Origin of the sequence: Methanoculleus sp. 10, from assembly GCF_913757945.1 — an archaeon.
In the GTDB taxonomy this organism is placed as follows: Archaea; Halobacteriota; Methanomicrobia; order Methanomicrobiales; family Methanoculleaceae; genus Methanoculleus.
Genome location: NZ_CAJYDP010000002.1, coordinates 1 through 328,078 on the forward strand (window position 1 = coordinate 1; position 328,078 = coordinate 328,078).

At 62.3% G+C, this 328,078-nt stretch carries 302 protein-coding genes, 9 tRNA genes, 2 pseudogenes and 1 CRISPR repeat array; of the genes and pseudogenes, 161 read left to right on the plus strand and 152 right to left on the minus strand.

What is annotated here, in order from left to right:
- Positions 1-117: 117 nt before the first annotated feature.
- Positions 118-5,151: an anaerobic ribonucleoside-triphosphate reductase gene (nrdD, locus tag QZ408_RS01835; RefSeq protein WP_292489245.1), complete on the minus strand. Its 5,034-nt coding sequence runs from the start codon at positions 5,149-5,151 to the stop codon at positions 118-120.
- Positions 5,148-5,477, minus strand: a complete 330-nt coding sequence (locus tag QZ408_RS01840) for a glutaredoxin family protein (RefSeq protein WP_292489247.1) — start codon at positions 5,475-5,477, stop codon at positions 5,148-5,150. The genes nrdD and QZ408_RS01840 overlap by 4 nt, the downstream gene beginning before the upstream one ends.
- A 168-nt stretch (positions 5,478-5,645) precedes the next feature.
- On the opposite strand from QZ408_RS01840, the gene thpR reads away from it, so the two are divergent.
- Entirely contained in the window at positions 5,646-6,185 is a 540-nt protein-coding gene (thpR, locus tag QZ408_RS01845) for an RNA 2',3'-cyclic phosphodiesterase (protein ID WP_292489249.1), read from the plus strand.
- A complete protein-coding gene (gene cca / locus QZ408_RS01850) occupies positions 6,182-7,555 on the plus strand; it encodes a CCA tRNA nucleotidyltransferase (protein ID WP_292489250.1) in 1,374 nt (457 codons plus the stop codon). The genes thpR and cca overlap by 4 nt, the downstream gene beginning before the upstream one ends.
- A 167-nt stretch (positions 7,556-7,722) precedes the next feature.
- On the opposite strand, the gene QZ408_RS01855 is transcribed toward cca, so the two are convergent.
- From QZ408_RS01855 to QZ408_RS01875, 5 genes are all read right to left on the minus strand, one after another.
- Positions 7,723-8,139 carry a hypothetical protein gene (locus QZ408_RS01855; protein ID WP_292489252.1) on the minus strand — a complete coding sequence of 139 codons (417 nt, stop codon included), beginning with the start codon at positions 8,137-8,139 and terminating at the stop codon, positions 7,723-7,725.
- 432 nt (positions 8,140-8,571) lie between these two features.
- Positions 8,572-9,591, minus strand: a complete 1,020-nt coding sequence (locus QZ408_RS01860; protein ID WP_292489254.1) for a Coenzyme F420 hydrogenase/dehydrogenase, beta subunit C-terminal domain — start codon at positions 9,589-9,591, stop codon at positions 8,572-8,574.
- 5 nt (positions 9,592-9,596) lie between these two features.
- Positions 9,597-10,334, minus strand: coding sequence for a hypothetical protein (locus QZ408_RS01865; protein ID WP_292489776.1), 738 nt, complete (start codon positions 10,332-10,334; stop codon positions 9,597-9,599).
- A gap of 5 nt (positions 10,335-10,339) precedes the next feature.
- On the minus strand, positions 10,340-11,836 hold the full coding sequence (locus tag QZ408_RS01870) for a glutamate synthase-related protein (RefSeq protein WP_292489777.1): 1,497 nt from the start codon (positions 11,834-11,836) through the stop codon (positions 10,340-10,342).
- 17 nt (positions 11,837-11,853) lie between these two features.
- A complete protein-coding gene (locus QZ408_RS01875; RefSeq protein WP_292489255.1) occupies positions 11,854-12,915 on the minus strand; it encodes a hypothetical protein in 1,062 nt (353 codons plus the stop codon).
- 103 nt (positions 12,916-13,018) lie between these two features.
- Here QZ408_RS01875 and QZ408_RS01880 point away from each other — a divergent pair, with 103 nt between their 5' ends.
- Positions 13,019-14,347, plus strand: a complete 1,329-nt coding sequence (locus tag QZ408_RS01880) for a glutamine synthetase beta-grasp domain-containing protein (RefSeq protein WP_292489257.1) — start codon at positions 13,019-13,021, stop codon at positions 14,345-14,347.
- A gap of 545 nt (positions 14,348-14,892) precedes the next feature.
- Here QZ408_RS01880 and QZ408_RS01885 read toward each other — a convergent pair.
- The 3 genes from QZ408_RS01885 to QZ408_RS01895 form a co-directional block, all read right to left on the minus strand.
- Positions 14,893-15,213 (minus strand): hypothetical protein, encoded by a 321-nt coding sequence (locus QZ408_RS01885; protein WP_292489258.1) that lies wholly within the window; start codon positions 15,211-15,213, stop codon positions 14,893-14,895.
- A 2-nt stretch (positions 15,214-15,215) separates the two neighbouring features.
- Positions 15,216-16,118, minus strand: coding sequence for an Mrp/NBP35 family ATP-binding protein (locus QZ408_RS01890; RefSeq protein WP_292489260.1), 903 nt, complete (start codon positions 16,116-16,118; stop codon positions 15,216-15,218).
- A 140-nt stretch (positions 16,119-16,258) separates the two neighbouring features.
- Positions 16,259-16,360 carry a MoaD/ThiS family protein gene (locus tag QZ408_RS01895; RefSeq protein WP_292489262.1) on the minus strand — a complete coding sequence of 34 codons (102 nt, stop codon included), beginning with the start codon at positions 16,358-16,360 and terminating at the stop codon, positions 16,259-16,261.
- A gap of 110 nt (positions 16,361-16,470) precedes the next feature.
- Between QZ408_RS01895 and QZ408_RS01900 the strand changes: the two genes are divergently transcribed.
- Positions 16,471-16,668 carry an aldehyde ferredoxin oxidoreductase C-terminal domain-containing protein gene (locus tag QZ408_RS01900; protein WP_292489264.1) on the plus strand — a complete coding sequence of 66 codons (198 nt, stop codon included), beginning with the start codon at positions 16,471-16,473 and terminating at the stop codon, positions 16,666-16,668.
- 1 nt (position 16,669) lies between these two features.
- On the opposite strand, the gene tsaA is transcribed toward QZ408_RS01900, so the two are convergent.
- Together tsaA and QZ408_RS01910 are read right to left on the minus strand one after the other, a co-directional pair.
- Entirely contained in the window at positions 16,670-17,107 is a 438-nt protein-coding gene (gene tsaA / locus QZ408_RS01905; protein WP_292489266.1) for a tRNA (N6-threonylcarbamoyladenosine(37)-N6)-methyltransferase TrmO, read from the minus strand.
- A gap of 2 nt (positions 17,108-17,109) precedes the next feature.
- Complete coding sequence (locus tag QZ408_RS01910; protein WP_292489268.1) at positions 17,110-17,571, minus strand: ribonuclease HI family protein; 462 nt, start codon at positions 17,569-17,571, stop codon at positions 17,110-17,112.
- Between the two features lie 104 nt (positions 17,572-17,675).
- On the opposite strand from QZ408_RS01910, the gene QZ408_RS01915 reads away from it, so the two are divergent.
- From QZ408_RS01915 to QZ408_RS01925, 3 genes are read left to right on the plus strand one after another with little or no spacing between them, the layout of a single operon-like run.
- Positions 17,676-18,380: a phosphoribosyltransferase family protein gene (locus QZ408_RS01915; protein ID WP_292489270.1), complete on the plus strand. Its 705-nt coding sequence runs from the start codon at positions 17,676-17,678 to the stop codon at positions 18,378-18,380.
- Between the two features lie 15 nt (positions 18,381-18,395).
- Positions 18,396-18,848, plus strand: coding sequence for a YbhB/YbcL family Raf kinase inhibitor-like protein (locus tag QZ408_RS01920; RefSeq protein WP_292489272.1), 453 nt, complete (start codon positions 18,396-18,398; stop codon positions 18,846-18,848).
- Between the two features lie 60 nt (positions 18,849-18,908).
- The gene (locus QZ408_RS01925) at positions 18,909-19,364 is read left to right on the plus strand and encodes a YbhB/YbcL family Raf kinase inhibitor-like protein (protein WP_292489274.1); all 456 of its coding nucleotides are present in this window, start codon (positions 18,909-18,911) and stop codon (positions 19,362-19,364) included.
- Between the two features lie 44 nt (positions 19,365-19,408).
- On the opposite strand, the gene QZ408_RS01930 is transcribed toward QZ408_RS01925, so the two are convergent.
- Complete coding sequence (locus QZ408_RS01930; protein ID WP_292489277.1) at positions 19,409-19,861, minus strand: CBS domain-containing protein; 453 nt, start codon at positions 19,859-19,861, stop codon at positions 19,409-19,411.
- Positions 19,862-19,976: 115 nt separating this feature from the next.
- Here QZ408_RS01930 and QZ408_RS01935 point away from each other — a divergent pair, with 115 nt between their 5' ends.
- Both QZ408_RS01935 and QZ408_RS01940 read left to right on the plus strand, forming a co-directional pair.
- Positions 19,977-20,906 (plus strand): DUF475 domain-containing protein, encoded by a 930-nt coding sequence (locus QZ408_RS01935; RefSeq protein WP_292489279.1) that lies wholly within the window; start codon positions 19,977-19,979, stop codon positions 20,904-20,906.
- A gap of 79 nt (positions 20,907-20,985) precedes the next feature.
- On the plus strand, positions 20,986-21,561 hold the full coding sequence (locus tag QZ408_RS01940; protein ID WP_292489282.1) for a flavin reductase family protein: 576 nt from the start codon (positions 20,986-20,988) through the stop codon (positions 21,559-21,561).
- Between the two features lie 31 nt (positions 21,562-21,592).
- On the opposite strand, the gene QZ408_RS01945 is transcribed toward QZ408_RS01940, so the two are convergent.
- Entirely contained in the window at positions 21,593-21,757 is a 165-nt protein-coding gene (locus tag QZ408_RS01945) for a hypothetical protein (protein ID WP_292489284.1), read from the minus strand.
- Positions 21,758-21,911: 154 nt separating this feature from the next.
- Between QZ408_RS01945 and QZ408_RS01950 the strand changes: the two genes are divergently transcribed.
- Positions 21,912-22,697 (plus strand): hypothetical protein, encoded by a 786-nt coding sequence (locus QZ408_RS01950; RefSeq protein WP_292489286.1) that lies wholly within the window; start codon positions 21,912-21,914, stop codon positions 22,695-22,697.
- 17 nt (positions 22,698-22,714) lie between these two features.
- Here QZ408_RS01950 and QZ408_RS01955 read toward each other — a convergent pair whose 3' ends face one another.
- The gene (locus QZ408_RS01955) at positions 22,715-23,833 is read right to left on the minus strand and encodes a TIGR04084 family radical SAM/SPASM domain-containing protein (RefSeq protein WP_292489289.1); all 1,119 of its coding nucleotides are present in this window, start codon (positions 23,831-23,833) and stop codon (positions 22,715-22,717) included.
- Positions 23,834-23,957: 124 nt separating this feature from the next.
- Positions 23,958-24,173 (minus strand): type II toxin-antitoxin system HicB family antitoxin, encoded by a 216-nt coding sequence (locus QZ408_RS01960; RefSeq protein ID WP_292489778.1) that lies wholly within the window; start codon positions 24,171-24,173, stop codon positions 23,958-23,960.
- 210 nt (positions 24,174-24,383) lie between these two features.
- Here QZ408_RS01960 and QZ408_RS01965 point away from each other — a divergent pair, with 210 nt between their 5' ends.
- Positions 24,384-24,719, plus strand: a complete 336-nt coding sequence (locus QZ408_RS01965; protein ID WP_292489291.1) for a cupin domain-containing protein — start codon at positions 24,384-24,386, stop codon at positions 24,717-24,719.
- Positions 24,720-24,734: 15 nt separating this feature from the next.
- Here the strand turns inward: QZ408_RS01965 and QZ408_RS01970 are convergent, their stop codons facing one another.
- Complete coding sequence (locus tag QZ408_RS01970; RefSeq protein ID WP_292489293.1) at positions 24,735-26,651, minus strand: beta-propeller domain-containing protein; 1,917 nt, start codon at positions 26,649-26,651, stop codon at positions 24,735-24,737.
- 95 nt (positions 26,652-26,746) lie between these two features.
- Positions 26,747-27,682 (minus strand): calcium/sodium antiporter, encoded by a 936-nt coding sequence (locus QZ408_RS01975; RefSeq protein WP_292489294.1) that lies wholly within the window; start codon positions 27,680-27,682, stop codon positions 26,747-26,749.
- Between the two features lie 167 nt (positions 27,683-27,849).
- Between QZ408_RS01975 and QZ408_RS01980 the strand changes: the two genes are divergently transcribed.
- From QZ408_RS01980 to QZ408_RS01990, 3 genes are read left to right on the plus strand one after another with little or no spacing between them, the layout of a single operon-like run.
- On the plus strand, positions 27,850-28,596 hold the full coding sequence (locus QZ408_RS01980) for a YkgJ family cysteine cluster protein (RefSeq protein WP_292489296.1): 747 nt from the start codon (positions 27,850-27,852) through the stop codon (positions 28,594-28,596).
- Positions 28,597-28,621: 25 nt separating this feature from the next.
- Positions 28,622-28,840, plus strand: coding sequence for a hypothetical protein (locus tag QZ408_RS01985; RefSeq protein ID WP_292489298.1), 219 nt, complete (start codon positions 28,622-28,624; stop codon positions 28,838-28,840).
- A gap of 58 nt (positions 28,841-28,898) precedes the next feature.
- Positions 28,899-30,269, plus strand: coding sequence for an NAD(P)/FAD-dependent oxidoreductase (locus QZ408_RS01990; protein ID WP_292489300.1), 1,371 nt, complete (start codon positions 28,899-28,901; stop codon positions 30,267-30,269).
- A 154-nt stretch (positions 30,270-30,423) separates the two neighbouring features.
- Here QZ408_RS01990 and QZ408_RS01995 read toward each other — a convergent pair whose 3' ends face one another.
- The 9 genes from QZ408_RS01995 to QZ408_RS02035 all read right to left on the minus strand — a co-directional run bounded on the left by QZ408_RS01995 (position 30,424) and on the right by QZ408_RS02035 (position 38,709).
- Positions 30,424-30,822 carry a 4Fe-4S dicluster domain-containing protein gene (locus QZ408_RS01995; protein WP_292489302.1) on the minus strand — a complete coding sequence of 133 codons (399 nt, stop codon included), beginning with the start codon at positions 30,820-30,822 and terminating at the stop codon, positions 30,424-30,426.
- 7 nt (positions 30,823-30,829) lie between these two features.
- Positions 30,830-31,909, minus strand: a complete 1,080-nt coding sequence (locus QZ408_RS02000; RefSeq protein ID WP_292489304.1) for a nickel-dependent hydrogenase large subunit — start codon at positions 31,907-31,909, stop codon at positions 30,830-30,832.
- Positions 31,894-32,277 carry an NADH-quinone oxidoreductase subunit C gene (locus QZ408_RS02005; RefSeq protein ID WP_292489306.1) on the minus strand — a complete coding sequence of 128 codons (384 nt, stop codon included), beginning with the start codon at positions 32,275-32,277 and terminating at the stop codon, positions 31,894-31,896. The genes QZ408_RS02000 and QZ408_RS02005 overlap by 16 nt, the downstream gene beginning before the upstream one ends.
- The gene (locus QZ408_RS02010; RefSeq protein WP_292489309.1) at positions 32,274-32,756 is read right to left on the minus strand and encodes an NADH-quinone oxidoreductase subunit B family protein; all 483 of its coding nucleotides are present in this window, start codon (positions 32,754-32,756) and stop codon (positions 32,274-32,276) included. The genes QZ408_RS02005 and QZ408_RS02010 overlap by 4 nt, the downstream gene beginning before the upstream one ends.
- Before the next feature lie 5 nt (positions 32,757-32,761).
- Positions 32,762-33,622 carry a complex I subunit 1 family protein gene (locus QZ408_RS02015; protein ID WP_292489311.1) on the minus strand — a complete coding sequence of 287 codons (861 nt, stop codon included), beginning with the start codon at positions 33,620-33,622 and terminating at the stop codon, positions 32,762-32,764.
- Positions 33,619-35,523: a proton-conducting transporter membrane subunit gene (locus tag QZ408_RS02020; protein WP_292489313.1), complete on the minus strand. Its 1,905-nt coding sequence runs from the start codon at positions 35,521-35,523 to the stop codon at positions 33,619-33,621. Before QZ408_RS02020 ends, QZ408_RS02015 begins: the two co-directional genes overlap by 4 nt.
- A 913-nt stretch (positions 35,524-36,436) precedes the next feature.
- Complete coding sequence (locus tag QZ408_RS02025; RefSeq protein WP_292489315.1) at positions 36,437-36,805, minus strand: HIT family protein; 369 nt, start codon at positions 36,803-36,805, stop codon at positions 36,437-36,439.
- Between the two features lie 49 nt (positions 36,806-36,854).
- The gene (locus tag QZ408_RS02030) at positions 36,855-38,033 is read right to left on the minus strand and encodes a DUF362 domain-containing protein (protein WP_292489317.1); all 1,179 of its coding nucleotides are present in this window, start codon (positions 38,031-38,033) and stop codon (positions 36,855-36,857) included.
- Position 38,034: 1 nt separating this feature from the next.
- Positions 38,035-38,709 carry a ribonuclease III domain-containing protein gene (locus tag QZ408_RS02035; protein ID WP_292489320.1) on the minus strand — a complete coding sequence of 225 codons (675 nt, stop codon included), beginning with the start codon at positions 38,707-38,709 and terminating at the stop codon, positions 38,035-38,037.
- 228 nt (positions 38,710-38,937) lie between these two features.
- On the opposite strand from QZ408_RS02035, the gene QZ408_RS02040 reads away from it, so the two are divergent.
- Positions 38,938-39,687: a hypothetical protein gene (locus QZ408_RS02040; protein WP_292489323.1), complete on the plus strand. Its 750-nt coding sequence runs from the start codon at positions 38,938-38,940 to the stop codon at positions 39,685-39,687.
- Between the two features lie 223 nt (positions 39,688-39,910).
- On the opposite strand, the gene QZ408_RS02045 is transcribed toward QZ408_RS02040, so the two are convergent.
- Genes QZ408_RS02045 through QZ408_RS02070 form a run of 6 tightly spaced genes read right to left on the minus strand, consistent with a single transcriptional unit; the run spans position 39,911 to position 45,635 of the window.
- On the minus strand, positions 39,911-41,101 hold the full coding sequence (locus QZ408_RS02045) for a molybdopterin-binding protein (RefSeq protein WP_292489325.1): 1,191 nt from the start codon (positions 41,099-41,101) through the stop codon (positions 39,911-39,913).
- Positions 41,102-41,160: 59 nt separating this feature from the next.
- Positions 41,161-41,961, minus strand: a complete 801-nt coding sequence (locus QZ408_RS02050) for a formylmethanofuran dehydrogenase subunit C (protein ID WP_292489327.1) — start codon at positions 41,959-41,961, stop codon at positions 41,161-41,163.
- A gap of 10 nt (positions 41,962-41,971) precedes the next feature.
- Positions 41,972-43,684, minus strand: a complete 1,713-nt coding sequence (locus QZ408_RS02055) for a formylmethanofuran dehydrogenase subunit A (protein ID WP_292489329.1) — start codon at positions 43,682-43,684, stop codon at positions 41,972-41,974.
- A gap of 3 nt (positions 43,685-43,687) precedes the next feature.
- A complete protein-coding gene (locus tag QZ408_RS02060) occupies positions 43,688-45,058 on the minus strand; it encodes a formylmethanofuran dehydrogenase subunit B (protein ID WP_292489332.1) in 1,371 nt (456 codons plus the stop codon).
- Positions 45,058-45,471 (minus strand): molybdopterin dinucleotide binding domain-containing protein, encoded by a 414-nt coding sequence (locus QZ408_RS02065; RefSeq protein ID WP_292489334.1) that lies wholly within the window; start codon positions 45,469-45,471, stop codon positions 45,058-45,060. Before QZ408_RS02065 ends, QZ408_RS02060 begins: the two co-directional genes overlap by 1 nt.
- Entirely contained in the window at positions 45,450-45,635 is a 186-nt protein-coding gene (locus QZ408_RS02070; RefSeq protein ID WP_292489336.1) for a hypothetical protein, read from the minus strand. The genes QZ408_RS02065 and QZ408_RS02070 overlap by 22 nt, the downstream gene beginning before the upstream one ends.
- Positions 45,636-46,892: 1,257 nt before the next feature.
- Here QZ408_RS02070 and mcrB point away from each other — a divergent pair.
- From mcrB to QZ408_RS02110, 8 genes are all read left to right on the plus strand, one after another.
- Positions 46,893-48,197: a coenzyme-B sulfoethylthiotransferase subunit beta gene (gene mcrB / locus QZ408_RS02075; protein WP_292489337.1), complete on the plus strand. Its 1,305-nt coding sequence runs from the start codon at positions 46,893-46,895 to the stop codon at positions 48,195-48,197.
- 264 nt (positions 48,198-48,461) lie between these two features.
- Positions 48,462-49,226 carry a coenzyme-B sulfoethylthiotransferase subunit gamma gene (gene mcrG / locus QZ408_RS02080; protein ID WP_292489339.1) on the plus strand — a complete coding sequence of 255 codons (765 nt, stop codon included), beginning with the start codon at positions 48,462-48,464 and terminating at the stop codon, positions 49,224-49,226.
- Positions 49,227-49,231: 5 nt separating this feature from the next.
- Positions 49,232-50,938 carry a coenzyme-B sulfoethylthiotransferase subunit alpha gene (mcrA, locus tag QZ408_RS02085; RefSeq protein WP_292489341.1) on the plus strand — a complete coding sequence of 569 codons (1,707 nt, stop codon included), beginning with the start codon at positions 49,232-49,234 and terminating at the stop codon, positions 50,936-50,938.
- A gap of 726 nt (positions 50,939-51,664) precedes the next feature.
- Positions 51,665-52,750 carry a DNA polymerase IV gene (dinB, locus tag QZ408_RS02090; RefSeq protein ID WP_292489343.1) on the plus strand — a complete coding sequence of 362 codons (1,086 nt, stop codon included), beginning with the start codon at positions 51,665-51,667 and terminating at the stop codon, positions 52,748-52,750.
- Between the two features lie 55 nt (positions 52,751-52,805).
- On the plus strand, positions 52,806-53,639 hold the full coding sequence (locus QZ408_RS02095; protein WP_292489345.1) for an ATP-dependent Clp protease proteolytic subunit: 834 nt from the start codon (positions 52,806-52,808) through the stop codon (positions 53,637-53,639).
- 175 nt (positions 53,640-53,814) lie between these two features.
- Positions 53,815-54,246, plus strand: coding sequence for an HNH endonuclease (locus QZ408_RS02100; protein WP_292489347.1), 432 nt, complete (start codon positions 53,815-53,817; stop codon positions 54,244-54,246).
- Positions 54,247-54,366: 120 nt separating this feature from the next.
- Positions 54,367-55,197 (plus strand): tetratricopeptide repeat protein, encoded by an 831-nt coding sequence (locus QZ408_RS02105; protein ID WP_292489348.1) that lies wholly within the window; start codon positions 54,367-54,369, stop codon positions 55,195-55,197.
- Between the two features lie 164 nt (positions 55,198-55,361).
- Positions 55,362-56,216 carry a MerR family transcriptional regulator gene (locus tag QZ408_RS02110; RefSeq protein WP_292489350.1) on the plus strand — a complete coding sequence of 285 codons (855 nt, stop codon included), beginning with the start codon at positions 55,362-55,364 and terminating at the stop codon, positions 56,214-56,216.
- Positions 56,217-56,222: 6 nt separating this feature from the next.
- Here the strand turns inward: QZ408_RS02110 and QZ408_RS02115 are convergent, their stop codons facing one another.
- From QZ408_RS02115 to ablB, 3 genes are all read right to left on the minus strand, one after another.
- A complete protein-coding gene (locus tag QZ408_RS02115) occupies positions 56,223-57,749 on the minus strand; it encodes an alpha-amylase family glycosyl hydrolase (RefSeq protein WP_292489352.1) in 1,527 nt (508 codons plus the stop codon).
- The gene (locus QZ408_RS02120) at positions 57,746-58,957 is read right to left on the minus strand and encodes a geranylgeranyl reductase family protein (protein ID WP_292489354.1); all 1,212 of its coding nucleotides are present in this window, start codon (positions 58,955-58,957) and stop codon (positions 57,746-57,748) included. The genes QZ408_RS02115 and QZ408_RS02120 overlap by 4 nt, the downstream gene beginning before the upstream one ends.
- 128 nt (positions 58,958-59,085) lie before the next feature.
- Positions 59,086-59,985, minus strand: a complete 900-nt coding sequence (ablB, locus tag QZ408_RS02125; protein WP_292489356.1) for a putative beta-lysine N-acetyltransferase — start codon at positions 59,983-59,985, stop codon at positions 59,086-59,088.
- Between the two features lie 249 nt (positions 59,986-60,234).
- Here ablB and QZ408_RS02130 point away from each other — a divergent pair, with 249 nt between their 5' ends.
- Positions 60,235-61,317 carry a radical SAM protein gene (locus QZ408_RS02130; protein WP_292489357.1) on the plus strand — a complete coding sequence of 361 codons (1,083 nt, stop codon included), beginning with the start codon at positions 60,235-60,237 and terminating at the stop codon, positions 61,315-61,317.
- 23 nt (positions 61,318-61,340) lie between these two features.
- Here QZ408_RS02130 and QZ408_RS02135 read toward each other — a convergent pair whose 3' ends face one another.
- The 6 genes from QZ408_RS02135 to QZ408_RS02160 form a co-directional block, all read right to left on the minus strand.
- Positions 61,341-62,156 (minus strand): DUF2795 domain-containing protein, encoded by an 816-nt coding sequence (locus QZ408_RS02135; RefSeq protein ID WP_292489359.1) that lies wholly within the window; start codon positions 62,154-62,156, stop codon positions 61,341-61,343.
- Between the two features lie 190 nt (positions 62,157-62,346).
- Positions 62,347-63,111, minus strand: coding sequence for a DUF2795 domain-containing protein (locus tag QZ408_RS02140; RefSeq protein ID WP_292489361.1), 765 nt, complete (start codon positions 63,109-63,111; stop codon positions 62,347-62,349).
- Positions 63,112-63,320: 209 nt separating this feature from the next.
- A complete protein-coding gene (locus tag QZ408_RS02145) occupies positions 63,321-64,634 on the minus strand; it encodes a methyl-coenzyme M reductase glutamine C-methyltransferase (RefSeq protein WP_292489362.1) in 1,314 nt (437 codons plus the stop codon).
- Between the two features lie 57 nt (positions 64,635-64,691).
- Complete coding sequence (locus QZ408_RS02150; protein ID WP_292489364.1) at positions 64,692-65,369, minus strand: hypothetical protein; 678 nt, start codon at positions 65,367-65,369, stop codon at positions 64,692-64,694.
- Positions 65,370-65,486: 117 nt separating this feature from the next.
- Positions 65,487-66,572 (minus strand): ABC transporter permease, encoded by a 1,086-nt coding sequence (locus QZ408_RS02155; RefSeq protein ID WP_292489365.1) that lies wholly within the window; start codon positions 66,570-66,572, stop codon positions 65,487-65,489.
- Positions 66,569-68,374: a PrsW family intramembrane metalloprotease gene (locus QZ408_RS02160; RefSeq protein ID WP_292489367.1), complete on the minus strand. Its 1,806-nt coding sequence runs from the start codon at positions 68,372-68,374 to the stop codon at positions 66,569-66,571. The genes QZ408_RS02155 and QZ408_RS02160 overlap by 4 nt, the downstream gene beginning before the upstream one ends.
- A 79-nt stretch (positions 68,375-68,453) precedes the next feature.
- On the opposite strand from QZ408_RS02160, the gene QZ408_RS02165 reads away from it, so the two are divergent.
- A complete protein-coding gene (locus tag QZ408_RS02165) occupies positions 68,454-69,341 on the plus strand; it encodes an ABC transporter ATP-binding protein (RefSeq protein ID WP_292489368.1) in 888 nt (295 codons plus the stop codon).
- A 49-nt stretch (positions 69,342-69,390) separates the two neighbouring features.
- Here the strand turns inward: QZ408_RS02165 and QZ408_RS02170 are convergent, their stop codons facing one another.
- Positions 69,391-72,432, minus strand: a complete 3,042-nt coding sequence (locus QZ408_RS02170; protein WP_292489370.1) for a PAS domain S-box protein — start codon at positions 72,430-72,432, stop codon at positions 69,391-69,393.
- A gap of 243 nt (positions 72,433-72,675) precedes the next feature.
- Here QZ408_RS02170 and QZ408_RS02175 point away from each other — a divergent pair, with 243 nt between their 5' ends.
- Together QZ408_RS02175 and QZ408_RS02180 are read left to right on the plus strand one after the other, a co-directional pair.
- Positions 72,676-74,529 carry a PAS domain-containing methyl-accepting chemotaxis protein gene (locus QZ408_RS02175; RefSeq protein WP_292489372.1) on the plus strand — a complete coding sequence of 618 codons (1,854 nt, stop codon included), beginning with the start codon at positions 72,676-72,678 and terminating at the stop codon, positions 74,527-74,529.
- 10 nt (positions 74,530-74,539) lie between these two features.
- Positions 74,540-75,031, plus strand: coding sequence for a chemotaxis protein CheW (locus QZ408_RS02180; protein WP_292489374.1), 492 nt, complete (start codon positions 74,540-74,542; stop codon positions 75,029-75,031).
- A gap of 383 nt (positions 75,032-75,414) precedes the next feature.
- Here the strand turns inward: QZ408_RS02180 and QZ408_RS02185 are convergent.
- Positions 75,415-75,487, minus strand: a tRNA-Lys gene (locus QZ408_RS02185).
- A gap of 113 nt (positions 75,488-75,600) precedes the next feature.
- Between QZ408_RS02185 and QZ408_RS02190 the strand changes: the two genes are divergently transcribed.
- Genes QZ408_RS02190 through QZ408_RS02200 form a run of 3 tightly spaced genes read left to right on the plus strand, consistent with a single transcriptional unit; the run spans position 75,601 to position 79,317 of the window.
- Positions 75,601-77,064 carry a DHH family phosphoesterase gene (locus QZ408_RS02190; protein ID WP_292489376.1) on the plus strand — a complete coding sequence of 488 codons (1,464 nt, stop codon included), beginning with the start codon at positions 75,601-75,603 and terminating at the stop codon, positions 77,062-77,064.
- Complete coding sequence (locus tag QZ408_RS02195) at positions 77,061-77,684, plus strand: 6-hydroxymethylpterin diphosphokinase MptE-like protein (RefSeq protein WP_292489378.1); 624 nt, start codon at positions 77,061-77,063, stop codon at positions 77,682-77,684. The genes QZ408_RS02190 and QZ408_RS02195 overlap by 4 nt, the downstream gene beginning before the upstream one ends.
- Positions 77,674-79,317, plus strand: coding sequence for a radical SAM protein (locus QZ408_RS02200; RefSeq protein ID WP_292489380.1), 1,644 nt, complete (start codon positions 77,674-77,676; stop codon positions 79,315-79,317). Before QZ408_RS02195 ends, QZ408_RS02200 begins: the two co-directional genes overlap by 11 nt.
- Before the next feature lie 136 nt (positions 79,318-79,453).
- On the opposite strand, the gene QZ408_RS02205 is transcribed toward QZ408_RS02200, so the two are convergent.
- Complete coding sequence (locus QZ408_RS02205; protein WP_292489382.1) at positions 79,454-80,593, minus strand: CBS domain-containing protein; 1,140 nt, start codon at positions 80,591-80,593, stop codon at positions 79,454-79,456.
- A gap of 53 nt (positions 80,594-80,646) precedes the next feature.
- Here QZ408_RS02205 and QZ408_RS02210 point away from each other — a divergent pair, with 53 nt between their 5' ends.
- Positions 80,647-80,910, plus strand: a complete 264-nt coding sequence (locus QZ408_RS02210) for a PRC-barrel domain-containing protein (RefSeq protein WP_292489384.1) — start codon at positions 80,647-80,649, stop codon at positions 80,908-80,910.
- Positions 80,911-80,956: 46 nt separating this feature from the next.
- Entirely contained in the window at positions 80,957-81,691 is a 735-nt protein-coding gene (locus QZ408_RS02215; protein ID WP_292489386.1) for a tRNA(His) guanylyltransferase Thg1 family protein, read from the plus strand.
- Here QZ408_RS02215 and ileS read toward each other — a convergent pair.
- Positions 81,674-84,853: an isoleucine--tRNA ligase gene (gene ileS / locus QZ408_RS02220; protein WP_292489388.1), complete on the minus strand. Its 3,180-nt coding sequence runs from the start codon at positions 84,851-84,853 to the stop codon at positions 81,674-81,676. The genes QZ408_RS02215 and ileS overlap by 18 nt on opposite strands.
- A gap of 56 nt (positions 84,854-84,909) precedes the next feature.
- Between ileS and QZ408_RS02225 the strand changes: the two genes are divergently transcribed.
- On the plus strand, positions 84,910-85,470 hold the full coding sequence (locus QZ408_RS02225; protein ID WP_292489779.1) for a TIGR00725 family protein: 561 nt from the start codon (positions 84,910-84,912) through the stop codon (positions 85,468-85,470).
- On the opposite strand, the gene QZ408_RS02230 is transcribed toward QZ408_RS02225, so the two are convergent.
- Genes QZ408_RS02230 through QZ408_RS02240 form a run of 3 tightly spaced genes read right to left on the minus strand, consistent with a single transcriptional unit; the run spans position 85,397 to position 88,634 of the window.
- Positions 85,397-87,259: a molybdopterin biosynthesis protein gene (locus QZ408_RS02230; RefSeq protein WP_292489389.1), complete on the minus strand. Its 1,863-nt coding sequence runs from the start codon at positions 87,257-87,259 to the stop codon at positions 85,397-85,399. The two genes, QZ408_RS02225 and QZ408_RS02230, sit on opposite strands and share 74 nt — an antisense overlap.
- Positions 87,253-88,455 (minus strand): gephyrin-like molybdotransferase Glp, encoded by a 1,203-nt coding sequence (glp, locus tag QZ408_RS02235; protein ID WP_292489391.1) that lies wholly within the window; start codon positions 88,453-88,455, stop codon positions 87,253-87,255. The genes QZ408_RS02230 and glp overlap by 7 nt, the downstream gene beginning before the upstream one ends.
- On the minus strand, positions 88,452-88,634 hold the full coding sequence (locus tag QZ408_RS02240) for a hypothetical protein (RefSeq protein ID WP_292489392.1): 183 nt from the start codon (positions 88,632-88,634) through the stop codon (positions 88,452-88,454). Before QZ408_RS02240 ends, glp begins: the two co-directional genes overlap by 4 nt.
- A 93-nt stretch (positions 88,635-88,727) precedes the next feature.
- Here QZ408_RS02240 and QZ408_RS02245 point away from each other — a divergent pair, with 93 nt between their 5' ends.
- The 10 genes from QZ408_RS02245 (at position 88,728) to QZ408_RS02290 (ending at position 98,438) form a co-directional block, all read left to right on the plus strand.
- Positions 88,728-90,041: a D-aminoacyl-tRNA deacylase gene (locus QZ408_RS02245; protein ID WP_292489394.1), complete on the plus strand. Its 1,314-nt coding sequence runs from the start codon at positions 88,728-88,730 to the stop codon at positions 90,039-90,041.
- Positions 90,038-91,135 carry a cell division protein FtsZ gene (ftsZ, locus tag QZ408_RS02250; protein ID WP_292489396.1) on the plus strand — a complete coding sequence of 366 codons (1,098 nt, stop codon included), beginning with the start codon at positions 90,038-90,040 and terminating at the stop codon, positions 91,133-91,135. Before QZ408_RS02245 ends, ftsZ begins: the two co-directional genes overlap by 4 nt.
- Before the next feature lie 7 nt (positions 91,136-91,142).
- Complete coding sequence (locus QZ408_RS02255; RefSeq protein WP_292489398.1) at positions 91,143-91,352, plus strand: protein translocase SEC61 complex subunit gamma; 210 nt, start codon at positions 91,143-91,145, stop codon at positions 91,350-91,352.
- Between the two features lie 5 nt (positions 91,353-91,357).
- Positions 91,358-91,831: a transcription elongation factor Spt5 gene (locus QZ408_RS02260; RefSeq protein WP_292489780.1), complete on the plus strand. Its 474-nt coding sequence runs from the start codon at positions 91,358-91,360 to the stop codon at positions 91,829-91,831.
- A 203-nt stretch (positions 91,832-92,034) separates the two neighbouring features.
- Positions 92,035-92,511 carry a 50S ribosomal protein L11 gene (locus QZ408_RS02265; protein ID WP_292489400.1) on the plus strand — a complete coding sequence of 159 codons (477 nt, stop codon included), beginning with the start codon at positions 92,035-92,037 and terminating at the stop codon, positions 92,509-92,511.
- Positions 92,512-92,562: 51 nt separating this feature from the next.
- Positions 92,563-93,204, plus strand: a complete 642-nt coding sequence (locus tag QZ408_RS02270) for a 50S ribosomal protein L1 (RefSeq protein WP_292489402.1) — start codon at positions 92,563-92,565, stop codon at positions 93,202-93,204.
- Entirely contained in the window at positions 93,204-94,229 is a 1,026-nt protein-coding gene (locus tag QZ408_RS02275) for a 50S ribosomal protein L10 (RefSeq protein ID WP_292489403.1), read from the plus strand. The genes QZ408_RS02270 and QZ408_RS02275 overlap by 1 nt, the downstream gene beginning before the upstream one ends.
- A gap of 33 nt (positions 94,230-94,262) precedes the next feature.
- Positions 94,263-94,580 carry a 50S ribosomal protein P1 gene (gene rpl12p / locus QZ408_RS02280; protein WP_292489405.1) on the plus strand — a complete coding sequence of 106 codons (318 nt, stop codon included), beginning with the start codon at positions 94,263-94,265 and terminating at the stop codon, positions 94,578-94,580.
- 369 nt (positions 94,581-94,949) lie between these two features.
- Positions 94,950-95,444 (plus strand): response regulator, encoded by a 495-nt coding sequence (locus tag QZ408_RS02285; protein ID WP_292489407.1) that lies wholly within the window; start codon positions 94,950-94,952, stop codon positions 95,442-95,444.
- Between the two features lie 69 nt (positions 95,445-95,513).
- Positions 95,514-98,438, plus strand: a complete 2,925-nt coding sequence (locus QZ408_RS02290; protein ID WP_292489409.1) for a HEAT repeat domain-containing protein — start codon at positions 95,514-95,516, stop codon at positions 98,436-98,438.
- Positions 98,439-98,632: 194 nt separating this feature from the next.
- Here the strand turns inward: QZ408_RS02290 and QZ408_RS02295 are convergent, their stop codons facing one another.
- From QZ408_RS02295 to QZ408_RS02340, 10 genes are all read right to left on the minus strand, one after another.
- Complete coding sequence (locus tag QZ408_RS02295; RefSeq protein ID WP_292489411.1) at positions 98,633-101,365, minus strand: SBBP repeat-containing protein; 2,733 nt, start codon at positions 101,363-101,365, stop codon at positions 98,633-98,635.
- 465 nt (positions 101,366-101,830) lie between these two features.
- The gene (locus QZ408_RS02300; RefSeq protein WP_292488904.1) at positions 101,831-102,289 is read right to left on the minus strand and encodes a hypothetical protein; all 459 of its coding nucleotides are present in this window, start codon (positions 102,287-102,289) and stop codon (positions 101,831-101,833) included.
- Between the two features lie 65 nt (positions 102,290-102,354).
- Positions 102,355-102,675 carry a hypothetical protein gene (locus QZ408_RS02305; RefSeq protein ID WP_292489413.1) on the minus strand — a complete coding sequence of 107 codons (321 nt, stop codon included), beginning with the start codon at positions 102,673-102,675 and terminating at the stop codon, positions 102,355-102,357.
- A 211-nt stretch (positions 102,676-102,886) separates the two neighbouring features.
- Positions 102,887-103,084 (minus strand): HepT-like ribonuclease domain-containing protein, encoded by a 198-nt coding sequence (locus QZ408_RS02310; protein ID WP_292489415.1) that lies wholly within the window; start codon positions 103,082-103,084, stop codon positions 102,887-102,889.
- Entirely contained in the window at positions 103,081-103,389 is a 309-nt protein-coding gene (locus QZ408_RS02315; RefSeq protein ID WP_365995371.1) for a nucleotidyltransferase family protein, read from the minus strand. Before QZ408_RS02315 ends, QZ408_RS02310 begins: the two co-directional genes overlap by 4 nt.
- Before the next feature lie 90 nt (positions 103,390-103,479).
- Positions 103,480-103,755, minus strand: a complete 276-nt coding sequence (locus QZ408_RS02320; protein WP_292489417.1) for a hypothetical protein — start codon at positions 103,753-103,755, stop codon at positions 103,480-103,482.
- Positions 103,730-105,058 (minus strand): PKD domain-containing protein, encoded by a 1,329-nt coding sequence (locus QZ408_RS02325; protein WP_292489419.1) that lies wholly within the window; start codon positions 105,056-105,058, stop codon positions 103,730-103,732. Before QZ408_RS02325 ends, QZ408_RS02320 begins: the two co-directional genes overlap by 26 nt.
- A gap of 140 nt (positions 105,059-105,198) precedes the next feature.
- Complete coding sequence (locus tag QZ408_RS02330) at positions 105,199-105,888, minus strand: hypothetical protein (protein WP_292489422.1); 690 nt, start codon at positions 105,886-105,888, stop codon at positions 105,199-105,201.
- Positions 105,889-105,996: 108 nt separating this feature from the next.
- Positions 105,997-109,221, minus strand: a complete 3,225-nt coding sequence (locus tag QZ408_RS02335) for a DUF3344 domain-containing protein (RefSeq protein ID WP_292489424.1) — start codon at positions 109,219-109,221, stop codon at positions 105,997-105,999.
- Positions 109,222-109,267: 46 nt separating this feature from the next.
- Positions 109,268-113,455, minus strand: coding sequence for a SwmB domain-containing protein (locus QZ408_RS02340; protein WP_292489426.1), 4,188 nt, complete (start codon positions 113,453-113,455; stop codon positions 109,268-109,270).
- Between the two features lie 638 nt (positions 113,456-114,093).
- Here QZ408_RS02340 and QZ408_RS02345 point away from each other — a divergent pair.
- Positions 114,094-114,771, plus strand: coding sequence for an ATP-binding protein (locus tag QZ408_RS02345; RefSeq protein WP_292489428.1), 678 nt, complete (start codon positions 114,094-114,096; stop codon positions 114,769-114,771).
- A gap of 466 nt (positions 114,772-115,237) precedes the next feature.
- On the opposite strand, the gene QZ408_RS02350 is transcribed toward QZ408_RS02345, so the two are convergent.
- On the minus strand, positions 115,238-116,863 hold the full coding sequence (locus QZ408_RS02350) for a Sua5/YciO/YrdC/YwlC family protein (protein ID WP_365995375.1): 1,626 nt from the start codon (positions 116,861-116,863) through the stop codon (positions 115,238-115,240).
- On the opposite strand from QZ408_RS02350, the gene QZ408_RS14800 reads away from it, so the two are divergent.
- Positions 116,800-117,021 carry a hypothetical protein gene (locus QZ408_RS14800; RefSeq protein ID WP_365995454.1) on the plus strand — a complete coding sequence of 74 codons (222 nt, stop codon included), beginning with the start codon at positions 116,800-116,802 and terminating at the stop codon, positions 117,019-117,021. The genes QZ408_RS02350 and QZ408_RS14800 overlap by 64 nt on opposite strands.
- Here QZ408_RS14800 and QZ408_RS14805 read toward each other — a convergent pair.
- Together QZ408_RS14805 and QZ408_RS14810 are read right to left on the minus strand one after the other, a co-directional pair.
- A pseudogene (locus tag QZ408_RS14805) lies at positions 116,931-117,236 on the minus strand (hypothetical protein); the annotation flags it as partial. The gene QZ408_RS14800 and the pseudogene QZ408_RS14805 overlap by 91 nt on opposite strands.
- Entirely contained in the window at positions 117,237-117,443 is a 207-nt protein-coding gene (locus tag QZ408_RS14810) for an acylphosphatase (RefSeq protein ID WP_365995451.1), read from the minus strand. It abuts the pseudogene before it with no gap.
- A gap of 116 nt (positions 117,444-117,559) precedes the next feature.
- Here QZ408_RS14810 and QZ408_RS02355 point away from each other — a divergent pair, with 116 nt between their 5' ends.
- From QZ408_RS02355 to QZ408_RS02370, 6 genes are all read left to right on the plus strand, one after another.
- A complete protein-coding gene (locus QZ408_RS02355) occupies positions 117,560-117,952 on the plus strand; it encodes an ArsR family transcriptional regulator (RefSeq protein WP_365995377.1) in 393 nt (130 codons plus the stop codon).
- A 26-nt stretch (positions 117,953-117,978) separates the two neighbouring features.
- Positions 117,979-118,194 (plus strand): hypothetical protein, encoded by a 216-nt coding sequence (locus QZ408_RS14815; RefSeq protein ID WP_365995379.1) that lies wholly within the window; start codon positions 117,979-117,981, stop codon positions 118,192-118,194.
- Between the two features lies 1 nt (position 118,195).
- Positions 118,196-118,654 (plus strand): hypothetical protein, encoded by a 459-nt coding sequence (locus tag QZ408_RS14820; protein WP_365995381.1) that lies wholly within the window; start codon positions 118,196-118,198, stop codon positions 118,652-118,654.
- Complete coding sequence (locus tag QZ408_RS14825) at positions 118,635-118,787, plus strand: hypothetical protein (RefSeq protein ID WP_365995383.1); 153 nt, start codon at positions 118,635-118,637, stop codon at positions 118,785-118,787. Before QZ408_RS14820 ends, QZ408_RS14825 begins: the two co-directional genes overlap by 20 nt.
- A gap of 1,239 nt (positions 118,788-120,026) precedes the next feature.
- Positions 120,027-120,149 (plus strand): hypothetical protein, encoded by a 123-nt coding sequence (locus QZ408_RS02365; protein ID WP_292489430.1) that lies wholly within the window; start codon positions 120,027-120,029, stop codon positions 120,147-120,149.
- A 58-nt stretch (positions 120,150-120,207) separates the two neighbouring features.
- Positions 120,208-120,783: a hypothetical protein gene (locus tag QZ408_RS02370; protein WP_292489432.1), complete on the plus strand. Its 576-nt coding sequence runs from the start codon at positions 120,208-120,210 to the stop codon at positions 120,781-120,783.
- A gap of 18 nt (positions 120,784-120,801) precedes the next feature.
- Here the strand turns inward: QZ408_RS02370 and QZ408_RS02375 are convergent, their stop codons facing one another.
- The 10 genes from QZ408_RS02375 to QZ408_RS02420 form a co-directional block, all read right to left on the minus strand.
- On the minus strand, positions 120,802-121,833 hold the full coding sequence (locus QZ408_RS02375; RefSeq protein WP_292489433.1) for a PAS domain S-box protein: 1,032 nt from the start codon (positions 121,831-121,833) through the stop codon (positions 120,802-120,804).
- Between the two features lie 306 nt (positions 121,834-122,139).
- Positions 122,140-123,333, minus strand: a complete 1,194-nt coding sequence (locus tag QZ408_RS02380; RefSeq protein ID WP_292489435.1) for an MFS transporter — start codon at positions 123,331-123,333, stop codon at positions 122,140-122,142.
- A 121-nt stretch (positions 123,334-123,454) separates the two neighbouring features.
- The gene (locus tag QZ408_RS02385; protein WP_292489436.1) at positions 123,455-124,285 is read right to left on the minus strand and encodes a hypothetical protein; all 831 of its coding nucleotides are present in this window, start codon (positions 124,283-124,285) and stop codon (positions 123,455-123,457) included.
- Entirely contained in the window at positions 124,282-125,130 is an 849-nt protein-coding gene (locus tag QZ408_RS02390; RefSeq protein WP_292489438.1) for a polymer-forming cytoskeletal protein, read from the minus strand. The genes QZ408_RS02385 and QZ408_RS02390 overlap by 4 nt, the downstream gene beginning before the upstream one ends.
- A 16-nt stretch (positions 125,131-125,146) precedes the next feature.
- Complete coding sequence (locus QZ408_RS02395; RefSeq protein WP_292489440.1) at positions 125,147-126,382, minus strand: 2,3-bisphosphoglycerate-independent phosphoglycerate mutase; 1,236 nt, start codon at positions 126,380-126,382, stop codon at positions 125,147-125,149.
- A gap of 58 nt (positions 126,383-126,440) precedes the next feature.
- The gene (locus QZ408_RS02400) at positions 126,441-126,872 is read right to left on the minus strand and encodes a hypothetical protein (RefSeq protein ID WP_292489442.1); all 432 of its coding nucleotides are present in this window, start codon (positions 126,870-126,872) and stop codon (positions 126,441-126,443) included.
- Between the two features lie 133 nt (positions 126,873-127,005).
- The gene (locus QZ408_RS02405; protein ID WP_292489444.1) at positions 127,006-127,599 is read right to left on the minus strand and encodes a 30S ribosomal protein S3ae; all 594 of its coding nucleotides are present in this window, start codon (positions 127,597-127,599) and stop codon (positions 127,006-127,008) included.
- A 44-nt stretch (positions 127,600-127,643) separates the two neighbouring features.
- Positions 127,644-127,886, minus strand: a complete 243-nt coding sequence (locus QZ408_RS02410) for a KEOPS complex subunit Pcc1 (RefSeq protein ID WP_292489446.1) — start codon at positions 127,884-127,886, stop codon at positions 127,644-127,646.
- Positions 127,883-129,100: a DHHA1 domain-containing protein gene (locus QZ408_RS02415; RefSeq protein ID WP_292489447.1), complete on the minus strand. Its 1,218-nt coding sequence runs from the start codon at positions 129,098-129,100 to the stop codon at positions 127,883-127,885. The genes QZ408_RS02410 and QZ408_RS02415 overlap by 4 nt, the downstream gene beginning before the upstream one ends.
- 6 nt (positions 129,101-129,106) lie before the next feature.
- Positions 129,107-129,565, minus strand: coding sequence for a 30S ribosomal protein S15 (locus tag QZ408_RS02420; protein WP_292489449.1), 459 nt, complete (start codon positions 129,563-129,565; stop codon positions 129,107-129,109).
- Positions 129,566-129,842: 277 nt separating this feature from the next.
- Between QZ408_RS02420 and QZ408_RS02425 the strand changes: the two genes are divergently transcribed.
- Together QZ408_RS02425 and QZ408_RS02430 are read left to right on the plus strand one after the other, a co-directional pair.
- Complete coding sequence (locus QZ408_RS02425; RefSeq protein ID WP_292489451.1) at positions 129,843-132,113, plus strand: ATP-binding protein; 2,271 nt, start codon at positions 129,843-129,845, stop codon at positions 132,111-132,113.
- A 45-nt stretch (positions 132,114-132,158) separates the two neighbouring features.
- Positions 132,159-132,229, plus strand: a tRNA-Gly gene (locus QZ408_RS02430).
- A gap of 430 nt (positions 132,230-132,659) precedes the next feature.
- Positions 132,660-134,088: a CRISPR direct-repeat array (repeat unit 29 nt; unit sequence GTGTTCCCCACACACGTGGGGATGAACCG).
- Positions 134,089-134,772: 684 nt separating this feature from the next.
- On the opposite strand, the gene QZ408_RS02435 is transcribed toward QZ408_RS02430, so the two are convergent.
- The gene (locus tag QZ408_RS02435; protein WP_292489453.1) at positions 134,773-135,612 is read right to left on the minus strand and encodes a V4R domain-containing protein; all 840 of its coding nucleotides are present in this window, start codon (positions 135,610-135,612) and stop codon (positions 134,773-134,775) included.
- Between the two features lie 82 nt (positions 135,613-135,694).
- On the opposite strand from QZ408_RS02435, the gene QZ408_RS02440 reads away from it, so the two are divergent.
- The 5 genes from QZ408_RS02440 to QZ408_RS02460 all read left to right on the plus strand — a co-directional run bounded on the left by QZ408_RS02440 (position 135,695) and on the right by QZ408_RS02460 (position 141,152).
- Complete coding sequence (locus tag QZ408_RS02440; RefSeq protein ID WP_292489455.1) at positions 135,695-136,909, plus strand: FprA family A-type flavoprotein; 1,215 nt, start codon at positions 135,695-135,697, stop codon at positions 136,907-136,909.
- 879 nt (positions 136,910-137,788) lie between these two features.
- Positions 137,789-138,862: a flippase-like domain-containing protein gene (locus tag QZ408_RS02445; RefSeq protein ID WP_292489456.1), complete on the plus strand. Its 1,074-nt coding sequence runs from the start codon at positions 137,789-137,791 to the stop codon at positions 138,860-138,862.
- Between the two features lie 101 nt (positions 138,863-138,963).
- Positions 138,964-139,641, plus strand: a complete 678-nt coding sequence (locus QZ408_RS02450) for a DUF5612 domain-containing protein (RefSeq protein WP_292489459.1) — start codon at positions 138,964-138,966, stop codon at positions 139,639-139,641.
- Complete coding sequence (locus QZ408_RS02455; RefSeq protein WP_292489461.1) at positions 139,641-140,216, plus strand: L-threonylcarbamoyladenylate synthase; 576 nt, start codon at positions 139,641-139,643, stop codon at positions 140,214-140,216. The genes QZ408_RS02450 and QZ408_RS02455 overlap by 1 nt, the downstream gene beginning before the upstream one ends.
- 3 nt (positions 140,217-140,219) lie before the next feature.
- Positions 140,220-141,152: a DNA polymerase subunit beta gene (locus QZ408_RS02460; protein WP_292489463.1), complete on the plus strand. Its 933-nt coding sequence runs from the start codon at positions 140,220-140,222 to the stop codon at positions 141,150-141,152.
- A gap of 140 nt (positions 141,153-141,292) precedes the next feature.
- Here the strand turns inward: QZ408_RS02460 and QZ408_RS02465 are convergent, their stop codons facing one another.
- Positions 141,293-141,958 carry a Dna2/Cas4 domain-containing protein gene (locus tag QZ408_RS02465; protein WP_292489465.1) on the minus strand — a complete coding sequence of 222 codons (666 nt, stop codon included), beginning with the start codon at positions 141,956-141,958 and terminating at the stop codon, positions 141,293-141,295.
- A gap of 158 nt (positions 141,959-142,116) precedes the next feature.
- Here QZ408_RS02465 and QZ408_RS02470 point away from each other — a divergent pair, with 158 nt between their 5' ends.
- Together QZ408_RS02470 and QZ408_RS02475 are read left to right on the plus strand one after the other, a co-directional pair.
- Positions 142,117-142,413, plus strand: a complete 297-nt coding sequence (locus QZ408_RS02470; protein ID WP_292489467.1) for a DUF3467 domain-containing protein — start codon at positions 142,117-142,119, stop codon at positions 142,411-142,413.
- Between the two features lie 73 nt (positions 142,414-142,486).
- Positions 142,487-142,558, plus strand: a tRNA-Thr gene (locus QZ408_RS02475).
- Between the two features lie 767 nt (positions 142,559-143,325).
- On the opposite strand, the gene QZ408_RS02480 is transcribed toward QZ408_RS02475, so the two are convergent.
- Positions 143,326-143,787 (minus strand): helix-turn-helix domain-containing protein, encoded by a 462-nt coding sequence (locus QZ408_RS02480; protein WP_292489468.1) that lies wholly within the window; start codon positions 143,785-143,787, stop codon positions 143,326-143,328.
- A gap of 312 nt (positions 143,788-144,099) precedes the next feature.
- On the opposite strand from QZ408_RS02480, the gene QZ408_RS02485 reads away from it, so the two are divergent.
- The gene (locus QZ408_RS02485; protein ID WP_292489469.1) at positions 144,100-144,846 is read left to right on the plus strand and encodes a DUF128 domain-containing protein; all 747 of its coding nucleotides are present in this window, start codon (positions 144,100-144,102) and stop codon (positions 144,844-144,846) included.
- Here the strand turns inward: QZ408_RS02485 and QZ408_RS02490 are convergent.
- Positions 144,840-145,631 (minus strand): helix-turn-helix domain-containing protein, encoded by a 792-nt coding sequence (locus QZ408_RS02490; RefSeq protein WP_292489471.1) that lies wholly within the window; start codon positions 145,629-145,631, stop codon positions 144,840-144,842. The genes QZ408_RS02485 and QZ408_RS02490 overlap by 7 nt on opposite strands.
- Before the next feature lie 63 nt (positions 145,632-145,694).
- Between QZ408_RS02490 and QZ408_RS02495 the strand changes: the two genes are divergently transcribed.
- Both QZ408_RS02495 and QZ408_RS02500 read left to right on the plus strand, forming a co-directional pair.
- On the plus strand, positions 145,695-146,978 hold the full coding sequence (locus QZ408_RS02495) for a CARDB domain-containing protein (RefSeq protein WP_292489472.1): 1,284 nt from the start codon (positions 145,695-145,697) through the stop codon (positions 146,976-146,978).
- Positions 146,978-147,700, plus strand: a complete 723-nt coding sequence (locus QZ408_RS02500) for a glucose-6-phosphate isomerase family protein (RefSeq protein ID WP_292489475.1) — start codon at positions 146,978-146,980, stop codon at positions 147,698-147,700. Before QZ408_RS02495 ends, QZ408_RS02500 begins: the two co-directional genes overlap by 1 nt.
- 21 nt (positions 147,701-147,721) lie before the next feature.
- Here QZ408_RS02500 and QZ408_RS02505 read toward each other — a convergent pair whose 3' ends face one another.
- Complete coding sequence (locus QZ408_RS02505) at positions 147,722-148,615, minus strand: TIGR00269 family protein (protein WP_292489476.1); 894 nt, start codon at positions 148,613-148,615, stop codon at positions 147,722-147,724.
- Positions 148,616-148,664: 49 nt separating this feature from the next.
- Here QZ408_RS02505 and QZ408_RS02510 point away from each other — a divergent pair, with 49 nt between their 5' ends.
- Genes QZ408_RS02510 through thiL form a run of 3 tightly spaced genes read left to right on the plus strand, consistent with a single transcriptional unit; the run spans position 148,665 to position 152,327 of the window.
- On the plus strand, positions 148,665-149,522 hold the full coding sequence (locus tag QZ408_RS02510; RefSeq protein WP_292489478.1) for an RIO1 family regulatory kinase/ATPase: 858 nt from the start codon (positions 148,665-148,667) through the stop codon (positions 149,520-149,522).
- Positions 149,519-151,468: a DUF460 domain-containing protein gene (locus tag QZ408_RS02515; protein WP_292489479.1), complete on the plus strand. Its 1,950-nt coding sequence runs from the start codon at positions 149,519-149,521 to the stop codon at positions 151,466-151,468. Before QZ408_RS02510 ends, QZ408_RS02515 begins: the two co-directional genes overlap by 4 nt.
- Positions 151,461-152,327, plus strand: coding sequence for a thiamine-phosphate kinase (gene thiL, locus QZ408_RS02520; RefSeq protein WP_292489480.1), 867 nt, complete (start codon positions 151,461-151,463; stop codon positions 152,325-152,327). The genes QZ408_RS02515 and thiL overlap by 8 nt, the downstream gene beginning before the upstream one ends.
- Here thiL and QZ408_RS02525 read toward each other — a convergent pair.
- Positions 152,324-153,109 carry a YhfC family glutamic-type intramembrane protease gene (locus QZ408_RS02525; RefSeq protein WP_292489482.1) on the minus strand — a complete coding sequence of 262 codons (786 nt, stop codon included), beginning with the start codon at positions 153,107-153,109 and terminating at the stop codon, positions 152,324-152,326. The genes thiL and QZ408_RS02525 overlap by 4 nt on opposite strands.
- 71 nt (positions 153,110-153,180) lie before the next feature.
- Here QZ408_RS02525 and QZ408_RS02530 point away from each other — a divergent pair, with 71 nt between their 5' ends.
- Together QZ408_RS02530 and QZ408_RS02535 are read left to right on the plus strand one after the other, a co-directional pair.
- Positions 153,181-154,290 carry an acyltransferase gene (locus tag QZ408_RS02530; RefSeq protein ID WP_292489485.1) on the plus strand — a complete coding sequence of 370 codons (1,110 nt, stop codon included), beginning with the start codon at positions 153,181-153,183 and terminating at the stop codon, positions 154,288-154,290.
- 88 nt (positions 154,291-154,378) lie between these two features.
- The gene (locus QZ408_RS02535) at positions 154,379-155,536 is read left to right on the plus strand and encodes a PLP-dependent aminotransferase family protein (protein WP_292489488.1); all 1,158 of its coding nucleotides are present in this window, start codon (positions 154,379-154,381) and stop codon (positions 155,534-155,536) included.
- 10 nt (positions 155,537-155,546) lie between these two features.
- Here the strand turns inward: QZ408_RS02535 and QZ408_RS02540 are convergent, their stop codons facing one another.
- A complete protein-coding gene (locus QZ408_RS02540; RefSeq protein WP_292489489.1) occupies positions 155,547-155,984 on the minus strand; it encodes a C-GCAxxG-C-C family protein in 438 nt (145 codons plus the stop codon).
- 526 nt (positions 155,985-156,510) lie between these two features.
- Positions 156,511-156,578: transfer RNA gene (locus QZ408_RS02545), tRNA-Ala, on the minus strand.
- A 24-nt stretch (positions 156,579-156,602) separates the two neighbouring features.
- On the opposite strand from QZ408_RS02545, the gene QZ408_RS02550 reads away from it, so the two are divergent.
- Positions 156,603-157,106 carry a hypothetical protein gene (locus tag QZ408_RS02550; RefSeq protein ID WP_292489491.1) on the plus strand — a complete coding sequence of 168 codons (504 nt, stop codon included), beginning with the start codon at positions 156,603-156,605 and terminating at the stop codon, positions 157,104-157,106.
- Positions 157,107-157,128: 22 nt separating this feature from the next.
- On the opposite strand, the gene QZ408_RS02555 is transcribed toward QZ408_RS02550, so the two are convergent.
- Both QZ408_RS02555 and QZ408_RS02560 read right to left on the minus strand, forming a co-directional pair.
- Positions 157,129-158,166, minus strand: coding sequence for an IS630 family transposase (locus tag QZ408_RS02555; RefSeq protein WP_292489493.1), 1,038 nt, complete (start codon positions 158,164-158,166; stop codon positions 157,129-157,131).
- Between the two features lie 323 nt (positions 158,167-158,489).
- Positions 158,490-158,789, minus strand: a complete 300-nt coding sequence (locus tag QZ408_RS02560; protein ID WP_292489494.1) for a hypothetical protein — start codon at positions 158,787-158,789, stop codon at positions 158,490-158,492.
- Positions 158,790-158,959: 170 nt separating this feature from the next.
- Between QZ408_RS02560 and QZ408_RS02565 the strand changes: the two genes are divergently transcribed.
- A complete protein-coding gene (locus tag QZ408_RS02565) occupies positions 158,960-159,130 on the plus strand; it encodes a hypothetical protein (RefSeq protein ID WP_292489496.1) in 171 nt (56 codons plus the stop codon).
- Here QZ408_RS02565 and QZ408_RS02570 read toward each other — a convergent pair.
- The 6 genes from QZ408_RS02570 to QZ408_RS02595 all read right to left on the minus strand — a co-directional run bounded on the left by QZ408_RS02570 (position 159,125) and on the right by QZ408_RS02595 (position 162,326).
- Positions 159,125-159,439, minus strand: a complete 315-nt coding sequence (locus tag QZ408_RS02570) for a hypothetical protein (RefSeq protein ID WP_292489498.1) — start codon at positions 159,437-159,439, stop codon at positions 159,125-159,127. The genes QZ408_RS02565 and QZ408_RS02570 overlap by 6 nt on opposite strands.
- 9 nt (positions 159,440-159,448) lie before the next feature.
- Positions 159,449-159,607 (minus strand): hypothetical protein, encoded by a 159-nt coding sequence (locus QZ408_RS02575; protein ID WP_292489500.1) that lies wholly within the window; start codon positions 159,605-159,607, stop codon positions 159,449-159,451.
- A 350-nt stretch (positions 159,608-159,957) separates the two neighbouring features.
- Positions 159,958-160,029 (minus strand) — tRNA-Ala (locus tag QZ408_RS02580).
- 22 nt (positions 160,030-160,051) lie between these two features.
- Positions 160,052-161,065 (minus strand): transcription initiation factor IIB, encoded by a 1,014-nt coding sequence (locus QZ408_RS02585; RefSeq protein ID WP_074369806.1) that lies wholly within the window; start codon positions 161,063-161,065, stop codon positions 160,052-160,054.
- Between the two features lie 338 nt (positions 161,066-161,403).
- Complete coding sequence (locus QZ408_RS02590; RefSeq protein WP_292489505.1) at positions 161,404-162,048, minus strand: histidinol phosphate phosphatase domain-containing protein; 645 nt, start codon at positions 162,046-162,048, stop codon at positions 161,404-161,406.
- A 5-nt stretch (positions 162,049-162,053) separates the two neighbouring features.
- Positions 162,054-162,326, minus strand: a complete 273-nt coding sequence (locus QZ408_RS02595; protein ID WP_292489507.1) for a signal recognition particle subunit SRP19/SEC65 family protein — start codon at positions 162,324-162,326, stop codon at positions 162,054-162,056.
- Between the two features lie 54 nt (positions 162,327-162,380).
- Here QZ408_RS02595 and hypB point away from each other — a divergent pair, with 54 nt between their 5' ends.
- Together hypB and QZ408_RS02605 are read left to right on the plus strand one after the other, a co-directional pair.
- A complete protein-coding gene (gene hypB, locus QZ408_RS02600; RefSeq protein ID WP_292489782.1) occupies positions 162,381-163,028 on the plus strand; it encodes a hydrogenase nickel incorporation protein HypB in 648 nt (215 codons plus the stop codon).
- A 105-nt stretch (positions 163,029-163,133) separates the two neighbouring features.
- Positions 163,134-163,511 (plus strand): 30S ribosomal protein S8e, encoded by a 378-nt coding sequence (locus QZ408_RS02605; protein ID WP_292489509.1) that lies wholly within the window; start codon positions 163,134-163,136, stop codon positions 163,509-163,511.
- Between the two features lie 351 nt (positions 163,512-163,862).
- Here QZ408_RS02605 and QZ408_RS02610 read toward each other — a convergent pair whose 3' ends face one another.
- Positions 163,863-165,302, minus strand: coding sequence for a 5'-nucleotidase C-terminal domain-containing protein (locus tag QZ408_RS02610; protein ID WP_292489511.1), 1,440 nt, complete (start codon positions 165,300-165,302; stop codon positions 163,863-163,865).
- Positions 165,303-165,394: 92 nt separating this feature from the next.
- Here QZ408_RS02610 and QZ408_RS02615 point away from each other — a divergent pair, with 92 nt between their 5' ends.
- Together QZ408_RS02615 and QZ408_RS02620 are read left to right on the plus strand one after the other, a co-directional pair.
- Positions 165,395-165,817, plus strand: coding sequence for a hypothetical protein (locus QZ408_RS02615; RefSeq protein ID WP_292489513.1), 423 nt, complete (start codon positions 165,395-165,397; stop codon positions 165,815-165,817).
- Positions 165,814-166,278 (plus strand): DUF2240 family protein, encoded by a 465-nt coding sequence (locus tag QZ408_RS02620; RefSeq protein WP_292489514.1) that lies wholly within the window; start codon positions 165,814-165,816, stop codon positions 166,276-166,278. Before QZ408_RS02615 ends, QZ408_RS02620 begins: the two co-directional genes overlap by 4 nt.
- Before the next feature lie 130 nt (positions 166,279-166,408).
- Here the strand turns inward: QZ408_RS02620 and QZ408_RS02625 are convergent, their stop codons facing one another.
- Together QZ408_RS02625 and infB are read right to left on the minus strand one after the other, a co-directional pair.
- Positions 166,409-166,807 carry a 30S ribosomal protein S6e gene (locus QZ408_RS02625; protein ID WP_292489516.1) on the minus strand — a complete coding sequence of 133 codons (399 nt, stop codon included), beginning with the start codon at positions 166,805-166,807 and terminating at the stop codon, positions 166,409-166,411.
- A 117-nt stretch (positions 166,808-166,924) separates the two neighbouring features.
- On the minus strand, positions 166,925-168,706 hold the full coding sequence (gene infB / locus QZ408_RS02630) for a translation initiation factor IF-2 (RefSeq protein WP_292489518.1): 1,782 nt from the start codon (positions 168,704-168,706) through the stop codon (positions 166,925-166,927).
- Between the two features lie 364 nt (positions 168,707-169,070).
- Here infB and QZ408_RS02635 point away from each other — a divergent pair.
- Positions 169,071-169,143, plus strand: a tRNA-His gene (locus QZ408_RS02635).
- 420 nt (positions 169,144-169,563) lie between these two features.
- Here QZ408_RS02635 and QZ408_RS02640 read toward each other — a convergent pair.
- Entirely contained in the window at positions 169,564-169,977 is a 414-nt protein-coding gene (locus tag QZ408_RS02640) for a pyridoxamine 5'-phosphate oxidase family protein (RefSeq protein ID WP_292489520.1), read from the minus strand.
- Between the two features lie 280 nt (positions 169,978-170,257).
- On the opposite strand from QZ408_RS02640, the gene QZ408_RS02645 reads away from it, so the two are divergent.
- Positions 170,258-171,547, plus strand: coding sequence for a serpin family protein (locus QZ408_RS02645; protein WP_292489522.1), 1,290 nt, complete (start codon positions 170,258-170,260; stop codon positions 171,545-171,547).
- A gap of 122 nt (positions 171,548-171,669) precedes the next feature.
- On the opposite strand, the gene QZ408_RS02650 is transcribed toward QZ408_RS02645, so the two are convergent.
- Entirely contained in the window at positions 171,670-172,425 is a 756-nt protein-coding gene (locus QZ408_RS02650; RefSeq protein ID WP_292489524.1) for a helix-turn-helix domain-containing protein, read from the minus strand.
- 995 nt (positions 172,426-173,420) lie between these two features.
- Between QZ408_RS02650 and QZ408_RS02655 the strand changes: the two genes are divergently transcribed.
- Both QZ408_RS02655 and QZ408_RS02660 read left to right on the plus strand, forming a co-directional pair.
- Positions 173,421-175,673, plus strand: a complete 2,253-nt coding sequence (locus tag QZ408_RS02655; protein ID WP_292489525.1) for an RND family transporter — start codon at positions 173,421-173,423, stop codon at positions 175,671-175,673.
- A gap of 131 nt (positions 175,674-175,804) precedes the next feature.
- Positions 175,805-176,503 (plus strand): hypothetical protein, encoded by a 699-nt coding sequence (locus tag QZ408_RS02660; RefSeq protein WP_292489527.1) that lies wholly within the window; start codon positions 175,805-175,807, stop codon positions 176,501-176,503.
- Positions 176,504-176,523: 20 nt separating this feature from the next.
- On the opposite strand, the gene QZ408_RS02665 is transcribed toward QZ408_RS02660, so the two are convergent.
- The 6 genes from QZ408_RS02665 to nifS form a co-directional block, all read right to left on the minus strand.
- The gene (locus QZ408_RS02665) at positions 176,524-177,306 is read right to left on the minus strand and encodes a 4Fe-4S binding protein (protein WP_292489529.1); all 783 of its coding nucleotides are present in this window, start codon (positions 177,304-177,306) and stop codon (positions 176,524-176,526) included.
- A gap of 107 nt (positions 177,307-177,413) precedes the next feature.
- A complete protein-coding gene (locus QZ408_RS02670; RefSeq protein ID WP_292489531.1) occupies positions 177,414-177,827 on the minus strand; it encodes a molybdenum cofactor biosynthesis protein MoaE in 414 nt (137 codons plus the stop codon).
- A gap of 5 nt (positions 177,828-177,832) precedes the next feature.
- Complete coding sequence (locus tag QZ408_RS02675) at positions 177,833-178,111, minus strand: ubiquitin-like small modifier protein 1 (protein ID WP_292489533.1); 279 nt, start codon at positions 178,109-178,111, stop codon at positions 177,833-177,835.
- Positions 178,108-178,842 carry a HesA/MoeB/ThiF family protein gene (locus QZ408_RS02680; protein ID WP_292489535.1) on the minus strand — a complete coding sequence of 245 codons (735 nt, stop codon included), beginning with the start codon at positions 178,840-178,842 and terminating at the stop codon, positions 178,108-178,110. The genes QZ408_RS02675 and QZ408_RS02680 overlap by 4 nt, the downstream gene beginning before the upstream one ends.
- 4 nt (positions 178,843-178,846) lie before the next feature.
- Complete coding sequence (nifU, locus tag QZ408_RS02685; protein WP_292489538.1) at positions 178,847-179,236, minus strand: Fe-S cluster assembly scaffold protein NifU; 390 nt, start codon at positions 179,234-179,236, stop codon at positions 178,847-178,849.
- A 12-nt stretch (positions 179,237-179,248) separates the two neighbouring features.
- The gene (gene nifS / locus QZ408_RS02690) at positions 179,249-180,427 is read right to left on the minus strand and encodes a cysteine desulfurase NifS (protein WP_292489540.1); all 1,179 of its coding nucleotides are present in this window, start codon (positions 180,425-180,427) and stop codon (positions 179,249-179,251) included.
- A gap of 115 nt (positions 180,428-180,542) precedes the next feature.
- Between nifS and QZ408_RS02695 the strand changes: the two genes are divergently transcribed.
- The 4 genes from QZ408_RS02695 to fdhD are packed head-to-tail and all read left to right on the plus strand — an operon-like array spanning position 180,543 to position 183,640.
- On the plus strand, positions 180,543-180,866 hold the full coding sequence (locus QZ408_RS02695; protein WP_292489542.1) for a transcriptional regulator: 324 nt from the start codon (positions 180,543-180,545) through the stop codon (positions 180,864-180,866).
- Positions 180,867-180,879: 13 nt separating this feature from the next.
- Entirely contained in the window at positions 180,880-181,680 is an 801-nt protein-coding gene (larE, locus tag QZ408_RS02700) for an ATP-dependent sacrificial sulfur transferase LarE (protein ID WP_292489544.1), read from the plus strand.
- Positions 181,677-182,861, plus strand: coding sequence for a cysteine desulfurase (locus QZ408_RS02705; RefSeq protein WP_292489546.1), 1,185 nt, complete (start codon positions 181,677-181,679; stop codon positions 182,859-182,861). Before larE ends, QZ408_RS02705 begins: the two co-directional genes overlap by 4 nt.
- Positions 182,861-183,640: a formate dehydrogenase accessory sulfurtransferase FdhD gene (gene fdhD / locus QZ408_RS02710; protein ID WP_292489548.1), complete on the plus strand. Its 780-nt coding sequence runs from the start codon at positions 182,861-182,863 to the stop codon at positions 183,638-183,640. The genes QZ408_RS02705 and fdhD overlap by 1 nt, the downstream gene beginning before the upstream one ends.
- Here fdhD and QZ408_RS02715 read toward each other — a convergent pair.
- From QZ408_RS02715 to QZ408_RS02725, 3 genes are all read right to left on the minus strand, one after another.
- Positions 183,617-184,558 (minus strand): TIGR00269 family protein, encoded by a 942-nt coding sequence (locus QZ408_RS02715; protein ID WP_292489550.1) that lies wholly within the window; start codon positions 184,556-184,558, stop codon positions 183,617-183,619. The two genes, fdhD and QZ408_RS02715, sit on opposite strands and share 24 nt — an antisense overlap.
- 4 nt (positions 184,559-184,562) lie before the next feature.
- Positions 184,563-184,757 carry a MoaD/ThiS family protein gene (locus QZ408_RS02720; protein ID WP_292489552.1) on the minus strand — a complete coding sequence of 65 codons (195 nt, stop codon included), beginning with the start codon at positions 184,755-184,757 and terminating at the stop codon, positions 184,563-184,565.
- A gap of 86 nt (positions 184,758-184,843) precedes the next feature.
- Positions 184,844-185,191, minus strand: a complete 348-nt coding sequence (locus tag QZ408_RS02725) for a hypothetical protein (RefSeq protein ID WP_292489554.1) — start codon at positions 185,189-185,191, stop codon at positions 184,844-184,846.
- Between the two features lie 121 nt (positions 185,192-185,312).
- Between QZ408_RS02725 and nadA the strand changes: the two genes are divergently transcribed.
- Positions 185,313-186,233: a quinolinate synthase NadA gene (nadA, locus tag QZ408_RS02730; RefSeq protein WP_292489556.1), complete on the plus strand. Its 921-nt coding sequence runs from the start codon at positions 185,313-185,315 to the stop codon at positions 186,231-186,233.
- 27 nt (positions 186,234-186,260) lie between these two features.
- On the opposite strand, the gene cysE is transcribed toward nadA, so the two are convergent.
- From cysE to QZ408_RS02780, 10 genes are all read right to left on the minus strand, one after another.
- Positions 186,261-187,220 (minus strand): serine O-acetyltransferase, encoded by a 960-nt coding sequence (gene cysE, locus QZ408_RS02735; RefSeq protein WP_292489558.1) that lies wholly within the window; start codon positions 187,218-187,220, stop codon positions 186,261-186,263.
- 19 nt (positions 187,221-187,239) lie between these two features.
- Positions 187,240-188,169 (minus strand): cysteine synthase A, encoded by a 930-nt coding sequence (gene cysK / locus QZ408_RS02740; protein WP_292489559.1) that lies wholly within the window; start codon positions 188,167-188,169, stop codon positions 187,240-187,242.
- A gap of 23 nt (positions 188,170-188,192) precedes the next feature.
- The gene (thiI, locus tag QZ408_RS02745) at positions 188,193-189,335 is read right to left on the minus strand and encodes a tRNA uracil 4-sulfurtransferase ThiI (protein WP_292489561.1); all 1,143 of its coding nucleotides are present in this window, start codon (positions 189,333-189,335) and stop codon (positions 188,193-188,195) included.
- The gene (locus QZ408_RS02750; RefSeq protein WP_292489563.1) at positions 189,332-189,622 is read right to left on the minus strand and encodes a DUF1894 domain-containing protein; all 291 of its coding nucleotides are present in this window, start codon (positions 189,620-189,622) and stop codon (positions 189,332-189,334) included. The genes thiI and QZ408_RS02750 overlap by 4 nt, the downstream gene beginning before the upstream one ends.
- A complete protein-coding gene (locus QZ408_RS02755) occupies positions 189,610-190,086 on the minus strand; it encodes a DUF1890 domain-containing protein (protein ID WP_292489564.1) in 477 nt (158 codons plus the stop codon). Before QZ408_RS02755 ends, QZ408_RS02750 begins: the two co-directional genes overlap by 13 nt.
- Positions 190,083-191,552, minus strand: coding sequence for a homoserine O-acetyltransferase (locus QZ408_RS02760; RefSeq protein WP_292489566.1), 1,470 nt, complete (start codon positions 191,550-191,552; stop codon positions 190,083-190,085). The genes QZ408_RS02755 and QZ408_RS02760 overlap by 4 nt, the downstream gene beginning before the upstream one ends.
- Position 191,553: 1 nt before the next feature.
- Positions 191,554-192,849 (minus strand): O-acetylhomoserine aminocarboxypropyltransferase/cysteine synthase family protein, encoded by a 1,296-nt coding sequence (locus QZ408_RS02765; RefSeq protein WP_292489568.1) that lies wholly within the window; start codon positions 192,847-192,849, stop codon positions 191,554-191,556.
- Between the two features lie 14 nt (positions 192,850-192,863).
- A complete protein-coding gene (gene pscS / locus QZ408_RS02770) occupies positions 192,864-194,228 on the minus strand; it encodes an O-phospho-L-seryl-tRNA:Cys-tRNA synthase (RefSeq protein WP_292489569.1) in 1,365 nt (454 codons plus the stop codon).
- Between the two features lie 18 nt (positions 194,229-194,246).
- Positions 194,247-194,318, minus strand: a tRNA-Cys gene (locus tag QZ408_RS02775).
- 182 nt (positions 194,319-194,500) lie between these two features.
- Positions 194,501-195,070, minus strand: a complete 570-nt coding sequence (locus tag QZ408_RS02780; RefSeq protein ID WP_292489571.1) for a hypothetical protein — start codon at positions 195,068-195,070, stop codon at positions 194,501-194,503.
- Between the two features lie 196 nt (positions 195,071-195,266).
- On the opposite strand from QZ408_RS02780, the gene QZ408_RS02785 reads away from it, so the two are divergent.
- Positions 195,267-195,485 (plus strand): hypothetical protein, encoded by a 219-nt coding sequence (locus tag QZ408_RS02785; RefSeq protein WP_292489573.1) that lies wholly within the window; start codon positions 195,267-195,269, stop codon positions 195,483-195,485.
- A 39-nt stretch (positions 195,486-195,524) separates the two neighbouring features.
- Here the strand turns inward: QZ408_RS02785 and QZ408_RS02790 are convergent, their stop codons facing one another.
- From QZ408_RS02790 to QZ408_RS02805, 4 genes are all read right to left on the minus strand, one after another.
- Positions 195,525-196,397 carry an alpha/beta fold hydrolase gene (locus QZ408_RS02790; RefSeq protein WP_292489575.1) on the minus strand — a complete coding sequence of 291 codons (873 nt, stop codon included), beginning with the start codon at positions 196,395-196,397 and terminating at the stop codon, positions 195,525-195,527.
- 40 nt (positions 196,398-196,437) lie between these two features.
- Positions 196,438-199,572 (minus strand): DEAD/DEAH box helicase, encoded by a 3,135-nt coding sequence (locus QZ408_RS02795; RefSeq protein WP_292489577.1) that lies wholly within the window; start codon positions 199,570-199,572, stop codon positions 196,438-196,440.
- Between the two features lie 142 nt (positions 199,573-199,714).
- Positions 199,715-200,056 (minus strand): hypothetical protein, encoded by a 342-nt coding sequence (locus tag QZ408_RS02800; RefSeq protein ID WP_292489579.1) that lies wholly within the window; start codon positions 200,054-200,056, stop codon positions 199,715-199,717.
- 137 nt (positions 200,057-200,193) lie between these two features.
- Positions 200,194-201,390, minus strand: a complete 1,197-nt coding sequence (locus tag QZ408_RS02805) for an HD domain-containing protein (protein WP_292489581.1) — start codon at positions 201,388-201,390, stop codon at positions 200,194-200,196.
- 114 nt (positions 201,391-201,504) lie between these two features.
- Here QZ408_RS02805 and QZ408_RS02810 point away from each other — a divergent pair, with 114 nt between their 5' ends.
- The 8 genes from QZ408_RS02810 (at position 201,505) to QZ408_RS02845 (ending at position 208,254) form a co-directional block, all read left to right on the plus strand.
- Entirely contained in the window at positions 201,505-202,170 is a 666-nt protein-coding gene (locus tag QZ408_RS02810; protein ID WP_292489583.1) for a dihydrofolate reductase family protein, read from the plus strand.
- A gap of 448 nt (positions 202,171-202,618) precedes the next feature.
- Positions 202,619-203,362 carry a hypothetical protein gene (locus QZ408_RS02815; protein ID WP_292489585.1) on the plus strand — a complete coding sequence of 248 codons (744 nt, stop codon included), beginning with the start codon at positions 202,619-202,621 and terminating at the stop codon, positions 203,360-203,362.
- 477 nt (positions 203,363-203,839) lie between these two features.
- Positions 203,840-204,256, plus strand: a complete 417-nt coding sequence (locus QZ408_RS02820; protein WP_292489587.1) for a hypothetical protein — start codon at positions 203,840-203,842, stop codon at positions 204,254-204,256.
- Between the two features lie 285 nt (positions 204,257-204,541).
- Complete coding sequence (locus QZ408_RS02825; protein ID WP_292489589.1) at positions 204,542-204,895, plus strand: DUF5518 domain-containing protein; 354 nt, start codon at positions 204,542-204,544, stop codon at positions 204,893-204,895.
- 345 nt (positions 204,896-205,240) lie between these two features.
- On the plus strand, positions 205,241-205,426 hold the full coding sequence (locus QZ408_RS02830; RefSeq protein ID WP_292489591.1) for a hypothetical protein: 186 nt from the start codon (positions 205,241-205,243) through the stop codon (positions 205,424-205,426).
- On the plus strand, positions 205,408-205,800 hold the full coding sequence (locus QZ408_RS02835) for a DUF1269 domain-containing protein (protein WP_292489592.1): 393 nt from the start codon (positions 205,408-205,410) through the stop codon (positions 205,798-205,800). The genes QZ408_RS02830 and QZ408_RS02835 overlap by 19 nt, the downstream gene beginning before the upstream one ends.
- A gap of 243 nt (positions 205,801-206,043) precedes the next feature.
- On the plus strand, positions 206,044-207,009 hold the full coding sequence (locus QZ408_RS02840) for a hypothetical protein (protein ID WP_292489595.1): 966 nt from the start codon (positions 206,044-206,046) through the stop codon (positions 207,007-207,009).
- Positions 207,010-207,015: 6 nt separating this feature from the next.
- Positions 207,016-208,254 (plus strand): NAD(P)/FAD-dependent oxidoreductase, encoded by a 1,239-nt coding sequence (locus QZ408_RS02845; protein WP_292489597.1) that lies wholly within the window; start codon positions 207,016-207,018, stop codon positions 208,252-208,254.
- 808 nt (positions 208,255-209,062) lie between these two features.
- On the opposite strand, the gene QZ408_RS02850 is transcribed toward QZ408_RS02845, so the two are convergent.
- Positions 209,063-210,685, minus strand: coding sequence for a putative manganese-dependent inorganic diphosphatase (locus QZ408_RS02850; RefSeq protein WP_292489599.1), 1,623 nt, complete (start codon positions 210,683-210,685; stop codon positions 209,063-209,065).
- A gap of 129 nt (positions 210,686-210,814) precedes the next feature.
- Here QZ408_RS02850 and QZ408_RS02855 point away from each other — a divergent pair, with 129 nt between their 5' ends.
- The 10 genes from QZ408_RS02855 to QZ408_RS02900 all read left to right on the plus strand — a co-directional run bounded on the left by QZ408_RS02855 (position 210,815) and on the right by QZ408_RS02900 (position 220,087).
- On the plus strand, positions 210,815-211,951 hold the full coding sequence (locus QZ408_RS02855) for a hypothetical protein (RefSeq protein WP_292489601.1): 1,137 nt from the start codon (positions 210,815-210,817) through the stop codon (positions 211,949-211,951).
- Positions 211,948-212,622, plus strand: coding sequence for an ABC transporter ATP-binding protein (locus QZ408_RS02860; RefSeq protein ID WP_292489603.1), 675 nt, complete (start codon positions 211,948-211,950; stop codon positions 212,620-212,622). Before QZ408_RS02855 ends, QZ408_RS02860 begins: the two co-directional genes overlap by 4 nt.
- Positions 212,619-213,821 carry an ABC transporter permease gene (locus tag QZ408_RS02865; RefSeq protein WP_292489605.1) on the plus strand — a complete coding sequence of 401 codons (1,203 nt, stop codon included), beginning with the start codon at positions 212,619-212,621 and terminating at the stop codon, positions 213,819-213,821. The genes QZ408_RS02860 and QZ408_RS02865 overlap by 4 nt, the downstream gene beginning before the upstream one ends.
- Positions 213,814-215,004, plus strand: coding sequence for an FtsX-like permease family protein (locus QZ408_RS02870; RefSeq protein WP_292489607.1), 1,191 nt, complete (start codon positions 213,814-213,816; stop codon positions 215,002-215,004). Before QZ408_RS02865 ends, QZ408_RS02870 begins: the two co-directional genes overlap by 8 nt.
- A gap of 102 nt (positions 215,005-215,106) precedes the next feature.
- Positions 215,107-215,361, plus strand: a complete 255-nt coding sequence (locus tag QZ408_RS02875) for a DUF3303 family protein (RefSeq protein WP_292489609.1) — start codon at positions 215,107-215,109, stop codon at positions 215,359-215,361.
- 275 nt (positions 215,362-215,636) lie between these two features.
- The gene (locus QZ408_RS02880; protein WP_292489611.1) at positions 215,637-216,806 is read left to right on the plus strand and encodes a hypothetical protein; all 1,170 of its coding nucleotides are present in this window, start codon (positions 215,637-215,639) and stop codon (positions 216,804-216,806) included.
- Positions 216,807-216,864: 58 nt separating this feature from the next.
- Positions 216,865-217,521: a MarC family protein gene (locus QZ408_RS02885; RefSeq protein WP_292489613.1), complete on the plus strand. Its 657-nt coding sequence runs from the start codon at positions 216,865-216,867 to the stop codon at positions 217,519-217,521.
- Positions 217,518-218,492, plus strand: coding sequence for a phosphatase PAP2 family protein (locus tag QZ408_RS02890; protein WP_292489614.1), 975 nt, complete (start codon positions 217,518-217,520; stop codon positions 218,490-218,492). The genes QZ408_RS02885 and QZ408_RS02890 overlap by 4 nt, the downstream gene beginning before the upstream one ends.
- 50 nt (positions 218,493-218,542) lie before the next feature.
- Positions 218,543-219,004: an NfeD family protein gene (locus tag QZ408_RS02895; protein ID WP_292489616.1), complete on the plus strand. Its 462-nt coding sequence runs from the start codon at positions 218,543-218,545 to the stop codon at positions 219,002-219,004.
- Positions 219,005-220,087 carry an SPFH domain-containing protein gene (locus QZ408_RS02900; RefSeq protein ID WP_292489618.1) on the plus strand — a complete coding sequence of 361 codons (1,083 nt, stop codon included), beginning with the start codon at positions 219,005-219,007 and terminating at the stop codon, positions 220,085-220,087. It begins immediately after the preceding gene.
- 96 nt (positions 220,088-220,183) lie between these two features.
- Here the strand turns inward: QZ408_RS02900 and QZ408_RS02905 are convergent, their stop codons facing one another.
- Positions 220,184-220,399 (minus strand): hypothetical protein, encoded by a 216-nt coding sequence (locus tag QZ408_RS02905; protein ID WP_292489620.1) that lies wholly within the window; start codon positions 220,397-220,399, stop codon positions 220,184-220,186.
- A 31-nt stretch (positions 220,400-220,430) separates the two neighbouring features.
- On the opposite strand from QZ408_RS02905, the gene QZ408_RS02910 reads away from it, so the two are divergent.
- Together QZ408_RS02910 and QZ408_RS02915 are read left to right on the plus strand one after the other, a co-directional pair.
- Positions 220,431-221,216 (plus strand): site-specific DNA-methyltransferase, encoded by a 786-nt coding sequence (locus QZ408_RS02910; protein WP_292489621.1) that lies wholly within the window; start codon positions 220,431-220,433, stop codon positions 221,214-221,216.
- A gap of 13 nt (positions 221,217-221,229) precedes the next feature.
- The gene (locus QZ408_RS02915; protein ID WP_292489623.1) at positions 221,230-221,997 is read left to right on the plus strand and encodes a PaeR7I family type II restriction endonuclease; all 768 of its coding nucleotides are present in this window, start codon (positions 221,230-221,232) and stop codon (positions 221,995-221,997) included.
- A gap of 115 nt (positions 221,998-222,112) precedes the next feature.
- On the opposite strand, the gene QZ408_RS02920 is transcribed toward QZ408_RS02915, so the two are convergent.
- Together QZ408_RS02920 and rnhB are read right to left on the minus strand one after the other, a co-directional pair.
- Positions 222,113-223,444, minus strand: coding sequence for a site-2 protease family protein (locus QZ408_RS02920; protein ID WP_292489625.1), 1,332 nt, complete (start codon positions 223,442-223,444; stop codon positions 222,113-222,115).
- Between the two features lie 40 nt (positions 223,445-223,484).
- Positions 223,485-224,114 carry a ribonuclease HII gene (gene rnhB, locus QZ408_RS02925; RefSeq protein WP_292489627.1) on the minus strand — a complete coding sequence of 210 codons (630 nt, stop codon included), beginning with the start codon at positions 224,112-224,114 and terminating at the stop codon, positions 223,485-223,487.
- A 54-nt stretch (positions 224,115-224,168) separates the two neighbouring features.
- On the opposite strand from rnhB, the gene QZ408_RS02930 reads away from it, so the two are divergent.
- The gene (locus QZ408_RS02930) at positions 224,169-224,834 is read left to right on the plus strand and encodes a TrkA family potassium uptake protein (RefSeq protein WP_292489629.1); all 666 of its coding nucleotides are present in this window, start codon (positions 224,169-224,171) and stop codon (positions 224,832-224,834) included.
- Here QZ408_RS02930 and QZ408_RS02935 read toward each other — a convergent pair.
- Both QZ408_RS02935 and QZ408_RS02940 read right to left on the minus strand, forming a co-directional pair.
- A complete protein-coding gene (locus QZ408_RS02935) occupies positions 224,826-226,022 on the minus strand; it encodes an NAD(P)/FAD-dependent oxidoreductase (protein WP_292489631.1) in 1,197 nt (398 codons plus the stop codon). The genes QZ408_RS02930 and QZ408_RS02935 overlap by 9 nt on opposite strands.
- Complete coding sequence (locus QZ408_RS02940; RefSeq protein WP_292489632.1) at positions 226,012-226,188, minus strand: 4Fe-4S binding protein; 177 nt, start codon at positions 226,186-226,188, stop codon at positions 226,012-226,014. Before QZ408_RS02940 ends, QZ408_RS02935 begins: the two co-directional genes overlap by 11 nt.
- 64 nt (positions 226,189-226,252) lie before the next feature.
- Between QZ408_RS02940 and QZ408_RS02945 the strand changes: the two genes are divergently transcribed.
- The 10 genes from QZ408_RS02945 (at position 226,253) to QZ408_RS02990 (ending at position 233,280) form a co-directional block, all read left to right on the plus strand.
- Entirely contained in the window at positions 226,253-226,432 is a 180-nt protein-coding gene (locus tag QZ408_RS02945; RefSeq protein WP_292489635.1) for a hypothetical protein, read from the plus strand.
- Between the two features lie 280 nt (positions 226,433-226,712).
- Complete coding sequence (locus tag QZ408_RS02950; protein WP_292489637.1) at positions 226,713-227,276, plus strand: GNAT family N-acetyltransferase; 564 nt, start codon at positions 226,713-226,715, stop codon at positions 227,274-227,276.
- Between the two features lie 330 nt (positions 227,277-227,606).
- Positions 227,607-228,137: a precorrin-6Y C5,15-methyltransferase (decarboxylating) subunit CbiT gene (gene cbiT / locus QZ408_RS02955; RefSeq protein WP_292489639.1), complete on the plus strand. Its 531-nt coding sequence runs from the start codon at positions 227,607-227,609 to the stop codon at positions 228,135-228,137.
- Positions 228,128-228,745 (plus strand): cobalt-factor II C(20)-methyltransferase, encoded by a 618-nt coding sequence (locus tag QZ408_RS02960; protein ID WP_292489642.1) that lies wholly within the window; start codon positions 228,128-228,130, stop codon positions 228,743-228,745. The genes cbiT and QZ408_RS02960 overlap by 10 nt, the downstream gene beginning before the upstream one ends.
- A complete protein-coding gene (locus QZ408_RS02965; RefSeq protein WP_292489643.1) occupies positions 228,738-229,454 on the plus strand; it encodes a cobalt-precorrin-4/precorrin-4 C(11)-methyltransferase in 717 nt (238 codons plus the stop codon). Before QZ408_RS02960 ends, QZ408_RS02965 begins: the two co-directional genes overlap by 8 nt.
- On the plus strand, positions 229,451-230,323 hold the full coding sequence (cbiG, locus tag QZ408_RS02970; protein WP_292489645.1) for a cobalt-precorrin 5A hydrolase: 873 nt from the start codon (positions 229,451-229,453) through the stop codon (positions 230,321-230,323). Before QZ408_RS02965 ends, cbiG begins: the two co-directional genes overlap by 4 nt.
- On the plus strand, positions 230,292-231,086 hold the full coding sequence (gene cobJ / locus QZ408_RS02975; RefSeq protein WP_292489648.1) for a precorrin-3B C(17)-methyltransferase: 795 nt from the start codon (positions 230,292-230,294) through the stop codon (positions 231,084-231,086). Before cbiG ends, cobJ begins: the two co-directional genes overlap by 32 nt.
- A complete protein-coding gene (locus QZ408_RS02980) occupies positions 231,034-231,714 on the plus strand; it encodes a precorrin-8X methylmutase (protein ID WP_292489649.1) in 681 nt (226 codons plus the stop codon). Before cobJ ends, QZ408_RS02980 begins: the two co-directional genes overlap by 53 nt.
- On the plus strand, positions 231,695-232,711 hold the full coding sequence (locus QZ408_RS02985; RefSeq protein WP_292489651.1) for a cobalt-precorrin-5B (C(1))-methyltransferase: 1,017 nt from the start codon (positions 231,695-231,697) through the stop codon (positions 232,709-232,711). Before QZ408_RS02980 ends, QZ408_RS02985 begins: the two co-directional genes overlap by 20 nt.
- A complete protein-coding gene (locus QZ408_RS02990; RefSeq protein ID WP_292489653.1) occupies positions 232,708-233,280 on the plus strand; it encodes a cobalt-precorrin-7 (C(5))-methyltransferase in 573 nt (190 codons plus the stop codon). The genes QZ408_RS02985 and QZ408_RS02990 overlap by 4 nt, the downstream gene beginning before the upstream one ends.
- Positions 233,281-233,301: 21 nt before the next feature.
- On the opposite strand, the gene QZ408_RS02995 is transcribed toward QZ408_RS02990, so the two are convergent.
- From QZ408_RS02995 to QZ408_RS03010, 4 genes are all read right to left on the minus strand, one after another.
- A complete protein-coding gene (locus tag QZ408_RS02995; protein ID WP_292489655.1) occupies positions 233,302-233,625 on the minus strand; it encodes a transposase in 324 nt (107 codons plus the stop codon).
- Between the two features lie 91 nt (positions 233,626-233,716).
- Positions 233,717-234,655, minus strand: coding sequence for a DNA adenine methylase (locus QZ408_RS03000; RefSeq protein WP_292489657.1), 939 nt, complete (start codon positions 234,653-234,655; stop codon positions 233,717-233,719).
- 62 nt (positions 234,656-234,717) lie between these two features.
- Positions 234,718-234,888, minus strand: coding sequence for a hypothetical protein (locus tag QZ408_RS03005; RefSeq protein ID WP_292489659.1), 171 nt, complete (start codon positions 234,886-234,888; stop codon positions 234,718-234,720).
- Positions 234,885-235,892, minus strand: a complete 1,008-nt coding sequence (locus QZ408_RS03010; RefSeq protein ID WP_292489661.1) for a site-specific DNA-methyltransferase — start codon at positions 235,890-235,892, stop codon at positions 234,885-234,887. The genes QZ408_RS03005 and QZ408_RS03010 overlap by 4 nt, the downstream gene beginning before the upstream one ends.
- Before the next feature lie 356 nt (positions 235,893-236,248).
- Here QZ408_RS03010 and QZ408_RS03015 point away from each other — a divergent pair, with 356 nt between their 5' ends.
- The 6 genes from QZ408_RS03015 to QZ408_RS03040 all read left to right on the plus strand — a co-directional run bounded on the left by QZ408_RS03015 (position 236,249) and on the right by QZ408_RS03040 (position 248,243).
- Positions 236,249-238,288: a PAS domain S-box protein gene (locus tag QZ408_RS03015; RefSeq protein ID WP_292489662.1), complete on the plus strand. Its 2,040-nt coding sequence runs from the start codon at positions 236,249-236,251 to the stop codon at positions 238,286-238,288.
- A gap of 495 nt (positions 238,289-238,783) precedes the next feature.
- Positions 238,784-241,414, plus strand: a complete 2,631-nt coding sequence (locus QZ408_RS03020) for an MEMAR_RS02690 family S-layer glycoprotein (protein WP_292489664.1) — start codon at positions 238,784-238,786, stop codon at positions 241,412-241,414.
- Positions 241,414-242,181, plus strand: a complete 768-nt coding sequence (locus QZ408_RS03025) for a PKD domain-containing protein (protein ID WP_292489666.1) — start codon at positions 241,414-241,416, stop codon at positions 242,179-242,181. The genes QZ408_RS03020 and QZ408_RS03025 overlap by 1 nt, the downstream gene beginning before the upstream one ends.
- Before the next feature lie 366 nt (positions 242,182-242,547).
- Entirely contained in the window at positions 242,548-244,827 is a 2,280-nt protein-coding gene (locus tag QZ408_RS03030) for a hypothetical protein (protein WP_292489668.1), read from the plus strand.
- On the plus strand, positions 244,827-245,594 hold the full coding sequence (locus QZ408_RS03035) for a PKD domain-containing protein (RefSeq protein ID WP_292489670.1): 768 nt from the start codon (positions 244,827-244,829) through the stop codon (positions 245,592-245,594). Before QZ408_RS03030 ends, QZ408_RS03035 begins: the two co-directional genes overlap by 1 nt.
- 315 nt (positions 245,595-245,909) lie before the next feature.
- Positions 245,910-248,243 (plus strand): 6-bladed beta-propeller, encoded by a 2,334-nt coding sequence (locus tag QZ408_RS03040; RefSeq protein WP_292489672.1) that lies wholly within the window; start codon positions 245,910-245,912, stop codon positions 248,241-248,243.
- Between the two features lie 171 nt (positions 248,244-248,414).
- Here the strand turns inward: QZ408_RS03040 and QZ408_RS03045 are convergent, their stop codons facing one another.
- Positions 248,415-250,607 carry a S8 family serine peptidase gene (locus tag QZ408_RS03045; protein ID WP_292489674.1) on the minus strand — a complete coding sequence of 731 codons (2,193 nt, stop codon included), beginning with the start codon at positions 250,605-250,607 and terminating at the stop codon, positions 248,415-248,417.
- A gap of 701 nt (positions 250,608-251,308) precedes the next feature.
- Between QZ408_RS03045 and QZ408_RS03050 the strand changes: the two genes are divergently transcribed.
- The 16 genes from QZ408_RS03050 (at position 251,309) to QZ408_RS03125 (ending at position 284,781) form a co-directional block, all read left to right on the plus strand.
- Positions 251,309-255,199, plus strand: coding sequence for a lectin like domain-containing protein (locus tag QZ408_RS03050; RefSeq protein ID WP_292489676.1), 3,891 nt, complete (start codon positions 251,309-251,311; stop codon positions 255,197-255,199).
- Positions 255,200-255,933: 734 nt separating this feature from the next.
- Positions 255,934-256,659 (plus strand): hypothetical protein, encoded by a 726-nt coding sequence (locus QZ408_RS03055; protein WP_292489678.1) that lies wholly within the window; start codon positions 255,934-255,936, stop codon positions 256,657-256,659.
- 55 nt (positions 256,660-256,714) lie between these two features.
- Positions 256,715-256,963 (plus strand): hypothetical protein, encoded by a 249-nt coding sequence (locus tag QZ408_RS03060; protein WP_292489680.1) that lies wholly within the window; start codon positions 256,715-256,717, stop codon positions 256,961-256,963.
- Positions 256,905-260,807, plus strand: coding sequence for a GH25 family lysozyme (locus QZ408_RS03065; protein WP_292489682.1), 3,903 nt, complete (start codon positions 256,905-256,907; stop codon positions 260,805-260,807). The genes QZ408_RS03060 and QZ408_RS03065 overlap by 59 nt, the downstream gene beginning before the upstream one ends.
- 632 nt (positions 260,808-261,439) lie before the next feature.
- Entirely contained in the window at positions 261,440-265,033 is a 3,594-nt protein-coding gene (locus QZ408_RS03070) for a PKD domain-containing protein (protein WP_292489683.1), read from the plus strand.
- Between the two features lie 25 nt (positions 265,034-265,058).
- Positions 265,059-265,817 (plus strand): hypothetical protein, encoded by a 759-nt coding sequence (locus tag QZ408_RS03075; RefSeq protein WP_292489686.1) that lies wholly within the window; start codon positions 265,059-265,061, stop codon positions 265,815-265,817.
- Positions 265,818-265,869: 52 nt separating this feature from the next.
- Complete coding sequence (locus tag QZ408_RS03080) at positions 265,870-268,764, plus strand: PKD domain-containing protein (protein WP_292489688.1); 2,895 nt, start codon at positions 265,870-265,872, stop codon at positions 268,762-268,764.
- Between the two features lie 302 nt (positions 268,765-269,066).
- Entirely contained in the window at positions 269,067-269,798 is a 732-nt protein-coding gene (locus tag QZ408_RS03085; protein WP_292489690.1) for a hypothetical protein, read from the plus strand.
- A 427-nt stretch (positions 269,799-270,225) separates the two neighbouring features.
- Positions 270,226-274,500, plus strand: a complete 4,275-nt coding sequence (locus QZ408_RS03090) for a hypothetical protein (RefSeq protein ID WP_292489692.1) — start codon at positions 270,226-270,228, stop codon at positions 274,498-274,500.
- A 706-nt stretch (positions 274,501-275,206) separates the two neighbouring features.
- Positions 275,207-275,707 carry a hypothetical protein gene (locus QZ408_RS03095; RefSeq protein WP_292489694.1) on the plus strand — a complete coding sequence of 167 codons (501 nt, stop codon included), beginning with the start codon at positions 275,207-275,209 and terminating at the stop codon, positions 275,705-275,707.
- Positions 275,644-276,165, plus strand: coding sequence for a dockerin type I repeat-containing protein (locus QZ408_RS03100; protein WP_292489697.1), 522 nt, complete (start codon positions 275,644-275,646; stop codon positions 276,163-276,165). The genes QZ408_RS03095 and QZ408_RS03100 overlap by 64 nt, the downstream gene beginning before the upstream one ends.
- Positions 276,166-276,174: 9 nt before the next feature.
- Positions 276,175-276,945: a hypothetical protein gene (locus QZ408_RS03105; RefSeq protein ID WP_292489699.1), complete on the plus strand. Its 771-nt coding sequence runs from the start codon at positions 276,175-276,177 to the stop codon at positions 276,943-276,945.
- A 378-nt stretch (positions 276,946-277,323) separates the two neighbouring features.
- Positions 277,324-280,155 (plus strand): Ig-like domain-containing protein, encoded by a 2,832-nt coding sequence (locus QZ408_RS03110; protein ID WP_292489701.1) that lies wholly within the window; start codon positions 277,324-277,326, stop codon positions 280,153-280,155.
- A 410-nt stretch (positions 280,156-280,565) separates the two neighbouring features.
- Complete coding sequence (locus QZ408_RS03115; RefSeq protein ID WP_292489702.1) at positions 280,566-282,758, plus strand: hypothetical protein; 2,193 nt, start codon at positions 280,566-280,568, stop codon at positions 282,756-282,758.
- Positions 282,742-283,779, plus strand: coding sequence for a hypothetical protein (locus QZ408_RS03120; RefSeq protein WP_292489704.1), 1,038 nt, complete (start codon positions 282,742-282,744; stop codon positions 283,777-283,779). Before QZ408_RS03115 ends, QZ408_RS03120 begins: the two co-directional genes overlap by 17 nt.
- 453 nt (positions 283,780-284,232) lie before the next feature.
- Entirely contained in the window at positions 284,233-284,781 is a 549-nt protein-coding gene (locus tag QZ408_RS03125; RefSeq protein WP_292489706.1) for a hypothetical protein, read from the plus strand.
- Between the two features lie 12 nt (positions 284,782-284,793).
- Here the strand turns inward: QZ408_RS03125 and QZ408_RS03130 are convergent, their stop codons facing one another.
- Positions 284,794-286,125 (minus strand): cobyrinate a,c-diamide synthase, encoded by a 1,332-nt coding sequence (locus tag QZ408_RS03130; RefSeq protein WP_292489708.1) that lies wholly within the window; start codon positions 286,123-286,125, stop codon positions 284,794-284,796.
- A 131-nt stretch (positions 286,126-286,256) separates the two neighbouring features.
- Between QZ408_RS03130 and QZ408_RS03135 the strand changes: the two genes are divergently transcribed.
- The 6 genes from QZ408_RS03135 to QZ408_RS03160 all read left to right on the plus strand — a co-directional run bounded on the left by QZ408_RS03135 (position 286,257) and on the right by QZ408_RS03160 (position 291,870).
- Positions 286,257-286,949: an energy-coupling factor ABC transporter permease gene (locus QZ408_RS03135; RefSeq protein WP_292489784.1), complete on the plus strand. Its 693-nt coding sequence runs from the start codon at positions 286,257-286,259 to the stop codon at positions 286,947-286,949.
- Positions 286,946-287,236, plus strand: coding sequence for an energy-coupling factor ABC transporter substrate-binding protein (locus QZ408_RS03140; protein WP_292489711.1), 291 nt, complete (start codon positions 286,946-286,948; stop codon positions 287,234-287,236). Before QZ408_RS03135 ends, QZ408_RS03140 begins: the two co-directional genes overlap by 4 nt.
- A 28-nt stretch (positions 287,237-287,264) precedes the next feature.
- Positions 287,265-288,056 carry a cobalt ECF transporter T component CbiQ gene (cbiQ, locus tag QZ408_RS03145; RefSeq protein WP_292489713.1) on the plus strand — a complete coding sequence of 264 codons (792 nt, stop codon included), beginning with the start codon at positions 287,265-287,267 and terminating at the stop codon, positions 288,054-288,056.
- Positions 288,053-289,255, plus strand: a complete 1,203-nt coding sequence (locus tag QZ408_RS03150; RefSeq protein WP_292489714.1) for an ATP-binding cassette domain-containing protein — start codon at positions 288,053-288,055, stop codon at positions 289,253-289,255. The genes cbiQ and QZ408_RS03150 overlap by 4 nt, the downstream gene beginning before the upstream one ends.
- A gap of 75 nt (positions 289,256-289,330) precedes the next feature.
- Complete coding sequence (gene pyk, locus QZ408_RS03155; protein ID WP_292489716.1) at positions 289,331-290,830, plus strand: pyruvate kinase; 1,500 nt, start codon at positions 289,331-289,333, stop codon at positions 290,828-290,830.
- Between the two features lie 56 nt (positions 290,831-290,886).
- Positions 290,887-291,870 (plus strand): cation diffusion facilitator family transporter, encoded by a 984-nt coding sequence (locus tag QZ408_RS03160; protein ID WP_292489718.1) that lies wholly within the window; start codon positions 290,887-290,889, stop codon positions 291,868-291,870.
- Positions 291,871-291,886: 16 nt separating this feature from the next.
- Here QZ408_RS03160 and QZ408_RS03165 read toward each other — a convergent pair whose 3' ends face one another.
- The 3 genes from QZ408_RS03165 to QZ408_RS03175 form a co-directional block, all read right to left on the minus strand.
- Positions 291,887-292,498: a hypothetical protein gene (locus QZ408_RS03165; protein ID WP_292489720.1), complete on the minus strand. Its 612-nt coding sequence runs from the start codon at positions 292,496-292,498 to the stop codon at positions 291,887-291,889.
- A gap of 79 nt (positions 292,499-292,577) precedes the next feature.
- On the minus strand, positions 292,578-293,126 hold the full coding sequence (locus tag QZ408_RS03170; protein WP_292489722.1) for a phosphatidate cytidylyltransferase: 549 nt from the start codon (positions 293,124-293,126) through the stop codon (positions 292,578-292,580).
- 798 nt (positions 293,127-293,924) lie between these two features.
- Complete coding sequence (locus QZ408_RS03175; RefSeq protein WP_292489723.1) at positions 293,925-294,194, minus strand: hypothetical protein; 270 nt, start codon at positions 294,192-294,194, stop codon at positions 293,925-293,927.
- A 113-nt stretch (positions 294,195-294,307) separates the two neighbouring features.
- On the opposite strand from QZ408_RS03175, the gene QZ408_RS03180 reads away from it, so the two are divergent.
- A complete protein-coding gene (locus tag QZ408_RS03180; RefSeq protein ID WP_292489724.1) occupies positions 294,308-295,024 on the plus strand; it encodes a small multi-drug export protein in 717 nt (238 codons plus the stop codon).
- A 46-nt stretch (positions 295,025-295,070) separates the two neighbouring features.
- On the opposite strand, the gene QZ408_RS03185 is transcribed toward QZ408_RS03180, so the two are convergent.
- Entirely contained in the window at positions 295,071-295,424 is a 354-nt protein-coding gene (locus QZ408_RS03185) for a VOC family protein (RefSeq protein WP_292489726.1), read from the minus strand.
- 204 nt (positions 295,425-295,628) lie between these two features.
- On the opposite strand from QZ408_RS03185, the gene QZ408_RS03190 reads away from it, so the two are divergent.
- The 5 genes from QZ408_RS03190 (at position 295,629) to QZ408_RS03210 (ending at position 299,718) form a co-directional block, all read left to right on the plus strand.
- Complete coding sequence (locus QZ408_RS03190; protein WP_292489728.1) at positions 295,629-296,357, plus strand: aldo/keto reductase; 729 nt, start codon at positions 295,629-295,631, stop codon at positions 296,355-296,357.
- Between the two features lie 99 nt (positions 296,358-296,456).
- Entirely contained in the window at positions 296,457-297,641 is a 1,185-nt protein-coding gene (locus tag QZ408_RS03195; protein WP_292489730.1) for an MFS transporter, read from the plus strand.
- A 72-nt stretch (positions 297,642-297,713) separates the two neighbouring features.
- Positions 297,714-298,862, plus strand: coding sequence for a CPBP family intramembrane glutamic endopeptidase (locus QZ408_RS03200; protein WP_292489733.1), 1,149 nt, complete (start codon positions 297,714-297,716; stop codon positions 298,860-298,862).
- 359 nt (positions 298,863-299,221) lie between these two features.
- Positions 299,222-299,449: a hypothetical protein gene (locus QZ408_RS03205; protein WP_292489735.1), complete on the plus strand. Its 228-nt coding sequence runs from the start codon at positions 299,222-299,224 to the stop codon at positions 299,447-299,449.
- The gene (locus QZ408_RS03210) at positions 299,446-299,718 is read left to right on the plus strand and encodes a type II toxin-antitoxin system RelE/ParE family toxin (protein ID WP_292489737.1); all 273 of its coding nucleotides are present in this window, start codon (positions 299,446-299,448) and stop codon (positions 299,716-299,718) included. Before QZ408_RS03205 ends, QZ408_RS03210 begins: the two co-directional genes overlap by 4 nt.
- A gap of 275 nt (positions 299,719-299,993) precedes the next feature.
- Here the strand turns inward: QZ408_RS03210 and QZ408_RS03215 are convergent.
- From QZ408_RS03215 to QZ408_RS03225, 3 genes are all read right to left on the minus strand, one after another.
- A tRNA-Ser gene (locus QZ408_RS03215) sits at positions 299,994-300,080 on the minus strand.
- Positions 300,081-300,143: 63 nt separating this feature from the next.
- A complete protein-coding gene (locus QZ408_RS03220) occupies positions 300,144-301,055 on the minus strand; it encodes an RNA-guided pseudouridylation complex pseudouridine synthase subunit Cbf5 (RefSeq protein WP_292489739.1) in 912 nt (303 codons plus the stop codon).
- Positions 301,052-301,732, minus strand: a complete 681-nt coding sequence (locus QZ408_RS03225; RefSeq protein ID WP_292489741.1) for a uroporphyrinogen-III synthase — start codon at positions 301,730-301,732, stop codon at positions 301,052-301,054. Before QZ408_RS03225 ends, QZ408_RS03220 begins: the two co-directional genes overlap by 4 nt.
- Before the next feature lie 89 nt (positions 301,733-301,821).
- Here QZ408_RS03225 and QZ408_RS03230 point away from each other — a divergent pair, with 89 nt between their 5' ends.
- The 4 genes and pseudogenes from QZ408_RS03230 (at position 301,822) to QZ408_RS03245 (ending at position 305,282) form a co-directional block, all read left to right on the plus strand.
- Positions 301,822-303,033 carry a tripartite tricarboxylate transporter permease gene (locus QZ408_RS03230; protein ID WP_292489744.1) on the plus strand — a complete coding sequence of 404 codons (1,212 nt, stop codon included), beginning with the start codon at positions 301,822-301,824 and terminating at the stop codon, positions 303,031-303,033.
- A 33-nt stretch (positions 303,034-303,066) separates the two neighbouring features.
- The gene (locus QZ408_RS03235; protein WP_292489746.1) at positions 303,067-303,921 is read left to right on the plus strand and encodes an RNA-processing protein; all 855 of its coding nucleotides are present in this window, start codon (positions 303,067-303,069) and stop codon (positions 303,919-303,921) included.
- A pseudogene (locus QZ408_RS03240) lies at positions 303,918-304,519 on the plus strand (fibrillarin-like rRNA/tRNA 2'-O-methyltransferase). The gene QZ408_RS03235 and the pseudogene QZ408_RS03240 overlap by 4 nt, the downstream one beginning before the upstream one ends.
- 31 nt (positions 304,520-304,550) lie before the next feature.
- On the plus strand, positions 304,551-305,282 hold the full coding sequence (locus tag QZ408_RS03245) for a DUF1614 domain-containing protein (protein ID WP_292489748.1): 732 nt from the start codon (positions 304,551-304,553) through the stop codon (positions 305,280-305,282).
- A 183-nt stretch (positions 305,283-305,465) separates the two neighbouring features.
- Here QZ408_RS03245 and QZ408_RS03250 read toward each other — a convergent pair whose 3' ends face one another.
- From QZ408_RS03250 to QZ408_RS03260, 3 genes are read right to left on the minus strand one after another with little or no spacing between them, the layout of a single operon-like run.
- Entirely contained in the window at positions 305,466-305,717 is a 252-nt protein-coding gene (locus QZ408_RS03250) for a DUF86 domain-containing protein (RefSeq protein ID WP_292489750.1), read from the minus strand.
- Positions 305,680-305,907, minus strand: coding sequence for a hypothetical protein (locus tag QZ408_RS03255; RefSeq protein WP_292489752.1), 228 nt, complete (start codon positions 305,905-305,907; stop codon positions 305,680-305,682). The genes QZ408_RS03250 and QZ408_RS03255 overlap by 38 nt, the downstream gene beginning before the upstream one ends.
- Positions 305,904-306,317, minus strand: a complete 414-nt coding sequence (locus QZ408_RS03260) for a nucleotidyltransferase domain-containing protein (protein ID WP_292489755.1) — start codon at positions 306,315-306,317, stop codon at positions 305,904-305,906. Before QZ408_RS03260 ends, QZ408_RS03255 begins: the two co-directional genes overlap by 4 nt.
- A 225-nt stretch (positions 306,318-306,542) precedes the next feature.
- Here QZ408_RS03260 and QZ408_RS03265 point away from each other — a divergent pair, with 225 nt between their 5' ends.
- Positions 306,543-306,836, plus strand: a complete 294-nt coding sequence (locus tag QZ408_RS03265) for an addiction module toxin RelE (RefSeq protein ID WP_292489756.1) — start codon at positions 306,543-306,545, stop codon at positions 306,834-306,836.
- Here the strand turns inward: QZ408_RS03265 and QZ408_RS03270 are convergent.
- The 7 genes from QZ408_RS03270 to QZ408_RS03300 form a co-directional block, all read right to left on the minus strand.
- On the minus strand, positions 306,833-307,036 hold the full coding sequence (locus tag QZ408_RS03270) for a hypothetical protein (protein ID WP_292489758.1): 204 nt from the start codon (positions 307,034-307,036) through the stop codon (positions 306,833-306,835). The genes QZ408_RS03265 and QZ408_RS03270 overlap by 4 nt on opposite strands.
- A gap of 263 nt (positions 307,037-307,299) precedes the next feature.
- Positions 307,300-307,593, minus strand: a complete 294-nt coding sequence (locus tag QZ408_RS03275) for a type II toxin-antitoxin system HicB family antitoxin (protein WP_292489759.1) — start codon at positions 307,591-307,593, stop codon at positions 307,300-307,302.
- A 100-nt stretch (positions 307,594-307,693) separates the two neighbouring features.
- Positions 307,694-308,524: a TIM barrel protein gene (locus QZ408_RS03280; protein WP_292489760.1), complete on the minus strand. Its 831-nt coding sequence runs from the start codon at positions 308,522-308,524 to the stop codon at positions 307,694-307,696.
- The gene (locus QZ408_RS03285; RefSeq protein ID WP_292489785.1) at positions 308,511-309,245 is read right to left on the minus strand and encodes a TIM barrel protein; all 735 of its coding nucleotides are present in this window, start codon (positions 309,243-309,245) and stop codon (positions 308,511-308,513) included. The genes QZ408_RS03280 and QZ408_RS03285 overlap by 14 nt, the downstream gene beginning before the upstream one ends.
- A complete protein-coding gene (locus QZ408_RS03290) occupies positions 309,202-309,339 on the minus strand; it encodes a hypothetical protein (RefSeq protein ID WP_292489761.1) in 138 nt (45 codons plus the stop codon). The genes QZ408_RS03285 and QZ408_RS03290 overlap by 44 nt, the downstream gene beginning before the upstream one ends.
- A gap of 48 nt (positions 309,340-309,387) precedes the next feature.
- Positions 309,388-309,460, minus strand: a tRNA-Gln gene (locus QZ408_RS03295).
- Between the two features lie 33 nt (positions 309,461-309,493).
- Complete coding sequence (locus QZ408_RS03300; protein ID WP_292489762.1) at positions 309,494-310,237, minus strand: thymidylate synthase; 744 nt, start codon at positions 310,235-310,237, stop codon at positions 309,494-309,496.
- Between the two features lie 478 nt (positions 310,238-310,715).
- On the opposite strand from QZ408_RS03300, the gene QZ408_RS03305 reads away from it, so the two are divergent.
- Complete coding sequence (locus tag QZ408_RS03305; RefSeq protein WP_292489763.1) at positions 310,716-312,998, plus strand: MEMAR_RS02690 family S-layer glycoprotein; 2,283 nt, start codon at positions 310,716-310,718, stop codon at positions 312,996-312,998.
- 164 nt (positions 312,999-313,162) lie between these two features.
- Here QZ408_RS03305 and QZ408_RS03310 read toward each other — a convergent pair whose 3' ends face one another.
- From QZ408_RS03310 to QZ408_RS03330, 5 genes are all read right to left on the minus strand, one after another.
- A complete protein-coding gene (locus tag QZ408_RS03310; RefSeq protein ID WP_292489764.1) occupies positions 313,163-313,663 on the minus strand; it encodes a hypothetical protein in 501 nt (166 codons plus the stop codon).
- An 85-nt stretch (positions 313,664-313,748) separates the two neighbouring features.
- On the minus strand, positions 313,749-313,916 hold the full coding sequence (locus QZ408_RS03315; RefSeq protein WP_292489765.1) for a hypothetical protein: 168 nt from the start codon (positions 313,914-313,916) through the stop codon (positions 313,749-313,751).
- Entirely contained in the window at positions 313,903-314,916 is a 1,014-nt protein-coding gene (locus QZ408_RS03320) for a hypothetical protein (RefSeq protein ID WP_292489766.1), read from the minus strand. The genes QZ408_RS03315 and QZ408_RS03320 overlap by 14 nt, the downstream gene beginning before the upstream one ends.
- A gap of 538 nt (positions 314,917-315,454) precedes the next feature.
- Positions 315,455-317,239, minus strand: a complete 1,785-nt coding sequence (locus QZ408_RS03325) for an ATP-binding protein (RefSeq protein ID WP_292489767.1) — start codon at positions 317,237-317,239, stop codon at positions 315,455-315,457.
- A gap of 250 nt (positions 317,240-317,489) precedes the next feature.
- Positions 317,490-317,681, minus strand: coding sequence for a hypothetical protein (locus tag QZ408_RS03330; RefSeq protein ID WP_292392728.1), 192 nt, complete (start codon positions 317,679-317,681; stop codon positions 317,490-317,492).
- A 41-nt stretch (positions 317,682-317,722) separates the two neighbouring features.
- On the opposite strand from QZ408_RS03330, the gene QZ408_RS03335 reads away from it, so the two are divergent.
- Together QZ408_RS03335 and QZ408_RS03340 are read left to right on the plus strand one after the other, a co-directional pair.
- A complete protein-coding gene (locus QZ408_RS03335; RefSeq protein ID WP_292489768.1) occupies positions 317,723-319,039 on the plus strand; it encodes a Fic family protein in 1,317 nt (438 codons plus the stop codon).
- A gap of 424 nt (positions 319,040-319,463) precedes the next feature.
- Positions 319,464-320,648, plus strand: coding sequence for a transposase (locus QZ408_RS03340; RefSeq protein ID WP_292489769.1), 1,185 nt, complete (start codon positions 319,464-319,466; stop codon positions 320,646-320,648).
- A 153-nt stretch (positions 320,649-320,801) separates the two neighbouring features.
- Here the strand turns inward: QZ408_RS03340 and QZ408_RS03345 are convergent, their stop codons facing one another.
- Together QZ408_RS03345 and QZ408_RS03350 are read right to left on the minus strand one after the other, a co-directional pair.
- The gene (locus QZ408_RS03345; protein ID WP_292394316.1) at positions 320,802-321,011 is read right to left on the minus strand and encodes a hypothetical protein; all 210 of its coding nucleotides are present in this window, start codon (positions 321,009-321,011) and stop codon (positions 320,802-320,804) included.
- Complete coding sequence (locus QZ408_RS03350; RefSeq protein ID WP_292489770.1) at positions 320,989-321,363, minus strand: PIN domain-containing protein; 375 nt, start codon at positions 321,361-321,363, stop codon at positions 320,989-320,991. The genes QZ408_RS03345 and QZ408_RS03350 overlap by 23 nt, the downstream gene beginning before the upstream one ends.
- A 380-nt stretch (positions 321,364-321,743) precedes the next feature.
- Here QZ408_RS03350 and QZ408_RS03355 point away from each other — a divergent pair, with 380 nt between their 5' ends.
- The 4 genes from QZ408_RS03355 to QZ408_RS03370 form a co-directional block, all read left to right on the plus strand.
- The gene (locus QZ408_RS03355; protein WP_292489772.1) at positions 321,744-322,598 is read left to right on the plus strand and encodes an acylphosphatase; all 855 of its coding nucleotides are present in this window, start codon (positions 321,744-321,746) and stop codon (positions 322,596-322,598) included.
- A 651-nt stretch (positions 322,599-323,249) separates the two neighbouring features.
- Complete coding sequence (locus QZ408_RS03360; protein ID WP_292489773.1) at positions 323,250-324,773, plus strand: AMP phosphorylase; 1,524 nt, start codon at positions 323,250-323,252, stop codon at positions 324,771-324,773.
- A 39-nt stretch (positions 324,774-324,812) separates the two neighbouring features.
- Positions 324,813-326,207 carry a PEGA domain-containing protein gene (locus QZ408_RS03365; protein WP_292489774.1) on the plus strand — a complete coding sequence of 465 codons (1,395 nt, stop codon included), beginning with the start codon at positions 324,813-324,815 and terminating at the stop codon, positions 326,205-326,207.
- A gap of 244 nt (positions 326,208-326,451) precedes the next feature.
- The coding region (locus tag QZ408_RS03370; RefSeq protein ID WP_292489775.1) for a hypothetical protein at positions 326,452-328,078 on the plus strand (1,627 nt) is incomplete at its 3' end.

Sequence of the window (328,078 nt, forward strand, 5' to 3'; positions counted from 1 at the left end):
CTGTTATTTTGGGATCGATGCAGGAGGGATGATTCGCGCAACGTCCGGTGCCGGTGGGGTTACGCTCTGTGCCCTCCGGCGGGAGGTCGCCACGGTTCAAAAAAGGTGTGATACCGGTCAGGCGTCCGCCCGGTCCGCCGCCGGGGAGAGGCCGGCGGCCTTCCCCGGGCCGGGGTGCGCCGGTTTCAACTCCCGGTACTCCTTCAAGGAGACCGTCAGGTCCCGGGTGAAGGCGAAGTACCCGATCTGGGTCGTCCGGCAGAGGTTCATCGCCATCTCCATCAGCCCCCGGGGGTCGGGGCGCGCCTCCCCGAGCCATACGTGGAATATGTTCCCGCCGTCCACGATGGGGAAGAAGATGTGCTCGATCTCGATCCTCTTCGTGAGCGGGACCGGGGCCGCCGGGGTGACGTGGGTGCCGTTCGTGTAGTAGATGGGGAGGTCGAGCGTCGTGCCGAGCATATCGACTGCTATCTCCACGTCGCCCTTGACGACGTTAAGCGCGTGCTCCCGGAACCGCTCGTCGAGGAGGTCGGCGACCGCGAACCGCTGGCCGGTCGTCTCCGCAGGGGTGCGAGCGAGGGCGATCGTCATGTTGTGCTTCGCCGAGAGCTCGCGGGCGTACATCTCGAGTTCGGTCATGGCCCGGACAGCGAGGCGGAACGCCTCCTTTGACTCGTGGAGCTGGTGCCCCGTGAAGTGCTGCACCATCTCGTTGACGCCGACCACGCCGATGGTGTAGACGAGGCCTTCGAGGTCCACGGCGACCGCACCGCGTTCGCCGGTGTTCGGGTCCTTCGGGCGCTGCATCGCAAAGGGCATCCGCCCGTTCGCCCGGATCAGCGACATCCAGCGGCGCTTGATCCGGTAGAGGTCGACGGCGATGTCCATGAGCGCCTTCAGCTCGGCAAAGAGCCGCTCCTGGCTGCCTTCCGCCTTGTATGCCGCCCGCGGGCAGTTGATGGACATCACCTGCCAGGAGCCCATCGAGAAGTGCTTCCCCTCCCGGAAGTAGAGTTTGTCCTCGAACTCGTCGTCCCCGTCGGCAAGCGATGAGAACTGGTAGGCGCAGCAGTTCCCCGTCACGACGCCGAGCGCGTTTGCGAAGGTGTGGGTGCCGGCGACGTCGACAAGGTCGTAGACGTAGCCGTCGCCGGCCACCGGCTCGATCGAGCGGATGCGGAGCGGGTGGACGTCGCTCCGGGCGAGCTGGCCCGTCCCGGCCGGCAGGGTGACGGGCGGGAGGAAGAGCGAGACCTGGATCCCCTCCACCCCGCCGGCGCTGTACCTGCCGGCGCAGGCGAGGGCGGTATACCCGGGAGAGTGCCCCCCCTCCGGGAGGCGGGTGAAGGCTCCGCCGGTCTCTCTCCCGAGAGGCACCTCCGCACAGCACCCGGTCGCCGCGGAGAACCGGTCGATCTGGTCCTGGGCCGTGATGCTGCAGGTGTAGGTCTTCTCTGGGGCCGTCTCATCCCCGGGCCGGCGGACTCTTGGTTCCCGCTCGGCGTAACTCATCTGGACGCCGATCTGCCCGGCGAGCCAGACCAGCTTCCGGGCGGCGTCCCGGGAGACCACCTTCAGCCTGATGCTCCGGGCACGGCGCCCGGAGGCTCTCCTTCCGGCGGCGCAGAAGGCCGCGCCGAGGTAGCCGCCGACCAGGGTGCTGTCGAGGTTGAAGAGCAGGTCGGGCACCGATCTCGTTGCGGCCGAGGAGCCGCATCCGAGGGCGTCGACCAGGAGGTAGACAAGTTTGCTCCTGACGACGACGTCGGTTCCCGTCGCCGACCTCTGGATCTGCGGCTCGTACCCGAGGGCGGCGCGGATACAGGCGGCGGCGTCCGCCGCAATACCCGCATCGTGCCCCTCAAAGGCGAGCCGGACCGTATAGCACCGTCCGGCGCGGTCGCTCGACCCTGCCGCAAGGTAGTAGCCGAGGAACGCCGCGAGTTCGGGGGTCGCCGGGAGGGTGCGGGGCAGGCCGGGGTGCCGGGTGCCGGGGACCGTCACCGCTTCTTGGGTGGCGCGGATCGCACCGGCGTGGCCCGCCTTTGCGAGGACCTCTGCGACGTCGATCTCCGCAACCGTGCCCTCGCAGAACCCCTCCGCCGTGAGCACCGGCAGGTAGTCGCCGATATCGAGGTCCCCTGCCGTCTCCCTGGCGAACCCGCCTCCGTTCAGGACGTAGACCGGGTGGTCGGGGGTGACGGTGATCTGCCGGCCCGACTCGAGGGTGATCCGGAGGAGGTCGCCGGTATACCGCCGGCGCATCACGCCGCGGAACGGGCGAAGCGACGCTTCCAGGGTCGTGAAGTCGACGCTCGGGGTCTTCCCGTCGTAGTAGGCGAGCTCCGTGCCGAACGGGTCGACCCGTCTCCCGTTCTTCGCCGCGGCGTCAAAGAGGCTCCGGATCGTTCTCACGGCGATCCTGCCGCCGCTGTCGGCTACCGGGACCAGCTCGTCGCCCGCGAGACACTGGTAGCACGATATCCCTTCCCCGGCGCCCCGGTAGGCCGGGATCTGGTTGTCGTAGTAGGGGGTGCCGAACTTCGATGCCAGCTCGAACGTCATCAGGTAGAGGTCGTGGTAGGTCGGGAGATCCGGGTGCTGCCGGTTATACGCCTCGTTCTCGGTGAGGAAGTCGGGTTCGATGCTGATCTCGGGCTTCGGGAAGGAGAAGGGTTTGCCCCAGTAGTCTCCCTCGAGCATCACCTCCATCAGCGCCTTGAAGAGGAGCCGGACCTCCCGCTCGAACTCGCCGTAGGTCCGGAGCGGCGCCTGGTTGCCGTCCCAGACCTTGCCGCGGTAGACGCAGGGTTTGTCCCTCCAGAGGGTCGGGACGCCCGGGGAGAGCTGGACCGACGAGAAGACCACCTGGCCGCCCCGGGCGACCATCATCTGGGTCATCTCGTAGACGAACATCTGCATCAGCTGTTTGATCCCGCCGTAGTCCATCCCCTCGAAGAAGGGCGCCATGAACGTCAGGAAGTTGTAGTAGCCCTGGCCCCCGGCGAAGTTCGTCTGTGCGGAGCCGAGCGCCTTGACGGCGTGGAGGACCGCCACCTCGGCCCTCTTTGCCGGGCCGGCGACCGACGCCTTCGTCCCGTTGCCGTCGGGCATCAGGCCGTAGTAGAAGAAGTAGCGCAGGTCCCAATCCTGGCAGTTGTGAATGAGCAGGCCGTCGGAGGCATAGAACGTATGGCTCTCCTCGCTCCCGTCTCCGTCGATGAAGAGGTCGTAGACGTATTCACCGGTCGGTTCCGCCGGAGCGACCTCGACGACGGTCTCTTCCCGCTCAGTGGTCCGTATCCCCTTCACCGCGGAGAGGAAACCGTCGACATGGTCCTGCCGCGAATCAAGGAACGTCGCATACCGGGCGAACGTCTCGACGTTCTTCCTCCCGTTGATCTGGAGACGGTAGAGCGTCCGGCGTTCTGTATCGTCTCCATAGAGTTCGACGACTTGCGGGGTCATACCAAGCGAGGTGAGCAGGAGAGCGAGTTCCTGCCGGAGCGCCGGTGAAGCGGTCGTGTAGTTGACGGTGCAGTCCGATCTTTCCGGGCGGTAGGATGCCGAGCCGTCTCCGGTGAAGAGGGCGGAGAGGAACTCGTGGAGGAGCACGTCGTCGAGGTGGTAGATGATCCAGGGGAGACGTTTCTCCGCCGCTCCTCCCTCCGGGATGCCGAAGACGTAGCAGAAGAGGAGATACGCCAGTTTCCCGCCGAAGGAGACCTGCAGGGCGCGGTTGTGCTCCACCCGGGCCCCGTAGATGGTCGTGGTATCGGGTGGCACGCCCGCGATCGTTGCATAGGTGTTCAGGACGGCGCGAGCCGTGGCCCCTATGGCGGGAGCCAGAGCGTTCCCGGTGATCGCGAGGTTGTACTGCCCGATCTGTGGGGCGGCGTTATAGTTGCCCTCCGCGACGAAGAACCCGAGAAGCCGGACGAGTTCCGGTGTAAGTTCAAGGAGAGCGGGCAGTTCGTGTTCGCTTCCCGCGACCTCTACGGTGACCCCGGCATATTCCTCGATGCCGTAGCGGCGAGAGAACGCGTTGAAGAGAGCAACGGGCATGGTCCCGCGCGTGTACCACTGTTTCTGGTGCTCGACGCCGAGTGTGCGCGATATATCGGCGTAGGAGGCGGCCCGCCCGCTCCGCACTGCATCTGCAAAGATATCCTGAGCGCCGCGGACGTAGACATCTCGAAGGAGATGGGCCGGCACCGATGCCGGGAGTTCCCGAACAAGGTCGATCGCCTCGATCGCCTCCCCGCGGACGGCATCGGTCCCGGAGATCCGGTAGAGGGCGTCCCCGGCACGCACCTCATCGGCGCGGCGGACGACCATCCCGTCAGTGGTCCGCACCGGGATCCGGTGCTCACCGGTGACCGAGAGCGACCGTCCGCCCGATGTCCGGATCCGGAGCATCTCGCCCGGGTTCACCCGCCGGCGGGTCACCTTCGTAACGCGCCTCCAGCCCTTCGGCGTGAGCGCGGAGAGGTCCTCCGGGCGCCATTCGTCCCCCTCGATCGGGAACTCGACGGGGAGGATGCTCTGGATCCGGTTGTCCATCCGCACGGGTATGGCCGTGCCCCCGTCGATACAGAACGGCCTTGTCCCGAAGTATTCCAGGTCATGGATGTGGAGGTCGCCGCGGAGGTGGTGGTCCGCGAGATCGGGAGGGAGCTGCAGGAGGTACTGCTCCTTGCTGATCTTGTCCGCCTTCTTCTTGTGCGACGTCTCGGCGTTCTCCTGGAGGTTCGCGTTGTCGTGAGCCTCAAACCCCCTCCCGACGTCGATGAGGTGCGCGTCAAAGACCGGAGTCCCGACCCTCGTGCAGACGTTGCGGTAGGAGATCAGGCCGCGCTCAAGGAGCGTCATGTTGACGATCTCGCGGATCAGGGGGCCGGAGAGCGACTGCAGGCCGAGCATCTGGATCTTCTTCTCGACCCGGCAGGCGATATCCTTCGCCGTCTCCTCGTCGGCCCCTTCGTAGCCGTAGAAGACCCCGACGAGGCGGGTCTCCTCCACGATCTGCCGGATGATCCGGTTCCTGTCCCAGTCGAGGAGGTAGCCCCGCGATGTCCGGACCTTCGGGAAGGTGGGGACGAACTCCCCGAATATGGTCGTCTGAGTCGATTTTCGTGCCAACCTCATGCCTCCGTGATCAGGTCACCGACGAGGTCTTCCTGGAACGTCCCGCCGGTAAAGAGGTCGGCGGACGTATAGAACGCTTCGCCCTTCTGCAGCACCGGCGCCTCCCGGACGAATATGCCGTTCATGCGAAGTTCCGTCAGCGCCTCGGCGGACGCCATGTCGCACTCGACGAAGGGAACCCCCCTGGAGGCGAGGAACTCTTTGAGAATTTCGCAATTCGGGCAAAGTTCAAGTGTATATACGATGAATTGCGCTGTATCCGATATGATAATACCCCCGGAGTCGGTCGTTATGTTTTGGCTCCGGACGGATATATCCTCTGCCATTTGGTGCAGATAGCGTCTGTTATCGGGCGCGTATTCCCGCACCCCGGTGCCGACGACGGCGAAAACTCCCGCAGGACTCGCGTTTCCGCCGCCTCCCGCCCCGTTTTTCCGGTATGCCTCCGCCGCACAATCACCATTTTGTAGGGAGAGGCACGATAGTACGGTAGTATGGTCAGGACGTTCGTTGCAATCGATCTGCCCGAAGAGATCCGCGAGAGGGCGCGTGCGTCCCAGGCGGTCCTGGCACGGTCCGAAGGAAGGCTCGCCATCGTCGATCCTGCAAACCTCCACATCACGGTGAAGTTCCTCGGGGAGGTCGATCCGGCGCTGATCGGGTCGATTGGCGGGGCGCTCCGGACCGTCGCGGCCGACCCCTTCGACCTGACGGTCGGGCGTGCGGCCTGCAACCCCCCGCGGAGGCCGCGGGTGATCTGGTGCGACGTCACCGACACCGGGGAGAGCGCCGCCCTCGCCCGGCAGGTGGATGACCTCCTTTCGCCGCTCGGGTTCCCCCGGGAGAGCCGTCCTTTCCGCCCGCACGTGACTCTTGCGCGGGTCAAGGAGTTTCACCCCTCGCAGTGCAAAGAGGCGGCCTCCCTGCCTCCCGAACCGCTCGGAAGGGCCAGGGTGGAGGCGATCAAACTCAAGAAGAGCACGCTCACGCCGCGGGGCTCCGTCTACGAGGACCTTCTGGAGGTCCCGCTTTGACCCGGTGCCCCTGCGAGGAGGAGGTGCTCAGGCGGATCCGCCCGACGCCCGAAGAGCGGGCCTACGTCCGGGCGATGGGAGAGCGCCTGATCGAGGCGGTGGAGCGATCGGGGATGGCAAAAGCGATGATGGTGGGGTCGGTCGCCCGCGACACCTTCGTCCGGGGTGACCGGGACCTCGATATCTTCATGCTCTTTGACCCCGCTCTCCCCCGTGAAGATCTGCAGGAGAAGGGGCTTCTCCTGGCACGCCGGGTCGCGGAGGAGTTCGGCGCGGTCTGGCGCGAGAAGTACGCCGAGCACCCCTACGTCAACGCGACGATCGACTCGCTGGATATCGATCTCGTCCCCTGCTACGCCGTCCCGAGCGCCACTGAGATCAAGAGCGCCGTGGACCGGACACCGTTTCATACCCGCTACATCCGCGCCCACATCGACGGCTACGCAGACGACGTCCTCCTCGTAAAGCAGTTCGCGAAGGCGGGCGGAGTCTACGGGTCGGACCACATGACCGAGGGGTTCTCCGGCTACCTCTGCGAGATCCTGACGATCTACTACGGCGGGTTTCACGCGCTCATCGAGGCCGCCGCCCGCTGGAGGCCGGGAGAGGTGATCGATATCGAGGGGCACGGGAGAAAGCAGTTCGAGGAACCGCTCGTCGTCATCGATCCGGTCGACCCGGAGAGGAACGTGGCGGCGGCGCTCTCGCTCTCGCGGATGTTCGAGTTTGCGGAACTCGCCCGCGGCTACCTCAGAGAACCGTCGGAGACGTTCTTCTGCCGGTCATCCTCCCCGCCGCTCACCCGCGAGGTCTTTGCCCGCCTCCTCTCCACCCGGGGGACGCACCTCTTCTCCCTTGCGTTTGCAACGCCGGACTACACGCCCGACACGGTGGTCCCCCAGCTCCGGAAGTCCGCCGAATCGATCCGGGAACTCCTTGAGCGGAGCGGGTTTCCGGCAAACCGGATCGACACCTGCATGGGAGAGGAGCGGTGCTTGCTCCTCTTTGAGCTGATGGCGGGCGAAGTCCCGGCGATGCGCCGGCATATCGGGCCGCCGGTCTGGTCACGGGAGAACGCGGAGAAGTTCCTCCTGAAGTATGTCGGCGAGGAGGTCTTCGCCGGCCCCTACATCGAGGACGGCCGCTACATCGTGGAGGTGCCCCGTCCGTTCACCCGGGCCGTCGACCTCCTGCGGTCGAAGGCCCTCTTTGAGGTCGCGCTCGGGAAGCACGTCCGCCGCTCGATGAAGCAGGGATGGGCGGTGAAGGTGGGTGCGGAGTGCTGGGACGATGAGTTTGCCGGGTTCCTCTCGGAGTTCCTCGGGCGTTCGTCGCCGCTTGCGAGGATCAAGAGGACGACGGGAAGGTAGGGGGACCCGGCCCTCCGGGTGGCGGTTGGAGAGCCCTGCCCGGTCTGTGTCGTTCGCCGGGTTCCCCGCCCCGGCGCCGCGGTCGGCCCGGACTTCCGATACCCTTGCCGCTCTCTGTTCTGGGTCTCTCCCGAGACCGGCACTCGCCGGGCCCGGGGTGAGAACCGCTACAGTTGCTCCCAGATCAGGGCATATATGGCGCCGATGAGGGGAAAGCCCACAGCCCCGAAGAGGAGGTTTTCAAAGTAGAACCCGGCCGGGTAATCCATCGACGTGAAGGTTATGAAGACGCTGGGCACCGTGTAGATCAGGAAGAGTGCCGCACCGAAGACTGCCCCCTTGCTGCCCGGCGGGCCATGCAATGCGTCTTTCACCAGATCGAATATGATGGCCGCCGCAAACGACAGAACGAACGGGTAGGCGAAGAAGAACAGCATCAGCGGATCTTCCGCCGGGCGCATGCCGCCCAGGGTGAGGGCATCGTAGGGGGCGACAAGCATTATGAATGCCGAGATGACGAAGTTCACGATGAGGAGGGTTATACCGCCGATGAACCCCCCGGCAAGGATCTTTTTTGCATTCATGGATGTTCACGAGACGTATCTCTCCGTGGCGATATCAAAAACGTTTCCTTTATCCGGCGATGTTGCGCGATACGCTTAAATCTACGCGAGCCGGTTGCTCTCCTCCTATCGGTTCGATGGAAAAACGGCGCGGAATGCCCGGAGATCACAGCAGAAGACGGCGTTCTCGGGCTCACGAAGCAGGTGGCGATGACCGCGGGGCCGGCAAACGGACCATCCTCACCCGGCGGCTGGAGAGCGCCGCCCCTCCCTCCTGGTGCATTCCCGGTCGATATCAGCACTGGCGTATCCTCCCCCTCCTCTCAACCTGCGCCTTCAGGATGGAGAGTTGGACGAGGACGTCTTTTTCCTCGTGCTGCAGGTAGGCCTCCCGGTCAACGAGCGCACGGGGGACCTGCCATCGGCATCAGGGAATCCCGCGCAAAAAAAGTATTATTCTTCCCGCCGCTCTGCTTTCTTCGCCGCCAGGCGCTCGACGGCGGCGACATCAACGCTCCCGCCGGTCGCAAGTTTTCCCTGCCAGACCGCCCGGTCGACGAACCCCTTGCCGATATCGTTCCTGATCACAAGCGTCGTGTAACCGTCCGGCGATCCGACGGCCCCGGCCGAGACGTCCGCCTCCACGGCCGTAAAGTCGGTGCAGACCCGGCACCCGGGCCGGACCGACTCCTCGAGGTCGGTAAGCGGGATGGATATACGCCGCTCGTCCTGCAGGTAGACGTCAAGCTTCCCCTTGATGTCCAGGCGCTGGATCTCCCAGGGCTCGATCCGGCGCTCGGCCTGCAGTTTCCCCTCGACCAGTTTCGCGTAATCGAACGTCTCCGTGCAGAAGAGGCCGACGACGAGCCGGATCGCCTTCGCGTACGGCCGGAGGAGTTCGTGGTCGCTCGCCCGGATCGCCTGCGTCGCCCGTGCCACACAGGGCACACCCACGACGGCGATCCGCCGGTACTTCCGGGTGACCACCGCTTCCTTCAAGGAGGCAAGGAGCGGCACCCACCAGGAGTAGCGGCTCCCGGCGTGCTGGATGAGCGCATCCGACGATGTGATCACTGCCGATGAGGGTTTCAGCGTCCAGGGGTCCCTCGTCACCGTGACGACCGCATCGATCAGCCCCTCATCGAGGGCGTTGACGAGGATCGCCGTCACCGCGCCGCCGCTCTGCTTGCGCTCCACCGGGAATACCGACCGGGCCGCAACGATCTCCCGGTGCGACCCGAGCATCCGCCCCTGCCCCGCGAGGTCGACTCTCGGGCAGGCCGCGTAGCAGGCCCCGCAGGGCACGCTGTCGTTCTCGGCCTTGCAGTAGCCGATGTTCACCGGTGCATCGGTGTCCCCCGGCATAAATCGGAGGGCGTCCGCCGGGCAGACCGCCACGCACGCACCGCACCCGGAGCAGAGGTCCGTAGCCCAGACCGCGGCTTGCAGGTCTTTGAATGTCTTCGTCTCCATCCCAATCACTCCCACGTATACTTCCCGGCAAAGGGCCGTGCGCTCGCGGGCACAATCCGGGTGTAGTCCGCGTTCAGGAGCGGTTCCGGGTCGAGCCCGAAGTCGCCCGCAAACTCGCGGATCACCGGGGCGATCCTTTTTCGGTCCTCATCGGTGAGCGGCACCTTCTTTGCCCCGGCGGCAAGGCAGGCGTCGTCCACACTGCCCCGGATGATGATCTCCCCGCCGTGGATCCCGCTCCCGATACCGCGGGCGTCCATGGCGCCGTCGAGACCGAGGACGACGAGAAGGCCGCCCGCCATGTACTCGCCGAGGAACGTCCGGGCGGACCCCCCGACGACCAGTATCGGGCGCTGTGCCTCGTACTGCTTCATGTGGATCCCGCCCCGGTAGCCGATGTTCCCGCGGACGAAGACCTTGCCGCCCCGCATGCTGTGCGCCACCGCGTCCCCGGCGCTCCCGTGGATCACCACCTTCCCGGAATCCATCGTGTTGCCGGGCGCGTGCTCGGCGTTCCCGTGGACGATAACGGTCGGCCCGCTCATGAACATGGCAAGGTCGCCGCCCGCGACGCCGTAGACGTGGATGGTGGCGTTCCCGCGGAGGCCGTCGCCGATGAACCGCTGCCCGAGGACGTTCTGGACGACGACCTCGTCGGCGCCGTCCTCCACGGCCTTCCTGATCTGCTGGTTTAAGGGCGTGTAGTGCATTCCCTTCGCATCGATCGTGACTTGTTTTGCCATCATGCTCACGCTCCCACCGGCTCGACGTCAAGGACGTTGAGTATGTTCTCGTCCAGCATGTATCCCCGGAGCCGGTCGCGGTTGCCCCGCAGGCTCTCGATGCTGTTGATCCCCGCCGCCCCCATCAGTTCGGTGATCTCGAGCGTCCATGCGTGGATGAGGTTTGCGACCTGTTTCGATGCCACGTCGGGGTCCAGGCGCTCGACCAGGTCCGGGCGCTGGGTGGCAATCCCCCAGGGGCAGAGACCCTGGTAGCAGTTCCCGCAGACCCGGCAGCCCATCGCCGCGAGCGCTGCGGTCCCGATGTAGACCGCATCCGCGCCGAGGGCGATCGCCTTCACGACATCCGCGCTCTCGCGTATGCTGCCGCAGGCGATGAGGGAGACCTCGTTCCTGAGCCCCTGCCTCCGGAGTTCCCGGTCGGCGCTCGCGACGGCGACCTCGATCGGTATGCCGACGTGGTCGCGGAAGACCCGCGGCGCCGCGCCGGTGCCGCCCCGGAACCCGTCGATGACGACGGCGTCCACCGAGGACCGGGCAACGGCCGCCACGTTCTCGGCTGTATTGTTGACGGCTGCGACCTTGGCAAAGACCGGTTTCTTCCACTCCGTCGCCTCCTTGATGGCCCGGACGAGCTGGGAGAGGTCCTCGATGCCATAGATGTCGTGGTGCGGCGCAGGGCTGATGGCGTCGCTCCCCTCCGGGATCATCCGGGTGCGGGAGACGTCCTTGCTGACCTTCTCGCCCGTGAGGTGGCCGCCGATGCCCGGTTTTGCGCCCTGCCCGAGTTTGATCTCGATGGCGGCGCCGCGCTCCAGGTAATCGATGTTCACGCCGAACCTTCCTGAGGCGACCTGGACGATCATGCGGTCCTGGTAGGGGTAGAGGCCGGCGTGGAGCCCGCCCTCCCCGGTGCCCATGTAGGTGCCGGTCTCCTTCGCGGCCCGGGCCATGGATACCTGGGCGTTGAGGCTGATCGCCCCGTAACTCATGTGGCCGAGCATGACCGGGGTCTCGAGCATGAGGTTCGGGGCGAGTTCCGTGGCGAGTTCCACGTCACCGTTCGAATTCCGGCAGAGATCCAGGTGCGACGGCTTCTTCCCGAGGTAGGTCCGGAGTTCGACGGGTTCGCGGAGCGGGTCGGTGGGCGGCGTGGTGACCTGGCAGGCGTCCAGCATCAGGTGGTCGAAGATGACCGGGAGGTTTGCGACGCTGCCCATCCCGGCGAGGATGATCTTTCCCGTCCGGGCCTGGTTGTAGATCGCCTCCCGGGTTGCCCTGGTCCATACCGGGTGGCTCCGGTAGTCACAGGGCTGCTCTTCGAGCATGATGGCGTCCCGGGGGCAGTAGGCGAGGCACCGGTGGCAGGCGGTGCACTTCCGGGAGTTGATCAGGATCCGGTCGCCGTCCCGCCGGAAGACGCCGTAGGAACAGTTGTTGATGCACCGTTCGCACTCCATGCACTGTTCGCGGTCGATCGTGACCCGGTACCGCAGCGGCATGCTGCCGAGGTTGCTGCTCACGGGGCAACCCTCCCGATCACCGGCTCGCCTGCAGCCGGCATGGTGATCGATTCGACCTTCGGTTCCATGGCCCGGATCGCCGCCTCTTCGCTTGAGATGTAGAGGCGGTCCGCGCACTCGCCGACGACCATCGGCCGGAGTTTGCCCCGGTCGGTGAACCCGACCATCATATCGGGGTTCGCGGCCACGACGGTGAACGGCCCGTTCATCGTCGCGGGGCCGTAGGCGAACCGGAGGGCGCGGTTCAATTTCTGCTTGCTTTCGGGCATCCGGTCGATCTCATCCCAGTAGGGCGGGGCGAGCGCCCGGATGGCGAGGTCGATGTCGAGGCCGTGCCGCCGCACCAGGAGGTCGATCAGGCAGGTGATGACCTCGCTGTCGGTAGAGTTCGAGCACGTGTAGCCGAAACTCTCGATGTAGCGCCGGTTGGTCCCGTAGGTGGTGATCTTCCCGTTCTCCACGACGCTCCAATCGTGCAGGTTGAACGGGTCGGGCCGTTCCCACTTCCCGGGGCTCGCAGTCGCGTAGCGGTTGTGCGCGAGCCAGATGTAGCCCTCGTAGTCCTCGATCCGGTAGAAGTCCGCCACGGTCTCCGGCCGGCTCCCGGCTCCTCCGGCCTTGAAGACCCCGGCGTTCTTTCCGGACGAGACGATCTCGGCCCCGTTCTGGCATGCGTTGATCTGCATCACAAGGGTTGTAATGATATCCTTCTCAGGCGTCGCGCTCCCGGGCGCGAGGGAGGGGTCCGGCCTGAAGAAGTAGCGCCAGGGAGTGCAGGCTGCCCGGAAGTTCGGCTGGTCGTAGGTCGGGATCGCCTCATCGTGCTCGATCGTCCCCCACTGCTCCAGCGTTGCGTCGACGACCGCTTTGCTCTCGCAGGCGTTGTCGAGGAAGACGTGGAGCGCATAACAGTCCCGGTAGTCGGGGTATATGCCGTAAGCCGCGTATCCCGCCCCCTCGCCGCTGCCGCGCTCGTTCATTATGGAGAGGGCCTGCCGGATGCCGGAACCATCCATCATCCGGCGCCTCTTATCCATTACACCAAAAATGCCGCACATGATAACCTCGGTGAATAACGTTGTATTGCCGTTTCCTATAGTTCTGCTTGGGTATATTTGTGTCAATAGGTATTTATTCCATCGGATAGAAGTAGACTTCCACATGTCCCGCGACGCCACTTCTGTGATGCTTGAGCGCATCGAACAGGATAATGTCCGATTCCTTCACCTGCAGTTCACCGACCTCCTTGGTATGCCAAAGAACGTCGCCATCCCGGTGAAGCAGGCGGAGAAGGCGCTGACCGGGGGTATCGGGTTTGACGGGTCGTCGATCGAGGGGTTCGTCCGTATCGAGGAGTCCGACATGGTCCTGAAACCCGACCTCTCCACCTACACCCTCCTGCCCTGGCGGCCCCAGGAGTACACGGTGGCGCGCTTTATGTGCGACGTCTACAAGGCGAACGGCAAGCCTTTCGAGGGCGACCCGCGCTACGTCCTTCGCACAGCCATGGAGGACGCGGCGCGGGACGGGTATACTTTCAACACCGGCCCGGAACTCGAGTTCTTCCTCTTCCGGATGGTCGACGGCAGACCGACCACGCTCTTCCAGGACGTCGGCGGCTACTTCGACCTCGCCCCCACCGACCTCGCGGAGGACGTCCGGCGCGAGATCATCATCGCCCTCACCGAGATGGGGTTCGAGATCGAGGCGTCCCACCACGAGGTCGCGGAGAGCCAGCACGAGATCGACTTCAAGTACAGCGACGCCCTCCACACCGCAGACAACGTCATCACGTTCAAGTTCGCGGTCAAGACGATGGCACTGATGCGCGGCCTGCACGCGTCGTTCATGGCAAAGCCGATCTACGGCATCTGCGGGAGCGGGATGCACACCAACTGTTCGCTTGCAAAAGACGGGGTGAACGCGTTCTACGACCCGGAGGCCCCCCTGCAGCTCTCCGAGACCTGCATGCACTTCATCGGCGGCCTCCTCCGGCACGCCAAGGCCATCACCCGGGTCGCGAACCCGACGATCAACTCCTATAAGAGGCTCGTCCCCGGCTACGAGGCGCCCTGTTACATCAGCTGGAGCGCCGGCAACCGCTCGGCCCTCGTCCGGGTCCCGACACCGCGCGGCAACAGCACCCGGGTCGAGTTCCGGAGCCCCGACCCGACCTGCAACCCCTACCTCACCTTTGCCGCGATGCTCACCGCAGGGATGGAGGGTGTCCGGGAGGGGATCGAACCGCCGGCCGGCGTCGATAAGAATATCTATCATATGAAGGCCGAAGACCGGAAGCGCGCCGGGATCGAGACGCTCCCCGGGGACCTCTACGCGGCTCACCAGGCCCTGCTTGCCGACGACCTCATCTGCAGGGCACTCGGGCCCCACGTCGTCGAGGCGCTCACGAATGTCGCGGAGGCCGAGTGGGAAGCATACCGGACGGCGGTCCACCCCTGGGAGCTCGACCGGTATCTGGCGACGTATTAACCCCTTCTCTGCGAGAACACCCGGATTCGCCGGGGCGGAGCAGGCGGCCGGATATCGAGGCAGCCCGCCCCCGCTCTCTCCGGTCTCTTCCCCTGTGGTGACGGCTACCGCGGTCCCCCGCCCGGGGAGATCCGGGGGAGGAACCGGGTCCAGCCCCTCTCCCCTTCTCCTGGGAAACCGGCGTCAGCGCCGCTCCCCGGCATGGCTTCCCGCTGGATATCGTGAACATTGCCTGCCCCTGCCCCCGGGAGGGGCGGGGAGGAGCGTGAAGCGCGGGGGGGTGCTGGAGAGGGACGTACGAGTATCCTCTTCAGGGTGGCCATGCAGGGTGGGGGTTGCCGGAGAGGGATTTTCGGGTGTCGCTTTACCCGGTGAGGGGGTGCTGGAGAGGAGCGCTCTGTGGGGGATGGGACGAAGGCCAGATATAGTCTGGAGTAGATGCGCCATTCCTGCGTCCGGCAGATCCCGGGTTCGGGGCCGGAGGTGCGGCGTGCAGCGTTACAGAAAAACCCTTCTCTGGTGCGGAAAAATGGATGCCGGGCTCCTTAGCAGCACTGCTGCTTCCCGCCGGCCTCTTCTCCCTCGAGGAGGAGCCGGCCAAAGAGCATCCGTTCGAGCACGGCGGCCACGTACTTCATCCGCTGGGCCGCCTCCATATCCTCGTAGCGGTGGATGTCCGCGTAGACCTGCAGGCGGACGAGGCCGAACCGGAGGCGGTCGAGTTCCTCGTCCCCGAGGTCGGAGGCCTCACGGTAGACCGGTTCGAGCAGGAAGGGGAACTCCTCGAAGTTCTCGAGCGCCTCGACAACCTTTGAGAATACCGGGAGGGGGTCCTCCCGCCCGGCAAGAATCCGCGAGTACTCCATGGTCACCCCTCGATCTGCTCGACCAGGGCTCTCATGACGGCATCGATGCTCTTCCAGGTCGGGCTCTCCGCGGTCCCGGCATGGCGGATGATGAAGGGCCGCCCTTCGTCCGCAGCCTTGCGCATCTCGGGGTCGAGCGGGATGGCCCCGAGGAAGGGAACCCCGAGCTCCTTTGCCTCTTTCTCGCCGCCGCCCCTGCCGAAGATATCGATCTCCTCCTTGCAGTGGGGGCAGACGAACCCGCTCATGTTCTCCACGATCCCGAGGACCGGGAGTTCGAGTTTCCTGACAAACTGGACGGCTTTGCTCGAATCGAGGATCGCGACGTCCTGCGGGGTGGTGACGATGACGGCTCCCGCGATGTTCGGGGCGAGCTGGGCGACGGTGAGCGCCTCGTCGCCGGTGCCGGGCGGGAGGTCGACGACCAGGTAGTCGAGGTTGCCCCAGTCGACGTCTTCCAGGAACTGCCGGATGACCGTCATCTTCATCGGACCGCGCCAGATCACGGGGGTGTTGCGCTCCGGGAGCAGGAACGCCATGGAGATGAGCGCAAGGTTGCCGGTGATCCTGACCGGTTCGATGACCTTGCCGTCGTAGGACTGGAGGCGGGCGTCCTCGACACCGAGCATCTTCGGTATGTCCGGGCCGTGGATATCAAGGTCGATGAGGCCTGTGTTGTAGCCGCGGCTGGCAAGGGCGTAGGCAAGGTTCGCCGATACCGTGCTCTTGCCGACCCCGCCCTTCCCGGAGAGGACGAGGACGACGTGCTTCACCCTGATATCCGCCTTCGGGGGGAGGCCCTTTGGGGCGTTCAGGTTTCTTGGATCTTCGCATTTGGTCGTAGACGGGCAGCCGGCGCAGTTCCCGGAACAGGTATTTTTATCGGGTTCGGTCGTTTGAGTCATCAGAACTATCCTCCGCGGTGTGGTAATCCTTCGTTAAGGACGATCCGGAGCTACTATATATTAACCGCAAACGTCACAAAAAGGTATAGGTGATGGCAAATTTTCCCGTACGCCCCCGGGAATACTGCTTTTGCACGCGTTTATCCCCCGGCGGCGGGGGGAAAAAGGGCGACGACGTCGCCGTCGTCAAGGGGGGTCTCAAGACCCCCGCTGAAGTGGATGTTCCTGCCGTTCTGACCCACGCCCGCAGGGGTGAAGAGGGCGTCGCCGGGCCCGGGGTGCCGGGCGGAGAGGCCCTGTCTATCTCCTCCTTGACGACGGGCACGCAGGGGATCCGGGACGTGTCGGGGCTGTGGGGGATGACGACACCCTGCCGCCGCGCCTCCTCACAGAACCGCTCACCGGGGGCGCCCCGAAAGGCCGGGCCCGGGAACGGGAGCCCCTTCTTGACGACTACTACCGGGCCCGGGGATGGGACCGGGAAGGGCGTCCCACGCCGGAGAGACTCCGCGGCCCCGGTATCGGCGAGGAGGCGGTCCCTCTCCCCTGACCTACTTCTTTATGTGCCACCCGCCCGTCGCTTCGGGGATGCAGTCGATCTCGGGCGAGTAGGGCTTGATGTCCAGCACCGGGGTCCCGTCCAGGGCGTCGAGCCCCCGGACGACCAGGACGGCGCCGTCGCGCCGGATCAGGTCGACGATCCCGAACCCGATCGGGTTCGGCCGGGCGGGCGAGCGGGTCGAAAAGACCCCCCTTGCCCGGGTCTCCCCCGGCGGTTTTGCATAGAGCAGCCCGCGCTCCGCCCGGTCGAGCCAGTAGAGCACGATGAGGTGGCTGCTCCGCTCCACATCCTCAAGCCCGGGGGCGTAGGCGTCGAGGACGTGGATCTCCGCGACGGTGTCCGCGAGGCGCCCCTGGCGCGGGGCGTCGCCCCTGGCCCGGTAGGGCGACCGGACGATCCCGATGGGGATGCACTCGATCGGGGCCATCTCTACCTCCTCCTTCCCTCCGCGTCGAGCACCTCGTTGCAGAGGCGGTCTGCGACCCGGACGCAGGGGTGCTCCCTTGGGACGCTCGTGAACCTGACCTCCGCGAAGTGGCGCGCCCACTGCCGCACCTCGCCTGCAAGGGCCGCCAGATGCTCCTTCGTGATGCGGTACTGGCCCGTGAGCTGGCGGACGACCAGTTCCGAGTCCGACCTGACCTCGAGCCTGCCCCGGGTGAAGGCCCGGGCGGCGCGAAGGCCGTTGATGACGGCGTGGTACTCGGCAACATTGTTGGTCGCCGTCCCGATGAACCCGGAACAGCTGGCGGCGACGGATCCGTCCTGTACGATCACGTATGCCCAGGCGGCGTCCCCGGGGTTTCCCCGCGACGCGCCGTCGGTGTACAGCGTCACCTCACCGGCTGCCGTCACCAGTGCCCCCTCCGGTCTGTCTGTCTCTCGCATCATCTACCGGTTGATCATCGATCTGTGGAGGGTTATTGGTATCGCTTCCGGGAGTGAAGGGCCGTCCACCAAAAGACGTTAATACCCCGGCGGGTAAGGGCGGACTCATGCTGGATACGGGCCGGATTATTGAGGATAGAACGATGCGGGACCGGCTGGGGGTTTTCGAGGACCGGACCGATGCCGGGCGGCGCCTCGCCGCGACGCTCTCGCAGTTGGAGATGAGCGCTGAGGCGGTGGTCTGCGCCATTCCCGCCGGCGGGGTGCCGCCGGGGCTTGAGGTGGCACGGGCGCTCAAGGCGCCGCTCCGGATGGCGGTGGTGCGGAAGGTGCAGATCCCCTGGAATCCCGAGGCCGGGTTCGGCGCCGTGACCTGGGACGGGCAGGTCTTCCTGAACCGCGCCCTGATGACCGGGCTCGACCTCTCGGAGGCCGAAGTGAACGCCGCCGTCGCGAAAGCCAGAAAGAACGTGGAGGAGCGTAGGGAGAAGTTCTCCGGCGGGCGGGCGGAACCGGGGCTTGAAGGCAGGACCGCGATCCTGGTCGACGACGGTCTCGCGACGGGGTATACGATGCTCGCCGCCGTCGAGGCCGTCCGGGCCGGTTCGCCCGGCGAGGTCATCGTGGCGGTCCCTACCGGCTCCCTCCACGCCGTCGACTTCATCGCCCGGAAGGTTGACCTCGTCGTCTGCTTGAACATCAGGACCGGCCGCACCTTCGCGGTGGCGCAGGCCTATGAGCGATGGCACGACATCACCGATCAGGAGGTGCAGGAATTATTGATCCAGGCCCGGGACATGGGGCTCTTCTGATGTGGACGGGGCGTGATGATGGCCCCTCTCAACGTTATGCCGGGTTTTGGCATCTTCCCGCCGGAGCATACCTGTGATGGTGCCGACACCTCGCCGGAGTCCAGGGTCCTCGGGGCGAGGACGCCGTACCTTGCGGTCGTCATGGAAGACCCCGATGCTTCGCGAGGCACGCTGACGCACTGGCTCATCTGGAACATACCGGCTACAGAGAGGATCCCGGCGCATCTGCCGCCTGAGGGGTTTCTCTCGGAGCCGGCCGGCGCGGTCCAGGGGACGAACGATCTCGGCACCATCGGTTACCGGGGGCCCTGTCCGTCACGGGGCGAGTCGCACCGCTACCTCTTCCGGGTCTACGGGCTTGACGCCATGCTCCCTCTCGCGGCGGGCGCCGGCAAGCACGGCCTCATCGAAGCCATGCGGGCACACGTCCTCCAGTCCGGCGAGACTGCCGCCCTCTACTCCCGGTGACCGGACAAACCTTTTTCACATCCCCGATCCGATAGATGTCTGTCGACGGAGGCTTGTAGTATGCCGAAACTGACAGTGAAATTGGATTTTGAAGACTTCCCGGAGGTTTACACCTGTAAGGGGGCGAACCGGTCTCCCCCTATCCGGGTGGAAGGGATCCTCCCGAACATCAAGTCGCTCGCGGTCCTCGCGACGGCGAGCCCCGAGGAGGGGCCGTCGAAGGTGGCGTGGATCCTCTGGAACCTCCCCCCCGTCCCGCTGATCCCGGAGGGGTTCCCGACCGGCGGAGTGGTGGAGTCGCCGCTCCATGCCGTCCAGGGCACAAACGACTTCGGCAGCATCGGTTACCGGGGTCCCTGCCCGGAGCCCGGGAAGGGCGAGGCCTACCTCTTCCGGGTCTATGCGCTCGACCTCGACCTTGCGCTCGCGCCCGGGGCGACCTGGGAGGATATGATACGGGCGATGCAGGGGTCGCTGAATCAGTCAGGGGAGGCTATTGCGTTCGCCACCGAGTAGGGGCAGGAGGTCCCCGCCCGGAAAAAAGGGTGCCGCCCCCTCCGTCACATGGGTACGGGCGGGGCCTCTCTCTGCATGGGCGGGCTTTGTTTCTCGATATTCTTTGCGATAGCGGCCATCTCCTCGCCCAGCATGCGGACGATATCATCCATGGTGATGATCCCGACGAGTTTTCCGGCATCGTCGACGACCGGCATCCTCCGGATGCCCTCGACGGTCATCTTCTGGATGGCCTCGTAGACCCCCATGCTGTCCCGGAACGTGATCACATCCCGGGTCACGATCTCCCCCGCCCGGACCTCGCCTGGGTTCTTCTCGCGCGCCATCACCCGGATCGTGAGATCGCGGTCGGTAATCACCCCGACGGGCCGGCTATCCCCGGTGACGATGACGACGCTCCCAACGTTCTTCTCTCCCATGATCCTCGCCACCTCCACCGCCGGCGTGTCCGGCGAGACGGCGACGACCTGCTCACGGCAGCATTTCATAAGTCCCATAACGTATCCTCCGTTGACGGCAGAATCATGCCGGATATGGTATATGAATATAACCCCCGTCGGGCCGGACTTATTTCCTTATATGTGATCGGTGAGAGATTGTACATCCGCAATAATGGACTGGTTGCTCATTGTTCTGACCGTAGCGGGCCTCTCGGTCTTCGAGATCGTCTCAAGCATCGACAACGCCATCATCAACGCCGACGTCCTCGCGACGATGGGGGAGAAGGCCCGTAGGTGGTTTCTCTTCTGGGGCCTGATCTTCGCGGTCTTCGTGGTCCGGGGGCTCCTCCCGTGGCTGATCGTCTGGGCGACGACTCCGTCGCTTGGGCCCGTCGGAGCGCTGCTCGCGACGTTCTCAAGCGACCCTGCGGTCGTGGCCGCGATCGAGGAGTCGGCCCCGGTCCTCCTGATCTTTGGAGGAATGTTCCTCGTCCTCCTCTTCTTCCACTGGCTCTTTGTCGAGGAGAAGACCTGCGGGCTCCGGAGCGAAGCGTTCTTCTCCCGGCAGAGTGTCTGGTTCTATGCCGTTGCCTCGATCCTGCTTGCTGTGATCGTCTGGTTCGCCCTTCAGATCGACACCATGATGGGGTTCGCGGCCGTGCTTGGTTCAACCGCCTTCTTCATCGTCCACGGGTTCAGGCAGAACGCCGAGGTGCAGGAATCCAGGCTCCGGCGGCCCGGGATGTCGGATTTCTCAAAGATCGCGTACCTTGAGGTTCTCGACGCAACCTTCTCGATCGACGGCGTCATCGGGGCGTTCGCCTTCACCCTCTCGGTCCCGCTCATCCTGATCGGGAACGGCATCGGGGCCGTTGTGGTCAGGGAACTGACTGTCCGGGGCGTCGACAAGATCCGGAGTTACTGTTTCCTCAAGAACGGGGCGATGTACTCCATCCTGGTGCTCGGCACGATCATGCTCGCCGACAGTTTCGGGTTCCATATCCCTACCTGGCTCTCGCCGATAGCGACGTTCGGCATCGTCGGCTACTTCCTCTACCGCTCGATGCAGGAGCAGAAGAAGGGGGCCGCGGGCGCCGTGTGACCGGGGGCCGGGCACCGCTCCATCCCTCTTTTCCGTGGCCCAAAAAGGTTTATTCAGGCGCAACGACGAAACGTAAGCCATGACAAAGCGATCCATTGGCCCGCGGACCCTCCTCTACCCTCACCCCGACCTGATCATCGGGACATACGGTCCCGGCGGCCGGCCGGATGCCATGGCCGCTGCATGGGGCGGCATCTGTTCCTCCCGCCCCCCGGCGGTCGCGGTCTCGGTCCAGAAGACCCGGCAGACCTACGAGAACCTGGTCGAGCGGCGTGAGTTCACGATCAGCATACCCTCGGTGGACTACGTCCGGGAGGCGGACTACTTCGGCATCGTCTCCGGCCGCGACACGGACAAGTTCGCAGCAACCGGGCTCTCGCCCGTGAAAGGCGACCTGGTGGACGCTCCATACGTCGGAGAGTTTCCGGTCGTCCTCGAGTGCCGGCTCCTCCAGACAGTCGAGATCGGCGTACACACCCAGTTCATCGGTGAGATCCTGGACGTGAAGGTGGACGAGAGCGTCCTTGGGGAGGACGGCAAACCCGATATAGGAAAGATCCGGCCGTTTGCCTACGACTCGATGCGGCAGGAGTACTACGGCTTTTCCGGCGTGCTCGCGAAGGCCTTCTCGGTGGGGAGGGAGATCAGGAAGTAACTTTTCGGATGGCCTTCCCGACCTTTGGTCGTCACCGCCGGCGGTCCCGTTTCACCTCGACCCACCGCTTCCGCTTTCCGCACCGCTCGCACCGCTGCTCCCACTCGACGACGTTTGATGAGTACTCGTCGTAGCCCCGCTTCCTGCCCCAGCGGTGGAGCCCGATCCTGCAGAGAATGAGCCCGATTGTCGTCATGGTACCTGGAGAGTGTTCGTCCTTTCGGCCGGATGAATGTTGCTCTCTGCCGATAGGCAGATTTCAGGCCGTTTTTCAAGAAAATCACGCCTGAAAAGGTTTTTATCGTATGGTGCCGGAGCCTTAACTACCAAACGGCAGAACGGAGGTATGTATGGCGTTTATCTACTACGGTCAGGGAGTGTCGTCCCTCTACCAGGACTTTGTGGAGCGGCTGATGTCGCAGCTCGCACTCAGGGGCACGGAGATCACGCACCAGAATGTCGGAGATACGATTTCGACGATGGATATCCGGCATATCGGTGAGCAGGGGAAGATGGAGGTCGTGATCGACCGGGAGAATGTCCGGGTGAGTTATACCGTCGACCGGGAGCGAAAAGAGATCAAGAAGGGGCTCGCGGGTGCCGTCACCGGGGCCGGTCTCGGCGGCCTCCTCGGCGGCATACTCCGGGGCGACCGCGACATCGGTGACGTCCTCGGCGGTGCGGCGGCCGGCGGGGCATACGGCGCATACGACGGCTACGAGGCCTCCCGCGAGGAGCGGACCGCGTTCGCCGAGGTGCTTGCCGAGGCGGTCAGGGACGTGGAGAACGAACTCCAGGCGATCATCGCAGGGCAGGAGGAGGCCCGGGAGGCGCTCCGCGAGCGCGGCCGGCAGAAGCGGGAGGAGGATCTCGCCCGGACCGAAGAGTTGCGCGAACTCTTAGAGGAACTCTATGGCGACCTTCTCGCCGTCCAGGAGGAGGTCGAGCTCGCGGCCGTCGAGGGGCAGGATGTCAAAAAGCCTCGGGCCCGGACGGACCGGGCGGAGGTCCTCTACCAGGAGGCGGAGGCGGCACTCGAAGACGGGAACCATGCCGTCGTGAAGGCAAAGGTGAAAGCCGCGCGTGCCATGGTGGAGGGCGCAGCGGATCTCCTTGCAAACGCCGGGGACGGATAAGGTCCCGGTTAACCGTTTCAAGGTATAATCTCGCAGCTGTTGTACTTCCGGTGCTCGAAGTCTTCCATCCGGATTATCCCCGAGTCTATGAGGGCCCGGACCTCCGGGAGTGCCGCCGAGAGCGCCGCATAGAGGTTCTCCACCGTCCCGCAGACGACCCGCCGCCCAACTTCCGGCCAGGGGCGGGTGATGTTTGAGTAGAGGCACCGGCCGCCGCAGAAGTCGAGAAGGCCGCATTCTGTGCAGGGGCTCCCCACGGTCGTCACCGGGAGCCGGAGCGGGTCGGCCGTGGCGATATGCCCGACGTAGTAGTCCTTCATGCCGACCATGATGGGGCAGGGGGCGATATGCCCGTCGGTCATGATGCTGTAGTTCGCGTGGCCGCACCCGCACCGGAGCATGCTCGGCCGGCAAAGGAGCATATCCTGCACCGGGTCCATGAAGGGGTACCACCGGAGCACTCTCCCCTCCTCCCGCATCGTCTCCACCCAGAACCGGACAAGCGACCTGATGCCGGGGTTGTAACTCTCCTTCACCCACGCGGTGTAGTCCCGGAGGCTGTAATCGTTCCAGAAGTTCGCGTCCATCTGCCAGTGGACGGCGGGAAACGAGAACCGGTCGTTCTCTGCGAGGTAGCGGACGGCCTCAGCGATATCGGTATCCTCGGTCACCGTCATCCGGGCGATCAGTTCGCCAGAGAATCCGCCCGCAATAAGGTCCTGGAGATTCCGGGTGATCCGCTCAAACGTCCCCTCCCCGCGGTGGGCGTCGGTGAGCCTCTCAGGACCGTCGATCGAGACCAGGATCGTGTCGAGGCGGTTCGCGACCGCGGGCTCGAGGCGGTCGAGGAGGGTGCCGTTGGTGTGCAGGATCAGCGCCGATACCGGGGCGTCGCGGGCGATCTCGCGGACGCGATCGGCGGCAAGCAGGGGCTCCCCGCCATAGAAGGTCAGGACGGCCCCGGGATCCTTCGCGAGGAACCGGTAGAGGTCACCGAGGTCGATGTCGAGGTCCACCGGGAGGTCCTCGTCGACGGCGATATCGGGCTGTTCCGGGGGGTCGACGGTGAACGCCTTTCCCCGGCAGTAGGTGCAGCAGAGGTTACAGTTGTCGGTCAGGATGAGGTGGTAGTACACGAACGGTCTCTTACAGGTTGGGGGCCGGGCGGGAAAAAGGTGAGGTTACAGGGGGCTCCCGCCGTTTCGTAGAGGGTTTCTGCGAGGCTTTTTGGGCGGATGGCGGAAGGGTCACGGGAAAGTTTCATATACCAGCAGCATCCGGCCCCTTCACCGTCAGGACGAGTCTGATATCCTGCAACATCCCGGGTCCTCCTGCATCTTCGAGGTAGAGCTCGATCGCTTCACGGATGTTCTCAAGCGCCTCCCCGGGTGTATCACCGCAACGGGCAACCTCGAGTTCCTGGCACTGTGAGATATACACCCCCTCCTCTTCCCAGGTCAACACTGTCAGCTGCACGTTCGCCAATCACGCCGTCCTCGGTTATTGCATAAGCCATCCGCCTACTATAACACTCTTCTTTTTGCCCAGGATTCAGCGGGGTTGGTGTTGGGCAGGCCATACCCTCGGGCAATCCCATGCCGGGCCGCCACCCCCCGGAAGTCGCACCGGCTAAGGGGTCTCACGACCGGCGCAAAGCAGAAGTCCCTGCAGGATACATGAACTCCTATGCCTGAAGCGAAAAAAGAGAACCTCACCGAGCAGGTCATCAACCTGCGCGACCTCGTCGCCTACCAGCCGGGGTCGATCGTCAGCCGGATGCTCGTCTACACGAAATCCGGCACGATCACCATCTTCGCCTTCGATGCGGGCGAAGGCCTCTCGGAGCACACCGCACCCTACGACGCCATCCTCCAGGTCCTCGACGGGGAGGCGCTCATCACCATCACCGGCACGGAATACCCGATGAAGACGGGCGACCTGATCATCATGCCGGCACATAAGCCCCACGCGGTCCACGCCGTCACCCGCTTCAAGATGATGCTGACGATGATCCACGCCTGACGTGCCCCCGCCCCCTCACCGGACCGGGTACGGGGGCGGGTAGGCCCCCTCCCGGTAGGGGAGGAGGACCTCGTTGATCCGGCTGTAGTCGGCGAGAGCGGTCATGACGATGCTTCTTGCCGATATCGTGTAGAGGGTGTCGTCCATGAAGAGCGACCGCCGGACCGCGTCCGGTGCGTTCCAGGCGTACGAGGCCCCCTTCTCCCCGTGGATGACCGTGCCCGCGAGAGTGAACCCGGAGGAGGGGCTCACGGAGTAGACGTAAGCCACCTGCCGGGTCGTGGTGCCGTAGGAGCCGGGGTACTTCGACGAGGGGTTCTCGACCCGCTTTATCTCGCTCACCGGGATGACGAGGAGGTTCTTCTCTTTTATAAAGAGGAAGGCCTTGTGGTCGCGGAGGGCCTCCGAGTCGGTCCCGGCTTCGCCGATCACGACGGCGTCGACCTCTAGCGGGTTGTTCACGTCCGAGACGTCGAAGAGGGCAATTTTGAGCCCCTCTACCGAGACGCCGCCCCAGGTGTTCTCGCCCGTCTCTTTCCCGACACCGATGATGTGGTCGGCGTCATAGGGATGGAGGTAGTCGGAGTAGCCCGGGATCTTCAGTTTCCCGAGGATACCCGGGTGCTCTGGGTCCGAGAGATCGATGACGAAGAGCGGGTCGACCCGCTTGAACGTCACGAGGTACAGCCGGTCGCCGGAGAACCGGGCGGCGTATATCCGCTCATCGGGCGCGATATGCTCAAGCGTCCCGATGGTCTTCATCGCAGGATCGAGGACGTAGACGTTGTTGTACTGGAAGGAGCCCTCCCGTGTCCAGCCCTCGACGGTCGTCGCGACCCGGAGGTTCCCTGCGTGCTCGTCGAGCGAGAACTGGTTTAAGAGGCTCCCGGGGACCTCGCCCATGGCCTTATAGTCGATCTTTCCGCGCTCAATCGCGAACCGGTGGATGATCGTCCGCTCAAGGGTGCCGGCGGAGCCTGCCATCGTCCCGGAGGAGTATGCCGGCCCTGCGTTCCGGTAGCCGATGTAGAGGTTCTTCTGCGACGCAAAGAGGGTGGTGTCGTAGCCGAGGAGGAACGCCTCGGCATCGGGGGCGTCCGTGTCTTTCCGGACGGAGAAGGCGGTTGCGGTGTAGAAGACGTAGTTCTGCATGGGTGTCTTCGGGCGGTAGATCTCGGGCCGGATGGGCGGCGCCTCATCTACCCTCACTGCGGGGAGGGCGATATCGTCGCGCACCCAGGCGGGAGACTCCCGCGTGAGGGTGTAGACGTACTCCCCGACCATCCGGGCGTCGTAGTAGTCGCCGGTGAAGGTCAGGGTCCGGATCAGCTCCGGGTCGGCCCGGTCGCCGACGTCGTAGACGTATGCGCGCGTCACCGTCCGCCAGACCGGGACCGGCGTTACGCTCCCCTCCGGGGTGGTCATCTCTTCTTCTGTTGCGACGGCAAAGACCACCAGGCGGTCGCCCGCGAGAAAGAGCGCCGTCGGGCGCCCGTCTATCCGGGTCTCGGAGACGATTCTCGCGTCCTTTGCCGGGAACGCCTCGACGATCGCGAGGGTCTCCCCCGATATGATGTAGATGTACTTCCCGTCATTCTTCACGAAGTCGGCCTCATCCACGCCCTCCACCTGCACGTTCGTCGTGGAGTAGTCCCGGGCCGAAGACGTCGGGACGGCGGTCGCTGCCGGCGCCGGAGCGTTCTCCCCGGCCGCAGGCACGACGCCCCCGGGGATGCGAGGATAGCCGTTATCGCTCCATCCTTTCTGCGCGTGCTCCTTTAAGAAGGCCCTGATCTCTTCCACCGATCCGAATTTCTCCAGGTCGCCCCAGGCCTCCGCCCCGGCGTCCTCAGACGCGAGGGCGGTCCCGATGATCGCGGCGACCACGAGACACCCGAGAGCGGCCGCCATCACAGGTTTCCAATTCCCCATTCCGCGGTTCACCTCTTGATAGAGGGAGATGCACGCGCGGGAGCATCACCTTTGCGTAACCTACGAATAATTTCGAAGTCTTCCGCCGGGGTCCCTCACCCGACCGGCGCCGCCGAAAAGATCCAGGCTATGTAGGCTGCGTAGCCGATGAGCAGGAGGGCTGACCAGCCCCGGACGACGGACGGGCGGGCAAAGAGCAGGGGGAGGATCGCGGCGGAGAAGAAGGCGACGGCGATGACGTCGGCAAACGACCCGATGGTGACCGGGGCGATGAGGAGGCTTATCCCGAGGACGAAGAGGAGGTTGAAGATGTTGCTCCCGAGGATGTTGCCGACGGATATGGCGCCCTCGTCTCTCACGGCGGCAACGAGGGACGTCGCGAGCTCCGGGAGCGATGTGCCGACGGCGACGACCGAGAGGCCGATGACGAAGGCGGGGATTCCGAAGGCCTCCGCGAGGGTGACGGCGCTGTCGACGACCAACCGGGCGCCGACGATGACGGCGACGAGCCCGAGCCCGATATAGAGAGCGTCAGCCCACCCGTGCGACCTGATATGGACAGCCTCCTCTTCGCGGCGCTCCCGGAGGAGAAGGGCGAGGATGATCACAAAGAGGATGAGGAGCACCGCTCCGGCAAGGACGTCGAGCGTGCCTCTTACGGCGAGCAGGGCGAACGCCGCCGTCGCGGCGAGCATCAGCACGGTGTGCCGGACAAGCGCGGAGCGCGACGTCCCCGACGCGGCGACCATACCGGGCCGGATGAGGGTGCAGAGCGCGAGGACGAGAGCGATGTTTGCGATGTTGCTCCCGAGGACGTTCCCGAGGGCGATCTCCGTGTTCCCCGTGGCCGCGGCGTTCGTGCTGACGACGAGCTCGGGGAGGGACGTACCGAACGCGATGATCGTGGACCCGATCAGGGCCGGGGATATGCTGTGGCGGAGGGCGATGCCGCTCCCGCCGCCTACGAAGAGGTCGGCACCTTTGATGAGGAGCGCTACGCCGACGATGAATATGATGAACGTCGTTATCATGGGTGCGTCACGGGTGTGGTGGTACCTGTTGGGCGGGTATCTGCTAATACGTTTCCGAATCGGGGTTCCGGGCGGTGGTTGTATGGGGTTCTGCCCCGGGCTGCCGGGACCGTTCTCCTGCGGGCGAAGGGCATATCCCCTCTCCCATCCAACACCTGAGGATACCGGTGCCGGCATTCCCGCCGGACACCCTGACAGGGAGGCCCTCAGTTACGCTCTCGTTTGACGAACAGATTGATGCCCTGGAGCAGGAACGCGAGAGTCTTCTCCGGTTCCCCGAAGAGGAGTTCATCGATATCATCCGTGACGTTGGGTTCTCCTGCGACTGCTGCGGCCGGTGCTGCACCCGGGAGTTCAACGGTCACGTCTTCCTGCTGGAGGAGGACACTGATCGGGTCCTGTCGTTTCAGCCCGACGCCCTCATCCCGGCGCCCGATTACGACGCCTGCGACCAGGAGGGACGGTTCTACGTCTCGGGCTACGCCCTCCGGACAAAACCGGACGGGTCCTGTATCTTCCTCGAAGGGGGCAGGTGCAGCATCTACGACCGGCGGTTCTCCATCTGCCGGGTCTATCCCTACATGCTCCACCGGGAGGCCGATGAGAGGGGTGTGGTCGACTGGCGGCAGATCGGCGGCTTGAACGAGCACGGGTGCTACAACACCCCGATCGAGGATGCCGAGTGCGCCCGGATAGCCCGCGAGACCCGGGCATACGAGGCGGCGTTCCTCGACCAGGAGATCCGGTTCCGGAGAGCCCTCCAGGACCTCTTCGCCCGGGAAGGACTGCGCTACGTCCGGCGGACCTACGACCTCCTGATGCGGGACTTCCGGAAAGGGGCCGAGGTTGAGGTCCGGGTATTCCACCGCGGGCGGTTTCACCCGCACCGGGTCACCCGCGACGTCTACGGGTGACGTAATCCCCCTCCCCGGATCCCCGATGGAGACCGAAGTCCTCCTCACCCTGCTGGTGCTGGCCGGCGCCGTCATCCTCTTCGCCACCAGCGTCGTCAGGCCCCACCGGGCGCTGGCCGGCGCCGCCTGGATATTCCTCCTTTCCCGGGAACTTGCAGAGGCTGGCGAGACTTTTGAGGCGCGTGCGCGTGCCTATCTCGGGCAGCCTGCCTTGCCCCGGGCCGGGTATGCCGCCGCGGCCTGACACCCTGCGGCCCGCCGGGTAAACCTTTATAGCGCTCCATGGTGACCAGGGCCCCGCCATGGAGCGGGAGTATGATGTCATTGTTATCGGGACCGGTGTCGCTGGTTCCGATATCGCCTGGCACTGCAAGGAAGCCGGGATGCAGGTAGCGATCACCGATCACCAGACCTACGGGGGGACATGCGCTCTCCGGGGCTGCGTCCCAAAGAGGGTGCTCGCCGGCGCCGCGGAGGTGGTGGCGCGTGTCCATGACCAGCAGGGGATGGGCATCAGGGGGGAGGTGGCGATCGACTGGCCGCAGCTGCTCGCCTTCGAGCGCTCGTTCACCGGCCCTGTTCCCCGGCGGAAGGAGGAGCGCTTCCGGAGGGCGGGCATCCACACCTGGCGGGGGTTCGCCAGGTTCGCCGGCCCGGACCGGGTTTTGATCGGTGACGACCTCTTTTCGGCACGGTACATCGTGATCGCCACCGGCGCACACCCCCGGCCGCTCGGTGTCCCGGGTGCCGACCTCGTGACCTCAAGCGGCGACTTCTTCTTCCTTGAGACACTCCCGGAGCGGATCATCTTCATCGGCGGGGGCTACATATCGTTCGAGTTCGCCCATGTGGCCGCCAGGGCCGGGTCCGGGGTGACCATCCTCCAGCGGAGCGGGCGGGTCCTCTCGGGGTTCGACCCCGACATTGTCGACCGGCTGGTGCTGGCGTCAAGGGAGATCGGGATCGACGTGCAGGTGAATATGCCGCTTCTCTCAGTCGAGAAGGCCGGCGGCAGCCTCCGCGTGCGGGCCGGGAAGGCGGGGGAGGAGAAGGTCTTCGAGGCGGATATGGTCGTCCACGGGGCCGGCAGGGTTCCTGCGATCGAAGGCCTCGATCTTGCGGCCGGGAAGATCGAGACCGACCGGCGGGGGATCGTGGCCGACAGCCACCTCCGGAGCGTCTCAAACCCCGCGGTCTACGTGGCCGGCGATGCAAACCCGGAAGGCCCGCAGCTGACACCGGTGGCGGTGATGGATGCCCATATCGTCGTCGACAACATCTTAAACGGCAACACCCGGGTCGCGGACTATTCCGTCGTCCCGAGCGCCGTCTTCACGACCCCGCCCCTCGCGTCTGTCGGGCTCACGGAGGCGGCGGCGGAGGAGAAGGGGATACCCTGTATCGTCCATGCCGGCGACCTCTCATCGCGCTTCACGAACCGGAGCATCGGCGAGAAGCACGCCGGCTACAAACTCCTGATCGAGAGGGGCTCCCGCCGGATACTCGGGGCCCACCTCATCGGGCACCACGCTGAGGAGGTGATCAACATCTTCGCTCTCGCGATCAGGCACAACCTGACGGTGGACGATCTCACGCTCGACGCGATCCCATGGGCCTACCCGAGCAACGCCTACGACATCATCCATATGGTCCATCCAATGGTGCGGAAGTGAGGTGCGTCGGCATGCCGGCCGGGCTCGCGCGAAGCCGCGAAGAACGCGAAGGGAGGAAAGTTGTTCTTCCAGGACTTCGCGCCCTCGCATGAGTTATCTGCAAGAAAAGTTCAGAAAAAGGTCTTGCCGGGGATTCGGGCCCCGGTGCCCTATCTCACGCCCCGGCGCCCGCGCCCTCTTCCGCCGGTTTCTTCGCCGGTTTCTCGGGCTTCACGTAGGTGATCGTGTGGCGTTCCACCACGTGCTCCACCACCGGCGGGAAGTACTCCCGCTCCATCGTGAGGCTCCCGAAGGGGCAGCCCTCGACGCAGTCGCCGCAGGCGATGCACCGCATGCGGTCGATCTCCCAGACCTTCTCCTCCTTCTCGATGCGGATCGCCTCGCATGGGCACCGCCGCGAGCAGAGGCCGCAGGAGCGGCACGTGGCGGGGTCGAAGGCGACGTGCCCCCGGGTGAGGGGGCTCGTCCGCGCCGGGACCGCCGGATACCGCCGGGTGGCCGGCCCTCTCACGAGGTTCCGAAAGACGGTTCTTGTCATCTCAAAGAGTCCCATCCCGCCGTCACCTCTCCGTGCAGCTGATGCAGGGGTCGATCGAGAGGACGATGACCGGGACATCGGCGAGCTGGGCGCCCGGGAGCATCTTCACGAGCGCGGGGATGTTTGCAAGCGTCGGTGTCCTGATACGGGCACGGACAAGGTGCTTGGTGCCGTCGCCCCGCAGGTAGTGGACGACCTCACCCCGCGGCTGCTCCGCGCGTGAGAAGTACTCGCCGTCCGGCGTTCCCTTCACCTTCACATCGATGGAGCCTTCGGGCATCTCCTCGATCGCCCTCCTGATCAGGTCGATAGAGGAGTAGAGTTCCCTGACCCTGACGGCACACCGGGCGTAGCAGTCTCCGGCGGTCTCGACGACCGGCTTGAAACCAAGGTCTCCATAGGCCGCGTACCCGGTCTCCCGGTGGTCCACCGCGACCCCGCTCCCACGGAGGGTCGGCCCTGCAGCCCCGAGGGCGTAGGCATCATCCTTCGAGATGACCCCGAGCCCCTGGAGGCGGTACTTCACCGTCTCATCGTTTAAGAAGACGCCGCCGAGGTCCCGGCACTGCTCCTCGAAGGAGTCGAGTGTGCGGTGCATCTCGTCGAGTTTCTCCTGCCCGATATCGCGCCTGACCCCGCCGACCTTGCAGGTCCCCTGGATGACCCGCCCGCCGGTGGTGTCCTCAAAGACGTCGAGCACGCTCTCGCGGAGTTGCCAGGACCGCATGAAGAGGTTCTCAAAGCCCATCCCGTCTGCAAAGAGCCCGAGCCAGAGGAGGTGGGAGTGGAGACGCGAGCACTCCGACCAGATCGTCCGGAGATACCTCGCCCGGTCCGGGACATCGATCTTCATGATGTGCTCGATGCCCTGGCAGTAGCAGAGCGCGTGGATGAAACTGCAGATCCCGCAGATCCGTTCCGCCACGTAGACGTATTCGGTGAACTCGCGCTTCTGCACGAGCTGCTCGAGTCCCCGGTGGATGTAGCCGATGGAGGGGACCACATCCACCACCAGCTCGTCCTCGAGGACGAGGTCAAGGTGAATGGGTTCCGGCAACACCGGGTGTTGCGGCCCGAACGGCACGACTATGCGTTTCGACATCGGTCTCCCTCCCTTCTCGTGACGCTGAACGGATACTTCGTTGCCGTCTTGATGAACGTCCCCTTAAAGTCGATGTTGATCCCGGTCACCGAGATCCCGAAGAGGTCGTGCAGCTCGTTCTCGTAGACGAACGCCCCCCAGTAAAGCCCGGAGATGCTCGGGACCTCCGTCTCCGGCCCGACCGTCAGGCGGAGGTTCCTGAACTGGTAGCCCTTATCGAACGAGTAGTTGATCTCGTAGGCTCCGCCGACATCCGTACACCCGATCTGGACGAGGCGGTAGCCGTCGGCCTGGAGCCCTCCGACCTCCTTGAGGAGGTTCTCCAGCGCGACGCTGGTCGTTGTCTGCTCTTCGCTCACTATCGTCATCTTCCCTCACCTGCCTCTGCGGCAAGCCGCGGTTCTTTCTTTGCCTGTGCTTCCCCTGTCATCTTCATCCGTTTCTCCTCGAGGATCCCGAGTGCCTTCACAACGCCGTCGATGATCTGCTCCGGCCGGGCTGCACATCCCGGGACATAGACGTCGACCGGGATAACCTTGTCGACGCCCCCTGCGATGTTGTAACACTCCCGGAATATGCCGCCGGTTGCGGCGCAGGCGCCGATCGCGACGACCACTTTTGGCTCCGGCATCTGCTCGTAGAGGTTTTTCACCACCGGCCGGTTCTGCTCGTTGATCCCGCCGGTGATCAACAGGATGTCCGCATGCTTCGGGTTGCCGGTGTTGATGATGCCGAACCGCTCCACGTCGTAGAGCGGCGTTAAGCATGCAAGCACCTCGATGTCGCACCCGTTGCAGCTGGACGCATCGTAGTGAAGGATCCAGGGTGATCGCTTCAGGAATGCCATGGTACTCATGCACCTCCGATCATCATATAGGAGAGGATCGCCAGGTTCGCGATGCCGAGTAGCGCCGCGAGCCACCCGCTCTTCAGCGCTGCCTGCCAGCGGACCCGTGCGGTGACGTTGTCGATGAAGATCTCGGCCACGTACGTGACCGCGACGGCAATGATCCCGATCACGGGGTTCCAGGCAAAGAAGAGATAGACGAGCCCGAGGAGGAAGACGTTCTCGTACCAGTGGGCGACCTCGACCTCTCCCAGCGTCGAGCCCGAGAACTCCGTCGTGATGCCCTTGACGATCTCCTGGTGCGCGTGGTGCGATGTCGATATGTCGAAGGGGGACTTCCTGAGTTTGATCGTGAGGATGACGGCAAGCCCGAGGAAGACGCCCGGGAGATAGATGATGGCCGGCGCGGTCGCGGCGGCTATCCCGGCGACGTAGAAGCTCCCCGTGACCATGTAGAGCCCGACGGCCGCAAGGATGATCATCGGCTCGTAGGCCATCACCTGGATCAGCTCCCGCTCGGCCCCGATGTGGCTGTAGGGCGAGTGGACCGCGTAGGCCCCGAGCACCAGGAAGACGTGGGCGAGCGTGAAGGCAAAGACGACCAGCAGGAGGTCCCCTCCCGCGAAGAAGATCGCCCCGGAGAGGGCGATGAAGATCAGGTAGGCGAGGACGTAGAAGTTCTGCGCCGTGGTGACGACGACGTTCTCTTTCTCGAAGAGTTTGCCGACGTCGTAGAAGGGCTGCAGGAGCGGCGGCCCGACCCTTCCTTGCATCCGCGCGGTGATCTTTCGATCGATCCCGGCGATGAGGCCGCCCGCGACGGGCGCGAGGATGAGGAAGAGGACCGCCCCGATGAGCCAGTTCATAGGGCCACCCCCGCAAGGACCCACGATGCAAGGATCAGGATGATGCAGACCGCCGCCCCGGGCCGGAAGAGCCGTGCCTCACCGAAGTACTCGGTGAGGTAGTAGTTCTGCGTCATTGCCTCCCGGGTCATGCCGAGGGAGCCTGCGAAGTGCAGGTCCGGTGTCGCGGGCCTCCCGCCCATGTAGACCGGGAGGTGCTTTGCGGTCCTCCCTAAGAGGAAGAACGAGACCGGGAGGACCAGGAGCAGGGCCATCATCAGGAGCATGATGGCGACGTTTGTCTGCGCCAGGTGTGCCGTGACCCCGTAGATGGCGAGGACGTAAGGCTCAATCAGCGTCGAGGATATGACCGGGAAGAGGAAGACGGCCGCTACGACGAGGCCGGTGGTGATGTAGAGGGGAGCCCAGGGCTCCTCCAGGAATCCCTTCTCGACCCGCTCCACGTTCCGGGTGACCGCGACGAGTTTGCCCATCCACTTTGCCCAGAAGAATACGGTGACGGCGCTCCCGTAGGCGAGGATGGCGATGAAGACCAGGCCGAAGGGGGCCTGGACGAACGCCTCGATCGCCGCCCACTTGGAGACCAGCATACCGAACGGCGCAAGGAACATGCCGGCGATCCCGATGAACATCATCACCGCCATCTTCGGCATCCGGACGATCAGGCCTTCCATCTCCTCGATGTTGCGGCTCCCGATCCGGTGCTCGATCGCCCCGGTCCCGAGGAAGAGGAGCGACTTCGCGACGGCGTGGAAGACGATCAGGAGGATCGCCGCCCAGACGAGCATGTAGGTCCCGACGCCCGCACACGCGGCTATCAGCCCGAGGTTTGCGATCGTCGAGTAGGCGAGGACCGATTTCGCGTCACTGCGCGATATAGCGATCGCGGAGGCGACGACGAACGTCACCGCGCCGACGAGGCCGACGGAGAACCCGGCGAGGGTCCCGGCAAAGACCGGCGCGAACCGGACCAGGATGTAGACGCCGGCCTTGACCATGGTGCTCGAGTGGAGCAGGGCCGAGACCGGGGTCGGGGCCACCATCGCCCCGAGGAGCCAGGAGGAGAAGGGCATCAGCGCGGCCTTCGTGATGCCGGCAAACCCGATCAGGACGGCCGGGATCAGGACGACGGCAGCGTCGCCGGAGGCGAGCACCCGGGCGAGATCGATGCCCCCGCTCGCCGGTCCGGTCGCGGCAAGGAAGATGAGCGCCGTAACAAACGCAACCCCGCCGAGGAGGTTCATCACCAGGGCGCGGAAAGCGTTCGTCGTCGCCTCTTCGGTCTCCGAGTAGCCGATCAGCAGGAACGATGCGATGGTGGTGACCTCCCAGAAGAAGAAGACCCACATGAGGTTATTGGAGAAGACGAGGCCGAACATTGCGGCGAGGAAGGCGAAGATGACGAAGAAGAACATCGTCTGCCGGTCACGCACCTCCGGGTGGTGGTGGTGGTACGTCTCCATGTACCTGACGGCGTATACTGCTATGAGGCTCCCGATGATCCCGATGATCAGGGCCATGATGATGGAGAACTGGTCGATGAAGAGGTTGTTCACCGCATGGAGGTTCCCCGAAAACGACGTCTCGAGATACACAATCAGCGCCGCCTGAACGACGGCCAGTGCGATTGCGAGGTAGTTCCTGAACTTTGCGCCCATGTAGATGATGAAGAGCGCGAGCACCATCTCGATGGCCACCATGGCGAGATCGGCCGCCTCCGAGGATGCGGCAAAGTAGACCGCGCCCCCGAACGCATACCGGACGAGCAGGTAAACCGATGCCCCGCCGATGGCGAGAGCCGAGAGGGCGACCACCGCGTAACGCAATGTCGTCCGTTTCACGAACAATAAAAGACACGCGACGAGGATGGGAAAGAGTATTAGGAAGAGCAGCGTCTGCACTATTGAGTCCCTCGTAGGGTAACTATGCCCTACTTACATAATTAATCATTCCAAATAGGCCCCCGGGGTATCGCCCGGTTGATGCCCGGAGCCGGCTCCGCGCGGGGTGATGAGGCGAACCGGGCGGCTGTACCACCGCGCTCTTTTGCGCGTATCAGCGGTGTGCAGGCTGCGGCGCGACCCCCGCGTGTTGCCCTGATGGGGGGTTGCATATCCGTCCACCGAACTTTTGCGCTCTTCCGCGGCAGCGCGCGAGCTGGTGCAGTGATTCCAAATGAACGGATCATACCCGGCCTTCGTCCCATCCCCGCGGAGCGCTCCCTCCGGCACCCCACCCCGGCCGTGCTTCTCCCCTCCCCCCCCTCCCGGGGCAGGGCAGTCATGGCGATATCCGGTGGAAAGCCGTGTCAGATTCCCGATCTAACGCCGGTTTCCCGGAAGGGTGGGGAGAGCCGGCCCGGATCCGTTTCTTCCCCGGGATCTCTCCATGTACTGTCGCTGCCCCCGGAGTGGGGCGGGGATTTCAGGAGGAACTCACAGGCCCGCCTGCGGGGAGGGGAAACCTGCCCGGTCCCTCCCCCATGGCGATATCCCCACGGTCCACTCCACGGGGAGATCCCGGAGGAGAACCGGATACGGCTCATCCCCGGGTACTCCCGGGATACAAACCCCCGGGCAGTGTGAAAAGCAATCAATACTCTCCTCCGTTGGGAGGACTACGTCGGTATACGGTAATTCGGGGATAATGTGTGAAAAGCAATCAATACTCTCCTCCGTTGGGAGTGCCGATAACCGGGAATCATTGCACTAAAGGATAGGGATAACGATACAGCCTCTCGCACGAGGCTGCATCGCTCGATATCGGGCGTCAAAAAGAGTGAAGTACCGACATCCGGAGCGCCTGTGCCGGGTGTCAATCCGGCCTGCAGGGCAGCACGCCCCGCACGCCCCCTTCATGTTCTCCGGCGGCATCGCCCCGGTAGCGCGGTATGAAATGGACGTGAACGTGCATGACGTTCTGCCCCGCGGCCTCCCCGACGTTGACGCCGATGTTGTAGCCGTCAGGAGCGAGGTTGCGGTCGGTGAGCGCCCTGCAGTCGTCGATGAGCCGGGCAAGGGCCATCCTCTCTTCGTCGGTCGTATCGAAGTAACTCGCCACGTGCCGGAACGGTATCACGAGCAGGTGGCCGGGGGTGACCGGGTGGATGTCGTGGCGGGCATAGCAGAGGTCGTTTCTCGCCACGATATCCTCCGGGGCCGGGTTGCAGAACGGGCATGGCATGGCCCCTGCTCGTCCCCCATACCACATGAGGGTTTTGGCCCGGCCCCTCTCACCCGAGCAGGCGGGCGAGGAGCTTCCCCGGGAGGCTCCGGGAGAGGGCGATGGCGTGCTCGGTGCAGATCTCGTGGCAGCAGTAGCACCGGATGCAGTGCGAAAGGTCGACCGTCGCCTTGCCTCCGGCGACGGTGATCGCGTGCACCGGGCAGATACGCTCGCACTTCCCGCACCCGATGCACGCCGGCGCGATCACGCCGGGCCGGGGCGCGTAGGTCCTCCCGAACCGCTGGACGACGGCGAGGACCACCCGCCGCCAGGGTCCTGCCCCGCCCCCGGCGTAAGTCGAGGGTTTCTTGAAGTCGGGAACGACGAACTCCGCCGGGTCGTCGCCGACCGTCCGGACGGCGAGGGGATCGAGAAGGCCGCGGGCGGCCGCGCTCCTGATGGTGCCGATCTCGAGCGGGTCCATGCCGATGAGCCGCGCAAGAACGGCGTCCACGGCTGTGTAGTCGCTCCCGGCGAGGATCACCCCGATCTTCCGCGGGCTGCCGGCCTGGGGGCCGTCCCCCTCCATCCCGACAACTGCGTCCACGACCTGGAGCCGGGGTTTCATGCACTCGTTGAGGTCGACGAGCATCCTCCCGAAGGCGTACTCGTCCCGGAACCGGAAGTGGAAGACCGGCTTTTCGAGGCCCGGGATGAGCCCGAAGAGGTTCTTTGCGGCACCCGTCATCCGGGTCCACATGTGGGTCTTCGCTTTGGAAACAACCACGATCGCATCGGCATCCGCTGCCGGGGTGATGATCGGGAACTGCTTCATCGTCTCACCCTCCGGGAACGGGATGATCCGAAAACCGGTATCGTAGTTCAGCACGGCGCCGGTCTCCTCCGCCGCGGCGGCGAATCCCGACCGGGCGTATGCCCGTCGCAGGTTCGGCTCGCTGTAGACGATCCCGGCCCCGGGGCTGTCGGCGATGACGATCCGGCACCCGTGCTCCACGAGGAGGCGGGCGACGGCAGCGACGACCGCCGGGTGGGTGGTGACGCACCGCTCCGGCGCCTGCCCCTGCAGGAGGTTCGGTTTAAGGAGCACTCTCTCTTTCGGCGCGACGAACCTCCCTATACCGCCGACGAGGCCGATCGCGCGGCGGACGGCTGCATCGACCTCGTCCGGCACGTAACTGTCGCACCTGACGACGGCGACGGTCGCATCGCGCCTGGGGGGCTGCACCTCACTCCTCCCCAAGGCGGGCGAGAGCCTCTTTTGCCGCGAGCATCGCCGCTCCCTGCTTGGTCGGCGCCTCCCCTCTCCCGAGGAGCGCCCCCCCGACGGTCACCCGGGCGGTCCAGACGGGAGAGCTCCCGGGACCCGTCCGGCGGTAGGCGTACTCGATCTCGCCGAGGTTCTCCCGGGCGGCGTACTCCTGGAGCCTCCCCCGGTAGTTCCGGTGGGTGTCGCATCCGGCGATCTCGTCCTCGAAGATGGCGAGCACCACCGCCCGGGCCCTGGCGATGCCCCGGTCGATGTAGATGGCGCCGATCAGGGCTTCGAACGCGTCGGCGATGATCGAGTCGGTCGGCGCCTGCCCCCGCCTCCTGATGACGCCGTCGATGCCGAGGCCCTGCCTGCGCACGATATCGGCGAGTTTTGTGTTTCTCGTCACCTGGAGCCGCCGGTTCATCTCGCCGGGCGGGAGGTCGTACTCGCTGTAGAGGTGGTCGGCGATGACGAAGTCGAGGACGTAGTTTCCCAGGAACTCGAGCCGTTCGTTGTCGTCGGCCGCCGTTGCCGGGTACTCCCCGCCGTTCGCGTATGACCGGTGGGTCAGCGCCCGGTCGTAGAGGGGGAGGGCCGCGTCGCTCACATCGGTGATCCCGAACGGTGGGCGGGCGAGGAGCGCGCGCACCTCCCCCTCCCGGTCACGACAGACGGGTCCCGGGCCCGCGGGGGTTTTTTTCCTGAAGAGGCAGCCGATACGAAGTTTTTTCCGGATGGTGGCAAGGCTCATGGTCGTCGGGTGCAGGATGTCCTGTTGCTCTTCATAGAATGGCTTTCGTACTGTCCGATAAATCTTTGCCGGGAACCGGGCGCCGGGAAACCTTTTCGTTGTCTTCCGGAAATAACTCTATCCGTGATGCAGTCCACGGCGGGCGGGGACAGGGGGAGCGTCTATCTCGATATCGAGTTCGGGTACGTCTACGGTACCTGCCGTGCGGTCATGATGCCGATCGAGATAGGCGCCGTCGTCCACCGGCCGGAGGACGACAGCGTCCGCTATGCCGGGGAGCAGTTCCGCTACGATATCGACGTTGAGATCTGGAAGAAGGTGACCGACCCGTGCGGCAAAACCGTCGGTGTCGCGACGACCGTGGCGAATATGGGCCGCGGCGAGTATGGCGCGGTCTACGACCACTCCTTCCGGATCCCGGGCGGCGGGGTTCCTGCGGCAGAAGAGACCGCCCGGAAAGCGTTTGCCGACCTTGGGTTCTTCATGGAGTCGGTCCTCCCGGCAGAAGATGTGCCGGAGATCGTCGTCTTTGCGGCAGAGATGGAGCGGAGGGCTTTCCGGGCCGCGGAGGTCCCGCTTGACGGGCGCCGGCTGGTCGACCTCCAGCGGGAGATACGGCGGCGTCTCGGTATGAAACAGGTCCTCTCCCTCGACCGGCTTGCCCACCTCATCGATTTCTCCATAGATGGCTCCGTCGTCGCCTCGGCGCACTTCCAGTATCCGGTCCCCCCGGAATACCGCCACCTCCTCGACGTCCACCGGGGGATGGGCGACGCCGTCCGGACGTTCCTGCTCGCGCGGGAGTTCCAGGAGAGGCTCCCCGAACTTGAGAGACGTGTCAGGGCCCTGGTGGATGCCTGCGGGAGCGGGGGATGACAGAGACGCCGCCAGGAACCGGCCGATCGCGTTGATGCACGCGAAGGCGCGGAGAAGCGCGGGAGTCCATCCGGCGGATGCTGATGCGGTCCCCTTCGTGGCTCAAAGCCCGGCGGCTCCTCAACCCCCGGACGGGATGCGGCCGGTCGCGTTTTTAGGTAGGCCCGGTCAACAGGAAGGCGCGTCGTCCCTCCTCTCCCGCACGGGATGGTGCAGCGCGAGTTCACGGCTCCCGGACCGGCTCGCGCGGTCCGGTCAGGAGGACGTCGATCTCCGCGCCCCCGGGAATGCTTCCGGTTCCTGCCGGGACGTGCAGGTAGGCATTTGCGCGCACCATCGCCATCTGCGTCCCGGTACCCGGGGGCAGGGGAGCGGCGGTATACCCGTCTCCGGCCCGGGACACGGTGAGGAGGACGAACTCGTCAACCCCCAGATCGGTCAGGACCGTTTCGGCAAGCCGGGCGCGGAGGCGCTCCGCCGGCCGGGTGCAAAAGCCCCATTCCGCGAGGAGGGGGAGGGCGAGCTCCCGCACGGTCGTCAGCGCGGCGATCGGGTAGCCCGGCATCCCGATGACCGGCTTACCGTCGATCCGCCCGACGATCGCCGGCCTCCCGGGCTTCATCGCGATGCCGTGGACGAGCACCTCGCCGAGATCGCCGATGATGCCGGCGGTGAAGTCCCGGGTGCCTGCCGAGGAACCAGCGGAGATCATGAGCAGGTCGTTCTCCCGGACACCCTTCGCGATCGCCTGCCGGAGCATCGCGGGATCGTCACGGACGATCCCGTAGCGGGTCGGGGAGGCGCCCGCCTCCGCGAGCCATGCCGCCGCAACGGCGGTGTTGCTCTCGATCACCTCGCCGGGGCCCGGAAGCTTGCCTGCCGGGACCAGTTCGCTTCCGGTGGGGATCAGGCCGATCTTCACGGTCCATACGTCGACCTCCGCGATCCCGTAGGAGAGGAGCGCCCCGATGTCGCAGGGGCGTATCCGGTGGCCGGCCGGGAGGATCATCTCCCCCTGCCGGATCTCGGCGCCCGCAGGATGGACCTGCTCCCCCGGGACTACCGCCTTCCTGGTGCTCCAGGCGCCGTCCTCCCCGATGATATCCTCGATCATGACGACGGCGTCGCACCCGGGGGGGATCGCGTTTCCGGTATTCACCCGGTGGAGGTTCTGGAGCCGGACGGGGGTTCTCTCACCTGCCCCGCGGGTCTCGCCGCTCACGACGGCAAAACCGTCCCGTGCGGCGATATCCGTTGCCGGGACCGTCAGGGGTGAGTAGATCGGATTCCCTGTCACCCGCTCGGCCGCCGCGGCCACCGGCATCCTGATTGTCCGGCTCGGGCGTACAAAGGCGGATCGCATCATAGCCCGGACCTCACCGAGCGGTTTTAGCGTGAGGCGTTCCCTCGCCATGGCGTCACGTCCGCCCCGTGACCTGCGGCCTTGAGGGTTCTCTGCCCCGGGAAAAAAAGTTAGACTCTGGTGTAGAGGTTTGCATACACCGTCTTGCCTTTGGAAACCGGGTGGCGTTCGCCAAGGTCCCCGACATAGTGGGCGAAGAGGGCTTTCACACCGTCGACCTCCTGCTCCACCTCGCCGACCATCTTGAATCCCGGGAGCGGGTTTTCTATCATCCCATAGACGTAGATGTCGCCTTTCACCATCTGCCCGCCGACGCGGCCTTTGGCGTTGCCCTTGATGATGACGGTGCCGCCTTCGCCGTGGGTGGAGACGTGAATATCCGCATCGCCGCCGACGATGATCGTCCCGCCGTTGATGAACGTGGCCGTGTCGTTGCCGACGTCCCCGGCGACCCGGATCAGCCCGCCCTGCATGCCGCGCCACTCGCCGCGGGGCGATGCGCCCAGGTGGTGTCCGGCGTTCCCGTCGATGACGAGCTCGCCGCCTTCCATCCCGATGCCGCAGAAGGAGTCGACGTTTCCTCTCACGTGGATCTTCCCGCCTTTCATCCAGCCGCCGATGTACATGTCGGCGTTGCCTTCGATGACGATCTCGCCTGCGGTCATCTGCTGGCCGATCCTTTTCACACGGGTGCAGTCCCCGCGAAGGATGATCTTCGTCTCGGCTGCCGTCGCTCCGCCGTCGCCTGCAACCGTGAAGTAATTCCCGAGCGGGCTCTTCTGTTTGCCCTCCCAGACATCGAGGGCGGCGATCTCGGCGGCTTTCTTTCCTGCAAAGTTATCCGGAGTGATGTTCTGCCCCTCGAGCATGAGTTCGGGGGGGTTGGTCAGGGTGAGGATTACTGTTTTCATGATCATCGCCTCATTCTGTCGCGTCGACCTCGATCACCCGCGGGTTGTGGAGGTGTTCCTCAAAGAGCGAGTAGTTGTCGAGTTTCACGCTGTAGTGCCGGAGGAAGTGCTCGTAGATATCTCTCTGCACCTGTGCGTTCTCCGGGACCTTCACGTCGACCCAGACGGTCCGCTTTGCGGGCTCTGTGACGACCTCGCCACCTTTGACGGTCACGATGCCGTCCTTGACCAGGTAGGCGCACCGGGAGAAGGCCTTCTCGATCATCTCCGGATCAGAGGGCATATTCTCGGGGTTGAGGGCGTAGACGGCGATATCGGCGTCCATGCCGGGGGCGAGCCCGCCGTAGATGTTGCTGACCCCGAGCGCCTTTGCCGGCCCCGCACGGGTCATCTGGGCGATCTCGTAGAGCGTGAGTTCGCGGTCGATGCTGTCTATGGATGTGGACTCGATCGTCCGTTCAAGCCACTTGAACGTCTTCATGGTCTCGTCACGCGCCGCACGGCTCATCAGCCACTTTATGACACGCGGGTAGCGGGTGAACGGCCCGGCGTTCGGGTGATCGGTGGTGATGAACGTCCGCATCGGGTCCCTGGAGAGGAGTGCAAGTTCCAGGCCGATGGCCCACTGGATGGTGCAGACCTTGACGTTCGGGCTGTAGATGTAGGGGACGATACCCGCCGCGGTCTCGAGTTCGACGTCCGTGTTTGCCCATTTCAGGTTGTTGAGGGCCTGGAGGTGGTGCTCGAACGGCCCGTCCGCGGTCATGGTCGTGGTCTCGTCGAGGGTCACCGCACCGAGGTCGATGGTGATGTTGTCGTGGGTGTTCACGTAGTCCATGATCTTGTCGGCCCGGGACTCGACGTTCCTCCAGGAGTCGCCGCCGTAGGCGCAGAACTGGATGTGCGTGACGTGCATCACCTGTTCCCGGCCGAACTCGTTCTTTGCGGTGTAGCCCTCGGCGAGCCTGAGCGAGTCAAGGGTATCGGTGTAGTTGCCCGGGTTCCCGAGGTTGTTGCAGTGCAGGTGCATCGAATGGGGGAGGCCCAGGTGTTCGTTCGTTTCGATGAGCCCCTTGATGATCTCTGCCGGGGTGATGTCGAAGTACGGGACCGGGTCGTGGATGTGCTCGCAGTTCAGCCCCCATCCCCAGGCCTCGGTTCCGCCGGGGTTCACGACCTTGATGGCGAACCCGCGCGTGGCCCGCAGCAGCCAGGCGGTGTAGGCGGCGTTGTTCTCGATCTCGTGGTTCTTGAGGTATTCGAGGGTGAACCAGTTGTTCCCGAAGACCGGCATCGCGGCGTTGTCGATGATCGGGGTGTCGCGGATCTCCTCGTGGACGTGCGGGGAGTGGAGCGGGGGCATCGCGGCCTCGTTGACGAAGACGTAGCCCATCCGGGCGTAGTCGTAGCCGGTCTTGAACGTGGAGGGGACCGAGAACCCCATCTCCATACGGTTGCACGTAGGAGATTTGTGGGGGCTCTTGAAGAGTTTGTCCTCCGGCCGGAAGAGCCGGCCGACGTTCACCTTCGGCCCGACCACGTGGGAGTGGATGTCGACGCCGCCCGCCATCACGGTCATACCGGCGGCATCGATCGTCTTCGGGCTCGAGAGGGCGCTCGTCTCGACGATCTTGCCGTCCCTGACCCCGATATCCATCCGGTCGCCCTTGATCCCCTGCAGGGGGTCAAAGACGAACCCGTTCTTGATTAAGAGTTCACCCATCGTTCATTCCCCCGCACGGACACCAACCGGGGCGGCCTTCACGTGCTCCTTCACGGTCTCTTCCGCCTCCAGTTCGCAGAGCCTCTTGTGGATCCGCTCGAAGAGCTCCTCGTCGCTGATGACGCCTTCAGGCGGGTCAATGACCTTGCGGTACTGGATCGGAACGTTGTCCATCCGATAGACGATGCCCGGGACCTCAACCCCGACGATGCCTACGGGGATGTGGAGGTCGGAGATCTCGCTTGCCATGCAGATGTTCGGGTCGATGGTGATCCAGGGGTGCTTCCGGAGATGTTTGACCGCCTCGATCGGGAAGTGGGCGCCGGCATCGGTCCCGATGTTGACGAAGGCGTCCACCTCGTCCCGCATCGCAAGGTCGATGGAACTCGTCTCGCCGGGGTTCATGTGGGCGATATCCCGTTTCGTCAGGTCCAGACAGTAGGGGAACCCGTACTGCCACGACCAGACCGCACCCGGTCCGGTGATGTTGTAGTGGCCCCGCATCGCCATGATCGTCCACTTGGTGAAATCGTTCAAGTCGCGGGTCAGGCTGATGGCGATGTCCACGTTGTGGTTCCGGCCGTCGGAGTGGCAGAGCCCCATGCCGTAGAAGATGGTGCCGAACCGGGCCTTCTTCATGATCTCGACAGCCTCAATGATCTTTTCCTTCTCGATCCCGGCGACCACGTCGGGGATATCGTGGCCCCGGACGACGGTGCGGAATGCGTCGAAGAGATCGTAGTCGTGCCCCTGCTGCACCTGCAGGTGGATGTCCGCCACCTGGGCGGTATCGGTGTGCCGGGGGTCGATGACGATGATCTTGCGGCTCTTGTGGCCCTTGCCGGTGAAAAATCCGCGCGGGAAGATGGAGTAGCGGGACATGTGCCTCGGGTGGGCGTGAGCCGGGTTTGCGCCCCAGTAGACGATGACGTCTGCGCGGTTCTTCGTCTCGCCGAGGGTGCAGCTCGGGTAGCCGTTATCGAATATAGCAAGGAACGAGGACCCGTGGCAGATGGACGCGCAGTTGTCGAGCACGGCCCCCGCCTTCTCGGCGACCTTGGCCGCGGCGGCCATGCCCTCGCAGTTGGTCGATCCGAATCCGTAGATCAGGGGTTTTTTCGCGTTATGAAGCACTTTTGCCGCGTAATCGACCGCCTCATCGTAGGAGATGTCCTTGTAGGTGCCGTCCGGCTGGCGGAGGCGGGGCAGCCTGATCCTCCCTTCAGCCGTGGCGTGGTGGAAGATCTCATTCCCGATAGCGCAGGCGTTCTCCACCTCAAGGATCTTCTTTCCATCGTCCGATACGGTCACGACAAGGTCGTCACAGCAGACGCCGCAATAAGGACATCCGACGTTCTCTATCTTTGTTGGCATTATTGTTCACCTCTCCACATCCCGACGGCTCCCTGAACGAGTTCAAGCGCACTCTTGCGCCTCTCGCCGTCCGCTGGTTCGACTGTCACCGGAAAGCCGCTGTATTGGGGTTCTCCCGTCGCCTGGGTCCGCGGGGGGACTATCTGGTTTGCCCAGACACCCTGCGGGATGAACGCAAGGCCGGGGTAGAGCGACTGGCGCCCTTTGACCGTCTTGACGATCACACTTCCGCATTCGCTCGTCACTTTGACGAGCTGGTTTGGGACCAGACCAAGCGCTTTGACGTCGTCGTCGTGCATCTCGATGATCGAGCAGGCCTCAAAGTATTCCGGGGTCGTTTTGCCCTTTTCCATCGCAACGCCTTCTTCGATGGAGCGCTGGGTGATCATGTTCAATGTAATCTTCTTCGCCATGGTTCTGCCTCGATGTGGTTGATGGGAACGGTCTCCCGGAACTCCGGCGAGTCGGCCCCGCAGAGCCCGGTGCTCCCGGCACGGCCCGTGGTGGACTCATCCAGGGATTGCAGGGTCTCTCCAGCCAGAGCACGGTCAGAGCACCGGATAGATCGTTTTATCATAACTTGTAATGTTTTGTATTTAACCATTCCGGATTTATAAGTAGTTTCACGTAATAACATTTACATCCGGTGTATTGGTCATGATATTTGTTTACAACGCGCAGTATGTGGGGTTTTCCGGGTGAACAATTTCCCCCTGAGCATCCTTCCGGTTTTTGTCCGGGTTTTGCCGATTCGTGCAGATGGTTTACGGATCGGGGTTTTCGGGTGCAAAAACAGGCCCGGGGTTTTGGCCCGCAGAGAGCATCAAAGCCCCCGGTCTCCAGGCCCCCTCCTGCCATCACGGGCTGAAGCCCTGGTGCCGGTTTGCACCCCCGGTCGCTCGCGCTGTCACACCCACTCGCGAATTTCGCATCTCCATGGGGGATGCGCGGGGGGCGGTGGGATCTCGTGCGGGACCGGTCTTTCGTGCGGGGCCAGGGCCCGGTCTCAAAGCCTTTGCTCCACGCGGAAGAGTGCGTTGTCTTGATGGTGGGTTGCCGGCCCATCCACTGAACTTCCCCGCTCTTCGTGACAATGCGGGCAACCGGCGGTCCTTCCCACACACGAGATCCCTCAAGATAGGGTGAATCGGTCCGGTGGTACCCGGCGTTACCGGTTGCTGGTGCAGGAGGCTCTGCCGTCCTCTCCGTTCCCGGCCGGATCCCGGGGGGCGCAGGGGGCCGGGATCCTGTCGCCGCCCGACGAAATCCATACCGGCAGCCCCATCCCCGCCGGCTGCAGGAGGATCCTATATGGGCACATCTCTTTTATTCCCGGGTTCCTTGTGGCGCGTTTGAAAAACGAGAGTCTGAAAATTTGAATTCCGGGAAATCCTGCCCAGTTTGGGTAACGTTATATATCTTTAAGTCCAACCTATTGACCCGGATATATCCGATAACTTTTTTGCGGGAATAATTTTAATTATTGCTATCAGTATTGGTTATATTATTATTTAATGTTACTACTCTTCGATCCCCTTTTCGGCAGCCGTTTGTGAAATCTGGATGAGGGAAACTCTTTTTAAGTAACACGTTCAATTATCTGAACTGTCAAATCTCTGTTTTAAAATATCTGATTGTAAATATCACCGACATAAATATTACTTTGTGCAAAAAATCCCATCTAAATTCGCAAATTTTATTAATAACCCTCCTTCTACTCTTATAGTCCCTTTTGGGACGTGCAGTAGCGGCTTTCAGAGAACCGGGGCGCATGAATGCTCCGGCCTCTTTCACGAACGGAATGCATTGAACAAGGGTAAAAGGATGAAATACTATGGCTAAATACACGGAAACAATCGATCTCTATTCTGATGACGGGAAGCTGCTCAAGGGCGGCGTCACCCTCGACAGAATCAGCCCGCTGGTTAACCCGGCCACAAGTAAGATCATCGACCTGACCAAGAGAACGATCAACGTGAACCTTGGAGGCATCCAGGACGCGCTTAAGACCGGAAAACTTGGGAAAGGCAAGATCAAGGGAAGAGAACTTGACCTCCCCATCATGGAGAACAAGGACGCCATCGTCGCCAGGATCAAGGAGATGATCCAGGTCGAGGAGGGTGACGACACCGAGATCATGGAGTTCAACGGTGGAAAGCTCCAGCTCGTCAAAGTCCCGGCAAAGCGCCTGATGAACGCCGCCACCTACGACGCCGCGATCACGTCCGTCGCAGCCGCGACCACCTACGCGATCGTCGACCAGTTCGGCATCGACGCCTTCAACGCGTCCACCGTCAAGGCGGCCTGCTGGGGCAGCTACCCGCACACCCAGGATCTGGAGGGTGCGCTCGTTACGTCGATCTTGAACATCCCCCAGAACAACGAAGGTCTCGGCTACGCGCTCCGGAACATCCCGGTCAACCACACCGTCATGATGACCGGCAGGAACGCCCTGCAGGGCGCCGCACTCGCGTCCACGCTCGAGACCGCCGGTATCTTTGAGATGGGATCCGCCGTCGGGCCGTTTGAGCGCGCCATGCTGCTTGCCTACGCCTACCAGGGCCTGAACGCGAACAACATGGTCTATGACCTCGTAAAGGCGAACGGCCAGACCGGAACGGTCGGTACGGTCGTCCAGAGCCTGGTCGAGCGTGCCATCGAGGACAAGGTCATCACCCCCGGGAAGAAGGGCGGGTACTTCCAGTTCTACGACACGAAGGACCCCATGCTCTGGAACGCCTACGCCGCCGCCGGAACCATGGCAGCCACCATCGTCAACTGCGGTGCCGGCCGGTTCGCCCAGGCGGTCTCCTCGACGCTCCTGTACTTCAACGACCTGCTTGAGCACGAGACCGGTCTCCCGAGCACCGACTACGGCCGTGTCATGGGTACCGCCGTCGGGTTCTCGTTCTTCAGCCACTCGATCTACGGCGGTGGCGGCCCTGGTATCTTCAACGGCAACCACGTCGTGACCAGGCACGCCGCAGGCGTCGCTATCCCGTGTGTGGTCGCCGCGGCGGCGCTCGATGCCGGAACCCAGATGTTCTCGCCCGAGAGCACCTCGAAGATCTTTGCCGACACCTACGGCAAGATCGATGTGTTCAACAAGCCGATCAACCAGATCGCAAACGGAGCCTGAGCAAGCAGAGATTCGAATGACGAACGCCACATCTCTGCAGGCCGGGACCGTGCCGCTTGCGGTGACCGGGCCTGGGCCTGCCGAGCACCGATCCACAGCCTCCCGTGCGGTGCAACACCCGTCGGCCTTGCGGACCCCCAAAACGGGGAAGGTCCGGCGGTCACCGGGAGCCCGGGATGCCTTCGTGCCCGGAGATATGGCCAGAAGTCGTTCAGAACAACAGGAAATGGATAAGATAGCAATCAGTTTGAGGTGAATAAAAACATGGCATACAAGCCCCAGTATGGTCCCGGGACATCGATCGTCGCTGAGAACCGGCGCAAGCAGATGAACCCCGGCCAGAAGCTTGAGAAGGTTCGTTCCGTAACGGATGAGGATATCGTGCTGGTCCTCGGCCACCGCGCCCCCGGGTCGGCGTATCCGAGCGCCCACCCGCCGCTCGCCGAGCAGCAGGAGCCCGACTGCCCCATGCGCAAGCTCGTCAAGCCCACTGACGGTGCGAAAGCCGGCGACCGCGTCCGCTACATCCAGTTCGCCGACTCGATGTTCAACGCCCCCTCGCAGCCCTACCAGCGGACCTACACCGAGATGTACCGCTTCCGCGGCATCGACCCCGGTACGCTCTCCGGCCGCCAGATCGTCGAGTGCCGTGAGCGTGACCTCGAGAAGTACGCAAAGGATCTCATCGAGACCGAGATGTTCGACCCCGCTCTCGTCGGCATCCGTGGTGCGACCGTGCACGGCCACTCGCTCCGCCTTGCTGAAGACGGCATGATGTTCGATATGCTCCAGAGGAACGTCCTCGGCGAGGACGGCGTCGTCAAGTACGTCAAGAACCAGATCGGCGAGCCCCTCGACCGTGCCGTCGCCGTCGGCAAGCCCATGGACGAGAAGTGGCTCAAGGCCCACACGACGATCTTCCACTCGCTCGTAGGGACTCCCTACCGTGACGACACCGAGTACATCGAATACGTCCAGCGTATCCACTCGCTGCGGACGAAATACGGCTTCATGCCCAAAGAGGAGTGATTACAATGGCAAAGATTGAGAGATCCCAGAAGCTGTTCCTGAAGGCCCTCAAGGAGAAGTTCCAGGGACAGGACGTCGAGTCCGAGACCGCTGAGTTCTACAAGTTCAACGGTGTCCGCCAGTCCCCCCGTAAGATGGAGTTCATGAAGGCGAGCCGCGCCATCGAGATGGACCGCGGCATCTCCATGTATGACCCCGAGCGCTGCCACCTCGGCGGTATCCCGATGGGCCAGCGCCAGCTGATGACCTACGAGGTCTCCGGCACCGGCGTCTTCGTCGAGGGCGACGACCTCCACTTCGTCAACAACTCTGCGATGCAGCAGTTCTGGGACGACATCCGGAGGACGGTCATCGTCGGGATGGACCTTGCCCACCAGACCCTGCAGAAGCGTCTCGGGAAGGAAGTCACCCCCGAGACGATCAACGAGTACCTCCATATCTTAAACCACGCCATGCCCGGCGCGGCCGTCGTCCAGGAGCACATGGTCGAGACCCACCCCGGCCTCGTCGACGACTGTTACGTCAAGGTCTTCACCGGCGACCAGGAGCTCGCCGATGACATCGAGCCCCAGTTCCTGCTGAACATCGAGAAGCTCTTCCCCGCCAAGCAGGCCGAGGAGCTCAAGGCGGAAGTCGGCAAGAGCATGTACCAGGCGATCCACATCCCGACCGCGGTCTCGCGGACCTGCGACGGTGGAACGACCTCCCGGTGGTCTGCAATGCAGATCGGCATGTCCTTCATCGCCGCCTACCGCATGTGCGCCGGTGAAGCAGCCGTTGCCGACCTCTCCTTCGCCGCGAAACACGCGGGCGTCGTCCAGATGGCCTCCCACCTGCCCGCACGGCGTGCCCGTGGCCCGAACGAGCCCGGTGGTATCAAGTTCGGTCTCTTCGCCGATATCATCCAGGCGAACCGGAAGTACCCCCACGACCCCGCCCGTGCGGCCCTTGAGGTCGTCGGCGCCGGCACCATGCTCTACGACCAGATCTGGCTCGGCTCCTACATGTCCGGCGGTGTCGGGTTCACCCAGTACGCGACCGCGGCCTACACCGACAACATCCTCGACGAGTTCACCTACTACGGTATGGACTACATCAAGGACAAGTACAAGGTCGACTGGAGAAACCCGAGCCCGAAGGACAAGGTCAAGCCGACCCAGGACGTCGTCAACGACATGGCGACCGAGGTCTCGCTCAACGCCATGGAGCAGTACGAGCAGTTCCCGACCATGATGGAGGACCACTTCGGCGGGTCCCAGCGTGCCGGTGTCATCGCCGCCGCATCCGGTCTCACGGCCGCCATTGCGACCGGCAACTCGAATGCCGGCTTAAACGCCTGGTACCTCTCGATGCTCCTGCACAAGGACGGCTGGTCGCGTCTCGGCTTCTTCGGCTACGACCTCCAGGACCAGTGCGGGTCCGCGAACTCGCTCTCCATGGAGCCCGACCGCGGCCTGATGGGAGAACTCCGCGGCCCGAACTACCCGAACTACGCGATGAACGTCGGCCACCAGGGCGAGTACGCCGCAATCGTCGCGAGCGCCCACTACGGCCGCAGCGACGCGTTCTGCTACAGCCCGCTCGTGAAGGTCTGCTTCGCGGACCCGGCCCTGAAGTTCGACTTCGCCGAGCCCCGCCGCGAGTTCGCGAAGGGTGCAATCCGGGAGTTCATGCCCGCCGGCGAGCGTTCGCTCATCATCCCGGCCCGGTAACCCCCTCCTACCCTTTTTAGTTGCACGTCCTCACAATCCCGCGATCGCAAACATTCCTGCCGATCAACTGGAGTAGGTGGAGCGAGTGGTTCTCACTCGCCCACGTATTATGATTATTTAGATTCATAACACGAAATCTGCCTATTCTCAGTACTTTATTCGCATTTCAGGTCTCCCCGGACGCCGGGATGCCCGCCCAGGTCACCGGGAGGCGCGCGGGGGCCGGGGTGGGGCGGAAGGTGCTGGTCGGACAAACCTCTGTCAAATCCGCGTTGCAGGAGCACTCGACGAAAGTGCGCCCGAACCGGTGGGTGGGGTACGCGGCTTGAAGATCAAATCCCGAAAACGGATTTCAAGGGGATATCGCGTCTGGGGTGGGGCTGACGGGAGGGGCTTGTCCCCCTTCCCTGTCTCTAACTCACGCTCCCGTCATCCCCACCCCACCCGGCCTGCGGCCTCCTCCCCGCGGCGGGTGGGGGTGAGGGGGCAGTGCGTCGGCGATATCCCCACGGTCCAGTGTACGGGGTGTTTCCCATAGATCCTCTGTCGTAGAAATCCGTTTTCGGGATTTTAGATGTTTTTGAAGGCAACACAGAAAGCAACCCCGGAACCCGACCTCAGGACTTCGGACCTGCACCCGGCACCTTCGCAGCCCTCCCCCACCCCACCAAACCCCCTATATCGCCGGACTCCCAACACTACCCTGGGAGGGGAGGGGCTCACAGAATGACAACCGGCGGCCGGATCGTCCTGCACGTGGACATGGACAGTTTCTTCGCCTCCGTCGAGGTCCGCCGCGACCCGTCCCTCACCGGAAAGCCGGTGATCGTCGGCGCCGACCCGAAGGGTGGGGCGGGCCGGGGGGTTGTGAGCACCTGCTCGTATGAGGCGCGCCGCTACGGGGTGCACTCCGGCATGCCCATCTCCCGGGCGTACGACCTCTGCCCGCACGGCGTCTACCTCCCGGTCGACCGCCCGCTCTACGTACGGGCCTCAGAGGCGATCATGGCGATCCTATCGCGGCACGCCGGCCGCATCGAGCAGGTGAGCATCGACGAGGCCTACCTCGACGTCACCGGTGCCGGGAGTTTCCCGGCGGCGGAGGCGCTTGCCGCCGCGATCAAGCAGGAGATCCGGGAAGCGGCGGGGCTCACCTGTTCCATCGGTGTCGCCCCCGGCAAGGCCGTGGCGAAGATCGCCTCCGACTACAAAAAACCCGACGGGCTGACGGTCGTCTCCCCGGACGAGGTCGCGGGGTTCCTCGCCCCCCTGCCGGTCGAGAAGATTCCCGGCGTCGGGAAGAAGACTGGTGAGGACCTGCGGCAGATGGGCATTCGGACCATCGGGGATCTTGCATCCTGTGACATCCAGGACCTCATCGCCCGGTTCGGGCGAGCCGGTATCCAGGTGCACCGGCTCGCCCGGGGCATCGACGATGCAGGGGTGCAGGGGAGGGAAGGATGCAAATCCGTCTCCCGGGAGACGACGTTCGATGAAGATACCGCTGATCCGGGCACCCTCTCGGGCGTTGTTGCCGAGCTTGCGGATGCTGTCGCGGGGGCGCTCGCTGCCGACGGCCTCCGGTGCCGGACCGTCACCGTCAAGGTCAGGTACAGCGGGTTTGAGACGCACACCCGGTCCCGGACGCTGCCGCGGTTCACCGCGGACCCCGGAGCGATCCGGCGGGCCGCATCCGGCCTGCTCCTGCCGTTTCTCAACGGCCGGTCCGTCCGGCTCATCGGGGTCAGGCTCTCGACGCTTGAAGGAGGCCGCACCCGGCAGGCATCGATCGATGAGTTCCTCCCTTCCTGACGACGGGCCCGCGGTGCGAACCTTCTTTACCCGGGATGCTCACCATACCGCTGGCATGCCCGACATCTGGACCGTACTCCTCGTTGCCGCGATCCTCCTGCTCTTTGCGGTGCCGGTCGCCCAGCAGCAGGTGGTCCGGACCCGCCGCCTGCGGGCGATCCGGGACCTTGAGGCGGAGCGCCGAACCCGGGTCATCGCCCTCATCCACCGGCAGGAGCGGATCGGGTTCCTGGGCATCCCCCTCTTCCGCTACATCGACATCAACGACTCCGAGGAGGTCCTCCGGGCGATCCGGCTCACAGAGCCGGAGATGCCGATCGATTTTGTCGTCCACACCCCCGGCGGCCTGGTCCTCTCGTCCGAGCAGATCGCGATGGCGCTCCGGCGCCACAAGGGGAAGGTGACGATCTTCGTCCCCCATTACGCCATGTCGGGCGGGACGCTCCTCTGCCTCGCCGCCGACGAGGTGGCGATGGACGAGAACGCGGTGCTCGGCCCGGTCGATCCCCGGATCGGCGACTATCCGGCCGCCTCGATCCTGCGGGTTCCCCGGTTGAAACCGCCGGAGGAGATCGAGGATAAGACCTTCATCATGGTCGACATCGCGGCAAAGGCCCAGAACCAGATGCGGGAGTTCGTCGCCGTCCTGCTCCGGGACCGGATGGGCGCCGAACGGGCGGATCGCCTCGCACGCCTGCTCACGGAAGGGACGTGGACCCACGACTACCCGATCACCTTCGAGCAGGCGCGGGACCTCGGGCTCCCCGTCACTCCCGGTATCCCCGCCGGGGTCTACCGGCTGATGGACCTCTTCCCGCAGGCGATGCCGCGCCGCCCGTCGGTTGCCTACGTGCCGGTGCCCTACCGGGAGGAGGAGAAGGGGCGATGACGTTTCGCCGGGAACCCCGGGGTCCTGTGCAACGCCGGCGATACCTATTCACGGTCTCCGCGATGACATCACTCTGCTTGCGGCACGCGCTCGCAGGCATGCCTGTCCCGATCGTGACCCCCGGGTGAAGGTTCCCCAGCCCTTATCTTGTCCCGGGACCTACCTCTTCGTGACTGTGAGCACCTACCTCCAGCTGCGCCTGGACGCGTTTGACCGTTCGCAGAACCCCCTCTGCGCCGACCGTCCCGACCGAAACGGTTTTCGCCGGCTCTGCTACCAGTGCCCTTTTGCCGCGAGGAGCGCGGGGGAGATCCACTGCGAACGGTTCGCGACCCCTATCCGGACGCGGGACAAGTATGCGCTGCGGGAATGGAAGGAGATACGCAGCACAATCCTTGAACGCGACGGACACCTCTGCGCCGTTTGTGGTGGAGAGCAGGATCTCCATATTCACCATATCGACCGTGATCCCACGAACGACGACCCGGGAAACCTCATCACGCTCTGCGGCATCTGCCACGCCCGGGTGCACACCGAGTTCCGCCGCGAAGGAGGGGGAGATCGGGTGGCGCGGGTGATCCCGGCAGCACGCCGCCGTTCTGGCTGACCTCAGCCCTGCAGGACTCTTCTGAACGCCGCTCTGGTGGCCCTGCCGCCATCAGCGCCGGGGGAACGGTTATATTGTATGCCCGCTACCAGTTGCGTGACCATGGGGGGAATGTCAGGAATGAGTCTAACAGAACGACTCTTCGGCAGAGGCGATCCCGGAGACCGGGAGGGCCCGGAGGCTGACGCCGCAGTGAGCAGAAAGGCCGTCTCTCTCGCCCAGCGGGGGCAGTTCGGTGAGGCGATCGCGTGTTTTGACAGGGTGCTCGAGGAGGATCCGGCCAACGTGAAGATGTGGAACAATAAGGGCGTCTTTCTCGACCTCCTCGGAAAGGATCAGGAGGCGCTCGCCTGCTGGGAGAAGGCGCTCTCGATCGATCCGGGGTTCGCTCCGGCCTGGGTCTCCCGGGGCATGCTGCACCGGCGCCGCAACCGGCTCGATGAGGCTCTCGCCTGCTACGACCGTGCCGTGGAACTCAACCCGGACTCCGCGGTCGCCTGGTACAACCGGAGCGGCATCTATGTCGCGATGCGCCGGCTTGACGAGGCCGTCGCCTGCTACGAGCGGGTGCTCGCGCTCGATCCCCATTTCGTCGCGGCCTGGACCGATCTCGGCTACGCCCGCTTTCTCCAGCACCGGCACGAAGAGGCCATCACCTGTTACGACCGGGCCATCGCCGACGACCCCGGGAGCGTCCGGGTCTGGAGCCTGAAAGGCGGCGCCCTGTACGCACTCGGGGAGTACCGCAAAGCGCTCGAGTGCTTCGACCGGGTGCTCGTGATCGACCCGAAGTATGCCGCCGGGTGGAGCATGAAGTGCAGCGTCCTCTACCATCTCGGCATGTACCGCCACGCGCTCGCGTGTGCCGACAAGGCGCTTGCGATCAATCCTTCCTGCGAGCTGACCACCCAGGTCCGTAAGATGCTCCTCTCCCTCATCGAGAAGTGGTGAGGGTCCCGCCACCTCTTCCTCCGGGTGCCGGGCAGCCCGGATATCTCCGGAAGGTTGACGCCGGGCGCCGTCCAACTGGAAACCAGGAAGCCGGGCGAGAACTCTCCCCCAGGGGAGACTCCGACCGTCTATCACCCGGTGGCACCAACAGGAGGATCGCATCCATGCCTGTCGATCAGATTCCTATCGGTACGTTCTCGCGGATCACCCATCTCTCGCAGAAGGCGCTCCGCCTCTATGATGAGCGGGGGCTCCTCGCCCCGGCGGCAAGAGACATCTGCACGGGGTACCGCTACTACACCTTCGCCCAGGTCGAGCGGGGCATCCGTATCCGGCACCTGCTCTGGCTCGGGTTCAGCCTCTCCGAGGTTGAAGTCATCCTCGATGCGCGGGAACGCGGCGATGCCGGGACGATCCGCGATCTCTTTCGCGCACGTCTCGCTGCAACTGAGCAGGAGGCTGGAAGGCTGCACGCGATTGCGGAGGTCCTGCGGGCGCAGGACCCGTTGAATGGAGGATTCCGTATGTCGGTTACCGAACCTGTCATCAAAGAAGTCCCCGCCCTCCGGGTGCTCAGCCGCCGGGAACGGGGTGTTTACCAGGAGACGATTCCGAGACTGATCGGGGAACTTTGTGCCTGCATCTATCCCGCGGAGGGGCGGCAGCCCGCTGCCCGGGCGGCCGGGCCGATCATGTTCGTCTGCCATGATGAGGAGTACCGGGAGACGGACGCCGATATCGAGATGGCGATCCCGATCACCGGGTCCGTCAACCTCGAGGGGACCGCTGTCGAGGTCCGGACCCTTCCGGGCGGCCGGTTCGTCTCGGTACTCTACACGGGCCACTACCCCGGGGTCGGGAAAGCCTACGAGCGGCTCTTCGCCTACATGGGCGAGCACCGCCTTCTCGCCGCCGGCCCCTCGCGGGAGCTCTACCTGAACAACCCTCACGAGGTGCCGGAAGACGAACTCCTCACCGAGATCCAGTACCCGGTGCAGGAGATCCCGCCGTCGGCCTGATGGGGTTCACTCTTTTTTTGCGGCGACCGCAAAGACGTGGCAGCCCCACCCGGGAACATCCAGGTAGAGGCCGGGTGCAAGGAGGCTCTGCCCGTCACGGTCGTATGCTGCCGGCCCCATGAGGTCCCGGAGCCGGACTCCCTTCCCCGCGAGATCGGCCCACGGGAGCGGGACGTAACACTGGCCCCGATCCGGGGCGTAGTTGACGGCGACGAGGTAGCGCTCTCCTTCCCCCTCCCAGGCAAAAGCGATGTAGCCGTCGTGGGACGGGTTACCCTCCCAGGCGGGGCTGCAGTCGAGGAGCCGCCATTCCCCGTCCCGGAACGCCGGCAGGCGGAGGCACGCAAAGAGCCGCCGGTAGAACTCTTCGACGGCCGGATCCGTTCGTTCCTCCGGCTCCCGGCAGAGGTGGACGGGGACCCGCTTCTTGCGCCCGGCAAACTGTCCCTGGTGGAAGAACCGGAGGCCGGGAGAGAGGAAGGCAAGGATGGCGGCGGCCCGGTGGCGGTCGGGCGGGAAGGCGGCCGCGGCCCGGGGTTCGTCGTGGTTCTCGAGGAACCGGACGGATTTGCGCTGGTATTCCAGGTCCGCCCGGAGGTGGTCCCGCACCGACCGGGCGTCGCTGCTCTGCAGTCTGTCATAGAGCCGTTTGTCGTAGGTGTAGTCGAACCCCTGCTGCTGGAGCGTCCACTCAAGGTCCCAGTAAGCCTCCGCCATGAAGACGAATTCCGGGTGCTCTTTCCGGACCGCGTCGATCACCTTCGGCCAGAAGGGCTCCATATCCCTCCCCCAGGTCTGCCGGAAGACCTCCGGGAGGACGAGCATCGCCATGTCGCACCGGATGCCGTCGCACTTCCTCGCGATCCCCTGTACTTCGGCGATCATTGCCTCCTCGAGGGCCGCGTTGCCGTAGTCGAGCTGCAGGGTGTCGGGCCAGCCGGGGAAGTAGGGATCCCGGCCGTGGGCGAGGATGACCGATCCTCCGGGGAGGTCCATTCTGACGAAGTCCTGCGGCCGGCGGCCGAGGTCCTCCTCCGTACCGTGGATGTAGTAATCCGGGTGGTCGCGCACCCAGGGGTGGTCGGGAGCCGTGTGGTTCGGGACGAGGTCGAGCATCAGGAGTAGACCGTGCCGGTGCAGCCGTTCGCGGAACCGCTCGAGCGTCTCCGGTTCCCCGAGGTCCGGGTGGAGGCGGTAGGCGGCGACGGCAAAGGGGGAACCACAGATCTCCTCCTCCCGGAGATCGGGGAGCAGGCTCCGGTATTCGCGGAGCCACTCGCTCTTCGAGCGGGAGACCCGGCGCCCGGCCTCTCCCGTCTCCCATGCGCCCATGAGGTAGACCCAGGAGAACCCGCAGGCGGCAAGCCCTGCGAGCCGGGCGTCGGGGATGTCGTCGAGGGTGGCGCGGCGACCCGTCTCCCGGGCGATCTGCCGGAGCCGGACGCGGGCATTGACCTCATAGAGGGAGGGGTAGCGGGGGACGTTCATCGCGCCCGTCCTCTGGATCTCCGGGATGATAGAGGTATCCCTCACCAGACAGCGGAGTGGAGACCGTCGTTCCGCCGGAAACCGCAAAATGACCGCGAACCCTGGACGGCGTCGATGACCCGGGTGCTCGTCGCCTTCATGAAGGCCTCGAGGGGCGCATGCAACCGCCCGTCCAGGCAGCCGTAGAGGAAGTCCCGTAACGCTTTTTCCGCCCGCAGCTCCGGGATGAGGCGGCGGGCGAGGAGGGCGGTGTAGATCTCGCCGGGCGGCGCACCGGACGTGAGGTGGCGGTCGACGGCGTGGGCGGCGAGTTCCGCGGTCCGGTGGGCGTAGAAGATCCCTTCGCCGAGGATGGGGCTTGCAAACCCCCCGGCATCGCCGACGAGGAGCGTCCCTTCGTAGGCCGGTGAGGGGATGAAGTTGCCAAACGGCAGGAGGTATCCCGCCGGCCTCCTGTCCGCGAACGCCGAGAGGCCGAGGGTCTTGAGGAACTCCGTGAACCGATCGCGGCGGTCGTCTCTGTTCTTCTCGAGCAGCCCCCCCATCCCCACGACGAGCGTCTCCCTGTTCGGGAAGACCCACCCGTAGCCCCACCGGCAGGCGGCAAGGACGAGGTGAGGTGTCGCAAGGTCGGCGTCCAGGCGGATCGCGCCGTCGCCGTTTGCGAGCGCCCCCACCTCAACGCGCGGGATCGCAAGTTCCAGCGCCCACCCGAGGTTCTTTCGCCACCGCTGCCGGTCGACGACACTCCCCGGGAGAGAGCGCCGGACCCGGCTGTTGATCCCGTCGGCCCCGATGAGGACCCGGGCGGCATACCGGTCCCCCTCCGACGTCGTGACGGTGCGCCGGGCGTGATCGACAGCGATGACTTCCGCGCCCTCGTAGATATCCGCCCCGGCATCTGCCGCTTTCCGGGCAAGGATGGCGTCGTAGCGCTCCCGCCGGGTGAAGTAGAACGGCTCCGCAAGGTCCCCGGCAAGGATGCGGCTGTTTTTGATGTAGAGCGCGTACCCGGTCCCGACAGAATCGAGCAGCCCCTTCTCGCGGAGCGAGGGGACCGGGAGGTGAAAGACCCGCTCGAGGAACCGGACGGACTTCTGGCTGAGGCAACCTCCGCAGACCTTGTCCCGGGGATACGTCTGTTTCTCAAGGAGCGCCACCCGGTGCCCGAACCCCGCAAGCAGGTAGGCGGCGGTGCTCCCGGCAGGCCCGCCCCCGATAACGACGGCGTCATACACCGGTTGATTATCCATTCATCTCTCTCCTCGCGATGACAGGGTCCGGCGCATACCATATTCTTTTCCCCGGGAGGAGTATGGTATACGCCGGGATTGGATAGCGTCTCTGAAGGGAAGTATTTACGAGCTCCCTTTTTACCGCATCAGCCCCGGGGAGAGGCCGCTTCCCCGCTCCCGAGCGGCCTGTACCAGACGTTCATATCCTCAAGAGAGCCGCATATGTTGACGCTCTTTGCGAGCGTCCCGGCGCAGGTGTAACCGGCCCGGGCGAAGGTGATGCTCGCCGGGTACGAACGGGCCCGGGCGACGGCAAAGACCGTTTTCATCCCGAGTCGGCGCATCTCCGCTTCCATCCGCCGCAGGAGGCGGCCTGCAAACCCGCGGCCCCGGTACTCCGGCAGCGTCGCAAAACCGGTCATCTCCGCAAACAGGGCATCGGGATCCACGGCCGCCGAGGCAACCGCGGCGATCCGGTTGCCGTCACGGATGCAGAAACACCGGAGCCACCCCTGCATCTCCTGCGCAAGGTAGGCCGGATCGTGAATGGGGACCGGATACGTCTCGAAGACCTCCCGGTAGACCGCCGCGAGCTCTGGCGCATCCGCCGGTGCGGCGGGGGCACAGGTGAAACCCGGATCGAGTCTCCGATCTGCCGCGCCCTGCCGGGCCTTTGCCCGGGCAACCGCGAGGACGTCGTCGATCCCGTTCCCGTCGCCCGGGGTGGTGTCGAGGTAGTTTGCCATGTAGTAGCCGTCCACCTCACCGCGGAACAACCCCCGGAGGCGCGCTTTCGGGGTGTAGCCGCACGACACGAAGTGGTCGCGAGCCGGGGCAGGGACCCTTGCGAATATCCGCGAGTAGCCCCGATCTTTTGCGAGCGCGAGGATCCGACCGGTGATCCCGGGGAGATCCGCCGGGTTGAGGTGGAAGAGGTAGACCCGGTCGTTGTGCGGGCCGTGGTGGACCCGGCTTTGCCCGAGCATCGCGACTGTGTCGGCGCAGGCGCCTTTTTGCCTGCGTACCGACGCTTGTCCGGTCAGCAACCCGGCAGAAAGAGGTTTTTTCGCCGTAGGCCGCACCCGGGCGGTTCTGGCTTCGTTACAGGTTATATGGTTTTTCTGGTCTTGTAGAGAACCAAACATACTGTTCCCGGACTAACTATAGTGTTGACAATATATAGTTGGCCCGGATCGTATGCTCCCGGGCATAGTATAGAGCGGCATGCACCATGCCCCGATCACTTTCACCCCGCACCCGGCAGGCTCTTCTCCCCCCGGGCTGATGCTTCCGGTATGTCCGTTGCGGAGCAGAAACTCACCCGCCTCACCGCTGCCGGCAGGTTCGACCTCTGCTGTCCCGGGGAGTGTATCCGGATGCTCTCCAATGCTTCTCACATCACCTACAACCCCCGGGCCGGCGGGTGCGGGCGGATGCTCAAGGTCCTCCTCCACGGCGCCTGCTCCTACGACTGCGCCTACTGCGCCGTCCGCCTCCAGAAGGAGCGGCTCTCGTTCTCCCCCGGAGAGCTCGCCGATACCTTCCTCGGCCTCTGGCAGGAGGGGATCGTCGGCGGGCTCTTCCTGAGTTCCGGGATTCCCCGCGACGTCGACCTGGTGATGCACGAACTCGTGGAGACGGGGGAGATCCTCCGCCGGCGCGGTTACGACGGCTACCTCCACCTGAAAGTCCTCCCCGGTGCGGCCCGGGCGGATATCCATGACGCCGCCCGCGTGGCGGACCGGATCAGCATCAACCTTGAGGCGACGTCCCCCGACCGCCTCGGGGGCATCGCGGGAGTGAAGGATTACCGGCAGGATATCCTGAAGCGCCAGGCCTGGGTGGCGGAAGAGAAACCGGGGTATCACACCACCCAGTTCGTCCTCGGCGCGGCGGACGAGACCGATGCAGAGGTCCTCTCCTGCGTCGCCGACCAGTACCGGCGGATCCGGCCCTCCCGGATCTACTTCTCGGCGTTCCGCGCCCTCCCCGGAACTCCTCTCGCGGCGCACCCCGATACCCCGGGATGGCGGGCGCGGCGGTGGTACCAGGCCGACTACCTGCTCCGGGACTACGGCGTTACCCCCGGCGACCTCCGTGCGGCCCTCGATGAGGAGGGGTTCTTTGCCGACCGGGACCCAAAAGAGGTCCTTGCAGCACGCCGTTGTCCGGTGAACGTCAACACCGCCCCGCGCCGCGATCTCCTCCTGGTCCCCGGTATCGGGCCGAAGGGGGCCGACCGGATCCTCGCCCTGCGGAGAGTGCGGCCCCTTTCCGGCCCGGCCGACCTTGTCCGGGCCGGGATCCGCGGGAAGGCCGCCGGGCGCCATGTCACGTTCGGCGGGCGGGAGACGGTGCAGACGAGGCTTGTTTTATAACATCTGATAAAAGAGAGTGAGGGTTACCCGACCTTCCCGAACTCCTCGCCCACCTCGGCGGCAGAGCGGTAGGTCCGGTCGCTGAACCCTTCAAGCGTCGTGATCACGCCCTCCGGGGCATCGTTCTTCCGGGCGTGGTCAATCAGGTCCTGCCTCCCCGCGGGGTAGTCCATGCCCTTGAGGTAGACCTGCAGGTCGGCGGCCGAGAGATGCCCGGGCGAGGGGGCCGTCGTCGTCGTGGGCTGTTCGGCCTCCGCCGCCGGCCGGGTCTCCTCCTCGACGACGGTCTCGCGGGGCGGCGCCTCCGTTACGGGCACCGCCATCCGGCCCCGCCCCTCTTCCCCCTCCTCGGCTTTTATCGGCATCTCCTCACGGGGGGCCTTCTCCCGCACCTCGACCCGCTCGGTCGTGACGACCTCGCGGGGCGGGGGCTCCGTCCGGGTCACGGCCCGCGCTTCCTCCTGGCTCGGGGGACCCATGGGCCGCTTCGCCTCGATCAGGTTCCAGTTCGCCTCTCTTGGCCACTCCCCCTCGGTTAACCCGGGCTCGTTGTCGAGTTTATACTTGCTTATGTTCACCACAAAGACGTCGTCCCCCGGCCGGTAGACCATGGCCTCAATGGGGATAGCGAAGTGCTTTGCCCCGAGACCGAACATGCCCCCGGTCCTGAGCACTGCATACGCCACTCTTCCCGTGGGAAGACCGACCCGGAGGCTTGAGATCTCACCAAGGTCATACCCCTCCGGGTTCTTCACGCGCTTCCCCACGATATCCTCGGACGCGAGGTACTCCTGCCCCTCGGTCCTGCGCATCTGCTGCTCCAGAATCGTCTCCGCCATTGGAACCACCATCTCCGTTGTCTGCTCCCGAAGGTGATCGCAACCTTCGCGCAGAGCGGGCGATGCGTGCTGTGACTATTTAACATTTCCCCGGTTGCCGGCAGGAGGTTCTCCTCGGCCGGGAGAGCGTGCGGGGGAGGACGGGAGGACAGTTTCCCCCCGCCCGCCCAAAACTGCGGGTTCTTTTTCGTCACCCGACCTTCCCGAACTCTTCGCTCACGTCGGCGGCAGAGCGGTAGGTCCGGTCGCCGAACCCCTCGAGCACCGCGATCACGCTCTCCGGGGCATTGTTCTTCCGGGCATGGGCGACGAGGTCCTGCCTCCCCGCCGGGTAGTTCATGCCCTTGAGGTAGACCTGCAGGTCGGCCGCGGAGAGGTGAGCGGGAGAGGGGCCGGGGGTCGTGAGGGGTTGTTCTGCCTCTGTCACCGGCCGGGTCTCCTCCTCAACGACGGCCCCCACGGGCCGCGTCTCCGCCTCAACCGGCCGCTCTTCGGTTCGCTGTTTCGTCGGCTGTCTTCCCCAGCCGCCCGCGACCGTCTGGACGGGCGGCGGCACCGGGACGTACCTCTCTTCACCACGGAGCGTGGATTCCGCCGGTACCGCCGGTTTTCCCTCCCATGACGGCGGGCGTTCCCTCTCCGCAGCCGGGCGCGGGGGTGTCCTGATCAGGCTCCAGTCTCCTTCTCCGGGCATCCTGTCACGGGGAAACCCGGGAGCGCTGTCGAGCGTCCGCTTATCCGTATCCACGACGGCGACCTTCTCCCGGGAACGGATCCGGACCGCCTCCCAGGGTATGGCGAAGTGCTTCTCGCCGAACCCAAGGATCCCGCCGTAAGCGAGCACCGCATACGCGATGCAGCCGCTATCGCGGTCGATAGCGATATCGGTGAGGTCACCGAGGTTCTCTCCTTCCGGGTTCTGCACCCTGATATCCTTGATGTCGCGTGCGCGCATCAGGTCTATTCTCTCCCCGGGTTCCGGCCGGGTCGCCAGTACCGGTCCTGCCTCTCTCTCGGCCAATCGTCTCGCCTCCAACTTGTTTACCTGCGAAGGGGGTCCCCTTCAGGGCAGGGGGGTAGAGGATCGAGGATACTTAAGGGTTTCCCGTTCGGAAAAACCGGGAGGGATCCGGGAAAACAAGGGAGAGGCTGCCGGGGCGGCGCTTACGCCCCGGTCCGGGAGTACCGGAGGATAAGTTCGGTCGCCGCCCTGATATCCCGCCCCTGCTTCTTCGCTTCGGCAAGGTAGGCGGCGTAGACCTCGTCGGTCACGAGCCGCACCTGCGGGCGGAACATGTCGGCATGCATCATCAGGTCAAAGCATCGTGCCTCGCTCTCGGTGAGATTGAGCGCCCGATACTCACCGGTGTGCGGCACGAACGCCGGGTTCTTATCGCGGGGCGTCCTGACCGCGAGGTCGGCGAGCGGCGTCCCGGGGATGGGTTCGGCGCTGCTCACGAAGACGTCGTCGAGAGAGAGGCGGGCGATCAGGTCTTTTGTCGCCTCATAGTCCCGGTCCGTCTCCCCCGGGTAGCCGACGATGAAACTTCCCGCAACCCGGAGGCCGTGCTCCCGGCACCGCTCCACCGCCTCCCCGACCTGCCGGACGGTTGCACCCTTGCCCATCAGCCGGAGCACCCGGTCGCTCCCCGACTCGATCCCGAAGAAGACCCACCCGATCGTGTACTGCCGGACGGCGTCCAGGATCTCGTCGGTGATGCAGTCCACGCGGATGTCCGGAGCGGAGACGTTGCGTGGTCCCATCACCTCTGCCATACCGCGGAGGAGGGCGATGAACGCCCCCGGATCCACCTCGCCGTCGCTTGACCCGTAGAGCGACCCGGTCCCACCGGAGACCGAGAGCCTCCTCGCTCCGGCTGCCGAGAAAGCCTTCACCTCCTCGATGATGCTCGCGAGTTCCCGGCTCCTGACCTTCCTCCCGAAGAACCGGGGCACCTGGCAGAAGGTGCATCCCCCGATGCACCCCCGGTGGGTCTCGATGTAGGCGCTCGCGCCCCGGACGCTCTGGCTCCCGATATCGTCGGGGATCAGGGGGAGCGGCCGGTCGATCGGCGCCGGCGGGGCGGGAGGGTTCACGACCGATCGAGCACCGTCGAGGTAGGCAATCCCCGGGAGGGCGCCCGAGACACCTTCGTTTACAAGGTGGACCACCGTCTCCTCACCCTCCCCGACCACCACGGCATCGGGGGCGAGTTCCCCGAGCACCATCTCCGGCACGGCCGAGACCGGCCCCCCGACGTAGACCGCCCCTCCCTGCTCGCGGTGGGTCCGGACGAGGTCCCGGATCGCGGGGTCGAGGAGGTGCTGGGTCGAGAAGAGGCTCGCGAGGAGGAGTGAGCCCGCCGGGGCGACGGGCGTCCGGGTGAGGGAGACCCGGTGCCCTGCGTCGCGCAGGACGCCGCCGATCAGCATGGCGCCGTAGGTGTAGATGCCGGGGGAGAAGATCGTGATATCCATGATATACAGTATCTGCGAAACAGTATACAAATGGTGGGGCTCCGCCGGGTTCCCCGGTCAGAGCGATACCGGCCGCCTGAACCGCCGGGCCTCGGCGACGGTGTGAGCCCCCCGGTCCGATGCGGCGATCAGCCGGACCTGGAGCCGCATGATGTCGGCGATGAGGGGTTGCGGGTTTTGCTCCAGTATCTCCGCTGCCACGGCGCGAGCCTCCCTGAACCGGCCTGCCCGGCGGAGCAGGTCCACAAGGAGCGCTTCGTCGGCCCCTTCCTGGGGGGCCAGTCGTTCGCCCTGTTCCCAGGCCCGTTGCAGGAGGTCGGCGGCGCGTCTCCGGCAGATCCGGGCGGGCACGTCCTCCCCCTCGTCGTCGCAGACCCAGGCGGCATGCAGGGACGCCCACGCCGCCTGGGCGGGGACGCCGAGGTCCTCCTGGACGATCGACCAGCAGAGGAAGGTGTTTGCAATCTTTGGGAACTTGCGGGCGTCAAGCTGCCAGCGGTAGCGCGGGAGCCTCACCACGTCGACCGCCCCCTTCAGGGGTCTGCCCGGGTCGGGGGCGCAGTAGCCGCAGGAAGGACACCGTTTCACCCACGCATAGATGGTGGACCGGAGGGGTTCGGCAGGACGGGTGTCGAGGTCCCGTGACCCGACGCTCACGGCGCCCTCGGGGATCGTGAACCGGCAGGACTCGCCGCAGACTGCACAGGTGGTATTGAGGTAGTGAAGGTGGGTCATCGATGGGCTGAATTGCATAATCTAAAATATATAATTTCCCCCTGATGGAAAGCGGCGGGACGGCAGACCTGCCGGAACATTTCCCGCCGACCGGTCGGGGTGGTCCGGCCTCTTCCTTCACCGGGCCGTTGCCGGGGAAACTTCCCCGACCCGCCGCCCGTAGGCCGCGACGGCGAGGGCGAGGAGCACCGTCGCTCCAGAGACCAGGAGAAGGATCGGCCAGTGGACCGGGTCTGCGGTCTCCACCGCCAGCCTGACCACGAGATTGAGCGGGTTGTAGGGGATGGCCATGACGAGGAGGAAGACCACGACAAGCCCCGTTGAGAAGACGAACTGGGCGCTGGTCCGCTCGCGGTAGTGGAGCGCCGTCGCGGCGCCGAGCAGGATGAGGAAGAGCCCGGCCGCCGAGACGTGGAGGAGGATGGGGACGGGGTTCCCGACCGCGATACCGTTTGCCTCAAGAAGGAGGATCCAGGCCCCGGCCTGGACCGGGACGATGGCCCAGCAGGCGGCGATCTTTCCAAAGATCATCTCGTTGAACGTGACCGGCGTCGAGAGGAGGGTGTCGAGGGTCTGGCGCTGGTACTCCTCAGTGATGAGATCGATGATCAGGGCCGCCGATATGACCGCCGGGAGGAGGACGAGCAGCGGGAGGAGGAGGCCGTAGACGAACTCATAGAAACTCTCCGCATCGCCGGTGCCGGGGAAGTTCAGCCCGACGGGGAAGGAGACCATCCGGTCGGCCCGCACCTCACGGAGTTCCCTCTCGTAACCCTGGAGGACCTCCTTGACTTTCACGTTGATGACGCTCGACTGCAGGTCGTTCTGGATGAGGTAGAGCGTGATCGCGACCGGCCCTTCGGCGTCCGGAGGCGTATCGGGGACGTAGACCACCGCCGCAACCTTCCGGTCGCGGAGCGCTCGAAGCGCCGCGGAAAGGTCCATCCGGTGCAGGACGAGGTCGTCACGCTTTTCGAACTCGTCGATGAGGGCTGAGTCCGCCCCGGCGTAACCGACACCGTAGGCGACCGTCGAGTAGCCCTCGAGCGCCTCCGGGTCATACATGGCGGTGAGCCCCACCATCAGAAACGAGGAGAACATGGCGATGAAGACCTGCAGGAGGACGGCAAAGATGATCGTCTTCTCCGACGAGAGGCCGAGGAACTCCTTCTTTGCGATAAGACCGATGTAGCGGGCGTTCATAGCAACCCTCTGAGGAGGAAGTGGAGGTTATAGAGGCTGTGAACCACACTTGCCACGACGAGGCCGGGCACGTAGGCGCGCTTCCCGCCGGCGAGCAGGAAGGTTCCGGTGATCAGCACTCCTGCAATGTGGAGGAGGAGCGGCATCCAGAGCACCTGGAGGGAGAGGAAGAGGACGCTCCCGAAGACCGACTCGGTGATCTGGGAGAGCGTGGCAAAGAGGAGGAGTTTCTCCCCGGCAAGGAACCCGAGACCGATGACGGCCGCTCCAATGAGCAGGTTCTTTGCCGTGAGGAATCCGGGCCGCTCGCTTGCTATCGCGTAGAGCCCGGCAGACTTCGCAACCTCCTCGATGAACGCCGCGGAGACGGTCAGGAGGACGAGCGAGAGCGGCATCGGGATGTTGAAGAAGAGGACGAGCGTCATCATCTGGGCCATGAAGACAAACGGTATCGTGAAGGCGGAGAGAAGGAAGAGCGAGAGGTGCGGGCGGCCGCGGCCGATCGCGCCCGCGATGAAGTCCGTGAGCCTCGACGTGAGGGATTTTTCCGAAAAAAGGCGCTCCTCGCGGAAGTTGATCGTCCCGGCATAGAAGAGGACGGCGCTCGTGGCAAAGAAGAGCGCGGTCGAGTAGACGTACTCGGCGGCGGTGAACCCTTCGCCCTGGAGTTCGAGGATGACCAGGGTGAGCGGGGAGATGATGCTCACCACGTGGGTGTTCGCAAAGACCGTCGGGAAGAAGAGGTAGGACGTGGCGAGGGTCGAGAAGAAGATCGAGACGAACGAGAGTTCCTTGAAACTCCGGGCGGCCATCCCGATGATCAGGGCGTTTGCGAGGAAGAAGAGGATGACTGGGATGAGCGGGAGGAGGATCGCGAGCGGTGCACCGATAAAGAGGGTGATCGCGGCCGAGACAAGCAGCATGATCGCGAGGTAGGGGATCGCCTTCCCGATGACGATCGCCGACGGCCGGACGGGGGCGGCGAGGAGCGCCTCCCCGGCCCTTCCCACCCGCTCGTTCATCACGCTCATCATGAAGAACTGGGAGGTGAAGTAGAGGGGGAAGATGAAGACGAAGACCAGGATGAGCGCGTCGTAGGGGAGCGGGGGGGAGAGTTGCGACGGTGTCCGGAGTCCGTCCGTTGCAGAGCCGCCCGATATGATGCCGGTGTAGCGGGAGAGGGGGTGGTCGCTCTCCATCCCGGCAAGGTGCTGCCGGAGATCGTCCTCCGAGACCTGGATTGCCGACGGCGGGAGGGTCACCGCCTCCGCCGGGCCGGACGGGATGGGGGGTTCCCGGGCATCCGCCGGAGCGCCGATCTGCTGCCCGCTCTGGGTCGCCAGGAAGTCGATCTCACTCTTGACGTACTCCAGATCGATCCAGAGCGGGTAGCCGGCGAAGAGGTCGGGCTGCTCGGCGGCGATCTGGGATGCATAGGCCTCGTAATCGCGTTTGAGCGCTGTTAAGGCCGCCCGCCCTTTGCCGGTGTCGGCGGCGTAGACCTCCCCGCGGAGGATGACGATATCGTACGCGAACCGGTTGCTCCAGAGGGCGGGTCCGTCGGCGACTTCAACGGTGAAGCGGTTGTCAGGGGCGACGATCCGGGCGACTTCGGGCTCGTCGATGCCGATGCGATAGATGCCGTCCTGCATGTGGACGCCGCTCTCTGCGGCGAATACGGTCACCAGGACCAGGAGGACGAGCAGTCCCACCGCGAGCGGCAGGACGTTTCTTCCCATCGTGGTCATCGACCGATTCATCTCCCAGGCGGCGATCGTCCGGATGGAGGAAGCAAGGCTCATGGTTATCCCAGGCGGCGTCAGAGAAGCATACCTCTGTGCAGCAACCTATTAGTAGTCATCGGAGCCATAGGGAGATCCGATGATCACCGCCCGCTCTCTTGTCAAATACTACGGCGACTTCCCGGCCCTCGACGGCGTCACCTTCGACCTCGACGACGCACGGATACTCGGGGTGATCGGGCATAACGGGGCCGGCAAGACGACGCTCTTAAAGATCATGGCCGGTCTCATCACGCCGACGTCGGGGAGTCTTGAGATCGACGGGATCGACGTCATACGTAGATCGCGGGACCTGAAACGGAACCTGGGCTACCTCCCCGAGGAGTCCCGGCTCTATGAGACGATGACCACGGATGCATACCTCGCGTTCTTCGGCGAGATCTACGGTATGTCGAGGGCGGCCGTAAGGGCCCGGCGCGACGACCTCCTCGCGGGGCTCGCGCTCGAGCCGGACGGCAAGAAGATCGGGGAACTCTCGAAGGGGATGAAACGGAAGGTTGCAATCGCACGGTCGCTGATGCATGACCCGGATCTCCTCATCTACGACGAACCCACCTCCGGCCTCGATCCCATGACCTCCCGGTCGGTGCTCGAGTACGTCAAAGGCCTCCGGGGCCAGGGCAAGACGGTGATCTTCTCGGCCCACAACCTCTTTCAGGTGGAGGAGGCCTGTGACCGCGTCCTGATCCTGCGCCGGGGGCGCGTGGTGACCGGCGGGACCATGTCCGAACTCAGGGAGACCTTCGGCTCGATCACCTACCAGGTCTTCTTCCGCGTCCCGGACCCGGCGACCTTCGCCACATCCGTCGAGTACTCCGCCCGCGACGGCCGGTACCTTGCCGAGGCGCGCTCCATCGAGGAGTTGAACCGGACGACCGCGGCGCTCTCGGCGGATGGCGCCGGGATCGAACGGATAGAGTCGCACTACCCGACGCTTGAGGAGATGCTCTTAAAGATCGGGCGGTGATTTCCGGGGACGGGCCCCCTCCGACCGTAGTGCGCCCGGAAACGCCGCATCAGGGGGTTTCGACGGTCTCATCCGTAAATATCCTCTCCCATTTCAGGAGTCTCTCTGCCCGTCGCTCTCCCGTGATGTCCCGGATCGACTCGATGGCGCCGACAACATCCCCCCGGCCGTCGTAGAGGGGGCCGGCCTTCACCCACCATATCCGCGGCGAATCGCCGCCCGACGGCGGGATAACGGTTTCTGCGGTAATCTCATTCCCCTCGGCATACGTGATGAAACGGTACCGGTTCCGGAGCGCTGAATCGGGGTTCAGGACCTTATCCACGAGCATGGGTGTCCTCTTCCCGTAAAACGGGAGGGCGTACTCATAGTTTCCTTTGCCGAGGATCTCCCCCGCGGTGATCCCGGTCAACTCCTCCATCGCCAGGTTCCAGGCGGTGACGATTCCCCTGCGGTCAATTGCAAACATGGCGTCGGGCAGGTGTCGTACGATGCCGGCCAGCCGGTCATGAGACTCCAGGAGCGCTCCCTCCGCGAGGACGCGGCCGGTGACATCGTGTACCTGGATGAGGTAGCCGTCCGGGGTCCCGTCGTCCGGCGACCTGAGCGGGCTGACGACGCCCCCGACATGGATGGTCCCGGTTCGTGTCGTCGGGAGGAGGTCCAGGCTGCGAACCCTGTCGAAGTCGAACCGGCACGAAAACGGCGTCGCCGTATCTCCAGGTGCCTGCATCTCGCAGGTATCGAGCGCCCTGCAGACCTGCAGGAGGTTGATCCCCCGTACATCGTCGAGACGGGCGATCCCGAAGAGTTCGAGGCAGGCACGGTTGATGTGAAGCAGCACCCCCCGGGGATCGCAGACCGTGATCCCGGTGGGGGAATCCTCGAATATTCTCCTGAATCGCTCCGCATGGCTCCGCAATGTCTCTTCCGCCCGTTTCGATGCCGTGATGTCACGGGCGACGCCCATCACGTAGCGGCACATCCCATCGTCCGCGCGGACCGGGATGAGCCGCGTATCGTACCAGACCTCACCGTCGGGCAACGGCAGCCAGCTTACGTTGTTTTTGATCGTACCGGTGGCCGCCACCGACGCCACATTCCGGCGATATTGTGCACCCTGCCCCGCGGGGAAGAGTTCTGGAAGACTCTTTCCGAGGACATCTTCCGGAGGGCGGTGCAGCATCCGTGCTCCAAGCGCGTTGACGTAGAGCACGTGCCCCTCAGGGTCGAGCAGGAAGACGACATCCGGCAGCGACTCGGTCAATATGCGGTACCGCTTCTCGCTCTCCGCCCGCGCCGCCTCGCCCTCTCTCTGCCTGGTGATATCGCAGAAGATGACGATGACCTGGAACGGATTCTCTTCGCCAGTCCGGAACCGGGGGACGGCAAGGAGATCAAGCCAGCGGTACCCGCCTTCCCGGGGGTTGAAGATACCGAGGGTCTTTCTCTCCGGTATGCCGGTCGCGAGGGTCGTCACGTGCGGGAGCCGGTCTCCCGGGTACCCGGAGCCGTCTTCACCGATGAACCGCCACCGGAGTTCGCTCCCGGTTCTGCCCTGCATATCCGAGAGTTGATACCCGAGTATACGTTCGGCGGCAGGGTTGGCCTCGATGATCCTGCCGTCATCCCCCAGGTAGATGACGCCTTCTGCCAGCGCCTCAAAGAGGTTCCGGTACCGTGATTCGGTCTCTTTTGCAGCTGCTCCCGCCTTCTTTCTCCCCGTGACGTCCCGGAGTTGCAGCACGAACCCGGAAGGCGTGCCGTTCTCCCCGGAGAACACCGGCGATGCCGCACCCTCAAGGCAGATCGTCTCCGGGCCGTCCGTTGCACCGGGAGTCCGGTTCCGGTAACCTTTTCGGGGGTAGGGGATGATAAACCTGAGCGGCTCTCCGCCCTGCAGGGTGCGCAGCATGTCAGGGGGCATGTGCGGGTCTGTAAAGATGTTCCGCCCTTCGATCTCTTCCCGGTCCCGAACGCCGAAGATCGCGAGAAACGCACGGTTGGCGCGAACCACGGCACCGTCCATGCCGCAGAACGCCGTCCCGGCGGGCGACTCCTCAAAGACCACCCTGAATCGCTCCTCGCTCTCCCTGAGTGCGGCCGCCCGGTCGTCTGTCTCCTGCTCAAGGGCCCGTAGTTGCCGGCGCAGGGTCTCCTCGATCACCCTGGATTCATGCATGGGAAGACAGAGGTACTGATACTCGAGTATTTTTCCATCAGGACCGCAGAGTGTCCGCCCTCGCCACCGGTACCAGAGGACGCCTCCGTCCGGCATGACCACCCGGCAGTCGATCGTCGCTGCCGGGTTCTTCGGCGTGAGGCCCCGGACAAACTCCTTCCACGCCGTTCTCTCTCCCTCAAGAAGCGGCGGGCGGAACTGCCGCCCGACGAGGTCTTCCCGGCTCTTCCCGGCCACCCGGCAGTAGACGTCATCGGCCCACCGGATATGCCCGTCCGGCAGGACACGGATGATCCCTTCGGCCCGTTCTTCCCGGAGCGCCTCCTGCCGCAACGCCTCAAGAAGACGTTCTTCTCCCTGGTCGGCCTCCTCCGGAACCTTCTCCAGGACGAGCGAGACCGCAGGCCTGCCGGTCTCGAGCACGGTGGGAATCAGGGAGAACCGAAGGGAGGTGGCATCCCTGCGAGAGCCGGGGCGCCACCCGAAGGTCCCCTCTTCCCCCCAGAGCGCCCTCCTGAGCAGGGAGGCAACATCATCTGAAGACGTGCCGGGGAACAGTGTCAGGATCGGACGGGAGATGATGGCCTCAGGCGTCGTCCCGAGGAGGGCGGCGAGCGTAACGGACACTTCCAGGACCTCCAGGTTGTGGTCGACGACGATGAGGTTCGGTGAACAGAACCGGCGGACGGCTGCGACCGGCAGGCGCCGGGTCGGGCAGTAAATCTTTGCCGCGCCGACCAGCCGCATGTCGACCGATCCCTGCCGCTGTAGTATCGCGAGGTATTTCGAGACCGAGTTGCGGTTCATCGGGAGGAGGGTTGCGATATCGCTTATGCTCAGCCCGCCCGGGTGCTCCTGTAGAATGCTGAGTATCCCTGCAAGATTCTTCTCTGCCTGTCTATCGACCATGGCGGATGACCATAATGTAAGTTCATGCCAGAACTTGAATATATAATTTACGTAAATGCATGGCAAATCTGCATGGCATGAGAGTTATTTTAAGTGGTAAAATGAGGATAACCTTACATTGGCGACGAAAATTGGGGGATCTGGTCTGTTGCGCGGAGAGGGCCGGCGCCTGGACCGGCGGCCGGATCTACTCTGCCCGACGGATTCTGCAGAACGCATCTGAAGTCGCACAAGAGGTAAACTATGATAACAGGTGAACCGGAGTCAAGCAGCCCTGTCTCCGCCGCGGTCGATGAGAGCCGGCGGCAGGCGGAGACCATCCTGCAGGAGAACCCGATGCCTACCATCATCTGGGACAGGAACCTGCGCGTGAAGACGGTGAACAAAGCGTTCCTGCAGATGACCGGCTACGACAGGAAGAAAGCCGAGTCCATGACGATCAGCGATTTCAAACTCGATGGCGACAGATCAGGTCAGGAAATTATGGAGGTCTTCAGGACGAATCGGACGATATCCGGCGAGATAAGGGTTACACTCCCGACCGGCACCTTCTCGTTTGTCCGCTACAACGTCCCGCTCCCCGACGAGGCCGGCAACGTCGAGAACGTGATGGCCGTCTACAAGGACATCACCGACCAGAAGCGGCAGATTGAGCGGGTGGAGGCGCTCCAGCAGCAGGCCGATGCGATCGTCCAGGAGAACCCGATGCCCATCATCCTCTGGGGCGCCGACCTGACCATAAAGACGCTCAACAAGGCTTTCTATCGGGTGACAGGCTACACGAAGGAGCAGTCCGCACGCCTCACCGGGCGGGACTTCAAGTACATCAGCCAGTCAGGAGAAGGTGCCGCCGATACCCTGAAGAGCGGGAAACCGAGCAAGGGTGAAGTCACCGTCGAGTTCCCGGCAGGCGTCCGGATCCTCGAGCGCTACAACATCCCGCTCATCGATGACAGGGGTAATATTGCGAACGTGCTCACGGTCTACAACGACATCACGGAAGGGCGGACCCTTGAACAGAAGCTCCAGAAGAGCATCGGAGAGGTCGCGGAGAGCCTCGGCGCGATTGCCGGCGGTGACCTGATGCGGCCGGCTCCCACCTACGCGGGCGACCCGCTGGACACCGTCAAGAAGGACCTGAACGGCGCGCTCAAAGCCCTGAGAGAGTTCTTCCGGCAGACCCTCGATCAGGCCGATGCCCTCGATCACATCGTCACCGATGCCGGGAAGGGTGCCGACGAGATCGCCAGGGCATCGCAACAGGTGGCAAACACCGCCCAGAAGACATCCGACGGGGCAAAAGAACAGATCCGGCAGCTTGACCGGGTGACGAAAGAGATCGGCGACCTCTCCGCGGCGGTGGAAGAGATTGCAAGCACCGCCCAGGAGGTCCGGGAACTCTCCTCGAACGTCGCAAAGGCCGGGGAGTCGGCCGTCGGGCTCGGGAACGAGGCAAGCGTGAAGATGCAGGCGGTGCAGCGGATCTCAGAGCAGGCCGTCGCGGAGATCACCAACCTGAACGCGAAGATGCAGGATATCGGCCATATCGTGAAGCTGATCACCGATATCGCGAACCAGACGAACCTTCTCGCGCTCAACGCCGCCATCGAAGCCGCCCGGGCCGGGGAGCACGGCCGCGGGTTTGCGGTCGTCGCGGGCGAGGTCCGCAACCTCGCCGGGGAGTCGAAGAGCGCGACCCGGCAGATCGAGGAGGTCATCGGCGGGGTAACCACAAGTAGCGGGAAGACCGCCGATGCGATGCGGGGAGCTCACACCGAGATCCTCAGCGGGATCGAGAGCGTGAACAAGACCATCGCGGCCCTCAACAAGATGGTCGCCGACGTCAACGCCTCCGTCAGCGGCATCGCCGACATCTCCCGGGCGACCGAGAACCAGGCCGATGCGGCAAACGCGGTCACAACGAGCATCGAGGAGGTCTTCTCCCTGATCCAGGAGACCGAGAAAGGCACGGAGAACCTCGCCGCGCTCGCCGAAGAGTCGTCCGCCTCGACCGAGGAGGTCGCCAGCGCCTCAAACGAGATCCAGCGGATGGCCCATCAGCTCCGCGAGAGGGTCGCGGCGTTCAGGTTCCAGTGAGGCCGGGATCATGATCGACGTCGTCGAGTTCGGGCTGGGGCAGGAACTGTACGCGATGGACATCCAGCTTGCCCGTGAGATCGTGGAGATGATGCCCATCACCCGCATCCCCCGGGCGCAGGACTACATCGCCGGGATCATGAACCTCCGCGGAGAGATCACCACCGTCATCGACCTGAAACGATTGATCCAGATCCCGGGGGCATCAGGCGACAACCAGAAGATCATCGTCCTCGTGGCCGAGGCGACCGGAGGGTCGAACCTCGGCATCATCGTGGACGACGTGCACAGCGTCATCCAGGTGGCCGAGGACGATATCGAGCTGATGGACGAAGGGATCGCCTCCGGAGTCCACGCCTTCGTCAAGGGGATCATCAAACTCACAAAGGACGAGGACGACCGGAAGCAGGCTGACGGGAGGAGTCGGCAGGGGGCCGGGCTCATCCTCTGGGTCGACATCAAAAAGATACTCGACGACCTCGTCCGGAACAGTCGGGCATAGGCGCCCTTCCGGCGCGCCGGAAGGGCCCGGTTCACCCACCCCCCTTCTCTTCTGACCCTGCCGGTGCCCCTGCGGCGGGCGGGTGCAAAACAGGGAGCTCCTGGCAATCTCCGTCTCCTGCATGGAACTCTCCCGGGTTTTTCCACCAGAGCAGTATTTATATAGCAGCGGCATACATGTGCCTTCGGAGCCCCGGAGAATTCGCAGCAACCGGCCTCCTGTGAGATACCGTGGCGCGGGTGAAGGCCGACGGGGGTTGACCCGATGGCCGTGCGCCCCGTCGGTAGTGAGGAACCACTCCAGAACGGGTGATCACGAGAACCCGGCGGTCGTTGCCGGAGGAAGGATAATCAGGTCCAAACGTGGGAAAATCAGGAGTTCGACGGGCCTGAAGGGATTTGAACCCTTGGCCTACGGATTAAGAGTCCGTCGCTCTGCCGACTAAGCTACAGGCCCATGTATCTGACTCAATAATATAGCACGGGAAGAGGTATAAATCTTACGGGGCCCCCCCGTAATTCGCCGAAATGGAATCCCTTAATACTATGAGAAGTTACACCATTGTACGCATGCCTGAGGCGGTTCAGAACGTTTCGAAGGAACGTATCAAGTATATCATTTTTGGCTGCGGGAGCACCGGCTATAACGTCGCGGAGGAACTCGGGCAGGAGAGCGAGGACCTCATCATCGTTGATAAGGACGAAAAGCGGGTGGAAGATCTCCGGGACCAGAAATACGAGGCGCTCGTCCGCGATCTCCGCGATCCAAACCTCATGGATGGGCTGCCCGTGCCGGAGGTCGCGTTCATCCTCGCAAACGACCGTGACGCCAACCTGACCGCGCTCAAGACCATCAAGAACCGCTACCCGGCGACCTACGTCATCGCGCGCGCCACCGATCCGGTCAGCGTCGACCTCCTCCAGCAGGAGGGCGCCGACATCGTCCTCTACCCGCAGGAGGTGGTTGCGAGAACCGCCATCCACCACATCAGGAAACTCCACTCGTCAAGGCTCGCCCTGCGCCTCTACGATATGCTTGCCGCCTGGGAGGGGACGCTCTGCATCGTCACCCACTTAAACCCCGACCCGGACTCGATCTCGAGCGCCATGGCGCTCTCGATGGTCGCCCGCCACGCAAGCCACAACAAGCTGAACTGCCGCATCCTCTACGAAGGAGATATCGGACACCAGGAGAACCGGGCGTTCATCAACCTCCTTGAGATCAAGATGGAGCGGCTCACCCCCCAGATCCTTGACGAGTGCAACTACATCGCCCTGGTCGACTCGTCCGCACCCGGCACGAACAACGAGCTCCCGAAGACCACCCGGGTCAACATCATCATCGACCATCACAAGAACGGCGAGCACCCCGCGAGCGTCGCCGACTTCATCGACATCAGGCCCGGGGTCGGCGCCACGGCGAGCATCATGACCCAGTACCTGATGGAGCTCGACATTCCGGTGAGCAAATCGGTAGCTACTGCGCTCCTCTACGGGATCCGGGCCGACACACGGGATTTCAAGAGGAACGTCACCCCCCAGGACCTCAACTACGCCGCGTTCCTCCTCCCCCTGACCGACTCGGACCTCCTCGACAAGATCACCTCCCCCTCCATATCGCAGGAGACCGTGGAGATTATGGGGAACGCCATCAGGAACCGGCGGATCAGGAGCGGCTATCTCTTTTCGAACGTCGGCTTCATCAGGAACCGCGACGCGCTCCCGCAGGCGGCCGATATCCTGATCCACCTCGAGGGGGTGAACACAGCGCTGGTCTACGGTATCAGCGACCAGAACATTGTCATCTCAGGCCGGAACAAGGATATCAGGCTCCACCTCGGGAACGTGATGGCCGAGGCGTTCGGTCCGATCGGCGAGGCCGGCGGGCACGCCACGATGGCCGCCGCGATGATCCCGCTCAATTACTTCTCGATGGTGAAGGAGAAGGAGGAACTGCTCAGTCTTATCATCGACCCGATCCTGAAGCGGTTCTCCAACATCGTCGGCCTGGACAATAATGAGGGCAAGCAATGAGGTTTGCAGACTGGGAACCTCACTACACCGCAATCCTTGAATATTTCGGGTTTGAACGCGAGGCGGACGAGGCAGCCGCCCGGCTGCTTGCGGAGGTTGCCGACGGCCGTGACGATGTCGGGCTCCTGGAGGCGCTCATACGGGGCAGGGCGGTGACGGTCTGCGGGAACGCTCCCTCGCTCCCGGATGAGATCGACCAGATCGAGGGGACGGTGCTCGCCGCCGATGCCGCTGCCGAAGTGCTCGCAGACCACGGTGTCCGGCCTGACGCGGTCTTCACTGACCTTGATGGGGCGACCGACGTCTTCGTCGACCTCTCCCGGCAGGGGACGGTGATGGTCGTGCATGCCCACGGCGACAACGTCCCGCTCCTCCGCCACTGGGTCCCTCTCCTCCCCGGACCGCTCGTCGCCACCACCCAGGCGGCGCCGCTTCCTCACGTCCATAACTTCGGCGGGTTCACCGACGGCGATCGGGCGGTCTTTGCCGCCGACGACCTCGGTGCGGCGTCGATCCGGATCATCGGGTTCGATCTTGCCGACCGGAACGTCGATCCCGTCAAGCGGGGCAAACTCTTCTGGGCAGGGAAACTCCTCCGCCTGATCGGGTATGACCTCTGACGCCCTCATCATCGACGGCTACGTCGACGAGCCTGCATGCCTCGGCGTCGCGCCCTACATCTCCCCCTACATCCGGGAGGTCGCCGGGGTCCTCTCCGGGCACGGTTACACCCCGGGGTACGTCACCATCGACCAGGTCCGGGCCGACCCGGCTCTCGCTGCCGGCTACGGCCGCGGCGATCTCGTGGTGATGATCGCAGGGCTGACCGTGCCCGGCGCTTACATCGGGGGAAAGCCGGCGACCCTCACGGAGATCCAGCAACTCGGGACCCTGCTCCGGGGACCGACCACCGCTATCGGCGGGCCGATTGCGTTTGGTTACGCGCCGGGTGGGGGGAGGAAGGCCGTCCGCCAGGCGATTGCCGGGTTCGACGCCACGCTCTCGGGGTCGCCCGCGGTGGCGCTCGATGCCTGGCTCTCGGGCGGGGAGCCCGCCGGTGCGGCCGACTACTCCCTGACCGACCCCTGGTCCGTGGCAGGCGCCGGGATCGTTGCCCGGCACCCGGCGTTCCCGTACGTGATGTGCGAACTCGAGACCGCGACCGGGTGCTCCCGGGCGACGGTCGGGGGATGCTCCTTCTGCACTGAGCCGTTTTACGGGCTCCCGCGTTACCGGAGCATCGAGGGGATCGCGGAGGAGGTGGCGGCGCTCCATGCGGCGGGCGCCCGCCACTTCAGGCTCGGCCGTCAGCCGGACCTCCTGGCCTACCAGAGCAGCGGCGGGGAGTTCCCGGCCCCGCGCCCGGAGGTGCTCGCCGACCTCTTCTCGGCCGTCCGGGAGAGCGCCCCCGACCTCAAAACCCTGCACATCGACAACATCAACCCGGGCACCATCGCCCGGCACGAGGATGCGGCACGGGCGGCGCTCGAGGCGATCGTCGCCGGCCATACCCCCGGCGACACCGCAGCCTTCGGCATGGAGACCGCCGATCCGGCGGTGGTCGCGGCAAACAACTTAAAAGCCATGCCGGACGATGTCTTCCGCGCAATCGAGGTCGTGAACGACGTCGGCGGGAGGCGGACCCGGGGTATCCCCGAGCTCCTCCCCGGCCTGAACTTCATCGTCGGCCTCGCGGGGGAGACACCGGCGACGTTTGATGCAAACGAAGCGTTCCTCCGGTGGGTGTTCGACGCCGGGCTCCTCGTCCGGCGGGTGAACATCCGGCAGGTGATGCCGTTTGAGGGGACGGCGGCCTACGAGGAGAACACCATCGGGTTGCACGACGCCCGGTTCCGCGCCTTCAAGGAGCGGGCCCGGAGAGAGTTTGACGAACCGATGCTCCGCCGGGTCTTTCCCGCCGGCACCGTCCTTCGAGACGTCGTCATCGAGATCGCGGGCAGACCGTCGTTTGGGCGGCAGATGGGGTCATACCCGATCCTCGTCGGGATCCCTCTCGAACTCCGGGCGGGGACGGTGCTCGACGCCGTGGTGGTGGACTGGGGGATGCGGTCGGTGACGGCCCTCCCCTGCCCCGTGGAGGTCAACACCCTCCCGGTCGCGGTGCTCCGGTGGATCCCGGGCATCGGCAAAAAGAGGGCCGCAACCATCGCCGCCCGCCGGCCGTTTGGGAGCCTTGATGAGTTCCGAAAGGTCGCCGGGGAGACGGGGATCGAGGGTGTGATGAAGTTTTAGGGCGGCCTTTACAGGAGTGTCTCCAGGCAGATCGCACCGTTCGCGAGTTGCATTACGCGTAGAAAGGAGGATGGGTATCTTTGGAAGGTCCCATCCCGGGGCACGCTCAGGCACGGCCGTTCCCGGGTATCGCCCCCTACTCCTCCTCCCGCAGTTCCATCACCCGGAGCACGTCCGTCCGGGTGACGATCCCGACCAGGGCGCCGCCGTCGGCGACGACCGGGATCCTCCCGATATCCTTGCCCGTTATGACCCGGAGCGCGTCGAGAAGCGGTGCCGACGGCGGGAGGGTGGTCGGGTTCCGGGTCATGACGTCGCGCACCTGCATGGCCTCCCGGTCGATCGGGGAGATCTTGTGGATGTCGGCGAGCGCGACGATCCCCACGAGCGCTCCCCGCTCCACCACGGGAAAGCCGAGATGCTTCGTCTCGTACATCATCTCCACCAGCCGGGAGAGGGGCGTCTCCGGCTCCACGGTGACGACGGGGCTGCTCATCGCATCCGCCACCGTGACGTCCTGCAGCAGGATGTTGTAGCGGAGGAACGTGGCCTCCTGGCTCGCCCCGATATAGATGAAGAAGGCGATGATGATCAGGATGGGATTGAGGAAGAGGAGCCCGATAAGCCCGAAGAGGACGGCAAACACCTTCCCGACGTCGGCGGCGATCCGGGTCGCCCGGGAGAGCGGCATCCTCCGGGCGAGCCATGCCCGCAGAACGCGCCCTCCATCCATCGGGAATGCCGGGAGGAGGTTGAACCCGAAGAGCAGGATGTTCAAGAGGCTGAGGTAGCCGAAGACGAAGACCAGAACCCCGGCGACCGCTGGGTCGCCGACCGCGGCATCGAAGACATAGACCAGGGCGGCGCTGACGAGGCCGATCGCGAGGCTCGTCAGCGGGCCCGCGAGCGCCATGGGGAGCTCCACCTTCGGGTCCGGCATCGTCTCTTCCATCTGGGAGACGCCGCCGAGGATGAGGAGCGTGATGCTGTGGATCTTGATTCCCCTGGCCTTGGCGATGAGCGAGTGGGCCATCTCGTGGATGAAGACACCGACGAAGAGGCCGAGCGCGACGACGGTCCCGAGGATGTAGGGGTTGAGCCCGGCCGCAATCAGCGTCACGTCGATCGGAACACCGAAGAGGGCCGCGATCAACTCGGTCGTGAGCAGGATCTGACTCCCGATGATCCATGCAAAAAGCGGGATCACGAGGAGGAAACTCCAGTGTAGTTTGACCGGAATCCCGGCAAGGTTTCCGATCTGCAGCGACGCATTCATGGAAAATGAGTATCTTTTTATCATTTATAGTAGTATACCTTCAGAGGATACCGATGAGAACACAGATCACCGAGCTGTTCGGACTCCGCGTCTATACCGATAGGGCTGTCTTTGTCGGGAGCGTTGATGATGTCGTGGTCGATGTGGATCAGAAGAAGATCGACTCCCTTGCAGTCGGGGAACTCAACCCCGAGATCGGCGAGGTGAAGGGGTATTCGGGGCTGCAGATCCCCTTCCGCATCATAAAGAGCATCGGGGATATCGTCATCATCCGCCATATCCCGGGGATCTTCAGGTCGCCGGCAAAAGAGGAGTAACCGGGATATCCGGCCTATCCAGGGATCTTCCTCCTGTCGAGAGAATATGGATATCAAAGGTCGCGAGATCTACTCGAACCTCACCATCTTCCCCCCCGTTTTTGTCAGGCTCGACGGTCGGGCCTTTCACCGCCTTGCCCGTGCGCTCGATCTTAGAAGGCCGTTCGATCCCCTGTTTCACGCGGCCATGCGGTCGGTCTGCCGCTATCTCCTCACCGGGAGCGGGCTTACACCTCTCTTCGCCTACACCTTCTCCGACGAGATCAGCCTCTACTTCTCGACGCTGCCGTTCTCCGGGCGGGTGGAGAAGATCGATTCCGTGGCCGCCGCGGCTGCGGCAAGCGCGCTGACGATCGAGCTTGGGTGCCGTGAGCCCCTCGCGTTCGATGCCCGGACCATCCCCGCAGCAGGGGAGTTTGCGGTCGAGTATCTCACCTCCCGGCAGAACGAAGCGTGGCGCAATCACATCAACGCCTACTGCCAGAGCGCGCTGGTCAACGAGGGGATGAGCCCCCGTGAGGCCGCCGCCGCGCTCCGGGGGATGCAGTCGGATGCGATGCACGATATGATGTTTCAGCGCGGCGTCAACCTGGCGGCGACACCGGCCTGGCAGCGGCGGGGGACGCTCCTCTACCGGGAAGAATGTGTAAAAGAGGGGTATAACCCCCTGACGGGGGAGAGCGTCGAGGCAAAGAGGACCTGCATCCGGGAACCGGAGGAGACGCCCCTCTTCTCAACGGTCGAGGGGGCGGCCCTGATCCGGTCACTCACCGGCGCGTGAGATGCCGATCTGCATCTGCACGCCTTCCACGTCCCAGTCTTTCTCGAGCGCAAAGGATTCGCCCGGTCTCTCTCCATCGGTGTGGCGGACGGTGAGGGCCGCCGCCCGCACTTCCCCGGCGATCTCGTTCTTCCACACATCTTCCCCGATGAGCGCAGCGACCCGCCCGTCGGCGACATCCACGGCGGCGACGATGTAGTCGTCGACGTTCAGGTCGAGCTGGCGGCGCATCTCCTGGATCCGCCGGATCACCTCACGGGCATAGCCCTCGGCCTCAAGCGCCGGCGTGAGGGTGACGTCCACGTAGACCGTCGCGTCCTTCATGGGCGCGGCAAAGACGCCTGCAGGGAGGGCCTCCGTGAAGGTGACATGGCGCGCGGCGATCTCGTAACCGTTGAGTTCGGCCTTCCCCTCCCGCTCGATGGCGGCCTTCAGGACTGTGCCGTCCGCCCCCTCGATCAGTGCTTTGACCTTCGGCCCCTCTCTCCCGAACTCCGGACCGATCGCCCGCATAACCGGCTCAGCCTGCCAGAGGATCCGGTCCCACGCCCCCGTAACGACCCTGACCACCCGGGCGTTCGCCCGGGTCCGGGCAAGGTCGTTTAAGTCCAGGAGAGCCGTCTTCACCTCGTCGCTCCCGGTGACCACCACGGTCTCAGAGACCGGCCAGCGGAGCTTCCGTTTCCCGGCCTGCCGGGCGGTGGCGACCGCATCGTCAAACGATCGGGCGACCTCCATATCGGTCTCAAGGTCCGGGTCGGTCAGGAGGTCGTCCGCCTCCGGCCAGTCGAGCATATGGACGCTCTCCGGATCTCCGGCGAGGCGGAGGTTTTGGTAGATCTCCTCGGTGATGTGGGGGGTAAACGGCGCAAGGAGCGTTATCAGGCGGCGCATGACGTAGTAGAACGTCTCATAGGCATACCGCTTCTCCGGAGAATCCTCTTCGAGCCACATCCGCGGCCGGACGAGCTGCACGTACCAGCGGGAGAGGTCCTCGAGGATGAAGGCGGCAAGCGCCCGCGTCTCCCGGTGGAGGTGGTACTCCTGCATATCCTCCCCGATCGCCCGGATGAGCGTGTTGACCCGGGAGACGATCCAGCGGTCCTCCTCGGGCATATCCCGGATATGGGCCCGGACAAACGATCCGTCCCACCGTTCGGCGTCTCCGGCGGCGGGCCGGAACGAATCGAGGATCATGTACGGGAGCGGGAACCGGTAGACGTTCCAGAGGATGTTGAGCGCCCGGTGGATCGTCTTCACGCCGTCCCAGTTGAACTTCAGGTCGTCCCAGGGGGCGTTTGCCCAGAGGACATAGTACCGGAGGACGTCGACCCCGTACTGGCTCATCACCTCTTCAGGCGTCACCACGTTCCCGATGCTCTTGCTCATCTTGCGCCCTTCGGCGTCGAGAGCGAACCCGTGCATCAGGACGCTCCTGTAGGGGGCACGGCCGAACGCCACGTTGCTCGCCCCGAGCTGGGAGTAGAACCAGCCCCGGGTCTGGTCCTGCCCTTCGGTGATGAAGTCCGCGGGCCAGTAGCGGTCGAAGGCCTCGCGCTCCCGGGGGAACCCGAGGGTCGCCCAGGATGCGACCGCCGAGTCGAACCAGACGTCGAAGATGTCGTCCACCCGGCGCATCTCCCCGCCGCAGGAGCACGGGATGGTGACCTCGTCCACGGAGGGGCGGTGGGGGTCGGGGACCTTCGCTCCCGACCGCTCCTCGAGTTCGGCGATGGTGCCGACGACGGTGTACTCGCCGCACCGCTCGCAGTGCCAGATCGGGATGGGGATACCCCAGTAGCGCTGCCGGGAGATGCACCAGTCACGCGACTCCTTGACGAAATCGTGGAACCGGGCGCTCCCCGCCCACTCCGGATACCACTTCACCTTCGCGATCTCATCAAGCATCGAGTCCCGGAGCACGGTGGCCTTCAGGAACCATTGCGCCGTTGCCCGGTAGATGATGGGGGTCTTGCACCGCCAGCAGTGGCCATAGCGGTGGGTGATCGTCCGCCGGGCGAGGAGGTAGCCGCCGAGCGCGTCGATGACGACGTCGTTTGCGTCCCGGACGTACATATCCGCAAATACCCCGGCCGCCGGGGTGAAGCACCCGCCAGCGTCGACCGGGCAGAAGGCCTCAAGCCCCTCCCGGATACCGACGAGGTAGTCGTCCCACCCGTGACCGGGGGCTATGTGGACAAGGCCGGTGTTCTCGAGCGCGACGTAGTCGGCCTCGACGACCCGGTGCCGGATCTCTGCCTGGTGCGGCACGCACCCGGCGAGCGGCGAGATATACTCCGTCCCGACGAGGTCGCTCCCGCTCACCCGTTCGAGGACCGTGTAGTCCTGGTATCGGCCCATCTTCAGGACGGGCTCGACGAGTTCGTCGGCGATCCAGAGGGCCTCTTCGGCGTCGTCCTTCTTTGCCTTCACCCGTGCGTAGGTGAACGCGGGGTTGACCGCAACCGCCACGTTTGCGGGAAGGGTCCAGGGCGTCGTCGTCCAGATCACCAGGTACTCGTTCTCGCGCCCGGCGACCGGGAACTTGACGAAGATCGAGGGGTCGGTCTCGTCCCAGTACTCCACCTCCGAGTCGGCGATCGCCGTCTCGCACCGGGGGCACCAGTTCACGACACGGTGGCCGCGCTCGAGGAGCCCGCGCTCGTCCGCCCGCTGGAGCGTCCACCAGGCGGACTCGATGTAGTCCTCCTTGATGGTCTGGTAGGGGTTGTCGAAGTCGAGCCAGACGCCGAGCCGCCGGAACTGGTCGCTCATGATCTCCATGTGCGTCACGGCAAACGTCCGGCACTGCTCGACGAATGCGGCGATGCCGTACTCCTCGATATCCTTCTTCGAGGTGAACCCGAGCTGGTGCTCCACCTTCACCTCGATGGGGAGGCCGTGCATGTCGTAGCCTGCCCGCTCGATGATGTCGGCGCCCCGCATCCGGTGGTACCGGAGGATGGCGTCTTTTATGATCTTGTTCCAGGCGGTGCCGAGGTGGATGTGACCGGTGGTGTACGGCGGTCCGTCGACGAAAAAGAACGCTTTGCCACCCTCGCGCAACGCCCTGACGCGTGCATAGGTATTCTCTTTCTTCCAGTAATCCTGGACTCCTGCTTCGATGTCACGCGGATTATAACTGCTGGTGACTTCTTTCACCTCATATCCCTCATATTCAACACTCTGGTGTACCTTTTGTTCTTGGGGGACAAAGCATTTGTGCGACTTGCCGCGCGGAGCGGTCAGGAGCTCCCTCCCTCAGCCTTTATGCCTCCGGCCCCCTACCCTCCCCCATGCAGATCGCAGTCATCGGGAGGGGGGACTGTTCCGGCGAAGAATACGCGGCGGCAGAGACCGTCGGCCGCCTCATCGCCGAAAAAGGCGCGACCGTCTGCTGCGGCGGTCTTTACGGGGTGATGGAGGCCGCCTGCAGGGGCGCAAAAGAGACCGGCGGGACAACCGTCGGGGTCCTCCCGGACACCGGGGACGGGAACCCCTATCTTGACGTGGTGATCCGCACCGGCATGGGCCACGCGAGGAACGTCGTCCTCGTTCACTCGGCGGATGCGGTGATCGCCGTCGGGGGAGGGTACGGCACGCTCTCGGAGATTGCAGTCGCCCTCAAGACGGGAAAACCGATCTTTGGCCTTTCCACCTGGAAGATAGAGGGGGTGAGGGCCTGCGCGACGCCTGAGGAGGCGGTCAGTCTCGCAGTCCGCGCAGGACGCCCGTCTCGTCCGTCTCGTAGCCCCCGAGGTCCCGGAGGACCTGCTTGAACGCCTCTGAAGAGACAGTCGCGACCAGGGCCGCGATCCGGGGGTCGTCGAGCATCGCGCGGTGCATCACGAGTTCGTAGCGCTCCGTCGCCACCGGGACGAACGCGAGACCGAGCGCCTTTGCGGCGCTGTAAACCCCCATCCCCGCGTCCGCCTCCCCGGTCCGGACCGCGAGGGCCACCGCAAGGTGCGTCGTCGCCTCGCGCCCGTAGCCGGGGATCGACGCCGGATCGATACCGCGCGCCGCAAGAGAGTGGTCAAGGAGCATCCTTGTCCCCGACCCCTTCTGCCGGTTGATGAACGTCTTACCGGGCAGGTCGTCAAACGAAAGCCCGTCGCGGGATATGACCCCCTGCTGCCGCTCCGCCACGCAGAGGAGGGCGAGGTCCGCGCCGGGCATGTAGCGCTCAAGGTAGTGGGTGTTGTAGGTGCCGTCGGGGGCAAGCAGGTGCATCGGGGCCGCGTGGCACTCCTCCTTCTTCAGGGCGATCACCCCGCCCATGCTCCCGAGATGCGTGGAGTGGATATCGACGCCGCGCGGCCGGACCAGGTCGGCAAGGTAGTCAAGGGCCGGGTCGTGGCTGCCGGTGACGAGCACCGCCTCTTCCGCCTCTGCGCGCGGGACGGTGAGCCGGACCTCCACGGTCTCCCCGGCCTCGGCACCCTCCTTCTGCGCCGGGATCTGCAGGTAGCCGTTCGCCCGCACCGCGCTCATCTGGACACCTGCGCCCCTCGACTGGGGCACCGCCACCCAGCGGTCGCCGATCCTTCCCGCCGAGAGGAGGACGAACTCGTCGGTCCCGATATCCGACTGGAGGCTTGTGGTCAGTCTGGCGGCGACGCGCTCGGGCTCCCGGACAGGGAGGCCGTAGCGGGCGACGAGCGGGAGCACGATCTCGCGGAGCACCGTTGCCGCCGCGAGCGGGTAGCCCGGGAGGCCGATCACCGGCTTTCCTTCGACCCGGCCGATGATCACCGGTTTTCCGGGCTTGATGGCGACGCCATGCGCCAGCACCTCTCCAAGATCCCGGATGATATCGGCGGTGTAGTCGCGGGTCCCGGCGGACGATCCTGCCGAGACGAGGAGGATATCGTTCTCGGCGGCGCCGCGCCGGACGACGTCCCGGATCAGGTCATAGTCGTCGGGCACGATGGGGTAGCGGTGCGCCTCCACCCCGGCCTCCGCGAGGACCGCCGCGGCCATCAGGGTGTTGCTCTCCACCACCTTCCCCGGCGGCGGCATGACGCCGGCCGGCACGAGTTCGCTCCCGGTGGGGATCAGGCCGGCCCGGACGTTCTTGATCGCGACCTCCGTGACCCCGTAGTTTGCGAGCGCCCCCACGTCCTGCGGCCGGATCCGGTGGTTTGAAGGGAGGATCATCTCCGACTCTCCGATATCCTCGCCGACCGGACGGATATGCTGCCAGGGGCCGACCGGCTTTCGGATGGTGTAGGTCTCGCCGTCGATCCAGACGTCCTCGATCATCACCACCGCGTCATAGCCGGGGGGGACGATGTTCCCTGTGTTGACCCTTGCCGCGTCCGGGAGGATCACCGGATGCTGCTCGCTCGCCCCGAGGGTATCAGCGCTCTTGACCGCGATCCCGTCCATCGCCGATATATGGATGGCCGGGACCGAGAACCGGGCGAATATGGGCGCGGCGGTGATCCTCCCCACCGCCGCGGTGGTCACCGGGACCCGCACGACCCCCGGAACCGCCGGAAAGGAGCGCTCCATGAGCGCCCGGGCTTCGGCAAGCGTTATGACCGAGAGGTAGCGCCTCACCACAGGATCACCTCCACCTCCTCGCCGACCTCGAACCCTTCGCTCGACGCCGGGACCCGCACGACTCCATCGCTCTGCACCAGGGTGTTGAGGAGCCCGGACTTCCCAAAGACCGGCACGGCCTCGCCGTCCCTGACGCTGACCCGGACGTAGTCCTCCCGCCCGCGCGTGGAGGGGATGTTCTGTCTCAGCCGTGCGGAGAGGGTCCGCCGGGAGATCGTGGTGCCGAGCATCGCCGCGAGCAAATGGTCGACGATGGCGACGAGCACGACGAACGCCGAGGCCGGGTGGCCGGGGAGCCCGATGATCGGTTTTCCCCGTGCCGTCCCGATGATGGTGGGTTTCCCGGGCGCGAGGGCGATCCCGTGCACCAGCACCTTGCCGAGGTCTGCGATGACCGCAGCGGTGTTGTCCCGCTCGTCCTTCGAAGAGCCTCCCGATACCAGGACCACGTCGCACGTGTCGAGCGCCGAAGAGATCGCCTTCTCAAGCGCCGCCCGCTCATCCCTGACGATCCCGAAGTAGACCGGGCGGCACCCCCGCTCCGTCACGAAGGCGCCGGCGAGATGGGAGTTCGCGTCCCGCACCTCGCCCGGCCCCGGGGTCGCGGCGACGGGGACGACCTCGTTTCCCGTGGATATGATCCCGATCCGCGGGACCGTCGCCACAGAGACCCGGCCGGCGCCGACCGCCGCGGCGACGCCGATATCCCGGGGCGAGAGGACGCGGCCCCGCTCGAGGACGACCTCTCCCGCCCGGAAGTCCTCTCCCCGGGAGACGACGTTCTCGCCGGGCGCCACCGGGCGGTGTACGAGGACGTCGTCCCCGATCTGCTCGGCGTGCTCGATCATCACGACCGCATCGGCACCGCGAGGGAGAGCGCCGCCGGTGGGGACGTACTTGCAGGCCCCCGGGGAGATGCTCCCGGCATCCCTGCTCCCCATCCCCACCCGGCCCCGGCACGGGAGCATCGCCGGGATGGCCTCGGAGGCCCCGGTGGTATCGGCCGCGGCGACTGCGTAGCCGTCGACCGTCGACCGGTCAAACCCCGGTATATCGCTATCGGCACAGACGTCCCCCGCAAGGGCCCGGTGGAGGGCATCTTTGAGCGGGATATCCTCGCACCCGGGGAGGGGTGCGGTCCTTCGCACCACCTCAATAGCCTCGCTGACCGGGACGACCGATAGAAAGAGGCTCATCTGAAGCAGCCCAACTGACAGTTCCGGATCTTGATCCTCGGTTCCCGCCGGTTGCAGTACCGGGCGATATCCATCTTCGGTATGTTGTACTTTTCCGCTATCTCGAAGGCCTGGGGGCAGGTGATCTCGTTGGTTATGCCGTAGTCTTCGAATGCTTTTCGCACCTTTTCTTCATCCATAGTACTCACATGGTCTGCCTGCAGAGAGATAGGATTTACTATAGGGCAGGGTCAGGCACTACCATTTAGCGTGCCGCCGGCCCATGTATACTGATGCGGATCGCGCTGATCAACTCAAAGCAGGATGCCGCGGGGGTAAACATCCGTGACCACCTCCTTTCCCTGCTCGCGGAGGGCGGGCGATGGCCGCTTACGGATAACCACACGCTGGCGTTTCACGAGGTCCGGGGAAGGCTGATCCACCAGGACCGGATCGACGAAGAGGTCGCCGCCGACCTCATCATCTTCATATCCCGGCACTCGAGTGCGCAACCGGCGCCCGCCCTGACCGTGCACGTGACCGGCAACTACGGGGCCGCCGACCTCGGCGGGGAGCCGGGGATGCTTGCGCCGGCAGCCCCTGCGTGGATGCACGCCATTCTCCAGAACCTCGCCGCCCGGGCCCCGGAGGGTTACCGGGTCTCCTACGAGGTGACGCACCACGGTCCGACGGCGCTCTTCACGCCCTCGCTCTTCGTTGAGATCGGGTCCACCGCCGCCGAGTGGGCCGACCCCGCCGCCGGGAGAGCGGCGGCGGAGAGCATCCTCTCCGCAGTGCCGCGGGAGACGATCAACCTCATCGGGTTTGGCGGGACCCACTACGCCGTGCGGCAGACCTCTATCGCCCTCGCCTCCCGGGGCGCCTTCGGCCACATCGCGCCGACCCGGGAGATCGGCGCCCTCGAGATCGGCCTCGTCCGGCGGATGCAGGAGGCAAGCCGCGCCGTCGCCGCCTACATCGATGAAAAATCACTTCCCTCCGGTGAGGCCGCCCGGATCGAGCGGTTGCTCGATGACGCCGGGATCCTCATCCTCTCAGAATCGGAGATCCGGGAGATCGGGGACCTCGAATGGGCCACCTACCTCCGGGTACGGGTTCTCGCCGAAGAGATCGCCGCCGGGTCCCGCCTCCGGGTCCACGGCCTTACCGGGCAGGGAACGCCCGTGCCGGTCGGGATAAACCCGGCTCTCGTTGAAGAAGCAGTGAAATCCGATAAAGGCGGGTTTATCGCCGCCCTCGACAGATTGCCCGTGGCCCATCTCTCAAAAGGCTCAACGGAGGTGCTATCGACGTTTATCGGGTTTGAGGGTGAGTCCTCCCGACTCGCAAGTGATATAACTACCCTCTGCGTAAAACTCTTACTTATCTCTGAAGACGCTGTAATCGACGGTGATCACCTCGTCCTCCGGAAGGTGCGGTTCGACCCCGAGAAGGCGCGTAGGCTTGGGGTTCCGAGGGGGCCGCTCTTTGCCATGCTTGCCGGCGGGAAGGCGGTTGAGATCGAGGGACAAAAGATCACACCCGATGCAGTGCAAACAACCAGTGCAAAGAGGATACATATCCCGGGATTGGAGAGATACATATGAAATCCATCGTAGAAGAGGCACTTTCACGGGCACGAGAGGAGCAGCGCTTTGCTGAGCCCACGGGGGTCGACAAGGATCTCGAAGACATCCTCATGGAACTCCGGACGGAGATTGCGGTCGTCGGGTGCGGAGGCGGCGGTTCGAATACGGTCACCCGGATGGCGGAGGAAGGCATCAACGGGGCGCGGCTGATCGCTCTCAACACCGACGCCCAGCACCTCATCCGGACCCAGGCGGAGACCCGGATCCTGATCGGAAGACAGAGGACGCGAGGCCTTGGCGCGGGCTCGATCCCTCAGGTCGGTGAGGAGGCGGCTCTCGAGAACGAGGACGACATCAAGCGGGCCGTCGAAGGGTGCGACATGGTCTTCATCACCACCGGCCTTGGGGGCGGCACCGGAACAGGCTCCGCCCCCGTGGTCGCGAAGGCCGCCCGGGAGGAGGGCGCCCTGACCATCGCCGTGGTCACCCTGCCGTTCACGGCGGAAGGCGCCATCCGGGCGCAGAACGCCGAGGCGGGTCTCGAGCGGCTCCGCGAGGTGGCGGATACCGTCATCGTCGTCCCAAACGACCGCCTGCTCGAGGTCGTGCCCCGTCTTCCCCTCCATGCCGCCTTCAAGGTCTCCGACGAGGTGCTGATGCGGGCGGTCAAGGGCATCACCGAACTGATCACGATGCCCGGTCTCGTGAACCTCGACTTCGCTGATGTCCGGACTGTCATGGAGCGGGGCGGGGTCGCGATGATCGGTATGGGCGAAAGCGACAGCGAGGACAAAGCCGCCGACTCGGTCAAGAAGGCGCTGCGCTCTCCGCTGCTTGACGTGGATATCTCCGGGGCGACCGCAGCCCTCGTCAACGTGGTCGGCGGGCCGGATATGACCATGTACGAGGCTGAAGGCGTTATCCAGGAGGTCTACGACCGCATCGACCCGGATGCCCGTATCATATGGGGTGCTCAGGTCGATCCCGAGATGCAGGGGCGGATGCGGACGCTCCTTGTCATCACGGGTGTCCGGTCACCACAAATATATGGGAGAAACGAAAAGAGTATGCCACGTATGATGAAACAGTTTGAGATCGACTTCCTGAAGTGAGCCGGTTATGATGGACTATAAAGAGAAGTTTGAGGAAGTAACGTCGTTCAAGATCGAAGAGGAACTCTTCAAGAAGTACTGGCGGGTGCTGAAACTGGCACGGACGCCGACCCGCGACGAGTTCTCGAAGATCGCGATCGTGGCGGCGGCCGGCATCATGCTCATCGGCCTTGTCGGCTTTATCATATATGAGATCATGCTGGTACTGCCTAAATGATGAATATGGCTGAGAGCGTCAACAGGATATATGCGATAAAGACGACCGCAAAGCAGGAACGGACGGTAGCCGACAACATCGAGAAGGTGACCCGGGAGCAGAAGGACATCCACGTGACGGCCGTCATGGTCCCCGAGGAACTGAAGGGCTACGTCCTTGTGGAGAGCCCTGACTCCATCGCCCGGATAGAGCAGCTGGTGGAACTGATCCCCCACGCGCGCGCGGTGGTGCAGGGCTCGACCGCTCTCTCGGAGGTCGAGCATTTCCTGGTGCCGAAACCGGTGGTCAGCGGCATCACCGAGGGCACCATCGTCGAGATCATCGCGGGCCCCTTCAAGGGCGAGAAAGCGGTCGTGAAGAGGATCGATTCCGGAAAGGAAGAGATCACGGTCGAGCTCTACGAGAGCATGGTCCCCATCCCGATCACGGTCCGCGGCGACTCCGTCCGCGTCGTGGAGCGGTCGGAAGACACCCGCTAAAAAGAGTATCTCTCCACTTCTTTTTTGGCCCGTTCGCGCGCTCCGGCGCTGCCGGCGATGCGATCCCCCTTTCGGGCGCATTCTCTCCTGCGCGCCGCCGGTCTGGGAGCGGAACCGCCCGGCACTATACCTTTAAATCCCCTTACGCTGACCTTAGATAACCCAGGCAACTATTCCCCTGAGGAATAAGCTGGTGAATTTGTATGGCAGAAACGGTCGAGGTATTGGTGCCCGGCGGCAAGGCTACGGCAGGTCCGCCTCTCGGGCCTGCACTCGGACCTCTCGGTATCAACGTGAAGGCTGTCGTCGACGAGATCAACAAAAAGACGGCCGACTTCAACGGCATGCAGGTGCCGGTGATAGTCACGGTCGACGATAAGCGCAACTTCACGATTGAGGTGGGCGTTCCGCCCACGACGGCCCTCGTCATGAAAGAGGCCGGTATCGCGAAGGGTTCCGCAGAGCCGGGCACTCAGGTGGCAGGAAACCTGCCGCTGGAGGCCGCTGTCCGTATCGCCCGTATGAAGTTTGATGGCATGCTCTCTTACGACCTGAAATCAGCGGTCAAAGAGGTCATTGGAACGTGCGTGAGCGTCGGCGTCACCGTTGAGGGCCAGAAGCCCCGCGATGTGATCCAGGCCATCAACGACGGGACATACGACGGTGTACTCGTCGCATAGATGTCAGACAACCATAGAAGATCGTGAGGTCGTGTACTATGGAGGCAAAGGATGGTTGATAAAACCAGTATACAGAAAGCCGTGAAGGCGGCACTGGAGAAGGCTCCGGAACGGAAGTTCAAGGAGAGCGTGGATATCACCGTCAACCTCAGGAATATCGATATGTCCCAGCCCAAGAATCGTATCGATGAGACGATTCTCCTTCCGAACGGTCTTGACAACGTCAAGATCGCCGTTCTCGGGAAGGGCGATATCACCACGCAGGCAAAGGATGCGGGTGTGGACCTTATCATCGGGCCTGAGGAGATCGAGCGGCTCGGGGGCGAACCCCGGGAAGCGCGTAAGGTGGCGGAAGAGTACCGGTTCTTCCTTGCCGAGACGGCCATGATGCCGCTCGTCGGCCGCTATCTCGGTGTCAGGCTTGGTCCGCGCGGGCGGATGCCGATGCCGGTTCCGCAGGGCATGGACATCCGGCCCATTGTCCAGCGTCTCCGGAGTTCCGTGAAGATCCGGACGAAGGACAAGAAAGTCTTCCACGCAAAGGTCGGGTCAGCCGGAATGACGCCTGTAGAGATCGCCGAGAACATCGATGCGGTCCTCAGGAGGGTCGAGTCGGTCCTCGAGAGCGGGGCGCTGAACATCCACTCGGTCTACGTGAAGACGACCATGGGACCGGCAGTGAGGGTGATCTGATGGCGCTTTACACACATCACCTGCCCCGGTGGAAGAAGGAAGAGGTAGACGCGATCAAGCGCGGTGTCGAGGAGCACACGCTCGTCGGCGTTGTGGACATGTACGGCATCCCCGCCTCGCAGGTCCAGCATATCCGGCGGAACCTCCGCGGCACGGCGACGGTGAAGATGGCCAGGAACACGCTCATCGAGCACGCTCTCACCGAACTCGGCGGCAGCGTCGAGGCCCTGAAGGAGCATGCCGAAGGCCAGAGCGCCCTGATCTTCACGGACGAGAACCCTTTCAAGCTCTTCAAGCTGCTTGAGAAGACGAAGACCAAGATGGCGGCAAAGCCCGGCGAGACTGCGCCGGAGGATGTCGTCGTCCCGAAGGGTCCGACCAGTTTCAAGCCCGGCCCCATCGTGGGCGAGCTCCAGCAGGTGGGCATTCCTGCAGCCATCGAGGGCGGAAAGGTCAAGATCCGCGAGACGAAGACGGTCGTGAAGAAGGGCGAGGTCATCAGCAAGAAGGTTGCCGATGCTCTCGTGAAGCTCGGTATCAAGCCGATGGACGTCGGTCTCGTCCTGCAGGCTGCATACTACCGTAACACCGTCTTCACGCCGGACCTTCTCGCTATCGACGAAGAGGCCTACGCAAACAACATCGCGCTTGCTGCCCGGCAGGCGTTCAACCTCTCGGTGAATGCCGCGATCCCGACCCCGACGACGATCGGCGCGATCATCGGCAGGGCGGTGCGCGAAGCCCGGAACGTGGGCGTCGAGGCGCCGATCTACGAGAAGGATATCGTCGACCTGATCATCGGGCGGGCACGGCGCGAGATGCTGGTCGTCGCGCTTGCGGCGCAGGACCACGGTTTCGAGCTCGATGAGGCGACCCTGAAGGCGGCCTCGGCTGCAACCGCTGCGGCACCCGTTGCAGCCCCGGCAGCCGTCGAGGCAAAGCCCGAAGAAGAGGAGACGGAAGAGGAGAAGAAGGAAGAGGAGGAAGAGAGCGGCATGGCCGGTCTCGGCGCCCTCTTCGGGTAATACTATTTCAAAGAAATCAGAGGTGAACGAACAATGGAGTATATCTACGCTGCACTGCTCCTGCACAACGCAGGCAAGGATGTAACTGAAGAGAATGTGACTGCTGTCCTGAAGGCGGCCGGTGTCGCCGCAGAGGATGCCCGCGTGAAGGCGCTCGTCGCCGCACTCGAGGACGTGAACATCGAGGAGGCCATCAGTAAGGCCGCCGTCGCTCCGGTCGCCGCTGCACCTGCGGTCGCCGCCGCCCCCGCAGCCGCCGCACCCGCGGCCGAGGAAGAGGCTGAAGAGGAGTCCAAGAAGGAAGAGGAAGAAGAGAGCGGCATGGCCGGTCTCGGCGCCCTCTTCGGATAAATCTTTTTTTTTTCGCCGGCGGTTGGCCGGCAGTTGTCGGTACCCCGCGGTTTTCCGCGCTATGATTCTCCTGGGACCCCTGTTAGAGAGGACCGGGGAGTATGCGTGAGTTACCGTGGATGCACGTCCGGTAATCTGTGACGACCCACGACGGGTCTGGATTGGAACGCCCTGGGCGCCGGTGGTTCATCGGCGGAGTTTGGGGATCGCCCCATAGGGGAAGGGGTTTCACACGAACTCGAAGGGGCCGGACGGGAGCGACACGGCACGGCCACGTGTTGTGCCTGCCGAAACGTTGCTCTGCAGCCTCCCGGCAGGCAGACCTCCGGTTCGCCGCAATTCCACTGATCTTTTCCTCCTCAGGCGGGCATGCTCATCCGCTACATATGGGTAGATATAAAAACACCCCCTCCAGATAACCAGTTATTCAAAACCAGGTTTCCTGCAGGACCGCAGTCGCTCACCCCTGCGGGAATCAAAGAGGTGGTACCGGGCATGCCGAAGAAAGTGATGATAATCGACGACAACGACAAAGTCCTCCGAATCACCGAACTGCTTATAAAATCGTTCGGGTACTCTCCTATCGCGATAAATGATCCCCGGGAGGGGCTTAAGCTAATCTCCGAAGACCCTCCCTCGCTGATACTCCTCGATCTCATGATGTCGCCGATGGACGGCTCGCAGTTCCTGGACGAACGGAGAAAGATCCCCGGGGCGCTGGAGATCCCGGTGATGGTCTGTTCGGCGTGGAGACTGACCGAGGAAGAACTTGCCCCTTACAAGGATGAGGTTATCGGGGTCATCGCCAAACCTGTCGAACCCGCGCTGTTGAGGGAGATCCTTAAAGACTATCTCGGGGCGTGATGGCGTGATGTCAGCCGGGACTGGTTCCGGGCATCTACCGGAGGGGTTCTTTACCGGGGGCGGATTATAATGTCGTTTGGCCTCATCGCCGCTGATATCGGCAGGCTCGTTTCGAAGCGGGACCTCGGCGGCCTGGTAGCGGCCCTCAGGAACGGGGATAAGGACACTCGGTGGATGGCGGCGGGAGGACTTGGGGAGTTGCGCGACCCGCGTGCGGTCGATGCCCTTGTCCGGGCGCTGGCCGATGCCGATCCGGACGTCAGGTGGAAAGCCGTGGAGGCGCTCGGTTCCATCGGGGATACCCGGGCGACGGAAGCGCTCACCCCGTTTCTCAGCGACCCTGACGGGACCGTGCGGCTCCAGGTGCTCTGGGCGCTCGGGAAGATCCGGGACCCGCGTGCGACGGCGCATATCATCCCCTTCCTGACGGATCCCGACTACGACATGAGGATCGCGACAATCTGGGCGCTCGGGGCCATGCGGGGTGGGGATGCTGTTGCAGCACTGCGGGGGATGCTGCTGGACCGGCACCCGGGTATCCGGTCGAAGGCTGCCGAATCCCTGGAGAAGTGCGGTTGGAAACCGGTCGATGACCGGGAACGGGGCGCTTTCGCATTTGCGCGAAGAGACTGGAAGGAGGTGTCACGCTACGGCCGAGCGTTGGTGGACGTTCTGGTCTGGGCGCTGGATGACGGGTATTTCGATGTCCGGATGCATGCCGCAAGGATCCTTGGTACAACGAGAAGCCGGAGCGTCGTCCGGCACCTCCGCAAAGCCCTTGATGATCCGGAAGAATGTGTCACCTATGAGGTGGCCGCCGCGCTTGCGGAGATCGGGAACGCCGAATCGAAAGAGGCTCTTGTTCACGGGCTCGAGAGCCCGCATTTAAGCACCCGGAAGGTCGCGGCAGGGGCACTCGGTCGTCTTGCGTGGGAGCCCCTGAGCATCTACCATAATATCCTGTTCCTGAGCGCAAAAGACGACTGGATTGGTCTTGTGCGGCTCAAGAAGCGCGGCGTCGATCCTCTCGCCGGGGAGCTGCAGAAGCGTCAGGGCGCGGAGAGGATGAACATCGCAAAGGCACTCATGGCCATCGGCAGCCCGGCGACGGATGCCATGATCAGGCTGCTTGGGAGCCCGGATCCCGACATCAGGTGGCGGGCGGCCTCGATCCTGGGAGATAGCCGCGATCGGCGGGCGGTCGAACCGCTCATTGCAGCGCTGGCGGATCCGGATGAGCGCGTTTCGTCTTCTGCCGCGGTTGCACTCGGCGAGATCCGTGGTGAAGAAGCGGTGAACCCCCTCATACGAGCGTACGCAACCGGAGGTCCGGATCTCCGCCGGGATTCCGTTGCTGCACTGGGGAGAATAGGATCAGAACGGGCCGTTGCGACTATCATCGCAGCGTCCGGCGATGAAAGCCCCGACGTCCGCCTCAGCGCCATAAGGGCCATGGGGTGGACGAGGGATGCCCGGGTGCTCCCCGCCCTGCTCCCGTTCTTCCAGGACCCTGATCCTGCCGTTCGGTTTGAGGCGGTAAGGGCGATCCACCCGTACTCCGGCCAAAAAACGGACCTCCTCCTCATCAGGGCGCTCGGCGACCCGGATGCCGGGATACGGCGGGAGGCGGCCCGGCAGGTCGGCAGGCGCGGGGTGACCGCCGCGGTTCAGCCGCTTGTCGGGCTCTTCGAGGATCCGGATACTGCGGTGAGGAAGGCGGCCGCAAGGGCGGTTGAGAGGATCGGCTGGAAACCTTCGGGTCCCCGGGAGCAGTTGACCTACCTGGTTGCAAAGGAGGACTGGGAGGAGATCCGGCGCCAGGGTCTCCTGGCTGGCCCTGCTGGAGAGCGGGAGAACGCTAAACCGGCACTGCTCCCGGGTGGTCTGCAGGGCAGGGTGGGGGCGGTCCCTCCAGGCACCGTCGATCAGGAAGAGCGAACGTTGCAGGAGGATTGGAAGTCACATACGGCGTCCGGCGGGAGGAAGATGAGTGTCGCGGCGCATGAGGATGTTCCGGACCTGCAGTATTTTATCGGTATCCTCAACGACCCTCGTGCGGATGTGGGAGCCCGGATTAAGGCTGCCGAGGCACTGGGGAATCTCGGGGATCTCCGGGGAGTTCGACCGCTGATGCATGCGCTGCGCGATACGGATGCAGGGATCCGCGGGCGTGCGGCTCTTTCTCTCGGTATGCTGGGCGACCACAAGGCCTTCGGCTCTCTGGTCGTTGCGCTTGAGGACCCGGTATTTGACGTAAGGCGGCAGGCTGCTGAAGCACTCTCGGTCCTGAAACCGGGGGGTGCGGTCCTCCCGCTCACCGAGCTGGCGAGGAGCCCGGACCCCGGCAGCCGCACGCTTGCCGTCACGGTCCTCGGCGATTTTGAGGACGACGATGCGGTACGCGCCCTGCTGGTTGCGCTCAATGATGCGCACCCCGAGGTGAAGTCGGCTGCGCTGTCATCGTTGCTAAAACTGGCCAACTACTGGGGGTCGCGTATACCGGTGTTCCTGAAAGACGGGAATCCTGCTGTCCGGAACAACGCTCTTGCCGCCATGAAATCGATATTAGGGGAAGAAAGAGCGGTGTCTCAGCTTGTCCCGCTCCTCCGTGCCGGCCGTTTCTCTGTCCGTCGGGAGGCAGTTCTCGCGCTTGTGGGGATGGGCTGGGAACCGCGCCTGCCGGAGGAGCACGCAACGGTGTTGATCGCCGGCAGGAGGTGGGATGAGGTTATTGCGCTCGGGAAGCAGGCGGAAAGCACTTTGATCGATGCTCTCTTTGATACAGACCGGGAGATCCAGGATGGGGCGGTGGCGTCTCTTACGGTGCTCGGGGATGACGAGACTGTCCGGTCGATCAGAGCGGCGATAAGGGGGGGCGGGGCTCTGCAGGTCAAGGGGGTCTATGCCGCGATGAAGGTGGCAAGCCTCATCGAGGAGAAGGAGTTGAGGAGAGGCGGGGAGGGACCGGCCTCCTCTCCTCCCGGGGCTCGGTGAGGCGTTCGCCGGCGAAGGTCGCTGTACAGCCCCGTGAGTCCGGTGGGTATGCGGGGTTCATGGTTATTTCCCCGGTTCTTGCCCGGCTGCGCATATCCCTCGCTCGCAGGTCTGTGCTCCCGGGCCGGGATCGGGGAATAATGGTTGGGGGTTAGGACTTCCCTATCCCCTTCTCCAAGAAACTTGCGTCTCGCTCACAGCGCCGGGATCTTCCCGATGAAGTAGTAGGCGATCTTTGCCGCGTCGCCGATATCGACCGCACCGTTGCCGTTGAAGTCGGCGGCGAGGTCGACCGCCGTCTTCCCGACGACCATGTAGGCCACTTTCGAGACGTCGCTGATGTCGACGATGCCGTCGCCTGTGACGTCGCCCTTGACCGTGACGGTGATGTACCCCGGCCGGGAGAGCGTGTCCGTGCCGCTCCCGGTGCTGACCGTGAGGTTCACGGTGTAGTTCCCCGATGCTCTATAGGTGTGGGTCGGGTGCTGCTCGGTGGAGGTGTTGCCGTCGCCGAAGGACCAGGACCAGGCGGTCGGGTTGCCGGCCGAGGTGTCGGTGAACCGGACGGCGAGCGGCGCCAGGCCGGCGGTGGTGTTTGCGGTGAAATTAGCGGTAAGTGGATATACCGGCATCGGATCGTCGCCGGCAAACTTCGCGACGAAGACATCGCAACCTCCTCCACAGCTGCTCTGGGATGCGTTCAGGGCCGGGAAGTTGGTAGATTCTGTAATCCCCGTGACCCAGACTCCTCCGGCGCCGTCGCCCGCAAGGGCATACCCAATATCCGTACTCCCTCCGCCCAGGTAGGCCGATAAGAGGAGGGTGCCGGACGACGAGAAGTGGGAGACGAAGGCATCCCACTCCCCTCCTCCATAGCTGCTCTGGTATGCGTTCAGGACCGGGAAATTACCCGATCTCGTCCCCCCCGTAACCCAGACCCCTCCGGCGCCGTCACCCGCAAGGGCATATGCATAATCAAGAGCCCCTCCGCCTGCGTAATCGTCGCTCCCTCCGCCCAGATAGGTTGATGAGAGGAGGGTGCCGGACGACGAGAAGTGGGAGACGAAGGCATCGCTATCAAAAAATAAAGAATTTCCCCCAAAGCCGCTCTGGTGTGCGTTCAGGACCGGGAAGTTGGACGACCAGGTACGTCCCGTGACCCAGATCCCTCCGGCGCCGTCACCCACAAGGGCATATCCATTATCCGAACTCTCTCCGCCCAGGTAGGTTGATGAGAGGAGGGTGCCGGACGATGAGAGGTGGGCGACGAAGGCATCCTCACTCCCTCCAGAGCTGTTCTGGTATGCGTTCAGGACCGGGAAGTCGGTAGATCTCGTCTCCCCCGCGACCCAGACCCCTCCGGCGCCGTCACCCGCAATGACACGTCCATCATCTGAATCCTGTCCGCCCAGGTAGGTTGATGAGAGGAGGGTGCCGGACGACGAGAAGTGGGAGGCGAAGGTATCCGCCCTCCCTCCAGAGCTGTCCTGGTATGCGTTCAGGACCGGGAAGTCGGTAGATTGCGTACGTCCCATGACCCAGACCCCTCCGGCACCGTCGCCCGCAAGGGCATGTCCCCGGTCATCATAACCCCCTCCGCCCAGATAGGTTGATGAGAGGAGGGTGCCGGACGACGAGAAGTGAGCGACGAAGGCATCATCATAACCTCCATGGTTGGTCTGGTATTCATTCAGGACCGGGAAGTCGTAAGAATATGTCCACCCCGTGACCCAGATCCCTCCGGCGCCGTCACCCGCAAGGGCAAATCCGTAATCATCCTGCCATCCGCCCAGGTAGGTTGATGAGAGGAGGGTGCCGGACGATGAGAAGTGGGCGACGAAGGCATCCGCGCCATACCCGCCACCAAAGGTGCTCTGGTATTCATTCAGGACCGGGAAGTCGGTAGAGTGCGTCTCCCCCGTAACCCAGACCCCTCCGGCGCCGTCGCCCGCAAGGGCATGTGCAGATTCATGACCCCCTCCGCCGAGGTAGGTGGATGAGAGGAGGGTGCCGGATGACGAGAAATGGGAGATGAAGACATCCGCGTTCTCACTCCCTCCAGAGCTGCTCTGGTATTCATTCAGGACCGGGAAGTCGGTAGAGTGCGTCTCCCCCGTAACCCAGACCCCTCCGGCGCCGTCACTCGCAAGGGCACGACTATACTCAGAACCCCCTCCGCCTAGATAACTCGAGTACACCAGTTCGGGGTCGATGATCAACACATACCCGGCATCATACTCCGCCACCCCGATACGAACCGATCCGTCATCGACGACATACTCCGCGGCCCGGTCGACCCTCTCCCCGCCGATCACCTGCCAGCAGGCGAGAGGGCTCTCGAGCAGCTCCCCTGCCGGCGATGCGAACCGTAACACGCCGTCCGCGTCGACGCGAGGCCCGCTCTCCCCTTCGTAGAGGAGTTCGATCTGCGAGGGATCTGCGCCGGGGGAGATGTGGAACTCACGCTTCAGCCTGCCGTTCTTCTCGGCATACACGAGATCGATCCCGGGATACAGGTCTTCGTATACGATCTCGGAATATACCGGGATGCCGCTCAGCCACTTCGACGAATCGTTCCTGGCGTAGTAGTTCACGACCCCCGTACGCTGACCGCCTGCCGCGAGATGCGTCTCCGGGGATGCACCGATAAACGACTGCCGGATAACGTCTCGTGAGGCGTTCTCGGCACTCCCGGGGGTATGGGCCAGCACAAGTCCGTCTCTCGTAAAGAAGACCGTCGATCCCTGGTACTGCAGGACGTACTCCACCCCGGGATCGTACTGGCCGACGTTCGGGATGAAACCCGAACTGAGAAGTCGATACTTCACTCCGTCGTCAATTTCAAGAGAATCCGGAGATGTGTCACCTGTTCCTGTGTCCGCCGCTGCTGCCGCCGGCGCCATCGCTATCAGTATAATAAGAACCATGAGAGAGAGCATCTGCTTCATCACGCCCACGTATCCGCGACGCCGATCCTGCCGGCGAGCTTCTGCCTGCCCGGGAGTCGAGAGGGGGATGCGAAGCAGGGGTATCGGGATGCCCGGAATGCCGGGATGGCTACGATGGTCGGTGAACGCCTCCCGATTGAGGAAGTCAGTCCCTCGTGATGCCGGATCGACTATCTGGCTACGTACAATGCTAATCTTCGGGCAGAGAAAAAGATTTCCCTGTTATCACGGGAGCGACAAACCTGCTTCGCCGGAATCGCCCTCACAAAATGACTTTGCACACGAGGGAGGGCACCAGGAAACCCCTTCGAGCGGCAGGCGGGCTTCTCTCCCCTTTGCGCGTTACCTACAGGCTCCCCGGCGGGCCGGCTGAAGGATAAGCGTTCCTCCTCACCCCAGCCTGTAAAAGACCCGGCCCGCCGCGAATATCGGGTAGTGTCCTAATTAATCATACTTAATAACCGTATGAAAAAATACGCTCCACGTGATCCTCCGGTCAATAATGCCTTCAACCATTCCAGGTGTTGATTTTCCATCCATTTCCTTCATGAAGTTCCAGTAGAACTGGAATACTGCCACCGCTGCTTCTAACCGGCATTTCAGTTTTGAGAAACACTTTGTTTTTCGGACGAGGCGACCGATCCGTTCTCGGAAGATGCCATTTGAATTTTCGATATCAGTCGTTTCGATCTCAGAGAGATCCGGTGATCCGATGACTATGCGTTTCAGCTTCTCAATGACTTTACCCTGCTTCCGAATCTTTATACTTTGGCCATAATTCACACAGGGGGATGCATAACGGTCGTTTAGGGCCTCCTCGTATTGATTGTTCCCATCTGAGTAGATAACAAGTTTTTCGTCGGGATACGGCAACGCGATCCGTTCATAGAGTTGATCCATCATATGATCGCATGTCTCCTGGGTGTGTTTCCCGACCGCAGCGGCAATGAGGAAATAGGTGCCTCGCTTTATGCTCGTGTAGACCCATGCATCACCTGCGAAATCTGATTCTGAGCCGTTGTTGACACCATGTTTTTCTTTTTTTTTACGAACGTCCAGAACTCATCACATTCAACCGGGGTCAATTCTAACTCCCGGATAAGGATGTCATTCATCTGGGTCGCATGTTCTGCAACGGCGGTCAGGAGGTTCCCGATGGTATCCCTGTGGTGGCCGGTAAGCCGTTCAATACTCCGAATGCCATTCTTTTCAACAAAGTGCTTACAAATCGTAAGGATCTCAGCCTCTGAAAGGTGCTTCCTGAAGAGGAGAGTGCCTTTCGTTTCCATAAAGAACTTCTTGCAATGCTTGCAATAGTAGCGTTGCCGGGACGTTTTTACGTCTTTCCCGCGTTTAACAATGTCTTTTCCTTCTTCCCGACGATAATAGTGACAGGCAGGGTTTTGACAGACGACATCGATACGTCCACGCGGTCTGGCCATCGAGATCACAAGAAGGTGATACGACGTGATCCAATATAAAGTATGCTATTTTAGGACATTACCGGATATCCGGGCACTCTTCCTTCAGAAATTCCGGGATCCGCTTCACGGCCTCACCGATGACCTCAAAGTTTCGTACCACTGCATCCTGTGCCATCGGAGAATCTGTGAACACTTCCCACCCTCCCCGGGTGTAGTCCTCAATTCTTTCGATAGATTCGATGATATGGATAAGGTAGAGCCTGTTATCGCTCACAATGGCACGGCCTCCCGGCAGATGCGATCTCTGATATACCAGTGCAGTCCCTTTTCAGTAACCACGTCAACCTTGCGGCCGAGCAGATCCTCCAGGTCCTGGGCGAGCGCGATATGGTCAAGGAGGCTCCTCCCCGGCTCGAACTCGACGAGGAGGTCGAGGTCGCTTGCCGGAGTCTCCTCGCCCCGTGCCACCGATCCGAAGATCCTGATCGTGCGGGCACCGTGCCTGATCGCGATCTCAAGGATTTCGCCTTTTATTTCGAGCAGTTCGGTATGCAGACTCATCCAACCAGTTCTCTGCATCGATCTTATGGAGCAGGGGACTATAAGGGTTCGCCCGGGCCGAGGCCGCGGGAACCGATCCTGCAGCTCGCGCCGTAGGACCCGCCCCCTTCACTCCCCGCTCCCCCCGTAGACCACCTGCCCGAAGCTGATGCACCCGTCCCCGAGCGGGTACTCCCGGTTCATAACCACCTCAAACCCGGCGGCGCGAACCTCACCGACGATCGTCTCCCGGATCGCCTTATTATACGCCACCCCGCCCGAGAGCGCCACCCGGGGGATCCCCCGCTCCTCTGCCGCCCGGGTGGCTATTCCGAGTCTTGCTGTCCCTCTTCTGAGAAGTCCTTCCCTCCCGGTCCCCTCACAGCGCCGGGATCTTCCCGACAAAGTAGTAGGCGATCTTCGCCGCGTCGCCGATATCGACCGCACCGTTCTCGTTGAAGTCGGCGTCAGGGTCGGCCGGGGTCTTCCCGACGACCATATGCGCTACCTTCGCGACGTCGCCGATGTCGACCTCACCGTTCCCGTTGAAGTCGCCCTTGACGCGGGTGACGGTGATGTAGTCGAGCCAGGAGAACGTATCCGAGTCGCTCCCGGTGCTGACCGTGAGGTTCACGGTGTAGGTGCCCGGGGTTGTGTAGGTGTGGGTCGGGTGCTGCTCGGTTGAGGTGTTGCCGTCGCCGAAGGACCAGAGCCATGCAGTCGGGTTGCCGGTGGAGGTGTCGGTGAACTTTATCATAAGCGGGACGGTACCACTCGTTTTATTGGCCGAGAAGTTTGCGACTGGCGACGGGGTGGTGACAGGTGCGAATTTTTGGATACGATTGTTGTACTTGTCTACCACGTAAACATTCCCGCCTGCATCAATCGCGATACCTGAAGGTTTGTTGAACTGGCCTATGTCGGAGCCGGATGAACCCCATTTTTCGAGGGGTTCTCCCCCGGTACCGAAAGTTCTGATCTGGTCGTTATCATAATCTGCGAGATAGACGTTTCCCTCATCTACAGCGATGCCAAAGGGGTGATGTATACCCTCGCCGGAGAGCATCCACTTCATCAGGAAACCACCGGTAGCATTGAACTTCTGGATCCGGAAATCGCTCGAGTCTGCGACATAGATATCGCCGTCATCGTCCACCGCGATGCTGAGCGGGAACTGGAACTGCCCGTTGCTTTTGCCCATGCTCCCCCACGCCCTGATGAAGCTGCCTGTGTTTGTGAAGGTCTGCACACGGTTATTTCCCGTATCGACGACATAAACGGTGCCGGATCTATCCACTGCAATACCCTGCGGGCCGCTGAACCTCCCGTCACCGTTGCCAACATCTCCCCACTCCCCGCTGTAACTACCTGTGCTTGTGAACTTTTGTATGCGGCTATTCAGGTAATCCACCACATAAACAAAGTTATCTCTGTCCACTGCAACACCCCGCGGCCCACGGAACTCTCCGTTACCGGTTCCTTCCGTCCCCCAGGCTCTCACAAACTCCCCGGTGCCGGTGAAGACCTGGATGCGGTTGTTGCCGCTGTCGGCGACATAGACGTTACCGGACCCGTCCAGCGCGACCCCGGATGGGGAGGTGAACTGCCCGTTGCCGGACCCCTCTGATCCCCATTGTAGTATCGGGGTATAGGGGTCGCCGGTCAGGTACCCTTCCGTTGCTGCTGCCGACGATACCAGTGTTATCAACACACAGAGTGTAGCAAGAACGACTGTTTTTCTTCGTACCATGTCAATCACGTCATACCAGATGCATATTCTCCGTCGGGGAGGCGGATAGGCGGGAAAGCCTCTTGCACAGCCGGGCCGTCAGGAAAAAATGGATGATCTCAATGCCGTCTCGTCCACGCGATGAAGAGTATTCCTCCTGCTATCAGTGCAACGGGTGCATAGACAAGCGGGGCCTGTTCGGGGTCCGGGGTCCGGGTCTCAGCCTGTACGGGAACAGGGGATGTTTCTGCCGTAACGGGCGTTGTTGCGGCAGGGGATGCCGATGTCTCGCGTATCACGGACCCTTCTCCCGGTTCGGTCACCTCAGGGGTAACCGTCCCCTCCGGAACCTCCGTTGGTGCCGGGGTGGTGTCACCACCACCACCACCCGAACTCACCCGGGCAGGGGTCCGGGCCGGAGGCGGGGTTGCATCGGTCACAACCGTGAGGTGGACAGCAGTGGGGCCGCCTCCTGTTTCAAAGACTGCGGTCGTGCCGGTGGGAACGCCATTGACATGGAAGGTGACGATCGCCCCATCCGGGATCTCCCCCTGGACAAGGAGAGGAGGAGCATCACCTCTGCCAAAACTCCCCCCTACGGTCGTCACCGGGTTCTGAGACCCGGCGGCGAGCGTGCCTTCGCTGACCGTGGCTGAGACTGTTGTCCCGTCGGGTGCGGGCGCCCCGTTCACCACGACGTCGCCGTTGAAGGCATGGGGTAGTAGAACAGGGATTGCCGAGACGGCTGAAACAAGCGCCGCCACCGTAAAGATCAGGAGGACGGCGATACCGAATCGTGATAGCTGCATCAATTCACACTCCAATTAATCTTCTTTTTTCCCCAGAACGTAGGTGAATCGTGAAGATGTTTTAGCACGATTATCACGATGCACCGGGTTCATTGGGAAAAAGGGGTTTTAGGGTTTTCTGGTGTAATAGTACGCTCCACCTGCGATCAGGAGGATGACGATGACACCGATGATCACAAACATCCAGGGGAACTCCCCGGTTGACGCGGGCGTTGCTGGTGTTGCCGGCGTTGCTAGCGCTGCTGCCTGAGGTGTTGTTGCAACGGGTGTCGTGTCGACCGGAGTTGCAACCGACGCTTTAGAGTCGGTGAAGACTCCAAAGATGCTGAAATGCTTGATCGTTGCAGAAAGCGTCCGCGTATCTTTGTTCACCGTTGCCGGGACATCCTCCCATGCCTTTGAAACCGGGTTGTACCATTTCACGGTAAGACGAGACGTGTCCTGGTCTGCTTTTGCCACGATCGCGTCCCATTGCGCCTCGGTAAATTCAAATGCCAGTCCCGCAGACGGCGAGAACGTCGCACCCGCGGGTGAGCAGGTCACCGCATGTCCGGCAAACGAGAAGGTCGCGCCGGAGGGAACTGTCGGGACGTTGGCCGCGGCAAGATCGTCGATTGAGACTTTGCCAAGCGGTTTTCCGTCCTTATCGAGCGCGTACACGCCCTTGCCGAGGGAGAGTTTCGCCTCTTTTGACGCCGATTCCACGATGTACGACGTCAGGAGCTGGCCGGCCGAGTTGGTCTGGAGTGAAGCAGACCCGACCGCCTTTTCTGTCGGGAGGGCGCCGCCTCCACCGCCGCCTCCACCGCCACCGCCTCCGCCGCCCTGGCTAACGGTGATGTAGTTTGCGCGAGTCTTTGTATCGGAACCGGCGGCATTTGTTGCTGTCAGGTTGACGGTATAGGTTCCGGCAGTGCCATACGTGTGGACCGGGTTCTGCTTGGTCGAGGTTGCACCGTCACCAAAGTTCCAGAGCCATGATGCCGGTGCGTTCGCCGAGTGATCGGTGAATTGTACCGTTACCGGCAGGTTCCCGGATGTGGGTGCCGCGGTGAAGTTGGCGACCGGCCTGGCGATGGTGATCGGGGCAAACGTACTGAACTTCGTCGTCCATCCGGTGATGGTGCGTGCTTCTTCGTCGACGGTCTGGTTTGCAAGGGGCTCCCAGGCGTTCAGGGTCGTGTCGAAGCGCTGGAGCAGGGTGCTGTTCCCCTCTCCAAAGAGGAGTGCCCATTCTTCGGCTGTGAAGGTGACGGTCACCGGGATTGCCGGGTTGAACGTCGCTCCTTTCGGTTCAAAGACGAACGCTTTGTCTCCTGCAGCAATCATCGCGCCCGCCGGCGGCTCGGGGACGGTGCCGATTGGAGCAAGGCTGATGGAAAGGTTTGTAATCGGTTGATTGTTCACCAGAGCAACCGTTCCTTCAGGGACGGTGACATTGGCGTTCCCCTCATAGGTAACGATGATCGTCTCGCTTGCTTCTCCTGTCGTCTGGTTGATCTTGTTGGTGACATCTTCCGTCTTCTTCGGCGGATCGACTGCGATGTAGTCTCTCCTGACCAGTGTATCGGAGCCGGCTACGTTCGTTGCCGTGAGGGAGACAGTGAAGTGGTTTCTTCCGGGTGTCCGGATCGCAAACGTGTGGACCGGGTTCCGCTCGGTCGAGGTGGCGTCGTCACCAAACTCCCAGAGCAGCGACGTTGCATCGGTCGAATGGTCGGTGAATTGGACGGTGAGGGGCGTTAACCCGTTCGTGGGTGCCGCGGTGAAGTTGGCGACCGGAAGCGGTGGCGGGGTAAGCGATCCGGTGATCAGGATCACGCCGACGGCCTGGATCGAGTCGCCAGATGCCCCGAGACGGACACTTCGTATGGCCGCTTCGTTCACCCCGTCCGTTAACCGATCCGTCACATTATAGACAGAGAAACCGACCTGTGGATCCGGGTTTTCCTCATATGCCGGCCAGAAGCCGGGATACTCCTTCCCGTTGAAGAGGAAAACGCTCTTTCCTTCGACCGGGCGGCCGTTGACGATGGCAACCGCGGTTGCATCTCCCGTCAGTGCGGGTCTTACGCCTTCAAACGGTGCATATGCGGTTGCCTCTTCGTCATCTGTGCAGTAGCCCGGGTGCGACTGGAGGATGTCATACCCGTTGTTCACCCGGATTGTCTTCTCGGACTCCCCGGGATGTTCATAGACGACGATCAGGTAACTTCCGTAAATTGCATAGTCGGCACCATTCTCGGCGGTGATGCTGAGTGTGTTTCCGGAAGAGCGGAAATCGTCGGTTACGTTGTAAACAAGAAGCCCGCCGGGGTAGTCGTAGGCTCCATACCCTTTCCTGTCGGTATGGCATTCCGACGGCAGAACAACCACATCGTTGAAGGTCATCAGCGGTGCGGGTTCAGTCGCCATCTTGTTCCAGGTGTATCCCTGGTAGAGGGTGGCCGACCTGATCGTCGCTCCTTCCGGTACGGTGAGGTTCTCCGCCGTCCACCTGACCGTCTCCCCGGTCCAGAGATTGCCGGCGTATGCGGCATCGCCGGTCGAGTAGACGACATTAATGCGGCCGGTATAGGTCGCGGCGGTTACAAGATCGCTCCCGTCTGTCCAGCACTTGCCCTTGTAGCCGTTGTAGTAGACTGTGGCGGTTTCCCTGTGCTCCTGGACCTCTGTGCCGTCGTCAAGCGTGACGACAACGTCAACCTCGCCTGTCGCGCCCGGCATATACCCGGTGAAGTTCACGAGGGCATACCCATACGGCAGGATCTCCGGGACGTTGACGGTGGAGTCGTATGTCCCGATGCTGAGCCTGACATCCAGATCCTCTGCGGGGAGGCTGAAGTTGTTGCTCACGTTCGCCTGGATGGTGTTTGATTCGAGCGCGAAGAGTTCGCGGTGGCCTGCATTCGCATCCGGGTTGTAGGTCACCGAGGTGATCTCCGGCGGGACAGGTTCCCAGATGACCGAGAGATTAACGGTTGTCGGTCCCCCACCTTGCCTGAAAACTGCTGTCTGGTCTGTCTTGATACCAAATACATAGAAACTGACAATTGCCCCCTCGGGGATGTCGGTTCCCTGGACGAGGAGGGGAAGGGCTTCTCCCTTGCCGTAACTCCCCCCGACTGTCAGGACGGGGTTTTGCTCCCCGGTGTTGAGCGTGCCTTCGCTGACCGTGGCCGAGACGGGTGTCCCGTCCGGTGCAGAAACCCCGTTCACCTCGACATCACCGCAGAACGCGTGGGGAAGAACGGGGAAGGCCATAGCAGCAGGGACTGCCGCGGAAACGGCCAGAACCAGCAAGGCTACGATAATGAACGGTGATAGCTTCATCTGTTCACACTCCCTGGAAATAAAATGGGGCGGAAGAGCCGCCATTTCAGATAGGCTGCTCGGTGGCGTGGTGCCCGCCGTCACCAGGGAGTACGCCGAAGTCCTTGCCTCCGTTCATGTAGATCCAGTAGCCGTCGACCGGACTCATCCACTGGTTTTTCAGTCCGAACTCCCAGTCTTCATATGTCAGGGTCGGGAGATACAGGTCTCCGGTCATTCTGTTGAGTGCGCCCTGGCTGACGAGTGTCGTGATACCCGTTCCCTCCTGTTCCCCGACCTGGATGTATCGGAGCGGCGAGAGGAGCGCCCCGGCGTTGTTCTCTGTCCCGACACCGATCAGGTTCCAGCCTGCGTAGAGTGTTTTCGTGCTGAGCGGCTGGAACTCTGCGAAGTTCGCTGCAAACCAGCCGGGTCCGGTGCTCTTGACATAGAGCGCCTCGACAGGTTTGACGTCGCCCACGGTCGCTGAGGAGAAGGTGCCGGTTGCTGCATCGTACTTGTATACGAGATCAGCGTTCACAAACTCCGAAGCGGTCGAGTCGACCCACTGGCTTGTGGAGACGAGGGTCCAGCCGTCGTTCAGAGGCTGAATCTGGTCGAAGGCTTTCGTGACCTTGTTCTCAGCAGGGTGCTTCTCGAAGCGGGCAAGCACGCCTCCATCCTCGGAGGGGATGTATCCATCGGCATACGAGATGGCAAGTTCGTTGCCTTCCTTGATCACCTGTGTCCACAACCCATTGTCGACCTCGAGTACAAGCGTCCTGTTGTCGTTTTCAAGCCAGGCATCCTGGAACCATACTGAACGCCATCCATCAACGTACATCTCGAACCCGTAAGACCCGGAAATAGGGACGATCTCCTTGTCGAAGGTGATGTACACCAGGTTGCCGTATTCGTTCGTCTCGACCGTCTCGATGACCGGGCCGTCGGTCTTTGTGTATGTCGTCTCAATCACGTACGGCGGAGCCAGCGTGCCGTAGCCGTAGTACGATGATATGGTTTCAGCTCCTTCTTCGGTGATCGTCACGACGATCTTCTGGCCGACTTTGAGGATTTCACCATCGAATTCGATAGCGATCCAATTCCCGGCACCTTCTTCAACCTTGTAGACCCTCCGGGGGGTTCCGTCGACCGTTACGGTGATGTGTGTCCCGTTGACGAGTTCACCCCACGACACGTACTGCGAGAAGCTCAGGCCGACCCGCTTTTCAACGTGGTCCAGAACTACCAGGTCTTCGATGTACGGGGCGCCGTGGTACTCCATATACTGCGTGGAGGAGGTGCACTCGATCAATGCTTTGCCTTCGCAGGTGATCTTGTCAGCACCGCTCTTCGTGACGGTTATGACGACGGACTGACCTTCCTTGACGGCCTCTCCCTTCACGGTCGCGATAAGCACGTTGCTTGCATTCTCCACACTACGGTTCTCGATATCGACGACCCCGCGGGCACCGCCTGCGATCGTCGCCGTTATGTCGACACCGCCCTTGAGCACCTGGCTCCAGGAGACCGGTTCGTCGAACAGGAGTTCAATCTCGTTTCCATCGCCCGCAACCTTCGTGATGGTGATCTCGGTCAGGATTGGGCGCTTCTTGTTCTCGATACGCTCGTCGAAGGCTGCGAGGAGTCCGCCGTCTTCAGCCGCAACGCTGCCCGGGGTGTAAGTGAGGTTGACGGTGTCGCCGGCTTTGATGGTGTCATCTTCCCTGATGGAAAGGACGATCCTCTTCTTGTTGTCGCCATCCAGAGCACGGCTCTCGAATGTTTTCTCTTCGCTGTTCACCACGAACCCGAATCCGTTCGGTTGGTTGTTCTGGTCGGCCATGTTCCTGTCGAACTCGACGATGATGGCCCTGCCAAACTCGTTGGTCCATGCATCGACGAACACCGGCGCAGTCTCCGCGGTATGGGTCACGCTTCGCGTGTTGCCGCCGAGCATCTGCACTTCGCCGACTGTCTCTCTGATCTTTCCAGCACCCGAAGCGGTGATCGAGATCTCCACTACCTGCCCTTCTGTGACCATCGCACCGGCAAGTTTTACAACCATCGTGTCTGCTGCGTCTTCGCTGGAGTAGGCAGGCGTAATGGCGGCAATGTCCCGGTATTCTCCGTTGATCATCGCCTTAATATCAGAGTTCTTGTATAATGTCTCCTTAGCAAAGACGGGCTTGCTGAAGTAGAGCGTGACATTGCCCATCTCTGCATCCGTTACCAGGATCTTCTCAAACTCCGGCGGTGCGGCGTAGATCGCCTTCACTGATGCTTTGCCGGCCATCGGAACATATTGGGTCGTCTCCTTGATCTCGGCAGCTCCCAGCTCAGTGATCGTGATGATGACTTCCTGTCCATCCTCAGTGATAGGTTTGGATAACACCAGGGTCATCATCTGCTGCGACCACCAATTCGGAGCGACATCAGCGAACTCAACCGGTTCTCCATCGACCGTTACGGTGATATGGGTGTCGTTGAGGGTGTTCTCCCAGCTGACATACTTATCGAAGTGCAGTTCGATGTTGGTTCCGCCACACTCGGGCTTGAACTGGATCGGATCCTGCTCACAGAACGTCGGGGGGAGGACGTATCTTATCGAGGCCGAATCCCATCCGCTCATTGTGTTGTTTTCCGAGCTGGTCTCCTTGATCTTCTGCGCTCCACATCCTGTTATCTCTACGTAAACCGTCTGGCCATCGCCGATAACCGGGCCGGAGAACGTCACATCAAGTAGATTCGATGCATCCTCGTAATTACGTGGTCCGATCTCTGTGGCCACACGGGTGTCCCCACCGACCCGGACTACAATAGCATTACTTGGGCCATCACGCAGAGGCGAGCCCCACCAGACGGGTTTACTGAAGTTCAGGGTGACCATCTTGGTAGCCGCATCCTCATCGGTGAGCGGATCGATCTGCACCAATACGGGCGGCATCACGTTCTCGACGGTGATGTTTGTGAAGTTCAGCAGCACGCCGTGGTCGTCAGACCGGACACTGCCCCTGCCGTAGGTCAGGGTGACGGTGTCGCTGGATTCAAATGACGGCCATACATCAAGAACTAATGTTTTATTGTCATCCTGGCGGGAGATATCCCAGAAACCAAGTTCATCCCCGTCGTTCACACGGTACGTGAACCGATCCCAGTTGTTACCCTCGGGATCGGCCATATCCTTGTCAAACGTGACGAGGATCTGGTTGCCATCCGCGTTCGTCTTTGCGGCAACAACTCCGGGCGAAGCCGGCACGTTGTTCTCGACCGTCAGGTTCTCAAAGGATGCAAGCTTACCATTATTCTGAGATGTAACATCACCTCTGGTGTAACTCATGTTGACGATATCCCCTGCTGCTATCAGGGCCTCACCATCGACTTCAAGCGAGAAGGTCAGGTTGTCGGCACTGAGTGCGGCATCGCTGAAGTCTCTCTTAACGTCGTTGACGAAGAACGTGAACTGATCGTGTTTGCCAGCGGGCTCGTTCATCTCCCTGTTGAAGGTGATGTTGATAAATTCCCCGTCTGTGGTGGTATTGGCACTCAGGACCGTCGGCGGCTCCGGGACGAGGTTAACCACGTTCTTACCGGCAAAAGTCCTGAGTACGCCGCCATCATCAGACTTAACGTCACCTTGCGTGTAGTTCACGGTGACAGTGTCGCCAAATGAGATCTCTTCATCGCAGGTGAGCACGATCTTATGGTCGTCCTGATCGTCAAGAGCAACGGCAGCAACGGCATACTCCTCCCCACCAATGGTGAAGTTAAACTGATCGTGTTTGCCCGCGGGATTGGTCATCGTCTTGTTGAACTCGATGATGATCTGCGTCCCATCCTCGTCCGTTGTTGCGTTAACGAATTCCGGGGGGATAAGATAGGTAACTTCCTGCGTTACGGTCTCATCGGGCATAGAATCCAGTGATGCCGGATTCAGTATCTTTAAAGCTCCGGAACTGCTGAGCGTGACATTCACCACATCACCATGCCCAAGGGCCGGGCCAAGGAAGACCAGATCCATCGTAGGTGCCGGGTCAAGACCAATCCTTGCTGGAACATCAGGAGTGGAGGTTCGCTGAACGTCGTTAACAGCAACAATAAAATCTGTGTCCCCGAGAAGAGTCTTCCATGCAACGCTTTCATTAAAATTCAGAATGACCCAGTTTTGCCCGGGTGCTGTTGAGTTTATCTCAACGCTCGTGTAGGCAGGTGCTGCCATTGCCGGCACAACAAACGCTACTGCCACGAGCAGCATCAAGCCCGGGATCAGCCAGGCTATTCGCTCACGCGATCTGGAGTACCCTTCGGTACCCTTCGGTACCCTTCGGTACCCTTCGGTACCCTTCGGTACCCTTCGGTACCCTTCGGTACCCTTCGGTACCCTTCGGTACTCTTCGGTACCCTTCGGTACCCTTCGGTACTCTTCGGTACCCTTCGGTACCCTTCGGTACCCTTCGGTACGAAGGGCACCCCCACATTCGCCAATCTCACAATCATCAGTCTCCTTATTACCTCAAAGTGCCGTTCAAGCATCTTTTACGGCAATGAGATGATATATCCCTCGAGTTTATAAACCTAACGAAAAATAACCACGACAATTACACTCCCCGCACATTTTTTTAAAAATTTCCTTCGGACCGGGCAATATCCTGCCCCTCATATCAAACAAATCTGTCTGCCGGGTCAATCTCTCAACCGCACAACGACCGCCAGTGTGAGGCAGCCACAGCAGGTTACAAATGCCGGTAAAACCGCGCGCGTGCACTCACCCCGCCGGACAGGCGTGCTTCTCTCCCCTGTGCGCGCCGCCAGCCGGTCCCGGTGCCTCTCCGGCTGATCCCTCCTTCTCCGCCTTCAACGAACCGGCCAACCTGATTACTCCGGATCCAGAACGTGACCGAGCGCGATATGCCGCCTGACCGGTATCGAAACCCCTTCCTTGCCAGTGCGATGGTCGAATTGAAGATGATCGACACCATCGGCAGCGGGATCAAACGGATGTTTCGGGTACAGCGGGACCGCAATTTCCCGATGCCTGATTACGATCTCGATGAAGAAGGTGTGGTGCGGGTCACGATCCCCGGCCGGGTGATCGACGAGAGGTATACCAGGATGCTGATCGAGCGGAAGGATCTGACGCTGATGGATGTGATCGCCCTCGATAAAGTACAGAAGGAGTATTCCATCATGCCGGAGGAGCGGACTGTTCTCCGGAAGAAGAAACTCATTGAAGGGCGGCATCCGAACCTCTATGTTTCGGAGAGTGTTGCGGCCGAGACTGATACGCGGGCCGATTATATCAGAAAGCGGTCGTTTGACAAGGTATATTTCAAGGATATGATAGTAGCGTATCTCAAGACCTATCATGAGGTGAAGAGAGCGGATATTGAAGACCTGCTGCTGGACAAGGTGTCCGATGCTCTGGACGAGGAACAAAAGCGCCAGTTCATCAAGTCCCTCCTGAAGGAGATGCGAAAGGAAGGGACGATCGTGGCCATCGGGAAGACAAGGGGCACGAAATGGGTGCTCTCCCCTCCCCTCCAGACAGAGATGGTACGATTGGGGATCTGATTGGGGAAGATTGGGGAAGTGATCTCAAAGATATGGCATTATATTGTAAGATAAGCGCCAATTCATCGATATCATGAAACATGGATTGGGGAATGATTGGGGAAGTGATGCCAAATGTTTGGACTTGAATCACGAAATAAGCGGCTCTGCGTTGGTACTGTAAACCTGGGATTGGGCGAAGATTGACGAAGATTGTTCGAATCGACGCCAACTATTTGAACCTGGATCGTGAAATAGACGGTTTTGCGTTGATATTGTAGAACCGGGATTGGCGAAAGATTGGCGAAAGGTTGCAGAAGGATACCGTGGTCCCAGAGGGCCGGACAACCATGACCACCTTGCCGCCCGCGACCCGGCCTGCAAATACTGCAGGATCGGTTCCGCAGTTGTCACATGATCCGCCGAAGGCGTTGCCTGAGCGGATCGTTGGTAAAACCTCCAGACAAACCTGATCGACCCGCCCCCTCTACTCCCCGCTCCCCCCGTACACCACCTGCCCGAAGCTGATGCACCCGTCCCCGAGGGGATACTCCCGGTTCATAACCACCTCAAGCCCGGCGGCGCGGACCTCACTGAGAACCGTCTCCCGGATCGCCCGGTTATACGCCACGCCGCCCGAGAGCGCCACCCGGGGGATCCCCCGCTCTTCCGCTACGCGAACCGCCATCGCGGCGACGCCTCTCGCGAGATTGTACTGGAACGACGCGGCGATATCGTTCACCCGCTCCCCGGCCGCGGACCGCCGGTATGCCTCGGCAAGGAGCGACCGGGTCGAGAGGACCTCGCAGCCCCCGTCGCGCAAAAACTCGCTCTCCCATGCCGTCGCCTTCCCGGCATACGCCGCCGACTCGAGCTTCATCGCCGGCTCGCCGTCGTAGGTCCGCTCCCGGCAGATCCCGAGAAGGGCTGCGGCGGCGTCGAGGACCCTCCCGGTGCTCGAAGTTGCGGCGACGTTCAACCCCCGCTCCACCTGCCGGGTGAGGACCGAGAGTTCCATCTCGCTCCATCCCCGTGACGAAAGGAGGTCCCGGACCCCCGAGGTCGGCAGGATGCCGTAGAGCATCCGCTCCGGGAACCGGGTGGCGAGGTCGCCGCCCGGCATCGGGACGACCTCCAGGTGGGCGACCCGGTCGAGGTGCGGGACCGTCCCGCTAAAGACCTCGCCGCCCCAGATCGTGGCGTCGTCGCCGTAACCCACGCCGTCGATCGCGATCCCGACGCACTCCTCCCGGGTCGCGGCGGCGATGTGCGCCCGGTGGTGCTGGACCGCGAGGAGTTCCGCCCCGGCCGCCTCGGCAACCTCGCGGGCGTAGCGGGTCGAGAGGAACTGGGGGTGGAGGTCGTGGACGATCAGATCGTATCGTGCGTCAAGAAGCCCCCCGATCCGCTCCGCCGTCTCCTGCAGGTAGGCGAGGGTCTGGGGGTTCCTGACGTTCCCCACGTGGGGCGAGGTGATGCAGAACCCGTTCCGGTAGACCGAGACGTTCGCGTTCAACTCCGGCCCGACACTGAGGATGGTTGCATCCCCGAGGTCGATCGCCGCCCGCTTCGGGGCAAGGCCCCGGGAGAGACGGATGATGTAGCCGTCCCGGACGACGGAGTCGTCGCACCGGTTGACGATCCGGCGATCATGGGTGAGGATGTAGTCCACCTCCTCCGAGAGCCGGCCGAGGACGATCTCAAGATCCGTGATCATCGGGTAGCCAGGCAGGTTCGCGCTCGTCATCACCAGGAGCGGGTGGGCGAGGTTCGCAAAGAGGAGGTGGTGCAGCCCGGTGTAGGGGAGCATGCACCCGATGGTATGGAGCCCCGGATCCCGGGTGCGACGTATGGTCCTTCTTTCGAGCACCACGATCGGCCGTTCCCGGGACTGCAGGATCCGCCGCTCTTCTTCCGAGACGACCGCGATCCGCTCCACCTCCTCCGGGGTCGCCATCACCGCGAGCGGCTGCTCCGTCCGGCCCAGGCGGCGTTTCAGAACCGGGGCCGCCTCCTCGGTGCAGGCGATATGAAACCCCGATCCCCCGGATGGCGACGATCGAGCCCCCGTCGATGAGGGCTGCCGCCTCCCGGATGGGATCTGCGGCCGCAACCAGCGTCCCGTCGGCCTTCAAGAGAGCGAGTTGCGGCCCGCAGGCGGCACAGGCGATCGTCTGGGCGTGGTGCCGCCGGCAGGACGGGTCGTGTATTTCGCTCTCGCAGGCGCCGCACATGGGAAACTCCGCCATCGACGTCCGCTCCCGGTCGTAGGGGATGGCAGTGATGATGCTGTACCGCGGACCGCAGTTGACGCAGGATGTGGCCCAGTAGCCCTCATGCCGTCCCCCGGCGTGAACATATCGGCGATACAGTCGTCGCAGGTGCCGATATCGGCAGGGATGAATCCGGAGAGGCTCCCGGAGCCGCTCTCGAGGATGGTAAACGTATCGGGCGGGTTGTCGCGCAGATCCTGGACGTCCTGGAATCTATGTGAGATAACGGCGTTCCCCGGAAACGGCCTCGAGGAACTCCTCGAAGCGGTCACCGAACGCATGGATCTCCACCTCGCTCCGAGAGATTTTGACGGTCCCGGTGATCCCAAATTCCCGGGCCTTTGCATAGACAAAGGGACGAAATCCGACCCCTGAACGATGCCCCGGATGATGATTGTGCCACGTATACGCATTGAATATTCAGCAAAATTTATGGAGTTATACAACGATATAACAATAGGGTATCGCATTGACGGGACATATTAAAATTCTTAATGATCCGGTTGAACTGGTTCCTCTTCTTATAACGTTCAATAATGCTGATTATAAAAAATCTACGAACTTTAAACAAAAGCCTGGCTGACCGAGGAGGAACCGGGACCTACGCCGGGACCTCGATGGTGACCGAGTGCCTCTCCATCCTCAAGAAGGGAAACTTGATCGAAGAACAGTGGCGGATGCCGAAGCCCGGAGAGAAACCGACGAAGCGGGCGGGCGACATACAGCAAATTCGGGCCAGCTTCCAGTGTTCCATGGGCGATATCGGAACCCTGCACATCGCCATCTCAAACGACGAGAGTCTTCGCACAATTGTGGATTCGGTTGAACAGGAGATCCTGGGCGGGACCACCTCGATCAGCGATATATCCAGGAAATACGGCGTGAGTCCAACCTTCATCAAGGGGCTGGCGAAGGATCCCCGGCCTTGACGTGAAAGGACAGGGAATGGTGTTGTTTGACCGACTTCACTGACGATCCTCTCTACCGTCATCTTACGCAGCAAACGGGAGGCCACCCGGTTCCAGATCTGGTGGAGATCGCCGAGCACCAGCCGGCCGTCCGCCAGCAGGAGATCGCCGGGAAACTCGGCGTGACGCCGCAGGCCGTCTCCGAGCCATCCGGGAACTGGTGGATGAGGGCTGGTCACCGCTCACGGCCGGGGCCGGTATGAGGTGACGAAGAACGGGATCGAGTGGGTCCTGCGGCACGCCGAGGCGCTCGAGGCCTATGCCCGTCACATCAACCGGGATATCATCCAGCAGGTGGCCGTCTGGACGGCCGTCGCCCGCGAGGATATCCGGAAAGGGGATACCGTCGGCGTCTTGATGCAGGACGGGTGGCTCTACGCGACAAAGCAGGCGCAGAGCGCCACAGGCAGGGCGACCATGGACGCGAAACCCGGGAGGACCTCGGCGTCGCCCCGGTTAAGCGGCATCATCGAGCACGAGGAGGGCTCATCCACGTCTGCAAAGGTGCCGCGGGTCGAGCAGGGCGGCTCAAGGCACGTCAGGACAGACCTTCTTCGGGACGCCGTCCGGGACGCGGAGATGGTGGCCGCCGTGGGCCTCGAGCCCTACGTAGCCCTCAGGAAGGCTGATATCGAGGCCGGATATGTTCTTCGGATCCCGTGAAGGGGTTATCGAGGCGGCATTCCACGGGCGGGAGTGCGCAATACTTATCGTTGATGAGGAGTTTACCGACTTCCTCAAGCGACTGGAGACGGTGGGGCTCACCTATACGATCCACGACCTGATCGCACCATGAAGGTTATCGTCCAGCCCCAGAAAGGCACGTATAAACTGCTGTTTTGTCGAGGGCGGCCGTGTCGAGGGGTTCCGGGTTCGTCGACCTGACCCGCAACCCCGAAGGGCCAGCGGCCAAAGAACTTCAAGATGCGCCGGCGCGGTAAACGGCTCAAGCCCACCCCGACCCGGGACCTGATCACGCTCTTGCGCCGGTCTTCGGTCCACCTTGCGGGAAGAGCCCGGAGTTCGAGTCGTTTCTTGCCGACCTCCAGATCCCGGTGTCGCGGATCGACATCTGTCGGTTCTGCGAAACCGAGGACCGGTTTGTTCCCATCGATAAGACGACCGGCGTCCGCTACGGCGGGGAATGGATCTGCCTGGAGTGCGCAAAGCGCGAGATGCGCCGGGCTCGGCTACATGGGCAAATTCGGCGGCTCCGTCCTCGTCCACCTCGAAACTCCTCGCCCAGGTCCGGGACCTCGACCGGGTGCTGGGATCGGTGGGTCCCGACCATCCTGACCGGAAGCGGACCCTCTTTGACCGGCTGGAGGCGCACGAGGTCAGAAGACGGCCCATATCACCGAACTCCCGCTGCCCGCGGCGTTTGCGAAGCCGCCGGGGTCGATGCTGATGCCTGTCCAGCAAACCGCCGTCCAGAACGGGCTCCTCGAGGGGCAGCACCTCCTCGTCGTCTCCGCCACCGCGAGCGGCAAGACCTTCATCGGTGAGATGGCCGGATGAAGAACTTCCTTGAAGGGCGGGGAGAATGCTCTTCCTGGTCCCGCTGGTCGCGCTCGCGAACCAGAAATACCAGCGGTTCCGCGACCGTTACGGCCACCTGGTGAGGTCACCCTCCAGACCGGGATGAGCCGTCTCAACCTCCCGAGACCCGGCCCGCGGGAGACCGGGACGTCCATGCTCCCGTCGTGGTAGGGACCTACGAGGGGATCGATCACGCTCCTCCGACCGGGGGATCGCTTAAAGGACATCGGGACCGTCGTCATCGATGAGGTCCAGATGCTCGAGGACCCGATCGGGGCCACCGTCTCGACGGGCTGATCGCCCGGCTCAAGCATATCGCCCCGGAAGCCCAGTTCCTCTACCTCTCGGCGACGATCGGGGCTCCCGGGCTGCTCGCGGAGAAACTCCGGGCAAACCTGGTCCGCTACGCCGACCGGCCGGTTCCGCTCGAGCGGCACCTCATCTTCGTGGAACGGTCTAAAAAGATCGGGTTCATCAAACAGATGGTCGCCGAGGAGTGCAGATACGGTCGTCGAAGGGCTACCGGGGCCAGTCGATCGTCTTCACGAACTCCCGGGCCGCTGCCACGTCATCGCCGACGCTCTCGGAAAGATTGCCGCCCCCTACCATGCGGGGCTGACCGCGCAGGAGCGCCGGGACGTGGAGCGGCGGTTCGCGAACGGGAGGTCGGCGCCGTCGTGACCACGGCCGCGCTTGCCGCCGGCGTCGACTTTCCGGCATCTCAGGTGATCTTTGACGCCCTTGCGATGGGCATCCAGTGGCTCACCGTCCAGGAGTTCCACCAGATGATGGGCCGCGCCGGTCGGCCCGATTTCCACGACCTCGGCCGGGTGGTCATCCTGGCGGAGCCCGGGGGTTCGTACTCCAGATCGTCCGGGAAGACCGAGGAGGAGGTCGCCGTCGGCCTTCTCAGTGGCGAGATGGAGGAGGTCGCTCCCGAGTACGACATGGAGCAGAGCACGGAAGAGTTCGTGGCGAACGTCGTGGTCTCTAGCGGCGACGAGCAGGAGGTGATCCGCATGACCCACACGATGGTCGGGGCGCTGGAGCCGGCCCTCCCGACACTCCTTGACTACGGGCTGGTCCGGCGGAGGGCCGGCCGCATCGAACTCACGGATATGGCCCGGGTGATGGCCGAGCACTTCATCGGCGTCGAACGCCTGGTCGAGATCAAGGACCTGGTCCGGCGGATGGACGATGCGGCCGATGTCGTCGCGGAACTCGAGTGCGCCGAGGAGAAGGAGCCGTCGTAAGGACGGGACCGGGCTCCCTCATCGGTAGCGTTCCAGGTACTCCCGGACCTTCTCCGACTCAACCCACCCTTCGTCGAGCTGCATGAGAATCTTCTTAATCTGCCGGACCTGCTCCTGGATCTTCTCCGCCCGCTCGTCCTCGATGAGGTCGGCCATCCCCTGGACGACCTGAAGGGGGTTTCGGATGTGGTCGGTCAGGACCGCAAACTGCTCGATGTTCCTCTCGATCTGCCGGTATGCCTCCAGCCTCTCCCGTTCCATCCGCGCCCGCTCTCTCATTTCGCGCCTGAGACTCTCGTTTGCCGCCTGGAGTTCGTTGGTCCGCTGCGTCACCAGTTCCTCCAGGCGGTAGCGGTAGTCCATCAACTCCTTCTCGGCCCTTCTCCGCTCCGTTACGTCCCGCGCGATGATGAGGATCGCCGGGGTGCCCTCGAGGCTGATGCGGTGAATGGTCGCCTCGGCGGGGATCCGTTCGCCCTGCCGGGGGATCAGGTCGGCGCTGTAGAGGTGGTGGTCATCTCGCTCGAAATCGCTCCTGATGAGGATGACTGAACGGGGAGCGAGGGCGAGGAGATTCTCCCGGGCATACCCGAGAGTCCGGCAGGCGAGCGCGTTTGCGTCCAGTATCCGGTAGGGCGTGCCCTCCCTCCCCACTGCGCAGACGAGCAGGAAGTCGTTCCCGCTGTCGAAGAGGAGACGGTAGCGGTCCCTGCTCTCCAGGAGCTCCTGCCGGGAACGCTCCAGATCGTCGAGCATCCGGTTGACGTCGCCGGCAAAGCGTGAGACCGGGTCGTCCTCGCCTGCGGGGAGGCGGGTGCGGGCGTCACTGCCTGCCCGGATGGCCTCGATGCTCGCCCCCATCCCGGCGATGCGGGCGACCACAGCCCGCTCCTTGAGCCAGACCCCGAGGAGCCCAAAGGCGATCCCGGCGATGAGGAGTTCGAGGAGCAGGATGCCCACGGCGTCCCCTACCTCCCCCGGAATCCCGGACGGCAGGGCGACAAGAATGGACGAGGCCGGAAAGCGGGCACGAAGCGTACAGAAGTCCACAGGGGGGGCGGCCGGAAGCAGGAGTGTATGCTTGCAGTGGTCCATGAGATGTTGTACTCTTGCGCCGGGCAGAGAGATGCCCGTAAGCCTGCAGGGGTCACCCGGCCGCGCTGCAGATGTTTGATACGACGGTTCCGGCGCGCTATCCCACCTGCACGCCTTTGTATCCCATGATAGTAAAAAAGGTATATTAATTTATCTCATGTGAGAGAATGACATGCGGTCAGAATGGCTCTTTTCGGCTGGTAGAGTTAATGTTTCGGGGAATCCGAACGACGAACGGCCGTCGCTCCCCTGAAAGAGGGTCTATCCATGCCCTGGCACCTCTCCGGCGGCGCCTTCACGAGCACTTCTCCGCATCATCACGGCGAAGACCGCCGTTCCGAGGAGGCTTATCACCCCGCTCACGTAAAAGACGGCGTCGAGCCCGATGTAGTCCATGAGGACGCCCCCCATCAACGGTGCGATGATCATGCCGATGCCGAAGACCGTGTTGTAGGCACCCATCGCGGTTCCCATCCCGAGGGTCCGGCCTGCGCCGACCGTCAGGGCCATGATGGCCGGCTGCTGGATGGCGCCCCCGACGCCCACGAGGGAGGTGAACAGGAGCAAGGGCAAAAACGACCCCGAGAGCGGGATCACACCGAGCGATACCGCTGCTACGGCCGACCCCACGACGATCAGGGCGACCTTGTTCCCGGTGTCGGTGAGCCTCCCGATCGGGACCTGGAGGAGCGCCATCAGGAAGGTGTTCGCGGAGAGGACGATGCCCACCTCGGTCGGGCTGATCGCGATCAGGGGGGCGAAGACCGGGATGAAGACCATCATGCCCCCGCGGCCGAGGGCGCTGATGAAGGTGAAGACCAGAACCCCCCGCATGACCGGCAGCGTGAAGATCTCCCACATCGGGACGGGTTCCACCTTCGGGATCTTCAGATGGCCCGGTTTTGCCTCCGGGAGCGAGACGGCGACGAGGAGCGTGGCGAACGCCGAGAGGCCGGCCATGACGTAGAAGACCGAATCCATCCCGAACGCGTCGTTTAAGAACCCACCGAGGAGCGGTCCCACCCCCATGCCGAGGAACATCGATATGGAGAAGTTCCCCATATGGCTCCCTTCCTTGCCCTTCTCCGAGAGGTCCGCGATGTAGGCCATGGCTATCGGGACGACCATGGCCGAGGCGATCCCGTGGGCAAAGCGGACCACGGTGAGGGAATAGACGCTGTCGGCGAGGATGTAGGTGAGCGAGAGGGCGGCGTAAGCGAACATGCCGATGAGGATGATCCACTTCCTCCCCCGCCTGTCCGATATCCGCCCGATGATGGGCATGAAGACCGACCGGGAGAGCGCGAATGCTGAAAAGATGACGCCGAGCCAGATGCCGGTTGCTCCGAGATTCTCCGCGTAGATCGGGAGGAGCGGGCTGACGACGCCGAGCCCGAGCATGGTGGCAAAGACGGAGATAAATAAGACGTTATAGACTCTTCTGGCGGTGTTCATGGGGGATACATCCAATTAAAGGGTAAACCCGCAAGATCCATCCTGCGGTGAGCGTTCACAAATGCGGTAAAAGAAGTTGGATATAATTTATCTTATATATTAGCCCGGTCGTCGGCCGGGATCACACCCGCCGCGTGACGCAGCACCACCGGTCGTAGATGGGGTCACGTCCGTTCTCGAAGACCCTGACGTCCCGCCCCTCTCCGGCGCACCACTCCTCCACCCGGGCGGCCTCGGCCTCCGTGCCGACGGTGATCAGCGCTTCATCCGTGAGGGCGAGGAGTCCGGTGACGATCGGTTTCCAGAGGCCGGCGTTGTAGGAGTAGATCTCCCCGGCCATGAACGCAACCCCGAGGGGCACCGGCACGATGTACCGGGAGGCCTCACGCGCGTCGATGCACATCGTGTCTTCCGGTACAAGGCGGCCCTTCGAGAGGCCGAGCGCGAGGAGCGCCGGGTCGTTGTCGTAGGCGAGCGCCCGCACCCCGCCCGCCCGGAGTGCCGCGGTGCCGACGCCCGACCCGCAGCAGCAGTCGAGGCAGAGGGTCCCCGCACGGTTGCCCCAGACCTCCCCGATGAGGTCGCGGAGTTTCCCTTCCCGGTCGGGGCGCAGGTCCTCGAGGGCGGGGGCGACGGTCGCGAGGATCTCCATGCTGTAATACTCCCGGACCGCCGAGAGCCAGGCTGCCCGGCTCTCCTGGTAGATGTCGCCGCCGACGGCCTCAAAGCACTCGATGGCGGCGAGGGTCGGGTCCCGGAAGAGAAATGAGCTGGCCTGCCAGCCCCCGTCATCATGGAGGGCGAGCGCGAGCGGTTCCTCGTCCTCATCCACCAGGAGACGGGCCTCATCCGGAGCCGTCTGGAACACCGGGGCCGTATCTATTGTCAGTTCTGCAAACGACGGTTCAACCAACTGGCACCCGTCAACCTCAAGAATATCTGCAACCTTCATGTTTCTCGCCTCTCGATCTTCAGTCCCCCCGGCGCCCGGATGACCCCGTCCACGCGGGCATCCTCATGCAGGGTGAGGCCCCGGCAGGAGACGTTCCCAAGGATATGCACTCCCTGCTCGATGACGACGTCGCCGTCGCTCTGGACATCGCCGTGGACGACCGATCCGCGGGCGATGTTCGCGCCTTCCCGTGCATGCAGGCTCCCAAAGACCGTCGTCTCTTCCCGGATCGCGATCGACGCCGCACGGATGTTCCCGTGCAACCGGCATCCCGACCCGACGGTCATCCTCTCCGGGACCGAGAAGGTCTGCATATTGAGGACGGCGCCGGTCGGGATCATCAGCGGCGTCTCTGTACGGGCCTCCTCGTCGCCGAAGAGTTTCTGGAGGACGGCGTCCAGGTCCTCCTGCTTCTCGATCCCGAGGACGGCCACGAGATACATCATGATGTAGATGATGACCGGCATCGGGTTGCGGATGGAGATCCAGCCTTTCGCCTCGAATCCGCGCTCGATCTGGACGTTATCCCCGATATCGAGGTCGCCCTTGACGACGAGCTTGCCCTGGATCTTCACCCCTTCGCCGAGGTAGGCGTCCTCTTCCACGATGACATCGCCGCCGACCTCGCACCAGTTGTCTATCCGGACGTCGCCGCCTGCAACGATGCTACCGTTGATCCTGCTGAATTCACAGACCACGACATCGTTCCCTGAGAGGCCGTAGTCGATCCGGCACCGGTCGCCGATGACGATGTCCTGCCCGGTCTTGAGCGTCCTCTCTTGGAGTTCGGTGTGGTCCGGGAGGGTGCAGCCCCTGATCCAGTCGTGGTCCCCTGTCGGTTCCATTTATCCGGTATGATCTTCATGCGCCATACTTATGACTCTTATTAATTAGATCGAGGACGATCGGCATGAGATCGCAGCCGCGGATGCGGTGGAGCCCCCCCTCCGCACACGAGACCTCGTCGAACCGGGCCGTCCGGTCCGTCCGGACCCCGGGACCCCTGATGACGACCGGCACCGGGTCGGCGCTGTGGTCCTTGATCGAGCAGGGGGTGCTGTGGTCGGCGCAGACGACGAGCAGGGTGTCCTCGAGATCGAGCAGCGGTTCGAGCGCCGCGTCGATCACCTCGATGAAGTCCCGTTTCTGGATGCCTTTTCCGTCGTGGCCGGCCTCGTCCGCCCCCTTGATGTTCAGCAGCACGAAGTCTTTCCGGTCGAGCTCCGCGAGCGCCGCCTTCACCTTGGCGTCAAGGTCGGAGTCGACTGACCCGGTCGTCCCCGGAACAGGGATATGTTCGAGCCCCACGACCTTCCCGATCCCGGAGATGAGGGTGGCCGCGGAGATGACGCTCCCTGATAACCCGTAACGCTCGGAGAACTGCGGAAACATGCCCATCTTTCCGGCGCCCCGGATCAGGAGGAGGTTTCCCGGCATGAGCCCCTCCTCCATCCGCCGGGCGTTCACCGGGTGGTCAAAGAGGATCTCCCGGGACTGGCGGATGAACTCGTTGCAGGCTTCTGCCGTCTTTGCGTCTGCCGGATCAGCGGTGCAGGGCCGGATGGTGAGCGGCCGTACCCCCTCTCTCTTTGGGTCGTTTGAGGAGACCTTATCGCCGAGGCCCTCTCCCGTGAGCGCGAGGGCCGCCCGGTGGCCGGCGCCCGACTCGAACCTGAACCCGAGACCGAGGGGCGAGAGGTCGACGCCGTCCCGGATCGCCTCCGCGAGCGGTGCGGTCCCGGAGATCCGCCCGGCCCGGCGGTCGGTGACGAGGCCGTCCGCGTCGACAGTGGCGAAGTTGCACCGAAAGCCGATCATCCCGGCGGTCATGTGGATGCCGGTCCCCTCGGCCTCGAGCGGGCCGCGGCCGGTGTAGTACTCCTGCGGCGGATAGCCGAGCAGGGCAAGGTGGGAGGTGTCGGATCCGGGGCGTATGCCGGGAGCGATGGAGTCCATGATGCCGCACACGCCCTCCGCGGCGATCCGGTCGAGGACCGGGGTCCGTGCGGCGCAGAGAGGGGTCCGTCCGTTCAACGCTTCACAGGGACGGTCGGATATCCCGTCCAGCACGAGGAATAGCACCTTGTGAGCAATCATCAAAAACAGATGAGATCCCGAACCTGATTACTCTTCCCGGTGGGCGGGAGGGACCCGGTCACCGGGCCGCCCCGGCCACTCTCCGGAGCGAGTGACACCGCTCCGCATGGCGGAGCGCCTCTCTTGCGAGAGCGTCGCCCCGTCTGCAGCACTCCTCGCTGCAGCCGAGCATGACGAGGATGTTCGTCGTCTTGATCATATCGGCCGAGAGGCACCGGATCTCGACGGCAACCTCGTCGCCGACGATTGCCTTCACGTCGCAGACGATATCGTAGAGCTGGTGCGAATACCGGTCGAGCAGCGCGTTTGCGGCGCGAATCCAGGCATCGTCGCATTCCCTCTCACGGAGGGCGGTCCACTCCCGGTGGAACTGGACAAGCAGCCTCCTGATGATCCAGAGGGCCATCCTCTGCTGCTCCTCCGGGGGCCCCGGGCAGAGCACAGTCTGTCTTACCTGCCGCATGCCTGCATACTCTTCCTCAGCCGTCACTGTCTTCACCCCCTTCCTGCATCTCCGGCTGAGGTGTACCCCGATCATAGATTATATACCCTTCGCGCCGTCTCCGTCGCCCGGGAAGAGTGAAACTCTGGATGGGAGCTAAAATAAGGGTGAGCAGCCGGCCTTATACGACCGCGATCTGCTCGAGTTTGGACTTGGTGATCTCGACCCGGCGGATAGGGTAGATCGTCTTGACGACCTTGAAGACGTCACGGGCCATGTCGCCGGAGACGATCTCCTTGACCAGGGTCTCAAAGTCGTTCTCCGCCGCTTTGGCGGAGAGGGCCTGCGAGATCGCCTGCCGCACGGCGTGGACCTGGCTCTGCTCGGCCCTTGATATGGTGAGACAGACGACCGTCACCCGCAGGAGTTTGCCGTCCTTGCTGATGATCGGGTGGATGGTGTCGATGCGGGAGGCCCGCCGTTTGACCATCGACCGGAGGTAGTCCCGGGTCACTTCGTGCCCGACGAACTCGGTATACGCGGCGTCGCCGGCCACGTTGTTGATCTTGAACCTCATCTTGATGTGGGACTTTGAGTAGTCCTGCACAACTTCGCCGAGTGTCGCAGTCATGACCCGGCCGACCATGTTTGCGGGGTCGGCCGAGATGGTGTCGCCGATCTCAACTTTGCCGAAGGTCTCCGGTACATAGACACGGTACCACTTCTTGGCCTTCCAGCCTTCGACCCTTCTTCCAACCTGTTTCTTCCTTGCCATGGTATCACTTCACTTCTCGTATGTCCTTATCCTGAGCCGCAAGTTCACTCCAGCCCTCTCCCTCTCCGTGACGCGCAGGTGCAGATCTCCTCGGCAATCGCGAGGTTCATGAGGTAGTCGTCCACCGACGCGATGATCGACCGGAGCCTGGTCCCGCCAATCTCGGCCCGCACCCCTCCCTCGATCGGGTATGTCCTGATCAGGGTGAGGTTGTCGGGCTCGAGCGCCGCCGCCACACAGCCGGGGAGGCCGTGCGGCGTCTCGATGGTCCCCTCGATCCGGGTCATGCGGGAATCGCCTCGAGCAGCCCCTGCCTGAACCGGTCTACCTGGTCGGCCCCGATCCGGGCGCCGGCCCTCCGGTGGTGTCCGCCACCCCGGCCGCCGCACGCCTCCGCGAGCCTGCGCATCAGCGCCTCGAGGTCGAGGTCGACGCCCGGCGGGCAGCGGGCCGATACGGAGTAACCATCCCCGCTCGCCCCGATGACGAAGACGGGCCCGGTCTCGAGGAGGTCGTGTGCGAGTGCATCCGCGACGTCGCCCGTCACCGTCCCGTCGTCTACACGGAAGAGGGCGATGCGCTCATCGAGACGGCGCACCCCGTGGATGCCGGCGATGACCGCATGCCGGTAGCGGGCGGTTATCTCCCAGGCTTCCTGGAGCGCGTGGGTCGAGCGGAGGCAGAGCGATGCACCGATATCCCCGCACCCGGCCTTGCCGCAGGCGTCGACGACCGCGGCGAGGTTCCCCGCCTCATCGATCACCTCACGCCCGAGGCTGTAGGTGGCGCCCCAGATCCCGCAGAGCGCGGCATGCGATGCTTTCGGGGCGGCCGCGAGGACGATCCGGGAGAGGAGCGCCTCGACGTCCACGTCGTCCTCGTCGGTGACCTCTGCGACCAGAGCCCGGGCGGCATCGGGAACGCCGGAGAACCCGGCGAGGTAGGGGTTGACGGCGAGCGCGAGCTGCTCGACGAGCCCTCTTCCGGGGAGGCGGAGGCCGCGGCGGGGTGTGATGAACCCGTTTGCGATCCCTTCGCTCACGATCTCCCGGTTCGGCCCATCGAGATCCTGGCCGTCGCCGAGGATGCCGAGGAGCACGAGGCCCGCGAGGTCCCGGTTGTCCCCCATGCGTTGCGCGACAAGATAGGCCGCACCGGCCGCGGAGAGGTTCCGATCGCCGTCGATCCCGGCGAGACGCGGGTTGACGTGGTGGTCGCCCTCGAAGTGGGGCAGGTGGTGGTCTACCACCATCACGTCGCCGGGGAGGTCCTGGAGTGCTGATCCAAAGTCGCAGAGGAGCACGCTGCTGTCCTCCGGTACGTCGGCCGCGGTGATGCCTGCGCGGATCCTCAGCCGGAACCGCCCGCCCTTGCGGAACATGGCGTGGCAGAGGATGGATGCGGCGGCGATGCCGTCCGCATCGTGGTGCGCCAGCACCTCCACAAACTCCTGCTCGAGGAGATGGTCGGCGAGACCGGCAGCAGCGGCGTCAAGCGACATGGATCATCAGCGGGAGAGCAGAATCTCCGCAGTCTCCGGTTTGTAGGTCCAGCCTTTCGGCATCCGTCCGGACCCGACGTAGTACCTGACCAGCCTGCGCACCTTGGACTCGGTGATCTGGAGCTGCCGGGTGTTGTGCACGTCCTTCTTGTTCTCCGCAAGGTGCTTCCTTATCCCGAGCGCTTTCTGCATCAGGTTCCGGAGATCTTCGGGGATCTCGGATTCAAGGCCCTTCTCGCGGAGGATCTCGGTTACGCGCTTTCCAGTGGCGAGCTTGACGTCAGGGACGCCGTACCGGTCCCGCAGCGCAAGACCTATCTGACTGCTCGACATGCCGTCTTTGCGGAGATCGACGATGATCTTCTCGATCTCCGCTACGTCCGTGTTGGACCACTCAGGAGCCTCCTTCCGGTAGGGCCGGACGGAACTGCTGGTTCCACGGCGCCGGGCGTACATTCTTGCCATTCATACACCTCCGATATACACTATGTTAAGTCCAGAAAAGAGTCCGTTGACTGACTAATCTCTGTAATCCCGAGCCCTTGCGGGCAGTGCTTCCGGGAGCACGTCGGACTTACCATAGCCAGCACATGCAGTGCTGCATCATATTCTCCGGGATCTGACTTAAGGGTATCGGGAACGTGCCTGAGCAGTGCACAGAACTCGATCCTTAAGGGTTTCGGCGTACTGCGCCGTTTCCAGTTTCTGAAGCTTTATCATCCCCTGTAATGACCTCTACAGTATGATTGAGGGCGATGTGGGCCGTATCACTGATGGCGGTCGTTCCCAATGGGAATTTCTACCCCTCTTCGGCATCGTTGCATCGGCGCTGGTTGCGCTCGGCGTCACTGCATACTGTCTCTCCTTCGGGGTATTCATCATCTTCCCCCACCTCTTCTACATCCCGATCGTCCTTGCCGCCTATTACTACCCGGAACAGGGTATTGGGGTCGCCGTGGCGCTTGCCACCGCCTACCTCGCGGAGGTGCTCCTCCTCTCCCCGAGCAGTGGGGCGGAGATCATAAATGCCCTGGTCCGCGTCGGGGTATTCCTTCTCATCGCCGCTGTCGTGTCGCACCTCTCCGGCCGCCTGCGGGCCCGGGAGAGCCGGTACCGGGGGATCTTTGAGACATCCGGGGCGGGTATATTCCTCTTCTCGCCCCGGACCGGGCAGATTACGGAGATGAACCGGGGGTGCTCCGGAATGCTCGGGTACCCAAAAGACGAAGTCCTCTCTCTTGAGGTGTCCGCGATCTGGCCGGAGTATCCTGGGAATGCCGGAGCCCTTGAGGGGGACAGGATCGAAGGTCTGGACTGCAACCTCATCGCCCGGGACGGGATGCCCTGTTCGGTGCTCCTCTCGGCAAGCCTCCTCCCGGATCAGGAGGTGGTCTGCACGGTGGTCACCGGAACGGCGAAACTGAAGCAGGTGGAGAGCCGGCTCCGTCGTTCGGAGGAGACGCTCCGGGTCATCCTCGACACCACCGATGTTGGGATCCTTCTGACCGATCCGGGCAGGGGGGTTGTGGAGGCGAATGCGGCCGCGGTCCGGTTTTTCGGCGGGGCCGGGCGTGAGGATCTGGTTGGGCGGAGCCCGTACGATCTGATTGGCGAAAGAGACCGGGAGGCTGTCCGGGCCTATCGGGAACAGGTTCTGCGCGGGGAGGCGTTTGTCTTTGGGGAGTGCACGTTCTGCAGGCTCGACGGTACCGAATGGCCTGCGGAGATCACATTCACCCGCTTTGCACAGGACGGAGCTGCCCCGGGACGGCTGGTTGTCTCGTTCCGGGACATCACCGAACGGCGTCGGGCGGAAAGGGGGATGCGGGAGGAGAACCGGCGTCTCTTCATCATCAATGAGGTCATGGCCGCAGCCACCGCATCCCGTCGCCTTGACGACCTCCTCCCGGCATCGCTGGCAAAGATCCTGGCACTGCTGGATTTCGATCTGGGTGCGGCGTACCTGGTGTGCCCGGAAAGCGATCTTGCGCACCTGCGCGCCTCTGTGGGCGAGGGGTTTATCCCGGCGCACACGCGCCGGGATGAGCCGCCCTACCGGTACGTTCTCGTCGACGGGGAGGCCCGGTTTGTCGACCGGTTCCATGAGCGGTACCCGGGGCATGATGATCCTGCCATCCGGTCGTTTGCGGCGGTGCCCATTCCGGGCGATGGCGGGCCGGCAGGGTGCATCGCCGTCGCGAGCAGGACCCGGGAGACGATCCCGGAGAGCGAGCGCCTGATCCTCGCGGCGATCGGCGAAGGCCTCGGGAGCGCGGTCGTGAAGGGGATGCTCCAGGAGGATCTGGAGGCGGCGCTCGCGTCCGCCAACCGCTACCTTGAGAAGGCAAACGCCGCGACCGAGGCGGTCAACCTCTACGTGGATATCCTCACGCATGACATCAACAACGCGAATACCGTAGCCATGGGCTACCTGCAGATGTTCCTTGAGTCGGCCGACGATCCGCCCCGCAAGTTCCTCCGGGAGCCGCTTGCGGCCATCTACCAGAGCAGCGAGATCATCAGGAACGTCACCACGATCCGGAGGCTGGAAGCCGGAGGTGCCGAGCTTCGGCCGGTGCGGCTTGAGCCCGTGCTCCGGGGGATGCGCAACTACTACGCCGATACCAGCATCACCTGTGAGGGACCGGATGCAATGGTTCTTGCCGACGATCTCATCGACGAGATCTTTGCAAACCTGATCGGCAACTCCGTCAAGTTCGGGGGGCCGGATGTCGAGGTCACCATCAGCGTCCGGGAGGTGGGGGATACGGTATCGGTGACGGTTGCCGATACCGGCCCCGGTATTCCCGACGACCTCAAGCCACTGATATTCGAGCGCAAAGAGCGCGGGAAGACAAAGAAGAGCGGGAAAGGCCTCGGCCTCTATATCGTCAGGAAACTCGTGGAACGCTACGGGGGGAGCATCCGGGCGGGTGATCGGGTTCCCGGCCGGCCGGAGGAGGGGGCCGCCATCACGTTCGCCCTGCCGCGTTATTGCCCGGGAAGGGAGTGAACCGAATATTTATCTTCTCCCGGGGCAACATGTAATGGTACCGGAGCGATAGTAGTCTAGCGGTAGGACAGGGGCTTCCCAAGCCTCTAGCCCGGGTTCGATCCCCGGCTATCGCATGGGTTCGCATCTCTTTTGTTTTCAGGCTTTTACGGGGCCGTTCTCTCTCACAACGCCATGATACCCCGGGTTTTCGTATCCGGCCGAACCGCAACCATGGTCGCGTTGACCTGGGATACAACCTCGAGCCCTGAGATAACACAGGTTGGCATAGAACGTGGCTTATATTCGGGGATGGGCTTTGTGGAGGAGGTCTTGCCGGGGCCGGCATCTCATTCTTGACACGGCGTGCTGCACCCTGACTTGATGACTTCACCCTTGACACGGTGGGCTTACCACCTGTTTTTTCGTAAGGTTAATCCCTTCACTCTCCGAATACAGGGATGAGCAGGAATGGACGACAATACCCTGACTGATGCGTTGCGCCGCGATCAGGTTGTTCCGAGGCACTGGGAAGGAAGATTCCTGCTACTGACGATAAGGAGAAGAGTGTTCCCCACACACGTGGGGATGAACCGACGATCCAGAGGATCGGTTCCTAATCTCGATCGTGTTCCCCACACACGTGGGGATGAACCGGGGCCGAGGGGCATCGAATCCCCTGCACTATAGTGTTCCCCACACACGTGGGGATGAACCGATCGAGGTATAAGCGCCGTGACCGGGGGGAGTGTGTTCCCCACACACGTGGGGATGAACCGGCCCAGGAGGCCATCTCGCTACCCGCCTGGTGGTGTTCCCCACACACGTGGGGATGAACCGGAGCAGCGCAAACTTCCAACGCCAGTCACAGCGTGTTCCCCACACACGTGGGGATGAACCGGTCGACCACATCATCTCCCGCCTCGATGACCAGTGTTCCCCACACACGTGGGGATGAACCGCATCTGATCATACTTCGAGTCGCCATTGTTCGGTGTTCCCCACACACGTGGGGATGAACCGACCGCCATCGGCGCGTCAGCGAAACTGATGGCGTGTTCCCCACACACGTGGGGATGAACCGCATATCGCTGATGCTATAACGGTATATGGGTAGTGTTCCCCACACACGTGGGGATGAACCGACTCAGGCGGACGGGTACAAGGCCGCGATCCGGTGTTCCCCACACACGTGGGGATGAACCGAAATTCGGCAGGTAAACGGGCCGGAATGAATGGTGTTCCCCACACACGTGGGGATGAACCAGGCCCGGCACTCGCAATCTATTCTGTGCTGCTGTGTTCCCCACACACGTGGGGATGAACCGGCTCACGGGGTGTCGGGACTAGGAAACTATTTGTGTTCCCCACACACGTGGGGATGAACCGGGGCACACCTGGGAGAGTTACTGCAAGTTCTTGTGTTCCCCACACACGTGGGGATGAACCGGACAGCGGGCTGCTCCTCAATGCCGTGCTGGAGTGTTCCCCACACACGTGGGGATGAACCGCATCACAATTCTTTAACACACTAATTACTTTCGTGTTCCCCACACACGTGGGGATGAACCGGCGTTGCACGATGTATTACAACCGCACACATCGTGTTCCCCACACACGTGGGGATGAACCGGTCCTGTAGGGTCGCGACCACCTCATCCCGGTGTGTTCCCCACACACGTGGGGATGAACCGAGGTCCTGGCGGAATGCCTCTGCCCGCTTGATGTGTTCCCCACACACGTGGGGATGAACCGATTACCCGTACCCTGACGGTGACGGCGGCTACGTGTTCCCCACACACGTGGGGATGAACCGGTCTGACGCCCGGCGACTCGGTGCCCGATCTCGTGTTCCCCACACACGTGGGGATGAACCGCTTGCGATCGCCCAACACCGTCGCCCGGTATCGTGTTCCCCACACACGGGATGAACCGCACCATCCGAGAGAGACTACGAGGTATACGCCGTGTTCCCCACACGTGGGGATGAACCGACCCCTACCGTGGGCAGCACTGGACCCGGCAGTGTTGGGGATGAACCGGACCCTGACAGCATAATCTACCAGATCCTGCAGTGTTCCCCACACGTGGGGATGAACCGGTTTTTCAGTTCTTCTAATGCCTTTGCAGTGTGTTCCCACACGTGGGGATGAACCGGTAAGTCCGACCCTGTGCGGTCCCTGCGGGGTGTTCCCCACACGTGGGGATGAACCGTGATCGATCCAGAAGCCAGTGTCTTCTGCGAGGTGTTCCCCACACGTGGGGATGAACCGGCGGCATCGTTCTGCACCTTCTCCGGCGTCTCCCCACACACGGGGATGAACCGAGCGCCACGGCATTCGCCCGGGCCACCACCGGGTGTTCCCCACATGTGGGGATGAACCGCGATGACCCGCCACTTTTACGGACGCATCCCAAGTGTTCCCCCGTATGTGGGGATGAACCCGCGCCTCACAGGGAGGGGCGTGATACATGGCGTGTTCCCACGTATGTGGGGATGAACCTCCCGGCTATCGCATGGGTTCGCATCTTTTTTGTTTTCAGGTTTTTATGGAGCCGTTCTCTCTCACAACGCCATGGTACCCCGGGTTTCCCTCCCCGGCTGAACCGCAACTATGGTCACGTTGACCTGGAATACAACCTCACTTCTGAGGCAACACGGGTTGACAGAGAACGCGCCTTATATCGTTTCCTGGCCCGGGTCCGGCCTTCGCTCGCCCCTCTCCCCGCCGTCATCCTCCGGCACCACCTCAAACCGGCAGTGGTCAAACCCCATCGAGTAGCACCGGGTCTCGATGGCCGCCGTCGGCCGCCCGTAGTGACGGGAGAAGAGCTCCCGGAGGATGCCGGAGTCAAACGCGCACGCAGGCCGGCCGGTTACGGGCAGGTCGGCGCACTCGAAACAGTCGTAGACGAGGAGCGCGAGCGGCTCCGTCCCGGCGACCTCGATCCTGCCGAGGCGGTGCTCCTCCCAGAACAGGGCGATATTCGCGCAGAACCGCCCGGTCTCCGGGTCGGCCACCGCCGGGTAGAGTTCCTCCCCTATCCACTTGCCGGCCCGGGTGAGGAGCGGGTCGATGAGGATCCCCTCCTGCATGAGCGCGACCCGGACCGTCCGGAAGATCAGGTTATAGAACGCGAAGGGGTTGCCTGACCCGGCCTGGTACGCCCCCGCGTAGGCGGAGAGCGCATCGGCTATCCGGTCCTCTGTCGATACCGTTCCCACGAGGTCGCCGGTGAGGAAGAAGATCTTCCGCCGCGCATCCGCCGGGTCGGCCCGGGACCCGATCACGCCCGCAACCGCGAGATCCTGGAGGTGCACCGAGACCGTCGACTTCGCCCGCCCTGCAAGGGCGACGATCTCCTCAAACGTACACTCGCGCTCGCGGAGCGCAGCGAGGATCACGCGCCGCACCGGGTTCCCGACCGCCCGCGCCCCATCCGGCGTCGAGTACAGGTCGATATTCCCGTTCGGCCCGGGCCGGCCGGCTTCCCCCCTGGCGGCCATCCTCTGCTCCATGAAAGATGATCGAAAGGATGATATATGAACGTTCGTATAGAGTAGAATGTTCGTTTGTATACGAACATATTCCGTGATGAACATGAAGGGCACAAAACTCGCCCCCGGCGTCCATTGGGTCGGGGCAATCGACTGGAACCTGAGGGAGTACCACGGCTACACGCTCCCGGGAACGACTTACAACGCCTACCTCGTCCGGGGTGAGAAGACCGCGCTCATCGACGGCGCTTACGCCGGGTTCGAGGGACAGGTCCTCGGCCGCGTGGCGTCCGTCTGCGACCCCGGCGAGATCGACTATATCGTCGTAAACCACATCGAGATGGACCACTCCGGCTGCCTGCCTGCGCTCGTCCGGAAGATGCCGGGCATCCCGATCTACTGCACGGAGCGGGCAAAGACCGGGCTTGCCCGCCACTACGACACCGGCGGCTGGAACATCAGGGTCGTTAAGACCGGCGATACCCTCGACCTCGGCGGAAAGACGCTCACCTTCCTCGAGGCCCCGATGCTCCACTGGCCCGATTCGATGTTCACCTACCTCGGCGAAGATGCCATCCTCTTCCCGAACGACGCCTTCGGGCAGCACGTCGCAAGCGCCGCCCGCTTCGACGACCAGCTCGGGAAGGATGAGGCGCTCGCTCACGCGCAGAAGTTCTTCGCGAACCTGATCGTACCGCTCGCGCCCAAAGTCCTGAAAAAACTCGACGAGGTCGGGAAACTCGGGATCGAGATCAAGATGATCGCGCCGAGCCACGGCATCATCTGGCGGTCGTACGCCGGGGACATCCTCAAGGCCTACACCGACTGGAGCCGGGGCGTCGCAAAGGATAAGGTCACGATCGTCTACGACACCATGCACGGCTCGACCACGATGATGGCGCAGGCGATTGCCGAGGGCGTCATGGCCGAAGGCGCCGATGTCCGGGTCTGCCTCCTTCGCGACGGCCGCTACGAGGGGACGCACCGGAGCGACGTCGTCACGGAAGTCCTCGACTCGAAGGCCGTCCTCATCGGGTCGCCGACGCTCCAGGACGAGGTCCTCCCCACGGTGGCCGGGTTCCTCAGTTACCTCCGCGGGTTGAGACCGGGCCGCCTCGGGGCAAAGAAGATCGGGTGCGCGTTCGGGTCGCACGGCGGCATGGGCGGTGCAGTTGCCCAGGCCGAGGAGGCCCTGAAGGCGGCCGGGATCGAGGTCATCGACGGCGGGTTCCACGTGAACTACCGCCCTGACAGCGGCGAGCTTGCACGGGCCTACGAACTCGGACGAGAGGTGGCGCAGAAGATCCGCGCCCGGTGACGCCGGGGCTCTCCCTCTCCCTCTATCGCAGTCTCCGGCAACACCCGGCAGATCCGGCCGCCGGATATCCCACAATATGCCAGACAGATCGTCCCGATACTTTTTTTAGCCTGCCGGTGCGCCAATCCCGCGCCTCATCCAGGCGAATGCTGCAAGCGGCCCCGACCTGCTCACCACCAGGGACCCGACGACGAGCGTGCAGGCCCACCCGATGACGGCGCTCATGGGCCACGTTGAAATACCACGCAGGCTCTTTTGCGCCTGCTGATCCGGGTATGAGCAGCGACGGCGGCGCGGAGGATCGCCTCCTGTACACCCATAGCCGCGCCCCGGAGCACCGCGGCGGCAAGAGCAAGGGCATAATCCGGAGAAGGGGATGCCGATGGCAAGGGGCGGCACGGAGAAGTGGGTGACGGGGCCGAACCGGTCGTATGCCCGCCCGATCGTGAGGGCCGCGACGGTGTAGAAGCGCGGGTTCTCTGCTTCCGGGACCGTGCCGGCGGCGGCGAAATGGTAGGTATTGACCGGGGAACGCCGCAGACCCGGCCATGATGAGCGCGGTGAAGACGGCGTAGGGGAGCAGGGACCCGGGGAGGGTGGTTGCCCGGAAGGCGGGGTCGCCGTCCTCAAGCGACGCTGGTTCGGGCCCGCCGGTGCCGTCCCGGGTGAGCGCGGCCCTATGGCGCACCCCTGGTGGCTGCCGCAGGCCTGATCGGGCGGCCCTTCCGGCGGTGGTGTTGTTGCCGGTCATGGGAGAGCCGCTTGACCTCCCGGCACGGGAGGTGTGATCCGTTCCGGGGGAAGATGTAATCGTGATGAGCGGCATCTACCTGCCGTGTCACTGCGCCGGGAGAGCGGTCGGCGGGGAGAAGAACGAACATGAAGAGCCGGTACTGGATCGCGCTCTCGCTCCTCGCGAGCAGCGCGGCTCTCACATGGCTCCTTGTGGTAACCTTCACCCCGGAGACGCGGACCTACCTCGGGGAGGTCGGGACCGCTGCCCTCCTCTCCGCCCTCGGGTTCCGGGTCGCGGCGATCCTCTGCCGGGTGGCGCGGGTCGGGCTCCTCTGCCGCGGTCTTGGCTATACCGTGCCATTCTGGAGCCTCACGATCACCCAGTTCCTCTCGCTCTTCGCGGGCTCCATCACCCCCGGCCAGGTGGGCGGCGAGCCTGTCCGGATCCACCGGCTCACGCGCTCCGGGCTCGCCGTCGGGGATGCCGGCGCTGTCGTCGTCGTGGAGCGGGTGCTGGATCTCGTCGTCCTCATCATCATCACCCTTGCAGCCCTTCTTGCCCTCCGGCACCTCTGGGGTTACCTTGCCGCCGTCGTCCTCTACCCCGTGGCGGCGTTCCTCATCTTCGTCCTCGTTCTTATACTCGCGCTCCTTCTCCTCGTCCGCCGGCCGTCCTTCATGAAACAGGTGATGGGCGGCATCATCCGCCGGGTGCTGGACCGGTGCGGCAGGAGCCGGCGCTGGCTCCGGTTCTGCCCTGGTGCGGAGGGTGCGGGATCCCTGATGAATAGACTCGACCACGAGGTCGAGGCCTTTTCCGCAGGTTTCTCGCGGTTCATGAGGGCAGGCCGGCGGGCCGCCGCCGGCGCGCTCGCCCTCACCGTCCTCGAATGGACTCTCTCCTACTCCACGGCATCGGCCCTGCTCATCGCTCTCGGGCTGCCGCCGTCCCTGCCGGAGTCGTTCCTCTTTCAGGGGGTCCTCCAGATGGCCGCAGCACTTCCGCTCATCCCCGGATCGGCCGGAATCGCGGAGATCGGCGCCGCCACGCTGTATCGCCGGATCGTGCCCACCTACCTCCTTGGCCTCTTTGTTGTCCTCTGGCGGCTGATCCTCTACTACCTCAACATCCCCTTCGGCCTCCTCGCGGCCGCTCTTGCCGCACGGGAGAAGGGGGACGGAGACGGCGCCGGCCCCCGGCACACCGAAAACCTATAACCCTTATGAGACCAAAATTTATCAATTAACGCAAGTATGACGAAAATTGCCCTGTTCCTGAAACAATCGGAGAGCATCGGGATCTCCGGCCGGGGAGGATCATGACGACCGATATCGATATGTATGCCCTGAGCATCATCACCGAGAACAGGGCCGGCGTGCTGCGCGATGTGGCCACGGTGATGGCAGATTACCGGGCCAACATCCAGATGATCCAGCAGTCGATCATCACCACCGGCCCGAACACCGGGAAGGCCTACCTCTACTTCGAGTTTGAGGAGTGTGGGAACCACGGGGAGCTCGTCGCCGACCTTGCCCGGGTTCCGTCCGTCGTCGACGTCACCATGTATCCGCCGTTCTCCCGGATATTCGGGTCGCGGGTGATCATCATCGGTGGTGGTGCGCAGGTGGCGCAGGTGGCGATGGGGGCCGTGAACGAGGCGGACCGCCATAACATCCGCGGCGAGCGGATATCGGTGGACACGATTCCCCTCGTCGGCGAGCAGACCCTCGCGCTCGCCGTGGACGCGGTGGCCAGGCTCCCCCGGGCGTCCATTCTGGTGCTCGCCGGGTCGCTGATGGGCGGCGAGGTCTCGCGGGCCGTGGATCGGGTCCGGCAGGCGGGTATCCCGGTGATCGCCCTCAAGATGGCGGGGAGCGTCCCGCAACATGCCGACCTGGTCGTGACCGACCCCATCCAGGCCGGTGTCTTTGCCGTGATGCACGTCAGCGGCAAGGCGGTCTTCGACATCAACCGCGTGCGTGGTCGTGAATTCTGATGGATTCCATCGATAGGGCAGTCAGGGTGCTCTCGCGGGACGGGCTTGTCGTCTATCCCACGGAGACAGTCTACGGTCTCGGGGCGGACGCCCTCTCCGAGGATGCGGTGATGAGGGTTTACGAGGCCAAGAACCGCCCGCCCGGAAAACCGATATCGATCGCGGTCTCGGATATGGAGATGCTCACCGCCGTTGCGGTGGTGGACGATGCCGCCCGGGCCTTCATCAGGCGGTTCCTGCCCGGCCCGGTGACGGTTGTCCTCCCGGCGAAGTCCTGCCTCCCGGAGGTTCTCACCGGCGGCACGGGGCTTATCGGCATCCGGTGGCCCGATCACGAGGTCGCCATCGCTATCATCGCGCGGTTCGACTCTCCCATCACCGCCACCAGCGCGAACGTCTCGGACGATATCCCGCCGACCCGGCCCGGGGACGTCTCCGTCCCGAACGACTATCTGGTCGACGGCGGAGAACTCCCCGGGACGCCGAGCACGGTGGTGGACCTGACCACCCGGCGTATTCTGCGGAAGGGTGCGGAATGGGAAGCGGTGGAAGCGTTCCTGAAGACCATGCGGTGATCCATGAAACCAGTACGACTCCGTGACTTCATCGAGGACCGCGACGGTTGCATCTATGCGGTCTCAAACTACGATAACAACGATCGGATTGGGTGCATCCTCCGTTACGTCCCGGAGCCGGACGGGGAACGGACGAGCCGCTCCGGGCGCCGGTACCGGAAATATGACTTCGTCGAGTCATTCGCCTGGATACGGGAACATAAGCCCGAATACCTGGATATGGTCCACCGGGTGCCCCACGGCGACGTGGCCCGGGTATACAAGCCTGAGGAGGAGATCGGGAGGGTGACGGCGAGAAACGTCCGGGTGAGAAGGCTCCTCTCCCACTTCAACCTCCCGCCGGGCTCGTTCGGGTGCACGGGTTCGCTCCTCTGCGGCCTGGAGAACGCCGCCTCGGACATCGATATGGTGGTCTACGGCGACGCCTGGTTCTCGGCCCAGCGCCAGCTCCGGCACCTTGTGGGAATCGGAGTGATCCCGGTGATGAGCGCCGGAATGTGGCGGAAGGTCTATGAAAAGCGGGTGCCGGAGATACCGTTCGAAGCCTTCGTCCTGCACGAGCAGCGGAAATGGAACCGGGGAGAGTTTGAGGGGACCTACTTCGATCTCCTCTACACACGGGACTACGGGAACCTGGACGCGGTCCCCCCGGGTGCGGGCGAGGTGCTCGGCCGGGCGACGATCGAGGCGACGGTCACCGATGCCTCCCTCTCCTTCGACAGCCCGGCAGTCTACGCGGTTGACCACGCCGAGATATCCCGGGTGCTCTCCTTCACCCACACCTATTCAGGGCAGGCGCTTGCAGGCGAGGTCATCGAGGCCCAGGGCGTCGTGGAGCAGCACGGCGACGAGCGGTGGCTGATCGTCGGGACGACCCGCGAGGCGAAGAGGGAGTATATCATATCAAAGACGCTGCTTGAGAGCGCGGGGTATTGACGGTCATCAATTCACGGAGAAGAGCGCGAAGTTCGAGGGACGGGCGTTGCCGCCCCGTCAAGGCTTTTCGCCCTTCTGCGTGAGACCTTCCCATCCCCGGTTGATTCCGGGTCTATCCTGCCGCCCTGCAAAACCCGGACCTACCTGAAGAGATCCGAGAGCCGGCGCGGCCCGGCGGTGCACCGTTCGAGGTGGGGGCAGCCGTCGCAGGGGGCCCGGAGGGGCCGCGGCGGGATCTCGCCCGCGACAACCCGTTTTGCCGCCCGGATCGCCCGGAGCATCTCCCGCCGGTCCCGGGGCTGGGGTTCGACGAACCGGCAGGCGCCGTCGGCGACGTACTCGACATAACCACCCGCGACGGCGCGCCCGAGGGTCTCCTTGAGGCAGGCAACGTAGCAGGCGACCCGGAGCCGGTCGGTGCCGTAGACGCCCGCGCGGGGTGCGGTGCTCGACCGGGCGATGGCGAACGTGCCGTCTTCAAAGACTTTGTCCACCCTTCCGCGGATGCCGAGCAGGTCGGACTCGACGGCGAGATCGGTCTGGACCGGTCTCTGCCAGGCGGTCTCCCGGCAGGCGCTGATGCACCCATCGAGGAGTTCCCGGGTCTCCGCCGGTGCGTCGGGGAGGACGCAGAGGATCTCCCGCCAGATCTCTTCCGGTTCGAGGAGTTCGCCGAGGTGCGCCGAGACCTGCTTGCAGACGGTGTAGCGGGGCGACTCCTCGCGCTCCTCCGATCGCTCGAAGTAGTAGCGCCGGGGACAGATGTGGCAGGCGACGACGCCGGAGACCGGGATGTACTCGTCCATACGCAATCGGTTGAGGGAGAAATACGTCTTCCCTCTTTATATGGGGATATCCTCTGCACCGGCGCGGGGTCGCGGCTGCCGTGACGGCCCTCCCCGGGTCGGGCGGGGGATGCAGCCGGGACCAACCCTTATGCCGGAGCGGGTCACAGAAGGATAGTATGGCTAACCGCGAGATATCGGTCAACATCCCCGGCGACCTCGATCCGGTCTACTCGAACCGCATCCAGATCGCCTACAAGGAGGACGAGTTCACGTTCCTCTTCCTGCACGAGATCCCCGGCACGAACCAGGCGCGGGCGAAGGCGATCGTCTCGATCAGCCCCCGGCACGCAAAGAACCTGGTCGAGGTGCTCGCGAAGAGCGTCGCCGACTACGAGCAGAAGTTCGGCAAGATTTCAGCCCCGGAGGCAGCCCCGCACCAGGAGAGCAACGTCACCATCCGGGGTTACTCCTGAACGGGGCCGGGCCGGCGGGACCCCGGCAGGTGATACCTTTTTAATTCCGGACGTGTAATATTATAAGGCAGTTGCCGCTGTGGCTTAGTGGTATAGCGGCTGATTCGTAATCAGCAGGCCGGGGGTTCGAATCCCTCCAGCGGCTTAATTTTTGAGCAGCCACGTTTCCTGGTCGAACACTGTTTTCAGGACCTTTACTGGCCACAATGTTAGCCAAAAACCGGATAATGCCTCCTCGCACATTTCTGATACAGGACCATGGCAGACGGCATCGGCACATTGGCAATCCCCCTCTCTCCCTGGCATTGCATTTGTGATACACTTTTCGGCAGGCTACATTTCATCGGGGGGCCCTCGGCCTGGTCTTCTGTGTTGCCGAGGTGCTCCTCGCCGACTCCGCCGCCGCGAGAATAGGGTGAAGGCCGGCAACACCGCTGTTCCCGAGGTCGTGCTGTTTCTTTACTGGAGCAGACGCCGGGGACGAGGCTGTATCTGCCCGGGGGGCTTACAATGCATTCTGTTCTCCGACAACGGGGTTGCTCGAGCCGACTCCCGCGATTCTGCTGAAAGCAGGTCCCAACAGTTCAGCACATGCGTCGGGGCAGGATATCCCAATAAAAGCAAGAGTTGTCCAATACGGCTACAGGCTGTTTACCGGATTTCTGCCCGAACGTATCCATGAGATCACGGGCATCTTCTACCCTTGCGTGCTCCCGGGAGGGGGCGCGGAAGCTGCCATTGACCGCGAAGATGCCAGAGGTGTTGGCCTGGAGTCTGCTGGTGTTCCTGACCCCGGGCAGCCCCTCAAACGATCACTGCCGCTACGTAACGGCCATTCATTGAGGCGCACACTCCTCAAAGAACCGGGTCGCGATGTGTCTACCAACCCGGGAGAGTTTTTTCGACCTTCTTTCAGCGATCAGGCGGTTGACGATGCTCACCTACGTGAGGTTCTGCCGGATGCATACCGAACGATTTGAGGATACGCCGGATCTGATCTCGGCTGTAAGATACACCAAACCGGGATTGAACCCGCTGCTGTGCCTCACTGATAGTCCAGTGATCCTGTTCGTGCAGGCACTCACGCAACTCCTCTTTCTGCCCGGATGAGAGTTTCGAGGGGTGTCCTCCAGCATACTTCGGGTTGAGGCCGGCGCGACCTTCGGCATTCCACCGCTCCTGCCAGTTGTATCCTGTTTGAGTGGTAACGCTCATGCTCTCTGCCGCCGAGGCAACACTCGCACCTTTATATCGCAGGCGGATAAAGAGCAGGCGGCGGAGTACTTCAGCCGATCCGTCGTGGTGCTTGATCCATTGTTCCAATACAGGAAGAGGGACGTGTTGTTTGATCGCGATCGGTTCCCAACTCGGCATAGATGCATCCCTTACAGATGAAATAAAAATTTAGTGTTGCAAACCGTATATTTGTGACGCCGCGCAGGCGGAAACGCAGGCCCGACATCCTGTTCCAATCCATCTTGATAGCGCTGGAGTGGTCCAACACGCTCACCGGGTGTGGCGCCGAGAACGACCAGCAGGTTGCTTTTTTGCGGTCGGGGCTTACAAAAATCGTCGGACGGAGGCAAGGGGCAGAGGTGCAGGATGTGACCTGCAATCGGTGAGAGATGTTGCACCAGGGTCACCCCAAAAGCAACCCTTTTCCCTTATCACACAAGAGATCTGATAATGCATGTCCCCCTGAAGTTCACCAACCACCGTATCGAGGAGTACGCGCTCAGGGTGACCTACCGCCCGGAGGAGAACGCCGGGACAATCATCTACAACCTCTCGCTCATCGAGAGCCGCGACCTCGAGTTTGCGCTCTCCGTCATGAAAGAGGCCCACCGGACGGGCATCACCATCAGCGACAGGATCCGGGTCGCCGGCCCCGGGGAAGAGGTCGGCGATTACACCGTGCCGGACGGCCGGCACGCCGTCTGCACGATGTGCAGTATCACCCTCGATGCCCTTCTCCTCCGGCGCGGCATCCCGCTGAACCCGATCGGGGGCGGGGTCGTCGAGATCGAGGCGCGAGTTCCCCGGCGGTTCACGAGCATGATCCTCTACCGTGACACCACGCTCGACCCCCTCGAGGTCCTGATCTCCCAGGAGGCCACGTCGATCCTCGACGTCATGCACCACGGAAACGGCAACATCCTTGCAAACATCCGGGAGTGCCACATGGAGGCAGAACCGCTCGTGGGTACGGTGCTCGACGAACTCGCGGCTATCGGGTTCTCCGGCATCCTGGACGTCGGCGCCCCGAACGTCCCCCTGCTCGGGGTTCCGGTCAGCCCGCAGTACGTGGGGCTGGCGATGGTCGGGGGCACGAACGCGATGGCCGCCGTCAGGGAGGCCGGAAAGCCCGTCGTGACCCGGGCGCTCAAAGGACTGATCGATATCCGGGAGATGGGCTACCTCGAGGACTACTGACCGGCTGCTGCCACCCACTCCGTGACGCTGTTGAGGTAGCGCCTGACGAATTGGACGAGCCCGGCAGACTCCGAGTAGAGCGCCGAAGGCTGCTCGCCGCTCGACCCCATCCAGACCAGCGCCCGGGCGTCGTCCACCAGGAAGACGCCGGAACTCTCGTGCCGCAGACCTTTTCCCGGCGGCGCGTGCGTCTCAGGATACGCGCCGAGCGGATGAGTGCGGACCCTGAACCGGGAAGGCTGCTCGCCCTTCCAGGTGTCGGTGACGATATCGACCCGCACTGAGTCGGGGACGGGTTCGAGCAATGCAAGCACGTGCTCCCGAAGGAGATTTTGGGCTACAAGCATCTCCACCCTCCGCTCCGCGCTCAGGAACATCCCGGCAAGACGGGCCCTGATGTTTTCCTCCCCGTAGATGGTCCAGATCAGTTCCTGGCTGCCCCGCGCTTCCGGCCTCTTCTCCCGGTAGAGCCTGTCAAGGGCCGTCCGGGCACTCTCCGCATCATTCTCGATCCGGCGCATGAGGTTCTCGATACCCTGGCCCGGGGGGATCGCGTCGAACCGTTTGGGCGTGGTGTGAGAGACGCTGACCAGTTCTTTCTGGACGAGCCGGTCGAGAACCGGGTAGACGGATGCGCGCGGCACCTCGGAAGTCTCATGGACCTCCGTCGCCGTCGCACCCGTCATCCTGAGGAGTCCGATGTATACAAGAGCCTCATATTTTGTAAGTCCCAGCGATCTGAGAGATTCGAGGAGGTCGTTTGAAATATCCCGGGGAGCCTTCATCCATTACATATATATACTGCCCGGCAATAAATGTTGTTGTTAAAAAAACAACAAGGTGAAGAGATGCGTTGGCAGCACGTACCGGTATTGATGCTCCTGCTGGCACTCCTGGCTGTGCCAGGGTCGGCGGCAGGGGCCAAGTACCTCTATGGAAATCCTGAACTCTCGGCAACGATCGCCGGCACCAATGAGTTCGCACCGGGTGCCGAGACCGGCCTGACCATTATCATAGCGAATAGCGGCCTGAATACCCACAAGATCGTCGGCTCAACGATCGTCGCCCCCGACGACCAGCCGAACACCGCGAAACTGACTACCGTAGCGCTCAAGAGCAACGATACACCGTTCACCATCAAGACGGACCCCCAGTTCCTGAGCGACATCATGGGCGGCGCATCCCGGACCGCCACGTTCAACGTGAAGGTGGCAGACTCGGCGGCGCCGGGCACCTACGTCCTCCCGCTTGAGGTGACCTACACCCACCTGCAGGAGGCAGAAGAGTACGGGCCTGACACTCTCCGGTACAATTACCAGAAGAAGACCGAAACCCTGCCCCTGACCGTCCGGGTCACGCCCGGCCTCCGCGTCGAGGTCCTGGATGTGCGGTCCGAGTCGCTGAACGTCGGCACGGAAGGCTACGTCTCCATGACCTTAAAGAACATCGGGCACGACACGGCAAACAAGGCGGTCGCCAAGGTTGTCAGGAACGGGGCGAGCCCGCTCATCCCCACCGACGGCAACGCCTATATCGGGACGTTTGAGCCCGGAGAGACGGTAGACGTGAAGTTCAAGGTCGCGGTCGCCGACAGCGCCGAGCCGCAGTCGTACCCGCTGGATGTCGTGGTCGCCTACGAGGACTACGAGGAGAAGTCGACGGCCTCCCGGCCGGTGACGATCGGTCTTCCTGTCGGCGGCAAGATCGCCTTTGAGGTCGCCTCGCCGACGGTGACGCTCCACCCCGGCGGCAAGAGCATCCTTGAAGTTGCGTACAGGAACACGGGAGCGGCAAAGGTCTACAACGCCCAGGCCCGGATCAGCGCCGTCGACCCCTTCACCAGCAGCGACGACACCGCCTACCTTGGCGACCTTGCTCCCGGCGAGACCGCGACGGCACGGTTCGAGGTGAGCATCGATGCCGACGCGACCTTGAAGGAGTACGGGATCGACTCTGAGATCCGTTACCGCGACGACCTCGACAACAGCAAGATATCGGATACCATGAAGGTGCGGGTCGCGCTCGAGAAGAAACAGGGCGCCCTCTTCACCAACCCGGTCTTCCTTGCCGCGATTGCGGCCGTCGTCATCGGAGCAGGGTATTATATATTCGTGTACCGTAAGAAAAAGTGATGAACGGGTACTGGGACGGGCCTAAACCGGAACCGCAGGCAAGGACGATCGACGAGATGCGGGAGGTTCTTGCAGATCCTGGCTGCACCTTCGGTCGGCCCCTCTATTTTATGTACCGGGATCTCGCCCGGAGCGAGAGCGACCGGGCGTGGCTCCGGCAGCAGCACGTCCGCTACGATATCACCGTCATTCCCCCCGGGACTCTCTGCGGGGAGTACGTCAAGACAAAAGGGCACTACCACACCGTAAATCCCGCCGGGGTGCCTTACCCGGAGATCTACGAGGTGCTTTCGGGGACGGGGCACTACCTCCTCCAGACCGAAGACGCCGGCGACGTGGTGATGATCGAGGGCACCGCCGGGGATAAGATCCTGATCCCGCCGGGATACGGCCACGTGACCATCAATCCCGTAAAGGCCGACCTCATGATGGCAAACCTTGTCTCGGCGGAATTTTCAAGCAACTACGGTCCCTATGCAGAGAAGCGGGGCGCCGCTTACTATGAGATGGAAGGGGGGGCGCTGGTGAAGAACCCGTGCTACCCCGACGCGCCGCCGGTGCGCTACTGCAACCCGGTGGAGGTCCCCGACCTCGGCATCGAGAAAGGTGTCGGGCTCTACGACCTGATCGGCCGCCCCCGGTCGGTCGCCTTCCTCAACCACCCCGAACAGTTCATGGAGATCTTCGCCGGCGTGACCGGCGGGTGCCTGCTGATGGAATAGAGGGGCGGGGGACCCGGACCTTCAGGCTCCCTTCCGCACCTCATCAAGGACCTGGCAGGCCCGGCAGGTCTTCCCGCACGGCTCCCCGCACCGTTCGCAGACCCGTATCCTCTCTTCCTGCGGCTTTGCCGGGTTCCGGAGGGCCTCGCCGAGGTTGACGACCGAGTACTTCGTCGCCGGGTGGTGGTAGGTGTAGTCGTCGAGGAGCCCCCGGACATCTCCCCGGAGGGCGCCGACCGCGTAGGGGCATCCCGCAAGGTCGAACCCCTCGACATGGAGGAAGGCGTAGAGCGCCACCTCACGTTCCGGTATGTACATAAACGGCTTGATCCGGGGGACCAGCCCTGCCACCTCCCGCACCGGGCGGGTGAGCCGGTAGGGGTCACCCCGGAGGACGTTCATCAGCACCGACTGGGCCTCGTCGTCCAGGTTGAACCCGTAGGCGAACTTCGTGACGCCTTCCTCGCGGGCGACCCGGTTCATCAGCGCCCGCCGGAGCACGCCGCAATAAGAGCAGGAGAGCCGGGTCCCCTTCTGGCCTACGATCTCATCGAGCGTGATCCCGTACTCCTCGCGGAACGAGGCTGTCACCCAGGGGGCGCCGATACGGTCGGCGATCGTCCGCGCCTGGTTCGGGTCGCGGTAGCCCGAGATCCCCTCGTCCACCGTTATCGCCATCAGCCGGACGTCACGGCGCTCATGGAGGAGCCGGTGGAGGAAGTAGAGGACGGCACTCGAGTCCTTGCCCCCCGAGAGCGCCACCGCCACTACATCGCCGGATTCGATCCAGCGGTGCTCCCGGATCGCCCGCTTCGCCTTCGCCTCGAAATCGCGGTTGAAGTGCTGCTCACAGAGGTGCAGCCCCGAGTATCGCTGGTAGATGACCGCGTCGCGGCGGCACTTGCTGCACTGCATGCTCTCTCGATCATTCTTTTATCACCGTGGCACATAAATGGTGTAGAAGATGCCTGTTCCTGCAGAATACGTGCGATCCCTGCACGCCTACGAACTCCGGATCCTGCTCGCCCTCGAACGCCTCATGCGCCGCTACCAGTGGGTGCCGCTCGAGGTGCTCAGGCCGGCCACAGGGTTCTCCGAGTCCGAGCTCGCCTACCGGCTGGGCAGGCTGATGGCCATGGGCATGGTCAGGTACGAGAAGGTCCCCTACGAGGGCTACGCTCTCGTCTTTGACGGCTACGACACCCTGGCCCTCCACACGCTCACCCGCCGCGGGACCATCCAGGCGCTCGGCAGCCTTATCGGCGTCGGGAAAGAGTCGGAAGTCTACGAAGCGATGGGGCTCGGGGTCGTGGTGCTGAAGTTTCATCGGGTCGGGCAGCGGTCGTTCCAGTCCGCCCGCCTGAAGCGCGGCTACATGCCGGAGGCCGGGCACTGCCCCTGGCTGTTCGCCTCGAGCAACTCGGCAAAGATGGAGTACGACGCTTTAAAGACTCTCCACCCCGCAGTCTCGGTGCCGCTCCCCATCGACCAGAACCGGCACGTCGTTGCGATGTCGTTCGTTCCCGGGGTCAATCTCTCGCGGGCGGCCCTTGCGGAGCCGGAGATCATCTTAGACGAGATCCTCGATAACGTCCACGAGGCCTACCGTCTCGGCATCATCCACGGCGACTTGAGCGAGTTCAATGTCATGGTCGACGAGAGGCAGTGCTGGCTGATCGACTGGCCGCAGTGGGTGGAGACCGCCCACCCGAACGCCGGCGAGATCCTGGCACGGGACATCGAGAACATCCTCCAGTACTTCAAACGGAAATACGGCCTCGAATACGCCTTCGACGAAGCACTGGCACGGGTGGTGGAGTGAGGGTCTTCGGGATCGACATCATCAAAGGCTCGGTCCGTTCCCGCACCCGGCGGCCCGTCTACGCCCTCGCCCGGGTGGAGGACGGCGAAGTCGCGGGCGTCGAGGAGGTCACCGGTTTCCGGCTCCAGCGCATCCTCGCGAGCGAAGAGCCCGACATCCTCGCGGTGGACAGCCTCCAGGAGATCGCCGCCGACCAGCACGAACTCCACGCCTTCCTGCAGGCGCTCCCGCCCTCGACGAAACTCGTCCAGGTGACCGGCGGCGAGAAGAAGGAGAGCCTCGGGAAGGTAGCCGCCCGCTACAACATCAGTTTCAACAAGTTCGATCCCTACGCCGAGGCCCGGACCACCGCCCAGGTGGCCTCCCTCGGGGCGGGTGTCGAGGTGATCGCGTTTGAGAACACCACCGACATCGTGGTGAGCAGGCACCGGTCGCCCGGGCGGGGCGGGTGGAGCCAGAACCGGTATGCGAGGAAGATCCACGGTGGCGTGATGCAGAAGGGCCGGGAGATCGAGGCCCGGCTCAGGGGCGCCGGCCTTGACTACGAGAAGAAGGAGACGAAGGCCTTCGGCGGGTTCTCACGGGTTCTTTTCCGGGTCGTCGCACCCCGGGACAGAGTGCCGGTTCACTCCTCCCGGGGCGCCGACGTCCAGGTCCGGGTGGCCGGGAGAGAACTCGACCGGATTCGGTTCGAACCTCTTTCCAGCCGCCCTCGCTACCTGATCGTCGGGCTCGACCCGGGGACGACGACCGGCATCGCCGCCGTTGACCTCGACGGCAACCTGGTCCTCCTCACAAGCTCCCGCCAGATGACGATGTCCGACATCGTCGAGGAACTCTACGGCGCCGGAAAACCGCTCATCATCGCCTCGGATGTCCAGCAGATGCCCTACTCGGTCGAGAAGATACGCCGGGCGTTCAACGCCATCCCCTACACCCCGAAGCAGTCGCTCCCGGTGGAGGCGAAGTACGACCTGACCGCCCGGTTCTCGTACACGAACGACCACGAGCGCGACGCCCTCTCGGCGGCACTGGACGCCTACCGGAGCCTCCAGAACAAGTTCCGGAATATCGCAAAACGGGTGCGGCCGGGAGTCGACCTCGACGAGGTGCGGGCGCGGGTGCTCCGGGGTCAGTCGCTCGATGCGGTCCTCGCGGACCTGCAGGGAGCCCCGGCAGCCCCGAAGGAGGCCGAACCGGCGGCAGCGGTCCCGGAGCGGCCGGTCGAGGACGAGCGGGTGATGGCGCTCGACGGTATGGTGAAGCGGCTCAGGAGTTATGTCCAGGAACTGCAGGAAGACCTCCGGGAACGCGACCGGGAGGTGGAGCGGCTGCGGCAGGACCTGCGGCGGGCACGCTCCGCGACCGAGCGGAAAGTCCGGCGGGATGCGGAACTCGCGACGAAAGACGCGACCATCGAGGGCCTGCGCGAGCAGCTCCGCGGCGAGCGGCGGCGGTCTCGGCGGCTGAAGAAACGCCTTGAACGGATGCAGGCCGTCGCAAAGATCGAAGTCTCCGAGGACTACACCCCGCTCAAGGTGCTCGACTCCCTCACCCGGGATGGAGTCCGGGCCCTCCAGGAGGGGGTCGGCATCTCCGCGGGTGATATACTCTACGTTCCCCGGGCTCACGGCTGGGGGCGGGGCGTGGTGAAGGACCTTGCGGGGACGGGGGTGCGGGCGCTGGTCGTCGGCGGGGAGCCTCCCGACCCGCACCTTGTCCGGGTCGCCCGGGAAGCCGGTCTCCCCCTGCTCCCGGCCGGCGCCGTCGGACCGGATATCCGGGGCAGGACCGGTGCGGCAAAGACCGGGGCTGTCGAGGAGGCGCTCGGGGAGTGGGAGGAGGAGCAGAAGGAGTACCGGCGGGAGCAGGAGGCCGAGCGGGTCGAGTACCTCTTCAAGGAGTACCGGAGCGAGCGGGAGAAGGAGGTGCGCCGCGGTGGATGAGCGGAGCCTGCACCGGCTGATCGGGACGATCATCGACCCGGAGCGCCTTCGAGACGACTGCGCCGTCATCCCCTGCGGGGATCTCCTGATGGTCGCGAGCACCGATATGCTCCACGAGACCACCGACTTTCCGGCCGGGATGACCGACTGGCAGGTCGGCTGGATGGCGGTGGCGGTCACGCTCTCGGACGTCGCGAGCATGGGCGCGGCGCCGGGGCAGGTGCTCCTCGCGGTCGGCCTCGACCGGCCGGAACGCCTCCCGGGGATCATGGTGGGCGCACGTGACTGCTGCACTGTGTTCGGCGCTGAACTCGTGGGCGGAGATCTCGACGCCCACCGGGAACTGACGCTCGTAAGCACGGGGCTTGGGACCGTCACCCCGGAGCACCTGGTCAGGCGGCGGGGAGCACGGCCGGGGGACGTCATTGCGGTCACCGGGCCGCTCGGGGAGGCACAGGCTGCTCTCGCCGGCTACGAGCGGCACATGAGGGAACTCCTCGAACCGCAGCCACGGGTGGCCGAGGGCGAGAGCCTCGGCCGTGCCGGGGTCTCGGCGATGATGGATATCTCCGACGGCCTCGCCCTCTCGCTCTATGACCTGTTGGCGGTGAACGACTGCGGGTTTGCCGTCGACACCTCCCGTCTCCCGCTCCCGGCCGGCGTCCCGGAGAGGGAGGCCCGGGAACTCGCGCTCTACGGCGGGGGAGACTTTGAACTCCTCTTCTGCGCCCCGCCCGGCATCCTCCCGGTCCCGGGGGTCAAGGCGTATGTCATCGGCGAGGTCATTGCGGAGCGGGTGGTGCTCGCGGATGGAAAACCGCTCGAACGCCGGGGATACCTGCACGCGTGGAGTGGTTAAGAGGCGGCCTTTGCCCCCATCCGCCGCCACTCCATGAAGATATACGCAAGGCCGAACACCGCAAAGACGAATATCACCGCCTCGGTTACGAGAATCCCCTGCGTCTGGGCGAGGTAGACCGCGGCGGCATCGACGGCGGCGTGCCAGAGGACGGCGAGGGCGAGGAGCGCCTTTCTATTATAGACGACGGCCGCGAGGACCATCAGCGACCAGGCGATATGCAGGGTGATCGTCATCATCCGCTCGGCGAGACCGGGCAGGATATCGAGCGGCGTGAGAGCCCGGAGGGCCTCGACCTGTGCCTGGACTGCGGGGTCGTCGGGCAGGGGGATCACCCCCGCGTCACCGGTGAGGACGATGTAGGAGACCATGCCCGAGAGGACGAGGAACGCGACGAATATGCTCTCGACGCCGCCCCACCCGGCCCCGAACTGGAGGCCGTTCTCGCGGGTGAGAGGGATGCCCCGCCGCCGGAAGTAATAGCGGTAGACGATGTAGCGGCCCACCTCCTCGAAGAGCCCGGCCATGAGGCCGAGGTAGACGGCGAGGCCGGCAAGGGCTGTTGTTGTCCCGGACGGCAGGAGAGCGAGGTAGAGTGGGGCCTGTGTTACGAGGACGAGCGGGGTGTGGACGACCTGCACGGCGATGAAGAAGAGGGCGCCGAGGAGAAAAACCCGCCACGGGGCGCCGAACCTCCTGACAATCCAGTAGCCGAGCGCGAGCGGGACGACGATCTCGAGCAGGACGACGACGGCGAACGTGACGACGACCGAGAGGGCCATACGAGGAGAGTGAGTATGACCAACTACTTAATCGTTGCCGGACCACAGGTAAGCAGGATGTCCCGATCGTCATGAATACAGAGCACCCGGAGGGCAGGGGCGCTTTTGGGGGGCGAGACCGGTTCTCGAACAACTTCGACTTCCTGCGGTTCGTTGCGGCGGCGGCGATCGTCGTCACGCACGCCTACGCGCTCAGGCTCGGTTACGTCGGGATAGGACTGCAGGATCCGTTTGTGCTCATGGGGCAGACGGGGCTTGCCGTCCTCCTCGTCACCAGCGGCTACCTGATCGCGGCAAGCTGGGAGTCGACCGCATCGCCGCTCCGCTTCGCCTGGAAACGGTTTCTCCGTGTCGTCCCGGCATTCGTCCTCGCGATCTTCGTTACGCTCTTCGTCATCGGCCCGTTGATGACGTCCCTCCCCCCGGCAGAGTACTTCGGTGCCCTCTTCTCCCCGGCAGGGCTCGCCACCATACCGTTTTTTGAGAACGGGTCCGCGATAGGCCTCTTCCAGGAGAACCCGTGGACCTACGTCAACGGCTCGCTCTGGACGATACCCGTCGAGGTCGCCCTCTACGGCGTCGTCGCGCTTCTCGGGATTGCCGGGCTCCTGCGACGGTGGGGCGCCATCCTTACCCTCGCAGGCATAAACGTCCTCCTCTGGATGGTCTGGTTCGACGACCCCCGGATGGCGAAGATCCGGTTCACCCTCTACTTCTTCATCGGGGCCTCTCTCTACCTTCACCGGGAGCGCATCCCCTACCGGCCGGTCGTCGCCGGGGCGCTGCTCCTGCTGCTCGGGTTCTCGACCCTGACACCCTACCCGGCCGTCGCCGGGCTGGTCTGCATCCCCTACCTCGTCCTCTACGCCGCGCACCTCCCGGTCCCGTACCTGAACAACTTCGGCAGATCGGGGGACTTCTCCTACGGCATCTACATCTACCACTACCCGGTCCAGCAGGTATTGATCCAGGTCACGGGGAACGCGCTCCTCCTCCCGGCGCTCTGCGGCCTCTCGTTCCTGGTGACGCTTCCGCTGGCGTTCCTCTCCTGGCACGTCGTCGAACGGCGGGCGCTGGCAGCAAAGAGGATATCGCCAGCGGAGATCGTCCGGGCGTACCGGGTGCGTGCGGAGGCCCTCCTTCCCGCTGGCGGCACAAGGAGGGACGCCGCCCGCCGGTGACGCCGGCGGCATCTATTATCCCGGATAGGAGCGTAGAGAGTATCGATACAGAGGATATAGGAGTATGGCGTATCATTTTGCCTCCCGCATGGAAAAGACACCCCGATCCTTCATCCGCGAGATCCTCAAGACGACCGAACGGTCCGAAGTCATCTCGTTCGCAGGGGGGCTCCCGAACCCCTCGCTCTTCGCTGTAGAGGCACTGGCGACGGCTGCGCAGGATGTCATGGCGGATGCGGGGAGAGCAGCCCTGCAGTACAGCACGACCGAGGGCTACCTGCCGCTGCGAGAGTTCATCGCCGAACGCTACCGGCAGCGCCTCGGGCTCTCAGTCAACCCCGATGAGATCCTGATCACGAACGGCTCCCAGCAGTGCCTCGATCTCATCGGAAAGATCTTCCTGAATCCGGGCGATCCGATCCTCATCGAACGGCCGGGCTACCTCGGGGCGATCCAGGCGTTCTCTCTCTATGAACCCGCGTTCCGTCCCGTGCCGCTGCTCGACGACGGCCCGGACATCGGATACCTGAAAGCGATGCAGGAGGAGGCGCCGGCCAGGCTCTTCTACGGTGTCCCGAACGCGCAGAACCCGTCCGGGATCACCTACTCAGAGGAGAAGCGGCGTGCCGTCGCCGCCGCGCTCGCCGGTACCGGGACGATCTTCGTCGAAGACGACGCCTACGGGGAACTCAGGTTCGACGGGAGGCGCCTTCCTCCCATCAGGCGGTACCTCGACGATGCGACGATCATAACCGGTTCGTTCTCAAAGATCGTCACGCCCGGCCTGCGGATCGGCTGGGTCGCCGCGCCCGGCGAGATCCTGGAGCAGATTACCGTGGCGAAACAGGCCTCCGATCTGCACTCGAACACCCTTGCCCAGCGGATCATCGCCCGTTACCTCGAAACGAACGATATCGACGCCCATATCGAGCGGATCACCCGGGTGTACCGGGCGCACCGCGACCTGATGATCGCCGCAATCGAGGAGGAGTTCCCGGAGGGCGTCCGCTACACCCGGCCGGACGGCGGGATGTTCCTCTGGGTCACCCTCCCGGAGGGGTGCTCGACCATGCGGCTCCTGGAGATCGCCCTCCAGGAGAACGTCGCGTTCGTGCCGGGCAGGGCATTCTACGTCGATGGGGGCGGGGATACAGCGATGCGCCTGAACTTCTCGAATGCGAGCGAAGAAGGGATCGTCGAGGGGATCCGGCGTCTCGGGACAGCGATCAGCACGTTCGTCAGGTGAGCCGCCCGGCTCAGAGCATCTCTTCCAGGATCTCCGCCGCGTCCCGGACGTACCGGGGACAGAGGGTCCGGGCGAGGCCCTGCTCGCGGGCCCGGGCGAGCCCCTCGTCGGTGGAGAGGTCGCAGCCGAGGAGCCCGGTGCAGGAGACGGCGCCGTTTCTCCCGACAAACCGGGCAATGAACTCCTGCGTGAGGGCATAGGTCCGGTCCTTCGCCTCTTTCTCATCCGGGCCGGTGCTCCCGAAGATAAGCCCGATCACGAGGACCGCGCCCGAAACCGCACCGCAGGCGCCCCCGGTATGCCCCATCCCGCCGCCGAACCCGGTGGCCGCCCGGAGGACGACCTCCTCGGGCACCCCGGCGTCGCGGGCGAAGACCGAACTGACCGCCTGTGCGCAGTTGTAGCCCGCCATGAAGCGTGCGGCCGCCTCTTCCGATCTCTTCTCCATACGAGGCAATCTGCAACGCGAGCCTTCAACGTTTGCCCGCAGAGGGGTTTTGCCGTTTTCCGGATCGAAGGGGCTGCGCCATCTCTCAAACGAAGGGGCTGCGCCATCTCTCAAACGAAGGGGCTGCGCCCCTTTCGAAACCCCCGGGCGACCTCCGGTCGCCTATGGACACAGGAAACTCAGTGGAAAGGTAGGTCAAAAGTTCAGAGGAAAACCAGGAAAATGGACTCGGCGGGATTTGAACCCGCGGCCTTTCCTTTTGCGGACCGAAGGGGCTGCGCCCCTTTCGAAACCCCCGGGCGACCTTCGGTCGCCTATGGATACAGGAAACTCAGTGGAAAAGTATGTTAAAACTTCAACGGAAAACCAGGAAAATGGACTCGGCGGGATTTGAACCCGCGGCCTTTCCTTTTGCGGACCGAAGGGCTGCGCCCCTTTCGAAACCCCCGGGCGACCTTCGGTCGCCTATGGATACAGGAAACTCAGTGGAAAAGTATGTTAAAACTTCAACGGAAAACCAGGAAAATGGACTCGGCGGGATTTGAACCCGCGGCCTTTTCGTTGCGAACGAAACGATCTACCCCTGATCACGCCGAAATTGGAATTGGAGGCCAAACCGTGGAGGAAAGTTTTACTCTTGCGGAAGTCATCAAAAAGCACGTAAAACCCAAAAAGAAGGAGTTTCTACAGTATTTAACCGGGGACGGCCGTTTTGAGCGCGGGATAACCAGATCTAGAGCAGTGAACTACTACAACAAACTGATAGAGTTAGCTGAATTACCGGAGATTACAGAGCCACAGGCATTGATCCCGCTCAATTTAATCGAGAATCAGGTATTAGATCTCAAAACAATGCTTGACTATCTCGGGACGTATACCAAAATCAGGAGCATAGCCGGGTATTCTTTCGAGGAATGGAGGGCGTTTCTGATACAGCCAAAACGAGAGGCCCCCGAGAAAGTCCCGCCGGTGACCACCGAGCAGGTTACGGCCGCATATGTGGCCACTCCAGACAACCTTAAGTTAAGTTTGATAAACCCACATTCCACGCTGCAAGCCCCATCAATATACCAAATGCTCCTGTTCCAATCCCTGCATGAATTGCGTCTTGCTTTATCTTGATCTCATCACCCATGATGCCTATTTATAGCCACTCCCGTAACAATTTAGAGGCATACTTTGAACTCAAGAATTTCACCACCCATTTCTCCCAATAACTTCTCTTCGCCACTAACTTCTTAAACGCCTCTGTGATCGTGGCCATCAGGTGCTCACGGCCGGCGATGAATGTCGCTGCCACCTCTCGTTTGATCGTTCGCCATACCTGCTCAATGGGGTTGAGATCGGGAGAGTATGGGGGAAGATATGCGAAGCGGATACCGTTTTCAGCAGCGTATTCCCTGACGAGCATCGCGTGGTGCGAACTGAAATTGTCCAGCACGATAACCAGGCGTTTGTTTGGATTTGCCCGCCTGAATTCCTTGAGCACCTCCCGGATATCCTCTTGTTTGGAGCGTTCCCGGAAGGTGACAATGGAGTTACCATTGACGGCAAAAATGCCAAAGGTGTTGGCCCGGATCTTCTCGGTGTTCTTCACCAATGGGGTGCGCCTAAACGACCACATCCGCTGAGTATTGGCCGTGGTTTGGGGAGAGCACTCATCCAGGAACCCAAGCACCGTATGCTTGCTCATCCGCGGAAGTTTTTTTTTGAACTGTGCCTCTGCATCCCCCGGTCTGCGGTAATCCCGCGGGTAGGGTTTGCCAAAATGCATGCCAAATGACTTCAGGATCCGCCGGACCTGATCCAGACTGTAGGTGACACCGAATTGCGACTGAATCAGCTGCTGCGCCTCGACGGTCGTCCAATGATCGTTCTCGCGCAACCGCTCGAGCAGTGCGGCTTTCTGGTCGACAGTGAGTTTGGCGGGGCGACCACCGGCATACCGCGGAACCAGTCCCTCCAACCCATCAGCATTCCAGCGTTCTTGCCAGTTGTAGCCCGTTTGACCGGAAACCCCGATAGATTCTGCCGCTTTGACGACACTCATGCCCGTATACCGCAACTGAATAAACACCAGGCGCGGGACCACTTCCGGCAAGCCTTGGTGATGCTTGATCCGTTTCTTCAAAGTGGACATGGAAACGTGTCGGACAATCGCGATCTGTTCACGGCCAGTCATGCAGGCAGGGGGGGTTCAAGGTTCAAGAGGGTATCGCCAGGAACTATAAACCCCTAACCGTGCGACAGGCAAAAGGTTATCCTCCTGAAAAATAAAGAGAGTTTGTTGGGGTGTTGACTCCCGTTCACCGTGTGCCCGACACGATGATTGCACCGACAACGATACCGACCGCAATCCCAAGCCAAAGGTTCACAGCCGGGTTGTTGAAGGCGCTTGGTGGAAGGATGATGTTCATCTCCATCTGTCTCTTCACCTCCTTTTACAGTGAGTGATACAAGGACCTGGTGGCCCTTTGCATCCTCCGCCAAGTTGCTTCATGTAGATCATCCTCCAGACGGCTGCATCATAGCCGCTGCAAAGGCCAGGAGGAATGCCCCCGCACCTATGATTGCGATGATGAGCAGAAGGGTCCTGAGATCCTCATCGCTCATCGAGTTCAAAGCACTGACGTATTTCCCCACAGTGTTCTTATTCAGGCCAAGGTTCTCCGCAATTTCTGCGTTGTTACGGCCCTTGTTTCGTTCGACCATGATGTTTCGGAGGATAGTAGGATCTAACCGATGCTTCAGCGCGATCTCCTCGAATCGCTCGTTTGCACGGCTCTCATCGATATCAAAGGTCATAGATCTCTCCTTGAGCATGGGGTCTCTGAGTATTTATATATTCCTAGGGACGATCATAATTCATACGTCAGTCGAGCGGACATTTTCCTATCATATGGTTCAAGACCTACAAAGCGTGAAAGTGATCCTCGCCCAAAACTATATCTTTCCAGATACAGACATCATCATGCATGCCGACGAAGACGGTAGTCGAGCGGGAGAAGGCAACCCCAAAGACTAAAAGAACCCTTACCCAGGCTGAAATCCAAGCCAGTATCGATAGACTGGATGCAGACATGGAGAGAGCGGGGAAAGGTCGGAAATATACCCTGGCCGAGGTAGAAAAGAGGCTGGGGTTATAAATCGATGTGCGGGTACTTCTTGTGCGCCGCCTCGAAGCCCATAACCTCACGGATTTCCACAAATGTTTTTTGCTCTGTTCTCACCACCTTATAAAACACGGTGAATTTCCTCTGAACATGTAACCGGTGAGTGTTCTCCTTCCCTTTCAGTTTCTTCTTATTGCATTGTTTGATCGAAGTGAACAGGTGTTCACCTAGACAGAATTTTATTTTATCGATGATTTTTTTGACATACTCGTTATCTCCACGCTTGATTGCCTGAAGATGTTTCTCTGCCGTCTCTGTGATTATGATCTCGTATTTCGTCATGCGCCTCCCTCAGACCTCGACGCCCCGCGCACGCAGCGCGGCAATCACGCCCAGTTCTGCAGCCTCTGACATGGGGATGCTCGCTTCCTTCGCGAGGAGGTAGACGTTCTCACGGATGTAGACGGAAGTCTGCTGAAAGACCTCTCCCTTTGCATTGATTCGCTTCATAGCCAATACGTGGCAAGTATATCCACTTAAAAAGCAGGTGTCAAACAAACCGCCCGTCTTTATGGCACCCTCTCTTTATGTGCCGCCTGCACGGAGGATTAGGTATACCTGTCTGTCAGGACGGATATGTATCTGTCCGGACAGTAGAAAGGAGAAGAGAATTATGGCACGCCAGAAGAAAGAGAAGCAATATGAGCGTAAACGGAGAAAGTATACGTTTACACTATCCGATCAGGCACATGAATTTCTGAAGAACAACGTTACGAATGCGTCTCGATTCGTTGAACGTCTGATAGAAGAGGCGGAAAAGGGAATTAGGGGCGCATACGTGACCGTATCGCCAATCGGAGTGGACTCGGCGGGATTTGAACCCGCGGCCTTTTCGTTGCGAACGAAACGATCTACCCCTGATCTACGAGCCCAAAGGTGTGAGGGGATATGAGATCAGAGTATGATCTCGATATCTAATTTTTCTGCCAGTTCCTTATATCTGTTCCTGATCGTGACCTCGGTCACGCCCGCAACTTCGGCGACTTCACGCTGGGTGCGCCGCTCGCCGCCGAGGATGGACGAGATGTAAATGGCCGCCGCAGCGACGCCCGTTGGGCCTCTACCGCTCGTAAGTTCGCGCTCTCCGGCCTGCCGGAGGATCTCGACCGCCCGGCTCTGGACCTCGCCCTTCAGGTTCAGGCCCGAGCAGAAGCGCGGAACGTAGTCGATCGGGGACGTCGGCAGGAGCTTTAACCCGAGCTCGCGCGAGATGAACCGGTAGGTGCGCCCGATCTCCTTCCTCGACACCCGGGAGACCTCTGCAATCTCATCGAGCGTCCGGGGCACGCTGCACTGCCGGCACGCCGCATACAGCGCCGCCGCGGCAACACCCTCGATACTCCGGCCGCGGATCAGGTTCTTGTCCACCGCATCGCGGTAGACGACCGCGGCGGTCTCGCGCACGTTCCGGGGCAGGCCGAGCGCAGACGCCATCCGGTCCAGCTCCGAGAGCGCGAACGCAAGGTTCCGCTCAGTCGCGTTCGAGACCCGGATACGCCGCTGCCACTTCCGGAGACGGTAGAGCTGGGCGCGGTTCTTGCTCGAGATCGCACGACCGTAGGAGTCACGGTTCCTCCAGTCGATCATCGTCGAGAGACCCTTGTCGTGAATCGTGAACGTCATCGGTGCGCCGACACGGGAGCGCTTCATGCGCTGGTCGTGGTCGAAGGCACGCCACTCGGGACCGCGGTCGATGAACTCTTCGTCAAGGACAAGCCCGCAGCTCTGGCATACGAGTTCAGCGCGCTCGTAGTCGTGGACGAGCTGGCGGCTGCCGCACTCGGGACAGACGGACTGGACACTCTCCTCGGTACGCTTCTTCTCGGTCTCTTTAACCTTCTGCTCCCCTCTCTTCTTCAGGGCCTCACGCTGCAACTGCAGCTGTTTCAATTTTTCAACTTCTGCCATCGATTATACACCTATTTTGCAAAGATCTTCTCGCCAACCTGCACGGAGCAGCCATTGTAGCAGAGGACTACGGCATAGGGAGATGATATATTCCCAAAGATGTCGACAACCTTCCCTATGGGTTTCAACCGGCGATCCAGAGCCTCACCGTAGAGGCGGGGCAACTGTGCGGCATCGCATCGCAAGATTAACAAGCGATTACCGCAAACACTTACAGAACGTCCGATTAACCGCAAACTGCAACCTCTAGGGGATACTATAGCTGGATGTATTTAGTAACGTATATATATTGATCGTGAGATTATAAAAACGTTTCGCTAAAATATAAATACTTCATCTTACTTCTGCAGAAGTCGTTTAATAGAGAGAGAGAGTACTTCCCGGGATTCCGCCTCCGTCAGCCCGGCACCGAGTGCAACCGTCTGCCGCGCCTCCTTTGACATCAGATCGGACGGCGCATGCGTATCAGAATCGACCGTGAGAAGACAGCCGGTCGCCCGGGCCACCCCCACCACGTGGCCATTGGTCCGGTTGTGCCCCGCCCGGGAGGTGATCTCGAGCGCGACCCCGTGCTCCGCGGCCGCGCGGGCATCCTCGACCGTTATCAGCCCGGGGTGGCCGAGCACGTCGACGTACTCGCAGGTGCAGGCGGCGCGGTTGGTCCCCGGAGCGACCGGTTCCATCACCGTCTCACCGTGGACCACGACGATATCGGCACCGCGCTGTTTCGCCTCGCGCGCGAGTGCCGGGATCAGGGACGGCGGGACATGGGTGAGTTCCACCCCGACGAGCAGGTTCACGCCGTACCGCCGCGCCGAATCCCGGACCATGCTCCCCGCCTCCACCAGGTGCGCGAGGTTCGAGGCATCCGCGTGGTCGGTGATGGCGAGGGTCTCGTAGCCGAGTACGGCGGCCCGCCGGACCAGCTCCGTCGGGAGGAGTTCGCCATCGGAGAGGAGGGTGTGGGTGTGCAGGTCGTACATCCTGGTCACTTCCGGCCGGCAAGATCGCGGGCGACCTTCCGGATCAGGTCTTCCTTGCTCCCTTCCCACTCCGCCACAACCCTGCCTTCACGCTCCGCCCACCGGGCGGGGTGGTGGTGTGCCTCCACCCGGTGCGGGACCTTCATCCTTCGCAGGGCGGCCTCGATAGCGGAGAGTTCCGGTGACTTCACGCCAAGGTTCTTCGGGACACGGCGCCCCTCCCGCCGCTGCAGCGTGACGTCGAAGTAACAGGGGTACAGGATGCGCTCAACGCTCATTGCCGTAGGGTATGGGTGTTAACCTATAAACAGATCATGATCACAGTACATACCATGCACCATATCGACGTCCATGTGGAGAAGGACATCTACGACGTCAACAACCGCATCGCAGATGCCAACGCCGAACACCTCAGGGATCACGGTATCCGGGCGTTCGACCTCCTCGGTGCGATCGGGTCGGGGAAGACCGCCACGATCGAGCGGCTCGTCCCGCTTCTTGAGGAGCGGGGGCTCCGCGCCGGCGCCATCGCGGGAGACGTCTACGGCGACGACGACTTCAAGCGGATCGTCGCCCTCGGGATCCCGGCCTACAACGCGAACACCGGGAAGGAATGCCACCTCGACGCCCACCTGGTGGAGCATGCCATCGAACACCTGCCGCTTGACGATATCGACGTCCTCTTCATCGAGAACGTCGGCAACATGATCTGCCCGACGGACTTCCGACTGGGTGCCGAAAAAAGGATCGTCATCGTCAGCTCCACAGAAGGGGACGATGTGGTGAACAAGCACCCGATGATGTTTCGCGGCAGTACCATCGGCGTCATCAACAAAGTCGACCTCGCCGGGTTCGTCGGCGCCAACCTCGACCGGATGGAGCAGGATATGCGCCGCTACAACCCGGAGATGCAGGTCTTCCGGACGAACATGAAGACCGGGGAAGGTATCCGGGAACTGCTGGACGCGATCCTCGCCTGATCAGCACAGTTAAATATTCCCGCCCCGAATAGTTATAGCACTTTAACGAGAGATTGCTTTCCCACGACGGGTATCGCGTCCTCAACAGAGTATTTCGGTGGTCACATGCAGTGGCAAGGAAGATCAGTACGGAAGCCGTCGGGTGGGCGCTACCACGCCTCCCAGGGCAAGAAGAGAGCGGAGATCGGAAGAGCTCCGGCAGAGACGCACATCGGTGAAGAGCGCAAGAAGGTTGTCCGGACCTACGGGGGCAACCAGAAGGTCCGGGCCCTCAGGCTGGACTATGCGACGGTCGCGAACCCGGCGACCGGCGAGACCCGGAAGGCGAAGATCGAGGCGGTCGAGGCAAACAGCGCCAACCCGAACTACGTCCGGCGGAGCCTCCTGACCAAAGGCGCCGTCATCAGGACGGACGCAGGACGCGCGCGGATCGTCAGCAGACCCGGTCAGGACGGCGTCGTCAACGCTGTCCTGATCGCATAAGATATCTTTTTTACGGACTCAGGTAATACCGGCCTTCCGCCTGCCTGACGACCCATTCCACAACGCCGGACGGGACAGTCTTGACATAGCCGGGGAAGTCCTCCGCCGCCAGGTTCCGGGAACGGGAAAGTGTTTGGGCAGACGACAAACCAGACACCGTACCTCGCGAGCAGGTCCATGAAGGTGGCGTCCGGGCCGCCGGCACGGAGCCCCTCCACCCTGCCGGCGTAAGCCACCACCTCGACCCCGACCGACCCCGCCCCAGGGCCGGCGATCAGGTTTTTACATTCCTCAGGGCCAGGGTCGCCCTGTCGCGCTCGCTCACCCGGATGACGACCCGCGAGGACGGCGTCATACCGCCACCACGCTCCCGCGGAGATCGGCGCTCACGGGTCCTCTCGCCAGGTAACGCTCGAGCGCCGCGATCGCCCGGATATCGAGATCCTCCCGGTTCTCCCCGTAACTCGCCGGCACGCCCTGAGCGGTGACGAACGCGGTCCGGTAGACGGTATCCGGATCAAGCCTCTTTCCCCCCGCGAAGAACTCCTGGATACGGAGTCCGGGCGCGTTCTCGAGTTTGCAGTAGAGGTTGATTCCCGCACAGCGCTTCACATAGCCGCCCATCTGATCGTAGGGGTCCCGCGCGAAGGTCCGTTCCAGGTTCTCCTCCATCATTGCCCGCAGCTCCCGGCCTGTGATCTCGACCGTCGAGACAGGGGGGTTCACCGGGATGATGTTCCAGAGGTCGTTTACCGTGATTGGACCCGGCGGCACCGGGGCGCCGTAGCGCCAGCCGTTCGAGAACGCCATATCCGCGCCGGTGAGGTCGAGGAGTGCCTGGAGGAGGAGGTTATCCATCGTGGCCTCGAGGACCGTGTTCCGGTTGAGGGCGGTCCGGGTCTCGCCGACGACCCGGGAGAGGCGCTCGCGGTGCGGGTCCATTATCTTCCTGACCAGCTCTTCAACCCCGGGATCGGGCCGGATCTCCTCACCGACGACGATGAGGTCGTGGTCGAACTTCGTCACCCGCCGGTTCTCGACCGTAAGGTCAAGCCGCCCGAGGAAGGAGCCGTGGCAACCGGACTGTATGATGATGGTGTCGTTGACGATAGCCGGTTCAAAGAGGCGGTTGTGGGTGTGCCCTGAGAGGAGGACATCGATCCCGTCCACCTCCCGGGCGAGCTTCACCTCCTGGGGAAAGCCGAGGTGCGATATCACCACGACCAGGTCCACCCCCTCGTCGTCCCGGAGCCGGGCGATGTAGCCGGGGAGTTCGGCGTTTCCGAGGGTGAAGTGGACGCCCTCCGAGAAGGACGGCGGCATCACCTTGTCAACGATTGTAGCGGCGATCCCGATGACGCCCACCTCGAGGCCGTCGGTCTCGCAGACGGTATAGGGAGGAAAGACAAGGTCGCCCGTCGCGTCGTCGTAGCAGTTGACGGCGAGTACCGGGTAGTCAAGAGCGCGGGCGACTTTCTGGAACTGCTCCGGCCCGTAGGCAAACTCCCAGTGCGCGGTCATGGCGTCGAACCCGAGAGCGTTGAGGACCGGGACGAGCGCCTCGCCCTTCGATTGGACGGCAGGGTACGTGCCGTGGATGGTGTCGCCGCAGTCAAACGCGAGCACCCGCCCTCGTTGCGCGTCCCGCGCGTCCCCGATAAGCGCTGCTATCCTGGCATACCCCCCGGCCATTCGGTACTCGGCCCGATCAGCGGCCCAGAAGAGTTCCGGGTGCAGTTCCAGGTACCCGTGCGAGTCGTTCATCTGCAGAAGCGTAAGGTGATCCGTCATACGGGTGCAGGGAGGGGCCGGGTGCGCCAAAAACTTTTGCGCCTCCGGTGGGATCAGATCCTTTTTACGTTCTGCGGACGTCAGTCTTAGTGATGCGCAGGATATACCATCGTTTCCCCCAGTCCATCGACCTCGATTTTGAACTTGCCCGGCCGTTTGGGGATGTCCTCACCTGTATAGCCCGGATGCACGACACCCACACGACAGCGAAGGGGGCGGACGGCCTCATCAAGGAGCGGATCCGCGTCCAGGTCGCGGACGGGCGGACAAAGTTCCTGGACCTCGACGACCTGCTGCCGATCTCCGAGATGGTCACCGAGGCTGCAGACTTTCGTGTCGGCCTGCAGAGGACGCTCCTCACCCCCGAGAAGAGGCTGCCGGTCGCGGAGAACGTCTTCTATCTCAGGATCGTCGATAAGGGGCCGGTGACGGAGTGCTACATCGCAAAGGAGGGGCGCCTGGGCGACCTGGATGCGATGGACCTGCGAAGAATCCTTAAGGGTGCCTGCGAGTGAGCGTCAGGATTGCGGTTGCCGCACCGTTCAAACATATGCGCAAGGAGCGGTTGCAGAGGAGCGAGTTCGTCTTCTACATCGCCATCGACCGGAAGTGGATGAACAAGGAGCAGGCGAACCAGCTCCTGGAGCGGGCGAAGTCGGAGGGGCTTGTCGAGATGGAGGGCGGCGCCATCCGGCCGCTCTTTGACGTCGCGGAGGTCTCGATACCGCTCGGTTTCAAACCCACCTCCGATATCCTCGTCACGGAGAACCCCTCGGAGGACCTCATCGGGCGCATCGCCGCCGCGACCGGGAGACCGGCACAGGAGATCGTTGCCGAGCTCCACCGGGTCGTCGCCGACCACTTTGACGGCAACCTCCGGGTGGAGGCGGCGGCGGTCATCCTCGCGAGAAAATACGGGGTGGCATTCGAGGACAAACTGCCCGCCCTCGAAAGATCGGTCGTAAAGAAGCGGTAGGAGGAGCAGGAGTCTGCCCCCTCCGGCAATCTCCAGGAGAGGGGGCCAGGCACCCGGGAATGCCGGCTGCTCCGGGAGGAGGTTTCGCCCGCTCCGAAAACAAAGTTTCTCAGAAAAAGAGGGGTGCGGATTATTCGGCAGCCGCTGTGGGCTGGCCGAAATATTCGGCTAAGGGTTTTGCGCCGCTCTGCTTCACGGCGGCGTTGATCTGGACGAAATCGGCACTGATCTCGCTCCCACGCACCGACTTCCTGCGGCGCTCTCCTTCCATGACCGGGTGGAACCCGACGCCCTCGGAGAGCAGGAGCCTCCGGCGTGCCGGCCCGGGAAGGTCGCGGCGTGCCGGGATGCCGGTCTTGTCCGTGCCGCCGGTGATCCGGATCGTGTAGCCCGGAAGGCCGAGGATGCCCCCGTCGATCTCGTCGCCGATGCGCTTGCCGATGAGCGCTCCGGCGGCCGGGCCGGTTGCATCGATCTTGTATGAACGCCCGGTACCCGGGTCCGAGAGGATAATTTTGAAATCTACCATGTTGACGACTCCTTCAAAAGTATCTATACAATTTGATAATATGGTATTAAAAGCCTACCTCCGCGGGGTTGAAAGGAAACGGTAGCCGGGAGCCCCCGTCAAAGCGCGCAAGAGGGCTCACTTCCCCCAGAAGGGGTCTTCCCGGCGCCGGAGGGTGGTGAACTCCTCGAGGGTCTCACGCAGGCTCGCGCTTAACTGGTTGATCATCTCCCGCTCGATCACCTTCACGTGCCGCTCCGGCACGTCCACGTAGAGGTCGTCATCGACGTTGATCTGGCGGCCGACCGTCGGCCCCTCGATGGAGATCGCCACCTCCTTCCCCGCTTCCGCCTCCTGGACCGTCTCGTTCTTCGCCTGTATCTGCTTGATGCGGCCCACCTTCTTTCCGTTCGGGAGCGCGAGATCGACGCCGCTCTGGAGCTTCCCCCCAAGGACACGGACGCCGACCACCGCCGGGTTGCTCTGCCGGAAGACGCAGTTTGGGAGGATCCGGATCTTTGCCGGCATGATCAGTTTCTCGAACTGCTGCCGTTCGAGTTCCTGCTTCTTCTCATCCCGCCACTCGACGTAGTCGTCGAGGAGCTGGTAGATGACCCCGCCCTCGAATATGCTGACGTGGGACATCGAGGCGTCCGCCAGGGTGTCGACCGCATCCGGCAGGACCGGGGTGTTGAAGGCAATGATCGCGCTGTAGAGGGGGTCTTTGATCGTCCCCGCCTCGATGACGTCGTGGCGGGTGACCGGCCCGACAGCGGCCCGCATCACCTGGATCTGGTGCCCCTCGAGCTCCTTCGAGAGCGCTTCGAGGGCGCCGATGGTATCCGCCCGGATGATGACCCCGACGTCGGAGAGGTTCACCTGGATGTCCTGGACCTCGTGGCGGACCCGCTCGATCACCTCGTCCCGGTTCCCTCCCCGGATGGCCCGGAGGGGGGAGCCCGCGATGACCCCGTCGAGCCTCGGGGCGGCGACCTTGATCCCCGCTGCGGCGGTGACGGACTTGACCCGCTCGAACCGCTCTTCGAGGAGGATCTCGCTCATGGGGCGGGGTTTTAGGAGGGAGCGCACCTTGGTCTCGATGATCTGGTCGTTTCCTGCGACGACGATCTCGTCCCCGACCTTGAGGGTCCCGTCGTAGAGGATCACGTCAAGCGTCATCCCAAGCCCCCGCTCCTCCTTCACCTCGAGCACCGTGCCGGCTCCGGGTCCGTCGGTGCTGACCTTGAGGTTCTCGGTCATATAGCGCTGGGCGAGCCCGATCAGCACCATGAGGATGTCTGGGACACCTTCGCCGGTGAGGGCGCTCGTCGGCACGATGCAGATGTTCCGCGCAAAGTCGGAGACCCGGTCGAACCGCTCGGAGTTGAACCCGAGGTCGGCGAGTTTGCCGACAAGTTCGTAGACTTTCGTCTCGAGAGCCCCCTGGACGCGCTCGTTCTGCTGCGAGAACGTCTTTGTGAACGGCTGGCCTTCGTGGACGCGCCAGCCGTGGATGCGGTCGATCTTGTTTGCCGCGATGACGAACGGTGTCCTGTAATTTCGCAGGATCTGGAGCGCCTCGATCGTCTGCGGACGGAAACCCTCGTTGATGTCCACCACGACGATCGCCATATCAGCGAGCGCTCCCCCCCGCGCACGGAGGGTGGTGAAGGCATGGTGCCCGGGGGTGTCGATGAAGAGGAGGCCCGGGACGTTGACGCTGACCTTGCTCAGAGCGCCGCTCATCCGGGTTATCGCGTCGATGGGGACGAGCGTGGCGCCGATGTGCTGCGTGATCGCGCCCTCCTCGGTCGAGACCACGGACGAGCCCCGGATCCTGTCGAGGAGCGACGTCTTGCCGTGGTCCACGTGACCCATCACGCAGACGATGGGAGTCCTGATCGTTGATTGCTTTGCCATGGTTATCACCTTCCGGTATATGTGAGTTATGGGCGGATAATCCCCAAAAAACCTGGAATATTGACCGTTTTTCCTGAATCATGCCGTAGCCCGGATGATTCCCCTACCCCCGGGGCGTCCTCCGGCGCCCGGAACACTGGTACGTTATAGAGCATGAGGTCTATTAATGATTCTCCCGGACATGCACCTGGCCGGAGCCGGGATGGCCGGACCCGGCAACCCGGCACCTGGATGCGCGGCAGACCCGGGTCGTCGGCGATCCCGGCCCGACGTGCACCCGTGATCGCCGGGAGCGGTAGAGGGCGCGGGGGTGATGAAGAGATACCTTAATCAAATCCGACTGCCAACTAGAATGAGTACAACTGCCAGGGTGGGGTAGTCGGTTATCCTAAGGGACTGTGGATCCCTCGACCCGGGTTCGAATCTCGGCCCTGGCCTTCCGTTTTCAGGTTCAAATCTCTTCTCAAGCCATTAAATCACGACCCTGTGGTCTCCAGACATCCATTGCAAACCCCTTCGGCAGGTGAGGGTGGTTGACCGGCCCCTGCCGGGCAATCCGCGCCACCAGATCCGTATAGCCCGTACCGGCGCGCCCGGGTCCCCCGCATGGCAGCCGGCTGAAGATGCGTTCGTGTTCCTCTCCTTGCATTACCACATCCTAAAGATCCTGAGCGGGTGCGGGGCGGACGTGTGCGGAGGTGCGGCACGTCCTGCGGGCGATGTCCGGCACCAGTGCTGTGATAACAGGCCGGAGTCTCAGGTATAGAACGCGCCGGGAAGCCGGTTAACTTGTCTCAGCAGAGGGAGGCGGGAGCAGGAAGCCTCGCCCGGGAGCGCGGGTAGTTCGCCTAGATGGCCTACGCGATCCGCTTTCCTGCTGCCTCAAGCCGGGGAGTCTGGTCGTAAATCTCTTCAACCGTGAGGACAACCGCTGCCATTCCTTCTGTGCGAGCCGCGAACTCCTCACTGTGTCCCGCCCAGACTCTCTTGTCAAGCATCGCTGTTACTTCGTCATGTTCGTGGATCATCACCCTCCCCTTCACCTTATATGCTGTAAACGGTGGGGTCCATTCCCAGGCACAGAGCGAAGCAACAGGGTGCCGCGTGAGGTTCTCGTAGGTTTGCATGAAATAGAGCTCGCCCCAGATGATGGTCTCGGGATCCCTGACCATGACCGACTTGGCTGCAACATTGGGCATCCCATCAACTCCGGTGGTCGCGACGGGCACCGAATGCCAGTCTTTCAGGAGCGCAATAAGGTCATCGGGCATTATTACCATGGATCATCGCCTCAGAAAGGACCGCATCCTAACAACGTTAGGACTACCGGGCATGCTCATAGGCATTCCGGTGCAGTACTCCGCTAACGTTCTCGGGAAGCCCATCCCGGGGAACGCATCGATAGGGATGCCGAAACGCTGTGCAGGGCTCGGAGAGATGCCTATCTGAGAGGAAACTGCTGTACGACGGGCCATATGGGGAGCGCGAGACTTCGGAAAAAATTCGCCACCAGCGCTGGATATAACTACCCGACGGACCATACTGGAGGCCATGAACCGAAGAACGATCAGTATGCTGCTTCTGGCATCCCTCATCGCGCTCGGCAGTATCGCCGCCGGGTGCACCGATACGCCGGATGCGACGTCGGCGGATTCTGCTCCACCCGCCGGAGAGGAGACGCCGGACGACCCCGGCAACGTGACGGCCGGGAACACCCGGTTTGCATTCGACCTCTACCGGCAGATCGCGAGCGCCCCGGAGTCCACGGGTCAAAACCTCTTCTTCTCGCCCTACAGCATCTCCTCGGCCCTCGCGATCACCTACGAGGGCGCCCGCGGCACGACCGCCGACGAGATCCGGTCGGTGCTGCACCTCCCGGCGAACGACACCCTCCGGCGGGAGGGGTTTGCCGGGATCGATGCCGATCTTGCCCGTGGTGACGAGAACTACACCCTGCGCACCGCAAACGCCCTCTGGGCGGAGGAGAAATATCCGTTCCTCCCGGAGTACATCGACGTGGCCGAACGTTGGTACGGGGCAAACACGACGAACCTTGACTTCGCGAAGAACCCCGAAGGGTCGCGCGCGACCATCAACCGCTGGGTGGAGGGAGAGACCGAAGAGAAGATCCGCGACCTTCTGCCGCCCGGTTCGATCGACTCCATGACCCGGCTCGTGATCACGAACGCGATCTACTTCAAGGGTTCCTGGGTCATGCAGTTCGATGCGAACGAGACGCGGGAGGAGGAGTTCCGGGTTGCACCAAACGAGACCGTGCACGTCCCGATGATGCAACGGACGGATGAGGACGCGATCTACGGGTACGCAGAGACTGCGACCCTCCAGGTGCTCGAACTGCCGTATGCGCACGGAAGCGGAACAGAACTCTCGATGCTCGTCCTGCTCCCGAAAGAAGACAACCTGACGGCTGCTGAGGAAGCCCTTGATACAGAGAAGATCGCGGCCCTGTGGGATTCGCTGGTGCGCGAGCGTGTCAACGTCTTCTTCCCGAAGTTCACGCTTGAGACGGAGTACAGTCTCCCGGGGACGCTTGCAGCGATGGGGATGCCGACGGCGTTCACCAGCGATGCCGACCTTTCGGGGATGGACGGCACAAAGGACCTCGTCATCAGCGGCGTCGTCCATAAGGCGTTTGTGGACGTGAACGAAGAGGGCACCGAGGCCGCGGCCGCGACCGGGGTCGTCATAGGCATTACAAGTGCACGTCCAGACACTACGCCCGTCTTCCGGGCGGACCACCCGTTCGTCTTCCTCATCACGGAGAAGGACTCCGGCACGATCCTCTTTATGGGACGGGTCACCAATCCGGAAAACTCATAAAGGGCAGGGGGCGGGGCTGTCGTCCCGCCTCCCGTATGGGCTCCATGCGGGAGACTTCAACGGTAACATCGAGAGTTTAGAGCTGCGAATAGGGCACGGGGTGAGGCAGGATCGGGGCCCCCTCACACCTCCCGGAGCCGCTCGACGATTGTCTTCTGCAGGTACCCGATGATCGGCATATCCGAGCCGATCACCGCGTGCCGTCCGGACCCTGCGGTGGCGATCGCGAGAAAATCCCGGCCGTCGACCAGGATCGCGCATTCCTCCCGCCGGAGGCCGTCCATCATGGGCCCGTTCACCGGCCGGGAATCCAGGAGATCGACGACGGTTCTCCGGGCCTCGTAGATCGGGAGCCTGATCCCGGCATACTCCTCCCTCCTCCGAACGACAACGTAGAGGTCGATCTTGCGTTCAAGCGGCTTGATGATCGTGTAGTACCTCTGGAGAAACCCCGGGTTGTAGCAGAGGATCACCATGCTCCTCTTCACCCGGCGGAAGAGCGAGGTGATATGATTCTCGATCGCCCAGCCGCTCCGGAGGATGAAGAACGAGTCCGGGGCAAGGCGCGGTTTGACCGAGAGGCTCTTTAAAGCCTCGCGTGTCTCATCAAGGGACCGGACGTAGTCGTCCTTGAGCCGGTCGAAGACCACATCGATGTCAAGGATGTAGTAGGAGGCCGGAGAACCCTCCTCCACCCCGATGAACCCCCGCCGGGCCAGATCGTTCAAGATCTCGTAGATCCGCCCCCGGGGAACCCCGCTCACCTCGTGAATATCCCGTGCGGTCGCCTTCTGCAACCCGACGAGTGTGGAGTAGACGCTCGCCTCGTACTCGTTCATCCCGAGGGCCCGGAGCCCGGGGATGATCTCAGGAGTCATTGCACCTCTATTGAGTTGCACCAGACTTATGGTTTCCGGAGAGAGACAGATAGATCGGCGAGAGAGCAGCCATCTCTCGCAAGACCGTCCCCCGGAGCAGCCGCCCGTCAGAAACCCTGTAGTCCATGACTTCACCCGGAAAACAGGCACTCCACGGAGAACGAGCCGGAACGCCGGGCGGAGGATACCCACCTTCGAAGAGGGCTGCCCTGGTGAGGACGGACGAGAGCAGCACGCGAAGAACGATACCACCTGAACTAATCCCCCGGTGTATCATCGCCGAAACCGGGAAGATCCGTCATCAACATACCCTGGAGCGTATCCGGAGGCAGCGGCGGCGGGCTCGAGGCAGCGGCCCGGGCCGCCGCCCGAACCGTTGCCCGCCCGGCAAGGTTTCTACGGCGAAAACGTCCTTCCTATCCTGACATCAACCGCAGACATGCCCCGGGGACCTCTCCGTTCTCAAAGACCGGGCTCAACAACCCATTCCGTAGAGGCTCCGGCACGGTAACCTGAGGCCTGCATCGCCCGGGTTTCAGTAGATTCATATCTATCCCCTCGAAATTACTACTTCCAGCAAATGAGCTGTTTATCATGAGGAGAGACGTGATCTGCGCACCCGCCTGCAACGCCGGACCTCACCGGAACCCTGGTGAACCCCCGTGCCGGAGACCTGCACATCGCAGAACATCCTGCAAGGAGCCACATCCCCGGGAGACCGGCCGGGTCCGGACCGGGACCGGACTCCTCCCGCCGGCAGACTACCGGCGCGCCGTAGCCCTGCTTCACCGCCCCGCGGGCGGGAAGCCCGTAGAAAATCCGTTCTCACGTGTTCTCACGGCGGGGCAACCCGATGAGGGGGGCCGGCGATACCGGGTTCCCGACCCCGCGATGCGCCGGAGGTTCGCAGGGGAGTACGGCACCGGGCCCGCCGGAAAGAACGATGCCGGGATTGCCCACGCGGCAGCCCCGGCGATCGCCCGGGAGGAGCGCGGATGAGGAACCCCTACGAGTGGCTCGCCGCCACCGTCAACGACCACACCTGGGCCGTCGCCGGGGTTGCCGGAGCCATCTTCATCCTCGCGTTCTTCGGGCTCTCGATGGTCACGATGGAGACCGGCGACGACACCTACATCGACAAAACCACCCCCCGCGGCGCGCTCCTCGCCCACTACAAGGATACCTACGGCTCAGACGCGATCATGCTCATCTACGAGGCGGACAGCGTGAGGAGCCCCGATGTCCTCAGGTATATCGACCGCCTCCAGGAAGACCTCAGGAACGAGCGCTACGTCGACGAGGTCTCCGGCGTCGTCGATCTCCTCAAACGGGCGAACGGCGGCACCCTGCCGTCGTCCAAAGCGGAGATCGACGCGATCATCGCTCAGGCTCCCCCGGAACTCGTCGAGAGGATGCTGCCCTCGGACCTCATGACGATCAGCGTCATCACCCTTGACCCGGGCGTCTCCATGGACGCCCAGCAGCAGGTCCTCGGGAACATCGAGTCTACCATCCGTATATCGGAGCCCCCGCCAGGTCTCTCAGTCACGGTCTCCGGCAACCCGGCGTTCTCGAAGGAGATGGGCGAGGCGATGGGGACCGAGATGGGCACGCTGATCCTCGCGGCCATGCTCCTCATGGTCCTCGCGGTGACGCTCCTCTTCTCTCACGTCCGCTACCGCCTCCTCCCGGTCGCGGTCGTCGCCGTCGGGCTCATCATGACCTTCGGGTTCATGGGCCTCTTCGGGATCCCGGTCAGCATGACGGTGGTCGGGGCGTTCCCGGTGCTCATCGGGATCGGGATCGACTACGCCATCCAGTTCCATGCCCGGTTTGACGAGGAGATCCGGCACAGTACTATCCCGGAGGCAGTATGGACCACGGTAGTGAGCCTCGGCCCCTCGGTCCTGATCGCGATGTCGGCGACGGCGCTCGGGTTCATCGCGATGTTCTTTGCGCCGGTGCCGATGGTGGCCGACTTCGGGATGGTCTGCACCATCGGGGTCGCGTCCTGCTACGTCGCGGCGCTCATCATCGTCCCGGTCTTTGCAATCATCATGAGGTACCGGCCGAAAAAGGAGGCCGCAGCCTCCGCTCCCGTCCCGGAGCCCGGGAACTCTCTCCTCGACCGGTATGACCGCCTCCTCGGCCGACTGGCGTATACCGTCGCCAAGCACCCGCTCCCCGTCATCCTGCTCTTTGCCGTGGTCGCGGCAGGGGGCTATCATCTCGACCAGAGCGTCCCCATCAGCGCAGACGAAAAGACCTTCGTCCCCCGCGATATGCCGGCCCTCCAGGACCTCGAGAAGATCACCCGGACCATGGGATCGACGAGCACCATCCCGATCATCGTGATTGCAGACGACGTCCGGAGCCCGGAGACGCTCACCTGGATCGAACAGTTCGGGATCTACGAACAGGAGCACAACGATAAGATCACCGGTGTTGCGAGCATCGCAACCCTGATCCGGGAGCATAACGACGGGGTGCTGCCCTCGACCCGGAGGGAGACCGACGAGGTCGTCGCCCGGATCCCGGAGTCGACCCTGAAACGTTACCTCAACGGGAACATGGAGGCGGTGCTCGAGTTCTCGACGGTCGATATGGAGATGAGCGTCGCCCGCGATCTCGTCAAGAGGATGCAGAGCGACGCAGTGTGGAATAACCCGCCGGCCGGCGTGACGGTGAAGATCACCGGCAGCATGGAGATGTTCGCTGCCGTCATGGATGATATCAACGAGTCCAGGACGCTGATGACCGTGCTCGGGTTCGCCTTCATCCTCGGGTTCCTGGTCCTCGTCTACCGGAGGTTCGGGGCCGTCTCGCCGGTCATCCCGATCGTCTTCATCGTGGGCTGGAACGGGGCGATCATGTACCTGCTTGGCCTCGACTACACGCCGCTGACCGCCGTCCTCGGGTCGATGACGATCGGCGTGGCCTCCGAGTACACCATCCTGATCATGGAGCGGTGCGAGGAGGAACTTGCCCGGGGCATGGAGTTCCTCGATGCCATCCAGACCGCCGTGCAGAAGATCGGGACCGCCGTGACTGTCTCAGGGCTGACGACGGTCTTCGGGTTCGCGGCACTCACGCTCTCGACGTTCAATATCATCGCTAACTTCGGGATCGTGACGGTCATATCGGTTGGGTTCTCGCTCGTGGGAGCGATCGTCGTGATGCCGGCGATCCTCGCGTTGATGTACCGCTACACCGGGCGGCCGCGGGTCCCGGCCGGGGCTCGCACGTGACCGGCCTCTGATCGGGATCCGGGGGCGACCTCGGGAACGCTCTCCGCCTGTTGCCTCCACCAGCACCACGGCTGGCTGGAGGTACATCAGGCTTATATAGTACCTATCATATCCTTTCCCGGTGGTATACCGTGGCAAATGGAGACCTCGCGGCGCAGGTATTTGCGCCATTTGCACCTCTTGAGGAGTTGACCCGCAACATCATTCTGTTTCTGCCAAACATCATCGCAGCAATCATCATTCTTATCATCGGCTGGATTCTGGGGCGGATTCTTGGGAGGGTCGTTGCAGAGATTATCGACCGGATCGGCGTCGACGACGCCCTCAGGAAGACGGCAGTCGGGACACATATCGAGCGGTCGGGGATAAGTATCGTCCGGTTATTCGATCTCATCGTCCGCTGGCTCATCTACCTCATCGCGATCCTCGCGGCCGTCAGCGTCCTCCAGATCGCATCCCTGACGGCGGCGGTCGCGGCCATCGTGGCCTACATCCCGAACGTCATCGCCTTCATCCTGATCCTGGTCATCGGGATCATCCTGATCGACTGGCTCATGGATCTCCTCCAGGGCATGGGGGAGGCGCAGAGGATCGAGGGCTTCGGGGTGATCGCGATGGCACTGCGGGCGTTCCTCTACTTCGTCGTCGTCATCCTCGCGCTCCAGCAGCTCCTGATCGACCTCTCGATCATCTATGTCTTCGTCATCCCGCTCGCCTGGGGACTTGCGCTCGGGCTCGGTGCGGCGATCGCCATCATCGTCGGGCTTGGCCTCCGGGACCGGGCGCCGGAGATGATGGACCGGTTGACGGGCAGGGTGAAACGGGAGTAACCTTTTTCCGGGCGGGTTTCCTACAGCCCGCCATACTTCTGTACGTGTTCCCGGGCCCGGCGGTACCGGGGATCCTCCCCACCGGCAGCGCCGTAGTGCCGCCGGTCCTCTCCCACCGGGCAGACCGTGATGCAGACGCCGCAGGGGGAGATGTGGCGCCGGGCGAGTTCGGCGCTGTTTTTGGCGCAGGAAGCCTTATCGGTGAGCCCCTCGGGGTAGTCCCGCCCGTCGAGCGCGCCCGCGGGGCAGGCCTCGACGCATCGCATGCACCGGGTGCAGAGGTCTTCTTCCCGCAGGGGATCGGGAGGGAGTTTTGCGGCGGTGAGGACCGAACCGAACCTGACACGGGGGCCGTATTCCGGGGTGAGAAGGGCGTTGTTCACGCCGAACGTCCCGAGCCCGGCGAGGAAGGCGGCGTGCCGGTGCGAGAAGAAGGCGACCGGATTCTTCAGGAGCACCTCGATGCCCCCATAACCATCCCGGGGGACGAAGACCGAGGGGTAGCCGTGGTCGTTGAGGAACGACGCGAGCCGGTAGGTGTACTGGTCGAGCAGGGTGTTGACGGTCCTGTAGAGCTCGTGGTAGTAGATCGAGGGGGCGGTCCCGAGCACCGGGAGGTGGACCGGGAGGCCGACGACGATCACCGACCGGGCTTCGGGAAAGATCGACTGCGGGTAGAACTCCTCCGGCATCCAGGGTTCAAACGGCGGGTGCTCCCACCGGTCCGTGCCCGCGACCCCGACGAGCGGGATCTCCATCCTCCGGCACCGTCGAAGGACGGCCGCCTTCAGGTCGTGGTTCATAACTATTGAGATCTCTTGCGCCGGGCAGGGGAAAAACATTCACATCCCGGGCACGAACCGGATGCGATATCTTCTATCATGCGGGGTGAAGCGGCAGGCAGGCACGCCTACTCGGCCTCCCCGTATTCCCCCGGCACCCACCGATCCCCTTCCCTGCCGATCTCCTTCTTCCAGATCGGCACAGTCTGCTTGATCCTGTCGATAATATATTCACAGGCGGCAAATGCCTCCTTCCGGTGCCCGGCTCCGACGATGATGAGGAGGATGGTCTCGCCGACCTGGAGGGACCCGACGCGATGGACGATATTCACCGACTCGATCGGGTATTCGCGCATCGTCTCGTCACGGATCAACCCCAGTTCACGGACTGCAACCTCCTCGTAGACCTCTAGTTCCATCCGCTCAATCCCGCCGTCGTCCCTGACGACGCCGCAGAAGGTGACCAGGGCTCCCATGCCTGGCCTCTTCGCCGCCTCGATCATCGCGCCTGCGTCGATGATATCCCTAGTGATACCAATCATGTGCCTCATCCCCCCGCGACCGGCGGGAAAAGGGCTACCTCATCCCCATCCGCAAGGGCGAGAGTCCCGATATCATTCCTGTTCATTCGTCTCCCGTTTCGCATCAGGATAACATGGGACCGGAGCGCCCCCGTCCCATCAAAGATTGCGTCGCCCTCGTCCCCGGCACGCTCCCGGAGTGCAGCAAGAACCGTTGCCATCGCCGCTCCGTCCGGAACCTCGATCATGAGGTCGCTCCCGAGAATCTCCCTGAACCGGGCGAACACCCTCACACGGACCTTCATGGTCGCACCTCACCCCCGCAGGCAGGGCATCCGGACCGCCGCTCTACGGCATACGTCTCAAGCGTCGTCGCGAGCCCGTCCCAGAGGAGGAGCCGATTTAACAGGAGGTCGCCGATGCCGGTGATATACTTGATCGCTTCATTCGCCTGAATGAGGCCGATGATCCCCGGGGTCGTCCCGACGACCGGGAAGACCTCGGCGGGCGGGGCCTCCGGGAAGAGGCACTCGAGGCAGGCGGTCCGGCCGGGAATGATAGTCGTCACCTGGCCGTCGAATCCCCGAATTGCACCGTGCAACAGGGGAATACCTGACCGGAGCGCCTCCCGGTTCAGGAGGTAACGGGTCGGGAAATTGTCCATCGCATCCACGATCAGGTCGGCATCGCCCACCAGGTCGCGGACATTTGCTTCATTGATAGTCGTTGCAAAGGCCTCGACCCGGATATCGGGGTTTGCCTCCCGGAGTTTCGCTTCCGCTGATCCGGCCTTCAGCCTGCCGATATCCCTCTCCCAATGGAGGACCTGCCGGTTCAGGTTGGTCAGGTCCACGATATCCCGATCCGCAAGAAGGATCTCCCCGACACCGGCAACGGCAAGATAGAGAGCGATCGGGCAGCCGAGACCCCCTGCCCCGGCGATGAAGACCTTCGCTTTCTTCAGCCGTTCCTGCCCGTCCTCGCCGAAGAGGAGGATCTGCCGGGCGTAGCGCTCCCGTTCCCGTTCAAGAAGCATACCGCTATCCTCCATTCGCCGTCGGCGTCCTGTGCCGTGCCCGGTAGTCGTCGATCGCCTGATGGATCCCCTCCTCAGCGAGAACCGAGCAGTGGAGTTTCTGGGGAGGCAACCCCTCCAGCGCCCCGGCAACTGCTTTGTTGGTGACCGCCCACGCCTCTTCAAGGGTCTTTCCCTTGATCAACTCGGTGGCCATCGAACTCGACGCGATGGCAGCGGCGCACCCGAAGGTCTTGAATTTCGCATCCACGATCCTGTTCTCTTCGATCCGGAGGGTTATCCGCATAATATCGCCGCAGGCCGGGTTTCCGACCTCACCGACACCATCGGCATCCGGGATCTCCCCCATGTTTCGGGGGTTCATGAAATGGTCCATAACTCGTTCGCTGTACATAGAAATCACGCGTTATCGTACTGGGCTGATCGGGGACATCTTCCGCAGGCGCTCGATCACCCGGGGGAGGACCGAGAGGACGTAGTCGACGTCCTCTTCGGTGTTCCGAGAGCCGAGGGTGAGCCGGAGCGAACCGTGGGCATGCTCAGGTGGGAGGCCGCAAGCGGTGAGGACGTGCGAGGGCTCAAGCGATGCCGAGGTGCAGGCGCTTCCCGTGGAGGCGGAGATCCCGAGGGCATCGAGCATGAGGAGGATCGACTCGCCCTCGACGTAGCGGAAGGCGACGTTGACGTTGTTCGGGAGCCGTTCCGTCGGGTGGCCGTTGAGTCGGGTCTCCGGGATCGCGTCGAGGATCCCCCGGATCAGCCGGTCCCGCATCGCGGCGATCCTGGTGGAACTCCGGGGTGCCTCGGCAACCGCGAGTTCGATAGCCTTTCCAAGCCCGACGATTCCGGGTACATTCTCGGTTCCAGCGCGTCGCCCCCGCTCCTGCCCGCCGCCGTCCATGAGTGCCCCGATCCGGATCCCCCGCCGGACGTAGAGCGCTCCCGCCCCCTTCGGGCCGCCGAATTTATGGGCCGAAAGCGAGAGGAGATCGATCCCCATCTCGTCCACGTCGATCGGTATCGCCCCGATCGCCTGGACGGCGTCGGTATGGAAGGGGATGCCGTGATCGTGCGCGACCTCAGCGATAGCCCTGACCGGCTGGATCGTTCCAATCTCATTGTTCGCGATCATCACCGAGATGAGGATGGTCCGGTCAGTGATCGCCTCCTCGACATCGCCCGGATCCACGCGGCCGAGCTCGTCGACAGGCAGGTAGGTGACCGAGAACCCCTGCTTCTCCAGGGTGCGGCACGGGTGGAGGACGGCGTGGTGCTCGATCGCGGAGGTGATGATGTGGTTGCCGCGCTTCCGGTTCGCCGCCGCCACCCCTTTGATCGCCCAGTTGTCGGACTCCGTGCCGCCCGAGGTGAAGCAGACCTCCTCCGGCCGGGCCCCGATGGCCGCCGTCACCCGTCCTCGTGCCTCCCCCACCGCCTCCTTCGCCTCCCGGGCGAGGGCATAGAGCGAGGAGGGGTTCCCGAACCGTTCCGTGAAGCAGGGGAGCATCGCTTCGACGACCTCAGGCCGCGTCGGCGTCGTCGCCGCGTGGTCCATGTAGACCGACCGCGATCTCCCGTTAGCCATGGCGCTTGCACCCCATCCCGGTCATGTGCAAAGGTATTTGTTCTTCGAGATCAAAGTTAACAATTGTTAACATCAACGTTAGATTTGTTCCGGGACAATTAAAAGCTGTGGTATCATGAAACTCCCCTGCCAGTTGATTGTATGGAATGTACTGCCCGCAATCCGTGCTGCGATCGCGGAAGAACTGAGTAATATGGGTGTCTCCCAGTTGGAGGCCGCCCGTCTCCTTGATATGACACCGTCGGCGATATCACAGTATCTCACCGGGAAGCGGGGATACCGGATCGTCTTTGAGGGTGAGGTGAAAGAATCGCTCAACCAACTCGCACGGGATCTCCATACCGGTCAGGTAGACGATCTTGCCGCCCGGATATGCGAGATCTGTGCGCAGATCCGCGAAGAGAACCGGCTGAGCGGTTCATGCGATGAGGGTACATAAGAGAGGCTCACCAGTGGAATCCAGAGGTAGCAGAGAATCGGTCTTTGCGGCTCTCAAGGCAAAAGGACCGGTGCTGGTCGCCTACTCCGGGGGCATCGACAGTTCGCTTCTGGCTGCGCTGGCCGTCCGGGCGCACGGCAAGGAGCAGGTCAGGTGCGTCCTCCTGGACTCGCCGCTTGTGCCCCGGCGGGCAGTAGATGAGGCGCAGGAGACTGCCGCCCGGCTGGACCTCCCCCTGGAGGTCGTGGCGTTCCCGATCCTCCGGGACGACGCATTCCGGGCAAACCCGCGAGATCGGTGCTACATCTGTAAGAAAGCATCGTCCCGCCTGCTGAAGGAACTGGCACGGCGGGAAGGGATCGACGCGGTCGCAGACGGGACGAACACCTCCGACTTCGAAGCGTACCGCCCGGGACTTGCCGCAAGCGACGAGGAGGGAATCTGTCACCCCCTCGCCGAGGCGGGTGCAACGAAGGACGACATCCGCAGGATCGCCCGCGAGTGTGGGTTTCCGTTCTGGAACAGGCCTTCGGCAGCCTGTCTTGCCACCCGCATCCCCTACGGGGACGTGGTCACGGAAGAGGTGCTCGCCCGGATCGAGGCGGCCGAGAAAGCGTTGCAGGACCGGGGGTTCTGCCAGGTGCGGGTCCGCGTACATGGCGACGTCGCCCGGATCGAGGTGCCTCCCGACGCACTGGAACAGCTCTTTCGCATACGGGACGTGGTCACGGCCGCGCTCCGGGGGATTGGCTTTACCTACGTCGCCCTGGACCTCGCCGGATACCGGAGCGGGAGCATGGACGAGGTCCTATGACGATCGGGGACTGCAGGGTGGATTTCCCGATCACCCGGGACCTTATCTACCTGGACAGCGCCGCCACATCGCTCACCCCAAAGCCGGTGGTCCAGGCAATGGTCGAATACGACCTCCGGTACCGGGCAAACGTCGGGAGGGGCATGCACCGGCTCGCCGCCGTCGCCACTCACCGCTACCGGGACGCTCGCGACGCCATAAGGTCGTTCATCGGGGGAGAGGTGGGCACCCTTGCCGTCGCCCGGAACACCACCGAGGCGATCGGGGCGGTCGCCGCCGGTCTGCCCTGGCAACGGGGCGACCGGGTGGTGACGACCATGCTCGAACACCACTCAAACCTCCTTCCCTGGCTCCGGCTCCGCGAGCGGGGGGTCGCGGTGGATATCATCCGGCCGGACGCCGCGGGCAACCTCGACCTTGCCGACCTGGAGGCGGCCGTCCGCGACGACACCCGGCTCGTCGCCGTTACCCACGCCTCGAACGTTCTCGGCACCGTCCTCCCGGTCGGGGAGATCGCCGGGATCTGCCGCGACCGGGGTGCCCGGCTCCTCGTCGACGGCGCCCAGTCGGTGCCGCACCTCCCGGTCGACGTTGCAGCCATGGGGTGCGACTACTTCTGCTTCTCGGGCCATAAGATGCTCGGCCCGACCGGGACGGGCGGGCTCTGGATGCTTGGTTCGGACCTCGAACCGCTCTTCGTCGGGGGCGGGGCGGTCGAGAGCGTGACAGACGGAGGCTACACCCTCGCTCCCGGCGAGCAGCGCTACGAGGCGGGAACGCCGCCGATCGCCGGCACCATCGGGCTTGCACGGGCGGCGGCATACCTCCGGGATATCGGGATGGACACGGTGCGGCGGCACGAGGAGCGATTGTGCGCCCGGCTGATCGACGGGCTCGCCGTGCTCGACGGCGTCACAGTTGCAGGGCCGGATGCAGACACTGAGCGGATCGGCGTCGTCTCGTTCACGGTCGAGGGGATGCATCCACACGAGGTGGCGCAGATCCTCGACGAGGCCGCCGCCGTCCTCGTCAGGTCCGGGCACCACTGCTGTCAGCCGCTCATGGAGCACCTCGGCCTCCCGGAAGGGACGGTGCGGGCGAGCACCTACATCTACACCACAAAGGAGGAGATTGATACGCTGATAGCCACCGTCGAAGAGATCTCCCGGAGGATGATCTGATGCTCTACCGCGAACTGCCGATTGTCAAGGTCGACGGGGACTCGTTCGTCCCATCGACCCACCCCGTCGTCGAGGAGATGCCGCTCTCCGTGACCGTCAACGGGCGCCACGCCCTCACCGCCATGACGAGCCCGACGATGCTCCGGGAGTTCGTCGTGGGATTTCTCTACACGGAACGGATCGTCACGGGGTTTCATGAGGTCGAGTCGATCCGGATCGAGGGAAACACCGTGAGTGTCCTCACAAAAAACCCACTCGCGATCCTGACCTCCCACAAGACCGTCCTCTCCGGGTGCGGGGGGAGCACCTCGTTCCTCGATGCCGGACGCCTCCCCGGGATCGTATCGGACCTTACGCTCTCGCGCGAGGTGATCCGGGCGGCGACGAAAGAGACCCTTGACTCGGAACCCCACCGGATCACCGGCGGCATCCACCTTGTCGGGCTCTTCGACGGAGAGGGGAGGGCGATACGGATCGCCGAGGATATCGGGCGGCACAATGCACTTGACCGGGTCGTCGGCCACGGCCTTCTTGAGGGGATCGACTTTTCACGGACGTTTGCGGTCAGCTCCGGCCGAATATCCTCCGAGATGGTCAGGAAGTGTCTGCTGGCGAACATCCCGGTGATCGTCTCGCGCGGGGCGACAACCACCGCCGCTGTCGAGGCCGCGGAGGCGGGCGGGCTCACCATCATCGGGTTCGTGCGGAGCAGGAAGATGAATATCTATACCGGGTGGGAGCGGGTCCGCGGGGCTTCAACGCCGCCCCCCAGCGGATGAACGGGGGCTCTTGTCACGCTCAAGCAGCCTGCAGGCCTGGCAGACCTCGCCGGTCGAGAGCTCGCCGCAGATGCGGCAGCTGCCGGGGGAGCCTTTCGGCTCCGCGGAGCGGGCCGACTGCCTGACCCCCTCACGGAACTGCATCAGGCGGAGCATTGTACCCGGATGGCGGTGCTCGAGCCCTGCAAGCATCGTTCGCACCTCCGACCGGAGCGCTGTGCTGGCATACGGGCACTCGGGCAGGTCGCGGAAGTAACCGCGGAGGAGAAGGTAGGTCACGATTTCTTTCTCGGAGAGGACGGCGAGCGGTTTTATCCGCGGGATGAAGTGCCCGGGCTGCCCGGTTGAAGTATCCTGGAGAAGGCGGGACAGGTCACCGCGGAGCACGTTCATCAGGGCCGACTGCGCTTCGTCGTCGAGGTTATGGCCGGTGGCAAGTTTCGTCACGCCGACCTGCTTCACCGCTTCGGCGAGCGCACGCCTGCGCAGCACGCCGCAGACGGTGCAACCCTGCGCCTCCCGCCCGACGAGGAGCCTGTCGAGGTCGTCCCCGAAGAGGTCGGCGAACGTGACGATCGAATGCTCGACGCCGAGTTCGCTCGTCAGGTCTCTTGCGGCCGCGCTCGTTCCCTCCCGGTAACCCGCGATACCCTCGTCGACGGTGACCGCGACGAGGCTTGCGTTGAGCGCCGGGAGGAAGCGGTGGAGCAGCAGAAGCAGGGCGGTACTGTCTTTCCCCCCGCTCAGGCCGACGGCGACCCGATCGCCTGGCGAGACCATCCGCTCGCGCGTCATGGCGGCGAGGACGCGTGCCTCGACGTCGTCGATGAAGTGGGCGGCGCATAACCGTCGTTCCGGCTCGACGAGGCGGACGACCGCAGGTTCGCGACAGAGGGAGCAGAGGTTCTCTCCGGGCACCGGCTCACCCGCCGTGCGAGAACCGGAGGATCCGGATCTCGTCGCCCTCGTCCGCCGTCACGTCCTCGGGGACGATCGTGCCGTTCTTCACGACGATCACGGTCATCGGGTTGATCCCGAGTTCGAGGAGGATCTCTTCTATCGGCGCGGAAGCATGAGGGATCGTCCGCACACTTCTGTCTGGGAGGATGATTTGCATATGTCACCTCGGGTGTAGGGCCCACCGCCCCTTAAGTGCCTGCACCAGTGCATTCTCGCGCCTTTTGTGACGTATAAGGCGGACGCTCACCGGGCGCACCCATCCTCGTTCTCGTAGCACTGCAGGATCGAGAGCGCGATATCCCGGCCAAGCCGTTCCTCGATGAAAATCAGGAAAAACTCAAGGTATTCGGGAGGGACGCAACCGAGGCTCTCGCTCCCGTCCAGTATCAGTCCAACAATGTATTGAAGGTCATTGCCATTCAGCCGTTCCAGCCGTCTCCGAAAATCAGCGGGATCGGCCGTATAATGATTCGCAAGTGGCGGGAGGACGGACCGGTAAGGCCCTCCCGAACCCGCACACACCAGCCCCAGGTATTCCGGGGCAGATTTCTTCAGGATCGTTATATCCCACTCATTCAGAACTCGTGGCATGGGTTCGTCTCCATGGGGCCGGACACGGGCCGCACATATTCACAATTGTTAATTACACGTGGGGATAATACTTGTGAACAAGGCTGTGTCTTTGGCCACAAAAAGGGGTTGTGATACTATCTTGGCTTCCAATTTCGATCAGTTTCTTGCCGAAGCGATCGCCGGGTTGAAAGAGAAGCGCAACGCCGTCATCCTCGCCCACAACTACCAGATCCCGGCGGTGCAGGAGGTCGCCGACCTTGTCGGAGACTCGTTCGAACTCGCACGGGCGGCAGCGATGGTCGATGCCAGCGCCATCGTCTTCTGCGGCGTCGACTTCATGGCCGAGACGGCCGCGATTCTCTCGCCGGCAAAGACCGTCCTTCTCCCTGCCGCCGACGCCTGCTGCCCAATGGCGGAGATGATCACCCCGGGTGAGGTCCTGGTGCTCCACGAGCGCTTCCCGGACGCCGCCGTGGTCGCCTACGTCAACACATCCGCCGGGGTAAAAGCAGAGAGCGACATCTGCTGCACCTCCGCAAACGCCGTCGCCGTTGTCGAGTCGCTCGACGCGGAACAGGTGATCTTCCTCCCTGACCGAAACCTCGCACGCTACGTTGCCCGGTTCACCAAGAAGGAGATCCTCCCCTGGGATGGCTACTGCATTGTTCACGACCGGATGACGGCCGACGAGGTGGCGGCAGCCCGCCGCGCCCACCCGGACGCCGAGGTGCTCGTCCACCCCGAGTGCCGGCCCGATGTGATCGACCTCGCCGACCACGTCTGCTCGACCTCGGGGATGGTACGGCACGCCTGCGCGAGCCCCGGGCGGGAGTTCATCATCGGCACCGAGGTCGGGCTCCTGCACCAACTCGAAAAAAAGTGTCCGGGGAAGGCCTTCTTCCCCCTTTCGAGCCGGGCGGTCTGCGTCAACATGAAGAAGACCGATCTATCGGCGGTGCTCGCGGCCCTTGAACGGTTCGAACCGCGGGTGACGGTCCCCGGGGATACTGCCGCCCGGGCGCGGACGGCGATCGAGCGGATGCTGGACCTTCCCCGGTAGGCCGGGGGAACCGCCGGTTCCAGGACTTCAGAGTTCCTTGAGGAGATCCCTCTGCCCGACAAACCGGTCCCAGTCCCAGGGTTCGTCGAGCACCCGGACCTCGACGTTCCGGACGCCGTTTACGTCGAGCACCCGACGCCTGACCTGATCGGTGAGGTAGTCGACGAGCGGGCAGGCGGTGGTGGTCAGGACCATCTCCACGAGCACCGAGGAGTCCTGGACAGTGATCCCTTTGATTAGCCCGAGGTCAACGACGTCGATCCCGACCTCCGGGTCGATCACCTCCTTGAGGGCCGTCCGGATCGTCTCCTCAAGCGCGATCTCTTCCTGCCGTTTTCCGGCACCGGCAAACGCTCCCGACCGTTCCATCGCCCGGAGTTGCTCCTCGATCCGGTTCTGCCGGTCGAGCATGCGGCTGACCACCCGGAGCATCGGGTCGGGGAGGTCGCCATGGTCGAGCCCTTCGCTCCCTTTCGGGCATTTCGGGCCGGCGATCCTGCCTGGAACGCCCACGACCGTCGCGCCGGCGGGAACGGAGCGGACGACGACCGAGCCTGCCCCAATCTTTGCCCCGCGCCCGACGGTGACGGGGCCGAGGACGCTCGCCCCCGACCCGATGATGACGTTATCTTCGATAGTCGGGTGCCGTTTTGTCCGTTCAAGTGCAGTGCCACCGAGCACCGCTCCCATGTAGATCAGGACATCGTCGCCGACCTCCGCCGTCTCCCCGATCACGACGCCCGAGCCGTGATCGATGAAGACCCGGCGGCCGATCGTTGCGCCGGGGTGGATCTCGACCCCGGTCAGCGCCCGGGCGATATGGGAAATCAGCCTGGCCGGAAAGTAGAACCGGCGGTGGTAGAAAATATGTGCGATCCGGTGCGCCCAGATCGCGTGGAGGCCCGGGTAACAGAAGATCACCTCAAGCGTCGACCGGGCCGCTGGATCTTTTGCAAAGACCGTCCGGATATCTTCCCTGATGCTCACCGTGTCTCGCTCCTCTTTTTCATACTTCAAAGAGATCCGTCGAGAGGTAGCGCTCGCCGGTATCCGGGAGGATCACGACGATCACCTTCCCTTCATACTCCTTGCGGGCGGCGACCTCGCAGGCGGCGTGGACCGCCGCGCCCGACGAGATGCCGGCGAGGATCCCCTCCTTGCGGGCGAGGCGGCGGCTCATCGCAAAGGCGTCCGCGGAGGCGACCCGGAGGATCTCGTCGACGAGATCTGTCTTAAGCACCCGCGGCACAAAACCGGCCCCGATCCCCTGGATACGGTGCGGCCCGGCCGTTCCGCCGGAGAGGACGGGAGATTCCGCCGGTTCGACGGCGATTGCCCGGGAGGAGGGCTTCCGCGATTTGATGACCTCGGCGATCCCGGTGATCGTACCACCCGTCCCGACACCGGCGACGACGGCATCGACGGTCCCGTCGGTGTCCCGCCAGATCTCCTCGGCCGTCGTCCGGCGGTGGACTTCCGGGTTTGCCGGGTTCTCAAACTGCCGGGGAACGAAGTAGGCGTTCGGCTTTTCGGCGGCGATCCGGGCCGCACGGCTGACCGCTCCCCCCATCCCCCCGGATCCGGGCGTGAGGACCACCTCGGCGCCAAGCGCTGCGAGGAGTTTTCGCCGCTCCACGCTCATCGTCTCGGGCATCACGAGCACGAGCGGGTAGCCGCGGGCTGCACAGACGAACGCGAGTGCAATCCCGGTGTTGCCGCTCGTCGCCTCGACAATCGTCGTGCCCTCCCGGATCTCGCCGGTCCGCTCAGCCTCGTCGATCATCGCGACCCCGACCCTGTCTTTTACGCTACCCATCGGGTTGAACGACTCCACCTTGGCGAGGACCGTCGCCCGGGAGCCTTCCGTCACCCGGTTCAGCCGGACAAGCGGGGTGTTCCCGATCGTCCAGGTGATATCATGATATATCCGTCCCATCCACGTCAGCCTCCTTCGATCATTCATATGCTTGAATAGACGTTACCTGCAGGCGTTCCCACGTCTCCGGCATCCCCTACCGCATCCTCCAAGGCGCGAACCGTCTCGACCGTGGCGGTAGTGGCAGGTCGCGCCGGCACTGCTCCGCACCCGCCAACCGGGGCTATCGATGCATCGAATGTCCCGATCTCGCGAGCGAGCCGGACGACGTCCTCCTTGTCGAACCCTATCAGCGGCCGGTAGACCGGGATCGTCGCCGCATCGGTGAGCACTGCCAGGTTGTCGAGGGTCTGCGACGCGACCTGCCCCATCGACTCCCCGGTGACGAACCCCTTCGCTCCTTCTCTCCGGGCGATTTCGGCGGCGATCCGGTACATCCGCCGCTTGCAGAGGAGGCAGGTGTAGCGCTCCTGCCCCCGCTCTTCGAGTGCCCGCCGCGCCCGAACGAGGTAGCCGTCTTCGACGACTGTAAGTTCGATGTCGGGCTGGTACCGACGGAGGGCCGCGACCGTCGCCTCCGCCCGGGCAAGGTTCGTCCCGTCGAGATAGCCCTCGAGCCCGATGTAGAGCGGAACGATCCGGCACCCACGCTTCATCATCAGGAAGGCGGCGGCCGGGGAATCGATGCCGCCGGAGACGAGTGCGACGAGCGTCCCCTCGACACCGAGGGGGATACCGCCGACAGCCGGGATCTTCCGGTCGAAGAGGTAGCAGGTCCCGTCCCGGATCTCGATGAAGATCTCCCGTTCAGGGTCGTCGAGATCGACGCGGAGGTGCGGGTAATCCGCCCGGATCAGGTCGCCGAGCCTCCCGGCGACGTCCCTGGAGGAGAAAGAGTGCTTTCCAACGCGCCTGACACGGAGGGCGAAGGTCGCCGCCTCCGCAATGCCGCGACGCTCGCAGAACGCGAGGACGCCTCCGGAGAGCCCGTCGAGCGGTACGACGTCGCAAAGAGAGAGCGAGACGATCCCGAAGACGTTCTTGAGTTTCTCCGGGTCGACCGCCCCCTTGAGCCAGATCCTCCCGCGCTCCCGCCGGGGTTCTGCGTCCGGGAGCACTCTCCTGATATTCGAAAGAAGAGTCCTCTCCCATTCCCGGCGGACCGGCTCCGACTTGAGGAAGACCTCGGAGTAGCGCACCAGCCAGACCTGTTCCATATCGTTCATGGTCTCCTTCCGGATCTCCCCTTCCGCCTGAGCCGTTCGATCTCCTCGCCCCCCGCAACCCGGATCAGGTACGTCCCGTAGCAGGGCTTGGTGTAGGGGAGGAGGAGGAAGGTATCCTCCACCCCGACTGCGATCGGCGGGACCCCGATGATATGCGTATCAAAGATCGCGTATCCAGGGTCGACATAGTAGACCTCATGGCAACGCTTCTCCACCGCAGCCCTGCTCTCTGCAAAAGAGGCTCCCCGGAGGAGAACCTCCGGACTCAGTTCGTCTATGCACGCCATCCGAAGACCTCGTCGATGCCTTTCTTCAGTTTCCCCGGGTTGTGGACCGCCTTCTCCACGACCTTTTCACAGGGGAAGTCGACCTGCGCTGCGAGTTCCTCGGCGTTCCGACCGAAGACGACGACAAGGAGACGCGCATCCTGGAGGAGGTAGCGCATCGAGGCGGCATACGAGATGCCGGCATCGTTATGGGCGAAGGCGACGCAGAGGATGGCATCCCGCTTCTTCTCCGCGACCTCCCCGATGCAACGATCAAGGTCGACGGTCTTTCTGATGTAGTGCTTCTTCCGGTCGGAGATGCGGAAGAGCCCGATAACCGAGGGGTTTCCGACAGTGACCACATCGTAACCGTCCTCGGCAAGCCTGCCTGCGAGGTAGAGGCCAATCGCCGCCTGCACCGGCACCTCCGGGCACCCGAAGATCAGGAGAGCCTGCTCATTCTTCTCTATCGCATGGGGAGTCATGCACATCGCCCTATGAGGGTGCTGATCGCCTCGCTGGAGATGAGCCCGATCAACCGGTCATCACCGTCCACTACCGGGAGAGCAGAGATCGCCCGTTCCTCCATCTGGCGTGCGGCTTTGCTCACCGGCTCATCCGGCAGGGCGGTGACGATCGAGCGAGTCATGATCTCGTCCAGGTGCCTGTAGCCGCAGGCGACGGCCCTGGCAATATCCCAGGAGGTGACGATCCCTGCGAGTTTCCCGGTCCCTGCCAGGACCGGGAGGTGGTTCACGCCGTCCTCAATCATCACCCGGGCGGCGTCGTGGATGGAGGCTTGCTCCCCGATAGTGGGGATGCCCGTCTCCATCACATCCCGGACCCTGAGGTTATCAAGGAACTTCCCGATCAGGTAGTTCAACTGGCCACTCTCAAGCAGGAAGGCGTCGTGTCCGTAGTTCGATCGGATCTCGCAGTACTCGACGTTGACCCCGTTTGCCGCCAGGGCGTCGACAATCTCCTCCGACTGGTAGGGCGGGTAGAGCCAGTCCGACGAGACTGAGACGACCAGGAACGAGGCCTTCACCCCGGCAAACCCTGCGGCGAGCGAACCGTTCACGGCAAGGTCGAAGTAGTCGATCGCCCGGGTAATGTAGAGGTAGGAGTTGGCGTCGAACCGCCGGGTGAACGAGTCACCCTGGTGGTGGAGGTAACTCTCCACCTGGAACTCAGTAGCGAACCCGTAGCCGATGGACTCCCGGTTTTGTAGGTTCCGCCCGAACCGATCGTGCATCGCCCCATCGGAGAGGTAGGTGATGTGCCCGATCATCCGGGCGAGCGCCAGCCCCCGTACCGGCGGCTCAGTCAGTAGGTAGTTCCCGGCCAACCAGGCGGGATCGGCCATGATCGCCCGCCTCCCTACCTCATTGAAGGCGATCTGCTGGGGCGACGAGCGGGCGGTGGCGGCGATGACGATGACTTTGCAGAGATCATTTGGGTAGGAAACCGCCCACTGGAGCGCCTGCATCCCACCCATCGAACCACCCACAACGGCAAAGAGTCGCTCGATCCCGAGGTTTCCAACCAGCCGCCTCTGTGCCTGAACTATGTCCCGGATGGTGATGACCGGGAAGGTGGTGCCGTAGGGCTGCCCGGTACCAGGGTTCACCGAGGCGGGGCCGGTTGAACCACTGCACCCCCCGATGACGTTTGAGCAGACGATGAAGTAGCGATCGGTATCGAAGGCTTTTCCGGGACCGACGACGCCGTCCCACCACCCCGGGCGGCCGGCCTCCTCGTGATAGCCCGCTACGTGGGCGTCCCCGGAGAGAGCATGGCAGATCAGGATCGCGTTGCTCTTCTCCCGGTTCAGCCGTCCGTAGGTCTCATAAGCGATCGTCACCGGGGCGAGGATCGCACCGCTCTCAAGGGGGAGCGGGTCGAAGAAGGTGACGTACTCGGCCTTCACGATGCCGACTGAGCCGGGCATATTACACACCCCTGAGCGCCTGATCGAGGTCCTCGATGATATCCCTGATATCCTCGGTGCCAATGGCGAGCCGGATGTAATCGGGAGTGACACCGGTTGCCTGCTGCTCTTCTGCCGTGAGCTGCTGGTGCGTGGTCGTCGACGGGTGGATGGCAAGGCTCTTTGAGTCCCCGATGTTTGCAAGGTGCGAGAAGAGGTTGAGGCCCTCGATGAACTTTCTGCCAGCAGCCTCCCCGCCTTTGACCCCAAACCCGACGATGGGGCCGAAGTTCCCGGACAAGTACCTCTCTGCAAGTTCGTGGCTTGGGTGTCCGGAAAGGCCGGGGTAGTTCACCCATGCGACCTTCGGGTGACCTTCCAGAAACTCAGCGACCGCTCGGGCATTCTCTCCATGGCGCTGTACCCGAAGATGAAGCGTCTCGAGCCCGATGAGGAAGAGCCAGGCGTTGAAGGGAGAGAGCACCGCCCCGGTGTCCCTGAGGAGCTGAACGCGGATCTTGAAGACCAACGCGACATTGCCAAGCCCCGGGAAGTTTCCGAATGTCTCCCAGTATTTCAGCCCATGGTAACCTGGATCGGGCTCGGTGAACTCGGGGAAGTTCCCGTTGTTCCAGGCGAAGTTGCCCGAGTCGACGATGACGCCACCGATCGAATTCCCGTGGCCGCCGATGTACTTCGTCGCCGAATGGACGACGATATCCACACCGTGCTCGATCGGCCGGACAAGCCCCACCGCGGTCGTGTTGTCCACGACAAAGGGTATCCCAGCATCGTGGGCAACCCGTGCGATTGCTGCGAAGTCCGGGACGTCGAGTTTCGGGTTACCAATCGATTCAACGTACACGGCCCGCGTCTTTTGGTTGATCGCTGCTCTGAATGCCTCCGGGTCCGTGGAATCGACGAAGACTACTTTTCGTCCCAGCTTCGGGAACGTGTAGTTGAAGAGCTCGTAGGTCCCGCCGTAGAGGTTATCCCCGGAGACGATATCGTCCCCAGGGCGAGTGACCGCAAGCAGCGCATAGGTGATCGCCGCCATGCCTGAGGCAACCCCCAGCGCTCCGGTTCCCCCTTCAATGGCCGCCATCCGCTGCTCAAAGACGTCGGTGGTGGGATTCATCATCCGCGTGTAGATGTTCCCGAGCTCTTTGAGGGCAAAGAGGTTCGCAGCGTGGTTTGTGTCCTTGAAGACGTAGGACGAGGTCTGATAGATCGGTACCGTCCTCGACCTGGTCGTGGGGTCGGGCTCCTGCCCTGCATGGATTGCAGCGGTTCCTAAACGAAATGCTTTCTCAGTCATGGTAGTCTCTCTTGTTACTTGGTGATGGGGAGGTCGTATTTTTCAGCAATCTCGGTGAACGCATCCGCGAGGTAACGGATCTGCTTCCTGGACAGACCGTAGGTGTTGAGTTTCCAGGTGCGCGTCGCCCCTGCAAACTCCCCTACGATCCCCCGCTGCGAGAGTTCGTCGCTGAAATAGAACCCCCGCCGTTTGTGGGTCCGGGCGACCGTGTCGAAACTCCCGGTGGTGTCAACTTTGGTGAGCGTGTGCTTCCGGGGATACTCGGAGAGGACTCTGCTTCCGGAGATCGAGAGGAGGGTGTCGATGCAGTAGTTCGACTTCTTCACCTCCTCATCCCACCGGAGCGTGCGCTCCTTCACCGTGGGGAACGAGGCCATCATCGAGAGCAGCGTCCCCCCCATGAGGGTGCACCCGAGCATCTCCACCTCTTTGATCCCGAACTTCCGCGAGGTCATGTCGCCGACCATCGCCGTGGTGCGCAGGACCTTTGATGCCCATTCATCGGTCATCGCCAGCACTCCGGATGGCGCGACCGATGCCATGCTCTTGTGCCCAGAGCCAACGACGAAATCGGCCCCGATCGCCTTCCCGTCCACCGGCATGACACCGACGGTGTAGGCTCCGTTGAGAAGGAAGGGGATGTCATACTGGCGAGCGATCTTTGCGATGCCGGCGACGTCGTGAACGTTCCCGAACTGATAATCGACGTGGTCGATCATGGCGAGTGCCGGGTTTTTCCCGGTCTCCCGCCGAACGTCCTCGATCTTCTCGGCAACGGCATCGGGAGTGATGAGGTTCTGCCTCGAGACCGGGACCTCCTTCACCACGCCTCCCGCCCCTTCGACGGCTAGGAACTCCGTGTAGTGGGCGAGGGATGAGACGATGACCGGGTCGCCCGGCTTCACGAGCGTGGAGGTGACCGCCTGAAACCCCCGGCGGGCGCCGGGGACGGCCCGGACCGTATCCATGTTCAGGAACCGGGCCAGGTCCTCGTGAAACGCCGCAATGGGGGGTTTTGTAATCTTATCGAGGCGGAAGGGTTTCCGGCAGGCATCACAGGTGGAGTAACCGTCGCCGTAGGCGATGAGGGCCTTCCGGGCCTCGAGGGTTAGGCGGCCGGCGGCCTGGATCGGCTGGATATTGATACATGCTTCCTCCCTGTTCCTGATGTCGAGGCTGCCGACAATCTTCGTGACCTCCGGTGAGCCTGTCCCTGCCTCCAGGTCGTCGAGGATGGCACGGACCCGGGCGACGCCCTCCCGGATAGCCTGCTCTTCGCCGGGATCGGGGCCGATCGGGAGCGCCTCTCGGAGCACCTCCCGGATATCTTCGAGCGCGAAAAGTGCTTCGAACGTCTTCTGGACTTGTTCTTTCATGAAGGAAACCTCACAAAAAGCCGAGGCCCGGATTTGAACCGGGATGGAGTTGATCTGCAGTCAACCGCGTAGCCGTTCCGCCACCTCGGCACAGTTCGTGATTAACAATTGTTAATCACGCCCAACATAGTTAACAATTGTGAATACTTATATATTTGGATCGGGTCATCTGCTGACGGTGACAGAGGAGCGGGTAGGGTTTCTTTCGAAGGAGAGGTATACGAGAGGATAGGAGAGTCGATGCCCGGCGCCGCTAATCGGGCCGCCCTCCATCAGAAGGCCAGGCTGACGAGTCCCATCGCCGCCGCCATGACCGCGATGACCGCGATCGCCCAGCCGGCGGTCATGCAGAGGAGGGAGGTGCTCCGCGGGTACTGGAAGAGCCACGCGACGACAGGGGCACCGTAGAGGGCGATCCCCGGGATCCATATGACCGGGATGAGCATCAGGGCGCCGTAACGCTCCAGGTAATCGATCTGCCCTGTCTTTGCATCGACTTTTCTGAGGAGCCGCTGGATCAGCCGGGACCGTTCGGCGAAGAGGTCGCAGACCTCGAGGACACCGATCATGACGGCGACCGCAACCGACGTCAGGAAGACGAGGACGACCGCCGGGTGCTGCCCGAGCGAGAGGCCGACGACGGCCGCGGCTGCCTGGAGGAGGAAAGCCGATACGATAAGGGTGAAGACCTCAGCCGGGGGCACCCCGAAGGCGAGGCCGAGGAGGAGCGGGACCACCATGAGAAAGAAGACCACCGACCCGATGGACCGTGCGATCCGCATCCGGCAGGCTCCCGGGGAGATCCTGCGCTCGCATTCCTCGATAGCGGCAATCCGGATCATCGGTTCACTTTTATATCGCCGGAGTAGATGAACCTGCGCATAGAACGGATCCCGGCATGTGGCGGCACCGGGTATACCGATACCATCAGGGGTTAGCCGCCGATCCGGGGCTTTTTATCCCCTCTTCAACCGAACGCATCCCCCACGGCCGGTGCAAAAAGCCAGGTTTTTATCCCGGGCGGATCTATCACCGCATATGAGTGAGACGAAAGGCCACTTTGAGCGGGGGCGGTGGGTCGAGGACCCCGAACCCGCACCGGTCGCTCCAACCACCGGGAGCGCGGGCCGCCACCCGCCCGGGACACCTGATGCGCACGAGCAGATCGAACAGGCAGCACGGAAGGCCGGGGAGGACCTCGAACGGGCGATCAACGCCTGGGCGGAATCCGCGCGAAAGGCCTGGCAGAAGCGGTGAGCGGTTCCGGGGCGCCCATAAGGGCAGTTTCAGGAGAGCTCACGGTACAGGAGAGACCCCATCAGGCCCGGCATCCGGGCTGCAGAGGTACTCCATGATCCGCGCGACCACTTCGGGGTTCCTCGGCAGCATGGTGTGGCAGTACTGCTCCGGGTGCCGGGCGAGGTTCGCAGGGTCCGCCGGGAGGACGTCCATCCACGCCCCGGGCAGGTACGAGTCGGTGTGGGGGACGATGCCGTCGCCGGCGTAGGTCGCCCGCCACTCCCCGTCCGGGGCAATCTCCCAGGTCTGGCCGCCGAAGGCCGGGAAGAACGCCGGGGTCCCGGTGAGGTTCGCGGCGAGGAGGATCCGGTAGGCGATATCGTCGCGGGTGCCTGCAGCCCGGAGCGCCGTGACGGTCCTGCTGCCCGGGCGGAACTCCTGGACGATGGTATCGTCGCCGGGGTCGTAGCCCTGCGGCACAAAGACGCCTGCAAGACTCCGGATCACTTCCGGGCCCCGTTCGGGGTCGTTGAAGAGTTCGGCCATGGCCGAGCCGTTGTTCGGGGGGCCGATCCCGACGAGCAACCGGACCTCCTCCTCCCGCGCGCCGCCGTCGAGGACCTCGAGGAGGTAGCGGGCGATGCATGTCCCCATCGAGTGGCAGATGATGTCGACCGGGCCGCCGTACCCGGCCTCCTCCCGCTTCTCATGGATGTAGTCCCGGAGGGCAAGGGCGATCGCCTCCGTCCCGGCGCCCTGCATCGCGGTATGGTCAAACCTCCAGAAGGGCACCGCGGAGTCCGAGAGCACGGGGGTGAGGCGGTTCCAGATGCCGGGATGGCTCCGCCAACCGTGGACAAGGACGACGGGGTATCTCTGGTTCGTCAGGATGGCAGCACGCCCCCTCTGCGGAAGCAACGGTTCATTCATGCATGATCTGGTGTTGGATACGATGTAGGTTTCGGCGGCATCACCCTGCCACCATCTTGTTTGCCTTCAGGAAGAAGCCCGCCGGCATTGGGTGATCGAGCTCCCATATGATACTCATCGGCCGGCTCCCCTCGTGGGAGCGGTACCGGGCGGGCCCGAGGAAGATGAAAGGTTGCGTGACGCTGTTGATCTTGTTGAACTCGCGGACGAAGAGGAGGATCCGGTTCCCCCGGCTTTCATGCTCGATGTAGCGTCGGCCGGTCGGTGACGACGCCGATGTGGTGCTCTGGGATTGCCAGTGAAAGAGGCTCTCGTTGACGGCGTAGTCTTTGTACAGCGTAGTGGGCGAATAGTGCTCCTCGGTCTTATTCAGGGTAACCAGGAGTACATCAGCCTTCTTATCCTCGAGGTGCAGAACCCCTTCCTGGCTGCCCGCTGCCGGTTTCTTGGTCAGGGTATAGTGGCCGAGGGCTGCAAACGCCTGCGCCCGAGTGTAAGTAGCGTGGAGTTCAAGGGCGTTTGCGAAACCCAGGTCAATGGGTTTTTTCGGGTATTCGATATGTTCTCTGTTGTACTCAAGGAGGTCGCAGATCTCGCACCGGATCTCATCGTGCTCAAAGACCTCTGAGAAAATTTCCCGAACATCTGCATCCTCCCGGGGAAAGGGCTCATCCCTCAGTGTGTAGTAGAAGAGCGCAAGTATGCATTCTTCGCGGGGAGAAAGGGTTTTTCGGGAGCAATGGTTGGGATCGGAGAGCAACCTCTGGATGAACTCGATTATTCCCGGCGAGTCCAGGGTTGCCAGTCTGAGTGCCGCGATTTTAGGGAAGAGACGGTCGTCTGCATAGATCTCGGGGTATGCACCTGCGAGAGCGGCAAGTTGACAGAACGTCCCTCTCCGATAGATATCAAGGGGCCGAAGTCTGTATCGGTGAAGGAACTCCCTAAAACTCAGGGGTTCCCCGGTCTCGGCCTGGAACGAGCGCATCTTCTGGATGAGGGTGGATCGGTTCATGAGGTTTGCCTTGATGTTCGCAAGGACCTTCTCCTGCGCCACTTTCTCAAAGTGGATATGACAACCCTTTGGGAGCGAGTAGGAATCATTCATGACCTGCTCGACCAGGCTCCTCCTGCCCGGTGAGAGGAGCGCTGCAATCCTCTCGCCGAACTGGAAGTTTTTGTTGTGACTCCCGACGAAATCGAGGACAGTCAGGCACTCTTTCCCTTCTGAGAGGCGGAGCCCCCGCCCAAGCTGCTGGAGAAAGACCGTGAGACTCTCGGTGGGGCGCAGGAAGAGGATGGTGTTCGCCTCCGGAATATCAACGCCTTCGTTGTAGAGGTCGACGACGAAGATGAAGTGGATCTCCCGTGTAACCAGCCGCCTCTGGATAGTGGAACGCTCTTCCCGGGAACTTTCGGCATGAAGGCAGGCCGCCGGAATGCCTGCTTCCTGAAACGATGCGGCCATATACTCTGCATGCTCCACGGATACACAAAACCCAAGCCCAATGATATCACGGATATCAGTAGTGTAGTCCCGCACGGCACGGACGATCCGGTCAACCCGCTCTCTGTTTCCGGTATAAACCCTGGAGAGCTCAATAGGGTCGTAGGCTCCCCGCCTCCACGCCACAGAATCAAGGTCCACGACATCAGTGACACCAAAGTAGTGGAACGGTGCGAGCAGTTTCCTATTAATCGCCTCAGGAAGCCGTATCTCGGCGGTGACCTTGTCGTTAAAATACTCGAGAATATTAAGTCCGTCCATCCGTTCCGGTGTCGCGGTGAGGCCAAGCAGGATCTTTGGGTTGTAGTGCGCAAGAAGCCTCTGGTATGAGGGCGCAGCGGCGTGGTGGAACTCGTCGACGATGATCATATGGTAGTAGTCTGCGGGCGTGATATCTGGGAGATTCTTGCTGTTCAGGCTCTGAATTGAGGTGAAGAGATGCTCAACCTGCGCAGGCTCGCTCCCTCCGACCATGAGGTCCCCGAAGTTTGGGTCCCTGAGGATCCCCCGGAAGACCTGGATGCTCTGTTTCAGGATCTCCTCACGGTGAGCGACGAAGAGCAGCCGGGGGTACTCCCCTGGTCTCTTGATGAGGCTTTTGTAGTCAAACGCTGATATGACCGTCTTCCCGGTCCCGGTGGCGGCGACAATGAGGTTTTTGTAGTTGTTGTGCACCTCCCGCTCTACTTTTAGTTGATCGAGGATCTCCTTCTGGTAATAGTAAGGCCTGATATCGAAGACCGGGCGAATGTCTATCTCGCTCCTCCTCTCCTTAGAGAGAGCACGCTGTAATCTTTCCCGGCTCTCGGGTTGGTACGCGACAAACTCAGGGTCGTTCCAGTAGGTCTCAAACGTCTCGTTGATCTTTCTGATGATGTCGTATGAATCCTGCTCGGTGATCTTGACGTTCCACTCAAGGCCGCTCGTTATCGCGGGGTTCGAGAGGTTTGACGACCCGATGTAGGAGGTGGAGAAGCCGGTGCTCCTGTGGAACGTATAGGTCTTCGCGTGGAGCCGGGTCCTATCGGTGTCGTAGGATATCTTGACAGTGGTGTTCGGGAGGTCTGCAAGGGCCTCGACAGCCTTTATGTCGGTCGCACCGGTGTAGGAGGTCGTGATCACCCGGAGCTGGCCTCGCTTGATAAACTCTTTCAGGTCATTGAATATCAGCCGAAGCCCGCTCCACTTGATGAATGAGATGAGGAGGTCGACACGGTCGGCGGTTCTGATCTCCCTCCTGAGTTCATCCATGAGCCCGGGCTCTTTTGGGGATCCGGTGAAGAGGCTGCTCTGTGCGATAGAGGTCTCAGGGCGGGCGGATATAGTACTCTTTACTGGGGAAAGGTTGCCACGCTCCACAAGTTCGAGCAGAACCTCTGCGCCGGGCGTGATCGTACACAACTCAAGGGTCGGATCCTTGAGATCATTGGCAAGGTGCTCGATGAGGCGGTTGCAGGTCTGGACCTGCTCTTCCAGCGGGACGCGCTGCTCATCGGCAGACTGGAGGGCCACTCTGAGGATCCGAGAGAAATATCGTGAGAGGACTATCTGAGGGTCAAAATGCTTGAGTGGATCTTTCAGGACCCGCCCTTCTTTCTCGGGGCCGGTGAGCTTGGATGCGAGGTATTCGCTGATAATCTGTTCGTAGATCCCGGGGAGCAGTTCCATACTCTCCATTTGGGCGAGGTGTTAAAAATGGCTATGATATGCCTCAGTCTCATCGTAGCGAGGAGGGACGGTTTGATCTCCTGCTCCCCGAGGCTGGGGGTTCTCTCCGGAGAAGAGATCCCCTCCTGCCATATACGTTGGGTCAGCTCACTTCAATGCTGTACCTATACGTCCGGGCAACATCTCCATCAAGCGTGAGGCTGACCTTCTTTGTCTCCCCTGAGGGGATGAAGACCACCGTCGAGACCTGATCCCGGACAAACCCCTTCTCCTCATCGATCAGTTTCGCCGTCACGGTGATGTCACCGTCACGCCCGTCGTTCTGTATCACCGCGTTCACATTATACACAAGCCCTTTGGAGAGGCTGATATCTTTGGTTGCAGAGTCCTCCACAATCTTAGCGTTCGGGCCACCAAGCCCCATACACCCGGTTGTCAGGACAAGAACCGCAGCCAGGCCGAGAATGAGGATGTGTCTGTTCATCAGTATGCATTGCCCTATAGCGGCATATGAATGTATAGGAACCATCGGGTTACATTCAAAGGCCCAAAGCAGAATTGCCGGATGGATCCAGAAGATAATGGGGGATGAACCCCCTTCAACCGCCGACTGCGGGGGGTTTACCCGCGGTATCTTGACTGCACCCGCTCAGGGAGGATGTACTGCCGGAAGACCCGCTCGAAGTAGCGGTCCGTCATCCCGGCGATGAAGTCCCGCGCAAGTTCCGCCGGTGCGGCGGCATTGATATACCGCCGGGACGCCCACGGTGCATTGATCAGTTCTTCATAGACCGGCGAAACCTCGCGTTCCTCCCCGATATCCTCAAGGGTGCGGTCGAAGAGGTAGCAGAACATGGACCGGATCTTCTCCCGGTTCTTCCGGAGCTCCGGGTTTTCGTAGATGTGCTGCATGTTGAAGTCCCTGAAGGCCGCGACAGACGCTGAAGCCCTGCCCGAGAAGGCGATGCAGTCGGCGTCATAACTCGTCGCGATGATGTCCCTGATGAGGACATCAAGCACTCGCCGGTTGATGTCGCAGAATGCCTCCTTCCCGGTGATGCCGAAGAGGTCCATGCAGATCTCCGGGAATTCCTCAAGGTCCCGCTCATCGATGACCTCGACCTCGAGGGCGTCCGCGAGGTCGCGGCCGAGGTAGGAGATACTGTCGGCACACCTGACGACGCATCCCTCGGCGGTGCAGGGGAGCGCGTCGCCTCCTTCCTCGATCTTCTTCTGTTTCTCCTCAAACGAGTCCCAGCCGGCCTCGCCCTCGATTGTGAGGCTTTGATCGTGAGCTTCGCCGTTGTGGCAGAGGATCCCGTCGAGCACCTGCACCGTGAGGTCGCAGTCCTCGACGGTATCGAGGAACCGGACGCTCTGGACGTTATGCCTGAACCCCCCGATCCCGTGCTCCCTGCAGAGTTCGTCGAGGATCTCCTCCCCGAGATGGCCGAAAGGCACGTGGCCGATGTCGTGGCCGAGGGCTATCGCCTCGATCAGGTCGTCGTTCAGGCCGAGAGCCCTCCCGATCGTCCTCCCGATCCTTGATGCGAGCTGGACATGGAGGACGCGGTGGGTGATGTGGTCGTTCTCGACGAGGTAGAAGACCTGGGTCTTGTCGATGTAACGCGAGTAGGCCTTCGAATGGACGATCCGGTCGGCGTCCCGGGAGAACGGCGGCCGGATCACCGGCTCCTCGGGTTTGTGGCCGGACCTCCGCAGGTAGTCGGCGTTCCGGGTCGCCCGGGGCGAAAGGAGCGATTCCCGGTCGGCCGTCCTCCGGGCCATCCGGTCTGCAATGCTGTGCGGGATCTCCATCAGGTACCCCCAGATGAGGAGTTCTCGGCCGGGAGAAGAGATAGGGCTTTCTGTATCAGCCGGAGACAAGCGGATCCGCACTGGCTATCTTCCTGATGTGCGTATCTATCCCGCATGCACCCGGAAGTCATCATCCATAACAGCGTGAGCCTGGATCATGCGGTGCGGGGCTTTGACGTCGATCTCGGCCAGCACTACGGCGCACTGCTCGCCCTCGAGCCGGAAGCGGTACTCGTGGGTTCGGCCACCGCAAAGTCCGGACTCGAGATGTTTCATGATATCAGCGAACCCGAGGCGGAACCCGACCGGCATCGGCGCGACGTGCGGCCGGACGACCCACGCCCCATCTTTGTCATCGTCGACAGCAGGGGCGTGCTCCAAAACCTGCTCCACTTCTACCGGAATATGGAGCACACGAAAGACGTCGTCGTCCTCGTCGCGGAGGCGACGCCGATGGACTACCTCGACTATCTCCGCGAGCGGGAGTACCCGTTCATCCGCTGCGGCAAGAGCCGGGTGGATCTTCGAGGGGCCATACGGGAGCTCAGCGAGCGGTTCGGCATCACGCGGGTGGTCTCTGATTCAGGCCCGGAGTTGAACGACGTCCTGATCCGGGAAGGGATCGCGGATACGATCAGCCTGATCGTCCACCCGACCATCGCCGGCGAGGGGGAGAAGAAGCTGTTTGATAAGGCCGGGGGACGGGTGGCGCTGGAACTTCGGGAGGCCGCGCCGATGGAGCAGGGCACGGTGCACCTGGTGTACGCGGTGAAGAGGTGAGGGAGCGGCCCGGGATCACCGGCTCCTCGGGCCTGTGGTCGGGATCTCCGGAGGTCCGGGTCGCCCGGGGGCGAGAGGAACGACTCCCGGCCGGCCATCCGGTCAGGGATGCTCTGTGGGATCCCCATCCGGCCTCCTCCGGGGTGGTGCTCCCTGCCGGAACCCCTCCAGGTAAGGTAGAAGCGAGAAGAGTCTCCCCTCTTCGCCGGGGGGATTCCGGAAGTCTTAAGGAGGCAAATCCTCAATCGATCGTATGCCCGGGCATCTCCGGCGGAAACGGGGCGCGAGGTGATGAGGTATGCGATGTCCAGCCTGTGGTTTTGAGGATGAAGGCAGATACTGCAGCAATTGCGGGGGGCTGCTCGCCGGGGAGGCAAAGACCGCCCCGGCAAAGGGGTCGTGGTCCGACAGATGCCCTGTATGCCGGGCAAATCCCCTGGCGGAAACCGTGAGCAGGGGTTTTCTCGGGCTGACATCCCGGGAGGTCCACTCGTGCCCGGGCTGCGGGGCAACGTTCACCCCCGCAGGCAACGGCACGTTCAGGTTCTCAGGGGTGACCGACCGGTCAAACCCGGTCTGGAAGAACTACGGCAACCAGACCCTGACGGGTGATGAGTGGGGGCGGATCGCATACGGCGGCGTCTCTGATGCCAGGCAGCGGGAGCTCGACCTTGAGTACGCGCTTGATGAGTTCCAGAGAGGGTTCGTCCCGGAACTCAGGGTAGACACAAACGCTGTCCTCCTGAAGCGGGGTGAACGTGCGGTTGCGGTCATCCCCGGGGTTACGCTCAAAGAACCGCGTTCTGTGCGGACGACATACGGTGGCGGTGCGGGCCCGAGTTTCAGGATAGCAAAGGGCGTCTACTTCAGGACGGGGGGATTTGCGGCCAGGAGCGAGTCGCACGAAGAGATCAAGGTGATCGATTCAGGCACGCTCACGCTGACGAACCGGCGGATGGTCTTTACCGGCGGGAAGCGCACGATCAACTTCCCGCTTGGAAAGATCGTCGGCATGGAGCCCTACAGGGACGGTATTGCCGTCAACCGCGACGGCAAACAGAGGACTGAGTATTACACCGGCCTTGACAACGTTCACCTGACTATCCGCGTTGAAGACCGGTCCCACGTCGTGCCGCTCTCCGGCGTGATCCTCATGTGCATGGTGCAGGGTCTCATCAATAGCGAGGAGTGAGGTCATCCTCCTCCTACCTCTGCCAGACGCTCATCGATCCAGGTCGACACGATCTCTTTCATCTCCGGCCCCCTGAACATTCCAGCCCGGGATTGCTCCATGGGGTAGTCCTCGAGGATCCCCCAGATGAGGGGCTGGACCTCGTGGTCGTAGACCCCGCCGCGGGCCCGGGCCGTCGCGTTGACGAGCTCGTGGAGGTGGTCCTTCCTCTATTATAGTACGGTGAAGCGAGGTCGCGAACTTCGACGGGACGGCCGGCATTGAGCCCGACCCTGAGGATGACCCGCACGACGAGCGCCGGAGCTTACGGCGCTCCATTGCCGGTGGAGTGGCATATCGGAGAGCATTGGCGTGCCTTTCCCAGGCAGCCCGGAGCGCCGGCCCCTTGGATCGACGTTAAGCATCACGATAATTTTATATAACCTTCACCATTACCCGGGCCCGAGCAGTCGTTCCCATTCTGCTCAGGAGATAGGTATGAAAACATGGGTACTTTTCGTCTCTGTGGTCCTCATCCTCGCCTGTGCTGCCGCCGGTTGCGTCCAGCCGAGCCAGGAAGAGGCGCAGGCGCAGCTCTGCCAGGATCTCGGGAAACTCGGAGTAGCGCTTGAGAATATGCAGGGCCTCAATGCAACCTCATCTGTGGGAGACATCCGGGATGCACGGGACCAGGTGCAGTCTGCCATGGAGGATGTCAGGAGTTCTGCAGACCAGGTCTCGAACATACGGATCGACGATCTCAACGCTGCGTACGATGATCTCGACCGGACTGTGCAGAGTGTTCCTGACGATGCGTCCGTCCCTGAGGCCTTACAGACCATCCGTCCAAAGGTGCAGGGCGTAGTGGATGCACGCCAGAACCTCACAGCTGAGCTGAATTGTCCGCAACAGTGAAATCTGGGTGGGAACCCCGAATCGGGTCGGATAGAGTTTGAGGGAACCGGCGACCAGCGTGGAGGGGAATGCGGGGGAACACCACGGCGAAGGGGTGATCGTGCCGGCCCTCCACCCGGGTAACCCCACCTGTTTCCCTTTGCTTCAACCGCAGGTCGCCATCAGGATGGCGGGCGTTAGCGTCCATACCAGCAGGCCGTGAAGTATTGGGACAATCTTTATGCGTCAACGCGAACATTTGCGCCCTGTACCCACAGCGACATGCAGGGCAGGGAGGAACGGTACATGCGGAAAGTAGACCAGCGGACCTTCTGGACCGGGGTAATTGTCGGGCTCGTTGTTGCACTCATCATTAATTACCTGATAACGATCGGCGGTGCGTTTATCGGCGGCATCTTTGCGGGTTGGATCGCCGGAGGAAAGAAAACCGGAGGAAAAGCAGGTGTATACACCGGCCTCTTAAACGCACTTGTCCTGGCAATGATCCTTGCGGTGCTGGGCGTCGAAGCTGCTCCGGGCGATCTCGCTCTTCTTCGCTTCCTCGGATCGACGTTTTACATCACTTTGATACTCTTCCCGGTCCTCGGTTTCATCGGCTATCTGGGAGGAGTGCTGGGAGGAGCCCTGAAGGAGCGCTGAACCGAAACCTGTAACGATCTCCGCCGGACGGCCGCATGAGCACTCCCGGGAAAGAGACTGAAGAGGAGGAAGATACGCCAGAACTGCCTGATGCATGAAAGGCACGGGTAGCGGGGCGTTTCCTCAATTTTTCTGTAATGTTAAGAATATAAAAAACATTTTGTAGCATGTACCCTCCTTCAGGTTGGACCTGCCCCCACCGTGAACACGCCCAAAGATGCCAGCGGAAGAAGACCGATCCGCGCCTTCGGGGCTCCTGATGCCGCGGTTTCAGGCCGGCAGCATGAACCGTGTGTATGGCTGGGGCGGGTCGGATGATACCAGGTTCTGTAAGGGGGTATGGAAATGGCCGAAGTATTGTATGGACCGATGCATCTCCTGGTTGTCGGATTCAAGAATCCGGACTTCCACGGCCAGATCCAGCGAGCGCTCGGGTCAGCGATGGAGGCGGGCACCGTCAGGCTGATTGATCTCCGGTTCGTGTACAGGATGCGGATGGAAACGTCGAGGGCATGGAGGCCACGCAACTGAGCGACGATGAGCGGCAGTGTTTCGGCGCCGCCGTCGGAGCGCTCATCGGCCTCGGCGCCGGCGGGGAGGGAGGAGCACGGAGAGGCGCTGAGGCCGGCACGATGGCGGCTGCCCATCGGACCTTCGGCATGACCGAGGAGAACGTCCAGAGAATCTCCGATGCTATCCCGAACAACAGCGCTGCCGCGGTTTTCCTCATCGAGCACCTCTGGGCGAAGGAACTCATGGAGACACTCCGGGATGCCAACGCATACCTCATCGCCGAGGGCATAGTCACACCAGAAGCCCTCGTGATGGCCGGAGCGGCACTCGAGGAGGTGGTCGAGGCTGCGGAGGAGGAAGAGAAGAAGCCGATGGTGGCACCGGCATGGTAACTCCCGTTCGCATCATGCCTGCATGGGTCGGGTGGTCTATGCCCGGTGCAACCACGCGCGAGGCGTCGACAACGTTCGTAGCCACCTGTGGCCGTCTCGCTGATAGGTGCTGCTCTCAAGGAGTTGCCGTCCCTTCACCCCCGCGTCCCGGCCCCACCTCATCTCCCGGCCGGTGTGTATCCCTCATGCATCCCGCCCCCGGAGGGAAAACTTGTTCTACCTACCTGTGGTATTGTACGGTGAATGGAGAGTGGGACTCGGGAGAAAGCCCGGAACGTGCTGAAGCGGATACTCGAAGCGGCCTCCTACACCGTGGCGGAGGTCGACGACCCGCAGGTCCTCTCCGGAATCAGAGACGGAACCGCCCTGTTGGTGCTCTGCTCTGACGACCCGGAGACGATCAGGAAGTTTGATTCGATGAACTACCGCCTGCGCACCGGCGATGACGACCTGGTCTGCAGGAAACTGCTCTTTACCCTCGATCCGACGGTGCAGACGGAGGACTGCATCCGGTGGGGCGCCGATGAGTTTGTCCTCTACGCAGGCAGGGCTGCGCTTGCGAAGGTGCTCGGGCAGACCCTGGTCCTGGATCTCGGCCGACCGGCCCCGGCCATCCGTAGTGAGCCGGCAGAGGCAGCCTCCGCGGCCGGGGAGGAAGAGCCGGAAGCGGGGCCGGAGTTGCCCCACCTTCCCGTCCGGATCACCGAGAAGCGGGCCTGCGGCATCGCCGGGCTGCACGGTTCAGCGAAGTGCCGGTTCATCCCCTACTGGAACTACCGCTACGTGAGCACCGGCGAACGCGAGGTGAAAGACCGGCTGGTCTCCTTCGACGCCGAAGGAGCAGGAGCCGTCAACGCCATCAACGGCATGAAGATGGAGATTGACCAAAAATCCATCGAGCGGGGGCCGGTCCCGTTCGGCTCCGAGATCGTGCCCGCCCGGCTCGTGCGGGAGGACGTCGAGGGGCAGGTCGTGCGGGAGGTTATCGACCGGCTCACCCAGCGGCTCCGGTTCCGTTACGAGAAGGGTGATGCCATCTTCTACGAGGAGAAGACCCTCAAACCCGACCGGAGCAACATCAACGTCGACCTCGAGATCGTCTACGTGCCGGTCTGGCAGGTGCGGGGCGGGAGCAGGATTGTTGAAGTCAACGCGTTCACGGGCGAGATCCTCTCGATGCCGATGGACGAGGGCGTCGAACTCCTGTAGGTAATCATGATCGTCGTCATCGGCGGCGGGCCCGCAGGAAGAATCGGGGCGATGCGCCTCGCGCAGGCGGGTAAGGAGGTCCGGCTCATCGAGAAGCGCAAGATCGGCGGGCAATGCCTGCACGACCGGTGCATGACGCTCTGCGCCTTAAACGATGTCGCCCGGCTCGTCGAGTACGCCCGGACCCAGAAGGACCTCGGTATCCTCGACTCGGTCCCGGCTGTCTCCTACCCCGCGGTCAAACGGAGGATGCGCGAGATCCAGGAGAAACTCTCCACGGTCCTCGACGCCGAGACCCGCCGGGCGGGAGTCGAGATCGTCTACGGCGCCGAAGGCCGGCTGGAGGGAGACCGGGTCTATATCGACGACGAGGAGGTCCGGGCCGACGCGGTCCTTGCGGCTACAGGGTCGCGGGCCGCAATCCCCGATATCCCCGGCACCGATCTTTTCGGCGTCTACACCTACCAGACCCTCCCCGCGATGGAAGAACTCCCGCGCCGCATGATCATCATCGGCGGCGGAGTGGTGGCGGCGGAGTTCGCCCACGTATTCAGGGCATTCGGGTCCGGGGTCGATATCGTTGCCCGGCACGGGCTGCTCCGCGGTCTCGACGGGAAGGTCCGCTCCGCCGCGATGCGCGACCTCGCTGGGGTCGGCATCCGCGAAGAGACCGCTGTTCTGGGCATCGAGGGCGACAGCCGGGTCCGGTCGGTCCTGCTCGCCGGCGGCGACGAGATCGAGGCCGATGTCGTTCTCCTCGCCACCGGGCTCCTCCCCCGGTCGGAGTCGCTGCAGGGGCTCCGCAAGAGCCCGGACGGCGCGGTGATCGTCGACCGGCAGATGCGCACGAGCGTGGAGGGAGTCTACGCCGCAGGCGACGTCATCGGCCCGCCCTACCTCACCCCGCCGCCCGCCGGGAGAATGGGTGGTGGCCGCCGAGAACATCCTCGGCCACCCTGCCGTCATGGACTATACGGGCATCCCGCAGGCGATGAGCCTCCGTTACGACTACGCCTTCGCCACGGCCGGCGCCGACGAGGGATGTGTCACCCTCTCTGCCCCGGCTCCCGCCGGCCCCGGTTCGTTCTGGGACGTTGCGGGCGGCTGGGCGGGACTTGCGCAGGTCCGGATCGAGCCGGAGACCGGCCGGCTTGTCGGGGCCGCGGCCGGCGTCCCGGGGGCGTCGACCCTTCTCTCCTACCTCGGCTACCTGATGAAGCGCGGCATCACCGTCAGCGACTTTGACGATATCGTCGAGGTCCACCCCTCGACCGACGGTGTTTACGGGCTCGCCCGCTACGCTGCCGATATGCTCCGGAAGAAAAACGGGTGAGTTGCCCCGGATGGTGGGGCATCTCATCTCATAGTTCGGAGGCAATGTTGCCTCACGCAAAGGGTGACGGCAGGTAAGAACTCCACGGCCTTCGCGCCTTCGCGTGCGGTTGGTGGGCATATTTGCCCCCATTCGATTCCAAATGAACAGGCCATATCTGCCCTTCGTCTCCCCCACACCGCCCGCGCTTCACACAGGTGGATACTCGTATGTCGCTCTCCGGCATCCCTGCAGGGGTACCCATCCTCTCCGGCAACCCCCTCCCCGCCCGCGCCTTCCGCCTCCTCCCCCCCACCCGGGGGCGGGGGCAGTGCTTGCGATATCCAGTGGAAAGCCGTGCCCGGTTCTCCCCCGGGATCTCCCCATGTAGTGGACCGTGGTGGATATCACCACGGGGGCGGGGGCAGTCATGGCGATAGCCGGTGGGAAGCCGTGCCAGGGAGCGGCTATCGCGCTGATTTCCCGGGGAGAAGAGGAGAGCGATCCCGGACCTGGTTCTTCTCCGGGATCCCCCCGCGTGCGCTGGACCGCGGGGATATCGTCATCGGGGAGGAGACCGGGTACCAGTACGTTCCTCCTCGAAGCCCCCGCCCCCGGAGGGGGGGTGGTACGTGGGGATACCCGGGAAAATCCGTGCCCGGGGATGCAAACCCCCGGACGGTGCGAAACACGATCGATGATCTCCTCCGGTGAGAGTTCCGGTAATTGAGAATCGATGCACTAAATCTGTCGGAACATCTGCCCGAACTTCGGGATGAAATCTTTCTTCCGGGACATGACACCCTCGAGCCGGACGGGCTGGTCCCGCAGTTCCAGTTTGGCGATACAGGCCTCGTCCCCGGCGGCGAAGAGGTCGCTTGCGTTCCCAAAGACGTTCGTGAAGAGGGCAAAGAAGCAGTCGACCCCCATCGTCGTACGCAGGCGGTCGATTTCGGCACGGATCTCGCCCGCGTTGTTCTCTGCGAAATCAAACGACGACGTCATCACCTGCGAGACCATGATGCTCCGCCCGAAGAGGTTGTAGCGCTTCATGTCCCGGGTGAGGAGTTCGTCCTTCGGGAGGGCGTCAAGGTCCATGCCCTTCTGGATCAGTTCCGGCCCGAACTCGGCCGGGTCAACCCCGGTGATCTCCGCAAGGTAGTCTGCAGCCCGGATATCAACGGGCGTGGTCGTCGAGAGTTTCATCACCATCGTGTCCGAGAGGATCCCCGCAAGGAGGAGCCCGGCGGTCGACGGCGTGGGCTCGACACAGGCCTCGATGAACTTGTTCGTGACGATCGTCGAGGTCGATCCCAGGGGATCGTTGAGGAACTTCACCGGCTTTAAGGTGGAGATCGCGCCGAGGCGGTGGTGGTCGATGATCTCAAGGATATCCGCCTGCTCGATCCCGTCCACGGCCTGGGAGTACTCGTTGTGGTCGAGCAGGATCACCGATTTCTGGACGTCCTGCATCAGCGTCGTCCGGGATACGAGCCCGATGTGCTGCCGCCCTTCCCCGACGACGCAGGCGGTCCTGAACTTGGAGTTCGAGACGACGCTTTTTGCGTACTCAAGCGAGTCTTCCATCCGCACCGTGGGGACATCGGTCTCCATGATCATCCGCGCGGGGAGAGAGAGGCTGATCATCTTGCCGACGCTGAAGGCGTCAAGCGTCGTCGCGAGCACCGAGGCTCCCCGCGTCCGGGCGGCGGCGATCACCCGTTCGCCCACCGGCGCGCCTTCGGCGATGATGAGCGCGGCGACCCCCGCCGATATCAGGGCGAGCTGGGCCGGTTCGTTGTCTCCGACGATCGCGATATCGTCCGGCGTCATCCGGGAGAGGGTGACGTGCAGGGCGTCGATGACGGTGTAGACCCGGCCTTCCCCGAGCGTCTCGTGCGCCGGCACGACCGTCCGGGCATCGAGGATGCGCGCAAGGGTCGCAAGCGGCATCGGGACGAGCGAGAGCTGCTCCCGGGGGTTCTTCCGGACGTAGGCCCGCGCAAGCCCGTACTCGCTGACGAGCCCGACCAGGGTTGCCTCTTCGTCCGTGATCGGCATGTTCCGCATGTCGTAGGTGTCCATCAGGGCGGCGACGTCGACTGTCGGGACGTCCTGCCGGGCGCTTCGGGTATCGAGCGGTATGTCGGATACGGTGGGCTCGACGCTCGCTATGTAGACCGGAGGCTCGGCGTTGAACGTCTCAAGCGCAAACCGGGTCTCCGCGCTCACCTCCCCGCACCGGGCGGGGACGTACTTCCCCGGTTCGGCGTGATTGCGGAGTTCTGCGTAGCCGATGACGCTGCAGATGCTGTCGGTGTCGGGCTGCCTGTGGCCGATGATGACGATCTTGTTGTGTCCCATACTCTCCTCGGTTCCCCGCGGGGCTGCGGTTGTCTCAAGAGGTATCGCCCTCTGCCGTCAAAGGTTTTATGCCGCCCCTCCGTACCGTCGGGAGGAATGTTGAAGTAGGAGTTCTCTCCATTCTCCGGCGTGGGAACCGATCATGCCGGGTCCATCCCGGCCCTGCTCATTCTGATATGCCTCCTGGCCTCTCCTGCCGTTGCCGGCCCGGAGGACGTGACGGTGACGTCCGCCGCGGTCGACCCTCCGGTCCTGATGCAGGGTGACTCAGGCACCATCACGGTTTTCGTCCAGAACAACGGGCCCACGGCCGTCCCGGCCGGCGGGGCCCGCCTCTACGGCGACGGCGTCGTCCCGGCAAGCGAGCCCTACCCCTCGGTCGGGGTTATCGGCGCGGGCCTCAACCGGACGTTCACCTTCGCCGTCCGGGCGGACGCACCCGACGGGATCTACTACCCTGTGTTCCACCTGGACTTCCGGGAGAACGGAACCCTCCGCTACCCGGTCCCGGTCCGGGTCGATGACACCCCGCTCAGTGCGACGGTGGCCGGGAAACCTGAAACCTTCTCCCCCGGGAGGGAGGCCGCTGTCACCGTCCGGGTGGCGAACCCCCGCCCGAACGCCGCCTCCGGCGTCCAGGTGACCCCGCAGGGGACGGGGTTTACCGTCACCCCGGCGCGGGCGTTCATCGGCAGCCTCGCGCCCGACGGGTCCGCGGCCGTCGTCTTCAACCTGACCCCGGCAAGCGAGATGAACGTCACGTTTGAGGTGGCCTGGCGGAACGGGCTCAATAGTCATGCCGCAAACCTCACCCTGCCGGTCATCTTCAGCGAGGATAAGCGGCGGGCCGACCCCGTCATCACCAACGTCGAGGTCGCCACGGAGGGGGGGATCTATCGGGCGACCGGGGATGTCGCGAACGCGGGCCTCGAGTCCGCGCGGTCGGTCCTCGTCACCACCGGTCCGCCCGCGGTCCCTGCTGACCCCTACCGGGTCTACGTTGTCGGCACCCTCGACCCCGATGACGTCGCCCCGTTCGAGGTGACGTTCCGGGCCGGGACGGGCGTTACCGAGGTGCCGCTCATCATCGACTACCGCGACAGCGACGGGAACCCCTTCTCGGTGACCGTGCCCGTCTCGATCGAGAACCGGACGGCCGCGGGTGGAGCGGTGCCCGCAATCGTGGTCCCGGCCGTAACTACCGGCGTGCTGGCCCTCGCCGCCGCACTGGCGGCTCTCTGGTACATCCGGAGACGGCGGCGATGAGCGGCGAGCCCATCCTCCGGTTCGAGGACGTCAGCAAGGTCTACTCTCTCCCGGCAGGCGACGTCGTTGCGCTCGACCACGTCTCCCTCACCGTCGAGCCAGGCGAGTTCATCGCCGTTATGGGGCCCTCTGGCTCCGGGAAGTCGACGCTCTTGAACATGATGGGCTGTCTCGACGTCCCGACCACCGGGAAGATCTACCTCTCCGGGCAGGAGATCTCCGGGATGAGCGACGACGACCTCACCCGGCTCAGGCGTGACCACATCGGGTTTGTCTTCCAGCAGTTCAACCTCATCCCGCTGCTGTCGGCGCTTGAGAACGTCGAGTTTCCCATCGTCCTCGCCCGCGGCCGGGAGGAGAGCCGGCAGCGGGCGACCGAGGTCCTCGCGGCGGTGCACCTCGACGACGCTCTCTTCTCCCACAGGCCGGGCGAACTCTCCGGGGGCGAACAGCAGCGTGTGGCGATCGCCCGGGCGCTCGCAAACGATCCCGACCTCATCCTCTGCGACGAGCCGACCGGCAACCTGGATACGAAGACCGGGACCGCGATCATGGACCTCCTCGCGGCGGAGAACCGCCGGGGCAAGACGGTCGTCATGGTCACCCACGACCCCCGGATCGCCGCATACGCCCGGCGCACGATCCGGATCGTGGACGGAAGGCTGGTATGATCTTCCTCTCCTTCGCTCTCCGGAACCTCCGGCGCCACTGGTTCCGGTCGCTCCTCTCGGTCATCGGGATCGTCGTCGGCGTCGCGGCCATCGCGTCGCTCGGGATCCTCGGGGGGAGCATCAACCTCCTCGTCGCAAACCTCATCAGCGACGTGGGGGACACCATTGTGATCACCCCGCACACCGCCATCGGCGGGACGTTCGCCGGGGACCCCCGGACTGCCGTGGACGCGACCCTCTCCTCCCGGGAGGTGGACGATATCAGGCGGGCGGCAGGCCCGTACCGGGCGATCCCCGTGCTGCAGGGGGCAGACGAGGTGGAGTTCGGCCGCGGCGAGACCGGGTATACCCGGGTCATCGGGCTCGACCCGGAGGATATCCCCGTCCTGCTCAGGCTCGAGGACGGGCGCTACCCCCGGCAGAACCAGCCGGGTGCGCTTGTCGGGACCTACCTTGCCCGGGAGTACGGCCTCTCCCCCGGCTCAAGGATCACCGTCGGCGGGGAGGACCTGCGGGTGGCGGGCGTGCTTGCGGAGCGGGGGTTTGCCGTCGATATCAACCCCGACTACGCCATCGTCGTCCCGGAGGGCTGGTACACCGGTCATTTCGGCACCCGGGACGGCTACGCGATGGTCATCGTCCGGGTCGGGGATATCGCCGCGATCGACGAGGTGAAGGACGCGGTGGACAACCGGCTCAACCGGCGTGAGGACGTGGTCGACATCGTCGATTCCCGGGAGATGCTCGGGCAGTACCAGGATATCTACGATCAGATCACGGTCTTCCTCCTCGGGATCGGGGGGATCTCCCTCCTCGTTGCGGCCGTCAACATCCTCAACGTCATGTACATCGCGGTGACCGAGCGGGTCTCAGAGATCGGGGTCATGCGGAGCATCGGGGTCATGCGGAGCGAGGTCTTGCGGATCTTCCTCTACGAGGCCCTGATCCTCGGGGTTGCCGGGAGCGCCGTCGGGGGGGTCTTGAGCGCGGCTGTCGGCTACGCCGCGAGCGTCGCCGCCATCGGGGTCTTCACGGCGGGGACCACGTTCGGTGAAGGCTTCGCCGTCTTCAACACGACCGCCGTCGGGTACATCGTCTTCGGGATGGCGTTCGGCATCGGGACAAGCGCCCTCGCCGGGTTCTACCCGGCCTGGAAGGCGGCCCGCCTCCGCCCGGTGGAGGCGATGCGGCATGCGTGATAGGATTCTGGTCAACCTTGCGGTCCGGAATCTCAGGCGGCACGCGGTCAGGTCGGTCCTTGCGATGGTTGGGATCGTCATCGGGGTCCTTGCCATAGCGTCGCTTGGGATCCTCGGCGCCAGCCTCTCGGCGCTCGTCGGGGGCCTGGTCTCGGACGTGAGCGACACCATCATCGTCACCCCCCACGTTGCGGTATCCAGCGGCGACCCCTTCGACCCGAGGAACATCCTCGCTTCACGGCTATCAGACCGGGACGTGGCGCTCATCGAGAAGGCAGCCGGGCAGAACCGCGTCATCCCTATGTTCCGGACGGCCGAGCGGCTTGTTGTGGGGGATACTTCCGGTTACGTGACGGTCTACGCGCTCCACCCCGACGATATACCGTTTCTGCTTGATGCTGAGGCGGGCCGCTACCCGGCGTCCGCGTCGCCCGGGGTGATGGTGGGGTCGCTCCTTGCCGAAGATCTCGATCTCTCCGTGGGGAGCCGCATCGGGTTTGCGAACGAGAGCGTCCGGGTCACCGGGATCGCTGCCGAGCGGGGCATGGGGATCGACATCAACCCCGATTACGCCGTCATCGTCACCGATGCCCGCTACCCGGGCGAGGACCCGGGGATGGTGGTGGTGAAGGTTGGAGACCCCGCCGATATCGGGGAGGTGAAGGCTGCCATCGACGCGCAGGTCAACCGCAGGAAGGAGAAGGTGGATGTCCTCGACTCGCGCGAGGTGCTGGAGCTCTACTACGAGACGATGGACGCCATCTCCCTCTTCCTGCTCGGGATCGGGGCGGTATCGCTCTTCGTCGCGAGTGTCTCGATCCTCAACGTCATGGTCATCTCTGTCACTGAGCGAACGCGCGAGATCGGGCTGATGCGGAGCATCGGGGCTGAGAGACGCCGTGTGCTTGTCATGTTCCTCTTCGAGGCCCTGGTCCTCGGGGTTCTGGGGAGCATCGCCGGAGGGGTCCTGAGCGCTCTCGTAGGCTACTACGCGAGCGCCGCCGCTTCAGGGCTCCTCGGAGGCTTTGTCGCCCCGGGCGGGGCGGCGGCCACGGGCCCGGCGGTCGCCGGCTACATCGCCTTCGGGATGGTCTTCGGCATTGCCGCAAGCCTCGTCGCCGGGCTCTACCCGGCGTGGAAGGCGGCGCAGTTAAACCCAATCGAGGCGCTCCGCTACGAGTAAGGAACTCCTGGAACGTTTCCTGAGGGTCCGAGGCCGCCCCTGGATCCCCGGGTGCAGGGTTTATATATCCGGGGCGGTATGGGGAAGTCAGGTGAAGAACAAATGCTCTTTGTCCTGTGGTATAAGTTCGAACCGGAGCACACCCACCAGGTCCTGGAACTCTGGAAGCACTTCCAGTATCCCTCGGATGTGAAGATCCACCACCGCTACCTCCTCATCGGGCGGCACATGTCGGTTGCCATCTTTGAGGCGCCTGACGAGCGATCCATCCTGAAGATCACCGCGCCGTTCAGCTCCTACGGCGTTGCCCACGTCGCGCCGGCGATGCCGCTCGAAGAGGCGATCAAGGCGGTCTGACCGGGAGCGCTGCACGACGTCGACACTCTACTTTTTTCCGCCCGGCGGGGTCCCCACGTGGCTCCCGCCGGGGTTTTCCCGGAACGCTGCCGTCCCCCCCGGGCCGGTTGCAGGGTGGCCGGGGCAATGAGTCCATGCGTAATTTCATGGTCCAGGAGACCGGAAACTCTATGAGCACTTGCAGGATGATAGACTCTCCTGTCGGGAAGCGCTCCGACCCTCTCCGGTCCACAATACGATACCAATACTCAAGTTGCGTGAAACGAATGTTGCAGATGATTACGTGGCTCAACAAGAACTTCAGCTCGCTCCAGCCGACGCGGGCGATCATCATGAGAGCGCTGCGCCACCTGCGCCCTGCGGATCGAAAAAAGCTCTTCTCCGAGGATATTCCCGAGATGAGGACCGCGGAGGGGAGGTGGTTTGAAGCGATCGTCTACGAGATGATCCTCGACCTCTCTCTCCAGACCGATCTCATCCTCTCCGTTGTGGCCCGGGGTGCCGACGGCCCGGAGAAGGTCCGGCGTGCGCAGCTCGGTCAGAACGGCCTCTTCTACTCGAACATCGGGGATATCAAGGTCCGGGGCAACGGGCAGGATCTCGCCGAGGTCGACCTGATGCTCGTCGACCATACGGGGGCGCTGACGTTTGGCGAGATCATCACGTCTCCTGCCGACTTAAAAGAGTTTGAAGCGGAGATCCACTACAAAAAACAGCTTCTCGGCTACCTCTACGGGCAGCCCACCGTGCCGTTCCTCCTCATCTCCTCGGTCGACATCTCGCGGACGGCCGTCGTCCGCCGCCTCCTCAGGGAGCCCGACAACGTCCTCCTCACCACCCCGGCCTGCGAGGACCTGAAGGCCCTGATCCGTCCCCGGGACCTGAAACGAAGCCCGCCACGCAGGATCCGGCACGAGAAGCTGATCTCGATCCCGGAGATCGCCCCGCGGCGGCCGTTCGACTACAAGAAACTGCACGACGAACGGCTGCAGAGCATCATCGCCGCCGTCACCTCCAGCAAGGGCGTCGGGGAACTCGGCACCCCGGACGAGATCCCGCCGATCGTAAAGAAAGTTCTCTTCGGCGGCCTCTACCCTTCCGCCGTCCGGATGCTTGACGCCCGGTACCCTATCCGCATCAAGGGGAAGACCTACGACCCGGATGCGATCCAGAAGCAGTTCTCGAAGGTCGTCCTCGCGGTGAATATCCCCGAGTACCGGCCGATCATCTACCTCCGGACCCGGGACAAGAAGGAGTACCTCAAGATGGTGCCAAGCCGGGCGGGCGGGTTCAAGTTCGAGAGCCGGCGGACGCCTCACATGGCCGGATTCTTCCTCTGGCTCGAGTCCGTCCGGCCGTCGCTCGGGGCGGAACTGACGCGGGAACTCCTCGACGCGTTCCCTGCGGTCCACGTTCCCCCGGCTCCGGCGGCCGGGGAACCGTAAGGTACCTATGGGGCCGGGACGCATATGTCTCCATGATCATGGGGTATGGTGATCCGGTATGGACCTGATCACCGAATTTGTCGGGTTTTTGGGGTTCAGCCTGGTCGCGGTCGCGTCGATCACCGCGGTGATGAACCCGGCCTCCACGATCGCCGTCTACACGGCGCTCACCGAGGGGATGAGCGGGAGCGAGCGCACGAAGGTCATCAGGACCTCCATGAAGATAGCCTTCATCGTGCTCGCCTTCTTTGCCCTCACGGGGCAGTTGATCTTTACGATCTTCAACATCACCGTCCCGGCGTTCCAGATCGCCGGCGGCATCCTCTTAATCAGCGTGGCGACCGGGATGCTCACCTCGAAAGGCGAGGCCTACTCGACTGCGGACCTTGAGAACATCGCCGTCGTCCCGTTGGCCTTCCCGCTCTCGTGCGGCCCGGGGACGATCACGACGGTGATCCTGCTCGCATCGGGTCCGGAGGGTATCTGGAGCATTGTCGCCGTCTTTCTCGGGATCATCGTGGCTCTCGCCCTCTCCTACATCGGGATGCTCTACGGGCCGCGGATCTTCTCCCTGATCGGGGAAGGGGGGCTCCGGGTCGTTCCGAAACTGATGGCGATCATCGTCCTTGCGATAGCCATCCAGTTCATCATCAACGGGACTGCTGCGGCGCTGCCCCAGCTGCTGGCAAACCTTGACCTCATCGGGCTTGTATGACCGATATCCAGATCGCATGTATCCAGGCGCTCCAGGCTCAGGCGGCATGGCTTTTGATCCCGATGCAGTTCTTCTCGTTCCTCGGGCAGCCGGAGTTCTACCTGCTCATCATCCCGGCCTTTTACTGGTTCCGGGACCCGTGCCTCGGGCTCCGTCTCGGCCTCCTTATGGGGATATCGGGCGGGCTCAATGAGGCTCTCAAAGTCGCGTTTCACCTTCCCCGCCCCTACTGGGTCAGCCCTGAGGTCCGGGCGCTCGGGAGTCACCCGTCGTTCGGGCTGCCGTCGGCGCACGCCCAGGGGGCGGTGGCGTTCTGGGGGCTGATCGCCGTCCAGGTCCGGCGCTGGTGGTTCTGGATAGTTGCGGCTGCGACTATCTTCCTCATCGGCACGTCCCGTGTCTTTTTGGCGGTACACTTCCCGACCGACGTTATTGCGGGGTTTGCAGTCGGCGCCGGCATCCTTCTTGGGTTCCTCGCCCTCGAAGGACCGGTGGGCCGCCGGGTCGCCGCCCTCCCCCTCTCCCGGCAGGTGCTCGTCGCGTTTGCCGGGTCCCTCGCCCTGGCGCTGGTCTCCGTATCCGCCCTCGCGGCTCTCGGGGATTGGCAGGTTCCTGCGTCCTGGGCGGCGGGGGCGCTCGAGCGGTCGGGGCAGCCGATCCACCCGCTCGACCTCCGGGATGCCGTCACGGCGTCAGGGCTCTTCTTCGGGTTCGCGGCCGGTGCGGCGGCTGCGTGGCCGGCACGGGGGGGCATGTGCGCCGTCGGGAAGGGGTCCGTCCACCTGCTCCGTTACATCTTCGGGATATCGGTGACGGGGGCGATCTGGTTCGGGATCGGGCTCTTCATCCCCCAGGACCCGGGTTTCGTCTTCTGCACTCTCCAGTACCTCCGGGCTGCCGCCGCCGGTGCCTGGGTCTCGTTCGGCGCCCCGGCGGTCTTTGCCTGCCTGAACCTGGCGGATCGCTCCTGACGGAGCCCTCTTTCCATACTCTTTTATCCCGCCGGGTCCATTTCTCTCTTATGCTTGCAGAGGGGATCGCTCTTGGCTGGATGCTGATCGTACTCGGGGCGGTGCTGTTCCTGGTCGAGGTTTACCAGCCCGGGTTCTTCATCGCCGTCCCCGCTACGGTCCTGATCATCCTCGGCGTCCTTCTCCTCCTCGGCGTCGATATCCTCAGTTCTCCCACCGGCCTCATCGTCGGGGTTCTGGCGGCAATCGCTGCGGCCTCCGTCACCGTCTGGGTATACAGCCGTCTCACGTCCGGAAAGAAACCCCCCACGACCCTCTCCCGGGATTCGCTCGTCGGTCTCGAGGGGACGGTAGTCGCGCCGGTCGATGCGGTGACGCTCGCGGGGAAGGTGCGGATCGGGAGTATGGAATGGAGCGCCCGTTCCGGGCCCGGGGAGATCATCCCGGCCGGAAGAAGGGTTGTCGTCGTCCACTCCGAGGGAGTGCATGTTGTTGTGAAAGAGGTTGTTTAAATGGCTTTAATCGGACAGATCCCGTGGACCGGGTTGATCACGATCTTTCTCATCATCGTGATCGTCATCATCTTCGCCAGTGGCGTGGTGATCGTGCAGCCATACGAGCAGGGGCTCCAGATACGTCTCGGGCAGTACATGGGGAGGATGAACCCGGGGTTCCGGTGGGTGGTCCCGCTGATCACGAGGGTCGTGAAACTCGATCTCCGGACGGAAGTGATGGACGTCCCGCGGCAGGAGGTGATCACGAAGGATAACTCCCCGACGAACGTCGACGCGATCGTCTACGTCCGGGTGATCGACCCGGAGAAGGCCTACTTTGAGGTGATGAACTACCGATCGGCGACGGTGGCGCTCGCCCAGACGAGCCTGCGGGGGATCATCGGCGACATGGAGCTCGACGAGGTCCTCTACAACCGGGACATCATCAACGCCCGTCTCCGGGACATCCTGGACCGGGAGACCGACGCCTGGGGCGTGAAGGTCGAGCGGGTGGAGATCAAGGAGGTCGACCCGGCCGGTGCGGTCAAGCAGGCGATGACCGAGCAGACCGCGGCCGAACGGGAGCGGCGTGCTGCGATCCTCCGGGCCGACGGCGAGAAGCGGGCGGCGATCCTCCGGGCGGAGGGGAGCCGGCAGAGCATCATCCTCGAGGCCGAAGGGGAACGGCAGAGCAAGATCCTGCGGGCCGAGGGCGAGCGGATGTCCCGCATCCTGCAGGCGCAGGGCGAGGCGCAGGGACTGCGCATCCTCTCGGTCGGCGCCCGGCCGCTGGACCGGCGGGCGATCACGGTCCTCTCGCTTGACGCCTTAAAGAAGATGGCTGAAGGCCAGGCGACAAAGATCATATTCCCGTTCGAGTTATCGAGCGTCGTCAAACAGGCTGCCGAATACCTCGGCGCCACCGTCGAGGCCCCGGAGGTTCCCGAAGGCACGGAACTGCCGCCGGAAGATATCCTCGGGGAGATCCCGGGCCCGGAGGCGCTCCGGGCCGTAGAGGAGGCGGCAAAGAGCATCGAGACCGATATCGATGCGGAGATGCAGAAGAAACCCGGGGAACTGGAACGGAGAGAGGGACTGTAGAGCCCTTTCCCGGCCCCTCGGAATTTTAGGGGGCAGGAAGTCTCCGGGTCCGTAAGGGAGAAATCTCCGGTACAGTTATGTCATCAGAAGTATCAATCATAGAAACGGTGGCATGATCTCAAAACCATTTCGTATGACGGAAATAACTCCTGTTTTTGCCGAAAGATCTTTTTTCATCAATGAAACCGGACGGGAGCTACCGCTGGAAAACTTTGTACCGGCAGAGATCCTTGAGGTGGCGGAGGCCGAGGGGCAGCGTGCCATCCCGATGATAGCGAAAAACCTCTCCTTTATGAAAGAGATCGAAGCCATATCCGGCAATCTGCCGTCACACCATCGTTTCGTGAATGCGGACAGCCGCAATCTTGCGTTTCTTCCTGATGAGAGCGTTCACCTGGTCGTGACGTCGCCTCCCTACTGGACCCTGAAGAAGTACCCCGAGAAAGACGAACAGCTCGGGCAGATTGAAGATTATGAACGTTTCTTAGAGGAACTCGATAACGTCTGGAGACACGTCTACCGGGTCCTTGTCCCGGGAGGTCGTCTGGTCATCGTCGTCGGCGACGTCTGCCTGCCCCGGCGGGAGGCCGGGCGCCACGTCGTCATGCCCCTCCATGCCAGCATTCAGGAGCACTGCCGGAAGATAGGGTTTGACAACCTGGCTCCGATCATCTGGTACAAGATCGCCAACGCCTGCTTTGAGGCAGACTCGCCGGGATCATTCCTGGGCAAACCGTATGAACCCAACGGGATCGTCAAGAACGACATCGAGTATATCCTCTTCCAGAGGAAACCCGGCGGTTACAGGAAGCCCACACTCGCGGCGCGGCTGCTCTCGGTCATATCGGAGGAGAACCAGAAGGCGTGGTTCCGCCAGATCTGGGACCTCAAGGGAGCATCGACCCGGGAGCATCCCGCACCCTACCCTCTGGAACTGGCCGAGAGGCTTGTACGGATGTTCTCGTTCGTGGGCGATACCGTCCTCGATCCCTTCGGCGGCACGGGGACGACCGGCCTCGCTGCCGCGCGGTGGGGCCGAAACAGCATCAGCGTCGAGGTTGAAGAAAAATATTTCCTCATGCAGATTGAACGGTTTGCTCATCAGGCGAAACAGTCTCGATTGTTCTGATAGAGGCGGATTCATGGTGAGTGACAGGATACTCGGGGAAATCTCCCGTGACGATTATTTTTCTTGCGCGGTGCGGTATTTCTGGGATAAGAGGGCTTCGCAGGCAAAAGATCAGAACAACCGGGGTGTGAAAGATCAGGGCTTTCGCTCGGAAGCGACAGGCGGGAAGCATATGGACCGGTTTTTCTCGCTCATCCGGGATCTGCTGGTGGATATCGGGGTGCCAGAGGGTGATATCTGCATACGAAAGAGATCCCTCGACCTTCCGGGGTACTTCCGCGCGGAGAAGCAGTGGGATCTTATCGTTATCAAACACCATCCTGAGGGGAAGAAGGAACTGGTTGCCGTCCTTGAATTAAAATCCCAGAAGGGGCCGTCATTTGGGAATAACATCAATAATCGGACCGAGGAGGTTCTTGGGAGTGCGTACGATCTCTGGACGGCCTACCGGGAGGGGGCCTTCAAAACGTCCCCGTCTCCCTGGCTTGGATACCTGCTCCTGCTGGAGGATTGCGAGAGATCCCGAAGGAGCGTGCGGAACAACGAACCACACTTTGAGGTCTTTCCCGAGTTTAAGGAAGCCTCATATGTCGAACGCTATCACCAGACCTGCCTCAAGCTGGTACGGGAAAGAGTCTATTCCGAGGTCTGCTATCTGCTTGCGAAGGAAGAGGATAAGATGCAACCCCGGAACTATTCCGAACCGGATGAGATTCTGTCGGGATACCGGTTCCTGCGGTCCTTGTGTTCGCATCTGAACAACTTTTATGAAATAGCATAACTCCGTTCCCCGTCAGCGGCGGAGTAACCACAATGATGCCGCCGCTGAAATCTGATGATGGGAGCGGCATGCGAAAATCCGAGATGTGGCCCCGGTCTGGGCAAAGCGGGGTCGCTCACCCCATCGTCAACACAAACCGCACCGCCGCGACGAGCATCGGCATTGTGATGAGGAGGATCAGCATCATCGTCACAAACCCGCTGATCGAGGCGACGACCCGCGGCGCGTACCGGGACCAGCCCCGCCGCTCGAAGAACCGCTCCACCCCTTCCTTCATCATATAGCCGCCGTCGAGGGGAACGATCGGGATGGCGTTGAACATGCCGACCAGCAGGTTGAACCACCCGGTCCAGAAGGCGAGGTGGACCGTGCCCCAGAAGAAGGGGAACGGCTCCTCCCACGCTACCTGCTCGGGGGTATCGGCGAGCAGGATTGCAAGTTGCTGGGTGTTGCCCTGGATGAACGCGTCGATCGGGGCTATCGTCAGGTAGAGCGGGGCAAGCAGCCCGAGGTTCGCGACGTTCCCGATGTGCTCCTTCACCGCGGGCGCGTTGTAGTAGTAGACTCCCATGAACCCGGAGTCACGGTCACGGCCGAGCACCTCCGGCCACCCGGAGAGGGTGAGGGTGTAGGTGCTCTCGATCCCATCCTTCTCCGCCGTCAGCGTGACCGTCTCCCCGGGCCGCGTCCCGTCCATGATCGCCGATACCTCCTCCTGGCTCGCCACGGGCACACCGTTTATGCCTGTGATGACCGAGTAGCCGGGGAGGCCCGCTTCTGCCGCCGGAAAATCCTTGTAGACTCCCTGGACGAGCGGGACGGAGAGAGGCGTCGCCATCCCGATGAGGAGGAACATCGCGGCGAAGCAGGCGAGGCCGATGACAATGTTGTTCGTGATCCCGGCGCCGAACATCCGGATCTTGGGCATCCCTTTTGCCGCGTCGACGTCCGCTTCGTCGGGCTCGACGAATGCCCCTATCGGGATGACGGCGATGAGGAGACCCATGCTCCGTACCCGCATATCCTCGACCCGGGCGAGGATCGCGTGGCCGAACTCGTGGATGACGATCGTGAGCAGAAGGCCGACGATGACGGCCGCGGTGACCGGTATCGCCTGGTTGACCCCCGGTATGGCGAGGATATTTCTTGGATCGTAGATCCCGGTCGGCTCCGGGGTATGCACCACAAGCTGGGGGACCGCAAGGACCAGGGCGAGCGTCATGAAGGCCGAGACTGCCACGACCATGATGACCCCGAGCGTCGCGTAGGCCCGCAGCGGCGCCTTAAACTTCTGGAACCAGTCGAAGAAACCGACCCGTTCGGTCTTGATCGCCATGATGGGGCCGAAGAACATGATGCGATCGCGAAACAATCCCCGGTCGCGGATATAATAAGCGATCAGGAGATAAGCCGCGACAAGAAGGAGGAGTATCCGGATCCAGATCATCACTCACGGTTAGTGCGCAGAAAGCATAAATTCTTCCGGGTTACGGGAAGTCCTGCATCGTCGTCTGGTAGAGGTTCGCCACCGTCTTCCAGCTCCGGCGGGCGCAGGGCGGCGGGTTCCCGTACTCACGGATGTAGTCGCGGAGAAACCCGATGGTTGTCGGGTCTGACGGGTAGCCGCTCCCGATCTTCCCGTACTGTTGCTCGAGTTCCCGGATCGCCCGGTCCCGGGTGACCTTTGCGACGACGCTTGCCGCGCCGACGATCTTGTAGCGGGCATCCGCCCGGTGCTCGGCGACGACCGCACAGGGGAAGTCGAGGTGAGATGCGACCGTCCGGCCGTAGCGTTCTGCGTTCACGTCGCAGGCATCCACGTAGGCATACTCCGGGCGGAGCCCCATGAGCGCTTCGGCATGGAGTTCGGCCACGCACGCGTTCATGCTCATCCTGCTCCGGGCATCGTCGATACCGGCGGCGTCGATGGTGACGATAGCGATCGCGAAGTCGCGAAAGATGACTCCGTAGAGCTCCTCGCGCTGCTTCGGCCGGAGGGCTTTCGAGTCCCGGATGGGGAGGGCCGCAAGATCCTCGACCGCCCGGCAACCGACGGCGGCAACCACCATCGGGCCGATGACCGAACCCTTCCCCGCTTCATCCACCCCGCAGATCACACACTCTGGTTTATTCGCAAGGTATTTCAATGGCAACGGTTGAATCCAGATGGAATGTACACCATCATCGTCGGCCTGGGGGGGATCGGCCGGAACCTGACTGCGATCGCCGTGAACGCCGGCGATTCCGTGGTGGTGATCGACCAGGACGAGGCGCGTGCGAGCGATATTCTGGAGCACTACGACGTCCTCGCCATCACCGGGAACGCGACCGATAAATCGGTGCTGCAGGATGCCGGGATCGACCGGGCCGATGCCCTGGTCGCCACCACGAGCGATGACGCCGTAAACCTGATGACCTGCTGGCTCGCCAAACGCTACAACGTGAGGAACGTCGTCTCGATCGTCAACCAGAAGGAGCACTCCGACCTCTTCAACGAGGTTGGGGTGAAGATCAGCGAGAACCCCGACGAGCTGGTGGCGAGCCGGCTCTATTACTGGGCGAAGAGCCCGAACCTCCAGCAGGTCGCCTCGATCCCCGGGGGCACCATCTTCGAGATCGTCGCCGAAGAAGGCGCGCCCATCACCGACCACGAGATCCGGGACCTCGATGTCCGCGACTTCGTCTTCATCGCCATCCGGCGTGCCGGGGGCGACCTCATCATACCGAGCGGCACCGTCCGTATCCGGCCGGGGGACGTCATCACGGTATTTACAAAAAAGGAAGCGGAAGGGGAGACGATAAAGACCCTCAGCAAGCAGCTGAAGCGGTCAGGATAGAGCGTCTTTGAGTGATTTTAGTTCAAAGAGCATCTTTGGGTTCCGCTTGATCAGTTCCTTGATGAGCGCCGAGACCGAGAACTCCTTGAGGCTGATGTTTGCGATCGAATCCGCGAGGGTGTTGAGTTTCTTATCGTCGAGGGTTATGAAATACTCCTTGACCTTGTAGTTCCGTTCGAGGAACTTGCCCATCCGCGATGCCCGCCACCCGGCGTCGTACGGCATCAGCGCCTCTTTCGAGCAGTTGCCCGCCGATATGCATTCGGAGGCCACCCGGGCGGCCAGCCTCCCGGTGAACATGGCGTTCCCGATCCCGCCGCCAGTGAGGGGGTCGACGACCCTCGCCGCGTCGCCGACGACCATAAGGCCGTCGCCGACCGTGCAGGGGAGCGGCCGGCAGACCGGGACACCGCCTGCGATACACTCGATCGTCTTCCCGCCGGGGAAGTTCTTCGCGACGAACCGATCAAGATAATCCTTCGCCCGCGTACCGTCCCGGCTCTTCCTGCCGGAGATGCCGATCCCGACGTTTGCCGTCCGCTCGCCCTTCGGGAAGACCCAGAGGTAGCCTTCGGGCGCGACCTCGTTACCCAGGTAGAAGTCCGTCGAACCCGCGTCGATATCGATGTCGGTGATCAGGTACTGCGCACAGCTCATCATCTCCCGGAGGGGCACGGTGGTGTCGAGCCCGGCCCGGCGGGCGAACTGCGCCTCCGTGCCGTCCGCAGCGATAACCACGTCTGCCCGGATCTCGGCCGGCGTCCCGACCGAGAGCACCTTCGCGCCCCGGACCGCCCCGTTATCCAGGATCGGTGCGGTCGCCCGGGTCTTGACGACCACGTCCGCCCCTGCCTCGGCCGCCTGCCAGACGAGTTCCCGGTCAAAGACCTTCCGGTCGAGGACGTAGCCGACCTCGTTTCCCGCCCGGTCCTGTTCGAGGCTGATGGTGGTGCCATTCGGGGCGATGAGCCGGGCACGCTCGATCTCCGCGGAGATCCAGCAGGGGTCGGGCTTGATGAACTCTCGTAAGAGTTCTTTGCCGATCCCCTCCGCGCACCGGACCGGTGTGCCGATGGCAGGACGCTTCTCGATGAGGCAGACCGAGTTCCCTGCTTCGGCCGCCGTCTTCGCCGCAAGAGCGCCAGCGGGTCCGCCACCGACGATGAGGATATCGTAGTTACTCTTCATGGACGACCTCCAGTGCCCCGAACGGGCACGCCCGTGCGCAGATGCCGCAGGCAATGCACTCCCGCTCAAGGCTGAGGTAGGCGTCGATCAGCTCGAGCGCATCCTCCGGGCAGACTGCGACGCAGGTGCCGCAGTATCCGCACTTGTCTCGGTTTATCCTGAGCATTGTACTCATGTTGTTGCTGGTCTCGCAAATACCTTTATGTTCCCTGCTTCCGGCGACGCCCGACTTGCCCATCCTCCAGGACAGGTACACCGATGTCCAGCGGCAGGTTGCGGGGACGACTGCAATGCAAAACCAGCTGGATATGATTCTGGACGAACTCCGGAGCATTCTTGTAGCGGACCCGGCGAAGGCGCTGGAAGCGATCAGGCTGATGCAACAGGACGCACAGAAGCCGGCGGCGTGAAGGCCCGGGCACAACCCTATTTGGGGACATTCACCGGTCCGGAGGCCCTGCACCGGCTGGTCGACAAAACGGATCAGGGCGCTGGTGGGGTGTGTGGTGAATGTTGACCAGGAGAAACCTATTTGAGGTATCCGCGGGCATTATATCATATCCCGAGGTGAAGTGACGATGGCAAAACCAATCGAACTTGGGCTTACCCTTGAGGGCGAAGATGCCCGGCGTTTTCATGAGTATATGGAGAGGCCCACCTATACCGACGATGCACGGGAACTGATCCGATTTGCAGCGCGAGAAGCGAAAAACCGGCGTCTGTGAACATAACATGCCTCTCCGGGCGCTCCGTTTTTTACCGCTTTCCAGGGACTCGGACGTATCGACCTTCAGCTGTGGCCATGACGATCTGGACGAATTCCTGATCGAGGATTCGATGGAGTATCAGCAGCAGCGCCTATCCGTAACCCGCCTTGCGTATATCAACTCTGAAATTGTAGGGTTTTTCACCCTGGTGACCGATTGCATCGATGCAAAACAGGTAGCCCCGGAGGACGGGAGGCGGGGGTATCCTTACCGAAAGTATCCTGCAATCAAAGTTGCCCGGCTGGCAACATCAAAAAAACATCAGAGAAACGGCATTGGTTCTCTGATGCTCCGTGAGGTCCTGACGCTCACGATAATGGTATCTGAATATGTCGGATGCAGGATCATTACCGTGGACGCAAAACCGGAATCCGTGGGCTTCTACGAGAGGTTCGGGTTCAAGCGGGCGAAGAGCCGACGTTCTGATCCTGTCCCGATGTATATGGACTATCATAGACTGCTTGAGGAAGAATACCTGACGGGGTGAGCATACGCCGGCGGCCTTGGAGCCCCTAATTTGCGCGAAATGCGTCCGGTTCTGTAATTGGGCCAAATATCTTTGTGGGTTGCTCCTTTGGTTCCCTTCTGCGGCCTTGGACACTATACGAGTGGAACGCCGACCGGCCCACCGGGCGTCTAACGGACGTTTCGGCCCCGGACGGTTACCCGCACCGGGGCGCCCCGGTGCCGGCGAAGGTATAAGCCTCTCCCATTTCCGAAACGATAGGGTATAGAAGAGAGAACCACCCGAAATAGCACAAGGCTACGTATATACTAATAGATGTTAGCACAAAATTATCTGGGATATGGGGATGCTATGGGACTGAAGGGTGGACCTACGCAGGACGAGGTCATGGCGGTCTCGCTCGCGAAACTCGGCATCCGCCCGGGCGACCGGGTGGCCGATGTCGGGTGCGGGACCGGAAAGGTCGCCGTCGCCGCGTCGAGAGTGGCGGGTCAGGTCTACGCGATCGACCAGCGGCCGGAGGCGATCGCCTATGCCCGGCGGGAGGCGGCCGCCGCCGGCGCCGGGAACATCGAGTTCTTCGAGGGCGACGCGGTGGACGTCCTCCCGGGGTTCGGCCGGCTCGACGCCGCCTTCGTCGGGGGGTCACGCCGCCTGCCGGAGGTCCTCGATATCCTCGCCGGGAAGGTGCAGGGGAGGATCGTCGTGAACGCGGTGATGGTCGGGACGCTTTATACGGCAATCCGGAGCATGCAGCGCCTCGGGATCTTCGTGGAGGCCGTCCACCTCCAGGTTTCCCGGTCCGCCGGTATCGCCGGCGGGGTGATGTTCAAGCCCGTCAACCCCGTCTACATCATCGTCGGGGGTGCCGGATGCTCGTAGGTGTGGGGCTCGGGCCCGGCGACCCGGAACTCCTGACCCTGCGGGCGGTCCGGCTCCTCCGTGAGGCATCGGCGGTCTTTGTCCCCGGGAAACTTGCCTACGACCTGGTGCGGCCCTACCGCCCCGACGCCGTCATCCTCAACTTCCCTATGACGAGCGATGAGGCTTACATCCGCCAGTGCCTCGAGGAGAACGCCGGCCGGATAGCGCCGCAGGCTCTCGACGGCCTCGCGGTCTTTGGGATCATCGGGGACCCGAACTTCTACTCGACCTTCTCCCGCCTCTGCGAGGTGATCAGCGAGCACTACCCGGAGATCGCGTTCTCGACCGAGCCCGGGATCAGCTCGATCACCGCGTTCGCCTCCGTGGCGAACGTCCCGGTGGCCGGCGGGTTCTTCGTCTCGGACGGGAACGGGCCGGAGTCCCGGATCTTCATGAAAGTCCGCCGTCCGGCGGCGCTCGCGGCCGACCTGAAGACAGAGGGCTACACGGAGTTCGTCCTCGTGGAACGGATGTTCCTCCCCGGACAGCAGGTCTACCGGGGGGACGACCTCCCCGAGGAGAGCGACTACTTCTCGATCCTCTATGCGAGGCGGTCGGATGCATAAGGTCTATATCGTGGGTGCGGGGCCGGGAGCCCCCGATCTCATCACCGTCCGGGGCATGGATCTCCTCCGGCGGGCGGACGTCCTCATCTACACGGGGTCGCTCGTGAACCCGGCACTCGTGGAAGAGTCCGGCGCGAGGCTGAAACTTGACAGCTGGGGGATGACACTCGAAGGGATCGCCGACACCGTCGAGGAGCACGTCCGTGCTGGAGAACTCGTCGTCCGGCTCCATTCGGGTGACCCGTCACTCTACGGGGCGATTGTCGAACAGATGGCGGAGTTTGGGCGGCGCGGGATCGGGGCCGAGATCGTCCCCGGGGTCTCGTCGCTCTTTGCGGCGGCGGCGGCCTTGAAGACCCAGTTCACGCTCCGTGACGTCTCCGAGAGCCTGATCGTCACCCGCCCGGCGGGGGCGACGCTCGCCGAGGACCGGATCGCCGAGTTATCAAGGCTCGGGCAGACGATGGTGGTCTTCCTCGGGACCGAGCGGATGGAGGAGGTCCTCGCCCGGGCGGAGTGCCCACCCGAAACCCCGGCGGCGGTTGTCTACCACGCCTCGTGGCCCGACCAGAAGGTCGTCCTCGGGACGGTCGCTGATATCGCGGCAAAGGCCCGGGCGGCCGGGATCGAGCGGACGGCGCTGATCATCATCGGGAAGGTGGTGGACCCGGCAACGTCCGGGTTCGGGAGGTCGGTCCTCTACTCATGACCGGGACGGTTGTGATAGCGCTCGAGCGGTTCCTCCCCGACGCCCGCCGGATAGCGGGCGCGCTCGGTGCCGATGTCGTCCCCTACGGGCCGGAGGCTTTCGCGGCGGCATTTCTCCGTTACGGCCGGATCGTCGCCCTGATGTCGGCCGGGATCGCCGTCCGCGGGATCGCACCCCTCCTCGTCGACAAGTGGCGGGACCCGGCGGTGGTGGTGGTCGGCCCGGACCTCCGCTACGCCGTCCCGGTCATCGGCGGCCACCACGGCGCAAACGACCTCGCGCGGGAACTTGCCCGCCTCGGGATCGAACCGGTGATCACGACCGCGACCGAGACCTTTGGTCTGGAGTCGGTCGAAGGGATCGCCGCCCGGTCGGGGTGCGCCGTCGTGAACCGCGACTCCACCCGGGCGGTGAACGCCGCGGTGCTCGACGGCGGCGTATCCCTCTACGCGATCACCGGCCCCGGTATCGTCGTCGCGGGTCCGGGAGTCTCCTTCCTCGTCCGGAGGGGCGAGTATATCGTCGGCGTTGGGTGCCGGAAGGGTGTCCCGGCACCCGATGTGGCACAAGCCGTCGGAGAGGCCCTCCGGGAGGCAGGGATCGCCCCCGCCGAGGTCCTCGTCTACGCGACGACCGCGAAGAAGCGCGGGGAGGCCGGTCTCCTTGCCGCCATTGCGGACCTCGGCGGCAACCTTGTCTTCCTGGACGACGAAACGTTGAACGCAGAGGAGGCCCCATCACCCTCAAGGGCCTCCCTGATCGGGCTTGCCGGGGTCGCGGAACCTGCGGCCCTCGCGGTCTCGAAGCGGAAAGAACTGGTTCTTACCAAGCAGACCTATGGGAGTGTTACCGTTGCAATCGCACGATAATGGAGGAAAACTGTACATCGTCGGGACCGGCCCCGGCAACCTGTTGCAGATGACGCCCCGGGCGTCAAAAGCCCTCGTGGAGGCCGACTGTATCATCGGCAACGGGTTCTACCTCGACCTCGTTCAACCGATGCTCGCCGGGAAAGAAGTTATCCGGAGCAGCATGGGCCGGGAGGTCGATCGGGCTTCACGCGCGCTCGCCCTCGCGGAGGACCGGGTTGTCGCGATGGTGAGCGGCGGTGATGCCGGGGTCTACGGGATGGCGAGCATTGTGCTCGAGGTGGCGGAACGATCCGGCACGAAGGTCGAGGTCGAGGTCATCCCCGGCATCACGGCCGCGGTCTCGGCGGGGGCGCTCCTCGGCTCGCCGCTCTCGGGGGACTACGTCACGATGAGCCTCTCGGACCTCCTGACGCCCTGGGAGGAGATCGAGCGGAGGCTCGACCTCGCGTTCCGGATGCGGGTGCCGGTTGTCCTCTACAACCCCCGCTCTCGGGGGAGGCCGCACAACCTTGATACGGCGGTCGCGATCGCCCGCCGCCACCTCCCCGACGTGACACCGGTCGGGGTGGTCCGGAACGCCTACCGGGAGGGGGAAGAACGGTTGATCACGACGCTTGGTGAGTTTAGAGACCACTTCGCCTTTGTGGATATGCATTCGATCGTCTTTGTCGGCGGAGAAGAGACAAGGATCTGGAGGAGTGAGACGGATGAGAGAGGAATCATCACGCCCCGGGGATACCACCGGAAGTACGTATACTGACCTTGCGGCGGTCACCCCGGAGGCTTACGCGATTGCGAGCACGAGCCGGAACCTTGCCCGGGAGCGGGTGGGGAACGCCACCCCCGAGGACCGGATACGGCAACGGTGCTCGGTCGCGGTCGGCGATTTTGCGATGGCGGACCTGATGCGCTTTGCCGGCGACCCGGTCGCGGCGGGGCTTGCCGCGCTTCGCCAGCAGGCGCCGGTCATCACCGATATCCGGATGGTGCAGGCGGGCATCCTGAAACGCGGGCACACAAGCGAGATCCTCTGTGCCCTCGATTACGGGGAGGATATCGCGCGGGAGCGTGGGATCACCCGGACGTCCGCGGGGTTTTTTGCCCTGCAGGACCGGATAGATGGTGCGATCGTGGTCATCGGGAACGCTCCGTCTGCGCTTCTCGTCGTCTGCGATATGGTGCGGGCCAATCTCCGGCCGGCGCTGGTCATCGGGACCCCGGTGGGGTTTGTGAATGCGGCAGAGTCCAAGGAGGCGCTCCGCACCCTCGACGTGCCGTCGGTATCCAACGTCGGCACCCGGGGCGGTACGCCGGTCGCGGTGGCGGCGATAAACGAGATCATCACAATCCTTGCCGAGCGTGCAGGTTATGAGGGACCCGGTTACTGATTTCGAGTATCCCGATGCATGGGTGGCGGCGTGCCGGTCGCCCGCCCTCCTTCCCGATGTCCGGCGGGGTCTTGCGGTCCTGACGGCGTCGGGCTCGGTGCTTCGCCGGGGGTTCACGACCGGGACGACGGCGGCCGCGGCCTGCAAGGCGGCGGTCCTCTCGCTTGCGGAGGACGAGGTGAAAGGAGTAGGTATCACTCTTCCCTGCGGGATCTCGGTCCGGGTTCCCGTGGACGCCTATCGCGGGACCGCGTCGTGCTGGAAGGACGCCGGCGACTACCCCTCGGACGTGACGGCGGGGCTTGAGTTCGTCGCGACCGCGGCCCCCTCGCTCTCGGGGTCGGTCCAGTTCGTTCCCGGCGAAGGTATCGGGAGTTTCGCCCGCGATACCCCCCGCCACCGCCAGGGGACGCCGGCTATCAGCGCTCCGGCGCTCGACTGTATCCGGCGGTCGATCGACGAGGGGGTGGCGGAGGCGGGGCTCCACGGGACGACGGTCATCCTCACGGTCCCGCGGGGGGCGGAGGTGGCGCAGAAGACGCTGAACCCGAAGATGGGGGTGCAGGCCGGCATATCGGTCCTCGGGACGACCGGGCTCGTGGAGCCCTGGGACGACCACCTCACGGAGGGGGTGCTCGACCGTATCGCCCGGGCTCCTCCTGGGGGAGTCGTGCTGACGACCGGCCGGATTGGCCTGCGCTACTCCCGTCTCCTCTTCCCGGAGCACGAGGCGATCCTTGTCGGGAGTAACCTCCCGGGGGCACTCGGGGCGGTCGACGGCGATGCGACGATCTGCGGGCTCCCGGGGCTGATCCTGAAGTTCATGAACCCGGACGTCCTCGCCGGGACCGGGTGTGCGACGGTGGAGGAACTCTCGGGGTCCCCGCTGTGGGAGGAGGTGGCCCGCCGGGAGCTTCGCGCGTTTTGCGCTCGCTACCCCCGCGTCCGGGTCGTGATCGTCGACCGCGGCGGCCGGGTCATTGCGGAGTCGCCGTGAAGATCGTCGGCGTGGGCTGCGGCCCGGAGATGATGACCGCGGAGGCGGTCGCGGTCCTCCGGGGGGCTGCTCTCATCTACGGCTCGGCCCGGGCGATCGCACTTGCCCGGGACGTTGTCCCGCCGGGGTGCGAGGTCCATGAGATCACGGACTACCGAAACCTCCGGTCCCTCCCGGATCACGCGGTCGTCCTCTCGACGGGCGACCCGATGCTTGCAGGCCTCGGCTATCTCCCGGGCGACGTGGTCCCGGGAATATCCTCTCTCCAGGTCGCCTTCGCCCGCCTGAAGATCCCGCTCGTGCGGGTGGCGGTCGTCGCGGCCCACGGGAAAGACCATGCCCGCGCCGTGGCCGGGGCGCGGGAGGAGGTCCTTTTGGGCCGGGTGGTCTTCCTCATTGCCGACCCGGCCTTCGATGTTAAGGCGCTCGCGGCCGCCCTCCCGCCGGGGACCCGTCTTGCCGTCTGCGAGGATCTCGGCTACCCGGCAGAAAGGATCGTCGTCGGGACGGGGGCAGAGCCCCCGGCCCCCCGCGGGGACCTTTTTGTGGTGGTGGCGGGGGAGTTTTAGAGCGGTTGCCGGCATTGTTGCCTATGGCACGGGAGCCCTGAGATTCCTCACGGCACACCGGTCCGCCTCTCCCTTCCGGAACTCGTAGCCCGACCGGAGGAGGTCGAGGAAGATGGCCTGGTACGCCCCCCGCTCACAGAGTTCGAGGTGGTAACGGTGCACCGTCGATTTCGTCCCGTACTTTGCCGGTACGTCGCTCCAGGTGCACCCGGTGGAGAGGACATACAGAACCCCGTTGAAGAGGTGCCGGGGATCCCGGCGCGGCCGGCCGACGTGGGGTTTCTGGGGCGGGAGGTGCCTTCGGACGATCTCCCAGGTGTCGTCGTCGATCTCCCGGAATGTCATGCGAACCCGCCATATCCTCGAGAGTTCTTATACTTGTGGGATGCCCCCACCCCGGGCGTTTTGCGTTCTCGAAAGACCGCGTATCCGGGTGCTATCGCTCTTTGGGAGCGTGCGGGTCATAGTTCGTGACGATGATCTCGTAGATCTCGCCCCGCCCGGTCCCGTCGCAGTTGATCATCCTCCGCGCCGGAACCCGGTCGATGTGGTATCCGGCATAGAGGTCGTCAAAGAACTCGTCGTCCGGGTCGACGTTCTTCGGGTCCGAGTTGCTCAGCATCAGCCTGGCCCCCCGGGCGTTGCATCGCGCGTAATATGCCGCGAGGCGCCTCTGCTCCTCGTCGGTAAACCCCTCTTTTGCATACTGCGTGAACGACGATGTCCGGTTCAGGGGCCGGTAAGGGGGATCGAAATAGACGAAGGTTTCTTCCGATATATAGGGTTCCGACTGCATGAAGTCGCCGAGGTGGATGGTGGTGTTCCGGAGCAGTTCGGCGTCGGCCCGGAGCACGTCTTCATGCAGGATCGTCGGGTTTTGGTACCTGCCGAACGGAACGTTGAATCCGCCCCGGGAGTTGACCCGGTAGAGGCCGTTGAAACACGTCCTGTTGAGGAAGATGAACTGGCCCGCCCGCTCTATCCAGTCCTCACTGTACTGCCTGAAGTTGACGGCTCCTTTCGTGCGGTTGAACGTATCCCGCATGGCGTAATAGAAATCCTTCCGCCCGGCGTCGCTCTTTGAGAGATAACCGTCCGAGATTCCGGCAAGGTAGTCGATGAGGCCGCGGACGTCGTTCTTCACCACGCTGTAGGCAAGGACCAGTTCCTCGTTGATGTCGAATATGTGGCACTCCTTAAACCTGAAGATGCTGTTGAAATGAAAGTAGACCGCCCCGCCGCCCATGAACGGTTCGACAAAGATCGGGAGGGTTCCCTCGTGGAGCCCCTGAGGGACTCTCCTGGTGAACGCATCGAGCAGTTGCGCCTTTCCGCCTGCCCACTTGAGGAACGGCCGCGCGGTTGGTGTTGCCATCGGTCTCTGTCATCCGGCGTTAATGCTTCGGGATACCTGTAAAACGTTGCTTTTGAAACGTTTTAGCGTTGCCGGTCTCCTGCGGCGACGTTAAAGGGTATCTCCCGTTCCGGACCTTTGCCGGTCCGGTTCCGGGAGCCCGCCCCCTTCCGGTGCTCCGCCGGCACCGCTACCACCCCGGCGCCCTTCCGGGACAGTTGCCGCGGGACCCGTTCCTCCCGCGCCAGTGTCATCGCCGCTCTCCCCGTTCTTCAGCCCTGACCCCCTGTTTCTTCAGCATCTTCTCGATGGACCACCGTCCCCGGCCGAGTTCCCCTGCCAGCATATCGACGGCCTTCTTCTTTGTCGCCCCGGACCCGGTAAGCCGGGTGAACCGGGAGACCAGAACCTCAATGTCATCCTCCGTCCAGGGCCGGCCCCGGTTCTTCGGTCCCGCGGCCAGCGGGGTCCTTAACGACGGCAGCAGGTATCCCTGCCTGATACCCCGCAACTCTTCGACTTTCAGATCGAAGACAGGTTCCGACAACTCAAACCCGGTCGCCCGGCGATTGAGGCCGACGGCCACCCTGGCGGTCGAGAACCCGCCAAGAAACATATCGCAGACGAGGTCACCCTCGTTGCTGCTGTACTGCAGCATCTTTATGAGCAGCTCTGTCGGCAGTTCGTTCTTGTTCTTCACCCTTCCGGGTTTGTACTCACGGTTGATGACCCAGACGTCTTCACGGTCGCGGTAGTTGGGCGATCCGTTATCCGGCCCCTTCTCTCCGGTCCCGTACCTTGACTCAAGGTTGAACGTCCTCTCGCCGCCCGGCTTTTCATAGAAGAGGATGTGGTAGTGGGAGGAGACGTACTTCCGGCTGGTGTAGACGCCGAAGTTGTACTTCCATATGATATGGTTGACCTCGCGAAGCTCCGTCTGCCGGAGGGCGTGGAGTATGTGGTAGAGGTTCGTGTACCCCGATACAATGTAGATCGACCCGCCGGGACGGAGGATCCGTTCGGCCTCCCGGATCCACCGCTGGCTGAACTCCCCGTATCTGGCTGCGGGAACCTCGACGTAGCCCTCGACGACGAACGTCTCGTCACGGTTGTAGTGCTGGTGCAACCGGTCGCCGTTGATGCCGTACGGGGGATCGGTGACGATCAGGTCGATCGCGCCGTCCGGGATATGCTCCCGTGCCCCGCAGGTGCAGTCGCCGTTGTAGAAGATGTTGCCGTTGATCTCCTCAGACCTCATACGTCTCACCCGGATCCTGCACCAGGACGATTGCAGGACTGCAACCTATAACCACGTGGGTCGCGTGACAATAAGATTGTGACTTCTCCGGTTTCACGGCCGGTGCATGTACCGACCGCGAGGTCCCGGGGCCCGGAGCGGCCGGCCGGGTGCGGGGGGGCTGATCGGACGATCCCCGCCTGCTCAACCACACTCCCGGCGGAACCGGCCGGCGAAGAAGAGGTGCCGGCCCGGCAGGCACCGTTGCGGCCGGTGGACCCGGCCCCTCACCTGCAGGAGGTAGTATTAATACAATTCGGGTGAATCCCAATTAAGAATAAAACGCCCCGGGATGTCAGATGACGGCAGGTTCCGATGTGACAGAGACTTCGTCCCGCGCCGGCGCGGGAGAGAGCGGGCAGGAGACCTCTACAGCGGGGGAGCGGCCGGCCCATGAGTGCATGGCCGCGATCCTGGCCGAGAACGAGACGCTCCAGCGGGAGAACGCTCTCTTGCAGTCCGTAAAAGGTGCTCTGGAGGAGAGTGAAACGCGATACCGGCGGCTCTTTGAGGACGACCTTACCGGGGACTTTGTCACCGCCCTGGATGGCCGGATACTCGCCTGCAACCCGGCATTTGTCAGGATATTCGATTTTTCCTCTGTAGAAGAGGCGCTGGGCACCAATATCGGGGACCTCTACGAAGACCCCGGGGACCGGGACCGCCTCCTCGCGCAGCTCCGGAGGGAAGGGAAGGTGGAGAACGAGGGCCGGACGCGGAAGCGCCGGGACGGCACCCGGGTCCATGTCGTCGAGAATGTGGTCGGGCGTTTCGGTGCGGACGGCGAACTTATCGAGACCCAGGGCTACATCTACGACGACTCGGAGCGCAAACGGGCGGAAGATGCCCTCCGGGAGAGCACGGAGTGGTACCGGCAGGCGCTCGATAACCCGCTCGCCGCGTATGCCTTCTGCGAGATCATCACCGATGACACCGGAAAACCTGTCGATGTGGTCTATTTAAAGGTTAACAGGACGTTTGAAGAGTTTACGGGGCTTGTGCGCGACGGAGCCCTGAACCGGCGGGTGACCGAGGTCTTCGCCCCGGAAGAGGTCAGCGATCTCATCGCGATCTACGGGAACGTGGCATTGACAGGTGAACCGGCGACTTTTCAGTACCAGCTGCCTTCCCTCTCGAGATGGTACGAAGTCACTGCGTTCTCGTCACAACGGGGATATGTCACCGCATTCTTCACCGACATCACGGGGCGTAAGCTGGCTGAGGAAGCTCTCCAGGAGAGCGAGGAGCGGTTCCGGGCGGTCCTGGAGAACTCCCTGGATGCGGCTTACCGGCGCAACCTGCAGGCCGACCGCTACGATTACATGAGCCCGGCGATCGAGGAGATTCTCGGCTTTACGCCGGAGGAGATGAGTGCTATGAACCATGACGAGGTCATGGACCGCATTCATCCCGATGACCGCCCGCAGGTTGAAGCGGAGCTTACCGCCGCTGCCGCCTCGGGCAGGGGGCTCCTTGTTTATCGGTTCCTGGCGAAAGATGGTGGGTACCGCTGGCTCGAGGACCACCTCACGGTGATTGCCGACCCGGCCGGCCCGCCGCTCTTCCGCGGCGGTATCGTCCGTGATATTACCGAGCGCAGGCGGACGGAGGAGGCGATCCGGCGCCACGCCGGGGAGCTTGCCAGGATTCACCGGGATCTTGAGTCTGCTCACCGGGAGGCGAACCTCTACCTCGATATACTGACTCACGATATGGGGAACACCGAGAACGTCTCGAACCTCTATGCCGAACTGCTCGCCGATTCCGTGGAGGGGGAGGCTGCCGTGTGCGTGGCGAACCTGAAGCGGAGCATAGCAAAGAGCATCGAGATCCTCGGGATGGTCTCGAAGATCCGGCGGATCCACGCGGGACCGCCCGATCTCCGGCCAACCGACCTTGATGCGGTCATCAGGGCGGAGGTTGCCCACTTCCCTGATATCCCCATCAGGTACGAGGGCGTTCCCCGGCAGGTCCTTGCGGACGGCCTCCTCTGTGAGGTCTTCACGAACCTGATCGGCAACGCCGTAAAACACGGGGGTCCCGGTGTCGCCGTGACCATTCGTGTCGGGGGAGAGGAGAAAGATTTTCTCCGGGTGACGGTTGCAGATACCGGCCGGGGGATCCCGGACGACCGGAAAGAGGAGATCTTCCACCGCTACGAGAGGAAGCAGCGGGGGGTGGGCGAGGGGCTCGGGCTCTACCTGGTCAGGATTCTCATCGACCGTTACGGCGGCAGGATCTGGGTCGAGGACCGCATACCGGGCTATCCCGGGGAGGGAGCGGCGTTCTCCTTCCTGCTCCGGGAGGCGGACGGCGTGCCGGAGCGGCCCGGGGAAGAGGGAAGAGCAGGTGCGTGAGGGGGCTCGCGGCCCCGTCGTGTTCTCCGTTTCCGCGCGACACCCGTCAGGTTGCGCCGTTGGTGCCGGTCCCTGCGATTGGGAAGCCGCCGGGGCCGGGCCCGGTGGAGCGGACAGTCCCGTTTTCGTGCAGGAGTCCGGTCCTGAAGCCCTCACGTCACCCGGTTTCGCCCGCACCGTCGTGGAGTCGACCGGCCGGCAGCGGTTCCACGGTGGAGAATGTTGTGAATGCTCCGTTGTGGTCCTCCTCCGGGAACTCGTCGCGATGCTTCTCCCGGCCGGTCGGACGGCCGAATATTTCGGTATTGCACCGGCAGTCGATCTCCGGGGCCGGATAAGAGCGGCATGTTTATATCGGCTCGCACAAGATGGATGTCTGCGCACAGGAAGGTGGGCTTTGTCCGGTTTAGCGTTCTTATCTTCGTTCAAACCACCCACAGGCGGTACCCTGCGCATATCCAGCCTCCTCCGGTAATGCGCTATGGAGATTGTTTCATGATTTCAGAGCGAGCGATAGTTTCGATGGTTGTCGCCGCGGCCCTCGTGGCTGCGTTGATCGTTGCACCGGCAGCGGCGGCGCGGACAATTACGGCGAATGGCACCAACGTCTTTGTGGGTGAGGAGAATCTTGACTTCGCCGGCGGTGTCTTTGCTGGTACCACCCAGTTCGTTCACTACACCGGCGAGGTGGGGAAGAGTTCGATCGATAAGACTATCGTGGTGACCGGCGGCGTAGTTGACGAACTTGTCAAAGGCATACCGACCGGACATTACTATGCGATAGGTTCGGCGAACCCCACACAGACTTATGTCAATGTCCAGAACCCTGAAGCGACGCTTGACGTAATGCTGAGCTCGTCCCCGAAGGACTCCGTGAACGGTAAGTCCATCAGCCGGGACACGTCGCTGAACTTCAAGTTTTACAGCAACGTGGACACGGGCGCCACGGCAAACGTGGAGCTCACTCTGCCCGGTGGCGGTGTGGTGAGAACGTACGACGGCAAATCTCTGTCGTTTAATGCCAATGGGCAGACCCAGTACCTGTCCAACGTCCTCTTCGGGCAGAATGCCGAGGCCGGGACCTACACCGCTGTCGCGAAATGGGACCGGAGCACTGACTTCTACGGCAAGGGCTTTGATTCCAGGGCCGTGACGTTTGAAGTCGTTACGAGGACGCTTGCCATCACGGCCAACAAGGACACGGTCGTCCGCGGCAACAGTTTCACCGTGACCGTCACCGGGGAGGCAAGAAAGGACTACCGCCTCTACGTCAGGGAGATCGGCGGCGTTGCCCCGGGAACGTATCCGGTGATTGCGCCAGGCCAGATCGCGGTTAATTACGCTGTCCCTGGTGAGAACGACACGTACAGAACAGTTAGGACCAACGCCGGCGGCACCGCGACCGTCCAGTTCAACACCAGCCAGAGCACCGGCGAATGGCGGTTCATGATCCGTGTCGAGGATCCGGCAGCCCCGGAGATCTACGACGAGGCCAGGGTGCGGGTCGAGCGGGGTGCGGTCACCATCGCCCTCTCCGGCACCGGCACCTACGCCATCGGCGAGGTGATCATCCTCTCCGGCACCTGTAGCGACAGCAACACCGTCTACCTCTTCCTGACCGGTCCGAACATTGACAGCAACGGCCTCAGGTTTGAAGACATTAACACGGGAGTTATCGGCGCAAGGGTTCAAACCGGCAATGAGAGCACCTTCACCCGGGTAGCCGTCGAGGCCGACGACACCTGGACCTACCGGTGGGATACCTCCCGCGTCAAGAATCCTCTTGACGCCGGCGGCTACACGATCTATGCCGTCTCGGCGCCCCGCGGCAAGGACTCTCTCAGCGGTGTTCCCTACAGCACGGCTTCCTTCAACCTGAGGGCTCCCTCCCTCACGGCAACCGTGAGCGGCGCCACCCTGGCAAAGGGGGACGGCCTGACGATCGCCGGGACCGCAACAGGCAACCCGGCCAATGTTTGCGTCTGGATCTTCGGTGAGAACTACCGTAAACTTCAGCAACTCATCCCTATCGGGCCCGATGGTGCATTCGAGTACAGGCTTGCGCCCGTCGATACTGCTCACCTGCCCTCCGGCCAGTATTCCATCGTCATCCAGCACCCGGCCGACGACGTATTTGACGTCTGGGCTTCCGGCACCCTGCTTACGGGCAACGGCATAACGCCGGTCGACCTCGCCACCCTGCAGGCTGCCGCGGCAGCAGACGCGCTGATCACCGCCCTCGACTCCCCGAACATCGATGATATCTATGCAAAATTCACCGTTGTCGTCGAGGAGCCCTACGTCCGGATCGACCCGATCGGCAACCAGACCGCGGGCAGTGCGTTTACGATCTCCGGCACCACGAACCTCGCGGTCGGCGATGCGCTCGCGGTCCAGGTGGTTCCCGCTGTGTTCGATCCGGGCAACAGTGCAGGCGTCGCCGGTGTTGCGATCGTCCGGAAGGGTGACGGCGCGAACATCTGGTCCTTCGAGGTCGGCGCGACCGATCTTGGGCCCGACCGCTACGAAGTCGCGGTTGAGTCGTTCGAGACCGGCGCGTCCCGGACCGCGGCTTTCAACGTGCTCGAGGGGCACGAACCTCCGCCCTCCGGCCCGGCGCTCACCCTCTCCCCCGGCTGGAACTTCGTCTCCATCCCCCGGCCGCTCGCGGCCGGGAACGACACCGCGGCGATCTTTGCCGGTGTCAAGACCGACAACCGCTCGATCCTCCGCTATGATACGGCCGCAGGGGACTGGACGGCGCTCGATAAGGAGGACCGGATCGGCCCTCTCGAAGGGATCTGGCTCTACTCGACCAGGCCTGCGGCGGTCCCCCTGAACTTCTCGACCGTCCTCCCGGTTCCGCCGGCCGAACGTGCTCTCCTCACGGGCTGGAACGCCGTCGGGGTCACCGGCACGGCCCCGGCGACGGCACGGGACGCCCTCCTCTCGGTCAAAACACAGTGGACGACCCTGATCGGGTTTGACGCCGGGACGCAGGCCTTCGAAACCGGGATCGTCAACGGCGGGAGCAAAGACTACGTAGATAGCAGGTTAGTTTACCAGGGCAAGGGCTACTGGCTCCATATGACGGGACCGGGCACGCTCTGTGCCGTCGGAGCGTGATGCGGGTGAGACGGGCCGCCTGGTTCTGCATTCTCCTTCTCCTTATCGGGACGGCGTCCGCCGTCCCCCTCCTCCCCGCGGAGTTCCGGGGCTCGGTCACGATCGACGAGAGTTCCGCCCCGGCCGGGACCGTCATAACCGCCCGGATCGACGGCCGCGATTGCGGCTCGCTCACGCTCGAGACCGCCGGGGTCTACGGCGGGGACGCCACGTTTGATAAGCGGCTGCTCGTCTGCGGCAGGGATGACGACGCCAAGAAGATGATCACGTTCTTTGTCGATGGGATGAGGGCCGCCGAGACGGCGGTTTACGATCCCGGCACCTCTTCCCGCCTCGATCTCGCGGTCACGTCCGGGGTAGGCTTCACGGCGGACGTGACGGCCGGCCCGGCGCCGCTCACCGTCCGGTTCACCGACGAGAGCACCGGTGATCCGAAGTCGTGGTCATGGATGTTCGGGGACGGCGGCACCTCCGCGGAGCAGAACCCGGTGCATACCTACGGCGTGCCGGGCACCTACACCGTGAACCTCACGGTCGATAACTCTGCCACGCTCTCCCGGCCCGGTTACATCACCGTCACGGCCCCGAAGGGTGACGTCACAGGCGACGGTAAGGTCGACATCAGCGACGTCTCGAAGGTGGCCTACATGGTCGTCGGGAAAGAGCCAGCAGATCTTGCCGCCGACTTCAACCAGAACGGGAAGGTCGACATCGGGGATGCGGCAAAGATCGCCTACTACTTCGTCGGGAAGATAGAAGTGCTGTGAGGAGCGCGCCTGCGCCGGGATGGCGCAGGGCACCTCCCGGTTTTACGGGCGGCGCCATGCGCCGGATCAGGGAAATATCTGTTCTCGAAGACGCATCAGGGGGAAGCGGCCCGGAACTGCGGGCCGTAAAAGGGAAACGTTCTTCATCGCCGCGAGGTTAATGATATCCATGGATACCCGGTGCCGATCCGGTGTCCTGCGAGACTGATCATCTCAGACGAGAAGCGTTCACCGACCCGCGCCCGGCACGAACCACCCCAAGTAGTCTGGGTTTCCTGGCAACACCTGCTTCATCAATTACCTCTCGTTTCTCGGCAGGCAGGAACTCAGGATCTGGTTAGTATCCGCTAACATGGTGTGATGATAATGAAGCAGATATTCTCGCTTGCAATTGCTCTGCTTATTGCGCTGGCGCCTTTGAGCGTGGCGGCAGAGCCGATCGCGATTGACACTACAGGCGCATCGCCTCCCGCCCCGGAGGTTACGTGTTTTGAGCCTTCGGAGAGTCAGTCGACGAATGTGACCCCTACCTTCTGTGTCAATGAAAGCAGTACCAGCGGCCCGTTGCTGTCAGACATCATGGTCGGTTGCGACGGAAGTGGGGAGTATTTCTCGGAGTCAGGTGGATCGGTGACTGTAACGGGTACCCCGGAACCGTGGTCCGTCAACACCTCAGAGAGTGATTATGATTCCAGCCTATGGAATCAAAGCCTCACCGACACCTGTGAGGAACATGTGTACTTAGGACAGCCTGAATTGGATGCGGATACCGTCCCTGATGGTACAACAACAGACGTTACCCTGCACGCCTCTGTCCAGCCCAGCAGGGTACGGAATATCACCGTCGAGTCTGAACACCCCTACGCCAATAACTATACCTACACCTGGGAGATCTCCGAGCCCGGTGCCAACCAGATGCGACTTCATTTTGATAAACTGGGCCTAACACACTATGACACCCTCACGATTTACGATGACCTGGGTAGAGCGTTAGTGTATTATAAAGGTCCGGCTGATTACACAGATTTCTGGACCGCATGGCAGACCACCGACACCCTCCGGGTGGAGTTAGTCACAGATAGCCAATATACGTCATATGGATTCTTTATCGACAAGGTCGAGTGCAGGGATGAGAAATTCCCGCCTACCGAGCACCTCGCAGAGTCGTATCACCCCTACGCCAACAATTATGCGCACACCTGGGAGATCTCCAAACCCGGTGCTAACCAGATACGACTTCATTTTGATAAACTGGGCCTAACACACTATGACACCCTCACGATTTACGATGACCTGGGTAGAGCGTTAGTGTATTATAAAGGTCCGGCTGATGACACAGATTTCTGGACCGAGTGGCAGACCGCTGATACCCTCCGGGTGACGTTAGCTACAGATAACGGTGGAACATCCTATGGATTCCTCATCGATAAGGTCGAGTGCAGGAATGAGACATCTCCACCTACCGATACCGAACATCGCGCAGAGTCATACCACCCCTATGCCAACAATTATGCGCACACCTGGAACATTTCCGAACGCGGTGCTAACCAGATACGACTCCATTTTGATAAATTGAGCCTGAGGAGTCACGACAGCCTCACGGTTTACGATGAACTGGGTAGACAGTTAGTACGTTATGGAGCAGGTTATAACTCATATGATGACACAGATTTCTGGACCGAGTGGCAGACCGCTGATACCCTCCGGGTGACGTTAGCTACAGATAACGGTGGAACATCCTATGGATTCCTCATTGACAGGGCCGAGCGCAGGGATGAGAAATTCCCGCCTACCGAACATTTCGCAGAGTCGTACCACCCCTATGCCAACAATTATGCGCACACCTGGGAGATCTCCATGCCCGGTGCCAACAAGACACGACTCCATTTTGATAAATTGAGCCTGAGGAGTCACGACAGCCTCACGGTTTACGATAAACTGGGTAGACAGTTAGTACGTTATGGAGGAGGTTATAACTCATATGACAACACAGATTTCTGGACCGAGTGGCAGACCACCGACACCCTCCGGGTGACGTTAGTCACAGATAACGGCGGAACATCCTATGGCTTCCTCATCGACCTGATCGAGACCGAGGAAGGAGTTTTCACCCCATCTCAAATACCTGCGCCTGCCGACCTCACCCTCCACTCCGGCTGGAACTTCATCTCGGTCCCCAGGCCGCTTGCGGCCGGCAACGACACCGCGTTGATCTTTACTCCCGTCGAAACGGGCGGCCGATCGATCTTCCGGTATGACACCGCCGCAGGGGACTGGACGGCGCTCGATGAGGAGGATCAGATCGCCCCCCTCGAAGGGCTCTGGATATACTCAACCGGACCCACGACGGTCCCGCTCAACGTCTCGACCGATCCTCTGATCCCGCCGGCCGAACGCGTCCTCGCAACGGGCTGGAACGCCATCGGGATCACCGGTACGACTCCGGCAACGGCACGGGACGCCCTCTTCTCCGTCAGCGGGAAGTGGACGACCCTGATCGGGTTTGACGCCCGGAGGCAGGTTTTCGAGACAGGGATCGTCAGCGGCGGGAGCAAAGACTACGTAGATAGCAGGCTGGTTTACCAGGGCAAGGGCTACTGGCTCCATATGACGGGACCGGGCACGCTCTGTGCCGTCGGAGCGTGATGCGGGTGAGACGGGCCGCCTGGATCTGCATTCTCCTTCTCCTCATCGGGACGGCGTCCGCCGTCCCCCTCCTCCCTGCGGAGTTCCGGGGCTCGGTCACGATCGACGGGAGCCCGGCGCCGGCCGGGACCGTCATCACCGCCCGGATCGACGGCCGCGATTGCGGGTCGCTCACCCTTGAGAGCGCCGGGGTCTACGGCGGGGACGCCACGTTTGATAAGCGCCTGCTCGTCTGCGGCAGGGATGACGACGCCGAGAAGACCATCGCGTTCTTTGTCGACGGCGCGAGAGCCGCCGGGACAGCGGTCTATACGTCCGGCACCTCTACCCGCCTCGATCTCGCGGTCACGTCGGGAGCAGGCTTCACGGCGGACGCGACGGCCGGCCCGGCGCCGCTCACCGTCCGGTTCACCGATGAGAGTAGTGGTGATCCGAAGTCGTGGTCCTGGGTGTTCGGGGACGGTGGGACCTCCGCGGAGCAGAACCCGGTGTACACCTACAGAACACCGGGCACCTACACCGTGAACCTCACGGTCGATAACTCCGCCACGCTCTCCCGACCGGACTACATCACCGTCACGGCTCCGAAGGGCGACTTCGGCGGGGACGGCGTCGTCGATATCGGCGACGTCTCGAAGGTGGCCTACATGGTCGTCGGGAAGGCGGCGGTCGACCCTGCCGCCGACTTCAACGGGAACGGCGTGGTCGACATCGGGGATGCCGCAAAGATCGCCTACTTCTTCGTTGGGAAGATTGAAGCGCTTTAAGGAGCGCGCCTGCGCCCTCCCGGCGCAGAGCACCTCCCGGTTTTACGGGCGGCGGGCATGCGCGCCGGGTCAGGAAAATATCCGTTCCCGGCGAAGCCTCCGGGGGAAGCGGCCCGGATCTGCGGGCCGTAAAAGGGAAACGTTTTTCATCGCCATGAGGTTAATGCTATCCATGGATACCCGGTGCCGATCCGGTGTCCTGCGAGACTGATCATCTCAGACGAGAAGCATTCACCGACCCGCGCCTGATGTACTCCAGGTTTCGATATCACCCGCTCAATGACCACCCTCTCGTTTTCCAGTCAGCGGGAGCGCATGAACCGGGACAGTATCGTGGATGTGGTGGATATGAAGCAGATAGTCTATCTTGTAGTTGTTATGCTGGCCGCGATGATGCCGGCGGCGCTTGCCTCGGACGAGTACCTGGTTGAACGGGCAGACCCGCTCATGCTTCCCCTGCCCCCTGATACCTCATCGATCCTGGACGTCCAGCAGAATTCGGGCACCACGGAGTATACCCTCGTAACAAAGTGGGGCACGAAGGCCTACGCGAAAGATGGAGATTTAGATAGACCATCAGGTATTGCGGTTGATGCTGCCGGCAATGTATATGTGACCGACACATGGAATAGTCGCATCCAGAAGTTTGATAGTGACGGAAACCTCCTTGCAAAGTGGGGGGACTGGAGTCTTGAGAGTGGTGGTTTCGAACTTCCAGTCGATATCGCAATTGATGTTGCCGGCAACATCTATGTGGTCGAAGAGATTAATCATCGCATCCAGAAATTTGATAGCTCCGGCAACTACCTCACGATGTGGGGATCAAAAGGTTCCGGGGATGGTGAATTTCAGTGGCCAAGCGGCATTGCCGTTGACACCGCCGGCAATGTTTACGTGGCCGATCCTGTAAATTGTCGCATCCAGAAGTTTGATAGTTCCGGAAACTTCCTCATGAAGTGGGGGTCATGGGGATGGAGAGATGGGGAGTTCCAATACCCGACCGATGTTGCCGTCGATGTTGCCGGCAATGTTTACGTGGCGGATCATCATAACTGCCGCATTCAGAAATTCGATAGTTCTGGCAACTTTCTGATGAAATGGAGATTAGATAACCCTAGTTATAACCCTGGTGACAAAGATCTTAAATGCACCAGCATTACAGTTGATACTCCTGGCAACATCTATGTATATAATGGGGATCGCATCCAGAAGTTCGATAATTCAGGTAACCTCCTTGCAATGTGGGGATCACAAGGTACCGGCGATGGCGAGTTCATATCATCCTCGATATATGTTGGCATCGTAGTTGATGCATCCAATAATATCTATGTAACAGATTCTGAGAATCACAGCGTCCAGAAGTTCGATAGTTCTGGCAATTTCCTCGAGAAATGGGAATCCGAGGCTCCCAGGAATGATGAGTTCCTGTATCCATCTGGTGCCGCAATTGATGCCGCAGGCAACATCTATGTGGCGGATACCTGGAATCATCGCATTCAGAAGTTTGATGATTCCGGCAATTACCTCTCGACACTGGGATCACTGGGTCTCGGTGATGGAGAGTTTCAATATGAGGTTCCCGGCATCGGGATTGATGCCTCGGGTAATATTTACGTGCTCGAAGGGATTCGTATCAAAAAGTTTGATGGTTTCGGCAACTTCCTCACAAAATGGGGATCAGAAGGTTCTGGAGATGGCGAATTTGGATGGCCACAGGGCTTCGCCGTTGATGCTTCCGGAATTGTCTACGTAGCCGATACAAATAATCACCGTATCCAGAAGTTCGATAGTTCCGGTAACCTCCTTACAACGTGGGGATCAAGAGGTAACAGGAGCGGGGAGTTCCAGTACCCATGGGGTATTGGTGTCGACGTTGCCGGGGATGTCTATGTGGCAGATACATACAATCATCGTATCCAGAAGTTTGATGGGTCAGGTAACTTCCTCGCAACGTGGGGGTCAGAAGGTTCAGGAGATGGGGAGTTCCAGTACCCATGGGGCGTTGCCATCGATGGTTCCGGTGATGTCTACGTGGCAGACAATGTGAATCATCGCATCCAGAAGTTCGATAGTTCCGGCAACTTCCTCACAGCGTGGGGATCACGCGGCCCAGAGGACGGAGAGTTTGAATGGCCAACATGCGTCGTAGTTGATGTTTCTGGCAACATTTACGTGGTAGACAATGGTAACCACCGTATCCAGAAGTTCGCACCAGCAGCCGCAACCCCCGCCGCCTTCACCACGAACACTACCGGCGGCCCGGTGCCGCTCGTGGTGCTGTTCACCGACACCTCGGCCGGCGATCCGACGGCGTGGTTCTGGACGTTCGGGGATGGAAACACCTCCTCCGACCAGCACCCCATCCACACCTACACCGCCCCCGGCACCTACACCGTGAACCTGACCGTCAGCACCGCAACCGGCTCAGCCGCACTTTCCCGGCCCGGTTACATCACCGTCACGGCTCCGAAGGGCGACGTCACAGGCGACGGCATCGTGGACATCAGCGACGTCTCGAAGGTGGCCTACATGGTCGTCGGGAAGGAGCCAGAAGATCTTGCCGCCGACTTCAACGGGAACGGCGTAGTCGACATCGGGGATGCGGCAAAGATCGCCTACTTCTTCGTCGGGAAGATTGAAGCGCTGTGAAGGGAGGGATGAAGCCGATCTCCCAGAAAACGTCCGAGGGGTAACGGTTCAGGCTGATCCGCGGGGGGGCGCAAGGCCGGACCCGGGTCTTCTCCCCCCGGACCGCGGCAGATATCGGCCCGCGCGATCAATCCGCCCCCGAAACAAAACCCTATCCGGGACACCCAACTGTTATAACTCACTGATCCGCCCCACAACAAAATATGCAACCTTTGCTGCATCCCCGATGTCGACGACGCCGTCGCCGTTGAAGTCGGCAAGGAGATCTTCCGGCACATTCCCGACGACCATATACGCGACGAGGGCCGCGTCCCCGATATCCACAAGATCGTTGTTGTTGAGGTCTCCCTTCACCCGAATCGTAAAGGCACCGGGAAGCAGTGCCGTCTTACCGTCGGCATTCCGGACCGCGACATCCCATGCCCCGGCCCGGGCCGCCGCGAGATCGAGGGTTGCGGAGATGGTGCTCGTATCGTTACCGCGGACTTCCGTTGCGATGACGTCCCGGTATCCTTCTCTCTCCAGCAGCACCGTCGCGCCGTCGAAAAACCCGCTGCCGGTAATCAGGATGGCTGCAGAACTGTTGCCGACAAACACCGTATCCGGCGAGATCCCGGTTATGCCGGGGGCGGGCCACCCGGAGTTCAGCAGTTCGAGGGAGGCCGTTGCAGACGCGAACCCTTCGAGTTCATCCGCCGCCTTCGGCCCCGAGACCGCGTACAGGGTGTAGGTCCCGTTCTCAAGCACTCCTTCAAGAGCTCCGGTGTCCCATACAAACGACCAGTTCCCGTCCCCGGTAACCGGGACCTGCACCATGCCGGGATCGATCAGGCCGACCCCGCCTGCATCAAGGCCGGGCCCGGTCATGTAGAGCCATGTGGACTCGTTATCGGTGTTTATGCCGCTGAGAGTTACCTCCACCCCGAAGAAGAAACGATCCCGGTCTCCGGCAGTTATGGTGACCGTCCCCGGATTTACAGACACGTTGATCGTATCAGAGAGCGACGGATCCTTCGGATCGATAACCGTGACGGTGAACGGCTGTGCAACGGTCGAGAAACCCGTCGCGTACCGGACCCGGGCAGTCCCCGATTCGGGCATAATCACCCTGCACGCCGTCTCATCAAAACCGGCACTCCCGCTTATCTCCCCGGGCAGAATACCCTGCTGGCCGGGGGCGACCGTAGGATACCTGCTGGCATCGGTGAGCCCGATATCGTTGATAGAGAGCCGGTACTCGCGGTATCCTTCGCCGGTGAGGGTGAGGGTAATGTTCTCCCCGCGGACGACGGCTTCGGCATCGGACTCTATAGTTGGCGGGACAGCTTCCCCACCACCCAGGGCAGCGAACGCATTGACCAGCCCGTAACCGTACCGGGTATCCTTCCCGGGTGAACCGAGGTCATCGGCAGTGTCTGCCAGCCGTTTTCGCACCTCAAGATTCGACATGCCCGGATAGCGGGAGAGGACAAGAGCCGCAACGCCCGAGACATGCGGGCAGGCCATCGAGGTCCCGCTCTTCAGGCTGTAGGTGTTCCCCGGTGCTGTCGAGAGGATCGACTCACCCGGGGCGACCAGTTCCAGGTTCGCCCCGTAGTTGCTGAACGGGCTGCGGAGCCCGGTTTTTCCGACCGAGCCGACGGCGATCACGGTATCATACGCCGCCGGGTAGTTGATCAGGTTCGCTCCGCCGTTCCCCGAGGCTGCAACGAGGATACACCCCTTCTCCCATGCGTACCGGCAGGCCTCTTCTACGATACGGGATGGTTCGGCAGCACCCAGACTCATGCTGATGACGTCCGCTCCGCTGTCTGCGGCATGGCGGATCGCCGCGGCGGTTATGGAACTGGTGCCGCTCCCCTTTGAGTCCAGCACTTTCTCCGCCATAATGCCGGACTGCGAAATTCCCGCAACCCCCAGCGCGTTGTTACTCACCGCCGCGGCGATGCCTGCACAGTGCGTCCCGTGGCCGTGGTCGTCCATCGGGTCGTCATCGTTGTTGATCCAGTCGTACCCCCCGGCGATGTAGTTGCCCATATCCGGATGGGTATAGTCGATCCCGGTATCGATGACGGCGATGATGACGCTGTTCTCCCCCCGCTCGATGCTCCAGGCGTAATCCGCCCCGATCCCCCCAGGCGCCCACTGCTCGGCATACCGGCGATCGTCGGGCACATAGGCCGGCACATCAAGGGCATAGACTGGGATATCGCGTTCGACGAACTTCACGCCCGGGCACTGCGAGACCTCTTCCATAAATCGATCCGGATCGGAGACCGATACGACCACCGCGTCAAGTCCGGTCAGCTCGTCGATAATCCGGACGTCCGGGGAGGAGAGATCGGCGTCGTCCAGGGTCTGCACCGAGCCCTCCTGAAAGCCGATAATGATGCGTTCGTGCTGCCCGGAGTCCGCCGATGCAGAAGTTATGCAGAAGGCTATCAGCGTTAAAACCGCTATGAATCGCAGTAGGAATTGTTTTCGTTCAGGATACTGCATGGTTCTTCCCCCCGGGGCAGGGGAACTGATTATCTGGTATATTTGTAGATCACCGTATATAGTTTGGTATGCAGGGCCACGTCTTATTGCCGGACAGGAAGCAGATAAGCCTCCATCTCCCGTCCTGTTTCTCTCCGGCTATCGCCCTGCGGGGAGCGATTGCCGTTCCGACAGGAATTCAGGAAACAGAAAGAGCTCCCGGGTGCGATCGGCCGAGGATGGCGCTTGAGAAGATCGGAGGCCTTTGAGCCGCTCCGGTTCGTTCGAACCGGAACAGGAGCCCCGGCATGGTGCGCGCTGCTCGTTCAGGCCGCTGCTCTCGTCTCCGGCCGCGACGAGCCGGATGTTCCGGACGGGTTCCTCAGGAAACCGTCCCGGGTTCTCTTCCCCGGAATGAAGAGAATACCTTCGGTCGGGCAAAATTATCTGTTTATGGGCCTGGTAACGCATTTTCCAGAACGGAATGTGTAAATAGAGGATGCTAAAATAGCTTCATGCCGTTGCCGCACTTCCAGGGCGTCCGGAAGGGTCGTGCGGCACCGTCTCAGCGGAGATTCCTTATGTGCATGGTCACCCGAATACAGATCGTCGTGGTCGTTGCTCTCATTGCCGGCATAGCGCTTGCCGTGCCGGCGGCCGCGACAGGAGGACAGAACAGCATTGCCGTCTCAGTTGCGCCGATCAATCCGGATTTCCTCGCATACCAGGAAACTGCGGGAGAAACCATGCTGGCCTCATCTGAGGATGGGGGCATGCATCCGTCCGGGCTGATTCCCCCGCCCCTTGATCTCTCCCACATCAGGGCCAGCAAGTCACGCTCTGCTCCTATGTCGGCGCAGGAGACTCTCCCGGCGGCATACGACCTTCGCTCGCAGGGGAGAGTGACCCCGGTGAAGGACCAGGGTCACGCCGGCTCGTGCTGGGCATTTTCGGCCATCGCTTCGCTCGAATCATCTCTCCTTCCCGGAGAAACACGGGATTTTGCGGAGAATCACATGAAGAACCTCTGCTCCGCCGGTTATCCGGAAGGGTTTGACTCTGCCGATGGCGGGGACCACCTTATAGCAACCGCATACCTTGCCCGCTGGACCGGGCCGGTGAACGAGGAAGACGACCCTTATGATGACGCATCGGATGTATCCCCGACCAATCTCGTCCCTGAGAAGCACGTCCAGAACGTCCTCTTCCTTCCCGACCTGATCGGCCCGAACGAAGTTGCAGCGCTCAAACGGGCCATCATGGAGCATGGGGCGGTGTACACCAGCATGTACGTGAATGTGAATGAGAGTTATCCCTACTACAACCCTGAGACTGCCGGCTACTATTATGACGGCACGGAGGAGCCGAACCATGCCGTGACCGTCGTCGGATGGAACGACACATACGACAGGAGTCTGTTTGCTTCCGTTCCCCCGGAAGGAGGCGCCTGGATCATCAAGAACAGCTGGGGCACGGAATTCGGTGACGAGGGGTATTTCTTCATCTCCTACTGCGACTCAAAGATGGGGGTTGACAACACAGTCTTTATCGCAGAAGATACCGGCACCTACGATGCCGTCTACCAGCACGATCCGCTCGGGTGGGCTGGGAGTATCGGCACCGGGAGTAAGGCGGGGTGGTTTGCCGCCGTCTTTACCGCTGGTGCCGACGAAGAGCTCCGTGCGGTGAGCCTCTATACGGGGCAATGTGACTCCCCGTACGAACTGTATGTCTACCTCGATCCTGTAGCAGGTCCGATCAACGCCTCAGGCCCGGCCGCGTTCCAGACCGGGATGATCGACGATGCCGGGTACCGCACAATCCCGCTTGAGAACCCGGTCGCCCTCTCTGCCGGCCGGACGTTCTCGATTGTGATGAACCTGACCACGCCGGGTTATGAGTACCCGATCCCGGTCGAACGTCCGGTGCCCGACTACTCGAGTAAGGCTGCAGCAGAGCCCGGCGAAGGCTACGTGCATATCAACGGAGCGTGGAAGGACCTGGCCGATGAGTATGAGAACTACAGTCCGTGCCTGAAGGGGTTCACAACGGTTCCTACAACTCTCTCCGTCACCGGCATCGCCCCGGACCACGGCTACCGGATCGTGCAGGTCGCCAACCTCTCCGGGACGGGCTTCCGGGACGGCGCGGTTGTAAAACTCACCCGCACGGGGCAGCCGGACATCGCGGCCACGGGGGTTTCCGTAGTATCCCCGTCACAGATCGCCTGCACGCTCGATCTCACCGGATGTGCGGCAGGCCCCTGGGACGTGGTCGTTGAGAATCCCGATGGGCAGACCGCCGTGCTTCAGCAGGGATTTACCATCACGGTCCCCCTCACCCTCACCGCGAATAAGGATGCCGTCGTGCGCGGCGACAGCGTCACGGTGACCGTCAGCGGTGAGAGCGATCATGCGTATTTCATCTACATTCTGGCTGTCAACGGCACCTCGCCGCCGGAATATCCCTCGATCGCACCCGGGCAGCCCGGAGTGAGCAGCACCGGTACCTGCGGCCCGCTGGTGGTGGCGAACGCGACCGCTGCGTCATGTGCAAACGTCACCACCACATCGCTCGGCAGCCGCCCGGTCCGGTTTGATACGAACACCTCAACCAGGGCCGGGACGTACACCATCGAGGTGATCGACTGGGCCGATGCTTCACGGTCTGCCACTCTCCCGGTGAGCGTGGAGCAGGGGGCAGTCACCATCGTGGCAGCCGGCACCGGGGTGTACTCTACCGGTGGAGAAATAATCTTCTCGGGTACAAATACCGACAGTGCGACGACATACCTCTTCGTTACGGGACCGGGGCTTGCCGCGAACGGCGTGAGACTCGATGACGTAGCCATACCCGGCGTAACCGAAGACGCCGGCACGTTTACACGGGTGGAGGTTGAACTGGACGATACGTGGGAATACCGGTGGGATACCGGTGCCTGCGGCCTCCCCCCCGGCGGCGGCACCTTCACCGTTTATGCCGTCGCGCTGCCCGGCGCCAGGGACGATCTGGCCGATGCCGTGTATGGAACTGCCTCTGTCACACTGAGGGGCGAACCGGGTCCGACAGCCGGCTTTACCGCGAACGCCACCGCCGGCCCGGCGCCGCTCGCGGTGCGGTTCACCGACGCCTCGACCGGGAACCTGACTTCATGGAACTGGTTCTTCGGTGACGGCGCGACCTCGACCGAGCAGAACCCGGTCCACACCTACAGAACGCCGGGTACCTACACCGTCAACCTGACGGTCGCCAATGACGTCGGGAGCGACTCGGCGGTGAAGACGGACTTCATCACCGCAACCGAGCCGGCCGGGCCTTCCGTTCTCCCCGGGTACAACCACATCTTTGTGAAGGTTGCAAACGACGCCGGCGCGAAGTACAACGCTTTTGGCAATAACACCTATAACATCAGGTTTGAAGGCATCAACCGTGGTCTCAACGCCCTCCATATCTCCACCGACCCGGCGGTGAACTTTGGGCAGGTGACGGTATCCGGGGACCAGAGCGGCACCATCTATGCCACTGATTCCGGCGGAAAGGGCTACGAGGACGATATCATCCTCATGGTCGCCGTCAACGGGACAATCCCTGACGATTTCAGGCTCCATGTCACAGCAGACGGCTACACCTGGACGCCGGACCCCTTGCGGAACCAGGCACCCTCCCTCGACAATGTGACCTACCAGTCAGTCTCCCTCAACGAGACCTTCACGAAAGAAGACTTCATCTACGGCCCGCAGATCTGGAAGCCGACCGGGAACGAGGTGGAGTACCCCCTCTATGCAGGCCAGAACATGAATGACACAGAGAACACCTTCCGCCTTGTGTTCATCGATCTTGATGCCGGTGTCCTCCGGCCGAACGAGACCCTTGAGAACCGCGGTGCGGTCAGGATCAACTATACCTTCGAGAACCTGAAGTCGTTTGCCGCCTTCAGCGTCTACGGATACTGCAGAAACTCCAACAACGGCGATGATATGGTCGCCTGGACGAACGCCCTCACTCCCGACAAGGCGATGAGCGGCTACTCGGTCATCGGGGGAACAGGGTTGCCTGTCACGGCATTCACGGCCGAACCGCAAAATGGCATCGCCCCGCTCGCGGTGCGGTTTACCGACGCTTCGACCGGCAACCCGACGGCATGGAACTGGTCCTTCGGCGACGGGAACACCTCCAGTGAGCGGAATCCGGTCCACACCTACGGAGCGCCGGGGACCTACACCGTGAACCTCACGGTCAGCAACACAGATGGCTCCGCCACGCTCTTCAGACCGGACTACATCACCGTCACGGCTCCGAAGGGCGACTTCGGCGGGGACGGTGAGGTCGATATCGGCGACGTCGCCCGGGTGGCCTGCATGGTCGTCGGGAAGACGGCGGTCGACCTTGCCGCCGACTTCAACGGGAACGGGAAGGTCGATATCGGGGATGCGGCAAAGATCGCCTACTACTTCGTCGGGAAGGTTGAAGCGCTGTGAGGGGGGAAGAAGCTGATCTCCCGGAAAACACCCGTGAGGCCGCGTTCGGCCACAGGCTCAACTGATGAAGAGGGGGGCCCTGGCCTTAACCTGGCGCCGATGGAATCTCTTCTATTTTCAAGCAATGCCGAGAAGCGGTGCGTTCCCGGACAGGCTGTCCCGCAGGCAGCGCGCGCAGGCGGGGCGGTGGAGTGGAGCCGGCCCGGGGGTTCGGCGGGGTTTCCCGGTGCCCCCTTACGAGCGAAAAGTCATTTCATAAGGGCGGTTTTGGTCAAACGGGTTTGTCGCTCCAGTGATAAAAGGGAAACGTTTTTCCCTGCCCGGAGATCAGTATCGTGCATAGTCAGATAGCCGATCCGGCATCGTGAAAGACTGACTTCCCCGAACGAGAAGTATTCACCGACCGTCACCGATAATCAGCACGATCCCGGAACCGATCGGGATTTTCGACACCGTCTGCGTCAAGATCCACTCTCTCCTCTCCGGCAAGCAGGAGCTCCAGAACGGGTCGGCATCAAGGATGTGTGATGATGAAGCAGGTAGTCTTCCTTGTGGTGCTTTTTGCACTGGTAGCGTTGCCGCTGCCCGTAACGGCGATGGACATAGGTACGAGTGACAACACTACGGGTTCCTCTCTTGTTAATCCCACAGTTATATCTGTTGAGGCCTCACAAATTCAGTCAGCGTATGTTACTCTCACCCTTTATGTGCACGATGGCAGTACGAGTGGTTCGTTGCTGTCAAATGTTCAGGTGACCGGTTCCGACGGTGCCGGGAACTCGTTCTCCAAGACCACCAGTTCGGGAGGGTATGTGACGATTACCGGGAAACCCGGTACCTGGTCGTTCACCGCCTCGAAGAGTGGCTATAATTTCAATTCGTGGAGTCAGAGTATCACCGCCGCCTGCGAGAAACATGCCTACCTCACCGCCACCGTTCAGGACGTGACCCTGACTCTATACATCCACATCCACGATGGCAAGACCACCAGTTCAGGAGGGAGTGGTTCGTTCGTTGCCTCGAAATGTTCAGGTGACCGTATCCACCGGTGCCGGGCCACCGTTCAGGACGTGACCCTCTCCATCCACGACCACCAAAGTTCAGGTGACCGGTTCCGACGGTGGAATGTTCTGACCACCAGTTCGATGACGATTACCGGGAAACCCGGTACCTGGTCGTTCACCGCCTCGAAGAGTGGCTATAATTTCAACTCGTGGAGTCAGAGTATCACCGCCGCCTGCGAGAAACATGCCTACCTCACCGCCACCGTTCAGGACGTGACCCTGACTCTATACATCCACGATGGCAGTACGAGTGGTTCGTTGCTGCCAAATGTTCAGGTGACCGGTTCCGACGGTGCCGGGAACTCGTTCTCCAAGACCACCAGTTCGGGAGGGTATCGTGACGATTACCGGGAAACCCGGTACCTGGTCGTTCACCGCCTCGAAGAGTGGCTATAATTTCAACTCGTGGAGTCAGAGTATCACCGCCGCCTGCGAGAAACATGCCCAATTCGTGAGTCAGAGTATCACCGCCGCCTGCGAGAACTTACATGCCTTCGACACCGCCACCGTTCAGGACGTGACCCTGACTCTATACATCCACGATGGCAGTACGAGTGGTTCGTTGCTGTCAAATGTTCAGGTGACCGGTTCCGACGGTGCCGGGAACTCGTTCTCCAAGACCACCAGTTCAGGGAGGGTATGTGACGATTACCGGGAAACCCGGTACCTGGTCGTTCACCGCCTCGAAGAGTGGCTATAATTTCAATTCGTGGAGTCAGAGTATCACCGCCGCCTGCGAGAAACATGCCTACCTCACCGCCACCGTTCAGGACGTGACCCTGACTCTATACATCCACGATGGCAGTACGAGTGGTTCGTTGCTGTCAAATGTTCAGGTGACCGGTTCCGACGGTGCCGGGAACTCGTTCTCCAAGACCACCAGTTCGGGAGGGTGTGACGCTTACCTCATCCTTACATCTGGCAATGACAGGACGTTTGGCATTGATGTTTCGCACTGGCAAGGAGAGATAAACTGGAATAGTGTCCACAACTCCGGCAAATCATTTGCGTTTGTTAAGGCGACAGAAGGTAACGGATTCACGGATCCAAAATTTATAACAAATATGAACGGGGCATCAGCAAACGGAATGCTTGTTGGGGCATACCACTTTGCCAGGCCGGATTTAGGGAACAGTGCTACTGATGAGGCGAATTATTTTGTCGACATCGCAGGGGACTACATCTCCCAAGGCTATCTCAGACCTGCATTGGACCTGGAATACGGCGATGACTCTCTGGGAAAAGAAGCGCTTTCTGAATGGGTGAAAACCTGGGTTTCTACAGTTCACGCCAAAACAGGTGTATATCCGATAATCTATGTGAATCCAAATTATGCAACTAATTACTTAAATCGAGACATAAATCAAAATGATCTTTGGATCGCGCATTGGAAGTATGATCCGAGTTTAAGTCCAGACACTGGAATATGGACGAACTGGGCTTTTTGGCAATATAGTGATAAAGGTCAGGTTTCGGGAATCGAAGGGACTGTGGATTTGGATGTCTTCAACGGAGATCAGTCACTGTTACAAAATTATATTATAACTTCTGCAACCACACCATCCACCCGCGTTAAGCTAAACGTTCCGTATATTCATCAAGTGTATGATACAGCAGATGACTTTATAGGCTGCTGGGCTTGCGCACCAACATCAGCGGTAATGGTACTGGCATACCACGGTTTAATCGAAAAAGATCCGATACAGATATCAAGTATTTCCTACGGATCAAAACCCCCTGCTCATGTGAGCGATTATGGAAAATACGTCTCTAGAGAATATCAGTATGGAAATACAGCATTTTCAACCGAATCCAAAGAATATATCCCCAATATTGGATGGGCTACAGGAAAAGGTGCATGGGGTTACATATGGACAGGATCAGTGACTGGAGTAGCTGACGGGCTGGAATCGTATTTGAAACTTCATGATTTAGAGGTTGAATTTATAGCAAGCCCCACAGCAGAACAGGGTAAGACGATAGTTATCGATGAAATAGACAACAACTCTCCGTTAATTGCAAGAACTTATCTCACAAGTAGTGGTCACTATGCTGTAATTACTGGATACGAGATTGAGAGTAACGGGGAAATCTCGTACTATGTAAACGATCCGTTTGGAAAGGAAGGGTGCTATCACAAGGACTATGGGACATACACAAACGAGATCGCACAACCGGTGAAATATTCCTACTCCGATATGGGACTGGGTGAACCATCACGAGGATTATTTAAAGTTACTTCGAGATTACCGACTCCAGCAGAGCCCTCGGTCAGCACAAGCCCGGCGACCTCGGTCGACTCCTCATCAGCCATCCTGAACGGCTACCTCTCGTCGATGGGTGGAGCGTCTTCGTGCACAGTTTACTTCGAATATGGCACCACGAAATTGTACGGCTCTACGACAGGCACTCAGACAAAGAGTTCGACCGGCACGTTCAGCCAGGCATTCACAGGGCTCTCGCCCGGGACAACGTATCACTACCGTGCAGTAGCCTCCAACAGTGCCGGAACGGTTTGCGGTGCTGATACGATGTTCATGACCAGCAGTTCGGCGACTGCACCGGTAGCCAATTTCATCGGCACTCCAGCAGGTGGCACCGCCCCGCTCACAGTGCAGTTCACCGATACCTCAACCGGCGATCCGACCGCATGGTTCTGGGACTTCGGGGACGGCAGCGCCTCAACCGAGCAGCACCCTATCCACACCTATACAGCGGCGGGAATGTATTACGTTAATCTCACCGTCAGCAACAGCGAAGGCTCGAACACACTCACTCAAACGGACCCGATTGCAGTCCTCCAGTACGGCGACGTAGATTTCGATGGCAGAGTGGGGCTCGCGGATGCACTTAGAATCCTTCACCATGTTGTGGGGCTGCGAAACATCACCGAGCCCCTTGCCCTCATGCAGGGCGACCTGCATCGGAACGATCTCCTCGATGTCGGGGATGCGCAGATTATCGCACACTATCTCATAATGCGTGATACCCTGACACCCCGCGTTTCCGGAACGGATTCGGGCAGCGTCGATATCGCTGTCGTTCCCGGTACCCGGGCGATTCCTGCCGGAGAGCAGGCAACGATCGACATCACACTCGTCGACGCGGAAAATGTCGGCTCCTATGATATCACGGTGAGATGGGACCCTGCTGTACTCGATCTGATTCCAGAGAACAATATCACCTTCCCGGAATCTGGGGTCTGGAACGTCACTGCCGGAGAAGCTCACCTTGCCGGTATCCTCTCAAGAGCAGTGAATGGAAGTCTGACTCTCTGCACACTGAAATTCACTGCCATCGGTTCGCCCGGCAGCAGTTCCCTCGTCACCATCCCGGACAGGGAGTGTAGCGTCCTGAAGGCTTACTCCTGCAACTCGATACCCTTCACGATCTCGACTGCAACGGTGACCGTCAACGAACCCACTCCGGTCGCAAGCTTCACCGCGAACGCTACCTCCGGCACCGCTCCTCTTCCGGTACAGTTCACTGATCTCTCCACAGGCGACCCGACCACATGGTCCTGGACCTTCGGTGACGGCGCGACCTCCACCGAACGGCACCTCATCCACACCTACACCGCGCCGGGCACCTATACTGTAAGCCTGACCGTTACAAGCGCAGGCGGCTCAAACACCACGACCCGGGCCGGCTACATCACGGTCTCCCGGGCACCCGGGCAGGGCATCCTCTGGGACGTCCCCCTGAGCATCACCAGCGGAACGTTTAACCGGACAGTGATCCTGGGCTCGGCGGAATCCGCTACCCGTGGATTCGATGCAGAACTGGATCTTCCCGCGCCTCCGGAACCTCCAGGAACCAGTGAGTCGGCCTACTTCACCTGCACTGACCCGACATTCGGACAGCTCGCCGCCGACTACAAGCCCCCGGTCGATGACACCAACCCCGAAGCGTTCTGGACGCTCTTCATCCGCTCCGACGAGCCGGTGCAGGTTGCGTGGAATACGACGCTCCTTGCCGAGAGCGTTCTCTCCCTGACCTGGGACGACGGGATGAATACCATCGCGATGAAGACGACGAACGGTACCACCCTCCCTGCCGGGAGTTACAACGTCAATATCTCTGCCAGCACCGCCCGGCAGATGGACCTTCCCCTGAAGGGGGGCTGGAACCTGGTCTCCACGCCCTTCAACAATGCAGCGTATACTGTCCCGGAGGGCGCTATACTCGCGATCTACGGCTACAACCCATCGACGAAGGGCTATGAAACCGTGTCCGGGGTCACGGCGCTTGTGCCCGGCAAGGCATACTGGATCGCTTCGGCCCGTAACTGTACCGTCACGATGACCGGAACGCCGGTCATCCCGGTCACGGCACAGCTCAAGCAGGGGTGGAACCTGATCGGAAGTACGGCCGGTCGAAACGCCTTTGACGGTATCGCGATAACCCCCGCAGGGTCGTGGGCGATGGCGTTTGTGTATGGATACAATCCACAGACGAAGAGTTATGTCCCGATTACCGAGCTGCAGCCGGGCGAAGGATACTGGGGTGCGGTGACCCGGGATTGCACCATCACCCTTCCCTGAACCTTTTTACTCCACCATTGACATGCGCCATCGGTGATCTTAAAGTGTACACCGGGGAGTCTTGCCGGAAGGGTGAAGAACGAAAGCGCTTGAGGAGGCAGGTTTTCAGGGCGGTTTCGACGAGAGGGAGAGGAGATACTGAGCTGCAACGTTCCGGGTGCTACCTCCGGAGAGGGAGTGGAAAACAGTATCCCGGCCGCGGTTTGGGTGACGGAAGAGAAAAGAGCCAGGGAGGGCGAGGGAAGGTCCACAATGTGAGTAAGTTTCATTTGAAAGAGATCTTTTTTCCGAAACGTGGACAGTATAGCCTGAAAAAATTGAATAGATTTAAATATTCAGGATAGAACCATTCCTGCATAGCCTGTTTGAGCAAGGCTTGATGCAGAAGAGCGATGAGCCGGGTCCGGACCACGCCGCATCCCGAATGGCTGCAATCGCCGGGTAGCGGGTAAGACGCTCTGGCGGATCTTTCCAAAAAACTACATGATGCCCCTGGGGCCACAGGCATACCGGATGAAAAAGGGGGGGAATTTTCATACGAAAACGGCGGAGAACAGACGCCTGAAGAGATTTGTGAGCCGAAGCAGATATGGAGAGATGCGCGAGCGGCTCTCGTAGAGAGGTTGATACCTGTGAAGAAGTATTCACTGTCAGTATTGTTCTTTGCACTCTGCATGCTGGTTACGGCTGCGGGTGCTGCATGGATCGAGGCGCCGGGAGGAGTACTAGCGCCCGAATCGACCGGGGTCTTCCCGGTCTCCGCCGTCGGTCTGACGGATGCCCAGGGGGTTCATTTTAACCTGACGTTTGATGGCACCCTGCTGTCGGTCGAGAGCGTCTCGGCCAGTAGTGCAATCACGGGTTCCAACGTTACCGCAAACATCGATAACGAAGGCGGATGGGTACAGGTGGCCGTCACGAACCCAGAGGGCATAACCGTCAACGAGACATGGCCGTTAACCCCGCTGGTTGATATCACGTTCCGTTCCACCACGAACGAAGGGGCGTCGGCAATAGAGTTTGCGGGTACTCCGACGTACAGTCAGGGCGGGGATTTCATGCCGGAGGAATTTTGGACCAACTTCGGAAGGATTAAGGTTGGAGATCCTGCAACGATCCGGGCCCCCTCCGGCACGCTGGCCTACGGTGAGTCCAGAACCTTTGCCGTCGGCGTGAACAATCTCACCGGTGCAACGCAGATCTGGTTCGAGCTGATGTATGATGGGTCGCACCTCGTCATCGACGATATCGCGCCGACACTGCCGAGCGCGGTGATAACCGGGGCCTTCGCCAATAATGGCATCTACGAGTTTGAACCGACAGCTCTTGAGTCCGTGCCCGAGGAGGTACGCCTGAATCTGCAGCAGTACCATGGTTCAAACTTGGTGTGGGTGGAGCTGGAGATCCCGGGTGGCCTTACAACCACGGGTTACACTGATGTCGTTGATATCACGTTCCGGCCGACCAATCTTACCGGTACCGGCGATCTCGATTTCTACTACCATTGTACGTACCAGGATGAAAATGAGTCGACACAACTCTTCGATCTCCAGGTCCCGGGCCAGATCGTAACGAACGGCGGCGGCAGTTATCCGGTCCTCGGCGAGTTCAAAGCCCCATCGGGCACTGTTGATACCGGCTCGCAGAAAGTGCTTCCCCTCATGGTCCGGTCCCTGAACAACGCAGAAGAAGCGTATGTCTGGGCTGAGTGGAACTCAACCGTAATAAATGCCACATCGCTATCCCTGAGTGCAACCGCACGGGACGCAGGTGTGACACTTGAGGGGGGTGATGTCTATTCTTATGTGTATGACAACATCTCGGTCGGGTATCTGTATGCCTATGTCGGGAACCTGACGAGGCTGAACACGGCGTCATGGACCCCTCTTCTCGACCTCACGGTGAGGGCAAACGCCACGTCGGGCCGGATCCCGGTGAATATCTCCGGGAGCTCGAGTACGATCCCTCGTGAGAATGTCTCCATCGCTTACCCACCCGCGTCGCTTGAGAACGGGCTGATCATCCTCGACGCCATGCCCGTCGACGCCATGCAGATCGGTCTCGGCGACGTCGGGGCGGCAAAGGGACAGACCACGCAGGCACTACTGACCATCCGCAACGCATCGGACGTCAGTGCGGGAGGTCTCGACATGACCTACGATCCCGCCGTCGTGACGGTGGATGCCGTGCATTTTGCGTCGCCCTGGAGCGGTGCTTCAAATATCAACAACACGAACGGAAAGGTACGTCTAGTCTACTACTCCAATTCCGGCTACGGCCAGAGCGGAGACGTGCTCATCTGCACCGTGACGCTGAGAGCAACCGGGGAGCCCGGCGACATCAGCCCGCTGAACATCACGATAGATTATCTCGATGGTGATGGTGGTAGAGACATCACATCTGCCGCCCGGCCGCTCCCCGGCGAGTTCCAGGTGCTGTATCCCGACACTCCCGATCCTATCCGGTACCGCGACGCCGGCGGCCTTTACAAGGGCATCCAGAGCGGGAACACGCTGTACTTCGGTGAAGAGGGCCTGAACCTCACCTGCCTCGGCAGCGTGCAGCGGCTGGTCCACTACAGCAACTTCTCGGCCGGCGCCGTGGATGCAGTCCTCTACGTGCCCGACTGCCGCTCCTTCGATCCGGTAGCCGGGGGGAACCTGACCTCCGGGCGCTACTACGCCTGGGGAGGTGACGGGATTCTCGGCGGCAGACCCTGGGTTGAGATCCGGGAGCCGTGCACCGGGCTGGATATTCTCCTGGGCGGCACGAACACCTCCGTCGACGGCACCTCCCTCACCCGCAACGCCGTTCTCGATTTCGCGCTGGAGAACAACCTTGGAGGTCTCCACACAACCCCGGCGGCCATCGCTATGGATATCGAGGTCACGATGCCCGGCGGCGGGAGACTGATGCGGTTTGGTGGTGTGGACCTGAGGGGCATTCCCGTCAACGCTTCAACGGTATACGCCCGCGGGATCTCCTTAAACGATACCGATCCCGGAACCTATACCGCAAGGGCTGTCTGGCCGTCGGCGAGCGACTTTGCCGGAAAGGGATACAACTCGAACATTGTATCGTTTGAGATCATCAGGAATGCAACCCCTCCCGTCGCCGCCTTCACCGCGAACGTCACCTCCGGCCCCTCTCCCCTCACCGTCCGGTTCACCGACACATCAACCGGTAGTCCCACCAACTGGTTCTGGTCCTTCGGCGACGGTTCATTCTCGCTGGAGCAGCACCCCATCCACACCTACACCGCGCCGGGCACCTACAACGTCAGCCTGACCGTGACGAACGCTGCCGGTTCGAACACCACGACCCGGGCCGGCTACATCACGGTCTCCCGGGCACCCGGGCAGGGCATCCTCTGGGACGTCCCCCTGAGCATCACCAGCGGAACGTTTAACCGGACAGTGATCCTGGGCTCGGCGGAATCCGCTACCCGTGGATTTGATGCAGAGCTGGATCTTCCCGCGCCTCCGGAACCTCCAGGAACCAGTGAGTCGGCCTACTTCACCTGCACTGACCCGACATTCGGACAGCTCTCCGCCGACTACAAGCCCCCGGTCGATGACACCAACCCCGAAGAGATCTGGACGCTCTGCATCCGCTCCGACGAGCCGGTGCAGGTTGCGTGGAATACGACGCTCCTTGCCGAGAGCGTTCTCTCCCTGACCTGGGACGACGGGATGAATACCATCGCGATGAAGACGACGAACGGTACCACCCTCCCGGCAGGGAGTTACAACGTCAATATCTCGGCCAGCATCGCCCGGCAGATGGATCTTTCCCTGCAGGAGGGCTGGAACCTGGTCTCCACGCCCTTCAGCAATGCAGCGTATACCATCCCGGAGGGCGCTATCCTCGCGATCTACGGCTACAACCCATCGACGAAGGGCTATGAAACCGTGTCCGGGGTCACGGCGCTTGTGCCCGGCGAGGCCTACTGGATCGCTTCGGCCCGTAACTGTACCGTCACGGTGACCGGAACGCCGGTCATCCCGGTCACGGCCCAGCTCAAGCAGGGGTGGAACCTGATCGGAAGCACGGCCGGTCGAAACGCCTTTGACGGTATCGCGATAACCCCCGCAGGGTCGTGGGCGATGGCGTTTGTGTATGGATACAATCCACAGACGAAGGGCTATGTCCCGATTACCGAGCTGCAGCCGGGTGAAGGATACTGGGGTGCGGTGACCCGGGACTGCACCATCACCCTCCCCTGAGTTTTTTATGGCCACAGGGATTACCATGAACCGGACTGCCATCGCCCTTGCCGGGCTTGGACTGCTGTTGATGTTGGGTACTCCGGCAACCGCCTGGACGACAGATATCTCTCTCTCGTCAGAGGGCAGAACTGAAGTCCTGACGCTCGGCTCCGAAGACGGGGCCTCCGACGGGTTCGACGCGGGGATGGATATCCCTCTCCCCCCGCCGCCACCGTCGTCATCGTTCTCTGCCCACCTTGTCGGGAACGGTCTCTTCGAGATGTTGCGGACCGAGATCAGGGCCACGCACTCCTGGAGCATCTACGTAGCCTCCGGGGGGGAGATCGATATTGCCTGGAACGCCGCCCCGGTCCCTCTTACGATGACCCTCGGTGAAGACCGGTTCTCCTTAACCGAGTCCGGCCACCACTCCCTCAGCTCCGGGGAGTACAGGATATCCATTCAAGGGGCCCAGAGTCCAGCCTCTTCCGGGCCGGCGGGCGGCCCCGGTGGTGATTCTTCGTCATCTGGCTCTACAGTGTCGGAAACACCGCCAGCGGCCGCTCCGACGGCATCGCCACTCCCCACGGCGGCGCCCGACCAGGTCCAGGGAAGCATGCCCCTACCGCCTGCTACCCTTACGCCGGACATTCCAGTTCGGAATACCTCAGACCTCACACCAGAGAGGCATCAGGCCCCTCGTCCGGCGGAGGCGAACCAGGCGCCCGGGTTCGGGGCGCTTCTGACCCTTCTTGGTGTAGGTGCACTGATATTCACCCTGAGAGATCAGCAGATGAGATAGGTGTGTTACCATGATTCAGAGAAAAATCTTGATGTTCTGCATTGCCCTCTGTGTGCTTACCGGAGGAGCAAGCGCTCTGCCGGAGGATTCCTGGCTTGAGAACATAACGGTTACCTCCGGGACCTTTGTGCAGACTGTGACGTTTGGGACGAACGAAAACGGGAGCGACGGTTACGATCAGGGTCTTGACCTGCTCGCCCCCCCGGCTTCACCGGATCCGGAGTCGCCTAATGTGTATTTCCAGATTGCACAGGGCATGTTTAAACAACTCTATGGCGACATCCGATACATCCTGAATGCTGATAACCCGGAACATGTCTGGACGCTACAGGTCCGCTCGACAAATGATGATGCCCTGCTCGCGTGGGATCCCGCGACACTCCCGGCGGACGTTACCTTCATCCTGAGTGCAGCCGGGTCGGAGTACGACATGAAGGAGGTCACATCGGTATCTCTGACGAAGAGTACGGGGTATGTCCCGGTAACAATTCGGGCAAGGTATCCTCCGACTGCAGCGCCTGTTGCAAACTTTACGGCAAACAGGACCTCGGGCACCGCTCCCCTCGCCGTCCGGTTCACCGACACCTCGACCGGCAACCCGACCACATGGGCCTGGGACTTCGGTGATGGGAACACCTCGACGGAGCAGAACCCCGTTCACACCTACACAACCGCCGGTGTTTACACCGTTCGCCTGACGGTGCGGAACGCAGAAGGTGAGGACTCCATAGTTAAGGAGGACGCCATCACCGTCGAGACAGCACCGCCCGTCTGGCGCGAGAACATAACGGTTACCTCCGGGACCTTTGTGCAGACTGTGACGTTCGGGACGGACGAAAACGGGAGCGACGGTTACGATCAGGGTCTTGACCTGCTCGCCCCCCCGGCTTCACCGGATCCGGAGTCGCCTGATGTGTATTTCCAGATTGCACAGGGCATGTTTAAACAACTCTATGGCGACATCCGATACATCCTGAATGCTGATAACCCGGAACACGTCTGGACGCTACAGGTCCGCTCGACAAATGATGATGCCCTGCTCGCGTGGGATCCCGCGACACTCCCGGCGGATATCGCCTTCACCCTGAGTGCAGCCGGGTCGGAGTACGACATGAAGGAGGTCGCATCGGCATCCCTGACGAAGAGTACGGGGTATGTCCCGGTGACCATTCGGGCAAGGTATTCTCAAACTGCAGCGCCTGTTGCAAACTTTACGGCAAACAGGACTTCAGGCACCGCTCCCCTCGCCGTCCGGTTCACCGACACCTCGACCGGTGAGATCACCGCGTGGTCATGGGACTTCGGGGATGGGAACACCTCCAGTGAGCGGGACCCCGTTCATACCTACATCACCCCCGGCAACTACACCGTCGCGCTCACGGTATCAAACGGCCATGCGGAGGACACGATGAGAAAGGAGCACTACATCCAGGTGCAGAAACCGCTCCCAAGCGCCGAACTCATCTTCAACGTCAATTACAACCGGGGTACATCGAACGACAGTATTGCAAGCGGCACATCTCCCTGCAGCCTGACGTACTACACAGGTGTTCACAACCCCCGGGAAAACCAGGAGAGTATCCTCGGCGACCTCGTGTTTGTCCTCGATGCGCCGGAGATCGTCAGCGTCAGCTCCGGGACGTGCGCGGAGATCAACGGGACGCGAGTGACCTGGACTATCCGCTCTCCGGCCGCGATCAACCCGGGTACTGGGTCATCGACCTCGGCAGCGACATCGGCGACTGCAGACCGGACATCTGGCGTGACGCTGGAACGCTCCTGCAACAGGACCGTCTTCACCGAAGCGGGCGTGCAGCAGGTCACCCTGAACATCACCTTTGATACCGTCGATCTCGACAACCTCTGGGGCAGGATCGAATGCACCAATACTACCGACGTCGGATCTGCATTTGTCCCGGGCACGATCTCGACCGACCTCCCTCTCCGCGGCCTCAGTGAAGGGCGTGCAGGAGTCCATTTCATGGTCGACCGTTTCCGGGTGGAGACCGGCCGGCAGTATACCCTCTCCTGTGCAGTGGAAGTCGATCCCCTCCGGCCGGTGGCCTATGCCCCGGCCTGTGCGGTCTGGGAAGTCCGGAACTCGACATCGGCGGTCGCGCCCGCGGGAACCGCAGTGACCCTTCCTGCGGAACTCCTCCCGCAGAGCGTCAACAGCGTTGCATTCTCCTCGGCGACCCCCTGTGAGTGGACGTGTATCCAGAACGAGCACATCATCACCAGCCTCTATCAGCGGGCCGTCCCGGTGTCGGCGCCGGCGGCAAACTTCACCGCGGACGTCACGAGCGGCACCGCGCCGCTCGCGGCGCGGTTTACCGACACCTCGACCGGTGAGATCACCGCCTGGTCCTGGTCCTTCGGCGACGGGAACACCTCGACGGAGCAGCACCCGACCCACACCTACACCGCCCCCGGTATCTATACCGTGAGCCTGACTGCAACCAATGCCGGCGGCAGCAGCACTGAGAGTAAGACCGATTATATCACGGTAATGGCTCCTCCACCGGTGGCGAACTTCAGCGCGGACGTCACTGTCGGCCCCGCGCCGCTCGCGGTGCGGTTTACCGACGCTTCGACCGGTGAGATCACAGTCTGGTCCTGGTCCTTCGGCGACGGGAACACCTCGACGGAGCAGAACCCGGTCCACACCTACGGGGCGCCGGGGAACTACACCGTGAACCTGACGGTCAGCACCGGAACCGGCTCCGCCATGCTCTCCCGACCCGGCTACATCACCGTCACGGCTCCGAAGGGCGACGTCACAGGCGACGGCATCGTCGACATCAGCGACGTCGCCCGGGTGGCCTACATGGTCGTCGGGAAGGAGCCAGAAGATCTTGCCGCCGACTTCAACGGGAACGGCGCAGTCGACATCGGCGACGCCGCAAAGATCGCCTACTTCTTCGTCGGGAAGATTGGGGCGCTGTGAGGGGAAGGGTATCCCCGACCCCCTCCCTCCTGCGCAACAATCCCGGCAGCGGGTTTCCCCCGTGTTGCGGGGGGCCGTTGTACCCGAACTTCCGGATCCGTACCCGGCCGCCGGGAGTGATCTCTCCCCGATTCGTCATATCACCACCGTTTTCCGTTACCTGAACAATCCGTCGTATTACAGCCAACAGGCTCTCTGTACACACAAAACACAAGTATAATAGCACATAAAATCAAAAAAGAACCTCAACGAGGTCGATAATGAGATTTCCCACCCTTATAGTATTCTGCCTGACGGTATGTATGCTGGCTGGAACCGTGAGCGCGGAAACCCGGATCGCAATCCCGGAAGGCTCCTTTGAGGGCACCGCCGACCTTCCCGTCATCATCTCCGGGATCACGGCGGCGACAGGCGTGTCGTTTGAACTGTCCTACGACAAAGACATCGTCCGTATTGAGAACATCACCGCAAGCAGCGAGATCCCGGGGTCGAACGTAATACCCAGGATCGACAACGACGCGGGGTATGCGAAGGTGGCCGTCCCCAACACTGAAGGGATCTCCGCCGCAGAGCCGGCCTCTCTTGCTGTCATCCGGCTCACCCGCGTCGGGCCCGGCGGGGGCACCGTGACCCTCCGGGAACCCCGGTGGAGCGATACGCACTTTGTGACGAAGACCTTTGATGTCGTCGAGAGCGGAAACATAGTCTCCCTGGAGACCGTGACGCCGGCGGAGACCGTTACGTCGTCTTCCAGCTCAGGGGGCTCTTCCTCCTCATCCAGCGCTTCTATAGCGACCCCGACCCCCGGGAGTACTGCGACCCCTGCGGTCACCGCAACCGTCCCCCGGGCAACCACCGTGCTGCCGGTATCTCCGAACGATACCGTCGAACCCCCCCCTGCCGCATCCCGGGGTGTAGCTGCAGAGGGTACGCAATCGCCCGCCACTCCGAAGGCAGCTCCGGGCTTCTGTACGGGGACTGTTGTTACAGCGGGGCTCTCAGGCATCGCGCTTCTGCTGTATCGCCGCTCCTGATGGATTACGGTGTATGCAGCCCCGCGGCATCTCTTTTTTTGCCGGGAATTTCTATCGCTCGTGTGACGTTTATCTTCAGGAGTAGGGAGACGTTACATTTTTTCACGACGATATGTTAAGCTCTATTCGAAAGAGATCTTTTTTTCAAAACGTGGATATTATAGCCTGAAAAAAATTGAATAGATTTAAATACTCAGAATAGGACAATTTCCTGCATAGCCTGTTTGAGCAAGGCTGGCGCAGAAGAGCGATGAGCCGGGTCCGGGCTACGCCGCATCCCGAATGGCTGCAATCGACGGGTAGCGGGTAAGACGGCCTGATGGATCTTCCCGAAAAAAGCGGCGAAGAACAGGCGCCTGAAGCGACTTGTGAGTCGAAGCACGAACGGAGAAATGCGCAAACGGTTCTCGTAGAGAGGTTGATACCTATGAAGAAGTATTCACTGACAGTATTGTTCTTTGCACTCTGCATGCTGGTTACGGCCGCGGGTGCTGCAGATATCGTCGCCCCGGGGCATCCCCACGGGGGACTCTTGCCCCCGGGCTCGTCCGGGGTCTTCCCGGTTGCCGTCGGCGGTCTGACGGACGCTCAGGGGGTTCATTTTAACCTGACATTTAACAGCACCCTGTTGTCGGTCGAGAGTGTCTCGGCCAGCAGTGCAATCCCGGGTTCCAACGTTACTGCAATAAACCGCAATAACGAAGATGGATGGGTGCAGGTGGCCGTCACGAACACGGAGGGCATAACCGTCAACGAGACATGGCCGTTAACCCCGCTTGTCGATATCACGTTCCGTTCCACCGCGAACGAAGGGAAATCGGCAATGGAGTTTTCTGGTACTCCGACGTACAGCCAGGGTGAGGAGTTCACGCCGGTGGATTTTGCTGGGGTTTATGATGATGGCTTGATAGCGGTCAGGAACCCCTCGACGATCAAGGCCCCCTCCGGCACGCTGGCCTACGGTGAGTCCAGAACCTTTGCCGTCGGCGTGGACAATCTCACCGGTGCAACCCAGATCTGGTTCGAGCTGATGTATGATGGGTCGCACCTCATCATCGACGATATCGCGCCGGCGCTGCCGGGGGCGGTGATAACCGGGGCCTTCGCCAATAACGGCATCTACGAGTCTGAGCCAACCGCTCTTGAGTCCGTGCCCGAGGAGGTACGCCTGGAATTACAGCAGCATCCCCACATGAACATGATGTGGGTGGCACTGGAGATCCCGGGCGGCCTTACCGCCACGGGTTACACCGATGTAGTTGATATCACGTTCCGGCCGACCAATCTTACCGGCACCGGCGATCTCGATTTCTACTACCATTGTACATACCAGGATGAGAACGAGTCGACACAATTCTTCGATCTCCAGACCCCTGGCCGGATCGTAACCAACGGCGGCGGCAGGTATCCGGTCCTCGGCGAGTTCAAAGCCCCGTCGGGCACCATCGACGTCGGGTCGCAGAAAGTGCTTCCCCTCATGGTCCGGTCCCTGAACAACGCAGGAGGAGCGTATGTCTGGGCTAAGTGGAACTCAACCATAATAAATGTCACGTCGGTATCCCTGAATGAAGCCGCACGGGACGCAGGTGTGACGCTTGATGATTGCCAGTATAGTTCACACTATTACGAGCCGGTTGGATACCTGGAAGCTGGTATCGGGAACCTGACGAACCTGAACACGGCATCGTGGACCCCTCTTCTCGACCTCACGGTGAGGGCAAACGCCACGTCGGGCCGGACCCCGGTGAACATCTTTGGGACTGCATACACAATTCCCGGGGAGAACGTCTCCATCGTTTACCCGCCCGCTTCGCTTGAGAACGGGCAGATCTCCATCAATGTTCCGAAGAAGGCGGACCTAAATGTTACCCTTGTTCCCTGGCCCGATTACGTGAAGAAGTATGCCGACGGCAGCCTGCACTTCACCCAGACGATGATCATCGAGAACATCGGCACTAAGGCCGTCACCGAGAATTTCGATATCCGTGGGACATTCTTGTCGAAAGAGGCAGAGTTCCCTGTCTCGGGCGGCATTGCTCCGGGGGAAAACATCACCTATCACGTGACGATGCACGTCAAGCCCGACCATGTGGGAGGTACGGACTACGAGATGAGCGGCGGCCAGGGGCATGAGAGGTGGTATGATGTCACCACGGGCGGGGACGTCGGTGTGACAAAGGACGGAGACGATCCGTACACCATCAAGATCCAGGTTGATGTCGGTAACATCGTTGACGAGATCGATAAGGATAACAACGACGTAGAGGCAAACGTAACGGTCACCCGTCCGGATCTGGTCCCGGTCTGGGGGATGGAGTTTGTCGGTGGACCATCGTCAGGCAACACAACCATCCTTGAGACGTCACATGCCCCCGGCACCTGGAGGGTGACGTTCGGGGCAGAGAACATCGGCAAGGTCTTCGCCGTCCCGACCACCCTGAATTTCTCAGTAGATGGAGGGGCTCCGACGGTCTACTCCGTACCGCAGCTGGAGCCGGGCGAGAGGTGGACGACGACGGTCGACGTCACTGTCGGTCGTGCGTTCACGACGTACTGTGTCAAGGTCAACGCCAACCGGGCAGAGGCGGAGGAGGACTATGACAACAATAGCCTTACTGAATCCATTGGATCCACTGCGGTGACGGTCGCCTTCCCGACAGTCTACGGCTCGAGCGATGAGGATGATACTGAGGTAGCAATCTGGATCACAAACATATCGAGCACGGCGCCCGTTACGGAGTTCCAGCTACCCGTGAAATACGACCCGACGGTCTGTTATTACAACGGAACATCGGATGTGCTCGATGGAGTCGACGTTGAAAGTTCCTATGGGAGGGTTACGCTCATCGGAAAAGCGAAGAACCTGACGTCGCCGCTTGAGAGCAATACCAAAATCGCGACGCTCAAGATGCGGGCACGTACGGACTCCGGCAGGACTTCGGTTCTCGACTCGCAGAGGAGTGCATACGTAAAGACGACCGGGGGCGCGTTCCTCGATCTGGAGATCATCCGCGGCACGTTCGAACAAAAGAGCACGACTGATGCCTCCGTTGCCGTCTTCGCTCCACGTTCCGGCCCTGCCGGCCAGAACCAGACGGTCTCGGTGACGATCCAGAACCTGAAATCAAACAACGTCACCGTCTCCGCAAATCTGACCGCGAAAAACGAGACCACGAGTATGACTCTGTGGGAGATGCCGGATATCAATCTCACCGGGCGTGCGAGCAGGACATTCACCATCGATACGTGGCAGCCGACCGCTGGTGGCACCTATCTCCTGAGCGCGACCATCACCGGCGATAATGCTACAGAGAATAACATTGCTTCGCGGAACATCGCTATCGACGACTACCGGCTGGAGATTACCGATAGTCCGAACAGGTGGTACTGGGATTCCTGGTACGGTTATAACCGGTCCGTCCTGAAAAACGAACATCTCTGGCTCGGAACGTACTTCACGGCGAACCAGTCGGGCATGGTGAATGCAACCCTTTCCATCACGTACCCCGACGGGACGCCGGCCGATGGATCCGCATTTGAATTCCACCACTACTACCCGGCACAAAACCCCGTGTACGCGTACGACTCGGAGTGGAACTGTGTAGCCTGGTACTACGTCACACCAAAGGAGCTTGGAGACTTCAACTACAGCATCACGCTCGAGGCGCGGGGTACGAACGCTTACGTCAACGGCACCATCAGGGTCAGGGAGCCCAATGTCGACATCAAGGTGATGAACACAACCCTGGTCACGGACGAACCGTCAAAGACCATGGAGTTCCTGGTCTTCAACCGGACCCCATCCGAAAACAGAAAAGTGCAGATTCTCCTCTCGGCTGGCGCCGACGGCAGGACCCTGCAGGGGCTGGAATCGCTCATCGGGTACCCGCATGGCTGTCCGGAGCAGGTGATGAGCCCGGCGCTCGCGGCGCTCCGCGTGAAGCAGTACTATGAGGAGCGTGGCGCTCTGAACGACAGGATCAACAACACGGTGCAGACGGCGATGCAGAACGCGCTCAACCACATGAACCCACCGAACGGCTATAACGCCCAGCAGCTTGCAGACCAGTCGTACGGTGACGGGTCCGGCGGATGGGCATGGGGTAAAAGTACATGGTCAACCCCCTCGATGTTCTATACGTTCTACCCGAACTACGTGATCACCGAGTTACTGAGGGATAACGATACCGCGTTCTGGAATGTCGATGCAAACATGGACCAGATCGACCTCAACGCGAGCGCGAACTGGTTGATTGGGAAGCAGAAGGATGAAGGGCGCTGGAGCGACTGGGGCTACATATCAAATGACGTCGAGTGGACCGGATTCATATCCGAGAACCTCGCAAACGAGCACCGATATCTGAATCTTACCATGCGGGGAGCGGTGAATGCATCGCTTGAGAAGTCCTGCGACTGGCTGCTGAAACACGATTACACGAATGAGTACCAGAATGAAAACACACAGGCACTCTCCTATGCAATCCTCGGGCTTGTCGCGATACGCGACCATGGTATTGGTGATACCGCAACGATCAACACTACGATCAACGGGTTAGAGACCCTGGAGGAACAGCTGCTCCAAAAGGTTAAGGCTACTCCCTCCGGGTCTGAGATTTATTGGTCTGATTCCAGCAGGTGGGATACCTACGAATCGACGGCAAGCGCGGTCCTTGCCCTCAACAGGGCCTGGCATGCTCGCTGATAATTTATCCGGTGGTATCACCCACCTGATTGGCAACCGTGCCGGGCGCTCCTACTCCGGTGGATGGGGCAGCACGCGGACCAGTGCTGCGGTCATCAATACGCTGACCGGGGTCGTGCCGGAGAAACCTGTGGGTCTTCACTGTGGATGCCGAGATCAAGAGACTGGATGGTAAATCAGTCTGGTCATGCACAACGGTATCAAGTTCAACGAGACCTCGTTCGGTTTTGAACACACTCTGTTGATTGGTGAACTGAACGCGCTGTATGGATCCGGGTGTGCTGAACGACACTGCAAAGGTCATCATCAGCAACAAGAGTGATGTAGAAGCGGAGAACCCCTCAAACTGAGCGTCTCGATCGACAGTTTCGAGCAGGTCCCGGAGAGCCTCGCGAAAGACACTATCCCCGACATGCATCGATCCGATCGCGACCGACTTTGAACTCGCAGATCGACATTCCGGCGCCGGAGTCGTTGAAGAAAGGAGACAAGCGTTTTGTCGAGTTTACCATCGACAATACCAAAGATGACTCCATAGACCAGAATACCATGATCATCGAGATCCCGATCAGCAACGAAGTCAACTTCACCGGCAACGCTACCGGGGCCGATACGGCGCTACCTCACAGACGCAGCACACAGAAGTTCATCTCGCACATGTACAACGCTACCGAGAAGAAACTCTACATCTACCCCGGCTCTGACAATGCGTCCGCACCGAGCGTTCTTGCAGGCAGGCACGTCCAGGACCTTCTTTGTCCCGCTGAAGTTCGGGACCTCGGGCAACATCACTGTCGAAGCGCGTGCCTACCCGATATACAACGACACCTGGATGGCGCTCGGCACCGGCAGCACCTATGTGCTGGGCTACGGCAACGTCACGCTCGCCGCGGTGGACGAGACCAACGCACCGGTGACGGCGGAGTTCTACGTGGACCGGGGGTCCGTTGGATCGGGAACGAGCGTGAACACCACGCTGCTTGAGGGCACCTACCCGGTTGCAATCAAGAAAGACTCCGTATGGATCAACTCCTCGGTGAACGTCACACCCTCGAGAGCGTCACCTACACGGCGCATTTCGCGAGCGACAGGCGTGTCCCGTATATCGCGCAGGCGGAGGGCACGGCGGGCGAGATCCAGGTCATGCCCCCGGCGATCGAGGACACCACGGACGATGCCGGCCCGAACCGGTGGAACGCAGCGATAAAGGCAATGAAGTCGTTTAATTCGACGATTGCCAGCAGCGGCGGTCGTGCGACCATATCAGTCGAGATCCCGACCCTCACCCGGAACATCGGAACGGTCGAACTGAACGATACCGTTGTGGTCAGGGTCCACAATGCATCCGGATGGTTCGTAGTTCCGTCGAGTGGATACAGCCTTGAGGGCAGTGTCCTGACACTGTTCAACATTGACACGGCGGATGTCGACCAGGTGTCCATCGGGTTCGAGGGGAGGAGGCTTGGTGATGTCGATAACAACGGTAGAGTGCAGACAGCAGATGCGATCTACATCGCACGGTATCTCGTGGGCTATGTCGATCTCAATAGCAATGCTGCGTTCTATGCGGATACCGACGACCTCGGAAGCGTCAGAAACGCGGATGCTATCATGGTCGCCCGCTATCTAGTCGGCTTGACTGATGACAATTTCCAACCGCTTTAGGTGATTTCAATGAGGATGAGTCATTTTTTTTTCATAGTTTTCACAACAGCACTGTTAGTGAATCCGGTATTAGCAGACTCCATTGTGATCGAGACGGAAGACGGTAATCATTACATATCGTTCCAATCGGATAAGCCGGTCTCAATATCGGGCTATAACGTCCAGTTGAACTTCTCCCCGGGTACTGAGATCCAGACATTGGAGCCCCTGCTGCCGTATGCGGGAGCGGTAAACATCCAGAACCAGAAAGGATATGCAAAGATCGTTGGTTTCACAACGGAGACAACCGCCCCAAAGCGGCTTGCAACTCTATCTTATTCCGGAACGGGGAATTTTGAGATATTGGTCATCGAACTTTACGACAGCGATCTGAAGCCGGTCTCTGTTACCAACCCGCAGGTGGTTCTTCCAGCATCACCAACGGCAACCCCAACCGTGCCCCCATACCAGCCGGCATCCGGATACATATCACCGGCAGGAACGGGCGTGAACACGGGGCAACAAGGTACCCCTGACGCTTCAACCGGGGTTCAGCCGATACCGGGCGTCGCGGTAACCAGCCCTCCGACCACTACGGCATCTACGACGTCTCAGGGATCATCATCCTCTACCGCAGGAGCGATGGATACGGCAGCTGCGATCACTCCGCTAACTTCCATCACCCCCGTCGAAACTGGAGCGAGCACAGGTGCACAAAAAACCCCAATTAGCACCCCTGCAATCTTAGGTGGATTAATAATCAGCCTAATTATCTGGAGAACTGGAAGAAAACCTATTTAAAATTAGAAGACTTTATTAAAACAACAGGTAAACGAGGAAAGGGAGAGTCATATGTCAACTATGCGCAAAGCATGCCTATTCATTGGCATACTACTCATTTTCTCCGCGCTTTTCGTCAATGGAGTTGCAGCAAAGCAGCTCCAGATTACATCTGCGACAGGAGATTTTGGGACTGAAATTTATCTGACTGGTAATGAGTCTGACCAATTATGCGGGTACAATCTTAGGATTGCCTGGGATCCGGCAGTAATGAATGTAACCGCAGTAACAAATGAGGGGATTGCCGGGAACTTCGTGTTGAATCCAACACCTCCTGCAGAAGCTGGATCCCTTAGAGTCAATTACCAAACAAGTGGCGTAAATGTAGCAAACCAGACCTTGATTAAACTCATCTGCAACGCAAAGGTCTTCGACGGTTCCTCCACCAATATTTACGTTGATACGGCGTATAACCTGCGTGAAGTCGATGAGCTGGTTGGAGGTGTTCCAACTGATGTGTGGGACCAGTATACGTTTGTGGATGGGACATTCACCACCACCGACTACACCGCGCCTACGATCAGCATCACCACTCCTACCGATGGTTCAACCGTCTCCCGGACGGTGAATGTCGCCGCGACCATCACTGATGTCGGCGGTGTCGATGCGGATTCCATCGAGGTCTGCATCGGCGGTGTCGAGGTAACTCCGACGCTCGTGCCGCTCGTGAACGGTTATACCGTGACCGCCCAGCGGGAGAACGTTCCTGCCGGCAACAACGTGCAGGTTCAGGTGTGTGCGGAGGATCTTACCGGCAACTCCGCTGCAAAAGACCACTACGTGACGGTTGCCGAGGCGGGCATAACGTTTGCATTCCCGGCTAACGGCACGTATACGAACGAGGCTCAGCCGACTATCCTCGCGAACTTCGTGAAGGTGGACTGCACCACAATCAAGATGTTCGTCAACGATGTCGATGTCACCGCATCCTGTGCCTGGACTGGGGCCGGACCCGACGGCACGATCGCGCTGAACTACTCCCTCTACGGCGCGCTTGCCGACGGCGCGTATCATGTCGTCGTGAACGGCACGAACTCGCTTGTCCCGGGACAGGTGGAGTCCGACGAGGTCTACTTCGTCAAGGATACCGTCGCGCCTATCGTCTCGATCACCGGTATCGACGACAGCGACGGTGACGGGTTCCCGGAGGCGGGAGAACTGCTCTGCGTCGACTACACCGCAATCGATGCCAACCTCGATGATGTGTGGTTTGGCGGCGTGCACAACATCTCGCGCCAGAGTTCGGGATGCATCGATCTCACCATCGCGACAGGCAACAAAGAGATGGTTGCATGTGCAAGCGACCTTGCCGGAAACATCGGGTACAGCGCACCGGTGCACATCTACAACAACAACCTCGTGTACTTCAACGACTCGTCGCTTGGTTCCTTTGCCGGCCTGGACCTGACAAAGACGGCGCTGTACGACGTCTTCTCCACCGCGAAGGCCTTTACCCTGACCGGCCCGAACAAGTGGGTGACGGTGCCGACGCTCGGTGAACTCAACAAGACCATTACCGCCGGCAGCAACGTCACTCTTGATAACCGCAAAAACAACCCGATCCCCGCGGGATCGCTGCCGCCATCTATCGGCATCTACACGACGCCCACCGGCACCCTTGACTTTGCCGTCACCGTGCCGAACGTCACCAACGCAACCCTGATGATTGCAAGGGCAAACAGCACGCTCATCGACCAGCTGATCAAGAACCCGTCAAAGGACGCGCTGACGCCGGGTATGCTTGAGGATCTTCTCGATTCGGAGACAATAGTGCTCTATGGTCATAGTAAAGATATGACCAAATACGGCTATAAAATCGCCGGCATTGGTGCCGGGGGTAGCCTCGTGGATAAGGGTGGAGCTGGAACGATCCAGTTCTCGACCGATATGCCAACGGCCATCCGCAACAACTACGTTGACCTGAGCACCGGATTCGATACCAGAACTAAGTTATCTGACGTAGCCCCGCTCTCGATCAACAAACTCGGTCAGGGAGAGTACGCCCTTCTCGCGGTCTGCATGGACGACGACCGCTTTGCGATCATCGCGGGGACGGCCTTCACGGTCACCAAAGAGGCAGATTTACTCTCGACGAGCGCCGGAACCTACACCATCGGGCAGCCCGTGGTTGTGAACTCGGCAAAGTCGGGAGAGGTCCTCTCGGCAGTGGTGCTCAACAGCGCCGTGACCTACACCGGCAACGTGACGCTGAACTTCTCCACGCTCGGGAAGGATACGTTCAGGTCCGCATACCTCTTTGCCAACGGCAACCAGACCGTTGTGAAGCCCTTCGGCCAGGCAAACGTCTGGCTGACGAAAGGATACGGCAATGCGAGCGCAAAGAAGAACGCGGCAAGCGTCAGCGTCCCCACGTTCGATCTGCTCCCCGGCACCTATCGCGTCTACATGTTCCTTGAGGATAAGGGCAACGTGACGTCGTATAACGAGGCTACCATCACCCTCACGACCGTGACCCCGCCCACGCCCGGCCCCGCGCCCTACTACCGTGGCGGCGGTGGCGGCGGCAGCGGCAGCACCACCGCCTCCTACACCGGGACCGGTACCCTGCTGACCGGCAGCTCGGGCACCGTCCTCAAGTCCATCATCGTGAACGCCAATGACAACATCGGGAGCGTGCTCGTCCCGATCGGCACGAAGGCGCTCGACGCCGACGGCAAACCGCTCGGCGAGGTCGCCCTCAAGCCTCTCGCCGGCGACGCGGTCCCGGCGGTCCCGTCTGGATCGGTCTTCAAGTTTGCCGGCTACGCCTACGAGGCCAGCCCCGACGGTGCAACCTTCAGCCCGGGCATCACGCTCTCGCTCAGTATCCCCGAGGACGTCTGGAACTCCCTCGACCTCACCAACCAGCAGTGCGTGATGAAGTGGTACAACAAGGAGACCGGCCTCTGGGAGGACGTCCCGACGACCGTCATCCCGGGCACGAGGACCGTCGAGATCCGGGTGACGCACTTCAGCATCTACGCGCTCTTCACCGAGCCGGTGACGACCCCCACCCCGACCGAGACGGCGAGCACGACCCCGACGACGACAACAACGACGCCGTCCGCCGAGCCGCCCGCTGAAGGACTGCCCATGATGATGATCCTCGCGATCTTTGCGGTGATCGCCATCATCATAGCAGCCGGATACTTCCTCATGATGCGGAAGTAATCCAGCAACCCTTTTTTTGGTCCCGTGGACCCGTAAACGGCACGTGAATGCCCCCCCCGGCGAAGTCCCTGCGACGCCCCGGGAAGGGGTGTTTCGCGGTCGGTCGCCCGGGAGGGAGGGCCGGATGGTTTTTCGGCCGGATTGATCGCGGAACATGACGGCTGCAGGCGAGATCGCCGGAGAAGTTGTACGAGAACGCGCCTCCGATCTGAACCGCGTTTTCACGTTCCGGTGTGGGAAAGTCTAAATCGTAGAGTATCGAGATCATAACCTGGCAGATGCCATAATCCGTTTTGGCGGGTATATCTGCGCCTCCTGCCTTGAGCTGCGTGAAAATAGCCGGATCATGGCAACACACCCGGAAACATGCCCTGCCGGAGCAGAACAGTCCGGGACAAAAAGAGGGGACAATGAGCATAGAAGAAAATTTCGACATACCGCTGATTGCCGCAATGGCGCTCAAAGAAAAACAGATCCAGCAGAATTACCGGCCGATTATTGCGGTTCATAAGTGGTTTGCCAGAAGGCCCGGCACGTTGTTCCGCGGTTTGATCTTATCGGAATTCGGCGGGCGTCCGGTTGCCGATACGTTCTTCCAGGCTAACAGCATCCCCGATCGTACAATCGCCGATCCGTTCATGGGAGGAGGCACCCCGCTCCTTGAAGCAAACCGTGTGGGGTGCAACATCGTAGGTTTCGACATCAATCCCATGGCCGCCTGGATTGTACGCGAGGAGATAGAGCGCCTCGACCTCCAGGAGTATCGAAGTGAGGCCGAAAGGTTAATAACATCGTTAGAACAGGAGATAGGGGAACTCTACAGGACCGACTGCAATCTCTACGGGGATAGCGACGTCCCGGTAAAGTACTTTCTCTGGGTCAAGACACTTGACTGCGAAGAGTGCGGCGCGTCCATCGATCTGTTCCCCGGGTACGTGATCGCAAAGGATGCGCGTCATCCCCGTAACGTCGTGGTGTGCCCGTGCTGCGGAGAACTCAATGAGATCAGCGATCTGCAGGCGCCGGGTGCATGCAGGTGCTGTGGAGAGAAACTGCTCTCGACCGGCCCTGCAAGGCGTAACCGGTGCGTCTGCCCGGACTGCGGATACCAGAATACCTATCCCCGGCCGGAATCCGGCCCCCCACGTCACCGGTTGTTTGCGATTGAGTATCATAACCCGTACAGGGCGGGTGGGCACGAGGGTCGGTTCTTCAAGAAACCCGATGAAAAAGACCTGGATATGGTGCAGGAAGCCGCGCGGAGGCTACGCTCGATCCGCCCGCGCTACATCCCGGAGCAGAAAATTTTAGCGGGAGATGAGACCGACAGGCTCCATCATTGGGGTTACAACCATTACCGGGAGTTATTCAGCGGGCGGCAACTGCTCGGTCTGGAGTTGAGCTGCCGTCGCATCGCCGGGGTTCCGGATGACCGCATAAGGCGGGCTCTTGCTACAAACCTGTCCGATCTTCTCCGGTACCAGAATCTGCTGTGCCGTTACGACACCACGGCCCTGAAGTCCCTGGATATCTTCTCGGTTCATGGATTTCCCGTCGGATTGATCCAGTGCGAATCGAATCTCCCGGGAATTACGAACGGGCAGGGCATGAACGTGGGTTCGGGCGGATGGCGAAATATCGTCAACAAATACATAACGGCCAAGCAATACTGCGACGCTCCCTTCGAAACCTACCAGAAAGGAAAACGAAAGGTCCGCATACCCATTGTGGGCGAATGGATTGGAGGTAGTCCGGACGCCTGCGGCCGGCGGGAAGTGCATCTGTATTGCGCAAATTCCGCCGGCGTAAAACTGAAGCCCGCAAGCCTGGATGCAGTGTTCACCGATCCCCCGTACTTCGGGAACGTCCAGTATGGCGAGTTGATGGACTTCTGCTACGTCTGGTTGCGGGGCCTTGCCGGAACCGGTGCAGAAGGATTTGATAGGGAATCGACCCGCTCCCCGGAAGAATTAACCGGGAATGAGAGCCAGGGCAGAGACCTGGAGCATTTTGCGGACGGTCTCTCGTCTGTCTACCGCAACATGGTATATGCCCTGAAGCCGGGAGCACCGCTTGCTTTTACGTTTCACCACAACAACGTCGAAACATATTATGCCGTCGGCGTTGCGATTCTTGACGCCGGGCTCAGGTGCTTTGCGAGTCTGCCCTGTCCTGCCGAGATGGGGGGATCTATCCATATACACGGCACAAAATCGTCGATCGTCGATACCGTTTTTGTCTGCCGGAGGTATGGGCATACCCGGAGAGGCCAGGACTTCGAAACCCTGGTACAGCTGGCAGGTATCGTACGGGACGAATTAGAGCAATTAAAACGAGCGGGCATGAAACCCACCGAAGGGGATATCCGGTGCATCGTATACGGACATCTCACCCGCATGACCGTATGGAGATTATCTGAAGGATGGAACTCAACGCTACCTGTTGGTGAGCGGTTGAACAGGTTCGCAGAAACATTCTCGGGTTTCGGGGATCTGCAACCGGTCCTGGATCTGCTTGCCCGGCACCTGAGATCTGCGGCCCCCTGCAATCTACCGGTTCAAACCCGTCTCTATGAGGAGGGCCGTGATGCCGTTTCCCTTTGAGGTGCCGTTTGAAGAGGTGCAATCGGATCTGGAGAGTTACATCGATGCAACATTTGATTCTCTGGGGTCTGCGTTTTTAACGATGCCCAGAGGGGAAGGGTTCACTGAATATCCCACGTTTGAAGAGGGTTACGAAGTACTGAAGCGCGCCACACGCAATTTCCGGGATATGTCGCCGGAATCGGTGACTGCAGCGGTATATGACGCCCCGATCGCCTTCATCGTGCTCCGGACGATCCTTGGTTTCACCCCACCCGAATGGGCATATGTCACCACACAGCGGACAGGCGTAGAGGTAACTCAGGGCGCTGCCCGCGGAATAGACAAAAAGATCCGAACCAATCCGTTTGAGCCGCTGTGCGCCCCGAACAGCGGTATAACGGATATACGAATACAGGCGATGGTGCAGGTTGCCTGTGAGTTAATCCGCGAAGGTCCCCGTGAGAACATTGCGGGTATACTGCACCGGCTGGATAAGGCAGACACAAGACAGGGGCTGAACAGCCTTCAATCACTGGCCGGCCTTGGTGTCCCCTACCCGATGCTCCTCTATGAACGATTTCTGGGAAGGCCTTTTGCCGCACATCGCGACTCCGTCTCCGGGCTGATCGGGGACGTGCTGGAGGCCGCCATCGAAGAGGTGTTGTCGCGCGGAGGGATAAGTTTCCGAAAGACGAAACGTGCAGAGCGCGTAATCGGATTTGATCAGGCCCCGGACTTCATTATTCCGGACGAGTTTAATCCGCAGATTGTCATTGAGGCGAAGATTGCCGAGGATGACGGTACAGCGCGCGACAAAGTGACCCGGGTGCAACACCTGGGCGAACTCAGTATGCAGGGCCGCCGGGCCGGCGAGGCCCCGAAGTATGAAGTGATTGCCTGTATTGCCGGCCGGGGTTTCGGCATCCGCCGGGAGGACATGAAGAAACTCATTCTCTCGACCCGCGGAAAGGTGTTCACCCTGAGTACCCTGGACCGCCTGATCGAGTGCACAAAATTGAAGGAGTATGCGATACGGTAGGATGGGGCGGGACCGTCACGAAGCCTCCCTGTTCTTTCTCAGAAGTCCCCCCCGGACAAACTGTTCGACATCCGGGCCGGCAGCCCGGAGAGTGAGCCGGCTGACGTGTTAGAACCCGGCCCTCCGCCGGATCCGGTGCGCCCGGCTCGACACCGCGGCAACGGGGACGGGAAACGGATCGAGATGGCGCCATCTGCCCGCCCGGTGCAGGGGGTGCCGCACCGGGCGGGATATGAACCTCCGGCGACAGGACCGGGAACCCCCTATCCGGGCTCATGGCCCGTTACCCGGAGATTTGATGCCGTCCGGGGTGCTTATCGGCCGTAAGGCCCACGTTATTGGTCGGATAGCAGAACAGCCGGAGGCAACGCCTTCCCGACAAACATTTACCCTGCATTCCGATTTTCGCACCGGGGGTAAAGTTTATCTGCGCTAAGGAGCATCATCCGCTCCATGAAGAGAGTGTTTGGTATCCTTGCCCTCATGGTGATCGCGAGCATCATGATCGCAGGGTGTGTGCAGCCGACGGGCAACGAGACAGCGACCCCCGGCACAACAACACCGGGTGTCACCGAGACCCCGGTGGCAACAACGACGACCGAAACCCCGATGGCAACAACGACAACCGGGACCCCGGCGACGACGGCGACGCCCATGGAGACCGGGACCACCACAGCAACCCCAACGACCGCCGCCGCGAACGTGACGGAAACCCCGCCGGGACCGCCGGCAGCCGGCGGCGAGACCGTCTCCATCATCGATAGCGGTTTTGTACCGGATACGCTCACCATCTCCCCGGGCACCACGGTGACCTGGACCAACGACGCCGCCACGAACGAGACCATCACGGCGACCGGGCAGGCGGCATACTTCGACTCAGGGATGCTCCAGCCGGGCGACTCGTATAACTACACCTTCACCGCATCGGACAACTACTCCTACATGTCACAGACATCCGGGTTTACCGGGACCGTCGTCGTCACCGGCAACACAACCTCCTGACCCTTTTTCCCTCTATGACCGCCGGTATGCCGCAGCGGCCCGCACCAGCGTCCCGGCGGACTCTTCCGTGCAGTAGGCGTGGGTGTACTGCCCGACCGCGTTCTGCGCCGTAAGTCCGTCCCGGCCGCCGTCGATCCCCTTTCCCCGGAGGAGCTCCAGGGCGAACCTCGCGTCAGGGGCGCAGTCGAGACGTGAGTAGTGGAACTCGTGGCCCCGGAAGGCCGAACCCGGCGTAAGGACCGGGGCCCCGCCGACCACCCGGGCCTCCACGTAGCCGAGAGCCTGGATCCGGTCGGTCATCACTGCCGCCGCCGGGAGGATCCCCGCCATCGGGTAGTCGCCGTCGCCGGTCGTGAGCCGTTCCGTGAGGTAGATGAGCCCGCCGCATTCCGCGTAGACCGGCATACCGTCATCGGCCGCCTGCCGCACGTCGTCCCGGCATCGGGAAGCCGCGAGCGCCGCCGCGTGGAGTTCCGGGTAACCGCCGCCGAGGTAGAGCGCATCCACCTCCGGGAGCCGATCGGTCATCGGCGAGAAGAAGATCAGGTTCGCCCCGGCCCGCGCGAGCCGGTCGAGGTTGTCGGCATAGTAGAAGCAGAATGCTGCATCGTTCGCGACGCCGACCCGCACCCGCGCCTCCGGCCGGTCCCGGGTCTCGGACGGCGCCGGGAGGGGCGGGGCCGACCGTGCAAGGTCCATGATCCCGGAGAGATCGCAGGTCTCCTCCACCACCGCCCCGAACCCCCCAAGCACCCCGGTCTCGGCCGCCATAGCGAGGCCGAGGTGCCGGCTCCCGACAGCAAGGTCTTTCCTCCGCGGGACCCCCCCGTAGACGGGGAGGCTCTGCGTGGCCTCGATCATGGCCAGGTGGCGGGCGCTCCCGACCCGGTTGAAGATGACCCCGGCGACCCGGACGTCCGGGTCGAACCCTGCATACCCCCGGACCATCGCATGCACGCTCCTTGACGCGCCCCCTGCGTCCACCACGAGGAGAACCGGAGCGTCGAGGATCTTCGCGACGTGGGCCGTGCTCGCGGTGTCGCTTCCTTCGAGCCCGTCGTAGAGCCCCATCGCACCCTCGACGACGGCGACGTCGGCTCCGGCGGAGGCCCGGACGAACGTCTCCCGCACGCCCGCCTCCCCCATCATGAACGGGTCGAGGTTGCGCGACGCGCGATCGCAGATGGCCGAGTGATGCGTGGGGTCGATGAAGTCCGGGCCTACCTTGAAGGGCTGGACGGCGAGCCCCCGGGCGGCGAGCGCCGCCATCAGGCCGCTTGCAAGCGTAGTCTTGCCGCAGCCGCTGTGGGTTCCGGCGACGATGATTCGTGGAATCGGGCGCATATCGTTCCAGTAGTGTTGAATACCGCAGGAGATAAATATGACCTGAGATAACCTCGATACATCAGATTAATTTACATTAATACAAGTTAATTTGGATGACACGCCGGTACGGCGGTCTCCAGGTGGATATCATGCATATCATGGAAGGATTCTTACCAAGTCCCTGGTGGCAGGTCTGGTTTCTCGTCTCCCTGCCGTTCCTCGTCATCGGTCTCTACCAGGTGAACAGACTTGTACAGGAAAAACGAGAAGCCCTGCCGCTCCTTGCTGTCGCAGGCGCGTTTGTCTTCGTTCTCTCCTCGCTTAAACTCCCCTCGTTCAACGGGAGCTGCTCCCACCCCACGGGGACCGGACTCGGCGCCGTCCTCTTCGGCCCCTGCATCGCCGGGGTCCTCGGGCTGATCGTCCTCGTCTTCCAGGCGGTCTTCCTCGCGCACGGCGGGCTCACCACCCTCGGGGCGAACGTCTTCTCGATGGGGATCGCGGGTCCGGCCGTCGCCTACGCCATCTATAAGGCCGGGACCCGCGTTGGCGCGAGCACCTACGCGACGGTCTTTGTCGCCGCAGCCCTCGCCGATCTCACCACCTACGTCGTCACCTCGGTCCAGCTTGCGCTCGCGTTCCCCGGGACCGCCGGGTTCTTCGGGGCGTTCTCGGCCTTCGCCGCGATCTTCGCCGTCACCCAGGTCCCGCTCGCCATCATCGAGGGCGCGGTCATTGCGCTGGTCTTCAAGTATATCGTCCAGGTCAAACCCGAGATCCTCACCCGCTTAAACCTCCTCTCCGAGAGCACCGTCAGGAAACTCCGGGAGGCCTCGGCATGAAGTACGGCATGGAGATCGCGGTCGCCGCGCTGATCGTCGTCTTTGCCGCCGTCTTCCTGTACCAGGACGCCGCGATCCGCGCATCCGGGGAGGAGGCCTGGGGCGGGGCCGACGGCAACGCCGCCGACCTCATCGAGGCCTCGGGCTACGAACCCTGGGTAGATCCCTTCTGGGAACCCCCGAGCGGTGAGATCGAGTCGCTCCTCTTTGCCCTGCAGGCCGCCATCGGCGCGGTCGTCATCGGCTACATCTTCGGCTACTGGCGGGGCAGCAGGAAAACCGCCTGATTTTTTTGGTAACCCGGCGAACCAGGGTATGGAGGATGTGAATATGTACGAGGTGCTCGAAGACTTTGCCCAGACAAACGCTCTGCGGCAGACAAGCCCCGGCCTCAAACTCTTCCTCGGGCTTGCAAGCATCCTCCTCTGCGTCTCGTCGCCCGGCCCCGTCGCCCCCCTGCTGGTTGCGGTCTCGCTCTCCGTCGCCATCCTCGCCCTCGCCCGCATCCCTCCCCGGGTCTACGCCCGCCTTCTCCTCATCCCGGTCTCGTTTGCGGTGATGAGCATCGCCGTCATCCTCTTCATCACCGGGAGCGGAACGGTCCTCTTTGAGGTCCCCGGCCTCCCCCTCGCGGTCACGGCCGACGGCGCGAACCTTGCCGTCCTCCTCCTTGCCCGGGTCTTCGGCGGCATGTGCTCGCTCTACTTCATCGCGCTCACGACGCCGATGACTGAGGTCTTCGATATCTTCAGGAGACTCGGGGTGCCGACCGTCCTCATCGACCTTGCCATGCTCATCTACCGGTTCATCTTCATCCTCATCGAGGAGGCCGGCCAGATATACCGCTCGCAGGTGATGCGCCTCGGATACGGCCGGTTCAGGGAGTCGGTGAACTCCTTCGGGATGCTCGCGGGGGCGCTCTTCCTCCGCACCTGGGAGAGCGGCGAGGCGCTGGTGCTCGCGATGGACGCACGCTGTTATGACGGAAAACTCGGTATCCCCGGCGACGCCCGGCCGATCTCCTACCCCGCTCTCGCGGTGGCCCTCGTCTACCTCGGGGCCGTGCTCGCAGTATCGCTCAAGACCGGAGGTCCGCTGCTCATATGACACCACTGCTTGAAACCGATAACGTCACCTACACCTACCCAAATGGTCCCGCTCCGGCCCTCTCCGGGGTGAGCATCACGATCACCGCCGGGTCAAAGACCGCTCTCGTCGGCCCGAACGGCGCCGGAAAATCGACGCTCCTCCTCATGCTCAACGGCATGCTCCGGCCGACATCGGGCGAGGTCAGATTCGAAGGCCGGTCGCTCGCCTACGACAACCGGAGTCTCCGGGGCCTCCGCCGCCGGGTCGGGTTTGTCTTCCAGAACCCGGACGTCCAGATCATCGCCCCGACCGTCGAACAGGACGTGGCCTTCGGGCCGGTGAACCTCGGCCTCCCCCCCGACGCCGTACGGCGGACGGTCAGGAGTGCGCTCGGCTACGTCGGGCTCCACGGCTACGAGAAGCGGCCGCCCCACCACCTCTCCGGCGGCGAGAAGAAGCGGGTCGCCATCGCCGGCATCCTCGCGATGGAACCTGCGGTCCTCGTCTTCGACGAACCGACAAACACCCTCGACCCCGCGAGTTCCGAGGAGGTGATGGAACTCCTCGACGAACTTGCCTCCTCCGGCCGGACGGTGCTCATATCCACGCACGACGTCGAGCTCGCCTACCGCTGGGCCGACTCGGTCATCCTCATGGAGCGGGGGAGCGTCCTCGCCCGGGGCCCGCCGGAGGAGGTCTTCTCGGACCACAACCTCCTTGCGGCCGCCCGCTTAAAACCGCCGGCCCTCCTCGACCTCTACAACGAGCTCGGTCTCCGAGGCGTCCTCGCCGGGGATGTTCCCCCGAAAAGCGTGCTCGAGTTCACCGACCGGATCGAGCGGGCGATGCACGGCCACGTCCCCGACCGGGACGAGCCCGGGACGATCTACCTTTGCGACGCCGACCGGATCGGCGGCGCCGGCGTCCGGGCGCTCGTGGAGCAGGGCGCGGTCGAACATGTCGGGGCGATGGGCACCCGCGCGAAGGAGTTCGCCAACCGGGAGCGGATCCTCCTCGACTACACCTACGGGGTCATCGACAAGTGCATCTTAAAAGCCCTCATCGGGGAGAACTCGCTCATCATCACCACCGGGGGGATGGTCGAGCACGTTCGCCGGCGTATCGGGGAGTACAGCGCGGAGAGCGGGCGGACGCTCGGGGTGACCCCGGTGCGGGAGCCGGAGAGCACCTGGCCCGGCCGGGAACCGGCCCTTTGAGTGAGAAAAACCCTGACCTCGTTTTTGCATAACTCGGTGAGAAGTTTAATTGGGTGTCGCACCGGAGGTTATTACATGATGCTCGAAGAGGCTCTGCAGCGCATATCAGAACAGGCAAAACGGAAGCGGATGAGCCTGCCCGACCACAAGACCAAGATTGTATGCACAATCGGGCCGGCGTCAAACTCGCGGGCGGTGCTCGCCGACCTGGTCCGCGCCGGCATGAACGTCGCCCGGCTCAACCTCTCCCACGGAACATTCGAGGAGCACCGGGAGAACATACGAACCATCAGGATGGCGGCCGAGGACGCCGGGCTCCCGGTCACGATCTTAATCGACCTCCCGGGACCGAAGATCCGGCTCGGCGACCTCGCGGTGGAGCCCGTGGAACTTCAGAAGGGCGAAACCATCACCCTCACCGCCGCGCCGGCGTCTGACGATCCTTCCCGGATCCCGGTTGACTTCGAGCGGTTCCCCGATCTGGTCTCTGAGGGGTGCACCGTCTTCATCAACGACGGGTTCCTCCAACTCAGGGTCGATGAGGTCGCCGGGAAGGATGTCAGGGCGACGGTGATCATCGGCGGCACGCTGCTCTCGCGCAAGGGCGTCAGTCTCGTCGGCGGCGGGGGGATCGTTGCGCTCAGCGCCGTGACCGACCGGGACCTTGAGTGCATCGATTTCGGGCTTTCTGAGGGGATCGATACCTTCGGGATCTCGTTCATCGAGCGGGCGGAGGATATCAGGCGAGCCCGGGAGCACGCGGCCCGGGCGGGAAAGATCATCCGGGTGATAGCAAAGATCGAGCGGCAGGAAGCGCTTGCAAACATCGACGAGATCCTCGGGGAGACCGATGGGGTGATGATCGCCCGGGGCGATCTCGGGGTCCAGACTCCGATCGAGGATGTCCCGGCGGTGCAGAAGCGGATCATCCAGAAGGCGAACATCCTCGGCCGACCGGTGATCACCGCGACCCAGATGCTCGTCTCGATGACCGACAACATCCGGCCCACCCGGGCGGAGGTGACCGACGTCGCAAACGCCATCCTCGATGGGACGGACGCCGTCATGCTCTCCGAGGAGACGTCCATCGGGAAGTACCCGGTCGAGACGGTCGCGATGATGGCAAAGATCGCCCGCTCGACCGAGGAGAAGCGGTCAACCCTCGGGCCCGGGCGCAACCTGGTCGACTACTTCAGGAAGGGAAAAGGCCGGGAGGGGATCACCATCAACGATGTCGTCTCCCTCAACGTCATCGAATCGATGGACGCGCTCGGCATCAGGTACGTGCTGACGCCCACCCGTTCCGGGAACACCCCCCGGAGCATATCGCGGTTCAAGCCTGAGGCCTGGATCCTCGCGTTCACCAGGAGCCCCACCACCCTCAAGTTCCTGGCCTTCTCCTACGGGGTCCATCCGTTCCTGATCAGCAGCGAGAAGGAGTACTGGCACGGGGCGATCCTGGACTCGATCCGGGACTCCGGGCTGATCAAACCGGGGGAGCGCGTGGTGCTGACCGAAGGGATATCCCCGGGGCGCGAGGGGACCGATTCGCTCATCATCCTGACGGTGGACTGAGGTCACCCTCGGGGGACAAAAACCCTATCCCCCCGGGAGTCGAATATTGAGCAGTTATGGGAGAGGTCATTCCCGCCGGGGGGGACGCCGCGCTTAAAGAGAAGACCGCCCGCCTCTCGGTCGCATCAAACACCTTTCTTGTCGCGACGAAACTGGCTGTCGGGGTTGCCATCGGCTCGGTCGGTATCATATCGGAGGCGATCCACTCCGCAATCGACCTGATAGCCGCGGTCGTCGCGTACTTCTCGGTCCGGCAGTCGGCCCGGCCGCCCGACGAGTGCCACACCTTCGGGCACGGGAAGTACGAGAGCATATCCGGGCTCCTTGAGGCGGTCCTGATCCTCGTGGCAGCCGTCCTGATCATCAACGAGGCGGTAAAAAACCTCCTCGGGGGCGCGGAGACGCTGAACGTCGATGCGCTCGGGGTCGGTATCGCCGTCATGCTCCTCTCGGCCGGGATAAATCTCTACGTCTCGTCCCGGCTCATGACAGTGGCGAAGAAGACCGAGTCGATTGCGCTCGAGAGCGATGCCTGGCACCTGCGCACCGACGTCTACACCTCTGCCGGGGTCGTGGGGGGACTTGTCCTGATCAAGCTCACCGGGATTGTGATGCTCGACTCCTTCGTCGCGCTCGGTGTCGCGGTCATCATCCTGAAGGCTGCGTTCGACCTTATCAGGCGTTCGTTTGAGGATCTCGTCGACCGGAGCCTCCCCCCCGAGGAGGAGGCCCGGATCCGGGAGATCATCAACGAGCACTGCACGGCGGTCATCAGTTTCCACCGGCTGCGGACCCGCCGGTCGGGGCCGAACCGGTTCGTGGACCTCCATATGGTCGTCCCGAGGACCGCGACCCTCGAGGAGGCCTACGGTATCGTGAAACACGTGGAGGCCGACGTCAAACGGGAGTTCCCCCGGACGAGCGTCACCATCAGGGTGCAGCCCTGCACCGGCGAGGACTGTCTCGCCTGCGGGGTCCTGGCCGCCTGCCCGGAGTGCGAGCACCTGACGCTCCACGGAGGGCCGGAAAAAGAGCGGTAGCAGGAGGTCAGGGGCTCTACTCACGGGAGAAGAGACCGCGCTCCCGCATCTCCTTTTCTGCGAGCGTCAGGAGCCTGTCCTGCTCCTGCTCTATCGTTCTGATCTGCTCCCGGAGCATTGCCCGGGTCTCGTCGTCGCAGGTGCAGTTATCGATTGATTGTCGGAGTTCTACGAACCGCTCCCGGTTCTGCTGTGTCTCTTTTGCGATCAGGCGGGCGGCGTCCATGTCGCCCCCGAAGAGGAACCGCACGAAGCCATGTCGGGCCCGGATCTGCTCCTCGGCCGCGAGCGTCTTCTGGACCGAGTTGTTGAACTCCCGGGCGACGGCGGAGACTTCCTGGCCTATGCCGCCGATCCGGTTTTCTGCGGCAAGCAGGGCATGGACGGCGAACCTGACCTGATTCTGGTCACGGTGGCTCCTGTCTACCCCGGTCTTGTTCTCCTCTTCCGTGACGGTCTTGTTCTCTGTAACCTTGGCGTTCATCCGGTGTTCACCTCCCGGCGTCGTATTCGTCTCGTCGTTTCCCATCTGCTCCCCCGCCGGAGCGCCGTGGCAACCGGAAGCGGCGGCCGCGAACCCCGGGAGGACGAGGAAGACGATCATAACTGCTGCAATGATGCGTTTCATTGTTTCACCTCAGCGGGTGCAAAAGGAAATTCCTGGGCATATTTTATACTTTTATCGAACCGCCCGGTTCAACGATGCCTCAGAGCAGCACCGTGAGGGCGAGGCAGGCTACGACCGGGATGACAAGGTTATCGTCCACCGGGCTTACCAGTTCGGCGACTGCCGCGGCCGCGGCCGTTGCGAGGGCGGCCACCGGCGGGACGAGGAGACAGAGGGCCGCCGCCGTCACCGTTGCCCCGGCAAGCGTCCCTTCGAGGGACTTGTGGTTGTAGATCCGGGTCCTCCCGAACCGGGTGCCGGCAAGGGTGGTGACGCTGTCGAGGAGCGAGAGCACCACGAGCCCATCGAAGACAATCGCTTTTTCGAAGAAGACGAGGCAGAAGAGGGCTCCGAGCGCGAAGAAGAGCGCTCCCCGGCCGGGTGCCGCGTCCCGCCGCTCGAGGTTTGCGATGATCGCCGAGACGACCGGGATGGTGTAGCCCCGGGAGACGGCGTCGGAGAGGATGAACCCTGCAAAGAGGGTGAGCACGAGGGTGGAGAGGGTGAGGTCGCGGTCGAACAGGAGGATAAATCCCGCAATCCCGAGGCCGAAGAGGAGGTGGACGACCTGGCGAAGCGGTTCGTTCATCGTACCTGAGGTTGGCGCGAAACGGGTTAAACCCTCTGCCAGCGGGAACCGGAGAAGGTCGGGCACGGGGCGAACCTGCCGGGTAACCCGTGAGCCCGGATTTTCCGGAGGTCCGGCATGCGGGGCCCTTGCCCGTACCGGAGAGGCGGCCGGTGCCGGGCGGAGTATGGAGGCCTCCGGTTGGTTTTACGGCGAATGCGCGTCCGGATCGGGGCGCACGAGCCCGGGAGTGTGGACGTTTGCCCCGGCAAGGCGACCCTGAGCGGTGGCTACGATCCCGCCCGGGAACTACTGCATCGATTCCAGATGAACAGACCCTATCTGGCCTTCGTCCCATCCCACCCGGAGCGCTCCCCTCCGTCCCCCCGCTTCGCCCGCGCTTCACCCAGGTAGAATACCCATACGCTTCTCCGGCAGCCCCACCCCGCCCGCGCTGCGCTCCTCCCCCGCCCCCACCGGGGGCGAGGGCAGCCATGGCGATAGCCAGCGGGAAGGCCGTGCCAGGGGATGGTGCTGGCGGCGGTTTCCCTGAGGGGTCAGATGAGGTCCAGGAGTTAGCCAGGACCCGGTTCTCCCCCGGGTTCTCCCCGTGCACTGGACTGTGGTGGATATCGCCACGGAGGGGGGCAGTACGTGGGGATACCGGGGAAAAACTGTCTCACGAGATGCACCCCCCCGGATAGTGTGAAAAGAGATCGATACTCTCCTCCGTTGAGCGTGCCGGTAATTGGGAATCGTTGCACTACGTCGGTCCCGGCGGCGGCCGGGCCCTTACGGGGCCGGTGCGGCCCGGCAACCTCACCGTGAACGGCACTTCCGGATGAACGCCCGGGCCTCCTCGTCGGTGATCGCGTAGGTCGCCTGTGCCTCGAGCGCGACCACCCGGAGGATCACCGCCACGTCGTCGAGGCGGCGCTTGTGGTCCCCGCGGACGTGCTTTCTCACTTCGCGGAGAGTCTCAAGCGCGGTTCCGACGTTTGCTATCGTGCATAGGGCGCTCTCCCGGGTGCCGATCTCGACGGCGGGGAGGATACGGGGCGGCGGCCGGGCGGCAGGGGCAGGAGCCATCGTACTTACCCTCACGCTCCGGAGATTTGAACCTGCTGGACCCCTCTCTGCTAACGTATTTAACTGGAAACCTCAAATCAGAACTGAGTATCTCCCACCTGGGAGTTCGACCCATGACCGTGGACCATACAACCAGCGCCCCCGGGCCAGCCCGGTGGAAAGCCCTCCTTCAAAACCCCTGCCTAATCAGCCTCATAAAATTCATCCTTCCACTCGCCGTCATCCCGGCCATCTTTGCGGCGCTCTACCTGACTGAGCCCTACCAGCAGTTCCTCATTCTCTCCGGCCTGATCGCCGCCTACTTTGTCCCTCCGGCAGGGAAGGAGACGATCATCCCGATCGCGATCCTGATGGGTTACCCCTGGTGGCTCATTATGCTCGTGATCTTCCTCCTCGACGTTGCCGTCTCCCTCTTCGTCGTCTGGAACTTCGATCTCGCGCTGAAGATCCCGCTCGTCGGCCGGTTGCTCGAGAGTGGAATGGCAGTGGCCCGGAACTACACCGAGACCCAGCCCTGGCTCCGGCGGCTCTCGACGGTCGGGCTCATCCTCTTTGTCTTCTTCCCGCTCCAGGGAACCGGGGCGATGAACGGGTCGATCTTAGGAAGGCTGCTCGGGCTCGAGAAGTCCCGGGTCTTTTCGTGCGTCTGCATCGGGTCGTTCACCTCCAGCCTCGTCATCGCGCTTGGTGCCGACGTCCTCATCGACGTCTACCGGCAGGATCCGGCGCTCGGGATCGGGCTGCTGGTCCTGGTCGTTGTCGCCGTCCTTGCGGGGGTGGTGGGATGGCGGATGCGGGACCGAAGGCTCCGGGGCCGGGTTCCCCGGTGAGGGATCTTCGCACCTGCACCTCTCCCCACCCGGGATGTCGTCCTCCTCACACCGCCCCCGGGTCGTCCTCCCAGAGTCCCAGCCGGTTCCCCTCTGTATCCTCGCAGAGGGCAAAGTAGCCCCGCCCTGGGACTGCTCTCTTCCGGACCGCAACCCTTCCCCCGGCCCGCTCCACCCTGCCTGTATACTCCTCGACCGAAGGGACACCGACAAAGACCGTTATCGGCTCCCCGGGGTGGGCCCGCGGGAGTATCTCGCCGCCGATCCCGCCCGTCGCGAGCTCGAAGGCCCCCTCCATCCCCGGGAACGGTTCCGCCGTCCAGGAGAATACCTCCTCGTAGAACGCCCGCGCCCGCCCGGTCTCGGCGGCGGGGACGTTGAACCAGACTATCGTCGGCATGCATTCCGGTGGAGGCCGCGGCGCATAACTGTTTCCCCCGCTCCGGCGCTGAAGGTTTTTATAGGCGGGCACGGATAGGGTGGCTCATGGCGGCACTGGAGAAGCGCAGGTTCGGGAAGACCGGGGAGGAGGTCACGGTGGTGGGGCTCTGGGGAAGGGGTCCTGAGGACCTACGGGCGGCACGTAGAGGCACGGGCCGTCATCATGGAGGCCCTCAACCAGGGGATCACCTACTTCGACTCGGCGAAGGTCTACGCCGGGAGCGAGGACTACTACGGCGAGGTCTGGCGGAGCAGCCCCGATCTTCGGGCACCCGTATTCCAGGCCAGCAAATCGGCGAGCCGGCTGCATGCCGAAGCCGAGATGGACCTTGAGGAGACCCTCCAGAGGCTGGGGATCGAGACCCTCGACCTCTGGCAGATCCACGATATCCGGACCTTCCCCGAGATCCGGGAACTCGAGGGGCCGAGCGGCGCCCTTGCGGCGTTTGTCGAGGCAAAGGAGATGGGCATCGTCCGGTATATCGGGGTGACGGGGCACCACGACCCGGATGTCCTCTCGCACGCCGTGGAGAACTGGCCGGTCGACGCCGTCATGCTGCCCGCAAACCCCGTGGAAGGGGCACTCGGCGGGTTCCTCACCTCGACGCTCACCACCGCGAAGGAGCAGGGCGTCGCGGTCATCGGGATGAAGGTGCTCGGCAAAGCGAACTACCTCGTCCCCGATGCGGGGGTGACACCGGAGACCCTCGTGCGCTACGCTCTCGCCCAGGAGATCTCTGTCGCCATCGTCGGCTGTTCGACGCCCGCGGAGGTGCGGGCGCTTGCGGCGGCCGGGCGGAGCGGGCCGCTCACCGACGACGAAGCGGAGGCACTCGTCGAAGCGTTCCGCCCCTACACCCGCGAGCTCGCGTACTACCGGGGACACCTGTGAGACAGCCCTCCGGCGCCGCACTCTCCTGTCAACGATATATGCTGGCGGCGCCAACCTACCGGGAGGAAGCGGCGGCATGCCGCAGGGAGAGATACTGTTATGACAACGAGGGTGCTGCACCGGGACCGCATCGCCACATCGTCGGACGCCATCCTCGTGCTGGTCGTGCTCGTCATCTTCATGGACATGATGATCTACGGCCTCCTCATCCCGGTCTTCCCCGGGTACGCTCCCCGGCTCGGGGTCGACGAATCGATCATCGGGGTCGTCTTCGGGGTCTACGCTGTCATGCTCCTCCTCTTCTCCATACCGATGGGCCTCCTCTCCGACCGGGTTGGGCGCCGGCCTCTTATCGTCGCCGGGATGCTCCTCCTCGCTCTCGCGACGGCCCTCTTCGGCCTCTCGACCACGGTCGTGCACCTCTTCGTCGCCCGGACGGTCCAGGGGGTGTCGGCCGCGGCCACCTGGTCCGCGGGGCTTGCGCTCCTTGCCGATACCTGCGAACCTTCCCGGCTCGGGGAGAGGATGGGTGTCACGCTCTCGGCCGTCGGTTTCGGGACCGTCCTCGGGCCGGTCGTCGGGGGGCTGCTCTTCGAGTACCTGGGCTACACCGCGACGTTTCTCATCCCGGCGGTGCTGGTGGCCTCGGTCGGCCTCGCGGTCCTCGCCGTCCCGGTCCGTACCTGCAGGCAGGGGCGCTCAGAGATGCTGCCCCGGGGCAACCTCCTCCCGCTCGCCGCATGTGCAGCCGTGGTCGTCGCGGTCTCCGGGACTTACGGCGTCGTGGACCCCTACCTCCCGGTCTACCTGCACACTGCCTTCTCGGCGTCTCCTGCGATGATCGGCGTCGTGTTTGCGGTGCTGGCGGCCGCGGCCATCCTCGCCCAGCCGGCGGCCGGGAGGTTCTACGACCGGCACGGGGGCAGCCGCCACCTCATCGGCGCCGGGCTCCTCCTCTCGGGCGTCGCGCTCGTCGCGGCCATCGAGGCCCCGGCGTTGCCGCTGGTCGCCGCCGCCGTCTTTGCGCTCGGGATCGCGCTGAGCTGCGCCCTGGTGCCGGTGATGCCGATCATGGCCGGGATCTACCGGGACCAGGGCTCGCAGGGCGCCGCCTACGGGATCTACAACACCTTCTTCTCGGTAGGGCTCTCGGCCGGGCCGTTTGCGGGGGCCGTCATCGCCGGCCGGTGGCCATTATCGGCAGTATTCCTCCTGCAGGCAACGGCTCTCGCGGTTACGGGGGTTCTCGGCTGGCTTGCCATCGGGAGGCTGCACTGGCGGTGATCCGGCCCTCATGCGCTATCTTCTTGGCGCGGCCGGGCCTACAGAATACCGCGTTTCTCTCCGGATGATACCATGCCGTTCGAACCCTGCCGTCGCCACGTCCCCGAACTGCTGCTCGCCTTCTTCGGTCTCATCCTGCTGGTCGTGAGCTCCGGGTCCGTCGGCGGGGAGGCGGGATCGTTCCTCACCGCCGCACTCGACGTGGCGCCCTTTGTCGTCCTCGCGATGCTCGTCTACCTTGCCGGGGACCGGCACCGGGCGTTCCGGTGGACCGCCGGCATCTGGCTCCTCGTCCTCGTCGGCGGCATTGCGGCCGCGACGGCAGGTTTCGGGGTTATATCCATCCTGCCGGCGGAGGCGCTCGAGGCCGAAGAGTCCGCTCCGGAGATGGTCGACCTTGCTCTCGTCGCAGAGGTGGCCTTCCTCCTCCTCGGCGTCCTCGGGGCAGCGCTCGCAAGCCTCGTCGGGTTCTCCCGCCGGTTCCGGGTATGGCTCGCCCGGTACCTCCCGTTCGACCCGGACTCGCTCCTTCACTCGGCTGCGCTCGTGGTCATCCTTGCCCTGACCCTGATCCCGCCGGTGCCCCTCCTGGTGACGGGGGTCCCGCCCTATCTCTCGCCGCAGTTCATAGAACTCCTGACGGAATCCGGGGACCTCCTCGGGGATACGGTCACGCTGAACGCCTATACCCTCTTCTGGACGATCTTCGGCTCGTTCTTCATCGCCGGCGCATGCGTGCGGCGAACGCCTCGTGAGGCCCTGGAGCGTCTCGGGCTCGTCCGTCCAACGTGGCGCGAGGTTGTTCTCGCGGTTGTCGCGGCGTTCGCGCTCGTCGTGGCGTTCCACTTCATCGACCCGGCGCTCGCCGCGCTTGTGGGCTCCCTCGGCCTGCCCGTCACCGACGTCGAGACCGTCAACCTGCTTTTTGCGGGGACGCTCACCATCCCCGGGATCATCGTAGCATCCATCACGGCAGGTTTCGGCGAGGAGGTCAGCATCCGCGGGCTGCTCCAGCCCCGGTTTGGCATCCTCCTCCCGGCGCTCCTCTTTGCATCGCTCCACGCGTTCCAGTACAGCTGGGACGGCCTCATATCGGTCTTCCTTGCGGGGATCGTCTTTGCCTGCATCCGGAAGCGCTCGAACACCACGACGTCGGCGATCACGCATACCATCTACGATCTCGTGCTCTTCGCCCTGCTCATGACGGGGATATCGATCTGAAGAGTCAGAGCCCGGGTTTTGTCCGAAGATAAGTCAGTGCTTCCGGCGGACCTTTGACTGGTGACCGACTTCCACCAACGATGAGCCGTCGTTGTTTCCCGGCATTTTTCCGAACTCTGCGTCGCGCGAGGAGGGCTATTGCCATGCCCAATTGGAGCGCGGTGCCCGACGAGTGCCGTGAGCACGACGGGTCGTGAAACGAGCACACATGATTGACCGCACGATCTCCCACAATTGAGCACAGATATGTGCAGATTACCTCTATTTCCCTCCGGGGATGACGATTGTGAAGAGTAGGGGAAGTCAGGAATGCGGACCCTGACAAAATCTTTATCTCCCATACTGCTCTATGGATAACTATGGTTACGACGATCCAACTCCAACCCGAGACCAAGTCTCGCCTGGATGATGTGAAACTCCATCCACGAGAAACCTACGACGAGACGCTGAACCGTCTCCTGGACATGGCGTATGATCCGGAACCGCTTTCCGAAGAGTCCATGAAGAAAATCGAAGAAGCCTTCGAAGACATCCGGGCCGGCAGAGTTCGCCCCTTCGAGGAGTATGTTCAGGAACGGGGCTTATGATATGGCGACTGCTCATCACGGCGGGTGCCGAGCGGGACCTCAATAAAATCCCGGAACCTGATAGCAAACGAATTAAGGATGAACTCCGTGCTCTGGCAGATGAACCGCACCCTAAATCTTACGTTAAAAAGATAAAGGGGCACTCACGCAGTCCCCTGTACTCTTTTCGTGTTGGGCAGTATCGAGCGACCCTCACCATCGAGGGCAATACAATGATAATCACCCTGGTCGAGGTCGGAAACCGGAGTAAAGTCTATCGGAGATATTGATGTGTCGCGAAAACTGCGAAACTGATACGTCAATCCCAACTCATTAGCCGGCACGCGACACAGCACCAGCCGACCGGAACGAGACCTCCCTTCCTCTCAACGACACCCTGAACATAGGTCCGGCTCATCGCGGACCTGCACACCTGGCACCTCGGTGCCGGCTCTCTTTTCCCTACGCTATAGGATAGCAAAAGCACGAAGGGTGTGTATACGTATCCCGGATACCCAACGAGACAGAACGGATCGAATAATAATACTCTGTGCAATAGTAAAAACGCTGAGGGGGAGATTTGAACTCCCGAGGGGCTCAACGCCCCACGGGCTTTCCAGGCCCGCGCCTTACCGGTCTAGACTACCTCAGCACAGAACGTGCATCATTAGTTGGCGCGTGAGTCTATTAATAATATCTCCCCGCGGCCGGGGTATCACGAACGTCCTCGCGCCTTCCAGCCCCGGGGATAGGTGCCGGGCTGCATCAGGACGGTGGTGGGGGCGACGACGAGCCCGGGTTCCCCGGGTTTCAGCGCCGGTGAACCGACGAGGGCCTTCCCGAGACCCACGAGTTCGCCGCGCCCGGTCACGATCGCGACCGTCTCGCCTTTCGCAAACCCGCCTTCCTTCCCGGTGATCCCCACCCCGGCGAGCACCGCACCGTGGCAGACGGCGTCGACCGCGGTGTCGCGGATGACGACCTTCGGGAGGTCGGCGACGGCGGCCCCCGGGGGGAGGATCATCCACCGGAGCGGGCCAGGATCGCCTTCCTGTGCCGCTGCAACGGCATCGGCGAGCTCGTGGAGCGAGACGGCGGTGGTCTCGTCGAACGGCCCGGAGCGTATCCGCCGGAGTTCCTGCATATGGGCAGAGACCCCGAGAGCGTAGCCCATGTGGATGCAGAGCGTCCGGATGTAGGTGCCGGCATCGCACCGGACGCGGAAGAGGACGAGCCGGCCCTGCATATCGAGGACTTCGATCTCCTGGATCTTCCGGATCCGGAGGCTCCGCTTCACCGCGCTCTTTCGCGGCGGCCGCTGGTAGATCCGGCCGGTGAACTCCTCTGCCACCCGGTCCACGGCCTCCCTCGATACGTCACCGTGGAGCCTCATCAAGCAGACATACTCCTTGTTGTGCGAGAGAAGGACGGGGGCGAGCCGGACGGCGCCGCCGAACATGACGATGAGCACCCCGGAGACCTGCGGGTCGAGCGTTCCGGCGTGGCCCACCCGCCGCCCGAGGATATCCCCGACCCAGGCGGTCACCTGGTGGCTGCTCGGCCCCCGGGGCTTATCGATGACGACGATACCGGACTCGGGGACACGGGTCTCTTCCCGGCCGGTCATGCCCCTTCCCGGCGGCGGTTCAGCGCCTCGAGGGTTCCGGCGAGCGATCCGTCCCCGACGACCACCGGGGGATGTCCGCCGGCCCGCATAGCGTCGGCGGTGATGTCGCCGATGGCGACGAGAAGGAGGCCGTCCCGGGGCCGCCACCGGGCCTCCCGGTAGGACATGGCGCTCGTGAAGAGGACGGCGTCGGCGGCGTCAAGCGCGAGTTCGGTCCCCGTGGGGACGAGCGCGTAGACCCGCTCCTCCCGGACCGTTCCTCCCGCTCCGGCGATAGCGTTATGGAGGCCCGGGTTCGGGACGTCGGCCCGCGGGATCCCGACCGTCCGTCCCCGGAGCCAGTCGCCGAGGTAGGGGACGAAGTCCCGGGAGTAAAACGAGGGGAGGACTTCCGCATCGATCCCCGACTCCCGGAGGACTTCCGCCGTCTTCGGCCCGATGGCGATCACCCGGGGCCACCGCTTGAGTTTCGGCCCGACGATCGCGGCAGGGAGGGCGCTTGAGAAGAAGAGGCAGTCGAACTCGCCGCGGTGGACGGCGTCGACGAACGCGGCGACCCTCTCCATCCGAAGTTCCGCCCGGAGCGGCGAGACCGTGTAGCAATCGTGGCCGTAGGAGGCGCAGAGCGCGCGGTCTCCTGCCGCCTTGTTTTCGAGCCGGGTGATGGCGATCTTCATCGCTACAACCATCGCCTTCGTGGGATATGACTGTATCGCCCGGTACAATCCGGTTGGTTTATCCGCCGCGGCTCCGACCGATAATTTGCGTGCTCGTCGGTATCGTCTTCGGGGCCGCCATCGGCATCGGCTGCGGCGTCGTGAGCGGCCTCGTCCCCGGCATCCATGCGAACACCATGGCAGGCGTCCTTCTCTCGCTCCAGGCGCTCCTCCTTGCCTGGTTCGACCCGGTGTTTATCGCCTCGGCCATGTTCTCCACGCTCGTTACGCACACGTTCCTCGACTGCGTCCCCGGGACGTTCCTCGGCATCCCCGATGCCGACACGTCGCTTGCCGTCCTCCCGGCGCACGCCCTCTGTCTCGAAGGAAAGGGGGAGGAGGCCGTCAGGATATCGGCTCTCGGGAGCGCCGCCGGGGTCGCCCTCTCCCTCCCGCTCGCGGTGGCGTTCGTCCTGGTCCTTCCTGCGCTCCAGCCGGGGATCGACTGGGGCATCGGCCTCATCATCCTCGCTGTCGCCGGCTACCTCATCGTCGTCTCCGAGTCGCCGGGGTGGGCGCTCGCGGTCTTCTCGGTCTCGGGTGTGCTCGGTCTCTTCTCCCTCAACTACTCCTTCCTTGCCTGGCCGGCGGGCGGCGAGTCCGGGGTGCTGATGCCCCTCCTCTCCGGGCTCTTCGGGATCGCGGTCCTCCTCCGGGCATCACACGGGCTCATGCCCGCACAGCATTTTGTGGGGATCGATCTTTCTCCCGGCGCAATCCGGCGCGGCTCTATCCTCGGTTCCATCGCGGGCGCTCTCGTCGGCTGGCTCCCCGGTCTCTCGAACGCCACGGCGAACGCCCTCTTAACGTCGGTCATCGGCTACGACTCTAACCCGCGCGAGTATATCCTTGCAACCAGCGCCGCGAACACCGTGAACGCTTTCCTCGGGCTTGCGGCGCTCTACGCCATATCCCGGACGCGGAACGGGGTGATGGCGGCGCTTGCGGCGGCAGAAGAGGTCCCGCCGGCCACCGCCGTCCTCCTCGCGGGCGCACTGGCCGCGGTCGGGGCTTACCTCCTGACCATCCTCCTCTCGCGTGCGGCCTGGTGGTTCGGGGACGTGAACGTCACAAGGCTCAACTACGGCGTCATCGCCTTTGTCACCCTCCTCTCCCTCTTCCTCTGCGGGCCGTTCGGGGGGCTGGTCCTCCTGCTCGCAACGGCGGTCGGCTACGTCCCGTCCCTGGTCAACATCCGCCGGGTCTACTGCATGGGGGCGATCATGGTCCCGGTGATGGTCTACTCCTTCGGGATCGCCTGACCCCTTATATCAGCGAAACCCCAATACCGTACCATGCTACAGCGCTACTGGTTCGGGGACGTCGATGAGGAGGGGTGCCGGGCGGCCGGCACCGATCCGGCTGAGCTCGCCAGGCGGGCGGCCACGCTCCGCACCAGTATGGAAACTTATGTTCCCATCGACTGGGAGGTTGCCCGGGACTGTGGGGTCGTCCGGACCCGGGCGGAGTACGTCGACCTGCTCCGTGCGGTCTGCATCGCCCGGGCCAGGGAAAAGATTGCGATCTCCTACCAGGCCCGGGACGTCGAACTCCTCCAGATGGTCAGGATGCTCGACGAACTCGACAACGTCATCAACCTCCTCTCGGAGCGTGCCGCGGAGTGGTACCAGGTCACGACACCGTCGTTCTCGCGGAAGTACCGCAGCCTCCCGGCAAAGAAGATGCTCGACCTCGTCCGGAGGGGGGCCCGGGGTGGCCTTTCGGATGTTGCCGGCGAGATCGAGCGGCTCACCGGGACGCGGAGCCGCCTGATGCGGGAGGTCTCGGCCAGGGCCGACGAGGTGCTGCCGAACACGAGCGCCCTCATCGGCGGCCTGGTCGCGGCCCGCCTCCTCTCCCGGGCGGGGGCTTTCGGCGCTCGCGAAGATGCCGGGGAGCGCCATCCAGGTCCTCGGCTCGGGCGGGCGCTTTTTCACCTCCGGGCCGGGACACCGCCGCCGAAGCACGGGATCATATTCCAGCACCGCCGGGTCCACAACGCGCCCCGTGAGGTCCGGGGCCGGGTGGCCCGGGTGCTCGCGGCGAAACTTGCAATCGCCGCCCGGCTCGACTACTACCGGGGGGAGGCGGTGCCGGAGTTCATCAGGGACGCTCAGGCGCGGATCGACGAGGCGGGGGTCGCGGCATGATCCGGCTCGGGAACGTCCTGGTCTCGCCCGGTGAGGGCGGGGTCTACGGGGAGCGGACGCTCGACGGCTACCGGGTCTGGGACCCTTACCGGAGCAAGCTTGCGGCGCTCTATACGCTCGGCGGCGGAGTGGATCTTGCGCCCGGCATGAGGGTGCTCTACCTCGGTGCGGCGAACGGGACCACGGTCTCGCACGTCGCCGATTACGCCGGGACCGTCTACGCGGTGGAGTTTGCGCCCCGGCCGATGCAGGACCTCCTCGAGGTGGCCCGCCGGAGGAAGAACATTGTCCCGATCATGGCCGACGCGAACCGGCCGGAGGAGTATGCGCCCTTCATGGAGGCGGTCGACCTGATCTACCAGGATGTGGCGCAGCCAAACCAGGTCGAGATCGCGGAGCGGAACCTGGCCTTCCTCAAACCGGGGGGACACCTTATCCTGATGCTCAAGACCCGGAGCGTGGATGTCCGGAGGGACCCGGCCGAGGTGCTCAGCGAAGCCGGGCCGGGCTTCTGCGGCGGCTCGACGTGGTGGAGGTCCGGTGGCTTGAGCCCTACCACCACGACCACGCTGCGATCGTCTGCTCCTTGCGGGAGTAGTATATATTAGATGAGAGGGTGACTCCATCACATGGACCGGGTCGTCTTCAACCCTTTCTCCCCCCTGATGTTCCTCTTCCTCTTCGGGCTGCTCATACTCGCCGGGCTCGCCGTCATCCTCTTCCCGATCCTCTTCTTGACGGCGATCGGGGCGACGTTCACGAAGCTCGGGTTCTCCTGGCGTGAGGCGCTCCTGATCCTTCTCCTGACGCTTGCCGGGAGTTTCGTCAACATCCCGGTTCGGACACTGGAGAGCCGTGCCGCGCCAGCATACGACCGCTACGTCGCCATGTACGGGCGGCTCTACCGGATCCCGCAGCCGGTGCAGCGGACGGTCCTCGCGGTCAACGTCGGCGGCGCCCTCATCCCCCTCGCGATATCGCTCTACCTGCTCTACGACTCGGTCGTGATCAGCGGCGGTTACCTGGTCATGGGTCTCGCCCTCGCCGGGGTGGCGGTCGTGACGGTCGTGACGAAAGTGGTCGCCCGCCCGGTGCCGGGCCTCGGGATAGCGACGCCGTTCTTCATCCCGCCGCTTGCGGCGCTCTTTGCGGCGCTCATCCTCTCGACATTTGCGGGCGGAGTCCCGGCCGCGGCCGTGATCATCGCCTACGTGAGCGGGACGCTCGGGACCCTGATCGGGGCGGACCTCCTCAATCTCCACCATATTGCAGAACTGGGGGCGCCGATGGCGAGCATCGGCGGGGCGGGGACGTTCGACGGCATATTCCTCTCCGGGATCATCGCGGCGCTGCTCGCGTAAATGCCCGCGGGTGTCCCGACTGCTGTGGCGGCCGTCCCGCTCCGGGCAACCGGAGTTTTGCGGCGCTCAATGCGCATCCGGCACCCGGGTACGGTTTCCTTTCGGGGAAGGGGGTGCCCCCCTCGAAGACCTTCAGCCTTCCCGTGCTCCAGTTCTACGAACCATCGCACTTCCCCGGCCCGGTCACCTTCCGCTCACCGACTGCAGGAAGCGTTCAACCTCCTGCCTGAAGAGAGAGAAGTCATCGATATGCTCCTTGAGGATCGAGAAGGCAAGAGCGTCGTCGATTGCCCCGTAGCGATGCACGACGATGTTCCGGAACCCCTTCATCGCCTTCAGGTTCTGCCGCATCCCCGGGGTGAGCACTCCGTGCCGGACGAGGTTTTCGAGGATATCCTCATCGGTCCCCGGGGACACCGATGTGGAGATCGGCATTCAGGATTGCGCAGATGTCAAAGACGTTCTCGACGGCATACTCGACGCGCTTGTATATCCCATCTTTCACGATGCCGAGCCGCCCGAACGAATCGGCCGAGTCGGGGAGGTGTTCTTTGACCATATCGAGACTCTCCGTCATCTCCTGGAGTTTGATGCGGATTGCCGTATCCCGGATCCTTCCCGTCATGCCATCGTCTCCTTGCCGATGTAATCGTACAGGCGGTGCTTGAAATCATCGAACTCCCGGATCGTCCGGTACGCGACATCGTAGAGGAACTGCTCATCGGGACAATAGATCACCTTTCCGCGGAGGACTTCCGTCCGGACATAGAGCGGCAGGTGAGCAAAGATCTGGATGTCGTAGCGGTCGTCGCAGAGCTCGGAGAGTGCTGCAAACCGGAACCGGGCTGCCTCCTCGCGGTCAGCGTCGTAATAGATACAGAGGTCGATGTCTGACCCTGCCTTCGCCCGTTCTTCGGCAACGGAGCCGTAGAGGATGACGAAACGAACCTTCTCGAACCCCTGAACGGTTCTCATCCGCTCAAGTGCGTGCCGGACAAAATGGTTCACCTGCTCATCACCCCCGGGCGTGCCCATAGTTCTAGATGGGTTCGCTCCCGGATTAACGTTTCCCGCGGCGGGGGCCGGACCGACGGAGAGGATTGAGGTGTCGTCGAAACCGTCAACGAGGTGTGGAGTAAAGGGTATTCGTTGAAATTAAGAAGATTTTCGCGGTTTTGGATATTTAGAGAGGAGTGGTTCTTACTGTGGATGATCGGAGAGATATAGTGTAACGCCGAAACTGTTTCTTAAGAGGGGCATATGGCTGAATATGAGATGTCTGAAAAATCTAAAAAATACCTGGCAAAGAATAAGTCAATAAAAAACGCGCTTCTTAAAAAGATCAGATATTGCCTGGAAGATCATTTACTTGATGCTCTTAAGGAGTGTGATAAGCACGAACTTAAAGGGGACCTGAAAGGTCTCTGGCGTTTGAAAGTTCCTTATAGGAGAGTTGTTGTGTATGAACTGGTGGGTGTCAGACCGAACAGGCACGCAAAAATATATTTTATAAAAACAGAGGAAGAGTACCACAACTGGTTAAACTCTGCTTAGTCTTTTAAGGCCTCTTCAACTTGTGTTCTGATATAGAATTTACCTTTCCTTATTTCGTCTATCTCCTGTAGCGCTTTACTCTTCTTTTCCGGCTTTTCCTGTTTAAATTTACGCTCTATTGTTTTACTAATTGATTCTTCTCCATGCCGGTGTGCAAGAATCTTTTTATATAGTTTATCCGAGATTTCAATCGTCTGCATATACATGGTGTCTGCCATCCTGGGGGATATACTTTGCGCAGTAGGTGCAAACCCCCTGTTCCGGGCAATTTTCGTCCATTCCGGTAGGGATGAGCCGGGAAACGTCCATGTAGACTGCGTATTCCGGCTGATCTCTCCCTGAGATGGTCGCGCGTGATGCGCTCACCGGAGTTTGGGATGGTCAGAACGAGATCTCCTCTCACCATGAATGGGTGTCTGCCTCCCCGGCATGGTCTCTCGAATCCCACGATCCTGAAAGTTCTTCACCCGCTGGTTCCGTGAGACAGGTCTGATCCTTCTGCTCCGGCACCTGTATCCACCCAGACGATCTCTCCCACCGTACGGCCGGCGATCGGAGGTATCGGGAGGCCGCGTCGAAGCCGTATGATCAACCATTCATCGATGACGTCGGCAAGATTCTTTCTGCACTCTTCCAGCGTCCTGCCGGTTGCAAAGACACCGGGAAGTTCTGGAACTTCTCCGTAATGCGGTTCATCATCCTCGATGATCTCGTAGCTGGCGCGTTCGAGTGCCGCGTTGATGTACTCAAGGATCATTGCATACCTCAATGGGATTGCCCCGGATTAACGTTTCCCGCGGCGGGGGCGGGTAGTACCGGCTGTCTCTCTCCCGTGCGGAGATCCTCCGGACAACCGTTCAGGGGAATTTCCGAAAGATCGCATCAAAGACCGTGATCTGGGCCTCATAGAACCCGGCGGGCTCGCGATACTCGAGGCTCACCGGGGTTGCAAGACGGGTCCGGATGCACCGGACGACATCGGAGAACGGGAGGCCGCCGCCGGGGTGGTCGAGCGGGAGGTGGCGGTCGGCGATGGAGCCCTCTTCGGTGTTTGAGAGGTGGAAGTGGCGGAGGTTGAGCGCCCGGAAGGGTTCGAGGGCTTCGGGGTAGGGGGTGCCGAGGTAGTTTGCCGCGCAGTAGAGGTGGGCAAAGTCAAGGCAGAACCCCCGGATCCTCCCGCCTGCAAGGTCTACGAGTTCTTCGGCCGTTGTCCCGAGCATGGGGCGGCCGCAAAAGACCGCGGGGAGGTTCTCAAGGGTGAGGCGGGGATCGAAGTGGCGGTCCAGGAACCGGTGGAACTCTTCACGGGCGGCGGACCGCCCGCCGGGTTCGTACCAGCCGGCATGGATGATGATGGTCTTCGCGCCGAGGGTATCTGCGGCTTCGAAGGTCCGGCTCATGGCCTCCTCGATATGCGCCCGGATCTCGGGGAGCGATCGAGCGTCGTAGGCCGCCGGAGCGCAGGGGTTCACCCCGTGGCCGTGGTGGGGCGCGTGAACGATCGAAGGGATGGCGGCCGCGGCGATTACCTCGATATCCCGGCGGAACGTCTCTCCCGGTATGACCCGGACCTGAATATGATCGATCTCCCCGCGGGCGTGGAGGGCTGCAAACCCGGGGAGGAGTTCGGTGTCCGTCGTCCTCAGGGTGGCCCCGATGCGGTAGGGGCGCGGTTCACGCTCCGGCATGGTCTTTCCGGAGGCGGGCGAAGACCTGCACCTGCCGGGTGTAGACCTCCGGGGAGTCCTGCTTGTACTCGAGCGTCGTCGGGACGGCGGGGTGCCGCCGGAGGCGGGAGAAGACCGCCGCAAGATCGAGGCCGCCGTCGGGGTGGTCGAGTTCGAGGTGCTCGTCGGTGATCGAGCCGCGTCGTACGTTCGAGAGGTGGTGGAGGGCCACGTCAAGGGACTCGAACCGCTCCAGTTCCTCTGCAAACGCGAGGCCGCGGTAGTTTGCGGTGCAGGCGAGGTGCGGGAAGTCGAGGCAGAACCGGGCGATCTTTTTAGCCGCAAGGGCGGCGAGTTCTCCGGCGGTGTTCCCGAGGAGGGGGTAGCCGGCGTAGACCGCGGGGAGGTTCTCGAGGGCGAGCCGGGGGTCGGCGTGGCGGTCGAGGAAGACGGAGAACTCTTCTTCGGCTCCCTGGCGCTCTCCGGGCAGGTATCTTCCCGCGTGGAGGACGATGGTCTTCGCGCCGAGGGTATCTGCGGCCTCGAAGGTCTGGCTCATGGCGAGCTCGATATGCGAGCGGATCTCCCGTGGCGCCCGGTCGTCGTAGGCCGCCGGAGCGCAGGGGTTGACGCCGTGGCTGTGATGAGGCGCGTGGACGACTGAAGGGATGCCTGTTGCGGCGATCGCCGCGATGCGCTCACGGAAGAGTGCCGGGGCAGGGGATGGCCTGGACCTGGATATGGCGGATTGTGCCCTCCTCGTAGAGCGCTGCGAGCAGCGCGAGTGTTTCCGGGTCGTCGAGCTGCACGGTGCAGCCGAGGTTGTAGTCAGCCATATATCACCCTCTGGTGTATGATATGCAGTGCCGGAAGAAAAGAATGTATAGCCCGGAGCAGATTCGAACTGCTGTCGTGAGATCCAGAGTCTCACATGATTGACCGCTACACTACCGGGCTATTGGGCTCTAAAATGTTGTTGCTGGTTCCTAATTAACCTGACGGCTCCCGGTCATACTCCTGACGCACGGGGCATTTCCCGCAGGCCCGGCAGACCTCGACAACGGGCCGGATCTCGGCGCTTGACTTGCAGAACGGCTCGATATCGTTGATATCCCGGCGGTAGTATACGTGGGGGACGAGCGCGATGTGGGTGTAGCGCCCGCACGGTACGCCGAGCCGGTCCGCGATCGCCTTCTGGAGGTGAACAAGCGCGTACATGTTCGAGCCTGCGGCGGAGAGGATGTCGTTGCTCCGGAAGACGACTTTCATCTGGAGTTTTCCGTTCCGCAGGAGGCACTGGACGAGCTGCAGGCAGGGGCAGTCGTCGAGGTTCTCGTCGATGACCGGGTTCCAGGTGACCGCGACGGCCCGCCGGGAGTTCGCGGCCTGGTTGAGTTTCCGGGCGATGTAGTCGATCTGGTCGACGTGGACCTCTTTTCCCCCGGCGCTGAGCCGTTCGCCCCAGTCGAAGAGCCGCCGGTGGTAGTCGTACTCAAATTTTGCGTCGGAGCCGGAGAGGAGGTTCTCGGCATAGGTGTCAAGAAACCGCTTCTGGAACCGTGAGGCGGGGCTTACCATCGGCTCGCTCTCCGGCGACTCCACCTCGAGCGCGAGCTCCTCGCACTCGATCGTCGCCTCGTCGTTCTCGGTCTCCAGCACCCATCCCTTCTCGAGGACGGTCCTGACCGCCAGTTCGTGTGCCCGTGCGAGCGTGGGGGCCCGAATGATCCGCATAGAGAGTGGTTGGCGGGCCGGGATAGAAAAGTCTCCGCACTGGGTACGATCTCCTATATGCATGCTCGGCCGGGTGAGGGCCAGGGCGACTACCAACCCCGGGGTGGAGGACGGCGCTGCCTGCCAGGGTGCGTAGCGCCAGAGGAGCGGCACGGGGAACGAAAGGAACACAGCGGGTGCCCGCCTCCGGCGGCGCTCCCGTGTTTGGCCGGAGCAAGGTTTTTATTCTCGTAGGGGTATGTATCCGGGTGATCCGGGAAAGGAGCAACAATCTGGCGTAATCTGGGCGTTTTCCCGCATTGTGGTGCCCTTTGTGGACGTCAGACACCCGGTCGACCGCAAAGGATATATTAAGTGTTCCACAAATATTGTGACATATTCCGTGATTCGGAGTATAGAGCGTGGTGAACCCGTATTCGACGTCTGTCGAGTACCTCGTGTTCACATTCCCTCATGTCATCACAAATGGAGGTATAGTATGAAGAGTATGACAAAACTGATCGTTGTCGCCATGCTTCTCGTGGCTGCGCTGGTCGTTGCACCGGCTGCGGCACGGAATATTGACACAAGTAGCGCCAACGTCTTTGTAGGTGAAGAGAGACTTAACTTCACCGGACCCCTTGCGGATACTGCCCAGTTAGTCCACTACAGTGGTGAGGCGCAGAAGAGCTCAACTGACAAGAGTATCGATTTGATCGCTAACGGAACCGGTGGCGTGATGGTTGATGAACTTGTCAAGGGCATACCGACCGGGTCTTACTATGCGAGGAATGCGACGAATGCCGGCAGTGAGCAGTACTACGTCAACGTCCAGAACCCTGAAGCGACGCTTGACATCATGCTGGCTTCGTCTCCGAAGGACTCCGTAAATGGTAAATCCGTCACCAAGGAGACGCCGCTGAGATTCAAGTTTTACAGCAACGTGGACACGGGTGATAAGGTAAACATCGAGCTTACTCTGCCCGATGGCGGTGTGGTGACGACTTACAACAACACTGCTCTGACGTTTAATGCTAATGGGGGGACCCAGGAAAAAGATCTCATCCTGCCGCAGGATGCCAAGGCCGGAACCTATACCGCTCTGGCGAAGTGGACCCGAGACACTGACTTCTTCGGCAAGGGTTACGACTCCAAGACCGTGACCTTCGAGGTTCTCACCAAGTCGCTTGCCATCACGGCCAACAAGGACAGCGTTGTCCGCGGCAACGGTTTCACTGTGACGATCACCGGCGAATCAAGGAAGGATTACACACTGTTCGTCAAGAGCGGAGATGCCAAGAGTCCGATGATTACGCCCGGTCAGACTGTGGTTCAGTCGATTGCTCCTAACGGAACGTACGGAACTGTTAAGACCAACGCCGGCGGCACCGCGACTGTCCAGTTCAACACCACCCAGAATACCGACGACAAGACGTTCACTATCCGTGTAGAGGACCCTCTATCCGACAAAAATGATGAGGTCAAGGTGAAGGTCGAGGCGGGTAGCGTCACCGTCACGACGTCCGGCACCGGTACCTACTACATCGGCGAGGAGATCACTCTCTCCGGCACCTGCACCGAGGGTGATAAGGTCTACCTCTTCCTGACCGGCCCGAATCTTGCGACCGACGGCGTCACCCTGACAACGCTGGATAAGGTAAGCACAACGAACGAAGCGTCTTTTAAAGATACTGCAGACGTTAACGCTGACGACACCTGGTCCAAAAAGTGGAACACCGGCGATATTAAGAAATCCATCGACGCCGGCGGCTACACGATCTACGCAGTCTCGACCAATGTATCGAAGGCTGACTTATCTGACGCCAAGTATGCAACGGCATCCGTTAACCTCCGGTCCGGGTTCATCACCGCGACCACGAGCGGCGCCACCGTCGCAAGGGGCGACGAGCTGACGATCTCCGGGACCGCGCAGGGCAACCCGAACGATGTGTACATCTGGATATTCGGCAAGAACTACTATGGTGGTGCCGATAGTAAGTTAGAGGCAAGGAAGGTCAGCGTTGAGTCTGACGGCAGCTTCGAGGAAAAACTCAAGTCCGCTGATACTACAAACTTCGCCGCAGGCCAGTACTTTGTCGTCGTCCAGCACCCGATGGGTGATAATCCCGGAGTCAAATATGACCCCAGTGGAGTGATTTATGGAGATGGCATCAACAACGTGACACTCACCAGCCTGCAGGCACCCGCTGCAGCGAGCGCCCTGATCAACGCCCTCGACTCCCCGAACGTTCCGGACACCTACGTGAAGCTCACGTTCGTTGTCGCGGAGCCGAACATCTTCATCGACCCGATCGGCACCAAGACCGCGGGCAGCAAGTTCACGATCACCGGCACCACGAACCTCGCGGTCGGTGACACGCTGAACGTTGAGGTGACCTCCGCTGCGTTCCAGCCCGGATCGAAGACCGAGGCCTCCGGCTTCTCCAGCACTGCCGGCAACGCAGTCGTCCAGAAGGGTGACGGCGCGAACAAGTGGTCCTACGAGGTTGACGCGACCGGCTTCAAGCCCGACCAGTACATCGTCAAGGTCGAGGCCATCGAGGCTAAGACAACCGCGACCGCGACCTTCAACGTAGTCGCCGGTGAGGTGACCACGCCGCCCGCGGGCAACGTGACCACGACCGCGACCACCGCGACCACCACCACGACCACCGCGACCACGACCACTGCGGCAACCCCCACCACGACCCCCGGATTCGGAGCACTTGTTGCTCTTGCCGGCCTTGGTGCAGTTGCCTTCCTGGTCCTGCGCCGGAAGTAACCCTAACTAACCCTACTTTTTTATTGCAACCGGTTTTGCTGAGTGTTTTTCGGGTACGGGACGGTGTCGCGGTGCCCGGGGAATCTTTGGGATCGCCGTCGGCGGACCCGGGCAGGCTCATTGTTACGGATATCTTCGCTCCGTCCGCCCCATGCGCCCCTGTCTTAGAGGATTGAGAGTAAATCCTCACACACGCGCTGGACACCTGCCCTGTTCATCCTCGCGTAGCGTTCGTGTGCCGCATCTACCCGGGGAAGGTCCTCAATGCACCTCCTCAGGAAGTCGTACTGGTTAAGGTGCTCACCAGGGCATTCAATATCAAGTTCGTGCCCTCCATGCGCCGGATCGATGAGTGCAAGGATATCCGCATAATCCTTGACCAATTTCCCCTCCTCCCAGACTTCATCGTAGGACAGACCATATTCGAGCCGGTAAGAACGATCCCATTCGGCCTTCATCTTGAATACTACAAGCATGGCACGTGTCGGGATCGATATCTCGACTCCGCCCCGTATCTCTCTCGTTATCGTGTTTCCGGAAAGGATCTCGAAGGTGAAGGGTACTTCCGGTTTGCCTTCGAAAGGTTGCGGGGCTTCCCGCGTAGCGAAATCCAGAATTATCTTTCCTGCAGGCGTCATCTTCGCGACGCTCTTTACGACGTTCATCTGACGTTCCGGCGTAAAGTTGTGTTCTGAGCGGAGGTAATGCATCAGGGTATGCCTGATGCGACCGGTCGTTACGAGATCGATGTCAACCGAACCGAGATAGGGGATTGTATGCATCCACCGCCCAGCCGCCGATGAGGATGACCTCAGGGTTGTCCGGGTCTTCTCCCCGCGCACGGCTCCACTCTGCAATTATCCTGAGTTCAGCAAGCGACCGTTCGATGATCTCCTGACCCGGGTTATAGGGTGGCATACATATCCACCATTGCTTTCGTCAGGTCCATCGCGCTGTAACCAAGTCCTGCGAGGTCAAGCAGGGTCTGGGCAGGGGATACGACGGTGATACCCTCTATCTGCCGGGTATCGGAGAATACATCCCTGTCCGGCGCATAAACCCCGGCCCGGATCCCGCCTCCGGACGGCTCACCGAAGAATTCCTCAAAGAGATCAAGATGTTGCTCCTCGAGGTAGAGGCTGACTGCATCCTGGCGCACGGCATACCCGGTGTAAAGCCCGCCGGAGGTGTAGCCGGTGAAGGCAAACGGGATCTTCTGCCTCTCCAGCATGTATGAAATATCCCTTGCTGCCAGTATCGATTCGCTGAAGTCTATCGGCACTTCCGCGATCTTCAGGTTCTTCATCGGCCGCTCCCAGGCAATGCCGTTAAGGAGTCTTTTTACATCGATAATCCGGACGTAACTGTCGTTTCTCTCTACGATCTTCTGCTCGATGAGCGTCCCGATGATCTTGTGCGCCCAGCCGTAAGAAACGCCCTCCCGTAACGCCAGCTGCCGGATGGACATGCTCTTCTCTTTGAGCAAGCGGGATACAACTTTCCAGGACTTCTCGGTGGTGATCCTGCTTTTCGATGGCTTGTACTCATGTTTGAGGGACAGATCCGGGGTCCACGGGAGGTGAATCGCTCGTATATCGAGTTTTTCTGCTAATTGCTCTTCCCGGGGGCGGATAGTTCTGGCGGCGATGACCAACATCATCTCCGGCAACCCAGGGCCCTTCTGGCGCCAGAGTTCCCGCAGGACCCTTGCGATGGTGTCAAGCGACGCGACTTTCGATACCACTTCGATGAAGTAGAGTCGCCCATCTGCTTTGAGTATGATATCCGGCTGGAACGGGAGATCCTGGCTGAGTGTCTCGTACAGGTTGGCGACGTCGAGGATTTCCGACCCGGTCGGCAGGTCGAGCGCATCCAGGATGAACTCGACGACTTCGGGAGATCGTTCTGCTAGGGCCATGTATGTCGCTTTATCAACATATCACTGATAGGGTGTCAGAATTCTCATGATCGCAGCCCCTGACCTGATAACCAAGACGTTCCTTGAGGGAGCACAGGCAGGTAGAGAGCCCGATAGAACAATTCATGGTGGCTGTCCCCCGGGCGGGGGTCGCGAGTTTAAGGTGGGCATCCCAACCAGAGGTCTCGCTGGCATCGACGCCTGCCGCCTCGGCCGCAACGCCGACACCGAAATTTTCTGTCAGTAAGCCGGGTGAGGTGTGTCAGTAAGCCGGGTGAGGTGTGTCAGTAAGCCGGGTGAGGTGTGTCAGTAAGCCGGGTGAGGTGTGTCAGTAAGCCGGGTGAGGTGTGTCAGTAAGCCGGGTGAGGTGTGTCAGTAAGCCGGGTGAGGTGTGTCAGTAAGCCGGGTGAGGTGTGTCAGTAAGCCGTGTTTAAATCCCCTGCATCCCCATGGAAAAGAGCGCTATCGCCCATATCCCACGTTGGCAGTCCTCCGGTATCCGTATCCAGAATGCAAAAAGAACCTGCAGAGTTTGCCTTCAGACTTCCTGCTCATTTCTTCCCACCGTATATTTCTGCTCCGGATGGTTTGGCTCCCCGGGGATTACGTATTCCAATTGGCCGTCACGTATCATCGGATTTAGATAACTACTTAGTACCCACCTTTTGCTTCTCCCAACCAACCGGGCGATCTCCCCGGCAGAGAAGGGGCGCACGCTGCAAATCTGAACGATAACTCGCCTGATTTCCTGTGGTGAACTCCTTTTGCCCAACATTCTTATTGATTCGGCAATATCCGGCAGGATTGCTTCGGAATCCACACTCAGAGTCTCCCCGACATCCGGGGAAACCTCCACCTGCTGGCAAACTGTGCATACAGGGGCAACCCCGAGCAGCCCGGTGGGAGTATAGAAGGTCATCGCACCATGGGGATGCTGGATCAGGAAGCCTAAATCCCGGAGTTTCCCGAGCAATTTGCTTGCACCGACGACGTCGAGTTCGGTCAGATCGCGACACTGCTCATTTGAGATAGACCCGTTCCGCCTGACAAAGACGAGAGCCATTGCTTCTTCGTCGGATAGGTCAGCAACGCTGAAGCCACGGAGCCATTCGAGTTCTTCCTCAGAGAAGAAATGGTGAAGGGAAAATGCGGCGCGGAAGTAATCGGCCTGACGATTCGACTCAAAGACCGGCGGAGACAGGCGAGCTTCCCGGGTTAGCTGTACCATCATCCGGATTCCACTACCTTTGTTCTCAGCCAGGTTAGTATCGTGCAGAACAGCTGCAACGATCGGATTTCTGGTGACAGAGGTAATGCTCCCCTCATCGCCGATCTCGACAAGCGAGTGTCCCGGATTCGTTATCTCCAGCCTTCCCGGATAACGAATAATCCTTATCGTCCCGCAAGATCGATAGTTTCGGTGCATCAGCGCGTTCACAACCGCTTCGCGGACGACTCGCTCAGGGATGAGGGGTCTTTCGTGCCGCTGAATGGATCCCTCATGGAACGCCACGCACCTTGGAATATCGTCCATAATACCTGCAATAACCCTTGGTATCATACTCAACAGCGGTTCGCGGAACTCAAGCGAGTACGAGATCTCTCCGTCCCATTTGTGGCCTGGAACGCGTAGGTAATCAACACGCATCAGCGGGAGGTACTTCCGGATTGCCATATCCCTTCCAAAGAGGAGAATCCCGGCCAACGTAGGGATTAGCTCATCGTCTTGCTTATCCGCACACTTGAGGGCAAGGAGAAGGTCTCCATCACCCCAGTTCAACTCCGGTGCATGCGGGTTGGCTGCGCGTCGTGCTCGCCGGTATTCGCCGATTGCATGCGGATCGATGTCATCCAATGATGCACCGGGAATGACCGACTCATCAAACGTCCTCCGTCCTGCACTCGTGTGGAACATCCGGATATCCTCGTCAGTGCAATGCTGAGCCGTCGAGCCGATGCGGCGGTAAGCGCCACGCGGCAGACCTTGCGCTTTTATGTAAATGGGCTTATTTTGAGGCTCTTCTTCAGGGATGTATACCACGATCACCAACTTTTCATCAACCATGCAGACCTGCACTTTCGGCCTCAGGAGCCGGTTGAATGCGGATGCACAGAGAGAGGCAACCTCCCTCTGTAATTTATCGGGATCGTGGACACCGGTAACTCTGTAGCTCCCGGAAGCCGGGTCGCGGGAAACACCGAGCAGGAGATACCCTCCCTCGATCCCGGGCTCGTTTGAGAACGCCGAGATCGTCTGAGAGGCGGATTTGCCCAGAGTTCTGGATGTTTCTTTCGCTTCGATGCGCCAATGCTCGTCACACATATTAAGTTCTGATAGAAGTTCCGCACAACCCCGCATTCCACGACTCCTGCAGATGATATCCGGTCTATATCAGATCAGTCTTCGCCAATAACCATATACTGTTCGCATGCCGGGTGAAGGGTACTTCCGGTTTGCCTTCGAAAGGTTGCGGGGCTTCCCGCGTAGCGAAATCCAGAATTATCTTTCCTGCAGGCATCATCTTCGCGACGCTTTCTACATAGCATCTCAATCACACCGGCCATGCGGGACCTCACCTGGCCGCCCGGGTGTAGAGTTCGATACAGTCCAACGCCCATTCAACAACCTCCTCAAAATTCGGGACGACCATCATCTGATGCCGGAGCGATGCGTTCCATGATGCTGAGAACTGGTTACGCACCTTCACAAGCACGGAGTTGTCCAGGACGACCTCTTTGCATTCGCAGATCGAAATACTAATCAAATACTAATATCTAATAAATTAGTATTTGTGAGACCGGATCCATGACCAGACTCCCCGAAAGACCGCCCCAAACCCGGGATGGGAAAATCCTCAAGGTGCTCAGCGACATCTTAGAGGATCCCGACTTCAGGAAGACAGTGACCGACTACAACAACCGCTACTTCGCCTGGGACGAACTCACCTACCGCATCCCTGACCCGGAGAAGAGGCTCGCGGCCTGGACAGTCATGAAAATGCTTCGGGCGATGCGCTACGAACCCGTCCCTTTCGCCCACCTCGATCTCAGGTACTCGATCACCCCCGAATCCTCGCGGAACCTACACATCTTCGACCAGTACCTCTCCGGCATCATCCGGATCCACAATAGAACCGTCAGGCTCGACCAGTCCTATATCATCAACTCGTTCATGGAGGAGGCCATCGCCTCAAGCATCCTTGAAGGGGCGGCGACCACCCGTAGGGCCGCAAAAGAGATGCTCCGGAGGGGGATACGCCCGAGGAATCGATCCGAGCAGATGGTGGTCAACAGTTACAAGGCCATGCAGTCCATACTGGAGAGAAAGGACGAACCACTGACCCCGGAACTCATCCTCGGAACCCACCGGATTGTGACAGAGAACACCCTCAACAGTGCCGCCGTCGGACGATTTCGGGAGACCGACGATATTGTGGTCGCCGATCCTGTCACCAGCACTGTCTATCACACGCCCCCCGACCACGCAGAGGTTCCGGGGATGATCGAGGAGTTGTGCCGGTTCGCAAACGCTGACGACGAAGAAGGCGCCGGGAGATTCACCCACCCCATCGTCAGGGGGATCATCCTCCACTTCCTCATCGGCTACATTCACCCCTTCGAAGATGGCAACGGGAGGACCGCACGAAGCATCTTCTACTGGTACGTTCTCTCGCGGGGCTACTGGCTCTTTGAGTACATGCCCATCTCCCGGATCATCCTCCGGTCGAAGAGGGACTACGCTCTCGCCTACCTCCATACCGAGTACGACGAGATGGACCTGACGTACTTCATCCTCTACAACATCAGGTGCATCGAAGAGGCACGAAAGGACCTGCTCGCCTACATCGAGAAGAAGCAGAACGAGCAGAACCGGACAGAAGCAATCATTACGAGCATCAGGGGAATCAGCCCGAGACAGGCGGAGATCCTTTTGTGCATGATGGAGCGCGGTGATGAGCACTTCACCATCCGCCAGGTCATGGAGACCTACGGCGTCGTCTACCAGACAGCAAGGACCGACCTTCTCCGCCTTGCTGAACTGGGGTGTGTCAGGAAAGAGAAGCGCGGCCGGGAATTTATGTTTGTCTTTAACCGGGAGTGCGATCTCTGGGAGAGGGGATAGAGAATGTCTTCGCAGTTCGGAACTTTTGGGGTACTACAAGGCGGTGATGCCGGCCTCCGTCTTTGCGATGGTGCTTGATGCACCATTCGTGCCGGTATCGGCGCCGGCCGTGACCGCCGGGTGAGGGTGGTAATGTATTTCAAAAAGTTAACTTCATCGAAACGATATTTTGATATTCTGAGATTTGGATTTTGAGGGTGGAGTATTTTGACTTAAGATCGTAAATTACCATTTTGATCTTTTCGATATTGGATCTTCCGATCCCGTGAATATAAAATACATGTATTCCATATTGCCGATTCCTGCGTATTTTACAGATCCGGGGTTCAAGGGGTGTAAGAAAGCCCCCGGCTTGAGCCGTGGGGATGCATTGCACCCCTTGGTTCGTTCACGAATCCCCCCGCCCGGGATAGATTATAGCCTGATGAGCGCCACTGGATCCCTGGAGTCCGCAATGCGCCACATCACCCGGTACCGGATCTACCCCTCGCAGAAGGTGGAGGGGCGGCTGTTCACCGGCTTTGCGAGGTGTGCCTTTGTCCGGAACTGGTGTCTTGAGAACAAGGTCTATCAGGACTCCTGTCTCCCGAAGTTGAAAGCCGAATATCCCGAGCTGAAGGAAGTCCACAGCAAGGTGCTGCAGAACGTCGTCCAGCAGATCGTCCACAACCTCCGTGCTCTCAGGAAACTGAAGGAAAAAGGGAGGAAGGTCGGCAAACTGCGGAAGAAGGGGGTTCACTCGATGATCTACGAGCAAAGCGGGTTCAAGCTCACGGGCAACCGCCTCTGGCTGAGCAAGATCGGAGAGCTGCGAATCGAGCTCGGCCGCCCGGTACCGGGGAGAATCAAGCAGATTGTGGTCAAGCACACCCCGGCCCACAAATGGTTCGTGGCGATCATCTCCGAGACTCCTGATACCCCGGAGCTGACGACCGGTACCCGAGCGGTCGGGATCGACCTGAATCTGGAGAACTTCTCCACCGACACCGAGGGCATGATCTTCTCGCACCCACACAACGTCCGGAAGGCCGCAAAACGGCTCCGCTGTGCCCAGAGAAAACTCTCCCGGGCCGTGGACGGGAGCCGGAACCGCCGGAAACAGCGGGTCCGGGTTGCCCGGATCCATGAGCCGGTCGAGAACCGGAGGAACGACTTCCTGCACAAGTGGAGCCGATACTACGTTGACCGCTACGACTACATCGCCCTGGAACACCTGAACATCAAACCGATGGTCGAATCGCTGGATGCAAAACTCCGCGGCAGATCCAAGTCTCTTCTCGATGCCGCGTGGTACAAAGCAAGAGAGTTCCTACGCTACAAAGCTGCGAATGCTGGTACGTATGTGCATCTGGTCGATCCGGCCTATACGACACAGGACTGTTTCCGCTGCGGGCACCGGGAAAAGAAAGACCTCGGGCAGCGAACCCATGCCTGTCCGGTCTGCGGCTACACGGTTCGCCGGGACCTGAACGCCGCGCAAAATATCCTGAAACGAGCAGCCGTAGGGTGGGGCACACCCGAATCTACGCTTGTGGAGATCGGGGCCGCTACACCGCCAATCCCGGCGGTGCAAGTCCCGGTCAACGAAACAAGAATCTCCAGGCTTTAGCCCGTGGAGAGTGTCAAAATCAGCGTATATTCACGCAGGGCATATGCTTTTCCCCATCTGCGCTTCACTATCGGGCGGCGGGGCTGGTGGAGAACAGCAGAGCGCCGCCTGACGCAGGACCCGCAGTCCCTGGCACCCGGAGCGGGCACAACCTCAGGTACGATCTTCCTTCTTCCGGCGCTCCAGGATCCCTGCAACAACCGTATCGAGATCCTCCTTGAGCCAGGTTTTGCGCTCTTTCGTATAATCCCCGCTCCCGTGGGAATAACTCTGGATGAACCTTATCGCATCTGCAGGTCCGAGATTCTTTACCAGCACTTCGAATCCCTGGATCCTGATCTCATTGAGCGTCTTTACTTCCATTGGCTGTCACCTCCATGAGCCACTCTACAGGATTGTGTACTTCGATAGAGATCTTGTCCACGTGCTTCATAATAAATTTTATGAGGGCGTCATCGGTTGTGAGAAACACAGCGCCGGCACTCTCGGCAGATGCAAGGTGCAGAGCATCAAATGCATCAACGCCTATCTCATAGAACGTTCGGGCGCGGTTCACGATCGTCTCATCGATCATAATCCGCTCCTGTGTAAATTGCAGAAGGTTCTCGACGGATCTCCTCCTCTCTTCACCCGGAATTTTAGCAATTTCGTATTCGATCGCTTCACTCGCAACCAGTTTCCAACCTCCTATGCATCCATTGAGGACTGCGATCACGGCCTCTGCCTCCATCCTGATACGATGAGATCTTTGGTCGTCAAACGGCCGACACAGACAGCAAACGTCCAAATAGACTTTCATATCTACGTCCTAATTCACAATTGCTCTTCCCCATCAATATAGTATGTTATTTTAGGGCATTACCAGGGACTGAAGAGGGAGTTGGATATTGATTGAACGGCTATACGGTGACCCGGACGAAAAAAGCCCTTAATGGCCTGAACCTGCACTCACTTTGGCAGGCATGGGAGCCGTTCGGTTGATCGTTCGCCTCCTCCAGGAACAGGACCGGGAAGGAGACGGGCCGGAACACTACCCGCCGGGCGATGAGCAGGTCGGAAGAAACTATTTAACTCCACCATACAGAGTGAGAGTAGATGAAACGAGTTGTAGCCACTGCACGAGGGCGTGTCCAGCGGGTCGGCTATCGGGAGCATGTATACAACGAGACGTTTGAACGGGATATCTCTGGATACGTGAAGAATCTCGACACCGGCGAGGTCGAGATCGTTGCAGAGGGGGGCGAGCAGGATCTCCGAGATTTCATAAGCGAGATCAATATCATACGAAGACCCATTGCAGTCAAGTCGTTCACCGTCAGATGGGAAGAAGCAACAGGAGAGTATGCCACCTTTGAGATCACCCGGGGAGACAGCCAGGAGGAGATAGCCGAGCGGATGGATTACGCCGGGAAGGTGTTGCACAGTATAGATATGAAATTAGACCAGAGCCTCCAGTTACAGCACACGATGCTGGATAAGCAGGACCAGATGCTGGACAAGCAGGATCAGGGACTCCGGTTACAGCACACGATGCTGGACAAGCAGGACCAGATGCTGGACAAGCAGGACCAGATGCTGGACAAGCAGGATCAGGGCCTCCGGTTACAGCACACGATGCTGGACAAGCAGGATCAGGGCCTCCGGTTACAGCACACGATGCTGGATAAGCAGGACCAGATGCTGGACAAGCAGGATCAGGGCCTCCAGTTACAGCACACGATGCTGGATAAGCAGGATCAGATGCTGGACAAGCAGGATCAGGGCCTCCAGTTACGGCACACGATGCTGGATAAGCAGGACCAGATGCTTCAGATCGGTATTGAGACAAAAGAAGAGATTTTAGGGCTCCGCAAAGATACCGGGAAGTACCTTGACGACGAATTCAAAGAGATCAAGAAGGAGCTTGCCGCCATCAAGGGTGCCCTTGCCAGAGCTGGCATCCAGGTGTGACTGCTCCCCTGACTGAATTCGGGGGCATCCGGAGAACTGCCGGCGTGGAATATGGGCAATAGTGCTCTTTTCCACGGGAATGCAAGAGATGTAAACACTGCTTACTGTCACGCCCCCTCACCTATCCCCGCTGCCTGCCACCTGCAGAGAGGTTACTGTGCCATTCTGGTCTCTGCCCACTCTCTTACGGTAGATACTGCTCCCGTTTCCTGCTTCCAGCATGAGGATCAGGGGGTGCTCATCCTCGATGGCGATCACGGCCCGACGGCCAGGACGATCCGGCGGGTTGCTTCAGGGGGGAGCTTCTGGAGGGCCCGCCGGGCCCGGGCGGTGTAGGTGGCCATGGAGGTCATTCCTCTATGCTGAGTTCCATCCAGATCTCATCCTCGGAGTAGATTCGCCCGGCTATCATGGGGGTCCTGGGCTGCTTTCATAAGGCGCTGCCCCTGACCGACGAAGAAGATGCCGGGGAGAGCGCAGATGTGCGGTTTGGTCAGATTCCCCGAGCCGCTCGGTTAAATGGGTCCTCCCGGATCCCCCTCCCCCGTCGGGGAATCACGGGCCTGACAGACACCCCCATGCAGGTTCCTCCCGATCAGCCGTCCTTAAGTAGTACAAAGCCTCAATTTCAACCAGGATGGGATCACTCACATGAAACTGACCGTAAAACTGCTCGACATCGCAAACCGGGGGGTCCTCCTCCACAGCACCGATGCACGAACCATCCGGGTCCGCGACGGTGACCGCGTCCAGATCGCCGACAAGGCGACCGGAAATACCGCCCAGGCCCACGTCGACACCACCGGCTCGCTCATCGAGCCCGGCGTCATCGGTGTCTACCGGCCGCTGACCGCCGCGCTCGCCGTCGACGAGGGGACGCCCGTCGAGGTGCGGGGCGCCGAGCGGCCGCTATCCCTCTCGCACATCAAGAAGAAGATGGACGGCGGCCGGTTCACCAAGGACGAGACCCTCGAGATTGTCAAAGACATCGTCAGTGATACCCTCTCCCCCGGGGAGATCACCGCCTACGTCACCGCATCCTATATCAACGGCCTCGATATGGACGAGGTGGAGTACCTGACCCGCGCCATGGTCGAGACCGGGGACCGTCTTCACTTCACCCGGCACCCCGTCGTCGACAAGCACTCCATCGGGGGCGTGCCCGGGAACAAGATCACCCTCCTGATCGCGCCGATCATCGCCGCAAGCGGCCTCCGGATCCCGAAGACCAGCTCCCGCGCCATCACCGGTGCCGGCGGGACTGCAGACCTCATGGAGGTCCTCGCGCCCGTCTCGTTCCCCGCGATCGAGGTGCAGCAGATGACTGAGAAGGTCGGCGGGGTCATCGTCTGGGGCGGGGCCACGAACATCGCCCCCGCCGACGACAAGATCATCACCTACGAGTATCCGCTCCGGATTGACGCCCGGGGCCAGATGATCGCGAGCGTCATGGCCAAGAAGTTCGCCGTCGGCGCCGATATCGTGGTCATCGATATCCCGGTCGGCCGGAACACGAAGATTGCGACGCCCCAGGAGGGCCGGAAACTTGCCCGGGAGTTCATCGAACTCGGCGAGCGGCTCGGCATGCGGGTCGAGTGCGCACTGAGCTACGGGGAGTCGCTCGTCGGCCACACCATCGGCCCGAACCTTGAGGTGCACGAGGCGCTCGCCCTCCTCGAGGGAGCGACCGAGCCGAACTCCCTGATCCAGAAGAGCCTCTCGCTTGCCGGGATTGCGCTCGAGATGGCCGGAAAGGCAGCCTACGGTCAGGGCGCCGAGGTAGCGGAGAACCTCCTCCGGAGCGGCAAGGCCCTTGAGAAGATGCGGCAGATCATCGAGATCCAGGGTGGCGACCCGGCGGTGAAGGCCGAGGATATCGTTCCCGGGGAGTACCGGTTCGTTGTCCGGGCGCCGCAGGACGGCTACGTCATCGAACTCAACAACAGCGCGCTCGTCACGCTTGCCCGGCTTGCGGGTTCACCCTATGACCACGGCGCGGGGCTCGAGATCCACGCAAAGAAAGGGACCCGGGTCAGGAAGGGCGATCCCATCTTCACCATCTACGCAGACCGGGAATGGCGGCTTGAACGCGCGATCGAGGTCGGCCGGACGCTGATGCCGGTCCTCGTCGAAGGGATGGTCCTTGAGCGTATCCCGCCCGAGCGCTGGGTGTAAACCGATGCACTCAAATTTTAGAGCGCAGTACACTCCAGCATGGTGAAAAGTCGTCTCATCATAGTCCTTCTCGCCTCCTGCCTCCTCCTCTGCTGTACGGTGCAGGCCGTCACGCTGCAGATCAGCGTGGTCGACGAGAAGACCGGTAGCGCGCTCGTCGACGCCTCCGTATACGTCGACGGCGACTATATCGGGAGCACCGCATCGGATGGCACCTACTCCTACGTCCACTCCGGGAAGAAAGACCTGCGGCTGAAGGTGGTGCGGTCGGGCTACCGGGACTGGCTGGACTACGTCGGTGCCGATAGGACCAGCCTTGCGGTCAATATGGTCCGCAAGGACGAAACCCTCACGTTCGAGCTCTACGATGCGGGGACCCTGAAGCCGGTCGCCGGGGCCCTGGTGCGCATCGAGGGCGATGGGGTCTCGAGTTCGGGGACTACCGGCAGCAGCGGGAGCGCGGCCTTCACGGTGAGGGCGGGTGCGCTCTACAACGTCGAGGTCCGCGCGTCGGGGTACTACGACCTCTCAAAGACCGTGCAGATGGAGAACAGCGGCAGGGTCGTCCAGTACTGGCTCTTTTCGAGCGATCTTCTTGCGGTCCAGGTCCGGGACGGCGCGACCTCCGCCCCCATCGAGGGTGCAGAGGTCTTCGTCGACGGCGCGCGCGCCGGGGCGACCGACATCGACGGCAAGCTGCCGCTCCACCTGCAGCGGGAGAAGCGGTATTCTCTCAAGGTCACGGCACCGGATTACCAGCCCTACCAGGAAGAGCGCTACCTTGACGCGGACGACGTGCTCTTGTTAGTGCACCTCTCAAAGTCGGCATACCCGGTCTCGATAACGGCCTTCAGCGAGGCGATGAAACCGGTCGAGGGGGCGGAGGTCTTCCTCAACGGGACGCTCCAGGGGAAGACCAACCAGTATGGCCGGTTTGCACTCTCCGACGTCCACGCGGGCACCTACCAGATCGCGGTGAAGGCGCCCGGCTACGGGGACTGGAGCGAGACGCGCCAGGTCTCCGGGAAAGGCGAGGATATCGTCGCCGAACTGATGTATGACCGGGCGAGCGTGACCATCCGCGCGGAGGGGTCCGACCGGAAGGCGGTTGCCGATGCGGTCATTGTTATCGACGGTCGGGTCGCCGGGGTGACCGACAGCCTGGGATGCTTCAAAACAGCGCTCACGACGAACAGGGCGTATGCCGTCACCGCCACGCGCGACGGCTACGAGAACATCACGGTCAATGCGGAGATCCCGCTCGGCACGGCTGAGTTCACGGTCCCGCTCGTGATGGAGCAGACCTTCAACGCCTGGGTGGTTGTGGCCGGCATCGGGGTTGTCGCCGCCGTCGTCCTCGGTGCGGTCCTCGTGGTGCGGCGCCGGCGGGCCGGGCAGAGCCGGAACAGGCCGCGCGGCCGGGATAAACTGTAGGGGCCGGCGGGGCACTCTTTTTGGGCCCCTACCCCTCTCCGGGAACCCAACCAACCCCCTCGAAGTTTGATGGCAACGTTTGTTCCCGGCAGGAAGGATATTTTCGGAAGGGGGTCCGATCAATACCTTTTTATTCGTCCAGAGGGCCTTTTGATGAATTTTGTTCGATTTGCGTGAATATTATTGTCTGATTTTTTAAATAAGCCTTATTATTTGTCCTTTTTATTAAAAACATTTATATACTATGGTGTGCCAGGAGCACATACGGTGGAGTATGGATGGATGGACGTATGCGTGCCTGGCGATGGGGCTGCTCCTCCTTGCGGCCCCGGCCGGGGCGCTGATACCCGATCATATCGAGGTCTGGACGGATACCGCGTGGGTGACGGCGGGGGGCGGGGATGCGGTGACCGTCACGGCGCGGGTAACGAACAGCAGCAGTACCCCGGTCGCCGGGGTTGCCGTCGATTTTGCGGTGAGCAACAGCACGTACGGGAGCGGCCTGCCCGCGCGCATGGTTACAGAAAACGGTACCGGATATGCAACGGCGGTCTTCAGGCCCGGGATTGTCGCCGGGGATGTGACAATCACGGCGAGGGTTGCGCTGAATGAGTCCCTGATGGATAGCGTCGACCTGCATGTCGACCACGCGGCCCCGAAGAAGGTTGCCAGTCTCTGGTATGAACCGGAGGTGACTGCCGGGGGGACGACGGATATCACCGTCCGGATGGTGGACCTGTATGGGAATGTGGTGGACAGCAAGCGGGAGGATGCCCTGAAAATCCCCTCCGGGGCGGAGAATGTGACCTTCATCGTGGGTTCGCCCGGGGGTGATGCAAAGTTTGACAACGGGGAGGATAAGATCACGGTGCCGGTGGATGAGAATGGGAATGCCACTGTGACACTCGAGGTCAGTAAGTTGGCCGGGGAGAATATTGTTCTCGTAACGTTTCCCGGAGGCATCGGATCGCATTATCTGACCATCAACGGGCTTGCAAACGGAGAACCGTCGAAGATCTATCAGGCTATTTCTCCGAAGGTGGAGGATCTCAATCCTGATTACTACCCAGAACTGCCGCTGCCCGGACTGTTCACAATAACCTACGCCGTCTATGACGAGTATGGGAATGTTGCCGGAAATCGGCAAATAAAGGTGAATGCCCGGCCAATTTCTGGTTCCCTGACGTCGGGCGAGTGGTTCATCAAAACAAACAGCCAGGGCAAGGCGCAGATCACGTACCGCTCACCCGAATCGGCCGGTGTCGTTGAGATATTTGCGACCGCCGTCGATAACGGCAGTGTTTCATGTGAACCTCAGAAGATTGGTTTCTACAGCACCATCCCGACCGATATGCTCCTCACCGCTGTACCCCAGACCATCGCAAGCGGTGATGTGAAAGATGATCTCGTCTCTCAAATCAAGGCAAAAGTGATGGACTCGAAGGGCAACCCGGTTCGAAATGAAAGTGTTTCCTTCAGGCTCGTTGGTGTTGACAACGGGACAACACCGATGACCGCCGGGCCCAGAATATCTAACGGCACCCACGCGTACGGGGATCTCAGCACATCTCTTGTTGCTACGACCGATAAGGATGGATTTGCTACCATTGCTCTTCATCCTGGAAAATTCACCCGGAACACATCTGAGCCTGGGTATAGCAGCATGGCTTCGGGAAATGCAACGATCCAGGCCATCTGGAAGGATAAGCGAGAGAATACTACAGTATCGTTCAGGAACTACCCCTATCTCAGTGTCAATGTCTCGGTCGAGCCCCAGTCGGTGGCCGTGAACGGTAGCGTGAACGTCACGGTCCAGCTGATCGGCGACGGCTGGGCTCTCCAGTCGAGACCGATCGATGTCGTGCTCTGCA

Bases quoted from the DNA above. Each gene is read 5' to 3' on its own strand.
- QZ408_RS03265 (WP_292489756.1), top strand. From the start codon at position 306,543: ATGGCTGAATATGAGATGTCTGAAAAATCTAAAAAATACCTGGCAAAG.
- cbiQ (WP_292489713.1), top strand. From the start codon at position 287,265: ATGGAGGATGTGAATATGTACGAGGTGCTCGAAGACTTTGCCCAGACA.
- QZ408_RS03210 (WP_292489737.1), top strand. From the start codon at position 299,446: ATGATATGGCGACTGCTCATCACGGCGGGTGCCGAGCGGGACCTCAAT.
- QZ408_RS03245 (WP_292489748.1), top strand. From the start codon at position 304,551: ATGGACCGGGTCGTCTTCAACCCTTTCTCCCCCCTGATGTTCCTCTTC.
- QZ408_RS02765 (WP_292489568.1), bottom strand. From the start codon at position 192,849: ATGACTGAGAAAGCATTTCGTTTAGGAACCGCTGCAATCCATGCAGGG.
- QZ408_RS01910 (WP_292489268.1), bottom strand. From the start codon at position 17,571: ATGATGCGAGAGACAGACAGACCGGAGGGGGCACTGGTGACGGCAGCC.
- QZ408_RS02045 (WP_292489325.1), bottom strand. From the start codon at position 41,101: ATGGCGAGGGAACGCCTCACGCTAAAACCGCTCGGTGAGGTCCGGGCT.
- QZ408_RS03030 (WP_292489668.1), top strand. From the start codon at position 242,548: ATGAAGCAGATATTCTCGCTTGCAATTGCTCTGCTTATTGCGCTGGCG.
- QZ408_RS02200 (WP_292489380.1), top strand. From the start codon at position 77,674: ATGACCTCTGACGCCCTCATCATCGACGGCTACGTCGACGAGCCTGCA.
- QZ408_RS02680 (WP_292489535.1), bottom strand. From the start codon at position 178,842: ATGCTTCTTGAACGGGAACGGGAGCGCTACGCCCGGCAGATCCTCCTC.
- QZ408_RS02525 (WP_292489482.1), bottom strand. From the start codon at position 153,109: ATGGCCCTCTCGGTCGTCGTCACGTTCGCCGTCGTCGTCCTGCTCGAG.
- QZ408_RS03195 (WP_292489730.1), top strand. From the start codon at position 296,457: ATGACAACGAGGGTGCTGCACCGGGACCGCATCGCCACATCGTCGGAC.
- QZ408_RS02625 (WP_292489516.1), bottom strand. From the start codon at position 166,807: ATGGTAGATTTCAAAATTATCCTCTCGGACCCGGGTACCGGGCGTTCA.
- QZ408_RS02000 (WP_292489304.1), bottom strand. From the start codon at position 31,909: ATGTCGAAACGCATAGTCGTGCCGTTCGGGCCGCAACACCCGGTGTTG.
- QZ408_RS02615 (WP_292489513.1), top strand. From the start codon at position 165,395: ATGCGCAGGATATACCATCGTTTCCCCCAGTCCATCGACCTCGATTTT.
- QZ408_RS02795 (WP_292489577.1), bottom strand. From the start codon at position 199,572: ATGGAACTGCTCCCCGGGATCTACGAACAGATTATCAGCGAATACCTC.
- QZ408_RS03095 (WP_292489694.1), top strand. From the start codon at position 275,207: ATGCGTCCGCACCGAGCGTTCTTGCAGGCAGGCACGTCCAGGACCTTC.
- cbiG (WP_292489645.1), top strand. From the start codon at position 229,451: ATGACCGGGACGGTTGTGATAGCGCTCGAGCGGTTCCTCCCCGACGCC.
- QZ408_RS02670 (WP_292489531.1), bottom strand. From the start codon at position 177,827: ATGATTGGTATCACTAGGGATATCATCGACGCAGGCGCGATGATCGAG.
- mcrA (WP_292489341.1), top strand. From the start codon at position 49,232: ATGGCAAAGATTGAGAGATCCCAGAAGCTGTTCCTGAAGGCCCTCAAG.
- QZ408_RS02755 (WP_292489564.1), bottom strand. From the start codon at position 190,086: ATGACTCCCCATGCGATAGAGAAGAATGAGCAGGCTCTCCTGATCTTC.
- QZ408_RS01880 (WP_292489257.1), top strand. From the start codon at position 13,019: ATGTCCCGCGACGCCACTTCTGTGATGCTTGAGCGCATCGAACAGGAT.
- QZ408_RS02560 (WP_292489494.1), bottom strand. From the start codon at position 158,789: ATGACCTTTGATATCGATGAGAGCCGTGCAAACGAGCGATTCGAGGAG.
- QZ408_RS02840 (WP_292489595.1), top strand. From the start codon at position 206,044: ATGGAGAGTGGGACTCGGGAGAAAGCCCGGAACGTGCTGAAGCGGATA.
- QZ408_RS02935 (WP_292489631.1), bottom strand. From the start codon at position 226,022: ATGAAGAGTAACTACGATATCCTCATCGTCGGTGGCGGACCCGCTGGC.
- QZ408_RS02535 (WP_292489488.1), top strand. From the start codon at position 154,379: ATGGAAAAGACACCCCGATCCTTCATCCGCGAGATCCTCAAGACGACC.
- nifS (WP_292489540.1), bottom strand. From the start codon at position 180,427: ATGGCTAACGGGAGATCGCGGTCGGTCTACATGGACCACGCGGCGACG.
- QZ408_RS03040 (WP_292489672.1), top strand. From the start codon at position 245,910: ATGAACCGGGACAGTATCGTGGATGTGGTGGATATGAAGCAGATAGTC.
- QZ408_RS02890 (WP_292489614.1), top strand. From the start codon at position 217,518: ATGACCGATATCCAGATCGCATGTATCCAGGCGCTCCAGGCTCAGGCG.
- QZ408_RS03305 (WP_292489763.1), top strand. From the start codon at position 310,716: ATGAAGAGTATGACAAAACTGATCGTTGTCGCCATGCTTCTCGTGGCT.
- tsaA (WP_292489266.1), bottom strand. From the start codon at position 17,107: ATGGCCCCGATCGAGTGCATCCCCATCGGGATCGTCCGGTCGCCCTAC.
- QZ408_RS02290 (WP_292489409.1), top strand. From the start codon at position 95,514: ATGTCGTTTGGCCTCATCGCCGCTGATATCGGCAGGCTCGTTTCGAAG.
- QZ408_RS01860 (WP_292489254.1), bottom strand. From the start codon at position 9,591: ATGGAGACGAAGACATTCAAAGACCTGCAAGCCGCGGTCTGGGCTACG.
- QZ408_RS02040 (WP_292489323.1), top strand. From the start codon at position 38,938: ATGCAGTCCACGGCGGGCGGGGACAGGGGGAGCGTCTATCTCGATATC.
- QZ408_RS02240 (WP_292489392.1), bottom strand. From the start codon at position 88,634: ATGGATGAAGAAAAGGTGCGAAAAGCATTCGAAGACTACGGCATAACC.
- QZ408_RS02265 (WP_292489400.1), top strand. From the start codon at position 92,035: ATGGCAGAAACGGTCGAGGTATTGGTGCCCGGCGGCAAGGCTACGGCA.
- QZ408_RS02315 (WP_365995371.1), bottom strand. From the start codon at position 103,389: ATGCAGAGAACTGGTTGGATGAGTCTGCATACCGAACTGCTCGAAATA.
- QZ408_RS01990 (WP_292489300.1), top strand. From the start codon at position 28,899: ATGGAGCGGGAGTATGATGTCATTGTTATCGGGACCGGTGTCGCTGGT.
- QZ408_RS01875 (WP_292489255.1), bottom strand. From the start codon at position 12,915: ATGTGCGGCATTTTTGGTGTAATGGATAAGAGGCGCCGGATGATGGAT.
- QZ408_RS01985 (WP_292489298.1), top strand. From the start codon at position 28,622: ATGGAGACCGAAGTCCTCCTCACCCTGCTGGTGCTGGCCGGCGCCGTC.
- QZ408_RS02870 (WP_292489607.1), top strand. From the start codon at position 213,814: ATGCGTGATAGGATTCTGGTCAACCTTGCGGTCCGGAATCTCAGGCGG.
- QZ408_RS02335 (WP_292489424.1), bottom strand. From the start codon at position 109,221: ATGAAGCTATCACCGTTCATTATCGTAGCCTTGCTGGTTCTGGCCGTT.
- QZ408_RS03225 (WP_292489741.1), bottom strand. From the start codon at position 301,732: ATGAAGATCGCCATCACCCGGCTCGAAAACAAGGCGGCAGGAGACCGC.
- QZ408_RS01995 (WP_292489302.1), bottom strand. From the start codon at position 30,822: ATGGGACTCTTTGAGATGACAAGAACCGTCTTTCGGAACCTCGTGAGA.
- QZ408_RS03075 (WP_292489686.1), top strand. From the start codon at position 265,059: ATGAACCGGACTGCCATCGCCCTTGCCGGGCTTGGACTGCTGTTGATG.
- QZ408_RS03105 (WP_292489699.1), top strand. From the start codon at position 276,175: ATGAGGATGAGTCATTTTTTTTTCATAGTTTTCACAACAGCACTGTTA.
- QZ408_RS01870 (WP_292489777.1), bottom strand. From the start codon at position 11,836: ATGCCGCTGCGGTACCGGGTCACGATCGACCGCGAACAGTGCATGGAG.
- QZ408_RS02885 (WP_292489613.1), top strand. From the start codon at position 216,865: ATGGACCTGATCACCGAATTTGTCGGGTTTTTGGGGTTCAGCCTGGTC.
- QZ408_RS02410 (WP_292489446.1), bottom strand. From the start codon at position 127,886: ATGACCCGGATCGAGGGGACCATCGAGACGCCGCACGGCCTCCCCGGC.
- QZ408_RS02645 (WP_292489522.1), top strand. From the start codon at position 170,258: ATGAACCGAAGAACGATCAGTATGCTGCTTCTGGCATCCCTCATCGCG.
- thiI (WP_292489561.1), bottom strand. From the start codon at position 189,335: ATGAACGATATGGAACAGGTCTGGCTGGTGCGCTACTCCGAGGTCTTC.
- QZ408_RS01940 (WP_292489282.1), top strand. From the start codon at position 20,986: ATGACAAAGCGATCCATTGGCCCGCGGACCCTCCTCTACCCTCACCCC.
- QZ408_RS02465 (WP_292489465.1), bottom strand. From the start codon at position 141,958: ATGGACGAGTACATCCCGGTCTCCGGCGTCGTCGCCTGCCACATCTGT.
- QZ408_RS02695 (WP_292489542.1), top strand. From the start codon at position 180,543: ATGAAACTCCCCTGCCAGTTGATTGTATGGAATGTACTGCCCGCAATC.
- QZ408_RS01965 (WP_292489291.1), top strand. From the start codon at position 24,384: ATGCCTGAAGCGAAAAAAGAGAACCTCACCGAGCAGGTCATCAACCTG.
- QZ408_RS03185 (WP_292489726.1), bottom strand. From the start codon at position 295,424: ATGCCGACGATAGTCTGGTTCAACGTCCCCGCCGCCGAGACCGGGCGG.
- QZ408_RS02585 (WP_074369806.1), bottom strand. From the start codon at position 161,065: ATGGCAGAAGTTGAAAAATTGAAACAGCTGCAGTTGCAGCGTGAGGCC.
- QZ408_RS02470 (WP_292489467.1), top strand. From the start codon at position 142,117: ATGGCTAACCGCGAGATATCGGTCAACATCCCCGGCGACCTCGATCCG.
- QZ408_RS03005 (WP_292489659.1), bottom strand. From the start codon at position 234,888: ATGACACTGGCGCGGGAGGAACGGGTCCCGCGGCAACTGTCCCGGAAG.
- mcrB (WP_292489337.1), top strand. From the start codon at position 46,893: ATGGCTAAATACACGGAAACAATCGATCTCTATTCTGATGACGGGAAG.
- QZ408_RS01840 (WP_292489247.1), bottom strand. From the start codon at position 5,477: ATGGCAGAGGATATATCCGTCCGGAGCCAAAACATAACGACCGACTCC.
- fdhD (WP_292489548.1), top strand. From the start codon at position 182,861: ATGCTCTACCGCGAACTGCCGATTGTCAAGGTCGACGGGGACTCGTTC.
- QZ408_RS02805 (WP_292489581.1), bottom strand. From the start codon at position 201,390: ATGGAGATCCCGCACAGCATTGCAGACCGGATGGCCCGGAGGACGGCC.
- QZ408_RS03120 (WP_292489704.1), top strand. From the start codon at position 282,742: ATGCCGTTTCCCTTTGAGGTGCCGTTTGAAGAGGTGCAATCGGATCTG.
- QZ408_RS02050 (WP_292489327.1), bottom strand. From the start codon at position 41,961: ATGAAAACAGTAATCCTCACCCTGACCAACCCCCCCGAACTCATGCTC.
- QZ408_RS01950 (WP_292489286.1), top strand. From the start codon at position 21,912: ATGGCGTTTATCTACTACGGTCAGGGAGTGTCGTCCCTCTACCAGGAC.
- QZ408_RS02445 (WP_292489456.1), top strand. From the start codon at position 137,789: ATGAAGAGCCGGTACTGGATCGCGCTCTCGCTCCTCGCGAGCAGCGCG.
- mcrG (WP_292489339.1), top strand. From the start codon at position 48,462: ATGGCATACAAGCCCCAGTATGGTCCCGGGACATCGATCGTCGCTGAG.
- QZ408_RS02255 (WP_292489398.1), top strand. From the start codon at position 91,143: ATGATGGACTATAAAGAGAAGTTTGAGGAAGTAACGTCGTTCAAGATC.
- QZ408_RS02920 (WP_292489625.1), bottom strand. From the start codon at position 223,444: ATGATCTGGATCCGGATACTCCTCCTTCTTGTCGCGGCTTATCTCCTG.
- QZ408_RS02570 (WP_292489498.1), bottom strand. From the start codon at position 159,439: ATGACGAAATACGAGATCATAATCACAGAGACGGCAGAGAAACATCTT.
- QZ408_RS02530 (WP_292489485.1), top strand. From the start codon at position 153,181: ATGAATACAGAGCACCCGGAGGGCAGGGGCGCTTTTGGGGGGCGAGAC.
- QZ408_RS02490 (WP_292489471.1), bottom strand. From the start codon at position 145,631: ATGAAGGCTCCCCGGGATATTTCAAACGACCTCCTCGAATCTCTCAGA.
- QZ408_RS03085 (WP_292489690.1), top strand. From the start codon at position 269,067: ATGCTGGCTGGAACCGTGAGCGCGGAAACCCGGATCGCAATCCCGGAA.
- QZ408_RS02555 (WP_292489493.1), bottom strand. From the start codon at position 158,166: ATGACTGGCCGTGAACAGATCGCGATTGTCCGACACGTTTCCATGTCC.
- QZ408_RS03100 (WP_292489697.1), top strand. From the start codon at position 275,644: ATGCCCCCGGCGATCGAGGACACCACGGACGATGCCGGCCCGAACCGG.
- QZ408_RS02595 (WP_292489507.1), bottom strand. From the start codon at position 162,326: ATGAGCGTTGAGCGCATCCTGTACCCCTGTTACTTCGACGTCACGCTG.
- QZ408_RS02500 (WP_292489475.1), top strand. From the start codon at position 146,978: ATGAACGGGTACTGGGACGGGCCTAAACCGGAACCGCAGGCAAGGACG.
- QZ408_RS02435 (WP_292489453.1), bottom strand. From the start codon at position 135,612: ATGGAGCAGAGGATGGCCGCCAGGGGGGAAGCCGGCCGGCCCGGGCCG.
- QZ408_RS02260 (WP_292489780.1), top strand. From the start codon at position 91,358: ATGGCTGAGAGCGTCAACAGGATATATGCGATAAAGACGACCGCAAAG.
- QZ408_RS02540 (WP_292489489.1), bottom strand. From the start codon at position 155,984: ATGGAGAAGAGATCGGAAGAGGCGGCCGCACGCTTCATGGCGGGCTAC.
- QZ408_RS01970 (WP_292489293.1), bottom strand. From the start codon at position 26,651: ATGGGGAATTGGAAACCTGTGATGGCGGCCGCTCTCGGGTGTCTCGTG.
- QZ408_RS02145 (WP_292489362.1), bottom strand. From the start codon at position 64,634: ATGGATATCACGATCTTCTCCCCCGGCATCTACACCTACGGCGCCATG.
- rpl12p (WP_292489405.1), top strand. From the start codon at position 94,263: ATGGAGTATATCTACGCTGCACTGCTCCTGCACAACGCAGGCAAGGAT.
- QZ408_RS02860 (WP_292489603.1), top strand. From the start codon at position 211,948: ATGAGCGGCGAGCCCATCCTCCGGTTCGAGGACGTCAGCAAGGTCTAC.
- QZ408_RS01975 (WP_292489294.1), bottom strand. From the start codon at position 27,682: ATGATAACGACGTTCATCATATTCATCGTCGGCGTAGCGCTCCTCATC.
- QZ408_RS02270 (WP_292489402.1), top strand. From the start codon at position 92,563: ATGGTTGATAAAACCAGTATACAGAAAGCCGTGAAGGCGGCACTGGAG.
- QZ408_RS03360 (WP_292489773.1), top strand. From the start codon at position 323,250: ATGAAACTGACCGTAAAACTGCTCGACATCGCAAACCGGGGGGTCCTC.
- QZ408_RS02330 (WP_292489422.1), bottom strand. From the start codon at position 105,888: ATGCAGCTATCACGATTCGGTATCGCCGTCCTCCTGATCTTTACGGTG.
- QZ408_RS02825 (WP_292489589.1), top strand. From the start codon at position 204,542: ATGCGGAAAGTAGACCAGCGGACCTTCTGGACCGGGGTAATTGTCGGG.
- QZ408_RS03310 (WP_292489764.1), bottom strand. From the start codon at position 313,663: ATGAACGTCGTAAAGAGCGTCGCGAAGATGACGCCTGCAGGAAAGATA.
- QZ408_RS02175 (WP_292489372.1), top strand. From the start codon at position 72,676: ATGATAACAGGTGAACCGGAGTCAAGCAGCCCTGTCTCCGCCGCGGTC.
- QZ408_RS01890 (WP_292489260.1), bottom strand. From the start codon at position 16,118: ATGACTCAAACGACCGAACCCGATAAAAATACCTGTTCCGGGAACTGC.
- QZ408_RS03170 (WP_292489722.1), bottom strand. From the start codon at position 293,126: ATGAACGAACCGCTTCGCCAGGTCGTCCACCTCCTCTTCGGCCTCGGG.
- QZ408_RS02810 (WP_292489583.1), top strand. From the start codon at position 201,505: ATGCACCCGGAAGTCATCATCCATAACAGCGTGAGCCTGGATCATGCG.
- QZ408_RS02065 (WP_292489334.1), bottom strand. From the start codon at position 45,471: ATGGCGAAGAAGATTACATTGAACATGATCACCCAGCGCTCCATCGAA.
- ftsZ (WP_292489396.1), top strand. From the start codon at position 90,038: ATGAAATCCATCGTAGAAGAGGCACTTTCACGGGCACGAGAGGAGCAG.
- QZ408_RS02170 (WP_292489370.1), bottom strand. From the start codon at position 72,432: ATGGTCGATAGACAGGCAGAGAAGAATCTTGCAGGGATACTCAGCATT.
- QZ408_RS02850 (WP_292489599.1), bottom strand. From the start codon at position 210,685: ATGGGACACAACAAGATCGTCATCATCGGCCACAGGCAGCCCGACACC.
- QZ408_RS02830 (WP_292489591.1), top strand. From the start codon at position 205,241: ATGGCCGAAGTATTGTATGGACCGATGCATCTCCTGGTTGTCGGATTC.
- QZ408_RS14800 (WP_365995454.1), top strand. From the start codon at position 116,800: ATGGCGACGATCGAGCCCCCGTCGATGAGGGCTGCCGCCTCCCGGATG.
- QZ408_RS02780 (WP_292489571.1), bottom strand. From the start codon at position 195,070: ATGATCCGGATTGCCGCTATCGAGGAATGCGAGCGCAGGATCTCCCCG.
- QZ408_RS01920 (WP_292489272.1), top strand. From the start codon at position 18,396: ATGATGGCCCCTCTCAACGTTATGCCGGGTTTTGGCATCTTCCCGCCG.
- QZ408_RS02940 (WP_292489632.1), bottom strand. From the start codon at position 226,188: ATGCTCAGGATAAACCGAGACAAGTGCGGATACTGCGGCACCTGCGTC.
- QZ408_RS03260 (WP_292489755.1), bottom strand. From the start codon at position 306,317: ATGGGCACGCCCGGGGGTGATGAGCAGGTGAACCATTTTGTCCGGCAC.
- QZ408_RS03130 (WP_292489708.1), bottom strand. From the start codon at position 286,125: ATGCGCCCGATTCCACGAATCATCGTCGCCGGAACCCACAGCGGCTGC.
- QZ408_RS02140 (WP_292489361.1), bottom strand. From the start codon at position 63,111: ATGCGCGCACGCGACATCAAGGATATCAGGGTGCAGAACCCGGAAGGA.
- QZ408_RS02110 (WP_292489350.1), top strand. From the start codon at position 55,362: ATGCCTGTCGATCAGATTCCTATCGGTACGTTCTCGCGGATCACCCAT.
- cbiT (WP_292489639.1), top strand. From the start codon at position 227,607: ATGGGACTGAAGGGTGGACCTACGCAGGACGAGGTCATGGCGGTCTCG.
- QZ408_RS02295 (WP_292489411.1), bottom strand. From the start codon at position 101,365: ATGGTTCTTATTATACTGATAGCGATGGCGCCGGCGGCAGCAGCGGCG.
- QZ408_RS02025 (WP_292489315.1), bottom strand. From the start codon at position 36,805: ATGCCATGCCCGTTCTGCAACCCGGCCCCGGAGGATATCGTGGCGAGA.
- QZ408_RS02095 (WP_292489345.1), top strand. From the start codon at position 52,806: ATGCCCGACATCTGGACCGTACTCCTCGTTGCCGCGATCCTCCTGCTC.
- QZ408_RS02605 (WP_292489509.1), top strand. From the start codon at position 163,134: ATGCAGTGGCAAGGAAGATCAGTACGGAAGCCGTCGGGTGGGCGCTAC.
- QZ408_RS01945 (WP_292489284.1), bottom strand. From the start codon at position 21,757: ATGACGACAATCGGGCTCATTCTCTGCAGGATCGGGCTCCACCGCTGG.
- QZ408_RS02305 (WP_292489413.1), bottom strand. From the start codon at position 102,675: ATGGAAACGAAAGGCACTCTCCTCTTCAGGAAGCACCTTTCAGAGGCT.
- thpR (WP_292489249.1), top strand. From the start codon at position 5,646: ATGGTCAGGACGTTCGTTGCAATCGATCTGCCCGAAGAGATCCGCGAG.
- QZ408_RS02060 (WP_292489332.1), bottom strand. From the start codon at position 45,058: ATGCCAACAAAGATAGAGAACGTCGGATGTCCTTATTGCGGCGTCTGC.
- QZ408_RS02785 (WP_292489573.1), top strand. From the start codon at position 195,267: ATGAGTGAGACGAAAGGCCACTTTGAGCGGGGGCGGTGGGTCGAGGAC.
- QZ408_RS03355 (WP_292489772.1), top strand. From the start codon at position 321,744: ATGAAACGAGTTGTAGCCACTGCACGAGGGCGTGTCCAGCGGGTCGGC.
- QZ408_RS03135 (WP_292489784.1), top strand. From the start codon at position 286,257: ATGCATATCATGGAAGGATTCTTACCAAGTCCCTGGTGGCAGGTCTGG.
- QZ408_RS02440 (WP_292489455.1), top strand. From the start codon at position 135,695: ATGAAGGGCACAAAACTCGCCCCCGGCGTCCATTGGGTCGGGGCAATC.
- QZ408_RS03300 (WP_292489762.1), bottom strand. From the start codon at position 310,237: ATGCGGATCATTCGGGCCCCCACGCTCGCACGGGCACACGAACTGGCG.
- QZ408_RS01865 (WP_292489776.1), bottom strand. From the start codon at position 10,334: ATGGCAAAACAAGTCACGATCGATGCGAAGGGAATGCACTACACGCCC.
- QZ408_RS02610 (WP_292489511.1), bottom strand. From the start codon at position 165,302: ATGACGGATCACCTTACGCTTCTGCAGATGAACGACTCGCACGGGTAC.
- QZ408_RS01915 (WP_292489270.1), top strand. From the start codon at position 17,676: ATGCTGGATACGGGCCGGATTATTGAGGATAGAACGATGCGGGACCGG.
- QZ408_RS03345 (WP_292394316.1), bottom strand. From the start codon at position 321,011: ATGGAAGTAAAGACGCTCAATGAGATCAGGATCCAGGGATTCGAAGTG.
- QZ408_RS03165 (WP_292489720.1), bottom strand. From the start codon at position 292,498: ATGAAACGCATCATTGCAGCAGTTATGATCGTCTTCCTCGTCCTCCCG.
- QZ408_RS02195 (WP_292489378.1), top strand. From the start codon at position 77,061: ATGAGGTTTGCAGACTGGGAACCTCACTACACCGCAATCCTTGAATAT.
- QZ408_RS02720 (WP_292489552.1), bottom strand. From the start codon at position 184,757: ATGCAAATCATCCTCCCAGACAGAAGTGTGCGGACGATCCCTCATGCT.
- QZ408_RS03140 (WP_292489711.1), top strand. From the start codon at position 286,946: ATGAAGTACGGCATGGAGATCGCGGTCGCCGCGCTGATCGTCGTCTTT.
- QZ408_RS02880 (WP_292489611.1), top strand. From the start codon at position 215,637: ATGATTACGTGGCTCAACAAGAACTTCAGCTCGCTCCAGCCGACGCGG.
- QZ408_RS02575 (WP_292489500.1), bottom strand. From the start codon at position 159,607: ATGAAGCGAATCAATGCAAAGGGAGAGGTCTTTCAGCAGACTTCCGTC.
- QZ408_RS03275 (WP_292489759.1), bottom strand. From the start codon at position 307,593: ATGATCCTTGAGTACATCAACGCGGCACTCGAACGCGCCAGCTACGAG.
- QZ408_RS02380 (WP_292489435.1), bottom strand. From the start codon at position 123,333: ATGAACACCGCCAGAAGAGTCTATAACGTCTTATTTATCTCCGTCTTT.
- QZ408_RS02390 (WP_292489438.1), bottom strand. From the start codon at position 125,130: ATGGAACCGACAGGGGACCACGACTGGATCAGGGGCTGCACCCTCCCG.
- QZ408_RS02995 (WP_292489655.1), bottom strand. From the start codon at position 233,625: ATGACATTCCGGGAGATCGACGACGACACCTGGGAGATCGTCCGAAGG.
- QZ408_RS03115 (WP_292489702.1), top strand. From the start codon at position 280,566: ATGAGCATAGAAGAAAATTTCGACATACCGCTGATTGCCGCAATGGCG.
- nrdD (WP_292489245.1), bottom strand. From the start codon at position 5,151: ATGAGGTTGGCACGAAAATCGACTCAGACGACCATATTCGGGGAGTTC.
- QZ408_RS03000 (WP_292489657.1), bottom strand. From the start codon at position 234,655: ATGGCAACACCAACCGCGCGGCCGTTCCTCAAGTGGGCAGGCGGAAAG.
- pscS (WP_292489569.1), bottom strand. From the start codon at position 194,228: ATGAAAGAACAAGTCCAGAAGACGTTCGAAGCACTTTTCGCGCTCGAA.
- QZ408_RS03010 (WP_292489661.1), bottom strand. From the start codon at position 235,892: ATGAGGTCTGAGGAGATCAACGGCAACATCTTCTACAACGGCGACTGC.
- QZ408_RS03325 (WP_292489767.1), bottom strand. From the start codon at position 317,239: ATGTGTGACGAGCATTGGCGCATCGAAGCGAAAGAAACATCCAGAACT.
- QZ408_RS02285 (WP_292489407.1), top strand. From the start codon at position 94,950: ATGCTCATCCGCTACATATGGGTAGATATAAAAACACCCCCTCCAGAT.
- QZ408_RS02160 (WP_292489367.1), bottom strand. From the start codon at position 68,374: ATGAGCCTTGCTTCCTCCATCCGGACGATCGCCGCCTGGGAGATGAAT.
- QZ408_RS02480 (WP_292489468.1), bottom strand. From the start codon at position 143,787: ATGCCGAGTTGGGAACCGATCGCGATCAAACAACACGTCCCTCTTCCT.
- nifU (WP_292489538.1), bottom strand. From the start codon at position 179,236: ATGTACAGCGAACGAGTTATGGACCATTTCATGAACCCCCGAAACATG.
- QZ408_RS03125 (WP_292489706.1), top strand. From the start codon at position 284,233: ATGAAGAGAGTGTTTGGTATCCTTGCCCTCATGGTGATCGCGAGCATC.
- QZ408_RS02005 (WP_292489306.1), bottom strand. From the start codon at position 32,277: ATGACGATAGTGAGCGAAGAGCAGACAACGACCAGCGTCGCGCTGGAG.
- QZ408_RS02965 (WP_292489643.1), top strand. From the start codon at position 228,738: ATGCATAAGGTCTATATCGTGGGTGCGGGGCCGGGAGCCCCCGATCTC.
- pyk (WP_292489716.1), top strand. From the start codon at position 289,331: ATGATGCTCGAAGAGGCTCTGCAGCGCATATCAGAACAGGCAAAACGG.
- QZ408_RS02915 (WP_292489623.1), top strand. From the start codon at position 221,230: ATGGTGAGTGACAGGATACTCGGGGAAATCTCCCGTGACGATTATTTT.
- QZ408_RS02705 (WP_292489546.1), top strand. From the start codon at position 181,677: ATGACGATCGGGGACTGCAGGGTGGATTTCCCGATCACCCGGGACCTT.
- QZ408_RS03255 (WP_292489752.1), bottom strand. From the start codon at position 305,907: ATGACGGGAAGGATCCGGGATACGGCAATCCGCATCAAACTCCAGGAG.
- QZ408_RS02070 (WP_292489336.1), bottom strand. From the start codon at position 45,635: ATGATAAAACGATCTATCCGGTGCTCTGACCGTGCTCTGGCTGGAGAG.
- QZ408_RS02135 (WP_292489359.1), bottom strand. From the start codon at position 62,156: ATGGCGGAGACGATTCTGGAGCAGCAGATGCGCAGGACCGAGGGGCAG.
- QZ408_RS03205 (WP_292489735.1), top strand. From the start codon at position 299,222: ATGGTTACGACGATCCAACTCCAACCCGAGACCAAGTCTCGCCTGGAT.
- QZ408_RS02210 (WP_292489384.1), top strand. From the start codon at position 80,647: ATGAGAACACAGATCACCGAGCTGTTCGGACTCCGCGTCTATACCGAT.
- QZ408_RS03290 (WP_292489761.1), bottom strand. From the start codon at position 309,339: ATGGCTGACTACAACCTCGGCTGCACCGTGCAGCTCGACGACCCGGAA.
- QZ408_RS03315 (WP_292489765.1), bottom strand. From the start codon at position 313,916: ATGCCACCCTATAACCCGGGTCAGGAGATCATCGAACGGTCGCTTGCT.
- QZ408_RS03035 (WP_292489670.1), top strand. From the start codon at position 244,827: ATGCGGGTGAGACGGGCCGCCTGGATCTGCATTCTCCTTCTCCTCATC.
- QZ408_RS02650 (WP_292489524.1), bottom strand. From the start codon at position 172,425: ATGACTCCTGAGATCATCCCCGGGCTCCGGGCCCTCGGGATGAACGAG.
- QZ408_RS02565 (WP_292489496.1), top strand. From the start codon at position 158,960: ATGCCGACGAAGACGGTAGTCGAGCGGGAGAAGGCAACCCCAAAGACT.
- QZ408_RS02420 (WP_292489449.1), bottom strand. From the start codon at position 129,565: ATGGCAAGAATGTACGCCCGGCGCCGTGGAACCAGCAGTTCCGTCCGG.
- QZ408_RS02165 (WP_292489368.1), top strand. From the start codon at position 68,454: ATGATCACCGCCCGCTCTCTTGTCAAATACTACGGCGACTTCCCGGCC.
- QZ408_RS02245 (WP_292489394.1), top strand. From the start codon at position 88,728: ATGCGGATCGCGCTGATCAACTCAAAGCAGGATGCCGCGGGGGTAAAC.
- QZ408_RS02900 (WP_292489618.1), top strand. From the start codon at position 219,005: ATGGCTTTAATCGGACAGATCCCGTGGACCGGGTTGATCACGATCTTT.
- QZ408_RS02835 (WP_292489592.1), top strand. From the start codon at position 205,408: ATGGAGGCCACGCAACTGAGCGACGATGAGCGGCAGTGTTTCGGCGCC.
- QZ408_RS02355 (WP_365995377.1), top strand. From the start codon at position 117,560: ATGCTGATTATAAAAAATCTACGAACTTTAAACAAAAGCCTGGCTGAC.
- QZ408_RS03270 (WP_292489758.1), bottom strand. From the start codon at position 307,036: ATGCAGACGATTGAAATCTCGGATAAACTATATAAAAAGATTCTTGCA.
- QZ408_RS01935 (WP_292489279.1), top strand. From the start codon at position 19,977: ATGGACTGGTTGCTCATTGTTCTGACCGTAGCGGGCCTCTCGGTCTTC.
- QZ408_RS02155 (WP_292489365.1), bottom strand. From the start codon at position 66,572: ATGAACGCCCGCTACATCGGTCTTATCGCAAAGAAGGAGTTCCTCGGC.
- QZ408_RS02655 (WP_292489525.1), top strand. From the start codon at position 173,421: ATGAGGAACCCCTACGAGTGGCTCGCCGCCACCGTCAACGACCACACC.
- QZ408_RS02960 (WP_292489642.1), top strand. From the start codon at position 228,128: ATGCTCGTAGGTGTGGGGCTCGGGCCCGGCGACCCGGAACTCCTGACC.
- QZ408_RS02340 (WP_292489426.1), bottom strand. From the start codon at position 113,455: ATGCTGCTCGTGGCAGTAGCGTTTGTTGTGCCGGCAATGGCAGCACCT.
- QZ408_RS02300 (WP_292488904.1), bottom strand. From the start codon at position 102,289: ATGATGGATCAACTCTATGAACGGATCGCGTTGCCGTATCCCGACGAA.
- QZ408_RS02415 (WP_292489447.1), bottom strand. From the start codon at position 129,100: ATGTCGCTTGACGCCGCTGCTGCCGGTCTCGCCGACCATCTCCTCGAG.
- QZ408_RS02505 (WP_292489476.1), bottom strand. From the start codon at position 148,615: ATGCAGTGCAGCAAGTGCCGCCGCGACGCGGTCATCTACCAGCGATAC.
- QZ408_RS02750 (WP_292489563.1), bottom strand. From the start codon at position 189,622: ATGGCGTGCATAGACGAACTGAGTCCGGAGGTTCTCCTCCGGGGAGCC.
- QZ408_RS02510 (WP_292489478.1), top strand. From the start codon at position 148,665: ATGCCTGTTCCTGCAGAATACGTGCGATCCCTGCACGCCTACGAACTC.
- QZ408_RS02930 (WP_292489629.1), top strand. From the start codon at position 224,169: ATGTACACCATCATCGTCGGCCTGGGGGGGATCGGCCGGAACCTGACT.
- QZ408_RS02190 (WP_292489376.1), top strand. From the start codon at position 75,601: ATGCCTGAGGCGGTTCAGAACGTTTCGAAGGAACGTATCAAGTATATC.
- QZ408_RS03090 (WP_292489692.1), top strand. From the start codon at position 270,226: ATGAAGAAGTATTCACTGACAGTATTGTTCTTTGCACTCTGCATGCTG.
- QZ408_RS02800 (WP_292489579.1), bottom strand. From the start codon at position 200,056: ATGAACAGACACATCCTCATTCTCGGCCTGGCTGCGGTTCTTGTCCTG.
- QZ408_RS02675 (WP_292489533.1), bottom strand. From the start codon at position 178,111: ATGAAGGTCCGTGTGAGGGTGTTCGCCCGGTTCAGGGAGATTCTCGGG.
- QZ408_RS03175 (WP_292489723.1), bottom strand. From the start codon at position 294,194: ATGGCTCCTGCCCCTGCCGCCCGGCCGCCGCCCCGTATCCTCCCCGCC.
- QZ408_RS02215 (WP_292489386.1), top strand. From the start codon at position 80,957: ATGGATATCAAAGGTCGCGAGATCTACTCGAACCTCACCATCTTCCCC.
- QZ408_RS02845 (WP_292489597.1), top strand. From the start codon at position 207,016: ATGATCGTCGTCATCGGCGGCGGGCCCGCAGGAAGAATCGGGGCGATG.
- QZ408_RS14825 (WP_365995383.1), top strand. From the start codon at position 118,635: ATGTTCTTCGGATCCCGTGAAGGGGTTATCGAGGCGGCATTCCACGGG.
- QZ408_RS02120 (WP_292489354.1), bottom strand. From the start codon at position 58,957: ATGGATAATCAACCGGTGTATGACGCCGTCGTTATCGGGGGCGGGCCT.
- QZ408_RS02055 (WP_292489329.1), bottom strand. From the start codon at position 43,684: ATGGGTGAACTCTTAATCAAGAACGGGTTCGTCTTTGACCCCCTGCAG.
- QZ408_RS02010 (WP_292489309.1), bottom strand. From the start codon at position 32,756: ATGGCATTCCTGAAGCGATCACCCTGGATCCTTCACTACGATGCGTCC.
- QZ408_RS03340 (WP_292489769.1), top strand. From the start codon at position 319,464: ATGAGCGCCACTGGATCCCTGGAGTCCGCAATGCGCCACATCACCCGG.
- QZ408_RS02905 (WP_292489620.1), bottom strand. From the start codon at position 220,399: ATGGCTTCGATCTCTTTCATAAAGGAGAGGTTTTTCGCTATCATCGGG.
- cobJ (WP_292489648.1), top strand. From the start codon at position 230,292: ATGGGAGTGTTACCGTTGCAATCGCACGATAATGGAGGAAAACTGTAC.
- QZ408_RS02875 (WP_292489609.1), top strand. From the start codon at position 215,107: ATGCTCTTTGTCCTGTGGTATAAGTTCGAACCGGAGCACACCCACCAG.
- QZ408_RS02405 (WP_292489444.1), bottom strand. From the start codon at position 127,599: ATGGCAAGGAAGAAACAGGTTGGAAGAAGGGTCGAAGGCTGGAAGGCC.
- QZ408_RS02485 (WP_292489469.1), top strand. From the start codon at position 144,100: ATGCATGTCCCCCTGAAGTTCACCAACCACCGTATCGAGGAGTACGCG.
- QZ408_RS03320 (WP_292489766.1), bottom strand. From the start codon at position 314,916: ATGGCCCTAGCAGAACGATCTCCCGAAGTCGTCGAGTTCATCCTGGAT.
- infB (WP_292489518.1), bottom strand. From the start codon at position 168,706: ATGGCAAAGCAATCAACGATCAGGACTCCCATCGTCTGCGTGATGGGT.
- hypB (WP_292489782.1), top strand. From the start codon at position 162,381: ATGCACCATATCGACGTCCATGTGGAGAAGGACATCTACGACGTCAAC.
- QZ408_RS03160 (WP_292489718.1), top strand. From the start codon at position 290,887: ATGGGAGAGGTCATTCCCGCCGGGGGGGACGCCGCGCTTAAAGAGAAG.
- QZ408_RS02640 (WP_292489520.1), bottom strand. From the start codon at position 169,977: ATGCCCGATGACCTTATTGCGCTCCTGAAAGACTGGCATTCGGTGCCC.
- QZ408_RS02895 (WP_292489616.1), top strand. From the start codon at position 218,543: ATGCTTGCAGAGGGGATCGCTCTTGGCTGGATGCTGATCGTACTCGGG.
- QZ408_RS02395 (WP_292489440.1), bottom strand. From the start codon at position 126,382: ATGATTGCTCACAAGGTGCTATTCCTCGTGCTGGACGGGATATCCGAC.
- QZ408_RS03280 (WP_292489760.1), bottom strand. From the start codon at position 308,524: ATGCCGGAGCGTGAACCGCGCCCCTACCGCATCGGGGCCACCCTGAGG.
- QZ408_RS03335 (WP_292489768.1), top strand. From the start codon at position 317,723: ATGACCAGACTCCCCGAAAGACCGCCCCAAACCCGGGATGGGAAAATC.
- QZ408_RS02105 (WP_292489348.1), top strand. From the start codon at position 54,367: ATGAGTCTAACAGAACGACTCTTCGGCAGAGGCGATCCCGGAGACCGG.
- cysK (WP_292489559.1), bottom strand. From the start codon at position 188,169: ATGGGACGGATATATCATGATATCACCTGGACGATCGGGAACACCCCG.
- QZ408_RS02865 (WP_292489605.1), top strand. From the start codon at position 212,619: ATGATCTTCCTCTCCTTCGCTCTCCGGAACCTCCGGCGCCACTGGTTC.
- QZ408_RS03220 (WP_292489739.1), bottom strand. From the start codon at position 301,055: ATGACCGGCCGGGAAGAGACCCGTGTCCCCGAGTCCGGTATCGTCGTC.
- QZ408_RS03190 (WP_292489728.1), top strand. From the start codon at position 295,629: ATGGAGGCCCTCAACCAGGGGATCACCTACTTCGACTCGGCGAAGGTC.
- QZ408_RS02425 (WP_292489451.1), top strand. From the start codon at position 129,843: ATGATTGAGGGCGATGTGGGCCGTATCACTGATGGCGGTCGTTCCCAA.
- dinB (WP_292489343.1), top strand. From the start codon at position 51,665: ATGACAACCGGCGGCCGGATCGTCCTGCACGTGGACATGGACAGTTTC.
- QZ408_RS03365 (WP_292489774.1), top strand. From the start codon at position 324,813: ATGGTGAAAAGTCGTCTCATCATAGTCCTTCTCGCCTCCTGCCTCCTC.
- glp (WP_292489391.1), bottom strand. From the start codon at position 88,455: ATGAGCCTCTTTCTATCGGTCGTCCCGGTCAGCGAGGCTATTGAGGTG.
- QZ408_RS02790 (WP_292489575.1), bottom strand. From the start codon at position 196,397: ATGAATGAACCGTTGCTTCCGCAGAGGGGGCGTGCTGCCATCCTGACG.
- QZ408_RS02590 (WP_292489505.1), bottom strand. From the start codon at position 162,048: ATGTACGACCTGCACACCCACACCCTCCTCTCCGATGGCGAACTCCTC.
- QZ408_RS02455 (WP_292489461.1), top strand. From the start codon at position 139,641: ATGGATTCCATCGATAGGGCAGTCAGGGTGCTCTCGCGGGACGGGCTT.
- QZ408_RS02460 (WP_292489463.1), top strand. From the start codon at position 140,220: ATGAAACCAGTACGACTCCGTGACTTCATCGAGGACCGCGACGGTTGC.
- QZ408_RS03020 (WP_292489664.1), top strand. From the start codon at position 238,784: ATGATTTCAGAGCGAGCGATAGTTTCGATGGTTGTCGCCGCGGCCCTC.
- QZ408_RS03235 (WP_292489746.1), top strand. From the start codon at position 303,067: ATGCTACAGCGCTACTGGTTCGGGGACGTCGATGAGGAGGGGTGCCGG.
- QZ408_RS03150 (WP_292489714.1), top strand. From the start codon at position 288,053: ATGACACCACTGCTTGAAACCGATAACGTCACCTACACCTACCCAAAT.
- QZ408_RS02760 (WP_292489566.1), bottom strand. From the start codon at position 191,552: ATGCCCGGCTCAGTCGGCATCGTGAAGGCCGAGTACGTCACCTTCTTC.
- QZ408_RS02495 (WP_292489472.1), top strand. From the start codon at position 145,695: ATGCGTTGGCAGCACGTACCGGTATTGATGCTCCTGCTGGCACTCCTG.
- QZ408_RS02015 (WP_292489311.1), bottom strand. From the start codon at position 33,622: ATGAACTGGCTCATCGGGGCGGTCCTCTTCCTCATCCTCGCGCCCGTC.
- QZ408_RS02205 (WP_292489382.1), bottom strand. From the start codon at position 80,593: ATGAATGCGTCGCTGCAGATCGGAAACCTTGCCGGGATTCCGGTCAAA.
- QZ408_RS02725 (WP_292489554.1), bottom strand. From the start codon at position 185,191: ATGCCACGAGTTCTGAATGAGTGGGATATAACGATCCTGAAGAAATCT.
- QZ408_RS03025 (WP_292489666.1), top strand. From the start codon at position 241,414: ATGCGGGTGAGACGGGCCGCCTGGTTCTGCATTCTCCTTCTCCTTATC.
- QZ408_RS02130 (WP_292489357.1), top strand. From the start codon at position 60,235: ATGTCCGTTGCGGAGCAGAAACTCACCCGCCTCACCGCTGCCGGCAGG.
- QZ408_RS03200 (WP_292489733.1), top strand. From the start codon at position 297,714: ATGCCGTTCGAACCCTGCCGTCGCCACGTCCCCGAACTGCTGCTCGCC.
- QZ408_RS03250 (WP_292489750.1), bottom strand. From the start codon at position 305,717: ATGCCGATCTCCACATCGGTGTCCCCGGGGACCGATGAGGATATCCTC.
- QZ408_RS03180 (WP_292489724.1), top strand. From the start codon at position 294,308: ATGACCGTGGACCATACAACCAGCGCCCCCGGGCCAGCCCGGTGGAAA.
- QZ408_RS03050 (WP_292489676.1), top strand. From the start codon at position 251,309: ATGGTCACCCGAATACAGATCGTCGTGGTCGTTGCTCTCATTGCCGGC.
- QZ408_RS01885 (WP_292489258.1), bottom strand. From the start codon at position 15,213: ATGGAGTACTCGCGGATTCTTGCCGGGCGGGAGGACCCCCTCCCGGTA.
- QZ408_RS02385 (WP_292489436.1), bottom strand. From the start codon at position 124,285: ATGAAGGTTGCAGATATTCTTGAGGTTGACGGGTGCCAGTTGGTTGAA.
- QZ408_RS01855 (WP_292489252.1), bottom strand. From the start codon at position 8,139: ATGAATGCAAAAAAGATCCTTGCCGGGGGGTTCATCGGCGGTATAACC.
- QZ408_RS02665 (WP_292489529.1), bottom strand. From the start codon at position 177,306: ATGAACCACGACCTGAAGGCGGCCGTCCTTCGACGGTGCCGGAGGATG.
- QZ408_RS02275 (WP_292489403.1), top strand. From the start codon at position 93,204: ATGGCGCTTTACACACATCACCTGCCCCGGTGGAAGAAGGAAGAGGTA.
- QZ408_RS01930 (WP_292489277.1), bottom strand. From the start codon at position 19,861: ATGGGACTTATGAAATGCTGCCGTGAGCAGGTCGTCGCCGTCTCGCCG.
- QZ408_RS02820 (WP_292489587.1), top strand. From the start codon at position 203,840: ATGAAAACATGGGTACTTTTCGTCTCTGTGGTCCTCATCCTCGCCTGT.
- QZ408_RS01925 (WP_292489274.1), top strand. From the start codon at position 18,909: ATGCCGAAACTGACAGTGAAATTGGATTTTGAAGACTTCCCGGAGGTT.
- QZ408_RS02150 (WP_292489364.1), bottom strand. From the start codon at position 65,369: ATGACCCACCTTCACTACCTCAATACCACCTGTGCAGTCTGCGGCGAG.
- QZ408_RS02180 (WP_292489374.1), top strand. From the start codon at position 74,540: ATGATCGACGTCGTCGAGTTCGGGCTGGGGCAGGAACTGTACGCGATG.
- QZ408_RS02980 (WP_292489649.1), top strand. From the start codon at position 231,034: ATGAGAGAGGAATCATCACGCCCCGGGGATACCACCGGAAGTACGTAT.
- QZ408_RS02450 (WP_292489459.1), top strand. From the start codon at position 138,964: ATGACGACCGATATCGATATGTATGCCCTGAGCATCATCACCGAGAAC.
- QZ408_RS02985 (WP_292489651.1), top strand. From the start codon at position 231,695: ATGAGGGACCCGGTTACTGATTTCGAGTATCCCGATGCATGGGTGGCG.